This window comes from Luteimonas sp. A478 (assembly GCF_054052025.1).
The window spans coordinates 1-454,963 of the sequence record NZ_JBSVRF010000001.1 but is presented as its reverse complement, the minus strand read 5'-3'; the positions used below and the strand labels follow the sequence as shown (position 1 = coordinate 454,963).

The following is a 454,963-nucleotide window of genomic DNA, read 5'->3' as shown; positions in this document are numbered from 1 at the left end:
TTGCCGGTCTCCAGCCCGCGCAGGGCCTTCTGCAGGGATTCCTGGAACGTGCGGCCGATGGCCATCACCTCGCCCACCGACTTCATCTGCGTGGTCAGGCGCGAGTTGGCCTGCGGGAACTTCTCGAATGCGAAACGCGGGATCTTGGTGGCCACGTAGTCGATCGCCGGCTCGAACGAGGCCGGGGTCAGGCCGCCGGTGATGTCGTTCTTCAACTCGTCCAGGGTGAGTCCGACCGCCAGTTTGGCCGCGATCTTGGCGATCGGAAAGCCCGTGGCCTTGGACGCCAGCGCGGAAGAGCGCGACACCCGCGGGTTCATTTCAATCACCACCACCCGGCCGGTGTCGGCGTTGATGCCGAACTGCACGTTGGAGCCGCCGGTGGCCACGCCGATCTTGCGCAGCACCGCGATCGAGGCGTTGCGCAGCCGCTGGTATTCCTTGTCGGTCAGGGTCTGGGCCGGGGCCACGGTGATCGAGTCACCGGTGTGCACGCCCATCGGGTCCAGGTTCTCGATCGAGCACACGATGATGCAGTTGTCCGCGCTGTCGCGAACCACCTCCATCTCGAACTCCTTCCAGCCCAGCACCGACTCCTCCACCAGCACCTCGCCGGTGGGCGACAGCTCCAGGCCGCGCTTGATGATCTCTTCGAACTCTTCACGGTTGTAGGCAATGCCGCCGCCGCTGCCGCCGAGGGTGAACGAGGGCCGGATGATGGTCGGGTAGCCGACAGTCGCCTGGATTTCCACCGCCTGCTCGAAGCTGCGGGCCACTTCCGCCTTGGGGCAGTCCAGCCCGATCTCGCGCATTGCATCGCGGAACAGCTCGCGGTCCTCGGCCATGCGGATGGCATCGCGCGAAGCGCCGATCAGCTCCACCCCGTACTTTTCCAGCACGCCGTTGTCGGCAAGGTCCAGGGCGCAGTTCAGCCCGGTCTGCCCGCCCATGGTCGGCAGCAGCGCATCAGGACGCTCCTTGGCAATGATTTTCTCGACCGTCTGCCAGTCGATCGGCTCGATATAGACCGCGTCCGCGGTATCGGGGTCGGTCATGATCGTGGCCGGGTTGGAGTTGACCAGGACAACCCGGTACCCCTCCTCGCGCAATGCCTTGCAGGCCTGCGCGCCCGAATAATCGAACTCGCAGGCCTGACCGATGACGATCGGGCCTGCGCCAATGATCAGGATGGTCTTGATGTCGGTGCGCTTGGGCATGGGTGTCTCAGTTGGCGGCGTTGGCGCCGATGTGCTCGTCAAGGAAGGATTCAATCGCCCGGAAGAGGCGGACCTGGTTATCGGTGTCGTAGAAACCGTGGCCTTCCCTGGGTTCGACGATGTCGACCTCCGGCGGATTGCCGGCGGCCTGCAACGCTCGTTTCAGGGCGTTGTATTGCGACATCGGCGTGCGCTGGTCGCGGCCGCCATGTGCCAGCATCACCGGCACCTTGATCTTTTCCGCGTTGTGCGCGGGAGACTGTGCGCGGCGCTCGCCAGCATCCGCCGGGAGGATTTCGCGCTGGCCGGTACGGCCGAACTCGCTCCGGGAGGTATCGCTGTCCCGGGCCCACAGGTCCAGGTCATACAGGCCGGCCAGCCCGATCGCGCAGCTGAAGCGATCAGGGTATCGGGCCACGCTCTGCATCGCGGCAAACCCTCCGTAGGATGCGCCATACGTGCATATCCTCGCAGGATCGGCGATTCCTTCTCCGATCGCCCAGTCCACGGCGTCAACCATGTCGTCGATCAGCAGGGTACCGTAGTGCTGGTAGCCGGCTTCCACGAACGACTGGCCATAGCCGCCAGAGCCGCGGAAGTTGACCTGCAGCACCGCGTAGCCACGGCTGGCGAGGAACTGCGCCTCGGGGTTGAATGCCCAGTAGTCCCTCACGCCGAACGGACCACCGTGCGGATGCAGGATCATCGGCAGGTTGCGGCCATCGCTACCGCGCGGCAGGGTAATGTAACCGTGGAGGGTGGTTCCGTCACGCGCCTCCAGGGTGAACGGGCGCATTGACGACATCTGCTCGGGCTTGATCCAGCTCCGGGCGGCAAGCAGGAACCTGGCCTGCCCGGTTTCACGGTCGAACAGGTAATAGCTTCCCGGATCGACGTCGCTGTAGGCGTTGAAAAGCACGAACCGGCCGTCCTGACTGATCCCGTGGAACGAGACGTCATGGTCCGGGAATGCGTTGACGAGCCCGGCATAGGTCAGGGCCTCTGGATGCTCGCCATTGACGAAGTCAATCCCAGGCAGCCCGTCCTCGTAGGTGATCGCCAGAACGTCGCGGCGGTCGCTGCTCCTGAGCACGCGCTGCACGCTGACATTGTCGTTGCCCGACAGCAGCGTCCTTTCCTCGGTATCCGGGTCGATCGCGTACAGCTTGGTCGGACCGCCGTTTTCGCCCACGAGGCTGAAGACGAGCTTGTTATCCGCATCGAAACCAAACGGACGCATGCCTCCGGTGGACATGACGCCCGCAGTGCGGCTGACCTCCGCCCAGGAGTCCCCCACCCTGCGAAGCACGACGTTGTCCATCCCACGCTCGACGCCGAATGCATACCTCAGGTCGCCGTTGTGGTCGACCAGGAAGTTGCCCATGCGCAAGGGCGCGTTGGCGACGGTCCGGACCCGGCCGTTTGCGACATCCATGCGCAAAAGGTAAGCAGACTCCACCGAGCGCTGGACCAGCACATTATCCGGATCATCAGGGAGCACATCGACGATTTCGTAGGTGCCCCCGAGTGGAATTTCGATACGGCGGCTGCCGTCAATGTTGCTGGCATACACGTCGGCCGATCCGACGCGGAAATCGTAGCGGCCCATCTTCTGGGTGACATACATGAAGAAGCGGTTGTCGTTGACCCAGCGGACGCTCTCGACATGCTTGTTCGCACCGTGTTCCCAGCTGCCTGTCACCGACATGTCCGCCACCCGCAGCACCACCAGGATGGTGCGGTCTTCCTGGGGCACGGATACCGCGATGTACTCGCCGGTCGGCGACAGCGTCACCGCGGAAAATTCCGCATCCTTGAAGAAATCCTCTACCGGCACCTTCTGCGCCAGCGCGGTCCCCGCGAAGCAGCTGGCCAGAAGCGCCGCCAGCAGCAGTCGAATTCCCAATTTCATTGCCTCTCCCTCAACGTTTGTTGGAATCCATCATGTCCATGAAGCGGTCAAACAACGGTGCTACATCGTGCGGGCCCGGATAGGCCTCCGGGTGCCCCTGGAACGAGAAGGCCGGAGCATCGGTGAGCTCAATGCCCTGGTTGGTGCCATCAAACAGCGAGCGGTGGGTCACGCGCGCATTTGCGGGCAGGCTGGCCTCATCCACTGCAAAGCCGTGATTCTGCGAGGTGATCATCACCCGCCCGGTCGCCAGATCCTGGACGGGGTGGTTGGCGCCGTGATGGCCATTGGCCATTTTCACCGTGCGCCCTCCCACAGCCAGCGCCAGCAGCTGGTGACCAAGGCAGATGCCGAACACCGGCACCTTCTTCCCGATGCATCCACGCACCGCTTCGATCGCGTAGTCGCAGGCCGCCGGATCACCGGGGCCGTTGGACAGGAACACGCCATCCGGCTTCATCGCCAGCACTTCCTCGGCGGGAGTCGTTGCCGGAACCACCGTCACCTCGCAGCCCCGGTCGGCCAGCATGCGCAGGATGCTGCGCTTGATGCCGAAATCCCAGGCCACCACGTGCCGGCGCGTCGCCGGGTTGTTCCAGGTGCCGCTGTCCAGGTCCAGGGTGCCCTCGGCCCAGACGTACTGATCCCGGGTGCTGACTTCCTGGGCAAGGTCCATGCCGGCCAGCCCGGGAAACTTGCGTGCCGCTTCGATCGCACGATCCACGTCTGTCTGCCCGATGGCCCCATCGACCGCCAGAACGGCGCCGTTCTGGGAGCCGCGCTCGCGCAGCAGGCGGGTCAGCCGACGCGTGTCGACGCCGGCGATGGCGACTACCTCGCGCTCGGCCAGCCATTCCGGCAGCGCAATGCGGCTGCGCCAGCTGCTTGGCCGGCGCGGCACGTCGCGGATCACCAGGCCGGAAGCCCAGGCGCGCGGCGCTTCGTCATCTTCATCGGTGCAGCCGGTGCTGCCCACGTGCGGGTAGGTCAGGGTCACGATCTGCCGCGCGTACGACGGATCGGTGAGGATCTCCTGGTAGCCGGTCATGGAAGTGTTGAACACCACTTCGCCCACCGACAGGCCGGGCGCGCCGGCCGAAGTGCCCCTGAAGACGGTCCCGTCTTCGAGCACGAGGATTGCTGATACTGTCAAGGGAATCGCCTACGTCGGGTTGCAGAAATCCGCGGAAGCGAACTGGGTTCGTGTCCGGGCGTGAGGAATCAGGCGAGCGGGAATGATACCGGCGTGCCCGACCCTGCGCCAGTGGAAGAGGCCCTATCCCGCTGCGAAAAAGCTGCCCGGGCAGCAGCCGCGGCTACAGCAGCTCGCGCAGCTGGTGGATCCCCGGCGGCTTTTCGGCGATCCGGCGGGCCGCATGCAGCGCGCCGCGGGCAAAGATGTCCCGGTTCGTGGCCCGGTGGACCAGCTCGATACGTTCCCCGGCGGCGGTCAACAGCACGCTGTGCTCGCCGACCACGTCGCCGGCCCGGATCGACGCATAGCGCGCCTGGGCGCCTCCCTCACCAGCCGCGGCACCCAGGGTCAGGGCCGTTCCCGACGGCGCATCCTGTTTATGCACGTGGTGGACCTCGATGATGTCGCAGTCCCAGCCCGGCAGCAGCTTTGCGGCACGCTCCACCAGCTCATGCAGCACCGCTACCCCGAGGCTGAAGTTGGAAGCCCACAGCACGGGAATGCCGGCCGCGGCCTCTTCCAGGGCGCTCCGCTGCGCGGCTGAAAGGCCGGTGGTTCCGGATACCAGGGGTCGGCCGCGTTTCCGGCACAGCTCAAGAATCGCGTCGAAGGCTGCCGGCAGGCTGAAATCAACCGCGACATCGAATTCCGGAACGTTGCCCAGTTCGGCAGCTGTAAACCAGGGCACGCCATCCACCACCCGCTGCTGCACCCGGGTGGAGACGGCGGCCACCACCTGGCAGCCATCCTGTTCCCGGCACAGGCGCAGCAGCGCCTGCCCCATGCGTCCGGAGGCACCGTGGATAAGCAGACGGACAGGATCGATCATGGCGCCAATTCTAGCCGTCGGAAGCCAGCCATGAGGCGCAGAACGATGCCAGCGCCGCGACTGCATCCGCCAGAGCGCGCCCTCAGCTGGTCATCCGCTCCCAGAATCCCTTGACGCCATCAACGAAGGTGCTGGATCGGGGCGAGTGCCGGCGGGCATTTTCGCCGACGAAAGTAGCTTCGAACTTGTCCAGCAGCTCCCGCTGTTCAGCGGTGAGGTTGATCGGTGTTTCCACCACCACCTTGCAGAACAGATCGCCGGGATGGCGGCTGCGCACCGAGGTCACGCCCTTGCCGCGCAGACGGAATACCTTGCCGGTCTGGGTTTCAGTGGGAATCCGGATCTCGGCCTCGCCGCCCAGGGTGGGCACGCGCACGCTGGCGCCCAGCGCTGCCTGGGAGAAGCGGATCGGGACCTCGCAGTGCAGGTCATCGCCATCGCGCTCGAAAATGTCGTGCGGACGCACCCGCACTTCCACGTACAGGTCACCAGGCGCAGACCCCGCAGGGCCTGCTTCGCCTTCGCCAGCCAGGCGGATGCGGTCACCGGTGTCGACGCCGGCCGGGATCTTCACCGACAGGACCTTTTCTTCCTCCACCCGTCCCACGCCGCGGCAGGTGCCGCAGGGGTTGCTGATCACCTGACCGCGTCCAGCGCAATGCGGACAGGCCTGCTGCATGGTGAAGATGCCGCGCTGCATGCGCACCTGCCCGCGCCCGTGACAGGTCGAACAGGTTTCCTGCTTGCCGTCCTCGGAGCCGGAACCGTCACAGTCACCGCAGCCGGCCAGGGTCTGGAGTTCGATCTTGCGCTCCACGCCGGCAACGGCTTCTTCCAGATCCAGCTCCAACATGTAGCCCATGTCGGCGCCGCGCCGCGGCCGGCCTCGTCCACCCCCGAAAATGTCGCCGAAGATGTCGCCGAAGATGTCGCCCATGTCGGCACCGCCGAAGCCCGGGCCTGCGTTGCCGCCGCCCATGCCGTGCTCGAACGCGGCATGCCCGTGCTGGTCGTACATGCGGCGCTTGCCGCCGTCCGACAGCACCTCATAGGCCTCCTTGCACTCCTTGAACCGCGCTTCCGCGTCTGCATCGTCGGGGTTGCGGTCAGGGTGGTACTTCATCGCGCTGCGGCGATAGGCCTTCTTCAGCTCGTCCTCGGTGGCACTGCGGGAGACGCCAAGGACTTCGTAATAGTCGCGTTTGCTCATCAATCAGGTCCGTGTTGCCAGGCGGACCAGGTGTTCCGTGGTCCACAAGCGCAACGGGAACCGGGAAGCAAAGCCTCCACGGTTCCCGCCGCAAGGTAGGGGTGTGCGGGACTTACTTCTTCTCTTCGTCCTTCACTTCGGTGAACTCGGCGTCGACCACGTCGTCCGCCGGTGCTTCACCGCCCTGCCCTTCAGGGCCCGCCTCGCCAGCCTGACCGGCGGCGGCAGCCGCGGCGAACAGCGCCTGCGCGGCTTCCTCCAGCGCCTTGGTCTTGCCTTCGATCTGGGCCCTGTCATCGCCCTTCATCGCGGTCTCGACATCGGCCAATGCCGACTCCACCTGGCCGATCACTTCACCAGGCACCTTGTCGCCGCTGTCCTTGATCGCGGTGCGGGTGGTGTGCACCAGCGCATCGGCCTGGTTGCGGGCCTGCACCAGCTCCTGGAACTTCTTGTCGTCTTCGCGGTGCGCTTCCGCATCCTCCACCATCCGCTGGATTTCCTCGTCCGACAGACCCGAGCCGGCCTTGATCTCGACCTTCTGCTCCTTGCCGGTCTTCTTGTCCTTGGCGGTGACGTGGACGATGCCGTTGGCGTCGATGTCGAATGACACCTCCACCTGCGGCATACCGCGCGGCGACGGCTCGATACCAGCCAGGTCGAAACGGGCCAGCGACTTGTTGTAGGCGGCCTGCTCGCGCTCACCCTGCAGCACGTGCACCGTCACCGCAGACTGGTTGTCCTCGGCGGTGGAGAAGGTCTGCGAGGCCTTGGTCGGCACGGTGGTGTTCTTTTCGATGATCTTGGTGAACACGCCGCCCAGGGTCTCGATGCCCAGGCTCAGCGGGGTCACGTCCAGCAGCAGCACGTCCTTGACGTCGCCGGCCAGCACGCCGCCCTGCACCGCGGCACCCACGGCCACGGCCTCGTCCGGGTTCACGTCCTTGCGCGGCTCCTTGCCGAAGAACTCGGCCACGGCCTGCTGCACCTTCGGCATGCGGGTCTGGCCACCGACCAGGATCACTTCGCTGATCTCGCTCGCCCGCAGGCCGGCGTCATTGAGCGCCACGCGGCACGGCTCGATCGACTTCTTCACCAGGTCTTCCACCAGCGCCTCGAGCTTGGCGCGGGTGAGCTTGATGTTCAGGTGCTTGGGGCCCGAAGCGTCAGCGGTGACGTACGGCAGGTTCACCTCGGTCTGCTGCGCGGTGGACAGCTCGATCTTGGCGCGCTCGGCAGCGTCCTTCAGGCGCTGCAGGGCCAGCGGATCCTTGCGCAGGTCGATGCCCTGGTCCTTCTGGAACTCCTCGACCAGGTAATCGATGATCCGGGCGTCGAAGTCCTCACCACCCAGGAAGGTGTCGCCGTTGGTGGCCAGCACTTCGAACTGCTTCTCACCGTCGATCTCGGCGATCTCGATGATCGAAACGTCGAATGTGCCGCCGCCGAGGTCGTATACGGCGATCTTGCGGTCGCCGCCGTCCTTGTCCAAACCATAGGCCAGCGCTGCCGCGGTGGGCTCGTTGATGATGCGCTTGACGTCCAGGCCCGCAATGCGGCCAGCGTCCTTGGTCGCCTGCCGCTGTGAGTCGTTGAAGTAGGCCGGCACGGTGATCACCGCTTCGGTGACCTTCTCGCCCAGGTAGTCCTCGGCGGTCTTCTTCATCTTTTCCAGGGTGCGCGCGGAGATTTCCTGCGCCGACAGCTTCTTGCCATCGCTGGTCTGGACCCAGGCATCGCCGTTGTCATGCTCGACGATCTTGTAGGGCACCAGGCCGATGTCCTTCTGGACCTCGGCGTCCTTGAACTTGCGCCCGATCAGGCGCTTGACCGCGTAGAAGGTGTTGTGCGGGTTGGTGACGGCTTGCCGCTTGGCCGAGGCGCCCACCAGTACCTCGCCGTCCTTGCTGTAGGCGACGATGGAAGGCGTGGTGCGGTCGCCCTCGCTGTTCTCGATGACCTTGGCCTTGCCGCCTTCCATGATCGCCACGCACGAGTTGGTCGTGCCCAGGTCGATGCCGATGATTTTTGCCATGAATGGTTCCCTCTGGATCCTGAATTCTTAACTGGAGTGGGGCGGCAAGGCCGCCGATGGGTTTTATCTGGGGGCGGCTGGCCGGGCTTCAAGTCCGGAGCCGGCTTTGGCAGGGCTTTTCTCCCCGCGAAACCGGCTTATGACGGCGCCACGACCACCATCGCCGGGCGCAGCAGGCGCTCGTTGAGCACGTAGCCCTTCTGGAACAGCTGGACCACCGCGCCGGGCGGGATCCCTGCCACCGCAGCCATGCTCATGGCCTGGTGGTGCTCCGGGTCAAACGCATCCCCGGGGGCCGGGGCCACCTCGGTCAGGCCGAAGCTGGCAGTCACCTTGCCGAGCTGACGCAGGGTCAGCTCCACGCCCGCACGCAGCGGATCGTCTTCCGTCGCGCTGGCCAGGCCGGCCTCCAGGCTGTCGAAGACCTGCAGCATGTCGGCGAGCAGTCGCTCGTTGGCGAAGCGGCGGGCGGATTCGACCTCCCGCGCCATGCGCTTGCGCTGGTTTTCCAGGTCGGCGCGCTCCAGCAGCGTCTGGGCTTGCAGCTGCTCCAGCTCGGCCTTCAGCATTTCCACCTGTTCCTGCAGGGACGCGGCCTGCTCCCCGTCCTGCACCCCACTTTCGTCACCCGGACCGTGCCGGGTGTCCTTGTCCTTTGCGGATTCCTGGTTCATTTCTGGTCCCGTGGCGGTCGTTTTGCCGCCGTTGGCGGAGCAATGGGGTCCGCGTATGAGGGATTCAAGGCCCAGTCAGTCGCCCCGGGCTCTTTCCAGCGCGGCGCCAAGCGCTCCAGCAGTGGCCTGCACCACCGGGATCACCCGGTCATAGGCCATCCGGGTCGGACCGATCGCGCCCAGGACGCCGAGCACCTGTCCGCCAGCGCCGTAGCTGGCGGTCACCAGCGATACGCCTTCCAATGGCGCAAGCCCGGTTTCCTCGCCAATGAAGATGCCCAGGCCGGGGGCCTTGGCGGTGCGCTCGAGCAGTTGCAGGATCTCGCGCTTGCTTGAGAAGGCCTCAAACAGCTCCCTCAGCCGTTCCAGGTCGGACAGGTCCTGCAGACCGATGAGACGGCTCTGTCCGCTCACCACCATATCCTCGTCATCGCTGCTGAGCGCCTGTTCGGCCAGCTCCACGGTCTGGGCCAGCAGCGCCTCCATTTCGCTCCGGGCTGTCCTCATATCGCGCACCAGGGCAGCGCGGATATCGGCCAGTGACATCCCCGCGAAGTTGGCATTGAGGTAATTGGCCACGCGCTCCAGCTCGCCGGGCTCCCAGTTGCGGCGGGTCTGGATCAACCGGTTCTGCACTTCATGATCGGCAAAGACCAGGATCGCCATCACCCGCTGCGCGTCCACCGGCACGAAGTCGATGTGGCGGAACGCGAAGCGCTCGCGTCGTGGCACGCTCACTACACCCACGAAGCGGGTCATGGCGGAGACCAGTTCCGAGGCGCTGTCCAGCAGTGTTTGCGTCCCCGCACCGGTGGCAAGCCCACTGCGCAGCCTGGCCTGCTCCGCTTCGGGCAGCGGCTTGAGCTGCAGCAGCGAATCGACGAAAACCCGATACCCCTGCGCCGTGGGCACGCGACCGGCGGAGGTGTGCGGGGCGCTCAGGAACCCAGCCTCCTCCAGGTCGGCCAGGATATTGCGGATGGTCGCCGGACTGACTTCCAGCCCCGAGTGACGCGACAGGGTCTGCGACCCCACCGGTTCGCCATCACGGATATGGCGCGCGATCAGGGTGCGCAGCAGCTGCCGCGAACGCGGGTCAAGATCATGTCCGGACGGGGCTTCAGTGCGAGGGCTCATGCCGCCAAGATATACCGTCCCGCTTGAGCCGGTGCAGCCAGGTCCCGGAGATCGGCCATGATCAGCCATCCGCCCGCAATCGCAGGCGCTGCGACCGGGCACCGCGATCCTGTGCACACCGGGCTTGGCCGCGGGGCGCCCTGCACTGCACAATCATGCCGATATGCTGACCCATCTCTCCATCCGTGATTTCGCCGTTGCCAGCGCTACCGAAATGGAATTCGGGCCTGGGCTGACGGTCATTTCCGGCGAAACCGGCGCCGGCAAGTCCCTTCTGGTCGATGCGCTCGGTTTCCTGTCGGGGCTGCGCGCGGACAGCGGCATGGTCCGGCACGGCGCCGCACGCGCCGAGCTGAGCGCCGGGTTCGAGCTGGCCGATGCCCCGGGCGCGGAGGCCTGGCTCAAGGAGCACGAATTCGACGAGGGCGGGGCCTGCCAGCTGCGCCGCACGCTGCGTGCGGACGGCGGATCGCGTGCCTGGATCAACGGCCGCCCCGCAACCCTCTCGCAGCTGGGCGAACTGGCCTCGCACCTGGTCGAGATCCACGGCCAGCACGAGCACCAGGCCCTGCTCTCGCGCGGCAGCCAGATGGCCCTGCTTGATGCCTACGGGCGCCATGCCGGACCGCTGAAGGAAGTAGCCCACGCCGCACGCGCGTGGTCGACGCTGGAACGCGAGCGCGAGCAGCTCTCGGGCGCCGGTGACCCGGGCGAGCGCCAGGACTGGCTGCGCCACCAGATCAAGGAACTCCAGGCCGAGGCCCTGGAGGCCGACGCCATCGACGACCTGCAGGCCAGCCATCGCCGCCTTGCGCACGCATCCGAGCTGATCGAGGCCTGCGACACCGCCCTCGGCCGGATCAGCGACGATGACGCCGTCACCGGGCAGCTGCAGCAGGCTCGCGCCGAGCTGGCCCGGGTGCAACAGCACGAACCCCGTCTGGCGGAAGTGGACGCCATGCTCGATTCGGCCGCCATCCAGCTGGATGAAGCAGCCGTCCAGCTGCAGATACTGCGCGACGACCTGGACGTGGACCCGGACAGCTACCGCGAACTCGAGCAGCGCCTGGGCCGCCTGCACGACCTTGCCCGCAAGCACCGGGTCACCCCCGATGCCCTGGCCGCCACCCGTGATGCATTCCTTGCCGAACTGGACGCACTGGACCACGCCGGTGAGCGCCTGCAGGTGCTGGACCAGGAGATCCAGGCCGCGGCGGACCGCTGGCGCAAGGCGGCCGCAACGCTGGGCCGGGCCCGGGCCGACGCGGCCAAGGCGCTCGCCCGCGATACCACCGCCCTGATCAGCGAGCTGGGCATGGGCGGCGGACGCTTTGAAATCGCGCTTGAGCCGCAGCCCACCGACCGCCCGGACCCGCAGGGCGCCGAACGCATGGAATTCCTGGTATCTGCCAACGCCGGCCAACCGCCCCGGCCGCTGCGCCGGGTGGCCTCCGGCGGCGAACTGTCGCGGATTTCACTGGCCATCGAAGTCGCGGCGCTGGGCCTGGATGCGGTACCGACCATGGTCTTTGACGAAGTGGATTCGGGCATCGGCGGCGCGGTAGCCGGCATCGTCGGCCAGAAGCTGCGCGCCCTGGGCCGCAGCCGCCAGGTCCTGTGCGTGACCCACCTGCCGCAGGTGGCAGCCCAGGGCCACGCCCATTACCTGGTCAGCAAATCGGAAAACGAAGGCAGCACCGAAAGTGAAGCACGCCTGCTGGACGACAAGCTGCGCCAGGAAGAGCTCGCCAGAATGCTGGGCGGCGTGGAAGTGAGCCGTGAGGCCCGCGCCGCCGCCAGGCGGCTGCTCGCCGACGTGGATTGACCCCGCCGGCTACTTCAGGCTGCTACTTCCGCCGGCGCACGTACAGGACCAGGGAATGGTCCTCCAGCACGTAGCCGTAACGCTCGGCGATCTCGTGCTGCAGCCGTTCGATCTCCTCGCTTTCAAACTCGATGATCTTGCCGGTGTCCATGTCGACCATGTGGTCGTGATGACCACCGCGGTCAAGCTCATATACCGCGTGCCCACCTTCGAAATTGTGTTTGAGCACCAGGCCGGCAGCCTCGAACTGGGTCAGCACTCGGTATACCGTGGCCAGCCCGATCTCGTCCCCATCCTCCAGCAGCTGGCGATAGATTTCCTCGGCGTTGAGGTGGTGATGCGGGGTGTTGTGCTCAAGCACCTGAAGGATCCGCATGCGCGGATGGGTCACCTTCAACCCTGCCTTGCGCAGCTCCAGAGATTCCATCAATTCCTCCATCCAGAACAGTCGTGCGCGGATCGATCACGCGCTGAATGCCTGCCGCAGGGCAAGGTCGCAGCAGGCCGGGTGAGTGTATCATCGGCGGATTCCAGACTTCCCGCTTGCCGCATGCGAAAGCTCATTGTTCCCGTCCTCGCCGCCCTGCTCGTCACCGGCTGCGGCCTCACTTACCGCCAACCCATCTATCAGGGCAACCTGCTGGACGAAGCCGCGGTTGAACAGCTGCAGCCCGGCATGGGCAAGCAGCAGGTCATGATGCTGCTGGGCACTCCCTCCATCGCTGATCCGTTCCACCAGGACCGCTGGGACTACACCGCCAGCCAGCGCACCGGCCGGCGTGGCAATACCGAGATCAAGAACCTGACCGTGTGGTTCGAGAACAACGCCGTGGCGCGCTGGGAAGGCGAGCACTTTCCCGAACGTGACGCCGAACTGGTGCAGGAATTGCGCCGTTCGTTTGGCCACAACCTGCCGCGCGAGCGCAAACGCCGCTGATCCGCCGGCCATCGCGGCCGGGGTTCTCTAATCCCCTGCTTGGCGCGCCTGGCGCTCCCGGGTCCGGGCCGCGCGCAGGCGCCGCGCTTCCTTGGGGTCCAGCTGCAGGGGACGCAGCAGCTCCAGCCGGTCACCGTCACGCAGGGGCGCATCGGCCGCCACCGGCTCGCCATACACGGCATGGCCGTCGATTCCTTCCAATGGCAGGCCCGAAGCGGCCGCCGCCTCCGCCGCGGTAGCACCAATGGGCAGCGCCAGCTGCACCGAGCGGCTTTCCCGCGGCAGCGCCAGCACCACCTCCACCTGGATCACTCCGTTTCCCCGGCCTGTCCGGCCACGCGGATGAAGTCGTCCACCATCCGGTCGGCCAGTTTCTGCAGGCCGAAGGTCAATGGCGCCAGCAACAACCGCGACTGCGGCTCGAAATCCAGTGTCAGTTCCACTCTACAGGCCGACTCGTCCAGCGCATGGAAGCGCCAGCGACCTTCCAGCCGCCGGAATGGACCGTCGCGCAGCTGCATGTTGATCCGGTGGGGCCGTTCCAGCGTGTTCTCGGTGGTGAACCAGGTGCGGAACGAGCCGATCCCCAGCTCCAGCTTGGCCACCATGCGGTCTTCGCCACGCTCGATCACCTGCGCATCCTCACACCAGGAAAACCGGCGCGGATAGGCTTCCACGTCGTTGACCAGGGTGAACATCCGCGTGGCGGAGTGTTCCACCAGGGCGCTGCGTTGGATCTTTGGCATGTACGATTCCGGGGCTGATTCGACCGCAGGCATGTCATTGCACGCCCGCATCGGAGACAATTGGCCGCATGGGCAAGAAAGCAGTCAAGGATAAGGCAAAAGGCGGTGGCACCATTGCGCTCAACAAGCGCGCTCGCCACGACTACCATCTTGAGGAGCGCGTCGAGGCAGGACTCGCGCTGCAGGGTTGGGAGCTGAAATCGATCCGCGCCGGACGCGCCAACATCACCGAGTCGTATGCGGTGATCCGCAATGGCGAGCTGTTCCTGTTCGGTGCCCAGCTGACCCCGCTGATCTCGGCATCCAGCCACGTCGTGGCCGATCCCATGCGCACCCGCAAGCTGCTGCTGCACCGGCGCGAGATCGACCAGCTCATCGGCCAGGTTGAGCGCGATGGCTACACCCTGGTCCCGACCGCCCTGTACTGGAAGGGGAACAAGGTCAAGGCCGAGCTGGCCCTGGCCCTGGGCAAGCAGAAACACGACAAGCGCGACGCCGAGCGCGACCGCGACTGGGGCCGCGAGAAGCAGCGCCTGCTACGCCGCCACAACCGCGACGCCTGATTTTCTGCGCTCAGACGCTGGCCGTCTGGCTGGTGAACCCCTGCTGCACAGTATTGGCCCGGACCTTGTTTACCGGGCGTCTGCCCCTATACTGATGCGTGTCAACGTGAACGTTTTTCCCGGGGGTGCATTGGCTTCGACGGGGGATGCGAAATCACTTGGTGCATGCCGAGGGGGCAGCTTTCCTCGTAAATCCAGCAGCAAACTTCTAGTTGCCAACGACGACAACTACGCTCTCGCCGCTTAAGGCGTAAGCCCCGAACCCACTTGTGCCTGTGCTCGTGGATGTAGGGTCATTATCACGGGAACCAGCCGCGGAGGTTGCCTGTCTTCCGCGGTTGAACTGACAGGCTGGTTCCCTGATGCGCTTTGCACGTCGTGCTGTCAGGGGACAAGATCCAACGGCGAGCTAAGCATGTAGTACCGGGGATGGAGTACCTTCGGACGGCGGTTCGATTCCGCCCACCTCCACCAATAACCTGAGCAATCAGCGAAAAGGCCACCTTCAAGGTGGCCTTTTTCGTTTCCAGCGGTGGGGGGTTGGCCCAACCTCCGCCACAAATGAACAGGGCTGCATCGCAGCAGCCCTGTCTTTTACCGGCGTGACAGCGGGGAATCAGCCCTGGATCGGCACCAGAGTGATTTCCACGCGGCGGTTCTGCGCGCGTCCAGCATCGGTGCTGTTGTCGGCGATCGGCCGGGTCAGGCCCGCGCCAACGGTGATCATCCGCTGCTGGTTCACGCCCTGCGCGGCCATGTAGTTGGCGACGGCTTGGGCACGACGCTCGGACAGCTGCTGGTTGTAGGCCGCAGCGCCGACGTTGTCGGTGTGACCGGCTACCTCGATGATGGTCTGGTCATACTCGCGCAGCGTGCCGGCCAGATTGTTCAGCACCGGATAAAACTGCGACTGCACCGCGGAACTGTCAAAGCCGAAGGTGATCGCGCCAGGCATGTTCAGCGTGATGTTGTCGCCATCACGGTGAACGTCCACCCCGGTACCAGCCATCTGGCGGCGCAGCTCGGCTTCCTGGCGGTCCTGGTAGACGCCAACCGCACCACCGGCCAGCGCGCCTGCACCGGCGCCGATCATGGCGTGCTGGCGGCGCTCGGTGGCATCCGAACCGCTGAGCAGACCGGCAACCGCGCCAATCCCTGCGCCTACCAGGGCGCCGGTGCGGGTGCGGTTGGGATCGTTGGGATCTGCACTCTGGCCGGTATAAGTGGCACAGCCGCCCAGCATCAGGACTCCCGCCAGCGCCGCGCTCAGGCCTGCAGTTGCGAGTTTGCTCATTATCTTGCTCCTTGGGAAAGTGGTTCTCGAGATGCGGTGGTCCTGCATGCCGCAGGTGCACGGGCAACCCGATACGCGAATGCTACCCAGTAGGCCGTGCCCGTCGGGTGACAGGACCGGCTGTGGTCCGCTCGCATTCAGCTTGCTGTACGCCTCCGTTCAGGATTCGAAGCTGCCGACCGAATCGTGGGCGAGATTGTCGAAGCGGGTGTATTCACCGAAGAACTTGAGCTTGAACGACCCGGTGGGCCCGTTTCGCTGCTTGCCGATGATGATCTCGGCCAGCCCCTTGTCCGGCGAATTTTCCTTGTTGTAGTACTCGTCGCGGTAAATGAAGATGATGATGTCCGCGTCCTGCTCGATCGCTCCTGACTCACGCAGGTCGGCCATGATCGGGCGCTTGTCGGTTCGCGACTCCAATCCGCGGTTGAGCTGGGACAGGGCAATCACCGGCAGGTTCAGCTCCTTGGCCAGGGCTTTGAGCGAGCGCGAGATCTCGGAGATCTCGGTGGCCCGGTTCTCATTGTTGCCCGGCACCGCCATCAGCTGCAGGTAGTCGATCACGATCAGGCCCAGGTCGTGTTCACGCTTGAGCCGACGGGCCTTGGCGCGCAGCACATCGGGCGACAGCGCAGGGGTGTCATCGATGAAGATCTTAGACTCCTTGAGCATGCGGATCGCGCTCGTCACCCGGCTCCAGTCCTCGTCCTCAAGCTGGCCGGTCCGCAGCCGCGTGGCATTGACCCTGCCGTTGGAGGAAATCAGACGCAGGGCGAGCTGGCTGGCGGACATCTCCATCGAGAACACCGCCACCGCCTTCTTGGTCTTCAGCGCCGCGTACTCGGCGATGTTCAGCGCCAGGGTGGTCTTGCCCATGGCCGGCCGGGCCGCAAGGATCAACAGGTCGGTCGGCTGCAGGCCGGCGGTCATCTCGTCGAACTCGTCGTAGCCGGTAGGCAGCCCGGTGATCCCCTCGCCGCTGGCGAAGCGGGTCTGCAGGATATCGAAGGCTTCGGCCATGGCCTTGTTGACCGGGGTGAAGTCCGCACGGCCCCGCGCGCCGGCTTCGGCGATGGCGAACACCTGCTGCTCGGCCTTGGCCAGGATCTCATCACTCTCCCGCCCTTCGGGCTGGAAGCCGTCGTTGACGATGCCCGTCCCCACCTCGATCAGCTGTCGCAGCACCGCCTTGTCGCGGACGATTTCGGCGTAGGCCTTGATGTTGGCGGCCGAGGCGGTGGTATTGGCCAGCTCCACCAGATAGGCCCCACCGGCCACCTCCCCCGACAGCCCCTGGGAATCGAACCATTCGCCAAGGGTGACGGCATCGAATGGCCGGTCGCGCTCAGCCAGCTCGCGGATTGCCCGGTAGATCAGCCGATGGTCGCGGCGGTAGAAATCCTCCACCACCAGCAGGTCCACGACCCGGTCGAAGGCGTCGGGCGCCAGCATCAGCCCGCCCAGCACCGCCTGCTCGGCCTCGATCGACTGTGGCGGCACGCGCAGCTGGTCGATGCGGCCCTCGCCGCGCGGTTCATGGGAAAAGGACTGACGCTCTGGACGGACGGGCATGTGCGATGAAACTCCTCGGAATAAGCAGTCACCCGGGCCGGGGCGGCTGCATGTCAGTCATCGTAGGGCTTCATCCTGTGGATCCGCTACGGGACAAGCTGTGGATAAGTCCGGATTCGTGCCATTTCCGGGTCGCGCATGCTGCGATCGGCCACGCGACCGCGCCCCACAAAAAAAAACGGGCGCCCTGCAGGGCGCCCGTTTGATCAACTGCGCCGGGGCAGTTAATCAGACAGCCGAGTCGGACTCGATCACCACCTTGATGGTGGTCTCGACGTCGGCGTGCAGATGCACCACCACCTCGTTCTCGCCGGTCTGGCGGAACGGGCCTTCACCCATCACCACCTCGGACTTCTCGAACTCGACCCCGAGCTGGGCGGTCAGGGCGTCGGCGATATCGCGCGGGCCGATCGAACCATACAGCTTGCCTTCCGGCGAAGCGTTGGCGCGGATGGACAGGGTCACATCCTCCAGCTTTACCAGGCGGGCGGCCGCCTCTTCGTGGGTGGTCTTGGCCTTGGCTTCGTACTCGGCACGCTTGGTTTCGAAATCGGCCAGGTTCTCGGCGGTTGCCGGCACGGCCTTGCCCTGCGGGACCAGGTAGTTGCGGCCGTAGCCCGGCTTCACGGAGACCTTGTCGCCAAGGTCGCCGAGCTTGGCGATTTTCTGCAGAAGAATGACTTGCATTGGATTGCTCCCAATTCGTTAGCGACGCGGAAGCCGCGCCGCAACGGGTTCGCTGTCCGAAGGGACTCGATCAGACGTTGTGGTTGTCGGTGTACGGAATCAGGGCCAGGTAGCGTGCGCGCTTGACCGCGGTGGCCAGCTGGCGCTGGTAGCGCGACTTGGTGCCGGTGATCCGGGCCGGGACGATCTTGCCGGTCTCGGTGATGTTCTGGCGCAGGGTGTTGAGATCCTTGTAATCGATCTCGACCACGCCCTCGGCGGTGAACTTGCAGAACTTGCGGCGGCGGAAGAACTTGGACATGTGTGTGCTCCTCAGGCGGCGTTGTCGTCGGATTTGTCGTCGGCGTTCTTGTCGCCGTCTTCATCCGCATCATCAGATTTGGTGTCGGTCTCGGCGTCGTCGTCACGGCGGCGGCGTTCGCCGCGCTCCGGTCGGTCGCTGCCACGATCGCCCTTGTCGTCCTTGTTCTTCATGATCAGCGACTGCTCGGTGACCGCCTCTTCGCGGCGGATCACCATGTGGCGCAGGATCGCATCATTGAAACGGAAGGTCTCAACCAGTTCGTCAAGCACGGCCTGGCCGCATTCCACGTTGATCAGCACGTAGTGGGCCTTGACCAGGTTGTCGACCGGATAGGCCAGCTGACGGCGGCCCCAATCTTCCAGACGATGGATCTTGCCTTCACCGCCCTCGATGAGGGTGGTGTAGCGCTCGATCATCGCCGGCACCTGCTCGCTCTGGTCCGGGTGGACCAGGAACACGATTTCATAGTGACGCATGCGTTTTTCCTTTCGGTTATCGGCCCCGGGCGCAGCCCGACAGGCCAGACAGCCCCCCGACGTCCGGTGTGGACGCGGTGGAGCAAGCACTCACCCCGGGCCAATGCCAGGGCAAGCCGCACATTATGACGGATTACCGGGCCGAATTACTACCCGTCCGGATGAAGGAAACGATTGGCCTTCAGGCCACGCGTTCAGCGTCCGTGGTGAAGCTCTCACCGCAGCCGCATGCGCCGGCGGATTTGGGGTTCTCGAAGGTGAACTGCTCGTTCAACCCCTGGCGGGAGAAATCGATACGGGTGCCGGCCACCAGCGGGAAGCTGTCGGCATCGATGTAGATGCGCACGCCGTCCTGCTCGCTGACCTGGTCGCCGTCGCGCTGCTCATGGGCAAGGTCAACCACGTAGCCCCAGCCGGAGCAGCCGGTCCGCTCCACCCCGAAGCGCATGCCCAAGGCAGCAGGGTTGGAGGCGAGGAAACGCTGGACGCGGTCCAGGGCGGCGGGAGAAAGCTTGATCGTCATGGCTCGATTCTACCTTTTCGGGCTCCGGTACACTTGCCCCCTTGTTCATCTGTTCATCAAATCCGGAATACAAGGCATGACGACGGTCAGCGTGGCGCAGGCGCTTGCGGGCAGGATCCCCGAGGGCGGTGAGGTGACGGTTCGCGGCTGGGTGCGCACCCGGCGCGACTCCAAGGCGGGTCTGAGCTTCATCAATATCAGTGACGGCTCGTGCTTTGCCACGATCCAGGTGGTGGCCCCGCAGTCACTGCCCAATTACGACTCGGACGTGCGGCGACTGAGCGCCGGATGCTCGGTGATCGCGCGCGGCACGCTGGTGCCTTCGCAGGGCAAGGGCCAGAGCTTCGAGATCCAGGCCGAAGCGGTGGAAGTGGTCGGCTGGGTGGACGATCCGGAGACCTATCCGATCCAGCCCAAGGCCCATTCGCTGGAATTCCTGCGCGAGGTCGCCCACCTGCGCCCGCGCACCAACCTGTTCGGCGCGGTGACCCGGATCCGCCACTGCCTGGCCCAGGCCGCGCACCGGTATTTCCACGAAAACGGCTACTACTGGGTCAACACGCCGATCATCACCACCTCGGATGCCGAGGGCGCCGGGCAGATGTTCCGGGTCTCCACCCTGGATATGGCCAACCTGCCGATGGGCAAGGATGGCAAGGTGGATTTCTCCCGGGACTTCTTCGGCCAGGAAACCTTCCTCACCGTATCCGGCCAGCTCAACGTCGAAGCCTTCGCGCTGGCGATGAGCAAGGTCTACACCTTCGGCCCCACCTTCCGCGCTGAGCACAGCCATACCACCCGCCACCTGGCCGAGTTCTGGATGATCGAGCCGGAGATCGCCTTCGCCGACCTGGCCGAGATCGCGCGGGTGTCGGAGGAGTTCCTCAAGTACCTGTTCCGCGCCGTGCTCGACGAGCGCGGCGACGACATGGCTTTCATCGCCGAACGGGTGCAGAAGGATGCGGTGAGCCGCCTGGAGGGCTTCGTCAATGCGCCGTTTGAGCGGATCGAGTACGACGAGGCGATCGAACTGCTGCGTGATTCGGGCCACAAGTTCGACTTCCCGGTGGAATGGGGCCTGGACCTGCAGACCGAGCACGAGCGCTGGTTGACCGAGGTCCACGTGGGCCGCCCGGTGGTGGTGACCAACTACCCGGAGCAGATCAAGGCCTTCTACATGCGCCTGAACGACGATGGCCGCACCGTCGCCGCCATGGACGTGCTGGCACCGGGTATCGGCGAAATCATCGGCGGCAGCCAGCGCGAGGAGCGGCTGGACATGCTGGATGCGCGCATGGATCAGATGGGGCTGGATCGCGAGCACTATGACTGGTACCGCGATTTCCGCCGCTACGGCACGGTGCCGCATGCCGGCTTCGGCCTCGGTTTCGAGCGACTGGTGGTGTACGTGTGCGGCCTGTCCAACATCCGCGATGCCATCCCCTACCCCCGCGCGCCCGGCCACGCCGAATTCTGACCGGACGCCTCCGGAGTACGGATCCCGATGCCCCTGTTCCTCGCCCTCTGCTTTCTCGGTGTCACGATCGGCGGCCTTACCGCCTTCGTGATCTTCTGGCCGCTGTCGCTGGTGCACCTGCGCGACCGGCATCCGGCGCTGCGAGAACATCTGGGCGAAGGCGCTTTCCTCAAACCCTCCGCGCTGCGCTGGTTGCTGTCCGGTGAATACCGGCAGACGCCGGATCGCAGCTTCACCGGCCTGGCCACGCCCGCGCGCATCGCATTGTTCACGACGCTGTTCGGGATCGCCTCGACCGCCGTTTCCCTGTACTGGGCCCTGGCATGATCATCCCGCGCGACCCTGCTTCTCCTTCCTACACCGAGTGGTGGCTGGCCACCCTGGGCCGCACCGTGGTCTGGGCCCGGCTGCGCGTGCGCGATGCCGGCACCGCCGAGGTCTTCGACAGCGACGGCAACACCCTTGCCTATGACAGCGAAGACACCGCCCGCGCTGCGTTGATGGACGCCGAATTCGTGGGCTGGGACGGCCTGGACGAAGACGACGCGCTGGTGCGCGGGTTCAGCCTGTCTGAACTGGCGCCGCCCCAGGGCGAGACCGACGAGGCCCTGCGTCCGAAGATGATCCACAAGCTCGGCGCCCGCGCCTGATGACTTTTCCGCATTGCACAGGAGCCACCCCATGGACCTGAATCTCTCCGGCCGCCACGCCCTGGTCTGCGGTGCTTCGGAAGGCATCGGCCGGGCCACGGCCGAGGAACTGGCCGGGCTCGGCGCCACCGTCACCGTGCTGTCGCGGCGCGAAGGCGTCCTGCGCGAAGTGGTTTCCGGACTTGCCGGTGGTGCCGATCGCGGCCACGCCGTAGCGGTGGCCGACAGCAGTGATACCGCGGGGCTGGCCCGGGCTGTCGCGGCGGTGGTGGCGCGCAGCCCGGTACACATCCTGGTCAACAACACCGGCGGTCCGCCGGGAGGGCCGCTGCACGCGGCCGACCTGCAGGTGTTCGAAGACGGCTTCCGCCGCCACGTGATCGCCAACCAGGTGCTGCTGCAAGCCGTGCTGCCGGGCATGCGCGAGGCCGGCTGGGGCCGGATCATCAACGTGATCTCCACCTCGGTGCGCGAGCCGATCCCGGGGCTGGGGGTTTCCAACACCATCCGCGGCGCGGTGGCCTCCTGGGCCAAGACCTTGGCCGGTGAACTGGCTGCGGAAGGCATCACCGTCAACAACGTGCTGCCCGGCTTCACCGAAACCGGCCGCATCCGCCAGATAGTCCGTGATCGCGCCGCCCGCGAGGGCCGCAGCGAGGCCGAGGTGCGTGAAGCCATGCAAGCGCAGGTGCCGGCCGGCCGCTTCGCCGACCCGAACGAGACTGGCGGCGTGATCGCCTTCCTTTGCTCTCCCGCCGCAGCCTACGTCAACGGCGTCAGCCTGGCCGTGGACGGGGGCCGCACCCGGTCGATCTGACCCGCGATGCCAGAAGGTCCTGAAATACGCCGCGCCGCCGACCGCCTGGCCGAGGCGGTTACGGACCGGCCGCTGGTCCGCGCGCAGTTCACCTTTCCCGAACTCAAGCACTTCGAGGCGGGTCTGGCAGGCCGCCGGATCATCTCGATCACCGCGCGCGGCAAGGCCCTGCTGACCCGCTTCGATCACGGCTGGACCATGTACAGCCATAACCAGCTCTACGGAGTGTGGAAGATCGCCGCAGCGGGCCAGCGCCCGGATACCAGCCGCTCGCTGCGCGTGGCGCTGGAAACCGCGGAGACCGCCATCCTGCTGTATTCGGCTTCGGACGTAACCATGTGGCCGGACGACGAGGTGGAATCGCACCCGTTCCTGCGCGGGCTTGGTCCGGACGTACTCGATCCGGGCGTTGACGCTTCCGCCGTGGCTGCGCGGCTGCAGGCGCCCTCGTTCCGCGGACGCTCGCTCGGCAGCCTGCTGCTTGATCAGGGCTTCCTGGCCGGCATGGGCAACTACCTGCGCGCGGAAGTGCTTTTTGCGGCCGGGCTGCATCCAAAGCGCCGGCCCAAGGACCTGGCGCCGGAGCAGACAGCACGACTGGCCCGGGTGCTGCTGGATATCCCCCGGCTGAGCTATTCCACCCGCGGCATCAACCAGGCGGACGGCATGCGCAGCGACTACCTGGCCGACACCGCAGACGGCTTCCGCTTCCAGGTGTTCGCTCGCGCAGGGAAGCCCTGTCCCGCCTGCGGCACCACGATCGAGCGGATGATGGTGGGCTCGCGCCGCCTCTACCTCTGCCCCACCTGCCAACCCCTGTAGGAGCGCGCCATGCGCGCGAAGCCGCGTGAATCGTGGCGCCGGAGCGAGGTGTCGGTGACATCGCCGTTACCGGAGCCACACCGGGCCGCCAGGTGTCACGCGGCTTCGCGCGCATGGCGCGCTCCTACAAATGGGCCAGTACAATCGGCGGATGCGTCGATATGCACACTTCATTGATGGCGAGACCCGCGAGCCCGCAGGCGGCAGCTGGCTTGAGGTCTTCGACCCGTCACGCGGCGAGGTTTGGGCCGAAGTCGCCGCCGGCGATGCGCGCGACGTGGACGATGCCGTCAACGCCGCACAGGCGGCCTTTCCCGCCTGGTCGGGCCTGCGCAACAGCGAGCGCTCCGCGCATCTGGAGCGGCTGGCTGCGGCGCTCGAAGCCAGGGCCCACGATTTCGCCCTTGCCGAAGCACGCAACGGCGGCAAACCGCTCGCGCTGGCCCGCGATGCCGAAATCCCGCGCGCGGTAGCCAACCTGCGGTTCTTCGCCCACGCCGCCACCCAGTTCTCCAGCGAATCCCACCACGGCGAAGCCGGACTCAACTACACCCTGCGCCAGCCGCTGGGCGTGGTGGGCACCATCTCGCCCTGGAACCTGCCGCTGTACCTGTTCACCTGGAAAATCGCGCCGGCGCTGGCGGCAGGCAACACGGTGGTGGCCAAGCCTTCCGAAGTCACTCCCGCCACCGCCGCCATGTTCGGCGAGCTGGCACACGAGGCGGGCCTGCCTGCGGGCGTGCTCAATATCGTCCACGGTGGCGGCCCCGAGGTGGGCGAATCGATCGTCCGCCACGATGCGGTGCGGGCAGTGTCCTTCACCGGCAGCACTGCCGTAGGACGCCGCATTGCCGGCCTTGCCGGGCCGCTGCTGAAGAAGGTGTCGCTGGAGCTGGGCGGCAAAAATCCGACCCTGGTGTTCGCCGACTCGGCCTGGGAGGCGCATCTGGATACCTTCATCCGCTCCGCCTTCCAGAACTCCGGCCAGATCTGCCTGTGCGGCTCGCGCATCCTGGTGGAGCGGTCGATCTACGCCGCGTTCCGGGACGCCTTTGTTGAACGCACACTCGCGCTGCGCCCGGGCGACCCGATGGATGGAGACACCAACTTCGGCCCGCTGGTCTCGCAGGCCCACTTCGACAAGGTCACCCTCGCCCTCGAACGCGCTGGAGAAGAAGGCGGCAACATTTTGTGCGGCGGCCAGCGGCTGGATCGGCCGGGCTGGTTCGTGGCGCCCACCGTCATCGAAGGCCTGGGACCGGACAGCAGCACCAACCTCGAGGAGATCTTCGGCCCGGTGGTGACTCTGCAACCGTTCGATGATGACGGGCACGCCCTGGAGCTGGCCAACGCCGGCGATTACGGCTTGTCCGCTTCCGTCTGGACCCGCGACCTCGACCGCGCGCACCGCTTCGGCGCCGAGCTGCACGCCGGGATGGTCTGGATCAACACCTGGCTGCAGCGCGACCTGCGCACCCCTTTTGGCGGCATGGGCCAGTCCGGGCTGGGGCGCGAAGGCGGACTGGAGGCGATGCGCTTCTACACCGAACCCCGCAACGTCTGCATCGCCACCTGACAACACAGCCTCTACTTTACGGACCTCCATGTACAGACTCCACGACCTGCTGGAACGCAACCGCAACTGGGCTGAGCGCGTTGAAGCCGAAGACCCCGGCTTCTTCGACCGCCTGTCCGGGATCCAGACGCCGCGCTTCCTGTGGATCGGCTGCTCCGATTCGCGCGTGCCGGCCAACCAGATCATCGATGTAAACCCGGGCGAGGTATTCGTGCACCGCAACGTCGCCAACGTGGTGGTGCACACCGATTTGAACTGCCTGTCGGTGATCCAGTTCGCCATCGATGTGCTGGGGGTCGAACACATCCTGGTGGTGGGCCACTACGGCTGCGGTGGCGTTGGCGCAGCGCTGGAAGGCACCAGCGTGGGCCTGGCGGACAACTGGATCCGCCACGTCAAGGACGTGAAGCACAAGCACCGCGGGCTGATCGAATCCCTCGACGACCCCGAGCAGCGCCATGACCGCCTGTGCGAGCTCAACGCGCTGGAGCAGATGATCAACATCTGCGAATCCACCGTGGTGCGCGAAGCATGGTCACGCGGACAGAACGTCTCGGTGCATGCCTGGGTGTACTCGCTGCGCAACGGTCGCGTGCATGATCTGGGGCTGGCGATCGACTCGCCTGCTGCCCTGCCCGAACAATACGGTCCGGCGTTGGAACGCATCTGCCAGGCCCGCGAGGATCGCTGAATGGACAAGCCAACCGTCCGCACTGCCACCGCCCCTGGGCCCGTCGGCGCCTACCCCCACGCCAGGCGCGTGGGTGAGTTGCTGTTCCTGTCCGGCATCGGCCCGCGCGATGCAGCCACCAATGCCATTGCCGGCAACCTATATGACGCCGATGGCAATGTTGTGACCCACGACATCACCGCCCAGACCCACGCCGTGTTCGCCAACGTACGGGCCGTGCTGGAAGCCAGCGGGGCGCGTTGGGAAGATCTGGTGGACGTGACCGTCTACCTCACCGACATGGCCGGCGATTTCAAGGCCTATAACGCGGTGTGGGCCGAATACTTCCCCGATATCGATACCGCGCCCTGCCGCACCACCCTGGGCATCGACGCCCTGCCCACCCCCATCGCGATAGAGTTGAAGTGTGTGGCGGCCCTGCCGCCGCAGCGTGCCTGACCCAGGCCAGGAGGACCCACATGTTCCCCGCCCCGCTCAACCTTCAGAAGTGGATCGAAGACAACCGCCACCTGCTTAAACCGCCGGTCGGCAACAAGTGCCTGTACGACGGCGACTTCATCGTCATGGTGGTGGGCGGCCCGAACGTTCGCACCGACTACCACTACGATGAAGGCCCCGAGTGGTTCTACCAGCTCGAGGGCGCGATGACCCTGCGCATCCAGGACAATTCCGAAGGAGAGCCCGGCAAGCTCCGTGACATCACGATCCGCGCTGGCGAGACCTTCCTGCTGCCGCCCAAGGTGCCGCACTCCCCGCAGCGCGCCGAAGGTTCGATCGGATTGGTGATCGAACGCAAACGCCTGCCGCACGAGAAGGACGGGCTGATGTGGTTCTGCGAGCAGTGCAACCACAAGCTCTACGAGGAATATTTCCAGCTCCAAGACATCGAAGTGGACCTGCCGCCGGTCTTCGACCGCTTCTATGCCTCGGAAGGCAACCGTACCTGTGATGCGTGCGGCCACCTCAACCCCCGCCCCGCCCGCTACGAATCCTGACACGCTGCGCCCGCAGGCACGCCGCCCTCGTAGGAGCGCGCCACGCGCGCGAAACCGCGTGACATCAATCGGCGCCACGCAGCTTCGGCCCCGACGCGCTCACCGAAGCTCCCCCGCAAACCATGATTCACGCGGCTTCGCGCGCATGGCGCGCTCCTACGTTTGTGGGCCGCCCGCGGTATCCTGAACCCAATGCTCCGCGCCCGCGGGCCGATGCCACGAGGCTCCATGCTGAAAATCGACATCCACGCCCATTGTCTGCCACGTGACTGGCCCAACCTGGCGGCCAAGTACGGCGACCCGCGCTTCCCGGTGATCCACCACACCAGCGACGGACGCCACCGGATCTATCGCAACGGCAAGTTTTTCCGCGAGATCTGGTCCAACACCTGGGATGCGCAGGAGCGGATCGATGACTTCGCGCAGTTCGGGGTGCAGGTGCAGGTGATCAGCACGGTGCCGGTGATGTTCAGCTACTGGGCGAAAGCCAACCAGGCGCTGGAATTGCACCAGGCCCTCAACGACCACATGGCCGAAACCTGCCGCGCGCATCCGCGTCATTACGCAGGGATCGGCACCGTGCCGCTGCAGTCGCCGCGGCTGGCCATCCAGGAGCTCGAACGCTGCATGGAGCAGTTGGGCCTGCAGGGCGTGCAGATCGGTTCGCACGTGCAGGTGTCGCCGGAAACACACTGGAACCTCGACGCGCCGGAGCTGTTCCCGTTCTTCGAAGCCGCGGCGGACCTTGGCGCGGCGATCCTGGTGCATCCCTGGGACATGATGGGCACCGACACCATGCCCAAATACTGGCTGCCGTGGCTGGTGGGCATGCCGGCCGAACAGTCGCGCGCCGCCTGTTCGCTGGTGTTCGGCGGAGTGCTGGAACGCCTGCCGAAGCTGAAGATCTGCATGGCCCACGGCGGCGGCAGCTTCCCCTACACCATCGGCCGCATCGAGCACGGCTTCAACATGCGCCCCGATCTGGTGGCCACCGACAATCCGCACAATCCGCGCAAGTACCTCAAGCAGCTGTATTTCGACTCCTGGGTCGCCGATCCGAAGGCGCTGGAGTACCTGATTGATGTCTGCGGGGTGGATCGGGTGATGCTGGGCACCGACTATCCCTTCCCGCTGGGTGAGCAGAAACCTGGCGCGGTGATTGAAGGCGTGGAACTGGACGCAGCCGGCAAGGCCCGCCTCTATCACGGCACCGCGCTGGAATGGCTTGACCTGCCCAAGAGCAGGTTCGCATGACGGATCTGCATTCCACTGAACACGCGGACGCCCTGGATGCAGCCGATCCGCTGGGTGAGCTGCGCGGTGAATTCCACATCCCCCTGCACGAAGGTCGAGAGCAGGCCTACTTCTGCGGCAACTCGCTCGGTCTGCAGCCGCGCCGCGCGCGCACGTACGTGGAAGAAGTGCTGGACAAATGGGCCGTTGAAGCGGTAGAAGGCCATTTCACCGGAACCGGGCAGTGGATGCCGTATCACCAACTGGTGCGCGACGGCCTGGCCGCCACCGTGGGCGCCCTGCCCTCGGAGGTGGTGGCGATGAACTCGCTCACCGCCAACCTGCACCTGTTGATGGTCAGCTTCTACCGGCCCACGGCAGAGCGGCCGGCGATCCTGATGGAGGCCGGAGCTTTTCCTTCCGATCGTTACGCACTTGAATCGCAGGTGCGCTTCCACGGGTTCAATCCGGACACCGACCTGATCGAGGTGCAGCCGGACGAAGCCGAAGGAACCATTTCCATGGCGGCGATCGAGCGCGCCATCGCCGAACACGGTCACCGCCTGGCGCTGGTGCTCTGGCCCGGCGTGCAGTACCGCACCGGCCAGGCCTTCGACATGGCGGAGATCGTGCGCCTGGGGCATACCGCGGGCGCAGTGGTGGGTTTCGACCATGCGCACGCGGCCGGTAACCTGCCGCTGCGGATGCATGACTCCGACGCCGACTTCGCGGTCTGGTGCCACTACAAATACATGAACGCTGGACCCGGCGCGGTGGCCGGCTGTTTCGTACACGAGCGTCACGCGCGCACCGACCGTCCACGCTTCGCCGGCTGGTGGGGGCACGAGCAGGACAGCCGCTTCCGCATGGGGCCGGAATTCGTGCCAACGCCCGGCGCCGAAGGCTGGCAGCTGAGCAACCCGCCCATCCTCGGACTGGCGCCGCTGCGGGCGTCGCTGGAACTGTTTGAACGCGCCGGCATGGAAGCACTGCGCAGCCGGTCCGAGCGGCTGACCGGCTACCTGCACGCGCTGATCGGAGCGCGCCTGCAGCACGTGCTGCAGATCGTGACCCCGGCCGAGTCCTGCCGCCGCGGCGCCCAGCTGTCGCTGCGGGTGCGCGCCGGACGCGATGCCGGCAGGGCCCTGTTCGAACACCTTGCCCGCCACGGCGTGCTCGGCGACTGGCGCGAACCCGATGTGATCCGCATTTCCCCTGCCCCGCTCTACAACAGCCATGCCGACGTGCTGCGCTTTGCGCAGGAAGTCGAGGCCTGGGCTGCGAAGCACTCCTGATACCGGATGCATACATGACCGACAACGATCAACACATCACCATCGTCGGAGCCGGCTTGGCCGGCGCCGTGCTCGGTGCCCTGCTGGCCCGGCGCGGCCACAAGGTGGACATCTACGAGCGGCGTGGCGACCCGCGGATGCAGGGCTACGAAGGCGGCCGTTCGATCAACATGGCCCTGGCCGAGCGCGGCCGCCATGCGCTGCAGCAGGCTGGCGCGGAAGACGAGGTCATGGCGCGCACGGTGATGATGCGCGGGCGCATGGTGCATTTCGCCGATGGCAGCCAGCAGCTGCAGCGCTACGGGCGCGATGACTCGGAAGTGATCTGGTCGGTGCACCGCGGCAACCTCAACATCACCCTGCTCGACCATGCCGAGGCCGCCGGTGCCAAGGTGCACTTCAACCGGCGCCTGGAATCACTGGATTTCGAAGCCGGCCGGGCCCGCTTTATCGACGATTCCAACGAAGGCAAGGCCAGCGCCGTCGACTTCGGCGTGATCGTGGGTGCCGACGGTGCCGGCTCGGCGGTGCGCGCGCAGATGCAGCGGGAAACCAAGCTGGGCGAACGCTTCGAATCGCTGGGCCATTCCTATCGCGAGCTGGAGATCCCGTCCGGCGAGGACGGCCAGTTCCGGATTGAACCCAACGCCCTGCATATCTGGCCGCGCGACGATTACATGTGCATCGCCCTGCCCAATGACAATGGCAACTTCACCGTCACGCTGTTCATGTCCAACGAGGGCGAGCCCGGCTTCGACACCGTGCGCTCGGTGCAGCAGGCGCGCGAGCTGTTCCAGCGCGACTTTCCCGACCTGCTGCCGCTGCTGCCCGGCCTTGAGCACGACTGGCAGCACAACCCGGTCAGCCCGCTGGGCACCCTGTACCTGGATCGCTGGCGGCTGTACGGACGCGCGGTGCTGGTGGGCGACGCCGCCCACGCGATGGTGCCTTTCCACGGCCAGGGCATGAACTGCGCGCTGGAGGACTGCGTGTCGCTGGCCCGCCATATCGACGCGGGGCCGGACATGGCCGCCGCCTTCACCGCCTACGAGAACGAACGCCGCCCCAACGCCGAGGCCATCCAGCAGATGGCCCTGGACAACTACCGGGAGATGCGCGACCGGGTGGACGACGCCGACTATCTGCTCCAGCGCCAACTGGAATTGAAGCTGCAGCAGCGCCACCCTGACCGCTTCGTGCCGCGTTACGCCATGGTTACCTTCATGCGCATTCCCTACGCGCTGGCGCTGGAGCGCAACGGCATCCAGCAGGAGATCCTGCTGCAGGCAACCGCGGGACTGGAGTCGCTGGACACCGTGGATTGGGAAGCGCTGGACGAGACAATCAAGGCGCAGCTGATGCCGCTGAGCGACGAACAAAAGGCAGGCGCGGGGAAGTGAGCGGCAGCTTTCTTTTCTACGACCTGGAAACCTGGGGCCGCGACCCGCGCCTGACCCGGATCGCCCAGTTCGCCGCCATCCGGACCGATCTGGACCTGCAGCCGGTCGATGAGCCCATCGATTTCTTCGTCCGTCCCGCCGACGACCTGCTGCCCTCCCCGGGTGCCTGCATGGTGACCGGGATCGACCCCTGGCAAGCGCAACGCGATGGCGTCAGCGAAGCGGAAGCATTCGCCCGCATCCAGGAAGAGATGTCGCGGCCCGGCACGTGCACCGTTGGCTACAACTCGCTGCGCTTTGACGACGAGTTCGTGCGCCACGGCCTGTTCCGCAATTTCTTTGATCCTTATGAGCGGGAATGGCGCGGCGGCAACAGCCGCTGGGACCTGCTGGACGTGATGCGCCTCGCGCACGCGCTGCGTCCCGACGGCGTGCACTGGCCGCAGCGGGAGGATGGCAAGGGCACCTCGTTCAAGCTGGAGCACCTGGCCGAAGCCAACGGTGTACGCGAGGGTGACGCGCACGAGGCCCTGTCGGACGTGCGTGCGCTGATCGGCATGGCCCGCGCGTTCCGACGTGCCCAGCCGCGGCTGTGGGACTACGCCCTGCGCCTGCGCGACAAGCGCTTCGCCGGCGGCCTGCTGGACATCACCGCGGCCGATCCGGTGCTGCACGTATCGCAGCGCTATCCGGCCACGCGCCTGTGTACCGCCCCCGTGCTGCCGCTGGCGCGCCATCCGCAGATCGACAGCAGGGTGATCGTGTTCGACCTTGACGGCGATCCGGAAGCGCTGCTGGCGCTGGATCCGGATGAGATCGCAGACCGGGTGTTTGTTTCCTCCCGCGACCTGCCGGAAGGCGTCACCCGGATCCCGCTCAAGGAAGTCCAGGCCAACCGCTGCCCGGCGCTGGTGGCCTGGAACCACCTGCGCCCGGCGGACCTGGAGCGGCTGGCGATCGAGCCGGCCACGGTGCTGGCACGGGCGGCCCGGCTGCGGGCGGCCGGCCCCGAACTGGCGGAAAAGATCCGCCTGGTATTCGCCAGGCGCGGCGCACGCGAGCCTGGCGATGCCGACGCATCGCTCTATGACGGGTTCCTGCCCGATGGCGATCGCCGGCGCATGATCGAGGTGCGGGCAACCCCGCCCGACGCGCTGGGAGCGCGTGATTTCGGCTTCGAGGATCCGCGGCTGGCCGAGCTGCTGTTCCGCTACCGCGCACGCAACTGGCCGGACAAGCTCGACGCGGCCGAGCGTGAACAGTGGGACGCGTTCCGTCGCCGCCGCCTTGCGACCGAGAGTGGGCTGTCGGAGGTTTCCCTGTCGGGCTTTTTCCTCGAGCTTGAAACGCTGCGCGGCGTTCATGCCGCCGACGGTGCCCGGATCGCTCTGCTCGACCGTCTCGAAGCCTGGGGCCGGGAGCTGCAGGACGACCTCGCTCTCCCCGTCCCTGCCCGCTGATATCGATGACCACCTATTTCACCGACAAGGCCTTCCGCTTCCTGCGCGCGCTGGAGCGCAACAACGAGCGCGAATGGTTCCACGCTCACAAGGCCGATTACGAGACCCACCTGCGCGAACCGTTCCAGCGCCTGCTCACCGATCTGCAGCCCGACCTGGCCACGGTGAGCCTGCACTATCGCGCCGACCCAAAGAAGATGAACGGCTCGCTGTTCCGGATCCATCGCGACACCCGTTTCTCCAACAACAAGGCGCCCTACAAGAACTGGCAGAGTGCGCGCCTTTATCACGAGCGCTACCGCGAGACCGCGGCGCCGGCCTGGTATCTGCAGCTGCGCCCCGGCGACAGTTTCTTTGCCGCGGGCATCTGGAATCCCGAATCACCAGTGCTGCGCCAGATCCGCCAGTTCATCGTCGACAATCCCGCCGGCTGGAAATCCGCTGCGCACGCCCCAGCCTTCCGCCGCCGTTACCGCATGTCGGAATCCGACATGCTGGTCCGCCGCCCACGCGGGTTTCCGGAAGATTTCCCCTTCATCGACGACCTGCGCCACCGCAACTTCGTCTTCATGCGCAGCTTGGACAAGGACCTGATCACCGGCCCGCGCCTGCGCCAGACGCTGGTCCGCGATCTGAAGGCCACAGCGCTGTTCATGGACTACCTCTGCGCCGCGCTGGACCTGGAGTTCTGAAAGGGCGAATGCGCAGCCACTGCCTGACACGAGGTGCATTGCAATGAGTGAGAAAACTGCCAAAACCGCCTACCGGAACCTGGCTCTGCAGCCGCTTGGCGGTACATGGCGCGAAGGTCGCGCCAACCGCCGGCTCGAGGTGATCAACCCCTTCAGCGGCGATCAGCTGCTGGAGATCGCAATGGCCAACCACGAGGACCTGGATGCGGCATACCTCGGCGCAGCGAAGGCGCAGCCCGATTGGGCTGCAATGGGCCCAGGCGCGCGCGCTGCGGTGATGCATCGTGCGGTGGCGATCTTCGATGCGCGCAAGGACGAAATCATCGACTGGCTGGTTCGCGAGTCCGGCAGCACCCGGATCAAGGCCGCGATCGAATGGGGTTCCGCCCGCGCAATCACCCTGGAGGCGGCCAGCATGCCCGGCCGCAGCCATGGCCGTGTGCTTCCCTCCGATGTGCCGGGCAAGCAGAGTCTGGTGTACCGGAAGCCGCAGGGCGTGGTGGGCGTGATCAGCCCCTGGAACTTCCCCCTGCACCTGAGCATCCGCTCGGTCGCGCCGGCGCTGGCGCTGGGCAACGCGGTGGTGGTCAAGCCGGCCAGCGACACGCCGGTGACCGGCGGGCTGCTGCTGGCGCGGATCTTCGAAGAGGCGGGCCTGCCAACTGGCCTGCTGAGCGTGGTGGTGGGCGCGGGTTCGGAGATTGGCGATGCCTTTGTCGAGCACCCGGTGCCGTCATTCATTTCCTTCACCGGCTCTACCGAGGTTGGCCGCGGCATCGGCCGCATCGCCAGTGGCGGCGAGCATCTCAAGCGCGTCGCCCTCGAACTGGGCGGCAACAGCCCGTTTGTAGTGCTGGCGGATGCCGATGGGGAGGCCGCGGTGGATGCAGCCGTGGTCGGCAAGTTCCTGCACCAGGGACAGATCTGCATGGCGATCAACCGGATCATCGTCGAGGAGCCGATGCTGGAGGAGTTCACCAGCCGCTTCATCGAGCGGGTCAAGGCGCTGCCGGTGGGGGATCCAGCCAAGCCTGAGACAGTGATCGGCCCGGTAATCAATGCCAAGCAGCTGGACAGCCTGCGAGCCAAGGTGGCCAGGGCGAAGAAGGAAGGCGCGAAGCTGCTGGTGGGCGGCGAGCCCGACGGCAATGTGATGCCGCCACACGTATTTGGTGACGTCACCGCCGACATGGAGATCGCCCGCGAGGAGATCTTCGGCCCGCTGGTGGGCATCCAGTCCGCGCGCGATGCGGAGCACGCGCTGGAGCTGGCCAACGACAGTGAGTACGGGCTGTCCAGCGCCGTCTTCACTGGCGACGTGGCGCGCGGACTCGAGTTCGCCCGCCGCGTCCGCGCCGGCATGACCCATGTGAACGACATGCCCGTCAATGACGACGCCAACGCGCCGTTCGGAGGCGAGAAGAACTCCGGCCTGGGCCGCTTCAACGGTGACTGGGCGATCGACGAGTTCACCACCGACCAGTGGATCACGGTGCAGACCGGTCCACGGCCATATCCCTTCTGAGACCAGTCGACCAACGGGCGGCCATGGCCGCCCGTTGGTCCTTGATCAGATGATCATCTGATCAGGCGCGCCGGCGCTCCTGCGCACCAGCTTGCAGCGCCGCGGCCGCGTCGGCAGCACGAAGCCCCAGCGCGAAATCCGGCACGCGGGCCACCGGAACGACGGGCTGGTCCTCCAGTTCGCGCGACTCGTGCAGAAACGCCTCCAGCGAGTCATCCATCGCCTCCATCCAAGGCGTATGGTGCGGCGGGGCCAGGGTGCCGGTGATGGCGGAGCGGTAGCTCTTTTTGCGATAGTCGAGGATCCCGTCGCGCTTGTCGTGCTGCCATTCCTTGAACATCCCGGCAACGCGCTCGATATCGAAGTCCGGGTAGTCGCTGCGGTCAACGAGGTCACGCACGTAGGCGGCCTGGAAGTCGATGTCGTCATCAACGCTGGCACAGGCGTTCTCGCGGGCGAACCAGGCTTCGCTGTCGGCACGCATGGTTTCGGTATCAGGCAGCCTGGTCCGGCCCAGGATCACATCGCGCGCCACCCAGGCCTGCGCGTCGAACATGTTGAAGGTGTAGTACTGGTCCTGCATGCCCAGGTAGATCAGCTTGGGGTTGTCGACCCAGAACACGCCCTGGTACAGCCCCTGCGGGTACAGGCGGTTGCTGGTACGCAGGGTCAGCTCATCCGGCAGGAACGGGAAGTGGTGCTGGTAGCCGGTGCACAGGATGATCGCGTCCACATCCTGGCTGCTGCCGTCCACGAAGTGCGCGGTATTGTCCTCCACCCTTGTCAGCAGCGGGCGCTCGCTGAAGGCTTCCGGCCAGTCGTAGCCCATCGGCGCGCTGCGGTAGCTGAAGGTCACCGATTTGGCACCGTACTTGTAGCACTGGGTGCCGATATCCTCGGCCGAATAGCTGCTGCCGACCAGCAGCAGATCCTTGTCGGTGAACTCGCACGCGTCGCGGAAATCGTGCGCGTGCAGGACCCGGCCCGGGAAACTGGACAGGCCTTCAAACGACGGCGCGTTGGGCGTGGAGAAGTGGCCGGTGGCCACCACCACGTAGTCGAATTCTTCACTCACCATGCGATCGTGCTCGAGCTCGCGCACGGTGACGGTGAATTTTCCGGTCTCCTCGCTGTACTCCACCGAGTGCACCGCGGTGTTGAAGCGGATCTGGTCGCGCAGGTTGCTGCGTTCGATCCGCCCCATGATGTAGTCGCGCAGCACCGGGCGCGGCGGATAGGAGGCAATTGGACGGCCGAAGTGCTCCTCGAAGCTGTAGTCGGCGAACTCCAGGCACTCCTTGGGGCCGTTCGACCACAGGTAGCGGTACATGCTGGCGTGCACCGGCTCGCCGTGTTGGTCCAGGCCGGTGCGCCAGGTGTAGTTCCACATGCCGCCCAGATCGGACTGCTTTTCGAAGCAGACGATTTCTGGAACGTCGGCGCCCGCGCGGCGGGCGGCATCAAAAGCGCGAAGCTGGGCCAGGCCGCTGGGGCCGGCGCCGAGAACGGCGATTCGCTGGGTCATTGTGTTGTGTCTCTCCATGTCGTGAGCCGCCACAAGGGGCGGGATCCAGCGCGAACAAGGCGCGCAGGGAACCGCCAGGCATCGGGCGACATCCGGCGGCAAAAGCGAAATCCCCGGCTGCAGCGGGCCGCACCGATCAGGCAGTGAGGGAAAACAGTCCCTTCGGGACGGAGCGCTGCTCCGAGACGACCGATACCGGTGGAGCGTTCGCGCGCAAGCACTTCATGCGAAGCGCTGCAAAACCGCTGAAAAGCAGCAAAAACGACGGCAAAATGCACGAACGACGCCGAATACTAGCATATTTACGTGCGGCCCCGACGCCGCGACGGCGGCCAGCAGGCCAGCCGACAGCTCAATTCGGGTTGGAAATTCCATGCGGCACATGCCCGGTCGCCACGTGCAGCCGCGCCGAGTCGATGTTGTGCCGCGAGTCGTCGAAAAAGATATCGGCACCGAACGCATCCAGGAACGGCCCCTTGGCCCGCCCCCCCAGAAACAGCGCCTCGTCCAGCCTGACTTCCCAGTCACGCAGCGTGCGGATCACCCGTTCGTGCGCCGGCGCGGACCGCGCCGTCACCAGTGCCGTACGGATCGGGGACGCCTCCCCCGCCGGGTAGGCCGCCTGGAGATCATGCAGTGCCGAAAGGAAGCCACGGAACGGTCCGCCGGACAGCGGCTCGTGGGCGCGGCTGCGCTCATGCTCGTGGAAGGCATCGATCCCCTGCAGCTGCGATACGCGCTCGCCTTCATCGCTGAAGATCACCGCGTCACCGTCGAATGCGATACGCAGCTGGTCGTGACGGTGCCGCTGCGCCTTGGCCGGCAGGATGGTGGCCGCGGCAACCCCGTTCTCCAGCGCCGCGCGGACCGAATCCGGGTTGGCCGAGAGGAACAGCTGGGCCCCGAACGGACGCGTGTACGGCCAGGTGGGCTCGCCCGAGGTGAATGCCGCCCGCGAGATCGCCAGCGCGTGGTGCTGGATGGAATTGAAAATGCGCAGGCCGGTATCGGCGGAGTTGCGGGACAGCAGGATCACCTCCACCCGCGGCGCGTCTTCCACCCCGCCCTCGTTCAACGCCAGCAGCTTGCGCACCAGCGGGAACGCAATGCCCGGCTCGAGCACGTCATCCTCATGGATGCGCTGGTGGTCGGCGTAGGCTTCGATCCCTTCGCGCTCGAACAGCCCGTGGCTGTCTTCCAGATCAAACAGTGCCCGCGAAGAGATGGCGACGATCAGCGGTGGAATGGAATTGTCCGACATGGCCCGAGTATGCGCGATCGCAATCGCACCAGGCGAGACGCGGGGCCGGCTCAGACCATGAACTGTTCGCTCAGGATCCGCTCTTCAAGATTGTGCTCGGGATCAAACAGCAGGGTCACCACCCGGTCTCTCGATTCGCGGATAGTCACTTCCACCACATCGCGCACCTCGTGCGAATCAGCGGTTGCACTGACCGGGCGCTTGTAGGGATCCAGCACCTTGAAGCACACCTCGGTCTCCGCCTTGAGCAGCGCGCCGCGCCAGCGCCTGGGCCGGAATGGCGCGATGGGCGTCAGCGCGATCACGTCCGAATCAAATGGCAGGATCTGTCCGCTGGCGGAGAAGTTGTAGGCGGTACTTCCCGCGGGTGTGGCCACCAGAACGCCGTCGCAAATCAGCTCTTCCAGCCGGGTCTGGCCGTTGAGGTCGATGCTCAGATGGGCGGCCTGCCGGGTCTGACGCAGCAGCGAGACCTCGTTGTAGGCCAGTGATCCGACACTCGCGCCCGACTCGGTCTGCACGATCATTTCCAGCGGCCGCAGGACTGCCGGCTCGGCCGCGCTGATGCGTTGAAGCAGGTCTTCCCCATGGAACTGGTTCATCAGGAAACCGACCGTACCCAGCTTCATGCCGTATACGGGCTTTCCCAGGGCGCCATGGCGATGCAGCGTCTGCAACATGAAGCCGTCGCCGCCGAGCGCGCAGAGGATATCGGCCTCGTCGGGGGCATGCTGCTCATGCCCGGCCATCAGGGATTCCAGGGCCTGCTGCGCCTGCGGAGTGGGCGCGGCAAGGAATGCAATGCGGGGAGACTGGGAGGTGCTCATGCGCTGAGCATAGCGCAGCCCGCCAGCACCGCGGGTCGAGGCGACCCGCGGTCCATCATCCGGATCCACGGGGCAGGCAGGGCCCGCCCCGTGGCAGTTTCCGGCTCAGCTGGCCAGCTGTGACAGCCGGCTCACCGCGACCGATGCGGTCGGGTAATCAAGCGTCTTCTGCGAAGACATTTCATCCAGCATCGCCAGGGTGAAACGCAGCGAAGCATCGTCGCGGCTGATCCACGCCTGCACCTTGGCATCGGCGTCACGGCCCGATGTCGACAGCGCCTGGCCGGTCAGCAGGATCTGCTGCGCGCCCAGCTCGTTGCGCAGCACCCCACGGGCAACGGCGTGCCAGCGGCCCTGCACTTCCAGCCCGTCGATCTGCTCGAACAGCCACGGCAGCTTCAGCGCCTCGCCGAGGCGGAAATGCACCTTGGCCACGTCGATCGGCTTCTGCTTGCGCGCCGCGGCCAGCTCGATGATGTCGAACACCGGCTCCAGGTAAGGCAGCTCGGCCAGGTCCTCGGCCAGCTGCGCGGACATGCCGCGTTCGCGCCACTCGGCGCGGCGGGCGTCATACCCCGGACGCTGCGAGTCCGGCAGCACGCCGCCAGCGCTGCGGATGGCGTTGAAGCCGGCGCTGTAGCGGTCCACCGCGTCGGTGATGCCAGGCATCTCGCCCGGGCGCTCCAGCAGCCAACGCACGAACGAGCGCTGCAGGTTCCAGATCTCCAGCAGGGCGTCGATCTGCACGCCCTCGGGCACCTTGCCGTCCAGGGCCTCGATCTGGTTCCACAGGGTGCGCGCATTGAGCACCTCGCGGCTGATCGTATAAGCCTTGGCCACTTCTGCCGCATTGCGGCCGGTGTCTTCCTGCATGCGCATCAGGAAGGTCGCGCCCATGCGGTTGATGGTGGCGTTGGTGATCGCCGTGGCGATGATCTCGCGCTTGAGCGGATGGTCTTCCATCGCCGCGGCGTACTTCTTCTGCAGCGGAGTCGGGAAGTAGCGCTGCAGCTCCTTGGACAGGTACGGGTCCTCGGGGATGTCCGAATCCAGCAGCTGGTCATAGACCACCTGCTTGGAGTACGACAGCAGCACCGCCAGCTCCGGACGCGGCATGCCCTGGCCACGGGCCTTACGCGCCGACAGCTCGGCGTCGGACGGCAGGAACTCGATCTGCCGGTCCAGCAGGCCCTGGGCTTCCAGCGTGCGGATGAAGTGCTGCTTGGAGCCCAGTCGCGGCGCGCTCATGCGCTCCATCAGGCTGAGCGCCTGGTTCTGGCGGATGTTGTCCCACAGCACCAGGGTTTCCAGCTCGCCGGTCATCTCCAGCAGCAGCTTGTTGCGGGCCTTCAGCGAGAGCTTGCCATCACGCACCAGTGCGTTGAGCAGGATCTTGATGTTGACCTCGCGGTCGGAGGTGCCCACGCCGCCGGAGTTGTCGATGAAGTCGGCGTTGAGGATCACCCCGGCCTGCGCAGCATCAATGCGGCCCAGCTGGGTGAAACCGAGGTTGCCGCCTTCGCCCACGATCCGCGCGCGCAGCTCGCCGCCATCAACGCGCACCGCGTTGTTGGCGCGGTCGCCCACATCGGCGTGCGACTCCGCGGCGCCCTTGACGTAGGTGCCGATGCCGCCGTTCCACAGCAGGTCCACCGGTGCGCGCAGCACGGCCTTGATCAGGTCGTTGGGGCTGAGCTCGGTCACCTCGGCTTCCAGGCCCAGCACCTCGCGCATCTGCGGCGAGACCGGGATCGACTTGGCCGAACGCGGCCACACGCCGCCGCCCTTGCTGATCAGCTTGCGGTTGTAGTCATCCCAGCTGGAGCGCGGCAGCTTGAACAGGCGGTCGCGTTCCTTGAACGACTTGGCCGCATCCGGATCCGGGTCCACGAAGATGTGGCGGTGGTCGAACGCACCCACCAGGCGGATGTGCTTGGACAGGCGCATGCCGTTGCCGAACACGTCGCCGGACATGTCACCGATGCCGACGGCGGTGAAGTCCTGCTTCTGGCAGTCGATGCCCAGCGCGCGGAAGTGGCGCTTGACCGACTCCCACGCACCCTTGGCGGTGATGCCCATGCCCTTGTGGTCGTAGCCCACCGAGCCGCCGGAAGCGAACGCATCACCCAGCCAGAAGTTGTAGTCGGCGGAAATGCCGTTGGCGATATCGGAGAACGTGGCCGTGCCCTTGTCGGCGGCCACCACCATGTAGGTGTCCACCTCGTCGTGGCGCACCACGTCGGTTGGCGGCACGATCTCGCCATCGACGATGTTGTCGGTGACATCCAGCAGGCCGCTGATGAAGCGCTTGTAGCAGGCAACGCCCTCGGCCTGGATGGCGTCGCGGTCGCCGCCCACGGGCAGGCGCTTGGCGATGAAGCCGCCCTTCGCGCCCACCGGCACGATCACGGTGTTCTTCACCGCCTGCGCCTTCACCAGCCCGAGCACCTCGGTGCGGAAATCTTCGCGCCGGTCCGACCAGCGCAGGCCGCCACGGGCAACCGTGCCGTAGCGCAGGTGCACGCCTTCCACGTGCGGGCCATAGACGAAGATCTCGCGGTACGGACGCGGCTTGGGCAGCTCCGGCACCTTGGCGCAGTCCAGCTTGAACGCCCCGTAATCCTTGTCGTTGCCGTCGTTGTCACGCTGGTAGAAGCTGGTGCGCAGGGTGGCGTCGATCACGCCCATGAAGCTGCGCAGGATGCGGTCCTCGTCCAGGCTCGACACGCCGTCCAGCAGCGTGCGCAGCGCCTCGCGCACCTTTTCCTGACGCGGGTTGCGGGCGCGGCGACGTGCTTCCAGCACCGGCTCGAGCGCGGTTTCAACAGCCGCATCGCCCTTGGCCAGCAGCTTCAGCTGTGCGCGCAGGCTGGCCGTGTCGCTGCCACGGCCCTTGGGCGTGAAGCGGGCCTCGAACAGCTCCACCAGCAGGCGCGCCAACAGCGGGTAGCGGTTGAGGGTTTCCTCCATGTACGCCTGCGAGAACGGGGTCTCGATCTGCAGCAGGTACTTGCAGTACCCACGCAGCATGCTGACCTGGCGCCAGTCCAGGCCGGCGCCAAGCACCAGGCGGTTGAAGCCGTCGTTCTCGGCTTCCCCACGCCACACGTGTGCGAACGCTTCCTCGAACACCGGGCCGAGGGTGTCGAAATCGATCTCGCCCGCGGCCTCGACCGTGAAGTCCTGGATGAACAGCGCGCTCTCCTCCACCTTGACCCGGTGCAGGTGCTCCGCGATCACCCGCAGGCCCATGTTCTCCATCATCGGCAGCACGTCCGACAACGGCAGGTCGCGGTCCATGGTGAACAGCTTGAAGCGCAGCGTGCCGGCGTCTTCGCTGCCCTCGGGCGCGCGGTACAGCCACGGCCGCAGATCGCCCGGGGAGGCAAGCGAGGCCAGGTGGGCGACGTCGGTCGCCGCCACTTCCGGCGTGGCCCGCTCGATGTAGGTGTTGCTCAGCGAGCGGCCGAAGCGGGTGGCCAGTTCCAGCCCCTCACTTTCGCCGTGCTTTGCGACCAGTTGGTCACGCAAATCGTCCTGCCAGTTACGCACTATGTCCTCCAGCCTGGATTCCAGTCTTTTCGGTTCGACCTGCACCCTTACACCGGGGCGCGGGCGAGCAATGAGATGCACCTGGGCGAGCGGTGACTCGTCCAGGCGCACGGTTGAATCGATCCGGTCGGCGCCCAGCTCGTGCTTGAGCATCGCCTCTACCTTGAGCCGCATCACGGTGTTGAACCGGTCGCGGGGAACGTAGACCAGGATCGAAAAAAAGTGTCCATAGCGGTCGCGCCGGATGAACAGCCGGCTGCGGATCCGCTCCTGCAGCTGCAGCACGCCCAAGCCCAGTGCAGCCAGCTCCTCGCCGGTGGACTGGAACAGCTCGTCGCGCGGCAGCGTTTCCAGGATGTGCTTGAGCGCCTTGCCGCTGTGGCCGGTCTCGCGCAGTCCTGAAGTGCTCATCACGTATTCAAAGCGCTCGCGCACCAGCGGGATCTCCCACGGGCGGCGGTTGTAGGCGCTGGACGCGTACAGACCGATGAAGCGCCGTTCGCCAATGGCGTTGCCTTCGGCATCGAAGCTGATGACGCCCACGTAGTCCATGAAACCGGGACGGTGCACGGTGGAACGGGAATTGGTCTTGGTCAGCACCAGCGGATCTACCCGTCCTGCCTGGCGCACCTCATGCGCGGACAGGCTGTGCAGGGGCCGCGGCGCGCCCGGCTCGCTGCCGTGCATCAGGCCCATGCCGCTGTCTTCGACCGCTTCCAGTACCTGCTCGCCATCGCGCTCGCGCACCCGGTACTCGCGGAAGCCGAGGAAGGTGAAGTGGTCGGCGGCCAGCCAGCGCAGGAACTCCTGCGCTTCGCGGCGCTCGGTGTCGGACACCGGCAGGGCTGCATCAGCCAGCTCAGCGGCCACCTGCAGCATCCGCTCGCGCATCGCTGCCCAGTCCGCCACCGCGTGGCGCACATCCTGCAGAGTGGCGACTACTGCCTTGTGGATGGCCTTGGCGGCCTGGGCCGACTGGCGGTCGATCTCCATATGGATCAGGGATTCAGGCTCGCCCTCGCCCACGGCCAGCAGCTTGCCGGCGGCATCGCGCCTGACCGTCACCACGGGGTGCCCGAGCACGTGCACGCCCACCCCCATGTCGGTCAGCGCCATGGTCACCGAGTCAACCAGGAATGGCATGTCGTCATTGACGATCTGCAGCACCGTATGCGGTGACTCCCAGCCGTGGGTGTCCCGGGCCGGATTGAACAGGCGCACGCTGGCAGTGCCGGCGGTGCGCATGCGGGCAAAGTCGAGGAACCCGTTGGCCAGCGCCGCCCAGCCGTCCACGGTATGCAGCGGCAGCTCATCCTCGGTCAGCCGACGGTAGAACTCACCGGCAAACAGCGCCGCATCCTGCTGACGCGCCTTGCCGGCAAGGCGGCGGATCGCGGCCAGCACCGGCTGGCGCACATCCTCCCGGGCAGCAATCCTACGCGCGGCGGCTTTCCTGATTGATGTGCTCATGCCTGGCCCGGTGATGCAATAAAGCCCGCATCTGCATGCGGGCCATGAATGGAAGGAACGGGCAACCGGTTTCGCATCAGCGCAGTCCGGTCTCCTGCCGCGCAATGACAAGGCGCTGGATCTCGCTGGTGCCTTCGTAGATCTCGGTGATCTTGGCGTCGCGGAAATAGCGCTCGATCGGCATCTCCTTTGAATAGCCCATGCCGCCATGTATCTGCAGCGCCTGGTGGGTGATCCACATGGCTGCTTCGGAGGCGGTGAGCTTGGCGACCGCGGCTTCGGTGGTGAAGCGCTGACCCTGCCCCTTCAGCCAGGCCGCGCGCAGGGTGAGCAGCAGCGAGGCATCCAGCTTGCACTTCATGTCGGCGATCTTAGCCTGGGTCATCTGGAACGCGCCGATCGGCTGGCCGAAGGCCTTGCGTTCCTTCACATACTCCAGCGTGGCCTCATAGGCGGCGCGTGCGATGCCGATGGCCTGCGATGCAATGCCGATGCGGCCTGCATCCAGCACACCCATCGCGATCTTGAAACCCTGCCCTTCCTCGCCCAGCACCTCGTCCGCCTGCACCACATAGTCCTGGAACTCGATCTCGCAGGTGGCCGAAGCGCGGATGCCCAGCTTGGGCTCGGTCTTGCCGCGGTGGAAACCGGCACGGTCGCCGTCCACCAGGAACGCGGTGATCCCGCGCGCACCCTGGTCCGGATCGGTCACCGCAAACAGCACGAAATATTTGGCCACCGGGCCGGAGGTGATCCAGCTCTTCTTGCCGTTGATCACGTAGGTGCCGTCGTCCTGCTTCACCGCGCGGCAGCGCATGGCGGTGGCATCGGATCCGGACTGCGGCTCGGTCAGCGCGAAGGCGCCGATCTCGGCGCCCTCGGCAATCGCGCGCACGTACTTCTGTTTCTGCTCTTCGGTGCCGTGGATCAGGATGCCGTTGCAGAACAGCGAGTTGTTGACCGACATGATGGTCGAGTGCGCGGCATCGGCGGCGGCTACCTCGATCATCGCCAGCACGTAGGCCACCGGATCCATGCCCGCGCCGCCGTATTCCGGCGGCACCTCGATCCCCATCAGGCCGTTCTCGCCGAGCAGTCGGATGTTGTCGAGCGGAAACTCGCCGGACTCATCAAATGAGGCGGCGCTCGGCGCGATCTTTTCCGCGGCAATGCGCTTGGCGACGTCCTGGATCATCAACTGCTCTTCGCTGAATCCAAACTCCACGTGGCCTACTCCCGGCTGTTCACAGATAAGACGCCTATTGTAGCGGGGGCAGGCGCACGGGGCAGCATTCCTGCCGCTCCTTGACGCCACCACGCGCCGCACGCATCATCGATCTCTGTATCGCGATGCGGAGATATATGTGGACCTGGATTCCTGGTCGGCCCGGCTCAAGGTACTGGCCGATGCAACGCGGGTTCGCCTGCTGGCACTGCTGGAACGTGAGGAGCTCACCGTAGCCGAACTCTCGGCCGTGACCCGCCTGGCGCAGCCGCGCGTGTCCACCCATCTGGCCCGGCTCAAGGAGGCCGGCCTGGTGCGCGACCGCCGTGCCGGAGTGTCAGCTTACTACCGCTTCGAGGAGGAACCGCTGGATCCGGCCCTGCGCGATCTCTGGCGCACCCTGCACAAGGGCAGCGACGATCCGCTGCTGCGCCAGGACGCCGAGCGCCTGCCGGAAGTGCTGGCAATGCGCGCCGCGGACCAGAACTGGGCCGACTCGGTGGCCGGCGACATGGAACGCCACTATTCGCCAGGCCGCACCTGGGAAGCACTGGCGCGCAGCGTACTGCCGCTGTTCGAGACTGGCGACGTGCTCGACATCGCTGCGGGCGACGGCGTGCTGGCGGAACTGCTGGCCCCGCACGCCCACCGTTACGTCTGTATTGATGTCAGCCGCCGCGTGGTCAATGCCGCCACCGAGCGCCTGCGCCGCCACCGCAACGTGGAAGTGCGCGAGGGCGACATGCACGCCCTGCCACTGGAAGACGCCAGCTTCGACCTGGTGGTGATGATGCAGGCCCTGACCTACTCCGAACAGCCGGGCCTGGCCACCCGGGAAGCCGCCCGCGTGCTGCGCCCCGGCGGGCGCCTGCTGCTGACCAGCCTGGCCAAGCATGAGCATCGCAGCATCGTGGATTCCTATGGCCATGTGAACCTGGGCTTCAATGCCCGCGAGCTGCGGCGCTTCGTGGACAAGGCCGGCCTGCAACTGCAGCACATCGAAACGGTCACCCGGGAAAAGCGCCCGCCGCATTTCGAAGTGATTTCCCTGATTGCCGACAGGCCCGCACCATGACCGCCCTGCCATGGCTGAACCCCGGGCGTGCCCAAGCCCTGATTGACGCCCTCGGGCAGCGGATCCTCGTGCTGGACGGGGCCATGGGCACCATGATCCAGCGTGAGCGCCTGGACGAAGCCGCCTATCGCGGCGAGCGCTTCGTCGACGGGATCGATGCATCACCAGGTGTCAGAAGCGGCGCTGACCCGCAGCCCCACGACCAGAAGGGCAACAACGACCTGCTGTGCCTGACCCGGCCGGAACTGATCCGCGCCATCCACGATGCCTATCTCGAGGCCGGCGCCGACCTGGTTGAAACCAATACCTTCAACTCCACCGCGGTCTCGCAGTCCGACTACGGCCTGCAGCACCTGGCCCGCGAACTCAATTGCGAAGGCGCCAGGCTGGCCCGTGCCGCCTGTGACGCGGCTGAGCAACGTACGCCGGACCGACCCCGCTTCGCAGTGGGAGTCATCGGACCCACCAGCCGCACCGCATCCATCAGTCCCGACGTCACCGACCCCGGCTTTCGCGCCGTGTACTTCGACGATCTGGTTGGCTGGTACCGCGAAGCCGCCAACGGGCTGCTCCAGGGCGGCGCGGACATACTGATGGTGGAAACCGTGTTCGACACCCTCAACGCCAAGGCGGCGCTGTTCGCCATTTCCGAAGTCTTCGATGTCCTCGGCGCCCGGGTGCCGGTGATGGTGTCGGGCACCATCACGGATGCCTCGGGACGCACCCTGTCGGGCCAGACGGCGGAAGCGTTCTGGTACTCCGTGCGCCACGCGCGTCCGCTGGCCGTTGGCCTGAACTGCGCCCTGGGTGCCGCCGAGCTGCGTCCCCACGTACAGGCCCTGGCCGACATCGCCGACTGCTTCGTCACCGCCCACCCCAACGCCGGACTGCCCAATGCGTTCGGCGAATACGACGAAACACCCGAAGAGATGGCCCCCGTGCTGGCGGAGTTCGCCGCATCGGGCCTGGTCAACATCATTGGCGGCTGCTGTGGCACCACGCCCGAGCACATCCAGGCGATCGCCGAGGCGGTCAAGGACCTGCCGCCGCGAAACGTGCCGCAGATGGCGGAGGTGGCGGCATGACGCTTCGCCGCCATACCCGCCTGTCCGGGCTGGAACCGCTGGTCATCACCCCGGAGCTGCTGTTCGTCAACGTGGGCGAGCGCACCAACGTGACCGGCAGCGCCAGGTTCAAGAAGCTGATCAAGGATGACCGTTTTGACGTGGCGGTGGAGGTCGCACGCCAGCAGGTCAGCAGCGGTGCCCAGATCCTCGACGTCAACATGGATGAAGGCCTGCTCGATTCGGAAAAGGCCATGACCCGGTTCTTGAACCTGATCGCCGCCGAACCCGACATCGCCCGCATCCCGGTGATGGTGGACTCGTCGAAGTGGTCGGTGCTCGAAGCCGGGTTGAAGTGCCTGCAGGGCAAGGGCGTGGTCAACTCGATCTCGCTGAAAGAAGGCGAAGAGGAGTTCCTGCACCAGGCGCGCACCGTGCTGCGCTACGGCGCCGCGGTGGTGGTCATGGCCTTCGACGAACAGGGCCAGGCCGATACGAAAGAACGCAAGGTCGAGATCTGTACCCGCGCCTACCGGCTGCTGACGGAAAAGGTCGGCTTCCCGCCCGAAGACATCATTTTCGACCCCAACGTGTTCGCCATCGCCACCGGCATCGACGAGCACAACAACTACGCCGTCGATTTCATCGAGGCCACGCGTGAGATCCGCCGCACCCTGCCCCACTGCCACGTCTCGGGCGGCGTCTCCAACGTGTCGTTCTCCTTCCGCGGCAACGAGACCGTGCGCCAGGCGATCCACGCGGTGTTCCTCTACCACGCGATCGCCGCCGGCATGGACATGGGCATCGTCAATGCCGGCGCGCTGCCGATCATCGATGATCTTGATCCGGAGCTGCGCGAGCGCGTCGAGGACGTGGTGCTCAACCGCCGGTCCGATGCCACCGAGCGGCTGCTGGAAATCGCCGAGCGCTACCGCGGCGGCAAGGGCGCGTCGAAGGTCGAAGACCTGACATGGCGTGAAAAGCCGGTGGCCGAGCGGCTCAGCCACGCTCTGGTGCACGGTATCGACCAGTACGTGGTGGAAGACACCGAAGAGGCGCGACAGCAGTCGACCCGTCCGCTGGACGTGATCGAAGGCCCGCTGATGAGCGGCATGAACGTGGTCGGCGACCTGTTCGGCGCCGGCAAGATGTTCCTGCCCCAAGTGGTGAAATCGGCGCGGGTGATGAAGAAGGCGGTGGCCCATCTGCTGCCTTACATCGAGGCCGAAAAGGCAAAGAGCGGCGACGCCGGCCAGCCCAATGGCCGGGTAGTGCTGGCGACGGTGAAGGGCGACGTACACGATATCGGCAAGAACATCGTCGGCGTGGTGCTGGCCTGCAACAACTTCGAAGTCGTGGACCTGGGGGTGATGGTTCCGGCGCAGGCGATCCTGGACAAGGCGCGCGAGATCAATGCGGACCTGATCGGCCTGTCGGGCCTGATCACGCCCTCGCTGGAGGAAATGGGCCACGTAGCGGCGGAAATGAAGCGCCAGGGCTTCACGACGCCGCTGCTGATCGGCGGCGCTACCACTTCACGCGCGCACACCGCCCTGCGCATCGCGCCGCACTACAGCGCGCCGACCGTCTGGGTGAAGGACGCCTCGCGCGCGGTGGGCGTGGCCCAGTCCCTGGTCAGCGCAGAGCTGCGCGAGCCGTTCGTTGCCGCCAACGAGGCCAACCATGTCGAGATCCGCCAGCGCCACCGTAACCGCGGCGACGGCAAGCGGCTGGTGTCACTGGCCAAGGCGCGCGGGCAGCGTTTCGATGGCGGATGGGATACCTGCGTGCCACCGGCACCCAGGGACACCGGGGTCACCGCGTTTGATGACTGGCCGCTGGAAGACCTGCTGCCAGTAATCGACTGGACGCCCTTCTTCCAGGCCTGGGAGCTGGCGGGCCGGTTCCCGAAAATCCTCGAGGATGAAATCGTCGGCCCGCAGGCCACCGAGCTGTACGCAGACGCCCGCGCCATGCTGGATCGGATCATTGCGGAAAAGTGGCTGCGGGCGAAAGCGGTGTTCGGCATATGGCCGGCCAACAGCATCGGCGACGACGTCGAACTGGACGCCGGCGACGGCATGCCCCGGCGGCTGCACTTCCTGCGCCAGCAGGTGGACAAGCCGGCGGAACGGCCGGATTTCTGCCTGGCGGATTTCATTGCACCAAAGGACTCGGGCCGGCAGGACTGGATCGGCGCGTTCGCGGTCACTGCCGGCATCGGCATTGACGAGCACGTTGCACGTTTCCAGGCCGATCATGACGACTACAGCGCGATCCTGCTCAAGGCCCTCGCCGACCGGCTGGCAGAAGCCCTGGCCGAACGCCTGCACCAGCGTGTGCGCACGGAATTCTGGGGCTATGCCGCCGATGAGGAGCTGGGCAACGACGCCCTGATCGCCGAGAAGTACGACGGCATCCGACCCGCGCCGGGCTACCCGGCCTGCCCCGAGCACAGTGAGAAGCGCGCCCTGTTCGACCTGCTCGACGCCGAAAACAACGCCGGCATGGAGCTGACCGAAAGCTTCGCGATGCTGCCCACGGCGGCGGTGTCGGGCTACTACTTCAGCCACCCGCGCAGCCAGTATTTCGTGGTGGGCAGGGTGTCGAAGGAGCAGGTTGCCGATTACGCCCGCCGCAAGGGCGTGGCACTGGCCCAGGCGGAACGCTGGCTGGCCTCGAACCTGGACTACGACCCCGAATAACCCCCGGAGCGTAGGAGCGCGCCATGCGCGCGAAGCCGCGTGAACACCGGCCACGCAGTGAGGCATCGGTGACCGCGCCGGGGCCGAAGCCCCACGCCGCCGGCAGAATTCACGCGGCTTCGCGCGCATGGCGCGCTCTTACCAGACGAGGTCGTCGGGCACCTGGTACTTCGGGTCGGCGTATGGATCGTCGGCCGCGGGCGCGTCCGGATCCACCTTCAGCGCAACCGCGGGGGCAAACACCGCCTCGGCCTCGGCCAGCACCGCGGCGGTCACCAGCAGGTAGCGGCCGGCCTGCTGCAATACGCCCAGCTGACCGGCGTTGAGCGCCTTCAGCTGGTCGGCGGTCACATGGATGCGCTTGATCTTGCCGCCGTACTCGAAGTGCCGGGCAATGTCGGCATCCTCGGCATTGAGCGACTTGCCTTCCAGCAGGGCGGTCAGCTTCGCCCGCGCCTCACGGCGCTTGCGGGCCTCTTCCTGCTTCTGCTGCTCGGCCCGGACGCGCTCTTCTTTCTCGCGCTGGGCACGGATCGCGTAGGCCTTGGCCAGATCGATCTCGCCACCGCTACGCCCGCCCTTGCGCGGCTGCTGCCGGGGGCCCTTGCCCGGCCCACGACCGCCCTTGTCCGGGCCCGGGGCGGGTTTGCCCCGCGCCCGCTCCCCCGGCCTTCCACGCCGGGGGTCGGGTTTGCGCTCTGGCTTGGCCGGTGCCTTGAAACCCAGACCAAGCAACTGGTCACGAAGCGTAGTACTCATATTTCCAACTCAGTAATGCGGCGGGGGCGGCTCGTCACCGGGATCGGCGTAGAAGCTACTCTGTCCCTGCCGGAATTCCTCCAGGCCGCGCTGCAACAGCTCGGCAGTACGCGCCGCCTCGGCGCGCAATTGCGCGAGCGCATCGCTGAGCTCGCCCATGGCCTGCTCCTGGAACGCGAGCCGCGTTTCCAGCTCCACCACCCGCGCTTCCAATCCGTTGCCCATTGATCCGTGATCCCGGCTTATTGAGCCGTCGGCGCGACGTCGATCAGTTCGACATCGAACACCAGGGTTGCATTCGGGCCGATCGGGCCGCCCGGCGTGCCTTCTGCGCCGTAGCCCAGCGGCGCCGGGATCCAGAACTTGTAGCGGCCACCCCGTGCCATCAGCTGCAGCCCTTCCTGCCAGCCCGGAACCACCTGGTCCAGCTGGAACTCGGCCGGCTCGCCGCGCTGGCGCGAGCTGTCAAACACATCGCCGTTGAGCAGGCTGCCTTCGTAATGGACGCGCACCCGGTCCTGCGGACCCGGCGAGTCGCCCTCACCTTCCTCCAGCACTTCATACTGGAGGCCGGAGTCGGTCACCTGGACCTCGTCGCGCTGCGCATTCTCGGCAAGGAAAGCCTCTCCTTCCGCGGCGGCCACGCTGGCTGCTTCCGCACGCCCCTGCTCCATGCGCTCGCCCAGCGCCTGCATGATCTGCATGAACTGGGGTTCGTCGATCCTGGGCTCGCGCGCTTCGACCGAATCACGGATGCCGTCAAACATCGCGTCCAGATCCACCTCGTCCCGGATCGGGTACAGGGTGCCGCCCATTTCCAGGCCGATCACGTACCCGGCCTGCTGCTGGGCCGTTTCCAGCCCATCGATGCCCTCGATGCCGGGCGTGCTGCGGACTTCCCGCTCGGCGGCCACGGCCGGGGCAGCGGCGCTGTCTTCATCAATCTTCTTGCAGGCGCCCAGGGCCAGCGGGATCGCAAGGGCCAGGAGCACCGCGGATCCGGTACGGGGGGAAAACTTCATGGAAAACTCCTTTACAGGACGTCGAGCAGTTCGACGTCGAAAACCAGGGTTGCATTGGGGCCGATCGGACCGCCAGCGGTGCCATTGGCCCCATAGGCGAGATGGCCGGGAATCCAGAATCGGTATCGGGCGCCAACCTGCATCAGGCCCACGCCCTCGGTCCAGCCGGGGATGACCTGACCCAGGCCGAAGTCAGCAGGCTGACCGCGGTCGCGGGAGCTGTCAAATACTGTGCCGTCGAGCAGCGTGCCGTGATAATGAACGCGCACCCGGTCATGCGGCATGGGCCGGCGACCAGTGCCTTGCTCAATCACCTGGTACTGCAGGCCCGAGGCGGTAGCAATCACGCCGTCGTTCGCCCGGTTCGCTTCCATGAACGCCGCACCTTCGGCGCGGTTGCGCTCACCGAGCTGGGCCGCTTCGGCCTGCTGGCGTTCCTGGATCCGACGCGAAAACGCCGTCCGCAACGCATCGGCTTCGGCATCGGACATCAGCAAATCACCGCCTTCAACCCGGGTCCGCAGCCCCTGCATCAGCGGCGCCAGATCAAGCTCATCGCGCAGCTGAACCAGTGAACGCGCAACATCGGCTCCAATCATCAATCCGGCCTGCTCAAGGTCCACGTCGGGCGGCGGCGTGCCGGGCGGCTGACCCGGAACCGGCTGGCCGTTGCGCACCGCGGCGCGGATCGACAGCGCCTCGCCCACGGCCCGGGCCGTGTCTGCATCCACCAGTGGGGCTCCACCTGCCAAGGCATGCTCGATCGCCCGCTGCAGCGCGGCATAGTCCAGATCAGGACCGACCGGTTCAAGGGAACGCCCCACGTCCATGCCCACCATGTAGCTGAGCCGGTCACGCTCGCTCTCAAGAGCCTGCGCGAACGCCGGCAGGGTAAGGAAACAGGCGGCAGCAAGACACAGCGCGACTGCGCCACGCAGTGCTTTGTTCATGGGGGAAGCTCCGAATTGGGGCGCCGGCGCACGACGCGATCGGCGCTATTGTCGCGGCATCCCCGGCCGCGGGCAATCGCCTCCCTGAATGCACGGCTCCCGGCGCATTTAAAAAAATCAGGCTGGGGTATTGACCATAGGTGTTCTGGTGTTATAGTTGCATACAACACCAATCAACTTGGGCAGGAGGTTCGCCATGAACCAGGCGTTCCAAAACACGATTCTGGCATCTGCGGTCGCTGCCGCGATCCTGCTGTTCGTACTGATCGCGGCGCGCACCGGTACATATGAACAGCCAGGCCCGTACTCCGCACACTACAGCGTCGCCGCACCGCCGGGGCAGCGTGTCACCGCGGACCTGGGCAGGAACTTCGCCGTCGGGTTCGGGTCCCTTGCCCGCCCCATGCAGGGTGACATGGCCGCGGCTGATACCGCAGCCGGCGCCCTCAGCCTGGCATCAGCGCTGGTGGCCACCTCGGTGGTTGAGGCCACCCTGGCGTCCATGCTCGAAGACCCGGGCAACCGCCGCCGCCCATCCGCGAACGATGCGCCGATCGCCACCCCCCGCACCCGCAACGCCCTGGCCATGCCCTACTTCGGCACGGCCCGCAGCCTGCGCCCCGACAACACTGGAGTGGCGCCATGAGTGCAGTCCAATGGAGCGACGGTACTCCCATTTACCGCCAACTGAAGGAACGCGTGATCGCGCTGATGCTCGAGGGTGAACTAGAGCCCGGTGATGCACTGCCCTCGGTGCGCCAAGTGGCCGCCGACTACCAGGTGAATCCCATCACGGTCTCCCGCGCCTACCAGGAGCTGGTGGATGAGGGACTGGTGGAAAAGCGCCGCGGCCTGGGCATGTTCGTGACCGAAGAGGTCCCGCGCAAACTGCTGGGCAACGAGCGCGAACGCTTCCTGACCGAAGAGTGGCCGCTGGTGCTCGAGCGCATCCGGCTGCTGGGCCTTTCCACTGCCGATCTGCTGGAAACCGCATCCACCGGAGAAGACAAATGACCCCTGACCTGAACACCGCAGCCGCGCCCGGGCGGGTGATTGAAGCCCGCGGACTGCGCAAGACCTATGGCGGCACCGTGGCGCTGGCCGGCACTGATTTCGCGATCGAACCGGGCCGCATCGTCGGCCTGATCGGCCCCAACGGCGCCGGCAAGACCACCGCGCTCAAGGCCATCCTCGGTCTGGTTCCCTTCCAGGGCGAACTGGACGTGCTGGGCCGTGATCCGCGCACCCGCCGCGACGAGCTGATGAACGATGTGTGCTTCATCGCCGATGTGGCGGTGCTGCCGCGCTGGATCCGGGTGCGCGAAGCCATCGATTTCGTCGAGGGCGTGCACCCGCGCTTCGACCGCGCCCGCTGCGAGCGCTTCCTGGCCAACACCAAGCTGACCCCGAAGATGCGCGTGCGGCAGATGTCCAAAGGCATGATCGTGCAGCTGCACCTGGCCCTGGTGATGGCCATTGATGCGCGCCTGCTGGTGCTGGACGAGCCCACCCTCGGCCTGGACGTGCTCTATCGCAAGCAGTTCTACCAGCGCCTGCTGGAGGACTACTTCGACGAGGACAAGACCATCATCATCACCACCCACCAGGTGGAAGAGGTGGAGCACATCCTCACCGACGTGCTGTTCATCCGCGACGGCCGGATCGTTCTGGACGCGCCGATGGAAGACCTGGCCGAGCGCTTCACCGAAGTACTGGTCAACGCGGAGCAGATCGACGCCGCGCGCCAGCTTGGCCCGCTCGAGGAGCGTGCCCTGCCCTTTGGCAAGACCGTGATGCTGTTTGACGGCACCCCCCGTTCCACCCTGGCCCCGTTTGGTGAAACCCGCACCCCGGGCCTCGCCGACCTGTTCGTCGCCACGATGAAGGGAACCTACGAATGAACGCGATCACTGATTCCACTGTTGCCACGCCCCGGCCTTCCGGCGGCCGGAAGATCAGCAGCGCCCAGCGCTTCGGCTGGCTGCTGCGACGTGAGTTCTGGGAGAACCGTGGCGGGTTCCTGTGGGCCCCGGCGATTGCCGGCGGCATCACCCTGCTGTTCACCGTGCTTGCGGCCATTGGTGCCAGCCTGCTCACCTCCCGTAGCGGCAACCGCATCCAGATCGACGATGCGGCCCCTCCCGAACAGGTGACCCAGGCGCTGGGTGCCGCAGGCGACGTGGCCCTGCTGCTGGGGATCTCCATCAGCATGGTGGTGCTCGGGTTCGTGGTGTTCTTCTACGCCCTGGGCAGCCTGCACGACGATCGGCGCGACCGCAGCATCCTGTTCTGGAAATCCATGCCCATTTCCGACGCCGCCACGGTCGGCTCCAAGGCCGCCTGGGCACTGCTGCTGGCGCCGCTGCTGGCCATGGTGGTGGGCATCCTGATCGGCCTGGCACTGTGGGTGCTGACTGCGCTGACCACCACCGTCAACGGGGTGCCGGGCACCGCCGGCCTGCTGACCAGCTCGCATCCGTTCCGGATCACAGGCTCCGTCCTCGCCCTGCTGCCGCTGTATGCACTGTGGGCACTGCCGGCGGTCGGCTGGCTGATGCTGTGCTCGGCCGCGGCCCGCAGCAAGCCGTTCCTGTGGGCGCTGATCGTACCGGTCATGGGCTGCGCCCTGATCAGCATGGTCAGCGCGATCCTGGGGTTCAAACTCAACTACGGTGCCCTGTGGTACGCGGTGGCCAACCGCGGGCTGCTGAGCGTTTTCCCCGGGTCGTGGCTGCCCAGCGCCCACGGCATGAGCACGACCTCCATCAACGGTCCGGAAGACATCCCGCTGCTGATCAGCCCGCTGCAGAGCTGGCAGGTGGCGGGAACCCTGGACCTCTGGCTGGGCGTCGTGGCGGGCATCGCCATGATCCTGCTCGCCATCCGCCTGCGCCGCTGGCGCGAAGAGGGCTGATCGCCCACGTACCCCGGGATACCGACATGCATATCCGCTCAAGAACCGGCATCGCCATCGTTTCGATCCTCGCTGCCGCCCTGGCTGCAGGCTGCAGCAACGAGCCCGCCCCGCCTGACACCGATGAAACCGGGGGCGCCACCAGTTTCATTGGCCGCCAGGCAGCCAAGGGCATCGCCGAGGCCCAGCGCAAGCTGGAAAAGGAAAACATCCAGATCGGCAAGAACAGCCGCATCCATATCAACGGGCTCAGCTTCGGCACGGGCGATGACACCGACGACCTTCCAAAGGCGGAGATCAGCCCGGATGGCGTGCTGTTGATCGCCGGCGAGGAAGTGCCCGCCAATGCCCGTCAGCAAGAGCTTCTGGTCGCTTATCGCGGTCACCTGCTGGGGGTGGCCCAGGCCGGCATGGCGCTGGGCATCCAAGGCGCGGACATTGCAGGCACCGCGCTGACCGGCATCGGCCAGGCACTGTTCGGCGGCGAAGAGGGCCGCAGGGAGTACGAAGCCCGGATCGAGGCCGAGGCGGAACGGATTGAGCAGGAGGCCACTGCGCTGTGCACGCTGCTGCCTGGACTGCATGACAGCCAGCAGGCGCTGGCCTCCGCCATGCCCGAGTTTGTCCCCTACGCCACCATGACCCGCAAGGACATCGAGGACTGTGGCAAGGACACAGACGCCGACCCGACCGTGGAGCCCACCGATGAAATCAGCATCTGATCCCATGCAGCCATCCCGGAGCGTCCCCATGCACCATCGTTACCTGCTGCTCTGCGCCCTGCTGCTGCCGCTAGCTGCCCATGCCGAAGATGATAACTGCAGGCATTCCGCCCCCCGGCAGATGCAGCTGGAACTGGACGGGGTGCGCACGGTGAAGTTCGAGATCGGCCACAACAAGCTGCGTCTGGACGCCGGCGCCAATGCCGACGGAACCCTCCAGGGCCGCGCCTGCGCTTCCAGCGCCGGAGCGCTGGACAATCTGAAGCTGGAGCAGCAGCGGGATGGCGACCAGCTGACCGTCCGCGTGTACCGCGAGGGGCGACTCGGCGGGCTCTTTTCCGGCGGCGGCTACGCCTATCTGGACCTGTCCGGCAGCGTGCCGGACAACGTCCTGGTGCAGCTCATCGTCGGCTCCGGCGACGCCTGGCTTACCGGCGCCTCGGCCATGAGCGCCGATGTGGGCTCCGGCGATGTGGAGGCGCGCAACATCGCCGGGCTGGTCACGGCCAAGGTCGGATCCGGCGATATCACGCTGCACGACATCGGCGCGCTGAACATCCTTTCCATCGGTTCGGGCGACATCGAAGCCCATCAGGTCCGCGGGAGCGTCGAGGTCGGCAGCATCGGATCCGGCGATTTCGAACTGGAAGGAGCCGCCGGAGACGTGGGTGTCGGCAGCATTGGCTCCGGCGATGCCGACCTGCGCGATGTGCGCGGAAGCATCAGCGTCGGCTCGATCGGCTCGGGCGACCTGGATATCCGCGGCGTGGGCGGTGACCTCACCGTCCGCTCCGCTGGCAGCGGCAGCGTTCGCCACACCGGCGTCGATGGCAGCGTGGACGTGCCGCGCCGCCGCTGAACTTTTTTGACTCCGTACCTGTACCAAGACAGATAGAGGACACCGACATGCGCTCCATCCGCACCCTGCGCCTGACCGCCTGCGCCGCCGCCCTGTGCCTGCTGCTGCCCGCTGCACAGGCCGCCAGCTCCGAAAAGGATTCAGTCCGCGGCGAAATCCGCCAGGAAATGGCCGAAGCCCTGCGCGAAGTGCGCGCGGAGCTGGCAGCCGCCCGGGTCGAACTGCAGACCGGCAATCTCGACGTGGACGACAGCCTGCGCTTTGGAAACAACGACGCACGCGACGACGGGGAGCCCCGGTTGAAGGCGGAGATCACCCCGCACGGCGACTTGCTGATTGACGGTGCAGCCGTGGCCATCGACAGCCAGCAGCGCAAGGATCTGCTGACATATCGCGGCCAGGTGATCAATATCGCCCTGGCCGGCATGGAAATTGGTGAGCAGGCGGCCCTGGTCGCAATCGACTCTGTGGACCGCGGCCTGTTCCGCCTCATGGTCAGCGCCCTGAGTGGCAGCCTCGAGCGCAACATCAAAAAGACCGTTACCGGCCTGGTGGAACCGGCTGTGCTGCAGATCTGCGACAGCCTTCCCGCGCTGTACGGCTCGCAGCAGCGGCTGGCCGGCAGCGTTCCGGAATTCCGCCCCTACGCCACCCTCGACCCGGACGAGATCAGCAACTGCGAAGCCGACGTGCGACGCGAGTTCGCCGGCCTCGGTAGCGACTGATCAGCCGCCAATGCCCCCGGTGGTCAGCGCCACCGGATCAAGCAGGCGCCTGAGCTCGTCCTCGGTCAGGCCGCTGTCTTCCAGCGCCACCTCCAGCACCGGCCGGTTCTCGGCGTAGGCGCGCTTGGCGATCGCCGCGCCCTTTTCGTAGCCGATCACCGGATTGAGCGCGGTCACCAGGATCGGATTGCGTTCCAGCGCATCGGCCACGTTGTCCTTGCGCACCTTCAGCCCGGCAATCACATCGTCGGCCAGCAGGCGCATGGTGTTGCCCAGCAGCTGGATTGAATCGAGCAGGTTGGCCGCGATCAGAGGCAGCATCACGTTGAGCTGGAAGTTGCCGCTCTGCCCCGCCACGGTGATCGCGGCGTGGTGGCCCATCACCTGGGCGCACACCATGCAGGCTGCTTCCGGCATGACCGGGTTGACCTTGCCCGGCATGATCGAGCTGCCCGGCTGCAGCGCTGGCAGTTCCACCTCGCCAAGGCCGGCCAGCGGGCCGGAGTTCATCCAGCGCAGGTCGTTGGCGATCTTCATCAAAGCTACCGCCAGCACGTTCAGCTGACCGGACAGTTCCACCGCGTCGTCCTGGGTGGCGATGCCCTCGAACTTGTCCTTGGCGCTCTCGAATTTCGCCTTGCTGCCCGACGACAGCAGCCTGGCCACCCTGGGTCCGAACCGTGGGTCGGCGTTGATGCCGGTGCCGATCGCCGTGCCGCCCAGCGGCAGCCGGCGCAGCCGCTTCAGGCTGTCCTCGATCCGGCCCTGGGCGGAATCGAGCTGGGACGCCCAGGTGCCGAACTCCTGGGCGAAGGTCAGCGGCATGGCGTCCATCAGATGGGTGCGCCCGGTCTTGACCACTTTGGTCATTCCCCGCGCCCGGCGGTTGATGGTGTTGCGCAGGTGCTTGAGCGCCGGCAGCAGATCTTCCACCGTGGCCAGCTGGGCGGACACGCGGATCGCGGTGGGAATCACGTCGTTTGAGCTCTGGCCCAGGTTGACGTGATCGTTGGGGTGCACCTTGCGCCGGGCGGTGGAAGCAAGCGCGGCAATGACCTCGTTGGCATTCATGTTCGACGAAGTACCCGAACCGGTCTGGTAGATGTCGATCGGGAACTGCGCGTCATGGCGGCCGTCGGCCACTTCCATGGCGGCCTTGGCGATCGCTCCGCCCAAGGCCTTTGGCAGCAGCCCGAGCCCAACGTTGGCTTCCGCCGCTGCGGCCTTGACCAGCCCCAGCGCCCGGATGAAGCCGCGCGGCATCGGCCGGCCGGAAATGGGGAAATTTTGCACGGCGCGCTGGGTCTGCGCGCCCCACAGGGCATCGGCGGGCACCTGCAGCTCACCCATGCTGTCGCGTTCGATACGGAAGGATCCTGACATCGGCGTCTCCATCTGGCGGGAGTAAGTGGGCACCGGCCCGTGGGCGCGTGGCGCCTGCCGGCATTGGCCAGAGGATACGCCAGCGACCGTGGCCTTCCGGTGGCGCTAGAATTGACAGGCTGCGGTCCGTCCCAGCCCCGGCGCCCGCCGGTTCCTTCAGCCTGCCGGCATCCACGCCGCGCCACCACCTGCCGAGACCCATGTCCGAAGCCACCCTGCTCGCCCTGTCCCCGCTCGACGGCCGCTACGCCTCCAAGGCCGATCCGCTGCGTCCGATCTTTTCCGAATTCGGCCTGATCCGGGCCCGTGTGCGGGTCGAAGTGGAATGGCTGCTGGCCCTGGCGGCCGAACCCGGCATTGTTGAGCTTGCCGACTTTGACGACGGCGCCCGCGACCGGCTGAAGGCCCTGGCCAACGACTTCAGCGTGAACGATGCGGCCCGGGTCAAGGAGATCGAGCGCACCACCAACCATGACGTCAAGGCGGTGGAATACTTCATCAAGGAGCGTCTGGGCGACGACCCCACGCTGGCCGGCGCGTTGGAGTTCGTGCATTTCGCCTGCACCAGCGAGGACATCAACAACCTCTCCTACGCGCTGATGCTGCGCGAGGCGCGCGACGGGGTGATGGTGCCGAAGCTGGACGCCCTGGTCGGCAAGCTCCGCACCATGGCCCATGAACTGGCCGCCGTGCCCATGCTCTCGCGCACCCACGGCCAGACCGCCTCCCCGACCACGCTGGGCAAGGAACTGGCCAACGTGGTGGCCCGCCTGCAGCGCCAGCGCGAGGTGCTGGCCGAGCTGCCGATGCCGGGCAAGATCAACGGCGCCGTGGGCAACTACAACGCCCACGTGGCCGCGTATCCGGACGTGGACTGGCCGGCTTTCTCCGAGCGCTTCGTGAGCGGGCTGGGGCTGGACTGGCAGCCGTACACCACCCAGATCGAGCCGCACGACGGCATCGCCGAAGCCTGTGACGCGCAGGCGCGCATCGACACCATCTGCATTGACCTGTGCCGCGACGTGTGGGGTTACATCTCGCTGGGCTACTTCCGCCAGGCGCTGAAGGAAGGCGAAGTCGGCAGCTCCACCATGCCGCACAAGGTCAACCCGATCGATTTCGAAAACGCCGAAGGCAACTTCGGCGTGGCCAACGCCCTGCTCGGCCACTTCTCCACCAAGCTGCCGATCAGCCGCTGGCAGCGTGACCTGACCGACTCCACCGTGCTGCGCGGCCTGGGCACCGCCTTCGGCCACGCCCTGGTGGGTTATGACGCCCTGCTGCGCGGCCTGGACAAGCTGAGCGTGAACCACGACCGGCTGCAGGCCGATCTGGACGCCGCCTGGGAGGTGCTGGCCGAAGCGGTGCAGACCGTCATGCGCCGCCACGGACTGCCGAATCCGTACGAGCAGCTCAAGGCCCTGACCCGCGGCCAGGGGATCACTGCCGATTCCATGCGCGGTTTCATCGAATCGCTCGACCTGCCCGCCGCGGACAAGCAGCGCCTGCTGGCGCTCACCCCCGCCGGCTATACCGGGCTGGCAGAGCACCTGGCACGCGAGATCTGAGTTCCCGCGCTGCGCCCGCGCTTCACCGCCCCCTCCCCGCATAGCCCCACTGGATCACGTTACCCTTCAGCCATGACCTCCCCTCCCATTGAAATCGACGCCAGCAGCCTGCCGCCGCTGGGCATGCCACCCGAACAGTTCCTGCGCGATTACTGGCAGAAACGGCCCCTGCTGATCCGCAATGCCTTTCCGGGATTCGAGTCGCCGATCGAGCCTGAAGACCTGGCCGGGCTGGCCTGCGAGGACGGCGTGCTGGCCCGGATCGTGCGGCACGATCGCGCCCGGGACGGCTGGAAGGTCAGCCACGGTCCATTCCCCGAGGAAATGTTCCCGGGCATGCCGCACCAGGACTGGACCCTGCTGGTGCAGGACGTGGACAAGTGGGACGCCGACATCGCCGCCCTGCTGCCGCACTTCGACTTCCTGCCGCGCTGGCGGATCGACGACGTCATGGTCAGCTTCGCCGCTCCCGGCGGATCGGTGGGCGCGCACATCGACCAGTACGACGTGTTCCTGCTCCAGGCCCATGGCCACCGCCGCTGGCAGATCGACGCGCGCGCCAACCCGCCGCTGGACTACCGCCCGGACGTGGAACTGCGCCTGCTGCAGCAGTTCGACCCCAGTCATGAGTGGGTGCTGGGGCCGGGCGACATGCTGTACCTGCCGCCAGGCGTGCCCCACCACGGGGTGGCCGAGGACGCCTGCCTGACCTTCTCGGTCGGCATGCGTGCGCCGTCGGCTGCCGAACTGGTGGGCGACTGGGCGGACGCAATGATCGCCGAGGCCGACGACAGCCTGCGCTACCACGATTCCAACCTGGAACTGCCGCAGGATCCGCATGAGATCGACGCAGCGGCCATGGAGCGGGTGGTCGAAGCGCTCAACCTGCTGCGGATGCGCGATCCCGACCGTCTCGGCGACTGGTTTGGCCGCTTCATCACTCTCTACCGGGTGGGCGCACAGGCCGCCCCCGGCGAAGATCAGCGCTCGCGGATCGAAATTGAATGGGACCTGCAGCAGGGCGGAACCCTGCAACGCCATCCCTGGACCCGCATGGCCTGGCGCCGGGCCGCAGACGGCGGCGAGGCGCGCCTTTACGTGGCCGGCGAGGATCAACCGCTGCCGGCCGCAGACGCCAGCCGACTCGCGGCGGCGGCCACCGTGGACGGCGCGCTCTACGCCACCCTGTCCGAGCCGGCCCGCGACGTGCTGATCGAACTGCTCGGCCAGGGCCACTACCGGCTGGCCATGCCCGAGGACGACGAGGCCGAATGACCCCGGGCCCAGCGCCAGGCTTCCGGGTCGAGCTGGTTGATTTCAACCAGGCCAGGGAAGCGCTGCGCGCAGTGCGCGACGTGGTTTTCATCCACGAACAGCAGGTACCACCGGAGCTCGAGCACGACCCGGCTGATCCACAGCACGTGCATGCCCTGGCCCGGGACGCGCAGGGCCAGCCGATAGGCACCGGCCGGATCAGTCCTTCCGGCCGCATCGGGCGCATGGCGGTGTTGGCGGAATGGCGTGGCCACGGGGTGGGCAACGCACTGCTGCGCGCCCTGCTTGTCCACGCCCGCGCCCAGGCCATGCCCGAAGCGAGCCTGCATGCGCAGGCGTCCGCAATCGATTTCTATGCCCGGCACGGTTTCATTGCCTGCGGTGAACGCTTCCAGGAAGCCGGCATCGAGCACCAGGCCATGCGACGCGTGCTGGCCGGGCCGATGGCCGTGGAGGATCGCGATGAAGCCGTGATCGCCGCCGCCGCCGTGATCAGCCGTGCGCGCAACCGGCTGTGGATCCACAGCCGTGAGCTGGACCCGGGCCTGCTGGATACGGCTTGCGTGCTGACGGCGCTGCGCCGGTTCGCGGTGGGCGGGCGAGGCCGGCAGGTATCGGTCCTGCTGCACGACCCCGCCGCGGCGCAGCGCGCCCATGCCCCGCTGCTCGCCCTTGCCCAGCGCCTGCCCAGCGTGTTCCAGTTCCGGGCGGTCGACGACCCGGTGGACCGAGCCTATGCCGCGGCTTTCATCACCAGTGACACGGGGGCCTACTACTTTCGTAGCCTGGGGCACCGTTACGACGGCGACTGGGATGTGGCCGATGCCGGTCGTGCACGCCAGCTGGCCGAATCTTTCAAGCCGGTGTGGGAGCGCTCCAGGCCATGTTCCGAACTGCGCACCCTGGGCCTGTGAACCCGCCTTCCCATGGCCCACCCCCCACTGACCCGATACGTGCCGTTCCATCTGCGGCGTTCGCCCTGAACGGGCGCTGCGGCTATAATCGATGGGGTTTCATTCATCGAATGGATCATTGCCGCCGACGCCGGCGCACGGCCGGAGCGGCATACCGCCTCCCCACATTTCTCGAGTCCTGACCCCAGACGTGGAAAGCCTCCTCAAGCAGTTTGCCAAGTCTTCACAGCTTGGCGCCAACGCCGCCTTCATTGAAGACCTTTACGAGCAGTACCTGGTCAATCCCGACAGCGTCGATGCCAATTGGAAAACCTGGTTCGACAGCTTCAACGGTCGCGAAGCCGGTGACGTTCCCCATTCGGCAGTCATCGCCCAGGTGTCCGCCGCCGCCCGCTCCGCCCGCAGTGGCACGGCGACCGAAGTCGTCGATGGCGAAGCCTCCCGCAAGCAGGGAGCCGTGCTCAAGCTGATCACCGCTTACCGCTCGCGTGGCCACCTGCAGGCCAACATCGACCCGCTGGGGATGATGGAGAAGCTGGACGCCCCGGACCTGGACCTGCCCTTCCACGGCCTGTCCGACGCCGATCTGGACGAGGAGTTCCGCACCGGCCCCGGCGGTGGCAGCACCAGCACCTTTGGTGGCCCCGAGCGGATGCGCCTGCGCGATCTGCTCGGCCTGCTGCGCACCACCTACTGCGGCAGCATCGGCGCCGAGTTCATGCACATCCCCGATGCCGAGCAGCGCCAGTGGCTGTACCAGCGCGTCGAAGCCGCCGGCGGCACGTTCCACCGCGGCGGCGACGAGAAGCGCCGCACCCTGGAGCGCCTGACCGCGGCCGAAGGCCTTGAGCGCTACCTGCACACCAAATACGTGGGCCAGAAGCGCTTCTCGCTGGAAGGCGGCGATTCGCTGATCCCCGCCCTGGACGCGCTGATCCAGCGCGCCGGCCAGGACGGCGTGAAGGATATCGTGATGGGCATGGCCCACCGCGGCCGCCTGAACGTGCTGGTCAACACCATGGGCAAGTCGCCCAAGCGCCTGTTCGACGAGTTTGAAGGCAAGTTCGAGTTCGACGGCGTGCATGCCCAGACCGGCGACGTGAAGTACCACATGGGCTTCTCGGCCGACGTGCGTACCCCGGGCGGCCCCGTGCACCTGGCGCTGGCGTTCAACCCTTCGCACCTTGAGATCGTCAACCCGGTGGTGGCCGGCAGCGCCCGTTCGCGCCAGCACCGCCGCGGCGATACCGAGCGCAAGCAGGTGGTGCCGGTGCTGCTGCACGGCGACGCCGCCTTCGCCGGCCAGGGCGTGGTGATGGAGCTGCTGCAGATGTCGCAGGCCCGCGGCTTCGCCGTCGGCGGCACCGTGCACGTGGTGATCAACAACCAGGTCGGCTTCACCACCAGCGACCAGCAGGACGCGCGTTCCACCCAGTACTGCACCGACGTGGCGAAGATGGTCGCCGCCCCGGTGCTGCACGTGAATGCCGATGACCCCGACGCGGTGGTGTTCTGCATGGAAGCCGCCTACGACTTCCGCCAGAAGTTCGGCAAGGACGTGGTGATCGACCTGGTGTGCTACCGCCGCCACGGCCACAACGAGGCCGATGAGCCGGCTGCCACCCAGCCGCTCATGTACCAGGTCATCCGCAAGCTCAAGACCACGCGCGAGCTCTACGCCGAGCGCCTGGCCAGCGAAGGCGTCGTCGACGCCGACGAGGCCAAGGCGCTGGTGGACCGCTACCGCGACAAGCTGGACGCGGGCGAAGTCACCGCCGAATTGACCGATACCGGCCCGGAAGGCTACGACCTGACCATCGACTGGGGCAGCTACCTGCGCGGCACCCTGGCCGACGAAGTGGACACCCGCGTCGACGCCGACCGCCTGAAGGAACTGGCCGGCATCATCAGCAACGTCCCTGAAGATATCGAGCTGCATTCGCGCGTTGCCCGGATCTACCAGGACCGCCAGAAGATGGCGGCCGGCGAGATCCCTGGCGACTGGGGCTTCGCCGAAAATCTTGCCTACGCCACCCTGCTTGACGAGGGCAAGCGCCTGCGCCTGGTCGGCCAGGATTCGGGCCGCGGCACCTTCTTCCACCGCCATGCGGTGTTGCACGACCAGAAGACCGACCGCGACTACCTGCCGCTGCGCGAGCTGGTGGACAACCCCGAAGACGCCACCATCATCGACTCGCTGCTCAGCGAGGAAGCGGTGATGGCGTTTGAATACGGCTACTCCACTTCCGAGCCCAACACCCTGTGCATCTGGGAAGGCCAGTTCGGCGATTTCGCCAACGGCGCCCAGGTGGTGATCGACCAGTTCCTGTCTTCGGGTGAAGCCAAGTGGGGCCGGCTGGCCGGCCTGGCGCTGTTCCTGCCGCATGGCTACGAAGGGCAAGGCCCCGAGCACAGCTCGGCGCGCCTGGAGCGGTTCCTGCAGCTGTGCGCGCTGGACAACATGCTGGTCTGCGTGCCGACCACCCCGGCCCAGGCATTCCACATGATCCGCCGCCAGCTGTGCATGACCACCCGCAAGCCGCTGGTGGTGATGACGCCCAAGTCGCTGCTGCGCCACAAGCTGGCCGTGTCGACCCTGGACGAGCTGGCCGACGGCGAGTTCATGCACCTGATCCCGGACGCCGACGTGAAGCCGGCCAAGTGCAAGCGCGTGGTGGTCTGCTCTGGCAAGGTCTACTACGACCTGCTGGAAGCCCGTGGCAAGCAGGAGCTGGATGCCGAGGTCGCGCTGATCCGCGTGGAGCAGCTGTATCCGTTCCCGCGCGAGCAGCTGGCTGAGCAGCTGGGCCGCTACGGCAAGGGCGTCGATGTGATCTGGTGCCAGGAAGAGCCGCAGAACCAGGGCGCGTGGTACCAGATCAAGCACCACCTGGAGTTTTGCCTGGCCGATGGCCAGAAGCTCCACTACGCTGGTCGTTCGCGCTCGCCGTCACCGGCGGTCGGCGTATTCAACCAGCACGTCGAGGAGCAGACGGCACTCATCGCCGATGCCCTGGTCAACCCGCCCAAGGGCATGTCGGCCGAATAACCCCACCCATACGATTTGCCAGGAAGCTGCAAGATGGCCACTGAAATCAAGGTTCCCGTCCTCCCCGAATCCGTCGCCGACGCGACCATCGCCACCTGGCACAAGCAGGTAGGTGATGCCGTCAGCCGCGATGAAAACATCGTTGACCTGGAGACCGACAAGGTCGTGCTCGAGGTTCCCTCCACCGTTGACGGCGTGATCAAGGAGCTCAAGTTCTCCGAGGGTGACACCGTCACCAGCCAGCAGTTGCTGGCCGTCATCGAAGAAGGCGCCGCCCCCGCCGCCGAGTCGGGCAGCAAGGACAAGCAGGCCCCGGCCGCCGGCGACGAGCAGGTGCAGCCCAAGGCCGAGGCCAAGGCTGCCGACGACAAGGCCCCCGCCTCCACCAAACCGCAGCCCGTTTCCGGCGGCTCCAGCCTGCCCCCGGGCGCCCGCTTCACCGCAGCGAAGGAAGGCATTGATCCGTCGCAGGTCGAGGGTACCGGCCGTCGCGGCGCGGTGACCAAGGAAGATCTGATCAACTACGCGGCCGGTCGCACCGGTGGCGTCTCCGGCGGCAACCGTCCGGAAGAGCGCGTGCCGATGACCCGCATCCGCAAGCGCATCGCCGAGCGCCTGATGCACTCCAAGGAGTCGACCGCCATGCTGACCTCGTTCAACGAGGTCAACCTGGGCAAGGTGATGGCGATGCGCAAGGAGATGGGCGAACAGTTCATGAAGGAGCACGGCATCAAGCTCGGCTTCATGAGCTTCTTCGCCAAGGCCGCCGCCAACGCGCTGCAGAAGTACCCGGTGGTGAATGCCTCGGTCGATGGCGACGACATCATCTACCACGGCTACGCCGACATCTCGGTGGCCATTTCCACCGAGCGCGGCCTGGTGACGCCGGTGCTGCGCAACGTGGAGCGGATGGGCTTTGCCGAAGTCGAACAGGCCATTTCGGACTACGCCGTCGCCGCGCGCGAAGGCGGCCTGAAGCTGGAAGACCTGCAGGGCGGCACGTTCACCATCACCAACGGCGGCACCTTCGGCTCGCTGATGTCGACCCCGATCGTCAACCCGCCGCAGTCCGCGATCCTGGGCATGCACACCATCAAGGAGCGCCCGATCGTCGAGGACGGCCAGGTCGTGGCCGCGCCGATGATGTACATCGCCATCAGCTACGACCACCGCATCATCGACGGCAAGGACGCGGTGCTGTTTCTGGTCGACATCAAGAACCAGCTCGAGAACCCCGGCCGCATGCTGCTGGGCCTGTGAGCAACAAGGAAACCGACATGGCTGAACAATTCGACGTCGTCGTCATCGGAGCCGGCCCCGCCGGCTACCACGCCGCGATCCGCGCCGCCCAGCTGGGCATGAGCGTGGCCTGCGTGGACGCGGGCCTGGGCAAGGACGGCAAGCCGGCGCTGGGCGGTACCTGCCTGCGCGTGGGCTGCATCCCGTCCAAGGCGCTGCTGGACTCCTCGCGCCAGTTCCACAATCTGCAGAACGTGTTCGAGCAGCACGGCATCTCCGCCAAGGATCCGAAGATCGACGTGGAGAAGATGGTCGGCCGCAAGGACGGCATCGTGAAGCAGTTCACCGGCGGCATCCAGATGCTGTTCAAGGCCAACAAGGTCAAACCGTACTACGGCTTCGCCACGTTGCACGCGAATCGTCTGGTCAAGGTGAAGCAGCACGACGGCACCGAGGTCGAGCTGACCGGCACCAACGTGGTCATCGCCGCGGGCTCGGATTCGATCGAGCTGCCGTTCGCGAAGTTTGACGGCGAGACCATCGTCGACAACGTCGGCGCGCTGGACTTCACCGAGGTGCCCAAGCGCCTGGCGGTGATCGGTGCCGGCGTGATCGGCCTTGAGCTGGGCAGCGTGTGGAAGCGTCTGGGCGCGGAAGTGACCATCCTGGAGGCCATGCCGGACTTCCTGGCCGCGGCCGACGCCGAGGTGTCGAGGCTGGCCGCGCGCGAGTTCAAGAAGCAGGGTCTGGATATCAAGCTGGGCGCCAAGGTCTCCAAGGCCGAAGTCACGGGCAAGGGCAAGAAGAAGGAAGTCCAGGTCACCTTCGAAGACAAGAAAGGCGAGCAGACCATCACCGTCGACAAGCTGCTGGTGTCCGTGGGCCGCAAGGCCGCTTCCAAGGGCCTGCTGGCCGAGGACAGCGGCGTGAAGCTCACCGACCGCGGCCAGATCGAGGTCGACGAGCACTGCCACACCGGCGTCGACGGCGTCTGGGCGGTGGGCGACTGCGTGCGCGGGCCGATGCTGGCGCACAAGGGCTTCGAGGAAGGCATTGCCGTTGCCGAGCTGATCGGCGGCCTGCCCGGCCACGTCAACATGGACACCATCCCGTGGGTGATCTACACCGAGCCCGAGCTGGCCTGGGTGGGCAAGACCGAGCAGCAGCTGAAGGAAGAAGGCATTCCGTACAACGCGGGCAGCTTCCCCTTCGCCGCCAACGGTCGTGCGGTAGCGATGGTGGAATCGACGGGCTTTGTGAAGGTCCTGGCCCACGCCGAGACCGACCGCGTGCTGGGCATGCACCTGGTGGGCGCCAACGTGTCCGAGCTGGTGCACGAAGGCGTGCTGACCATGGAGTTCAACGGCTCCGCCGACGACCTGGCCCGCATCTGCCACGCGCACCCGAGCCTGGCCGAAGTGGTCCACGACGCGGCCATGGCCGTGCACAAGCGAGCCATCCACAAGGCCAACTGAGCACGCGCGGCACCTGCCGCCCTGCTCTGCAGCGAGACCGGCGCCGGGCATTGCCCGGCGCCTTCATTTTCCGATCCCCGACGACTTCCGCCCATGAAATCCATCTGCGTTTACTGCGGCTCCAACCCCGGCAACAACCCCGTCTACCTGGAACAGGCCAACCTGCTGGGAAGGCGGCTGGCGGCTGATGGCATCCGCCTGGTCTACGGCGGCGGCAACATCGGCCTGATGGGCGAGGTTGCCGATGCCGTGCTCCAGGCCGGAGGCGAAGTGACCGGGGTGATCCCGGAGCAGCTTGTCCTGCGCGAGATGGCCCACCATGGCGTAACCGCGCTGGAAGTGGTCGGCTCCATGCACGAGCGCAAGTCCCGCATGTTCGACCTCGCCGACGGCTTCATCGCCCTGCCCGGCGGCTTCGGCACGCTGGAGGAAATCATCGAAATGCTGACCTGGCGCCAGCTCGGCATCGGCAACAAGCCCTGCGCCTTCCTTGACGTTGCCGGGTACTGGTCACCGCTGGCCGCGATGATGGACCGCATGGTCAACGACCGCTTCCTGCATCCGGACCAGCGCGTGGATCTGTGGATCGGAGATGACATTGACCCGATGCTTGCGTGGATGAAGGCGTACGAGCCGGCGCAGGCCTCGAAGTGGCTGGACGAAAAGCAGGGTAAAGCGCTGCGCTGACGCCTGGTCCGGCCACGGCCCCGGCGCCTCCGTGAGGCTTCGGCGATAATCCAAGGCCTCTGGCCGGACGCCGTTTCCACGACGAGGACGCATGAGCATTCCCGCAACCTTCCCCGCTTTCCGCATCCACAATGACGACCAGGGCTATCGCGCCGGGGTCGAACCGGTGTCACTAGATCAGCTGGCCGCCGGCCAGGTGGTGATCCGCGTGGCCCACTCATCGGTCAACTACAAGGACGCACTGGCGGGAACCGGCAAGGGCAAGATCCTGCGCAGCTTTCCCCTGGTTGGGGGAATCGACGTGGCCGGCCACGTGGCGGCGTCCACCGATCGCCGCTTCCGCGAGGGCGACGCGGTGCTGGTCACCGGCTGCGGCCTGGGCGAAACCCGGGACGGCGGCTACTCGCAGTACACCCGGGTCGATGCCGACATGGTGGTGGCGCTGCCTGATGGCCTGGAGCTGCGCGATGCCATGATCCTGGGCACCGCAGGTTTCACCGCTGCACTGGCCCTGCTGCGCATGGTCGAGAACCACCAGACGCCGGCGATGGGCCCGCTGGCGGTCACCGGCGCCAGTGGCGGGGTGGGCTCGCTGGCACTGGATATCTTCAGCGCCGCGGGATTTGAGGTGCATGCCATCAGCGGCAAGGCCGATCAGTCCGGCTACCTCAAGGACATCGGTGCCAACGAAGTGCTGAGCCGCGGCGCACTAAACACCAGTCGACCGCTGGAATCGGCCCGCTTCGGCGGTGGGCTCGACAACGTGGGTGGAACAATGCTGGCCAGCCTGCTGGCCCAGACCCGCCCCTACGGCAACGTGGGCAGCGCCGGCCTGGCCGCTACCCACCAGCTCGATACCACGGTCATGCCCTTCATCCTGCGCGGGGTGTCACTGCTGGGGGTCGCATCCACCGACACCCCGCGCCACCACCGCGAAGAAGTCTGGCGCCGATTGGCTTCCGACTGGAAGCCTCGCCACCTGGAACGCATCTGCACGCGCGAGGCGACGCTGGCAGACCTGCCCGCCGTGTTCGCCACCATGCTGGCGGGCGGCTCGCTCGGACGCACCCTGGTCACGCTCCCGCAGGCATAAGCTTGCGGCCCCGGTACCGGCCGATACAATCGGCTGTCCATTCAGCGGACAACTCCATGGCACGCATCCTGATCGTTGACGACTCCCCCTCGCAGCTCGCCGGCATCCGGCGCATTGTCGAGCGGCTCGGCCATGAAACGCTCACCGCCGAAGACGGACAGGCCGGAGTGGATCTGGCTCGTCGCGAACTGCCGGACCTGATCCTGATGGACGTGGTGATGCCCAACCTCAACGGGTTCCAGGCCACACGATCAATCAGCCGCGACCCGGCCACCAGCCACATCCCGGTCATCCTGGTCACCACCAAGGACCTGCAGACCGACCGGGTCTGGGGCATGCGCCAGGGTGCGCGCGGCTATCTCACCAAGCCGTTCACTGACCAGGAACTGATGGACGTCATTGCCAGCACCATCAAGCCCGCAGCCGACAGCCCCGCCTGAACCGGAAAAGCGGGCCACCGCCCGCCCTCAGGCCCGTCGCCAGTCGTCGCCGAAAGCCTGCTGCAGATCCTCGTAAGCCTTGCGCTGGGCCTCGTCCCGCGGACGCGGGGCCAGTACTTCCAGCACCACGATCTGATCGCCATCAGCCCCCCCGCGTATCCCGGGCAGGCCCCGCCCGCGCAGGCGCAGTTGCCGCCCGACCTCTGAATCGGGCGGGACTTTAAGCTCCACCCGGCCGCCCAGCGTGGGCACGCTCACCTTGCCACCCAACGCGGCCTCCCATGGCGCGACCGGAAGCTCGTGGAAGATGTTGTTGCCGTCCACTTCGAAATGCGGGTGCGCTGCGTATTCCACCTCGAGCAGCAGATCACCCGGCGCTTCCACCGGGCCGCCGCCCTGCCCTTTCAGCCGGATCACCTGCCCGGGACGCACGCCCTTGGGTACCCGCACTTCGAGCGTGCGGCCTTTCACGCTGATCCTCACGCTGCTGCCGGCATACACGGCCTCCAACGATACCGCGAGCCGCGCCCGGGTATCGCCGCGCGGCATCGGACCCGCTCCCGCAGGGCGCTGACCGGGGCCACGGCGACGCCCGAACAGCTCTTCGAAAAAGTCGCTGAAGCCGCCGCCTGCGCCGCCGCCGGAAAATACTTCCTCGTAATCGAAGCCACCGTTGCCGAACCCGCCATGCGGCGGACGCACTTCATCACCAGGGCGGTATCCGCCCGCCCGCAGCTGGTCGTAGGCGGCCCGCTTGGCCGGATCCCTCAGCGCCTCGTAAGCCTCGTTGACGGCCTTGAACTTGTCCTCGGCCCCGGCCTCCTTGCTGACATCGGGATGATACTTTCGCGCCAGTCGGCGATAGGCGGTCTTGATCTCCGTCTCACCGGCACCCGGTTCGACGCCGAGCGTGTCGTAGTAATCCTTGAACTGCATCACTCACCTGACTGGTTCTGAAGCGGCGCACCACGACGCCGACCTGGATCCGCAACATGCTACTCGGCTACACGGGCCGTATGCCCGGGATCTGGGAGCGGGACGGCTTGATTTCAAGTCTGCGCCCGGGCTGCATGTGAACCGGATAGACTGCCGGCATCACCCCCAAACCGGAACCAGCCATGGCCATCCAGATCGGCGACGCCATTCCAGAAGTGGTCCTCAAGCACATCGATGGTGGCATCCAGGCCATCGATACGCCCACCCTGTTCGAAGACCGCAAGGTCGTGCTGTTCGCAGTGCCAGGGGCATTCACCCCCACCTGCTCGGAACACCACCTGCCAGGTTTTGTCGAGCGCTTCGACGAATTCCGCGCCCGGGGAATTGAAGTCGCCTGCATGGCGGTCAATGACCCGTTCGTGATGCAAGCCTGGGGCGAAAGCCAGAATGTTCCCCACGGCCTGCGCATGCTCTCCGACGGCAATGGCGACCTGACCCGTGCCCTGGGCCTGGAGATGGACGGCAGCGCCTACGGCATGGGCCTGCGCGCCAAGCGGTTTGCCCTCTACGCCGAGAACGGCGTGGTCAAGCAGCTGTTCGTCGAGGCCCCGGGCGAGTTCAAGGTCTCCAGCGCGGAACACGTGCTCGCCAATATCGAGTGAGCCTGCGCGGCGGCTGGAGCGATCCTTTGCCGCCACGCCGCTCAGCGCACCACCTGGAAGCCCACCCGGTCCCACGCCCCGCTGTCGGCCAGCGCGGTCAAGGTGTAGTTGCCTGGCTTGGCGAATTCATGCACGAACGGCCGTGCGCCGTCCGTCTCCGCAAGCCAGCGACCATCCAGCAGCCATTGCACGCGCCCCTGCGCGCCCAGCGCCCGCAGCGACAGCTGCACGCCGCGGGCGCTGCCGGGCGCGCGCGCCAGCCGCGCTCCGTCCTGCACGCCTTCAATGTGCAGGTCGGCCAACAGTTCCCGGCCGTCATCCACGCAGTCCACAGCCAGCGCAGGCAGGCGTGCGGCGGAACGGTCCGCCGCGTTCAACCAGGGCGATAACAGCGCAGGCCAGCGCGCAATCTCCGCATCGCTCGTCTCGTGGGGGCGTGCGCACTGGGATGACAGCCGCCGGCTGGTGACCGGGTCGAACTGGTAGCGCATACGGCCAGCGCTCCACAACCTGGCGTCCCGCTCGGCGAAGGTGGGCGGAATCGCTCCATCCAGTACCCAGGCATCCAGCCGACGCCGGCACTGCGCTGCCGGCTGGTCCGCAGCCGACACGCCCAACGGCCAGCAGATGTCGTGCTGGCTCACGCTGGCTGGACGCGGCAGGGCCACGGCATCGCCGCGCTGGCGCGGCAGGCTGTCGACAACCTCGAACAGCAGCGGCAGTGCGGTGATCGCCCCGTATTGGCCCGGCAACGGGGTTCCGTCCGGGCGTCCCACCCACACACCCACGGTGTAGGCGCGGGTCGCCCCCAGCGCCCAGGCGTCACGGAATCCGTAGCTTGTGCCGGTCTTCCAGGCGACCCGGGGGCGGTCGCGCAGATCGAACAGGTCGGCGCGCTCACCCGGACGCGGATTGGACGACAGCGCTTCCGCCACGATCCAGGCAGCACCCGGCGACATCAACCGCCGCTCCAGCAGCTGGGCCTGCGTGGTCAGACGTACCCGCCCGGCCCGCCCTCCGCGCACCAGCGCCGCGTGCGCGCCGACCAGATCCTCAAGGGTGGCGCCCGTTCCCCCGAGGATCAGCGGCAGGCCGGGCGTGGCGCCGCTTGGGAAACGCAGGCGGATGCCGGCGTGATCCAGCCGCGCCGCGAAGCGTCCGGGCCCAACGCGCTGCAGCAGATCCACGGCAGGCACGTTGAGCGACCGGCGCAGCGCGTCGGCTGCCGATACCGGTCCGCTGTAGGCAGTGCCGAAGTTTCCCGGACGGTAGCCGTCGAACGACTGCGGCGCGTCCACCATCAGGCTGGCCGAATGGATCAGGCCGTCATCCAGCGCCATCGCGTACAGGAACGGTTTCAACGTCGATCCGGGCGAGCGCCAGGCCCGCACCATGTCCACGTGCCCCAGGCGGGCACGGTCGCCGAACTCCGCCGCGCCGATGTAGGCACGCGCCTCCATGGTCGCGTTGTCGACCACCAGCAGCGCTGCCGAGGTGCGCTCCGGCAGTCCGGAAAAATAGCTGGCGACGCGTTCCTCCAGGGCACGCTGCAGCCCGGCATCGATGGTGGAATCGATCCTGCTGGCCTGTGGATCGGCACTGCGCAGCCGCTGCGCCAGCAGCGCGGCGTGCATCGGCGAGCGCAAGGCGCGCGACACCACCGGTTCAATCCCGGCATCGTCCACCTCGGCCCGGGTCCACGCACCCTGCGCCACCATCCGCTCCAGCAGCTTGTCACGGGCGGCACGTGCGCGCTCCGGGTGCCGGTCCGGCCGCAGCCGGCTGGGCGCCTGCGGCAGCACGGCCAGCAGCGCTGCTTCGGCCCTCGACAGACCGGAGGCCGGTTTGCCCAGATAGGCCCAGCTCGCGGCCTCGACGCCCTCGATGGTGCCGCCAAACGGCGCCCGCTCCAGGTACAGGGTCAGGATTTCCCGCTTGGACAGATGCGCTTCCAGCTGCAGCGCCCGCAGCATCTGCCGCGCCTTGCCCCAGGGCGTGCGCGAATGCGGCTCCAGGATCCGCGCCACCTGCATGGTCAGCGTGGATCCGCCGGACACGATCCGTCCGGCAGCGAGCCATTGCCAACCGGCCCTGACCAAGGCCAGCGGATTGATTCCCGGATGACGATGGAACCAGCGGTCCTCGTAGGTCAGCAGCGCTTCCAGGTACAGCGGCGATACGGTGTCGGGATCAGCCGGGTGCCGCCACACGCCCGCAGCATCGGCGAAGGCCCGCAGCGGGGTGCCATCGCGGGCCACCACCACGCTGCTGGTGTCGCGCACGGTCGGCAGCGGCGGCGGGAACAGCAGGTCCAGCGCCAGCAGTGTCACCAGCCCCGCCGCGGTTCCCCAGCGCAGCAATGCCAGAAGCCGCCGCCTGCCCGACTTCGCCTTGTCCACGTCAGCCGGGCTGGCGGTTCACGGCTGCACCACCGTGATCGTGCCGGGCACCGCCCGCCCCACCCCGCGCAGCTCCGGCCGGTACATGTCCTCCACCATCGGCGGCGGCACGGTGTAGGTGCCCGGGGTCACCGCACGCACCAGATAGAAGACACGCGCAGTACCGCCGCGGTCGAGGCTGAGCGCCGCCACGTAGCGGTCGTCGCGGAACTCCTCGTGCCGCAGCTCGGCAGCGCTTGACCGCTCGGACAGGTTCACCCCCTGCACCGTCACTTCTCCCCACTGCTCGCCATCGGACAGGTTGAAGTTCTCGATCTCCAGCCCGGCCGGCAGCAGGTCGGTCAGCAATGCATCGGGCATCGCCTGGTCGGCGGTGATCGACACCGCCACGATCAAGGCCTCGCCTTCCTTGAGCGGTGCCGGCTCCCACGGCGTGCCGTCCAGCCTGTGCAGGCTTCGTTCCACCTTCAGGCGGCTGAAGTCCGCCTCGGGCGCGCTGCGCGGCACCCCGGCCACTTCCAGGCTTGCGTACAGCGGTGGCTCGCCGGCCGGCTCGAAGCGGACTCCGCGCGACAGCTCCGCATGATCGAACTGCCGCCCGAACACCCGGCTGCCCGCCACCGGCTCGTCACTGTCACCGGTCCACAGCACGCCGGACACGCGCCGGTCGCCATCAGCCGACAGCGCCTTGCCCAGGCGGGCAATGGCGATCTGCTCCTGGGTGCTCAGGTATGTCCAACGCTGGTTGCGGCGCGCATCCAGCTCACGACCCACATCGATCACACGGGCGGTGTACTCCGGCTTTGCCGCGCCCTGCTCGTGCACCAGGGCGATCGACAGGGCGGCGTCGCGCAGCGGTGTGGAGTAATCGCCCAGCCAGCGCGGACGTTCGCGCCGCAGGCCGAATCCTTCTGCAATCGCCTTGTCGCCACGCGCCGTGTCACCCTGCATGCGCAACGCCAGCCCCAGCCTCACCAGCGGCAGCCCGCTGAGCGCGGCGGAGGAATGGTTGTCGAACAGGGAGCGCAGGGTGCCGAGCGGCGCGCGGTTGACCCGCGCCAGCACGAAGCCGGCGTGGGCCTGGTAGGCGAACTTGAGGTACGGGCGGTGGTCCTGCCCGTAGAACTCCTGGCCGCCGGCCAGCAGGTCTTCGTTGAGCCGCTCCAGCGCTTTCTGCAGCACCGTGTCCGGCACCGCGAACCCTGCCTCACGGGCGTCGAGCAGGAACTCGGCGATGTACGGGGTCAGGATCGGATTGACCGGTCCGCTGCTGCCCCACATCGAAAAGTGGCCGTTGCCGGCCTGCATCGAGGCCAGGCGGCCGAAAGCCGCCTGCACCGTGCGTTGCCGCAGCTCCGCGTCCACATCCTCCAGGCCCAGCATCGACACCGTCGTCGCATCCAGCATCAAGGCCGCATAGCCGCGGCTGGCGGTCTGCTCGGCGCAGGCGTACGGATAGCGCAGCGCGCCCTGCAGGGCCGCGGCGAACGGGATCGGCGGGAACGCACTCAGGCTCATCTGCGCCTGCACCGAGCCCGGCATCAGTCCTTCGGCGAACGAGGCGTCAATCCGCACGGGAGCCAGCGTATCCAGCACCCGCGTCTCGGCCCGCAGCACCGCGGGCCATGCCGCGCGCACCGGCAGGTCATAGCGGCGGTCCACGTTTTCACCGTTGCCCTCCACGCGTACCCGCACCCGGGCCGTGGCGTAGTCGTTGGCTGCCGTCAGCGGGAAGCTGAGCGTTGCATTACCCTCGGCGGCCAGCCGCAGCGTGCGTTCGCCCTCGCCCACCGCCAAGGGCCCCTCGCCGCCGACACGCACCCGGAACGCACCCTCTCGACCGGTGAAGTTGGTTACATCGAGGGTGAGCGTGCTGCGGTCACCCGGTGCCAGCACCCGCGGCATGCTGGCTTCGGCCACGATCGGCGCCCGCACCACCGTTTCCGCGTCGCGGTTGCCGTAGGCGTCATCGGACCACACCAATGCCGACACGCGCAGAGTGCCGTTGAAATCGGGCACCGGCAGTTCGACCGTGGTGTTGCCGGCCGAATCGAGCTGCACCGGTCCCGAGAACAGGTCCACCGTCTGCACCCGCGCGGTCGGGCGTCGTGCGTGCGGCAGCGCATCCAGCGCCATGTCGCCGCCGAAACGGATCCGGGCCGTGCCGCCCTCGTGGCTTTCAATCACGCGCCCGTACACATCCCAGGCGTCAACGCCGAAGCGCCGCTGCTGGAAGAAGTGGGCTACCGCATCGGGCACCGGGAAGCGGGTGATATTGGTGATGCCCACATCCACAGCGGATACGGTCGCGTGCGCCTGTCGGCCCGCCAGCTGCGGCACGCTCAGCGTCGCCCGCAGCGGCTGTTCCGGCAGCACCTGTCCGGCCACCCTCAGACCAACCGCCACGCGCCGGTCGCGCCGGTCCATCGGCACGTGCACCACGCCCACCGCACGAGCGGGCGTGGTCACATCCACCGCGCGACCGCCGCGGAACACCAGCGCGGTCACGTACACGTCGTGCCGCTCCCAGTCCTCGGTGACCGGAATGCGAAAGGTGCTGCCGGGCTCGGCATCGATGGCCTGCACGTACAGCAGCCGATCGCTCTCCACCAGCAGCAGGCCTTTGCCCGGATGCGGCGGCGTCACCGTCACTTCCAGCGTGTCGCCGGCCCTGTATCCCGTCTGGTCGAGCGCCAGCTTGACCTTGTCGGGGCGGGCGTCGACACCGCGGTTCTGGTCGTCCCAGCTCCAGCCGGCGCGGAACGGATAGCGCGTGACCAGCCCGGTTGCCGGATCCTTCATATCCACCCGGTACTCGCCCCACTCCACCGGGAAGTCGAAGCGCGTCGCGCCCTGGCCGGCATCCAGCGTGCGCGTTTCCACGTTCTGGAAGCGGCGGGTGAAGTCATAGTTCCAGCCGCCCTCGTCATCGTGCCGCCAGTGGTAGTCGCGATGCTCACGCACCAGGGTGACCTCCAGCCCGGTGGCAGGCTGCGAATCGCCATCCGCATCCACGCGCACCAGTTCGAAACCCGCACGGGCATTGGCATCGGCGCCGTCATCCGGGTTGAACAGCGGACGCAGACCGACCAACGCTTCCGCCGGCCACAGCACGCGCTTCAGGCTGCGGATGACGGTGCGACCGCCGCTTTCATACAGGCTGCCGGTCACCACGGCGGCGATCGGCGTCACCGGCCGGGCTTCCTCGGGCAGCGTGATGTCCTGCTCGAGTCGGCCGGATGCATCCAGCTCCGCGTCAACCACATCGCGCGCCTCGCGCGGCAGCTCCACAGTGGGATCGCCAAAGAAATGGTCGGGCAGGCTGTCCACCGGGTGCTGTTCCACCGCCACGGCCAAGGTCGCGGTGAAGCGGTTGCCCGCGGCCGGCGCGCCGTACAGGTAGGCGCCTTCCACCTCCAGGCGCAGCGGCTCTCCCGCAGCCAGGCGCTGTGCGGCGCTGCCCAGTTCCAGCTTCATCCGCTCCGGCAAAAACTCCTCGATCCGCAGCTGCATGCCCTGCACCGCTTCCCGGCTGCCGGGATCGGTCCGGAACTCCACCTGCCAGCGGCCGGTGGGCGCATCGGCGGGCACCTCCCGTTCCAGGCGGTAGTAACCCTGCGGACCCGGCTCCAGGCGCGTCTCGAAGAAAGTACGGCCATCCGGCTGCTTCAGCCGCACGAACAGTGGTTGGGAAGCGGGTGGCTGTGCACCGCTCTCCCCGGCCGGCACCGGGCGGCCGTCATGGTTGCGCAGCAGCGCCGACACCCGCACGGTTTCACCCGGACGGTAGAGATCCCGTCCGGACCAGGCGAACACGTCGAACCAGGCCTGCCCACGCCCCGCCACGGCGAACTCGGACAGATCGAGTGCCGGCTGGTTGAACGGCAGCATCGACACATCGCGCCCGCGGCTGGCCACCAGCACGTGGGCCGCGTCGAGCGCATAGTCGAACACCGCATTGCCGTTGCGATCCGTCTCGCCGCGATAGACCACTTCGCCCTTGCCGTCGAGCACCTGCACCGACACGCCATTGTTGGCCGCACCGGTCTCCAGCGAGGCCGTATGCACGAACAGCCGGTCCTTGTAGGCCCGCGCGTGCAGGCCGATGTCGCTGACGGTGAAAAACGCGGTTTCGAACTCGCTGTCGAAAACGCCGGCACGCTTCATGACGGCGAAGTACAGACCCGCTTCCTGCAGCTCGGGGATTTCCTGCACCGGGAGATAGGTGAGCAGGCGCTCGTTGCGTTCGCCGCCGAGCACGAAGCGGTTCACGTACACAGGCTCGGCCATGCGCGAAATCGGCTTGCGTTCGCCCCACTCGGCTTCAAGATCCCAGCTGCCGCGCCGGCCGCCACGCTGGTACTGGTTGAGGAACTGCGGCACGGCGCTGTCGCGCACGCGCAGGAATTCCACATCCACCTCGGCAACGTTCAGCGACACCACCGGCAGGCCGCGGCTGCCACGCGCCGGCAGCACGCTGCCCTGCGAGGCGAACCCGGCGACAGGGCTGAGGTCGCCGGTATGGATTGCCCGTTCCACGTCGGTGCCCAGCTCGGCGCCGTCCGCCGCGGTCAGCGCTGCGGAGATCCGCACCCTGTATTCACGATTGGCCTCGGCGTTGGGGAAGCGCAGGGTCCGGTTGTCGTCGTCGAGCGACCACCCACCCTCCACCCCGGCGGTCCCCTCAAGCGTCACCAGACGGTCAAAATCCTGGGTGGCTACCAGCGGCTGCGAGAACTCCAGCACCAAGACCAGGCCGCCCTGGCGGTCATCGGCCCAGGCCCGGGCGAGGCCGAAACCTTCGACCTCTACCCGCTCCGCTCTGATCGCCTCACCGCTGGGCTCAGGCAGCTGGCCCGAGGGCTCGCCGCTGCATGCCAACAGCACTGCCAGGGGACAGGCCAGCAACGCCCAGCGCGCCAGCTTTCCGGCCAACAATCGATCCATCCACCCGCAACGCGCCCGTCCGTGCATGCCATTTCCTCCACCGTTCCGCCGAGTATAGGGAAGGCAGGGGACGGACCGTCACTCCTGCGCGCGCAGGAGTGACGGCGCGGTTTCAATCAGGCGCTGGGCTGGTCGCCGTCCTGTTCGCCGGTCTCTGCGGCGGGGGCGGCGGCGATGCCTTCGTCCGCTTCGCCTGCGTCATCGCTGCCCAGTTCATCGCCGTTTTCATCCAGCGAAGCATCAATGCGCTCGATCGCCTGCAGGGTCTCGTCCTTGCCCAGCCGTATCAGGGTCACGCCCTGGGTGTTGCGGCCGACCTGGGCGATTTCCGAGGCGCGGGTGCGCACCAGGGTGCCGCCGTCGGAAATCAGCAGTACCTCGTGGTGGTCGGCGATCTGCACCGCACCGATCAGCTGGCCGTTGCGCTCGGTGGTCTGGATCGCAATCACACCCTGGATGCCGCGCCCCTTGCGCTGATACTCCGACACCGGCGTGCGCTTGCCGTAGCCATGCTCGCTGGCGGTGAGGATGTCGCCGTCGCCATCAGCCTGGACCACGATCATGCTGCATACGTGCTCGCCCTCGGCCAGGCGCATGCCGCGCACGCCGGTGGCGGTACGGCCCATGGCACGCACTTCGCTTTCGTCGAAACGCACCGCCTTGCCGTTGGACGCAAACAGCATGATGTCCTTGCTGCCATCGGTCAGGTCGGCGTTCACCAGCGCATCGCCATCGTCCAGGTTGATCGCGATCTTGCCGCGTGCAAGCCGGTATTCGAATTCCTTCAGCGGGGTTTTCTTGACCGTGCCGTTGCGGGTGGAGAAGAACACGTACTGGTCTTCGGCGTACTCGCGCACCGGCACCACCGCCTGGACCTTCTCGCCGTCTTCCAGCGCAATCCAGTTGACGATCGGACGGCCACGCGCATTCGGCCCGGCGTCTGGCAGCTGATAGACCGGCAGCCAGAACACGCGCCCGGCGCTGGTGAACGTCAACAACATGTCGTGGGTGTTGACCAGCCACAGCTGGTCGATGAAATCCTCGTCCTTGGTGGATGCGGCATTGCGGCCGCGTCCGCCGCGTCGCTGGGCGCGATAGGACGTCACCGGCTGGCGCTTGGCATAGCCGGAGTGCGACAGGGTCACCACCACGTCCTCGGGCGCGATCAGGTCGAGGATGTCCAGGTCCTCTTCGCTCTCGCGGATCTCGCTGCGACGCTCGTCGCCAAACTCTTCCTTGACCGTGCGCAGCTCGGTGCGGATCACCTCCAGCAGCACGTCCGGATCTTCGAGGATCTCGATCAGCCCGCGGATGGTTTCCAGCAGCAGGCGGTACTCGTCGGTCAGGCGCTCCTGCTCCAGCCCGGTCAGGCGATGCAGGCGCATGTCCAGGATCTGCTGGGCCTGGATCTCGGTGAGCTGGTAGCTGCCGTCGATCAGGCCCACGCCCTTGGGCAGGTCCTCCGGCTTGGATGCCTCCGCGCCGGTGGCTTCCAGCAGCGTGGCCACCAGCCCTGCCTCCCAGCGGCGGCCGAGCATCCGCTCGCGCGCTTCGTTGGGGTTGGCCGACGTCTTGATCAGCTCGATCATCTCGTCGATGTTGGCCAGCGCAACCGTCAGGCCTTCCAGCACGTGGGCCCGGGCACGGGCCTTGCGCAGTTCGAAGATGGTCCGGCGGGTCACCACCTCGCGGCGGTGGCTGACGAAGGCTTCCAGGATCTGCTTCAGGTTCAGCAGCTGCGGGCGGCCATCCACCAGGGCCACCATGTTGATGCCGAAGAACGACTCCATCTGGGTCTGCTGGTACAGGTTGTTGAGCACAACCTCGGCCGAATCGCCGCGCTTGATCTCGATGTAGATGCGCATGCCGTCCTTGTCGGACTCGTCGCGCAGCTCGCTGATGCCTTCCAGCTTCTTTTCCTTCACCAGGTCGGCGATCTTCTCGATCAGCTTCGACTTGTTCACCTGGTACGGGATCTCGGTGACGATGATCGCTTCGCGACCGTTGTCGGCCACCTCGATATCAGCTTTGGCGCGCATGCGCACCCGCCCGCGGCCGGTGCGGTAGGCAAGCTGGATGCCGCTGACGCCGTTGATGATGCCGGCGGTGGGGAAGTCCGGTCCGGGGACGTATTCCATCAGCCCGTCGATATCGAGCTCCGGGTCGTCGATCAGGGCGATGCTGGCATCGATCACTTCCGACAGGTTGTGCGGCGGAATGTTGGTGGCCATGCCCACCGCAATGCCCGCGGAACCGTTGACCAGCAGGTTCGGAACCCGCGCCGGCATCACCGTCGGCTCGCTCTCCTTCTCGTCGTAGTTGAGCTGGAAATCGACGGTCTCCTTGTCGATGTCCGCCATCAGCTCGTGCGCCAGGCGCGACATGCGCGCCTCGGTGTAACGCATCGCCGCAGCCGAGTCGCCGTCGACCGAACCGAAGTTGCCCTGCCCGTCCACCAGCAGGTAGCGCAGCGAGAACGGCTGCGCCATGCGCACCAGGGTGTCGTAGACCGACTGGTCGCCGTGCGGATGGTATTTACCGATCACGTCACCGACGATGCGCGCCGACTTGAAATAGGGCTTGTTGCTGTGTGCGCCCAGCTCGTTCATCGCATACAACACGCGCCGGTGCACCGGCTTCAGACCATCGCGGACATCAGGAAGCGCGCGCCCCACGATCACGCTCATGGCGTAATCCAGGTAGCTGCGGCGCATTTCGTCTTCGAGGTTGACGGGGATGATTTCTTGCGTGGAATCGACCATCTAGGCTGTTTGCATCCTGACGGCTGCCGGCAGCGGCTGCGGACGACCCGGCGGGCCGGGGCGGCGATGGAACAGCTGCGGGAAGCGCATTTAAAAAGACAGACAAGTATAACACGCAGCACGCCCCTCATGCAGACTTTTCCATCCACAAATCAACGGCTTAGGCTACAAATGGCCACTTTTCCAAGGGTAGGAGCGCGCCATGCGCGCGAAGCCGCGTGAATCATGGCTGGCCCGCACGAAGGCAGCTCCGGACGAAGCAACCTGTCAGAAGGATCTTGGCACACCATCAGTCACGCGGCTTCGCGCGCATGGCGCGCTCCTACCGGGACAGAAGACGCGGTGGGTTCAGGCAAACATGGCGCGCATCGAGGCAGCATCGGGACTTTGGATCACGCCTTTCTCGGTGACGATGGCGTCGATCAGATCCGCAGGGGTGACGTCGAATACCGGGTTCCATGCCTGCACGCCTTCGGCCACCGTGCGGCTGCCAGCCACCTCCAGCAACTCACCCGGATCGCGCTCCTCGATCTCGATCAGATCGCCGCTGGCGGTCTCCATGTCCACCGTTGAGGAAGGAGCCACGACCATGAATTTCCTGCCGTGGAAGCGCGCCGAAATGGCCAGCTGGTAGGTGCCGATCTTGTTGGCAACGTCGCCGTTGGCGCAGATGCGGTCGGCGCCGACCACCACCCAGTCCACCTGGCCGTCCTTGATCAGGTGGGACGCGGCGGAGTCGGCAATCAGGGTGGCATCGATGCCGTCCTGCTGCAGCTCCCATACGGTCAGGCGCGAGCCCTGCATCCACGGCCGGGTCTCGCCCGCAAACACGCGCCCTACCCGGCCCTGGGCAACGCCGGCACGGATCACGCCCAGCGCGGTGCCAAACCCGGCGGTGGCCAGCGAGCCGGTATTGCAGTGGGTGAGCACGCCCGAGCCCGGCGCAATGAGCGCTGCACCCAGCTCGCCCATGCGGCGATTGGCTGCAAGGTCTTCGGTTTCGATCGCGCGCGCCTCACGCTCCAGTGCTTCTCCCCACTGCGCGCCAGCCGCGGCCAGCGCGATGCGCATCCGCGCCAGCGCCCAGGCCAGGTTCACCGCGGTCGGCCGGGCGGCATTGAGCCGCTCCATGGCGGGCTGCAGCTGCCGTGCGGCATCCGCGCCATCCATTGCCTGGATGCCCTGCCCCGCCAGCACCAGGCCCCATGCCGCGGCAATGCCGATCGCCGGGGCGCCGCGCACCACCAGGTCGCGGATGGCGTCGGCCACCGCGTCACTGCTGATGCAGGGGACGTACACGGTTTCAAACGGCAGGCGCCGCTGGTCGAGCAGCTCCAGCGCATTGCCGCTCCATCGGATTGGACGGATACGGTCGTAGCTGGAGTAATCAATGGCGGTTTGGCTCATCGGTCGATTTTAACCGTTTGGCCAGATGCCCGACGGGACAATCCGCACCGCTCAGTACACCCGGAACTCTGCCCCGCAGTTGCCGTCCACCCAGACGCCGCGCCGGTCCCAGCCCCAGTTCTGGCGCTGGACACAGCGCGTGGCCGACAGCTGGCGGATCAGTTCCACCCCTTCACCGACCACTGCATTGCAGCGGCTGCGGCGATGGCCACGCGATTCGCAGCGCACGATCTGCTCGCCAACGGGTGTCATGTCCACGTCCTCGCCGGAGCCCCCAGCGTCGCCGTTCAGCTGTTCCGCCGCCGCAATGAACTCACCGCCACATCCCGAGACCACCCAGACCCCGCGCGAGTCATAGCCCCAGGTACTGCCCTGGATGCACTCCGCGGACGAGAGCTGGCGATGCATGTGCATCCCGTTACTGGTTTCGGCAGCACAGTATTTGCGGCGGTTGTCACGCGATACGCAGCGCACCACCTCAACTGGCGAAACCCCGCCCCCTCCGTCGTCGCGCGCCGCGGGCCGGTCAGCGCCGGCCCCGCCCTTCCCCAGCATCGTGCACCCGCCGCAGGCCGCCACCACAAACGCCAGCAGTACCGTCCGCCAAACTCCGTTGATCACCGCCACCTCCGGAAAATCCCCGCAAAGACTTTAACCGGTCCTGATGTAATTCCATGTTGCAGCGCGGCCAAACACCTGCGCAGGCACAGGTTCAGGCCCGGCGGAAATCGAACGCCAACACATCGGCAATGCGGTGTGTCCCTAGCATCGCCATCAGCAGCCGGTCCACGCCCATGGCGACGCCGGCGCTGTGCGGAAGGCCGTGTTCCAGCGCTGCCAGCAGGTTGGCATCCACTTCCGGCTCCACCTCACCGCGGGCCCTGCGCAGGGCCAGTTCGCGTTCAAAGCGGCTGTCCTGCTCGGCCGGATCCTGCAGCTCGTGATAGCCATTGGCGAGTTCCAGCGGCCCCAGATACAGCTCGAAGCGCTCGGCCACCGCAACCGGATCGGTATCACCGTCCGTCGCCCGGATCCGGGCCAGCATGCACTGTGATTGCGGATAGTCGTAGACCACCGTGATCGCATCCGCGGCGAAGCGCGGCTGGATGCAGTGGGTCATCAGCAGGTCCAGCCAGTCATCGCGGTTGAGGCCACGCGGATCGATATCAATGCCACCCAGGGCCGCGCGCAGTTCGGCCTCGGGCGCGCGCATCGGGTCGATGCCGAGATGGTCGCGGTACAGCGCGCGATAGCTGGTACGCACCGGCTGCGCCTGGCGGCCCACCAGTGCCAGCCCCGTCTGCACCACCTCCACCGTTTCGGCGGCCATGCGCATGTGGTCCCAGCCCAGGCGATACCACTCGAGCATGGTGAACTCGGGGTTGTGGCGACCACCTGCTTCGCCATCACGGAACACCCGACCCAGCTCATAGCAGTCGCCCAGGCCCGCGGCGAGCAGGCGCTTGAGCGGGTATTCGGGCGATGTGCGCAGCCAGCGTCGACGCGGACCGGCGTCCACGTGGCCGGTGAACCGGACGTGGAACGAGGCGATGTTCGGCTCGGTATTCCCCGCCTGCGACAGGATCGGGGTTTCCACCTCCAGCACGCCGCGCGCCTCAAAGAAGCCGCGGATCGCCGCATTGAGCCGGGCGCGCAGGCGCAGCGCTTCCAGCGACGCGGAAGGACGCCAGCCGGAATCAGTCATGGGCTTGCAGGAAATCGAGCAGTTTGGCCTCGTCCCACACCTCGATTCCGAGCTCCTGCGCCTTGGTCAGCTTGGAGCCCGCGGATTCACCGGCGACAACGAACGAGGTCTTCTTCGATACGCTGCCGGCGGCCTTTGCGCCCAGCGCTTCCAGACGCTCTTTGGCCTCGTCGCGGGTCATCGCTTCCAGCGTGCCGGTCAGCACCACCGTCTGGCCATCCAGGGGACCGGCCTGTACCTCATCCGGAGCAGGGAGTTGATCCAGCAGCTCTCGCTGGGCTTTGAGCGAGCGCAGGTACAGGGCGCGGTTCGCGTCTTCGCCCATCCATTCCGCGAGCGACTGGGCGGCATCGCCGGGCAGTCCCGCAGTAACGATTTGGTGCTCGGCAGCGGTCGCAATGGCCTCGGCCGAGGCGAACGAAGACACCAGGCGTTCGGCACGGTTCGTGGTGATCCTCGGAATTTCCAGGTCCGCCAGCAGGGTAACCGGATCCAGCCCTTCGGCCAGCTTCGGTGATGGCGGATGGGCGTCGGCGATGCGCACGCCGCGCTCCAGCAGCTGGTCGACCACCTGCTGGTTGCCAGGCTGGTCGAGAAAGTGCCCGAGCGAACGCGCCACTTCGCCGCCAATATCCGGCACGCGCTTGAACAGCGGCCACGGGGTATGACGGATAAGTTCGAGATCACCGAACCACGTTGCCAATGCTTTGGCCGTGCTCTCGCCCACATGGCCAATGCCGAGTGCAAACAGGAACCGCGCCAGCGAAGCCTCGCGGCTGCGGGCGATCGCCTCCACCAGGTTCTCCGCCCACTTCGTGGCCACCTTGCCGGCCTTGACCGTTTCCGGCGTGGTGCCGTCGCGCTCATCGGCGAGGCGCTTCATTTCCACGAAATCATCCACGCCCAGCCGGTACAGGTCGGCCACGCTGGTGGCGAAACCGGAATCCACCAGCGCCTGGATCAGCCGCTCGCCCAGGCCGTCGATATCCATGGCCCGGCGCGAGGCGAAATGGAACAGCGCCTGCACCCGCTGCGACGGGCACACCAGCTCGCCGCTGCAGCGGGCCACCACCTCGCCCTCCTCGCGCACGATCTCCGATCCGCAGACCGGGCAGTTGTCAGGCATGCGCCAAGGTTGAGTCCCTTCCGGCCGGCGGTCCGCAATTACCCGCACCACTTCCGGAATCACATCACCGGCCCGGCGTACGATCACCGTATCGCCGATGCGCACGTCAAGACGCGCCACCTGGTCAGCGTTATGCAGCGTGGCCCGGGTCACCGTCACCCCACCCACATGCACCGGTCGCATCAGCACCCACGGCGTGACCGCACCGGTTCGGCCCACGTTGATCTCGATCGATTCAACCACCGTCGACTGCTCCTGGGCCGGATATTTGTGGGCAAGCGCCCAGCGCGGTGCGCGCGAGACGAAGCCCATTTCCTCACGGTCCTGGGCGTCATCAAGCTTGTAGACCACCCCGTCGATCTCAAACGGCAGGCTGGCCCGCTGCCCGCCGATGCGCCGGTAATAGTCGAGCAGGCCCTCGAGCCCGCTCACCACCTCGCCAAGATTGCTGACCGGAAAGCCCCATTCGCGCAGCAGGCGCATCGATTCGGAATGGGTATCGGGAAGCGTGCCGCCCTCCACCAGCCCGGTGCCATAGGCAAAAAATGCCAGCGGACGCTGGGCGGTGATCGCAGGGTCCAGCTGGCGCAGCGAACCGGCCGCGCCGTTGCGCGGATTGGCCAGCACCTTGCCGCCCTGCTCCCGCACCCGGGCGTTGTAGGCCTCGAACTCGGCCAGCGGCATATACACCTCGCCGCGCACCTCCAGCACCGCCGGCCAGTCCTTGCCGCGCAGCCGCAGCGGGATGGCCCGCACCGTGCGCAGATTGACGGTCACGTCCTCGCCGGTGGCGCCATCGCCGCGGGTCGCGCCCTGGACGAACACGCCGTCCTCATAGCGCAGGCTGACAGCCAGGCCGTCGAGCTTGGGCTCGGCTGAGAAGGCGGGTGCATCGTTGTCGAGCTTCTGGATGATCCGCCGCACGAAGTCGCCGACCTCGGCGTCCTCGAACGCGTTGCCCAGCGAGAGCATGGGCATGGCGTGGCGGACCTGGGCGAACTTGCCTGAGGGTGCAGCGCCTACCCGCCGGCTCGGCGAGTCGGCGCTGGCAAGCTCGGGATGTTCCGCTTCCAGCGCTTCAAGTTCGCGCATCAGCGCGTCGTACTCGACGTCCGGGATCTGCGGCTCATCGAGCACGTGATAGCGGTAGTTGGCGTCGTCGATCAGACCACGCAGTTCGGAAATGCGTTCAGCAGGATTGGCAGGCATCCGGGAATTCTATCCAACCCGACGCCCCGGCCGGTGTTTTTGCCGGTCCCCGCGAAACCCGTCAGGGGCTCGGGAAGAACCCCAAACCCTGATGACGCCCCCGATGGCGGCGCCTCCTCCGCAGGAGCGCGCCATGCGCGCGAAGCCGCGTGAAATTCGATTTCCGGCCGATCGCCGCGAACGCAAGGTGCCTGGCGGGTCCGTCCCGGTCAGGACTGTCGGCGCCATGGACGGCGCCGGCAAGCGTACATGGACGTATTCACAGCGTGTCCTGACCGGGACGGACCCGCCGGGCCGCCCGCGAACTCTTTCGCCTGGCCTCGGTGATGCCGCCAAACCACCTTCCGGTGATTGTTGTCACGCGGCTTCGCGCGCATGGCGCGCTCCTACAGAGGGTGACAGGGAGAAGGGATTACCAGCGCGGGCTGCGGGTGATGGGGGGGTCTTCCTGTTCGCGGTCGTAGGCGCGCAGTTCATCGCGCAGATGTGAGACGCGCTGGCGGCCAAGTGCGTTGCGCTGCTCGTCCAGCAGCACCCCGTCCAGCAGCTCGGCCATGCGCTGCGCGGTGGGGTGCATCGCGTCCCAGGCATCCAGCGCCGAGACCGGTGCGGGCAGGGTCAGGAAGAACGCGATCGCCGGCGTTTCCAGCTCCTGGATCTCGCCCATCTCGAAGCTGCCCGGCTTCTTGATGTTGGCCACGCTGAACACCGGTCCCATCTCCGGCCGGCCTTCCACCAGACGGTGGAACACGTTCATGTGGCCGTAGGTCAGCCCGGCCTTCTCCGCCGCCACTACGATGTCGGCGCCGCGCAGCACCTGGCCCGCCCGGGCCGCAATGTACAGCGTCACGATCTTGTCGAACTCGTTGCTGACCCGCCGCCCCAGCTCGGCATTGGGCGTGGCGGGATCGCCCACCGCGCTGTCGAACAGCTCCATCTCGGCCTGTGCCGCGGGGTCCGCCACATCATCCCCGGCCTGGGAGAGTTCCTCTTCGATCTGCGCACCAAGGGTCGGCTCGAGCCGCTCGCCGTTGCGCTGCTCAGAGGCAACCCGACGGCCCTGCGACGTCTTGCGTGGCCGGGTTCCGTGATACCAGATGGCGGCAAACAGGATGAGGCCAGCCACCACGATCGCGATTTGCATCAGCCTTGCGTCTGACACGTGAATTCTCCTTCTGGAACATGCACGTTCTGGAACATGCGCGAAAAACTGCGCCACAGGGTAACGCGGGATACCGGCCTGGTCAGGCGGCACCGACCAGGCGCGCAGCCTCTGCCAGGTCCACCGACACCAGGCGGCTCACGCCAGGCTCACGCATGGTAACGCCGGACAGCTGCTGCGCGGCCTCCATCGTTGCCTTGTTGTGGGTGACGAACAGAAACTGCACCTTCTCGCTCATCTCGCTCACCAAGGCCGTGAAACGGCCGACGTTGGCTTCGTCCAGCGGCGCGTCCACCTCGTCCAGCAGGCAGAACGGTGCCGGGTTGAGCTGGAAGATCGCGAACACCAGCGCCACCGCGGTCATCGCCTTCTCGCCGCCCGACAGCAGCGAGATGTTTGACACCCGCTTGCCGGGAGGCCGGGCCATGATCGCCACGCCGGTATCCAGCAGATCTTCGCCGGTCAGTTCCAGATAGGCGTGGCCACCGCCGAACAGGCGCGGATAGATTTCCTGCACGCCCGAGTTGACCCGGTCGAAGGTGTCCTTGAAGCGCCCGCGGGTTTCGCGGTCGATCTTGCGGATGGCGTCTTCCAGGGTCTCCAGGGCCGAGTTGAGGTCGGCATCCTGGGCGTCCAGGTATTCCTTGCGCTGGGCTGCCTCGGCATGCTCTGAAATCGCCGCCAGGTTGACCGGTTCCAACCGCCGCAGCTTGGCGTCGAAGTCGGTGACCATTTTTTCCCAATCGGCCGGCTGTGCGTCTTCGTCCAGCGCGGACAGCACTTGGTCCAGCTCAAAACCGCCTGCGGCCACCTCGCCGGCAAGCTGCTCGGCCCGTACCACCAGCGCCTGCTGGTCAACGCGGCGCTGGGAAATCTTCTCGCGGTGGGCCAGCGACTGCTCGTCGCGCTGCTGGCGGATCTGCTCCAGCTCGCGCAGTTCGTTCTCGATGCCCTGCAGCGCGGCGCGCGCCTCGTTCAGGGCCGCGTCCACCACCACGCGCTGCTCCAGCGTGATCTGGTGCTGGGCTTCGAGCTCCTGGACCGGGTCGTCGCCCTCGGTCAGCTGGGCACTGATCTGGGCCAGCCGCGAGTCCAGCTGTCCGCGCTGGCCGCCCATGCGTTCCAGGGCCTGGGTCAGGGCCAGCACCTGGGCCCGCTGCGACTCCAGGGTCAGGGCCAGGGCGTGGGCCATCTCACCGGAGGAGCGCGCCGCCATGCGGGCCGTATCGCGAGCGTCCGTCAGCACGCGGCGTTCGGCTTCCAGCGCCTGGCGGGTGCTTTCCAGCTCGGCCATGCGCTCCACCAGGTCTTCAAGCCGCGAGCGCGATTCACGTGCCTGTCCGGCGCTGGTGTCGGTGGTTTCGGCCAGCTGGGCCAGCTCGACGTCGATCTTCTCGATCCGGCCGCGGGCCGAATCCAGCCGGCCCTGCTGGCTCTGCAGCTGGCCCGCCAGTTCCGACACGCTGCGATGGGCCAGGTACAGCGCGCGCTGGGCTTCCTCGCGCTGCTGCTCTGCGGCCAGCAGCTGGCCGCGGCGGGCGGCGGTTTCCTCTTCCAGCTGAGCTTCGCGCTCCTGCAGCTCTTCAATGCCGGTGCGCAGGGACTGGATCTCGCGCTCACGCAGCAGCGCGCCCTGCTTGGCGGCGCCGGACCGCAGTACCCGCACCCAGCCGGCGCCGAGGCGCTCACCGGCGCGGGTGATGACGGAATCGCCCTCGTCCAGCCGCGCCTGCAATTCGCGGGCTTCGTTGAGATTTTCCGCCACGTGCAGGCGGGCCAGCAGGCGCCGGATGGCACCCGGGCCCTGCACCTTGGCCGCCAGCGAAGTGGCCGCGTACTGTTCATCGTCATCGGCCGCGGACACCAAAGCCAGACGCCCCTCGCCCAGGTCTCCGAGTGCGCCTACCAGGGCTTCGGGCTGGTCCACCAGGACGCCTTCAATCAGCTGGCCCAGCGCGCTTTCGACCGCATTCTCCCAGCCGCTTTCCACCTGCAGCCGCTCACCAACGCGCGCGGCCGAATCCAGCCCGTGGCGCTGCAGCCACTCCACCGCCGCGCCCTGTTCCTGGCCCAGCGCCGCGTGCTGCAGGGTTTCCAGCGAAGACAGGCGTCCGCGCTGCTCCTGCAGCCGCTTGCGCAGCTCCGACATTTCGTTATGGGCGTTGCGCTGATCTTCCTGCACGGTCAGCGCGGCCTGCTTGCGCGCTTCCAGATCGGCAGTGAGCGTCTCCAGTGCGAGCTTCTGCTCCTCATGCTGCTGGTCGACCTCGGCGAAGCGCTCGGCCAGCGCGTCCAGATCAAGGCCTTCGCGCTCGGTGGCCAGCTGCTGGCGGCGGCGGTCGGCATCCAGAGACTGCCGGTCCAGGTAATCGACGCGTGTGCGTTCCACGTCGGCAGCGCGCGTGGCTTCGGCCACCTCGCGGCCATGTTCATCCCAACCCTGCTGCCAGTCGGTGAGCCGAGCTTCGGCATCGCGCAGGATCTCCTGACGCTGGGCGTCTTCCTCGCGCAGCTGCTCCAGCCGCGGCTCGGCCTCCAGGATTGATTCCTGCAGCGCTTCCAGCCGTTCCTGATCGGTGCTGATGTGCTCACCAATCTCGGCCAGCGCTTCCTGGGCTTCCTCGCGCGCCTTCACCAGCCGGCCGGACAGTTCGCGCTGGTGGGTGATCTGCTGCTCCACCCGCGCCAGGCTGCCACCTACTTCGTAGACCGCAGCCTGGGCCTGGCCCAGTACCTCGGATGCTTCCTCCCGGCGCACGCGATTGGTCTCGATCCGGCGCTCGGCATCGCGCTGTTCGGCCACCAGCTGCTCGAGCCGGGTTTCCTCGCGGGCCAGGTCTTCGCGCATCTTGCCCAAGCGCTGGTCCAGCGCGCGGTACTCCAGCGTCTGCCATTCGGCATGGCGGATCTTCCGCTCGGCCTGGATCGCGGTGTACTGCTCGGCCTGGCGCGCCTGGCGGGCCAGGTGCTGCAGCTGCTTGCCGACCTCATCGCGCAGGTCACTGAGCCGGTCCAGGTTCTCGCGGGTATGGCGGATCCGGGTCTCGGTCTCCTTGCGCCGCTCCTTGTACTTGGAGATGCCGGCGGCCTCCTCCAGGTACACCCGCAGGTCCTCGGGCCGGGCGTCGATGATCTGGCTGATCATGCCCTGCTCGATGATCGAGTAGCTGCGCGGCCCCAGGCCGGTGCCCAGGAACAGATCGGTGATGTCGCGGCGGCGGCAGCGGGTGCCGTTGAGGTAATAGTTACTCTGGCCATCGCGGCTGACCAGCCGCTTGACCGAGATCTCGTTGAACGCCGCGTACTCGCCGGAAATCGTGTGGTCCGAGTTGTCGAAGATCAGCTCCACCGTGGCCTGCGACACCGGCTTGCGGGCCGAGGAGCCTGAAAAAATCACGTCGGTGAGCGAGTCACCGCGCAGCCGGCTGGCGGTGCTCTCGCCCATGACCCAGCGCACCGCATCGATGATGTTCGATTTGCCGCAGCCGTTGGGACCCACCACGCCGGTCATGTTCGTCGGCAGGTGCAACGTGGTGGGGTCGACGAAGGACTTGAAGCCGGACAGCTTGATCGTTGACAGGCGCATGCGGCGGTGGGTGCCTCAGCGGCCACCGACGCTGCCGGCCGGCCGCACTCATGAGTGGAAAGGGATTAAAAACCCCTCGTAAGCAACTGATTTCAAAGGACAACGCGCAGGGTCAAATCCGCGCCACCCTGCAGTATACCGGCCAGTTACACCTCCAGTCAGCCCGGCCCTGCAAGCCCGGACGAAGGCACTGCCCCGGACCTGATCGCCGGACAGGCCCCGCAGCGCACGGCGGCGGTTCAGGCACAATCGCCCGATGGCCAAACCTTCCGCCTCCTCCGCCCCGGGCCGCCAGTCCAATCCCAGCCTGCGCGAACGCTTCCAGGCGATGCGCAACGTACCGCCGTTCCTGCGCCAGATCTGGGCCGCCAGTCCGACCCTGAGCATCACCAGCCTGGGCCTGCGGCTGATACGCGCATTCCTGCCGATCCTGATGCTGTACGTGGGCAAGCTGATCATCGACGAGGCGGTGCGCCTGGTCGGCCTTGGCATCACCTTCGACACGCTGGGCGAGGCCTGGCGCAGCGGGCTGTTGCACCACCTGCTGTGGCTGCTGGCGCTGGAGTTCGGGCTGGCGATCGCGTCCGACCTGATCGGGCGCATGGTGGCCTACGCCGAGTCGATGCTCTCGGAGCTGTTCACCAACGCCACCAGCATCCGCCTGATGGAGCACGCGGCCACGCTGGACCTCGAAGACTTCGAGGATCCGGAGCTGCAGGACAAGCTGGACCGCGCCCGCCGCCAGACCATGGGCCGCAGCAACCTGATGGCCCAGCTGTTCGGGCAGCTGCAGGATGTCATCACGGTGATCAGCTTCGCCGTCGGCCTGCTGGTCTACGCGCCCTGGCTGATCCTGCTGCTGGCGGTGGCACTGATACCGGCTTTCATCGGCGAATCGCACTTCAATGCGCTGGGCTATTCGCTGAACTTCATGCGCACGCCGGAGCGCCGCCAGCTCGAATACATGCGCCAGACCGGCGCCAGCGTGGAGAGTGCGAAAGAAGTAAAGATCTTCAACCTGCACCGGTTCCTGGTGGAGCGTTACCGGACCCTGGCCTGGGATTTCTACAAGGCCAACCGGTCCCTTGCCCGCCGTCGCGCGGCCTGGGGCGCGCTGCTCGCGGCCCTGGGCACGCTGGGCTACTACGTGGCCTATGCCTATATCGCCTGGCGCACAGTGCGCGGCGATTTCACCATCGGTGACCTGACCTTCCTGGCTGGCAGCTTCCGCCGCCTGCGCCAATTGCTGGAGGGGCTGCTGGTGGGCTTTTCCCAGGTGGCCAGCCAGGCGCTGTACCTGGACGACCTGTTCTCGTTCTTTGCGATCGAGCCGGAGATCCGCTCGCCGGAAAACCCGGTGCCGTTCCCGAAGCCCATCCGCGAAGGGTTCGTGTTCGAGAACGTCGGCTTCCGCTATCCGGACGCCCCCCACTGGGCGCTGCGGAACGTGGATTTCACCCTGCAGGCGGGCGAGGTGCTGGCCCTGGTGGGTGAGAACGGCGCCGGCAAGACCACCCTGGTGAAGCTGCTGGCCCGGCTGTATGACCCCGACGAGGGCCGGATCCTGCTGGACGGACGCGACCTGCGCGACTACGACCTGGACGAGGTGCGGGCGAACGTGGGGGTGATCTTCCAGGATTTCGTGCGCTATCACCTGACCGCGGGCGAGAACATCGGGGTCGGCCAGATCGATGCGATGGACGATCAGGCGCGGATCCGCGAGGCCGCACACCGGGCGATGGCCGATGAGGTGATTGAATCGCTGCCCAAGGGCTACGACCAGCTGATCGGCCGGCGCTTCAGCAGCGGCCTGGACCTGTCCGGCGGGCAGTGGCAGAAGATCGCGATTGCCCGGGCCTACATGCGCGATGCCCAGGTGATGATTCTGGACGAGCCCACTGCGGCTCTGGATGCGCGCAGCGAGTTCGAGGTGTTCCAGCGCTTCAAGGAGCTGTCGGACCAGCGCACTGCGGTGCTGATCTCCCACCGGTTCTCAAGTGTGCGCATGGCCGACCGGATCCTGGTGATGGATCAAGGCCGGATCGAGTCCAGCGGCACCCACGAGGAACTGATGGCCGAAGGCCGCCGCTACGCCGAGCTGTTCGAACTGCAAGCCGCGGGCTATCGCTGAGGAGCCTTGCTGCCCGGGCAAAGGACCGGCTGCTTCCTCGTAGGAGCGCGCCATGCGCGCGAAGCCGCGTGACTTTTGATTTCTTTTGCCAGGCGGATCTTGAGCGGGCTGTCCCGCCGGCCCCTCAGCCATCGCGGCCATCGCTCCATGATCAGTGGTCACGCGGCTTCGCGCGCATGGCGCGCTCCTACTGGAACAGGTCGCGCTGGTCGTCGGCGAGCGCTGAGTAATCCAGCTTGCCATCGACGATCCGCGCGGCGGGCGTCCACGGGTGCTCCTGGCTGCGGCCGGGGTTCATCAGATGGACCACCCGCCAGCCGCGGGCCTTGAAGTCGTCGGAGATCAGGCTGCGGTGACAGCGCCACCATGGGGCTTCGGCGCACATCACAGCAGTCCGCTGCTCAACGGCAAGCGCCATCAGCCGCTCGCGCCCCCGGACAAATTCCGGGGTATCCATATAGTCGGCATAGCCGCGAAAGCTGGTGTTGCGCCATGCGGTGTGGGGCGAATCGGGCCGGGCGGGCCGGCGCCCGCCAAGTTCGGTCATGGGAACGTATTCGATCCCCGCCGCCGGAAGGCTGACAGCCAACGACTCTGCCGAGAACTGCGGGTTGCGGCGGGAGCCGGGAAACCGGCGTACATCGGCCAGCCGCGTCACTCCGGCCTCGCGCAGCATCGCGACCAGTTCCTCCAGTGGGCGCGTCGAATGGCCAATACTCCACAAAGTCGACACATCCGGCCCTGCATGCTCACGCTCGTCCATTCATCAATGATCGTCCAAGGGGAGTCAACGGCATGTCCAGCCAAGTGAATCCGGAATCGCACCCACCTGCAGGCGGCATTGCCCGCAAGGCCCAGATCCTCGGTTTCCTGCTCAAGTACCGCAATGCCGGCGTGTTCTCCTTCGAGATGGACGAGTCCGCGCTTGAAATGGAACTGCCGAAAGACTCTTCCGACGACCGCCCGGAGCAGTTCGTCAACGACCTGGAGGCACTGGGGCCGACCTTCGTCAAGATCGGCCAGTGGTTGTCCACGCGTCCTGACATGGTGCCGCCCGAATACCTGGCAGCGCTGGAGCGGATGCAGGACGACGTGGCTCCCGAATCCTGGCAGGCCATCCATGAAGTGATCGAGCAGGAACTGGGCATGCGTCCGGAGCGCGTGTTCGGCAGCATCGACGAGACCCCGCTGGGCTGCGCCTCCCTGGCCCAGGTGCACCGGGCCACGCTGCGCGACGGCCGTGAGGTGGCGCTGAAGGTGCAGCGGCCCAACATCGAAAAGCTCATCCGCGAGGACCTCGCCCTGCTGGCCGGGCTGGCCGAGCGCGTCGACCAGATGACCGATCTGGGCCGCCGCCTGCACCTCGCCGACTGGGTGGGCGAATTCCGCCGCGCGCTGCTCGCGGAACTGGACTATCGGGTGGAGGCGCAGAACCTCGACCGCTTCGACACCCACTTCGAGAAGTATCCGGAAGTGTTCGTGCCCAAGCCGGTCTGGGACCTCACCCGCCCCCGCCTGCTGACCATGGAGCTGGTGCGCGGAACCAAAGCCACCGATATTTCCGGGCTGCGCCGCACCGAGCAGGATCTGGGTGCGCTGGCCGCGGTGCTGATGCGCGCCTACCTGGACCAGGTCTTCGTGCACGGTGAAATCCATGCCGACCCGCACCCCGGCAACCTGCTGGTGACCGACGACGGCCGCCTGGCCCTGTTCGACCTCGGCATGGTGGCGCACGTGCCGCCGCGCCAGCGCGACCGGCTGCTGAAACTGCTGTTCGCCGCCGTGGATGGCCGTGGCGAGGAAGCGACCGCCGAGGCCATCGCCATGGGCACCCGCCTGGAGGACTTCGACGAGCCGCGCTACGTGCGTGAGGTGTCCCAGCTGGTGGCCCGCTATGCGGCCGGTTCGCAGGCATCGTCCATGTCGGAGGGCCGGCTGGTGCTGGATCTGGTGCGCCTGTCCACGGCCTGCGGGCTGCGCACCCAGCCGGAGCTGAGCCTGCTGGGCAAGGCCCTGCTGCATCTGGAGCAGGTCGCCAAGGCGCTGGACCCGGACCTGGACGTGAAGCAGGTGGTGGAAAGCCACCTGCAAAGCGTGATGAGCGCGCGCCTACGCAAATCCTTCTCGCCCGCCAACCTCGCCAGCGAGGCCATGGAACTGCAGGCGCTGGTGCGCGAGGCGCCGCGCAAGATCGGCGATGTGCTCTCGCTGCTTGCCGACAACCGCATGCAGGTGCGGGTTGCCGGGCTGGAGGAATCGCACCTGCTGGAAAGCCTGCACAAGATCGCCAATCGCATCACCGCCGGCCTGGTGACGGCCGCGTTGATCGTCGGGGCCGCGCTGATGATGGGCGTGGATGGTGGACCGCGTCTGTTCGGCTATCCCGCCATCGCCTTGGCGCTATTTACGGTGGCCGCGGGGATCGGGCTGGCGATCGTGGTGCGGACCTTGGCCAGCGACCGCAAGCCACGCCCCCGTGAGGAAAGTGCCCCACGCTGAGCCGCTGTGGCCACGCTGTTCCACGATTGGGACAGGGTGGCGCAAGGCTCGGGACGGGATGAACAGGTAGAATAGAGGCCCCCACGCGCTATAAACAGAACGAGCATGAGTTCCGCTTTCGGCACCGAGACCGTGCTGGACGTCCGCCACTGGACCGACGACTACTTCAGCTTCACCACCACCCGCGACGATGGCTTCCGCTTCGATAACGGTCAGTTCGTCATGCTCGGCCTACGCCAGGAAGAAGGCGCCAAGCCGCTCATGCGCGCCTACTCCATCGCCAGCGCGAACTGGGAAGAGCAACTGGAGTTCTTCAGCATCAAGGTGGCGGACGGCCCGCTGACTTCCAGGCTCAAGGACATCGAGCCCGGCGATGAGATCGTGATCAGCCGCAAGCCCACCGGCACCCTGCTGATCCACGACCTGCATCCCGGCCGCAACCTGTACCTGATCGGCACCGGCACGGGCCTGGCTCCGTATCTTTCGGTGATCAAGGATCCGGAGACCTACGAGCGCTTCGAGCGCGTGATCCTCTGCCACGGCGCGCGCCATGCCGTTGACCTGGCCTACTCCGAATACATCCGCAACGAGCTGCCCCACCACGAGCTCCTCGGCGAAGTGATCGGCGAGAAGCTGCTTTATTTCCCGGCAGTGACACGCGAGGACTTCCAGCTCGACGGACACGACCACCGTGGACGCCTGACCGCGCACATGGACAGCGGCCGGATGATGGAGATCCTCGGCCTCCAAGCGCTGGACCCGAAGCATGACCGCGCGATGATCTGCGGCAGCCCCCAGGTGCTGGCCGATGTGCGCAGCCTGCTGGACGCGCGCGGCTTCACCCCGGCTCCCCGCATCGGTACGCCGGGCGAGTATGTGTTCGAGCGGGCTTTCGTGGAAAAGTAAGCTGCGCCGCGACCGCCGGCCGCTATAATCCGCGGCATCCGGCGATGCGCCGCTGCCTTAGGGGTTCCCTCAATGAAGATCCTGGTTGCCGTTGACGGCAGCGACATCAGCATGCGCGCGGTGAGGTTCGTGGTTTCCCTCAACCGCGAACTGGCCAAACCCGCACGGGTGACCCTGATGGCCGTGGATCCGCCGCCCTTCCCGGGCGTGGAAACCCGCCTTGGCAGCCAGGCGGTCCGGCAGATGCAGGAGGAAACCCTGGAGTCGATGCTCAAGGACGCCCGCCGTTCGCTGTCGCGAGCGAAGCTGGAACTTACCGAGCGTGCCGAGATCGGCGAGATTGCCGAAACCATCCTCAAGGTGGCGGAAAAAGATCGCGTGGACCTGATCGTGCTCGGTTCGCACGGCCGCGGTGCGGTCAAGGGCATCCTGCTCGGATCGGTGTCGAGCAAGGTCATCGCCCAGACCGGTATCCCGGTCACCATCGTTCGCTGACCCCTCTGCGAAGGCTTCAAAACGCCCGTGCCATAGGTCACGGGGCAGCAATGCTGCGTCTGCGGTAAAATCAAGGGCTTGTCAACGAGCAGGATCCGCAGCACATGAAGAAGACCGGCCTTACCCTGGCGCTTGCCGCCGCACTCGGAATGGGCGTCAGCGCCTGCAGCACAGACAGCCCCGTTGCCGGCGAAGTCGGCGAGACCAGCGAGCAGGTCATGCCCTTCACCCAGGACAACCCTTTCGCCGCCCCGAGCGAGCTGCCCCTGCAGTTCCCGCCCTTTGACCAGATCAAGGACGAGCACTTCGCCCCGGCATTCGAGGCCGGCATGGCCGAAGCCCTGGCCGAGATCGACGCGATCGCCAACAATTCCGAAGAGCCCACCTTCGAGAACACCATCCTGGCGATGGAGCGCTCGGGCGAAACCCTGAGCCGCGCCCTGCGCGTGTTCTACAACCTGGTCGGCACCGACACCAACGACACCCGCCGCAAGCTGCAGGCCGACTACTCGGCCAAGTTCGCCGCGCACAGCGACGCGATCTCGCTCAACCCGGCCCTGTTCGAGCGCATCGACACGCTATACAACCAGCGCGATTCGCTGGGCCTGGACGCCGAGGGCGTGCGCCTGATCGAGCGTTATCACACCAGCTTCGTCCGCTCCGGCGCCGCCCTGTCGGAAGAGCAGAAGGCGCGGATGAAGGAAATCAACGCCGAAGCCGCCAACCTGGGCACGCAGTTCAGCCAGAACGTGCTGGCCGAGGTCAATGACTCCGCAGTCATCGTCGACACCCGCGAAGAGCTGGAAGGCCTGACCGAAGCCCAGATCACCGCCGCCGCCGACGCCGCCACCGAGCGCGGCCACGAAGGCAAGTACGTCATCACCCTGCTCAACACCACCGGCCAGCCGCCGCTGCCGCAGCTGGCCAACCGCGAGCTGCGCCAGCGCATCCACGAGGCCTCCGTGGTCCGTGGCGCGCGTGGCAACGAGTGGGACAACCGCGAAATCATCTCCCGCGTGGTCAACTTGCGCGACGAGCGCGCCAAGATGCTGGGCTTCGACAACCATGCCGCCTACGTGCTCGCCGACTCCACCGCCGGCACGCCGGAAGCAGTCAACGAGATGCTCGGCCAATTGGCCCCGCCCGCGGTTGCCAACGCCAAGCGCGAGGCCGAGAAGCTGCAGGCCATGATCGACCAGGAGCAGGCCGCCAAGGGCGAGCCGAGCTTCCAGCTCGAGCCATGGGACTGGGCCTACTACACCGAGAAGGTGCGCCAGGCCGAGTACGACTTCGACGAGTCGCAGCTCAAGCCCTACCTGGAAATGATGAACGTGCTCGAGAACGGCGTGCTCTACGCTGCCACCGAGCTGTACGGCATCACCTTCAAGGAACGCACCGACCTGCCGAAGTACCACCCGGACACCTGGATCTACGACGTGTTCGACAAGGATGGCTCGCAGCTGGCGATCTTCATCTTCGACCCGTATGCGCGTGCTTCCAAGCGCGGCGGGGCGTGGATGAACTCCTACGTGTCGCAGTCGCACATGATGGACACCAAGCCGGTGGTGGCCAACCACCAGAACATCACCAAGCCGGCGGGCGGTGAGCCGACCCTGCTGACCTGGGACGAAGTGACCACCATGTTCCACGAGTTCGGCCACGCGCTGCACGGCATGTTCTCGGACGTGGAGTACCCGTACTTCAGCGGCACCGCGGTTCCGCGCGACTTCGTGGAGTTCCCGTCGCAGGTGAACGAGATGTGGGCTGACTGGCCGTCGATCCTGGCCAATTACGCCAAGCATCACGAGACCGGCGAGTCGATGCCGCAGGAGCTGCTGGACAAGGTGGTCGCGACCGCCAAGTTCAACCAGGGCTTCGCCACCACCGAGTACCTGGGCGCCGCCATGCTCGACCAGCGCCTGCACCAGGCGGCCACGGATGACATCCCGACCGCGGACGAGGTGGTCGAGTTCGAGGCTGCCGCGCTGGCCGCCGACGGCATCGACTTCGCTGCCGTGCCGCCGCGCTACAAGCTGCCCTACTTCAGCCACATCATGGGCGGCTACTCGGCGGGCTACTACGCCTACATCTGGTCCGAGGTGCTGGACGCCAACACGGTGAGCTGGATCGAGGAAAATGGCGGTCTGACCCGCGAGAACGGCGACCGTTTCCGCGCCACGCTGCTGTCGCAGGGCGGAAGCAAGCCGGCGCTGGATCTGTTCCACGCATTCTCCGGTGCCGAGCCTGACATCCAGCCGCTGCTGGAGCGTCGCGGCCTGGTTGATCCGGCGAACTGATCCAAGCTGCTTTGCGTGACACGAACCGCCCGGAGTGATCCGGGCGGTTTTTTTATTTGCGCTGGGCTTGGATTGAGCGCAGGGAGATGGCTCCTTCGCCGGGTTACGGCGTGACCTGATGGGCCCCGCCGGGGCCGGCAGCGTTTTCTGCGAATGCCCCCCGGCATCCGCAAAAGCGCGGATGCCTCCTCCTTTATTTCGCCGAAAACGCTGCCAACCCCGACGGCGCTGGGCTTGCGGGGCGTTCGTATGTGGCAACTTTGGGACCGACGTATTGCTCCTGGAACCACCGCGCCATGTCAGGCGGGTGCCGATGCCACCCGCGCAGTACCAGTCACCTTTTCGTCGCCCGCAAAGCCTGAGTGGATCGAGCCTGCCCAACGCGGCTTGCCCGGCGTTAGCATTGGCCAATGGCCATGACTTCTAGACTCGCCGCCCAGACAGAAGCCGAATCAGCGCAACTCGCCCAATGGCTCGCACAGCACGAAAAAGTATTCGTGCTCACGGGCGCCGGCTGCAGCACCGGGTCGGGCATCCCCGACTACCGCGATGAGAGCGGGCAATGGAAGCGCCCTGCCCCAGTCACCTGGCAAGCGTTCACCGGCGACCCAGCCGTATATCGCCGCTACTGGGCACGCAGCCATGTCGGCTGGCCGAAATTCGGACTGGCAAAGCCGAACCTCGCCCACCATGCGCTTGCAACGCTTGGCCAAGCCGGCGTCGTCCACACCCTTGTGACCCAGAACGTCGATGGCCTGCATCAGCGGGCCGGAAGTCCTGAGGTCATCGATCTGCACGGCAACCTCGACAGCGTGGTGTGCCTCAGCTGTGGAGCGCGCAGCGATCGCGATGCCCTGCAAACGGAGATGGAAGCCGCCAATCCGGGCTGGGACCCCGGCCCCGCCGCGTATGCCCCCGACGGTGATGCGGACATCGCGGCCGGAGCCGAAGCTACCTACCACCCGCCCCTGTGCAGCATCTGCGGTGGCCTGCTCAAGCCGGACGTGGTGTTCTTCGGCGAGAACGTGCCTCGCGAGCGGCTGGGTCTGGCGGTAGATGCACTCCAGCAGGCCCAGGCCATGCTCGTGGTTGGCTCCTCGCTGATGGTGTATTCCGGCTTCCGTTTTGCGCGGCTGGCCCACGAGGCCGGCAAGCCCCTGGCGATCCTCAACCGGGGCACCACCCGGGCCGATGCATTGGCCACGCTGCGGCTTTCCGGGGAGGTGGGCGCGACGCTCCGGAACGCCGCAGCGGCCTACCGCGGCTGACCAACCGCTTGCGCTCTCAGCGCGGTGCGATGTAACCGCCGGGCACCCCGTGGGGCGAGAGCACGATCTGCCACAGGTTGAGCCGTCGGGCGCGGAAGCAGGCCATCGAACCCGCGAGGTAGAACCGCCACATGCGCCGGAAACGCTCGTCATAACGCTCCGGCAGACGCTCCCAGGCGGCTTCGATATTGTCCCGCCAGGCCTGCAGGGTGCGATCGTAATCGGCGCCGAAGTTGTGCCAGTCCTCAATCACGAACCTGCGTTCCAGCGCGCGGGTCGTCTGCGCCGCGGAGGGCACCATCGAGTTGGGAAAGATGTACTTGGCGATCCAGGGATCGGTCCGGTTGCGAGACACATTGCTGCCGATCGTGTGCAGCAGGAACAGCCCGTCTTCCACCAGATTGCGCCGGGCCACGCGGAAGAACGTGCGGTAGTTGCGCACCCCCACGTGTTCGTACATGCCGATCGACACGACCCGGTCAAAGCGCTCATCAAGACTGCGGTAGTCCTGCAGCCTGACCTCGACGGGAAGGCCCTCGCACAGCTTTCGCGCGTACTCGGCCTGCTCCCGGGAAATGGTCACTCCCACCGCGGTCACACCGTAGCGTTCGGCGGCGAACTTGAGCATCTCGCCCCAGCCACAGCCGATATCCAGCAGTCGCATGCCGGGCTTCAGCCCCAGCTTGCGGCAGCACAGATCGAGCTTGGCCTCCTGGGCGGCGTCCAGGGTGTCTGCATTCCGCCAATAGCCGGCGCTGTACACCATGCGTGACCCGAGCATGGCCTGGTAGAGGTCATTGCCGAGATCGTAGTGGCGCTTCCCCACTTCATAGCTGCGGCGTCCGCGCTGGCGGTTGGTGAGCCAGGCCGCTACGCCGTCCGCCACCTCGGCGGCGCCATACACCCGATTGCCCAGGCCAGCCTGTATCAATCTCAGCAGCAGGCCGTCCAGCGAGCGGGTATCCCACCAGCCGTCCATATAGGACTCGCCCAGACCCATCGAGCCTGACCCCAGCACTCGCGCGTGGAAGCGTGGGTCATGGACCTGAAGATCCCACTCGCGCCCATCCCCCAGGCGCACGTCGGCATCCGCCAGCAACGCCTCGATGCGCTGCCGGTAACGATCGTCGTCTCCCATCTCCACCCCCTCAACGAGCTGTGTCCAGGAAAATCGGTCGTCCCGATACTAGCGCGTCGCGGAAAGCCTAGCCGTGGGCGAACAATTCCTGCCAGGGTTCGGCCACGTGCGGAAGCAGGACCTCGGCCGGCACGACCACCGTCTGCACTCCGTCCGAATAGGGGCCGACCTGGTACGGCGGAAACACGAAGCGCAATGCCTGGATACCACCGCGGGCGTCCAGCATCGGCTCGAAGTTGGCGAAGTTCTCCGGATCGGGAGCGGAACCCTCGTCGATCATCCGGGTCGAGGAGCCCAGCATCTGGCGGCGCTCATCCGGCTCGAGAGCCTCCGCGTCCATGCGCTGGAGCATCTGCGCATGCAGCTGTTCGCGCACATAATCGGAAACCGTTCCCCAGCCGCTGGCATTGGCCATCAGCTCCCTCGCGGTCAGCATCCGCTCCTGCCGGGGCAGCCAGACAAAACGCGCGACCAGCGGGTTTCCATGGGCACCGCCGGTATAGCTGCTGCCGTCAGCCGCCACTGCAACAACATCAGCGGTCTCGGCCAGCAGGGAGAAATCAAGCACCAGGTCATACGGCGCCGTCGGGCGGCCTTCGCCCAGGCTGGCGACCGCCTCGTCCAGGTCGGCACGCGCCGCATCCGCGAACGCGGCGAGTTCCGCGGCCAGCGCCGGATAGCGGCGGGCCTCGGGGGGAAAGCTGATCCCCACCAGGTAACGGGGATCACGCTCCATCACATCTTCAAGCGCGGGTGGCGATGCAGGAAGCTCTGCGGCCTGGGCAGATTCCCGCCCGTCGCGGACGTCCACGACAGCGCCGGCAGGCGCCCGCTCCGCTTCATCACGTCCGCAACCTGCAAGCACCAGCGTCATGGCCAGCGCTATGGCCAAATGCGGCGGCCAGCATCCCGTCTTCATCAGTGCCCTCCCCTTTGTTGCCTATACGTCCTCAGCAGGCAGGATAGGACCGCCCATGTGATGGCACGATGCAGCTTCGGCGCACCGCGCGGATTGCAGGCAAAAGAAAACCCGGCCGAAGCCGGGTTTTCAGGGATACGCAGTTAAGCTGGAATCAAACCGGCTCGACTTCGTCAGCCTGCAGGCCCTTCTGGCCCTGCACGACCTTGAAGGTCACCTGCTGGCCTTCCTGCAGCGACTTGAAGCCGGTGCCCTGGATCGAACGGAAGTGGACGAAAACGTCCTGGCCGTTTTCCGGGGTGATGAAGCCGAAGCCCTTGGCATCGTTGAACCACTTGACGGTGCCGCTCTGACGCTCTGACATGTTGCTACTCCTTGGTACTACAGTTTGTTGATGTATACACGGCCCGCCACATGCGGTGCCGCGACTGTCTAGCAAGGGGTAACGCGAAAGCGATGGAGCGGATCGTCCCGACTGGCCGGAGCCAACCGTATAACTTCTAGATCTACCGCATCGGAGCCACGATGTACCGTGATCCCGGCTGTGAACAGTGAGCGCACAATACCCTACTTTTTCGCGAAAGTGTGAACAGGATGTGCTGCACCGCCGCATGCCCCGCGGGCCCCATCCGGGGCCCTCCCGGCGACCCGATCACTCCCCGGAATCGTGGCTGTCGCGCTTTCCCTGGGTGATCCGCCCGCGGGTCCCGATACTGCCGTGGATCGCCGGGATACGGGCTTCGGCTGCGTGGAGATCCCCGGCCCGGCTTGCCGCAGCGCCGCTCTGGTAGCCGTCCGACCCCACCTGACCCGCATGGCTGCCCGCCTCCTGCCAGGGTTTGGGCTGGCGCGCCGCCTCCTGTTTTGCCTCAAGCACCTTGCGGGTACTGCGCAGTGCCTGCTTGGCAGTGACCTTTTTTCCCGTCGCGCCAGCATCCTTCCGGGCAGCCTTGCTGGCCGTCTTGCGGGCGGCGGTCTTTTTGGCGACTTTGGGGACCGCCTTCTTCGCCACTGTCCTGGCCGGGGACTTTGCGGCCGTCTTCGTGGCTTTCTTCACGGCCTTGCGGGTGGACGTGGCGGTGTCCTTCGCGGACGCGCGGGCGTCCTTTTTTGCCTGGGTCAGCTGCGTCTCGAAGCGCTTGAGTATGTCGGCGAGGATTTCCACCTTGTCCGCGCTGCGCTGGTTGGCCGCTCCGCTGGTGCCGCGCTTGCTGCCGGTGATCTCGCGCGAGGCCAGTTTCTGCCTGCGGACCAGGTCCCGGGCACGGTCCCGGATGCTGCGTGCGCGGGTGATCCGGCTGTCCAGCTGGCTGACGCTGAACTTGCGGACCGGATTATGGCGACTGTCGTCGTAGAGCTGCATTTCCCCTTTGTTGAGCAGGGCGACCGCTTTTGCACGGGTGATCTGCATCATTCCTCCAATGGCTTCTGATTCAGGGCCTGCGTGCAGGCACCTTCTGCAATAACACAGCCATTCTGCAGACGCCGTGATTACCGGCTGCGGCCGGTGCCGTCATCCCGGTCCGACCCCGGCGGTCAGGGATTGAACAGGCGGCCCACAAAGCTGGTTGCCACCTGCGGCTCCAGCATCACCGTAAACAACATGCCGTACGCGGCACCCCACAAATGGGCGCTGTGGTTCACGTTGCCACCGCCCTGGCGATCCATCCAGATGCTGTAACCGATATAAAACCCACCGAACACGAAAGCCGGGATGCCGATCGGGATCGGCATGATGTAGATCCGGCTCCACGGCTCCAGCAGGATGAACGCGAACAGCACCGCCGACACCGCGCCCGAGGCTCCCAGACTGCGATAGCTGGCGTCCTTCTGGTGCTTGAGATAGGTGGGCATGATCGCCACCACGATTGCCGACAGGTAAAAGAGCAGGTAACCCAACGGCCCGATCCGCATGGAGAAAAACATCTCCATCGCCCTGCCGAAGAACAACAGGGTGAACATGTTGAAGAGCAAGTGCATCCAGTCGGCATGGATGAAACCGTGCGTCACCAGGCGCTCGTACTGGTTGTTGCGCGTGATCGCCGGCGGCCACAGGATCAGCCGCGCCAGCAGCTTGTGGTCACTGAAGGCCCGCCATGAGACGAGGGCGGTGACGCCGATGATGATGTAGGTGACGATCGATTCCATGGGTTGCCCGCAGCTGCCGCGCTCCTGCGCGAGCAGGGATCGTGCATTGGAACATGTCCACAAGTACAGGGCCGCAAGTACAGCCCCCAAGTACGGGGCTGGAAGGCACCAGCGTCGCACCGGCTGCTGTGGGGCCGGCACGAAGCAGGCATCATTGCCCATCCCCGTTTCCTGCTCCTACGCTGATGTCCAACTCAAAGCGCCCAAAGCGCCCATTTGTGGCCTGTCTTGCCCTGCTGGTTTCCCTCAGCTCCGCACCGGCTTTCACCAGCCCGCAGCCCGCCCCGCTGACCACCCACGCCGAGCGCTCCGGCTACGTTGAAACCGGGCGCTACGACGAAGTCGTTTCCCTGTGCGGGGCATTCGCCGCCACCCATCCGGACACGGTGCGCTGCTTCGATTACGGCACCAGTCCGGAGGGTCGCCCGATGAAGGCGCTGGCGGTGACCCGCACCGGCGCGCTCGATCCCCGCCAGGCCCGTGAGCGCGGCCTGCCGGTGGTGCTCATCCAGGGCGGGATCCATCCCGGCGAAGCCGACGGCAAGGACGCCGGTTTCCTGGCCCTGCGCCAAGTGCTGGCCAACGAAGCGGCATCCGGCAGTCTGGACAACCTGGTCCTGCTGTTCGTCCCGGTATTCAACGTCGACGGCCACGAACGTTTTGAAGCCTGGAATCGCCCCAACCAGCGCGGACCGCGCGAATCGGGCTGGCGCGCCACGGCGCAGAACCTCAACCTCAACCGCGATTACGCCAAAGCCGACTCGCCGGAGATGCAGGCCATGCTGCGCTTGGTCGAGGCCTGGGACCCGCTGGTGCAGGTGGACCTGCACGCCACCAACGGCGCGCAGTTCGAACATGACATCGCGATCCAGGTGGAACCGCTCCACGCCGGTGACGACGCCTTGCGCGACATCGGCCGCATGTTCCGCGACGGCGTCATCGATGACCTGGCCGCCCGGGGGTCGCTGCCGCTGCCGTTCTATCCTTCACTGGCCGAGTACGACAATCCCGCCTCGGGCTTCGTCGCCAACGTCTATCCGCCACGCTTTTCAACCGGCTATTTCTGGCTGCGAAATCGCTTCTCGATGCTGGTGGAAACGCACTCGTGGAAGGAGTATCCGGTGCGTGTGGAGCTGACCCGCAACCTCATCGTTTCGGTACTCGAACACGTCGCCCGGAATGGGCAGGACTGGCTGTTGGCTGCCCATGCCGCCGACGCACGCGCGGCGGCGTTGGGAGGCCAGCCGGTTCCGCTGGAGTACGAAGCCACGGACGCCGCCCGCACCATCGATTTCCGCGGCTATGCCTGGACCCGCGAACCCTCCGCGATATCCGGAGCGCTGGCTACCCGCTACGACGAAACCACGCCGCAGGTCTGGCGGGTACCGCTGCGTGACGAACTCGTACCCGCCCGCTCCGTGGATGCGCCACGCGGCGGCTACGTGGTTCCCGCTGCCCACGCCGGCTGGGTGAGCGAGCACTTGAAGCTGCACGGACTGGACTTCACCGAGCTGGAGGAGGCGATGCCCCGGGCGCGTCTGGAAACGTTCCGCGCAGACAGTTGGGCGCAGGCGCCCGGCTCCATGGAAGGCCGCCAGCGCCTGACCCTGCAGGGCCAGTGGCAGCCCGAGTCGCGTGATGTGCCCGCCGGCAGCCTGTTCGTGCCCATTGCCCAGCCCGGCGCGCGCCTGGTGATGGCGCTGCTGGAGCCACAGGCCGCTGATTCCCACGCCGCCTGGGGACGGTTCAACAACCATTTCGAGCGCAAGGAATACATGGAAGCCTACGTGGCCGAGGAGATCGCACAGCAGATGCTCGCCGCCGATCCTGCCCTGCATGAGGCGTTTGAACAGCAGCTGCGCGATGACCCGGCGTTCGCCGACAGCCCGCGCGCGCGGCTGGATTATTTCTACCGCCGCCACAGCGCCTGGGACGAACGCCTGGGCCTGTATCCGGTGTATCGGGCCGACTGGGCGCCCTGAGCCAGCGGGCAGCGGCACTCCCGGCCCTGCGGCAGTGCCGGGAGATTGGGTCTATGCTGGATTGGCGCGCCCTCTCGCGCAGTCAATCGAAAAACAAAGGAGTGTTGTCCCATGGCCATGCCAGGTCACGCCCCCTTCCACCGACTGTTGGCACCTGCCGCGCTTGCATTGGCGCTGGCCGCCTGCCAGCCACAGGCCCCCGTGCAAGACACCTCAGCGCCTGAAGCAGCCACCGCGCCAATCGCCGGCGTCACGCCCGGTGAGCGGCTCAACTTCCAGTGCGGTGACCTGGTCGTGGGTGCCACCTTTGATGAGTCCGGCCAGAACGTACGCATGTCCTGGTCGGGCCAGCGCCTGGATCTGGCCAATGTGACAGCGGCCTCCGGCGCACGCTACGCCGATGAGGCCGGCAATGAATTCTGGGCCCGCGGCCTGGACGAAGCGCAACTGACGCTGGCGGGCCAGCAACAGCGCAGCTGTGTCCGCGCCGACCGCAGTTCCCCCTGGGATGTTGCCGAGGACAAGGGCGTGCGCCTGCGCGCCGTTGGCCAGGAGCCGGGCTGGCTGGTGGAAGTCAGCGACGGCCTTGATGGCGAGCCCGCACTGACCGCACACCTGGACTATGGCCAGCGGCTGCTGGAAGCCACCGGCCTGGAGGCCACCCCGGATGGCTACACCGGGCAGGCGGCAGACGGCACCCCGGTGAGCCTGGCCGTCGAGGAGCGCGATTGCAGCGACCCGATGAGCGGCGAGCAATTCCGTGCTGCAGTCAGCCTGACCGTTGGCGGCCAGGAGTACCAGGGTTGCGGCGCGTGGCTGGGCGCTGACTGAGCCGGACCCGGCTCAGTCTGAGACGGCGCTCTCCAGCGCTTCCCAGCGGGCATAGGCTTCATCGAGCTCGGCCTGCGCGGCTGCCACAGCCTCGTTGTGGGCGGTGATCGCGTCGCTGTCCTGGCGGAAGAATTCCGGATCCGACATCGCCGCGGTCAGCGTCGCGACCTGTTTTTCCAGCGCTTCGACCCGTGCGGGCAGCTGTTCCAGTTCCCGGGCGTCTCGATAGCTGAGTTGCCTGCGTGGCTGCGGTGCAGGCGATAGCGCCGCACTGGCAGGTGCCTGCTCTGCGGGTGCCTTCTGCGCGGCACGCCCCGCTGAAGGCTGCCAGCGCAACCACGAAGTATCCCCCTGGCCCAGCCAGTCGCTGTAGCCGCCCACGAATTCACCAACCTGGCCGTCGCCTTCCATCGCCAGGATCGAGGTGACCACGTTGTCCAGGAAGTCGCGGTCGTGGCTGACCAGAAGCATGGTCCCGGCGTAATCGGCCAGCAGCTCCTCCAGCAGTTCCAGCGTCTCCACGTCGAGGTCGTTGGTGGGTTCGTCGAGCACCAGCAGGTTGGACGGCTGGGCAAAGAGCTTGGCCAGCAGCAGCCGGTTGCGCTCGCCACCCGACAAGCGGGTGATGGGCGCCCGGGCGCGCTCGGGCGTGAACAGGAAATCCTGCAGATAGCCGATCGCATGCTTGCGGGCGCCGTTGACCTCGACGAACTCGCGGCCTTCGGCCACGTTTTCCAGGGCGTTCCAGTCCTCGCGCAGGGTGGCCCGGTACTGGTCGAAATAGGCCACCTGCAGGCGGGTGCCGATGTGCACGCTGCCGCGCTGCGGCTCCAGCTCGCCCAGCAGCAGACGCAGCAAGGTGGTCTTGCCGCTCCCGTTGGGGCCGATCAGCCCAATCCGGTCGCCGCGCATGATGGTGGTGGAAAAGTCATGCACCAGGGGACGCTCGCCGTGGGCGAAGTGCACGTTCTTGAGTTCCACGACCTTCTTGCCCGAAGCCTCGCCCTGGGCCGCCTGCATCCGCACGTTGCCCGATTGCTCGCGGCGGGCGGCGCGCTCGTTCCGCATCGCCTCCAGCCGCCGCACCCGGCCTTCGTCACGGGTGCGCCGGGCCTTGATTCCCTGGCGGATCCAGACTTCTTCCTGGGCGAGGAACTTGTCGAAGCGTGCTGCCTGCTGCGCTTCGGCGTGCAGCCGCTCTTCGCGCCTGCGCAGGTAGTTGTCCCAGTCCCCGGGCCAGTCGGTCACCTGACCACGATCAATCTCGAGGATGCGGGTCGCCAGTGCGCGCAGGAAGCGCCGGTCATGGGTAATGAATACCAGCGAGCCGGACCAGTTGCGCAGGAACTCCTCGAGCCAATGGATGGCGGCGATGTCCAGGTGGTTGGTCGGCTCGTCGAGCAGCAGCACCTCGGGATCCGAGACCAGCGCCCGGGCCAGCAGGACACGGCGCTTGAGGCCGCCCGACAGGCGCGCGAATTGTGCGTCCCCATCCAGCCCCATGCGCTCCAGGGTGGCTGCCACGCGCTGGTCCAGGCTCCAGGCGCCGGCAGCCTCGATCCGCGCTTGCACGACGGCGAGCGCATCGGTATCGACGGGATCGGCATGGGCCAGACGGTAGAACTCGGCAAGCACGCCGCCCAGCTCGCCCAGGCCGTCTGCAACAACGTCGAACACGCTGCCGCCGGCATCTCCGGGCACCTCCTGCTCGAGCCGGGCCACGCGCGCCCCGTCCTGCACGCGCACCTTGCCGTCGTCGGGCAGCAGCTCGCCCGACAGCACCCGCAGCAGGGTGGATTTACCGGCACCGTTGCGCCCGATCAGGGCGATTCGCTCGCCTGCGGAAATCGACAGGCCAACCTTTTCAAGCAGCAGCGGACCGCCGACGCTGACGTCGACGCCTTCAAGAGTAATCAGGGACATCCGTACATATTAAGGCTTCTCTAGGGCTTTCCCTAGCTGTGCTTCACGGCCGTCTCTGGTCTCATTGCCCCTGGACACCCATCCTCCGGCATGAGCGGAGGCTCCCAGGACAGGAGCACCAGCATGAACATGGCCGTCTCTCCCATCAATCACACGCCGGCCCAGCTGGCGAATGACGCCGGCGCCCGCACCCACACGGTGCAGTACGGCGACATGCTGTCGGCACTCGCGGTGCAATACGGGATCCCGCTGCAGCAGCTCATCCAGGCGAACCCGCAGATCCTGAATCCCGACCTCATCTATCCCGGGGAGCAGATCCAGCTTCCGACCGCGGACAGTGCTCCTGCGCCATCGGGCCAGACCACGCTTGCTTCCAACCACACGCCGGCCCAGCTTGAACTCAACGGCACCGCCGCTGGTGCCGCGAACGGCGTAAGCGCGGCCCAGCTCATGCAGATCGTGCCCACGCTCAGCGCCGACCAGGCCCCGGCCATCGCGCAAAGCCTGAACGTGGCAATGGCCGAGGCCAACATCAATACCCCGCAGCAGCAGGCCATGTTCATCGCCCAGCTGGCCCACGAGAGCGGCGGATTCCATTACATGGAAGAAATCGCCAGCGGCGCTGCCTACGAAGGCCGCTCGGACCTGGGCAACACCCAAGCCGGCGATGGCGTGCGTTACAAGGGTCGCGGCTACATCCAGGTGACCGGGCGCTACAACTACAGCCAGGCAGGCCAGGCGCTGGGCCTGGACCTGGTCAACAACCCGGGACTGGCGGCAAAGCCGGAAAATGCCGCCCGCATCGCTGCCTGGTACTGGACCAGCCGCGATATCAACGAGACTGCCAACACCGGTGACTTCGTCCAGGTCACGCGCCTGATCAACGGCGGGACGAACGGGCTGGCCGACCGCCAGGCCTATTACGCCCGCGCGCAGGCCGCCCTGGCCTGATCAGCGTGAAGCCCGCCGTCACCTGCGCCATAGCCCTGCTGTTGGCTGCATGCACAGGCACCACGACCGGACCGCCGTCGCAGCAGCTTGCCGAACCCGCAGCTGCCACACCCACTGCCTCCGCGCCGTCCGCAGCGCCGCCCGCCTGCAACGCCGGCGAGACGGTGGTGTTCGGCTGCGCGACCGGAGCGGATTCGGGCATCGCCCTGTGCGGTTCGGCCAATCACACACACCTGCAGTACCGGGAATCCGGTGACCTGGCCGAACCCGGCTGGCCCGCCGATGACGTCCCCGCCGCGGAGGTCTTCCGCTCGGGCACCCTGATGTATTCCGGTGGCGGCGGCGCATTCCTGCGTTTTGAACGCGACGGCCTGACCCACACCCTCTACACAGGCATTGGACGCGGCTGGGAAAAAGCCGGGCTAGTGGTGAAGCAAGGCAACCGGACCGTGCGCGAGGCGGAGTGCGAAGGCGAGGTGGTGTCCATCATCGGGCCGGAGTTCTTCGAACAGGCATCGATCCCCGCTGACGACTCGGGATTCGAAATTCCCTGACTAGCGGCCGGATCAGGAACGGAAGGAAAGCTCAGGAACTGCAGGAAAGCATGGAACACCCGGCCCGCTCGCGCGCCCATTCCGGGCGCCGCACGGCGTATGTATCCCTGCCAGGCTGCACCTCGTAGGGTCGACGCAGCACCTCCATCAGCTCGTGAACGCCGGCGTCATCGCCCTGCTCCGCCCGGTCAATGGCCTGCTGCAACAGCCAGTTGCGCGGCACATACACGGGATTGGCCGCGTCCATGCGCTGGCGGCGCTGATCGGATGACAACGGATCCCGCGCCGATCGGGCGGCGTAGCGCTGCAGCCAATCCGCGAAACCGGCGCGGTTGGCCTCAAGCTTGCCGCGGTCATAAAACGCATGCTCCAGGCCCTGAAGGGACGCATCCGACTCAAGCCCGGACAGGGCGCGGAAAAACAGGGTCATGTCGACCTCTGCTTCCGTCATCAACGCGTGCAGCTCCGCGAGCAGCTGATCGTCCTGCTCGCCCTGCCACTCCGCAAATCCCAGCTTGCGGGCATTCATCCCGCTGTGGGCGGCGGTGAAAGCTTCCGCGTAGCGGTCCAGACCCGCCTGCAGCGGCGCCACTTCGGCAAACAGCGGCGACAACGCCTGGGCCAGGCGCGACAGATTCCAGTGGGCGATGCGGGGCTGCCAGCCGAACCGGTAGCGCCGGCCCCGGGCGTCAGTGGTGTTTGGGGTCCAGTCCGGATCGAAGTCCTCGACCCAGCCGTACGGGCCGTAATCGATCGTCAATCCCAGGATCGACATGTTGTCGGTGTTCAGCACGCCATGCACAAAGCCGACGCGCATCCAGTGGGCCACGAGGATGGCGGTGCGCTCGCATATGGTTGTGAACCACTCCCCGTACAGCGCTTCCCCCTCGCCCTCCAGCTCCGGGAAGTCGCGCCGGATGCAGACCTCCACCAGCCGTTGCAGCAGCCCGGTCTCGCCACGCGAGTACGGCAGTTCGAAGCTGCCGAAGCGCAGGAATGAAGGTGCGGCCCGACACACCACCGCCCCCGGCTCGTCGCGCGGATTGCCGTCGTAGAACATGTCGCGCTCGATCATCTCGCCCGTGGTCACCAGGCTCAGCGCACGCGTGGTCGGTACGCCCAGATGGTGCATGGCCTCGCTGCACACAAACTCCCGGAGGGACGAACGCAACACCGCACGCCCGTCACCCATGCGCGAATACGGGGTTTTCCCGGCGCCCTTGAGCTGCAGCTCCCACCGGACGCCCGCTGCAGTGACGGCCTCGCCCAGGGTGATCGCCCTGCCATCGCCCAGCTGTCCGGCCCAGTGGCCGAACTGGTGGCCACCGTAGTTGGAAGCAAACGGATCCATCCCGGGCAACAGCGCGTTGCCGGAAAACACCGCGGCAAATTCCGGGCTGACCACATCAGCATCGGAAAATCCGAGGGCGGCCGTCATTTCCCGCGAATGCGCCAGCAGTCGCGGCGCCCGGACCGGGGTAGGCTCTACCCGGGACCAGGCGGCCCCAGGCACCTGCCGCAGCCGCGGCCCGGTCTCCGGATCGCCCGGCAGCTCACGCAAAAACACATTGTCGAAACGCAGCTCTCGCATCCGGTGAAGCCTACCAGTCGCGGCGCAATCGCCATGCGAGTGCAAAGCCCGCCTCCCGTTCACCGCAACCAGCGTAAAATAGGCGCGGCCCGAACGGCCCCCAACGGCGCCGATGCATCTGACGCCGATGAGCGCTGATTCTCCAAAACCCCTATTTTCCGATTTTTCGCTGCCCGAACCGCTGCTGCGCGCCCTCACGGACGTCGGCTACGAGTCCCCTTCCCCGATCCAGGCCGCCACCATCCCGCCCCTGCTGGAAGGCCGTGACGTGCTGGGCCAGGCCCAGACCGGCACCGGCAAGACCGCCGCTTTCGCCCTGCCGATCCTGGCCCAGGTGGATGCGCGGGCGAAGAAGCCCCAGGCCCTGGTGCTGGCCCCCACCCGCGAGCTTGCGATCCAAGTGGCTGAAGCCTTCCAGACCTATGCCCGCCACCTGCCCGGCTTCCAGGTGCTGCCGGTGTACGGCGGCCAGGGTTACGGTCCGCAGCTGGCCGCGCTGCGGCGCGGCGTGCACGTGGTCGTGGGCACTCCCGGACGGGTGATCGACCACCTGGAGCGCGGCACCCTGGACCTGTCCGAGCTGCGCTGCCTGGTGCTGGACGAAGCCGATGAGATGCTGCGCATGGGCTTCATCGACGATGTGGAGACGGTGCTCAAGAAGACCCCGGACAATCGCCAGGTGGCGCTGTTTTCGGCCACCATGCCGCAGCAGATCAGGCGCATCGCCCAGACCTACCTGAAGGATCCGGTCGAGATCGCGATCAAGGCGACCACCTCCACCGCCATCAACATCCGCCAGCGTTACTGGATGGTCAGCGGCGTGCACAAGCTCGATGCGCTGACCCGGATCCTGGAGGCGGAACCCTTCGACGGGATGATCGTGTTTGCCCGCACCAAGGTTGCCACCGAAGAGCTGGCCGGCAAGCTCGCCGCGCGCGGCCTGGCCGCCGCGGCGATCAATGGCGACATCGAGCAGAAGCAGCGCGAGCGCATCATCGCCCAGCTCAAGGACGGGCGTATTGACGTGCTGGTGGCCACCGACGTGGCCGCGCGCGGGCTGGACGTGGACCGCATCAGCCACGTGCTCAACTACGACATTCCCTACGACACTGAAAGCTACGTGCACCGGATCGGCCGCACCGGCCGTGCCGGGCGCAGCGGTGAAGCGATCCTGTTCGTCACCCCGCGCGAGCGCGGGATGCTGCGCGCGATCGAGCGCGCCACGCGCCAGCCGATCGAGCAGATGGAGCTGCCCAGCGTCGAGGCGGTGAACGAGCGTCGGGTGGAAAAGTTCATGGACCGCATCGGCACGGGGCTGCAGGCCGACGATCTGGGCCAGTTCCGCGAGCTGATCGAGCGCTACGAGCGCGAGCACGACGTGCCGGCGATCGAGATCGCCGCGGCCCTGGCCAAACAGGTGCAGGGCGATACCCCCCTTCTGCTGGATCCGCCGCGCGAGCGGCCGAAGCCGCCCAGACAGATGGACTATCAGGCCAGCGCCCCGGCTTCCGGTGACAGCCGGCCACCGCGCGCGCCTCGACCACGGGAAATCGGTACACGACCGGCTGAGGTCGGCATGGAGTCGTTCCGCCTCGAGGTGGGCCACGCCCACGGCGTGAAGCCGGCCAACATCGTCGGCGCGATTGCCAACGAAGCCGATCTGGAAAGCCGCTATATCGGCCGCATCGACATCCGTGACGACTACAGCCTGGTGGATCTTCCCGAAGGCATGCCGCGCGAAATCATGGATCACCTCAAGCGCGTCCGCGTCGCCGGCCAGCAGCTGCAGATGCGCCGGGCCACGGCGGAAGACCAGAGCGAGGCGCGTCAGCCGGCGCGGCGCGGCTTCGCCCCCCGTCCCCACGGCAAGCCTCCGCACCAGCGCGGCCCCGGAGGCAAACCCCGCGGCTGAGCCAGCCGACCGCACGCCCGTTCACCCATTGCCGACCCGCCCGGGCCACACTGGGCGGCCACCGGCAAGGGAGGCAGCGTGCGGCTTTCCATCATCATTCCCGCCCATGACGAGGCGCCGCTGATCGGCGCCACGCTGGACTCCCTTGCCCGGTCCACTGACTGGCTCGGAGACGGGGTCGAGATCATCGTGGTGGATGATGCTTCAAGCGACGGCACCGGCGCGATCGCGCGGGCACGCGGTGCACGCGTGCTGCGGGTGGAAGCGCGGCAGATTGCAGCCGCCCGCAATGCCGGCGCCGCCGTTGCCCGCGGGGAAAGGCTGCTGTTCGTGGATGCAGACACCCTGGCCAACCCCGAGGTGGTGACCGCGCTGATGGCCGCCATGGACCGCGGCGCGGCCGGCGGTGGAGTGGCCGTGCGGTTCATGCGTCCGCTGCCGCTGCACATGCGGATCTTCGAATCGGTGTCGATCCTGCTGTTCCGCCTGGCCCGGGTGACTCCGGGCTGCTTCCTGTTCTGTACCCGCCGGGCATTCGACACCGTGGGAGGGTTCGACGAGGGGCTGTACGTCACCGAAGATGTGCGCTTCGGTCGCGCCCTGCGCCGCGTGGGCCGGGTGGTGATCCTGCGCGAGGAGGTCTGCAGCTCGGCCCGCAAAATGCATACCTACTCTTTCGGCGAGAAACTCCGCTTCATGCTGCGCTTCCTGCTTGCACCAAGGCGGGTGTCACGCGATCGGGAACGGCTGGAACTCTGGTACGGACCTCGGCGTCATGAAGACCCGGAGCCCGGGAAACCGCGCAAGACAGACTGATGCAGCCAGCGCCGGGCAGAATCGGACGGGCCTGTCCCCGGCTTACATTTCGGTCCGGGTGATCGAATCGCGCTCTTCCGGCGCGACCATGGGATCCACTCCGGCTTCGGAAGGAGAGCCTGCGCCTTCTGCCGGCTCACCCGGCAGCGGCTCGGGCAACGGTTCGGGCAGGGGCTGCGGCAGGCTGGTATCGGCGGGCGCCGGATCCTGTCCCTGCAGCCGTTCCATCACGCCGTCCACCACCCCGTCCACCACCCGCTCTCCGAGCACATCGGTCACGCGCGCAGGGGTGAAGACGTCCTCGATACGCTGGCCGCCGAGGTCGGGGCCGAACACGTACACCAGGTCCGACAGCGTCGGCCAACCCAGCAGTGGCGCGGTGAACCAGTACGCGCCCACCAGCACCACCAGCCACATCAGCAACCGCAGCGCTGCTCCGATCAATTTGAATGCCAGGTACACGCCCAGTACCACCAGCACCAGGCCGATCCAGTTGAGCTCCACCTCAGCCGCGCCTCATGCGCGCACCGGCGCCGTATCGGCGGGTACTTCGCCCTCCACCCGTGGCCGCAGCGCCGGATCCAGCGCTACCCGGTCGTCGAACACGAAGCATTCGCCTTCGTAACCAAGACCGCCCACGTGCTCGAAATAGCCGAGGATGCCGCCGTCGAGCTGCAGCACGTTGTCCATGCCCTGGGCACGCATCCACAGCACCGCCTTCTCGCAGCGGATGCCGCCAGTGCAGAAGCCCACCACCGTGGCCTCTTTCAGCGCGGGGCGGTGCGGCGCCAATGCATCGGGAAGCTCGGTGAAATTGTCGATGGGCAGGGTCAGCGCGCCGGCGAAGGTGCCGTAGTCCACTTCCTCCCGGTTGCGGGTATCCAGCAGCACCACGGGACGGCCGCTGTCATCGGCCCCCTGCCCGATCCAGCGGGCGAGGTCGGCCGGCGCCACCGCGGGCGCGCGGCCCAGCAGCGGATCCGCCTGCGGCCCCTTGCGGAAGCTGATGATCTCGCGCTTCACCTTGACCTTCAGCCGCCCGAAAGGCTGCGCGGCGCTGCGGCTGTATTTGGCCTGCAGCCCCGCAAGGGCCGGAATGGCACGCAGCTGGCCGAGAAAAGCCTCGATCGCGTCGTCCGCGCCGGCCAGGAAGATGTTCACGCCTTCCGGTGCAACCAGAACCGTGCCGCGCAATGCGCCGGTTTCGGCCCAGTCCCGGATGTGGCCGGCGAGCGTCCCGGGGTCGTCGATGACAGCGAAATGATAGGCGGCGATATTGGTCAGCATGCGCCGATTGTACGACCGGGCGCGCCGCTCTCGCGACGCACCCGGTCAGAAGCAGCCGGCCACAGCCGGCTGGGATCAGTTTGCGGGGGCCTGGTTTTCGTGGTTCTGGCGCACGTATTCATCAAACAGGCGCACGCCGAATGCGGTGGCACCCGCCGGAGAGGTCGGCTTGCCGCCGGACTCGATCCAGGCCATGCCGGCAATATCCAGGTGTGCCCACGGGCGATCCTTGTCCACCCATTCACCGACGAAATGCGCGGCCGTGCCGGCGCCGGGGCCGCCGCCGCCGTTGCGCATGTCGGCGATCGGCGAGCTCAGACGGCTTCCGTATTCGGGCAGCATCGGCATGCGCCACACCCGATCACCCGAGGATTCCCCGGCCGCTTCCAGCTGGGCGGCAAGGTCGTCGTGGCGGCTGAACAGACCCGCGTAGTCAGCACCAAGCGCGCCGACGATGGAACCGGTCAGCGTGGCGATGTCGATGACCACTGCCGGGTCGTCACGGTCCTGCACGTACCAGAGCGCATCCACCAGCACCATGCGCCCTTCCGCGTCGGTGCTCATGATTTCGTACGTCTTGCCGGCGGCGGTACGGATCACATCGCCCGGGCGCGCCGCGGTGCCGGAAGGCATGTTCTCGGCCAGTGCTGCCACTGCGACCGCATTCACCGGGGCGCGGCGGCCCGCCAGGGCCTTGATCGCGCCCACCGACACCGAGGCGCCGGTCATGTCGTACTTCATGCGCCACATGCCGCTGGATCCCTTGATAGAGATGCCACCGGTATCAAACGTGATGCCCTTGCCTACGAATGCCACCGGCGCGTCGCCGGCGTTGCCGCCGTTGTAGCGCACCACCATCATGCGCGGCGGGCGCTGGCTGCCCTGGCCGACGGCCAGGATGCTGCCCATGCCCAGGCGCTCCATGGCTTTCTCGTCCAGCACCTCGATGGTCACGTTGGGCAGGCCGTCCAGCGCTTCACGAGCGCGTTCGACAAAGGTCTCGGGCCAGATCACGTTGCCCGGCTCGGTCACCAGGTCGCGCGAGAAGGCGACCGCTTCGGCCACCGGCTTCCACTGCGACTCATAGTCCGCTGCCGCGGCGGCGCCGGCGGGGGTGCGGATGACCAGTTCGCCCTGTCCTGCGCGCGGCGCGGAGTCATCATCGCCCGAGTCGCTGCGGTACTTGTCGAACCGGTACTGGCCCAAGGCTGCACCGAAGGCGACGTGTGAGGCCACGCCAGCCTCATCCCCGCGCCACAGCACCTCGATGCGCGGGGCGGTGCTGCGGGCACCGTCCTGTCCCACCAGGCCGCCGAAATCCTCCAGCACCCGCGGGGTCACTTCGTCCTTGCCCACGCCGATCAGCAGCACGCGGTCAAAGTTGCCGATACCCGGCAGATCCAGCTTGCTCTCGCTGCGGCCCTTGAAGCCGGATGCATCCACCGCACGCTGCAGCGCGCCACCGGTGGCGGCGTCCAGATCGGCGAAGGCACCGCTGGCCACGTTGCCTTCGCGCACCGGAATCGCCACCGTGCCGGTTTCCGGCACGGAGTAGGCGTCAAAACGGATGTCGCGCTGGGCCGCCGCAGGCAATGCAACGCTGGCGATCAGGAAAGTGATTGAAGCAACAAAAGCGAAGCGACGTCGGGACATGAAAACTCCGGCAGGCGAAAACAGGGCGACCACGGCGCGAGTGCCAGCGGTCGCCATCGGGGATGATTGGCTTGTTGAAACCTTATAACAACGCGACCCTGGCCGTGCCGTGCCGTTGGTCATGCGACGGCACGGCGGCATGGCAGCACGGCGGCCTAGCGGGAAAGCAGGTAAGCCGGTAGCCCCATCAGTGCCAGCAGCAGGAGGATTCCAAGTACCCGCGCCAGCACCCAGCCGGGCCGCTCGCGCATCATCGTGGCGAAGGTTTCGGCGGTTCCCTCACGCATGGCTGCCTCGTGCTCGGCGCGCATCTTTGCCTGGCGTCCAGTCTGGTAGGTGGCCATCAGCCGCTTGGCCTCCTGGATGTCGGAGTCGTGCTTGACCCAGATCGCACCGAGCGAAATTCCGAACAGTCCGGGCCGGGTTTCGTACCAGGCAATGCGGTTGGCATCCAGCATGGCCCGGACTTCATCGGCCTCATCGTCCGGCACGTGGCGCAGGTTTAGCAGCAGCTTGGCCATCAGGATTCCCCGTCGGCCGGCAGCTGGTAATCAATCCCATACGGTGGCGGCTCACCACCGGGTCCGTTGAGATAGTGCTCCATCCAGCGCATCAGGCGCAGGGAGTAATCCCAGCGCGAGGCCGCGCGCGCGTTGCCGTGGCCCTCACCCGGATACAGCACCAGCCGCACCGGCGCCTGGCCAGCCAGCTGCAGATAGCGGTACATCATGTACGACTGTCCGACCGGCACCCGCGGGTCGTCCTCACCGTGCAGGATCAGCGTGGGCGTACGCGACTTGTGCGCGTGGGTGATCGGGCTGGCCTGGCGGAACGCCTCCGGATCCTCCCAGGGCCACTTGCCCATGTGCACCAGGTGCTGCTCATAAGGGATATCCCCGCTGGTCACCAGGCTGGCCTGGTCGGAAATGCCCACGAACATCACCGCAGCCGCAAACCGCTCGCTGTAGTACGTCGCGCCCCAGGCGCTGGCATAGCCGCCGTAGGAGCCACCGGTGATCCCCACCCGATCCCCATCCACGAGCCCGGTTGCGATCAGATGATCGACGCCATCCACCAGGTCATCAAACTGCTCCATGCCCGGGCGGCCCCGATCCAGCTTGGAAAACTCCACGCCGCGCCCGGTGCTGGCCCGGTAGTTGGGGAAGAAGCTGGCGAAACCCCGGGCTGCGGCATACTGCGCAGGCTGCGAGTAGCCGGTCAGCCAGCCGTTGGAATAATGCGATTCCGGCCCGCCATGGACAACCAGGATCAACGGCACCCGCTCACTGCCGCGTCGATCAAGCGGATGCACCAGCACGCCTTCGATCTCCAGGCCGTCGCGGGTGGCGTAGCGCACTACTTCATGCCGGGCCAGGCGCACATCGGCCAGCCAGGGATTGCTGTCGGTCAGCCGCCGCGCCTGTTGCTCGCCCGCTGCCCCCTCGCCCGCAGCGATATGGAAGACTTCGGCCGGATGTTCCGGTGATTGCCCGACCAGGGCGAGGTCTCCGCCGGCGGATGCGCTCAGCGAACCCCAGATCGGCCCGCCTGCGATCAGTACGGTGCGGTCCCCGCCACCATCCACGCCAATTTCGCCAAGCCGGGTATCCACCCCCTCGTGGCTCACGTAGACCAGCGTTTCCGCATCGCGCCAGGCTACGCTCCATACATGGCCTTCCAGCCCCGGCAGCAGATCACGCTGGGCTCCGCCGGTATTTCCGACCACGGTCAGGCGGCCTTCGCGGGGATCGTTCTCATCGGCAGCGGAAATGATCGCGAGGTGCGAGCCATCCGGGCTCCAGGCCAGCTGGCCGAGCTTGCCGGGATTGTCCACGCGCCCCAGTTCCCTTCCCTGCAGGTCGATAATGCGGACCCGCGCAAATACCAGGGTGTCGTCCGTCAGCTGCCGCGGCGTCACCACCAGCGCCATGCGGTCGCCCGCCGGGCTCCAATGCACCGACTGCACGCTGCCCTCCAATTCGATCAGGCGCGGCTCGGCATCCGGCGCGTCCAGCTCGGCGGTCCACAGTTCGATCGGGCGCCAGTCCTCTTCGTACACCTTCTGGGTGAAACCCTTGCGGCGCAGTGCCTTGAGCTCATCGCTTTCCGGCTGCTGGGCCAGCAATGCTGCGCGACGGCCGTCCGCCGACAAGCTGAAACCGGTGATGTTGCGGTCAAGCTGCGCCACCCGGATCGCCTCGCCGCCCTGCAGCGGGATCCGGTACAGGGCGCGGCCGTCGTCACCATCGCGGCGCGCCAGGAACCCGATGTGCCGTCCGTCCGGGAACCACTCGACCGCACCTACGCTGGATTCGCCGGTGATGAACCCGCGGCTGTTGCCGCTGCGATCCACCACGTGCAGTTGGGTCCAGACGCGACCGTCCACTTCCACGCCGGGGCGACGGGGCACGCTCAGCACGTAGGCAACTTCAGAGCCGTCCGGGCTGATCGCCGCGCGCGTGACCGACCTGGTCTGGGCAATCTGCTCCAGGCTCATGCCGTCGCGGGCCTGCGCCGCCAGGGACAGCGGGATAAAAGCCAGACAAGCCAGCAACAGCAAGCGCCATCGAGCCATGGTGCGGATTCCGTATTCAGGGCCCAGCACTTTGCCACAGCCGCCCTGCGGCGATAAACCGGAGCCCCCTGGAACACCGGTGCGGGTTGCACATCCGCGGCGGGATCTCTAGCCTTCGGGCCGTATTACTTCTTTTGCTGCCGTGTGTTCTCCGGCATATCCCCTTTTTCTTTCCCTTCCATCCAAGGAGCTGCTCCATGGAGATCGCTTCCAATCGCGTCGCCAGCATTCACTACACCCTCACCAATGACGAAGGCCAGGTCATCGACCGCTCGCCCGAAGAACAGCCGCTGAGCTACCTGCACGGTGCCGGCAACATCGTTCCGGGCCTGGAGCGCGCGCTGGAAGGCAAAAGCACGGGCGACACGTTCAAGGTGGATGTCAGCCCCAACGAGGGCTACGGCCAGCGGAATGACGCGCTGGTCCAGACCGTTCCGCGCGAAGCTTTCCAGGGCGTGGAGAGCATTGAGCCGGGCATGCAGTTCCGTGCCCAGACCGACAACGGCCCACTCGTAGTGACCGTGGCCGAAGTGGACGACGAACAGGTGAAGATCGACGGCAACCACCCGCTGGCCGGCCAGACCCTGCACTTTGCAATCGAAGTGGCCAACGTGCGCGAGGCTTCCGAGCAGGAGAAGCAGGTCGGCCACGTTGGCCCGCCGCAGGACGCCACGGACTGATCTGCAGCTTTTGAACCATCTTCCAGCGGATGCCGGCCCCGCAAGGCCGGCATCCGGGAACGCCTGATCCGCGCCGTCGTCAGTTGGGGGCGACACCCTGCAATACCCGGCGCAGATTGGCGCGGGCAGCGGAATCGTAGCGCTGGTGGAACAGGTCGCTGAGGAAGATCCTCGGCCGCTCCAGCAAGGCTTTCAGGAAGCGACGGCGGTTGAGCCGGAACAGCCAGCCCGGCACGTGTCCGCGATACTCCGCGGCAATCGCCAGGTTGTAGGCATCGAACAGGTCCGGGTCCGCGCCGAGGATTGCCATGTCGCAATCGAGGAAATGGCGGACATCATCCGCATCCGCCCCGCTGCCGAAATCCTCCGGCAGGTGCTGTCCGTGGCGGGCGGTCAGTTCGATGAGCCACGACACCCTTGCCGCATCCACTGCTTCCGGCAGCCAGCGCTGGATATGCTCTGCCGCCAGCCGCGCGGAACGGACCTCATTGTCGCGGCGCTTCGCCTCATAGATGGCATCGTGGTAGAGCACCGCCAGCCAGGCTTCAGCCGGCCTCGCCCAGCCCGGGCCAGCGGCCACATCGGCATAGTGCCCAAGCACCTCGGCCACGTGGTTGAGGTTGTGATAATCACGCGGCGGGCTGCGGTATGCCGCCTGGATGGCCTCTGTCTGCGCAGCGGGCAGCGCCAGCGGACCGCTCGCAAAAATATCGCCCTGCATGCTCACCCGACCTGCCCCGGTCGCAGCACCAGCACGGCACCCGTGGCGACCAGCAGCGCCCCCAGCACCCTCCAGGCGTCCACGGGGCGCACCGGTCCCAACACGCCGAAGTGGTCAAAGAGCAGGGAGCCGACCAGCTGGCCGCCCACCACCAGACAGATGAGCCCCGCGGCGCCCAATTTGGGCACCAGTACCGTGGCGCACAACACGAACAGCGCGCCGATCAACCCGCCCGTCCAGACCCAGGCCGGCAAAGCCGACAGGGTCCGCAAGCCGGGCATCGGCGTACGCGTGGCCAGCAGCGCCAACGCCAGGACCATGGTGCCGACGAGGAACGAGGCAAACGACGCGAACAGCGCCCCTTCCGTCGCCTGTCCCAAACGCGCGTTGATCAGGGCCTGCAGCGGCAGCAGCACACCCACGGCCGCCGCCAAGGCAATTCCACCAGCCATCCATCCGTTCATGCACGACTCCCGTAGCAGCACCTCGACAGTCTAAGGCCCTGCCTGCGGGAGACGGCATGAAGCCGGTGCGCGCCGTGCCCCGCCCGGAATCAGGCGGTGATGCGTTCCAGGCGGAGCGCCGGGTTCTCGGTGCAATGCAGCTGGAAGTTGCGCCCGGCCATCGACACGGTGATCTCGCGGACGTTGTTGACGATGCGCCGGTCACCGCTGCGCATCCGGGTGCCGTCATGGATACGCCAGGCAAACCGTGACATCAGGACTGCAAGGTTGCGGGCGTCGCCACGGGCTTCCGGAGCCGCCTGGTCCAGCAGGTCCACCACGTGTTCCGGCCTGACCCGGTTCCAGGCGCAGATCCCTTCGGTGGCACGCTTGCGGCCGAGTGCGAAGCTGTCGCAGTTGTCGATCGCCTGGTCAACATCCAATCCATAGAAATCCATGCTGTTCTCCTTTGCTTCCTGGTTGCGCCGGGTCGCCTCATGCCACCCGGTATTCGAAACTTCCCTTGTCATCCGCGGTCACGTCGATACGCGTGATACTGCCACCTTCGGCCATGCTGGCCAGCACGTTGCCGGCGATCTCCGGCAGCAAGGTGCCGTTGAGGATGTGATCGACGTTGCGCGCGCCCGAGTCCACCTCGGTGCATCGGGCCAGCACCGCCTCCACCAGCTCACCGTTCCAGTCGAACACTGCCTTGTGATTGGCCGCCACCCGGTCGCGGATGCGTCCGAGCTTGAGTTCGATGATGCGGGCCAGCACGTCGTCGCTGATGGGGTAGTACGGCACCACCTTCAGCCGGCCGAGGAACGCCGGCTTGAAGTGCTTCATCAGCACCGGCCTCAGGCTCTCGGCCAGGGCGTCCGCATCCGGGATGTCCTTCTCCTCCTTGTTCAGGCAGGCCTGCATGATCTGCGCCGAGCCGACGTTGGAGGTGAGGATGATCAGCGTGTTGCGGAAGTCGATCTCACGCCCTTCGGCATCGTCCATCACGCCCTTGTCGAACACCTGGAAGAACATTTCCAGCACGTCCGGATGGGCCTTCTCCACCTCGTCCAGCAACACCACGCTGTAGGGGTTGCGGCGCACCGCCTCGGTCAGGACGCCACCTTCGCCGTAACCGACGTAGCCCGGAGGAGAGCCCTTCAGGCCGGACACGCTGTGGGCCTCCTGGTACTCACTCATGTTGATGGTGATGAGCTTGCGCTCGCCACCATAGAGAATGTCGGCCAGGGCCAGCGCAGTTTCGGTCTTGCCGACGCCCGATGGGCCGACGAACATGAAGACTCCCCGCGGCTTGTTCGGGTCCTCCAGCTTGGCGGTGGCCGTGCGCACGCGCTGGGCGATGGCCTCCAGCGCATGATCCTGGCCGATCACCCGCTCGGCCAGCAGCCCGCCCAAATTGCGCACGGTGCGGATCTCGTCCTTGACCATCCGCCCGAGCGGGATGCCGGTCCAGGCCGAAACAATCTCGGCCACCACGGTCCCATCCACCTGCAGGGGGACCATGGGGCTTTCGCCCTGGAGTTCGCGCAGTTCGGCCATCAGGGCGTCCAGTTCGGCCTGCTCGGGCGACACCGCCGCTTTCACGTTGGCTGCCTTCTTCGCTGCCTTGCGCGCCTTCTTCTTTGCGGGAGCGGGCGCGGGCGCCGGCTCACCAGCGCCATCGGCGGCATCCCCGGCAGCAGTCGGCTGCTTCCCCGTCAAGGGCTCCTCCATCCGGGTTCGCAGTTCGCGGACCTTTCCGGCGAGGGCCGTCTCCTGCTCCAGCCGGGCCTGGCTTTCCGCCAGCACCTTGCGTGACTCCTCTTGTTGTCCGCGCAGCTCGGCCAGGCGCTCTCCGTGTTCTCGCGCTCCACCGGCGACCTCGCGCTCCAGGGCGGTAATTTCCGCCTCAAGCCGCTCCAGGTGCCTGGTGGTGTCCTCGATGATCGCGGGCGTGGCGCTCTGCCCCAGCGCCACTTTGGCGCAAGCGGTATCAAGCACGCCGACCGCCTTGTCCGGCAGCTGGCGCCCGCTGATGTAGCGGTGTGAAAGCCGGACTGCCTCGGTGATGGCTTCATCCAGCACGCGGATGCCGAAGTGCTTTTCCATCAGCGGCACGATGCCGCGAAGCATCGCGGCGGCCAGCGGCTCGGAGGGCTCTTCCACCTTCACCACCTGGAAGCGGCGGGCCAGCGCGGCATCCTTTTCAAAATACTTCTTGTATTCGGCCCAGGTGGTGGCCGCGATGGTCCGCAGCTCTCCGCGCGCCAGGGCCGGCTTGAGCAGGTTGGCGGCGTCGTTCTGGCCGGCAGCTCCGCCGGCGCCAATCATGGTGTGGGCTTCGTCGATGAACAGGATGATCGGGTGCGGGCTTCTCTTGACTTCGTCGATCACGCCCTTGAGCCGGTTCTCGAATTCACCCTTCACACTGGCCCCGGCCTGCAACAACCCCATATCCAGCACCTGCAACTCCACTCCCTGCAGCACCTGGGGTACGTCCTGCCCGGCGATGCGAAGGGCCAGGCCTTCCACCACCGCCGTCTTGCCCACGCCGGCCTCGCCGGTGAGGATCGGGTTGTTCTGGCGGCGACGCAGCAGGATGTCCACCAGTTGGCGGATCTCGGGATCACGACCGATCACCGGATCGATGTGCCCATCACGCGCCCGCTGGGTGAGGTTGGTGGTGAACTGGTCCAGGGCCGGCGTTTTTGAAAGTCCACCCTCCCCGGGCTGCTGCACTTCTGCGCCCCCACCTTCAACCCCACCTTCAGTCCCTGAAGCGGCATCGGCGAACCCCACCGCCTGCCCGCTTTCCTGGGAGCCTTCGGTCAGCGCGCTGAAGTTGTGCTTGAGCTCCTCGCGCTTGATCCGGGCGAACTGCTTTGATCCCCGGTAGGCCAGCTGCGACAGGTCCGGCTGGGTCAGCAGTGCCAGCAGCAGGTGGCCGCTGCGGATGCGGGTCGTGCCTGAATCCAGCGAAGCCAGCAGCCAGGCGTGTTCAAACAGGGTGGGCAGGTGCGGCGAGAACACCGGGGTGCGCGTATTGCCATTGCGGAATTTCGCGATCTCGGCCGCCAGATCCTTTTCCAGGGCGCCCGCGGGAATCCCGCTCCGCCGCGCGATCAGGGAGAAGTCGCACTGCGGCTGCTCCAGCAGCGCGAGGAACAGGTGCTCAAGATCCACCTCGTAGTTGCCGCGCGCCATGCACAGGCTGGCGGCCCGCTCGGCCGCTTGGCGGCACCTGTCGTTGAGCTTGCCAATCAGTGTCTTGAGATTGATGTTCATGCTTGAAAACAACGCTCCATGTCATTCATTGCAGGGTGTGGATTCCATATCCGGCATCAGCCCTGGCCTGCTGCGAGGGCCGCGTGCACACATAACTATCCCAGCCCAGCCGCGCACCGTGGCCACCACCGATGCCCGCGCCGCGGACATCCTCGGCCCTGAGCAGCAACCGGATTTCGTACTCCAGGCACGACCCCGTGAGCAACGTCAGCCACTTTTCCAGCGCGGCGGCAGCGGTGCCTCCAGGCAGGAAGTCGTCGAAGCGCTCGCGCTGCAAGGGGCCGATCACCAACCGCATCCGCAGGTCCCGCTGCCACACCCGGTTACCGGCAAGCGCGGTAGTCCCCAACCCCGCGTTGGCCACGCCCAGCCTGGTGGCCTGATGCTCCGGCACCTGGTACCAGGCACCCACGAACTGTTCGACCTCGACGCCCGCCTGGAAATAATCGGCGAGCACCTGCTGCAGCAGGCGTGCCGATACAGGGCGCTGGCGCACCGCGCCGGCGTAATGGGCAATGGCCTGGTCGAATACCCCACCCTCGCCCTCGGCCAGGCGGTCGCGCAGTCCGGTCATCCCCACGCCGGCCAGCGACAGCACAAGCGGCAGGAATTTCTCCTTGCGGTCCAGCTCGTACTGCATTGCCAAGCGATACTTCTTCCACGCGGCGTAATGCAGCGCCACCGCGCGGTTGGTGAACATATCCAGGAAGGCCCGCGCCGCGCGATCACGCTGGTAGGTTTCGCGCTCCTGCAGGAACTCGGTGTAATGCGTCGGCAAGGCTCCGACCGTGCCCAGCAGCCCCATGAAGGCGGGCGTGAGCGTGATGTCGCCGATGTTCCCGCTTGCTGCGACTTCCTCGATTTCCTCCGGCAGCGTAAGCGGCCCGCCTTCCGCCGTCCGTGCCTGGGCGCTTTCAATCTCGGCGGCGGGAAACGCCAGCGACAACGTGTTGCGAAAGCGCACGCGCAGCGCCACCGCATCCTTGCCACCCCCGCCCTGGCGCAAGTACAGCTGTTCGATCAGCCGCATCGCCTGGAAGAAACCGAAGCGGTGCGGCTGATCGAGCAGCTGCTGGATCAGGCCAGGATCGATTCGCCGCTTCGCGGGTCGCATCGGACCAGCTCCTCGCCGTTGCGGGCAGACAAAAGGACGAATCGGGTAAAGCTGTTGGCATGGACGTAAAGGGCGAAGAAGCGGTCCATCACGTGCACGAACGCTGCGATGCCCGTGCCCACGAAGCCGGCCTCGTCGATCGTCATCCGGATCTCGATCCCCCGCACTACCGAGCCGAAGTGCTCGCCTGCCAGCCAGGTGGTGCTGGAACTGTGCTCCAGCCCGACGATGCCCTCGATCTGGCGGCTGGACACGCTGCTGGACGACAGGTCGTAAAGGCGAAGCATCTCCTTCACCGCCGGCAGCCCGCTCTGGGTCAGCGACAGGTGATTCAGCGACAGGTGCGAGATCAGCCGCCAATGCGCGCTGTGTCCGCGCGCGAAGCGCAGCGGCGATGTGGGCTTGCGCAGCAGCTCGATGCTGCGGGCCGGGCTGCCGCCCTCGATGACCAGATCGCCACCGGGCACGCCGTAGGCCAGCCGGGTTGGCAGGTCACGGTTGCTGCAGGTCAATTCCACCCCGACCACGTCGGTCCTGGGCACGACCGGATTGAAATCCAGGTCCACGAACGAGAGCTCGGTTTCATAGCCCGGGCTCTGGCGGGCCACCATTTCGTCCCGTCGCGACAGCCAGTAGTGTCCGCTGCGGTCCGGATCCTCACCATGGTGCAGCGAATAGAACGGCCGGAACTCCTGCACCTGCTCACCCTGCGGCGTCTGCCGGATCCGGCGCACCGCATCGATTGAGTGGACCTCATAGGCGAACGCGCGGCGAGCATCGGCCACCACGGGATAAGTGGCGGCCCGGTGGGTGACCCGGATCGGCTCCCCGCGCTGCTGGAACAGGTTGACCACCGGGGTGCAACCGAGCAGCACGTTGTCGGCACCCATCCCTTCCAGCAGGCGGCTGCCTGCGTCCTCACCGCGATTTCCGCGCAGGACCAGGTGCACGCTGAAGCGGCGACTGGCACCGGCCACCACCGGCGCCAGATCAAGATCAAAGAAGCCGAATTTCTCCGGGAAGGCGAAGAGCTCCGTGAGCAGCCGGTAAGCCGGATGCGAGCGCGCCGGGAAATCGACCAGCGCTTCGTCTTCGGTAAAACCGACCGGCGCAAGCGGGGATTTTTCCAGCCTGCGCCAGCGCCCGTCCCCGTCCGCTTCCACGTAGGCGGCCATCACCTGCAGCGCGAGTGCATCCCGCAGCGCAGCGCAGAACGACGGCTCGCCATTGACGAACAGGCGCAGTGCGTGCACCCCCAGGCCGGCGAAGGACACCTGGTCGGAGAGCAGCTCGAATTCGAGGGTGATCCTGCCGCCCGCTCCGGGTGGCACCGTGGTGGCCATCGGCGCATCGGCAACCGCCCGGTATCCGGCTTTCACCAGTGCCAGTGGCAGCAGGTCAACGTTGTAGGCGGTGCGGAACCGGCATTGCACGCCCTTGACCGGGCGCGATTGCAGCTGGGTTCCACGCGCGACCCGAACCGGCGCGCCCAGCTTGGCTGCCGCCGCACCCATGTCAAAGCGCGCAATCGAGCAGGACGGGAACGGCCGCAGATAATGCGGGTACATCACCTCCAGCAATGCGTCGGTGAACTCGGGGTAATCGTCTTCCAGCTTCTTCGATACCCGGGCGCTGAGCAGCGCGAAGGACTCGATCAGCCGCTCGACGTGCGGATCCTGGCTGCCGTCGGCGGACACCAGCAGGCGGCCGGCGATCTTCGGATAGCGCTCGGCAAACTCGCGCCCGTAGCGGCGCAGGAATGCCAGTTCCCTTTCGTAATGCGGAAGGAGGTCCTGCATCGGTCAGGCCGCCTGCCGGCGCATCCGGCTGACCGAGTATTGCAGCGTGTTCGCCTGCAGCAGCGCATCAAAGCTGATCGGCTCGCGTGCCGGCTGCAGGTCCAGCAGGGCCTGGATGGTGAAGTGCAGGCCCCCACCGAGGCGCCGGCTGGCATCCAGGCTCACCTGTACGTTGGTCAGGCGCGGCTCATGGCGGGCAACCGCCTGCTCCAGCGAACGGCAGATTTCCGCGCGGTCATAGGCGTTGGCCAGGCTCATGGAGGAGAAGTCGCACAGCCCGTAGGTCATCAGCGACTGCCGGCAATTGGGATAGTCGGCCAGGTCCAGCTCGGAGAAGGCGGAACGGCTGTTGAGCAGCCCTTCCAGGTCACGCGCCACCGATTCCTTGTACTGCTCAACCGAAATCGATTTGAATACGCCGCCCCCGGTACTTCCAGGCGCGTCATCAAGAAGTTTTTCAATCAGGCTCGGCTCGAATCCATTCATTGACCGTCGTCCCAGGTTGTTCGGCGGCGGCCGCAACAGCGGTGGCGCCGAAGCGCCACCGCCAAGGTGGATCAGGTCAGGTAGTTCGGGACGTTCTTGGTGTTGCTCCACTGGGCAACCGTCTTGCCGCCCACGCCGCCTTCCGGCTTCTGCTGGTTGTAGGTCCAGCGGATGGCGCCGAAGCTCAGCTGCACCACTTCCTGCGGCATGCCCTCGTCATCCACCGTAGTGGTTACGCGGTGCACGAGCACATTGAGCAGTTCAATGGAGTAGTAGTTGATGGCATTGCCATCCTTGTCGGCACGCATGAACTCGATGCGGGCCTTGGGGAACGTGGTGCCGTTGGCCGTCGCCTGGTTCAGCGCGGTGGTGGCCAGGTCGATCTCCTTGACGATCTCGACCGGCGACATGTTGACGCGTGCCGCGGTCTGGCCGCCCGAGGTCGAAGCAGTTGCCGAGCGCGGCTGCAGGAGGTCCTGCGAGAACGACTTGATCTCGATCCAGTCCCGGTGCTTGTCGTCGCGGGACTCACCCTTGATGGTGTCGATGCTGAGGAATGCGTGCTGCATGATCTGGTTTCCTTTGTTCCGTTCTTCCGTGAGATAGGCGGGCTGGACATGCATCCAGCCCTGTTTGCCACCGTCCGCTCAGGACGGCCGCGTCAGTACTACCCAGGGGTCTCCGCCCCTTGACGCTGCAAAAACGCTACGACTTCTTGGCACCGGCCGGCAGTTCGGCCACCAGTCGCAACGAAACAGACAGCTCATCGAGCTGGAAATGCGGCCTGATGAAGGCCACCGCGCGGTAGACGCCGGGCTTGCCCGGCACCTCCGAAACCTGGACGGATGCCTCGCGCAACGGGTACTGCGCCTTGGCTTCCTGGGTTGCGTTGTCGTCAAGCAACACGTATTGGGCGATCCAGCGGTTGAGGAAATCCTCGACGTTCCCCACCGAGGCAAAGCTGCCGATCTTCTCGCGCATCATTGCCTTCAGGTAATGCGCAATCCGCGACACCGCGAAGATGTACTGCAGCTGCGCCGACAGGATGGCGTTGGCATTGGCCGTGTCCGAGTTGTACTTCTTCGGCTTCTGCGCCGACTGGGCGCCGAAGAACGCCGCGTAATCGGTGTTCTTGCAGTGCACCAGCGGGATGAAGCCCAGATCACTCAGCTCCTTCTCGCGGCGATCGGTGATGGCAAGCTCGGTCGGGCACTTGAGCGCCACTTCGCCATCATCGGTGCGGAAGGTATGGGTGGGCAGGTCTTCCACCAGGCCACCGCCCTCCACGCCGCGGATCGCCGCGCACCAGCCGTATTCCTCGAACGCCTTGGTCAGGCGCGCACCCATGGCGTAGGCGGTGTTGCACCACAGGTATTTGTCGTGATTGCTGGCTTCCACTTCCTCAACGAAGTTGAAGCCTTCCACGGTGATGCCGTCCTTGGGATTGTAAGGCAGGCGGCCGAGGAAGCGCGGCAGGGTCAGGCCCACGTAGCGGCTGTCCTCGCCATCGCGGAACGACTTCCACTTCGCGTACTCGACCGTGTCGAACACCTTGGCCAGATCACGCGGCTTGCCCAGGTCGGCAAAACTCTCCAGCCCGAACATGTCCTCGGACGCGGCGCTGATGAACGGGGCATGCGCGGCGGCGGCCACGTGCGACATCTGCTCGATGAAGTACATGTCCTCCGGCTGGCGGCCGATGTAGTAATCGCCGATCAGGGCGCCAAACGGCGCACCACCGAAGGTGCCGAACTCTTCTTCGTACACCTTCTTGAACAGCGCGCTCTGGTCGAAATCGATCGCCGACTTGAAGTCACGCACCAGGTCCTTCTTTGGCGCGTTCAGCACCTTGACCTTGAGCAGCTGCCCGGTCGAGGTCTGCTGGCACAGGTAGTGAAGTCCGCGCCAGCTGCTTTCCAGCTGCTGGAACTCGGGCGCATGCATGACCGCGCTGACCTGCTCGGAAATGATCCTGTCCAGTTCCGCGACGCGCGCGTCCAGGGTCAGGCTCAGGTTCTCGGACACAACCACCGTGCCATCAAGTACTTCCCTGGCCAGCTCGGAAATAATGTCCTTGGCGCGGCGGTGCTCGGCATCCGACCTGGCAACCTTGCTCTGCTCGACAATCTGGTCGAGCAGCCCGGCTTCGGCGACGGTGGCGACGGCTTCGTTGGCGGTCGTGGCTTGTGCGGACATGCGTTACTCCTGGTTCCCGTCGCCGCCCAGCTGCTTGAGCTGCTCGGTGTTGTTGAGGACGTCGTTAAGCAGGTCCTCGAGCTTCTCGTTGCCGGCGAGCTTGTTGCGCAGGTCGGCGAGTTTCGCGCGTGACTCCATGAGCCTGCGCAGCGGCTCCACCTGCTGGACCACCGACTCCGGGCGGAAGTCGTCGATCGAATTGAATTTCAGCTCGACCCCGAACTCGCCGCCTTCATCGCTGATCCTGTTTTCCACGCGGTAGGTCGCGCGTGGCGTCATGCCTTCCATCACTTCATCGAAGTTGTCGAGATCGACGTTGACGAACTTGCGGTCCTTGACCCGCGGCAGCGGCTGCTCGGGATTGCCGCTGAAATCGCCCATCACGCCCATCACGAAAGGCAGCTCCTTTTCCTCGATCGCGTCGCCCTTCTCCACGTCGTACGTCAACTGCACGCGCGGCGGACGCACCTTCTGCAGGCGCTTCTGCACGCTATCCTTCTTGGACATCCTGTCGTCTCCTTGACGAAGTGTGTTGTGGCCGTCAGCTCAGTTGCCGCCGATCCTCTCGAACGGATTGGAAGAGGCAGGGGCGCTGGGTTGCGCGGCTGGCGCCGCCGTATCGGCGGGCTGGGCCGGCGTGGCAGCCGCCGATTGAGCGCGACGGGCCGGTGCGCGGCGGCGCGGAGTTGGCGCCGGCGCCGACTGATCGGCAAAGATTTCCGCGCCCATGGTGTTGCGCAACGTGCCGGCCAACACCTCGGCTTCACGACGGGCGGTGGCCGAAGCCAGCGCGCCACGCCCCTGCAGCCGCTGCAGCGAACCGGTCGCAATGCGGAAGCCGCTCACCGTGAGGATGCCGTCGGCCACCAGGTCGTCGGGGTCGCGCTGCAGCACTTCCTCGGCGGCAACGATCGCGTGGGCGTAGTTGGTACGGTCGAATTCGAGCTGCGCCGTGCGCACCCAGGGTTCCTTGCGGATGGGGTCGGCGCGGGCGGCGCTTGAGAGTGCGCCCACGGCATGATCGACCTGCCCGGCCTCGATGGCCGCTTCGGCCTGGGCCATCAGCCCGGCGTAGTCGGGCGTACCTGTCTGTGAGGTGGTGGCGCAGGCGCCCAGCATGGACAGCAGCGCCAATCCGGCCAGGAGGCGAACGCTCCCGTCGATACGACCACGCAATCCCTGCATCTTCCCTGTCAAACGCATCCCTGTTGCACTCCCTTCGGTCATCAATGACCCCTTCAATCAATCCTGATTGGTTCCTTTACACGCAGCATGTCCCCGCTGCGCACGCTTGGGATCCGCGGCGCCAAAGCGCGTTGAATCCCGTTCCCTGCTGTATTCCGGTCTGGGTATAGTAGCCTTTCTCCGTCACGTCAAGACCGACGTTTCACGAAGACGCAAGCGACTCTGGATTGTGTCGTTTGCCCCCGTGGTCCAGAAGCCAGCCGAATCCGGCCGGCGCGGACATTAAAAACCAGCGCACCAGGCGATTCAAGTATGGACACTCATTTCGCACGCTATTTCTGCGTTTTCCTGCTGTTTACCGCGCTGTTGCTGTCTGGCTGCGCGAGCAGCGGTGGCGTTGGCAAAGCCGTCAATCGCACCCTGGAATCAGTGGGTCTGCGCGAAACCGATGCCGATGCAGCGGCCGGGATCAGGACCATCCCGCTGCGGCTGTACGCCGGGGACAACCTGAACGCCGGCAATGGCCCGCGCGGCCTGGCCACCGTGGTCCGGATCTATTACCTGCGCGGCATCCAGCGCTTCGAACAGGTGCCCTTCGACGCACTGATGGACGAGGGCCGCGAGCGCGCCGAACTCGGCAACGACCTGATCGAAGTGCGCGAGCTGGTGCTGACCCCGGGCATCCGTCGCGAGTTGGAGGAGCGGCTGCCGGCGGAAGCCACGCACCTGGGCGTGGTGGCGCTGTTCCGCGCGCCAGCCAATGGCCGCTGGCGCTACGCCTTTGATGCACGCCACCGCGATGTCCAGTCCCAGGGCATCACCATCGGTCTGCATGCCTGCGCCTTGACCACCAGCAGCGAAGCCCTGGCATCGGCCGTCCCGGGCGATCCGGGCAGCCTGGTCTCGGCACGCTGCGCCCCCTGAACCGGAAACCCAGCCATGCCCGTTGCCTGATCCAACCATGCATGGGTAAGCTTCACTCCCGCGCCAAGGCAGGCCCGGCAACAAGCAAAAGGATTGCAATGTGTCGCATGTAAGTCGGATGTCGAAGGTGTTCTGGGGCGAGGGGCTGTTCCTTCGACCACAGCATTTCCAGCGCCAGGACGCCTATCACGAAGCCCGCCTGCACGACCTGGCCCGCAGCCTGCATCCCTGTTCCTGGGGGGTGAGACGCCTTCGCGTTGATACCCAGAGCCTGGCAACCGGGACCCTGCGCCTGCTGGAAGCCTCCGCGATATTCCCCGACGGGGAGAGCTACGACGCGCCCTCACACGATGCGCTCCCAGACGCTCTTGCGCTGTCTTCGCTGCCCGAGGGCGTGCAGTCCAGCACGGTTTTTCTCGCACTCCCGCTGCTGCGCGAGCGCGGCGGCAACTGCGGCAAAGGTGCCGAAGAGGGCCGGGCCGCGCGCTTCACCCAGCGCAACCTGCCCACGCCCGACCTGTTCAGCGATGCCGCCGAAGCAGACCTCGCTTACCTGGGCAAGACCGTGCGCCTGCTGACGGAGGACAAGCCGCGCGACGCCTATGTCAGCATTCCCGTTGCCAGGGTGCGCCGCACCTCCACCGGCGGGTTTGAGCTGGATGACAGTTTCATCGCGCCAGTCCTCCATATCGATGGCAGTGCCCGGCTGCATAACCAGTTGCGGGCGCTGCTGGATGCGCTGCAGGCCAAGGTGGATGCGCTCTACGGCGTGCACCGCCAACCTTCCGAGCACATCATCGAATTCCGCTCCGGGGACATCGCCTCCTTCTGGCTGCTGCACACCGCCACGTCGTCGTTCGCCACGCTCTCGCACCTGTTCCACCAGGCCGGGCTGCACCCCGAACGGCTGCATCAGGAGCTGCTGCGCCTGGCCGGCAGCCTGCTCACCTTCTCCCGCAGCTATGCGCTTGCGGACCTGCCGCGCTATGACCATGAGGCGCCGGAGGCCGGCTTCGAGCAGCTGTTCACGATGATCCGCGAGTTGCTGGACACGGTGATCTCGGCCCGCTATTTCCAGATCACGCTGCAGGAAGCCAAGCCCTCGTTCCATGTCGGCCGGATCGATTCGCAGCGCATCGACGACAACTCCGTCTTCTACCTGGGCGTTGCCGCCGACATGCCCGCCCAGGAGCTGATCCAGACCGTGCCGATTCGCTTCAAGGTCGGCGCACCGGACGACGTGGAGAAGTGCGTGCTCTCCGCCCTGCCCGGGGTGAAACTGGTGCACGCCGCGCAGGTACCGGCGGCGATCCCCGTGCGTCCCGGCAGCCACTACTTCTCGGTCGAGCCGCGCGGACCGCTGTACGAGCGCATGCTCAAGGCGCAGTCGCTGATGATCTACGTGCCCGGCGGAGTGCGCGAACTCAAACTTGAACTGATCGCGGTAGCGCCATGAACACCGACCTGCCTCCCGTCCCGGGCTCGATGCCCTCGTTGACCCCCCAGCTGGCGGCATCGCCGGTGGCCGGCGCGCCGACACCGCGCACGCTGGCCGACCTGATGTCCGACGGCTTCTACCTGCTGCTGCTGGTCAAGCGCGGCCAGCTGCCCAGCGACGGGGAAGCTTTCGTCCAGTCGGTGCAGCAGTTCCTGGACCGGGTGGAGCGCGGGGCGATGAAGATGGGCATCGCCTCTGAAGACGTATACGCCGCCAAGTACGCGTTCTGCGCGGCGATGGACGAAGCCATCCTGACCCAGCCTTCTTCGCTGCGCGATACGTGGGAACTGCAGCCGCTGCAGCTGCGCCTGTTCGGCGACCACCTGGCCGGTGAGAACTTCTTCGAACGTCTTGAAGAACTGCGCGCGCAGGGGACGCCGTGCCTGCCCTCACTGGAGGTCTACCACTATTGCCTGCTGCTCGGCTTCGAAGGCAAATACCGTCTGGAAGGGCCTGAGAAGCTTGGCTATCTCACCGCGCGCCTGGGCGATGAGATCGTCTACCTCAAGGGCAAGCGCACCGGCTTCGCGCCGCACTGGCCGCCGCCGGACAACGTGAAGCACACCCTGCGCCGCGTGCTGCCGCTGTGGCTTCCCGCCGTGCTGGTGGCCGGGTTTGGACTGCTCGGCTACCTGGGCCTCAATGCCTGGTTTGGACACCAGACAGACCAGACCCTGGCCGCCTACAACAACGTGGTGCAGATGCCCGAGCGTACCGCTCATATCACCATTACCCTGCCGTGAGACGAGGGGGTCTACCCCCTTGACGGTTGGCGCTCCGCTGGCCACGCTTCCGCGGATGACCACCACCCTCCTCCGCAACGCGGACGTTTTTGCACCCGCACCCCTCGGCCGCCAGGATTTGCTCCTGGGTGGCGGGAAGATCCTGTGGATGGGTCGCGATGCGCCCGGGCTTGCGGACGTGTTCGGCACGCAAACCATTGACCTGCAAGGCCGGCGGCTGGTGCCGGGGCTGATCGACGGCCACGTGCATGTCACCGGCGGCGGCGGCGAAGCCGGATTCGCCAGCCGGGTGCCGGCGCCGATGCTCTCGCGATATACCCGCAGCGGGGTCACCACGGTGGTCGGGCTGCTGGGTACGGACGATGTGGCGCGCGGCACCCGCGAGCTGGTGGCGCACGTCAATGCGCTGCGCGAGGAAGGGCTTTCCGCTTATGGGCTGGTGGGCGGCTACCACCTGCCGCCGGCCACGCTGACCGGCAGCGTGCGCGCGGACCTGGCTTTCATCGACTGCCTGATCGGCGTGGGCGAGCTGGCGATCAGCGACCACCGCTCCAGCCAGCCGACGCTTGAAGAACTGCTGCGGATCGCCTCGGAGGCGCACGTGGCCGGGCTGATGACCGGCAAGGCCGGGATCGTGCATCTGCACCTGGGCGACGGGGCGCGCGGACTGGACCTGGTGCGGCGCGCGCTGGACCAGTCGGAACTGCCACCGCGGGTGTTCAACCCCACCCACGTGAACCGCCGCAAGGCGCTGTTCGACGAGGCCATCGAACTGGCCCGGCGCGGCTGCACGATCGATATCACAGCCTTTCCGGTGGCCGAGGACGAGGATGCCTGGAGCGCGGCCGATGCCCTGATCCGCTATCTGGACAGCGGCGCGTCGCGTGACCGGGTCACGATCAGCTCCGACGCCGGCGGCTGCCTGCCCTGCTTCGACGCCGAAGGCCGCGTGAGCAGCATGGATGTCGGCCACTCCGGCGCACTGGTCGAAACCCTGGCCGAGCTGCTGGCGCGCGGCGTCGCGCTGGAGGAGGCGCTGCCGGCCTTCACCAGCAACGTCGCGGCGCTGCTGCGCCTGCCTGGCAAGGGGCGGATCGGGGCGGGCGCAGACGCGGACCTGGTCGCGCTTGACGGCAACGGCGCCGTCGCCGATGTGTTCGCCCGCGGCCGCCAGCATGTCCGCGCAGGCGGCGTCATACTGCGTGGTATGTTCGAAAAATCGGGCGGCTAGATGCCCGCGACAGGGGGCGGTGCCGGCGGTATCCGGCGCGCGGCTGAGGCCGGCGCGGTGCGGACCCAGGCGCCGGCCAGGACAATCAACAGGAGCAATTGATGCCTAGCAAACCCCTCAACGGGGAGAAACGCGGCTGGATCATCCCGATCGGCGGCGCAGAAGACAAAGACACCAACCCGCGCATCCTGGAGCGGTTCGTCGAACTCAGCGGCGGCGACCAGGCCGATATCGTGGTCATTCCGACCGCCAGCCGCCTGAAGGAAACCGGCACGCGCTACGAGGAACTGTTCAAGACAATGGGCGTGGCCAGCGTCGAGGTGATGGATTTCGATACCCGCCGCGACTGCCAGGAGCCGGGCCGGATCGAACGGCTGGGCCGGGCCAGCGGCATCTTTTTCACCGGTGGCAACCAGCTGCGCCTGTCGACGATCCTCGGCGGCACCGACGTGGCGCGTACCGTCCGGCAGCGCAACGCCCAGGGCGTGACCGTCGCCGGCACCAGCGCCGGCGCGGGTTTTTTGAGCGAGCACATGGTGGCGTTCGGAAAAGAAGGATCCTCGCCGCGCGCCAGCAGCGTGCGGCTTGCCCCCGGACTGGGGCTGACCAACCGCTTCATCATCGATCAGCACTTCCGCGAACGCGACCGGCTCGGCCGGCTCAGCGCGGCGCTGGCCTACAACCCGTTCGCGATCGGGATCGGGCTGGATGAGGACACTGCGGCCTTCCTGGCTCCGGATGACACCCTGGAAGTCGAAGGCAGCGGCAGTGTCACCGTGATCGACGCGCACGACCTGCAATTCTCATCCATCGCCCATGCCGATGAAGATGACCCGGTATGCATGTTGGGCCTGGGCGTGCATATATTGATCGCTGGCGCCACCTTCAACCTGCACACGCGACGGGCCTCGGCCGGACGCCTGGCCACCCGCAAAACCTGACTGGAAAACCACCATGCGCATCCTTGAACGCTCCGTTTACGTTGGTCCGTCCCTGCATGCGCATTTCCCCGTCATCCGGCTGCTCATGGACCTGGGCGAACTGGAGCAGTGGCCCACCGTCCGTCTGGGGCCGGAGTTCATCGAGGGCCTGATAGCCGCCGTGCCGGACCTGGCCGAACACGGCTGCTCCTACCGCGAGCCCGGCGGCTTCCTGCGCCGCATGCGCGAGGATGAAGGCACCTGGCTGGGGCACGTGTTCGAACACGTGGCGATCGAACTGCAAAACGTCGCCGGCGGCGACGTCACCTTTGGCAAGACCCGCAGCGTCGACGGGCGCCCCGGGGTGTATACGGTCATCTACGAATATGGCCAGCGCGAGGAAGGCATCGCCGCCGGCGAGCTGGCAATGCGCCTGATCTGCTCGCTGCTGCCTGAAAACCTGCGCCCGGAGCGCAGCGTGCCGGAAGACTGGAACTGGGAAGCAGCCCGCGACGACTTCATCCGCTACGCCCAGCGGCGCGCACTCGGGCCTTCTACCGCCTCTCTGGTACGCGCGGCCGAGGAGCGCGGCATTCCCTGGCTGCGTCTCAACGAACATTCACTGGTGCAGTTCGGACACGGCCGCTACCAGCAGCGCATCCAGGCCACCATCACCGGACGCACGCCCTATATCGCGGTGGGGATGGCCGGCGACAAGGAAGAAACCAACAATATCCTCGCCGCGCTCGGGCTGCCGGTGCCCCGGCAGATGCTCGTTTCGAGCCAGTCCGATGCGCTCAAGGCCGCCCGCAGGCTGGGCGGTCCCGTGGTGCTCAAGCCGTACAACGGCAACCACGGCCGCGGCATCACCATCAACATCACCGACGACGACGAGATCCGCGCCGCCTTCGTGGCAGCGCAGGAACACTCGCGTTCGGTGATCGTGGAAACCTTCCAGCCCGGCGACGACCACCGCCTGCTGGTGATCAATGGCGAACTGGTCGCGGCCACCCGGCGTACCCCGGGGCATGTCGTGGGCGACGGCCGCAGCACGATCGCGGAGCTGGTGGACCAGGTGAACCAGGACCCCCGCCGCGGCGTCGGGCACGAGAAGGTATTGACGCGGCTTGAACTGGACCGCGAAGCGCAGCTGATGATGGAGCGCGCCGGCTACGGCGCCGACTCGGTGCCCAAGGCCGATGAAGTCGTGTTCCTGCGCTCCACCGCCAACCTGTCCACCGGCGGCACCGCCACCGATGTCACCGACATCATCCATCCGGACAACCGCGAAATGGCGGTGCGCGCGGTGCGTGCGATCGGTCTGGACGTGGGCGGTGTGGACTTCATCAGCACCAATATCAGCGAAAGCCATCGCGGCATCGGCGGCGCGATCTGCGAGGTCAACGCCGCGCCCGGATTCCGCATGCACGTGGCGCCCAGCGAAGGCTCGCCACGCGACGCCGCCGGCCCGGTGATCGACATGCTGTTCCCGCCGGGTTCGCCCTCACGCGTACCGATCGCCGCGGTCACCGGCACCAACGGCAAGACCACCACGGCGCGCATGCTGTCCCATATCGCCAAGATGGCCGGACACACGCCCGGCCTGACCACCACGGAGGGTGTGTACATCGACGGCCAGCGCACGGTGGAGGGCGACATGACCGGGCCGGTCTCCGCACGCATGGTGCTGCGCGACCCCACCATCGACCTGGCGGTGCTGGAGACCGCGCGCGGCGGGCTGCTGCGCGCCGGCATGGGCGTGCCGTCGGTGGACGTGGGCGCGGTGATCAACGTGCAGGCCGACCACCTGGGAATCAAGGGCATCGATACCGTCGAGCAGCTCGCCGAGGTCAAGCGCATCGTGGTGGAGGTGGCCACGGAATGCGCGGTGCTCAACGCCGACGATCCCAACGTGCTGCGCATGTCCGGCTACACCAGCGCCCGCACCATCTGCTACGTGACCATGAACCCCGGCCACCGTCTGGTGCGCGAACACGTGCGCGCCGGCGGCCGCGCCTGCGCGCTGGAAGAAGGGGTGAACGGCCACATGATCACCCTGTACGACAAGGGCAGCCACATCCCGCTGCTGTGGACCCACCTGGTTCCGGCCACGCTGGAGGGCCGCGCCCTGCACAACGTGCAGAATGCGATGTTCGCCGCGGCCATGGCGTTCGCGCTCGGGTTCAAGCTCGATGACATCCGCCACGGCCTGCGCACCTTCGACACCACCTTCTTCCAGGCGCCCGGCCGGACGAACGTATTCAACGAACACCCGTTCAAGGTGCTGTTCGATTACGCCCACAATGCTCACGCGGTCGGAATGATGGCCGACCTGGCCCAGCGGCTTGAGGTGGAGGGACGGCGCATCGTGGTGGTCGCCGGGCCCGGTGACCGCCGCGACGAGGACCTGGTGGCGATCGCGCAGTCAGTCGCGGGACGCTTCGACCACTACATCTGTCGCCGCGACGACAACCTGCGCGGGCGCGGCAGCGACGAGGTGCCCGACATCATTGCCCGCGCCCTGCGAGAGGCGGGCGTGGCCGAGGACGCCATCTCGATCATTCCCGACGAGCAGCAGGCCGTCGACGCCGCGCTGCGCATGGGCCAGCCCGGTGACCTGCTGCTGGTGTTCGCAGACGCGCTGGCCCGCTCCTGGAAGCAGATCACCAAGTTCGGTCCCGGCGGCGCCGAAGCGGCGGCTCCGGCCAGGGCGGTCGATCCGCCGCGGCTGCCCACAGGAAGCACCGGCGAACCCGACTTCGATCTGGAGGGCCTGGTGCGCGAAGAGCGTGGCCTGGTATTCGTGCCAGACGAGGACAGTGACTGACCGCGCCATGAGCCCTGACGCCTTGCCGCCGTTCGACGACTCGCGCCGGCTGACCGGCCCCAACCTGTATTTCTCCCAGGCCGGAGCGGTGCTGGAAACCGGGGTGGGCGCGCCGGTGCCGGAAACGCTGCTCGAAGGCTGGAAGCAGCGGATCCAGCGCGCGCGCGCCGCCCTGCACTGGCCCGATGGGCCGATCGTTATCCGCAAGCACGCCAGCGGCGCCAGCCTCGCCTTCTCCGCGCCGTCCGACCAGCTCTACACCGCCACCGAAATCAACGAGTGGGCCTGGCTGGCCACCCTCGCGGAAGCGGGCATCAGCGCCGGCGAGCCCATGCACCAGCCCGGCCACGCTCCCGTCGCGGACGAGGCGCAGGCCATGCGCCTGCTGCGCGCCGCCGCCGTGGCCGAAAGCCTGCCCCGCCTGACCGCCCTGCGCGGCGCCGCTCAGGCGCGCGGCCTGCCGCTGCTGCTCGACGACGAACAGCTCTCGATCGGCACCGGCACCGGCAGCCTCACCTGGGACAACCACGCGCTGCCCCGGCCCGACGAGGTGCCGTGGACGGAGCTGCACGCCATCCCCGTGGCCCTGGTCACCGGCTCCAACGGCAAGACCACCACCGTGCGCCTGCTCACCGCGATCGCCATCGCCCACGGCTGGCACACCGCCAACAGCTGCACCGATGGGCTGTATCTGGACGGCGCGCTGATCGAGGACGGGGACTGGTCCGGCCCGGGAGGCGCCCGCAGCCTGCTGCGCAATCGCCAGGCGCAGGCGGCGATCCTGGAAACCGCGCGCGGCGGGCTGCTGCGCCGCGGCCTTGGCGTGGAGCGCGCCGACGTGGCCGTGGTGACCAATGTCAGCCCGGACCATTTCGGCGAATACGGCATCCACGACCTGAACGGCCTGGCGCAGGTAAAGCTGACCGTGGCACGTGCCGTCGACAGCCACGGCACGCTGGTGCTCAACGCAGACAACGAGCTCCTGCGACGCGGCGCCGCCGGCCTCGACGCGCCGTTGGCCTGGTTCTCCGTTGACGACGGGCATCCGCTGTTGCAGCAGGCACGGACCGACGGTCGTCGCAGCTGCGGCGTGCGCGATGGTCGGCTGCTGCTGTTCGACGGTGCGCGCACACGTGACCTGGGCGCGATCGCCGGGATGCCGCTCACCCTCGGCGGGCTGGCCGCGCACAACGTGCAGAACGCCGCCGCCGCCGCGCTCGCTGCCGCCTGCCTGGGGATCGGGCCGGACACCATCCGCGCCGTGCTTGGCCACTTTGGCAGCGCCCACGACGACAATCCCGGCCGGCTGCAGCGGTGGACGCTTGGCGGCCCGGTACAGGTCTACGTGGACTATGCGCACAACCCGGACGGCCTCGGCCACCTGCTCACCCTCGTCCGCCAGGCACACCATTCAGGCGGGCGCCTGCACCTGTTACTGGGCCAGGCCGGCAACCGCAGCGACGAGGCCATCGCCGACCTGGCCGCCACCGCCGCCGCGCACGCTCCCGACCGGATCGTGCTCAAGGATATGGACGGCTACCTGCGCGGCCGCGAAAGCGGGGCCGTGGCCCGCCTGCTGCGCGACGCCCTGACCCGGCACGGCGTGGCCGATGAAGCCATCCTCGAATGCCTGGACGAAACCGAAGCTGCGCGCATGATCCTGGCCAGCGCCCGTCCCGGCGACAGTCTGGTGCTGCCCGTGCACGGCGCTGCCGGCCGCGCCAGGGTCACGGCCCTGCTGGACGGACTGCAGCTGCAGGGATGGACTGCGGGCAGCCCGGTCCCTTCGACACGGGACGAGCGCCCGGACGCCGGATAGCATCGACCGGCCATGGTGGGCCAGGCCCGCCCTACCCCGTCACGATTCCCCGGAGGATTCCTTGTCCAGGCACCGCATACTTCCCACCGCCCTGCTCACCGCAGCCGCCATGCTCGGCGCATGCGCGCCCGCACCGTCCGGCCAGGCGGACCCGACCGCGCAGTCGCAGGCCAACGCAGATGCGCCCGCCGCCGACAGCGTCAGCGCCTTCTTCGAGGCCTTCACCGACGAGTGGATGCTGCGCCAGCCGTCTTCCGCCACCGGCAGCCGCTACTTCAACGATGAGCGGCAGCAGGAGATGGACCGGAAGCTGACGCCGATGACGGAGGAGTTCCGCAGGGAAACGGTGGAACTTGCGCGTCGCGGGCTGGAGCAGCTGGGGCGGTTCGATCTGGAGGCGATGTCCGATACCGAACGCGTCTCCGCCGAGCTGATGGCCTGGCAACTGGAGACGATCGTTGGCGGCGAAGAGTTCAGCCACCTGCAGTTTCCCCTGAACCAGTTCAGCGGAGCGAACGTGGGGTTGCCCAACCTGATGACGGTGGTGCACCCGGTTTCCAGCGCCCAGGATGCAGACAACTACCTGGCCAGGCTGCGGCTGATCGAAGCGCGCATGGGCGAAGCGCGCGGGCGCGCGGCGGAGCTGGCCGAACGCGGGATCCTGCCGCCCAGCTTCATTCTTCAGGCCACCATCAACCAGATGCGGCAGTTCATCTCGCCCGCTTCCGCGGACAATCCGCTGGTCACTTCGCTGCAGACGCGCCTGGAAAGCGTGGATGACCTGGATGCCGCCCAGCGCCGCTCGCTGGTCGGTGAGGCGGCCGCCATCGTCGCCGACAGCGTCTATCCGGCCTGGCGCGAAACCATTGCCGTGCTGGAGTCACAGCTGCCGCACGCCACCGCTGATGCCGGCCTGTGGCGCTTCGAGGACGGCGCGGAAACTTACGCCTATCAGCTGCGCCGCTTCACCTCCACCGGTCTGGATGCGGAACAGATCCACGCCCTGGGGCTGTCGGAAGTGGAGCGCATCGAAGGCGAAATGGACACCATCCTGCACTCGCTGGGGCGCACCGAAGGCAGCGTCAACGAGCGCGTGGCCCAGCTGCGCCAGGACCTGGCCTATCCGGACGATGACGATGGCCGCGCGCAGCTCATGTCCGATATCGAAACCATGATGCGCGACGCGGAGCGCCGTGCGGATGGACTGTTCGACATCCGCCCCGGCACCCCGGTGATCGCCCAGCCGTATCCCGAGTACCGCTGGGAGAGCGCCGCGGCCAGCTACACCGCGCCGCCGCTGGATGGTTCGCGTCCCGGGGTTTTCCAGATGCCGCTGCGCACCAACCGGCTGACCAATTTCGGCCTGCGCACCCTGACTTACCACGAGGCTGTTCCCGGGCACCACTTCCAGATCGCGCTGTCGGTGGAGAACAGCGAATTGCCGAAGTTCCGCCAAACCCGTGCCCTGGGTGGAATTTCCGCCTTCAGCGAAGGCTGGGCCCTGTACGCCGAGCGCCTGGCCGCCGAGGAAGGCTGGTACGAGGGCGATGCCGAGGGCCTGCTGGGCCAGCTGGATGCCGAGCTGTTCCGCGCCCGCCGTCTGGTGGTCGACACCGGCCTGCACGCCAAGGGCTGGACCCGCCAGCAGGCGATCGACTACGGCATCGCGCCATCGGAGGTCGACCGCTACGTGGTCATGCCCGGCCAGGCCACCTCCTACAAGGTCGGCCAGCTGGAGATGATCCGCCTGCGCGACAAGGCCCGCGACGCGCTGGGTGAAGCCTTCGATCCACGCGGGTTCCACAACCGCGTGCTGCTCACCGGCACCGTGCCACTGGACCTGCTCGAGCGCGAAGTGGACGGGTACATCCGCGAAGCGAGGTAGGTCAGCCCTACGCGGCCGACGCCGGGGGGCTTGAACCCTCGAAACAGAAAGGGCGGCCACTGGCCGCCCTTTCCTTTTCAGCGAATGGTGCGAGGGATCACCAGATCCGCACGCGATCCTCCGGTGCGATGTACAGCGCATCGCCTTCGGTGACGTTGAAAGCGTCGTACCACGCATCGATGTTGCGCAGCGGGGCGAACGCACGGATGTGGCCCGGCGAGTGGGTGCCGTTGACCAGCTGCTGGCGCAGCGCATCGTCACGCCACAGGATCCGCCACACCTGCGACCAGCCCATGAAGAAGCGCTGTTCGCCGGTGAAGCCGTCGAGCACCGGGGCTTCCTGGCCATCCAGCGAACGGCGGTAGGCTTCCAGCGCGATCGTCAGACCGCCCAGGTCGCCGATGTTCTCGCCCATCGCGGTGCGGCTGTTGATGTGCATGCCAGGCAGCTGCGGGAACTCGTACGACTCGTACTGGGCGCCCAGCTTGGCGGCCTGTGCTTCGAACTCGGCTGCGTCCTCTGCGGTCCACCAGTCACGCAGCAGGCCCTCGCCGTCGGACTTGCGGCCCTGGTCGTCAAAGCCGTGGATGATCTCGTGCCCGATCACGCCGCCAATGGCGCCGTAGTTCACCGCCGGGTCTGCTTCCGGATCGAAGAACGGCGGCTGCAGGATGGCGGCCGGGAACACGATCTCGTTCTTGACCGAGTTGTAGTACGCGTTGACGGTCTGCGGAGTCATGCCCCACTCGGCCTTGTCCACCGGCTGGCCGATGCGTGCGCGACGGTAGTCCCACTCGAACCGGGCCGCACGCGCTGCGTTGCCGAAGGTGTCGCCGTTCACCACTTCCAGGCCGCTGTAATCGCGCCACTCGTCGGGATGGCCGATCTTCAGGCCGAAGTTCTGCAGCTTGGCGTGGGCCTCGGCCTTGGTGTCCTCGCCCATCCACTCCAGCGCATCCAGGCGCGCGCCCATGGCCGCCTTCACGTTGGCGACCAGCTCATCCATCTTGGCCTTGGCGTCGGCCGGGAAGTACAGCTGCACGTAGTCACGGCCGATGGCTTCGCCCATCACCGATTCGGCAAACGACACGCCGCGCTTCCAGCGCTCACGCAGCTCCGGCTGGCCGGACAGGAACTTCTCCCGGAACTCGAACTGGGCGTTGACGAAGTCACTGGAAAGCAGCGACGCAGCGCGATCCACGGTGTGGAACGCCTGCCACGCCTTGAGGGTATCCAGATCGGTGTCGGCGAAGATCGCCGCCATCTTCGGGATTGCGGTGTTCTGGCGCACCACCGCCTGCGGGGCGTGGCTGACACCCGCCGCGGTGAAGAAGCGCTGCCACGGGAAACCTGGAGCCTGTGCTTCGAATTCGCCCAGCGCCACCGGGTTGTAGGTCTTGTCGCGATCGCGGCTCTCGGCACGGGTCCAGTGCGCCTCGGCGATGCGGGTCTCCATCTCCATGATTGCGTCAGCGCTTGCCTGTGCATTGTCCCAACCGGCCAGGTCCAGCAGCTGGGCGATATAGGCCACGTAACGCTCGCGCTGCGGCTCGAAGTTGTCGCGCAGGTACATCTCGCGATCACCCAGGCCCAGCCCGGACTGGCTCATGTACAGGGTGTAGTAATCGGGGTTCAGTTGGTCATCCGACACGCCCACGCTGAAAAAGCTGCGGGTGAAGCCGCCGTTCTGCGCGCCCATCAGGTGCGCCATCTCTTCCTTGTCGGACACGCTGCGGACCGCGTCCAGATACGGCTGCAGCGGCTGCGCGCCAAGCGCCTCGATCGACGCTTCGTCCATGAAACCGTGATACAGGGCGGCGACCTTGGCAGCGTCACCGTCGGTGGCCGGATCACCCAGCTCGTAGCTCTCTACCAGCTGGTGCACCCGCGACTCGGACAGGTCACGCAAGGCCAGGAACGAACCATAGCTGGAGCGGTCGGACGGGATTTCGGTGTTTTCCGCCCACTTGCCACTCACATAGGCGAAGAAGTCCTCGCCGGGTGACACGCTGGTGTCCATGCCGTCGGTATCGATGCCCCAGGTGCCCATGCGCGGCGCGGCAATCGACTCGGCAGCATTTGCCGCGCCCTGCTCGCCGTCGTCCAGGAACCGGACTTGTACGTGGCAGGACTCGTCCAGGCAGGAGTGCGCATCATGCGCAGCAACCGGCGCGGCCAGCGACAGCGCCAGGGTAGTGGCGGCAAACAGCAGGGTCTTCTTCAAAGTTGATTCTCCGGATGGATAACTGGGTCCCCCGCGATCTTGGCGGGACGACAGCCGCCAAGAATACCTGCTGCCCGCCCCGGAAACAGCGCGCCATTGGTCATGGATTCACCTTTCCCGTCGGGCGGTACCGGGACACTGTGGGATCAGCGGCACTCTTCGCGCCGTGATTCCCAGACCACGGGTTCCCACCAGTCGTTATTGCGGACGCTGTCCCGGTCCAACCGGTCGGGCAGCAGCTGGGCACCAATCGAATAGCGGGTATCCGGCTCCACATCGATCACCAGCGTCTTGTAGATACGCCCCTGTTTCCTGCGCTGCATGCGTTCGATCCTCAGAAGGTCGGCGCTCGGGATCCTGTGGCGGTCAATCTCCTCACGCACTACCAGTACCTGTCGGCCGACGGGAACTTCGTGCCGATTCTGCGCAACCAGCGGCGTGCTGCGCCCGTTGATCTGGGTGATCTCCGCACTGTAAATATTCCTGGTCACACGCGGTGGCGCCCCCAACGTGCTCACGTAGCCACACCCTTCCATCAAAACGCTGGCCGTGCCGATGGCATCGCCGGCCTTGCCCGAAAGCGCCAGGCGTTCGCCGTCACGCACCAGGTCCAGCCTCACCTCACCCCCGTCCGTCAGGACTTCACCGATCAGGGCATTTGGCGCCATCACCCCTACCAGTGTCCGGCCATTGATCGACAGCAGCCTGTCGCCCGGCATGAGCCCCATCTGTTCGCCGGCCCCGCCGGGCGAGACCGCCAACACCTGGACGCCTTCTTCGCCCGTCCGTCGGCCGTCCACCACGATGCCAAGTCCGGCGTGCGCCGCAGACGCCAGCGCGGGCACGGTGCTCACCGCCGAAGCCGGCAGCGAGGGCGCTGCATGCGCCACGGGTGAACACAGTGCAGCCAGTGCAGCCAGGACAAACGTGCCTGTCATCGTCTTCATGGTCATCTCCTAGCCATTCTTGCGTACCGCGGCTGCGGCCAGCATCAGGTCCTGGCGCGCCTCCCACAGGGGCGCCACCTCTTCATCCGTGGCCTGGCGGTCGTAGGCCACCTGCAGGGCTCGGTCGATCGCCTGCACGGAGCGATAGATCTCTTTTTCATCGACAATCGCTGCCGGCGATACGTCGGCCGGGGCCTCAACAGCAAGCCCGGGGGACAGCGTTTCCTGCCGAAGCATGCCTTCGGGCTGCACCAGGGCGAACGCGAATGCAGCCACCGCAACACTGCAGGAAGCTGCCACTCCGAGCCGCGCGGCCAGCCGCCGCCTGCGGGCAGCTGCAACGCGCACCCGGAGATCATCCGGAAGCGGCGCGTCTTCGAGCCCTGCCAGATAGTCTTTCATCCGCCGCCCTGTCTCATCCATCACTCGTCCACCTCGATCATTTCCCGCATTCGCGCCAGCGTGCGGGCCACTACGGACTTCGACCAGCTCTCGCTGCGCCCGAACCGTTTACCCAGCTCGCGGTGGGTCCAGCCTTCCACCACCTGCAGCCACACCACGGTACGTACCAGCGGGGGGAACCGTTGCAGCAACCCCAGTGATTCATGATCCTGGCCCGGTCCGGCACCGGGCTCTGCCAGCGCGATTTCCACATCGCCCAGATCGACCAGGCGTTGCTCCCGCCGCAGCCGGTCGATGGCGGCATTTGCTGCCACCCGCTTGAGCCAGGGCCGCAGCGGCCGGTCAGGCGCCATCCGCCCCAGGAACCGGAGCAGCTGCATGAAGGTGTCCTGGGTAACGTCTTGCGCAGATGCCGCGTTGCCGGTCAGGCGCAGGGCAAGTGCGTGGATCGCGCCCGCATGGCGGTGGTACAGGGTTTCAAATGCCTTGCGGTCGCCCCAGCGCGCCCGGCGCACCAGGCGTGCTTCCTCGGCAATATCCACGCGTTGCAGGTCGTCCATGGCATCGGTACGGATGGGACCTGCGGATCGTTGCACATACCGGACGTCTGCGGGAAACCTGCAGAACCAGTGGTTTTCAGCGGAACTCACCGCAAAACCAAACATAATTTGCGGGAAAATGCTAGGATAGCGGGCTGGCAGCGGCAGAAAGGACTCCGCCGTCCAGTCAGACCCCCGTCGGCCGGTGGATTTACCCGGACGACTGATCCAAGCAACCCGGCCCCGCTGCCGCACCTATGCGACGGCGGCACGCTGCGCACGCAATACGCGTGGTGCCAGCCCGGCCTCACCGAACCATGCGTTCGCGCATGTTCCGACAGGAGACGCAATGTCCACAGATGCCAAGCCCCAGACCCAAAAGCCCGCCGCCAGGACCCGCACGCGCACCTCGGGCAGGAAAAACGACCGTGGGTCTTCGCTGACCAGCGAACGCATTGCAGATGATCTCGCCGCCTTCCGCAAGGACGGGGGCAAGATCGAAGTGCTCGGCACCACCACCAATTTCAAGAACACCAGCCCGATGCGCTCCGCCTCCAAGACCGCACGGACCAAGAAGGCTCCTGCCAAGGCCGCCAAGAAGCGCGCCTGAGTCAGCCGCCGCAGCCTCCACAACACACGGAAGGCTGCTGAACGACACGACCGGGCCGAACTTCCCAGCCGGCCCGGTTCAATACCTCCACCAGCTGTCCCGCTTCAATCCAGGTTGCCAGGCGGAGTACCTCCCCGCCCGCGTCAATATCCACCATTGCCGCCGGATCCAGATCCTGCAGCGCAGCCTCGATCAGTCCGACATCCGGCATGCCCGGGTCACGGGTGATATGGAATTCCATGCAGCCCTCGCTCTTTTCCGTTTCTGGCGGCCCTGGGCCGGGCGTTCGCCTTGCCAGCTCCATCCTCGCCCTGTCACGGCCGACGCGCCCTGACCTGGGTCAACCGCCCCATCTGTCCGCTACCTGATCCAGGTCAGTGTCCGCTGCCCGCGGCCGGAGCACACTGAACGTCCACCCGGCGACAGATGCAGGAGCAATGCCCAATCCCATGATCGAAATCAGCGGCGCGCTGGTTGCCGGCGAGCTCGGCCTGGAGCTGGAGGAGTTCCGTCGGCTGATGGAAATCCGCAAGATCAAGATGCTCTGCGAGCGCGGCACGGGCGAAGACGAAGGGCTTTACCGCGCCACCTTCTATCACGGCGACCGCCGCGCCCGCTTCATCGTGGATCGCCACGGTCGCCCGGTGGAGTGAAATCACTCCGCAGAGCCGTGCTCCATCAGGCGCCCCAGGTCCACGTCCTTTTCCTCCCACAGGCCGTTCAGCCACTGCTGGAAACGGGCACGGAAGGCGCGGTCCTGCTGATAATTGCCGACCATGAAGGCTTCGGGGATGGGCCGCTCGCGGACCAGCACGCGCACCTCGGGCACGCGCCCGGCCATCAGGTCGACCATGGTGGGTCGGCCACCGGGGTAGGCAATTGAGACGTCCAGGATCGCGTGCAGCCCCTCGCCCATCGCATCGAGCACGAAAGCCACCCCGCCCGACCTCGGCTTTAGCAGGTGCCGGTACGGCGCATCCTGGCGGGCATGCTTTTCAGGCGTGAACCGTGTGCCCTCGACGAAATTCATCATCGCCACCGGGATATCGCGGAACTTGAGGCACGCACGCCTGACCGCTTCGGTATCGCGCCGCGCCAGCTCGGGATTGCGCGCTACCTGGCGATGGGTGTAGCGGCCCATGAACGGGAAATCCAGCGCCCACCAGGCCAAGCCCAGCACCGGCACCCAGAACAGCTGCCGCTTGAGGAAGAAGCGCAGCAGCGGGATCCGCCGGTTGAACACCTTCTGCAGCACCAGGATGTCCACCCAGCTCTGGTGATTGGCCAGCACCAGATAGTGGCCGTCGACCTGCAGCCCCGGTGGGACCTGTACCTGGAAGCGGGTAGGCGTGAACCAGCCGAGCATGAGGGTGTTGACCCCGATCCAGCTTTCCGCCAATCCGGTCAGGAGCCGGTCGCACATCCGCTTCAGGCGCTTGCCCGGAAGCACTGCCTTCAGCAGCGCCGCAACGAACAATGGCACCGCGTGCACCAGCGTGTTGATTACAACCAGCGGCAGCACCACGGCCACCCGCAGCCAAATGAGCAATGACACCGGCGAATGGCCCCTGTGCAGTGAAGGACGGAAGCGTACCAAAACCGGCCACGCGGAACGCCCTGGCCCCGCCCGTTACAATGGGCACTCACTCAAATCCGAGGATACCCTTGGCCAAACCAAACTACTCATTCGAAAAACGCCAGCGCGAACTCGCGAAAAAGAAGAAAAAGGAAGCAAAGGCCGCGAAAAAGCAGTCTGATCGCGAAGCGGAAAACCCCGCCGACACGCCTGAGACCAACCAGTCCCGATAAGTCTGTTCGGGAAGGGAACGGGTCGCCAAATGTTGCGAACGGGCCGTTAAAGGTGGCCCATCTCCGCGCAGTGTTACCATCGAACACGGGCTCTTCGCCCCTCTTCATGGAACCCACCTTGCCCGGTTACGACACCAAGATCCTTACGGTCCCGATCGGTGACCACTCCTACCTCGTGCGCGTGCTGAGCGACAACCAGCAGTTCTCGGATCCGGACGGCCACGGCGACAAGCTTGGCATCTCGTCCGCACAGTGGAGCCTGTTCGGTCTGGTGTGGCCGGTAGGGCGTCTGCTGGCCGAGGCCATGGACACGGCGGATATCGCCGGCAAGCGCATTCTGGAACTGGGCTGCGGGATCGGGCTGTCCAGCCTGGTACTGCAACGCCGCGGCGCTGACGTGGTCGCTTCCGATATCCATCCGCTGGCCGAGCCTTTCCTGGCTTACAACTCGGCGCTCAACGAACTGCCATCGGTGCACTTCCGCCAGCTTGACTGGGTGGAACCGCTGCCGAGTCTGGGCAAGTTCGACATGTTCATCGGCAGCGACGTGCTCTACGAACAGGAGCACCCCGCCCTGCTGGCCGGTGTCATCGAGCGCCACGCCAACGACCGCGCCGAAGTGGTATTGACCGACGCCCACCGCGGCCACGTGTCCGCCTTCACCCAGCAACTGTCCGCGCTGGGCTTCCAGGGCGAAGAGGAAATCCACGAGCTGGAAGACCAGAGCGGCAACGCCATCCGGGCCCGTTTACTGCGCTACCGCCGCGAAGCGCCGCCGCCGACCGGACACCTTGCCTGACTCGCCCCACTGCAGCGCCTGCGACGCAGTCTGCTGCCGCCTGACCGTGGTGCTGCAGCCGGGCGACAGCGTGCCCGCCCACCTCACCACGCAGGCGGATGACGGGCTACAGGTGATGGCACGTGATGAGGAAGGCTGGTGCGTAGCCATCGACCCGGCCCGCATGCAGTGCCGGATCTATGACACCCGCCCCGAGAACTGCCGCCGCTTCGCCATGGCCGGCAACGATTGCCGCCAGGTCCGCGCCGACTACACGCGGCAGGGCGAGCAGGGCATCCCGCTGGTCATGTACTGAGAGGATGTACTGAGCGCGCGGCCTCAGGTGCAACCGCCGCAACAGGTGCTGCCGCCGGACACGTGCACGTCCGCCACGCCGAAATCGATGACGACCGCGCCCGGCTCCTTCTGCCGGTACTCCACCACCAGCGCGTCGCCGAAGCGTTCGCGCAGCTGTGCGATCAGCGGCAGCGGATCATGGTCGTTGACGAAGCGCATGCCCTCGCCCGGCTGCAATGCATCCATCGCGCCGAAGATCGCCGCGTGACGGAAGCGTTTGGCGATGCCGCGCGCGTCGAAGGGATGAATCTGGAGGGAAAGGGTGTCGATGGCTGCCATGGTGTTCCTGCTGGTTGGTGACCCGGCCAGCATCGCCCGGCCAGAGCGGCCGCACCTTGACCTGGGTCATCCACCCTGCACTTGGCAGCGCAGATAATGTCTCCGGGCTCCCGCGACGCCAGCCCGGCCGTCCCCCACCCCCTGTCCTGCAAGGAGCCGTACCATGCCTGTCCGATATACCAGCGTTTCCCGTTCCATCCTCGACGCCGTCCATGACACCCCGCTGCTGGAGCTCGAGGAAGGAATTTTCGCCAAGTGCGAGTTCCTCAATCCCTCCGGTTCGATCAAGGCGCGTATTGCCACCTACATCATCGAGCGTGCAGAAAAAGAGGGTCTGATCAAGCCCGGCGACACCATCGTCGAGGCCACCAGCGGCAACACCGGCAATGCGTTCTCCATGGTGGCCGCGGTCAAGGGCTACCGCATGATCGTGGTCATGCCGGAAGGCCTGACCAGCGAGCGCGTGGCGATTTCGCGCGCCTATGGGGCCGAGGTGCTGCTGAGCGGCAACTTCCATGTCAACGAGGCGTTGGAGCGCGCCCGCGAGCTGGGCCAGCAGCCCGGGTTCTTCTTCCCGGGGCAGTTCGAATCGGAATGGAACGTGCAGGAGAACCGGGAGATCCTGGGCCCGGAGATCCTCGCCCAGCTGCCGCAGGGGCGCACGCCCGATGCGTTCGTGCACGGCGTGGGCACCGGCGGCACGCTGATTGGCGTCGGTCAGGCGTTCAAGGCGGCCAACCCCGATGTGCGCCTGTTCGCCATGGAGCCGTCCGAATCACGCACCCTGCTCTGCGGCGAGGTGGACCTGCACGGCATCGAAGGCATCTCCGATGGCTTCGTGCCCGGCATCTTCGCCCGCCACCGCGACCTGGTCAGCGACTTCCTCAGCGTCTCCAGCACCGATGCAGTGGCTGAAATGCGCAAGATCGCCCGTACCCGCGGCCTGCTGTGCGGACCCAGTTCCGGCGCCCACCTGATCGCCGCCCGCCGCATCCGCGAACAGTTCCCCGAGCTGAAGACGGTGGTGACCATACTGGCCGACAAGGGCGAGAAGTACCTGCATGATTTCTACATGCAGCAGGACGGCGAGCCGGACTCCCCGCCCCTGCACTGACCGCCCCGTAGCCCCGGAGCCGGCGCCTGAACGGACCGCGCTCCCGGGCGCGCTGCCTACACGAATCAATCATGATGCGGCTGACAACATCGCCGCATGACCCAGATTCAGGATCACGCGCCAGGCGCGCTGTACTTCAATCCCGGCCATCCTCCCGTACCCACCGCACGGGCACGGGAGTGGGACATCGCGGTCAGCGATGGGCCGGTGATTGCCACTGCCATCCACGACGGCCACGGCCTGCGGCCTTCGTTGCGCCCGCTTGTGGCCTTGCCGGCGGCCGAGCGGATGCGCGAGGAGGACCCGCTCACCGGTGTGTTCACCGAGGTAGGCGACGTACGGATCCAGGTACCGGCATCCCGCTTTGAGACCGACCTCAACCGTCCACGCGAGGGCGCCGTGTACGCGCGACCGGAAGACTGCTGGGGACTGGAGGTCTGGCGGACGTCCATGCCGGAAGAGGAAATCAAAAGATCCATTGCCGCTTGGGACCGCTTCTACGCCATGTTCGCCGAACTGGTGGACCGGATGCTTGAGCGCTGGCAGGCGGTGCTGCTGGTCGACCTGCACAGCTACAACCATCGCCGCGATGGCGTCGACGGCCCCCATGCTCCCCAGCAGGGCAACCCCGATATAGAACTCGGCATCACTACCGCCGATCCGGACCGGTGGGGCAATGTGGTCGCACGGTTTTCCGAAGCGCTGCGCGCCCAGCCGGTCAGCGGCCGCAACCCCGACGTGCGAGCCAACGTACGCTTTCCCACGGGCGGCCACTTCCCCGAGTGGGTATATGCCCGCTGGGGTGCGCGGGTCTGCACCATCTCGCCCGAATTCAAGAAGATCTTCATGGACGAGTGGACCGGCCAGGCCGACGTTGCCGCCCTGTATGACCTGCGCGCCGGCCTGCAAGCGGCGGTGGATGCCGTGCGTCCCAGCTTCCAGGCCCGCACATGAGCAGCGCCGCTTTGAGCAACCCCGCCTCCACGCAGCCGCTGCCGCCGGTCGCAGCCGAGGTGGACACCTCGCTGGCCGCCATCGATGCCGAACTCGACTGGCTGCTGGCGCTGACGCCGCTGGGCACGGATGCGCTCTGGGAAGCGTTCGAAGCCGCTGATCGCACCCGCGTGCCCGCGCTGCGCTATGCCGAACCCGTCCTTGACCTGGAAACCATGCGCAAGCGACTCGGCGAGCTGCCGGTTGAAAAGATCGAGTCCCCATTGCTGGCCGGCGTGCTGCGCGAAAAACAGCGCGAACTTGAACGCATGATCGAGCTGGTCCGCCTGCGCGGCACCGACGGGTTCGTGACCGCCAGCATCGACCTGTTCGGCGGCGTGGAAGCGGGCCTGCTGGAACTGGCCGAGCAGATCCTGGCCGATGTTGGTCCCAGTGAGCGGCTCACCGCGGATTGCGGCGTGGACGCCGTAGTGGCCGCGGTTGAAGACGAGGTGGCCTGGTATCGCGAACGGGCGCCGGACTTCGCGCTTGAAATCACCGTCGACGCCGATGTCGGCTCGCTGATGATGGTTTCGCACGGACGCCTGTACCTGGACGCCGACCTGCGCCTGCCCGGCGCGCGGGTGCAGCCGCTGGTGCAGCACGAAATCGGCACCCACATCGTCACCCGCTACAACGGCCTGCGCCAACCCATGCGCCAGCTTGCGGTCGGCCTGGCGAATTACGACCCGCTGCAGGAAGGCCTCGGCGTGCTGGCCGAGTACCTCGCCGGCTACCTGCCCGGCGAGCGCCTGCGCGTGCTGGCCGCCCGGGTGGTGGCGGCAGACCTGGCCATCCACGGCGAAGACATCCCGGTCATCTTCGCGCGCCTGCATGACACCCACGGCTTTGCCACCGATGACGCCTTCGACATCGCCGTGCGGGCGCTGCGCGGTGGCGGCCTGACCAAGGACGCGGTGTACCTGCGCGGCCTGTGCGACCTGCTCGACCACCTGCGCGCCGGTGGCGAATTCGAGTCGTTGTTCCGCGGCAAATTCGCCCTGTCACACCTGGTGGTGCTGGACCAGCTGGCAGAGGCCGGCTGGGCCGAACCGCCCGCATTGCTGCCGCGCTACGCCAGCGCCGACGGCTTTGAACAGATCCTCGACCGCTGCCGCAACATCCCGGTGCAGCGCCTCTTCCAATCCCACCCCACCCCGCCCCGGGAGCTGTGTGCATGAGCAACAAACCCCTCAAGCTCGGATTCGTCGTCAACGACGTCGCCACCGAGCAGGACAACTACACCACCATCCGCCTGGCGCGCACCGCGCTCAGGCTCGGCCACAGCGTGGCGCTGATCGGCCTGGACGGCTTCATCTACGACGCCAATGACACCGTGCGCGCGCTCGCCCATGTGCCGCGCATTGACGAGTACCCGGACGACGCCGCGCTGCTGGCCGAGATCCACGGCGGCGACGCCGCCACCGAACGCATCAACGTCGAGGAACTGGACGTGCTGATGCTGCGCAGCGATCCGGCCGAAGAAGTCGAGGATCGTCCGTGGGCACCCAACAGCGCGCTGCTCTTCGCGCAGCTGGTGACCCGGCGCGGGGTCATCGTGCTCAACGATCCCGCCAACCTCACCAACGCGTCCAACAAGACCTATTTCCAGCACTTTCCCAAAGAAGTCCGCCCGGCCACCTGCATCACCTGTAACGCCGACGAGATCAAGTCCTTCATCTCCGCCCACGACGGGCGCGGGGTCATCAAGCCGCTCCAGGGATCGGGCGGCCAGGGCGTGTTCGTGGTTGATGGCCACAGCGGCGCGAACCTCAACCAGATGATCGAAGCGGTCATCCGCGACGGTTACGCCATTGCCCAGGAATACCTGCCCAAGGCTGCCGACGGGGACCTGCGCCTGCTGACCCTCAACGGCCGTCCGCTGCAGGTGGATGGGCAATACGCCTGCATCCGCCGCTACAACGACAGTGGCGACGCGCGCAGCAACATCAGCGCCGGCGGAAAGTTCGAACTGATGACGCCGGACGCGGACGCGCTGCGCGCGGCGGAGATCGTCGCCCCCAAGCTGATCCGCGACGGCATGTATTTCGCCGGCCTGGACATCGTCGGCGACAAGCTCATGGAAGTGAACGTGGATACACCGGGCGGGCTCAACATGGCCGAAGACCTGGCCGGGGTCGATTTCAGCGGCCACATCATCGCCGACCTCGCCCGCAAGGCGCGCCTGCGTCGCCAATACAACGGCACCCTGACCAACCTTGAACTGGCAATGCTTTAGGAGCCGATGATGAAACACCCGGTGGAAGGCAGCAACAACAGCAAGCTTGAGGTCTCCTTCCTGCCCGAGGGACTGCGCTGGATCCCCTTCACCAAGGGCGACTACTGGATCATGCGCCTGGATCCCGATTACCAGGTCGCGCTGGTCGGCGGTCCGGACCGCAAATACCTGTGGCTGCTGGCGCGCACCCCGCTGATCGATCCCACGCTGCAAGAGTCCTACCTGGCCACCGCCCGCGAACAGGGTTACGACCTGTCCGAACTGATCCACACGCCGCAGGACGCCGCTTGATTTGTCCTTGGAACCCGCGGTCAAGCCAAGCCTCGCGGCCCCTGATCGCGAGGCCTATACCTACCTCGGCACCATCGAAGGCCCTCCGGTAGGAGCGCGCCATGCGCGCGATGCCGCGTGAATGGTGTTTCGCGGAACAGCTTCGGCCAGCGCGCTCCGTCCGGCGCCCCACGGCGTGGATTGGTGTCACGCGGCTTCGCGCGCATGGCGCGCTCCTACCGGGGTCGTAGTTTGCGGCGGGTTCGGGGGTGGGCGGCAGCGTAGACGCGGCCAGGTGGCCGAAATCGAGGTGGGCGCAGACCTCGGCACCGGCGTGGCTGCGGCACCTGCCGGCACGGCGGGTGCTGCTCGGTTTCCGCGCCAGGGCCGCTGAGCAGGCTCAGCCGGTTACCAGCATTACTTTGCCGGTGTGTCGACCGCTCTCAAGGTAGGCGTGGGCGGCGGCGGCTTCCCGCAGCGGGAAGCTCCGGTCCACCACGGCGCGCACCTTGCCCGCTTCCACCCAGGGCCACACCACGCGTTCCACCTCGGCGGCGAGGCGGGCCTTCTCGTCGGCGCTGCGCGGGCGCAGCAGCGATCCGGTGATGACCGCCTGCTTGCGCATCAGCGTGAATGCCGGCACCAGCAGGTCATTGCCGCCCTGAGCGGCGATATAGACGATGCGCCCGCCGGTGTTGAGCGCCTTCAGGGTCGGCTCCAGGAACGGGCCGCCCACCATGTCCAACGCGACGTCCACGCCGCCGGCCTCGCGGGCCACCTCAGCAAAATCCTGGTTGGTGCTGTCGATGGCGATGTCCGCACCAAGCGCCCGCGCCGCCTCCGCCTTGTCCGCACCGCGGCCGGTGGCGATCACCCGCGCGCCAGCGGCCTTGGCCATCTGGATCGCGGCCACTCCGATGCCCGATGTCGCCCCGTGCACGAGCAGGGTCTCCCCGGCCTGAAGGCGGCCATGCTCAAAAACATTCGCATAGACCGTGAACAGCGTTTCCGGAAGCGCCGCGGCCTGCAATGGCTCCAGTCCCGACGGCATAGGCAGCACATGGCGTGCATCTACGGCTACGTATTCCGCATAACCGCCGCCACCCAGCAGCGCGCAGACCCGGTCGCCCGCCTGCCAGCGGCCAGCGCCGTGCACCACTTCACCGGACACTTCCAGCCCCAAGGTTTGCGGCGCACCGGGCGGCGGCGCGTAGTTCCCGTCGCGCTGGACGATGTCGGGCCTGTTGACCCCGGCCGCCAGCACCCGGATCAGGATCTCCCCAGCCTGCGGCACCGGCCTTGCCATCTGCACCGGATGCAACGCATCGGCAGGTCCCTTGCCGCCGCGGATGGCAATCGCCGTCATCAACTCGTTCATAAGCTTCTCCTGTGTCCCCCCATCATAGAAGCCACCTCGGGAACCTGGTGTTGCCGAGGGATCTCGAACACTTCGGGCACGTCGGGTGCGTCGGGTGCGTCGGGCGCGCTCCTACAATCGGGGTAGACATTAGTCCCGATTGGGACTAATGTTGGAGCCATGACCGTTTCTGCTACCAAAGCGCCCCCGGTACCAAAACGCGATCTCGCCGGTCCGGCGCTGCGCGCGTTCTTCAACATCACGCGGCTCTGGGGCCTGAGCACCGAGCAAGAGCGCCTTCTGCTTGGCAGTCCCGGCCGCTCCACCTTCTTCCGCTGGAAGCGCGATCTGGACGGCGCCCTGCCCCGCGATTCGCTGGAACGCATCAGCTACCTGCTCGGCATCTGGAAGGCACTGCAGGTGCTGTTCGCCAACCCGGCGCAGGCCGATGCCTGGGTCAAGCGCGCCAACCAAGCGCCGCTGTTCGGCGGACGCAGCGCGCTGGAGCGCATGCTCGGCGGCCAGGTATCGGACCTGTTCGTGGTTCGCCAGTACCTGGATGCCCAGCGCGGATGAATACGGCCGCCCTGCCCCGGCGCACGCGGGTGTCGTGGCGGCCCAGCTGGCGCATCGTGCCCAGCCGCTTCCCGCCGGTAGGCCTGTTCGACCGCATCGCTTCGCCGGACGATCTGGACGCCCTGTTCGAACTGGAAGGCATAACCAACCTGCGCCTGCGCCAGGAGCTGGGCGAGCTGTCGCTGGTGCCGCCGGAGCGGCGCATCAGCGGGCCGGGCACCACGCCGATCATGGCCGCCTTCACCCACCCCAGCCCGGGCGGTTCACGCTTCTCCGATGGCACCTGGGGCGTGTACTACGCTGCCCGCGAGCGGGAAACGGCGATTGCCGAAACCGTGTTCCACCGCGCCCGGTTCCTGGCATACACCAGCGAGCCGGCCTGCACCCTGCAGATGCGCTGCTACCTGGCCAATGTGAAAGGCATTTTCCACGACCTCCGCCGCGGCTGGCCGGAACTGCATGACCCGGACAGCTACGCTGCGAGCCAGGCGGCCGCGCGCCGCTGGCATGCCACGGGCAGCAACGGGATCGTGTACGAGAGCGTGCGCCGCCATGGCGGACAGTGCCTGGCGGTGTTCTACCCGGACCTCATTGCGCCGGCCGTGCAGGGCCCGCACCTGCACTACCACTGGGACGGCGAGCGCATCAGCCACTACAGCGTGGTCAACGAGGTCGTCGCCCTGCAGGACGACGCCTGACAGCCCCTCGGGTCAGGACTGCACGCACCCCGTCGGCGACGATCCGGTATTCCACCGGCTCGGCCGGGGCGCCGCTGCCGCTGTCGCCGGTGAAGTGCTCCACCTGCTCCGGGGTCAATTCCTTGCGCTCCAGCACCCCGTGCACCACGGCGCTGCCCGTGGTGTCCTTGGGCAGGAAGAAGGCGTGGTTGCCAAACATCACCCGGGCGGCCTGGCCTTCATGCTCGAGCATCATCCAGCAGCCCTTGGTCTGGCAGACCTCGGTGATGCGGCCGCTGAAGCTCTGTGGCTCACCTGCGTGGGCATCAAAGTCGGCGATGGCCGCGGAGACCAGCACCGCGGGGCCATCGGTGAAAGGCTCACCGTAAACAGCCGGCTCCGCCGCATGGGCGGACAGCGCAACAGCGGCAAGCAGGACGGCAGCAAACATGCGCATGGGGACTCCGTTGTGTTCTGGCAGAGCGGCAAAGATAGCGCAGCAGTCGCACCTGCGGTCATTGCTGCAGACCAATCCCGTTGCCAAACCATCAAGCGCGATCGCTGCGCAGGCCGCGATGCAGTGCGGCCACTTCCTCCTCAAGGAAGCCGGGCACGTCCGGCACCCGAACATCCGAGGGTTTGTTGCCATCCACTGCCAGTGCGGCCTGCCCCAACGCATCCCGCAGGGCCTGCAGCCCGCCCTGGCCGAACATGGACCGCGCTGCCTCGCGCCCGGCCTCCTCGTCCAGGCGCTCGACGGCCCAGCACGATGTCAACACCCGGAACGCCAATTCCTCCGTGGCCGCAATCGCCGGCCACAGCCGCTCAACCTCGCGACGCGGCTGGCGCGACGCGGTGGCCCCCTGCCGGTAGGCTTCCAGCAACACGAAACACCGGTGTTGCAGCTCGCGCCGTGCGTCACGCGCGGCATCACCAGCCACCGCGCCGTTGGCCAGCTGCGCGGCCACCGTTTCAATCGCGGTGAAGCTTCGCCTCAGCTGCTCGGGAATCAGCGCGGCCGAAGCCCGCGGCCAGGTCAGCTGGAACACCACCAGCGCCACCGCGCATCCCACCGCGGTATCCACGCCGCGCGCCAACAGGAAACTGCCCAGGTCAGGCACCGGCACCCCGCCCGTAGCCAGGGTCAGCGCCGCAGCGGTGATGAAGATCGCCGCGAGCGCGTAGTTGCGCAGGATCATCATCTCCACCGTGAACTGCAGCACCATGATCATGGCCACCAGCCACAGCCCTTCCGGATAGCGCCACAGCAGCGCCCCCGCCAGCAGCAGACCGATCCAGGTGCCCACCACGCGCTCGACGCTGCGCTGGACCATGTCGAGCCATTCCCGCCCCTGGTGCAGCATCAGCACTGCCGCCGCCACTGCCCAGTAGGCGCGATCCAGACCCAACAGCACGCCGATGCCACCGGCCGCCACTGCGGCCACGCCGACCCGCGCCACCACCAGCATCGACATGGACCGCAGCCGCAGGGATTCACGCAGCAGCGCCCGGGCATCCATGTGGCCAAGCGGTGCACGGGCCCGCTTGGCCACCAGCTCTGCCGGCGGCTCGCGCTCCAGTTCGCCCAGCTGGCGGGCCTGCACCGGCGCATCGTCGGGCAACGGCCTGTCTTCCGCCGCCGCTTCCATCGCGCTTGAGAACAGGCTGTTCAACGCACGCGTGCGCTGGCGCAATCCAGCCAGTGACGTGTCGGCCCCCGCATGCGCAGGCTGGAAACTCACCAGGGCATTCCAGGCATCGCTGAGCGCTTGCGCCGCCACTTGGCGCGCACCGCCTTCGCGGCCCGATCCGACCGCTTCCATATAGCCCGCCACCGAACGCGCCGCCGCCTTCACCGCCCGCTCCTCCGGTCCGCGCGGGCGCAGCAGCGCGCCACTCATATGCGCCAGCCAGGCGAACGCGCCGCCGCTGAGCACAAGCACGAACGCTTCAGCCGGATTGATGTGATCGGCAGGCATTGCCGTGGCCGCGGCGCCAGCCATCATGAACATGTACGCACCCGGCGGACCGATCCTCAGCGCATTGCCCAGCCAGGTGGAGAGCATCGCAATCAGCACCACCGTAGGCACCACCGCCCAGGGCACCGCCGACACCGCGTTGCCGACCCCCACCACCAGCGCGAACGCCAGCGCGATGATCCCCAGCTCCACCGCCCGGCTGCGGTAGGGCCGTCCGCGTCCATACAGCGCGGTGAAGCCGCCGGTTGCCGCCATCATCCCCGCGGAGATATCGCCAAGCAGCCAGCCCACCAGCACCGGAACACCCATGCACAGTCCCGAGCGGACCGCGAACGCCAACCGCGGCCGCGCCAGGGGACGCACGGTGACCATGCTGCGCAGCATGCCGCCGGACGTGGATTCATCCACGGTCGATGTCCTGGGCTCTCCCGTCATTCCCCCATCATGCAGCAGACCGGCGCGGCAACGTATCGCATCAGATGTCGATCACGATCTTGCCGAAGTGTTGACCGCTCTCCTGGTGCCGGAACGCGGCCACCAGCTCATCCAGCGGGAAGTGCCGGTCAAGGACCGGACGCACACCGCTGACTTCCAGCGCGCGCACCATGTCCTGCTGCTGGCGGCGGCTGCCCACCACCAGTGCTTCCAGCCGCAGGTGCCGTGCCAAGGCCAGGCCCAGCGGCAGCTGGCCCTCGGCGCCCGTGAGCACTCCGATCAGCGAGACGTGCCCGCCCACGCGGGCCGCCAGCATCGACTGCATCAGCGTATCCGGGCCGCCGACCTCGATCACGTGGTCCACGCCGCGGCCGTCCGTCATGCGGCGCACGGTCTGGCCCCATTCCTGGTCTTCGCGGTAGTTGATCAACTCGTCCGCACCCATCCCGCGCAGCCGCTCCAGCTTGGCGTCACTGGAGGAGGTGGCGATCACCCGGGCGCCGGCCATCTTCGCCAGCTGCAGCGCGAAGATCGATACGCCGCCGGTGCCTTGCACCAGCACCGTTTCACCCGGCCGCAGACGCCCGTTCTCGAACAGGGCGCGCCAGGCGGTGAGGCCCGCGGTGGTCAACGTTGCCGCCTCGGCGTGGCTCCAGCCTTCAGGGGCAAGGGTGAAGGCGGTTGCGGGCCTGGTCACCTGCTCGCGGGCATAGCCGTCGATACCATCACCCGGCACGCGCCCGAAGCCTTCCACCTGCGGCTCGCCATCCAGCCAGTCGGGGAAGAAGGTGCTGACCACGTGGTCACCGATGGCGAACTCCGTCACCCCATCGCCCACCGCGGTCACCTCACCGGCGCCGTCGGACATGGGGATACGCCTCTCTGCCGGCCCGGTCGCGCCGCTTACCACCAGGTAGTCGTGGAAGTTCAGCGAACTGGCGCGCAGGCGCACGGTGATCTCGCCCGGACCGGGTGGCACGGGCTCGCTGGTGCCGATGGATACGTGATCGAAGCCGCCACCGGCGGCAACGTGGATGGTCTTGATACTCATATATTTATCCTTGCAGTCATGTGTTTGTCGCCCGCTCGCGATCGGCCGCCGCCAGCGCCAGGATGCCCGCCTCGGCGAACGTGACCAGCGGGCGGGCGGCACGTTCCAGCGACTTCACCGATTTCGTCCCTTCCACCAGCCCGTCGATCCGGTTCATGCCGGAGAACGATGACATCATCAGCGTGATCGCGTAATAGAAGCCGGCGCGGATGGTCTTCGGCGACACATCCGGCAACGCTTCCCGCAGTGCGCGCATGAAGGCGCGCACGGTGCGCTGCATGTACTGGTCGAGCACCTGGTAATCACGCTCGGACTGGCTGGTCAGCGCTACAAGTCGCGCATAGTTCAACCAGCCGCGATCGCCGTGGGACAGCTCGAAATAGGGGTGGATGAAGGCACGCAACACACCGCCCACCGTCACCGGCCCGCCTGCCCCGCGCAGCTGTTCCAGCGCCTGTTCGCGCCGCTGCACGATCACGTCCAGACGGCGGTCGATCACCGCCTGGAACAGCTTTTCCTTGGAGCCGAAGTGATAGGACAGCAAGTTCAGCCGGACGTTTGCCAGCTCGGTGATGGCGCGGGTGGAAACGGCGTCGTAGCCGTGTTCGGCGAACAGTGCTTCCGCCGCATCCATGATGCGCTCGGGCGTGGTCACGCTTGGAGGGGACATGGGCTGGCCACTGCGGTGCTGCGGGGTGCCCGAGCGTAGGTCATTTGACCAAATAGGTCAATCGACCTACCCTGTTGATGTCGCCACGCCACACAGCAGGAGAGTCGCATGTCACCCAACGAAGTCTTTCTGGTATCCGCCAAGCGCACCCCGATCGGGTCGCTGCTCGGGCAGTTTTCGCATGTCCCCACCGTTGAACTGGGCGCAACCGCAATCCGTGCCGCGCTGGACGCGATCAAGCTCGATCCGGGCGAAGTGGACGAGGTCTACATGGGCAACGTGCTCACCGCCGGCGAAGGCCAGGCGCCCGCACGGCAGGCGGCCATGGCCGCGGGCATCCCCCTCAAGGCCGGTGCCACCACCATCAACAAGGTCTGCGGCTCCGGTCTGAAGGCCATCATGATCGCCCGCGACGGCATCCTTGCCGGCTCGGCGGACGTGGTGGTGGCCGGCGGCATGGAGAACATGACCCTGGCGCCACATCTGGCACAGGTCCGTGGCGGCGTGCGTTTGGGTGATGCCGGCCTGGTCGATCACCTGATGCGCGACGGCCTGAACAACCCCGACGGCCGCGTGCTGGGCACCTTCTCCCAGGCGACCGCCGACGAGTACGGCTTCACCCGCGAGCAGCAGGACGAGTACGCCCGCGGCACCGTGCTGCGCACCCGCGAAGCCGCCCAGGCCGGCCGGCTGCAAGCCGAACTCACTCCGGTCGAGTACACCGACCGCAAGGGCGAGCCGCGTGTAATCGACACCGATGAAATGCCTGCCAGCATCGACCTGGACAAGCTGTCCTCGCTCAGGCCCGCCTTCAGTCCCGACGGCAGCATCACCGCCGCCAGCGCCTCGCGCTTCTGCGACGGTGCGGCCGCCACGGTGCTGATGAGCGCGGCTGCAGTGAAACGCCTGGGCGTCACGCCCCTGGTACGGGTGGTGGCGCACGCTACCCACTCCCAGGAGCCCGAACGGTTCACCACCGCCCCCGTGGGCGCGCTGCGCAAGCTTCTGCAGAAGACCGGCTGGAAGGTGGACGACGTGGACCTGTTCGAGATCAACGAAGCCATGGCCGCGGTGCCGATGGCGGTCATGAAGGACCTGGGCGTGCCGGCGGAGAAGATCAACGTCAACGGCGGCACCTTGGCAATCGGCCATCCGATCGGCGCCAGCGGCGCGCGCATTACCGCCACCCTTGTCCACGCCATGCAGGACCGCAAGGCCAAACGCGGCATCGCCACCCTGTGCATCGGCGGTGGCGAGGCCGTGGCCGTAGCCTTCGAATCAGTGGCTTGACCGGAGCCCGCCTCGTGACCACCCGCCGCCAATTCCTGCAGGGCTCGCTGGCCACCGCCGGCCTCGCCACCGCCGCCGGCGCACTGACCGGCGGCCCGGGCCTGGCTGCCATGCTGGGCCCGGGCGGCACCCGGCTCAGGCTGGAAACCGTGCTGTTTGAACCCTCGCGCACGCACAGCGCCAGCTTCGCGTCGGCTGCGGTGCGCCTCGGCCTTCCCACCCTTGGCATCGGCCACGACATCACCCCCGTCTGGCAGCAGCTGCTGCAGTTGTGGCGCACCGCGCCGCGGGCCATCGGCGGGCTCACCAGCCTTACCCCGCTGCTGCTGCTGGAACAGTCGGCACGCGACCACGGGCTGCGGGTGGTGTTCCGCAGTGAGCATCATCCCGACGGGCGCGGCACCGTCACCCACTCGCTGCAGGGCGCCGAAGACATCCTGCACGCCTTCGATGCAGGCGTGGCCCACGGCGCCGACTACGGCGCCTGCATGGCCCACGCCATGGTCCGCTGCCCGGCCAATGGAGGCCGTCCAGGGACCGTTCGCCTGCAGAGCACCACCACCGCGAACAGGCGCGCCGACGCGGCCTCCCTGCATGCCTGGGTCATGGCGCCCCGCCCTGCATTCAAACAAGGATCCACCACATGAAACTTCCCCCTGACGTCAGCCAGGCCGACTTCGACGCCGCCATCGCAGAGTTCCGCAAGATTGTCGGCGAGGAGTGGGTATTTACCAGCGACGAGGACATCGCGCTGTATCGCGACGCCTACTCGCCCGTTTGGGACGAGGAGAGCGAACCGGTGCCATCCGGTGCCGTTGCGCCTGCCTCGACCGAAGAAGTGCAGGCCGTGGTGCGCATCGCCAATCGATACAAGCTGCCGTTGTTCCCCATTTCCACCGGCAAGAACCTTGGCTACGGCGGTTCGGCGCCCAACATGACCGGCACCTTCATCGTCGACCTCAAGCGCATGAACCGCGTCATCGAGGTCGACGACCGCAGGAACTTCTGCATCGTCGAGCCGGGCGTGTCGTACTTCGACCTGTACAAGCACATCCAGGAGCACGGCAAGCGGCTGATGATGGACGTGCCCGACCCGGGCTGGGGCAGCCCGCTCGGCAACGCGCTCGACCACGGCGTCGGCTACACATGGATGAACTACCGCGACCACTTCGGCTCGCACTGCGGCATGGAAGTGGTGTTGCCCGACGGCGAGATCATGCGCACCGGCATGGCCGCGGTTCCCGGGGCAGAGACCTGGGGCGAGAACAAGTACGGCTTCGGCGCCTACGTCGACGGCCTGTTTGCCCAGGCGAACTTCGGCATCGTCACGAAGATGGGCTTCTGGATGCAGCCGGCGCCCGACCATTACCTATGCACCATGGTCAAGGTGCCCCGATACCGCGACCTGATCCCGCTGATCGATGGCGTCAACCGCATGGAGGACCAGGGCCTGATCGGCCATCCGCGCTACAGCTGTCCCATGGATCCGCTGTGCATGCAGATCGAGCCGGAGGTCTACAAGCCCACGCCCGAGCTGATGGAACTGGTCACCCAGCCGGGCGGGGCCAGCGTGGAGGAATACGAGGCCTACGCCGACAAGCACGGGCTCGAATACTGGAATGTCCTGCTCAACTTCTATGGGCCGAAGGACACCGTCGAGGCCAGCTGGGCCTACGCGCAAAAGCTGTTTGGCGACATCCCCGGCGTGCAGTTCGAGCAAATCGAAAGCTACGCGGATCCGCTGCGCAACGAGGCGGCCACGTCCGGTGTCCGGCACAAGGTGGCGATCGGCGTGCCCGACATGTCCATCTTTTCGATCGGCGCCCGCTCCGACGCGATGCCCGAGCCTGGTGATGGCCATGTGTGGTTCTCCCCCATCATTGCCCGCTCCGGCGAGTCCTTCATACGCGCCCACGAAGTCTTCCGCAAAGCCGCACAGGAACTGAAGATCACCTCGGCGCCCATCGGGGTCACCAACGTGCCGCAGACCTGGCAGTACCGCACCTATGTGTATCTATTCCCGGTGTTCGTCTCGCGCTCGGACAAGGCCCACAACAGCAAGGCCGTGCAGGACTTCTACGACCTGATCCGCATTGCCGCCGACCAGGGGTGGACCGAGTACCGCACCGCGCCGGTGTTCCAGGACGCGGTGGCCGGGACCTACTCTTACAACAACAACATGCTGCTGCGCTTCCAGGAACAGCTGAAGGACGCGGCCGACCCGGAGGGCATCATCGCGCCCGGCCGGGGCGGGATCTGGCCGCGCCGCTATCGGGAGGGCGCGAAATGAGGACGCCTATGGTCACCCGAACGCTGTTGTTGGCGGCGATGCTTTCCCTGGCCGCGTGTGCGGACAGTGACACAGCCAACGCGCCGCAGCCGGAGGCAGCGGCACCCGGCACACCCAAGACCGACATCGCCCCTGCTGCCGTCGCCACCGCCGCCGGTTCCCAACCGGCACCTCCTGCCAAGCAGGTTCCCGAGCACCTCCGCGGGGGCCAGCAGCTGTACGAGTACTGGTGCGCGGCCTGCCACGCCCGCGGTCCAGGACATCCGGGCACGCAGGCTCTGGAAGCGCGCTATGGCGACGCAATGCCCGGCACACTCGAGGACCGCACCAACCTCACGCCGGAATTCGTCGCGATCATCGTCCGCAACGGCATCTCGGTGATGCCGTTCTTCCGCAAGACCGAGATCAACGACGAGGAGTTGGCCGCCATCGGCGCCTACCTCTCGCACAACCCATCCGAATAAGCGGCCGCAGGGCAACAGGAGTAAATAATGATCCTGAAAGACAAAACCGCAATCGTCACCGGCGCAGGCTCCGGCCTGGGCCGCGGCATCGCCCTCAAGCTGGCGCAGGAAGGCGCCAACATCGTCATCGCAGACATTGACGACAAGGGTGGCAACCAAACCCTTGAGGCCATCACTGCAGCCGGCGGCAAGGCCACCCTGGTGGTGGGCGACGTGTCCGATCCCGAATACCACGTCGATCTGATCGCCCGCACCAAGGAGGCTTACGGCCGCCTGGACATCGCGGTCAACAACGCCGGCATCAGCCACGAGTTCCTCCCGGTCGCCGAACAGCCGATCGAGGTCTGGGACCGGGTGATCCGCATCAACCTGTCGGGCGTGTTCTACGGCGCCAGGGTGCAGATCCCGGCGATGCTCGAAAGCGGCGGCGGCGTGCTGGTGAACATGTCCAGCATTGCCGGCGCGATCGGCTTCCCCGGCCTGTCTCCCTACACCGCCGCCAAGCACGGCGTGGTCGGCCTGACCAAGAACATTGCCGTGGACTACGCGACGCAGGGCATCCGTGCCAACGCGGTCGGACCGGGCTTCATCAAGACCGAGCTGATCGACTTCGTCCCCGCCGAGCAGCGCGCCACCCTGGAAGAGGTACATGCCATGGGCCGGTTGGGTGAAGTGGAGGAAGTCGCTGAACTGGTCCTGTTCCTCGCCAGCCCGAACTCGAGCTTTATCACCGGCGCCTACTACCCCGTTGACGGCGGCATGCTCGCACGCTGAGCCTGCCTCTGGAGGAATCCATGATCCTGAAAGACAAACCCGCGATCGTCACCGGTTCGGGCTCCGGCCTGGGCCGCGGCATCGCCCTCAAGCTGGCGCAGGAAGGCGCCAATATCGTCATTGCAGACATCGACGAAAAGGGCGGAAACCAGACGCTGGAGGCCATCCGCGCCGCGGGTGGCAAGGCCATCTTCTTTCCCGGCGACGTGTCCGACCCCGAGTACCACGCCGGGCTGATCGCCCGCACCATTGAAGAGTTCGGCCGGCTGGACATCGCCGTCAACAATGCCGGTATCAGCCACGAGTTCCTGCCGACCGCCGAACAGCCGATCGAGGTCTGGGACCGGGTGATCCGCATCAACCTGTCGGGCATCTTCTACGGCGCGCGGCTGCAGATCCCGGCCATGCTGGAAAACGGCGGCGGGGTGATGGTCAACATGGCCAGCGTTGCCGGCGCGGCCGGCGTGGCCGGCCTCTCGCCCTACACCGCGGCCAAGCACGGCGTGGTCGGCCTGACCAAGAACATCGCGCTGGAATACGCCACCCAGGGCATCCGCGCCAACGCGGTTGGCCCCACCTACATCAACACCGACCTGATCGACTACGTGCCCGAGGAGCAGCGCCGCGAGCTCGCCAACGTGCCGCCCATGGGCCGCCTGGGCGAGGTGGAAGAAGTGGCCGAACTGGTGCTGTTCCTGGCCAGCCCGCGCTCGAGCTTCATCACCGGCGGCTACTACCCCATCGACGGCGGCGTGCTGGCGCGCTGAATGGCGCCATAACTGTCATCACCCTGTCATACGGGCAAGGTAGAGGGCCGCCCGTCGCAACACTAGTCTGAAGGGCCACCTTGCTTCGATGTGCCCATGCTGCTTCGTATCATCATCGTGCTCGCCGCCTGCCTCCTGGCGGCTGGTTTTTCCTCCTGGCCGGGAACGTCCGCCGCGCTCGCCACACAGCTGGTCGCGCCGGGCGGCACGTCGCCGCTGCTGCCACCCGGGCCGATCGACGCTGCGCTCGGGCGCCTGCCGGACCGCGAGGGGTACGTCACCAACCGCGACGGCGTTGACATGTTCTGGCGCGTGATCGACCCCGGCGCCTATGACCTGCAGCTGTCATGGCCGGAGGGCGACACCGTCGCCGACACCTTTCCCACCCTCGACTTCGACGTCCCCACCTCGCCCGCAGCAACGCCACGCGGCACCGTGGTGCTGCTGCACGGCTGGATGATGCACGGCGACTCGATGCTCCCTTGGGCACTGCGCCTGGGCGAAGCCGGCTACCGCACGGTCGCCATCGACCTGCGCAATCACGGCCGGTCGGGCCAGGCGCCTTCGGGTTACGGAACGCGTGAGGCGGACGACGTGGCCGACGTGGTGGCCGCATTGCGCCAGCGCGGTGAAATCGTCGGTCCGCTGCACCTGCTGGGCGTGTCGTATGGCGCCGCCACCGCGCTCTTCGCCGGCGCCAACCCGCAGATCGGTGCCGATAGCGTGGTTGCCATGGAGTCGTTCGCCGTGGCCGACGAGGCCATCCGCGACATGGTGCCGTACATGCTCACCGACGCGCCTGCCCCTCCCTCCGCCTGGATCACCCGGCAGTGGATGAAGTGGCAGTTGAACGATGCCGCCCTCGACGCGGCCATCCTGCAGGCCGGCACCACGCTCGATCTGCCACTGGGCGGAGTCAGCGTCGTTGCCGCGCTCGCCAACGTCCCCTGCCCGCTGCTGGTGCATGGCGATGCTGATCGTCACGTCCCGGTCGAACACGGGCGCACCCTGGCCGCCTCGGCTCCGCACGCCCGCTATCTCGAGCTGCCGGGCGAAGACCACCTCAGCCTGCCGATGCAGCTCGACGCCCTGGCACCCGCCGTACTGGACTGGTTCGAACAACCGCACTGCCAGGCGGCAACGCGAACCGCATCCGTGCGCTGAGCCTTCGCAGCATCCGCGCTTCCCCGCTGGCCTGTTGATCCGCCGGACCACGTAATCTCCGGCGAACCAGACGCCGGAAGCAAGCCGATGAAACGGATCGTCATTTTCTGTGATGGAACAGCGCCGACCAGGCCTCCGAAGGCGGTGCCTGCCCTACCAACGTGGTGAAACTGGCGGTCCGCACCCTCCGCCGCGACGGTCACATCCCGCAGATCACCAGCTACGGCCAGGGCGTGGGCACCGGCGGCTCGCTCGACAAGCTCACCGGCGGCGCCTTCGGCAAGGGGCTGGATGACAACCTTTATTCCGCGTACCGGTTCCTGATGCTCAACTACGAGCCGGACGACGAGATCTTCCTGTTCGGCTTCAGCCGCGGCGCCTATACCGCGCGCAGCCTGGCCGGCATGGTCCGCAAGTGCGGCATCCTGTCCATGGACGCGGCCGACCGCTACTCCGAAGCGGTGTCCCTGTATGGCGATGACCGCCACCCCGATGACGACGGCCCTGTGCAGTTCCGCCTGACCGCCGGCAACGACCGCGTCATCGGCCTGGCCGCGCGCACGGATACCCAGCCTGACGAGGACACCATCCAGACCGATCCCACCCAGTCGCTGCATTCCAGCGTGCTGCAGCGCTGGGACGCGGATCCGTCATACCGGCCGAAAAACCTGCGCGACTACTTCAAGCTGGTGAACGACCCGCGTGCAGGCCACCCCTAGCCATCACTGGAACACCTGTTCCAGCAGACGGAATGTACCGGCATCGGCGTCCATCTCCGCCATCCCACCCACCGGCACGATGAACTGCTGACGGATGTGACCGATCATCGCGCCGCGATAAGCGGGAATGCCCAGCGGCCGGATGTGGTCATCGAGGATCTGCTCCAGCGTCAGCGAACCGTGTCCGCGCCCGGGAGTGCAGTCGGTGCACTCTCCGAAAATGAAGCCGGCGATCCGGTCCAGCGCACCCATCAGCTTCAATGTGCTGAACATGCGGTCCACCCGGTAGGGCGCTTCCGACACGTCCTCCAGGAACAGGATTTTGCCGTCGAAGTCCGGCATGTACGGCGAGCCTGCCAACGCGGTCAGTACGGTCAGGTTGCCGCCAACCAGCTGGCCGCGCGCCTTGCCACCGGCGATGGTGACGGTCCGGTTGCGGCGCTGCACCAGCTCGTCGCCCGGATCATCAACGTTGCGGTACTGCATCAGCTCGCGATCGAAGAACAGCCGCCGGAACTGGTCCGCGTTGAAACGGTTCCAGCTGCCCGACCCGTTCGGGCCGTGGAAGGTCACCAGCCCGGTCTGCGCCTGGATCGCGCAGTGCAATGCAGTCACGTCTGAGTAGCCCAGCAGCGCCTTGGGATTGGCACGGATCACGTCGTAGTCCAGCAGCGGCAGCAGGCGTGCTCCGCCTGAGCCGCCGCGTACGCATACCACTGCCCTGACCTCGCGATCGGCGAACATGGTGTTGATGTCGTCCGCGCGCCCAGCATCCAGCCCCGCCAGATGCCCGCGCCGGTCGCCATAGTGGCGGCCGGTCTTGACCCGGAACCCCAGCGCCTCCAACACCTCCTGGGCCAGCTGCAGATTGAATGAATCGTCCACCGCCGACGAAGGGCTCACCAGCCCGACCGTGTCCCCGGGATTGAGCGCCACCGGCAACAATCGCCCGCCGCCGGGCACCGATGGCGTGCCTTGTGCTGCCGCCATTCCTCCCGTGCCCAGCGCTGGCAGCAATGCCGCAATCGCCGCACGCCCAATGAACTGACGCCTGTCCATCCACAACCCCCTGAAAGTCGATCACGCAGCCTAGCAATCGGCGCCGGCATCAACAACGCGCCGGTCCAGCAACGCCGGCAACCGTGACGGGATCGACCAGCCCGCGCAGCCAATCCGCACCGCCGCCTGCGCCACGCTATCCGCCCGCCCGTCGCCTGCCGGCAGGAATGGTCAGCATGATCGCCACGATCGCCGCCAGAACCATGGCCAGGTTGCAGGCCAGGGCGACGAACGCGGCCTCGCGCAGGGCGAGGTTGTCCTGGCGTCCGGCGAACGTGGTCAGCGCCTGCAGCCAGGGCACTCCGCCACCATCGCCCGACAGCGCGGTGAAGACAGCTGCGGAAATCGCCACTCCGAACGCCGCCCCCAGCGAGGACGCCATCTTGTAGATCCCCGCGCCTGCCCCGCCCTGCTCGGGTGGCAGGTTGGACATCGCCGCATCGGTGGACGGCGTGGCATAGAACGCCAGCCCCAGGCCGAACAGGGTGAAACCCACCAGCGCCAGTCCCCGGTAATGCTGCAGATACAGCTGGGTCGGCATCAGCAGCACGATCCCCAGCGCGGTGATCGAACAGCCCCACAGCATTGGCCGGCGCGGGCCGAAACGCTGCAGCAGCTTCTCGCCCACACGGATGAAGCCGATGATCGCCGCCGCATAGCCCAACGTCAGCAGGCCGGCCTGCTGCGCATCCATGCCACCGCCCCTCTGCACCAGCTGCAGTGAAACCACCAGCGTGCCCGCCGCCCCGTTGACCAGGAAATTCGACAGCGTTGCACCGGTGTAGGTGCGGTTGCGGAACAGGTCGAAATCAACAAACGCATGCTGCGAGCGGCGCTCCACCACAAAAAACACCGCGCCCGCCACGCCCCCCGCCGCCATCAGGCCCAGCGCAGCCGGCGATGCCCAGCCCAGCGCGCTGCCCTGGATCACCAGCACCTGCAGCGCCAACAGCGCCACCATGAAGGCCAGCACTCCCGGCAGGTCGAACTTCCAGTCCTTCCGGACCGGCGCCCGACTTTCCGGCGTGCCGCGCAGCAGCCACAACCCGGCCACGCTCACCAGCACCGCCATCCAGAAGATCGAGCGCCAGCCGAAGTTCTCCGCCATCAGCCCGCCTACCAGCGAGCACAGCCCGGCACCGCCCCAGGTGCCGATGGACCACATCGATATCGCCCGCTGGCGCCCGGCGCCGTCCCAGCCGGCCTTCAGCAGCGCCAGGCTGGCCGGCATGATGCAAGCGGCCGACAGCCCCTGCAGCGCCCGCCCGCCCAGCAGCACCGGTGCGGCCAGGGAGCCGGCCGGCGTCAGCGCCACCATCAGCGAGCCGGCGATGCCCAGCCCAAAGCCGATGCGCGTGATCCGCACCCGCCCCACCCGGTCGGCCAGCCCGCCCATCACCACCACGAAGATCCCCGCGAACAGCGACGTCAGCGCGACCGAAATGTTCATCGTGCCGGTGGCCAAGCCCAGGTCGGCCTGCAGCACCGGTGCGATGTTGAGCACCGTCTGGGCGAACAGCCAGAACGACATCACCCCCAGTACCAGCCCCGTCAACAGGCGATCGTCGCCCACCAGCGGCGCCGGCGCCGGGCCGTACATGGGCGCGGCAAAGGCGCTCATGCGCAGTCAGCCAGCGGATTCATCGTGCGCTCCCCATCTGGATGGAAATCGGCAGACCGGCTGGCATGGAACCGCAACCGGTCCAGACCAGCCGAGCATACCCGCGCAAAGCATCACGGGGGCGTGGATATGCCAATTGATTCGCCGGCCTCAGCGGGCCCTGGCGAACAGCGCCGCCGACACCAGCCACGGCAGTGCAAAACAGGCCGGCAGCACCAGCTCGCGGCCATTGAACCCACCCAGCGCCAACGCGATCGCCACCGCCGCCAGCTGGGCGATACCGGCCGCCAACATCGCCCGCGCCATGCCCGCCGCCCGGAACCGCGCCAACAGCACACCTGCCGCGGCGACCGCCAGCACGCCGGCAAACATCAGGTTGGCCGGAGTGCCTTCATCGCCCAGCATGCCCACCGCCAGGTTGACCCATACCGTCAGCAGGCCGGTCAACACGGCCAACCCGAAGCCGGCCCGGTAAGCCACGTCACCGCTGAGCCAGCGACCGAGCTCGTACAGCGCGCAGGCCGTGCCGAGCAACAACCCCATGACGATGAAATCCATGGCGGTCCAGTGGACCCCGGGGGCATCCAGCAGCATCGCAGCGGCCGGCACCAGCAGCAGGCCGCTCGCCCCCAGCCAGAGCCATGGAGCCAGGCGGACCCGGCCCGGGGGAAGTGGCGAGAGAGGACCAGCATCCATCGCGATCACCATCGATGACCGGCCCTGGGATCGGGCCGCTGCACGCCGAGATTACGCCCCGGCCATAGGCTGCTGCCAGTGCCGTGCGAGGGAAACAAGCGCATACTGCTGCACAGCAACTGCATTCGCAGTTCAGCGCCTCTGGCGCGCGGGAGGTTCCAATGAGCAAGAGCCTGAACCAGAAAAAGGATCAGAAGAAGAAACCGGCCAAGTCCATGAAAGAGAAGAAGGCCGACAAGCGCGAGAAGAAGCAGGCCAAGCCTTTCGCCCCGGTCTGATTCAGGATGTGGCGTTGAACCCGGGCAGCGCCGAGAACGTCCTCGCCTCGCCGGTCAGCGGGTCATCAAAGGCCAGCAAACGGGCGAACAGCTGCAGCGGCCGGGCATGGTCATCCGCACCCTCTTCCTGCAGCACCGGATAGAACCGGTCGTTGAGGATCGGCGCCCCCAACGCCGCCATGTGCACGCGCAGCTGGTGCTTGCGACCGGTCACCGGCTGCAGGCGATAGGTCCAGGCCTGCGGCCCCCGCTCCAGCACGTCGACCACGGTCTCGCTGTTTGCCGCCCCCGGCACTTCGCACACACGGAAAAACGGCTCGCCTCGCTCCAGCCGGCTGCGGTGCACGTACGGAAATTCCAGTCCGGGCAACGGCGGTGCCACGGCCAGGTACTCCCGGTGCACGCGTCTTTCGCGGAACAGCCCCTGGTACAGCGACCGCGTTTCAGGGTTGGCCGAAAACATCACCAGCCCCGCGGTGTCGCGGTCGATCCGGTGCAGCGGCACCAGGGCGTGGTTGTCGAAACGCTCTACCAGCCGGGTCAGCAATGTTTCCCGCACCCAGGCGCCGGTGGGCGCCACCGGCAGGAAATGGGGCTTCATCGCCACCACCAGGTGCGCATCGGCATGGACTACGGTCTCGGCGAAGGGAACGGGCGGCTCGTTCTCCACTTCGCGGAAATAGTGGATCACTGCCCCCACCCGGTAGCGGGCGCCAATCTCCAGCGCGCGGCCTTCCGCATCCAGCACCCGGCCCCGTGCAAAACGGTCGCGCCAGGTCTCCGGTGCGACCCTGGGAAAGTGCGCACACAGAGCATCAAACACGGTGGCCCACGGCCCGGGTGGCAGCTGGAACCGGCTGGCAGGAACACCGTCGAAGATGGGACGTGGGGCGGACTTCACGCTGAACAGCTTATCCCTGCGACATGCGCCCCGTCGCGCGCCCGGCGCCCGTTTCGTCCAGACTGTGCGTCCGTCGCTGGGCCGTGCCCGCCGCGACCCACTTCGGGGACCCCGTGAGAACTCCAGCAAGCCTGCTGACGCTGATCGAAGAAGGCGTCATCGATGAAGTCATCCGCCCGCTCAAGAGTGGCAAGGAAGCCGCGGTGTACCTGGTGCACTCCGGCGGCGAGGTCCGCTGCGCCAAGGTGTACAAGGACATGGCGCAGCGCAGCTTCCAGAAGCGTGCGCAGTATCAGGAAGGCCGCAAGTCACGCGGCAGCCGCGAGACCCGCGCCGTGGCCAGTGGCAGCCGCTACGGCCGCCGCCAGCAGGAAGCGGAATGGAAGAACGCCGAGGTAGACGCCCTCTATCAGCTGCGCGACGCCGGCGTACGCGTGCCGGAGCCACACGGGTTCTTCCACGGCGTGCTGCTGATGGAGCTGGTCAGCGACGCTGGGGGATTCCCCGCCCCGCGCCTGGGAGAAGTGGACCTGGGCGAAGAGCAGGCCCGCGAATTCCATGCCGTGCTGGTGCGCCAGGTGGTGCAGATGCTGTGCTGCGGGCTGATCCACGGCGACCTGTCCGAGTACAACATCCTGGTCGATCCCGACGGGCCGGTGCTGATCGATTTCCCGCAGGTGGTCAACGCCGCCGGCAACAACTCCGCCCGCACGATGCTGCTGCGCGATGTCAACAATCTCACGGCCAGCCTCGGCCGCTGGGCACCCGATCTGCTCGACACCTGGTATGGCGAAGAGATGTGGGCGCTGTTCGAGGCCGGCCAGCTGCAACCGGATACACCCCTGACCGGCCGCTTTACCTTCGACGAGAGCACCATTGACCTGGACGGCGTACGCGACGCGATCAACGATGCGCGCGAGCTGGCCCTGATCCGCCAGCAGGGCCGCGAGGCAGCGCTGGAAGAAGACTAGCGTTCGCCGGGGCGGTCATCAGCGATGGCACCGCCGCGACGCTCGACGAAGAAGTCGATCGGCTTGTAGCTGAAATTGTTGGACTGACCGGCCGAACATGCCGTCATGGCCACCACCATCGGCATCTCCGCGCGCAGCCGCACGAAATCCCCGGGCTTGCTCATCGGGGGCCGCACCGCGATCTGCCCGGTCTCGCCATCCACGGTGACGTGCATGAAGATGTTGAACGCGATCGGCACCCGGTCCGGGCCGATGCCCCAGGGCGCCAGCGCTGCAGCCAGGTTGCCCTCGCAGCCGGGACGCCCTTCCTTCTCGTCGTAGAGCAGCTCGAACATCCGCTTCGAGCACGGCGTCAGGGTGAAGTCGTGGCGACCGCAGGTGTCCTCCAGGATGGTGAACATCGGCCGGCTGCGGTTGGAATACAGCACGTCGCCGGTGGTCAGCCACAGCTTCGACGCGTAGTCGATCGAGCGCCCGGAGGAAAGGTATTCGGCCAGGTCGTCGCGCGCGAACGCGGTGAGATCACTCACCTGCTGGCCCATCGGATCGATCACCACCAGCTCGTCGCCGGCCTCCAGCTCCACCGCGCGGCCGGAGCACGGGTCAATGCGTTCAACCACCGTCTGCTTCATTGCGTCTTCCTTACCCGCAGCGGGCACTGCCAACCCTGTTCAACCGCCCGGCCACTGTACTGCAGCGCCTCGCTGGCCTGGCCGAAGTCGGCCAGGTTGGGATTGATCGAGCCCTGCAGCGCGGTGTCACGCTTGCGGATCGCCGTCTGCATCCTGGCGTAGCGACCATCGGCACGCAGTCGGGTGAATTGCCGGTGCGAGTTGAACACCAGCGCCGGGAAGCCGAAACGGCGGGCCTGCCGCGACGCACCCGGATGCAGGCCGATCACGAAGAATGGATGACCGGCCAGGCTCAGGCTGAAGTGCGGGCTCGCCGGATCGTTGCTCACATCCCCGGCCCACTTGGCACCCCGACGCACATCCAGATCGTGCAGCCGCTGCAGCTGCGACCACAGCAAGGCTTCGAAGCGCTGTTCATCTGTATCCGTGGGCCCGTCAAACACGGCCACGAAGGAATACAACGTGTATTTATCCGGCTCCGCCCTGTCCAGCATCCCCGTGAACGCGCCCAGACCTTCCAGCAGCGGCGCGTCATTGCCGGCGTCGCCCAGGCGTCCGCATTCACGAATGCGCATTGAGTCGCGCGAGAGCGCGGTCTTGGCGCCAACGCACGGGAAAGCGTTATTGGCGATGAAGTCGCGCAGCATGGTTGCGCGCGCGCCTGTCGCCGGACAGGTGGCAGGGGGTGCATCTTCAGATGCATATGCATGCGTTTCGGCGGGTGGTCGGGCTCTGGCAAGGGATCCCATTGAACGTCCTGCTCTGATTTGTTGAGCAGAACGGTACGGGCCGCGTCGAGAAGCCGGCGTGTAGGAGCTGAACCGCAGCTTCAGGGCAGCAGCGCGGTCCATTCCGGGGTGTCGAACTTTTCCCGTGCAAGCTTCACGGCGCGGCCCATCTCATCCGGGTGCAGCGAGGCCTGCTCCAGTCCGCCGTGACGGCTGCGAAACGTCTCGATCATCCGCTGGATCACCTCGGCCCGCGGCAGGCCGGTCTGGCTGCGCAGCGGATCCACGCGCTTGAGCGCGCTCTTGGTGCCCTTGTCGGACAGCTTCTCGCGGCCGATGCGCAGCACGTCCAGCATTTTCACCGCATCGATGTCATAGGCCATGGTCACGTGGTGCAGCACCGTCCCGCGGCGCCTGGCCTGGGCCGCACCGGCAATCTTGCCCGCGGGCGAGGTGATGTCGTTCAGCGGCACGTACCAGGCCTTTACCCCCAGCCCGGCCAGGGCCTCGATCACCCATTGGTCCATGTACGCATAGGCCTGCTCGAAGTCCATGCCATGCACCAGCGACTCCGGTGCCACCACCGAATAGGTGATGGTGTTGCCCGGCTCGATGAACATGGCCCCGCCTCCGCTGATCCGGCGTACCACCTGGATCCCGTAGCGTTGCGCGGCTTCCATGTCCACCTCGTTGCGCAGCGACTGGAACCGGCCCATGACCACCGCCGAAGCGCCCCACTCCCACACCCTCAGCGTGGGTGGGCTGCGGCCGGCGGCCACTTCGTCCAGCATCACATCGTCCAGCGCCATGTGCAGTGCGGGCGCCTGCGGCTCCATGTGCACCAGGCGCCAATCGTGGTCCTGCCATTGCGTGCGGCTCATGCCTGGCCTCCGGTGCCCGCAGCGGTGTCGCCCAGCGCGCGGCGAACTGCCACCGCAACGCCTTCGGCTGTGATCCCGAACATCTGCGTGTCCGGTCCCAGCGCCGCTTCCACGGCTTCGGTCAGCTCGGCCTGGCCCGCCTCAACCGGCAGGCCTTCGAGCGCCGCATCAATGGCGTCACGCGCACCGGGCGGCTCGAGGAAGAAATCCCCGCTCACCTGCACCGCAGTCATCCGCCCGGCGTCGATCACCAGGTCCACCACCACCAGCTTGCCGCCCGGCATCTTGTACTCGCCGTGGGCCGTCATGTCTGTCTTGTCCATCGGCGCAGTTTATCCGCAACGCCCGCGGCCCGGTGCGTCCGGCCGGCTTCGCGCCCTTCAGCATCCCGGCCTGCCGCGCGCCCATGGCGGCCCCAATGGGCAACAGGCAACCCACGCCCCTGCCCGATGGCAGGTGTCCGGCATCGGCCGCTTCGCCTAGGATGGCCCGGAATCCGCACCATCCCACCTGCCTTGAACCCTACCCACATCCAGCTCGTCGCCAGCGCCCTGTTCGCCGTGGCGATCATCCACACCTTCAGCACCAAGTACTTCCAGCGCCTTGCCCAGCGCCAGCCGGCCCACTCGGGCATCTGGCATCTGCTGGCCGAAGTGGAGGTGGTGTTCGGGTTCTGGGCCATGGTGTTCGTGGTGACCATGATGGCCATGGCGGGGCCGGCGGAAGCCACCACTTACGTCAATTCGCGCAACTTCACCGAGCCCATGTTTGTGTTCGCGATCATGGTGATCGCCGGCACCCGACCCATCGTCTGGCTGGCCAGCCAGCTGGTGGACGGCCTGGCGCGACTGCTGCCGTGGCGCAACGGACTGGAGTTCTGTTTCAGCGTGCTGGCGCTGGTGCCGCTGCTGGGCTCGTTCATTACCGAGCCGGCGGCCATGACCCTGGCCGCGATGCTGCTGGCCAGGCGTGTCTACCCGCTGAACATCTCGGACAGGGCGAAGTACGCCCTGCTGGGCACGCTGTTCGTCAATATCTCGATCGGCGGCGTGCTGACCCCGTTCGCAGCGCCGCCGGTGCTGATGGTGGCCGGCAAGTGGAACTGGGATCTGGCCTTCATGATGGTCAACTTCGGCTGGAAAGCTGCCTTGGCGGTGGTGATCAACGCTGCCGTGGTGGTGTTCGTGTTCCGCAAGGAGCTGGGCCAGCTGCCATCCGGCGAAGACGGCACCCCCGGCCAAACCATGCCGATGTGGGTCGTTGCCCTGCACGTACTGTTCCTGCTGGGGCTGGTGGTATTCGCGCACCACCCGGCAATGTTCATGGGCGTCTTCCTGCTGTTCATGGGCACGGCCACCGCCTACAAGCAGTACCAGGACCGGCTGATCCTGCGCGAAGGCCTGCTGGTGGCCTTCTTCCTCGCCGGGCTGGTGGTCCTCGGCGGCCAGCAGCAATGGTGGCTGCAGCCGCTGCTGCTGGACATGAGCCCCGACGCCGTGTTCTACGGCGCCGCCGCGCTCACCGCCATCACCGACAACGCCGCGCTCACCTACCTCGGTTCACTGGTGGAAGGGCTGAGCGACGAGTTCAAGTACATGCTGGTGGCCGGCGCCGTGGCAGGTGGCGGCCTGACCGTGATCGCCAACGCGCCCAACCCGGCCGGCATGTCGATCGTGCGCCGCTACTTCAAGGACCAGACCGTCAGCCCGCTCGGCCTGCTGGCCGCTGCGCTGCCGCCCACGCTCATCGCAATGGCGGCGTTCCGGCTGCTGTAAGCGCGGCGGGAACGACCCGCTCCGGGCTCAGGCCCCGCGCACGCGCGCCGTCAGCCCCTTCAGGAAAGCGCGCAGCAGCTGATCACCACAGGCACGGTAATTCTTGTGGCTTGGACTGCGAAACAGCGCCGACAGCTCCGGCTTGGACAGCGGGAAGCCGGCATCGGCGAACAGCTGGTGCATTTCGGCATCGTGCAGTTCGAACGCGACCCGCAGCTTCTTCAGCACCACGTTGTTGCTGACCCGCTTCTCCACCGGTCGCGCCGGCCGGCTGTCATCCCGGCCGCGCAGATGCACGATCAATCCGTCCAGGAAGTGCGCCAGCACCGCATCGTTGCAGTCCACATACCCCGGCTCCTCGTCCTTGAGCAGGAAAGCGCGCACCTCGTCCTTGTCCAGGGTGAGCTCCGGATCCACGAGGTGTGCGATCTCCACCACCTTCTGGTCGCTCAGGTCGAGCATGTAGCGGATGCTGCGCAGTACGTCGTTGTTGATCATTGTTTTTCGCGCCCGGGCGCCGGATTGGGGATGTGCATCATCGCTTCCATCCGCCCGCAAACCAAACCGCCATCGGCGGATCCCGGCCTGCCGCCATGGTCCAGGGCCGCGACGACTACAATTGCGCCTTTCCTTTTCGGCGCGCCCATGGCACCCAACTCCAAAATCTACAAGGCCGAACTCCAGGTCACCGACATGGACCGGCAGTACTACGCCAGCCACAACCTCACCCTGGCCCAGCATCCGTCGGAAACCCCGGAGCGGCTGATGGTGCGGCTGATCGCCTTCGCCCTGTACGCCGATGAACGGCTGGAGTTCGGCCGCGGGCTGAGCGACACCGACGAGGCCGATCTGTGGCAGCGCGACTACACCGGCGAGATCGAGCGCTGGATCGATCTGGGCCAGCCCGATGAAACCCGGATCCGCAAGGCCTGCGCCCGTGCGCGCCAGGTGGTGGTGGTGAACTACAGCGGCAACTCCGCCGCGATCTGGTGGACGAAAATCGAATCCTCGCTGTCACGGCTGAAGAACCTCACCGTGCTGGATCTTTCACCGGCGGATATCGAAGCCGCCACCGCCCTGCTGGAGCGCAGCATGCGCCTGACGGCAATGATCCAGGACGGCGAGCTGCAGCTGATGAGCAGTGAGATCAACGTGGCGATGACGCCCCAGGTGCGGACGGGCTGACTGCCCGCAGCAGCGATCGACGGACCTCTCCGGTTAACCTGCCCCCATGACCGACCCACTGCCACCAACCCCCCGGATCTGGGTGGATGCCGATGCCTGCCCCGGGCCCATCAAGGACATGCTGTTCCGCGCCGCCGAACGCGCGCAGGTACCCGTGACCCTGATCGCCAACCAGTGGCTGCACACCCCAGGTTCGCGCTACATCCGCGCGCTCCAGGTACAGGGCGGCTTTGACGCCGCCGACGATGCCATTGTCGAACGCGCCAGCGCCGGCGACCTGGTCGTCACCCAGGACATCCCGCTTGCTGCCCGCGTCCTGGACAAAGGTGCCGAAGCCGTCAATCCACACGGCGAACGCTTCACCGCCGACAACATCGCCGAGCGCCTCTCCGTCCGGAACTTCATGGAAGAGCTGCGCGGTGCGGGCGTGCAGACCGGCGGCCACGGCGCCTTCAGCGCACGGGACCGGCAGGCGTTCGCAAACCAGCTGGACGGATGGCTGGCGCGGCGGGGATAGCCACGCGGCCAACAAGCCCACCCGCACAAACCGGTCAGGTACAGTTCCCCCGTATCCCCCAGCTGACAAGCCCACATGCACCTGCCCGACAACGAATTCGATCCCGACGACAACTTTGCCATCGGCCACGTTCCACACGTCGATATCGACGAGGACGCTGCCACCGAAACGCTGGTCTGGCAGTTCCTGCTGCTCATCAACCCCGCCGATGAGGAGACGGCGCTGCACCAGTTCTCCACCTACCAGGAGGCAGCCGCCAACGCCGACGGCGAGGAGTTCGAGCCGGCCTGGGCGCTGAAGGACATCATCGACTGGAAATCCGGTTTCCAGGTCCACGCCGGCGAAACGGCCACGCTGGTGGAAAGCATCACCGAGCTCGTCTCGCGCTGGAACCTCGAACTCGACTGGGGCGTCGACGACCCGGACGACGATGACTTCCTCGCCGAGACCACCCTCTTCAACCTGCTGCAGGCCGCCTACGAGGCGCTGCGCACATACGGCTACACCTTATGGGTGTGGGAAGCCGACTCCGACACCATCGCGGGCTGGATCACCCTGACCCGCGACAACGAGGCAATGCGCACCATCGCGCCGGCGCTGGGCATCAAGCTGGGATAGGCCGCTACACTGCTGCTCCCCTTTTTTGCGGCAGCCCCCATGTCCTCTCCTTACGCCCGGCCCGCCGCCGTGGAGCCGGCAACGATCCTGCTGCACAAGCCGGCCGGCTACGACACCATCAGTGGCCCCAACCCCGCGGCAGTGCTGGTGCAGCCCGACAGCCGCTGGGATGAGGATGCTTCCGGGGTACGCCTGCTGCAGCGCCACTTCAATCGCCTGACGCCGCTGATGCCGTTGGACGCCGAGGCCAGCGGCCTGATGGTGCTGACCCAGGACGGCCGTGTCTGGCGCCGGCTGAGCGAGGACCGCGACGACATCGAGCAGGAATTCATCGTGGAGGTCGCCGGCGACATCGCGCCCTACGGCATGCACCGGCTCAACCATGGCCTCAGCTACGGCGGCCGCCCGCTGCCGCCCTGCAAGGTCAGCTGGCAGAACGAGATCCGACTGCGCTTTGCCATCAAGGGCGTCCAGGGTGGGCAGCTGCGCGACATGTGCGCGCAGGTGGGGCTGGAAGTGGTCGCCATCCGCAGGATCCGGATTGGCCGGATACCACTGGCGAAAATTCCGCCCGGCGCCTGGCGCTACCTGCCGGTGGGCGAGCGCTTCTGAATCGTATGAATGGCCGCGGGTTGCGTTCACCGGCCACAACGGGCAAGCTTGTCCGCGCTGAGTTACAAGGTCACCAATCGAATCGTGGCCTGATGTTGTAGATTCTGTACCACTACACCGTTCACCCGCTTCTTCCTTGCAGCCAGCTTCTTGCCGCCACGCGGCTCTCAATCTTTTGCTCCAAGGAGAAACAACATGTCCGACAAACAGACCGGTACCGTGAAGTGGTTCAATGACGAGAAGGGCTTCGGCTTCATCACGCCGGAAAGCGGCCCCGACCTCTTCGTCCATTACAACTCGATCCAGTCCACGGGCTTCAAGAGCCTGCAGGAAGGCCAGCAGGTGTCCTTCGTGGCCGTCCAGGGCCAGAAAGGCATGCAGGCAGATCAGGTTGAAGTGATCTGACTCCAGGCAACGCCTGTTGACAGGAAAAGCCCGGCTCACGCCGGGCTTTTTTCGTTTTGGCGCTGCGCACCGGCCTCAGATGGCCATCGCACCGGCTCCGTACGATAGGCTGGAACAAAAGCAACCCGTACACACTAAGGAGCGGGCTTTGAAAATCCAGTTGAACACCGACAACCACATCGACGGCACCGACGCCCTGGAAGAGCGGGTGAACGCGATGATCGAGCAGCACCTTGGCCGCTACTTCCCCCGCCTGAGCCGGATCGAGGTGTTCCTCTCCGACACCAACTCGTTCAAGGGTGGCCCGGCCGACAAGCGCTGCGCCATCGAGGCACGGTTGAAGAACGACGATCCGCTCGGTGCCACCGAGGATGCCGAGGACATGGAGAAGGCCATCCGTGGCGCCTGCAACAAGATCAAGGCGCTGCTGGACACCCGCATCGAGAAGCAGCGCGGGTACTGACCTGGATCCATGCCTCAAAACACCGACAGGCCGGTCATCCGCGTAAAGCGGTGCAGCGCGTAGCGGCCGAGCTGCGAGTTGCCCTTTTCGTCCAGCCCCGGTGACCACACGCACAACCCCATCACGTGCGGCACCACGGCCACGATGCCGCCGCTGACCCCGCTCTTGGCGGGCAGCCCCACGTAGAACGCAAAATCGCCAGCCGCATCGTACGTGCCGGCCGTCATCATCATCGCGTTGATACGCGTGGCGCCCTCCGCGCTGGTCACCTGCTCGCCCGAGCAGGTGCACCGGCCCGCATCGGCCAGGTATTGGACGCTCCGGGCCAGGTCCACGCAATGCATCCGCAGCGAGCACTGCAGATAGTAGAAATCCAGCACGTCCTGCGGGTCGTTGTGCAGGTTGTCGTAGCTGCGGATGAAGTTGGCCAGCGCCACGTTGCGATAGCCGCTTTCGCGCTCGGAGCTCGCCAACTCCTCGTCCTCGCCAACGTCGGCATCTCCCGATCGCGCGCGCATGAACTCCAGCAGCGTTTTCTCCGGCTCATCGTAGTTGGACAGGATCACATCCGCCGACACCAGCGCACCGGCGTTCATGAACGGATTGCGGGGAATCCCCTGCTCGTGCTCAAGCTGGATCAGCGAGTTGAACGGATCACCAGACGGCTCGCGGTCCACGCGCTCCCACAGTTCATCGCCAATCGCTTTCAAGGCCAAGGTCAGGGTGTGGACCTTGGAAATACTCTGGATCGAGATCCGCTCGCGCGAATCCCCCATCTCATGGATCGTGCCGTCCAGCAGCGCCAGCGCCATGCCGAAGCGGTCCTTGGGCACGTTGGCCAGCGAGGGAATGTAGTCCGCCACCTCGCCCTCGCCGAACCGCTGGCGCACCTCCTCGTTGATGGTGCCGAGGATGTTCTCGAAATCGAACCGGCTGACGTCGTAGGGATTGGGTGGGGGTTTGTGCATGCGCGGGTCCGCCTGGAATGGATGGCCCCACCCTATGCATCAGCCGGTCACCAACGCGTGGAGGTTGCTGACCGCGCCGTGCGGGAGCAGCCTACAGCGCGGACAGCGCTGCCCGGGCCAGCTCGATCGTCTGCTCCTCGCGCTGCGGCAGGATTTCCGCCATCCAGGCGTTGCTGGCCGCCATCAGTCCTGCGGCCCCGGAAAAGTCGTCCGGGAACGGCATCGATTCACCGTGGTAGGCGGTGACGCTGAACTGCAGGTTGCCATAGAGGACGTTGAGGTCTCCGGTGCCGACCTGCATGCGCGCCTGGTCGCCGACCCCGGAGACGTCGCGGAACCGGATTCCCGATGACGAACTGCCGCCCGCCGCACCCAACAGCACTTCGGCCGCGGCGGCGCCATCATCCCCAGTCCTGCCCGCGCCGTCGTTCTCGCGGATCTGCTCGCGCAGGGAGTCCATCGCCTCGTCGACCTCGGCCCCGCTCATTCCTGCGGTGGCGCTGGCGAAATACTTCGCCGCATCGGCGGCATTTTCCGACACCCGACTCACGTGGATGGTGGCATCCATGACTTGGCCATCGCTCTTCCACTCGTACAGGCACATGCCCATCGCTGCGTGCTGATCGATCTCGTCCACCGGCAGCCCGAACACGGTCGCCATGGTGTCCGCGGTGATCACGCTGCACGGTGTGTCCCGCAGCGAAGGATCGAACTTCGCCGTGGCGCTCGCCGACCCGCCCTGCCCACCGCCACCGGCGGCACTCGCCCCATCCCCGCCACACCCGGCCAGCATCAATGCCAGCGCCGCTGCCGAAGCGGCCGGAAAGAGGAGACGCGCCGCGGCCGTGTGGCCTGTGGGACGAAAAGATACCTGCATGACGTGAATCTCCTGGCACGATCGTTCGCGCGTTCAATGGGTATGGCTGGGGGTGTCTGGCTCCCCCGGTATACGCCGAGCGACCGGGAGACCGGACACGGGCAGATGCGGAAGGCGCAGTCCGCGAAATCTCTGCTTGCGCTTCTTCGCCACAAGGGCCAAGCTGTGCGCGCTGAGTTTCAAGGTCACCCCACGAATCGTGGCCTGACGTCGTAGATTGCGTTCCACTACACCGGATACCCGCTTTTCCTCCTTGCAGCCAGCTTCTGCCGCCACGTGCGGCCCTCAATCTATTTGCTCCAAGGAGTTACAAAAATGTCCGAGAAACAGACCGGTACCGTGAAGTGGTTCAACGACGCCAAGGGCTTCGGGTTCATCACCCCGGAAAGCGGCCCTGACCTGTTCGTGCACTTCAACTCGATCCAGTCCTCAGGCTTCAAGAGCCTGCAGGAAGGCCAGCAGGTGTCCTTCGTGGCCGTCCAGGGCCAGAAAGGCATGCAGGCCGACCAGGTCGAAGTGATCTAAGACAGGCCAACGCCTGTTGCAGGAAAAGCCCGGCTCCGGCCGGGCTTTTTGCGTTTTGGGGGCTATCTCATGGATCGTGCCGTCCAGCCACGCCAGCGCCGCTCATAGCGCGGCAAAGAACCGAAGCATGTGCGCGGACGCATCCGGGCCTTGCGGATCGGCGTAGGTGCCGGCCGTGTCACCGCCAGCCCAGGCGTGGCCGGCGCCGTGGATGACCCAGTGCTCGGCGGCGATGCGCGCGTCGGCATTGCGGTGCACCGTGCGGGTAAAGCTGCGCCCGCCCGAGGCGATGTCGCGTTCAACGGTGGTGGACCGGGCCGCGGCATCCAGCCCCCCGCCACTGGCCAGGCTCTGCTCGATCACGCCGTGGCCATTGTCGGGATGCACGGTGGCGTCGCTGTCACCGTGAAAGACGATCGCCGGCACGCTCCGGGTGCCGCTGGCGGATGTGCACCGACCTGGTCCACCGCCCTTGCGCATGGCTGCGAATGCCGAAGGCATGTCGCTGGCCAGCCCGGTCGGCAGGCCGGAGTGCACTCCGATGGCGGCGTAGACATCCGGGTACGTGCTGGCCAGCACCGCGGCCATCGCCCCACCTGCTGACAAGCCCGCCACGTAGACGCGACCGGCATCGAGCCGGTGCGTGGCTACAAGCTGCCGGGTCAGTGCGGCCAGGATCTCCGGCTCGCCCTTGCCGCGCTGCTGGTCGCTGCCGCGGAACCAGTTCCAGCAGCGATTCTGGTTGCGTAGCGCAGACTGCGCGGGCCAGGCCACGACGTAGCCGTGCTCGTCAGCAAGCCGGTTCATGCGCGTGCCGCGGGCAAAGTCCTCCGGCGTCTGCGTGCAGCCATGCAGCATCACCAGCAAGGGCGCGCCGGCGGTGTCCAGGCCTTCCGGAATGTGCAGCCGGTATTCCAGCTCACCGGCATCACAGGAAAGCCGATGGCGGGCATCACTGACATCGCCAGCACCAGGGGCCCGGAATGGTGCCTCTGCGGGGGACGCCTCACCGTCATCGATCACCCGGAACTCGCCTTCGATACATGGCCCATTGGCGGCTGTATCACCAGTTCCGCTGCCCGCAGGGTGCGGCGACGCCTGGCCAGCGCCGCCGCCAAGCGCATGTTGAAGGGTACGTGTCGCAGCCTGCAGATCGCCGGTCTGCATCAGGCGCATCGCTTCGTGCATAACGTCTTTACGGGGAGTCATGGGGGATCCTGTTCAGTGGATGCGGCCGGCCAGGGCGGCCTTGACCTTGGGGCTGGCCTGGAGCGCGCCGAGCACGGTGATCGATTCGATCGTCTCCAACGCCAGCTCCGGCGTAACGTCATCGGCGATCCGCACCAGTCCCAGAGCCTGGATCCGCAGGCGCTCTCCCGCGGCGCGCGCGGCCTCGAGCTCACGACGGCCGTACTCCTGCAGCCCCATCACCAGGGTCCGGCGGGCGACCGTATGCCGCAGCACCTCCCCATGGGAAGCGAGCTGGTTGCGGATGGCGGTGCGGATGAGATCGGTGCGGTTGGAGTAGAAGCCTTCCTGCACCAGCAGGTCGATCTGGCCCAAATCGACCACCCCGAGGTTGATGGTGATCTTCTCGCTGTCGGCAACGGCACGCGGTCGTGGATCTGACATGTAATTGGGGTCCTGGATGATGAGCGGCATCCTAGCACCATCCATATGGATGGTTTATGAGTGCCGGCGATCACGTTATGCTTGCCGCTGACTCCCGGGGAGGCACGCACCATGCAAGGACCCAAGACCGCGGGGCTCGTAGCCCTGCTCACCGTGGCACTGGCCGGCGGATGCACCCCAGCGAACGATTCCGAACCCGCCAACGCAGTTGAACCGCAGCCGACGGCCATCACCGCCACCTCGACGGCAGATGATGCGCAACCTGCCGCGCTCACTGATGCCAACCTGGAAGCCTATGCCCGCGCACTTGCCAAGCAGGCCGAGATCATCCGCCGACCGGGTCGCGGCACGCACTACGGCGTCACCGTCAGCATCTACGACAGCGAAGGCGAGTCGGGCGAGGTGCTGGAAGCAGCCGGCATGACGGTGGAGGAGTTCCACGCGGTGGACCGGCTGGTGGAGCCGGTGTTCACCACCCTCAACTTCCAGGGAGAAATCGGCCCGCCGCGCTCGATCAACCTGGAGGAAGCCTCGCCCGAGTGGAAGGAGCGCCTGGCGGGCGACCCCTTTACCAGCCTGCCGCCGGAATCAGCCGCCGCCCTGCGCCGCCACATGGATACGCTGGTACCGCTGTGGAGCGATATCGTGGGAATGACGGCGCAACACGGGCAATAACGTTTACCCGGCTCTACTGATCAGCCTTCCAGCACCCAGGCCAGCGCTTCATCGCGCTGCTCCGGCTTGAACACCCGATAGCTCACGAACGGAAGCAGCGCGCTCTCGATGCGCGTGCCCGCGCGCACCCAGGCCTGATCGGCCACCACCGCCACCCGCCCGAAGCTTCGCAGCTTGCCAAACAGCGGCATCGCCCGGGCGATATGAGAACCCAGCCCGGACACCTCGATCGCATCGAGGGAACGGGTTTCCACGAACACATGCACCTTGTCGTGGGCCGCCAGGCTGCCTTCCAGACGGTCCATCACCGCGGCAAGGTCGGCGCTGGTGACCTTGTCCTCGATTAATACCGCAATGACGTCGTCGGGGCTCTGGATGAACTTGAGCATTGGGAACCTCCGGCTCTGCGGGATTGTGCGGGAGTGGCCAAGTCTACAGTCCTGACCCCGCCGCCCAGTCTCAGAGCTCCGCAAGCCACTGCCAAGCGACGCGCGCGCTTCAGTGACGAATCAATTAGGGATACGGATAAGTTGAAGTCGTGAGCTTACATTCGGATCTGACTGGGGAGTCCAGCTCGCCGGCGATATCACCATCTCGGCCATAAGAGAAGTACTCAATATATTGCCTACACGACTCGATCTTTCCTTTAAAAAGTACGGATTTGAGCACTGATGTGTTTTCCCAAGAATGGTATTCACTTACCAACTTGGCAACTATCGGACGACCAGCTTCATCGTAAAAAACGACACTCGATGCCAAGCCGGGGCCAAACTCCCCGATCGATGGATAAACAAATTGAACCCAAGGAGTCATGCCACTGATCCCTGCCAGCACATCGACATAGTTAGGCGCTTCCCAAGGGGCCATAATCTCTTCTGGATCGTCCGGAACAATTTCTCCGAGGCCACAACCCGACTCGATGGACTGAAGCGCGTCATATGCGACTGTCAACTCGTTTGACGTCGAGATGTTAAGGAATTCTTCCAAATCGTAGCTAACGGGTGCGTTATCGGTCCCGACAGGAATATCCTTCAAAAACTTCGCACAGGATTTTCCCGAATCCTGATCGTCACCGGCATGCGTGATACATCCGGCCAGAAATGAGGCAGACAAAACAATGGGTAGAAGCGCCAAATTATTAATTTTCATTGATTTCTGCGATTGTCGGATTGTAGCCCTGAAGGTGCAAATGATGCTGGTGGTTCCTTAAGTGTTGGGTGTGCCTAAGAAGCCTACTTTCACCACCAATCACGTATCGCCAAGCTCTGAGATCACTCCACCCATATTTTCGTAGGGCATCATTAAATCTATTTTGCCTTTCCTCATCCATCAGCTCGGGATTGACATCAATATGAAGACTGGTTTGATCTTGGGTTGTCCCGTCGGCTCGGAAGTACTTGAAGTCGCCATTTACGCCATTTCTATGACTCGAGCTTCCTCCGATGGAATGCCCTCTATGGTCGCTGAAGCCATTGCATGAAACATCAACAAAGCTGGTGTCCAGCATGGCGCCAAATAGACTAGCCATCGCATCATCCGCAACATATGGACGCAGCGTCAATCGCTCATCGTAGTGAAATCCATATCGGACGTCACCCGACGCATAATCCTCAACGTCCCGGAGGTCCATCAGCCGGACAATCCCTTCCGCTTGCGCGTTACCGGGCCCCACACGCCCGGCGAGAATAAACGTATACTCTCCCAAGTCGTGCTCTGACCCTATCGCGTCGACATATATGTATCTAATTATATTCGTCTTCGCTGGATTTATAACCGAAGGCGTGATTCGCTCCAACGAACCATCTTCGTACAGGATCCGGTAGGTCAAACAGTCATACTCCCGCCTCGAGAAAAAGTTTTTAATAAAACCGATGGGATGTAGGTGATGTACGTCTGAATTCGATGGGAATCCATGTTGACCGGCAACATCGGGCCAAATGACCAACTCTCCGATCCGCCCCTTCTCATGCTCCCAATCCTTGCGTAGCGTCTCGTCTTCAATCAGCTCATCGATCCTGCTCCAACGGTCCGACGGATCCGACCACTCACTGGGATAGCGGATCACCAAGCGCGAAATCGCGTCTGCCAACCAATCAGTCTTCAGCGCGTTGCGAAGTTCCAGCGGGGTGATTTCCCGGTTTCCGTCACTGTCGATGGCCCGTCCCAGGGCGTCAAACAGCGGGCTTTGTTCGATGTTGCTGGCGGCAGTGTCGAACTCGTCGCGTTCCTGCGGCTGTGCACGTCCGCTGGCGGCCAGCTCGCGAGCGAACAGTTCTCGCGGCTCCAATTCGGCGACATCGAAAAGCTCGAAGCCGGGCCAAGCCCAAGGGGAACAGATCTCCACGTTGGCGTGTCCGCTCTCCCGCACCCAGCCGCGGGTCAGCTCTCCTGACGACGTGGGGGCATCAACCTGGAACCATCGCGTGCCATCGGCCTCTTTGAGCGACTCTTCTATTGCGGCGACGGGAATCACCCGGGAATACCCCACCGCCTCTACTCTGGCATTGGCGGCCTGCAGGGGAAATCGCGACCAGGCACGGCCCGGCGCCGTGACCAGCGCCTGTTGGTCGGCGGTGCCGCGACTGACCCAAACTTCGCTCCCAGTGGGTGTCAGCAGCTTTCGGCGCGGATACGTGGCCTTATCGGTCAGGGCGTTGTACGCGCCCAGCGTGATCTCATTACCCTCTGCATTCACGGCGGCAATGAAGATCCTGCCGTCTCCGTAGGTGCGGGTGGCAACGTTGAAGTCCGCGGGCCGCTGGTCAACGATGGCCACCGTGCCCTTTCTGCCGATGACCCACCGGCCGTCACCATCACCAATTTGAACGACCGCCTCATCAGCCGCCAGCTCGATGTCCGGCGCGGAAGGCTGGACCAGCCGGGCACCCGGCCTGACATGCAGCAGGGTCTTCTGGCGTGCATCAAGCTGGGCGTCCCGGGACCGGCTTTGGGCAATGAAGCCCGCCAGGTCTTCGTGGGTGAACACGTCCACCTGGGCCAGCGGACGCCCAGTAGAGCATTGCGCCAGCGCATCCATGTCCAGATAGCGCTGGTATTCCCCGAGGTGCCCAACAATATCGCCAGCCTTGATCCCGACCGGCTCGGGCGGGATATAGACGCTGCCCTTGGCGTGAGGCTCACTGACCGGGTCGAGCCCTTCCCTTGAAGAGCCCGTCCCTTTGTAGACGTACATTCCGACCACATCGTCGGGATAGGTGGCCCCTCCTATGACCTCGGTGATCCGGTAGTAGCTGCTCCGCGCCGGGTTGGCCTCCCCAAGCTTCAGCTTGACCCCGCGCGGCGCGAACCCGGTGATCCGATGGTTGGCATCACGGATATTCATGCCGGTTCTACCGGACTCGGGAATGAACGGGTTCCGGCCACGATCACTATCTACGGCGCGCTCTCCCACCAGATACACGGAGCCGTCCCAGAAGGCCGGTCGCTTGAGATCCGCGTCGGCTTTATAGGCGTTCCAGTTCCTAAGGTGCATGTACAGGCTGAAAAACAGCAGGGATGGCTCGGCATCTGCTGCCGGGGTGCTCTCGCCATTTGCGCCGGCAGCCTGGGGCGCAGGCGGCAACTGCAACCGGTGCCTGACCAGCACGAATCCACGGGAATAAGTGGCGGCCGCGCAGCTGTCGTACTTGACTGTCGGGTAGTCCTCATCGATCCGGTAGGCGATCACCTGGCCGTCAGCGATGCAGCGTATGCCCCCATCCTGGGCCAGGCTTCTCCCCGTCTCCGCCCCGAAGTGGATCCCACCGTGCCATTGGCCGTTGCAGCCAATCGGGAAAAAGCCGTCTTCGGCTTGCGACAGCGCCTGGAAGTAGTCCTTTGCGTTGGCCTCGGCCGTTTGCGACTGGCCATTACCAGGGGCACCTGGTTTGGGAAAAGGAAAAAGCGTCCGGCTCAGCGGAGCCGGATGTTGCGAAGTGTCTGACATGAGGCGTCCTTGCCGATCATCCTGAGAAATCAAGCATCCGTTTTGGATTCAGCTTCACAATGCCGTCCGGAAGCGACATGCGGTGATCCCCGCCCGCCCCACCCTTGAACGGCCCCTGCGCCGCCTTCACCGTGAAATTCCCCGGGCACTCGAAGGTGATGTCCCCACCCTCCAGCGTCACCCTCGCCTGCCCGGCCTGCAGCACGATCTTCTCCTTGGCCAGCACATCGATGCGGTCATCCGTGGCGGTGACGGTGACGGACTGGTCTGCGAGCACCTCCAGCTCACCGGTATGCGCCTGCAGGCTGACGGGGCCGTTGGCGGCGATGGCGCGGATCGGGCCCGCGTGGGCGTAAAGGGCAACGTGCTGGCCGCTGACATTGGAGAAGGTCTGGCCGGCAGCAAGATGGGCATCCTGCTGGACGGTCAGGTGCAGTGCGCCGCCGGCAAAAGCGACGGCGCTCTTCTGGGTGGCGAAGGCGATGGATTCGGGCGACTCGGCGATCAGCTTCGCATCGGCGAAGCGCTCCACCGGGTCTTCACCCGGCTCGCGGCTGCCGGGGGCGGGCTTCATGGCGCTCTGGCCACCGACGCTGCCGCTGTAGCGGCCCTGCTCTTCCGGGTCGATGGCTTCGCGCAGGGCGGTCAGCTGTTCGTTGGCGCTGAACCCGGGCACCTGTTGCTGCTCCAGGGTCTCGTGCAGGGCTTCGGCGGTGCGCTCGGCACCCTTCAGCTGGGAAACGGCTTCACCGATATCCAGCTGGGTCGAGGCGCCTTCCGGCCGGGCGGTGGTGGAGAGCAGCAGGCCCTGGCCGGCGTGGACGTTGCCCCAGCCTTCGGTGGCCAGCTCAACGCCCTCCCCGCGCAACCCACCGCGGCTGCTGCCCTGGTGGCCAATCAGGTAGCCCAGCTCCAGCCGGCTGTCAGCCAGGCTGGTATGCAGGCGCGTGCGCAGCTGGCCGGGGGTATCGTCGATCACCCATTGTTGGGTGCCGGCGCCGTCGTGCGACTGTGTATGCAAGCCGCTGAGGGTGCCGGGATGGTTGTCGGCGCTATCTATACCGCCACCAAACGGCGGTGCAACCTCGCCGTTGTAGAGCTGGCCGGTGATGCGCGGCTGATCGATGTCGCCGTGGGCGAACTCCACCAGCACCTCCGCGCCGATGCGTGGCAGGAAGTGGCTACCCCAGTTTGGGCCGGCGATCCACTCGGCCACGGGCACCCAGGTGCCGCTGGTGTGGTCGCCGGGCGCGTGGCCGGGGTGGCTGCTTGCGGTGTCGGTCAGGCCGCCGGAGTTCGGGGCCGGGCCGCGCTGCCAGGCAAACTGGATACGCACCTGATGGTCGCGGTTGGGCGTCACCGCAGCATCGGGCAGGCCCACCACCCGCGCGGTCTGCGGGCCATGCGCCGTCGGGCGTGAACGCGGCAGGGGCGCAATCGGCACGCCGGCCGGAGCGGCCACAAAACGGTTGCGGTAGCTGCCCTGCTCCAGATCCGACGCGACCAGCAAAGCGGTGATGCCGGCGCCCAGGTTGTTCACGCCCACATGCACCACGTTGAGCGGTACGAAGCCGGCCCCCTCGTGCACGCTGTGCTGCACCAGCGAGTAGCCCACCCCCGCGGCCAGATCGCGCACGCTGCCGCTGCCCCCGTAGAGATCCTGCGCCAGCCGCAGCGCGTCCAGCCGGTGGCCGGCTTCGGCCTGGGCATGCGCATTGTCTTCAAAGCGGCCGTCACCCGACTGGGTGAATACCTCCAGCACCGGCAAGGTTCCGGCATCTGCCTCGGCCACGCCCGTGGTGCTCGCCAGCCGTTCGCTGTGCCAGCTGCCGACCTGGTTGCGGTTGGGCACCAGCTGGCGCCGGCGGGCAAACGCACTGATGGCGTCGTCGCGCTCGGTGGCATCGATGCGGTGGAACCGCAGCGCGCGACCCTCCGGCACCTCGGCCTGCTGGTCGAAGATCACCAGCGTATGGCCCGCTTCCGTATCGTCCTCGCCGTCCGCCTGGGCATGCTCGTAACGCCACGCCAGCCCAGCCTCGGACAGCAGGCGGGTAGCAAACTCCCAGTCGCTCTCACGGTACTGGGTGGTGATCGCGCGCACCGGCATGTGTCGGGTGACGTCGAAGCGCCAGTCAGCCTGCGGGTAGTCGGCAAACAGCTGCTCCAGCACCCCATGCAGATCAAGGTCCTGGAACACCAAGGCATTGCGGCGATGGGTGAGCAGCGCAGTCCACGGCTCGATCAGCAGCCGGTAGCGCGCCAAGCCGCCGTCGCCGCCCAGCGGTGCGACTGCGGTACACAGCCCGTGCCAGCGGCGCTTCTGCCCGCCGGCGCGGGTGAGCAGGAGCGTCAGCGGCTTGCCAAGCAGCTCATCGGGATCAAGGAATGCGCTGGTGGCCAGCACGTCAACCTCGAAGCGAAACGGCGCACACACCGCCTCGCTGCCTTCAAAGCGCTCGACTACCAACCCCTCGACCGGGGCATCCAGCTGGATCAGCCGTGCGTGCTGGGAGGGTGTGGCCAGGGCGGTAAGCGCCTGCTGGGCCATGGACCCAATGTCCGGGTACGTCCTTTGTACGGCCATCGGTGCATCCTGCAATCCGGAATGACAGACGGAAAGCGTGGGAGACGGGCAACGTCCTGTCAACCTCGCTGGGCGCGGGATCAATCTGTACACGCAGGCGGTCGCGGCCAGTCCGGGCAACGGAATACGCACCGCTTCACGCTCCCGCCCGCGCCAGGTCGGCATGCTGATCCGTCCCGGCCACGGCTCCAAAGTGGAGGACAACATGAACCGCTTGCATTACCAGGCCGCGCACTCGCCGCAGCCCCTCTCACCCGATCAGATCCCGGGCCAGGTGCCGAACCCAGGCCGGGATCCGGTACCCGACCAGCCCGTCGACCCGGTACCCGACCAGCCGATTGACCCGACGATTCCGCCGATCCGCGACCCGGTCCCACCCGACGCTCCAGACGACCACCCCATCCGCGATCCCGATCCGCATCCGCGGGACCCACCCCGGCGCTGAACCCTGCGTTCGACAATGGACGCCAGCGAACAGCTCCCCCCGGCGCCATGGGCTGCCACGGCCGATGACCTGGCCAACAGGCTCCGGACCGATCCCGAGGCCGGCCTGGACACGGCCGAAGCCACCCGGCGACTGGCCCTGCACGGCCCCAACGTGTTGGCCGGCACGCCCCCGGTGCCGGCCTGGCAACGCCTCCTGGCACAGTTCCGCGACCCGCTGGTCTTCCTGCTGATCATCGCCATCGTGATCTCGGCCGTGGCCTGGTGGGCGGAGGGCGCAACGGGCTGGCCGGTGGATGCGCTGGTGATCGCAGTAATCGTGGTGCTCAACGCCGTGCTGGGCTTCGTGCAGGAAGCCAAAGCGTCCAGCGCGGTGGCGGCGCTGGCGAAGATGACCCAGGTCACCTCGTCGGTGCTGCGCGACGGTATCGTGCAGCGCATCCCCAGCCGCGAGCTGGTGCCCGGCGATGTGCTGCTGCTGGCCGAAGGTGATGCCGTCGGCGCCGACGCGCGCCTGTTCCAGGTCGCCGTGCTGAGCGTGCAGGAGGCCTCGCTCACCGGCGAAAGCGCGCCGGTCACCAAGACCACTGCAGTGCTGCCCGCCGACACCACGCTGGCCGAACGCAGTTCGATGGCATTCAAGGGCACCTCGGTCGGCCAGGGCACCGGCCGCGGGCTGGTCACCGCCACCGGCATGGCCACGGAAATGGGCAGCATCGCCGGCATGCTCGATGCTTCAGAAAAGCAGCAGACCCCGCTGCAGCGCGAAGTCGGGCGCCTGAGCCGGATGCTGGGCATCGGCATGGTGGTGGTGGCCATGGTGGTGATGGCCACGCTGTTCGTGGTCGCCGACATCAACAACCTGCAGGGCGCGGTCACCGTCCTGCTGCTGGGCGTGGCGCTGGCGGTGGCGGCCGTGCCCGAGGGCCTGCCCGCGATCCTGTCGCTGGTGCTGGCGCTGGGCGTGCAGCGCATGGCGAAGCGGCGGGCGATCGTGAAGCGCCTGTCGTCGGTGGAAACGCTGGGCTCCGCCTCGGTGATCTGCACCGACAAGACCGGCACCCTGACCCGATCGGAAATGACCATCCAGCGGGTGGCAACCGCCTCCGGCATGGTCCACATCACCGGCGTGGGCTACGTGCCCGAGGGCGGGATGGTCGCCGACGGTGGTGCGGAGCCCTCCCCGGAACAGCGCGCCGAAGGCGCCCTGGTGCTGAGCGGCGGCAGCCTGGCCAACAACGCACAGCTGCGCCGCGGCGAAGACGGCACCTGGGAGATCCAGGGCGACCCGACCGAAGCCGCCTTCCTGGTCGCTGAACGCAAGCTCGGCCTGCACGAGCACCGCAGCAGCCGCTTCGACCAGGTGCGCGAGATCCCCTTCTCGTCCGAGCGCAAGATGATGTCGACCATCGAGATCGACCACGCGCAGGGCGACGCCCGGAGATTGATCGCCAAGGGCGCGCCCGACGTGCTGCTCGAGCGCTGCACCCATGTGCGGGTCGGCACGGAGGTGCTGGCACTGGACCCGGAGATGCGCACGCGCATCCTCGGCGACGTGGCGGCGATGGCCGGCGACGCGCTGCGCACGATTGGCGTCGCCGACCGCTCGCTGGCCCCGGGCGAAGAGGATGCCGCGGACGAGGAACTCGAGCGCGGGCTCGCCTGGGTCGGCACCGTTGGCATCATCGACCCGCCGCGCGAAGAGGCGGCGGTGGCCATCGCCGAGGCGCAGCGCGCCGGCATCCGCGTGGTGATGATCACCGGCGACCACCCCGATACCGCTGCGCGCATCGCTGTCGAGCTGGGCATCAGCGGCGACGGAGGCGCCCTGTCCGGCAACGACCTCGATGCGCTGGACGACGCCGGATTCGTCGACGCGGTGCGCCGCACTTCGGTGTTCGCGCGCGTCGCGCCGCGCCACAAACTGCGCATCGTCGACGCGCTGCAGGCCCGGGGCAACGTGGTGGCGATGACCGGCGACGGCATCAACGACGCGCCGGCGTTGAAATCGGCCGACATCGGCGTGGCAATGGGCATCACCGGCACCCAGGTGAGCAAGGAGGCGGCGGACATGATCCTGACCGACGACAACTTCGCCACCATCGTCGAGGCCGCCCGCGAAGGCCGCGGCATCTTCGACAACATCCGCAAGTTCCTGCGCTATCTGCTGTCGTCCAACATGGGCGAGGTCCTCACCGTGTTCCTGGGCGTGGTGCTGTCCGGCGTGATCGGCTTGGGCGGGGCCGACGACGCCCTGGTGCTGCCGCTGCTGGCAACCCAGATCCTGTGGATCAACCTGGTCACCGATACCGGACCGGCGTTGGCGATGGGCGTGGATCCGACCTCGGACAACGTCATGGCGCGCCCCCCGCGGCGCATGACCGATCGTGTGATCAACGGACGCATGTGGTCGGGCGTGCTACAGATCGGCCTGGTAATGGCGGTGGCCACTCTGCTGACGCTGGACATGTACCTGCCCGGCGGCATGATCCAGGGCGACCGCAGCCTGGACAACGCGCGCACCGCCGCCTTCACCACCCTGGTGTTCGCCCAGCTGTTCAACTGTTTCAACGCGCGCTCGGACACCACCAGTGCCTTCCACGCGCTGTTCACCAACGCCTGGTTGTGGGCAGCCATCGCCCTGTCGGCGCTGTTGCAGGTGGCGGTGGTTCACCTGCCCGCGCTCAACACCGCCTTCGGAACCGTGCCGCTTGATGGCGGCCAGTGGCTGGGATGTTTCGCCATGGGAAGCGCTGTGCTCTGGTATGACGAACTGCGCAAGCTGGTGCTGCGAAGCAGGGATGCGCGCGTAGCGGCCACCGGTAAGCGTTGATCAAGTGAAGCCGCGCCACGCGCCAACGCCGACAACCTGGTCGTCACCCTGCACATTGCCGGCAGGGTCCGCTCAGTCGTCCAAAATGCTCGTGATCAGGCCCGTCGCCAGCTGCACGAGGTAATAGGTGTCATCTTCCCGGTAGGGACGCACCCACTGGTACCCCTCCGGCGGTGGTGCCAGGTCGTAATACTGGTAATCGCGCACGTAGTAGCGGTCGGCCAGATACTCGCGCGGAACATACTCGCCACGCGCCCAACGGCGGTACCTGCGCTCATCCTTGCGCCACTCGCGTTCGGCCTCACGGCGGTCCTTGGCCGCCTCCCGCATCGCCTTGCGACGATCCTTTTCATACTCGCGCCGATCCTTCTCGTATTCGCGGATGGCTTCGCGGCGATCCTTCTCGTACTCGCGCTGCGCCTCCGCGTGTGCCTTGCGCATCTCTTTGCGAGGATCGTCGGCAAAAGCGCTGCCGGACAAGGCGAAGGTCGCCAGCGCACCTGCAATCAACAGCGTCTTCATGGCGTGCTCCAGGAAAGGGACAAGTCGACCTTAAGCGGCGGCGCCTGAACGGAACTGGAGCCCACCGCGGCGGATCATTAGCAACCCGATTACGCGCAGCTAACGGCCGGCGCGGTAGACCTTGTCTCCCGTCAACGCAACCACGAGGGCTACGTCATGAAGATCGTCACCAGCCTGAGCTTCCAAGGCCAATGCCGGGAAGCGTTCGAGTTCTACGCCCGTGTCCTGGGCGGAAAGATCACCGCCGCGTTCCCCTACGGCGAAGGCCCGTCGGACATGGAAGTGCCGGAGAAAATGAAGGACTGGATGATGCACTGCTGGCTGGAAGTCGGCGACCAGGCGCTGATGGGCGCCGACATGGACCTGGAATGGGCCCCCAACATCGAAAAACCCAAGAACGGCTTCGACGTCACCCTGCATACCGATGACATCGATCAAGCACGGCGCTGGTACCAGCAGCTCGCCGAAGGGGGCCGCGAGGCGATGCCCTTCGCCGAGACCTTCTGGTCGCCCGGCTATGGCGCCCTGGTGGACCGGTTCGGGGTGCCGTGGATGGTGAATACCATTCCGCAAGAGGGATGGCAGCCGGAGGAGATCATCGAGTAGATCCTCTCCAGCGCGCTTGCCAGGGCGTACGGGTCGAACACCTGTTCCACGCTGCTTTCCCTCTCCCCAGGCGACATCGCCGCGAACTGCTCCACTTCCGCCAGGGTCGGCTCAACCAGCGCGAAGGTGACCCGGAAACGGTAAGGAGGCTGCAGTCCAAGCGCGGCAGCCGCCGCGGCCATGTCAGGCTCGGGGATCCGGACCTGGAGCCGCTGGTCTACAGCCCGCCTACCGTACTCATTGCGCCAAAGGACCTGGCCGGGCGCGCCGGCCTTATCCAGCATCAGCACCGTCAGCTCATACCTGTGCGCATAGGAGCCGGATGTTCTCACGTGCACGTCAAAATCCCTGCCGTTCCCGTTGCGGAACCACCGCACGTCGGCCAACCGCTTGACGTCGGCAATGACTACCTCCGGATCGCCCGCCATCACCTCGCGCACGCGCTGTTCGCAGTTCTCGCGCGTGATCGCGGAGCCATCGAAGAACAGCGACTTGCGCTCCCTGACCTCCTCGCAGAGTGATTCATCCCTGTACTCGCGTGCCAGGGAGTACAGGCAGGTGGAACGCTTGTACGTCGTCTTCATCCCGGGCGGATTGAACAGCATCCCCGTCGAATATTCAGCCGGATCAATGCGCCGACAGCGCTCCACCTCGCTCGCCTTCACATCACATGCGTTGCAGCTGAACCCGGCCGCATCACCGGCGCCGGCCGCCAGCATCAACAAGAAAAGCATCGGTCGCACGGTCATCCCACGCTGGTCCGTCATCCACTGCCTCCTGGAACGCCCCCGGATTGAAGTCGCCGGCGAACCCGGGCGCATCAAGGGTCCCGTTTGAGCAGCGACGCCAGGCCGGCAAACGGCGTGGATGTTGACGCGGCAGGCGCGTCCTCTGCGTTGCCGGCGCCCACGCCGGTGTGATCAATCTGGCGCGAGTGCTCGTTGTCGTGGCAGTACACGCACAGCAGCTCCCAGTTGCTGCCGTCGGCCGGGTTGTCGTCGTGGTTGTGGTTGCGGTGGTGGACCGTCAGCTCGCGCAGGTTGGCGCGGGTGAACTCGCGCGCGCAGCGGCCGCAGATCCACGGGTACATTTTCAGCGCCCGCTCGCGGTAACCCTTGGCGCGCTCGTCGGCGCTGCGGCGGGCTTCGGCGACGATGCGGTCGAGCTTGGCGTGATTGGGGGTGGTCATGGCGCAAGTCCAGCTCCAGCAGCAGACAGCATATGCCTTGAAGCAGTCACCGCCCAATGCCCGTGCCCCCAGATTACGTGCGGCTAACGGCCAGGCCTTCTGGTCGCCGGGCTACGGGGCGCTGGTGGACCGGTTTGGCGTGCCGTGGATGGTGAACACCTTTTCCGGTGAGGACGGAGCGCCAGCGCAGGACTGACCTGGCTTGGCAGTTCCGTCCGGCCGCGGATCAGTAGCGCCCTTCCGCGAATTCCTCGACGATCTTGCGGCAGAACGCCGGCAGGTCGTCGGGCTTTCGGCTGGAAACGAGGCCGTTGTCGACCTGCTGGATCCGACAGTCTGGTTACGCCATGGAGCTACCAACCCCAAACGTAGCCTTTTGGCTACAGTGACGGACATTGAAGTCCGCGAATACCTCACTCCGGATGGGTCCTGCCCATTCGGGGACTGGTTGGCCGCCCTAAGGGACCAGCGGGCTCGCAACCGCATCCTCGGACGGCTCGACCGCGTCCGCGCTGGATTGCGCGGCGACTGGAAAGCCGCTGGCAACGGAATCTTCGAGCTGCGTATCGATCACGGGCCCGGATCGCGTCTACTGCGGACAGGATGGGTCCCACCTGGTGCTACTGCTGTGCGGTGGCGACAAGCGATCCCAGCAACGAGACATAGAGAAGGCGCATGAGTACTGGCAAGACTACAAAGTCCGCCGCAGCGAGCAGACCCTTCAAGGCGAGCGCATACCTGCGCGACGAAACCGATATCGCCGGCTATCTTGAATCCGTGCTGGAAGACGGCGATCTACGGGCGTTGCCGATCGCCTTGCGTACCGTGGCCGAAGCGATGGGCGGCATGACCGCCCTGGCCGCACGTACCGGGCTGAGCCGGGAAACCCTCTATCGCACGCTTTCCGAGAAGGGTAATCCGCGCCTCGACACGCTGACGGCCATCCTCTCCGCGTTCGGTCTCCGACTCTCAGTAGCGCCTTCGCCCCGTTCCAGCAGCCCACAGCCTGGACGGCAGCAGCAAGCTTGAGGTGAGGACCGCACCTGGGCTGGGCCGTGGACACCGCCCCGGCGGTGCACCGGCTGATCCGTCAGTGGCGAGCGGGGAGAGCCCGCTTGGTATCTCAATTGGTCGTCGGAGCGCCCTGGACGAAGTCATAGCCGTTCTGCCAGGCGTCCTTGATGGAGACATCTCCGTTCGGGCCCTGGTACGTCCCGTTGGGCTCGGTCCGGTTCGGCAGCACGTTATCGCTCATGTGTTCGTAGAGTTCCTCGCCCAGCTCCGACAGGTCCACGCCGTGATCCTTCATCTCCTGGATCGCCTCCGCGATGTGCCCGTTCCTGATCATCTCCTTGATGTCGTTCTTCACCTCGGTCGAGGCACCCGACATATCCAGCGCCTTTGACAGGACGGCCCCGATCGGGCCGGCCTTCGACAGGCCCTTGCCGACGCCGAAGTCAATCAGCTTGAACAGCGGGTCCATGATCTCGGCAGCCTTGTCCGCATCGTCCTTGACGCGGGTCAGGCCCGAATCAAGCGCCTCGAAGAACACACCGGTCATCTGGCCGAAGGCAGCTGCCATGGCACCCCGGTTGCGGCCGTACTTGTCCTCGAATGCGGCATCATCCATGTTCGCCAGGTCGTCGCCGATCTCCATGAACCGGCCGTCGATGTGACGCAGCAGGCCCTCGGCGCTGTCGGGCAGCGGCGGCGTGAACAGCGTCATCTCCAGCACCTTGGAGTACTCGTCCCGGGTGGTGCTGCCCAGGTCCTCTCCATGCGGGCCACCGTCGGCATTCAACGCCCTGTCCAGGAAGTCATCGTGCTCCTTGCGGGCCAGCACGGCGAGTTCTTCCTTGAACTGCACGTCATCGGTGAACTTGTCGAAGATATCCTGATTGGTCAGCGCGCTTGCGGTCGCGTCGAACAGGGCCTTCTGGAGCTGGGGCGGATAGTCGGGAACGGCCACCTGCGCGTGGTAGTAAACCGTCACGTCGTTCGCATTGGCGAGGATTTCGGACATCCCGCCAATGGTCACCAAGCTGTGGGTGTCACCGTCGCCGTAGTACTTCTGTATATCGAGAGCTTCGAACTGCCCCTTCATGGACATTTCGACGAAGCTGTCGAGCTCCTGCTGGTCCATGTTGCCGAGGATCCGCGCCTGGTCATCCACCGGCATGCTCGCCAGCACGTGCGACGCGATCGCCACGGAGTTGTCGTTGCCCTCGGCCATCGCCGCGTTGAAGAACAGCTCCTGCACCTCCGGGGAGCTCTTGGCGAACAGATCGGACACCAGCGTCGGCCCGAACATGTTGCCGTCGCTGGTGTCGAGATCCAGGCTCTTGTACAGGGCGGTCATGTCCGCCTGGGTGAGATTGCCGTTCTTTTCCAGCGTCTCCAAGGCGGTGCGCAGATTGTCGACGGTGTTCTGGTAATAGCCGAGGGCATCGGCGTTGCCGCTGATGACCATGCCACCCTGGTCGTACGGATTCGCGGTTGCAGTGATCGAGAGCCGCATCAGGTCAGCCACCCGGTCTTCCCCGAGCGCACCGAAATACTCGGCCAACCACTCCGGGTCGTCCTTGTGGGCCTCGATCTGCTGGTTGAAGAACTGGGCCTGCGCTGCCTGGTCGCCGCCACCCCAGCGCTGCATGTGGATCATCGAAGCCGCGGCATCGCTACCCGAGGCCTCCGTGTCGCCTGCTGCGTAATTGCCAGCCTCGAAGACCGCATCGGACTTCTCGTCGAGCCGCGCGGCGGCGTCAAAGACGGGCCCACTGTCCTGCAGGTCGCTGGGCAGCGCCGGGGGCGCTTTCGCCGGCAGGTTCAGAGGGGACAGCAGGGAGGTGACACCGGTATGAAGGGTGATCGACATCGCGAAGGACCTCGTGGGCGGGCTGTCCCCACGGTATCCGCGGGCCGGGCGCCCCGAAAGCTGGGGCGAACCCTAAGGACCGCCGCCAGCGGACACATGTTCGGGGTGCCCGTTTCCCTCACAACTCAATACGGTGGCGCCCGACGCACCTTCTGCAAACGCGCGGCCTCGGCCCACCACGTCAGGTCATCCGCGAAGCGGGCAAAGCTGCGTTCGAGCGATTTGCCCGCCGCTTCCACAGGTTGGCCCTGGTCGTCCAAGGTCTTTGCAATCGGTCCGACTTCCACCGTGCTTGAGATCACCACCATGCCCATTTCCGACAGGGTGCCGTGCCAGGCGGCATTCGCGCGCGCACCGCCCAGGCGCCCGGCTGAATAGCTGACGATACCGGCGGGACGCCAGAACCACTCCTCCAGGAAGTGGTCGGTCAGGTTCTTCAGGCCCGGCTGCATGCCCCAGTTGTACTCGCCGGTGACGAACACGAAGCCATCGGCGCCGCGGATCTTGCCGGCCAGCGCTTCCATTGCCTCCGGTGCCTTGCCCTCCGGATATTCCTTGTACATGCGGTCCAGCATCGGCAGGCCGACCGCCCTGGCATCGATCAACTCGGCGTCGATGCCGCGCGCCTGAAGCGTGCGCACGCAATAGTTGGCCAGGCGAATGCCCATGCGGTCGGAACGATACGAGCCGTAGAACACCAGGATGCGTTGGGACATGAGCTTGCCTTCGAGGGGGCGGTGTCTGCGCTGGATCATCACCAACCTGAGCTTCCAGGGCCAATGCCTGGAACCCGCAAGGTTGAACAGCGCAGGCTGTTGTTTAACTCTAGCCTCATAGAGTTAAACAAGTACGTTCGTTCCCGCACCCCCATCAAGGATTCATGCGTGCATGGAGGAGTTGGAAGCGTCAATGCTTCAATACACGCCGCGGGAGGATGAGCAGTGGACGCTCTCGCCGGTGGCGCAAATTGCCATCGCCCACGCCCAGTTCGGGACCATCCACCCCTTCGTGGACGGCAACGGCCGCGTCGGACGCCTGCTTATGCCAGTCATGTTGGCAGCAGAAGGCTATCCTGACAGAACCGAAGCAACGCAGGAATCGCGTATTTCATGCCGCGAAAATCCTCGCGCGGTTGGAGCGCGATTAGCCGGTTCCCTACTGAGGACTACCCAGCTCGTGTCTCAGCGGTCGGCGTTGCCGCCCGCTTCCACGATCAGGGCCGTTGTACGGACGTCGGTTACGCCCTCGATATCGCGCACGATCTGCGTTGCGCGATCGATCTGCATCTGCTCATCAACCTGTCCTGAAAGGGTGACGACGCCGTTAACAGTCTCGACCTCGATATCCAGGCCGGACACGTCGGAGTCGGCAAGCAGCGAGGACTTGACCTTGGTTGTGATCCAGGTGTCATCGACCGGCTGGTCGGAATCCGGGCCATCGCCCATGCGGTCAGCCGTGGTGCGATCCTCGACGGCTTCGCCAAAGGTCGTGTCCCGATCCGCGGGGGTCCCGGGCGCCGCGTCGCCGGTGGAGGGCATCGGCTGCGCGTCGCGCTCGGCGGGAGTCTCCATGCCTGTGCGGTCATCCACGTCGCGGTTGTCTGTGCAGCCCACAGAAAACGCCAGTGCAGACGTCAAGGCAATCGCGAGCGGCACGCGGGTCATCAGTGGCTTCATGTCTGGTGCTCCAACTGGGGGAGCAGGTAGTGTGAAACGGCCTCTGTACATGAGGCGTGACAGGCTCTGAGCCCGTTCAGCCATTGTTTTCCGAGCGCTTCAAGCCGGGGAGTAACCGCGTCCCGCCAGGCCTGCGCTCAGACCACTCGTCAGCGCTTTCCCTTCCCTTTTCCGCCGCGCTGGCCGGCACCCACGCAGTTGCTGACGCGCGGGAGAAGGCCGGCAGCTTCGCGGACACCTTTGGCGGCGGTGTTCGAGATCAGGCGGTGAGTTCGCCGCGCACTACGGTTGCGATGGTGCACGAGTTCGGCTTGGTCAGGAATACAGCGCCGCGTAGCCCTCGCGATCGACCTGGCTCAGGCCCATCCGGTCAAACTGCTCCCACATGCCCTGCCAGCGCGCAGCCTCGCGCCGCACCGGACCCACCAGGCGCGGGCAGGTGTCGGCGATGATCGCGTCCATCAGTTCCGTCGGCTGCGTGCCGCTGTAGCGGTACCAGAGCTCCGCGGCCTGCGCCGGATCATCGCGGCACAAGCTGGCGCCCTGCCCGACCAGCCCGACCACCGTCTCCACCACCTCCCCGTGCCGCGCCAGGAAGCCCGCGGAGGTGAACAGCTCCAGTGCCGAGAAGTTGTGCAGGCCCACCTCGCCGGTGGTGATGAAATCCGCATCCAACCCCGCCAGTTTCGCCTCCACGCCCTCGAAGTTGGCGAAGCATAGCCAGGCGCCGTCGTAGCCGGCGCGCAGGTTGGCCAGGTGCTCGAAGCCGGCCTCCTCGATCCGCACCTGGGCGGGATCGAACGCCGCGCCCCGGGCTGCGCACCAGCGCGACAGGATCTCCACCGCGATCGCATCGGTCACCCCGCCCGCGACCGGCGACGCCAGCCGCACCGCTTCGCCCCGCAGCAGGCGCTCGCCGGCTGCGCGCTGCAGCAGGATGCCGCCGTCCGTCTCGAAAAAGCATCCCAGCGCCTTCAGGCCCGGACGATGCGCATCGATCATGTGCAGCGGCTCGTTGCAGGCAAAGGCCACCTTGCCCGCAACCGTCTCGGCCAAGCCGTCGTAATGGTCATCCGGAACCAGCAGCTCCAAGTCCAGACCCGCATCGCGGTACCAGCCAAGCTCGATCCCCGCGATCAGCGGCAGGTGGTCGGGGTTGAGGAACCATTCAAGCGACAGCTGGAGTTTCATCGAGGGCATCAGTGCGGTTTGAAAGGGGGACGGATTGTCGCATGCAGCCCCAGTTGCGCGGGTGGAGAAGCAGCGGGGCTACTGAGCCCCCGCTGTCTGCAACAGCCTTGGGCAGCCCAGACTCCCCTGCCTGCGCTGCCTGCTTGATCTCACGCTTCGCTGAAGTTGAACCCGTATTGACGGTGATGGCGCAGCGTCAGCAGATGGATGCAGTCCCGATGGATGGCATACAACGCCAGATAATCGTCGAAGATGTACTCGCGCAGCTCGATGTCATCGCCCAACAGCTCGCGTACCGTTGACCATGCGGCGATCACTTCGGGCGCTTCAGGATGACGTGCGATGAACTCGCGCCCGATGCGCGGCGACTGCACCAATAAATCTGGCAAGACGTCATAGGCCTGGCCCAGCAGCTCCTGCGCTGCGGCGTCCGCGCCAACGCTGAGCAGGTACTCCACCGCCTCGTCCAGCCTTCTCTCGTACGCCGCAGCCAGGACGACTCGCATGCGTCAAGCGTCCGTCTTGCGTGCGGCTTTGGCCGCGTCCAGCCGCGTCTGCGAGCGCGCCCTGGCCTCTTCCATCGGGATGCCCGGGTTGCCCTTGCGGATACCCTGCAAGCCGGCGGCCACATCGTTCAGCAGGCCCAACTGGGCGTTGGCTCGCGCCAGCTTTTCGCGCTCCAGCCGGTGGTAGTAGTCCAGCTTTCGGGCATCCACCAGCGCCACGTAGCTCTCGCCATTGCGGGTGATGATCTTTTCGTGGCCGGCGCGGACCTCCTCGGCCAGCCGGGTCAGGTCGGCCCGGGCCTTGTTGAAGGGTACGATGTCCTGCGAGGTGATTGCCATGGATAGCTCCGGTTAAACATGCACGAATACATTATTCTATCCCCTTATTCTTTGCCATCCAGACCTCACATCTCCGGCGTTGTCGCCTCCAGAATGCGTCGCGTCTCCTCGCGACGAGCCTCCCGGCCCTCACCGCGGTTCCGCATCGACTGCTGCGCTGCCCGGTGTTGCCGGCGAACATCATCTGGAATGACATCCATCTGACGCTGCCTCCGCATAAAGGCATGCTCGCCCGGTTGAAGCTGGCAGTTGCGGCTGATTTCTCTTTCGACTGCTGGACACAGCCGACCAGCGATACAGCGAACAGGCCGCCCAAGAGCATCCAAGCCACCGGGATCTGCGCCCGGCCCCTGCCAACATGCTGTCCCATGACATGCCCCCTGCGATGTCGTTGGTCCGCCGGCTCCATGCCGACTTTGAAAGGGTAAGCCAGGAGCGCCTTGCGTTGCCGATAAGCCACCTCCAGTGCGGGGGGCGCACCGGTCGCTGAGGCATGATGAGGACATGACTCGCCCGTCCGCCACCCTGACCTGGCCCGGTTTCCGCTCGGACGGTGGCCTGTTGCTGCCGCTCCGCGTTGAGCAATTCCTCACCGGCCTGCCACCCTCGCTTGCCTGGCAAGGGCCCACGTTGAAGCGCAAGGACGAATGCCACGTCACGGTGCTGAACCGAGCCTGTGGGAACGCGGCGCGAGATGCACTTGGCTATGCCGGCGTGCGGCGCCTTTTCAAGGACCAGGAGTGGATCCTCCACCGCACCGGTGATGCACGACTACTGTGCAAGCCAGGCACGCACGACGCCTTCTCACTCATCGAGGACGCGCACTTACCTTCCTTGAACGCGTTCCGGGAGGCGGTGTCCCTCGCGATGTCGGCCGACCTGCCAGCAGTACCCCCACACGTCACCCTGTACACCGCAGGCAAACCGGAAGGAATCGGGCTGCCAGACCAACAGACATTGGCGCGGCTGGAGATCGCGCGCCTGCGACTCCCAGGCATCGCCAACCGCCATCCACCCGCACTGTCCCCCGCGTTGCAGCAGGCATATCGCGCCACCCACTACAGCGTAGAAGCTGGATCAGGCCTGGACATCCGGATCGGCGAGCACTCCCCGGCGGCTGACGCACTGATGGACGCGCACCACGCCCGCCGGGCGCTGCTCCTGTCGGCATGTAACCCCTTCAGCGAGGCGAGTAGCGAAACCGCGAATCAGTTGCGCCACGGCCTGCTGGATATGGCAATGCGGTCCCTTGGCCTTGCTGCTCTACCCGCCGAAGGACGCGACCCCGCCGGCGAATGGCTGCCGGAAGCAAGCTTGCTGGCCGTCGGCACAACGCCCGAACTGGAACTCCGACTGCTTTGCGATTACGAACAACACGCCGCCGTCCTGCTGCAACACGGCCGTCCCGCCGAGCTGCTTTACCACCCGGACACGCACCTTGAGCGTTGATATGTCGAAGAGATGCGGTAGAGCCTAGTCTGGTCGGGAGTAATCATGAGCCTCTCTCCTCGCAACCTACGCGGCCAGCCACGTCAATGCGTCGCGCCGCGCCGGCGGTTCAAGCTGGCTCAGCCTTCCGGTTGATGCCGCCCCTCGGCGAATTCCTCGACGATCTTGCGGCAGAACGCCGGCAGGTCGTCGGGCTTGCCAGATCCACCTGCTCCACGCCGTCGGTGGCGAGGATGGCGACGGTCGCGGCTCCGGGCCGCGTGGGGCGTTACAGGATGCGGCCCTGTCCATTGCGGTCGCGTGATCAGAGCACCGACCCGCGCGATGGTCTCAGAGCAGGAAGTTGCCTGGCCGGGTATCGGGCTTGCGCACGGGCCACTCGGGGCACAGTGCCTCGACGACTTCCATCAGCTCAAACAGCGCCACAAACGGATCCTCGCGCGGCCACGGCGCATACGGCGCGCCGCCCTCGCGGACGAGGACAGGCCCGGGGCCTTGATCAGCTCCGCCCGGCTTCTGCGAGGAGATCATGTCGTCGATATCGCGGCCCCTGGACGGATCATTTACATGCGCCTGGAGCTTGAAGGCGATCAGACCTTCCACGCTGATAACGCGCAGAGGACCCATCGTGGTCTCGCGTACTTCCGCCTGCTCCAGGAGCTTGCGCGCCACGGGACGATAGGCGTAAAGCAGGTCCAGCCCCTCATCGCCGCGGACGTAGTTGGCGACATCCCCGCTGCGATGGATGCAGGTGTAGCCCAGCCCAAGGATCACCTCGTGGAAACGGTCGGCATCGTCAGCATCGACGAGGAAATCGACGTCCTGCGTAGCTCGGACCACCTGATGGGCCGCCAAGGCCAGGCCGCCGATCAAAGCCGGGTCTGTCGGGCCGCCCCTCAAAGCGGCCACGGCCTCCCTGATCTGGTCAAGCAATCGCGCCATGACAGGCATGTTGGACCATCCCTCAGCGTGAGTCGATGTCCTTCAACATCTGGTCTGCGATCGCTTCCACCTGCTTCGACGTCATGGCAGAGAAGATGCCCTGCCATGCGGTAGACGAGGTGGCGTATTTACGCGACCCCGCTTTCTGCATCTCCGGCACCACGTAGAACTCCGCATCGGCGTCGATATAGGCGTTTCCGGTCATCACCCCGAATCTGTTTGCCGGCTGATTGAAAGGAGTCCCCCGCCCGCATAGATTGCATCTGCCGGATCTCCGGCGCCGGTTGGAGACCGTGATGCGCAGATGGATCCTGGCTGCCCTGCTTTCCCTTTCTTTTTCCACCGCGCTGGCCGGCACCCCGCTACCCGACGCGCCGCATGTGGTGGTGCACGGCGAGGGCCTGGTCAGCGTGGCGCCCGACTCGGTCCTGGTGACCATGGTTGCCCGCCAACGTTTGGCCGATGGCGGCGAAGCCAAGCGCGTTGTGGACCGAGCCGTTTCTGCGCTGCTGGAGCTGGCGCCCCACTTCGACGTGGCCGACGACGACATGAGCGCCTCAGATCTTTCCCTGCGCGAAGAAGTGGAGTTCGACAGCAACGACCGCCGCTTGCCCCCTGCCTACGTGGCCAGTCGCGAAGTGAAAGTGCGGCTGGACGACTTGGAACGGCTGGGCGCGTGGATTGATGCCGCCCTGGCGGCAGGGTTCACCGACGTGGGCGAAGTCAGCTTCAAATCCAGCCAGGAAGCCCGCCTGCGCGAACAGGCCCGCACCCACGCCGTTGCCGATGCCCGGGAGAAGGCCGGCAGCCTGGCGGAAGCCTTTGGCGGCGGTCTCGGCCCCGTCTACAGCATCAACAGCCTCAACTCCATGCAGGCCCAGGGCTACGGCAACACAATGCTGGACCGCGTCACCGTCACCGGTTCGCGCCTGGACAGCGGCCGCTACCTGCAGCCGCGCATCGACTTTACCGAGCGGGTGTCGGCGGTATTCGAGATCAGGCGGTGAGCCGGCAGCCGCGCGAAGAGCCCACTCTGGGCGCGATCGACCTCAGCGAAGTTGAATTCAGGCGCCCGCTTCCACGGCACCGGCTTCCCGAGAGTGAGCACCGTGGCTGGGATCTGTGGTGGCAGATCGCACTCGGCGTGTTTCTGGGGATGCTGGCGCACAGCATCGTGACCGGGCTTTACGCTCGCTGGGAGCTGTATCAGGGCCTCAAGCAGTTCGGGGCCGCCATAGAGCAGGTCGGGCAGGAACCCCGTGGAAATCCGGACGCTGACCAGATCAGACGTCGGGAGCGACCCGCTACCCGAGCGCCCTCGCGGCCCGAGATCCGACCGCTGGCAGCTGGTGAGCGCTGTATCGGCGGCAAGCGGTTCCGGCGGGTGGAGAATGGCTGGGTGCAGGTGATGGAGGCCTGCAGATAACACTATTCACGCGCACCTACAGATCGCAGTTGGGCGACAACCGCACATCCCACCGCCGTGCTGCCCCCTGCATCCGAGCCAACATGGTGTCCAAGCTGCCCCACACCGGCAGGTCGCTGTCAGTGTCCTTCGGCTGCCGCAAGCAGACGAATTCATGGAACGCATGGTCCAGATCGGAAGGACCGTCTTCCACCACTTCCCAATGCTTCATGCAAAGCGACGGCACACCGACCTGCTCGGCGACGAACTGACCATCGAGCTCAAGGCAAAGCCGGACCTTGGCGTCCGCCTGCTCGTCCCAGCCCGTCAACCTCAGCTGGCCAAAGGTCTTGAAGTTGCCGCCATCGCGGTACATGTATTCGAAGATGCTGGCACCGCCGCTCATTTTCGTTCCTCCTTGCAGTTGGAGAACTCACAATAAGAACCGTGGGTCGCACCTGCTGCGATTCCGGTCAGCGACCCGACGCGCTACCCTGGGCCCGCTCAGATCAGGGGGAATGCATGGCAACTCGAACGCATTGGAGTCGGGAAGAAGTAGAAGCTTGCGTGGCTGACTACCTCAGGATGCTGACGCTGGAGCTCAACGGCCAGCGGTACAGCAAGACCGCACATGCCAATGCCCTCATGCGCCTGCTGGATGGACGTAGCCGGCAGTCAGTGGAGTTTAAGCATGCCAACATAAGCGCGGTGATGGTTGAACTCGGCTACCCACCCATTGATGGCTATAAGCCTCGGGCAAATTACCAAGCGATGCTGTTTGAGGTCGTCGAAGAGCAACTCGCTCAGAACCCGGGAGTCCACGCGGCTGCTGAGGCGGCTGTAGTACGTCCAGCCGCGACCGTGGAGGTGGAAGACCACATGGACGTATGGGTACCCAAACCGAAAGTGGCGCAGCTTCGGCAGAATCCGGCTGACTACAAGCCCAGTTTCTCTCCCGCTAAGCGGGACTACCTCGCGCAAGAAGCTCGTAACCGCTCTCTCGGACAAGCCGGGGAGCTTTTCGTTGCAGAAATCGAAACCCGACGCCTCCATGATCTGGGCATCAAGAACCTTGCCAATCGCGTCGAGCACGTGGCCCGTACCCAAGGCGACGGACTGGGCTATGACGTTCTTTCGTTTGAGCCTGACGGCCGCGAACGCCTGATTGAGGTTAAGACCAACACGTTCGGTCAGCTCACCCCGTTCTACGTCACCAGGAACGAAGTGGCGCGTTCGGAGGTGGATTCAGAGGCCTACCACCTGTACCGCGTATTTGACTTCCGAAACCGTCCGCGGGTGTTTGCGGTTCCCGGCGCCATCCCCGCCTCTTGCGATCTGCAAGCGATTTCATACCTGGCGCGGCTAGTCGACTAGCTACCCGATTAGCTCCAAGTGTCAGCCAGCATAGACAGGGACGTTGGGCAGCTTGCGTTCCGACAAGGCGTTCCCGCGAGCGGGGGCGAGCAACAAGCGCGGCACTAAGGAAGGTCTGACCTGAGCAGAAACCGCTGGGTCATTACAGATTGGCGAAGAACACGTCGCAGGTGCTTACGCTGTTCGCGCTGTCGAATCTTTGGATGGTGCGCCGGCAGTTGTTGCCGGCGTTGGGATAGCTGCGCCTGAAATGCGGGGAAACCCGCACCAACACGAAAAATCGGCACGAACTTAGCTTGATCAAGGCTGCTAACGCAGCAAAAGCCTGAGATTGCAGCCTCAGCGCGAGCTGTTCAGACCTCCCCTAGCAAACCCGCAGGTCTTGTCATCGCTCTGCTCTACTCCCAACGCCGCTAACGGCTAGCAGCTGCGATTTCCGACTGACGCCTAAACTTGTCCAACAACTCATCTTCCTCATCTATCAACTCCCTCGACTGCCCCGCCGAAAAATGGACACGTGTTACAACCACTTCGCCATCACATACCGCTTCCACCTGCTGCGGGAGCGCGCGCCCACCTTTCACATAAACGCAAGTCAGCTCCCTCAACCTATTAGATATTAGTATGCATCCTAAAATATGAGTCTTTGGCCCGAGTGGAATAAGCGAGACGTTCCGGTCAACCAAAGCAGGTGCTGCCAACTCACCAAGATTGCGATAAACGGACTCAACACTGTTAACTGGTATCGGCAAAGGACGATCATCCCGACTAAACTCTTCCAAAAACATCGCGTTTACGCGCAATGCTTCCTGACCATACTCAGGAACCGATCCCGGCTCTCCGTAAAAGCAACGAACCTCGTCTGGCTCGATGAGCTCACACGCCGCGAACGGAGCGATCCACTCGAATCCAAGGCCGACAATAGCAAGGGTTTGGCGCTGACGAATCGCCGCACCCTCTAAAGTTGCCAACGATTCGACACTAGCAACTTGATAATCCGAGTCCGGGTAGCTAGGCAATTCACTTCGGCCAACATGCCGCCCAGGCGTATAGCTGAAAAATGCCTCAACCCCGCGGTGTGTTTCACATAGCTTAAAGTAATTCACGATGCCATTTATCCACTTCCGCGGCATCGAAGAATAATCAATAAGCACCCTCACGTTTTCGAATCTGGGAATCTCGTCCCTTAAGATACGAAAGATCTCCACCTCTTCATCGTCGCCAATATCAGAAATACTCAAACCGCGGCGACGAAAAAAATCATCGCTCTGCATTCGCCATTCGTGATCTTTGCCGGCGTCCGCGCCCAATACAATCACCTTTCGCACGTCGAAATTTTGCAGCTTGGCCAACAGATATGTCGACCTACGCTCGTAACCACTTGCGCAGACAAGCACATCCACCGGTTCGGCAGAAACTGCGGACAAGCCCCAGTCGTTGACCCTAATGATTTCCATCCGAGCCCTCATCGAAAATAGAAAATTGCCGAGGATGCTCATCATCAGCAAATCGGCCCAACATTGCTTCCAGTTGCCGCGACTTCCCTCTCCGCGGCAGCAAGTAAAAATGAGGAGCGAACACGTAAGCAAGTCGGAAGACGCCTTCCCGCTCTGGCATTTCATCCGGCGTCTTCGAATGCACGTTTGGATACAAGAGCCCTAGGCCTACAGCCGACTTAACCAAATCACGTAGATTTTCGGGGGTGGCGGAACTAACTCGGATGGACGAAACCGTATCCGACCCTAGCCGCCCTTGATGGAGCAAGTGCGACATATATGCGCCGATAGCATTTAGCATTTCGTGGAGCTCACGCCCTACGTACTGTTCGCCTTGGACGCGGGCAAGCACACTGAGTGAAAAGTCGCGCAGAATCCGAGTTTGAGCTTGCTGACTGATCGGCTTAACCCCGAGCCGCCTTCCGTGGAGAGGTCTTTTCCAATCACCTTCTCTAAGCAGTTTATTGAAAACACGAATGAGACGCCTAGGATTTCCATCGCAGCACCTGATGACCATCCTAGTGCCGCTATACAACTCCATTTCTTCCTGCCCTCGTATCTGACGGCGAGCATCTCGCAACATCAGAGCACCTCGGATCTTCCTTCCAATCTCGTTCCCGAATTTACTCTGGTCATCACTAAGCTGTTCAGCTCTAGCCTTAAGCGACTCATCTCCGAACTGTGCCACTCCGGCCAGCACAGCTTGAAGAGCTGGGCCTGTCAAAGGACCGTGATCCAATAAAACAGAATCGCCAAGCAGGGCGTTCAACTTAAGCGACTTAAACTGACCACCAGACTGACTAGCGCGCTTCGAAAATATCGCAGCCTCTCTCGTTGGATACTCCCCCCCCTTTTCCTCAGTCGCTTGCATGTCTCCATCTATATAAACGTACTCAAAATCATTCCCCACACTCAAACCTGCCCCCACGTTTGTTTCCAGGGTTTTGTGCCCATATGGTGTCGTGGAGACCTTGAAGACCAAGTTGTCAGAATGCGTCCTCAGGTAGCTATTGATAATTCTATGATGAAACTCTTCCAAGGCTTCAGCTTCATCAAGGCATAGCATCCATACTGCGGTGTCTGGAATGTAGAGCAAATCAGACGCGAATCGAATTCCGCGCTTAACCGGCTGGAACAGTTCTATCTGAAATTGAGGGCCGATGATCTCGTGCACCACCTCCGGGTGGGCCACCAGCTTGATGGACTGGACCTGCTTTTCGTAGTCCAAGACTTCAAGCTCTCGAATTACGTCGTCGATTCTCTGCAGCTCTCTGGGCTCACCATCCAGCCAAACCGAACCCAGAGCTGTTGCCAGGCGGAGTTCAACGCGAATCCTTTCGACGCGATCTTCGATGTAACATTCCAAACAGCTTTTCAGAGCATTTGCCAGAGCTATGCACGAAGCTAAATTTAACCTCCAAGCAAACATCTCTTCGCGTTGCTTAGATGATAGCCAAGCTTTGTTTTTGAGCCCACCAACCCAATCGGCCTTGGCCGGTAAGTAAAACCCAATGAACGACCTCGACTTTATAGCACTCCGTGCCCGAGAGTCCCGATATCTAGACAAGTGGCTATGAGCCAGCATTCTGAGAAGCGCCGTCTTACCGGACCCTCTGGCGCCTAGTACTATGTGATTCTTCGCAGAGAGAAGTCGCCAGAATGAATCTGTAGCGACGAAAGTTTCGACGACTTCGTTAGTAGATAGATATCTTGCGTTATCAACCTCGAAAAGGTTGCGAGGGGAACCTCCAGACTCTTCTATCATCGCCGCACCAGTAATATTGTCGACGGATCGTCGTTATCTAGCCGAAGTATCGCCGAATTGTTCGCGACAAACGTATTCAAGGCCTCTATCAGAACATCAACATCCGTGAACTCTAGTTCTGGAAGAAGCTGAACGATATCATTCCATTCAAGCGATCGTTGCAACAGCTCCGGACCAAGTGTTGATTGGATGCAGGCCGTCAGTTGAGCGTTCGACTGATAGCTACCAAACCGGGAAAGATGGCGAATTCCTGCCCACTGACGATTGCTTGGCACCCACGCACGCGGCTGGTATGCCCAACTCTTTACCTCACCCCGCAAGTATCCTGTCTCTGCATCGCGATTTGAAGTCTCGATCATGTGAAACTGATTCGTAACAACGCCGGTCCACGCTGTACTTATCGAACGAGAAAAACTTCCAGCACAGAGTATGGAGAGCGCCCGCCTCCCGGATTGAACGCTGCTTGAGAATTTCGGCACGTGCTTATGGCCATGGACAACAAGATCAAAATTGAACTCTCGAAGAAGATCAAGCAGATTCTCTGCATTAACCAGCGCGCTAAAGTCTGGATAATCTGCGATAGGATCAGAGTAAATCTGAGGGTGATGGTGAGTCACGAACAATCTCACCTTGTCTTCCGGTGGCATGGCGCCACGGAGTTTCTCTTGGAGAACCTCGAGATGCTCTTGCTGAATCGCACCACGATGTGGTCGGACGCTTGGTAAATCAGCTTCCGCAGAATTGTAGCGAACAATAAAGGCCTCATCCGTTTCGTCGATGCACAGGTACGGACTCTCCGTCTGAGTACCTTCAGTCGACGAGGTTAGCCTTGAGTTCAACCAATCAGAACTTTTGACTGCCTCGAAGCGCAGCCCAAGCCCAAAGGACCCGGCGCCCTCGATAGCGTTAATCAGCGCCCAATTCAGGTCATGATTACCTAACACCGGGTAAACTTTATCGTGATCAACATTTAGCGCACTGGCTACTCGTCTGATAACATCAGCCGCTAGCCGGTACTCTTCCGGGTGTGCTTTATCGCTAATGTCACCTGGAACAATCAGCAAATCCGCTTCTATCCCTGCGTTATGGACAAAGGCCTCAAAAGACGCGAGAAAGCCGTCAGCCGGGGTATCAGTGAATGGATTTAGTTCGGGACTTCTTGCCACCTCGCCGACATGAAGGTCGCTAATTACCGCAATCTTTACCATTACTCGTCCTGATTAATGTAGTTGCTTGCAATAAGCTCTATCGCAGCCGCCCGATGTTGCGGAAAGCCGGAGATATTCCTTCTCGTTGTAACGGTACGTATGTGGTAGCCCTGAAGGGCCTTCTCGGCGTCTTCAGAGTATGCGTAGCTTATGAGAAACTTGGCGCCCACTGCATCGATGTCATCCAAAAGCACCATAAGACGGTCAAAGTCCTGTAGTGCGAATGGTGTTGCGGTGTATTGCCGAAAAACACGCTGCTCAGACACGTAAAAAGGAGGGTCGAGATATACAAAATCCCCGGGGCCGACGTTATCTCGAACTACGCTTTCAAAGTCGCCACATAGCAGGGTCGCAGCGCTGAGGTGTTTCGAAGCGGAAACCAGGTCTGACAACGTTGGGACAGCGGCAGATCTAGGCGCGCCATAGGGAACGTTAAACTGGCCTTTGAGATTGGTTCGGTAAAGCCCGTTAAAGCAAAACCGATTCAAATACACAAAAATGGCGGCTTTTGTAATAGGATCAGTCTCAGTCAGAAAGCGGCTGCGAATTATGTAGTAGGCTTCGCTCCCTGTGGGAAGTGAACTTAGTCGCGACGCAACTAAAGGAGCGTCCTGAGCGACTGCACGATACATATCCATCAGATTCTGATTAAGGTCACCCAGAACCCCGACGCTCGGGGCTTCGCTGAAGAATAGGCATGCGGAACCAGCGAACGGCTCAATATATTTGCAGTATTCATCGGGCAGGAATCCGCGCAGCGTAGGCAACATTAAACGCTTGCTACCTGCCCACCGGAGAAACGGCTTCGCCCTTGGAAAGTTGTTTGACGTCGCACGTGACGGTTGAGTGGTCATCCCCGTTCTGTCCCCCTTAGGCGTTTATGGGCAGCCACCTTACATATTCCGCCGATACTCGCCACCCACGTCATAAAGCGCATGACTGATCTGCCCCAGCGAGCGGGTCTTGACCGCCTCCACCAGCGCTTCGAACATGTTGCGCCTCTCCCGCGCAGTCTTCTGAAGGTACCCCAATCCGTGGCCGTTGCCCCATTCGGTAGCGGCGGCCGCGTCGTCCTCCACCACGTGATGATGGTCGGTCTCGCCTTCAGGCGCCAGCGAGTTGCGGCTTTGCTGCCAAAGGCCGACATTCTCGATCTGCTGGCCCTTCTCGCTTTCGGTCGAGCGGATCAGCTCGATCTCGGTAGCCACTTCGCTTTCGCCGTCCTTGCCCAGGAAGGTGTTCACGCCCACCAGCGGCAGGCTGCCGTCGTACTTCTTGTGCTCGTAGTACAGGCTCTCTTCCAAGGACAGGCGCGGGAACAATGCAGGCAAGGTCAGGCTCATTTTCAGGTTGCGGCGTCAGGACATTCCAAGGCACATGCCCGGGTTTCGATGGTACCCGGTCCGGCCTGGGCCGGCGACACACTAGCCGGCAGGCCCAGCCGCCCCAACCAGCCCCCAACCAGCCCTCAGCCACCCACCGGCAACGTGACCTCGAACGTGCTCCCCTGCCCTTCCCCATCGCTACTGGCCACCACCGCCCCGCCATGCGCCTCGACCAGCTCGCGCACGATGGCCAGGCCGATGCCGAGCCCGCCGGGGCGCTGCACGGCGGCGGCGGCGTCCTGGAAGAACATGTCGAAGATATTAAGCAGTGCGTCGGCCGTCATGCCGATGCCGGTGTCGTGGATGCTGACCGTGAGCGCGCCGGGGGTCCGGGCCGCGATCAGGTGGATGCGGCCGCCCTCCGGGGTGTATTTGGAGGCGTTGTGGAGCAGGTTGGTGAACACCTGTACCAGGCGGGTGTGGTCGGCGTGCAGGGGCATGGCATCGTCCGGCGGCAGTTCGACCACCAGTTGCTGCTGCCGCGATTCGATCGCCGGGCGACAGGCCTCCACGGCAGTCTCCAGCACTGGGGCAAGCGCGGTGTCCGCGCACTCCAGGCTGAGCTTGCCGCTGGCCATCCGCGATCCGTCGAGTAGATCGTCAACCAGGCGGGCGATGTGGACGACCTCGTCTTCGATGATGTCGCGCAGCTTGGTAAACCGGGTCAGGTCCCCGCGTGCCTCGCCCAGCATTTCGGCCGCCAGCCTGATGGGCGAGAGCGGGTTGCGCAGCTCGTGCGCAGCCGTCGCCATCGAGGTGAGCGCCTGCGCGTGCGCTTGCTGTGCCTGCGCTTCCTGGGCCTGTGCATGCAGGGCGGATGTCACCAGCTGGCTGTTGGCTTGCTGCAGGTCATCGCTGCGCGCCCGGGAGGCGTCCTGGCGGGTACGCCGGATGGCTGCGGCGTTCTCGGCGACGGCCTGGGCCCGCATTGCGGCCTTGACCAGTTTTTCATTGGCTTGGAGCACGTCACTCTCGCTCTGCAGTGGCGTGCGGCCGCGCAGGGCGGCGAGCTCGGACCGCAGTTCCGCGACTTCCGCGCGCAACTTCACGGCGTCGGCCTCCAGCTCGGCCATTGACTGGTTCGGCACGGCGGTACGCGGAGGGGAGTCCTGCCCGCTCATGTGGCCACCAGCGGTCGCATCGGGTTCATTCCTGCGTCGCGGCCGGTGCCCCGGTCCCGTTGACGCGCGTGGGGCGGCCGCCGAGCAGGCCTTCGTAGCCAATTAGACGTGGACCCAGCTGAAGACCGTGTTCGTCGATGTCGAACAGGCGCAGGTCGTGCGAGTGCGCGCTGCCGCGGACTTTGACCACAGCAAGCACGCGCGCCAGCCGACTCTCCACTTCGATGTAGCGCTGCACGATGATCGCATCGGTGAGGAAGGCGGTGCCGTACGGGCTGAAGCTGAGTTCGTTGTAGCGATCCTCGAGCTCGGAGGTCATCAGCACCGTGGCCCCGGTGTCAGCAAGCGCGGACACCAGCCGCGACAGCGACTCGCGGAAGTCGTCGCGGAAGGCTGGCGCAATCGCCAGTTCGAAGCCTGACAGCGAATCGATGACCACGCGCGTCGCCTTCAACCGCTGCACTTCCTCGATCAGCAGCGTGGCGATCTCGTCGACCGACAGCGTCGTCGCGCGCGAATCGATGACCCCGATCCGGCCCTCCTGGATCAGGCCTGAGAGCACCGCCCCGCGCGATTGCCGGGAACGCTGCTCGAAGGCCGCGATCACGCCGGTCTCGCCCTGGCGCGCACCCTCGGCCAGGAATGACGCGGCGAGGATGCTCTTGCCCGAGCCCGAGGGCCCGGCGACCAGCAGCGAGTACCCGCGCGGCAGGCCGCCGCCCAGCATGTCGTCCAGGCCGGGCACGCCCACGCTGCGACGGTCCTGCAGCGGCGGGACGGTTCCGGTGACCAGCTCCGGCACGACCAGCGGTGGGGGGAACACCTGCAGCCCGGCCTGGGTGATGCGGAACGTGTGCAGTCCGGGTACGGTCGGCTGTCCGCGCATCTTCACGATCTCGAGCTTGCGCACCACGGAGTTGCGCTGCGCGCTCTGGCGCAGCCAGATCAGGCCGTCGGCTATGGTGAAGATCGGGTTGGGGTCGTTGTCGCTGAAATACTCCCCGAGCAGGAACGTGGTCGCCTCCCAGCTGGTCAGCAGGATCCCCAGCCGCTGGATGAATTCCTGCAGGGTCAAGAATGAGTCACCGTTGCCCTGGCCGGCCAGGATCACCGAGCGGAACGAATCCACGAACACGAAGCCGGGCGCGTGGGTGCGCACCTCCTGGACGATGCGCGCGAGCACCTTGTCCAGGTCGCCATTGGCGGCGTCGTCGGCGAGGTTGACGAAGCGGATCGATGAATTGATCCGTTCCGGATCGAAGAAGTCGAACTGCTGCTGGTAGCGCAGCATCTTCAGCGCGGGCTCACCGAGCACTGTGAAGTACAGCGCCGGCCGCTCCGGCGTGGCCATCGCGAACATCATCTGGTGCGCGAGCGTGGTCTTGCCCGTGCCCGGCGAGCCGGCGATGAGGTTGAAGGAGAACTCCGGAATACCGCCCCCAAGGATGACATCGAGGCCTTTGACGCCGGTGGACAAGCGTCGGATGGTGGCGGGATGGCGGGTCATGGGGCGGTGTCCTGTCGGGTGGGGCCGGCGGACGGGACGTCCCAGACTGGCTGCAGCAAGCGCTCAGTGAGCGATGCGCCAATCAAAGTGACCAGCAGGCGGTCGAAGGTTTTGAAGAGGGTGGTGACCGCCGCGATCGCGTCGTCCACCGTTTGTGCGGAGGCGGCGCGTGCCAACAAGGGGAAGACAGGCGGTCCGCGGTCCGCGTCCACGCTCCGCGCCTGTTCCAGCCACCGGTGCTGCGCCGCTGCCAGGTGCAGGGCGCGATCGTACAGCGCGGACATGCCGCCCTGCCCGATGACGGGAACGAGCGCGCGCGCTACTTCGGTCCAGAGTACGACCGTCCGGTCGCCGATGGCTTCGATGCCATGCCCTTCGGCGACGATGCGGCTCAGCACACTGTCCACATGGTGCACTTGGACTGGCATTGGCCACCTGATGCCCGCGTATGCGGGTCGCTTGCATGCTACGGCATGCCCGACAGGGGCACAAAGGCGGCGATCCGTTGCCGCGCATGGGTCCTGGGCCAGCATGTAATGACCCAGTGGTTTCCTGCTCAGGTGTTATTTTGCGAAGGAGACACCCATGAGCGTGATGATGGAAGAAGAGATCAAGCGTTGGACGGCGCGGCGCAAGTCGGCGCGGGTGCTGGAGATCATCTAGGGCAAAACCACTGTTTCAGAGACGAGCCGTCAGTTCGACCTGGCGCCGTCCAAGATCGAGGAGTGGATCGAGCAGGCCAAAGCCGGCATGGAGAACGCCCTGCGGGCCAAGCCGGAGGATGTGCGCGAGCAGTACGAGCGCCAGCTCAAGGACCTGCAGGAAGCCTATGGCGAAGCGATGCTGGAGCTGCGCGCACGAAAAAAATTGCAGTCCCTGCTGGGCAAGGACGAGAGTTGATCAGCTCGATCCGGCAGGGACTGAAGGACTATGGCTTCGAGGTCTCGGTCAGCAAGCTGTGTCGCTGGTTCGGGGTGCCGCGCAGGACGGTGTACTACCGGCCGACCAAGGCTGCACCGAAGGTGCGGCCGGAGCTGGCGGAGCCGATCAAGCAGCTGATCGAGGAGGAGCCGTCGTTTGGATACCGCACGGTGGCTGGGTTGCTGGGCATGAACAAGAACACCGTGCAGCGGATCTTCCAGCTCAAGGGCTGGCAGGTCCGCAAGCGCGCGGTCGGCCAGCGCCCGCGGATCCAGGCCTTGCCGTCGGTGGCGAGCGCACCCGATGAGCGTTGGGCGACCGACCTGTGCCGCATCTGGGGCAGCCGGGACGGCTGGCTGACACTGGCCCTGGTGGTGGACTGCCACACCCGGCAGCTGCTGGGCTGGCAGCTCTCCCGCAGTGGCGAGGCCAGCACGGCGGCATCTGCACTGGAGCAAGCCCTGATCACTCGTTACGGCTCGCTGGGGCGGGTTCCAACCCCCTTTCTGCTGCGTTCGGACAATGGTCTGGTCTTCACCAGCCGCCACTACACACGCCTAGTGCGCAGCTATGGCCTGCAGCAGGAGTTCATCACCCCGCACTGCCCGCAGCAGAACGGCATGGTCGAGCGGCTCATCCGTACCTTGAAGGAGCAGTGCGCCCACCGGCACCGCTTCGAGACACAGCAGCACTCGATGCGCGTGCTCAGTGACTGGATCTAGTTCTACAACTTCCGGCGCCCACACCAAGCGCTGGGCATGAAGACACCCGCTGAGGCATATGCTTTAGCGGCCTGACCTGAGCAGAAACCGCTGGGTCATTACATTGCCACGGAGCTGCCACCCCAACAACCCCCGGGGCGGCAGTCCGCCAACAGCTCGGCGCCTTTCAGTGGCCGCTGACACCGCTCATGCATATCGCAGGGCTCGGCCCTACAGTGACCTCGGCGTCCACTATCCACTTCTCGGTGAAGCAAAATACCGCTGATAGCGTGCCGTCTCTGACCTGTCCTAAGTTACTCGGTCGCCTTCAAAACTCTATCCATGAACTCTCGACCTTTTTTGTCCTTAAAAATAGCCCAGTTTGGAAAGTGAAATCTATTGGTCTTATCCTCGCGAATCGATTCGGAAAATATCTCCGTCGCTTTCGTTAAATTCCCGAGGAGATAGCAGGCGCAACCCTTAACATCCTCGCTCAAGGTAGATTCTATCAAATCCCCAAGTCGTTTGCGATTAACAGGCTGTCCTTGCCGCTCGACAGAAATTTCGTAATTAATTATGTGAGTTCCAAAATCCAACTTGTTCCACTTCACTCGGTCCAGTAAGTTTTTCCCTAAACTCGCCGCTTCTTGATAACGAGTTAATAAAAGAAGATCATGGAGCTCCTCCGACTTATCCTGCGCACCGACAAAAACTTTATTGTGTCGCGCACGCAGCTGCGCGAGAGCATCCTCGAATTCGTGTCGAGCGACATGCGCTGAGCGCCGAAGAGCCAAACGATCAACGGGACGGAGCCGAGAAGAAAAGTCACTTAAAAGATTTTCAATACCATCAGCGTCTTTCGCGAGCTCCATGAGATAGGCTGCGCGAAGGATATCGTGACGAGACCGGTCCTTCTCTACAGCTTGCTTTATTGTGGTGATCGCTCCGGCCAGATCACCATTGAATTTAATCAAAAAATCCGACTTCCGTCGCAAATACTCGCTAGTGTCAGCCAGGTCCGGATTTAGCACCAATTCGCTTAATCGCCGAGAAAGCTCCTCTTTCCTCCCCAGCTTAAGATACGCATCAAGTTCTAACCACTCGTAGTATGGTTGGACTGACTTCGAGCTAGCCAGCCGGGCGCTAGAGATGTCCTTCAGCAGAGCATCTGCATCCAATGAAGCGCGATCCTCTTTATAACGCGACCAACGTGCCAATCGTGCTCTCAAAGGCATAATGCGAGAGCGCCCTCTCCCACTACATTTGTCAACGATATTGTCTAGGCGCTCACGAACAACACTCTTTGGCAAATTGCTTGCCTCATAGAAAGCTACAGCCCCGGTCCACGCTGGATTTCGCAAACTTGGATCAAAGTCCCATGATTTCTCGTAGCTCTCTTCAACAACTCGCATTAGATCTTCTTGGTCATCAATAATTCCAGCGAGATACGCGTCAACACAACAATCAGCCCGTCGCATGTAAATTCGCGGATTCTCTGGGTCGACAGATTCCCCAACATCAAGAATCCTCATGCGCTCTTGATGGTCTAAAGTAAGGTAGGTCTTTCGAATGTAATTCTCAGCCTCGTGCGGATCTTCGGCAATAAGAGAGTCCACTGCCGCGATTGCCGCTCCGAGGTCACCTGCCAACTCCTCTACACGCACTCTAAACTCAGACAGGTCCTCCTTTAGACGCCTGGACGGCCTGTTTTCTAACTCGCTCTGGATTCGCGCCCTAGCGACATCGAACTCACCATCGGCCAGACTCTGTTTAATCTGAAGTATAGTTACGAGTTCACGCTCGCTAAGATTCTCATCGAGCCCGCCCCTGGCGTCTTCATCTTTCGAATCCCTCAGGAAGCTGAATAGCTCCTCTTTTTCACTCTGTTTTTGCAGGCGCTCTAGATCACGCTGAATGACTGGCGATGGCGAGTCTGCCAAATAGGGGTTTCCGCAAAACCCACTGATTATTGATTTCGGCTTCTCTGTAACCACCCCCGTATCAATTGGAAGCGACGGACCTACTAAGTCGTTATGAAGAGTCGCCATCAGCTCATCGAAACCGTCTATTTCTACAAAATACACCCGGTCTCGCCATAGTAGCTTTAGCAACTCGTCAGAAGGCTCTTCACCTTTGCGAATACACCAATATATTCCATGCTTCAGGTAGTCGTCGCTCCGCAGCAAATACTGCAGAACGTCCATAACAGACCTATCACACCCTGAGTAGCCGAGAACAACCAGCCCATAATCCCTACAGAATTCCGAAAACTTTTTTCGAATATTATCTTCTAACGACTCGGTTTCTCGCACGGCAGACTTAATATCGTCGAACAAATAGTCGCCATGGAGTTTTATTACCTTTGGACGCTTCGACGTGACCGTGATACTACTCACAGACGAGTCGTGTGCACAAACAATGGGGCGCACCGATGAAAATTGGAAAAAAGCCTCATTTAAGAGGTCATCGAAGTTTGTGGTAAATACGGTGTTTACCAGCTCTTCTTCTATCAAGCGAACGAGATAGGCGTAACCCAGATTTGGCACCTTCCCGGCCACCTCTTGCTCCACAAACATCCGGCGCTGGCGGGGCAAGTCAAAGTTCTTTTCAAAAAGGCTCGAGTACTCTCGCTGCGGGTTGTACCAAACGGCATGGTGCTTGGTTAAGTAATCAACCGCACACTCAGCAACATACTCTTCGTCCGGACAAAGTCGCTGAAAAACCTCCTTCCGCCACTCGTCCACTAAGGCAGACGCACTTCGAATATTCGATGACACCGAGCAGCCCGCCCCTAACAATAGAGAGTAGTTCGCCGCTCCAGTCACCCGCGACCCCAAAAATCTACTGAGATCTTCGTAAGTCCGTCGCTTCCCGCTGAGTTGGTCTAAAGAGTTACTCATTCCACCAAGCCCCCCTTTCCTTGGCTGAGATGCAAATATCCAGTGGTTAATAATACTAGAAAATCTCTTTCCAACTCTCCGCAATGGCTAGTTGGCTCACACCAACTCCATGGCTCCACCAACTGAGTAGATATATATCTTCTTCAAAATCTGGGAACGACCCGCATTGAAAGTCGCCCCCCCCAATCTCGCAAAGGTGCACTAGGTAACGTTACCAGCTCTGCATTCCGTTACATATTCCGCCGATACTCCCCACCCACGTCATACAGCGCATGGCTGATCTGGCCCAGGCTGTGCGTCTTGACCGCCTCCACCAGCGCTTCAAACACATTGCGCCTCTCCCGCGCAGTCTTCTGAAGGTACCCCAATCCGTGACCGTTGCCGCGCTCAGTGGCCGCGGCTGCGTCGTCCTCCACCACATGGTGATGGTCGGTCTCGCCTTCCGGCGCCAGCGGGTTGCGGTTCTGCTGCCACAGGCCGACGTTCTCGATCTGCTGGCCCTTCTCGCCTTCGGTCGAGCGGATCAGTTCGATCTCGGTGGCCACTTCGCTTTCGCCGTCCTTGCCCAGAAAGGTGTTCACGCCCACCAGCGGCAGGCTGCCGTCGTGCTTCTTGTGCTCGTAGTACAGGCTCTCCTCCTGGATCTTGCCGCGCTGGTACATGGTGTCCATGGCGCCAAGCACGCCGCCGCGCTCGCTGATGGCTTCGAACTCCTTGTAGACGGCCTCTTCCACCATGTCGGTCAGGTAATCGACGGCGAAGCTGCCCTGCCAGGGGTTCTCGATGAAGTTCAGCCCCAGCTCCTTGTTGATGATCATCTGGATGGCCACGGCGCGGCGCACGCTCTCTTCGGTGGGCGTGGTGATGGCCTCGTCGTAGGCGTTGGTGTGCAAGGAGTTGGCGTTGTCGAACAGGGCGTACAGGGCCTGCAGGGTGGTGCGGATGTCGTTGAACTGGATCTCCTGCGCGTGCAGTGACCGGCCGCTGGTCTGGATGTGGTACTTCATCATCTGGCTGCGCTCATTGGCGCCATAGCGCTCGCGCATGGCGCGGGCCCAGATGCGGCGGGCGACGCGACCGATGACGGTGTATTCCGGGTCCATGCCGTTGGAGAAGAAGAACGACAGGTTGGGCGCGAAGTCGTCGATCTTCATGCCGCGCGCCAGGTAGTACTCCACGATGGTGAAGCCGTTGCTGAGCGTGAAGGCCAGCTGGCTGATCGGGTTCGCCCCGGCCTCGGCGATGTGATAGCCGGAAATGGAGACCGAGTAGAAGTTGCGGACCTTGTTGTCCACGAAGTACTGCTGGATGTCGCCCATCATGCGCAGGGCGAACTCGGTGCTGAAGATGCAGGTGTTCTGGGCCTGGTCTTCCTTCAGGATGTCGGCCTGCACGGTGCCGCGCACGGTGGCGAGGGTTTCCGCCTTGATGCGGGCGTAGGTCTCCGCGTCCACCAGCTGGTCGCCGGTCATGCCGAGGAAGGCCAGGCCGAGGCCGTCGTTGCTGGGTGGGAGTTCACCGTTGTATTGCGGACGCTCGCTGCCTTCGAAGAACCGGTCGATCTTCTGCTGCGCATCATTCCAGCGCGCGTCGTCTTCCTTCAGGTACTTCTCCACCTGCTGGTCGATGGCGGTGTTCATGAACATGGCCAGGATCATCGGCGCCGGGCCGTTGATGGTCATCGAGACGCTGGTGGTGGGCGCGCACAGGTCGAAGCCGGAGTACAGCTTCTTCATGTCGTCGAGCGTGGGCACGTTGACGCCGGAGTTGCCGATCTTGCCGTAGATGTCCGGGCGCGGAGCCGGGTCTTCGCCGTACAGGGTGACGGAGTCGAACGCGGTGGAAAGGCGCGCGGCGGGCTGGCCCACGGACAGGTAATGGAAGCGGCGGTTGGTGCGCTCGGGCGTGCCTTCGCCGGCGAACATGCGGATCGGATCCTCACCGGTGCGGCGGTAGGGGTACACGCCGCCGGTGTATGGGTAGTAGCCGGGCAGGTTTTCCTTGCCGAGGAAGGTCAGCAGCTCGCCCCAGCTTTTGTAGCTGGGCGCGGCGATCTTGGGGATCGGCTGGTGGCTGAGGGATTCGCGGTAGTTCTCGACCTTGATGGCCTTGTTGCGGACCTGGTATTCGGTGGTGTCGTCGGTGATGGATTTGAGGCGTTGGGGCCAGTCGCGGAGGTTGTTGAGGTTGTCGGGGGTGAGGGATTGGACGGCGTCGTTGTAGCGTTGGCGCAGGGTCAGGAGCGTGCGGTCGGGGGTTCCCGCGGCTTCGCGCGCATGGCGCGCTCCTACAGGGGCGGTGTCGGCATTCTTACCCGGCAGGAGGTCGTCGGGGTCGTAGAGGGCCAGCTGCTTGGGGAGGTTGGGGTCTTCGAGTTCCTTGAGGGACTGCCAGAAGGATTGGGCGCGGTCGGCGGCTTCGGCCTGCTTTTCGATGGAGGCGTTGATCGCCCTGCCCTGCTCGGCGATCTCGGCCAGGTAGCGCACGCGGGCGCCGGGGATCAGCACGGTGGCGCGCGGCTCCTTCAGACTGGTGTCGATATCGGGCTGGAAGTTGCAGCGGCCGGTGGCTTCGCCCACGGCGGCCTTTTCCGGCAGTTTCTCGCGCAGCAGGCGGCACAGGTTGGCGAACATCCAGCTGATGCCGGGGTCGTTGAACTGGCTGGCGATGGTGGGATACACCGGCACGTCTTCATCGGCCATCTGGAAGGCGACACGGTTGCGCTTCCACTGCTTGCGCACGTCGCGCAGCGCATCCTCGGCGCCGCGCTTGTCGTACTTGTTCAGCGCAATGAGCTCGGCGAAATCCAGCATGTCGATCTTTTCCAGCTGGCTGGCCGCGCCGTAGTCGCTGGTCATCACGTACATGGGGAAGTCGACCAGATCGACGATTTCCGAGTCGCTCTGGCCGATGCCGGCGGTTTCCACGATCACCAGGTCGTAGCCCAGGCTCTTGAGGAAGGCGATGCAGTCCTGCAGCACGGCGTTGGTGGCCACGTGCTGGCGGCGGGTGGCCATGGAGCGCATGTACACGCGGTGGCTGCGCAGCGAGTTCATGCGGATGCGGTCGCCCAGCAGCGCGCCGCCGGTGCGGCGACGGGTGGGATCAACCGAGATCACCGCCATGCGCATCTGCGGGAAGTTGGCCAGGAAGCGGTTGAGCAGCTCGTCGGTGACGCTGGATTTGCCGGCGCCGCCGGTGCCGGTGATGCCGATCACCGGGGCGGTCTGTTCGGCAGCGGCCCACTGCTTGCGCAGCATGGCCAGCTCGGCTTCGGAGTGCAGGCCGTCTTCCAGCGCGCTCAGCACGCGGCCGATGGCGATCTCGTCTTCCATCGCCGGCTTGGTGCTGGCGGGGGCGCGGGATTCGTCGGCGCGGGCAGCGCGGGCGTTGGACACGCGCTGTACGACATCCTCGATCATTTCCACCAGGCCCAGTTTCATGCCGTCGTTGGGGTGGTAGATGCGCTCGACGCCGTAGTCTTCCAGCTCGCGGATCTCCTCCGGGGTGATGGTGCCGCCACCGCCGCCCACCACGCGGATATGGCCGGCATCGCGCTCGCGCAGCATGTCGACCATGTACTTCATGTATTCCACGTGCCCGCCCTGGTAGCTGGAGAGCGCAATCGCGTCGGCGTCTTCCTGCAGGGCCGCCCGCACCACGTCTTCCACCGAGCGGTTGTGGCCCAGGTGGATCACCTCCGCACCCTGCGCCTGGATCAGGCGGCGCATGATGTTGATGGCGGCGTCGTGGCCGTCGAACAGGCTGGCGGCGGTGACGAAGCGCAGCGGAGTGGCCTCGGGCCGGGCGTCCGGAAGGGTCTGGGAGGCGGGTACGCTCATGGTGCAGGTCCAGAAAAATCGGGAATCCCCGATTGTATCGCGCCCCTGACGCCCCGCTCCCGTAGGAGCGTGCCACGCGCGCGAAACCGCGTGAATCATGGCGACGCAGCGTTGCCTCGGCTTCGACCCCCTGTAGGAGCGCGCCACGCGCGCGAAACCGCGTGAATCATGGCGGTGCGGCGATGCTTCGGCCGCCGCGCCGGGTCCGAGGCCTCGCGGCGCGATCAATGTCACGCGGCTTCGCGCGCATGGCGCGCTCCTACAGGGGGTCCCGAGGCCACGCGTTGCAGATCAACGTCACGCGGCTTCGCGCGCATGGCGCGCTCCTACACGGAGTTGGCGGTACAGTCTGGAGTCTCGCATTCGAGGATCGGCCATGAAGCATCTCCGCCACTTGTTGGCCGCCGGCATTGCCGCGGCCCTGCTTTCTGCTTGCGGTAACACCGGCAACGACGACGTCGTAACAGTTCCCACCGACGCGCCGCCCGCGGCTACCCAGCCGGCCGAGACTGCGGCCCCGGTTGCCGACCGCGAAGCCCCGGTACGGGCAACCGAAGAAGCATTCCAGATCGAGGAACTGGCCGATTTCGACGCCCCGTGGGCGATGACATTCCTGCCGGACGGCCGCCTGCTGGTGACCGAAATGGCCGGCACCCTGCACCTGTTCGACCCCGACAGCGCCTCGACCGGCGAAATCACCGGCGTGCCCGCGGTCCAGCATGTGGCCCAGGGCGGCCTGGGCGACGTGGCGCTGCACCCGGGCTACGCCGACAACGGGCTGATCTACATCAGCTTCGTGGAAGCTGGCGATGGCGGGTTGATGGGCGCGGCGGTGGCGCGCGCGCGGCTGGCGCTGGACGATGCCGGCGGCGGCACGCTTGAAGACCTGGAGGTGATCTGGCGCCAGGAGCCGAAGAAGAGCGGCGACGGCCACTTCGGCTACCGCATCGCGTTCGATGACGACGGCATGCTGTGGGTGAGCTCAAGCGAGCGCAAGGAATTCGACCCGGCGCAGGACATGTCCGCCAACCTGGGCAAGATCGTGCGCCTGAACGACGACGGCACCCCGGCCGATGGCAACCCGTTCGCCGACCAGGGCGGCGTGGCCGCGCAGGTGTGGACGCTGGGCCACCGCAACATCCTCGGGCTGGCCTTCGACGCCGATGGCCGCCTATGGGCGCACGAAATGGGCCCCAAGGGCGGCGATGAGCTCAACCTGATCGTGAAGGGCGAGAACTACGGCTACCCGGAGGTCTCCAACGGCGTCCATTACGACGACACCGACATTCCGAACCACGACACCCGACCGGAATTCCGGGCACCGGTGATCACCTGGACCCCGGTGATTTCGCCGGCTGGCTTCGTCATCTACGACGGGGGCATGTTCACCGACTGGCAGGGCAGCGGCTTCATTGGCGGCCTGTCATCGATGTCGCTGGTACGCGTGGAGTTCGACGGCGACAGCGCCCGCGAGGCCGAGCGCTTTGACATGCAGCGGCGGATCCGCGAGGTGGAACAGGGTCCGGACGGGGCGCTGTGGCTGCTGGAGGACGGCACCCGCGAAGGCGGCGGCAAGCTGCTGAAGCTGACGCCGACGCAACCGGAAGCCTGATTTTCCAAGCGGGATTCTCCTGGTAGGAGCGCGCCACGCGCGCGAAGCCGCGTGAATCACGGCGACACCACGAGGTTTCGGCCCCAGCGCCCGGCCCGAAGCCCCACCGTGAGGCTTCGGCTCCCGCACCGGGTCCGAAGCCTCGCGGCGCGATTGATGTCACGCGGCTTCGCGCGCATGGCGCGCTCCTACAGGGGTTCCCGAAGCCTCGCGGCGCGATCAATGTCACGCGGTTTCGCGCGCGTGGCGCGCTCCTACGGGGGTTCCCGAAGCCTCGCGGCGCGGATTGGTGTCACGCGGTTTCGCGCGCGTGGCGTGCTCCTACTGGGTGGCCTTCCAGTAGCCGGTGGCGCGGATCCAGTCCTTCGGGACGTTCCGCTGCTCGGTCAGGGAAATCCGCATGCGACGGGCGCGGGCGGATTCGCAGGCGATCCACCAGAAGGTGTCGCCTTCGGGCGCAAGACCCGCGAGGGCCTCTTCCAGCAGGGTGCTGCTGGCCGGGGTAGCGCCGTTGCGGGGCAGCCAGGTGATATCGGCGTCCGCCTGGGTAACAAGCTGCTGGCGGTCGGCGTCTTCCGGGATCTCGATCAGGGCGGTGGCCTTTTGCCCGGCCGGCATTTCTTCCAGCCAACGGGCGATGGCGGGCAGCGCGCTTTCATCGGCCACCATCACGTAATGCTCGAAGTCAGGCGCCACCACGAACGAGCCGCGCGGGCCGCCGAATGCCAGCGGGTCACCGGGCTTTGCATTGCCCGCCCAGTTGCTGGCCGCGCCGTCGCCATGCAGCACGAAATCGATCGCCAGGGTACCGGCCGCCGTGTCGTAGTGGCGCGGGGTGTAGTCACGCGCGGGCGAAGGCGTCTTGCCCTCCGGGAACACCGGACCGTTGGGGCCGGCTGTAGGGGTGACGAATTCGCCTTCCGCGTTGGGGAAGAACACCTTGATGTGATCATCCGGAGACGCGCTGTGGAAGCCTTCCAGTTCCGGGCCGCCTACGACGATGCGGCGCATGTGCGGGGTGAGGTCGATCACCTCGCGCACTTCAACGCGGCGGAACACGAGGGGATGGCGAACGGTGCGGCTTTCGTGCTGGGTCATGGGGTGGGATCCATAGTGGAGATGTCGGTGGCGGCGCGGCGCAGGATCGCGGCGACGGCGGTGGTGCGGGCGCTGTCCCACTGCCCTTCGTGGCGGGACAGGGCCTGCTTGAGCGCCTCCATGCCGTCCCGCACCGGGGGGGGAACACCGACCTTGAGCAGGACCCGGGCGCTGTGCTCGGTGCGCAGGCGTGCCTGGACGATGGCTTCGGCGTTGGCGTCGATCCACGCCCGGCCCTGGGCGGTGAGCTCATGCAGCCGGCGCACGCCGTCCCTGCGGCTGCTCACCAGGCCGTCGGCCTGCAGCTGGGACAACGTGGGATACAGGGCGCCGGCGCTGGGCTGATAGTGGCCGCGGAAAATCCCGGAGATCAGCTGGATCAGCTCGTAACCGTGCCGGGGCCGGGATTGCAGCAGGCCCAGCAGCAGCAGGCGCAGGTCGCCGTGGGCGAGCACATGCGGCGTGCGCTGGCGCCGGGGACGCGGCTGGCTGGCGGCTTTGTCGAGCGTGGTTTGTGGCATAGGCAGGCGCTGGGGAGCGGCCGGAAACCGCGGCAGGCACAAAAAGATACATCTTTTAATGGCAAAAAGCTATATCTAATTGCCCGCCATGCGCCCTTGCCCGGCTTGTCCGCCACGCGGAACCGCTTGGAGAACGGCGCGCTCCCCGGCAATCCCCCCGGGGAGCGCGCCGTGGCCATCGTCAACCTATCGGCTGATCTTCTTGAAGGCGGTGAAGCCGAGGATGAAGAGCACGACCGCGATGATGATGGCGGCCCAGAACAGGAATTTGGCGATGCCCATGGCGGCGCCGGCCATGCCGGTGAAGCCGACGGCACCGGCGATCAGGCCGATGATGGCGAAAATGATGGCCCACTTGATCATGCGAAAGCTCCCTGGTGACGGACCGACCTGCGCGGCCGGCAACGGTTTCCAGTGTCGCGACAGGGATGTGGGCTGCAGGTGATGGCGGGCGCGTGGGGTGGAGTATCGCGGGCGTGGGGGCGCGGCCCCGGACTACGCGGTGCGCTGGCGGACCGCTTCGAACAGGGCGATGCCGGTGGCGACCGAGACGTTGAGGCTCTCGAAGCCACCGGGCATGGGAATGTTGACCAGGTGGTCGCAATGCTCGCGGGTGAGGCGGCGCATGCCGTCGCCCTCGCCGCCCAGCACCAGGGCCACGTTGCCGGTCAGGTCGGCCTTGTAGATGGCGGTGGTGGCATCGCCGGCCAGGCCGTGGATCCAGACGCCCTGCTTCTGCAGCTCGCGCAGGGTGCGGGCCAGGTTGGTCACCCGCACCACGGGGATGGTGTCGGCGGCGCCGGCGGAGGTCTTGCGCACGGTGGCGTTGACCTGCACGGCCTTGTCCTTGGGGATCACCACGGCGGTGGCGCCGGCGGCGGCGGCGCTGCGCAGGCAGGCGCCGAGGTTGTGCGGGTCCTGGATGCCGTCGAGCACCAGCACCAGCGCCTTGCCTTCGGCGGCTTCCACCAGCTCGCTTAGATCATTCTCGTCCCAGGTCTTCGCTGCCGCATAGCGTGCGGCAACGCCCTGGTGACGCAGGCCGCCGGCCACGCCATCCAGCGCCTGCTGGGTGACGCGGCGCACGTCGATGTCCTTGCGCTGGGCGTCGGATTCGATCTCGGCGATGCGCGGGTTCTTGGCACCGGCCTCGACCAGCACTTCGCGTACGTGTTCGGCGTCGTGTTCGATGGCGGCGGCAACGGCATTGATGCCGGCGATCCAGGCGTTCTGTTTGCTCATCCGCGAATTGTATCCCCATGTAGGAGCGCGCCACGCGCGCGTGGCGCGCTCCTACGGACGGGGCCGAGGCACAGCGGTGTTGGAACGATAGGCAGGCCAAGGCCGACGCGGGAGCCCGCGTCGGCCTCAGGTCAGTACGCTTTTTTCTGGCGCTTGGCGGGCTTGCCGCGTTCTACCAGGTCCTTGGGCGGCTTCGGGCCCTTCTTGCCCTGCGGCTCGCCCTCTTCCACCAGGGCGAAGTCGATCTTGCGCTCCTCCAGGCTGGCCTTGAGCACGCGCACGCGGGCGCGGTCGCCGAGGCGGTATTCGCGGCCGCGGCGGTCGCCGCTGAGGGTGCGGCGGATCGGATCGAAGCGGTAGAAGTCGTGCGGCAGCTGGGTCACGTGGACCAGGCCGTTGACCTTGGATTCGTCCAGCTCGATGAACAGTCCGAAGCTGGTGACGCCGCTGATCACGCCGTCAAACTCGCCGCCCACGTGCTCTTCCATCCACGCCGCGCGGTAACGATCGTCGACCTCGCGCGAGGCCTCGTCGGCACGCCGACCCTTCTCCGAGCTCTGCAGCGCCAGGCCGACCATTTCGCGATTGGTGTACTTGAAGCTGTGCGGCTTCTTGCCCGACAGCGCGTGCTTGATGGCCCGGTGCACCAGCAGGTCCGGGTAGCGGCGGATCGGCGAGGTGAAGTGAGCGTAGTGGTCCAGCGCCAGGCCGAAGTGACCGATGTTCTCCACCGAGTACACCGCCAGGCTCTGACTGCGCAGCAGCACGGATTCCAGCAGCGTGCCCTCGGGGCGCTCGCGCACGCGGTTGAGCAGCGCGGTGAAATCCTTCGGCCGCACCTTGGCCCACGTCGGCAGGCGCAGCTGGAATTCCTTGAGGAACTCCAGCAGGTCCAGGTACTTGGATTCGGGCGGCTTGTCGTGGATGCGGTATGGGGCCGGAATCTCGGTGTCGAGCAGGAACTTCGCCGCCTCCACGTTGGCTGCGATCATGCATTCCTCGATCAGCTTGTGGGCATCGTTGCGCACCAGCATGCCGGCCCGCACCACCTCGCCGGTGTTGTCCAGCTCGAAGCGCACCTCGGAGGTCTCGAATTCAATCGCGCCACGCTTCTGCCGCGCGCGCGCCAGCACCTTGTACAGCTTGTGCAGGTCACGTACCTGAGGCAGTACCGCACCCAGATCCTTCTGCGTCTGCGGATCTTCCTCGCCCACCGCGTCCCAGACCTGGGTGTAGGTCAGGCGCGCGTGCGAGTGCATCACCGCCTCGTAGAACTCGGACTCGTGCACGGTGCCGTCGCGGCCAACGCGCATGTCGCACACGAAGCACAGCCGGTCGACCTTGGGCTTGAGCGAGCAGATGCCGTTGGACAGGGTCTCGGGCAGCATCGGGATCACGAAGCCGGGGAAGTACACGCTGGTGGCGCGCAGCTGGGCTTCATCGTCCAGCGGCTGCTCCGGACGCACGTAGTGCGACACATCGGCGATGGCCACGATCAGGCGGAAGCCGTCACGATCGGCCTCACACCACACGGCATCGTCGAAGTCCTTGGCGTCCTCGCCGTCGATGGTCACCAGCGGCAGGTTGCGGATATCCCGCCGGCCACTGATATCGGCCTGGGACACTTCCACCGGCACCGCCGCGGCTTCGTCCAGGACTTCCTGCGGGAACTCATAGGGAAGGCCGTGGCCGTGGATGGCGGCTTCGACCACCAGCGACGGCTTGAGCACATCGCCCAGCACCGACAGCACGCGCCCGATCGGCGGGCGATGGGTATCCGGGGCATGCATGATTTCGCATACCACCAACTGGCCGTTTTCTGCGTTGTTGCGCTGATCCTGCGGGATCTGCACGTTGCGCAGGATCCGCTTGTCATCCGGCACGACAAAGCCGATGCCGGACTCCACATTGAAACGGCCGAGCAGGCGCGTGGCGCGACGCTCGAGCACTTCCACGATCACGCCTTCGCGGCGCCCGCGCGAGTCCACGCCGGACACGCTGGCCATCACCCGATCGCCGTGCATTGCCTTGCGCATTTCATACGGCGGCAGGAACAGGTCGTCGCCCGCGCCGGTGTCGGGACGCATGAAGCCGAAGCCGTCGGGGTTGGCAATCACCGTGCCGGCGATCAGCTCAACTTCACCGGCAGGCACGTGGCCGCCGCGGCGGTTACGCAGCAGCTGGCCATCGCGAACCATGGCGCCGAGGCGCTTTTCCAGCGCGTCGAAGCGGTCCGGCGCGGTGAGCCCGAGGATGTCGGCGATCTCCTCCGACTTGCGCGGGCCGTCGGCATCGGAAAGCGCTTGCAGGATCGCCTCGCGGCTGGGGATGGGGTTGGCATAACGGCCGGCCTCGCGCTCGGCGTGGGGGTCGTGAAAACCGCCTTTACCGCCGCGCGGCTGCGCAGCCGCCTGGGCTTTGCCGGAGCCGCCAGTTGCCGGCTTGCCGCCGGGGCCGGTGGCCGCGGACTCGGGCATCCAGGGCGGAAGCTTCTTGCCGCCGGAGCGCTTGGCGCCCGCCTTGGAACGTGGACCGCCGCCGGCGCTGCCGGGGGATTTGGTGCCGCGGCCGCTGCCGCGCTTGCTTGGTGGTTTTGACATTGGGCGGATGTTACACGTGAGCCGTTCAGGCCGGGGTGATCGCGTGTTGACATGAAGCCGGACAAGTGCCCACAAAAAAAGCCCCGCTTTCGCGAGGCTTTGTAATTTGTCGGGACCGGTAGTGCCCCGAAGTTTGACTCGTTGGTGCCCAGAAGAGGACTCGAACCTCCACAGGGTTGCCCCCGCTAGCACCTGAAGCTAGTGCGTCTACCAATTCCGCCACCTGGGCGAGTCAAGCCATGTATATTGCCGCCGCTTTCAGGGGTTGTCAACGCTTGAATGGCGGATCGAACCCGGGTCGTCGGTGAACAGCCCATCCACGCCTGCAGCAGTGAACGCAGCTGCTTCTGCACGGGCTCCCGCCATGCAGCGTGTGGCCGGCCCACCCTCGCAACGCAGCGCCGGTGGCAGGAAGTGATTCTCCGGCCGCAGCGTCCACACATGCACCGCCAACCCGGCGGCGTGGGCAGCCGGAACCAGCGGTGTGGGATCGGCCAGCGCGCCTTCTGCGGTCACCGGCAGCACGTAGCGCAGGTGCGGGGCCAGCACATCGGCGTAGGCGGCAATTTCCGCCAGGCCTTGGGGAGTGAGCATGCTCAGGTATGGCACCGGCATGCCCGCCTCCACCAGATCCTGTGGCGAGGAATCCGGTGCCCCCAGCAGCTGCACCAGGAACACGTTGTCCAGGCCGGCGGCATCCAGCAGCGCGCGCAGGCGCTTGAGATTGCCGACTTCAAACGACTGCACGCCGAACGGCGCGCGGCGCGCGTATTCGTGGCGGGCCAACGTTTCCATCAGCGCCGCTTCCGGATCCAGCCCGCGGGCGTGCAGGTGGGTGGAATGCTTGATCTCCGGGACGATGCCGATGATGCGTCCGTGGCGGTTTGACGCCTCTGCGGCCAGTTCCACGATCTCGTCCAGCGTGGGCACGGTGTAGCGCCCATCGTGCGCGCTGCCGCGCAGTTCCGGCAGCCGCTCCACGGCGCGCAGCTGGCGCAGCTCTTCAAGGTCGAAGTCCTCGGCAAACCAGCCGTCCATCTCCGCCCCGTCCACGCTGCGGCGGGCGCGGCGGTCGGCGAACTCCGGGCGGCTGGTCACGTCGGTGGTGTCGCCCAGCCCGCTTTCGTGCCGCGACACCAGCACGCCGTCGCGGGTCATGACCAGGTCGGGCTCGATGAAGTCCGCACCGTCCTCGATCGCCCGCGCGTAAGCCGCGAGCGTGTGCTCGGGCAGCAGCGCGCTGGCGCCGCGGTGGGCGATGACGGCCGGACCGCCCTCGCCCGCCCGGATCGCAGCGTGCACGGTGGGAACCAGGCGGCTGGGATCATGCTCGGCGTGGGCGATCGACATGGCCACCAAGCATAGCGCCGCCAGTCCCACGCGCAGCTCAGAAACGGTACGCAAAGCGGACTCCGTAAGTGCGCGGGGCGCCCGGGATGTAGGTGGGGATGCCGAACAGCGCGCCGGTGTTGCCTGCATCGATCAGGTACTCCTCGTCGGCCAGGTTCTGGGCGTAGGCCTGCAGGTCCCAGCCGTTGGCCAGGGCCACGCCCAGATTGAGGTTCAACAGCCCGTACGCATCCTGTTCGATGCCCGGGGTGTTGTCATCCTCGAAGTAGACCTGCGAGCGCCAGGTGTAGCTGGGGCGCAGGTAGGCGCTGTGGCCGGCGCCAAACGGGACGCGCCAATCCATGCCAAGGGCCACGGTGTGCTCGGGGGTGAGGCGGAAGCGGTTGCCGGCCAGCGCCTGCGGGTTGCCGTTGTCGTCGACGGCGTTGAAGCCGGCGTCGATCCAGCCGTAGTTGAAGAAGCCGCTGAAGGTATCGGTGAAGCGGTTGATGAGTGCCACTTCGACGCCCATGGCATGGGCGTTGCCGCCGTCGGCGGTGATGAAGAACGGCGGCGGGTTGGGGTTCTCCACCTGCGCCTGGAAGTTGCTGTAGTCGTAGTAGAAGGCGGCCGCGTCGTAGAGGAAGCGGCCGCTGTTGGCTTCGCCCTTCAGGCCCAGTTCGTAGCTCCACACGATCTCGGCGTCGATCACCTCGGCACCGTCGCCATCCACCTGGACCACGCTGGGCCGGCGCCCGCGCGACACGCTGGCATAGCCGTTGAGCTGGTCGCTGAAGCGATAGCTGGCTACGGCGCGGCCGACCACCGAGCTGAAATCGTCCGACGCGCTGATGCGCCCGGCCGTGGGCGCAAACATGGCGTTGGGGAACGCCACGCTGTCCGGGAAGCTGGGCAGGAACAGGCCCATCACGCTCGGCGCGCCGTGGAAGTCGGATTGATAGCCCGAGGTGACCTTTTCTTGCGTGTAGCGCATGCCCAGGGTCAGATCCAGGCGGTCGGTGACCGACCAGGTGCCATCGGCGAATACTTCCAGCGCGCGCACGTCGCCGTGGTTGGAATATTCCTCGGTGTGCATGGGCTTGAGCGGCAGGACCGGCGGCAGGCCGAGCATCTGCTGCAGCGCCGGCGGCACTTCGATGAAGGCAAGGCTGGTGTTGGGCGTACCGTCCGGGTTGAGCACCGGCACCACCGGCAGGCCGCCTCCGGTCATCCCCGATACCAGCGGCGAGAGCAGCGCGTAGAGGCTGCGCTCGTCGGTGCTCAGGGGCACGCGCTGCGAGTTGGATTCATCGAACCAGCTGCCGCCGAGGAAGCCGCGGAAATTGCCGCCACCGTCGTAGTTGAAGCGCACTTCCTGGCTGAACTGACGGCCTTCGGCGATCTCGGCGAACTCCAGCAGGTAGGCCTGGGAACCGTCGCCATCGAACTCTTCGTGGGAATCGAAATCCCGCCAGCCGGTGATGGTCGACAGGGTCCAGTCGTCGTTGAGGTGGAAGTCGCCGAGCAGGGTCGCGCCGCGGACGGTGCGGTCCAGGCCCAGATCCTCACCGCGGGTGAGGTCGGCGGGCGAGTTGTAGAAGTCGGTGCTGCCGCCGCGGGTAGGAATGTTGCCGCTGCGGAACGCGGTGCCCGGCGGGGTGTCTTTCTGGTAGTTGAGGATCAGGTCCAGCCCGGACCATTGGCCCAGGTCCAGCCGGAAGGCGGCACGCACGGCCTGGGTATCGCGGCCGTTGAGGTCGCCGCCAGAGAGGTTGTCGACGGCGCCGTCGCGGGCGTGGTGGAACACCGCCACCCGGCCGTACAGGCTGTCTTCGACCAGCGGCGTATTGATGTGCCCGCTGAAGTAGGTCTCGCCCAGGTTGCCGAAGCCACCGCGGACCGAGCCGCCGAACTCGTTGCGGGCCTTGTTCTGGATCAGGTGCACCGCGCCGATCTGCGCGCCACGCCCGAACAGCGTGCCCTGCGGACCGCGCAGCACTTCCACCCGCTCCATGTCGAACATTTCCACCACCGAGCCGCGCGAACGGCTGATGGAGACTCCATCCTGGAACACCGATACCCGCGGCTCGACCGTGGCATCGCCGCTGTCGGAGGTGATACCGCGGATCACAAAGCCCGGGTTGTTGGGGCTCTGCACCTGGGTCTGCAGGCCGGGCACGTAGCCGCCCAGCTGCTCGAAGCCGTCGATGCCCATGTTTTCCATGAACTCGCCGGAGAACGCGGTGATCGCGATCGGCACGTCCTGCACCTGCTGCTCGCGCTTCTGCGCGGTGACCACCATGCGGTCCAGCAGAACGGCCTCGCCCTGCGGGGCCGGATCCTGTGCGTGGCTGGTGCCGGCGACGGCCGCCAGGGCCAACGCCAGCGACAGCGCCCTGCGGGCCGGCCAGCCCGCGCCAGGCGCGCACCGGGAATGGAGAGAGTGGCGCACGGCGGCGCCCACGCGTGAAGTTCGCAGCATCGTCTTTTGCCCTGTATGGACGGATCCCCGCGACGCCGGTGTTCCGGCGCCTGTCCCGGGAGCCTCCCACCCGCGGGTTGCAGGGTGATGACGCCGCCGCCGTAGCGCGATGAGCGCAAGGGGCGCGGGGACAACCGCTGATGCGGTGACCCCGGCAGGCGCGATCAGCGGGCGGCCATTTCCCGCAGCCGCACGGGATCGCGCAGCTCGATATGGTGGGGATGCTCAAAGTAGAGCGTCCCCTCCTGCTTCAGGCGGCTGAAACTGCGGCTCACCGTTTCAATGGTCAGCCCGAGATGGTCCGCGATGTCGGCCCGGGTCATGGGCAGGTCCACGTGGTTCTCGCGGCCACCACGGCGATACTGGCGTGAGCTGAGGTCCAGCAGGAACACCGACAGCCGCTCCACCGGCGTCATCCGCGCCAGGGTCATCTGGTACGAGCGGGTGACATCCAGCTCGCCGCAGGCGCGATCGAACAGGTTCTTCTCGAATTCCGGATAGCGCTCGCACAGGCTGCGCACGCCGGCGTTGCTGAAGGCGCACAGGGTGGATTCGGTCACCGCCTCCACCGTGCCGCGGTAGTGCGTGGCGTTGCTGAATCCGATGAAATCCCCTGGTAGCAGGAATGCAGCCACGAACCGCCGGCCATCCGGAAGCAGGCGCGTGTTGCGCATCATTCCGCTGACCACGGTGTGCACTTCCTTGCGCGGATCACCCTCGCGGGCCAGGACGCCCCCCGCAGGCAGGCGGATCTGGCCGCCCATCTCCTCCAGCGTCTGGGCCTCTTCCACCGGAATGACCGAGCAGGCTGCAAGCTCGCGGGCAACGCAGCCGGCGCAGTCGCCACGCATGCGTTTGCGATGCACACAGCCGCTGGAGCGGTCAACGGTGACCGGCTCAGCGGATGGCGCTTCTGGACTGGGCTGGCTGGAGGTCATCGGGGTGCTCCTGAACAGCGACCATGATACAGGGCCACCTCCGGACCGCGTCATTTTCCGGGATCCGTCGACCGTCGACTTGCGGCCGCCCTTGGGATGTAATCCCAGGCTGGTCCAGGCCGGTGGCTGCCGATGCGGTTCAACCCTGTTTTCGTTTCCTTCCCCGCTGCGGCAGTCGTTATTTTTGCATTGGCAACGACCGCTCCTGTTTCTCAGGCTTCCGGCCTCTCCGCCACGAACACCTGGCCGGCCACCCTGGAAGCCGACGTACGGGCCTTCCATGCAGCGCTCGGGGATCGCCATCCGGGGCCGGTTGACCCGGAAAACCCGGATTTCCGCCGGCATCTGGACGAAGCACTGGAGCAAACGCTGGAACGGGTCCCGGACGCCCGCGACTACGGCGCTTACTGGTGGGCGCTGCGCGAATTCCGGGCCTCGTTCAACGATGGTCACGTGCAGCTGGGTCAAACCGGGACGGCGCCGCCGCTGACCATGCGCTGGCCGGGTTTCCTGGCCGGCCAGCGCGACGGCCACCACGAGGTGATGGTGCGCCTGGACGAAGCCGGCCTTCCGGTTGAAGGTGCGCGCCTGGTTGATTGCGAAGGCGTCGCCGCCAACGACATGGCCGAAGCAAGACTGGGCCGGTTTTACGGCCGCTGGCAGCTTGCCGCCCAGCGCAAGGCGCTGTCCGGACGGCTGTTCCTGGACCAGGGCAACCCGTGGCTGGCATCCCCGCGGGAGTGCCGGTTCGAACGCAATGGACAGGTCGATACGGTGCAGCTGCAGTGGCGGGCGCTGGGAGAAGGCGAGGCATCGACGATGCTGGCTGCGATGCGCGGCGCGCCGCCGTCAAACACCGGAATCCGCCGCGTGGACGATGGCAACCTGCTGTGGATCTCCATGGCCGGCTTCAATGCGGATCCCGCATCGGAGGACCACGTCCTGCTGACAGCGCTGCTCGGGCAGCTGGAGGACGGCGCCCTGGTGTCCGCGGCACAGCGCGTGGTGCTGGACGTGCGCGGCAACAGCGGTGGTTCCTCGCACTGGAGCCGGGAGATCGCCTCGCGGATGTGGGGCGACGCGGCGATGGAAGCGGTCGCGGGCGGCTCGCATGCGGTCGACTGGCGGGTGTCGGAACGCAACCTGGCGGACATCCGCAGCTTTCGGGACATGCTGCTGGCGCAGGAGTCCCCGGATCCGGAGATGCTGCGCTGGAGCGGGATCATCCTGGACGGAATGACCGCGGCCCTGGAACGGGGCGAGGCGCTGTGGCGCCAGCCGAAAGCAGTCGACGAACCGGCGGACGAACCGGCGCCCGACCGCCCGCGCCGCCTGCGCGCGAACGCGGAGGTGATCGTGCTGACCGATTCGTCCTGCGCTTCGGCCTGCCTGGATGCACTTGACCTGTGGCTGCCCCTGGGCGCCATCCACGCCGGCGCCGAAACCTCGGCGGACACGGTGTACATGGAGGTCGGCGGCCAGAAGCTGCCCAGCGGCCTGTCGCGGATCGGCCTGCCGATGAAGGTCTACCGGGGTCGCCCCCGCGGCATCAACCAGCCCTATGTGCCCGTCTACCCGTTTCCGGGCCCGATGGGTGAGGCCGCCCTCGAGGCCTGGATCCGCTCCCTGCCTCCATCCGGCACAGGCTCCTGAGCCGCTGGCCGTGGCGTCGGTCAGGTCGCTGCATCCGAAGCCCCACCGGACGAAGGAATTCACGCGGTTTCGCGCGCATGGCGCGCTCCTACACGGGGTTGGTTATCGGCGTTGCCCGAACCCCCGTAGAATTCACCTCCCCCCATCCGTGCAGTCACGATGACCGATCCAGTCCGCACCTCCTTCCACGGCTTCGAGCAGATCCCGCTGCGCGAGTACGCCGAGCGCGCCTATCTCGACTACTCCATGTACGTGGTGCTCGACCGCGCCCTGCCCTTCATCGGCGACGGCCTGAAGCCGGTACAGCGGCGGATCATCTTCGCCATGAGCGAGCTGAGCCTGGGCGCCGGGGCGAAGCCGAAGAAGTCGGCGCGGACCATTGGTGACGTAATCGGCAAGTACCACCCGCACGGCGACAGCGCCGCCTACGAGGCGATGGTGCTGATGGCCCAGCCGTTCTCCTACCGCTACCCGCTGGTGGACGGCCAGGGCAACTTCGGCTCCAGCGACGATCCCAAGTCGTTCGCGGCCATGCGCTACACCGAGTCGCGCCTGACCCCGATCGCGGAGATGCTGCTGTCCGAGCTGGGCCACGGCACGGTGGACTGGACCCCGAACTTCGACGGCACCCTGCAGGAGCCGGGCTGGATGCCGGCCCGCCTGCCGCACCTGCTGCTCAACGGGACCACGGGTATCGCCGTGGGCATGGCCACCGACGTGCCGCCGCACAACCTGCGCGAGGTGGTCTCGGCCTGTATCCGCCTGCTGGATGATCCGGATGCCACCGTGGCCGACCTGTGCGAGCACGTGCGCGGCCCGGACTACCCCACCACCGCCGAAATCATCACCCCGCTGGCCGACCTGCAGTCCATCTACGAAACCGGCACCGGCTCCATCCGGGCCCGGGGTACGTGGGTGAAGGAAGGCCAGAACATCGTGGTGGATGCCCTGCCCCACCAGGTGTCACCGAGCAAGGTAATCGAGCAGATTGCCGCGCAGATGCGGGCCAAGAAGCTGCCGTGGCTGGAAGACATCCGCGACGAGTCCGACCATGCCAACCCGACCCGGGTGGTGCTGGTGCCGCGCTCGAACCGGGTGGACGCCGAGCAGCTGATGGGCCACTTGTTCGCCACCACCGATCTTGAGCGCAACTATCGCGCGAACTTCAACGTGATCGGCCTGGATGGCCGCCCGCAGGTGAAAAACCTGCGGATGCTGCTGACCGAATGGCTGCAGTTCCGCACGGTCACGGTGACCCGGCGCCTGGAGCACCGGCTGGAAAAGGTCGAGCGTCGCCTGCACCTGCTGGAAGGCCTGCTTGCCGCGTTCCTCAACCTGGACGAGGTGATCCACATCATCCGCACCGAGGATGAGCCCAAGCCGGTGCTGAAGGCGCGCTTCGAGCTGAGTGACGACCAGGTGGATTACATCCTGGAAACCAGGCTGCGCCAGCTGGCGCGGCTTGAGGAAATGAAGATCCGCGGCGAGCAGGACGAACTGGCCAAGGAGCGCGATCAGCTGGCCACCACCCTGGGCAGCAAAGCCAAGCTGAAGGCGCTGATCAAGAAAGAGCTGCTGGCCGATGCTGAGAAGCACGGCGACGACCGTCGCTCGCCGCTGGTGGCGCGCGGCGCCGCCCAGGCGCTGGACGAGACCGATCTGGTGCCGAACGAGCCGGTCACCATCGTCATGAGCAGGAAGGGCTGGGTACGCGCGGCCAAGGGCCACGAGGTGGATCCGGCGTCCATGTCCTACCGGGAGGGCGACCAGCTGCAGGCCGCCGCCCGCGGGCGCAGCAACCAGGCAGTGGCGTTCCTGGATTCCAACGGGCGCAGCTATTCCACGCTGGCCCACACGCTGCCTTCTGCACGCGGCAATGGCGAGCCGCTGACCGGGCGTTTTTCACCGGCAGCCGGCGCTTCGTTCCAGGCGCTGGTCAGCGGCGAAGCGGATGCCCGCTTCGTGCTGGCCTCTTCGCTCGGCTACGGCTTTGTCACCCGGTTTGCGAACCTGGTGGGCCGGCAGAAAGCCGGTAAAGCGATGCTGACGGTTTCCGAAGGCGCCGCCGTGCTGCAACCGGTGGCGGTGGACGATGTGGAAACGGACCGGATCGTGGCCGTGACCAGCGCCGGTCACTTGCTGGCGTTCGCCGTGGCGGAGCTGCCGGAACTGGAGCGGGGCCGCGGCAACAAGATCATCGACATTCCACGTGCCAAACGCGGAACCGAACAGGTGATTGCGGTGGCCGTAGTACCCCCCACGGGCACGCTGCAGGTCCATTCCCGCCAGCGCATCATGAGCCTGTCATTCAAGGACCTTGAGACCTACCTCGGCACCCGCGCCTCCCGCGGCGGCCTGCTGCCGCGCGGCTGGCAGAATGTGGAAGGCCTGTCGGTGGAGGCCTGAGTGTCTATGGATGCCTGATTTTGCATCCACTGATGACCGCCTCTTCTGTAGGAGCGCGCCATGCGCGCGAAGCCGCGTGACATTGGGCATTGGGACGTGGCTTCGGCCACCTCGCAACGACCGACGCCCGCCATGCCGCCACGATTCACGCGGCTTCGCGCGCATGGCGCGCTCCTACAACATGGCGCGCTCCTACAACGGAGGTGTGGATTTTGGAACCTGATTTCTGGCACGAACGCTGGCAGGACGGGCGGATCGGCTTCCACCAGGATCGGCCGCTGCCGCTGCTGTGCAAGCACTGGCCGACGCTGGAATTGGCCCCCGGTAGCCGGGTGTTCGTGCCGCTGTGCGGCAAGTCCGTGGACATGGCCTGGCTGGCCGAACGCGGCCATCGGGTGCTGGGCGTGGAGTTGTCGGAGCTGGCGGTACGGCAGTTCTTCGACGAACGCGGGCTGACGCCTGCGACGCGCGAAAGCAGCTTCGGGATCCACTACAGCGCCGGTCCGTACGAACTGATCTACGGCGACGCGTTCGCCCTTGACGCTGAAGTGCTGGCCGATTGCTCAGCGGTGTACGACCGCGCCGCCCTGATCGCCCTGCCGCCGGACATGCGCGCGCGTTATGCCGATACGGCCTGGCGCCGCCTGCCAGCCAGCTGCGACGGGCTGCTCATCACCTTGGAATATCCGCAAGCCCAGAAAGACGGTCCGCCGTTTTCGGTGGAGGAAGCAGAGGTATGCCGGCTGCTGGAGCCGGAATGGGATGTTTCCACGCTTGAGCGGCGCGACATCCTCGCCGATGAACCCCGCTTCCACGAGGCCGGCGTCACTGCCCTCCACACCACCGTCTACCGCACGCGCCGTCGCTGACGAGCAGCGTCATGGACGCCGTTGTTCCCCGTGATGGACGTCGTTGACCCGCCACATGCCGGAACCATGTAGGAGCGCGCCATGCGCGCGAAACCGCGTGAATCGTGGCGGCATGGTGGGCGTCGGTCGTTGCGAGGTGGCCGAAGCCACGTTCCAATGCCCAATGTCACGCGGCTTCGCGCGCATGGCGCGCTCCTACGGGCAACCCAGCTCCCGGCAGGCCGCCACGCCGGGCGATCACTCGTGGCCGGAGTCGTCGCCCATGCGCTTCTGCTGGTAGTTCTGCATGCCGACCATCTCGATCAGGCGCAACTGCTTTTCCAGCCAGTACGTGTGGTCTTCCTCGGTGTCGACCTGCTGCTTGACCAGGATTTCGCGGGTCACGTAATCACTATGCTTCTCGCACAGGGCAATGCCCTTGGCGAGGTTCTCGCGCACGCTGTACTCCAGGTCCAGGTCCTTGCGTAGCATTTCCTCGAGGGTCCCGCCCGGCTCGATCGGATCGGGGCGCATGTCCGGTTCGCCTTCCAGGAACAGGATCCGGCGCAGGATCGCATCCGCGTGCTCGGTTTCCTCTTCCATCTCGTGGTTGATGCGCTCGTAGAGCTCATTCAGCCCCAGGTCTTCGTAGCGGCGCGAGTGCAGGAAATACTGGTCGCGCGCGGCCAGCTCGCCGCGCAGCAGGAAGTTGAGGTAGTCGACGACTTCAGAATTACCCTTCATCGCGGGCTCCTTGGGATGTGGCGGGGGACCCACAGTATGCCGCTCCTCCGGCGCCGGTGCCGGGATGAGAAGCAGTTGCCTTTCGTCTCCCGTGCACCGCTCAGCCGGCCATCACCCCCACGATCACCGCGTTGGCGATGTCGATGAAAAACCCGCACACCAGCGGCACGATCACGAACGCCCGCGGCGCGGCGCCGTATTCGCGGGTCACTGCGGTCATGTTGGCCATGGCGGTCGCGGTGGAGCCCAGCGCGATGCCGCCGAACGCCGCGCTGACCACCGCCGACTCGTAATCCCCGCCCATCGCCTTGAACACCACGAACACCGAGAACAGCACCACCAGGGTGATCTGCACCAGCATGGCCACCGTCATGAAGCCCAGAAGAGGCTCGAGCACCCAGAGCTGCAGCCCCATCAGCGCCATCACCAGGAACAGCCCCAGGCTGATGTCGGAGATCAGCGCGATCCCGGGCTGCATCGTCTCCAGCTTCCACATGCGTCGGCCGTTGGGCGCGAACAGGTCGCCCAGCAGCCGCAGCAGGATGCCGGCCATGAGCGCGCCGACGAACCCCGGCAGCAGCATCCCCGCCTCGCTGATCAGGTGGCTGATGCCGTGGCCCAGCATCAGCGCGATGTTCAGCCAGAACAGCGCCAGCAGCACGCCGGTGTAGTCGAGCGTCGCGCGCGACTCGTCGCCGTAGAGCGTGCCGACCTCCAGGTCCGCATCGGCCGAAGGCATCACCGGGTGGCGCTTGATCAGCCAGCCGGCGATCGGCCCGCCGACCACGCAGGCGGCAATCATGCCGACCATGTTCGAGGCCAGCCCAATCTCCCCGGCATTGGCAATTCCCAGCTCGTCGACGAAGTGCGGGGTCCAGGCAACGGTGGTGCCCACGCCGCCGGTGAGCGAGATCGAGCCCACCATCAGCCCGGCCCGCAGGTCCATGCCGAACAGTCCCGCCAGCCCCATGCCCACCAGGTTCTGGAACACGATGTAGAAGCCCGCCAGTGCCAGCAGCACCACCAGCTTCCAGCCACCCTTGCGCAGCGAGGCGACGTTGGAGTTCAGCCCCAGGGCGGCGAAGAAATACATCAGGAACATGTCGCGCGCGCCGAGCTCGAAGTTCACCTCCATGCCCATGCCGTAATACAGCGCACACACCACCGCTGCGCACAGCACCCCGCCCACCACCGGCTCGGGGATGCTGTAGCGACGCAGGGTAGCGACGCGGGCCGACAGGCCCTTGCCGACGAACAGCAGCAGGATCGCCAGGGTCACGCTTGGCAGCGCCTCCACCATGGTGACCTGCGGCAAGGCGGCGATGCCCGGGATGCGGGCCACGGCACTTTCGATCATGCGGCGTGCGTATATCGTTGTGGTGGAGGGATCCCCGACTGTACTGCAGGCCACCTGCGTGATCGCTGCATCCTGGCGGTGTAAGGTGCGCGCTCCTCCTTCAGCCGGTCCGCTCCATGCGCAAGTGGTTGCCACGAATCGCCGTCCTGTTGACTGCCCTGGTGCTGCTGGCATTGCTGGTGGTCTGGCTCGGTCTGCGCGCCAGCCTGCCAACGCTGGAGGGTGGGCACGCCCTGCCCGGCCTCGCCGCCCCGGTGCAGGTGCAGCGCGACGCGCTGGGCATCGCAACCATCGATGCCTCCAGCTCCACCGATGCCGCGCGCGCGCTCGGCTATGTGCACGCGCAGGAGCGCTGGTTCGAGATGGACCTGCTGCGGCGCAGCTCGGCCGGCGAACTGTCGGCGCTGTTCGGCCCGCTGGCGCTGGATGCCGACCGCAAAGCGCGACGCCACCGGCTGCGGGCGCGGATCGAAGCGGACCTGGAGGCCATTGCCGGCGAACACATGCCGCAGCTGCAGGCCTACGCGGAAGGCGCCAATGCCGGCCTGGCCGGGCTCGGCACGCGGCCCTGGCCCTACCTGCTGCTGCGCCAGCAGCCGGAACCGTGGACGCCGGTGGATTCGATCCTGGCCGGCTATGCGATGTACTTCGACCTGCAGGGCGGCACCAACCGGCGCGAACTGCTGTGGTGGAAGATGGCCCCGCACCTGCCCCCGGCGCTGCGGGAACTGCTGGCCCACGACGGCAGCGAATGGGACGCGCCGCTGATGGGCGAAGCGCGCGGCAACGCGGTGCTGCCCGGCCCGCGCGAAGTGGACCTGCGCCGGCTGCCCGTGCCCGACGCCGGCGCACCCGCCGCCCTGTCCGACACCGGCACGCCGGGCAGCAACAACTTCGCCGTGGGCGGTGCGCTGACCGCCGATGGCCGCGCCATCGTTGCCGATGACATGCACCTGGGCCTGGGCGCGCCCAACATCTGGTTCCGGGCGCGGCTGCGCTGGCCGGATGAGCACGCGTCGCAAGGTCAGGTGGACGTGTCCGGCTTCACCCTGCCGGGCCTGCCGGCGGTGATCGTGGGCAGCAATGGTCACGTGGCGTGGGGCTTCACCAACAGCTATGGCGACTACATGGACTGGCGGCTGGACACCCCGTGCGCCAACGGGGAGCCTGCCGAGGACTGCGAGCCGGTGACGCGACACCTGGAGACCATCACCGTGTCGGGTGGCGATGAAGTGACGCTGGAGGTTCGCGAAACGGCGTGGGGTCCGGTGATGGAAACGCTGGATGACGGCCGCGCGCTCAGCCTGCGCTGGGTGGCGCACCTGCCGGGCGCGATCAACCTCGGCCTGGTGGAACTGGCCAGGGCCGGTGATCTGGATGAAGCGCTGGTTGCGGCGGATCGTATCGCCGTTCCCACCCAGAACCTGGTGATCGGCGACAAGAACGGCCGCATCGCCTGGCGCCTGCTGGGACCGCTGCCGGTACGTGATGCCGGGTGTCCGCAACGCCTGCCGCTTTCAACGGGCACCTCCATGGATGGCATCGCTTCGGCGGCCTGCAGCCCATGGAACATCGCCACGGACCGATCCCCTTCCATCGTGGAGCCGGCCGATCACCGGCTGTGGACCGCCAACGCGCGGGTAGTGGACGGCGGGGCACTGGCCCTGGTGGGCGACGGCGGCTACGCCTTCGGCGCCCGCCAGCAGCAGATCCGCGACCTGCTGCTGGCCGGCGACACGTTCACCGAACAGGACCTGCTGGCGATCCAGCTGGACATGCGGGCGCTGGTGCTTGATCGCTGGTGGCGCCTGCTCGACGGCCTGCCGCCACACGATGACGCACCCGCCCTGCTGGAGCTGGCCACCGCGGCTTCGGGCTGGAATGCACGTGCGGAAACGGATTCGGTCAGCTACCGCATCGTGCGCGCCTGGCGCTTGGCCGTGCATGCCCGGATCGCCGATGCGCTGACCGCCCCAGCGCAGGTGGCGCTGGGCGACGACTTCACCATGCCGGACCTGCCACAGCTGGAAGGCATTGCCTGGCCCCTGGTGACGGAGCAGCCGATGCACCTGCTGTCTCCGCGCTTCGTCAGCTGGCACGCGTTGTTCGAGGATGCCGCGCGCGAGGTGCGCGACGGGCTGGCGGCGCAGGGGCCGCTGGACAAGCGCAGCTGGGGTGAGCGCAACACCGCGCGCATCTGCCATCCGCTGGCCGCGGCGGTACCGCTGGTCGGTCGCCGGATGCTGTGCATGCCGGCCCAGGCGCTGCCGGGCGACGGCATGATGCCGCGGGTGCAGGGACCGTCGTTCGGAGCGTCGCAGCGGATGGTGGTGGCACCGGGACACGAGGAAGACGGCATCGCCCACATGCCCGGCGGCCAGAGCGGCCACCCGTTGTCGCCGTTCTGGGGCGCCGGCCACGACGACTGGGTCCACGGTCGCCCCACCCCGTTCCTCCCCGGCCCCGCCAAATACACCCTGACCCTGCACCCGTAGGTCGGCCCTACGCGGCCGACGCGGGGAATGTACGGGTCCCGGACGAAATCGCGAATCCATGGGGCACCTGGGTCCGCGGACTCCCCCCGTAGGAGCGCGCCACGCGCGCGAAACCGCGTGACATCAATCCGCGCCGCGTGGCGCCGGTCAGATCACCCGGTCCGACGCTTCCCCGCGACCCCGGATTCACGCGGCTTCGCGCGCATGGCGCGCTCCTACATTAAACAGGCGTCGCGGACATTCAGGTGGCGCGGACATTCAACAGGCGCGGCGGACATCTAATACGCGGCGGCGTGGACACCGGCGATGGCGCGCCCTGAAGGATCGGCAGAGCCATCAAAGGCGGCATCCCACGCGATCGCGGTGCTGCTGGAACACGCAATGGACTTACCGCCGGGGACCGTTTCCGCCGCGGCGCGGGTCGGGAAGCACTGCTCGAACAGGGTCCGATACCAGTACGCCTCCTTGCTCGCCGGCGGATTGACCGGGAAGCGCCGATGCGCCGCTGCCAGCTCGCGGTCGCTCACCCGCGTTTCCGCATGCGCCTTCAACCCATCGATCCAACCGTAGCCGACGCCGTCGCTGAACTGCTCCTTCTGCCGCCACAGGATCTCCGGCGGCAGATAGCCCTCGAACGCCTGCCGCAGCAACCCCTTCTCCATCCGCTGCGGACCGTTCGACTGCCCGTGGACCATCTTCTGCGCCGCGTCCATGCGCATGGCGACGTCGAGGAACTCGAGGTCCAGGAACGGCACCCGCGCCTCCACCCCCCAGGCCATCATCGACTTGTTGGCGCGCAGGCAATCGTAGTTGTGCAGGGCGTCGAGCTTGCGCACCGTTTCTTCGTGGAACTGGCCCGCGTCGGGCGCCTTGTGGAAATAGAGGTACCCGCCGAAGGCCTCGTCACTGCCCTCGCCCGAGAGCACCATCTTCACTCCCATCGCCTTGATCCGCCGCGCCAGCAGGTACATCGGCGTGGAGGCGCGGATGCTGGTGACGTCGTAGGTTTCGATGTGGCGGATCACGTCGGGCAGCGCGTCCAGACCTTCCTGGAAGGTGTATTCGAAGCCGTGGTGCACGGTATCGATTGACTTGGCAGCCACCTCCGCCGCCGCGAGGTCGGGCGAGCCCTCCAGGCCAATCGCGAACGAATGCAGGCGCGGCCACCAGGCTTCGGAATTGTCGTTGTCCTCGATCCGGCGGCGAGCGAAGCGCGAGGCCACCGCAGCCACCAGCGACGAATCCAGACCGCCGGAAAGCAGCACCCCATAGGGTACGTCGCTCATCAGCTGCCGGTGCACGGCGGCCTCGAACGCTTCGCGCAGCTCGTCCGGCGAGACGTGCACGCCCTGCACGGCGCCGTAGTCGCGCCAGGGGCGATCGTAGTAGCGGCACAGTTCACCGCTGGCGCTGTCGTACCAGTGACCGGGTGGGAACTGGGCCACATCGGCGCAGGTATCCACCAGCGCCTTCATCTCTGACGCCACGCGCAGCCGGCCTTCCCGATCGTGGCCCCAGTACAGCGGCACTACGCCGATCGGGTCGCGGGCAATGATCGACCGCCCCCGCTCCCGATCCCACAGGGCGAAGGCAAAGATGCCGTTGAGGCGGTCGAGGAACGCGCCGGGCTCGCTTTCGCGGTAAAGCGCGTTGATCACCTCGCAGTCGGAAGCGGTCTGGAAGGAATAGTCCGCGCGCAGCTCGGCCTTGAGTTCGCGGTGGTTGTAGACCTCACCGTTCACCGCCAACACCAGGTTGCCGTCGGCGGATTTCAGCGGCTGCGCGCCACCCGCCGGATCCACGATGGCCAGCCGCTCGTGGACCAGGATCGCGCCCTCATCCACATGTACCCCGCTCCAGTCCGGCCCGCGGTGGCGCTGGCGCTGCGAGCATTCCAGCGCATGGCGGCGCAGGCCGGCGATGTCGTCGCCCGGCTGCAGGTCGAATATCGAGAAGATCGAACACATTGAGATGGGGTCCTTGGCTATGGAGGGATACGCATAGCCCTCCCGGCTCAGGACAGAAGCCGCGTTTTGCAGGTATGAAAAACCCGCATCGGCGGCCGCCCCGGGTTTCCTGATGCCCGGGCGTGCCCCAATCCAGCATGTCGCCCTGGAATCCCTCACCCCCGGCGGCGCCTCTTCGTAGGAGCGCGCCATGCGCGCGAAGCCGCGTGACGTTGATCAGGGCGACGCTGCGCCGGGCATGTCGTTCTGCCCGAAGCTGACCCGCGAACCGCAATTCACGCGGCTTCGCGCGCATGGCGCGCTCCTACAGAGGCTTGCGTTCGCTCGTCACCGTGGCATCTCCATGTTGGCAGCGCAGGTGCCGGACCTACAGCAGGCGGCTAATCAGTGCCTGGTAGAGGTCCGGCAGGGCTTCCAGGTCAGCGACGCGGATGTTTTCGTCGACCTGGTGGATGCTGGCGTTGACCGGGCCGATTTCGATGCACTGGGCACCCAGGGGGGCAATGAAGCGGGCGTCGGAGGTGCCGCCGCCGGTGCTTTCCTCGGGCGCGGCACCGGCGAACTCCGTCAGCACTTCACGTGCGGCGGCGCGCAGCGGGCCTTCCGGGGTGAAGAACGGTTCGCCGCTGCGGTGCCAGCGCAGATCGTGGTCCAGGCCGCGGGCCGCCAGCAGCGCTTCGACTTCCGCCTCCAGCCTTGCCGCGTCCCAATGCGGGTTGTAGCGCAGGTTGAACGTGGCCTGCAGCTCACCCGGAATGACGTTGTCGGCGCCAGTCCCGGCGTGCACGTCGCTGATCTGCAGGCTGGTGGGCGGGAAGGTCTCGTAGCCGGCGTCCCATTCGCGTGCGGCCAGTTCGGCCAGCGCCGGGGCCGCCTGATGGATGGGGTTGCGGGCCTTGTCCGGATAGGCGACGTGGCCCTGCACGCCACGCACGGTCAGATAACCGGTGAGGGAGCCGCGCCGGCCCACTCGCACCAGGTCGCCCAGCTTCTCCTGCGAGGACGGCTCGCCGGTGATGCACCAGTCGATGCGCTGGCCGCGCTCGCGGAAGGTTTCGGCCACACGGCGCACGCCGTCGATGGCTTCGCCCTCCTCGTCAGAAGTGAGCAGCAGGGCCAGGGTGCCCTTGTGGTCCGGATGCTCGGCCACGAAACGCTCGGCGGCGACCACGAACGCGGCCACTCCGCTCTTCATGTCGGCGGCCCCTCGGCCGTAGAGCACACCGTCGCGGATTTCCGGTTTGAAGGGATCGCTGGTCCAGGCCTCTACCGGTCCCGTTGGCACGACGTCGGTGTGGCCGAGCAGCACGAGGACCGGGCCCCCGCCGCTGCCGTGGGTGGCCCAGAGATTGTCGACGTGGCCGTAGCGCAGGTGTTCGCAGGCGAAGCCGGCACGTTGCAGGCGCCCGGCAATCAGGGGCTGGCAGCCGGCGTCGTCCGGCGTCACCGACGGACGGGAAATGAGGTCTTTCAGCAGTTCGAGGACGTCAGACATGTACAGGTTCCTTGTAGGAGCGCGCCATGCGCGCGATGCCGCGTGACACACGGCCCGGCGCGGGGCTTCCGTCACCGGGGTGGGTCCGGAGACACCCCGCGACGCTTGAATTCACGCGGCATCGCGCGCATGGCGCGCTCCTACGGGGGAGACGCCGGGAGGTCGCACGTGGCGCGCTGGTCAGGTGATGTTGAAGCGCTCCTTGAAGCCGTTGTCGGAGAAGCGCTGGGTGACGTTGCCGTCGTCGGTCACTACTACCGGGCGGCGGATCAGCTGCGGGTACTCGCGCAGCAGCAGCTTCCACTCGGCATCGCTGGATGCGCCCTTGCGGTTGTCGGGCAGCTCGCGCCAGGTGGTGGATGACTTGTTGACCATGGCTTCAAAGCCGCCAAGCTTTCCGGCCCATTCGACCAGCGTTTCCGGGGTGGGCTTGTTGTCGCGGTAGTCAACGAATTCATGCTCGACGCCGAAGCGGTCCAGCCATTTGCGGGCCTTGCGGCAGGTGTCGCAGTTCTTCAATCCGTAGATCGTTGTCACGGGGTTCTCCAGCAGTTCGATACCCCATTGTAGGAGGGTGTGGCTGCTGTCCTTGCCTGCCGCCCTGGGGGAAACTATGCGCATGACCACCTCCCTCAAGCTGTACCAGCGCCTGGTCAAGGCGGATCGTTCGAACCAGGAGCAGGGGCAGCAGTTGGCCACCGCCCGCAACGGCCTGCGCCAGGTGGCCGCAAGCACCCTGCAGGCCGTTGGCGACCAGGTGGTCAATGCAAAGACCGTGCTGCCGTGGCTGTTCGCCTCGCTGGGCGTGCCTGCGGTGCTGATCGGCCTGCTGGTGCCGATCCGCGAGTCGGGTTCCATGCTCCCGCAGGCAGCGCTCACGCCGTGGATCAAGCGCCTGCGCCCGCGGCGCTCGGCCTGGATCGCCGGCGCGGTTGGCCAGGCGATTGCGACCGCGCTGATGGCGTTCGCGGCGGCGGCGATGAAGGGGACCGCGGCGGGGGTGTTGATCCTGGGCGCGCTGGCGCTGTTCGCGCTGTCACGCTCGCTCTGCTCGCTGGCCGGCAAGGACGTCATGGGCGACACCGTGCCCAGGGGCGAACGCGGCCAGATCAACGGCGTCAGCACGATGCTGTCCGGCGCGCTTGCGGTCACTCTTGGCCTGGCGATCCGCATGTTTGGCGGCGACGACATCTCTCCGCTGGTGCTGGCGGCGCTTCTGGCCGTGGCCGCACTGGCGTGGGTGCTGGCCGCGGTGGTCTACGCAGGCGTGCGTGAGCCGGACGCCGCGGTGCCGGCCACGGCCGATGACGGGCATGCGGGCTGGGTCCGTGCATCCTGGCGGCTGCTGCGCGAGGACCGGCCATTCCGCCGTTTCGTCTTCGCCCGCACCCTGCTGCTGGTCTCCGCGCTCAGCCCGCCGTTCGTGGTGGCGATGGCCGCGGGCGTTGGCGGCGTTGGGCTGGGGGGGCTGGGGCCGTTCGTGATCGCCCAGGGACTGGCCAGCCTGGTAGGCGGCAAGCCGTTCGGCAGGCTGGCAGACCGGTCATCGCGGCAATTGATGAGCTGGGGCGCCGGCATTGCTTCGGCGGTGCTGCTGGTGTTCCTGGCGGTGCTGGCGGTACCGGGCATGGGCGCGCAATGGTGGCTGTATCCGGTGGTGTACCTGCTGCTGGTCCTGGTCCATACCGCGGTACGGGTGGCGCGCAAGACCTACGTGGTGGACATGGCCGAAGGCGACCGCCGCACCGAGTACGTGGCCGTTGCCAACACCGCCATGGGCGCGCTGCTGCTGGTGATCGGCGGGCTGTCGGGTGCGCTGGCCGCGTTGGGGCCGGAGGTTGCGCTGGTGTTCCTGGCGGTGCTGGGGCTGGCCGGCGTGCTGGTGGGGCGCAGTTTGCCGGAGGTCAGCCGCGCAGCTACGCGAGCCCGCGGAGCAGTTCGTTGACGGAGGTCTTGGCGCGGGTGCGGTCGTCGACCTGCTTGACGATCACGGCGCAGTAGAGGGAATGGCTGCCGTCTTCGGCCGGCAGGGAGCCGGCGACGACCACGCTGCCGGGCGGCACGTAGCCATAGCTGACCTCGCCGGTGGCGCGGTTGTAGATGCGGGTGCTCTGGCCGAGGAACACGCCCATGCCGATCACGCTGTTGCGGCCCACGACCACGCCTTCCACCACTTCCGAGCGCGCGCCGATGAAGCAGTTGTCCTCGATGATCGTCGGCGAGGCCTGCAGCGGTTCAAGCACGCCGCCAATGCCCGCGCCACCGGAGATGTGGCAGTGCTCGCCGATCTGGGCACAGGAGCCCACGGTGGCCCAGGTATCAACCATGGTGCCTTCGCCCACATAGGCGCCGATGTTGATGAAGCTCGGCATCAGCACCACGTCGCGCCCCAGGTGGCTGCCGCGACGGGCCACGGCGCCGGGCACCACGCGCACACCCAGTTTGCGGAACTCGGCCTCGTCGAAGCCGGCGAAACGCGCCTCGATCTTGTCCCAGAACGGCGCGGGCCAGGATTCAACCAGGGACATCTCGTTGATGCGGAAATACAGCAGCACCGCCTTCTTCAGCCACTCGTTGACCTGCCAGCCGTGCGTGCCCTCGCCGGGCTCGGCCACCCGCAGATAGCCGGCTTCCAGGCCAACCAGGGCGTGCTCCACCGCTGGCCGCACGCTGCCTTCGATCTCCTCGGGGATCAGCGCGGTGCGCCGGGTGAATGCGGACTCGATGGTATGGCGGATGCCGGAGACGGTGTCGTCGGAAAAGTCGTAATGGGTCATGGGGGTCGTCTGGAATGTCAATCGAGGGGGAAGCCACTCCCGCGGGGCGGGAACGGCAGCTGTGTCGGGGGGCGCCGGACGCAGGTCAGGCGGTGGCGTCTCCATCCAGGCTGGCCAGCAGCGCTTCGCGCAGCGCATGGCGGCGGGCTTCGTCCAGCGGCCGGTTCTGCTCGTCAGTGAGCTTGAACACGTCTTCGACCCGCTCGCCGAAAGTGGCGATGCGGGCGTCATGCACGCGCAGGCGCTGCTCGCGCAGCACGTGGGCTACGCCGGCCAGCAGACCGGGCCGGTCGGTGCAGACGAGGCTGAAGATGGTCTGGCTGCCGTCTGCGGTCTGGTCGAAGGCGATCTGCGGAACGATCCGGAAATGACGCAGGTGGCGCGGCTGGTTGCGCCGCGCGGGGCGCACATCCAGCGAACCGGCCAGCACCGTCGCCAGCTTGCGCTCGATCGCGGCCGGCTCGGGCATGAAGCGCGGATCGGTGGGCAGCACCTGGAACGTATCGAAGATGGTGCCATGCGGACCGTCCAGCGCGCGCGCCTGCTGGATGGCCAGGCCGCAGCGGTCCAGGGTGATGGCAATCGCGGTGAACAGGCCGTCGCGGTCGGGCGAGTGCACGAACACTTCCAGCGCCTGGGCGCCCTCGGCCAGGCGCCGCACCTTGATCACCGTGTCGCCCGGCCGGGTACCGCTCAGCGCCTTCGCCTGCCAGGCGGCCTGGTCCGGACGGCCGCGCAGGAACACCGCCTCCGGCATGCGCTCGAACAACGCATCGGCGCCTTCCATGCCCACGCCGTGCGCGGCCAGCAGCTCGCGGGCGTGGTCACGGGTTTCTGAGATGCGCTCGACGGCCGCCACCGGGTTTTCCAGCCCGCGCCGAAGCGCAAGGCGCGTGGCGGTACGCAGATCGGTCAGCAGCCGATCCTTCCACGCGTTCCACAGCCGCGGCGAGGTGCCGGCGATATCGGCGCAGGTAAGCAGATAGAGATAATCCAGCCGTTCCCGATCGGCCACTTCGGTGGCGAAGGCGTGGATGACCTGGGGATCGGAGATATCCAGCTTCTGCGCGGTGGTGGACATCAGCAGGTGGCGGCGAACCAGCCACTCCACCAGTGAAGCGTCCGCTTCGCCGAGGCCATGACCGAGGCAGAATTCGCGCGCGTCGACCGCGCCCAGCTCCGAATGATCGCCACCGCGGCCCTTGGCGATGTCGTGGAACAGGCCGGCCAGCAGCAGCAGTTCCGGCTTGCGCAGGTGCGGCCAGACCGCGTGTGCGGCGGTGAAGCGCGGGTCCGGCTCTTCCGCCGCAAACCCGGCGATATTGCGCAGCACCGCCAGGGTGTGCTGATCGACGGTGTAGACGTGGAACAGGTCGAACTGCATGCGCCCGGTAACCTGGGCGTATTCCGGGATCCAGGCACCGAGTACGCCCAGCCGTGACAGACGCTCCAGGGTGCGCACCGGCGCAGGCCCGCGCAACAGCTTCAGGAACCGCTTGCGAAGGCCCGTTTCCGCATCGCGCCAGGTGGGCAGCGCGTGCAGGGATTCGGCCAGCGAGCGCTCGGTCTGCGAGTGCAGGCCGCGCACCTCCGGCAGCCCGGCCCAGACCGAGAACAGGTCGAACACCCGGCCCATGTCGTTGCCCGGCCAGACCTCGTCCCGGGCGGCCAGGTAACCGCGGCGGGTGGCGAACTCGTCGTCCAGCACCACCAGCTCGCCCTCGCCTTCCAGATGCTCCTCGAAGCGCTGGATCAGCCGTTCGCTGATCCGCAGCACCACCGCCGCGCTGCGGTAGAACTGCTGCATCATCTTTTCGACCAGCGCGTTATCGGCCTCATCCACGTGCGCCAGTCGCGCCGCCAGTGCTTTCTGGTGGTCGAAGCGCAGCCGCTCCTCGGCCTTGCCGGAGACCAGATGCAGGCCGAAACGCAGCCGTGACAGCGTGCGTCGCTCGCGCTCCAGGGTGGCGTGTTCGTCCACGCCCAGCAGGCCCAGGGTGATCAGCTGCTCCATGCTGTGCGCATCCAGCACCCGCCGCGCCAGCCAGCGCAGCGTCTGCACATCGCGCAGGCCGCCAGGGCCATCCTTGAGGTTGGGCTCGAGGTTGTCGGCGGTGTCGCCGTAGCGGGCGTGGCGGCTTCGCTGCTCGGCCAGTTTGCCCGCGTAGTAGTCGGCCGCCGGCCAGGTGCGTTCGATCGAGATCGCATCGTTCAGCCGCCGCACTTCGACCAGGTTGGCCAGTAGCGGGCGCGCTTCCTGCAGCGAGGTCTGCACGGTGATGTCGGTGGCCGCCATGCCGGTGCACTCTTCCGCACTGCGCACCGCGTGTCCTACCGGCAGGCCGGCGTCCCAAAGCAGCGCAAACAGGCGCGCCAGCTCTTCACGACAATCCATCGGCGAGCCGTCTTCGACCAGCGCAAGCAGATCGATATCCGATCCCGGGAACAGCTCCCCGCGGCCGTAACCGCCCACCGCGAACAGCGCCAGCGGCGCTTCGGCCGGGATGCAGCGGGCCCAGGCCTGGCGCACGTAGGCATCCACGGCGTTGACCCGCCCGGCCAGCAGGCGGTCGATGTCTTCACCGGCGTCGAAGCGGTGAGCCAGCTCCGCATCATGCTCGGCCAGCGAGGCGCGTGCCTCGGCGGCCCAGGCGGCGTCATCCACCTGCCTGCCGCCATTGCCCGTGTTCGCAGGCGCGGCGGTCATCACCGTCAGAGGAAGGCTTCGTTGTCGTCGCCGGGGATGCGGGTGAGCACATCCACCCCGTCCGCGGTCACCGCCACCATGTGCTCCCACTGGGCGGAGAGCTTGCGGTCCTTGGTCACCACCGTCCAGCCGTCGGGCAGCAGCCGGGTATGGCGCTTGCCCTCGTTGATCATCGGCTCGATGGTGAAGGTCATGCCTTCCTTCAGCACCAGGCCCTCGCCCGGGTTGCCGTAGTGCAGCACCTGCGGATCGTCGTGGTACACCTTGCCGATGCCGTGGCCGCAGTATTCGCGCACCACCGAGAACCGCTCGGCCTCGGCCACCTGCTGGATGGCGTGGCCCACGTCGCCCAGGGTCGCGCCCGGACGCACCGCGTGGATGCCGGCAAACATCGCCTTGCGGGTGGTATCCACCAGCCGGCGCGCCATCACCGAAGGCTCGCCTACGTAATACATGCGGCTGGTGTCACCGTGCCAGCCGTCCTTGATCACGGTGACATCGATATTGATGATGTCGCCTTCCTTGAGCACCTTCGGCCCGGGGATCCCGTGACAGATCACGTTGTTGGCCGAAATGCACGTGGCCTTCGGATAGCCGCGGTAGCCGACGTTGGCAGGCGTGGTGCCCTGAACGTTGACGATGTGCTCGTGGCAGATGCGGTCCAGCTCCTCGGTGCTTACACCGGGCTTCACGTGGGGCGCGATCATCTGCAGCACCTCGGCCGCCAGGCGGCCGGCCACGCGCATCTTCTCGATTTCTTCGGGGGTCTTGAGGTTGATGGTCATCTGGACATTATCGCCGATCACGGAGCCCGTCTGGCAGGGGTGCCGTTCCAGGGCCTCCAGCGCCCCCAGCCGGCTCCCCATGCCTTCGGCCCCCGGGCCCGGGAAAGATTGCGCGAGGCGCCTTTTCCGCTATAATTGACCGCTGGATTGTGCTTTATGGACAATTCCGCCCACGCCGGGCGTCACCGGTGAATACACACCCGCTGCAAACCCCCGTGCCGGGGTGCCCTCACTGGAGGGTTCGGACACGGAGGCAGCGGGGAGGCCCAACCCCGGAACCTTTCGCCCGCCCTGCGGGCGGACCGCCCATTCCCCACAGCCGCGGCGGCCCGGTTCCCCATCAGGAGTTCAAGCAATGCCCCAGATCACCATGCGCCAGATGCTGGAGGCCGGCGTTCACTTCGGCCACCAGACCCGCTACTGGAACCCCAAGATGGCTCCGTACATCTTTGGCGCCCGCGGCAAGATCCACATCATCAACCTCGAAAAGACCATGCCGCTGTTCAGCGACGCGATGAACTTCATCTCGTCGATCGCCCAGAAGCGCGGCATCGTGCTGTTCGTGGGCACCAAACGCAGCGCCCGCGAAGCCATCAAGGAAGAAGCCGAGCGTTGCGGCATGCCGTTCATGACCCAGCGCTGGCTCGGCGGCACGCTGACCAACTTCGTCACCGTGAAGAAGTCGGTCGCCCGCCTGAAGGAGCTGGAAGCGTTCGAGACCGACGGCACCTTCGAGAAGCTGGTCAAGCACGAAGTGCTGGCCCTGCGCCGCGAGCGCGACAAGCTGGAAGCCTCGCTGGGCGGCATCCAGGACATGCCGCGCCTGCCGGACGCGCTGTTCGTGATCGACATCGGCCACGAGAGCATCGCCATCAGCGAAGCGCGCAAGCTGGGCATCCCGGTGATTGCCGTGGTTGACACCAACTACGATCCGTCGCTGGTGGACTACGCCATCCCGGGCAACGACGACGCCATCCGCGCCGTGCAGCTGTACGGCCGCGCCGCCGCCGACGCAGTGCTGGAAGGCAAGGCCGCCGCGCCGAGCGCCGCCAGCGTGCGCGAAGAGGAATTCACCGAAGCCGCTGCACCGGCAAAGAAGGCCCCGAAGAAGAAGACCGCTGCCGCTGAAGAGGCACCGGCGGAAGAGTCCACCAAGGAAGAGGCCGCACCGGCGGAGCAGCCTGTAGAAGCCAAGGCTGAAGCCGAAGCTGAAGCTCCCAAGGCCGAATAAGCGCCCTACTCCACCCATTTTCAGAGGACCCCCATGGAAATCACCGCATCACTGGTCAAGGAACTGCGCGAACGCACCGGCGCCGGCATGATGGAGTGCAAGAAGGCGCTCACCGAAACCAATGGCGACATCGACGCCGCGGCCGAAGCCCTGCGCAAGTCGGGCCTGGCCGCTGCTGACAAGAAGGCCAGCCGCGTGGCTGCCGAAGGCCGCATCGCCACCGCCCAGGAGGGCGGCAAGGCGGCGCTGGTCGAGATCAACTGCGAAACCGACTTCGTGGCCAAGGACGAGAACTTCCTCGCCTTCGCCGATGCCGTGGCCAAGGCCGCGCTGTCGGTCGACGGCGATGACGTTGAAGCCCTGAAGGACGTCAAGCTGGCGTCGGGCCAGACGGTCGAGGAAGCCCGTGCCTCGCTGATCGCCAAGATCGGCGAGAACGTCCAGGTGCGTCGCATTGCCCGCGTCGAGAGCAGCAACAACGTGGCCACCTACGTGCACGGCGGCCGCATTGGCGTCGTGGTCGAAGTCCAGGGCGGCGATGCCGATCTGGCCCGCGGCCTGGCCATGCACGTTGCCGCGATGAACCCCCCGCACAACAAGGCCGCCGACGTTCCCGCATCCTTCATCGAGAAGGAAAAGGAAATCGAGATGGCCAAGATGTCGGACAAGGACCGCGCCAAGCCGGCCGAGATCCTGGAAAAGATCATCAGCGGCAAGATCAACAAGATCGTCAACGAAGTCACCCTGTACGGCCAGCCGTACGTGCTGGACACCAACGTGACGGTTGAAAAGGCCCTCAAGGCCGCTGGCGCCGACGTGATCGGCTTCCAGCGCCTGGAAGTTGGCGAAGGCATCGAGAAGGTGGTGGAAGACTACGCCGCCGAAGTGATGAAGCAGGCAGGCCTGGCCTGATCCAACGCTGTAAACGCTGTACCCGAAGGGCCGCGCACTCCGCGGCCCTTTTTGTTGTCCCACACGATAGAATCTTCGCGTTTGCCTGCCCCCGCCCCGGAGTACACCTCATGTCCCAACTCGCCTTTCGCCGTGTCCTGCTCAAACTTTCCGGCGAGGCCCTGATGGGAGACGAGGATTACGGGATCGATCCCAAGGTCATCGGCCGCCTCGCCCGCGAGGTCATGGAAGTGCAGCAGGCCGGTGCCGAAATCGCACTGGTGATCGGCGGAGGCAACATCTTCCGCGGCGCGGGCCTGGCCGCCAGCGGCATGGACCGGGTCACGGGCGATCACATGGGCATGCTGGCCACGGTCATCAACGCCCTGGCCATGCAGGACGCGCTTGAACAGCTCGGCGGCAGCGTCCGCGTGATGAGCGCCCTCAAGGTCAATGACATCTGCGAGGACTACATCCGCCGCCGCGCCATCCGCCACCTGGAAAAAGGCCGGATCGCGATCTTCGCCGCCGGTACCGGCAACCCGTTCTTCACCACCGACTCCGGTGCCGCGCTGCGCGCGATCGAGATCGGTGCCGACCTGCTGCTCAAGGCCACCAAGGTGGATGGCGTGTACGACGCCGACCCGGCCAAACACCCCGACGCCAAGCGCTTCGACACCCTCACCTACGACGAGGTGCTGGCCCGCGACCTGCAGGTGATGGACACCGCCGCCTTCGCCCTGTGCCGCGACAGCGACATGCCGCTGCGCATCTTCGACATGGGCCAGCCCGGCCAGCTGCTGCGCATTCTCAAGGGCGAACAGATCGGCACGCTGGTGAAGGGCCGCAGCTGAAGCCCTTCGCACCCCTGCTGCAGCTATAATCCGGCGGTTACCCGTCACGAGATGGAGCCGTCGATGCTCAACGAAATCAAGAAAGATGCGCAGACTCGCATGAACAAGAGCATCGAGTCGCTGCGCCACGATCTGTCCAAGATCCGTACTGGCCGCGCCTCAACCGCCCTGCTCGACCAGCTGAAGGTCAATTACTACGGCTCGGACATGCCGCTGTCGCAGGTGGCTACCGTCGCCGTCAGCGATGCCCGCACCCTGACCATCACCCCTTGGGAAAAGCAGATGGTCGGCCCGGTGGAAAAGGCGATCCTGGCCTCCGACCTGGGCCTTAACCCGAACACCTCCGGCACCACCATTCGCATCAACCTGCCCGCGCTGACCGAAGAGCGCCGTCGCGAGCTGGCCAAGGTGGTGAACAACGAAGGCGAGAACTCGAAGATCGCGATCCGCAACGTCCGCCGCGATGCCAACCAGCAGACCAAGGACCTGCTGAAGGAAAAGGAGATCAGCGAGGACGACGAGCGCCGCAGCGAGGAAGAGATCCAGAAGATCACCGATCAGGCGATCAAGGGCGTGGACGAAGTCGTCAAGGCGAAGGAAGAGGAACTGATGGCGGTCTGAGTGGTTGTCGAAACCACTGTGTCCATGCAGGTTCCCAATCCTCCCGCAGTCCCCAGCCACGTCGCCATCATCATGGATGGCAATGGCCGCTGGGCCGCACGTCGCCGGCGGCCGCGAATGATCGGCCACCGCGCCGGCGCGCGCGCAGTCAACGTGTGCATCGACTTCTGCCTGGAGCACGGCATCCGGGCGCTGACCCTGTTCGCGTTTTCCAGCGAGAACTGGGGCCGGCCCGCGGAAGAGGTCGGCGCGCTGATGAAGCTGTTCCTCAACGCGCTGGAACGCGAGGTCATCGAGCTGGAGCGGCGCGGGGTGCAAGTGCGCTTCATCGGCGAGCGCACCCGATTCAACGCCGCCATCCAGCAGCGCATGCAGGAAGCTGAAGCGCGCACCGCCCACAACCATCGCCTGCACCTGAATGTGGCTGCGAGCTATGGCGGACGCCAGGACATCGCCGCTGCCGCCCGCTCCCTGGCCGAGGATGTGGCTGCCGGTCGCCTGCAGCCCGGACAGATCGACGAAGCCGCCATCGGCGCGCGCATGTCACTGGCTGACCTGCCGCCCCCTGACCTGTTCATCCGCACCGGCGGCGAGCTGCGGGTCAGCAACTTCCTGCTCTGGCAGCTGGCATATACCGAGCTGTGGTTCACCGACACCTTGTGGCCTGATTTCGACGCTGCCACCCTGCAGCAGGCGCTGGACGACTACGCGGCGCGCGAGCGGCGCTACGGCCTGACCGCCGAGCAGATCGTCGCCAGGCAGGCCCTACCCGATACGAAGGACGCTTCTTCCGCATGACCAGGACCCGTGTAATCGCCGCCCTCGTGATGGCGCCGCTGGCAATCGCCGCAGTCCTGCTGCTGCCCACCCAGTGGCTGGTGGCATTGGCGGCCGTTGCCCTGCTGGGCGGGCTGTGGGAATGGCTGCGCCTGGCCGGGGTGGATGACGGGATTGCCCGCGGCACCCTGCTGATCGCCAACCTGCTGCTGATCCTGGCCCTGGTCTGGGCCTCGGCCAGCGATCCCAATGGCTCGATGGTGCTGCTCAAGCTGTTCTGCGTGGCCGCGGTCATCGGCTGGCTGCTGGTGGCGATCTGGCTTCGCCATCCCGGGTTTGCCTCTGCGCCGGATGCGCGCTCGCGGGTCATCAAGCTGGCCGCCGGCACCCTGGTCATGGTGCCGGCCTGGTGTGCGGTTGGGCTGATCCACGCCGACGAGCCGAACGGCAACCGCTGGCTGCTGCTTGCGCTGGCGATTGTCTGGGCGGCCGATACCGGCGCCTACTTCGCCGGCCGGAGCTTCGGCGGCAAGGTCTTCAAGGACCGCCGGCTGGCGCCACACATCAGTCCCAACAAGACCATCGAAGGCCTGATCGGCGGCCTGGTGCTGGCGGTGCTGACGGGCGTGGTGTTCGCCCCGCTGGCCGGCGCTTCCACCGGCCAACTGCCGGCCGTGGCCCTGGTGGCCCTGTTGGCGGCCGGGTTCTCGGTAGTCGGTGACCTGTTCGAAAGCCTGCTCAAGCGCCATGCGGGGGTGAAGGATTCCGGGAACCTGATTCCCGGCCACGGCGGCCTGCTTGATCGCATGGACGGTGTGCTGGCAGCACTTCCGGTCTTTGCCGTGGGCCAGATCTGGCTGGGATTCTGAGCATGACGATGGCCAGTTTCCGCTCAATCGCCGTGCTTGGCGCCACCGGCTCGATCGGTGCTTCCGCCCTGGACGTGATCGCCCGGCATCCGCAGCGGATGCGAGCTTCGATACTGGCCGCGGGCAGCAACGTGGACGCGCTGGTGGCACTGTGCGTTGAGCATCGCCCTGACCACGCGGTGATCGCGGATACGGCCCGCTTTGACGCCCTGAGAGATGGCCTGAGCGCCGCTGGGCTCTCCACCGTTGCCCACGCGGGCGGCCAGGCGCTTTCCGACCTGGTCGCCAGCGACGCCTGTGACACCGTGGTGGCCGCGATTGTTGGCGCCGCCGGGCTGGATTCCACCCTGGCAGCCGCAAGGGCCGGCAAGCGCCTGCTGCTGGCCAACAAGGAATCCCTGGTGCTGGCTGGCGAGCTGGTGATGGCCGCCGCGCGCGAAGCCGGTGCCAGCGTGATTCCCATCGACAGCGAACACAGCGCTATTTTCCAGTGCCTGCCCGATGGGCGGATGCATCCGGGCGTGCGCGCGATCACCCTCACCGCTTCGGGCGGGCCGTTCCGCGGCCGCAGCCGGGCCGAGCTGGAAAGGGTTACGCCGGAGCAGGCCATCGCTCATCCCAAGTGGTCGATGGGCCCGAAGATTTCGGTGGACTCGGCCACGCTGATGAACAAGGGCCTGGAATTGATCGAGGCCCACCATCTGTTCGGCCTGCCGGCAGAGCGCATGGACGTGCTGGTGCACCCGCAGAGTCTGGTCCACGCGCTGGTGGAGTTCGACGACGGCTCCACCCTGGCGCAGATGGGTCTGCCGGATATGCGCACCGCGCTGGCGGTGGGCCTGGCCTGGCCGGAACGGATCGATTCAGGCGTCGGCAGGCTGGACCTGCTGGCCCAGGGCAAACTGGAATTCGAAGCGCCGGACGAGGCCACGTTCCCGTGCCTGGGCCTGGCCCGGCAGGCTCTGGAGAGCGGGGGCACCGCGCCGGCCACTCTCAATGCGGCCAATGAGGTTGCGGTATCGGCCTTCCTGGAGCGCAGGATCGGTTTCCTCGACATCGCCGCAGTGGTCACCGATGCGCTGACGGCGCTGCCCCGCGCACCGGCAGCCTCGCTGGAGGCCCTGCGCAATGCCGATGAACAGGCGCGCCGGGTCGCACACGCCGCCCTGCCCCGGTACGCTCCACCCTCGCCATGATCATTTCCCCCTCCAGCCACCCTGCTGAACGCGTGACTCCCCGCCCATGACTTCATTTTTCGGCTCCGTCTGGTGGCTGATCGTCAGCCTGGGCGTACTCGTGACCTTCCACGAGTTCGGCCATTACTGGGTCGCCCGGCGCAACGGGGTCAAGGTGCTGCGTTTTTCCATTGGCTTCGGCAGGCCGCTGTGGTCACGCCGCGGCCGCGACGGCACCGAATACGTGATCGCCGCCATCCCGCTGGGCGGCTACGTGAAGATGCTGGACGAGCGCGAGACGCCCGTTCCTGAAGAGGAAGCTTCGCAGGCGTTCAACCGCAAGTCGGTGTGGCAGCGCATTGCCATCGTCATTGCAGGCCCGGCGGCCAACCTGATCCTGTGCGTCGTCCTGCTGTGGGCGATGTTCGTGGTCGGCCGGCCCGACTACATGCCCGTGGCCGGCGTGGCCCAGGGGCTGGCCGCTGAAGCCGGCCTGGAGCGTGGCGACAGCATCCAGAGCGTGGGTGGGCGCCAGACGCCGACCTGGAACGAGGTGCAGCTCGCCCTGCTGCCCGCGGCGCTGGACCGCAGCGACGTGCAGCTGGAAGTGATCGACACCCATGGCAACCAGCGCACCCGCATTCTGCCCCTGTCACGCCTGCCGGCCGACATGGACGACCGCCACCTGCTGCCGTCGATCGGCCTGCTGCCCCGGCATCTGCTGCTGCCCGCGGTCATCGGCGGGATCCAGCCGGGTTCGCCAGCCGAGGGACTGCTGGTCGAAGGCGACCGCATTACCGCATTCGACTCGCACCGGATCGAAACCTTCGAGCAGATCGGCCCGCTGGTCCAGGAACTGGGCGCGCAGGGCGGAAGCGCGATGGTGGAGGTTGAGCGCGAAGGCGAGCGGTTGGCGCTGGAGCTGACGCCTGAGCTGATGGAGGACCCGGAGCGCGGTGATTTCTGGGCGCTGGGCATCCATTCCGACCGCGGCCAGGTCCCGCCCAAGGACGCCATGCAGCGCTACGGCCCTGTCGCAGCGGTGCCGGCGGCGCTGCGCGAGACCGCGCACCTGACCGGCCAGCTGGTGGGTATGCTCGGGCGCGCGTTCAGCGGCCGGGTCGCGATCGAGAACACCGTGGCCGGGCCGATCACCATCGCCCGGGCCACCAACGCCTACGCCAGCCAGGGCGTGGCGTGGTACCTGACCATCCTTGCCCTGCTGTCGCTGAGCCTGGCCATCCTCAACCTGCTGCCGATCCCACTGCTGGATGGCGGCCACCTCCTGTATTACCTTATCGAGTTGGTCAAGGGCAGCCCGTTAAGCGATCGTGCCATGGTCGCCGGGCAGTATGTTGGGCTCGCGCTGCTTGCCAGCCTGATGGGACTGGCGTTCTACAACGACATCCTGCAACTGGTCCAACGCTGACTTTCCTCCATTCAACGCCAACGCCGCGCCATCCAGGCAGCTGCGAGGCGCATTCAAGACGGACGTAATAGATGACGCGAAATCCCAGCCGCCACCTGCTCGCCCTCGCCCTTGCGGCGGCGATCGTGTCCCCTGCCGGGGCCCAGCAGACAGCAGAAGCGCCGCCATCCGTCCAAAGCCCGGCGGCCGGTGCATTCATTGCCAGCGACATCCGCGTGGATGGCCTGCAGCGCATCGGCGCCGGTACGGTATTCACCTACCTGCCGATTGAACGCGGCGACCAGGTCGACCAGACCCGCGTGGGCGAAGCCATCCGCGCGCTCTACCGCACCGGCTTCTTCGAGGACGTGCGCATGGGCCGCCAGGGCGACATCCTGGTGATCACGGTCACCGAACGTCCGGCAATCAACCGCCTGACCCTGACCGGCAACAAGGACATCAAGACCGAAGACCTGATGCAGGGCCTGTCCGAAATCGGCCTGGCCGAAGGCGACACCTTCGACCGCCTGGCCCTGGACCGGGTGACCCAGGAGCTGACCCGCCAGTACAACAACCGCGGCAAGTACAACGTCCAGGTCACGCCCACGGTGTCGAACCTGGACCGCAACCGGGTGGACGTGACGATCAACGTCGACGAAGGTTCCGCGGCCAAGATCCGCCACATCAATATCGTCGGCAACGAGACCTACGACCAGGACACCCTGCGCGAAAACTGGGAGTCCGGCACCAGCAACTGGCTGAGCTGGTACCGCCGTGACGACCAGTATTCGCGTGAAAAGCTGGATGGTGACCGCGAGAAACTGCACAACTTCTATCTCGACCGCGGCCACCTGGACTTCAGCGAAGACAGCATCGAAGTGGCGATCAGCCCCGATCGCCAGGACATGTACATCACCTCCGGCATCACCGAGGGCGAGGTGTACACCGTGTCCGAAGTGGAAGTGGTCGGCGATACCGTCCTGCCGAAGGAAGATATCGAGTCGCGCCTGTTCATCCGCGAGGGACAGACCTTCTCGCGCGCACTGCTGGAGCTGAGCTCGGACGCGATCATCGCCACCCTGAGCAACATCGGCTACGCCTTCGCCCAGGTGAATCCGATCCCCGAGGTCAACCGCGAGGAGCGCACCGCCAAGATCGCCATGCAGGTGGTCCCGGGTCCGCGGGTGAACGTGCGCCGGATCGTATTCCGCGGCAACACCCGCACCTCCGATGAAGTCCTGCGCCGTGAGATGCGCCAGTTCGAAGGTTCCTGGTACTCGCAGGCAGCCATCGACCGTTCGCGCATCCGCCTGCAGCGCCTGGGCTTCTTTGAATCGGGCAGCGTCAGCGTGGAAACCGAACCGGTGCCGGGCAGCCCGGACGAGGTCGACGTGGTCTTCAGCGTGGCCGAAACCGCCTCGGGCAGCTTCGTGTTCGGCCTGGGGTATTCGCAGCTCGCCGGCGTGACCACCTCGATCCAGCTGTCGCAGAACAACTTCCTGGGCCGCGGCAACCGGGTCTCGATCGAGGCCAGCCGCAACCTGTACCTGCAGCGCTACGCGTTCTCCTACGTCAACCCCTACTTCACCGATGAGGGGCTGTCGATGGGCTACAACCTGTGGTGGCGCGAATTCGACAACTCCGAGTTCAACACCGCCCAGTACTCGTCCACCAGCGCCGCCGGCCAGGTGTTCTTCGGCGTGCCGATCACCGAGCACGACAGCTTCTCGCTGCTGTTCGGCCTGGACCGCAACGAGATCTTTACCTGGCGCGGTGCCACCCCGGATTCGATCGTCGACTACGTCGACGCGTTCGGTTCGCGCACCTTCCACGCCTGGCGTACCGAGGTGGGCTGGGCCCGCGACACGCGCAACGATTTCCTGCAGCCCACGCGCGGTACCTACCAGCGCGTAGCCGCGGAAATCACCCTGCCCGGCTCGACCGCCGAGTACTACAAGCTCAGCTATGAATTCTCCAAATACTGGCCGCTCAGTCGCGCCCTGGTGCTGAACACCCGCGCCGAAGTCGGCTACGGCGACAGCTACGGCAGCGATGTGACGCGCGATGTGTGTTACATCCCGGCGCCGGCCCCGACCCAGGACAATCCGTGGCCGCAGCCGCCGCCGCCAACCGATCCGTGTACGCCTGATGCGGACGATTACCTGCGCACGATCAGCGCCAGCGGCCTGCCGTTCTACGAGAATTTCTACGCCGGTGGTACCCGTTCGGTCCGCGGCTTCCGTGACAACACCCTGGGCCCGCGCGAGTCGGTGGCCGGAAGCAATTTCCTGCAGCCCCTGGGCGGTGCGCTGAAGACCGTCGGTTCGCTGGAGATGTACTTCCCCACCCTGCTCGATTCCCCGGCGGCGCGGATTTCCGCGTTCGTCGACTTCGGCAACGTGTACACCGATCTTGATGCCTTCGAGGCCAAGGACTTCCGTGTCTCGGCAGGTGTCGCGCTGATGTGGCGCGCACCGGTAGGCCCGATTTCGATCAGCTATGCCTATCCGCTGCGCAAGCAGGACGATGTGTTCGGTGGCGCTGGCGACCTGATCCGCCGCGGCGACGAGGTCGAACGCCTGCAGTTCACCTTCGGTGGCGCGTTCTGATATCGCGCCGCCGTACGCAGGAGCAAGCATGGGCAAGCAGGGATACACGGCGGCGGAGATTGCCGCGCATACCGGGCTGGAACTTCGTGGAGACGACCGTGGGGACGACGCTGTCCGCATCGAGGGGGTCGCCTCGCTTGGTGCTGCGCAGCCGCACCAGCTGAGCTTCCTGGCCAATCCGCGCTATCGCGCGCAGCTCGAGCACAGCCGGGCCGGCGTGGTGATCCTGCAGCCGGAGCAGGCGGAGTCCTTCGCCGGCACCGCGCTGCTGGCGGCCGACCCGTACGTGGCCTATGCGCGCGCCGCGGCGCTGTTCGAGCTGCGTGAAGCAACGGACCCCGGCGTCCATCCGACCGCCGTGGTGGATCCGTCCGCCAAGGTGGATCCGGGCGCCCACATCGGGCCGCACAGCTTTATTGGCGCGCGCACCACAATCGGGCCTGGCGCCGTGATCGGTCCCGGCTGCGTGGTGGGCGAGGACTGCGAAGTCGGCGCCGGCACGGAGCTGGTGGCGCGGGTCAGCCTGGTCAGGCGGGTGCGCATCGGTGCCCGCTGCGTGGTCCACCCCGGCGCCGTGATCGGCGCCGACGGCTTCGGCCTGGCCATGGAACAGGGCCAGTGGATCAAGGTGCCGCAGCTGGGCGGGGTGCGGATTGGCGACGACTGCGAGATCGGTGCCAATACCACCATCGACCGCGGCGCCATCGACGACACCGTGCTGGAAGACAACGTGCGCCTGGACAACCTGATCCAGATCGCCCACAACGTGCACGTGGGTGCACACACGGCGATGGCCGGCTGCGTGGGCGTGGCGGGCAGCACCAGGATCGGTCGTTACTGCATGCTGGCCGGCCAGGTCGGCGTGGCCGGGCATCTGGAAATCTGCGACCGGGTCACGGTGATGGCCAAGAGCATGATCTCGCATTCAATCACTGAACCAGGCGAGTATGCTTCGGGGATACCGGCGACTCCGGCGCGTGAGTGGCGACGTACTGCGGTACGCATCCGCCAGCTCGACACGCTTGCACAGCGCATCGCCGCCATTGAAAAGGGAAAAGAATGACCAAGGCTCCACCATCGCTGCCTTTGGACAGCAACGCCATCCGCAAGCTGCTGCCGCACCGCTACCCGTTCCTGCTGGTTGACAGGGTGGTGGAAGTGGAGCCGGGCCGCAGGGTGCTGTGCTTCAAGAACGTGAGCAGCAATGAAGGTTTTTTCCAGGGTCACTTCCCCAACCACCCGGTCATGCCAGGCGTGCTGGTGATCGAGGCCTTGGCCCAGGCCGGCGGGTTGCTGAGCCATCTCAGCCGCGACGAACTCGTCACCGATCGCATTTCCTACCTGGTGAAGGTGGACAAGGCCCGGTTCACCCACATGGTGGTCCCGGGCGACCGGCTGGATCTTGAAGTGGAGATCCGCCGCGAGATCCGCAACATGACCCTGTACGCCGGCACCGCCAGCGTGGACGGCCGCGAAGTCGCCTGCGCCGAGATCCTCTGTGCGGAGGTCGAGGCCTGACATGTCCGTTGCGGTACAGGTGCATCCGGCCGCCAGCGTGGATCCGTCCGCAAAGCTGGGGACCGGGGTTGAGGTGGGTGCCTTCACTCTGATCGGGCCGGAGGTCGAGATCGGCGACGGCACCCGCATCGGCTCGCACTGCAGCATCCTTGGCCCTACCCGGATCGGACGTGAGAACGTTTTCCACGGCCACGTGGCGATCGGCGGCGACCCCCAGGACAAGAAGTTCGCCGGGGAGACGGTGCGGCTGGAGATCGGCGATCGCAACGTGATCCGCGAATTTGCCACCATCAATCGGGGCACCGGCGGTGGCGGAGGCGTGACCCGGGTGGGCGATGACAACTGGCTGCTGGCCTACACCCACATTGCCCACGACTGCATCGTGGGCAGCCACTGCGTGTTCTCCAACAACGCCACCCTCGCCGGCCACGTTGAAATTGGCGATCACGTGATCCTCAGCGGGTTCGTCGGAGTCCACCAGTTCTGCCGGGTGGGCATGCATGCCTTCATCGGCATGGGCGCCTTCATCAACGGTGACGTGCCGCCATTCGTGATGGTGGCCCAGGAAGGTTACGGACGGCCACGCGGTATCAACAGCGAAGGCCTGAAGCGGCGCGGGTTTGATTCCGACCGCACCGCCGCGATCAAGCGCGCCTACCGCGCCCTGTACATGTCGGGCAGCGACCTGGCTCAGGCCCGAACCCGCCTGTCCGAGATGGCTGGCGAAAGCGAGGATGTGCGCGCGATGTTTGAGTTCATCGAGTCCGGCCAGCGCGCCCTGCTGCGATGAAGGCGCGTTTCGCCCTGGTGGCGGGCGAAGCCTCGGGCGACCTGCTGGGCGCGGGGCTGATTGCCGAGCTCTCGCAACGGTTTCCGGATGCCCTGTTTGCCGGCGTCGGCGGCGACGCCATGCGTCGTGCCGGTCTGGACGCCTGGCACGATTCGTCCGAACTGGCGGTCATGGGCCTGAGCGAGGTGCTCTCGCATCTGCCGCGCCTGCTGTCCCTGCGTCGCAGCCTGCACCGGCGGATGCGCACCTGGCAGCCGGACGCATTCATCGGCATCGATGCACCTGATTTCAACCTCGGCCTTGAGCGCCGCCTCAAGCGTGACGGGCTGCGGACCGCGCACTACGTCAGCCCTTCGATCTGGGCCTGGCGCAGGGGTCGCGCACGCACGATCGGGCGCAGCGCCGACCGGGTGCTGTGCCTGTTTCCGATGGAGCCGGAAATCTATGCCGCGCACGGGGTGGACGCGCGTTTCGTGGGCCATCCGATGGCCGATGAAATGCCCCTCAACCCGGATCGTCGCGCCGCCCGCCAGCGGTTGGGACTGGCCGGCGAAGGAACCGTGCTGGCGGTGTTGCCGGGCTCCCGCCTGGGCGAAGTCGAACGCCTGGGCGAGGTGTTCCTGCAGGCAGCCGCCCTGGTCGCCGCCCAGGTCCCGGGCCTGCGGATCGTGATCCCGGCCGCCAATCCCGGTTGCCGGCAGGCGCTGGAGGCGCAGGTGGCCGCGGCGAAGCTGCCCCCCGGTGCGGTCCTGCTGCTGGACGGGCAGGCCCGCGAAGCGATGGTGGCCGCGGACGTGGTGCTGCTGGCCTCCGGCACGGCCACGCTGGAAGCCATGCTGGCCAAGCGGCCGATGGTGGTGGGCTACCGGGTGGCCCGCGGCACCCAGGTGCTGGTGCGCGCCACCGGCCTGCTCAAGACCGACCGCTTTTCCCTGCCGAATGTACTGGCCGGCGAGACCCTGGTGCCCGAGCTGATCCAGGAGGACTGCACGCCGGACAAGCTCGCCGGGGCCGTACTGGCCTGGCTGCGTGATCCGGCCGCGGTGGCGGCGCTGGAGCCGCGCTTCCGCGAGATCCACATGACCCTGCGCCGCGACGCTTCAGCGCGCGCGGCGGACGTGATCGAAGCCCTGGTGGCACGCCGATGAGCCTGCTGGTGGCCGGCGTGGACGAGGCGGGGCGCGGGCCACTGGCCGGCCCGGTCGTGGTGGCAGCGGTGATCCTGCGCCCGGACCACGGCATGGAAGGTCTGGATGACTCCAAGCGACTGTCCGAGAAGCGCCGGGAAGCGCTGTATCCGCAGATTCTGGAATCCGCGCTGGCGTGGCGCGTCGAGTTCGTGGACATCGACGAAATCGACACGCTCAACATCCTCCAGGCCACCCTTATCGGCATGTGTCGGGCCCTGCGCGCACTCTCCCCTGCGGCCCAGCTGGCTCGCATCGATGGCAACCAGCTGCCCCGCGACCTGCCCTGCCCGGCCGAGGCGGTGATTGGGGGCGATGCGCTGGAGCCATCGATCATGGCGGCGTCGATCCTGGCCAAGGTGTCCCGGGACCGGGCCATGCGCAAATTGCACGAGCAGTTTCCGCAGTACGGCTTTGACCGGCACAAGGGTTATCCCAGCCCCCAGCACCTGGCCGCGCTGCTGGCGCACGGCCCCTGTCCGCATCACCGGCGCAGCTACGCGCCCGTACAGCTTTCACTCATGCCGGATCTTTCGACCCGCTAGCCTTCCCGGGACCTTCACGCTGTGCAGGCTCTCCAGCGCGGACGCCTCTTCCACGCCTGCCCGCGTCCGTAGCCCGCCGCCCTCCGCTGCCGATACCCCACAGCACAAGCACCGCGCTCACGACCGCCAGGGCGGCGCCTGCGACCGCGAGCACCACCAGCGTCCCCGGTGACGGCACGGGGAAGTCCGTGCGTCGCCTCCGCCTGCGTCGGCGCGGGGGCGGAGTCGGCAGTCCGTCCAGCTCCAGCTCTGGCTCCAACTCCTGCTCCAGCGTGCCGATGAAGGCGTAACCCAACGCGTGGTGGGTCTGGATATAGCGCGGATGGTGGCTGTCATCGCCCAGAGCCGTGCGCAAGCGGACGATCGCACGGGTCAGCACGCCCGGCGTCACGCTCCGGTGCCCCCACACCTGATCCAGCAGGTCATCGTGCGACACCAGCTGCCCCGGGCGCTGCAGTAAGGCCAGCAGCACGCCGAAAGACTTCGGCTCCAGTTGCTGCGACACGCCCCCCCGGCGCAGGCTGTGCGCCGCCGCGTCCACTTCAACATCGTCGAAACGGAACTGCCCCCGACAGTCCCCTGTACCGCTTGGAAGGGGCGCCATTTGTTCTGGTCCTCGCAGCATCAGCGTTCCATCGGCTTTTGGTCATCCGATGTTCCGGGTTACTTCATGACCTAACGCAAGACAAGGACGAATCTGGCCATGCACCGCAACCCGCGGCGCCCCTGTCAGAGCGAGGCATGTCATGAACACCGCATTTGCCAGCCCGTCCCTGCTCCAGGCCGCGCGCTCCGCCGGAATGCCCGACCGCCCCCACCGGCGCCATCGGGTGGGCCCGTACAGCCTCCAGGCGCGCTCCTTGATGGCTTTCAACCACCTGCTGGACCAGCTTCACGAGGCTCCGCTGGATGACGACCGGATTGCATCGCTGGGGCGCCTGCTCAGTCCCGACGTGGCCACTGTCGTCGCCCCCCCGGAGATCCGCAGCCGCCTACGCGACGGTGCCGCGATCCGACTGATGCTTGGTGACGCCAGCTGGGACCCGGCGGATCCGCCGGTCGTCGCCGCCCGCCTGGTGTCCGCCTATCTTCGCGACCATGACGACCTGATCCCTGACCATCTGCCGGTGCTGGGCCGGCTCGATGACGCATTGCTGGTGGAAGCGGCGTGGCCCGGCGTGGATGCCGAGGTGCATGACTACCTCGACTACCGTCGACTGCGCCGGCTGGAAGCCGAGCTGCGCGGATGCAGCTGGGCTGTTTTCTGCTTCACCCGAAGCGATTGGGAACAGGCCCGCCAGGCAGAAACCGGCCTGCTCCGCCACTTGCGCGACGTGGGCAGCCGGAGCTACCTGTCTTCCAGCAACGGTTACGGTCGCTTCCGGCTGAACTGAGGACGCAACCGCAGCCCGTTGCAGGCGGTGATGTCAACCCTTGTCGACATCGGCCCGGACACCTACGCTGACCGGGCCGTGTCAGTCCGCTTTGTCCATCTCCACCTGCACAGCGAGTATTCGCTGGTTGATTCGACGATCCGCATTCCGGAGCTCGTCGAGCGTTGTGCTGCGCTGGGACAACCCGCTGTCGCAGTCACCGATCGCAACAATCTGTTCTCGCTGGTGGAGTTCCATTCCAGGGCGGAAGCCGCTGGCGTCAAGCCGATCGCCGGCGCCGATGTGATGGTGGCCAGCGGCACCGAGCCCGCATGGCCGGTGACCCTGCTGTGCCGCAGCCGGGAAGGCTATCTCAACCTGTCACGCCTGCTCAGCCGCGGCTGGCTGGAAGGTCACCGCCATGACGGCGTGATCGTACGGCCGGAGTGGCTGCTGGAGCAGACCGGAGACCTGTTTGCACTGGTCGGCCGCCACAGCGAGGCCGGGCGCCTGGCCGCCGCCGGCAAGCATGATTCCGCTCTTGAGTGGCTCGGCGAATGGCAGCAGGCCTTCGACGACCGCCTGCACCTGGAGCTGACCCGCACCGGGCGCGAGGGCGAGGAGCCGTTCAACGATTTCGCCCTGCACGCGGCCAGCGACCGCGGCCTGCCGATCATCGCCTCCAACGATGTGCGCTTCCTGGACGCCAACGGCTTCGATGCGCACGAGGCGCGCAGCTGCATCGCCACCGGCCGCGTGCTGGACGATCCGCGCCGCCCGCGCAACTACAGTCCGGAGCAGTACCTGAAGTCGGCCGATGAAATGGCCGAGCTGTTCGCCGACCTGCCGGACGCGCTGGACAACACGGTGACCCTGGCCCAGCGCTGCAACTTCGAGCTGAGCCTGGGCAAGTACTACCTGCCAGCCTTCCCGGTGCCGGACGATCACACCCTGGAAAGCTGGATGCGCAGCCAGGCGCGCGAAGGGCTGGACCAGCGGCTGGCCAGCAATCCGATGGCCGAAGGTCACACCCGGGAGACGTATCTCGAGCGCCTGGACATCGAGCTGGGCGTCATCATCGAGATGGGCTTCCCCGGCTACTTCCTGATCGTGGCCGACTTCATCAACTGGGCCAAGGAACAGGGCATCCCGGTGGGTCCGGGCCGTGGTTCGGGCGCCGGCTCGCTGGTGGCCTGGGCGCTGGGCATCACCGATCTGGACCCGCTGCCCTACGACCTGCTGTTCGAACGCTTCCTCAACCCGGAACGCGTGTCGATGCCGGACTTCGACATCGACTTCTGCATGGACCGGCGCGACGAGGTGATCGATTACGTCGCCCGCAAGTACGGCCGCGACCGGGTCAGCCAGATCATCACCTACGGCACCATGGCCGCCAAGGCGGTGGTGCGCGACGTGGGCCGCGTGCTGGGCTACCCGTACGGCATGGTCGACGGCATCGCCAAGCTGGTGCCGATGACCCTGGGCGTGTCGCTGTCGGACGCGCTGGGCCGCACCGACAAGGGCCGCAAGGACGAGAACTGGCGTTCTGACGAACTGATTGCGCGCTACAACGACGAGGAGGACATACGCGACCTGCTCGACCTGGCGCTGCAGCTGGAAAACCTGACCCGCAACGCCGGCAAGCACGCCGGCGGCGTGGTGATCGCGCCGCGGCCGCTGAGCGACTTCTGCCCGCTGTTCGCCGAACACGACGAAGACGGACGCGGCAAGAACCCGGTTACCCAGTTCGACAAGGACGACGTGGAAGCGGTGGGCCTGGTGAAGTTCGACTTCCTGGGCCTGCGCACGCTGACCATCATCGACTGGGCGGTGAAGGCGATCAACGCCCGTCGCGAGGCCGCAGGCGAAGAGCTGCTGGACATCTCGACCCTGCCGCTGGACGACGCGCCGACCTACGAGCTGTTCGCCCGCGGCGGCACGGTGGCGGTATTCCAGTTCGAGTCGCGCGGCATGCGCGAGCTGCTCAAACGCGCCCAGCCCGACCGGTTCGAGGACATCATCGCGCTGGCGGCGCTGTTCCGCCCCGGTCCGCTGAACTCGGGGATGGACAAGGACTGGGTCGACCGCAAGCACGGCAATGCCGAGGTCACCTATCCGCACCCCGCGCTGGAGCCGGTGCTCAGCCCCACCTACGGGGTGATCGTGTACCAGGAACAGGTGATGCAGATCGCCCAGGTCCTGGCCGGCTATTCGCTGGGCGGCGCCGACCTGCTGCGCCGCGCGATGGGCAAGAAGAACGCCACGGAGATGGCCAAGGAGCGCGCCAAGTTCGAGGCCGGCTCCGCCGCCAACGGCGTCGACCCGAAGGTCGCCACCTCGATCTTCGACCTGATGGAGCAGTTCGCCGAATACGGCTTCAACAAGTCGCACTCGGCGGCCTACGCGCTGGTCGCCTATCAGACCGCATGGCTGAAGGTGCACTACCCGGCCGAATTCATGGCCGCGGTGCTGTCTTCGGACATGGACAACACGGAAAAGGTGGTGGGCTTCCTGGAAGAGGCACGCGCACTGGGACTGGAGACGCTGCCACCCGACGTCAACGCCTCCGCCCACATGTTCGAGGCCATCGACGCCAGGACCATCCGCTACGGCCTGGGCGCGGTGAAGGGCGTGGGCCGGGGCGTGTGCGAGGCCATCGCCGCCGCGCGCTCTGGCGGTGAGCCATTCCGCGACATGCTGGATTTCTGCACCCGCGTGGATGCAGGCCGGCTCAACCGCCGCACCCTGGAAGCGCTGTCCCTGTCAGGGGCCCTGGATGCGCTGGACAGCAACCGCGCCTCGCTGATGCTGCAGGTGCCCGAAGCGCTCAAGGCCACCGAGCAGCTGGCACGCGAACGCAGTGCGGGCCAGGTATCGCTGTTTGGCGGCGGCGGAGACGACCACGCGCCGGCGCTGGAAATCAATCTGCCCCAAGCTGAGCCCTGGCCGCTGGGCCAGGTGCTCGCTGGCGAGCGCGACACCCTGGGCCACTACCTGAGTGGGCACCCGGTTGATCCGCACCGCGAAGAGCTGGAGGCGCTGGTCGGTACCGACCTGGGCAAGCTGGATGCGCTGTGGGCCACGCGTCCGGAAGGCCGCGGCGGCTGGCGGCCGGAAGTCACCGTGGTGGTGGCCGGTCTGGTCACCGGCATGCGCAAGCGCGGTGATTCGCAGGCCTTTGTGCAGATCGAAGACGGCCGCGGCCGCCTGGAGTGCGCGTTCTTCTCCGAAGCGCTGCAGGAATACGCATCCTTGCTGACCCGCGACCGCATCCTGATCGTGGAGGGCGGGCTGCGCGAGGACGAATTCAGCGGAGGGTTCTCGCTGCGTGCCCAGCGCTGCTGGGATTTCCAGCAGATATGCCCGCAGATTTCCCGCCGCCTGGCGCTGCGCCTGGATCTGCGTGTGGCGGGGGTGCTCGACCGGCTGGAGAAGCTGCTCCAGCCCCAGCGTCCAGGCCAGACCCCGCTGCGCTGCGAGGTGCTGCTGGCCAGCGGTGCCTGCGGCGTGATCGACCTGAACGGCGAATCCAGCGTGCGCGTTGAAACCGACCTGCTAGGACAGCTGCGCGCTGATCCGGGCGTACGCGCAGTCCGCGTGGCCCTGGACCGGCCGTGGGTCGATTGAGCCCGTCGCTGCACGGCACACACGCCACGGTACGGTGTCGCGACACCCGGTCGGATAGACTGTTGCGATCGTTTTACGGCCCGGTTACAGATGAATCCGAACTACCTCGATTTCGAACAGCCCATCGCCGACCTGGAAAGCAAAATCCAGGAACTGCGCCAAGCCAGCACCGGTCCGGAGGTCAACATCGACTCCGAGCTGCGCACCCTGCAGGACAAGCTGCGCCGTCGCACTGCGCAGATCTTCCGCGACCTGAATCCATGGCAGGTGTCCCAGCTGGCACGTCATCCCGCTCGGCCCTACACCAGCGATTACATCCGCGTGATGTGCGATGAATTCGAAGAGCTGGCCGGCGACCGCGCCTATGCCGATGACCCGGCGATCATCGGCGGACTGGGCCGGATCGACGGCCGCCCGGTGATGATCATCGGCCATGAAAAAGGCCGCGACACCCGCGCCAAGGTGCGCCGCAACTTCGGCATGCCGCGCCCCGAGGGCTACCGCAAGGCGCTGCGTCTGATGAAGATGGCGGAACGCTTCAAGCTGCCGCTGCTGACCTTCATCGACACCCCGGGCGCCTATCCCGGCATCGGCGCGGAAGAGCGCGGCCAGTCCGAGGCCATTGCCCGCAACCTGATCGAGATGGCCGAACTGTCGGTGCCGATCCTGTGCACCGTGATTGGTGAAGGCGGCTCCGGCGGTGCCCTGGCGATTGGCGTTGGCGACCGCACCCTGATGCTGGAATACAGCACCTACTCGGTGATCTCACCCGAGGGTTGCGCCTCGATCCTGTGGAAAGACGCCGACAAGAAGCGCGAGGCCGCCGAACAGCTGGGTCTGACCGCAAAGCGTCTGCTCGGGCTGGGACTGGTGGACAAGGTGGTACGCGAACCGATTGGCGGCGCCCACCGCAACCCCGGCCAGACTGCCATCCGGCTCAAGGCGGTGCTGCTCAACCAGCTGGATGAGCTGGAAGCGTTTCCGGCCGCCCAGCTGCTGGAGCGGCGCTACCAGCGCCTGCGCGGCTACGGCGCCTACGAGGGGCGCTGAGCACACGCCCATGCTGCCGCCCCCACCCGTCGCCGGCCCGGTTCTGGTGGGTTACAGCGGCGGCATGGATTCCACGGTGCTGCTGCACCTGCTGGCCGCTGACAGCGCCACCCGGGCCCGGGGGCTGCGTGCGATCCATGTGCACCACGGCCTGCAGGCCCAGGCCGATGACTGGGCGGACCACTGCCGCGCAACCTGCGCAGCGCTTGATCTGCCTCTGACCATTGCCCGGGTCACGGTTGACCGCAACTCCGGCCAAGGCCTGGAAGCCGCCGCCCGCCAGGCCCGTTACCAGGCGTTCGAGGCCGCACTTGGCGAGGGTGGCATCCTCGCCCTGGCGCATCATCGCGATGATCAGGCCGAAACCTTCCTGCTGCGCGCCCTGCGCGGCTCCGGCGTGGAGGGCCTGCGAGCCATGCCCGCGTGGCGCAGGATCGGCCGCGGCTGGCTGTGGCGCCCGCTGCTTGAACATCCCCAGGCACAGTTGCTCGACTACGCCCGCGCCCACCGTTTGCACTGGGCGGACGACCCCAGCAACGCTGCCGGCGACCACGATCGCAACCATCTGCGCCTGCATGTGCTGCCCCTGCTGCGCCAGCGCTGGCCCCACGCCGCTGCCGCCCTGGCCCGCAGCGCAACGCTCGCGGGGGAGGCGGCAAGCCTGTTGGCCGGGGAAGACCAGGCAGGCCTGTCGGAGGTTTCCACCGCCGATCCCCAGGTGATCGGGGCCGACGCCCTGCTGCGCCACCCGCGCGAACGACGCGCCCGCATCCTGCGCGCCTGGCTGGCGCTGCTCGAACTCCCTCCCCTGCCGGCGGAAGGCGTGGCCCACCTGGAATCGGATCTGCTGTCAGCGCGCGCCGACGCCACGCCGGCCTTCGCCTGGTCAGGTGCGCGGATCCGGCGCTGGCGCAATCTGCTGCACGCCAGTGCGGACAACCGTGCCCTGCCCACCGACTACCTGGTGTGGTGGGACGGCCTTGAACCGCTGCACCTTCCCACCGGTGATCTCCTGCGCCTGGAGCGGATCGCTTCCGGCAGCGATCCTCGGGGAGAACCCTGGCAGATGCAGGTCCACGCCCGCCAGGGCGGCGAGCGCATCGTCCTGCCCGGCCGCAACCACTCGCACGCGCTCAAGCACGTGCTGCAGGAACTGGAGGTCGCGCCCTGGGTGCGCGAGCGCCTGCCCCTGCTTTCAGCAAAAGACGGCAGCCTACTGGCCGCCGCCGATGTGGCGCTTTCCAGCAGCTTCAAACAACAGCTTGGCCACGCCGGACTGCGGCTCACCTGGCAGCGCCAAGCCCTCAGCGGTTGAGCCGCACGCGCTGGATGTCCTGCCCTGCCCCGTTTTACGTATGTTCCAGTAGAGGGCCGACACAGGCTCCTGCCGCCCACAGGCGTTCCACTCCTTGTACATGGCCAGGATCGGCCGGACGGGCCACGATACCCGGGTGCCTCTCCGCCCGGAGCATCGCGGCGCAACTTCCACCCGCAACCGGCCGCCCGCATGAATGATCGGTATCCGCTACCCGAAGCCGCAACGGCCTCCAAGGCTCCCCGCGGCCCTCACTCTGCTAAGTTATCCAACCCTTCCGCAGCACCCGGGTTGTCAGTGGCAGACGCCGATACAGCAGACACCGCGGCCGATGTCCGCCCCACGCCGCCTCCAGCGGCCGATGCAGCCTTCGAATCATTCATGGATCCGGGCAACCCCATGGTCGAGTTCGGCCACCTGACGCACGTAGGCCTGCGCAGGGATCTGAATGAGGACACCTATTACGGTGACAGCGACCTGGGCCTGTGGCTGGTGGCCGATGGCATGGGCGGGCATGAATATGGCGAGGTTGCCAGCGCGCTGGCACGTGAAACCATCGTGCGCGAGATCCGCCAGGGCACACCACTGGAACAGGCGATCCGGATCGCGGATGAGGAGATCATCCGCGCTTCCCGCCAGCGTCACGACACCCTGCCCATGGGCACCACCGTGGTAGCTGCGCGGGTGCGCCAGAACCGCTTTGAAGTTGCCTGGGTGGGCGACAGTCGCGTGTACCTGTGGCACGGCGGCCGGCTGACCCAGCTCTCCCAGGACCACAGCTACGTCCAGGAACTGATCAGGCAGGGCACCATCAGCGTGGACCAGGCCCGGGACCACCCGCACCGGAACGTGGTGACCCAGGCCCTGGGCATCACCGACCCGAAGGCGCTGAACGTGGAAACCATGACCGGGGAATTTCTGCCTGGCATGCAGCTGCTGCTGTGCAGCGACGGCCTGACCGAAGAAGTGGACGATGCCAGCATTGCCCGAGTGCTGTCACACACCGAATGCAGCGCCCAGGAATGCGTTGACGGGCTGGTCGCAGCTGCCCTGGACAACGGCGGGTCGGACAATGTGACCGTGGTGCTGGTGCGGCGCAGCTGAGCGACGCACCCGGCCCGCCAGCACCTGGCCAGCGAGACCATCTCAGGCCGGTTCGGCCTCGCGCTCGACCATCTGGTCCGGTGTCTGCCAGAGATTGCGACCGGCGCGGGCGCTGATCGCTTCCACCCGGGCTGCATGCAGGGCCAGCTCCTCTTCCGTTGGCACCACCCGCGGCCTGGGGCCGGCTGGCGGCGCCGAACCCAGTGAAGCCACCGCCGCAGCCGGCTCGAACGCGGCAAAGCCGATCTCCCTCTGGCCCGCGGTCAGCGCCAGATACACCTCCGCCAGCAGCTGGGCGTCCAGCAGCGCGCCGTGCAGCTGCCTGTGGGCGTTGTCCACGCCCAGGCGCCGGCACAGGGCGTCGAGCGAGTTGCGCTGGCCGGGGTAGCGCTGGCGCGCAAGGTCCAGCGAGTCCAGCACCATGACCCGGTCTGTCATGCAGCCGTAGCTGCTGCCCAGCCGGCCCAGCTCGGAATCAAGGAACCCGATATCGAACGCGGCGTTGTGGATCACCAGCTCGGCGCCATCCACGAAGGCGAGAAATTCGTCGACCACGTCTTCGAACAGGGGCTTGTCGGCCAGGAACTCGAGCGTGAGCCCGGTGACTTCCTGCGCCCCCTGCTCGAACTCACACTTGGGGTTGATGTACTGGTGCCAGGTGCGCCCGGTGGGTCGGCGCTCGATCAGCTCGACGCAGCCGATCTCCACCACCCGGTTGCCCTTTCTCCACTCCAGGCCGGTGGTTTCCGTATCAAGGACGATCTGGCGGATGGATTCGGAACTGGTTGATTCTGTATTGGACATTGGATGACCCGGAGTCTTTCGCTCTATTGGATGGCGGCTGCGAGGTTGGCCTTGCAGCGTTCCGCCTGGTCGCGGGCCAGGGTATCGACGCGCTCGTTGTCAGGATCGCCGGAATGGCCCTTGACCCAGCGCCAGTCGATTTCGTGGCGCTGCGCGGCCGAATGCAGGCGCTGCCACAGGTCCTGGTTCTTGACCGGCGCACCGGCAGCGGTGCGCCAGTTGCGGCGCAGCCAGTTCGGCATCCACTCGGTGATGCCCTTGCGCACGTATTGCGAATCGGTGTGGAGCACCACGTCACAGGGCTCGGACAGCGCCTCCAGCGCGCGGATCGCGGCCATCAGCTCCATGCGGTTGTTGGTGCTCTGGTCTTCCCCGCCTGCCAGCTCCTTTTCCCTCTGGCCATAGCGCAGCAGCGCGGCCCAGCCGCCCGGCCCGGGATTGCCCAGGCAGGCGCCATCGGTGTGGATCTGGACTTGTTTGAGGGTACTCATCCTGTACTCAATCCTTGCTGGAAATGAAGCTGACGTACGCCGCCGGGCGTAGGCGTCAGCGGCATGGCGCGCTTTTCCGCACGCAGCGCATAGGCCGCGCGCAGGCCAGGTCCGCTGCCTGCCCCGGGGCGCGCCTGGATGCGCCAGACCGGGCCCACTCCCTGGGAGACCGGATCGGGCTCCAGCCCCACCCGACGCAGGCGCCGACGCCAGGTCAGCGGTTCACTGGCGGGCAGACCGGCACCTTGCCAGCGCAGCCGATAGGGAGACAGCGGGTTCAGCGCGAACAGGTGCAGGCGCCCGCCCTCCACCAGCACCCTGGCGCACTCACCCAGGAGCTCCGCAAGCCCCTCCCCGGCAGGCACGTGCTGCAGCACCACCGTGGCGACCGATTCACTGGCCAGCGGAAGCGGCAGGCGACAGCGCACCTGGCCTTCCCAATCGCCGCCATTGGCCACCAGGCACAGGCCGCGACCGGGGCCATCGACCTTGACCGGACCGGGAGAAAACCACAGCCACGGCAGCGCCGGCCGCTCCGACAGCGTGCGTCGGATCAGCGGGATTTCGCTTTCGATCAGCGCCTGGCCGGGCTCGGAATCAAACCAGGAGCGGCGGGCGGCGGGTTGACCTGCTGGTAAATTCGCGGGCATGGTCCCCATTCTACTGGGTGCCGGGGAGCCGGTTCGCGATGCAAGCCACCCCTCTGAGGGCTTTGACCGACAACTACATCTGGACCATGGACGGGCCGGACGGGCACATGCTCGTGGTGGATCCCGGGGAGGCCGGTCCGGTGCTGGAAGAAGCCGCACGCAGCGGCCGGACGCCGGCCGCGATTCTGCTGACCCACCATCACCACGACCACGTTGGCGGCGTGCCGGCGCTGCTGGAGCGCTGGCCGGGGCTGCCGGTCTACGCTCCGGATGATGAGCGGATTCCCGACGCGACCATCCGGGTGGGCGACGGAGACACGATCCAACCCGGCCCGTGGCGCTTCGAGGTGATCACCGTACCGGGCCATACGCGCAGCCATATCGCCTTCCACGGCCACGGCACGCTGTTCTCCGGCGACACGTTATTCAGCCTGGGTTGCGGGCGCCTGTTCGAGGGTAGCCCGGCACAGATGCTCCAGTCGCTGGATCGCCTGGCCGCCTTGCCGCCGCAGACACTGGTCTGCTGCGGGCATGAATACACGCGCAGCAATGCCGCTTTCGCCTTGGCAGTAGAGCCGGGGAATGCGGAGCTGCGCGAACGTAGTGAGGAAGTCGAGCGCATGCGCGCCCAGGATCAGCCCACATTGCCGTCCACCCTCGCCCAGGAACTGGCCTGCAACCCGTTCCTGCGCATCGACGTGCCGCAGGTGCGCGCCGCCCTCGCCGGCCGGGTGGGCGCCGGCCAGGCCGAAGACCGGGTGGCCCAGTTTGCTGCGCTGCGCGCCTGGAAGGACACCTTCAGCGGATGACCGCTGGACGGACCCGTTGTGCCGGAGTGCTTGCTGCCGCGCTGCTGGGCGCGCTGTGCGCGCTACCGGTCTGGGCCGCCAGCACCCGCGGCACGGCCATGGGCTTGCAGATGCCGGCCATTGCGGGCTCCACCGGACATACCGCCGAGGCCCTGCAACCAATCTCCCGCAGCGGCCGGGACATCTACAACCAGTTCCGCGACGGGCTGTCGGACCAGGAATGCGCGGTGGACTCCAGCGACCGCTGGCGACAGCATTTCGCCCATGTCCCGCGTGATCTTGCCGAACGCCCGGATCGACTGCTGCCGCTGTTCGGCTACGTGGTCGATGCGCTGCGTGAGTACCACCTGCCCACCGAGTACGCGCTGATCCCGTTCGTCGAGAGCGGCTACCGGCCGGGCGCGCGCAGTCCATCGGGGCCGACCGGCCTGTGGCAGTTCATCACCGCCACCGCCCGCAACCACGAGGTCACGATCCGGCCCGGTTACGACGGCCGGCTCTCGCCGGTGGAGTCGACTACCGCCGCGGTGCGCTACCTGCGCACCCTGCATGGCATGTTTGCCGGCGACTGGCGGCTGGCCGTCATGGGCTACAACGCCGGTGAATACCGGATCTTCGGCGCATTGCGCAACGCCGGTCAGCGGGCCATGGATGCCGAACACGAGAAGCTGGCCGTGCCACCCATCACCCGTGCCTACGTACGCAAGCTGCAGGCCCTGGCGTGCCTGCTGGTGGAGGCCGGCGAGCGCGAGGAGTGGCTGGAGGCGATTGATCAGACCGTGCCGGTGCTGGCCGCCGCCTCGCTGCCGGCCAACGTGCGCCAGCTGGACACCTGGGCCAACCGCAGGGGGCTTGATCCCGCGCTGGTCAGACACTTCAATCCGGTGTTCGCCAACGGCAACGTGGCCAGCGGCAACCGCGGCCAGTCGGTGCTGGCACCAGCCCCCGCCGAGCACGCCCTGGCTGCGCTGCAGGTGGAGGCGGCGCCGATCACCCGCCCGCCCGAGGTGGCGCCCGGCCGCCGGGCCAAGGAGGACGGCCCTATCTTCCTCGCTGATGCCAGCGACCTGGTCGAGGACGAGACAACTGGGGCCACCATGCCGCCGGCAATCACCCGGTCCGGGCCCCGGGTGCACACGGTGACGCGGGGCGAGTCGATCTGGCGCATCGCCCGTCACTATGGGCTGGGCGCGGCACAGTTGCTGCTGCGCAACGGGCTTGAGGCCAGCAGCGTGATCCAGCCCGGCATGGTGCTGCAGATCGACGAAGGCCGCCCCGGTGAACAGCCGCACATGGCAAACTAGTACGGTTGTTCAACCGCGAGATCACTATCCATGGGTTTTCTGAAAGGCAAGCGCGCCCTGATCACGGGCATCGCAAGTCAGCGTTCGATCGCCAATGGCATCGCCGAGGCGATGCACCGGGAAGGGGCCGAGCTGGCCTTCACTTACCAGAATGACAAGCTCAAAACGCGCGTGGAGGACGTCGCCTCGCGCCTGGGTGGCGGGCCTTCGTTCCCGCTTGATGTCACCGATGATGGCCAGATTGATGCCCTTTTCACCGACCTGGGCAAGCATTGGACCGACGGCTTCGACATCCTCGTCCACGCCATCGCCTTCGCCCCGCGCGAAGCCATCGCAGGCGAGTTCCTGGACGGGCTTTCGCGCGAAGCGTTCGCGACGGCCCATGACATTTCCGCGTATTCCTTCGCGGCCCTGGCCAAGGGCGCCCGACCGCTGATGCAGGGCCGCAATGGCTCCATGCTCACGCTGACCTACCTGGGCGCCGTGCGTACCCTGCCCAGCTACAACGTGATGGGCGTGGCCAAGGCCAGCCTGGAAGCGACCATGCGCTACCTGGCCTACAACCTGGGGCCCGAGGGCATCCGCGTGAACGCCATCTCGGCCGGGCCGATCAAGACCCTTGCCGCAGCCGGCATCGGCGGCTTCCGCAAGATCCTGGGCCACGTGGAAGCCGAGGCACCGCTGCGGCGCACGGTGAGCATCGAGGACGTTGGTAACGTTGCTGCGTTCCTGAGTTCGGACCTGGCAGCCGGGGTCACCGGCGAGGTCACCTACGTGGACGGCGGCTACAACATCGTCAGCATGACCGGAATCGAATGAGCTGGACGGGGCCATGCCCCTGACACTCCTGCAATAAAAAAGACCCGGGCTCGCACCCGGGTCTTTTTTGCCTCCTGCGCCAGCAGGCGCGGGAGGCCGTTACGTGACCGCCCCGCTCAGAGCTGGGATTCGATCACCGTCACTTTCATCTGCTGGCGCAGGGCGCGCAGCACCGAAGCAGCCGCATCGTTGCCGGCAGCCACCTGCAGTTGCTGGGCCAGCATGGCGCGCTCCTGCTCACTGGCGTCCTCGGGATTGCCCGGGTTCACCGCGGTCACTTCGAACACCACGATATGTCCGTCATCCAGCACCACCTTGCCGGGAGTGGTGCCACCCTCTGCCGGCGCTTCGGCGGAGAAGTAGGCTTCAACCGCGGCTGGATGCGGCACCGGCGTGCCACGCGGCACGCCCGGCACTTCCTGCACGGCCAGCTCTTCCTCCTCGGCAATCCCGCTCAGCGAGGCACCCTGGCGCATACGCTCGATCATGCCGTCAGCCTGGGCGATGGCGCGATTGGTAGCGCGGTCCACGCGGATCGCGGTAATCACCTCGTCGCGGACCTCCTCCCGCGGGCGGGCGCGCTCAGGGGAATGTCCAGTCACGCGGATCAGGACGCTGTGGTTTGGGCCGATGTCGATCGGATCGCTGACCGTCTGGTCCTCGATCAGGCTTTCCGTGAACGCAGCGCGCTGCAGCGCCGGATGGGCAATTACGCCCTCTCCTTCGCCACGGGCGAACGGCCCGGCCTGCTTCACCTCGAACCCGCCGATCGCCGCTGCGGGCGCCAGTGAGTTCGGATCACGGTAAGCCTGGTCCACCACGGTCCCCACCAGATTGCTGTAGGCACGCTCGCGTGCGCTGCCCGACAACTCCTCCAGCAGCTGGTCGCGCACGTCTTCAAAGGCAACCGTGTCGCCATCGCCCTGCACTTCGCGCAGCTGCAATACGTGCCAGCCGAAGTCGGTCCTGACCGGTCCGTGTACGTCGCCCGGTTCCATTTCGAACAGCGCCTGCTCGAACTCGGGCACCATTTCACCCGGCTGCACCCAACCCAGGTCACCGCCCATTTCGGCCGAACCGAAGTCCGCCGAATGCTCGCGGGCCAGCGCAGCGAAGTCCGCATCCGCAGCCGCGGCCTGCTCGGCCAGCTCGCGCGCCCGGGCTTCCGCTGCCTGCGACTCCGCGGTTGTGGCGTCGGCCGGCACTTCAATCAGGATGTGCGATGCCAGACGCTGTTCATCGCCAGCAAAGCGCGCGCGCTCGCTCGCAAAATGAGCGCGCAACTCCTCTTCCGTCGGCTCATCTTCGATCGCCAGGCCCGCGGCCTGCATTTCGATGTATTCGATGGTGACCGTCTCGGGCGCGCGATATTCGGCGCTGTTGGCCTGGTACCAGGCCTGGATCTCCTCGTCGCCAACCTCTTCCGCGTCGGGTTCGGGCACCGGGATCACCGCGAAAGACACATCGCGACGCTCGCCAAGCAGTACCAGCAGCCGGTCGATCCTGGCCCGGGTCACGAACGCCGACTCGGCTACCTGCACCGGGATCAGCGACTGCTGCAGGCTCTCGCGGACCAGATTCTCGAATTGGGCCGGGCTCTGCGCCGGTACCTGCGACTGCAGTGCCACCTGGTAACGCTGCAGGTCGAACCGGCCATCCACCTGGAATGCGGGGATCTGCTGGATCTGCGCAGCGACCTGCGCATTGCCGACCGCAATGCCACGGCTGTCGGCAGTCAGCCTCAGCACGGTCTGGTCGATCAGCCCCTCAAGCACCTGGCGACGGCTCTCGATGGATTCGAAGCTGCGCGGATCATACGCGTCGCCCAGCTGGATGCGGCGCTGCTGCCGCTCCTGTTCGAATGCCCGCCGGAAGTCTTCGGCCTCGATGGTTTCGCTGCTCCACACCAGCTTGCGGACCGGCCACAGGTCGGGAGCGCCGCGCCACCACGAAGGCGGGGCTTCCACCTTGGCCGCGTAACTGGCGCCGCTCTGGAACAGGTACTGCTCCATCCCGAAGAACGCGAACGGAATTGCCAGCAGGATCACGATTCCAATCGCGATCCAACCGGTCATCTTGTCTCTGAGTGCTTGCAGCATTGTATGTACAGACCCTGGAGGTAGCCGCGCATTTTAAACCGGATTGCACCACCGCAGGCGCTGGGCTGCTGGAGGGCACGATCATGCGCTGTGGATGAAAATCCTTAAAAGCAAAAACCCCTGCCGAAGCAGGGGTTTTTGGGTCGTAAATGGCGGAGCGGACGGGACTCGAACCCGCGACCTCCGGCGTGACAGGCCAGCATTCTAACCAACTGAACTACCGCTCCGCACTTGAAACCTTTTGAAGCCTGGCGTGGTGGGTGCTGAGGGTTTCGAACCCCCGACCCTCGCCTTGTAAGGGCGACGCTCTACCACTGAGCTAAGCACCCCGACTAAGACGATTAGTTTACAGCGTCCTTCAGAGCTTTGCCAGCCTTGAATGCAGGATTCTTTGCGGCCGGGATCTGGATCTCTTCGCCGGTGCGCGGGTTGCGGCCGGTACGTGCAGCGCGGTCGCGCACTTCGAAGGTGCCGAAGCCGGCGATGGCAACGCTGTCGCCGCGGCCGAGGGTGCTGGTAATGGTATCGAACACCGTATCCACGGCGCTGGTCGCGTCGGCGCGGGTAAGGCCAGCCTTGGCGGCCACGGCTTCGATGATGTCACTCTTCTTCGTCATGTCTTTCGTAACTCCTGATGCGACCCGGGTCGCGTTGATTTCGAACGGCCAAACGCTCGATGCGGAGCGGCCAACCCGCTGGATGAAGCCGCTGACAGGTGACTTTATACCAGTGCGCGCCATCGGCACGCAACCGAAAAATCCCACAACCGCGCCACTTTCAGCCTCCCTGCCACAGCCTCGCGCATGCGTCAATGCTTGCTGACGGGTGCCCTTTCACGCGCTTTTGCCGGCTTGGCGATCACGCCTTCCGCCGCCTTTGCCGCTCGCTGCGGCAGCGGTCGTTCCAACGCAATGTCGAGCACTTCCTCGATCCACTTCACCGGAATGATCTCCAGGTCTTCGGTCACGTTTTTCGGCAGATCAGTCAGGTCCTTGCGGTTGTCCTCGGGAATGATGACCGTACGGATGCCTCCGCGCAGGGCCGCCAGCAGCTTCTCTTTCAGCCCGCCGATCTCGGTCACCTTGCCACGCAGGGTGATCTCACCGGTCATGGCCACATCCGAGCGCACCGGGATCTTGGCCAGCATGGAGACCAGCGCCGTGGTGATGGCAATGCCTGCGCTCGGACCATCCTTCGGGGTCGCGCCATCCGGCACGTGAACGTGGATGTCGCGCTTCTGCAGCCATTCAATGTCAACGTCGATCTGGTCCGCACGCGCGCGCACGATGGAGTGCGCAGCGGAGGCGGATTCCTTCATCACGTCGCCCAGCTGGCCGGTGAGGATCAGGTTGCCCTTGCCCTGCATGTGCGTGGCTTCGATCTGCAGCAGATCGCCGCCCACCTCGGTCCAGGCCAGGCCGGTGACCATGCCGACCTCGTTGTCCTGCTCTGCGCGGCCAAAGTCGAAGCGGCGCACGCCCAGGTACTTCTCCAGGTTCTTCGAAGTGACGCTGATCGCCTTGACCTTCTTCTTCGGACCGGCCAGCGCGATTTCCTTGACCACCTTGCGGCAGATCTTGGCGATCTCGCGCTCCAGGTTGCGCACGCCGGACTCGCGCGTGTAGTAGCGCACGATGTCGCGGATCGCGCCTTCGGCGATCTTCAGCTCTTCTTCCTTCAGGCCGTTGGCCTTGAACTGCTTGCGCAGCAGGTAGCGCATCGCAATGTTGAGCTTCTCTTCCTCGGTGTAGCCGGGGATGCGGATCACTTCCATACGATCCAGCAGCGGGCCGGGGATGTTGAGCGAGTTGGCGGTGGCGATGAACATCACCTCCGACAGGTCCAGGTCCACCTCGAGGTAGTGATCGTTGAAGGCGTCGTTCTGCTCCGGGTCCAGCACCTCCAGCAGCGCCGATGACGGATCGCCGCGGAAGTCCATCGACATCTTGTCGATCTCATCGAGCACGAACAGCGGGTTCTTGGTGCCGGCCTTGGTGAGGTTCTGCACGATGCGGCCCGGCATCGAACCCACGTAGGTGCGGCGGTGACCGCGGATCTCGGCCTCGTCGCGCACACCACCCAGGCTCATGCGCACGAACTTGCGGTTCGTGGCCTTGGCGATCGACTGGCCAAGCGAGGTCTTGCCCACGCCGGGCGGGCCGACCAGGCACAGGATCGCGCCCTTCATGTTCTTCACCCGGGTCTGCACGGCCAGGTATTCGAGGATCCTTTCCTTCACCTTCTCAAGGCCGTAGTGGTCGGCGTCCAGCACTTCCTGGGCTACGTTGAGGTCCTTGCGCACGCGGCTGCGCTTCTTCCACGGCACGCCGAGCAGCCATTCCAGGTAATTGCGCACCACCGCGGCCTCGGCCGACATGGGCGACATCTGCTTGAGCTTGTTGAACTCGCTCTTCGCCTTGGCCTCGACCTCCTTGGGCATGCCGGCCTCGGCAATCTTGCGGGCGATCTCTCCCATGTCGTTGGGCGCGTCGTCGATCTCGCCCAGCTCCTTCTGGATCGCCTTCATCTGCTCGTTGAGGTAGTACTCGCGCTGGCTCTTCTCCATCTGCCCCTTCACGCGGCCGCGGATGCGCTTTTCCATCTGCTGCACGTCGATCTCACCGTCCACCAGGCCCACCAGGGCCTCCAGGCGGTCACCGATCTCTGCTGTCTCCAGCAGCTTCTGCTTGTCGGCCAGGCGCACGCCCAGGTGCGCGGCGATCGTGTCGGCCAGGCGTCCCGGCTCGTCGATGCCCGAGACCGTCTGCAGCAGCTCCGGCGGCAGCTTGCGGCTGGTTTTCACATACTGCTCGAACAGGGTCATGAGCGAACGGGCAACCGCCTCGATCTCACGCGCCTCGCGCCCGTCGCTCGTCTCGATTTCGACGCCCTGTCCCACCAGGCTGCCATCGCGCTCGGTCACCTCGCTGATCGCAGCGCGGGACACGCCTTCCACCAGCACCTTGATGGTGCCGTCGGGCAGCTTCAGCAGTTGCAGCACCTGCGCCAGGGTGCCGGTGGCGTACACGTCGTCGGCGGCGGGGTCGTCCACATCGGCCGACTTCTGCGCCACCAGCAGGATGCGTTTGTCGCCTTCCATGGCCATGTCCAGCGCACGGATGGACTTGTCCCGGCCAACGAACAGCGGGATCACCATGTGCGGAAACACCACGACGTCGCGCAGCGGCAGCACCGGCAGTTCAAGGATTTCGGTAGTGGGAGTGCTCATCAGGGCTCCGGAAATTCATGTTCAGGGCCGGCTTCATCCGGCATGCCTTCCGTTATGGGGCCCCCAGGGTAAGGATGCAAGCACCCCGCGCCCGTTCCTTCACCAACTGATCTGCCCTCTCTGGACTGTGTCCGGAAGGATCGAAACGCGAATACCACTTCGCTCCCCGCGGAGGTTGTCAGCGAACTTCGGACTATCGCGATCTTCCAGCGCTGGCCGGCTGTCCCGACCTGCACTTCTCCCATGGGTAGCTGCCCAGCTCTTCATTCCATTGGACGGGAACAATGGGATCCTCTTCCCGGCCGGAGAGGCAGAAATAGGCGCGGAAGCGCATGTTGTCCCGGCGCTCCCCCACGTCTGTATTCAGGAAAACCTCGTATCGCTTACCGGCCTGCAAAGCCTTGGCCTCAACGTCGGTGGCCATGTCTGGTACGAGCCCGTACTCCAGGCACCCCCCCTGGGACAAGGCCACTCCGTCCGGGGATCCGGCACTCGCCATCCATACGATTCTTGCCTCCGAGCCATCCGCATGAATCTCTGAAACGGAAATCAACGCCACGCGCAGGACCTCCCTGTCGCCTGTTGGAACCTCGGCCGGCGAAAAACACGGCACGCCCTGCCTGTTCTCAACCTTCGCATCCCACATCTTCAGGCTGGCCTGGCAAGCCGTCGGCATGCTCAACACAATCAGCGCAGAGAGTATCCATTTCCAAGACCCGGAAAAGCTTTTTGTCATGGCAGGTTCCGCCTGTCGCTGGGACGCTCGATAAATTCAGCCAGTACCTGTTCGAACAATGCCAAGGCCTGGGGGTCGTTTCTGTGATTGGCCTCCGCGAGCATGCCAGGCAGGCCCTTGAACTTCAGGACGTAATAGTCAGCAAGGATGTTTCCCTGCGCCTCCATGTTGAAGTCGCCGAGCTTTTTACCGGGCTCAAGCTTGTACCTGTAGGAGAGTCCCATTCTCAGGGCTCCCCGCCACTTCACGGGATACCCGAGCTGATGCTGCCAAACGTGCGTCATTTCGTGCATGAGCCACATCTGATCGGAAAGAGTGGACGACGAAAAGTCTTCCTTGAAGTACTTCGGATTGAAGTAGATGTGCCCATTCGGAGCCATCGCCGTGTCGTCCGGCTGCAGTCCGAACCACAGGTATTCCTGGTTGTGGATCCGGACTTTTGAATAATCGATGGCGTCGCCAAATACCAGACGCGACATCGCGATCTCCCCCTGGGTCAGTCCCCGCGCCTCACCTTTGGGAGTCGTCACCTGGTGAACCGAAACTCCAAACCCTTCCGCACTGGTCGTCACTCCTTCCAATGCGATCTCGAGCGGATCCAATGACTCCGGGCAGTGATGGGCATGCGCGGGGCAGCACACCACATCTTCCGGATTCAAAACGACCTTGACGATCCGCTGTGGCGTTTGCGTGACCACGCGGGCCGTGTTCCCGGCATCATCCGTCCGCCCTTCAAGACAGGATCCATCCTCCAGGTGAAGGGCATAGGCGGTACCGCACAGCGCCCGCCCAGACCCGTCAACGAGACACAGCCCCTGATCGAACTCACCCACCGGGGCACTCGTCGCAGTCTCCTCAGCGGCATTGCGAAGTTTCGCAACTGCTGCTGCAACGCCTGCAACCGCCGCTGAAGATGCCAGCCCACCCGTTCCGCTCGCTCCCCCTCCACCCGCATCCACAAACACCCGCACCTGCTGCGCCGACAGCACCTTGCAGCCACAGGCCAGCGAGCTGCCGTGCAGGGCCACGGGCTGGCCGTCCACAATCAGGGTGGAGTCGCCGTCAACTATGGGAAAGGCGCCCTTGTGACTTGGGCAGGTGGCCTGGTCGTTGACCCGGGCCACGGGAATGCCGTCGATATCGGTGAACGGCGAGCCGGTGATGACGCTGCCGCCGCTGCTGGTCGGGTCCCCGACCACGATCCAGTTCCTTGCCATCATGCGCTCCTTGCACGATCGGCGGGCCCTGTGCCCGCCGTTGGAATCCTTCCCGCTATTCGGCCGAGGCCACCTTTTGCGAAGGCGGGTTCTGGTAGATGAGGTACGGCTCGGACTTGTGCTCGATCACCGACTCGTCCACTACCACCTTGCTCACGTTCTCAAGTGACGGCAGCTCGTACATGGTGTCCAGCAGCACCGATTCGACGATGGTGCGCAGCCCGCGCGCACCGGTCTTGCGCTTGATCGCCTTGCGCGCGATGGCGGCCAGGGCGTCCTCGCGGAACTCCAGTTCCGCGCCTTCCATCTCGAACAGCTTCTTGAACTGTTTGGTGATGGCGTTCTTCGGCTCGGTGAGGATCTTGATCAGTGCTTCCTCATCCAGCTCCTCGAGCGTGGCGACCACCGGCAGGCGGCCGACGAACTCGGGGATCAGGCCGAACTTGATCAGGTCTTCGGGCTCCACGTCGGCCAACACCTTGCCGGTGTCGGCCTTGCGCTCGCTGCTCCTGACCTTGGCCGAGAAACCGATGCCGCCACCGTCGCTGGTGCGCTGCTGGATGATCTTGTCCAGGCCGGCGAATGCGCCACCCACGATAAACAGGATATTGCTGGTATCGACCTGCAGGAACTCCTGCTGCGGATGCTTGCGCCCACCCTGCGGCGGTACGCTGGCCATGGTGCCCTCGATCAGCTTGAGCAGCGCCTGCTGCACGCCTTCGCCGGACACGTCGCGGGTGATCGACGGGTTCTCGCTCTTGCGCGAGATCTTGTCGATCTCGTCGATGTACACGATGCCCTGCTGCGCCTTCTCGACGTCGTAGTCGCACTTCTGCAGCAGCTTCTGGATGATGTTCTCAACGTCCTCACCCACGTAACCGGCTTCGGTCAGCGTGGTGGCGTCGGCCATGGTGAACGGCACGTTGAGCATGCGGGCCAGGGTCTCGGCCAGCAGCGTCTTGCCCGAACCGGTGGGGCCGACCAGCAGGATGTTGGACTTGGCCAGTTCGACCTCGTCGCTCTTCTGCCTGCTTTCGATGCGCTTGTAGTGGTTGTAGACCGCCACCGCCAAGGTGCGCTTTGCCCGCTTCTGGCCGATCACGTATTCGTCCAGCACCTCGAGGATTTCCTTCGGCTTGGGCAGCGAGCTGCGCGCCGACTGGGCCTTTTCCTCAAGCTCCTCGCGGATGATGTCGTTGCACAGCTCCACGCACTCATCACAGATGAACACGCTGGGGCCCGCAATCAGCTTGCGCACCTCGTGCTGGCTCTTTCCACAGAAAGAACAGTAGAGGATCTTGCTGCTGTCGCCGGAACGGCCCTGGGAGTCATTGCTCATGCGTTGCTTACCCGCTGGTACGGCGCCCTGTGGCGCTGGATCGATTTGAGAATAGCATAGCGATTACGCCACGCCAGCGCCGCACCGGCGCGCAGAAACCTGTTGTTTGCCGGTGCTTTACGCGTAGCACTGCCAGTACGCAGACAGACAGCTGGAGACATCTCAGCCAGGCTGGATGGTCTCTTCGGGACGACGCTCGAGCACCTCGTCGACCAGGCCATACTCACGCGCGCCCTCGGCGCTCTTGAAGTTGTCGCGCTCGGTATCGGCCGAGATGGTATCCATGCTCTGCCCGGTGTGGCGCGAGAGGATCTCGTTCAAGCGCTGCTTGAGCGAGAGGATCTCGCGGGCATGGATCTCGATGTCGGTGGCCTGGCCCTGGAAGCCGCCCAGCGGCTGGTGGATCATGATCCTGGAGTTCGGCAACGCGTAGCGCTTGCCCTTGGCACCGGCCGCCAGCAGCAGCGCGCCCATGCTGGCCGCCTGGCCGACGCAGATGGTGCTTACGTCCGGCTTGATGAACTGCATGGTGTCGTAGATCGCCAGTCCGGCGGTGACAATGCCGCCCGGCGAGTTGATGTACAGGCTGATGTCCTTTTCCGGGTTCTCGGCTTCCAGAAACAGCAGCTGGGCGACGATCACGTTGGCCACGTGATCATCGACCGGACCAACCAGGAAGATCACCCGCTCCTTGAGCAAACGCGAATAGATGTCGTACGCGCGCTCTCCGCGGCTGGTCTGTTCGACCACCATCGGGACGAGGTTGAGGGCCTTGGGCTGGTTGATCATGCTGTCTGGTATCCGGCTTGGAAAGGCGGGGTTACCGCCGTGAAAGGAACGGTCACGCCTGCGGCGCGATCGCTTCCTGGAAGGTCAATTTCTCGTCGGTGTGCTGGGCGCGCTCGGCGATCCAGTCGATCACCTGCTCTTCCATCACCCGGTTCTGCAATCCTGTCATGAGTTGGGGGTCGTTGCGGTACAACTCAATGACCTGCTCCGGTTCCTCGTAGGTGGAAGCGATCAGGCGCAGGGTTTCATTCAGGCGCTTGGGGTCAAGCATCAGCTTGTTGGTGCGGGCGACTTCGCCTACCAGCAGGCCCATCAGAACGCGCCGACGCGCCACTTCCATGAACTGCTTGTGCGCGTCCGCTTCCAGGTCAGGCTCCTGGCGACCCTGGCGGCGGGCCTGCTGCAGCGCGTCCTCGGCCAGGGCACGGGCCTCGTTTTCAACCAGGCGCGGAGGCAGGTCCACATGCTCCCAGGTGGCCACCAGCTGCTCGCCCACTTCGCGGCGCAGGCGGCTCATCAGGGCGCCCTTGAGCTCGCGCTCCAGGTTGGTACGGATTTCGGTGCGGAACTGCTCCAGTTCGCCCTTCTTCACACCAAAGCTCTTGATGAAGTCGGCGTCGACCTCGGGCAGCATCTCTTCCGACACCCGCTCCACCTTCAGGTGGGCCTGGGCCTTCTTGCCGGCCAGCTGCGATACGCGCCAGTCGGCCGGGAACTCGACCTCGACGGTCTTTTCCTCACCGGCGGACATGCCCACCAGCGCTTCCTCCAGCGCCGGCAGCATGGCGCCCGAACCGATCACCAGGGTGCCTTTCTCGGAGCCTTCCGCCGGCAGGCGTTCGTCGCCGGCCTGCGACCAGGTCTCGATGTCCAGCGCGTCACCCTCGGCGGCCGGACGGGTCACCGCGGTCCAGCTCCTGCGCTGCTGGCGGAGGTTGTCGATCATGCGGTCGATGTCCTCGTCGGCGACTTCACCGGTATGACGGACCACGGTCAGCTTGGAGACGTCGATCTCGCCGAAGTCCGGAACGACTTCGAAGGTGGCCACGTAGGAGAATTCATCATCCCCTTCGGCGGGCTCGATGCGCGGGCTCCCGGCCACGCGCAGCTCATTGGCACGGATGGCGCCATCAAACTGCTCGCGCAGCAGGCGGTCCAGTACCTCGGCACGGACCTGCGCGCCAAAGCGCTGCTTGATCACGCTGGTGGGCACCTTGCCTGGGCGGAAGCCCTTGATGCGGGCGGTGCCGGCCATTTCGCGCAGGCGGCCGCCAACGTCGCTTTCCAACTGTTCTGCCGGAACCTGGAAAGTCATCCGGCGCTCGAGATTGCCGGTGGATTCGACCGAAACTTGCATAACCACTCCTGCACCGCGGCCATGGGCCGGGAATTTCATCATTGTCGGGATACCGGAACCGGGGGTGGCGTACCTGACGCCCGGGCTCCAGCGGAACGGGATATTGTGGCGGATTCGGGGGGCGGACGCTACAGGGCGGCGTGATCCGCGCGACTCGCGAACGCTCGTTCACCCACGTCCCAACGTGCCGACTCCACCTGGGACTGGTGCGAAAGGGGGGACTCGAACCCCCACGGGGACTACCCGCCAGAACCTAAATCTGGTGCGTCTACCAATTCCGCCACTTTCGCGATCACGTGCCGATTCTACCTTCGCCACAACGAAAAACGCCCGGCTGTGCCGGGCGCCTTCGGAGCTGGTGGGCCGTGATGGATTCGAACCATCGACCAGCGGATTAAGAGTCCGATGCTCTACCAACTGAGCTAACGGCCCGGGTAAATCGGGTGGCGCAGTGTAACGGCGCATTTCCCGGATGGCAATCGAAAAACACCGATGCCATGAAAAACTGGGGTGGCTGAGGGGATTCGAACCCCCGACCCCCGGAATCACAATCCGGTGCTCTAACCATCTGAGCTACAGCCACCACATCTGAAACACTTTACGAACCGCTTCGCGCCGCTGGATTGGCGCGCCCGGCAGGACTCGAACCTGCAACCACCGGCTTAGAAGGCCGGTGCTCTATCCGGTTGAGCTACGGGCGCCCGCGCCGGATTGTCGCATCGACTCCCGTCCGTGGCGACCGGTGGTCGGGGTAGAGGGATTCGAACCCCCGACATCCTGCTCCCAAAGCAGGCGCGCTACCAGACTGCGCTATACCCCGGCGATGCCAACGGTCCATTCCTGAATGTGCCGGCGACTTGCATCGTCGGCTCGGGAACCGCGTATTGTCCGGGGCGTGCGGGCCGGTGTCAATCAAGTTCCCGCCCTGTCCTGTTATGGGCGCTGCCATCAGGAATCCACCGCTTCACGTGTATCCTCTGCGCCAGCATCCATTCGAACAAATCAAAGAGGTATCCATGCGCAGCGGAAATCCCGCCCTCAAGGAATCCACATTCCTCGACCTGGGCAGCGGCACTGTCGTATCCCACCCTGACCAGGTGATGACCCTCAACGGCACCGCCAACAAGACCGGCCTGCTGTTGCTGCTGGCAACGCTCACCGCCGCCTGGGCCTGGAGCCAGGCGTTGACCCCGACCGGCGAGCCCGCCCCGGGCTTTGGCCTGTACATGTGGGGCGGCCTCATCGGCGGCTTCGTGCTGGCCATGGTGACGGTGTTCAAGAAGGAATGGGCGCCGGTCACCGCGCCGATGTACGCACTGGTCGAGGGCTTTTTCCTCGGCGCGATCTCGGCGATGTTCAACCATATGTACGAAGGCATTGTGATGCAGGCGGTGATGCTCACCTTCGCCACCCTGTTCGTCATGCTCTTCGCCTACCGCTCGGGGCTGATCAAGCCCACCGAGAAGTTCAAGATGGGCGTGGTGGCGGCCACCGGCGGGATCATGCTGGTGTACCTGGCCTCGATCGTGCTGGGCCTGTTCGGCATCAACATCCCGATGATCCACGAGTCGGGGCTGATCGGCATCGGCTTCAGCCTGTTCGTGGTGGTGATCGCGGCGCTGAACCTGGTGCTGGACTTCGACCTGATTGAAACCGGGGTGGAGCGCGGCGCGCCCAAGTTCATGGAGTGGTACGGCGCCTTCGCGCTGATGGTCACCCTGGTGTGGCTGTACATCGAGTTCCTGCGCCTGCTGGCCAAGCTGAACTCACGCAACTGACGGACTTCGCAGGCTTCATGAAAAGGGCGCCCCGGTGGCGCCCTTTTTTCGTCGCCGCACGGCAGGGGCGCGCCACGCGCGCGCCACCGCGTGACGTTGAGCGCCGCGGTGGCGCGCCGGTCCCGGCGTAGCGTCCGAAGCTTCTTCTTGCCGATAGGATTCACGCGGCTTCGCGCGCGTGGCGCGCTCCTACGGGATGCCGCGCTCCTGTGGAGTGGGGGCCGGCTTCGTCGGCCATAGCATGAATCCGATCGCCACCACCGCGAGGATCCAGCAGTAATAGACCTTGCCGGCCAGCGCCAGCGGCGAGACCGCCGCCAGCGAGGCCGCCAGCAGGATCTGCGCGCCGTACGGCAACACCCCCTGCATCACGCAGGCAAAGATGTCCAGCACGCTCGCCGAGCGACGTGGACTGATCCCGTGATGCTCGGCGATATCCTTCGCCACGCTGCCGCTGATCAGGATCGCCACGGTGTTGTTGGCGGTGAACGCGTCGGTGGTGGCCGACAGCGCCGCGATGCTGAACTCTCCCGTCCGCCGGCCGCGATGGCCGCGGGCGATGCGCGAGATCATCTGCGTCAGCCAGGCCAGACCGCCGCTGGCTTTCATCAACGCGCTCAACCCGCCGATCAGCAGCGACAGCAGCAGGATCTCCACCATGCTGTCAAAGCCCATCCAGATATCGCCCACGTAGGCCACCGCGTCGTAGCCATCTCCCAGCACCAGGCCGAACACGCCTGCCAGCGCCAGGCCGATCGACAGCACCACGAGCACGTCCAGGCCGGCCACCGCCAGCACCAGCACTACCAGATAAGGCAGCGCCAACCATGGCGAAATCCCCGCGCCCACATGCTCCACCGGAGCCGCATCCCCCATGAACAGCAGCAGGCCCATGGTGGCCAGCGCAGCTGGCATCGCGATCCGGAAGTTCTCCCGGAACTTGTCGCGCATCTGTGCACCCTGGGTGCGGGTCGCGGCGATGGTGGTATCCGAGATCACCGACAGGTTGTCCCCGAACATCGCCCCTCCGATCACCGCACCCACGACCAGCGCCCGATCGAACCCCGCAGCATCGGCCACGCCCAGTGCGATGGGCACCACCGCCGCGACGGTGCCCATCGAGGAGCCGATTGCAAGGGAGATGAAGCAGGCCAGCAGGAACAGGCCAGGCATGACCAGCGAAGCCGGCAATGCCCCCAGACCGAGCGCCACGACCGCATCCACCGCACCAATCGCATTGGATACATAGGCAAACGCCCCTGCCAGCAGGTAGATCAGGCACATCAGCACGATGTTGGAATCGCCCATGCCCTGCAGCAGCACTTCCCCGGCCTTCACCCCACGAAAGTGCGCCAGGCAGGCGGCCAGCGCCAGCGCCGGCAGGATCGCCACCGGCGCACGCAGCTGGTAGAAGCCCATCGGCTCGCCCTGGGCGGTGAAGTACAGGCCGGCTCCGAAAAACAGGGCCAGAAACAGCAGCAGCGGCGTGAGCGCCAGCGCGCTTGCGCGGGTGGTCATGGACAGGCGTTCCCCAGAGCGAAAGCACCGATTGTGATCGGCTTGGCCGCGCGCGTCACTGACCGCGACGGGACACTCGCGCGCTAGAAATGGAACGTTGCCACAACCGTGCCGGAGCGCATCAGGCACTCCGGCACGGCAGCATCAGGCTCAGAGCCGACTGACGATGGCCTTGGCGTAGCCCATGGTGGTGCCGGTGCCGCCCAGGTCCGCGGTCAGCGAATCCTTGGCCTGCAGGGTGGCCACCATGGCCTGGCGCAGGCGCTCGGCCTGGTCGGGCATGCCCAGATGGTCAAGCATCTGTGCTGCGCCCAGCAGCAGCGCGCCCGGGTTGGCCTTGCCCTGCCCGGCGATGTCCGGGGCGGTGCCGTGCACGGCCTCGAAAATGGCAACCTCATGGCCGATGTTCGCGCCCGGGGTCAGGCCCAGGCCACCGATCAGACCGGCACACAGGTCGGAAACGATGTCGCCGAACAGGTTGGTGGTGACGATGACGTCGAACTGCTCCGGGCGCATCACCAGCTGCATGCAAGCGTTGTCGACGATCATCTCGCTGCACTCGATGTCCGGGTACTCGGCAGCCACCTCACGCGCCACCTTCAGGAACAGGCCCGAAGTGGTCTTGAGGATGTTGGCCTTGTGCACCACGGTGACCTTCTTGCGGCCGGTGCTGCGGGCCAGTTCAAAGGCGTAGCGGACGATGCGGTCGGAACCCTTGCGGGTGACCTTCGAGGTCAGGGTCGCGGTCTCGCCGTCCTCGGTGATCTGCTGGCCTTCACCGATGTAGGCGCCTTCGGTGTTCTCACGCACGGTGATCAGATCAACCTCACCCGGGAAGCGGGCAAGGGTATTGGGGTAGCTCTTGGCCGGACGCACGTTGGCGTACAGGTCGAAGTGGCGGCGCAGGGCCACGTTGATCGAGCTGAAGCCCTCGCCGACCGGCGTGGTCAGCGGGCTCTTGAGCGCAACCTTGTTGCGCTGGATCGACTCCAGGGTGGCCGCGGGCAGCAGTTCGCCGTGCTTTTCCATCGCGGCCAAGCCGGCGTCGGCCTCTTCATAGCTCAGGCCGAGATCCATCGCGTCGAGCACAAACAGGGTGGCATCCATGATTTCCGGGCCGATGCCGTCGCCGCGGATCACCGTGATTTTCTGGGACATTGGGGGGATTTCCGTGCAGAAAGGCACCGCAGCGAGCCCACGGCGCGTGATTGAAAGTGAGCCGCCAATTATGCCGGAACGCCCGGGCGCCTGCAGTGCGGGCCGGATCAGTCGTGCGGATGTCCCGCCGGAGCCTCCGCCTCGCCACGCTCCAGCCGGTCAAGGAAGTCCACGGCCCGCCGCAGGTGCGGGATCACGATCGAGCCCCCCACCACCAGGCCGATCGAAAAGGTTTCGAACAGCTCCTGACGGCTGGCGCCAGCGCCACGGCACTGGGCCACGTGATAGCTGATGCAGTCATCGCAGCGCAGCACCAGCGAAGCCACCAGGCCCAGCAGCTCCTTGGTCTTCACATCCAGCGCGCCGTCGGCATAGGCCTGGGTGTCCAGGGCGAAGAACCGGCGCACCACCTGGTTGGGCTCGTCCAGGATGCGCTTGTTCATGCGCTCACGGAAGGCGGTGAACTCGGCGACGCGGTCGCCCTCCGTCTCCGCGCTCATGCACCGTCCTGCGGCACATCGCCGGACAGCAGCGCGTCCAGCTTGCCGGCGCGGTGCAGCGCGATCATGTCGTCATAGCCGCCCACGTGGGCCTGGCCGAAAAAGATCTGCGGCACCGAGGTACGACCGGTCCGTTCGACCATGCGCTCGCGCTCGGCCGGATCCTGGTCGATCCGCACCTCGGTCCACTCAAGGCCGCGTCCCTTGAGGAACTGCTTGGCCGCATTGCAGTAGGCGCAGATGGCGCTGGTATAGAGGGTGATGGGGGGCTGGGCGGCGGTCTGGGCGTTGTCCAAGGCAGGCTCCGGAAACTTGATACGGCGAAAGATGTCCAAAGTGTGGGTATGACCGGACGGTTTTTCCAGTGCGGGCCCGTACACTGCCGGCGCAGAGCCCCTCGCCGCGCCCTTGCAGATGAAGATTAACGGGTGATTCACTCGCTGCCCGGCCACGGGCGTCATCCTCCCTCAGTACCTTGAACCCCGGATCCGACTCGAACATAGATGCGCGCTTTCCTGATCGCCACCCTCCTCACCCTGGTCTTCGCCGGCAGCCATGCCGCGGCGCAGGACAACAGGCTGCCTGATATCGGCTCCTCGGCCGGCACGGTGCTCAGCCCCTCGCAGCAGGAGGAATATGGCGAAATGCTGCTGGCCCAGCTGCGCCACTACGACATGGTGCTGGAGGACCCGCTGGTCGATCACTGGCTGCGCACCACCGGCAACCGCCTGGCTTCGGCCAGCGACCAGCCGCGTCAGTCGTTCACCTTCTTCATGATGCGCGACCGCTCGATCAACGCCTTCGCCACCCTGGGCGGCTATATCGGCGTCAACGTCGGGCTGGTACTCACCGCGGAAACCGAAGATGAAGTGGCCGCGGTGATGTCGCACGAGATCGTCCACGTCACCCAGAGCCATGTCCTGCGCAGCGTGGAGCGCGCCCAGCGCGACAGCATGCCGATGCTGTTGGCGATGCTGGGGGCGATTGCGCTGGCCGCCAGCACTGACAGCTCTTCTTCGGGCGACGCCGGCATGGCGGCGATCGCCTCGATCCAGGGCCTGGCCCTGCAGCGGCAGATCGACTACACCCGCTCCAACGAATCCGAAGCCGATCGAATCGGCATGCGCACCCTGGCCCGCAGCGGCTACGACGTGGACTCCATGGCCACCATGTTCGAGCGCATGCAGGCCGTTTCGCGCGTCAACCAGGGCACCGAACGCGAGCGCCTGCCGGACTACCTGCGCACGCACCCGGTCACCACCACCCGTATCGCCGAAGCGCGCCAGCGCGCGGAGCAGTACGCAGGCCGCGGCAGCGTGGTGGCCACTACTTCCACGCCGGATGCGGTGCTGACCGAGCGCATCCGGGTTCCCCGCGGCGACATCACCGCGCCGGCGCCAGGACGTCCCAGCAATCCCCTGCTGCCAGGCAACATGCAGCTGCCCGCACTGCACCTGGGTGCGGCGGACCCGGTCATCTTCGGCTGGGCACGCGAGCGCATGCGGGTACTCAGTGCCAACACCATCCGCCAGGCCATTACCGAATACGAGGCTATGCGCCGCGCCGAGCCGCTCACCGACGCCCAGCGCTACGGCCTGGCCCTGGCGCGCATGCGCGCGGGCGAGGCCGCCCGCGCTGCCACCGAGTTCGCTGCCCTGCTGCACGAGCACCCGGGTGATCGCTGGCTGTCCCTTGCCCTGGCCGAGGCCCTGGCCAAATCGGGACGTCTGCAAGAAGCCGACGAGCGCTTTGAAAACATGGTCCGGCGCCTGCCCAACGACCGTGCCGTGGCCCTGGCATATGCCGCCGTGCTGGTGGAGCGCGATACCCCGGAGGCCGGCGTCCGCGCCCAGGCGCTGTTGCGGCCCCTGCTGCGCTCGGCCGCGGACGATCCGGTGTTCCAGCGTACTTTCGCCCGCATCAGTGAGATCGCGGGCGATCCGGTCCGCGCCGGCGAGGCCTGGGCTGAAGCCGCCTATCTGGGCGGCCGCGCTGAGCAGGCACTGGTCCAGCTCAACAACCTGCGGCAACGCGATGACCTGGATTACTACGCACGCGCCCGCATCGACGCGCGGATCGCCGCCATCACGCCAACGGTGCTGGAACTGCAACGCCAGGGCATTCGCGACGACGACCTGCGCCGCCGCTGATCCCCTGCAACCCCGTGTCATGATGCGGTCACAAATCTGTCGTCTAATCCAGACTACGGTCAAGCAGGCAGGTTGTGACAAAGCACATGCAGAAACGGATCCTGATCGTCGACGACGAGCCCGCCATCCGCGAGATGGTGGCTTTCGCTTTGCGCAAAGGCGAATACGAGCCGGTCCATGCGGGTGACGCCCGCCAGGCGCAGTCCGCAATCGCCGACAAGGTCCCCGACCTGATCCTGCTTGACTGGATGCTGCCCGGCACCAGCGGCCTTGAGCTGGCCCGGCGCTGGCGCCGCGACGAGCTGACCCGGGAGGTGCCCATCATCATGCTCACTGCCCGCGGTGAGGAAGACGACCGGGTTGGCGGACTGGAAGCCGGCGTGGACGACTATGTGGTCAAGCCTTTCTCCGCCCGCGAGCTGCTGGCCCGGATTCGCGCGGTCATGCGCCGCTCGCGCGAGGACGACGAGGATGGCAGCGTCAGCCTGGGCGGCCTGCGTATCGATGGCGCTGCCCACCGGGTATTTGCCAACGAGGAGCCGATCAACATCGGCCCTACGGAATTCCGCCTGCTGCACTTCTTCATGACCCACCCCGAGCGGGTCTACTCGCGCGCGCAGCTGCTTGATCACGTCTGGGGTGGCAGCGTGTACGTTGAGGAGCGCACCGTCGACGTGCATATCCGCCGCCTGCGCAAGACCCTGGAGCCGAGCGGCCTGTCGGGCATGGTGCAGACCGTGCGGGGCGCCGGTTACCGCTTCTCGACCGCTGTGTGATTCACCGCCTGGGCGCCTAGACTGATGGAGATGTCCGCCCATGCGCACCCTCCCTTGAGCAGGACCCTGGCCCGGCCGCTGGTCGTGCTGGCCGTTGCGTTGGCCCTGGGCCTTGTGCTCGGCCATCCCTGGCCGGCGCTGGCGATTGCCGCGCTGGGCCTGCTGGCCTGGCAGCAGCTGCGGTTGCGGCGGCTGGTGCGGCGCCTGGCTTCCCGCCAGCGCGTGGCCCTGGACCACGGCACCGACGCGTGGAGCGACCTGCAGCAGCTGCTGCACCGCAACCAGGATGAACAGCGCCATCGCGCCCAGCGGCTGGTGGAAATGCTGCGCGCCTACCGCGCCGCCGCGGCCGCCCTGCCCGACGCGGTGGTGGTGCTGGAGCGCAACACCCAGCGCGTGCAGTGGTTCAACGAAGCCGCCAGCGACCTGCTCGGCCTGCACTATCCCGAAGACATCCAGGCGCCACTCGGGGAACGCTTGCGGCCGCTGCCAATCGCCCACTGGCTGGCGGCCGGCCGCAACGCCGAGCCGTTGCTCGACGCGCCCTCCCCGGTCAGCCCTGGCATACGCCTGAGCCTGCGCCTGATCCCCTATTCCGACGAGCTGTGGCTGCTGGTGGCGCGCGACGTGACCAAGCTGATGCATCTGGAACACATCCGCCGCGACTTCGTGGCCAACGTTTCCCACGAACTGCGCACGCCACTGACCGTCATCCACGGCTACCTGGAGATGCTCGACCCTTCCGAACAGCCGGAGTGGGCGCCCATCCTGGTCGAGATGCAGCGCCAGTCGCAGCGCATGACCCAGCTGGTGGAAGACCTGCTCACCCTGTCGCGGCTCGAGTCACAGGACTCGATCAACGATGAGGTGGTTGCGCTGGATTCAACCCTGGCCACCCTGCGGCGCGAAGCCGAGGCGCTCGGCAAGGGCCGGCACGTGATCAGCGTTGAAGACCGCGCGGGCGTGGACCTGCTCGGTTCACCGCGTGAGCTTCACAGCGCGTTCTCCAATCTGGTGTCCAACGCGGTGCGCTATACGCCTGCGGACGGGAGCATTTCGATCGTCATTGACCTGGATGAGGAAGGCGGGGTGATGCTGTCGGTGCGCGACAGCGGCTACGGCATCCCCGAATCACACCTGGAACGCCTGACCGAGCGCTTCTACCGTGTGTCCAGCAGTCGCTCGCGCGACCTGGGCGGTACCGGCCTGGGCCTGGCGATCGTCAAACACGTATTGCAGCTGCATCAGGCCCGGCTCGAGATCTCAAGCGAAGTCGGACAGGGCAGCCTGTTCACCTGCCGCTTCCCCGCGGGGCGCACCCTGCAGCGGACGGCGCCCGAGGATATCGACCCATGACTCCGCGCAACCCTGCATCCCGGCGCAAGGGCACGGCGTCGGCCCGTGACCCGGGGCGACGATCCGCACAGCCCGCCCAGGGGCCGGTCACCGAAGAGCAGGATCCGCTGGCCGATCCCGCGCTGTACCTGAATCGCGAACTGGCGCAGCTGGATTTCAACTTCCGGGTCCTGGCCCAGGCGCAGGACGAAAGCGTGCCGCTGCTGGAGCGGCTGCGCTTCCTGTGCATCTCCTGCACCAACCTGGACGAGTTCTTTGAAATCCGTGCCGCTGCCGTGCGTCACGCCGGCGAGCTTGGCCTGCCGGCGGGCACCGACGGCCTCGCCCCGGCCAATGCGCTGCGCCGCATCCATGAGCGCGCCTCGGAGCTGGTAGACGAACAATACGCATGCTGGAACGACGAGCTGCGCCCTGCGCTGACGGACGTGGGCGTGCGCATCATCGCCCGCAGTGAGTGGAACGCGCGCCACAGGCGCTGGCTGGCGGCGTACTTCCACAGCGAGATCATGCCCGTGCTCTCGCCGCTGGGGCTGGATCCAGCGCACCCCTTTCCGCGCATCCTCAACAAGTCGCTGAACGTGGTGGTCGTGCTGAAAGGCAAGGACGCGTTCGGCCGCATCGGCAACCTGGCCATCGTGCGCGCGCCGCGGTCACTGCCGCGCATCATCAAGCTGCCACCGCGTGTTTCGGGCGGTGAAGACGACTTCGTATTCCTGTCAGCGGTGCTGTCCGAGTTCGTCCACCACCTGTTTCCCGGCATGGAAGTCAAGGGTGCCTACCAGTTCCGGGTGACCCGCAACTCCGAGCTGATCATGGACGAGGACGAGGTGGAAAACCTCGCCCTGGCCCTGCGCGAGGAGCTGGCCGGCCGCGGCTACCAGCGACCCATGCGGCTGGAAATCGCCTCCGACTGCCCGCGACCGATCGTGCGCATCCTGCTGGAGAACTTCGGCCTGCCGGACAATGCGGTGTACCGCATCAAGGGCCCGGTCAACCTGAGCCGCGTGGTGCAGGTGTATGACCTGGTGCAGCGCCCGGAACTGAAGTATCCGGCGTTCCAGCCGCGCCAGCTGCCAGGCAGCGACGCCATGTTCGACCTGATCGCCGACGAGGACGTGCTGCTCCACCACCCGTTCGACAGCTTCAATCCGGTGCTGGAACTGATCAAACAGGCGGCCGAAGATCCGAACGTGCTGGCGATCAAGCAGACCCTTTACCGCACCGGCAAGGATTCTCCGATTGTCGAACACCTGGTCCAGGCTGCTCGCAACGGCAAGGACGTGACCGTGGTGGTGGAGCTGCTGGCGCGCTTTGATGAAGAAGCCAACCTGGGCCTGGCCGGACGCCTGCAGGAGGCCGGCGTACAGGTGGTCTACGGCGTGGTCGGCTTCAAGACCCACGCCAAGATGCTGCTGATCGTGCGCCGGGAAGGCCGCAAACTGCGCCGTTACGTGCATCTTGGCACCGGCAACTATCACCCGGCCAACGCCCGCGGCTATACCGACCTGGGGCTGATGACCGACCACCCCGGCATCGGCAGTGACGTGCATCAGATCTTCATGCAGCTGTCGGGGCTGGCACCTGCGATCGAGCTGGAGCACATGCTGCAATCGCCCTTCACCCTGCATCCCGGAGTGCTGGATCGGATCGGGCGTGAAACGGAACATGCGCTTGCGGGCAGGCCTGCCCGCATCATCGCCAAGATGAACGCCCTCAACGAGCCGCGCGTGATCCGCGCGCTGTATGCCGCTTCGCAGGCGGGCGTACGGATCACCCTGGTGGTACGCGGAGCCTGCACCCTGCGTCCCGGCGTGCCCGGCGTCTCCGACAATATCCGGGTGATTTCGATCGTCGGCCGTTTCCTTGAACACCATCGGGCGTACTGGTTTGCCAACGACGGCGACCCGGAGCTGTTCTGCGCCAGCGCCGACTGGCTGGAGCGCAACCTGCTGCGCCGGGTGGAGGCCTGTTTCCCGATCCTCTCTCCAGTCCTGGTGCAAAGGATTCACGAAGAAGTGCTGGACAACTACCTGGCCGACAACCTCGACGCTTGGGAATTGCAGGCCGATGGCAGCTACCGCAGGCTGGAACCGGAAGAAGGAGCCGCGCCCCACTCGGCGCAGATCTGGCTGCTGGAGAAAATCTGCGGATGAAGACCACCCGTTCCCTGGTACTGCCCGGCGCAATCGCCGAGTCCATCCAGGAGGGCGACACCCTGGCCGCGATCGACATGGGTTCCAACAGCTTCCACATGATCGTGGCGCGGGTCACCCTGGGCCAGCTGCGGGTGGTGGACCGCCTGCGCGAAACCGTGCGCCTGGGCGAAGGCCTGTACGGCAAGGGCCGGCTGCAGATGGACGTGCGCGATCGTGCCCTGACCTGCCTGGAACGCTTCGGCCAGAGGATCCGCCGCGTTCCGCCACACCACGTGCGCGCCCTGGCGACCAACGCGGTGCGCCGCATGGCGGTGCCGCGGGACTTCCTGGTCCCGGCCGAATATGCACTGGGCCATGCGATCGAAGTGATTTCCGGACGCGAGGAAGCCCGCCTGATCTACCAGGGCGTATCCCACGTGCAGCCGCCCAAGCCGGGCGAGCGGCGGATGGTGATCGACATCGGCGGTGGTTCGACCGAGTGCATCATCGGCCGCGGCCTGGACACGCTGGAGCGCGAGAGCCTGCAGGTCGGATGCATTTCCAGCACCCAGCGGTTCTTCCCGACCGGCAAGCTCACCCGGGAAAAGTGGCAGAGCGCATTCAACGAGGTCGCGGCGGAGTTCCAGCAGTTTGCCTCGACCTTCCGCAGCATCGGCTGGCAGGAAACCCTGGGCTCGTCCGGTACCAACAAGGCCATCGGCGGAATATGCGCGGCCATGGGCCTGACCAAGGGCGCGGTGACGGCGGAGGCGCTGCCCGTCGTGCGCGACCGGCTGATCGACGCCGGGCATATCGATGCGCTGGACCTGCCGGGTCTGTCGGAGGATCGCCGCCCGGTCATCGCCGGCGGCCTGCTGGCACTGGAAGCGGCGTTCGCCGTGCTTGGACTGGAGCGCATGGCAATCAGCAAGGCCGCCATGCGCGAGGGCGTGCTGTACGACATGTTGGGCCGCGGCGGTGAACATGATCCACGCGAAGCGGCGATCCAGGCTCTCACCCAGCGTTACGGCATCGACGAAACCCAGGCAGCGCGCGTCCACGCCACTTCGCTGCGGCTATTCGACCAGGTGGCGGAAGAATGGCAGCTGGGCCCGGACGACCGGCTGATGCTGGGATGGGCCGCCCGCCTGCATGAGATCGGCCTGACCATCGCCCACAGCCAGCACCATGTGCACGGGGCCTACATCCTGGCGCACTCGGATATCCCGGGTTTCTCACAGCAGGAGCAGCGCTTCCTGGCGGCCCTGGTACAGAGTCACCGGCGCAAGGTCGCGCGCAGCGCCTTCGACATGCTGCCCGACCGCCTGCTCGGTGCCGCGCTCCGCCTGGGCATGTTGCTGCGGCTGGCGGCGCTGTTGCACCACTCCGGCGAAGACGAGTCGATGCCGCTGCCCAAGCTCATCGCCAACGGTCCGGCGCTGCGTCTGCAGGTAGACCCGGACTGGCTTGACGCACACCCGCTGCTGCGCGCCGACCTGGAAGGCGAGGCCGAGGACAGCCAGGGTCTGGGGATCGCACTGCGGCTTGTCTGACGCCTTTTCCGGGTGATCCGCCTCACTGATGGCGTCGTAGTATTCTGGCCGCATGCCGTCCGCGCAGCTTCCCGGAGATTACGCCGCATGAAGAAATTTCTGCCCTTCCTGATCCTGTTCACCGCCGCACTGGTGACCGCGTGCAGCACCGGGCCGGCGCGCCGGGTGTCCGAACCGGCCGCCCGCATCCAGCAGCTGACCGTCGAAGCCGATGGCAGCTGGTCGATCGACCTGCGGATGCAGAACTACAGCAGCATCGCCATGCGTTTTGATCACCTGCAGCTTGAAATGCAGGTCAACGGCGAGGCCGCTGGCAGCCTGCAAGCCAGTCCGCAGCTGCAGATCTCGCAGGAGTCGGCGGACGTGATCAGCGTGGACCTGATCCCCTCGGCGCAGGCGCGGCTGCTGCTGGCCGATGCGCTGGCCGCAGGGCGCGGAGTGTCCTATTCCCTCCAGGGCGATACCCGTGCGGCGCCTGTCGACCGCGGCAGCGTTCGCGAATACCCGATCAAGCGCGAAGGCGTACTGAGTCCCATGCCCGGCCTGCCGGGCGTGCTGCGCTGACGACAGCTGCCGTCCAGTCTCTTCAACCCCTTCCCAGCCAACGGAATGCCATGTCCAGCTACAAAGCTCCCCTGACCGATATCCGCTTCGTCCTCCACGATGTGCTCAATGTGGAACCGCTGTTCCAGCGCCTCGGCCTGGGCGATGCGAGCCGCGATGTGGTGGATGCGATCCTCGAGGAAGGCGCGCGCTTCACCGAAGCCGTGCTGGCCCCGCTCAACAGCGTGGGCGACGAGATCGGCTGCAGCTTCGACAAGGCCACCGGCGCGGTCACCACCCCGCCCGGCTTCCGCGAGGCCTATGAGCAATACGTCGACGGCGGCTGGCCGGCGCTCAACGCGCCGCCGGAGTTCGGCGGCCAGGGCCTGCCGCACACGTTGGGCATGTCGCTGAAGGAAATGATCGACGCCGCCAACCTGGCCTGGGGCAACTTCCCGCTGCTCTCGCACGGCGCGGTGGAGGCCCTGCTGCACCACGGTGACGACTGGCAGCAGGAAACCTTCCTCAAGCCGCTGGTGGACGGCCGCTGGACCGGCACCATGTGCCTGACCGAGCCGCACTGTGGCACCGACCTGGGCCTGCTCAAGACCCGTGCCGCGCCGAACGCGGACGGCAGCTACCAGATCAACGGCACCAAGATCTTCATCACCGCTGGCGAGCACGATTTCACCGACAACATCGTGCACCTGGTGCTGGCACGCCTGCCCGACGCGCCGGAAGGCTCGCGGGGCATTTCCCTGTTCGTGGTGCCCAAGCGCAAGGTGGACCAGGACGGCAACTCCGGCGAAGCCAACGGTGTGCGTTGCGGCGCGCTCGAACACAAGATGGGAATCCACGGTTCGGCCACCTGCGTGTTGAACCTCGACGACGCTCAGGGCTGGCTGGTGGGCGAACCCAACCGCGGCCTGATGGCGATGTTCACCATGATGAACTCCGCGCGCGTGGCCGTCGGCCTGCAGGGCCTGGGCCTGTCGGAACGCGCCTACCAGAACGCCCTGGCCTATGCCCGTGAGCGGCTGCAGATGCGCTCGCTGTCCGGCCCCAAGGCACCGGACAAGCCCGCCGACCCGATCATCGTCCATCCCGACGTGCGCCGCATGCTGCTCACCTGCAAGGCGCTGGTGGAAGGCGGCCGCCTGCTCGGCACCCACGCCGGCACCCTGGTGGACACCATTGCCCACACCAGCGACGCAGCCGAGCGCGAGCAGGCCGACGCCCTGCTCGGCTTCCTCACCCCCATCGTCAAGGGCTGCCTGACCGAGTGGGGGATCGAGTGCACCTACAACGCCCTGCAGTGTTTCGGCGGCCACGGCTACATCGCCGAGCACGGCATGGAACAGCTGGCTCGCGACGCCCGCATCACCACGCTCTATGAAGGCACCACCGGCATCCAGGCGCTGGACCTGATGGGGCGCAAGACCATGCAGCTGGAGGCCGCCGGCCTGCGCCTGTTCCTGGGCATGATCGGCGAGTTCTGCAACGCCCATGCCGACGACGACGCCATGGCCGAGTTCATCGGTCCGCTGCAGGCGGCCGCGACCGAATGGCAGGCGCTCACCGGTGACATCGCCAAGCGTGCCGCCGGCAACCCGGAAGAAATCGGTGCGGCTTCCTGGGATTACCTGTTCTATTCCGGCTACGTGGCCCTGGCGTACTGGTGGGCCCGCAGCGTGGCCTCCGCCCGTGACAGCACCCAGCCCGAAAGCTTCAAGCAGTCCAAGCTGGAAACGGCACGTTTCTACTTCGCCCGGATTCTCCCGCGCACCCGGGCCCACAAGGCCGCGATCGAAAGCGGCGCCGACTCGCTGATGTCATTGGACTCCGTGGCCTTCTGAGCAATACCCACAGCGTCATAAATCGGGTATATGCTGTTTCCTTGATGAAGGACGACAGAGCGAAGCTTCGCCTGCTCCCCGCCGGACCTGGCACACCGGTCGCCAATGCTTCGCCGACAACACCCCTGGGACATCCTCAGATCGCGGCTCGCCCCCTGCCGTTGGGCAGCGTACGCCTGCTATCGCTGGATGCGCATGGCCGCGTACTCGACTGGATCAGCTGGCAGGATGCAGCCTGCCTCTACGCACGCGACGCTGTCACCTGGACCCTGGGCGAGCCCTGCCTGCGTGTGCACGGTGGCATCAACCGGATCACCGGCAGGCGCAGCACCCTGGCGCTGCATCCGATCATCGCCGCACGGGGCCACGCCTCCGGCGCCGCGCTCAACCCCACCCCTGCGCTGACCAACCCGGCCCTGTTCGCCCGCGACCAGCACCTGTGCCTGTACTGCGGCAGCGGTTACGCCCGCAGCAAGCTCACCCGCGACCATGTGATCCCCCAATCCCAGGGCGGCCGCGACCTGTGGGAGAACGTGGTCACCGCCTGTTACCACTGCAACTCGCGCAAGGGCGGCCGCACCCCGGCCCAGGCCTCGATGCCGTTGCTGGCCGTGCCCTACCGGCCGAGCTGGATCGAACACCTGATCCTGTCCAACCGCAACATCCTCGCCGACCAGATGGCTTTCCTGAAGTCCCAGCTGCCCAGAAACCCCCGCCAGCGGGGCTGATCCAACCGACGCGCAGGAGTCCCCGGGTAGCCTTATCGTGAATCCGGCTAAACTCGGGACTTTCATCACGGTATCGCTGCAGCATGGCTTTGACTCTTGGTTTCACCAGCATGGACCAGGCCACGGAAACCGCGCTTGGCGCCGCGTTCTCCAAAGCCAGCGAAAGGTTCCCCGGGCGGTTCACGCTGACCGACAGCGACGCGGCCGACTACGTCATCATCGACATGGACAGCCTGTACGGCCCGATGGGGTGGCTGCGCCTGCATGCCGCCGGCAAGCATGTGATCGGACTGACCGCAGCTGCCCGGACCCAGGCCGACTTCCGCCTCGGCCGCCCGTTCGATACCGATGCCATGGCGCAGCTGCTGCAGGAGATCACCGACGCTGCCGGTCCTGCCGCAGATCCGCAAACGGAAGCCGAAGCAACCGTTGTCGAGGCAGTGGCAGAGGCCGAACCGGCCGCCCCAGCGGACCCCATTCCACTTGCCGTCCGGCTGGCGGTTCCCCCGGCCGCGGAAGAAACTGCTGCTGCAACTTCGACTCCAGCCGACGCTCCCGCTACGCGGGAACAGGCTCCCGATGTGCCCGACGTCGCGCCTGAACCCGAGCCAGACCCGGAGCCGGAGCCGGAACCGCAGCCCGAACCCGAACCCGCCCCACCGCCGCGTGACCCGGTGTTCGCCGACTGGATGGCCCCCCACGCACTGCAGGGCCGGCTGCGCTTCCGCCGTGATAACGGCCCCGAACTCTGGATTGATGCCGATGCCCGCCAGTACCACGGACCCCAGTTGCTCAAGCCGCTGACCAGCTATTTCGAAGGCTCCGTCGGTCGCGCGGACTTCAGCCCCGTCGATGAAGCCACCTGGAACGCAGGCAGCGCCGCTGCCGGTCCCGCCCAGCCCCTGCAGCGCCTGCAGTGGCTCGGGGGCCTGCTGGCAGGCCAGGGCACGCTTTTGCCCGGGCATGACCCGGACGGCCGCTACCGGCTCACCAAGTGGCAGCAGACCGAACGCGAGTTCGCCCGCCACTTCCGCATCGCCACCGCCATGATGAAAGGCCCGGTCACGTTGGCCGAGATCGCCGAGGCCAGCGGCGCAGAAACGGACGAAGTGGCGGATTTCCTCAACGCCAACCTTGCAACGGGCTTTGCCGAATTCGTACCCGAACCGGAGCCCGAAGCCGAGGCGCCACCGCGCCCCACCGGCTTTTTCCGGCGCCTGCGCAGCAGATCCTGAACGCACTGCACCCCACGCCCCTGGGCGTCGCCTTGCCCCCCGCGACCCGGGGGGCGAAAATGCCTGCATGATCGACATCAAACGCTATCCGCGGCTTGCGCGGATTGATTCGCCGGCCGACCTGCGCGGCTTCGACGAAGCCGAGCTCCCGCAGATCGCCGACGAACTGCGTGCCTACCTGATCGAATCGGTTGGAAAATCCGGCGGCCACTTCGGCGCCGGCCTGGGCGTGGTTGAACTGACCACCGCCCTGCACTGGCTTTACAACACGCCCGACGACCGCATCGTCTGGGACGTGGGCCACCAGTGCTATCCGCACAAGATCCTCACCGGCCGCCGCGACGCCATCCATACCGTCAAGCAGAAGGACGGCGTGGCGCCTTTCCCCAAGCGCGAGGAAAGCGAATTCGACACCTTCGGCGTCGGTCATTCCAGCACCTCGATTTCCGCCGCCCTGGGAATGGCGATTGCCAACGCCCAGGCCGGCAACGACCGCAAGGTGATCGCCGTGATCGGCGACGGCGCGATGACCGCGGGCATGGCCTACGAGGCGCTCAACCACGCCGGCGGCATGGATACCGAGCCTGATGTGCTGGTGATCCTCAACGACAACCGCATGTCCATCTCCGAGGCGGTTGGCGGCCTGACCCGCATGCTCGGGCGCATGAGCGGCAGCAGCACCCTCAACGCCCTGCGCGAAGGTGGCAAGAAGCTGCTGGGCGACAAGAACAGCCCGTCCGCGCGCTTCGTCAAGCGCTGGGAAGGCCAGTGGAAAGGCATGTTCGTGCCGTCCACCCTGTTCGAGGAAATGGGCTTCCACTACACCGGCCCGATCGACGGCCACGATACGAAGGCGCTGGTAGGCGCGCTGCGCACGCTCAAGGGCCTGAAGGGTCCCCAGCTGCTGCACGTGATCACCACCAAGGGCAAGGGATTCGAACTGGCCGAGGACGACCAGATCGGCTACCACGCCGTCTCGCCGTTCGACCCGGCCAAGGGCGTGGTCTCCAAGCCTGGCGCAAAGAAACCCACCTACACCGATGTCTTTGGCGCGTGGCTGTGCGACATGGCCGCCGCCGACGACAGGCTGATGGCCATCACTCCGGCGATGCGCGAGGGCTCGGGTCTGGTCCGCTTCAGCAAGGAATACCCGGAGCGCTATTTCGACGTGGCGATCGCCGAACAGCACGCGGTCACCCTGGCCGCCGGCATGGCCACCGAGGGCGCCAAGCCGGTGGTGGCGATCTACTCCACCTTCCTGCAGCGCGGCTACGACCAGTTGGTACACGACGTGGCCATCCAGAACCTGGACGTGACTTTCGCCATTGATCGCGGCGGCGTGGTTGGTCCGGATGGTGCCACCCACGCCGGCAACCTGGACCTCAGCTTCCTGCGCTGCGTGCCCAACATGGTGCTCATGGCCCCGGCAGACGAAGACGAGTGCCGGAAGTTGCTGACCACCGGCTTCAGGCATCCAGGACCGGCCGCGGTGCGCTATCCCCGCGGCACCGGCCCCGGCGTCGAGATCCAGGGCAGCCTGGAAACCTTGCCGATCGGCAAGGCCCAGCTGCGCCACCAGGGCAGCCGCTTGGCCCTGCTCGCCTTCGGCGCCATCGTGCCGGCAGCAGAGCGCGTGGGCGCGGAACTTGGCCTGACCGTGGTCAACATGCGCTTCATCAAGCCGCTCGATCGCAACCTGCTTGTGGAACTGGCCAGGACGCACGAAGGTTTCGTCACCCTGGAAGACAATGTGGTGATGGGCGGCGCCGGCTCTGCCGTGGGCGAGCTGCTGCATGCCGAGGGCATCACCCTGCCCATGCTGCAGCTCGGTCTGCCCGACGCGTTCCAGCACCACGCCAGCCGCGAAGACCTGCTGGCGGAGGCCGGACTGGACGAAGCCGGCATCCGCGCCGCCGTGCTTGCCCGCTGGCCCGACCTGCAGCACCCCGGATCGCAGGCGCGCGCCGCCGTCGGCGGAGCCTGACGACCCCGCCGGAGCCGGATTAACGTTTCCGCCGCTGCGCAGGTTTATCATCTCCGGTTGTCCATCACCGCGCAGCCAGGGGGAAATGCGTGCGGACGCCACAGCGCTCCAAGGACAGGATCTCCACGCAGGCGCCACCGGGTGCGGAGCGGATGCAGCATGCGTTCGCCCGGCTTCCCTGGCGGACCTACCGCTATCGGATCCTTGGCATGGGCCTGGGCAGCGTGGGCATCGGTGCGGTGCTGCTGGAAAACGACGCGCCGCTGCCCCTGTGGCTGCTGTGGTTTTTCACCGGTATCCTCTGGCCGCACCTCGCCTTCCTGCTGGCCACCCGCAGCGCCGTTCCCTATCGCGTCGAGATACGCAACCTGCTGCTGGATTCGGCCCAGGTAGGCATATGGGTCCCTCTGCTGCAGTTCAACCTGCTGCCCAGCGTATTACTGCTGACCCTGGTCACGGTAGACAAGATCAACACCGGCATCCCGCGACTGTGGTTGTGGTCACTGCCGGCAATGCTGGGCGGACTGCTGGTCACCGGGCTGCTCACCGGTTTTGCCATCCAGCCGACCACCAGCATGTCCGTGATTGTGGCCAGTCTTCCCATGCTGATGATCCACACCATCGCAGTCAGCCTGGGAAGCAACCGCCTGGTCCACCGGATCCAGGACAAGAACCGCCAGCTGGACCAGCTCAGCCGTGTCGACATGCTCACTGGATTACACAACCGCCGCCACTGGCAGGACCTGGCCAGTCACGCGTTGCGACGGCACCAGCAAGCAGGCACGCCGGCAGTCCTGCTCGTGCTCGACCTGGACAATTTCAAGAGCTACAACGACCGCTACGGACACGGGTTCGGCGATGAAGTGTTGTGTTCGGTCGCCGAGGCGATCCGCATGCACACCGTGGCGATCGGCGAAGCCGGCCGCTACGGCGGCGACGAATTCACCGTGCTGCTGCCCGACATGGACCAGGACGCGGCCGGCCGTATCGCGGAGCTGATCCGCGCGCAGGTAGAGTCCATCTCCCTGCCGGCAGCGCCGGACGCACGGATAAGCATCAGCGTGGGCCTCGGCCGTGCAGCCATCGACTGTGCCAGTCTGGAGCAGTGGATCGAACGTGCCGACGCGGCCCTGTACCGGGCCAAGCGCGCCGGGCGCAACCGCGTGGCCGTGCAGCGGGACGCAATGGCCACAGGCACCGATCGCTAGAGCAACGTCGAAAGGTGCCCACTGCTCTGCACCGGGTTGCAAAGAAAAAGCGGCTCCGAGGAGTCCTCGTAAGCCGCTGTTTTCAAACTGGATATTGGTCGGGGTGGCCGGATTCGAACCGACGACCACTTGTCCCCCAGACAAGTGCGCTACCAGGCTGCGCTACACCCCGTTGATCGAAACATTATACCCGGATCAGCGCCGCAGAGTCTGCAGAACTTCTTCCAGTTCGGCCCGCACCTGGCGCAGGATCTGACCGCTCATCGAGGATTCCTGGCGGGCATCATCACCCTCCAGGCGCTGGCGGGCACCGCCGATGGTGTAGCCCTGTTCGTACAGCAGCCCGCGGATCTGCCGCACCATCAGCACATCATGGCGCTGGTAGTAACGACGGTTGCCACGGCGCTTGACCGGGTTCAGGCCCGGGAATTCGGTCTCCCAGTAGCGCAGCACGTGCGGCTTCACATCGCACAGCTCGCTGACTTCACCGATGGTGAAATAGCGCTTGGCGGGAATAGGCGGCAGCTCCCGGTTGCTTCCTGGATCAAGCATTGTCCTCTCCCGGCGTATACGCCTCGACCCGCTCCTTGAGCTTCTGCCCCGGGCGGAAGGTGACCACCGTGCGCGCGGAGATCGGGATTTCCTCGCCCGTCTTCGGGTTGCGGCCCGGACGCTCATTCTTGCGCCGCAGGTCGAAGTTGCCGAAGCCCGACAGCTTGACCTGGCGCCCCTGTTGCAGCGCTTCGCGCAGCACTTCGAAAAACGCGTCGACGAATTCCTTCGCCTCGCGCTTGTTCAGGCCGACTTCCTCGTACAGCCGTTCGGCCATTTGTGCCTTGGTCAGTGCCATGCCGCTTACCGGATCCTCAACTGCGAATGTGCGCGCCGTGTTCCTGCTGCAGTGCACGGGTCACACCCTGCACCACCTCTTCCACGTCACGCTCAGTCAGGGTGCGCGATTTTTCCTGAAGGATCAAGCCCATAGCAAGGCTCTTGAACCCGTTTTCTACGCCCTTGCCCTGATAGACGTCAAACAGCCCAAGCCCGACCAGCAGCGGCCCTGCGACGGCGCGGATGGAAGCCTCCAGCGCAGCCCAGGTGACTTGCTCCGGCACCACAAAGGCCAAATCGCGGCGGACCGAGGGGAAGCGTCCCAGCGACTGCACCTGCGGCAGCTCGCGGCGACGCAGCGCTTCCAGGTCCACCTCAAAGCTGATCACCGCATGGTCCAGGTCCAGCGCGCGCAGCAGGCGTGGATGCAGCTCGCCGATCCAGCCGATGCACTCGCCATCCCGGTAGACATCGGCCGAGCGGCCCGGGTGCCCGTGCGCTGCCTGCGAAGGACGGTAGTCCAGCCGCACGCCTGCGCATGCCGCCAGACTCTCCAGATCGCCCTTCAGGTCGTGGAAGTCGACCGCGCGCGAATCTCCGCTCCACTGTTCAACCCGCGCATCGCCAATTGCCGCCGCGGCGATTCGTGGTGTTTCTTCGGGTGCGTTGCCCGGGCTGGAGGCGGCAAAGGCACTGCCGATCTCGAACAGCCGCACCCGCGACTGCTGGCGGGCAGCGTTCCGGGCAAGTGCATCAACCAGGCCGGGTAGCAGCGCGGTGCGCATCACGCCCAGCTCCGCGCTGAGGGGGTTGGCCAGGGGTACGGCGCCTTCCTGCAGCTGCCAGTTGGCCAGCAAATCCGCGTCCACGAAGGCGAAGTTCACAGCTTCCAGCCAGTCGCGCCCCACCATGTGCCGGCGCAGATCCGCCTCCGCCACCCGCCCTTCGGAATCCGCAACCACCCGGGTCGCGCCGCTGGGCAGCGTGGTGGGCACGTTGTCATAGCCGTGGATGCGGGCAACTTCTTCGATCAGGTCTTCCTCGATCGCCAGATCGAAGCGGCGGCTCGGGGGCGTGGCCAGCCAGCCTTCGCCGGTCTCTTCCACACTCATGCCAAGCGCGCGCAGGATGCGGCCCACTTCGGCATCTTCGACCTGTACGCCCAGCACTCGGACCAGGCGCTCGCGCCGGAGCGGGATCGCCAGCGGCTTCGGCAGGTACTCGGGCAGCACTGCTTCGGTGACCGGTCCTGGGACCCCACCGGCCACCTCAAGAATCAGGCGGGTGGCAGCCTCCATCGCCGCACGGGGGAGCTCCGGATCCACTCCACGCTCAAACCGGTGTGCCGCATCCGTGTGCAAGCCCAGCCGACGGCTGCGCCCGGCAATCGCGGCAGGTGCAAAGTGGGCGGACTCGAGGAATACGTTGCGGGTGGTGTCGGTCACCCGGGTGTCCTGACCACCCATGAGTCCGGCCAGCGCCACGACGCGGTCGGCGTCGGTGACGGCCAGGAATTCGGGGTCCAGATCCACTTCACGCCCGTCCAGCAGCACCAGCTTCTCGCCGGCGCGAGCGCGGCGCACGCCCACCGGGCCCGTCAGCAGGTCGCGATCGAAGGCATGCATGGGCTGGCCCAACTCGAGCATCACGTACTGGGTCACGTCGACCAGGAAGCTGACCGGGCGGATACCACCGCGGCGCAGGCGCTCGGCCATCCACACCGGGGTGGCGACGCTGGCGTCCACGCCTTCGATCACCCGGCCGAGATAACGCGGCGCATCAGCGCCGGCATGCAGCTCCAACTCAAGCGCCGAGTCGCTGGCGGCGGGCACCGGTTCGGGATCAAACCCGGACACGGTGGCCCCGAACGCAGCGGCCACGTCAAAGGCCAGGCCGCGCAGGCCCAGGCAGTCGGCGCGGTTGGGGGTCAGGCCCAGCTCGATCACGCTGTCGGGCAGGCCCAGGTAGTCCGCCAGGGGCGTGCCCACCGGCGCATCCGCGGGCAGTTCCATCAAGCCGGAAGCGTCGGCATCCACGCCGAGCTCGCTGGCCGAACACAGCATGCCGTTGGACTCGACGCCGCGCAGCTTGGCGCTTCTGATGGTGATCTCGCCCAGCTGGGCGCCCACCATGGCCAGCGGAGCCAGCAGGCCGGGGCGGGCGTTGGGGGCGCCGCACACGATCTGCAGCGGTTCGCCCTGTCCGGCATTCACCTGGCATACCTGCAGGCGATCGGCCTGGGGATGCTTTTCACAGGACAGGATGCGGGCAACCACCAGCCCATCCAGCTCCTCGCCCAGCCGCTCCACTGCCTCGACCTCAAGGCCGATGGCGGTCAGCCGCTGCTCCAGCGCGGCGCTGTCGGCATCCAGGGAGACATGTTGGCGCAGCCAGTTTTCCGAAAACTTCATCGTTCGTAATCCGTCGGGCGGGGCCTGCCCCGCCAATCCAGTTGATCCGATGCGCGCCCGGCGGGCGCCACCCGGTGGGCCATTGCGGTACTAGGCGAACTGCCTGAGGAACCGCACATCGTTCTCAAAGAACGCGCGCAGGTCGGTCACCCCGTAACGCAGCATCGCCAGCCGCTCCACGCCCATGCCGAAGGCAAAGCCGGTGTACTTCTCCGGATCGATGCCAACGTTGCGCAGCACGTTCGGATGCACCATCCCGCAGCCCAGCACCTCCAGCCAGCGGGTTGAACCGTCAGGCTGCTGCCAGGCGATGTCGACTTCCGCCGACGGCTCGGTAAACGGGAAGTAGCTCGGACGGAAGCGCATTTCGAAGTCGCGCTCGAAGAAGGCCCGCACGAACTCGGCCAGGGTGCCCTTGAGGTCGGCAAAGTTGGCGCGCTCGTCCACCAGCAGGCCCTCGCACTGGTGGAACATCGGCGAATGGGTCTGATCCGAGTCGGAGCGGTACACCTTGCCCAGCGCGATCATGCGCAGCGGCGGCTTGTGTTCGCCCATGTAGCGCACCTGCACGCCCGAGGTATGGGTGCGCAGCACACGGCGCTCGCCGCTGCCCTCATCGGCGGTGTAGAAGGTGTCGTGCATCGCCCGCGCCGGATGGTGGGGCGGGAAGTTGAGCGCTTCGAAGTTGTGCCAGTCGTCCTCGATTTCAGGACCTTCTGCACGTTCGTAACCGAGCCGGCCGAAGATGTCGGCGATGCGTTCGATGGTGCGGCTGATCGGGTGCACGCCACCACGTTCGGCGTCGCGTCCCGGCAGGGTCACATCGATTGCCTCGGTGGCCAGACGCGCGTCCAGCGCGGCGTCCTCGAGCACCTGGCGGCGTTCGGCCAGCGCCATGCCCAAGGCGTCACGGACCTTGTTGATCCCGGCGCCAGCGGCCTTGCGCTCACCAGCGGGCAGCGCGCCCAACCCCTTCAGCAGCGCGGTCACGCTGCCCTGCTTGCCCAGCAGCGCCACCCGCAGCGCCTCAAGCGCCTCGGGGGTCGACGCGGCGGCAATCTCCGCCAGCGCCTGCCGGTTGATCTGTTCGATATCAGCCATGGGCCCCATTACCCCCAACGCAAAAAACAATGGGGAAGGACTTGCGCCCTTCCCCATGCGTGTACATCGATGTCCGGCCGCGCCCACCGTTCAAGGCGTGCGCGGTACGGGACACTCTTACGCTGCGAGCGCGCCCTTCGCCTTCTCGGCCAGCGCGGCAAAACCGGACGCATCGTGCACGGCGATGTCCGCCAGCACCTTGCGGTCCAGCGTGATGCCAGCCTTGCCCAGCCCGTTCATGAAACGGCTGTAGCTCAGACCGTTGATGCGGGCCGCGGCGTTGATGCGCACGATCCACAGCGAGCGGAAATTACGCTTCTTGTGCTTGCGGTGGATATAGGCGTACTGCTGGGCCTTGATGACAGCCTGGTTGGCAACGCGGAATACCTTGCGGCGTGCGTTGTAGTAACCCTTGGCCTGACTCAGGACCTTCTTGTGACGACGGCGGGCCTGAACACCGCGTTTGACTCGTGCCATTGTTCAGTCCTCCTCAGAGATACGGCAACATGCGGTCGAGACGACCACTGTCGGCTGCCGAGATGTGGTTCGTCCGGCGGAGGTTGCGCTTCCGCTTCGTCGTCATCTTGGTGAGGATATGGCTGCGGTTGGCGTGGCCAGCCTTGTACTTGCCGGAAGCGGTCTTCCGGAAGCGTTTGGCCGCGCCCCGATGGGTCTTGATCTTGGGCATTTGGATGTCCTTTGGTCTCTTTCTGGCTGGGAGGCGGACGCTGCCGCACTTGGATGCCCCAGACCGGTTACAAGCCCCTGCTCCACAGGTGGAGCGATCCACAGCTGGAAACAGAGGCGGCTCACAGGATCGTGAATCGCTCCGGCGAACCGGAGCCGGCCATTATGCCGCGTCGCCGCGTGCCATGCAATCCGGATCCCGCAGGCCGACCCGGCGATGCCGGAACCCGCGGGCCGTCGGGGGGCACAGCCCCCGACCTACTTCTTTTTCGGAGCGATCATCATGACCATCTGACGCCCTTCCATGCGCGGGCGCGACTCGATCACGATGTCTTCGCCAAGGTCGGCCTCGATCCGCTGCAGCATGCCGCGGCCGAGTTCCTGATGGCTCATTTCGCGGCCACGGAAACGGATGTTCACCTTGACCTTGTCGCCTTCTTCCAGGAAGCCGCGCATCTTGCGCATCTTGATCGCGTAGTCACCGGAATCGGTGACCGGGCGGAACTTGACTTCCTTGATCTCGACCTGCTTCTGCTTCTTTTTGGCCAGGTTGGCCTTTTTCTGCAGGTCGAACCGGAATTTGCCGTAATCCATGATCCGGCATACCGGGGGATCGGCGTTGGGCTGGATCTCAACCAGATCGAGTCCTTCTTCCTGCGCTTGGCCAAGGGCCTCGTCGCGCGAAAGTACGCCAATCATCTCGCCATCGGATCCAATTACGCGTACGCGGGGTACGCGGATGTCCTGATTTCTGCGATTCTGCTTGTCCGGGGTGCTGATATTGCAATCTCCAAGATCGATAAAGCCGGCCGCTCGTCAGCGTCCGGGACTGCCGGCGCGCGAAGCGCCGGTACACACATTATGCCTGCGCGAGCCCGTCACGGAGAAGTGAAGCAACGCCGGATATCGGCATGCTCCCAAGATCCTCCCCCGCCCTCGTGCGTACAGCAACCGCGCCATTTTCCTTTTCGCGGTCCCCCACCACGAGCAGGTACGGCACCCGCTGCAGTGTGTGCTCCCTGATCTTATAGCCGATTTTCTCGTTGCGCAAATCGGATTCGACCCGGAAGCCTTGATTCACAAGGGTTTTGCGCACCTCTTCCACGTGGTCGGCCTGGGCGTCGGTGATGTTCATCACCACCGCCTGCACCGGCGCCAGCCAGGCCGGATACGCACCGGCATGGTGTTCGATCAGGATGCCGATGAAGCGCTCCATCGAGCCAACGATGGCCCGATGCAGCATGACCGGCGTCTGCCGCTGGCTGTGCTCGTCTACGTACTCGGCGTCCAGGCGGCCCGGCATCATGAAATCGACCTGCACGGTGCCCAGCTGCCAGGTGCGGCCGATCGCGTCGCGCAGGTGGTATTCCACCTTGGGGCCGTAGAAAGCGCCCTCGCCGGGCAGTTCTTCCCACTCCACTCCCGCCGCGCCCAGGGCAGATCGCAGCGCCGTTTCCGCCTTGTCCCATACGTCGTCATCGCCCAGGCGCGCCTCTGGGCGCAGCGCCAGCTTGACCTGCACATCGTCAAACCCGAAGTCCGAGTACACCTTCATCGCCTGGGCGTGGAAGGCGGTGACCTCGGACTCGATCTGCTCCTCGGTGCAGAAGATATGGCCGTCGTCCTGGGTGAAGCCGCGCACGCGCAGGATCCCGTGCAGCGCGCCGGACGGTTCGTTGCGATGGCAGCTGCCGAACTCGCCGTAGCGGATCGGCAGGTCGCGGTAGCTGTGCAGGCCCTGGTTGAAAATCTGCACGTGGCCCGGGCAATTCATCGGCTTGACCGCGTAGGTGCGCTTCTCGGATTCGGTGAAGAACATGTTCTCCTGGTAGTTGTCCCAGTGGCCGGATTTCTTCCACAGCGACACGTCCAGGATTTGCGGGCAGCGCACTTCGCCATAGCCGCTGTCGCGGTAGACCTGGCGCATGTACTGCTCCACCGCCTGCCACAGCGCCCAGCCCTTCGGATGCCAGAACACCAGCCCGGGGGCCTCTTCCTGCAGGTGGAACAGCTCCTGCTGCTTGCCGATGCGGCGGTGGTCGCGCTTCTCGGCCTCCTCGATCCGCTGCACGTAGGCGTTGAGCTGCTTCTTGTCGGCCCACGCGGTGCCGTAGATGCGCTGCAGCTGCTCGTTCTTGGCATCGCCGCGCCAGTAGGCGCCGGAAATGCGCAGCAGCTTGAACACCTTGAGGAAGCGGGTGTTGGGCACGTGCGGGCCGCGGCACATGTCCACGTATTCCTGATGGTGGTACAGGCCCATCTCGGTGACTTCCGGGCCCATGTCCTCGATCAGGCGCAGCTTGTAATCCTCGCCCCGCTGGCTGAAGACCTCGATCGCTTCCTCGCGCGGGGTCATGCGCTTGATCACGTCGTAATTGGTATCGATCAGCTCGCGCATGCGCTGCTCGATCGCAGCCATGTCCTCGGGCGTAAAGGGGCGCTCGTACCAGATGTCGTAGTAGAAGCCATCGTCGATCACCGGCCCGATCACCATCTTGGCGTCCGGATACAACTGTTTGACTGCGTGCCCCACCAGGTGGGCGCTGGAGTGGCGGATGATTTCCACGCCCTCCTGGTCCTTCGGCGTGATGATCTGCAGCTGCGCGTCCTGGCTGATCAGGTCGCTGGCATCCACCAGCCGCCCGTCGACCTTGCCGGCCACGGTGGCCTTGGCCAGGCCCGGACCGATGGATTCGGCCACCTGCATGACGCTGACAGGACCATCGAACTCGCGCTTGCTGCCGTCTGGGAGGGTAATCGTGATCATGGGAAGGACCGGTCGGGTATTCGTGGGTCGGACGGGAGTGCAGATCAAAAAAAACCCGGCTCACTGGCCGGGCTTCTTTCTACACTCGTAGGTCCAGAAAATCATGGACCTGAGTGGTGGGCGGTGAGGGTTTCGAACCCCCGACCCCTACCATGTCAAGGTAGTGCTCTACCACTGAGCTAACCGCCCATCAAGCCGGGAATTCTATCCCGCCCGGCTACGGCTGGCAACTGCGGCGATGCGCCCCACGCCTGCGGGATGGGCGCCCCTGTGGATTGAACCGCCCTGTGGCACGAACCGCCGACCCTCCCGTAGGAGTGCGCCATGCGCGCGAAGCCGCGTGACACATGTCACTGCCGCAGGACATCGGTTGTCGCGTCATCGCCGGAGCCACCTCGCAAACCAGGATTCACGCGGCTTCGCGCGCATGGCGCGCTCCTACAGCCGTTCGGAACCCTGCCTACGTTACTTCAGCGACGCGTCCTTCAGCCGGCGGATCCGGTCGCGGACCTGGGCGGCCTCCTCGAATTCGAGGTCGCGGGCGTGGCGGTACATCTGCTGCTCCAGCTCCGCCAGCTTCACAGCAAGCTGTGCCGGCGCCATGGAGGCATAGTCCTCGACCTCCTCAGCCACCTGCTGACGCGATTTGCCCCGCCCGCGTTTCTCCAGCGCCGGCTCGGATCGCGCGCCCTCCATGACGTCCATCACCGCCCGGGCCACAGTCGTTGGGGTGATGCCGTGCTTTTCGTTGTACTCGACCTGGCGCTGCCGGCGGCGGTCGGTCTCCTCAATTGCCGCCTGCATCGACCGGGTGATCCGGTCGGCGTAGAGGATCGCCTTTCCGCGCACGTTGCGGGCGGCGCGGCCGATGGTCTGGATCAGCGAGCCGGTGGAGCGCAGGAAGCCCTCCTTGTCCGCGTCCAGGATCGCGACCAGCGACACCTCCGGCATGTCCAGGCCCTCGCGCAGCAGGTTGATCCCCACCACCACGTCGAACTCACCCAGGCGCAGGTCACGGATGATTTCCACCCGCTCCACCGTTTCGATGTCAGAGTGCAGGTAGCGCACCCGGACCCCGTGTTCGGCCAGGTATTCGGTGAGGTTCTCCGACATGCGCTTGGTGAGCGTGGTGATCAGCACCCGGTCACCCATGGCCACGCGCTTGTTGATCTCTGACAGCACGTCATCAACCTGGGTCGCCACCGGCCTGATCTCCACCTCCGGGTCAATCAGGCCGGTCGGCCGGACCACCAGCTCGGTGATCTCGTTCTCGGCATGTTCAAGCTCGTACTTGCCCGGCGTGGCTGAAACAAAGATGGTCCGCGGCGCCCGCTCCTCCCACTCCTCGAAGCGCAGCGGGCGGTTGTCCAGCGCCGACGGCAGCCGGAAGCCGAATTCCACCAGCGTTTCCTTGCGCGAGCGGTCGCCCTTGAACATGGCCCCGATCTGCGGAACTGTTACGTGCGACTCGTCCACCACCAGCAAGGCATCCGCCGGCAGGTAGTCGAACAGCGTCGGCGGCGGCTCGCCCGGCAGGCTGCGGGTCATGTGCCGGGAGTAGTTCTCGATCCCGTTGCAGTACCCCACCTCGGCCATCATCTCCAGGTCGAACTGGGTGCGCTGCGACAGTCGCTGGGCTTCCACCAGTTTGTTCTGCGAGTACAGGAACTCCAGGTGTTCCTTCAGCTCCGCCTTGATCGTCTCGATCGCGTTGAGCACGCTCTCGCGGGTGCTGGCGTAATGGGTCTTGGGGTACACCGTGAAGCGCGGCACCCGGCGCTGCACCGCCCCGGTGAGCGGGTCGAACAGGCTGAGGGCCTCGATCTCCCCGTCGAACAGCTCGATCCGCAGCGCCTCCGCGTCCGACTCGGCCGGGTGCACATCGATCACCTCGCCCCGTACCCGATAGGTACCGCGGCGCAGTTCGATGTCGTTGCGGCTGTACTGCAGCTGGGTCAGGTGCCGGATCAACGCACGCTGGTCGATCCGCTCTCCCACGGACAGGATCAGGCGCATCTTCAGGTAATCGTCCGGATCGCCCAGGCCGTAGATCGCCGACACCGACGCCACGATCAGCGCATCCGGCCGCGACAGCAGCGCCTTGGTCGCCGCCAGCCGCATCTGCTCGATGTGGTCGTTGATCGAGCTGTCCTTCTCGATGTACGTGTCCGACGACGGCACGTAGGCCTCAGGCTGGTAGTAGTCGTAGTAGCTGACGAAATACTCCACCGCATTGTGCGGGAAGAACTGCTTGAACTCCCCGTACAACTGCGCCGCCAGGGTCTTGTTCGGCGCCATGACCAGGGTCGGCCTCTGGACGCGCTGGATCACGTTGGCGATGGTGAACGTCTTGCCCGAGCCGGTCACACCCAGCAGGGTCTGCTTTGCCAGTCCCGCCTCGAACCCCTCGGTCAGCTTCTCGATCGCCTGCGGCTGGTCGCCGGCCGGCTCGAAAGGCGAGGCCAGCTGGAAGGGACGTGATTCGAGGTGGTCACTCATTGGCAGGGGGCGCAGCAGGGGAAACCCCCAAGTCTAGACCCTCCCCATCAACGCCCCCTGACCACGCCCCGTAGGAGCGCCCCATGGGCGCGAAGCCGCGTGACCCCTCAGTCCCAGCCCGACCCTGATTTCAGCAATCCCCCCCCCTACCACCCAACGCCTCCTCCGGCGATGCCCAGCGCTGAACCCCGCCCCCAGACTGTTCCCAACCCTCCCGGAGCCGCCCCATGACCCGCAAGGACGCCGGTCTCACCCTCATCGAACTCCTCACCACGCTCACCATTGCCGCTATCACCCTGACCATCGGCCTGCCCGCCTTCAGCGGCACCCTGGAGCGCACCCGCGTCTCCACCGCCATGCACCAGGTCAGCGCAGACCTGGCCATGGCCCGCAGCACCGCCATCATGCGCCGCGCCCAAGTCGTCGTCTGTCCGCGCACCACTGACTACCGCTGCCGGACTGACAGCGACTGGGGCCAAGGCTGGATGGTGTTCACCGACGACGACGCCAACCGCCAGCCTGACGAGGACGCCCACATCCTGCGGATCACCGATCCGCCAGCCCGGCGCAGCTTGAGCATCGACTCCACCCGCCGCTTCCTGCGCTACCAGCGTGATGGTCGCAGCGCCCATAGCAACCAGACGGTGCGGGTGTGCAGCAGCGGACTTCTGGCCGGCACCGTGGTAGTCAACAATCTTGGACGGGTGCGGACATCAAGACCGATTCCTGGTACCCGATGCCCGCAGTGACGGGCTGGGACACGCGCCAGACTTCCGGCGCTTGACCAACTGCCGCAATTCCTTAGAATGGCCGATCTCCCCGCCCGAATAGCTCAGCTGGTTAGAGCACTTGACTGTTAATCAGGGGGTCGCTGGTTCGAGTCCAGCTTCGGGCGCCAAAGATTTCAAGGGCCTGCGATGCAAATCGCGGGCCCTTTTTTCTTTGCCCCGTAACAGGGCACGTAACATTGGGCGAACCGGAGATCGACCTCAAGCCGATCTATCCAAGGCTGCCAGCCGGCACGAAGTGTGCCAGCAGCTCCGACGAAAACGGCGACGTAGCCTGGTAGCTCTCCGAACACAAGAGATACCGCAAGTCAAGACTGAACGCCGCCTTCTGGAAGCTCCCGTCTTTCCTGGCGCTTGGGACGCTTAGGGGTACTGCTGGCGAGCGTGCAAGACGGCGAGGATCTCCACGCTGATCGAGCCAACGCGGTAGACGAGCCAGTAGTTAGGGTGTGCCAGAAGCTCGCGCGTGCCTGCCACGCGCCCCGCGCGCCCAAGGTAGGGGTGATCGCTCAAGGGAAGCGGTGCGGCCTCGACCTGGTCTTTCAGAGCGCGGGCGGCGTAGGGGTTGTTGCTGGCGATGAAGGCGATGATCTCGGCGAGATCATGCCGAGCGGCCGACTGCTACTCGACCGGAAGCGTCATGCGCGGCGACGTTCGGCCGCGACGATGATCGCCTCCATCTCCGCCATCACCTGGTCATGTGGAATCGTCGGCCGCGTGTCGGCCATGGCGCGCTCGACCTTCGCCCGGAACCACCGATCGTAACTCTCGGCGGCCTCAGTGGTCTCGAACTCGGAAACGCGGGGATCAAGCTGTGTCATGCGTACAGCCTACTCGAAGTGGCGTGATGTCGCAGTACCATCACTCTTGGGCTCACTTGGCGGACCTGTCGGAATATTCTACGGTAGTCAGGAAAGGGGGCGTGGTGTCATTCATGAGGTACAGCACAGGTACAACCAGCAGATTTCACGCATCAACCCAAGTTGACGTAAGTTGATGATTCTTAATTGATTTCACTCTGCACAGGTTGATACACATCAACACTAAGAATCACTAACCTAGTGTTTTACAAGGAAACTGTTAATCAGGGGGTCGCTGGTTCGAGTCCAGCTTCGGGCGCCAAAGAATTCAAGGGCCTGCGATGCGAATCGCGGGCCCTTTTTGGTTCTTCGCGGAAGTCCGGGGAACACCCATGTCAGATGATAAAGCCTGCCTCCCGTTCCGGGAGGGATTTCGCATGTTCGTGGCCCCGAAGCACTACTCAGTGTTTGCCCAGCAACCCGGAGCGGCCGATCACCGGCGCCCTGTCTTGACGGGCTGGGGATCTGAGAAGTTGGTGAACGCCTCACCCAGCTCAGCCTCCCCCATGGCGTAGATACGATTGTGCCGCAGGCCGCCGATTCCCTCCTGCCAAGCAAGCAGCATGCGCTTGCCGATCTCCCCGAAGTCCGGATGTTCTTCCATCGCTTCGCGGACCTTGGGCCCGACCTCGACCATCGCGGTTCCAATCTGGTCGACGATGTTGGCCTGCTCTCGCGCTGGCAGCCCAAACGTGGCGGTCAAAAAGGTCTGCAGGTTCCTCCCGGGAGCCCAGGTCTTCTTGCCCATCAACGAGATTCCGGGCGGATTCCTGGCGTAGTCCTGATAGGCGGCGGTTGTGATCATGTCGTAGGCCGGCGCCAGATGGACATCTTCTCGGCGGGTGTAACGCAGGGCCACGTTCTTGGCATGACAGTCGGCGTTACGCAGGGCGTAGGTCAGCAGGAGCATGGTCGCCATTTCCCGGAAGACGCCCACCCGATTTGCGACTGGGACGTGATCGCGGACTGCCTTGGCAATACGCTCCCAAGTGGTTTCGTACTTGGCGGCAGGGCGCAGACCCAGCAAGGCGCAGAAGTCCTCCATGCCCCAAAGGCGGGCACCGTTCTCGTCCACGTCGAAACGGTGGACGACTAAAGCCTGGCCGTCTCGGGATACTTCGGTCTCCGCGGCAGGCATCACACGGCGGGTTACCTGCATGCACAGGTGTTCATTGAGGGACACGAACGGCAAGAGCCGGGATGATCCCTTGATGATGTGTTTGTGCGTGAGCAGCGTGGTCTTGGTGTGCGGGCCGGTGCCGGTCTTCACGGTCGCGCTGTCCAGGAACTTCGGCACAACGCCCGATACGCCGCTGGTGGCATGGCGGCGAACCAGCTCGGCGAAGGCCTCCTCGGAGTTGTCGCCTTGCAGCAAACCTGCGACGTCTACGGCTTGCGCAGGCACGTCCAGGCTTGCTCCCGACGGAGCTACCTGGATGCGTCCAATCATGTTGCGGCCGATGACCGACAGGAGCGCCATCGGACTGGCGCCAATGACCGGGCCAAATTGCTCCTGCAGCACCTGCAACAGGTACCCCTCGGGCAAGTTCATCTGAAAGACCGGGTGCAGAACGTCGTCCCAGATATAGGGTTCAGGCCGCACATGCATGGTCAGGGAGACGAAGTCATCCGTACCCACACCGTCGTGATAGATCATCGAACTCTTGAAGTCGCCTTCTGCTTCGAGCGTGGCAACCTCACGGCCGAGTACGTGGACGGACAGGCTCACTCGCCGCCCCCGCGCTCACGCCGAAGCTCGTCCAGCGAGCCGGAAGCACCGACTTCGACGAACTCCAGCTCCATGCCCAGCGCGGCCAGCACCGCCAGAAGTTTGCGGGAGCCGAACTCGGCCACTTTGCCGCGCTCGAAGCGGGACAGGGACTCCTGGGAAACACCCGCGCTGGCGGCAACGTACCCTTGCTTCAAGCCAAGGGAGCGTCGCCTCATAGCTACTGCCTCACCGAGCTCCAAGACTGTTTGCATTTGATCTATACATCAAATAATGGGATGTTCCGTCGATTATTTGACATATACGTCTAAATTGCAACCCCGTGGCCCAACGCGTTTGCCGCCGCGCCAGAACCTCGTGCTCTCTCCATACGGCCACGTGCAGGTGCACAATCAAGCCGCAGCAGTAGGCGTATCGAGCCGAATGCGGTGAACTTGCGTCGACCATTCCCAGGCCAGAGCAAACCGTGTAGACCCGTGACAAGGCCTGCAGGAGTATCCCAGGAAGCAGGTGGCCTCCGTTTGCAGTCGTGGGCAGCCCTGCGAGAAGTCAGGCGGGGCCAGGCGAGGAAACGCCCGACACGGACTTCAGGTTTTCCCGACGCCAACTCGCGACACATGCCGGTATGACGGCCTGAAAGCACAGCCTAACCTGCTCGCTCACCTGGCACGGAGCCGAGCATGGACCACAAGGAAGTGGGGCTTACCCTCGTCGAACTGGTCACCACGATGGCGGTACTCGCGATCACCCTGTCGATCGCCGTGCCGTCGTTCGCTGCGTTGCTGCAAAGCAATCGCGAAACAACCACCTATCACCTGCTGACGACTTCACTGGCCTCCGCGCGGCTGAGCGCCGTGAAGGACAACGCGCCCGTGACGGTGTGCCCGAGCACCGATGGCCGCCGTTGCCGCAATGACACCATCTGGAGCGACGGCTGGATCATCTACCGCGATCCGGGGCGAGACCGGCAACCGGCTACCGATGACGCCGTGCTCCAGCGCTTCGACACCGTGCCCACGGGACTGCACTTGCACAGCACCGCGGGTCGCCTGCGCGTGCGGTTCCTTCCGGGCGGCTGGGCGTATGGCAGCAATCTCAGCATCCACCTGTGCCGGGCGGGGGACGACGGTCACCTTGGCAGCGTCATTGTCAACAACGGCGGGCGGCCACGGACCAGCCGACGGGCAACTCCGGCCGCCTGCCCTTTCCGCATTGATTGAGGTCTGATCAGGGTTCGCCCAGCCACAGCAACGAACCTGCCCTGCTCGCACGGCTGAGACGGGCATCGATCGCGTTACCAGCAGTCCTTGTAAGAACCAGCGCTCCCTCCTTTAATGGACTTCACTCCCGTGTGGTCGAGTGCCAAGATTCCACACTGCGTATCCTTGGCTTCCTGCCGTCCACTCGGAGCAGCCTGCACTTTGTAGCTCGTGGCGTTGTTGCTTTCCAGCGAGATCAGGTAATGGCCGGAAAGATCCGTCGCACAACCGAATGTAGGCAGAACACTCACTCCTGCATAGCTCATCGTGGTCGTGTAATGCCGCTCCATGTACTGGGCGGCCTCCATCAGGCATGTCGCGGCGGTGGCACGCCGGGTCTTGATCACATGGTTCTCGTAGCTTGGATAGGCGATCGCGGCCAGGATCGCGATAATCGCGACCACCACCATGAGTTCGATCAGCGTGAAGCCGGAATTTCTGGTCGGGACGACGCCCCCGTTGACGCGTATTCGCCTCACAACACTCTGGAAATAGCCTGCCATCTGTCAGTCTCCAACGATCTCTCGCCAAGAAATGCGGCCCTTGATCAGGGGGTTGTGGATGCCGACTTCACCAGCAGTTCCCAAGGAACCACCCGCGATCAGCAGGTTCTCGACAACCGTTGGCGAAGTGGGCATTGAAATGTTCAAGTCGACCGAACCCACCGGGCGCGAGTCATCGCCGCTGCCGAGTACGTCGTCATCGAACTCGCCGTCGCCATCGACGTCGAAAAACCCTGCTTGGGTCGCCGTCCCGGAAAAAGCGTCAATCGAGTTCAAATAACCTGTCCCCCCGGACAAGCAAGGATCCGAACTCGGCAGGATCGAAGCGGCAACCAGGACGCGGCCCACCATCAACGGATCGGAAACCATTCGCTCGGAGGGCGCGCCGTTATCGGGCACGTCCAGATTGACATACCAGCCACGGGAATCCAGATCCAGCGCCTGGTACGGCTGGAACGCGCGCACGGCGTGTTCGCCAGTCGTGCCACGAAGTTCGATCGCGCGTGGGGTGAGCTGTGTATCAGAAGTGATCCTCTCGCCCGTGTCCTTGACTCCGTACCAGCGCTGCTGATCGGTGGTCAGCGGATCACCCGCCTCCAGGTACTTGCCGGTGCCAAAGAAGACCCAGCGCTGGAAGGTCCTGGGCTCGAACGCCACCTGCAGGCCGCCAGTGATCGGCCGACCCGTTGCGATCAAAGGATTGCCGCCCGATGCACGATATACCTGCCCAGAGATATTTTCCCCATCTGCCAGCCCCCAGTCCTTGGGATCCCCGAAGTCGAGATCGAACTTCCAGACGTTACCCTTGAGGTCGGCCGCAAAGACAAAGTCGTGAACTCCATCTCCGTCTTCATCCCATGCCTGGATGCTGGTGATTCCGTTGTCATCATCTTCTATCCGAATGGTCCGGACCATTTGACCTGACTCGGCATCGACGATGAACAACGTTGCATTCCCCGACCCACTATTGATTCCATTCCCAAAGATGGCCATCGCAGGTAAGAGCGACGCGTTGGCCCCCTTGCCATCATTCGCGTTCGTTCTGACAATCAATGGTTTGTTGAGGATCAAGCCCAAGTCTTCACGATCCGCCTCGCCCCAACTACTAGGCGCGGCAGATGGCGATGCCTCCCACAACACGTTCGAATCGTCGAAGCTTGCGGGCTTGGAAACATCGAGAGCAAACAAGCCTGGCCCCCCGCGTCCCAGAGTGCCTACGAGCAGGTTCTTGTCAGGCGTCCTGGACTGCGTTGAAACGGTAATCGGGCCGTCGACAAAGAATAGGTGCTCGTAGTCCGGCTCAGCCAATTTCTCAAGTCTCGAATCTGGAATCAGGTTCGAACTCGGAACATAGGCGAACAGCTCCTTACCGGTCGTCGCATTGAAGGCGTGCAACATTCCATCGTTGGCACCAACGAAGATCGTTGCGGGCGAGGTTTCGCTCGTGAATGCAGGGGAAGAGTTGACGATGTCACCCAGGACCGAACTGCGATCTCGGAAAGGGCCGCCATTCTGTTCTTCCTCGTCCTGCGACCCCAAGAGGTACTCCGTCAGGTCAGTGCCCAATGTCCCCACGCGCTGGGAATAAAACGTCCCCCCATCGGTAAACGTAGTGGATTTCCGCTGGGTGTAACCCGGGAGTTCCTGGGAAGCCCGCCACGAGGGTGTTGTGCTCACCTTGCCGTTGATGATCGGGTACGACGCCAACTCGCCCGTCCAGCGCCCCCCGACGTAGCTGGCCTGGAAGATCCGGGTCTCGGTATCCAGCCGGACACTGTTGGCAGCCACATTGGAACCGGACTCGACGCGCTCAATGATGCTATTCAGGGCTGCCCGAAGCTCGCGGGAAAATGTTTCCGGATCCGCCGCACTGTAGAAGCCGCCACGGGAATTGACGGCTGCGTGCAGTAGGTCGTCAATCTTGTGTTCTTCGTTGCTTGTCGGGTTGGGCCAAAAGGGGGTGCCGCTGTCTTTACCGATCTGACTAAAGGCAAAATCGGAAGAAATCGTCCCCTCAACTCCCAACCCGATTCCATACGTCACCATATGCTGGTGCGTATTCGGATTCAGCGGACTGGCAGGAACCTTGTTTCCCATGCCCGTCCGGAGGTCGCGGCTCCAATAGTGGTAAGCCACGTCCGCCAAAGTGTTTTCGTAATCATCCTGGAACGGATAGCCCGCAGTTGAGTCACCCCCTGCAATCGAGAAACCGCTATCGTTCCAATACCCGTCTGTCATGAGCATCGCGAAGCTTTGCCTGCACTGTAGACGTTGGTTGTAGTTGCTGCCGCTGCTGTTGCCCACATCCGTGCGCCACGGGTCGTCAACACCCTCCTCTGATTCATAGTAATCACCCACATCCCTCAATGCCCTACGAGAGGGTGTTCCGACCCCACCATTGACCACTCCTGTGTAGAGATCGTTGTAAAAATCTATACGATCATCACCTGCAAATGGCCGAACACCTCTTACTACGCGAGGTGATGAATTGAGGGTCGCATAACCCACTCGAGGAGCTACCTCGGCATCCCTTGAAAGACTGGAAAACGCGCGACCAATTCCTCCGCGGCTCGCCAAAATCCGTGTGCGATAGTACTGAAACCAGTTTGCAAAATTCTTCAGCTCATCCCCGACCACTGAATGCCTAGTGTAACTGCTGCTTTCGTACTTGTCGCCCCCGTCATAGGTATAGTAAATGTTGAACTCGATGGTTCGCGTTCCAGACTCTGCAACACAAGCACGATCCGTGCACATGCTGTCATCCGTTCGCTGCCACCACACTTTGGAATAGGGCTGGGCTGTCGTCAGGTTGACACAGCCCTTGTCCTTATTTTCTGGATTCCAGTATGCGCATTCCGGATCGGCCTCTGAGTAACTGCCCGCCTCCGCCTTGGCCCAAGGAAGATACTCAATCTCCGGATTGTAGTACTGCACATTGAACTGAGCGGTCCGGACGATTCGTCCGTATACGTTATCGGGGTCGGCAACGATATTTGCGTAGTCACTGCTTCCGCCATAAAGACGGGAAACCAAGGGGAAGACCCGCCCGATATTGGTCGGCTCCCACTCACTTTCATCTGACTTCTTAGTGATCTCGTCAATAGACGCACCCGGCGTGATTTCCCCGTGCATCGATCCCGAGTCATCCAAGATGAACATGATATTTGGCGGCACGCTCACGGTAGACTGCAGCGGTACATCTGGGATGTCCAGCGCGTAGCCTGGCGAGGCAAGGAGAACCGCCAACAGGCCAAAAAGGGCCGCGCGCAGCCGCTGCGGACGTCGGGGCTCCATCACTCGGGACTTGGTTGGAACTGACATCGCTCTACTCCGTTACGGGCCGGACTGCGCCCATGAGTCGGTTCATTCAGGGGATGTGTAGCTGCTCTGGAGGACAACTTCGGCGCGTCCAGCCGCCCGCGCCCGCGCGGTAATTCGGTAGCGTGGCCCCAAGCACCCCACCGGCATCGGCTCGGACCGTTCACAGCCGATCCAGTTCGGGAAGTCCCCCATGTATTCAATGAAATACTCAGGCGTGACCTTCAAGTCTCCGGACTCCACGGTCGCGGCCTGCTGGTACGGCGGTAACTGCTGATCCCAGCGATCGACCCAGTTGTCGTTGCCATCCGGATTCGGCTGCCCGCACATTCCTCCGGTGCAGCCGCTGGTGTAATCCGACCGGTTGGAGGAAGCGGCAAGGGCCTCGCCCTCACGCAGAGCCGCCTCTGCGGCCTGGAACATCAGCGACCGATCCATCAGCGCGGCGCTCATGCGCTCTTCCAGAAGAGTTCCCCGCATGCTTGCCAGACCCAGCAGGGTCACAATCAACAGCAGCAACAATACGACCACCAGCGCCGCGCCACGCTGCCCGAGCGGCGACGGATACGCGCGACCATACCCTACGGAAGCAGCGGCGCTCATGGATTGCGCCCCCGCAGCGTGACCACGTGTGCAAGCTGGCGGCTCAAGACCTTCCCATCGGTACCCTGGATCTGGCCGTTGCGAAGCGCTCCAGGAGCCGCCTCCAGCTTCGCTTCGATGCGGATCGCGCTGATCTCGTTCCACCGGTCCGCAGGAACGGCGGTAGCGACGTGGTAGTCACTGCCCGGGAGGTAATAACTCAGGTCAAGGTCAACAACGCCCTCGGTTATCTCCTCCGCCGTCCGCCCGATCACACGCCGATACAGGGATCGCCCGCCCCTGGAGTTATGCCCGATGTACCAGATTGCCGAATGCAGCTTGGCGATGATGGCATTTTCGTCGTAGACCTTCCCATCCTTCGGTTTATCGTCACACGCGGGATTGACCGGGAAGCTGAGGGACTTGCAGAAGTTGCCGCCGGACCCGAACTTGCTCTTTCCGGTGTTATGCCCAACGTGGGAAACGGCACCTCCCGGTGACATTTCGAAGATACTCGCCTGCGAGTAGTCGCAGATGATCAGCACGTCTCCTTCCTTGAATCCATGGTCCGGCGTATTGACATGGATGACCGCCGAGGCCGGGTTATGCTTTGTCACCGTCACGCCGGAGCCCCCCCCCGAGCGAATTTCCACTGCCTCCGTCCCTTTTATCCGGCCGCCCGGCGCCTCGCCGAACAGTGCCAGAGGTGCTTCCTGCGCCCCGTCGTAACCGCGCAAGCCGTCGCCCCACTCATACAGTCCTGAGCCGGCAGGATTCTTCAGGGTATTTGCGACGGGTAGATCATTTCCGCATGCCGTCGCGCCCGCTTCACGCAGGTCACGGGCCATCAACTCGAACGCAATACGTCCGTTTTCCTGGATACGCCCCAGAGTTTCAGTGGCGCTATAGGCCTGGCTGTTGGAGACGAAGATCATTCCCGCAGCGCCTACTACAAGCAACCCCAGCAGCAGGGCAATCATCAGTTCGATCAAGGTCACGCCACGCTGGCGGCCGCGTCGGACGGGAGACGAGTTGAGTTTCCGGTTCATAGCCTGCTCGTAGTCACAATGCTCATGTCTTCCGTGCCCGCGGTAGCCCTGGATTCGTTCCAGCGCACCGTCACCGAGCACACGTCTCCGGATGTGCAACTGACCGCTCCACATGCACTTTCACCGACTGTGGCGTGCAGCGACTTCACCCAGAAATTGAGATCACTTTGTGCCCGTGTACCTGCGGTTGGCACCTCGCAGGGCTCCGAAATATTGATATTGTATGCACCGCCCTTCGCCGCGCTGAGGTTGGAGCGCATCGCATCGAGAATCGAGTAGCTCTGGATCACCGCCTGTGTCCGTTCGACCGACGCCTGGCTGTTGCGTAGAGCCACCGCCTGGATAGCCGCCACACCCAGCAGGCCGACACCCAGGATGAGAACAGCGATCAACACTTCGATCAGCGTGGCTCCGCGCTGGCAACGCCGCGGAGAGCGTGAATGTGATTGTTTGGTAATTGAATGGCTCATGCGTCTGGAACCGTTGCAGTGCAGCTTGAAGAAGACACTGGCGCGTCCGTCGAGATACGCGCCCCCGAGATGGAAATGCGCCTTGCATTTTGCTTGGGCCTGTCGGCATCGATGCAGACCTCCATCACCCCGTTGAGCACGGTACCCGGGGCGCCACCTTCACGGGCCAGCCCATCAGGACGGAAAAGGATCTTGCTAGCGACCTTGGAGCTGCCACGCGCCGTAAGGCGAGTGTTGATTTCAAGGTCCCGCAGGACCGCTCCACTCGAATCGCGTACCACCACCCGTGCCCAATCACTCCCGGAGCAAGTCGAGCCGTTTTCGGTCGGACAGACTTCGACCCGCGCATTACGGCGCACGGCCTCCAGACGCGCGCTCTGCAAAAGCGCGATCATTTCATTGGTTCCCGAAACGAGATTGTTTCGGTTGGTCAACTCCTGAAAGCTCGGCGCTGCAAGAGTCACCAGGATCGCCAATACCGCAACGGTCACCATCAATTCGATCAGCGTGAAGCCGCTCACGCTCCGCGGAACCGCGTGACTATGCCCGGACCCTGCTGTAACCATGTGCCCTCCCCGGCACTATCGACACGCTGAAGGTACGTGGGACGGGTTGGAGGCACCAGCTTTCCCCGACCAGTGGCCCGCGAGAAGGACCGAGCGGTGCCCACAGCACCTATGATTCACCCATGAACCACGCCGCCACCAGCCAACCCCTTGACGCCCTCTGGCAGGCTCCCGCCATTGTTTGGTCGATCCTGGCCGGGCTGTGCCTGGCATTGGTATTGACCTTTTCGCCGGGCGTGGAGGACAACCGGTTGGTGGTGTTCGGGCTGGCCTCGTTCCTGATCCAGTGGGTGATCCTGCTAACCTTGGGCAGCCTGTACGCGCTGCGCCGGCCGATTGGCAGGCTCAGCCCATACCGGGTGGCGCTGCTCGCGCTGCTGATGATGCTGGGCTGGACCTGGATTGTCACCGGCACCGCGCGGGGGCTGGTGGGTCCGGCCCTGCTGGGCAGCGGATCGGACTGGCTGGGGCCGATGGCCCGGGTGACGGGAATCGCGCTGGCAGTCGGCACCCTCGGCCTCGCCGCGTTCCACAACCACTGGCGGGCGCGCCAAGCGGCGGTCCGGGCCAAGCAGGCGGAGCTGGAGGCACTGCAGGCGCGTACGCACCCGCACTTCCTATTCAACAGCCTCAACACCGCGCTCGCTCTGCTGCATCAGCGACCGGATGAGGCGGAGCGCGTGCTGCTCGATCTTTCCGACCTGTTCCGCAGCGCCCTTGCCGGGCCGCGCTTCATCCCTCTTGCCGAAGAGCTTGACCTGGCGCGACGCTACCTGGAGATCGAGAGTCTCCGGCTTGGTGCGCGCCTGAACGTGCGCTGGGACCTGCCTTCCCCCCTGCCCGAGGTGGACGTCCCGGCGCTATCGATCCAGCCGCTGGTCGAGAACGCGGTGCGCCATGGCATCGAGCCGCGCCGGGAAGGCGGACGCATCGACGTGATGCTGACTCACGCCGGGAACCACTTGCGGATCACCGTGCACAACGACCTGCCCACCGGGGTGGCAGTCGGCACGGGCAAAGGCCATGGTGTGGGCCAGCCTTCGGTCGCCAGCCGGATCGAGGCGATGACGGGCGGCCAGGGATCATTGACCACCTTGATTGAGGACGGGCGCTACGCAGCGACGATTACCGCTCCGTTGAGACCGCCCTCCACGCCTCAGGTCACCACCTCATAACAAGGCCGATACTGCCCCGAAATCTTCATCCGCCTCTGCTGCACAAACGCCCGCAGCAGCGCATCCAGGGCCTCCATCATGTCCTTGTCGCCATGGATCTTGAACGGTCCGTGCTCTTCCACCCGGCGCATGCCCTCTTCCTTCACGTTGCCGGCGACGATGCCGGAGAACGCACGGCGCAGATCGGCGGCCAGTGCGTAGGGCTTGCGGCCGTGGTGCAGGTCCAGACCGGCCATGGCCTCGTGGGTGGGGATGAAGGGCTGCTGGAATTCCAGCGGGATGTGCAGTGACCAGTTGAAGAAGAACGAGTCCTTGCGTTCGATCCGGCGCTGACGCACCTGGCGCACGCCCTGCACCATGCTGCGGGCCACCTGCTCCGGGTCGTCGATGATGATCTCGTAGAGCCCGGCGGCCTCTTCGCCCAGCGTGAGGCGAATGAACTGGTCGATCTGCTCGAAGTACGGCGCGGCCGAGGTGGGGCCGGTGAAGATGACCGGCATGGCCAGGCCCTGGTTCTCCTCGCGCAGCAGCAGGCCCAGCAGGTACAGGATCTCCTCGGCGGTGCCGACGCCGCCCGGGAATACGATCACGCCGTGGCCGGTGCGCAGGAAGGCCTCCAGGCGCTTCTCGATGTCCGGCATGATCACCAGGTGGTTGACGATCGGATTGGGCGACTCAGCGGCGATGATGCCCGGCTCGGTGATGCCCAGATACCGCGATTTGTATCGGCGCTGCTTGGCGTGGGCCACGTTGGCGCCCTTCATCGGGCCCTTCATCGCACCCGGGCCACAGCCGGTGCAGATGTCGAAGCCGCGCAGGCCCAGCTCGTAGCCGACCAGTTTGGTGTAGTCGTACTCGGCGCGGGTGATGGAGTGGCCGCCCCAGCACACCACCAGGTTCGGCTCGCCCGGCTGCAATACGCGGGCGTTGCGCAGGTGGCCGAAGACCTCGTCGGTGATTTCCTCGGAGGTCCCGGGCGGGTGGCCCGCGTCCTCGTCACGCTCGATCGCGGTCCAGGCCAGGTCACGGACCACGGCAAACAGCAGTTCGGCGATGCCCTGGATGATCTGCCCATCGACGAAGGCCATGGCCGGCGCGTCGGTCAGGTCCAGGCGCAGGCCGCGGTCGTGCTGCAGCACCTGGATGTCGAAAGTGGGATACAGCTCCTGCGCAGCGCGCGGGTCGTCGCTGGCGCTGCCGCTGGTCAGCACGGCCAGCGCGCAGCGGCGCAGCAGGTCGTGCAGGCCTCCGCGCGAGGCGTCCTTCAGCCGGGCCACTTCCGTGTGGGAAAGGATATCCAGACCGCCATGGGGGTAGATGCGGGCGCTCTGTACCGGCACCGCCTTCGGCGCCTTCAATTCTTCGGTCATATCTTCCTGTTCTTGTCGTTTTATCCAGGCTGGAACTTTACGGTATTTGCCCCGGCAGGGGGCGCCACAAATAGAAACGGCCGGGACAAGCCCGGCCGTTTCCTTCAAGCATGTTGCGTAGTGCAGGTCAGAACTTGTACTTCAGGCTCAGCATGACCGACCAGCGGGAAACGCCGGTGTTGATGCCGTCACCGTTGTTTTCCTGGATGCCGGCACTGTCGGTGGAACCGGTGAAGTTGTAGACGTACTTGCCGGTTGCCGGGTCAATACCCGCGTAGTTGGCCACGCGACGGGTCGCGTAGAAGCCGTAGTCCTCGATCAGGCCCCAGTCCTTGTTGATCAGGTTGCCCACGTTCATCACGTCCAGGGCCACCTCGGCCTTGTGGCCGAAGAACATCGGGATCTCCTGGCTCACGCGCAGGTCGAAGGTGTTGGTCCAGCCCGCGCGGTGCGAGTTGGCCGGCACCACGCCGCCCTGGTAGCTCTTCAGGTGCGGGTTCTGGTTGAGCCATTCGAAGAAGTCGGCTTCCATCTCCGCGCCGCCGGTGAACAGCACGTCACCCGGACCGTTCGGAACGTAGAACAGGTCGTTGGTGTTGGCGCTGTCGCCGTTGACGTCGTTGTAGAAGATGTAGCTGTAAGGACGGCCGGCACGACCTTCATAGAACACGCCAACGCGGGTGTAGTTGTCGCCGAACAGCGCCTTCTGCCAGGTCAGCGAACCGGTGAAACGGTCCTTGATCGCGTAACGCGAGTTGTAGTCGACCGGCTGATTGGCCTGGAACACCATCTGGTTATTCCAGTTCGACGAGTTCTGCGAGCTGGTGGCCGGGCTGAACTCGGTGGCGTGGGTGTAGGTGTAACCCATCGACCAGCCCCACTCGTCCTGCATCGGCTTGGACAGCGCCAGGGTGAGCTGACGGGCCGAGCCTTCATCGGTGTTGCGGATCACGATGGCCTGGGCCACTTCCGGATGCTTGTTGGCACGGTTGCCCGCGCCGCCCTGGCCGTGGGTCATGCCGAAGTTGCCGGCGTTGGTCGGGTCACGGCCCGCCTCGTTCCAGTAAATGGCACGGCCGTCCTGGCCAAACGCCGTCGGCGTACCCACGTCGATGCGGTCAAACCACAGCGCGTTCTTGTTCTTGGTCAGCAGCAGCTCGGCCGACGCCACCACGCCGTACCACGGCAGCTCGTGATCGAACGCCAGGTTGGCCTTCCAGATCGAAGGCAGGGCCAGGCCGGGCTCGATCATGTCGGCGGTGATCAGAGGGGGAGAAGCGGTGCCTGCCGGGATTGCGGGCGGCAGGGTCGGGCTGAACGCCGGCACGTTGTCGTCACGCAGGTTGTAGGTGTCGAAGTTCAGGCCGGTGTTCGAGAACGGACCAGCCAGCCACACGTTCGGGTTGCCACCCTGGAACAGGCCCACGCCGCCGCGCAGCTGGGTCGGGCGATCGCTGTCGAAGGTGTAGTTGAAGCCGAAGCGCGGCTGCCACAGCTTCTTGTCCACGGTGACCCTGTTGTCGTAGCCGTAGATGTCCAGCAGGCGCTGGTTGAAGATCGGGCTGTCGCCGAAGTCCGGCATGTCCACGCGCAGGCCGGCGGTCAGGGTCAGGTTGTAGTTGACCGCCCACGTGTCCTGCACGAACAGGCCGAGGTTGCGGAAGGTGTACGCGGCCGGGATGTCGCTGAAGTCGCCACCCGGACGCGGGGCGCGCAGGTCGTAACGGAACGCATTGCCGGCCTCGAAGTCTTCCAGGCTGTCGAAGGTGTACACACCGTTCAGGTCGCGGCCGTAGAAGTTGAGGACGTCGTTGTCTTCGTAGTCGAAGCCGAACTTGAAGGTGTGGTCGCCCACATACCAGTTGGCAGCGCCGAACAGCGAGAGCTGCGACGTCTCGACCACGTTGACGTGGCGGTTGCGCTCGGTGCCAAGGTTCACCGTGCTCTGGCCCACGCCGCCGGCGTTGTTGATGATCACGCCCGGCAGGTTGGCGAACGGCGCGGCGACGGAATCATAGTCGCGCTGCGACACCTTGAACTCGGTGGACAGGTTGTCGCCCCAGTCGCTGAACAGCTCGAACATGTAGCTTTCGAAGTTCTTGTTCTGGTTGAACCAGTAGCTGCTGAGCGAAATGCTGTTGTTGCCGATGCCCGGAATGCGCGGCTCCACCTGCTCCATCTTGCTGTAGCGGAACGCAGCGCGGTGGTCGTCGCTGATGTTCCAGTCCAGCTTGATCGCGTACTCCTCGATGTCGGTCTTGCTGGACTCGGGGAGTTCGAAGGTGCCGGCGTCGAAACCGAACGACTGCGCGGCAGCCTGGATGCGGTCGATATGTGCATCGGTGATGTCGCCGCGGCCGTACGGGGTACCTGCCAGGCTGGTGCCCGGGGCGCTGCGGGTGAACTTCTCGTAGTTGGCGAAGAAGAACAGGCGATCCTTGATCAGCGGACCACCGAAGGTCATGCCGTAGGTTTCTTCCTTGTCGAAGCCGTTGAAGTCGATGCCCTGCAGGTCGCTGCGCACCCAGTCGCCGTCGCGCAGGTTGTAGTACATGGTGCCGCTGAATTCGTTGGTGCCCGACTTGGTCACCGCGTTGACCACGGCGCCGGTGCCACCGGAGATGGTCACATCGTAGTTGGCCAGGTCGATCTGAATTTCCTCGATCGCGTCCATCGACACCGGCTGGCGCTGGGTCGGCATGTTGTTGGCTTCGAGGCCGAACGGATCGCTGCTGCTGATGCCGTCGATGCGGATCACGTTGAAGCGCGAGTTCTGGCCACCGGCCGAAATCGCACCGTCTGCCTTGCTGATCTGGGAGATGCGCGGGTCCAGGCGGATGTAGTCCTGGATGTTGCGGGTAGCCGAAGGCAGCGCTTCGATGGTGCGCTGGTCAACGTTGGTGCCGGTACCCATTTTGGTGGAGCTGAAGATGTCGGAGCCAACGTAGGTGCCGGTGGCAACAACGCGGTCCAGGGTGGTCACGTCGCCGACCAGAATGGCGTTGACGGTGTTGACCTGGCTCAGGTTGAGGTACACATCGTCTTCGGTCCGGGTGCCCTCACCCGGCTTGGTGACGGTGACGGAGTAAGGACCACCCACGCGCAGGCCGCGGGCGTTGTAACGACCGCTGGCGTCCGTGCTAACACGACTGACCGTGCCGGACTCCGTGTGCAGGATGGTCACTTCGGCGCCAGCTACCGGCTGGCCATCGGAACCAACAACCTGCCCGCCAATACCAGCGGAGGTGCTCTGGGCAAACGCGGGAGCCGCGGCAAGCGCGACAATCAAACCGAGCGACAGCTTCGAGAGGCGGACGCGGTGCTTGGGAGTCATGTTCAATGGCCTCGATACGTACGTGGATGGTTGCCACGCAGTCCGGCGCGGCAGATGGGAAATCCATTGGGGGTGGGGAGACAGGCCGACGCGCGTTCGCGGGCCAGCCTGTTAACAAGAGATTAACACGGTAGCCGCCGTGTATGACAGCAATATGACGGTCGGCGAAGTACTGCAACCTGCTGGATGGCCGGCGATTTCATGCGGAATTCGAACAAGGTGCTGCAAGTGCTTGCACACAGGTCATCCGCGGCAGCAAGACCCCTACTACAGGCTTGATCCGGCGCCGCCCCAGATGCGGCCGCGATGCGCATTGCCGGCGGCTGAAAGCAGGTTCACGCAAGCCTGGGCGTACGCAGCGGGATCGGCCGCTTCCGGCCCTTCCCGATCCATGTAGGCCTGGGCCCGCAGCGGAGTGCGCATGGGGCCGGGGCGCAGCCCGCAGACCCGTACCGTGGTGCTGGCAAGTTCGCTGTGCAGCATGGGCACCAGCACCTCCAACCCGCCCTGGGCGATGCCGTAGCCACCCCAATAAGCCTGCGAGGTGCGTGCCGGATCGTCGATCGCAAACACCACCGCGCCGTCTTCGGACCGGCGCAGCAGCGGCAGGCAGGCCTGGGTCAGCCACCAGCGGGCGGTGAGGTTGACGTGGATGGCACGCGCGAAGGCGGCCGGGTCGGTGTGCTCCAGCGGTGTCAGTCCGGGAAAGTCCGCGGCGCAGTGGAGCACGCCATCCAGCTGGCCGAACGCTTCTTCAATCCGCCCGGCCATCTCGGCGTAGTCATCCGGACCCGCCCCCTCCAGATCCAGCGGATACAGGGCCGCCTCCCCGCCGCTTTTGGCGATGGCATCGTGCACCCGGTTGAGCCGGGGCACTTTGCGCCCGAGCAGCACCAGCCTGGCACCCGCTGCGGCACAGGCCAGCGAGGCCTCGCGACCCAGTCCGCCGTGCGCTCCAACCACCAGTACGACACGTCCGGCCAGCGGACCGTCTCCGACCGGTGCGGAGGCGGAAGATGCCGTCGCGGTCACGGCTTGTCGATCTCCGCCACCATTCGGGCCAGCTCGCCTGATTCGTGCAGCTCCAGCGTGATATCGCTGCCGCCGATCAGCTCACCGTTGATGAACAGCTGCGGGAAGGTGGGCCAGTTGGAATAGCGCGGCAGGTTGGCGCGGATTTCCGGATCTTCCAGCACGTTGACCGTATGCAGCTCCTGCACGCCGGACTGAAGGAGCGCCTGGGTCGCGCGGTTGGAAAACCCGCACATGGGGAACTGCGGGGTTCCCTTCATGAAAAGGACGATCGGATGCTGCTCCACCTCGTCCCGGATGCGCTGCATGACTGCCATGAACAACTCCTGCGAAGCCGGTCGCGGTGGTTCCGGGACCGGCATCACTGTCTGGGGGTTAGAATCCGGACCATTGTAATCCTTGCATCGGCCGCGCATGCCCTTCGAACTGCCAGCACTGCCCTACGAACGTACCGCCCTGGAACCGCACCTTTCGGGGGAGACCCTGGATCTGCACCACGGGCACCTGCAGCGTGGACATCTGGAACGGCTGGATACGCTTGCCGCCGGCACCGTGTTTGCGGAGATGCCGCTGGAAGAGATCACCCGCAAGGCCCAGGGCGCGATGGCCGAATGCGCGGCCCAGGCCTGGGCGATGGGTCTTTACTGGAATGGCCTGAAGGCCTCAGCCGTTGACAGCGGCGGCGAGCCGGAGGGCAAGCTGGCCGACGCGATCAACACGGCGTTCGGCAGCCTGGCCGGGCTGCGAAAGCACTTCAACCAGGCCTCACTGCGGAGCTTTGGCCCCGGCTGGGCCTGGCTGCTGCAACGCACTGACGGACGCCTGGCGACCGCCGTCACCCCCCACTCGGTCACCCCGCTCACCGGACCTGACCGCGTCCTGCTGGCCTGCAGCCTGTGGGAACACGCTTACGTGCTGGACTACCGCGACGACCGCGGGAAATACCTGGAAGCGTTCTGGCAGCTGGTCGACTGGGACGCCGTCACCGGCCGCATGGCCTGACCCGGCTGCTGGGCCCGGTTGGTGTGGCCCCGGTTGGTGTGGCCCCGGTTGGTGTGGCCCCGGTTGGTGTGGCCCCGGTTGGTGTGGCCCCGGTTGGTGTGGCCCCGGTTGGTGTAGGAGCGCGCCATGCGCGCGAAGCCGCGTGACATCGGGCAACGCGGTGGAGCTTCGGGAGCACCACCGGCACCGGTACCGAAATTACGCCGCGCGATCATGGGTCACGCGGCTTCGCGCGCATGGCGCGCTCCTACAGGGAGGAGTCGTGCAGCGCGGCGATAACCGGGCTCACCTGCGACCTGCGGCCGAAGGCGTCGCCGACGCGTTGCAGGGCCGCTGCCAGGGTCTGTGGCGCATCGGCACGCAGCGTGGCGTGGCCCACCTTGCGGCCCGCACGCGCCTGTTTCCCATAGTCGTGCCAATGGCCACCCGCCTCACGCAGCACCGGCGCCGGATCCGGCATGTCGCCGATCCAGTTGAGCATGCAGGAATGGCCAATCGCGTCCGTCGCGCCCAACGGCAACCCCAGCACCGCCCGCAGATGATTTTCGAACTGCGAGGTCTGCGCGCCCTCGATCGTCCAGTGACCGGAGTTGTGCACCCGCGGCGCCATCTCGTTGGCCATCAGCCCGCTGCCGCAGCAGAACAGCTCCAGCGCGAACACGCCTACGTAGTCGAGCTCTTCCGCGAGCCGCCGCGCATAGCCGGATGCAGTTTCCGCCAGCGCCGGATCAACCCCCGGCGCGGGTGCGAGACTGGCTGACAGCACGCCGTCCACGTGCCAGTTCCAGGTCAGCGGCCAGGTGCGGAATTCGCCGTCGCGCCCGCGCACCGCCACCACGCTCAGCTCGCGGTCGAAAGGCACGAAGGCTTCCAGGATCAGCCCGACCTTCTGCGCCTGCGTACCCAGTGCCTCCCAGGCCTGCGCAGCGTCGTCGGGGCCGTGGATACGGAACTGGCCCTTGCCGTCATAGCCAAGGCGCCGGGTCTTGAGAATGCATGGCGTGCCAATACGGGCAATCGCCGTGTCCAGCCCTTCGCGCGATGCCACGTCTTCAAACGCTGGCACTGGAATATCCAGCTGCTGGAACAGGGTTTTCTCCGTCAGCCGGTCCTGGGCAGCAGCCAGCGCCTCCGGGTTGGGGAACACCTTGACCCGTTCGGCCAGGCGCCTGGCGGAGTCGGCCGGCACGTTTTCGAAATCAAACGTGGCCACGTCCACCTTGGCGGCGAAGTCGGCCAGCGCCGCCTGGTCATCGTAGCCGGCAGCAAGCTGGGGCACGATCTGTCCGGCACAGGCGTCGGCGGCCGGATCCAGCACCTGGAACCGCAGCCCCAGAGGCACCCCTGCCAGCGCAAGCATCCTGGCCAGCTGCCCGCCGCCCAGGATCCCCACCACCGGCCTTTTACCCTTGGTGGTCACTTGCGCGGATCGCTGTCGAGGACGACCGCTTCGGTCTGCCGGCGGCGGAAAGCATCCAGCGCTGCGGCGATGCGGGCATCGGTGCCGGCCACCATGGCAGCTGCAAACAGCGCGGCGTTGGCCGCCCCGGCCGCGCCAATGGAAAAGGTGGCCACCGGTACACCGGAGGGCATCTGCACGATGGACAGCAGCGAGTCCATTCCGTTGAGCGCCCGGGATTGCACTGGCACGCCCAGCACCGGCACCGCGGTCTTGGACGCCAGCATGCCGGGCAGATGGGCCGCCCCGCCGGCGCCGGCGATGATTGCGCGCAGGCCGCGATCAGCAGCAGTGGACGCGTAGTCGAACATGACATCGGGCGTGCGGTGCGCGGAAACCACCCGCACCTCGTGCGGCACGCCGAGCGCTTCGAGCTTCTCGACGGCGTGCTGCATCGTGTCCCAATCAGAACGCGAACCCATGACAACGCCAACAATCGGCGCTGCGGAATCTGCTGGCGTGGCTGACATGCGGTTCCTCGTCGGCAAAGCGCCATTTTAGCCGGTTCGGGCCGGGCCTGCGGCACAGGTGTTACGCTTTTCCCCAGCCCCTACATCTTTCGACAGAAAAGGTATTCATGGACCGCAAACTGCTGGACATCCTCGTCTGCCCGGCCACCCGCCAGTCGCTGTCCGTGCTTGAAAAGCACGGCATGCAGGCGCTCAACGCGGCGATCACGGCCGGCCAGGTGAACCGCTCCGACGACACTCCCGAAACCGTTCCGCTGCGCGAGGCGCTGGTGACCCGCGACCGCAAGCTGGTGTACCGCATCGACGAAGGCATCCCGGTGCTGCTGGCCGACGAGGCCATCCCCACTTCCAACGTGGCCGGCTTCACGGAAACCTGAGCCATGGCCCTGCAACCACCTCCTCAGGCCATGATCGAGGCCGATGTGGCTCGCGCATTGGCCGAGGACCTGGGCGATGGCGACGTGACCGCTGCCCTGCTGCCCGACACCGCGGACAGCGCCTATCTGCTGTGCAAGGAAGATGCGGTGGTCTGCGGCCGCCCCTGGTTCGAGGCCTGCCACCGGGCGCTTGATCCCGCGGTGCGGATCGACTGGCGGGTGGCCGAGGGAGACCGGGTATCGGCCGGCACCGTGCTGGCGACCCTTGAGGGGCGCGCCCGCGCCCTGGTCAGCGCCGAACGCACGGCACTGAATTTCATGCAGACGCTCAGCGGCACGGCCACCACCACCGCCGCCCATGTGGGCGCGGTGCGCGGCACCAAAGCCCGGATCCTGGACACGCGCAAGACCCTGCCCGGCCTGCGGCTGGCGCAGAAATATGCCGTGCAGGCTGGCGGTGGGTTCAACCACCGAATGGGGCTGTACGATGCGGTCATGCTGAAGGAAAACCATGTGCGCGTGGCCGACTCAGTCAGCGCCGCCATTGCTCGCGCACGCGAGCTGCACCCTGCCCTTCCGCTGATCGTCGAGGTGGAAACCCTCGTGCAGCTGCGCGAAGCGCTGGAGGCAGGGTGCGATCGCATCCTGATCGACAACTTCGCCGCCGCCGACCGGCGCGAGGCAGTGCGGATCGCCGGCGGCGAGCCGTTCAGCGGAGGGATCCCGCTCGAGGTATCGGGCAACGTTGATCTGGACAGCCTGCGTGCGGTAGCCGGGGACGGTGTGGACTTCGTTTCCATCGGCGCGCTGACCAAGCATGTGCACGCCATTGATTTGTCCATGAAACTCGGCCCGCCACCGGCCTGAGCCGCCCGCTGGCCGTGTCCTATGGGCCACAATGGCGCCATGGAATGGATGACGCTGGCGATGATCCTGGGCGCCGCGGGCGCTGCTTTCTGGAGCGCCTCGCGCGCGGCCGCCGAGCGGGCCACTGAGCTGGGCCGCGACGCCTGCAAGCGTGCGGGGGTACAGCTGCTGGACCACAGCGTGCATGCGGAACGGCTGCGCGTGCGCCGGCGCGACGACGGGCGCCTGGGCCTCGAGTACAGCTTCCGCTTCTACTGGTCTGACGATGGCGTACAGCGCCACGTCGGCCGCATGGTCTTGCAGGGCGAGAAGCTGGTGGGGTTCAGCGGCCCCTTGCCCGGAACCGGAACCGGGGTCTGATCAGGCCCGCACGCGGAGCGCTGCACCCGGGCCTACTTCACCACGCGAAGGTGCCCGCGCTTGGGCGGCGTGGACTCTGGCCCCGGACCATCGCTACCACCATTGCCATTGCCGCCATCATCCGGCGATGACGGAGGCACGCCCTCGGGACCGGGTTGCGGGCCCCCCACGTCTTCCGGCAGCACCATCCCCTGTCCTGTTTCACGCGCATAGATGGCAATCACCGCCGCCATGGGCACGTCAACCGGCTGGCTGACCCCGCCAAAGCGGGCGGAAAAGCGCACCGAGTCATTGTCCATCTGCAGGCGCGCCACGGCACGCTCTGCCACGTTCAGCACCACCCTGCCGTCCTTGACGGAATGGAGAGGGACGCGCACGCCGGGCTGCTCCGCATCCACCAGCAGGTGGGGGGTCATGCCGTTGTCAGCGATCCATTCGTACAACGCCCGTAACAGGTACGGGCGGTGGCTGGTCATCGCCGGGAAGTCTTCTTCATTGCTCATGCGGCCAGTTTAACCGCTGCGGGCCCGCGGCGACCCCCGGGCTCAGCCCGGAAGCTCGTTGAGCTTGCGCTCGGCGGCGGTCAGGCTGCGCTCGAAGGCCGGGTTGCGGAACAGCCGGCCACCGTAATCTTCGATTGCCTTGCCATCCCTGGGCAAGGGAACGCCCAGCGCAGGCAGTCGCCACACGATCGGCGCCATGGCGCAGTCGGCCAGGCTCATCTCGCCGTTGAGATAGAACTTGTGCGCCTTGAACAGCGGGACCGAGGCGGTCACCAGCTCCCTCAGCCGCTTGCGCGCGTCATCTGCTTCGCGCTTGGTGCCGCGCTGGATCTTCTGGATCTGTGGCACCCAGTCGTGCTCCAGGCGCAGCATGGCCAGGCGCAGGCGCGCCCGGGCCAGCGGTTCGATCGGCATCAGCGGCGGATGCGGATAGCGCTCGTCCAGGTATTCGCAGACCACGCTGGCCGCGTACAGCACCATTTCCCGCTCCACCAGGGTGGGCACGGAATGGTAGGGATTGAGATCAATCAGATCCTCGGGCGGATCCTGTGGATCCACGGAGATCAGGTCGTGGGTGACTCCCTTGACCGCCAGGACCAGGCGGACCCGATGACACAGCACATCGTCATCGGATGAAAACAGGGTAAGCGCATTGCGCATACGTGGACTCGCAGCCGTCATTTGGCCCTCTCCAGTCGCCGGATTCCGCCGGCTACATCAGGCGCCGCCCACCCCTTGCGTGCGGTCGCCACGGTTCCCCGGGTTTTCATCCGCGTCTGCCGGGTACCGCGCAGAGCGCGCCCGGCAATGCGGACCCGGCATCCCAGCCGGATCCGCTGAACATCCTGCGGCTTACTTCACGTCCCGCCAGTACTCCTGCTTGAGCAACCAGGTCAGAAGCGTGAAGAACGCCAGGAACAGGAGGACCCAGACGCCGATGCCCTGGCGCTTGAGTGCCGCCGGCTCCGCGGCGTACTCGAGAAAAGCGGTGATGTCGCGGACGCTGCGCTGGAACTCCTCGGCGCTCTGGCTGCCAGGCTGGGCCAGCTCCAGACGCTCGATGGTCGGTGCGCCCATCTCGTCCGCCGGCCCCAGCACGGGCCGCTGCGGGCCCTGCAGGTTCCACAGCGGATTGGGCATGGACACATCAGGGAACCAGGTGTTGTTCCAGCCCAGCGCGCTCGAGTCATCCTGATAGAAGCTCATCAGGAAGGTATAGACCCAGTCCGGGCCGCCGATCTTGGAGCGCACGGTGAGCGACAGGTCTGGCGGGGCAACGCCGAACCATTCCGCAGCGCCGTCGGCCGGCATGGCCGAAACGATGTGCTCGCCGAACGGCGCGCCGGTGAAGTTGAGGTTTTCCATCACCTCTTCTTCGCTCAGTCCCAGGTCCTCAGCCATGCGCGAGTAGCGCAGGTGCTCCAAGGAATGACAGGCCGAGCAGTAGTTCATGAACAGCTTGGCGCCGCGCTGCAGCGACCCACGGTCACTCAGGTCGGTACCCGACTGCATCAGCCCGGTCGAACCACCGGCCGCCAATGCAGAGAAGGACAGCAGCAGGCCGGCGAGGATCGCGGTCGTGCGGGCGAAGAGATTCTTAGTCATGTGTCGTCACCCGTTCCGGCACAGGCTTGGTGCTGTCCATCTTCGTCCATATCGGCATGGTGATGAAGAAAGCGAAGTAGTAGAAGGTCAGGATACGGCCAACGATGGTCTCGACCGGATCGGTACCGGGGCCGGCGCCGATCTTGCCCAGCCACACGAAGGTGATCGCAAACAGGCCAAGCAGCACCTTCGACATCAGGCCGCGGTAGCGGTAGGACTTGACCTTGGCCCGGTCAAGCCACGGCACCGCGAACAGGATCGCGATGGCACCGAACATGACCATCACGCCGCCGAGCTTGTCAGGAATCACCCGCAGCATCGCGTAGTACGGCGTGTAGTACCACACCGGCTTGATCAGCTCGGGGGTGACCATCGGATTGGCTTCAACGAAGTTGTCGTGCTCGATGAACCAGCCGCCGAACTCGGGCACGAAGAAGATCACGAACGCCGCCAGGAACAGCATCGCCGCGACGTAGAACGTGTCCTTGACCGTGTAGTACGGGTGGAACGGCACGCCATCCCTCGGAGCGGTCGGCGACCAGCGGTTGCCCTTCGGGCCCTGCTTGATCTCCACGCCGTCGGGGTTGTTGGAGCCGACCTCGTGCAGTGCGCCCAGGTGCAGCACCACCAGCAGCAGCAGCACCAGCGGCAGGGCGATCACGTGCAGGGCGAAGAAGCGGTTCAGGGTGGCATCGCTGGGCAGGTAGTCGCCCATGATCCACTCGACCAGGCCACCGCCGATGATCGGGATCGCGCCGAACAGCGAGATGATCACCTTCGCGCCCCAGAACGACATCTGGCCCCACGGCAGCACGTAGCCCAGGAACGCCTCGGCCATCAGCACCAGGTAGATCAGCATGCCGAGGATCCACACCAGCTCGCGCGGCTTCTGGTAACTGCCGTACATCAGCCCGCGGAACATGTGCAGGTACACGGCGATGAAGAAGAACGACGCTCCGGTGGAATGCATGTACCGGATCAGCCAGCCCCACTCCACGTCGCGCATGATGTATTCGACGGAGTGGAACGCCTCGGCGGCCGAGGGCTTGTAGTGCATCGTCAGGAAGATGCCGGTGACGATCTGGTTGACCAGGATCACCGTGGACAGCACGCCGAAGATGTACCAGATGTTGAAGTTCTTCGGTGCGTAGTACTCGGTCATGTGCTTGCGGTACATCGGCATCAGCGCCGGCGCCCGCTCGTTGACCCAGTCCATTACGCCATTGGCGCTACGGGTGAAGATGTTGGACATGTTCAAGCCGCTCCTTCAGGGTCGACGCCGACGACGATGGTGTTGTCATCGACATAGTGATGCGGAGGAACGACCAGGTTGGCCGGCGCCGGCATCCCGGCGTAGACGCGACCGGACATGTCGAACTTGGATTTGTGGCACGGGCAGAAATACCCGCCCTTCCAGTCGGCATCGAATGGCGCGGGGCCGATTTCGGCCACCATCTCCGGGGAGCAGCCCAGATGGGTGCAGATTCCCACCAGCACCAGCACCTCCGGGCGCAGCGAACGCAGCTCCGGGTCGCCTTCGAGCACGTAGTCGGGCTGCTGATCGGCGTTCTTTGACAGCGGATCGCTGAGCAGGCTGTCCAGGGTGGGCAGCAGATCCAGGATCTGCTGGGTGCGGCGTACCACCCACACCGGCTGGCCGCGCCACTCCACGATCATGCGCTGGCCCGTCTGCAGGCCGCTGATATCGACCGTCACCGGCGCACCGGCGGTCAACGCCCGCGCGCTGGGATTCCACGACTTGATGAACGGGATTGCCGCTGCGCCGACCCCGACCGCGCCGACCACTGCCGTGGTGGCGGTCAGGAACCTGCGCCTGCCCGTGTTGACTGGATCCTCGCCGCTGGCAGGATCGATCACCGCTTCATTGGCCATCCGGCACTCCGCAAACCTGATCGCTAGCTGTTGAAAATCGATTCAAGCGGCCCACCCGAACGTCGGACCGGCCGCCAAAGACAATGGAGTGTAACGGATGGCTGAATCGACCGACAATCTCTTGACAGCTGTCTGCATGCATGGGGCCGACCGGATCCGGTTTCAGTGAACACCGCTGGCGGAAGCCACCGCCAGCTGTCCGCGATAGCGCTCGGCCAGCACCGCCACCCGCTGCACATAGGTCTGCGTCTCACGATATGGCGGAACGCCACCGTGGCGGTCCACCGCGCCCTCGCCGGCGTTGTAGCCGGCCGAGGCCAGGGTCAGGTCGCCGTTGAAACGCCGCAGCAGCCAGGCCAGATACTGCACGCCGCCGCGGATGTTCTGCGCCGGGTCGAAGGCATCGCTCACCCCGAACCGCGCCGCGGTGGCCGGCATCAACTGCATCAACCCCTGGGCCCCGGCGCGGGAAAGCGCTTTGGGGTTGAACGCCGATTCGGCATGCATGACCGCACGCACGATGGCCTCTTCCACCCCGAACTCGCGCGCCGCGGCGGCCACTTCCGCATTGAAGGCATCGGTGTTCAGGCGCACGTTGGCGAAGCTCACCCCCGGGGATCCGCACGCGAAGCACTGCTCGATGAAGCTGTAGCTGATGGTGCGCATGGCCGTGGCGCCGCTCGCGGCAGCGCCGCGCGGCGGGGTGCTGCTGTAATGGCGCACGCCGTCCTTGACGTAGGAATAGACCTGTCCGCTGACCCGCCGCCCACCGGGGCGGGCCGGTTGCGGAGGTGTCGCCGCGGCTGCCTGTTTGCTGGTGGAAGATCCGCCCATGAACGTTGCCGGGGCACTGCCCGAAGAGGCTGGAGAGGCTGCGTCGCGATTGGCGGTGGCACTTGCGGCCGCAACTGGCGTGGTCCGGGCCCGGGTGCGTTCAGGGCGGTAGCTGGCAGCGATCGTACAGCTGGCGCCAGAGACCCGCTTGCTCACGTATTGGGACACGCCGTCGGCGCCGACACATCGGTACAGGGTGCCCGCCGCGGCCGGGAAGGCCGCGCACACGCACAACGCTGCAATAAGTCCCCTTACCCCTTTCATCGTCCGGAGTTTCCCCCGATTGGCTCGGCTTGCCAAGTGCAGGCCTCACAGACGTATATACCGCGCGCAAACGCGACCGATTAGACTATCCGGCCCTTGAACCGCCATCCGGCCCGGACTACCCGCCGCGCCCCGGAACCGCCATGACCACACCCCATGCCCCCGGCCAACAGGCCCTGACCGTCGCTGACCCTGCTCCGCTGGAGCACGCATCCGCGACCCCGCCGGTGCGCGGCAAGCTGTTCATCCAGACCCACGGTTGCCAGATGAACGAGTACGACTCGTCGCGCATGGCCGACGTGCTGGCCGCTGCCGAAGGCCTGGAGCTGACCGACAACGTCGAAGAGGCGGATGTCGTGCTGGTCAATACCTGCTCGATCCGCGAGAAGGCGCAGGAGAAGGTGTTCAGCCAGCTGGGCCGCTGGCGGGTGCTCAAGGAGAACAGGCTCAAACAGGACGGCAAGCCGGTGATGATCGGCGTGGGCGGCTGCGTGGCTTCGCAGGAAGGCGAAGCGATCATCAAGCGCGCGCCGTATGTGGACCTGGTGTTCGGGCCGCAGACCCTGCACCGGCTGCCGGAGCTGATCCGCGCCCGGCGCGAGCAGGACCGACCGCAGGTGGACATCAGCTTCCCCGAGATCGAGAAGTTCGACCGCCTGCCCGAGCCACGCGCCGATGGACCCAGCGCGTTCGTCTCGATCATGGAAGGCTGCAGCAAGTACTGCAGCTTCTGCGTGGTGCCCTACACCCGCGGCACCGAGATCAGCCGCCCGTTCGAGGACGTGCTGGTGGAAGTGATGCGCCTGGCCGACCAGGGCGTGCGCGAAGTGAACCTCCTGGGCCAGAACGTCAACGCCTACCGCGGGCCGATGGAGGGTGCGGAGGAGCTGGCTGACCTTGGCCTGCTGATTCGCACCATCGCCGAGATCGACGGCATCGACCGGATCCGTTTCACCACCTCCCACCCGCTGGAGTTTTCCGACTCGCTGGTGGAGGCCTACCGCGACGTGCCGCAGCTGGCCAACTACCTGCACCTGCCGGTGCAGTCGGGATCGGACCGCGTCCTGTCCGCGATGAAGCGCGGCTACACGGCGCTCGAGTTCAAGCAGAAAATCCGCAAGCTGCGCGCGGTGCGGCCTGACATCTCGATTTCCTCGGACTTCATCGTCGGCTTCCCCGGCGAGACCGACGCCGACTTCGAAAAGACCATGAAGCTGATCCAGGACGTCGGCTTCGACCAGAGTTTCTCCTTCATCTACTCGCGCCGTCCGGGCACTCCGGCCGCCGATCTGCCCGATGAAGTGCCAGATGATGTGAAGCACGCCCGGCTCTCACGGCTTCAGGCGCACATCAACGAATACTCGGCCGGCATTTCGCGGGCGATGGTGGGCAGCGTGCAGCGGGTGCTGGTCACCGGTCCTTCGCGCAGGGATCCGAACGAACTGACTGGCAAGACCGAGAACATGCGCTCGGTGAACTTCCCCGCCCCTGCGCGGCTGGTGGGCCAGTTCGTCGACGTGGTGATCACCGAAGCGCTGAGCAACTCGCTGCGCGGACGGGTGCAGCAGGTCGCCTGATTCGCGCCTGCCGCTGATGCTCCTGGCCATCTGACCGCCCCTGGCTATCCGGCCGACTTTGTAGGAGCGCGCCATGCGCGCGAAGCCGCATGACGATTGGCTGTGCGGGCCGGGGTCGGCCAGTGCACCGGGACCGACGCCACGCGGCAATGATCCTATTCCCGCGGCTTCGCGCGCATGGCGCGCTCCTACCGGAGGCCGCGCAGGCAAATCCGACGTACGGGGTCTGCGCAAGTCAGCGGCACGTGGGTGGCGTCCCGCGAACCCGGTCGACCGCGTAGCGGGCACATCCAGTCGACCGGATGCATCCTGCAGAGGTGCCCGGCTCCGGCTCCGGTTCGACGCCCGGGTCAGTCCAGGCGCTTGCGGAACTGGCTGATCGCAACGGTCATGGTGACGGCAGTGAAAGCCACCAGCGCCAGCACCGCAGGCCACAGCTCCCAGATGCTGGCCCCGCGCAGCATGACCCCGCGGATCAGGCGCAGGAACTGGGTCATCGGCAACAGCTCCGCGCCCCACTGCACCACGTCCGGCATGCCCGCGAAGGGAAACATGAAACCGGAAATCAGGATCGAGGGCAGGAACACCAGCATCGCCACCTGGATCGCCTGGAACTGGGTGCGGGTGCGCGTTGAAATCAACAGGCCGATCGACAGGTTGGCGAAGATCAGCAGAATCGCGGCGATGTACACGTCCACCAGGCTGCCGCGCAGCGGGATGGAGAACAGCCAGAACCCCAGCACCAGGATCAGCGTGGTCTGGATCAGGCCGATCACCGCGTAGGGCAGCACCTTGCCGATCATCAACGCACTGCGGCTGAGCGGGGTGGCGATCAGCAGCTCCATGTTGCCGCGCTCGCGCTCGCGCACCGCGGCCATGGCGGTGAACATCATCATGGTCATGGTGAGGATGATGCCGATCAGCCCGGGCACGATGGTCACCGCCGAACGGCGCTCCGGGTTGTAAAAGCTCACCACCTCGATCTGCGGCGCATGCGCCACCGGATGCACGCCGTTGGGGCCTTCCAGCGGCATCTGCGCCAGCTGGTTGGCCGCGGCCTGGACCACGGTGTCGGTGCCATCCACCATCACCTGCACCGCTGCGCGCCCATCGGCCAAGCGGCGCTCGTAATCGGGCGGAATGGCGATACCCACGCTGACCTCACCACGCCGCAGCATGTCCACCAGCTGCTGCGGGCTGTCGGCCACGCGCTCCAGGTCGATGACGCCGGTGGCCGCCATGTCCATCACCGCGGCCCGGGAGGTGGCTGTGGCGGCCTGGTCCACCACGGCGGCCTCGAGGTTGCGCGGGTTGAGGTTGATCGCATAGCCGAACAGCAGCAGGTCGATCACCGGGATCAGCACGATCATCACCACGCTGATCCGGTCGCGGCGCATCTGCCGCATCTCCTTCAACGCCACGGCCCACATCCGGCGCAGGTTCTTCATTCCCGCGCTCCTTCAGCCGCGCGCCCGTGGGTGGCGGCGACGAACACGTCTTCCAGGTTGGCCGCTACAAGCTCCACCTCGGCGTCCAGCCCGGCCTTGGACAGTGAGTCGCGAATGGCATCCACGCTGTCCTGGCCCGGAGCGGACAGCACCCGCAGGCTGTTGCCGATCTGGGCCGCACTGATCACGCCCGGCAGCGCGGCAAGCGCCTGCTGCGCGCGGCGCGGATGGCGCGCATGCACCTGCACGCTGCGCCCGGCCAGATCACCCGCCAGGTCCGCAGGCGCGCCGTCTGCCACCAGTACGCCGCGGTCGAGGATCGCAATCCGGTGGCAGCGCTCGGCCTCGTCCATGTAATGGGTGGACACCAGCAGGGTGGTACCGGCATCGGCCAGTTCGAACAGCTTCTCCCAGAAGTCCCGGCGCGACTCCGGGTCCACCGCGCTGGTCGGCTCGTCCAGAAACAGCAGCTCCGGCTCGTGGATCACCGCCGCCGCCAGCGCCAGGCGCTGCTTCTGCCCGCCGCTCATGGTCCCGGCCAGCTGCTTCTGGCGATCGCCGAAGTGATAGCGCTCGATGAGCTCGTCCACCCGCCTGCGGGTGGCGGCGCGATTGAGCCCGTACACGGCGGCAAGGAACTCCAGGTTCTCGCGCACCGTCAGGTCCTCGAACAGCGAGAACTTCTGGGTCATGTAGCCGATCCGCAGACGCAGGGCCTCGGCCTGTTCGGGCACGCGCAGCCCCAGCACCTCGATCTCGCCATCGCTGGGCGTCAGCAGCCCGCACAGCATGCGGATCGTGGTGGACTTGCCGGACCCGTTCGGGCCGAGGAAGCCGTACACGTTGGCGCGCGGCACGGTCAGGTCCACGCCGTCCACGGCCACCAGGTCGCCGAAGCGCCGGGTCAGGCCGCGGGCCAGGATGGCCGGCGGGGCTGTTTCATCGCCGGCTTCCGCTGGATACGTGCCGTCCATCACCGCGCCTGGTCGCCGAAGTTGAATTCAACCAGCACCGGCAGTCCGGCGGGCAGCCCACCCGCCGCCGGCTCCAGCTGCACCTCGGCCAAATAGCCCAGGCGCGAGACGTCATCGCCGGTCAGTGCGTAGTAAGGGGTGAAGGCGGGCTCGCTGCGGATCATCCGCACCTCGCCGGCGAACGTCCGCCCACTGCCTTCAAGGCGCACCCGGACGCGGTCGCCCACGCCCACCTGTTCGCGAATCGGCTGCGGCACGTGGATCCGGGCATAGGGCGCGTCGCCCACCAGCAGCACGGCTAGCGGCGCGCCGATCGGCGCCTGGTCACCGCTGCGGTACGGCAAGCTGTCCACCCGCCCTGCCCGCGGCGCGACCACGCTGAGCTTCTCCGCGGTGGCCTCCTCGGCCCGAAACCGCGCCTGCGCGGCCTGCAGCGCGGCGCTGGCCTGGGCCAGCTGCTCGGGGCGGGCGCCATTGAGCAATTCATCCAGCGCTGCCTGCCCGGCACGCACCTGCGCTTCTGCACTTTGTGCTGCAGCGCGGGCCGCATCCACATCGGCGGCGGAGACCAGCTGCTCGCTGCCCAGCGGCGCCAGGCGCTGGTAGCGGGCACGGGCGTCCCGCGCCTGGGCCTGGGCTGCGGCGAGGTTGGCTCGGGCCTGGGCGATGTCTTCTTCGCGCGGCCCCGCTTGCAGCTCCAGCAGCGCTTCGCGCCGCTGACTGGCTTCGGCCAGGCTGGCCACCAGGCGGGCATCGCCGCGTGTGCGTTCAAGGGTGAGCAGCGCGGCCCCTTCAGCCACCTGCTGGCCCTCGCGCACGTGGATGCCGATGATCCTTTCGCCCTCAGGGGCCGGCACGGTGATGCGGTCGTACTCCAGCGTGCCCAGCGCCTGCGGCCCGCTCTTGCTGCAACCAGCCAAGGTGAGCACGGCCAACAGGGCCAGCGCAGCGGCGCCATGCCGCAAGGGGATTGCAAAACTCATTCGGGAAGCTCCAGTCCGCGCTCGACCAGGGCAAGCGCGTGGTTTCGGATGTGGTGGATGTCCAGCGGCTGGCCTTCGAACAGCTGCTGCCAGATCGGCAGCCCGGCGGCCGGAAACAGGGTCAGCCCAACCAGCGAGACCATCAGCAGGCGGGGATCCAGCGCCGGGTTGAGGCGTCCCGCCTGCTGCTCCGCCGCGATCCTTGCCGTCAGGATGCGGGTGATCTCCGGTGCCATCCGGTTGACCAGCAGGTCGCGCAGGCTCCCGCCTTCGCTGACCACCTCGCGGATCCACAGGGCCGACAGCCACGGGTGCTCTTCCACCAGTGCACACAGATGGTGGATGAAGCCTTCCAGCACTTGGCGCAGGCTGGCATCGGGCATGCCGATGAGGCCGCCGCGCATCTGTTCAAAGACCGGCATCAGCCGCTCGGCGATGACTGCATCACGCAGGCCGGCGGCGTCATCGAAGTAGTAGTACAACGCGGCGGGCGTCACCCCGGCCTGCGCGGCAATGTCCCGCAGGGTGGTGGCGGCGATGCCGCGGTGCACGTAGCAGTGCAGTGCGGCATCAAGCGCCAGCGCACGACGATCGATGTTGCCTGCGGGCCGCCCGGGCTGGCGGCTGGGCACCGCCTTGCCAGGTCGCGCGGCACGGGGTCTGTCCGGTGGCTTTCTGTCCATGGGGCGATATTAATTGGATCGTCAATTAAAAGAGGAACCGGGGCTGAACCGGTGCCCCCACGCCCGCGCTGGCGCGGACGCCCATCGCGCGGTGCGCTACCCTTGCCGCCTATGGCCGAAACAACGCATCGCGACTTCACCCTCGACCCAGCCGACACCGAACGGCTGGCCAATCTTTCCGGTCCGTTCGACGGTCATTTGCGCCAGATCGAGCTGCGTCTGGGCGTGGAAATCGCCAACCGCGGCAATGTGTTCCGGGTCAGCGGACGCGACGCGGACGTCGTGGCCCGGACCGAGAAACTGCTGCGCGGCCTGTACGGGGAAGCCGCCACCGAAACCCTGGACAGCCACGCCATCAACGTACGCATGAGCCACTCGAACCTCGAGCTCCATCCCGAGGATTACGCGCCGCAGGAAGTCGCGGTGAAGGTCAAGCGCGGCACCGTGCGCGGGCGCGGCGCGAACCAGGCCAGATACCTGCACTCCATTGCCACCCACGACATCAACTTCGGCGTCGGTCCGGCCGGCACCGGCAAGACCTTCCTCGCCGTGGCCATGGCCGTGGAGGCGCTGAACGAATCGAAGGTGCAGCGTCTGGTGCTCGTACGCCCAGCGGTGGAAGCCGGCGAGAAGCTGGGGTTCCTGCCTGGCGACCTGAGCCAGAAGGTCGACCCCTATCTGCGCCCCCTCTACGACGCCCTGTACGAAATGCTGGGCGTGGAAAAGGTGCTCAAGCTGCTGGAGCGCAACGTGATCGAAATCGCCCCGCTGGCCTACATGCGCGGGCGCACCCTCAACGACGCGTTCGTGATCCTGGACGAGGCCCAGAACACCACCATCGAACAGATGAAGATGTTCCTGACCCGCCTGGGCTTCGGCTCCACTGCGGTAGTCACCGGCGACCTGACCCAGATCGACCTGCCCAAGCAGGTGAAGTCCGGCCTGCGCGATGCGGTCGAAGTGCTGCACGAGGTGGAAGGCGTCAGCTTCACCTTCTTCGAATCGCGTGACGTGGTCCGCCACCCGCTGGTGGCCCGCATCGTCAATGCCTACGAACAGCGCGACGCGCAGGACACCGGGACCGGCCCGGCGTCGTAGACTGTTCCTGGCTCCAGACAGGATGCAGACCGTGGCACTTCGCAGACTTTTGGAATGGAGGGCGCAATGACCCTGGGGCCCGAGCGCCTGGACGTGGCGGTCGCCTACGCGATATCGCGCAAGGGCCTGCCTGCCGCGGTCAGCTTCCGCAGGTGGGCCACGGCTGCCTTGGCCGGCCGCATCCGTGAAGCCGACCTGGCCATCCGCATCGTCGACGAACGCGAGGGTCGCGCCCTCAACCGCCACTATCGCGGCAAGGACTACGCCACCAACGTGCTCAGCTTCCCGGCAGAGCTGCCCGAAGGGCTGCCGGAAGATTTCCACATGCCGCTGCTGGGCGACCTGATCATCTGCGCACCGGTGGTCGCCCGTGAGGCCCGCGAGCAGGGCAAATCGCCCGCTGCCCATTACGCCCACCTGACCGTGCACGGCACCCTGCACCTGCTTGGCTGGGATCACGACGACGACGTGGAAGCGGAGGCGATGGAACAGCTCGAGCGCGAGATCCTCGACGCGTTGGGTATTGCCGATCCCTATCTGGATGGCTGAAGCCACGGCGGCCGCGTGATGAACGACAGGTTCCGCGCTAGACTTCGCAGGTAGCCCCACTGGGCGTTCACGTTACCGAGATGGCAGAAGACGACAGTCGACCTTCACCGCAAGACACCCAAGACAAACGCCGCAGCTGGCTGGACCGCATCAGCTCGGCACTCTCTGGCGAGCCGACCACCCGGGAAGACCTGGTGGAAATACTGCGCGACGCCCAGGCCGGTGGCCTGATCCTTCCCGACACGCTGCTGACCATGGAAGGGGCGATGTCGATCTCGGAAATGACCGTGGGCGACGCCATGATCGCGCGCTCGCAGATGGTTTCCCTGCCCATCGACGCCAGCTATGAGGAAGTGATGTCGCTGGTGGTGGAGTCCGGCCACTCGCGTTTCCCGGTCCACGGTGAGGACAAGGACGAAGTGCTCGGCATCCTGCTGGCCAAGGACCTGCTGCGCGGTGCGTTGCCCGGTGCCGGATCGCCCGATATCCGCGCCCTGCTCCGTCCCGCGGTGCTGATTCCGGAATCCAAGCGCCTGGATATCCTGCTGCGCGAGTTCCGCCAGTCGCGCAACCACATGGCGATCGTGATCGACGAATACGGCGGCGTCGCCGGACTGATCACGATCGAGGACGTGCTGGAGGAAATCGTTGGCGAGATCGACGACGAGTACGACGAGGCCGATGATCCTGCCGCCCTGATCGCGGCCCAGGCCGACGGCCAGTACCTGGTCGACGCGCTGACCCCGATCGAGGACTTCAACGAGCGCTTCGGCTCGGACTTCGGCGACGACGAGTACGACACCATCGGCGGGCTGGTCACCGACGCGATCGGCCACCTGCCCGAAGCCGGCGAGGAGCTGACCCTGGGCCGCTTCGGCTTCCGCGTGGCGCGGGCAGATTCGCGTCGCCTGCATTCGCTGCATGTGAGCGTGCACCCGGAAGTGGAAGAGGCGTGAACAACCCTCAACGTCACGCGGCTTCGCGCGCATGGCGCGCTCCTACGGCGCTGTTCCTGCTTCTGCTGTGCCTGCTATCGTCGGCGGCCGTCGCGGCGCCGCGGATCGGCGTGGCCACGATGCAGCCCGGAGAGATCTTCTTCGAACGCTTCGGCCACAACGCGATTGTGGTGGATGACCCCGCCCTGGGCGAACCGGTCTCGTACAACTTCGGCTTCTTCGACATGGACGAGCCGGGATTCACCGGCAACTTCATCCGCGGGCACATGTACTACATGCTGGTGGCCATGCCCCTGTCGCAGGACCTGGCCTACTACCACCAGGTGGGCCGGGGCGTGTCGATCCAGTGGCTGGACCTGGCGCCTGACCAGGCCCGCGTCCTCGCCGCCGGGCTGGAGGAAAACGCCAAGCCCGAGAACGCCGGCTACCGTTACGACTATTTCCTGGACAACTGCTCCACCCGGGTACGCGATGCGCTTGACGAGGCGCTGGACGGCCTGCTGGCCACGCAGCTGCACGGTCGCTCGCGCGGCAACACCTATCGCGCCGACGCGGTGCGGCTGGCCTCACCCACGCCGTGGATGTGGCTGGGTTTCGACATCGGCCTGGGGCCGGCGGCCGACCGGCCCAACTCGCGCTGGCAGGAGGCCTTCGTTCCGATGCGCCTGGCAGAGGGTCTGCGCGATGTGCGCCGGGCGGACGGGCGCCCGCTGGTGCTGGAAGAGGCGGAGTTGGTTGCGCATCGGCTGGCACCCGAACCGGCCGAAGCAGCGCGGCACTGGTGGCCGTGGCTGCTGGCCGGGCTGATCGTGGCCGGCGCGATCGTCTGGGCGGGCGCCCGCGCACCTGCGCGGGTGGCCGCGACTGCCCTGCCGTTCTGGGTGGTCTGCACCCTGGCGGGCCTGCTGATCGCCTTCATCTGGTTCGGCACCGAACACCGCTTCGGCTGGAACAACTACAACATCCTGCTGTTCAACCCGCTGTGCCTGCTGCTGCTGCCTGGCGCATGGCGTGTGATCCGCGGCCGCGCACCGGGTCGGCTGTTCGGCTGGGTCCTCGCGGCGATTGCGGCGTCCGGCGTGCTGGCACTGTTCCTCAACTGGATGCCGGTCCTGCCCCAGCGCAACATGCCCTGGATCTGCCTGCTGCTGCCGATCCACGCAGCCCTGTGGCTGACCCTCGGCCGCCAAGGTGCTCGCACGCCCGTCCCTGCTTCACCGTAGGAGCGCGCCACGCGCGCGAAGCCGCGTGACGTCTGTTGTAGCTCCACGGGGGGGGGGGGATTGTTCCGGAGCCTCGCGGACGTGCCGGCGTGGCCATCCCGGTCAGGACCCGCTGTGAATACATCCATGTACGCTTGCCGGCGCCGTCCATGGCGCCGACAGTCCTGACCGGGATGGCCACGCCGGCCCCTCACGTTGGCGGCGATCGGGGGGAGGCAGGGTTCACGCGGCTTCGCGCGCGTGGCGCGCTCCTACTGGCCGGCCATCAGGCGCAGGATCTGGCCGATGAAATAGGCGATCACGGTGCCCGTGGCGTATCCCACGGTACCCAGCAGCACGCCCACCGGCGCCAGGGTGGGATGGAACGCCCCCGCCACCACCGGCGCCGACGCCGCAGCACCGATATTGCCCTGCGAACCCACCGCGAAATAGAACAGCGGTGCCTTTACCAGCCGCGCCGCGCCCCAGATGGTCAGCACGTGCACGGCCATCCAGATGCCGCCGATCAGCAGCAGCTCCGGCCGCTCGGCCAGGCGGAAGAAGTTCATCTGCATGCCGATGCACGCAATCAGGAAGTACAGGCACACGGTGCCGATCCTGGAGGCGCCGGTGTTCTCCAGCTGCCGTACCCGGGTGAAACTCAAGGCCAGACCGCCGAGGGTGGAAAGCACCACGATCCAGACAAAGTTCGAGTCCAGGCTGAAGCGGCTGGACCAGGGGAAGGTTTCGGCAAACCAGGCTGCCAGCGGGTTGGAAATCGCATGCGCCAGGGCAACGATCCCGAAGCCCACGCCGATGATCACCATCAGGTCGGTCAGGGTCGGGATGCGCGCATTGGCAGCCTCATAGGCGGCCATGCGATCACGCATCTCGTCGATCGCCGCGGTGTCCGCGCCGCTGCGCGCATCGATCTGCGTCGCCCGGTTGGCCAGGAACAGCAGCGTGGCCAGCCACAGGCTGGCAAAGGCCACGTCAACCACGGCGAACTGGCCGAACAGGGTGGCATCGACCTCATAGATCTCGCGGATGGCCACCATGTTGGCCCCGCCCCCGATCCAGCTGCCGGACAGCGCCGCCATGCCACGCCAGGTATCCCCGGCCACCGCCGCCGGCCAGAACCACTCCAGCAGCTGGAAGCTGACGATGGCGCCCAGCACGATGCCCAGCGTGCCGGCCACGAACACGAACAGCAGCCGCGGCCCAAGCTTGAGCACGCCCTTCAGGTCCACCGACAGGGTCAGCAGCACCAGCGCCGCGGGCAGCAGCACCCGGCTGCCGAAGTAGTACAGCTGGCTCGCCTCGCCGTCGATCAGCCCGGCGGTGTTGTAGATCGCCGGCACGAAGTAGCACAGCAGCAGGGCCGGCACCCAGGCGAAGAATTTTTTCCAGAACGGCGTCGGACCGCTGGCCAGATAAAAAATGCCGCCCAGCGAGGCGGCGATCAGACCGAACACAACGATATCGTTGGTGATCAGCGCGGTGTTTGCAGCGGACTGGATCGCCATCGGCGAATGACTCCTGTGAAGCGGACAAAAAACCGCCCGGCACGGATGCCGGGCGGCGAGGTCGAACGATCAGTTGCCGGTGTGCCGATCCAGCCAGGCCTTCACCGTCTCGTGCCAGAGCACGCTGTTGTGGGGCTTGAGCACCCAGTGGTTCTCATCGGGGAAGTACAGCAGCTGTGATTCGATGCCCTGCCGCTGCAGCGCGGTGAAGGTGGACAGGCTCTGGTCCACCGGCACCCGGTAGTCCTTCTGCCCTGCCACCACCAGCATCGGCACCTTCCACTGATCGATGTGGCGCGCCGGGTTGTGCTGCTCGTAGGCTTCGGGCTTGTCATACACCGTGCCGCCGTGCTCCCACTCGGTGAACCACAGCTCCTCGGTCACCAGGCCCATCGAGCGGGTATCGAACACGCCGTTGTGGTTGACCAGGCACTTCCACGGCTCGTTCCACTGGCTGGCGATCCAGTTGACCATGTAGCCGCCGTAGCTGGCGCCGAGCGCACAGGCGCGGTCGCCATCAAGGAAGTCGTACTCGCCCAGCGCGTACTCCCAGCCCTTCTGCAGGTCCACCAGCGGCTTGTCGCCCCAGTCACCGCTGATCGCGTCGGTGAAGTCCTGGCCGTAGCCGGTGGAGCCGTGGAAATCGACCATCACCACCGCGTAGCCGGCGCCGGCGTAGGTCTGCGGGTTCCAGCGGTAGCTCCAGCCGTTGCCGAAGCTGCCCTGCGGGCCGCCGTGGATCAGGAAGGCCACCGGGTACTGGCGGCCTTCCTCAAAACCGGCGGGCTTGACCACCCAGCCGTACACGGTGGCGTTGTTGGCGCCGCGGAAGGAGAACTGCTCGTACTCGCCCATGCTCACGCCGTCGAGCATTTCAGTGGCGGTCGGGGTGATCTGGCGCAGGGCGCTGCCGTCCGCCTGGGCCACGTAGACAACGTCACCGGTGGCCATGGAGTTGCGGCTCAGGGCCAGGGTGTCCCCGGCCAGGGTGAACGAGGTCACCGTGCCATCCGAGATCAGTTCGCTCACTTCGCCGCTGGCCACGTCCACCTGGAACAGCGGGTACTGCCCCGTGTCCTGGGCGGACACGTACAACGTGCTGCCATCCCCAGAGACCACCACGCTACCCGGCGAACGGTCCCAGTCCGGAGCGATTTCGCGGCGCTCTCCGGTCGTCAGGTCCATGGCCATCAGTGCGTAGCGGTCGGCTTCAAAGCCGGCCCGGGCCATCGCCCGGTAATACAGGGTCCCGCCATCCGGGCTGAACACCGGCCCCGTATCCACGGCCGGGTTGTCCGCGGTCAGGTTCACCGGCGTGCCGCTGCCATCCACGTTGATCCGGTACAGGTCGAAGTCGGTCGACCAGGCCTGCTCGGACCCTTCGATGGTCTTCACGCTGGCCACCAGCGTGGCGCCGTCGGGCGACCATGCGTAGTCCGAAGCACCGCCGAATGGCTTGCCCGGAATGTCGCCGGCCAGCGCATGGCTGAGCGACACCGCCCCGGTCACCGGGCCATCGCCCTGCGGCAGCTCGGCCGCGAACAGCTGGTTGCGGCGTCCGTCCTTCCACGTGTCCCAGTGGCGCACGAACAGCTGCTCGTACAGCACCCCGGTGGTCTTGCCATCCTGGCGCTCATCGAGCCGCGTCTTCGTGCAGCCGAAGTCCGCGCCGCAGTCCGGGAACACGTTCACGCTGAAGGCGAACCGGTCGCCCTGCGGCGACAGCTGCCAGGTGCCGATGCCCATGGCGAAATCGGTCAGCTGGCGCGGCTCACCGCCGCTGGCCGGCATGGCGTAAAGCTGCTGGCTGCCGTTCTTCGCACTCAGGAAATACAGCGTGTCGCCATCAGCAGAGAACGCCGGCGCGGACACGCTCCAACCCTCGGGCGTGATCCGGTGCGGCGGACGCAGGTCGCGGGTGCGCAGGTCACGCAGGTACAGCGCGCTGCTGGCGCTGTCGGCTTCAAAGTCCACTGTGCGCTGCGAGAACACCAGCCGGCCGCCGTCGGGCGACAGCGTGGGCGATGACACCCGCGGCATGCTGGCCAGATCGTGGCCTTCAAGGCCACGCTCGGCCATGGCCAGCGAAGGAACGGCTGCCAGCAGGCACAGCGGCAGCAAAGCGGTTCGCAGCTTCATGAACTCCTCCGGGTTCGGCAAAGCGCCGATGGTAGCCGATGCGGTTCACACGGTCTTGCGCCGGTGGTCATGACCATGTCCCCCGCCGCATCGGGCCAACGCCCCCGTCATCTACCTCAACGACAATTTCATGCGCTGGCAGGGAGATTTCGCCGACCTGGTGGACTTCTGCGCCGAGGACGAGATGCCGGGATCAGGCATTGCCCAGCTGCTGCGGCCGGAGGCCGGGGAACACTTCATCCTCAAGCCCAAACACTCGGCGTTCATGTCCACGCCGCTGGAAGTGCTGCTGGCCAAGCTGGAGGTCGACAGCCTGATGCTGACCGGGATCGCAGCCGACTCCTGCATCCTGGCCACCGCCCTGGACGCGCACATGCGCGAGTTCAAGGTACGGATACCGCGCGACTGCGTGGCCGCCATCACCCCGGCCCGCAAGGACCGGGCGCTGGCGGTGCTGCGCGACAGCTGCCAGGCAGACCTGCGCGCGTCGCGCGCAGATGCCCTGAGCGGGTCTAGCCAGGCATGTAATAAGTGGCCGCACCCGGCCCCACCGGCAGGCCCAGTCCTTCTGGTAGCGCGCGGCGAAGGCCAGGAAAACATCAGCGCGGGAGTCTACTGCAGGGGTTCGCCCCACGCGCGAAGCCGCATGAACCATGGTTTCGCGGGGTGGCTTCGGACGCTGTGCCGTGGCCGACGGCGTGTGCCAACGCTACCTGTCACGCGGTTTCGCGCGCGTGGCGCGCTCCTACTGGTAGCCGATCATCACTGAGACGACCAGCGCCACGGAGCCGGCCGCAAGCATCTTCAGGTACAGCGGCAGGACGAAGCGGAGCCAGCGGTCGTACGGGATCCCGGCGATGCCGAGGATGCTCATCAGGATCACGTTGGTCGGGAACAGCATGTTGGCGAAGCCGTCGCCGAACTGGAACGCCAGCACCGCCGTCTGCCGGCTGATGCCGACCAGGTCTGCCAGCGGCGCCATGATCGGCATGGTCACGAAGGCCTGGCCGCTGCCGGACGGAATGAAGAAGTTGATCACCAGCTGCACGAACATCATGCCCACCGCCCCCAGATGCGCCCCGAGCAGCGACAGCGGCGTGGCCAGCACATCCACGATGGTGTGCAGCACCACGCCCTCCTCCAGGATCAGCGCGATCGAGCGGGCGAAGCCGATCAGCAGCGCGGTCATTGCCAGTTCCGCCGCGCCGTCACCGAACTGGCGTGCGGTGGCGTTGACGCCCAGTCCGCCGACCAGACCGGTGAACAGCGCCAGGCCGATGAACAGCGCGCCCAGTTCCACCAGGTACCAGCCACGCGTGGAGATGCCCCAGATCATCAGGCCCAGCGCCACCATCGCCGCCAGCAGCAGGACGATGCGGCGTCCGTCGAGCGGCGGGTATTCCAACGGCGGCGCGTGCAGCGGCTCGATACCCTTCATCAGACTCGCATCTGGATCAGCTTGGACCCGGCGCGCGTAGCTCCACACGTGGTGCACGCCGATCGCCACGAACGGCACGAACAGTGCCAGCCGGAATTCCCAGCCCGAGGCCGGCTCCAGCCCTGACACATCCTGCGCCACGATCACGGTGAAGGGGTTCATGACCGCCACCCCGTAGCCGATGCCGTAGCCGCCGATCAGGATGCCCATGGCGGTGATCACGTCCATGCGCATCGCCAGGCACAGCGAAATCAGCATGGCCGCGAACGGTATGTACTCCTCGGCCACGCCGATGGTGCCCGAGCCGATCGCGAACACGCTCATGCCGATGATGATCAGCAGCTTCGGGCTGTGCCCCACCCGCTTCAGGGTCCAGCCCAGCACCGCGTCGATCAGCCCGCTGGCCCGCAGCACCGCCAGCGCCCCGCCGACGATCAGCACGAAAAAGATGATGTCCTGGGCCGCCGCCATCGCCCGCGGCACCACGGTGAACAGGGTCAGCGGCGACAGGTTTACCCGCTCTTCCGCGTCCTGGTAGGTACCGGGCACCACCACCGTGTTACCGGCATCGTTCACAGCGGTCTCGAACTGCCCCTGCGGCAGCAGCCAGGTGGCCACCAGGGCGGCGGCCATGATGGCGAACAGCAGCGCCAGGGTGTGCGGGATGCGGAGCAGACGGTTCATCAGCGGGTCCATGGGAAAACGGACGAAGTATAGGCGCACCCCCCCCAGCTGATTTCGCCCCGGACTGTTGTAGGAGCGCGCCATGCGCGCGAAGCCGCGTGACCCATGGCGTTACCACGTGGCATCGGACCCGACGCCGTTACCAACTCTTCGCCACGGCGACAGATGTCACGCGGCTTCGCGCGCGTGGCGCGCTCCTACGGGCAGCCTGTCACAATCCCGCCTCTTCCCAGCCATTCCCGGACCCCCGATGCTTCGCTGGTTCGAACGCCAAATCGATCCCTTCCCCCAGGATCCGCCCGCCCAGCCACCGGCCAGCCTGTATGCCTTCTGCCGCCATTACACCCGCGGCACGGAGAAGTGGCTGGTCCTGATGGCCCTGACCACCGCCGGCATCGCGCTGGCGGAGCTGGCCATGTACGCCTACCTGGGCGCGCTGGTGGACCGGCTGGGCAACACGACGCCGGCCGAGTTTCTGGCCGCAGAAGGCAGCCGCCTGCTGGGCATGGGCCTGCTGATACTGCTGGTACTGCCGCTGCTGGTGCTGGCCAACTCGCTGATCCAGCACCAGACCCTGCTGGGCAATTTCCCCATGCGGATCCGTTGGAATGTCCACCGCTACCTGCTGCGCCAGTCGATGGGCTATTTCCAGAATGAATTTGCCGGGCGCATCGCCACCAAGCTGATGCAGACCTCGCTGGCGGTGCGGGAAACCGTGCTCAAGCTGCTGGACATCGGCAACTACGTGCTGGTGTTCTTCATCGGCGCGCTGGTGGTGGCCGGGGCAGCCGACTGGCGCCTGATGCTGCCGTTCCTGGCCTGGGCGCTCGGCTACACGGTGCTGATGTGGCACTTCGTGCCGCGCATGGAGCGTGTGGCCCGCGACCAGGCCGACGCCCGCTCGGTGATGACCGGCCGGGTGGTGGACAGCTACACCAACATCGCCACGGTCAAGCTGTTTTCCCACTCGCAGCGCGAGCAGGCCTACGCGCGCGAAGCGATGGATGGCTTCCTGGGCACCGTGTACCGGCAGATGCGTTTGGCAACCGGCGTGTGGACCCTGCTCTACGCGCTCAACATGGCCCTGCTGTTCAGCGCGGTGGCGCTGGCCCTGTGGCTGTGGCACCAGGGCGCGGTCGGCCCGGGCGCGATCGCGGTGATCGTTGCATTCGCCCTGCGCATCCTCGGCATGTCGCAGTGGATCATGTGGGAGATCTCCCAGCTGTTCGAGAACATCGGCACCGTGCACGACGGGATCAACTCGATCTCGCTGCCGCCCACCGTGGACGACGCGCCCGACGCCCCGCCCCTGACGGTGGCGGGCGGCGACATCCGCTTCGACCGGGTGAGCTTCCATTACGGCAAGGGCAGCGGCGTGATCGAAGACCTGTCGCTGCATATCCGCCCGGGCGAGAAGATCGGGGTGGTCGGGCGCTCAGGCGCAGGCAAATCAACCCTGGTGAACCTACTGCTGCGTTTCCACGACCGCGAATCCGGACAGATCCTTATCGACGGCACCGATATTGCCGGCGTCCAGCAGGACACCCTGCGCGCCCATATCGGCGTGGTTTCCCAGGACACCTCGCTGCTGCACCGCTCGGTGCGGGAAAACCTGCTGTACGGACGCCCGGATGCCAGCGAAGAGGAAATGGTGGAAGCCGCCCGGCAGGCACGCGCGCACGATTTCATCCTCGCCCTGAGCGACAACAAGGGCCGGCGTGGCTATGACGCCCACGTCGGCGAGCGCGGCGTGACCCTCTCCGGCGGCCAGCGCCAGCGCGTGGCCATCGCCCGGGTGCTGCTGAAAAACGCCCCGATCCTGGTGCTGGACGAGGCCACTTCGGCCCTGGATTCGGAGATCGAAGCGGCCATCCAGGACAACCTGACACGGCTGATGGAGGGCAAGACGGTGATCGCGATCGCGCATCGGCTGTCCACCATCGCCGCCATGGACCGCCTGATCGTGATGGACCAGGGCCGGATCGTGGAAGACGGCCCGCACGAGGAGCTGGTCAAGGCGGGCGGCCTGTACGCCCGGCTGTGGCAGCGTCAGTCCGGTGGGTTCATCGACTGCGAGCCGGATGCGTCACCCGAGGTGGGCTCTGCAAGCGATCCGTCCTCTGCCCCGGTCGCGCCTTCCACCGCGTCCTGAGCGGTATCGGTGCCGGGGGCAAACACGAAGTCCGCAGCCAGGTCGAATTCCGACAGCGGGCTTTCGGCCGGGCAGGTTTCGTCCGGGAATCCATAGCTGGCGCGCAGGTCCAGGCCGCAGGCGCTCAGCGCTTCCAGGTCGGTGCCAGCCACCTTGCAGCGGGTATCGAAGGCGCGCACGAACGAATCACGGCGACGCACGAAATCCTCGCCACACTTGCGCATCAGCCGCAGCCGGTCCAGGTCGTCCTGGGCCGGATTGACCCCGTCCAAGCCGTAGCGCTGCAGCTCATCGGCGGTCAGCAGGCGCAGGCTGCGGTTGGGCACCACCATCATCATGTCGGCCACGGCCACCGCCGCGCCATTGCGCTCCAGATAGGCCCGGACCCGGTCGTAGACCGTGCGCAGTTCGGCGTTGAGTTCGTGCCGCGTGGTGGCGGTGGAGCTCATGCGGATGATGCGGTGGATGCCCACGCGGCCGGTGATCAGACGGCTGTCGCCGGCGCTGAGGATGAACACGCAGGAGCTGTGGCAGACCGAACCTTCGCGTACCCAGATGGCCCAACCTGATTCGGCGATCAGGTCGCCGGCCTCCATCGAATCCTCCACCTGGCCGCCGGCCGAATCCAGATCCAGCACGCGCTTGTCGATATCCAGCTCGTCGGCCACCGCGATGACCCGCTCGATCAGATCGGTGAATTCACCGGTCAACCGGCCTTCGTAGCGCACGCGCATCACGCCGCGCTCGGCGCAGGGACTCATCGCTGACGTCAGTGATTCATGATCCAGCACGGCAACCTGCTCACCGTCACCGGCGGCCGCGTAATCGAGTTCGCAGCTGATCGATACGCTGCCCTCTTCCATCGGGATCGGCGTCCAGTCGAGCTCCGCTTCGACGGGAGCCGGATCCGGCAAGGATGGCGGGATGTCCTGGTCCGAATCAGCGGCCGGATCCACCGGCGCCATGCTCACCGCGCCGCCGTCGGTGGCGCTGTCCACTTCCTCTGTTTCCACCATTAGTGCGTCCTGTCCCGGCGTTGATGGGCCACAGGCGGCCAGCAACAGCACTGACAACAACAGGCAGACTTTCAGCGATTGGAACAGCATGGACTCTCCGGAAAGCGAGTGCCGGGCGCCCACGCGCGGCATCAGGCGTCCAGTCTAGGGGTCGCGTGCGGGCACGTTGTAATGCCGGGTGAATCACGGGACGGCAGCGCCGCCGGCCGGGCAGGTGGTGCCGGCTCAGAACAGGCCGGTCAGAGCAGGCCGGACAGCACCATCAGCATGCCCAGCAACGCCAAACCCCAGACCAGGGAGCGCACATAGGGGACTCCTGCCAGGTACAGCGGTACGTAGACCACCCGGGCCCAGAACCAGAGCAGCGCCCCAAACGCCGTGGTCGCGTCACCGCTGCCGGTGACCACCACTGCCAAGGCAGCGGCGGCGAAGAAAGGGAAGGTTTCCAGGAAGTTGCGCATTGCACGGTCGGCACGGGCGGCCACGCCGGTCAGCGGCTCGGGTTCACCATCCCGCGCGCTCGCGTTCCATTTCAAACCGCGTTGCCGGGTTATCAGCCCCGCGCCGAGGAACAGCTGCGCCACTCCCAACAGGATTGACCAGGCCAGCATCTGGATCTCGACGGGCATCTTCGGCACTCCGTAAAAAGGTATCAGCGCCGGTAGACCGCCGCGTTGATACAGGACAGCACGCTGACCAGGAACCAACCGAACGGGAGCAGCGACAGGGTCACCAACCAGGTGATGACGAAGGCGATGCACGCAGCGATGAACCAGAGGATCGCCGACAGCACACGCCCCTGCACCAGCTGGCCGAGGCCCGGTATGAAGAAGCTGCAGATGGCGGCAATCACGTTGCCGGTGGAACCCTGTCCATTACCCATTGCATGTTGCTCCGCGAGGAAAAGGATGGCAGATGATGCGCAGCGCGCATTCATCGATGCGTGAAGGCGCAGCATACCCGGCTGCCGGCTCGATCAAGCGCTTCATTCCGCCTGCGCCTGCGCCCTCCGCTTCTCCAGCTTGGGCAGCACGGCCATCACCACCAGCGCCATCACGGTGACCACCGCGGCCACCATTTCCTGGCCGATGCCGGCGGCCATTCCGATCGCTGCCGTCATCCAGATTCCAGCGGCAGTGGTGAGGCCTTCGATCCGTTCTCCGCGTTCATGGCGCAGGATCGCCCCGGCACCGAGGAATCCGATGCCCGACACGATGCCCTGCATTATCCGGGTGATGTCGGCCAGTTCGACCCCGGACAGCAGCGGCGCAAGGACAAACAATGCCGCGCCGATCGACACCAGCATGTGGGTTTTCAGCCCGGCGGCGCGCCCCTTGGCTTCGCGCTCCCAGCCGATGATCCCGCCCAGCACCGCGGCGCACAGCACCCGCGCCACGATCACCGTGGCGGTGCCGGCGTCCGGCAGCGCGAACTCGGCTGCCAGTGCCGCTCCCACCTCGTCCAGTACGCCCATGCAATCCTTTCCTGTGTCGCGACTCCGGCAAATCGTGGCCGATGCCAGCGTAAGGCCGCGTGCACGACCCTCGATCCAGGTCGCGGAAACCATGGAAGGCCGGCCTGGTGCGATCATGGGGCATGGATACCTCACCCCCCTTCACCACCCTCCCTCTCCCGCCCGCGCTGCTGCGCGGGGTCGAAGCGCTCGGCTATGTCGCCATGACCCCGGTGCAAGCGCAGGCCTTGCCGCCGATCCTGGAAGGCCGCGACCTCATCGCCCAGGCGCCGACCGGCAGCGGCAAGACCGCCGCCTTCGGCCTGGGCCTGCTGCAGCGGCTGGACGCGACTGCGGTGCGAACCCAGGCCCTGGTGCTGTGCCCGACCCGCGAACTGGCCGAACAGGTCGGCGACCAGCTGCGCAGGCTGGCCACCGGCGTGCCGAATGTGAAGCTGACCGTGCTGTGCGGCGGCATCCCGCTGGGGCCACAACTGGCGTCGCTCACCCATCCGCCGCACATCGTCGTTGGCACGCCCGGGCGCATCCTGGAGCTGCTCGGGCAGGGTGCGCTGCAGCTGGACGGCGTGCTGACCTTCGTGCTGGATGAAGCCGACCGCATGCTGGACATGGGCTTCGAGGACCAGATCCGCGATGTGGCCCGCCACGTTCCAGCCAAGTGCCAGCGCCTGCTGTTCTCCGCCACTTTCCCGGACGCGATCCGTGCGCTGGCCAAGGCGATGCTGCGCAATCCGGCCGAAGTCAGCGTCCAAGGCGCCGCCAATGCCCCGGCCATCAGGCAGGTGGTCATCGACGCAGATCCTGCGCGCAAGGCGCCGCTGCTGGCCGCGCTGCTGCTCGAGCACCGCCCCGAATCGTGCCTGGTGTTCTGCAACATGCGCCGCGACGTCGACGAGGTTGCCGCCTCGCTCGGCCACTACGGTTTCGATGCCCTCGCCCTGCACGGCGACATGGAGCAGCGCGACCGCGCCGAAACCCTGCTGCGTTTCGCCAACCGCAGCTGCAACGTGCTGGTGGCCAGCGACGTCGCCGCGCGCGGCCTGGACATCGACGACCTGTCGGCGGTGGTGAACTACGACGTGCCTTCGGACCCGGACACCTACATGCACCGCATCGGCCGCACCGGGCGCGCCGGCCGCGACGGCCTGGCACTGACCCTGTGCACGGCCCAGGAACTGCGGCGGCTGGAGGCGATCGAGGAGCACCAGTCCCGCACTCTGCCGCGCGAGCGTGCGCAGCCGGTGGCCGGCAAGCCGAAGGGCGTGCCGCAGGCGGCGATGGCGACGTTGCGCATCGACGCCGGCAAGTCCGACAGGCTGCGCCCGGGCGACATCCTCGGCGCACTCACCGGCGATGCCGGCCTGCCCGCGAAAGCAATCGGAAAAATCGTCGTGCAAGCCACGCGTTCCTACGTGGCCATCGCCCGGGCCCAGGCGCCGCAGGCTCTGGCGCGTCTGCGCGACGGTAAAATCAAAGGCCGCAGGTTCAGGGTCGCGGCGCTGTAGCAATACCCGGCCCCCGGTTTGCGGAACACACCGCAAAAGCGCGTACATGCCCCTCACCTGATCCAGGTCACGGCCACATCTGCCGCCGCGTGCGAGCATCCCGGGATGCAACTCACGCACTCCGAAGGAGATTCCATGAAACCGAAGCAGATTCCCCTCGTGCTCGCACTGGGCCTGGCACTCGGCACGCTCGCCGCCGGCTGCGCGCAGGAAGCTCCAGTCCCCGCTGATCAGGACACCGCCGCTTCCGCCCAGGTGACAGCGGCTGGCAGCGAAGTCCACCCGGTTGGGGATCATGATTCCCACGCAGCGCACGATGACCACGATGTTTCCCACGCGGCGGGGGTGGACTTCCCGGTGCCTGACAACCACACGCCTTGGCAGCCGGATGCGCCGCTGATCGAAGGCATGTCACAGGTGCGCGCGGCCGTCGACAGTCTTGCCGGCGCTCCGGACGCCGCCACCGTGCAGTCACAGGCTGGCCAGGTCGACTCCGCGATCGACTACATGTTTGAAAACTGCAGCCTGCCCACCGAGCCCGACGTGGCTCTGCACGCGATACTGGCCCGCCTGATGGCCGGCAGCCAGGCGCTGCAGGCCGACCCCTCGGACACCGCTCCCGTCCAGGACATGCAGGGTGCCGTATCCAACTACGAGGCCCTGTTCGACGATCCAAACGCCGGCTGACCCCCGGCGGTAGGAGCGCGCCATGCGCGCTCCTGCACGGCTCAAAGCATTGGCAGCTTGAGCCCCTGTTCTTTCGCGCACTGCTGCGCGATCTCATAGCCGGCATCGGCATGGCGCATCACGCCCGTGCCCGGATCGTTCCACAACACCCGTTCCAGACGACGGTCTGCTTCTTCAGTGCCATCGCACACGATCACGACGCCGCTGTGCTGGCTGTAGCCCATGCCCACGCCGCCGCCATGGTGCAGGCTGACCCAGGTGGCGCCGCCGGCCACGTTGAGCATGGCGTTGAGCAGCGGCCAGTCGCTGACGGCATCACTGCCGTCGAGCATCGATTCGGTTTCACGGTTGGGGCTGGCCACGCTGCCTGAATCCAGATGATCGCGGCCGATCACCACCGGCGCCTTCAGCTCGCCGTTGCGCACCATTTCATTGAACGCCAGGCCCAGACGGTGGCGCTGGCCCAGCCCCACCCAGCAGATTCGCGCCGGCAGACCCTGGAAGGCGATGCGCTCGCGAGCCATATCCAGCCAGGTGTGCAGGTGCGGATCATCCGGGATCAGTTCCTTCACCTTGGCATCGGTCTTGTAGATGTCCTCCGGGTCGCCGGACAGCGCCACCCAGCGGAACGGGCCGATGCCGCGACAGAACAGCGGCCGCACGTAGGCCGGCACAAAGCCGGGGAAATCAAATGCCTTCGCACAGCCCTCGTCGAAGGCCATCTGGCGGATGTTGTTGCCGTAATCAACCGTGGGAATGCCCTGGGAGTGGAAGGCCAGCATGGCCTCCACGTGCACCCGCATCGACTTCATCGCCTCGTCGCGGACCATGACCGGGTCCGACTTCTGCCGCGCCAGCCACTGCTCCACCGTCCAGCCGATCGGCAGGTAGCCGTGCACCGGGTCATGGGCGCTGGTCTGGTCGGTGACGCAGTCGGGCCGGACGCCGCGCTTGACCAGCTCGGGCAGGATCTCGGCGGCATTGCCGAGCAGGGCGATGGACTTCGCCTCGCCGGCCGCAGTGTATTTTTCGATCCGCGCCAGCGCGTCGTCCAGATCGGTGGCCTGCTCATCCACGTAGCGGGTGCGCAGGCGGAAATCGATGCAGCTCTGCCGGCATTCGATGGTCAGCGACGAGGCGCCAGCCAGGCTGGCCGCCAGCGGCTGTGCGCCGCCCATGCCGCCGAGGCCGGCGGTCAGGATCCACTTGCCTTTCAGGCTGCCACCGAAATGCTGGCGTCCCATTTCCACAAAGGTCTCGTAGGTACCCTGCACGATGCCCTGGCTGCCGATGTAGATCCATGAGCCCGCCGTCATCTGGCCATACATCATCAGGCCCTTGCGATCGAGCTCGTTGAAGTGCTCCCAGTTGGCCCAGGCCGGCACCAGGTTGGAGTTGGCGATCAGCACCCGGGGTGCGTCGGGATGGGTGCGGAAGATGCCCACCGGCTTGCCGGACTGCACCAGCAGGGTCTCGTCATCGCCCAGCTGGCGCAGCGATTCAAGGATCGCGTCGTAGCTTTTCCAGTCGCGCGCGGCGCGGCCAATGCCGCCATACACCACCAGTTCCTGCGGCCGCTCGGCCACCTCCGGATCCAGGTTGTTCTGGATCATCCGGTACGCCGCCTCGGTCAGCCAGGAACGGCAGGACAGCTCGCTTCCACGCGGGGCGCGGATGGTGCGGGAAGGATCAAGGCGGGGGTCGGACTGGGAGTCGGGCATGGAAGGCTCCGTAATGCTGGCGGGTCGATGCCCGCGCGCTGGCGGGCGCGGCGATTATCGCACCGCGCAAACGCAAGCGCCCGGCAGTGCCGGGCGCCGGAGCAACTGTGGACGGTGGGCAATCAGCGAATGGCCGGGTCCAGGCGTCGCAGCGCATCCATCAGATCCGTGGAGCCGGTTCTTTCAATGTCTTCGCGCGTATAGACACGACCGCCAGAGGCGACGCATTCCTTGCGCTCGGCCTGCGAACGCGCATTGCGGTTGGCGATGATGCGCGAACCGGTCTGCTGGATACAGAAGCGGTCGGAGGTCCGGTTACGCTCCGTCCGGTCATCCCTGGACTCTTCGCGGCCCTGCTCCTCGGGCTCAATCTCCTGCGCCAGGGCGCCGGTTCCAGCTCCGGCCAGCGCAAGAAACGCCGACGCAGCAATCGTTGTCAGCAGCTTGTTCATTGGATACCTCGCATGCCGTCACGGTGGGGAATGGGCAGGATACGCCCGCGCTCCGGGGGCCAGCGTGGAAGGCAGTGCGTCGCAGGCTTCGACATTCATGAGGGCGTCATCCAGGCGCCGCAGTCATATTTGCCGCTTATCATCTCCCACCATGAACAGACTCCTTCCCCACCGCTTAGTCGCGCTGTTGGCGGCGCTGCTGCTGGCCGCCTGCGCGTCCGCCCCCTCTCCGGCGGCCCCTGGCCCCGCGCAAACCAGCCCCTACACCCTGCTGCTGATCTCGCTGGACGGCGTGCATCCCGATGCGCTGACCCGAGGCGACACTCCCCACCTGTCCCGCCTGGCCGAGACCGGCGTGCAGGCGGAGTGGATGACGCCCTCGTACCCCACCCTCACCTTCCCCAATCACTACACCCTGGTGACCGGCCTGCGGCCCGACCGCCACGGCATCGTGCACAACTCCATGTCCAGTCCGGAACTGGGCCGCTTCATGCTCAGCAACCGCGAGGCCGTGGGAGATGCCCGCTGGTGGAACGACGGTGAGCCGCTGTGGGTCACCGCCGAGAATGCCGGCCTGGTGACCGCCACCATGTTCTGGCCCGGCAGCGAAGCCGCGGTCCGCGGCGTGCGCCCCACCCACTGGAACCTGTTTGATGCGGAGCTGTCCAAGGCTGATCGCGTGGGTACGGTGCTGGAGTGGTTGAGCGCGCCGGCAGACAGCCGCCCGCGCCTGGCCACGCTGTACTTCGAGCATCCCGACAGCGCCGCGCACGCCAATGGTCCTGCCTCCGACGAGATGCGCGAAGCCATGCGCGCGGTGGACGCGCAGATCGGCAGGCTGGTGGAAGGCATCCGCGCCGCCGGGCTGGAGGACAGCGTGGACCTGGTGATCGTCTCCGACCACGGCATGGCCGAAGTGCCGGAAGGCAACGTGGTGGCCTTCGAGGACATGGTGGATCCGGAGCACGTGGAACCGGTCAGCTTCGGCCAGGTGGTCGGCTTCCAGCCCAACCCCGGCCGTGAGACTGCGGCCGCTTCGGCCCTGCTTGGCACACACGAACATTACGACTGCTGGCGCAAGGAAGAGCTGCCATCGCACTGGCACTACGGCAGCCACAGCCGCATCCCCGCCATCATCTGCCAGATGCACGAAGGCTGGGACGCCCTGCCCGCCCGGTTCATCGAGCGGCGTCCTGCCGGCATCCGCGGCTCGCACGGCTATGACCCCACGCTGCCTTCGATGCGCGCGATCTTCATCGCCAACGGTCCTTCTTTCGCCAGCGGCAAGCGTATTCCCGCGATCGACAACGTGGATGTCTACCCGCTGCTTGCCCGCCTGATCGGGGTGCAGCCGAGGGACCATGACGGCGATCCCGCGGCCTTGCTGCCGGCCCTGCGCCAAGCTGAGCCATCGGCGGCCGCCCCGGTCACACGATAGGAGCCACCCGCTTTCCACGCCTCCCGGGCCGGAAATCCCGTGTCCCTCGGGGCCGCATCATTGATGTCCGAAAGCGGCCAGTTCGCGTAGCGGGCGGGTGCTAGTCTGCCTCCATGGCGACTCCATCCGCCCTTCCCCCGACCCAGGTGTGCGAACGCGCCCGCCTCAGCCGCGATGCGCGTTTCGACGGCCTGTTCTTCACCGCAGTCGGCAGCACCGGCATCTACTGTCGGCCGGTGTGCCCGGCGCCGGTGCCCAAAGCAACCAACGTGACCTACTACCCGAGCGCGGCCGCGGCCGAGGCGGCGGGATTCCGGCCATGCCTGCGCTGCCGTCCGGAGCTGTCTCCGGGCCAAGGCAGCTGGCGTCGCGGAGACGAGGTGGTCGCCCGGGCGCTGAAGCTGATCGACCAGGGACTGCTTGCAGAGCAGCCGGTGGCAACGCTGGCCGAGCGTGTGCACGTAGGCGAGCGGCAGCTGCGGCGCCTGTTCGTGCAGCGACTGGGCGCACCGCCGACCGGCGTGCATGCCACGCGCAGGCTGCTGTTCGCCAAGCAGCTGCTGACCGAAACCGCGTTGCCGGTGACCGAGGTTGCCCTCGCAGCCGGGTTCGGCAGCCTGCGCCGCTTCAACGACACCTTCCGCGCGGCGTACGGCATGGCGCCGCGGGCTCTGCGCAAACAAAACAAGGGCCTGGATGCTGGTGGCGATACGCTGACGCTGCATCTGGGCTACCGGCCGCCTTTCGATTTCGGAGCGGTGCTCGGATTCCTCCGCGCGCGGGCGCTGCCGGGGGTCGAAGTCGTCGATCGTGACGGTTACACACGCACATTCGGCCCGCCGGAAGCCCCCGGTTGGCTGCGGGTCGGCCCATGGACAGGCACGCGCCGCAGCCGGGAGCATGGATTGCGGCTGGAGCTCCACGACTGCCGGCCAGCCGCGCTGCTGGACACGGTGAACCACCTGCGGCGGATGTTCGATCTGGATGCCGATCCCGGTGCCATCGCCTCGGTGCTGGGGGCGGATTCAACGTTGGGGCCGCTACTCCGCGAACGCCCCGGACTGCGCATTCCCGGCGGCTGGGACGGGTTCGAGATCGCGGTGCGTGCAGTCATCGGCCAGCAGGTCAGCGTGGCCGCCGCACGTACCATGACCACGCGACTGGCGCAGCGCTTTGGCGCGCCGCTGCCGGCAACATTCGCCGCGCAGGGTTTGGAACGGCTGTTCCCCACGCCCGCTGTCCTGGCAGAGGCCGACCTGTCCGGAATCGGACTGACTGCCAGCCGCGCACGTACGCTGCGCGCGATGGCCCGGGCACTGATCGACGGCCAAGTGGACTTCCGGCCGGAGGCCACGCTGGACGATTTCGTTTCCCGCTGGACCGCGCTGCCCGGCATCGGGCCGTGGACCGCGCACTACATCGCGCTGCGTGCGCTTGGCCACCCCGATGCGTTTCCCGCTGAGGATCTGGTGCTGCAGAAGGCCATGGTGGGCGGCGTCACTCCACCGCGGTCTGGCAGCCTGGGCCCAGTGGCCAGTGCACAAGCCCTGCGCAGTCACGCGGAGGCTTGGCGTCCGTGGCGCGGATATGCCGCCATCCACCTGTGGGCCGGAGCAGCCGCGCAAAAAAGCGCGGAACGCCACGCCGCATGAGCCCAGGCCCGCGCGCCTGGGAGGAACTTGACCATGATCATCCACTACACCCGCATCGACAGCCCCATCGGCCCCCTGCTGCTGGCTGCTTCGGACGCCGGCATGCACACCATCGAATTCCGCGATGCCAGGCACCCCGTGAAACGGGACGCCAGCTGGCACGAAGGCGACCATCCGTTGCTGCAGCGCGCGCAACAGCAGCTGCGGGAATACTTTGCCGGAGCGCGGCGCAGTTTCGACCTGCCATTGGCACCACAGGGCACGCCGTTCCAGCGCAAGGTGTGGCAGACGCTGGAAACGATCGGCTACGGCGAAACCCTCAGTTACGGCCAGCTGGCCGCCCGCCTCGGCAGCCCATCGGCCTCGCGTGCGGTAGGCGCCGCCAACGGCCGCAATCCCCTGCCGATCGTGGTGCCCTGCCACCGGGTGATCGGCGCAAGCGGCGCGCTCACCGGCTTTGGCGGCGGCCTGCCCACCAAGCAGTTCCTGCTGGAACTCGAGGGCGTCCTGCCCCGCCAGCTGGGCGTAACCGCCCCTACGCCTGGGTGAGATGCGCTGCGATCGCGCGGCGGAACGGCGCCACCCGGTTGGCCACCCGCAAGGTGGCGCTGCGCAACAGCCGGGCAACCGGTCGCTGATCGTTGTACAGCCGCAGCACCGTGCGGGTGGCGGCGTAGATCGGGAGTGACGCTGCGTGGTGGCGACGCTGGTAGCGGGCCAGCACAGCATCGGAGCCGATATCCGTCCCGGCCCGGTGGGCAGCCAGCACCGCCTCTGCCAACCGCGCCTGGCCCTGCAGTCCCAGGTTGAAACCGTGCGCGGTCACCGGATGCATGCCCACCGCGGCATCGCCAATCAAGGCCGCACGCTTGGCAACGAAGCTGTCGGCATAGACCGACACCAGCGGGTACACGTGGCGGGTGCCGGTCATGGTGACTTCGCCCAGGCGGTCGCGCATGCGCCGCTGCAGGTCGTCCGCCAGCTCGGCATCGTCCATGGCCTGGACCGCGTCCATCTGCGCGGGGCTGAGGGTCAGTACGGCGGAAGACAGGTTTCCATTCAGCGGCAGCAGGGCCAGCGTGTGGCCGTAATCGAACCACTCCCAGGCCACGTGGTGGTGCGGCTGGGTATGCCTGAACCGGCACACCATCATCCGCACTCCGTGATCGCGTGACCGGGCGCCGACTCCCAACATCCGCCGCAGTTGGGAGAACCGGCTGTCGGCCGCTACCAGCAGGCGCGCGCGGATCATGCGGCCGTCCTCAAGGGTCACGGCAACGCCATTGTCGGCCTCGGCAACCGCCTGCACGCCGCAGCCGGCCACCAGTTCCACATCGTCCTGCGCGCTGACCGCCTGGTAGGCGATCCGCCGGATCACGTGGTTGGGCACGAGCCAGCCGAGCCGCTCGCTGCGGCCGTCGCTGGCGCTGATCCGCAGCGCGTGGGCGGAATCGCCATTGCTGATCCTGGCATCGCGCAGATCGGAGATATCAGCCGGGTCGAACGCCTGCCACAGCCCCAGCCCTTCCAGGATCCGGCGCGAAGCATGGGTGAGTGCGATTTCCCGGCCGTCGAAGGCAGGATCGGCAATCGCCTCCATCGGCTGTTTTTCCACAACCGCCACCGACAGCCCGCTGCCGCGCAGCGAACGGGCGAAACACAGCCCCGCCGGCCCCGCACCCACCACCACCACGTCGTACTTCATGCCTGCAAACTCCTGATCCGGATCCGGCCAGCGTGGCCTCCCAAGGCGGTCGGTGCCTTGATCCAGGTCATTTTCCCCGATCCGGCATCCAGATGCCCCCGTCGCCGGTCAACCATTCATCGAGGCGACCGGGATACCACAGCGACGCTACTGCTTTTGTCCGCTGAGCACGTGGGCGCCCTGATGCAGGTCCAGCTTCACAACCTCTCCCGATGCGTTCCGCGAAAACCGGATCTCGATGTCGTATGCCGCGGCCCCGAACACGTCCTCGTCGACCGCATCCAGCGGGAACTCGCCCTGCCCCGTCGCCTGTGCGTGGAGCACACCTTCATGCTCGCGCACCACCAGGTCAAAGCCCGGCATCAGCGCGTAGGTGCCGGCGTAGGCGCGCAGCTGCTCCGGAGAAAGCGAGGGCGCCACGGCCGGCCGCTCCACCGGGCGGCGCGGCTGGCTCAACGGAATGCTCTGGTCCAGCAGGTGGCCGGCCACATCGTTCACGCCGCCCATGGCGGCGAGCCCGGTGTCGGCCAGCACCACCACCGCCCGGTCGCGCTCAAGGTCGAAAGCCACCATCGAGGAGAACCCGCCGGTCCCACCATCATGCGCGTGGACCAGCCGCTCGCCGATGGGCATCAGCAGCCAGTTCATCGCCATGGCCTGGTCGGCCCCGGTTTCGATCGGTTGCTGGGCCAACCGGATCGCTTCGCCAAGCGACCCCTCCACGCCGCCGAGCTGGGCGCGGGCATAGCGCACCATGTCATCCAGCGTGGCGCGAACGCCGCCCACGCCGGCCAGCTCGGCGGTGAAATTCCACGGCGGCGTTTCCTGACCGTTTGGCGTGTGACCGGCGGCAACGCTCAGCCCATCCGGGCGGTGGGCGATGTGCGCGTGCTGCATGTCCAGCGGTGTAAACAGCTTCTCATCCAGCAGCTGTTCGACATCCATCCCCGCCTCGCGGGAGAGCGCGAGCGACAGCAGCATCGTGCCGAAATTGGAGTACTCGAACGTTTCGCCCGGCGCCTGCTGCAGGGTCACGTCCTGCAGCGAGGCCAGCAGGGCCTCGGGCTCGAAGCTGGCGTAGGGATCGCCCGGATTGGTGATCTGCAGGCGGGACGGGAGCCGCGGCAGCCCCGAGGTGTGGGTGACCACGTGCCGGAGCAGGATCGGCTGGCCCTCGTACTCGGGCACGACCGTGCCGTCAGGCAGGTGGTCGGCCAGCGGATCATCAAGCGAGGCCCCGCCGCTCAGCACCAGATCCGCCAACAGGATGCCGGCCATGGACTTGGTGACCGAACCGATCTCGAAGGCCACGTCAGGACCGATCCGCCCGGCATCGGCCGGGTCGGCGCAGCGCCATGCACGGGCAACGCGGTCGCCCTCGATCACCGCTGCGGCGATACAGGCGCCGCTGCTGTCTCCCAGCACGCGCCTGTCGAGGATGTCGCCCAGTGCTGCGTCGTCCATGGCACTCACGGCTCCGGAAACTGCGATCAGGGTACCGGCAAGCAGGCCGGCGAACAGGCGGCTGGAACGGAACATCGGCTTCTCCCAATGATTGTGATTCATGGCTCTCCCTCCTCGGATACTGCATCAATCTGGCGCTGCAGGCGTTCGGCGTGGGCGCGGAACTGCAGCCTCGCCGTGCGTCGGTTGACCCAGCCAATGGCGACATAGAGCACCAGCACCCCGGGCAGGTACACCAGCGCGAAGGTGGACAGGCCGCGCGTGGCCAGCGTCAGTCCCACCAGACCCACCAGCGGTGGGCCGAGGTACCACAGCCACACCTGTTCCAGCATGCGCGCCTGGGCCAACGCCGCGTCACGCTGGCGCGCCAGGTTTTCCATCAGCGGCAGGTGCGGTTCCGGCTCCGGCACCTGGCGCCGTGTGCGCCGCAGCCACAGCGGCATCAGCACCGCCCACGTCACCAGCAGCAGGGCGAATCCAGCTCCCACCCACTTCCCGCCCACGGCTAGGCCCACTGTCGTGAACGCAAACCACAGTGCCACCAGCACCGCCGCGGCCGTCTCGATCCGGTCGCGCCACTTCACCCGGCGGCGCAGCTTTTCATCCTGCCGGCGCAGCTTGTCGATGGAGACGTCGGGCACCGCCGGCGTGTTTTCGGTCCACTGCTGCTTGATCCTGTCCCAGTCCATATTCATTCCTCCACGAAGCGCTCAAAGGCCTGGCGCAGGCGCGTCATGCGCACCGCCACGGCGTTGGGGGTGAGTCCCAGCACTTCGGCCACCTGCTCACGCGGCATCCCTTCCAGATCCAGCAGCAGCAGGCTGCGCGGGACCGGATCGAGCGTGGCAAGGAAGGCGTCCAGCACGTCCATCGGATCAAGCGGATGACCGGTGTCGCCGCGCTCGGGCACCTGGTCCAGCGACACGTGTTCGCGCCGCGGCTTGCGTATGCGGCTGAGCGCGGTATTCGGCGCCACCCGGTACACCCAGGTGGAGCGCTGCGCGCGGCCGTCGAAGCTGTCAAAGCTGCGCCACAGCTGCAGGTGCATGTCCTGCAGCAGGTCGTGCCAGTCATCCGGGCCGGCGTAGCGCCGCGCCAGGCGCGCCAGCGCGGGCTGGTTGTCCTCCAGCATGGCGGTGAACGCCGCTTGGGTATCCATCGGGTGCATCAATTCCTTTTCGTGGGACTCATGAAGATTGGTCGCGGCGAGGGGCGGAAATTTTCATGGTCCTGGGAAAAGGTTTTATCGGGTGTGGAGAGGGAGGGCCCTTTTCTTCGCTTCGTGTCGCTGGTGGCGGAAGGGCCCCGCCGTGGCCGGATCAGGAAAGCTCGGCGATCGCCTTGCGATAGCGCGAGGCAATGGCGTCGCGATCACGATGCCGGCCGCCGCTGACCAGTGTGGTTCCGCCAATGCACACGGTCTCCACTAGGGGCCGGTTGCCGCTGAATACCCAGCGGTCCACCACGTCGCTTGCGGTTGCGCCCGCGAGTACGGGGGCTTCGGCGTTTAGTTCAATCCAGTCATCCAACGGTCCGAAGCCGGTCACGTGTGCAGCGCCCTCCAGCGCGCCGTGCAGCAGGGTTTCGCCCACGCTCTCCGAATGGCCGACCGCAATGTTGCGGCGCCGGGCGACCAGCCGCTGGCCGTACTCCAGCCAGCGCAGCTCCTCCACTGGCGAGACCGAGATGTGGGAGTCGGAACCGATCCCCCAGCGACCGCCGGCGTCGAGATAGGCACGCAGCGGGAACAGTCCGTCACCGAGGTTCGCTTCGGTGGTGGGACACAGCACCACGGTGGCGCCGCTGGCGGCGATGCGGCGGGTCTCGTCCGGCGTCAGGTGGGTGGCATGCACCAGCGCCCAGCGCGCGTCCACGTCGAAGTGGTCACAGAGCCATTCCACAGGGCGCGCACCGCGCAAGGCCACGCTGTCCTCCACCTCGGCAGTCTGTTCCGCGATGTGGATGTGCACCGGCATGTCCGGCGGCAGCGCCGCGAGCGTACGGCGCATGGCCTCTTCGGGCACCGCGCGCAGGCTGTGGAAACAGGCGCCGACCTTCAGCTGCGCACCCTCAAGCTCCTGCAGGCGGTCCAGCAGGCTCAGGTAGGCGTCCACATCGTGACCAAAGCGCGCCTGCCGTTCGGTCAGCGGCCGGCCATCGAATCCGCCGGTCATGTACAGCACCGGCAGCAGGGTCATGCGGATGCCGGCTTCCCGTGCCGCCTCCACCAGCGCCAGTGACATCTCCGCCGCATCGGCGTAAGGCCGGCCGTCGGGCTGGTGGTGCACGTACTGGAACTCGCACACGGATCCGTAGCCGGCTTCCAGCATCTCCACGTACAGCTGCGCGGCCACCGCGCGCATGGTGTCGGGCGTCATCCGCCCGGCGAAGCGGTACATGGTCTCGCGCCAGGTCCAGAACGAATCGGCCGGGTCGGTGCGGCGCTCAGCCATGCCGGCCATGGCGCGCTGGAACGCATGCGAATGCAGGTTGGGAATGGCGGGCAGGCGCCAGCCGGTGGCGGCTCGGGTCACGGGATTGTCCATGGCCGCATTGTGGCCCGGACGGTGGTCCTGCGCAGCCGCGCCTTGCACAGATCCCTACGTGGCGCTCCCGTAGAATCAGGCGCATGAGCGAATCCGAACGTACTCCCTGGGACGGACTGGTCCTCGGCGCCACGCTGGCCACGCTGGACGGTGACAGCGGCTATGGCCTGGTGGAAGATGGCGCGCTGGGCTGGCGCAATGGCGTGATCGTCCATGCCGGGCCGCGCACTGCACTGCCGGCCGACCCCAACACCCTGTCAGGCAACGTGATCGATCTTGGCGGTGGCCTGATCACCCCGGGGCTGGTTGATTGCCACACCCATCTGGTGTTTGCCGGCAACCGCGCCGGCGAGTTCGAGCAGCGCCTGCAGGGCGCCAGCTACGAGGAGATCGCTTGTGCCGGCGGCGGCATCGTGTCCTCGGTGCGCGCCGTGCGGGCGGCCAGCGAGGACCAGCTGCTGGCCGAATCGCTGCCGCGCGCGCAGGCGCTGGTGGCCGATGGCGTGACCACCCTGGAGATCAAGTCGGGCTACGGCCTGGATTTCGACAGCGAGCGGCGCATGCTGCGAACGGCCAGGCGCATCGGCACCGAGCTGGGCGTGGAAGTGCGCACCACCTATCTGGCCGCGCACGCCCTGCCCCCCGAATTCTCCGATCGCGCCGACGACTACATCAGTGCCGTCATCGACTGGCTGCCGCGCCTGCACGAAGAAAGCCTGGTGGATGCGGTGGATGCGTTCGCCGAAAGCATCGGTTTCAGCATTGAACAGACCCGGCGCGTCTTTGACGCCGCCCGGGCGCTTGGCCTGCCGGTGAAGCTGCACGCCGACCAGCTCAGCGATGGCGGCGGTGCCGGACTGGTGGCCGGGTTCGATGGCCTGTCGGCTGATCACGTGGAGTACACCTCGGCGGCCGGCGTGGAAGCAATGGCGCGGGCCGGCACCGTGGCCGTGCTGCTGCCCGGCGCCTTCCACGTGCTGCGCGAAACCCGGCTCCCGCCGCTGGATGAGTTCCGCGCCCATGGCGTGCCGATGGCGGTCGCCAGCGACTGCAACCCCGGCACCGCGCCCCTGCTCTCCCTGCGCCAGGGCATGCAGCTGGCCTGCACCCTGTTCCGGCTGACCCCGGAAGAGGCGCTGCGCGGGGCCACGGTCAATGCGGCGCGGGCGCTGGGCATGGATGACCGCGGCGTGCTGCGCCCGGGCATGCGCGCGGACTTCGTGCACTGGAACGTGGGCCAGCCGGCAGAGCTGTGCTATTGGCTGGGCGGTCAGCTCGCCGCTGGCGTGCACGCCCACGGACACCGGATCGCCTGACCGTCCGTTGTAGGAGCGCGCCATGCGCGCGAAGCCGCGTGAACTCCGGCGCCGGAACGGGGCTTCGGCCTCCACACCGTTACCGGAGCCACCCAACACACCAGACGTCACGCGGCTTCGCGCGCATGGCGCGCTCCTACGGGGATGACGTATCTTCCTGAGCGGTCAACCATTCCCATTTCCAGGAAACGATATGCCCTACCGCTCCCTGCTTGCCGCCGCGATCATCATGATTGCCGCTTCACCTGTCGCCGCGCAGGATGCGCCCGAAGCCGCACGCCGGCTCGCACAGGACGCGATCATTGTTGACACCCACATCGACGCGCCCGGGCTGCTGCTCAGCCGCTGGGCCGATCTGGGCGTGGACGCCCCGGATCGCGAGTTCGATTATCCGCGCGCACGCGCCGGCGGCCTGGACGTGGGCTTCATGGCGATCTACACCTCCCACGGGCGTGACGAGGCCGGCACCGCGCGCCAGCACGCCCACAACCAGATCGATGCGGTGGAGGCCCTGGCCGGCCGGCACCCGGACAAGTTCGCCATCCTCACTTCCCCCGGTGATGTGGACACGCTGCGCGAAGGTGGCCGCGTGCTGCTGGCCATGGGCATGGAGAACGCCGGGCCGCTGGGCGACGACGTCTCCCAGGTGGAGGCTTTCTTCGACCGCGGCGTGCGCTATATCGGCCTGACCCACAGCGGCAACAACCGCATTGGTGATTCGTCCTACACCCTCGAGCGCAAGTGGAACGGGCTGAGCCCGTTCGGCCGCGAAGTGGTGGCCGAGATGAACCGCCTGGGCATGATCGTTGACGTCTCGCACGTGTCCGACGAGACCGCCCGCGACGTGATCGAGGCCAGCACCGCCCCGGTGATCGCCAGCCACTCCGGCTTCCGCCACTTCACGCCCGGCTTCGAACGCAACCTGGATGACGAACTGGCCAAGGCGATCGCTGAAACCGGCGGGGTCATCCAGATCCCGTTCGGCACCATGTTCCTTGACGGGCAGGCAGCCGCCGATATTCAGGCCTACTTCGTTGCCGCCGACGAGTTCGAGCGCCGCAACGCCGAGCTGCGGGCCGCCGGCGACCCCACCGAAGACCGCAGCGCGTTCGAGCGCACCTGGGAAGAAGCCCACCCGGTGCCGGAGATCACCATCGATCCGGTGCTGGACCAGATCGACCACGGCGTGAAGCTGGTCGGAATCGACCACATCGGCCTGGGCTCGGACTTCGACGGCGTGGGTGGCGATCTGCCAGAAAACCTGCGCACCGTCGCCGACTTCCCGCACCTGGTTGCCGGCCTGCAGCAGCGCGGCTACAGCGACGACGACATCCGCAAGATCCTGGGCGGAAACATGCTGCGGGCCTGGACAGCGATCGAGGCCGCCGCCCGGCGCTGATCGCTGCAGGGTGTGGCCGAAATGCATCGGCGCCTGCAAGCAGGCGCCGATGCCGTGGTTGCCCGACCTACTGGGCTGAGCCGCCAGGTGCCAGGCGATGGACCACTTCGCCGGCATCATCGAGGAACTCGATCGAAGCCTCTCCCTCCGGCGCCACCTTCAGGACCATGCGCGGGTTGCCATCGGCATCGTTGAGCAGCAGGGTCGCGTCACCACCGCCGTTGCGGCCGACGAACAGGCGGTTGGCACCGTAGTAACTTTCCGCGTGCCGCTGGCGCATCAGCTCCTTGCGCTCATCGGCCGGCATCGCTTCAAGGCGCGTGCTTTCCTGCAGGTCGTCGACGATCGAGCGGTCCGGGCGATCCGACACCTGCATCCCGGCCAGCTGCCGGCCGCGACTGTCCAGACCCATGATCTGGACGATCTGGTCCTGTTCGTAACGGTCGAAGGTCAGGCTGCCTCCGGACGACACGTTGCCTTCCTCATCACGGGCGCCGGCAAAGATCAGTCCCCCGACCTCGCTGCCCTCGTCGTTGTAGAACAGCATGCCTGCCTGCGGCCGCGGGTGCGGATACTCCTCGCCGCGGATGATCGCCCCGGGAAAATGCGCTGAACTGGACAGCACATAGCGCAGGGTTCCATCGGGCTCGCGCAGGTTGAGCCGCTGCACGTCGATCTCCTGGAACGACGCCTTGCCCGTAGAGGCGGCCCCGGTCAGCACCACCGTGCACAGGACCGCGGTCAGCAGGCCGGAATAGATCACGAGAAAACGGTTTCCATTGATTTTCACGTCTTTGCTCCCTTTTGGTTGCCATCGCAGATTCCGCCAGCGGTGGGAGCCGTGCAATAGGGCAGAGGTCAGCGGGGAAAATGGCACCCTGGCGGGGCTCTGGAAACCAAAAAGCCCGCTGCGAAGCGGGCTTTTTCGATCGTCGCGGGGACGATTATTCCTTTACAACGGTCTTCTTCGACACGACCTTCTTGGTCGGCTTGACCACGCGCTTGCCCGCGGCGGACGCGGATTCGGCCACCGCTGCGGCCTGCTTGACGCGGTGCGGACGGGTGTTGCCGTAGCTGGAGTTGTAGCGCTTGCCCTTGAGGGTCTTGCGATCGCCCTTGCCCATTGAGTGCTCCTGAATATGCAGATGAGGCCAGCACGCCGGGTTTCCGGCGCGTAACCCGCAAATGCTAGCATGCGGCGGCCCCGCAATCAGCCTGGACGGGCGTGGGTGAGCCGCAGGTTCAGCAAATGTGCCGCCGCCAGCAGCAGCCCCCCGGTCACCATGATTCCCACGTGGGCCGGGCCATGGTCATGCAGCCAGGTGAACGAGCCCACCCACACCAGCGCCAGCCCCGGCACCAGCAGGGCCCAGGCCCGGAAGGCGCGGTGGCGGCGGTAGCCCATCGTCATCGTGGTCAGCCCAAGCGCGGTGGCGAACACCACGAAGGCCTGGTCGAAGTCGATCCAGCCGCCCACGTTCAGCCCCAGCGCCGGCAGTACCGCAAGTGCCAGCGGCAGCAGCGCGCAGTGTATGGCGCACAGGAACGACGCCGCGAGCCCAACGCGATCGGCCTTGCGCAAATTGGAGTCGGTGACGCCCATGACTTTCGGCCGCTGATGCCCAGTGATGAAATATTATAACATTAGGTTCCCCCACGATACCCATTTTTGGAATGTCACCCAAACGCCTCCCCGCCCCCCGCATTGCCCTGCTCGTCGCCGCCCTCGCCACCCCCCTGGCCGCCTGGGCGCAGGATCCCCGCCATTCCGAGCCTGCCGACCTGGACGCCGTGATCGTGCGCGCCAGCCCGCTGGCCAAATCGGCCGAAGACCTGACCCAGCCAATCGAAGTATTGGCCGGCGAGCGCCTGGACGAAATGAAGGCCTCCTCGCTGGGCGAAACCGTCAACCGCCTGCCCGGCATCCAGTCGTCCTATCACGGGCCCGGCGTGGGTCGCCCGATCATCCGCGGCATGGACGGCGCCCGGGTGCAGGTGCTCAGTGACGGCCTCGCATCTGGAGACGTGTCCACGGTGAGCGTCGACCATGCGGTCAGCATCGAGCCGTTCATGGCCAACCAGATCGAGGTGCTCAAGGGCCCCGCCACCCTGCTTTACGGCAGCGGCGCGATCGGTGGCGCGGTCAACGTCATCGACGGCCGGATTCCGGAACATGCCACATTCGAACCGCTGGAAGGCCGCGCCGAACTGCGCGCAGGAAGCGTGGCCGACGAACGCAGCGGCATGATGCGGCTGGACGGCACCTCGGCTTCCGGCAACCTGGTGTTCCACTTCGACGCCCTGCATCGCGAAACCGGCGATTACCGCATCCCGGGCTACGCCGAACTCGAGCCCGACGAGGAGGACGCCGCACACGGCCGCCTGCCCGACAGCTTCCTCAGGACCGACAGCGCTGCGCTGGGCATGTCCTGGGTGGGCGACCGCGGCTTCCTGGGCGTTGGCCACAGCCTGTTCAACTCGCGCTACGGCGTGCCTGGCCACGTGCACCCGGAGCACGATGATCACGGTCACGGCGGCCACGGCCACGGCCACGACGATCACGAAGACCCCGGCGTGCACATCGTGATGGACCAGCGCCGCAGCGAACTGCGCGGTGGACTGGACGATCTGGACGGCTTTGAAAGCCTGCGCGTCAAGATCGCCCACAACGTCTATACCCACACCGAGTACGAAGACAACATCGCAGGCACGATCTTCGACAACGAGTCAGTCGAAGGGCGGCTGGAGCTGGTGCACCGCCCCCTTGCCGGCTGGAACGGCGCCTTCGGCCTGCAGGCGTCGCGGCGCAAGTTCGAGGCGCTGGGTGCGGAAGCCTTCGTGCCCGATTCCCGCACCCGGGACGCAGGCGTGTTCTGGATCGGCGAGCGCAGTTTTGACGGGCTCGATGTCGAACTGGGTGCCCGCTACGACCAGAACCGGCTTGACCTGGTGTCCGGCCCCTCGCGCGATTTCGACGCCCTGAGCGCTTCGATCGCGGCGCGTTGGCATCTCACCGACCGGCTCCACCTCTCCTTCGGCCTGGACCGCGCCCAGCGCGCGCCCACGGCCGAAGAGCTGTATTCCAACGGCCTGCACGTGGCCACCCGCAGCCACGAGTTCGGCAACGCGGACCTGGACAAGGAAACCGCCAACCGCGCCGAACTCGGCATGCACTGGCACCACAACGGCCTGCTCATCAGCGGCTCGCTGTACCACGTGCGCTACGACGATTTCATCTACCAGGCCGATACCGGCGTGATCGATGCTGGCGCGCCCGTGCGGGTGTGGAACCAGGCCGATACCCGGTTCACCGGCGGCGAGCTTGAAGTGGAGTGGACCTTCATCGACGACGAGCGCGGACAGTGGACCATGCGCTCGTTTGGCGACGTGGTCCGCGCGCGGCTGGACGGTTCCGGCACCCGCGAGGTGTCGTTCTCCATCCCGCATGGCAGCCACAGCCACGATTACACCGCGCAGATCGCCTTGGACGGCAACCTGCCGCGCATTGCACCAGCCCGCCTCGGTGCCGAGCTGCGCTGGCGTTCGCCGGGCAATGGATTGCGCGCCACCCTGGGCGCCGTGCGCTATGACTCGCAGGACCGCACCGCCGAGCATGAGGATCCTTCGGCCGGCTACACCATGGTCCACGCCGGCGTGACCTGGCACGCGGATACCGCCAGTGGCCGGGCCTGGGAAGTGTTCGTGGACGGCAACAACCTGCTGGATGAGGAGGCACGCCCGCACACTTCATTCCTCAGTGACCTGGCACCGCTTCCGGGTCGCAACGTCAACGCCGGCGTGCGCGTATTTTTCTGATCACTGGCTGCGCTCCCCTGTCTGTAGGAGCGCGCCATGCGCGCGAAGCCGCGTGAATTCAATCCGCGCGATGTGGCATCGGCCACGACGTAGCAGCGGGAGCCACGCCGCGTAGCCAGATGTCACGCGGCTTCGCGCGCGTGGCGCGCTCCTACGCCGGGGCTTTGGCTACGCCGGGGCTTTTTCGGCGCAGGCGGCGCAGAGGCCGTGGACCTCGAGGGTCTGGGCCAGCGGGGTGAAGCCCAGCGCGCGGGCGCGGGACTCCAGCAACTCGACCACGCGCTCGTCCTCCAGCTCGACCGCCTCGTGGCACTGGTCGCAGATCAGGAACGGCACCGAGTGCGGGCGGCTGCTGGGATGGTGGCAGGCGACGAAGGCGTTGATCGAGGCCAGGCGGTGGATGAAGCCGTTGCCGAGCAGGAAATCCAGCGCCCGGTACACGGTGGGCGGCGCCGCAGCGCCCGGCCCGCCACCTTCACGCACCCGGTCAAGCAGGTCGTAGGCCTTGAGCGGGCGGTCGGCCTCGGCGATCAATCCCAGCACGTAGGCGCGGATCGGCGTCAGCCGCAGCCCACGCTCCTTGCACGCAGTCTTGACCGCCGCCACGAAGCCGGCGGCATCGTGGACGTGGTGTTTGGGATCGGTGCAGGCGTTGACCATGACTTGATGATGGTGGCGAACCACCGCCGTCTCAAGCTGCCGGAATCTTCGCGATCGCTGCGTCGATCCGCGCCAACGCTTCTTCACGTCCCGTCAGGTACACCGTATGGCCGATATCCGGGCTGACCTGGGTGCCGGTGATCGCCACCCGCATCGGCTGGGCCACCTTGCCCATGCCCACGCCCTGCGCCTCGGACACCTGCTTGAGCTCGGCGCTGATGGCTTCGGCGTTCCAGTCACCGAGTGCGGCCAGACGACCGCGCACATCGGCCAGAACGGCCCCGGTCTCCGGCTTGAGATGCTTGGCCACGGCCTTGTCGTCATAGTCCGTCAGCGGGCGATACCAGACCGCCGCGCGCTCGGCCATTTCGGCTAGGGTCTGCACCCGGTCACACAGGGCCACCACCACGTCGGCCGGCGCCGGACCCCGAGCCAGATCCAGCCCGGCCTGCTCCAAGTGCCACTGCAGATGGGCCGCCACCGCTTCAGGGGCGTCGCTCTTCAGGTACTGCTGGTTGAGCCAGCCCAGTTTGGCCGGATCCAGCCGGGCGGCCTTCGCGTTCACGTCCTTGAGGTCGAACAGGCGCTGCATCTCGTCGATCGAGAACACCTCCTGGTCGCCGTGGGACCAGCCCAGCCGCACCAGGTAATTGAGCAGCGCATGCGGCAGGTAGCCGGCATCGCGGTACTGCATCACGTCCGCCGCACCGGTGCGCTTGCTGAGCTTGGCACCCTGCTCGTCGAGGATCATCGGCAGGTGCGAGAACGCCGGTACCGGCGCACCCAGCGCCTCATAGATGTTGATCTGCCGCGGGGTGTTGTTGACGTGGTCATCGCCGCGCACCACGTCGGTGATGCGCATGTCGATGTCGTCCACCACCACCGCGAAGTTGTAGGTGGCATAGCCGTCCGGGCGGAAGATCACCAGGTCGTCGAGCTCGCTGTTGGCGATTTCGATCCGGCCCTTGACCTTGTCCTCCCACACCACCGTGCCGTCCTGCGGATTCTTCAGCCGGATCACCCGGTTCGGGTCATCGCGGCGCGCCTCGTGCAGCTCGGTTTCACCACCGCGCTCGCGCCATGCACCGCTGTAGCGGGGCTTGTCGCCCTTCTCCATCGCCGCCGCGCGCATCGCGTCCAGTTCGTCCCGCGTCTCGTAGGCGTAGTAGGCCTTGCCCTCGACCACCAGGCGCTCGGCCATCTCGCGGTAACGCTCCAGGCGCGAGGTCTGGAAGATGGGGCCTTCGTCGTAATCCAGGCCCAGCCAGTCCATCGCCTCCATGATCGCGTCGATCGCTGCCTGGGTGCTGCGCTCGCGGTCGGTATCCTCGATCCGCAGCACGAACTGCCCGCCGGCGCGGCGCGCGGCCAGCCAGCAGTACAGCGCGGTGCGGGCACCTCCGATGTGCAGGTAGCCGGTGGGACTGGGGGCGAAGCGGGTACGGACGGTCATGGCAGGGCAATGATGGGCAAGGCTCTCCATTGTAGGACGGGGCCCGTATCGCCGCCGCATCACCGTCCGCGCTCCCGTCTGTACGATCGGCGCCGGCAACCGTCCGGCGTCACCGCCGCACAGCCATGCGCCCACGGCCCACAACGCTCCGGGTTGAGGCAATCACCGGCCCTCATCCCGCTATCATGTCGCGATGACCACGCTGTTCATCGCCGACCTGCATCTGGATCCGGAACGCCCGGACATCACCCGCCTGTTTGGCGACTTCCTCGATGCCGAAGCGCGCCAGGCCGACGCCCTCTATATCCTGGGCGACCTGTTCGAATCCTGGGTGGGCGATGACGACCCGTCCGAAGCCGGCGCCTTCGTTGCCGCAAAGCTCCGAGCGCTTGCGGACAGCGGCCTGCCGGTGTTCTTCATGCACGGCAACCGCGACTTCATGCTCGGCCGCGACTACGCCGCCCGCGCGGGCATGCGTCTGCTGCCCGACCCCTCAGTGATCGAGCTGTACGGAAAGCCGGTGCTGCTCATGCACGGCGACCTACTGTGCATCGATGACGTGGAGTACCAGAAGGTCCGCGCCCAGGTGCGCAACCCCGACTGGCGTGCGCACATGCTGTCGCAGCCGCTGCAGGCCCGCCTGGCCTTCGCCCAGCAGGCCAGGGCGAGCAGCCAGGCGCGCCAGGGCGAGATGAAGCAGGCAGGCACCATGGAATCGATCACCGATGCCTCACCGGTCGCCGTCGAAGAAACCATGCGCCGCTACGGCATCGACACCCTGATCCACGGCCACACCCATCGTCCAGCCATCCACGACCTGGCCATCGGCGACTGTGCATGCCGACGCATAGTGCTCGGCGACTGGTACGAACAGGGCTCCGTGCTGCGCGCCCATGCCGACGGCCGCTACGACCTGGCTACCCTCCCCCGATAGCGGCTCTTCGGTAGGAGCGTGCCATGCGCGCGAAACCGCGTGACGTCCGCGATCCCGCGCCCCTTCTGCTGCAGCACTGGTTGAGAGGCCGGCGGGACGCCCGCACAGGCACACATGATTTACGCGGCTTCGCGCGCATGGCGCGCTCCTACCGGGAGAGTTCCTGCAGGGCGGCCAGCTCCTCTTCGCTGAAGCCTGCCGCGGCCCGCGCATCGACGTTGAACGGCCCGTGCAGCACAGCCCGTGCATATTCGGCCAGCAGTTCGCGGAACTTCGGCTCCGGCACGATGCCCGCTCGCTCGCAGTGCCAGCGGAACCAGCGGCTGCCGGCCGCCACGTGGCTGATCTCTTCATCAAGGATCACTTCCAGCACCGCCACCGTGTCCACATCGCCCACCGCGCGCAGCTTCACGATCATGCCCGGCGTCACATCCAGCCCGCGGGCCTCCAGCACCCGCGGCACCAGCGCCATCCGCGCCATGCCGTCATGCGCGGTCTTCTCGCACATTTCCCACAGGCCGTTGTGCGCATCAAAATCACCGTAGTCGTGGCCCAGCGCCTGCAGCCGCTCGCGCAGCATCAGGAAGTGGCGGGCCTCGTCGTCGGCAATCCGCACCCAGTCGGCGTAGTAATCACCCGGCATGCCGCGGTACCGGTAGGCCGCGTCCCAGGCCAGGTCCACGGCGTTGAGCTCGATATGGGCAATGGCGTGGATGAAGGCCGCCCTGCCTTCGTCGCTGCCAAATCCACGCCGCGGAAGATCACGCGGGTGCACCAGCCGCGGCCGCGGCGGGCGGCCGGGCATGCGGATCGGCTCGGGCGGCGGCGCCTCGTCTGGAAGCAGCAGCCGGCCGGCAGCGAACTCCGCGGCGTAGTGCCGGGTCAGGCGGATCTTTTCATCAAGGTCGGCGGCATCCAGGCAGGCGCGCGCGGCTTCAAACAGCGTCACATCCATGCCGCTCACAGTGCGAGGCGTCGCTGGCGCTTGGCCTCGTCCGATCGCAGCCGCTTGATCTCATCGAAATAGCCCGGCTCCACGCCGGTGATGTACTCGCCGCTGAAGCACGAGGAATCAAAGCGCATCTCCGGCGACTTGGGGCTGGCCACCGCCGCTTCCAGATCGGCCAGGTCCTGATACACCAGCCAGTCGCAGCCGATCATGCGTTCAATTTCTGCCTCGGTGCGCTCGTGCGCGATCAGTTCTTCCGGCGTTGGCATGTCAATGCCGTAGATGTTGGGATAGCGCACCGGCGGCGCGGCCGAGGCCAGATACACCTTGCGCGCGCCCGCATCGCGGGCCATCTGCACGATCTGTCGCGAGGTGGTGCCGCGCACAATCGAATCGTCCACCAGCAGCACCACCCGGTTGCGGAACTCCAGCGGCATCGCGTTGAGCTTGCGCTTGACCGACTTCGACCGCTGCCCCTGGCCGGGCATGATGAAGGTGCGGCCGATATAGCGGTTCTTGATGAAGCCCTCGCGGTACTTCACGTCCAGCACGTGGGCCAGTTCCAGCGCCGAGTCACGCGAGGTATCCGGGATCGGGATCACCACGTCGATGTCGTGGTCGGGCCGCTCGCGCAGGATCTTCTCGCCCAGCGCCACGCCCATGCGCATGCGCGCCTTGTGCACCGAAATATTGTCGATCATCGAATCCGGGCGGGCGAAGTACACGAACTCGAAGATGCACGGCGCCAGGGTTCCCGGCTCGACGCATTGGCGATGATGCAGCGTGCCGTCGGCGGTGACCACGATGCCCTCGCCCGGGGCGACATCGCGCAGCCGCTCGAAGCCGAGGATATCCAACGCCACCGACTCGGACGCAATCGCGTATTCGGTACCGGCCTCGGTCACCTTGCGGCCCAGCACCAGCGGACGGATGCCGTTGGGGTCGCGGAAAGCCACCAGTCCCAGGCCCAGCACCACCGCCACGGCGGCGTAACCACCCTTGGCCCGGCGGTGCACGCTTTCAATGGCCCGGAACGCGGATTCGGGCTCCAGCGCGCGCTCCCGATCCAGCTCGTGCGCGAACACGTTGAGCAGCACTTCCGAATCGGACTGGGTGTTGATGTTGCGCCGGTCCTGCTCGAACACCTCGCGCCGCAGCGCCTCGGTATTGATCAGGTTGCCGTTGTGGGCCAGGGCAATCCCGAACGGCGAGTTGACGTAGAACGGCTGGGCCTCGTCGCTGCCTTCGCTGCCCGCGGTGGGGTAGCGGCAATGGCCGATGCCCACCTGGCCCTGCAGCAGTTGCATGCTGCGCTCGTCGAACACGTCGCTGACCAGGCCGCTGCCCTTGTGCACCCGCAGGCTGGTGCCTACCGCCGTGGCGATGCCGGCGGCATCCTGCCCCCGGTGCTGGAGCACGGTGAGGCCGTCGTAGAGGGCGGGGGCGACTTCAGAGGTCGCAACAATGCCGATGATGCCGCACATGCGCGTGTATCCAGATTGACTTGGGGAGAGGGGGATTGCTCCGCATCCCTGCGGCACGGTGGATGCTCAGGGGTGCGAACGCACCATGCCTTCGACCTGCACCTTGTCCTGGATCTGCGCCTTGAGCCGCTCGGCTTCGGCGCGGCTGACCACCGGCCCGGCCTTGACCCGGGTCAGCACCCCGCGATCGGCTGTCTGCACAGTCTCGGTGAAGGCATTGAAGCCCTGCCCGCGCACGCGGTCGCGCAGCGCGTTGGCATCGGCAGCGCTGGAAAATGCTCCCAGCTGCACCACGAAGCCCACGTCGGGCGCCGCTGCAGGCGCAGCTGGCGGCGCGGATGCCGCCGCTGGTGGCGCGGCGGCGGCGGTGCTGGCAGGAGCCTGCTGTCGCGGCTGGGCGGGAGCAGCATCCAGGCTGACCACGCGCGCATCATTGGTGCCGATGGTCGCGGCGCGCACGCGCACCGCCTCGGCCTGGGCGCGGCTAGCGTACGGACCGATGTGGACCCGCCACACCGTCTGCCCCGCCACTTCCACCCGGACGCTGCTGGCCGGCAGATCGGCCTGCTTGAGACGGTTGACCACCGTCTCCGCATTGACGCTATTGCCATAGCTGCCAAACCGCACTGCATAGTCGCCGCCCGCAACCGCGGCTGGCAGCGCCGGTTCAGGCGCGACCTCACGCGCCGGCTCCTCAGCGGGGGCCTCGGCGGGCTCGCCCGACCCGGCAACGTTGTCCGGCTCCGGCAATGTCGCTCCGTCCGCCGGCAGCGCGGCATCGGGATGCGGCTCCCGGGCGGTATCCACCGTGGGCAGGGCGCCATCAGGGCTCATGCCCTCGCGCTCGCGAGCGCCGAGACCCAGCGCACCGTCATCCGGCTGCGGACGGGGTGCAACCAGCGGCAGCTCGCGGGTCACCATGTCTGACTGCGGGCGGTCGGGCATGTCCAGCGACAGGTCCGACACGCCGCTGTCCGGCGCGGGTCCCTTGACCAGCATGGGCAGGAAAATCACCGCCAGCGCGACCAGCACGGCCGCGCCGATCAGGCGTTGTTTCAATCCGGAATCCATCGGCGTCGTCTAGCGGCGGGGGCGTGCTGATTATACGCACCGTACCCGCATGACATTCTTAATGTCCGCCCTGGAGCAGTTCCAGCGCTGCAGCCGCGGTGTGGAACGAACCCAGCACGAGGATGCGATCGCCCGGCACGGCCATGGCCCTGGCCGCAGCGATGGCCGCAGCCACGCTGTCATGGGTGGGAGCCGAGGCCGCCGTGGTGCCAGCCAGGCGTACCGCGAGCGCCTGCGCCTCCAGTCCTCGCGGCACGCCCGCCAGACCGGCCAGCTGCCAGCTGGACACCTCCGTCGCCAGGGCCGAGACCACACCCGCCACATCCTTGTCTTCCAGCGCGGCATAAACCGCGTGCACTCGGCCGGAACCGGGCTCAGCGCGCAGCCAGTCGGCCAGGCCGCCGGCTGCATGCGGGTTGTGGCCCACGTCAACCACGATCTCGACGCCATCAACATTGAACGACTGCAGCCGCCCCGGCACCCGGGCGGCCGACACGCCGCGCACGATCGCCCCGTCCGATACCTCTGCGTCCAGCGCCCGCAGCGCCGCGATGGCGCTGGCGGCGTTGCGCATCTGCACCGGGGCCCGCAACGCCGGGTACGGCAGATCGATCTCGTAGCCCACTTCGCGCCAGCGCCAGTGGGTGGCGTCGACCGGCCCAAACAGGAAGTCGCAGCCGGCGCGGATTGCCGCCGCGCCGATCAGGTAGGCATGCCGGAGCACGCTGGCCGGCGGGTCATCCTCTCCCAGCACCAGCGGCTTCCAGCCACGTGCGATGCCGGCCTTCTCCAGCCCGATGGTCTCGCGGTCATGGCCCAGCCAGTCGGCGTGATCCAGATCCACCGCGGTAATCACCGCCACGTCCGGGTCAACGATGTTGGTGGCATCCAGGCGACCACCCAGACCGACCTCCAGGACCACAAGATCCAGGCCCTCGCGTGCGAACAGCCACAGCGCAGCCAGGGTGCCGAATTCGAAATAGGTCAGCGACACCGGCGTGCCGGCTGTCCTGGCCAGTTCCACGGCCTCGAAGGCCTCCACCAGCGCCGCATCAGCGGCCACGCGCCCGTCAATGCGCACCCGCTCGTTATAGGCAAACAGGTGTGGCGAGGTGTATGCCCCCACCCGCCAGCCCTGCTCGCTGCCAATCGCTTCCAGGAAGGCCACCGTGGAGCCTTTCCCGTTGGTGCCGGCCACCGTAATCACGTGCCTGGCTGGATGCGGAAGGCCCATGCGCGCGGCTACTTCGCGCACCCGTTCCAGGCCCATGTCGATGGCCCTGGGATGCTGGCCTTCAATCCAGGCCAGCCACTGCTCGAGATTCCGTTTCACAGCATTCTGTTTCACAGCGCGCGGTGTACCGCCTCGCCAAACAGCGGGGTGTGATGGGCGCAGTCATTCAGGCGCACCACTTCCAGCGCATCCACGCTGTCACCTTCCAGCAGGTTGAGGGTGGTGGGCGCCTGGCGGAAGGTCCACAGGCGCGAGAACGGGATGCCCAGCACGTGGCACAGGATCACCCGGTTGACGGCGTCGTGGGCCACCACCAGCAGGGTTTCGCCCTGACCCAGGTTCTCCGCGGCCCGCACGAACGCAGGCCAGGCGCGATCGAACACCTGTTGCAGCGATTCGCCGCCCCCGGGCATCAGCACCGTGTCCGGCGCATCGCGCCATGCTTGCAGCCGCTCCGGATCCTGCGCGTGGATCTCGGTTGCTAGCAGGCCTTCCCAGCTTCCGTGGGCGATTTCCTGCAGCCCTTCGTCGAGCTGCAGCAGTGAAGCCCGGTCGGGGCCCAGGACCAGTTCCGCCGTACGTCGTGCACGCTGCAGCGGCGAAGCGACCGCGCGATCGATCACCAGGCCTTCCAGGCGCCGGCCCAGGGAGATCGCCTGGGCCTCGCCCACCGGCGACAGCGCGATGTCTTCCTGGCCCTGGTAGCGGCCCTCGGCATTCCACGGGGTTTCCCCGTGGCGGGCAAGCAGGATCCTCATCGGGTTTTCGTCCTTCTCACTCAGCGCCGCATCTGCGGCAGGTCCAGTTCCTCAAGCAGCTCAGGTGCCGGGAACGCTTCCTGCATCACCCAGCGCATGTAGCGCTGGTCAACCGAGATGGTGCGGGTCATGTCGGCATCAAACACCCAGTTGGAGCTGACCGACTCCCAGTTCATGTCAAACAGCAGCCCCACCAGCCGGCCGTCAGCGTCCAGCACCGGCGAGCCGGAGTTGCCGCCGGTCACGTCCAGGTTGGAAAGGAAGTTCACCGGCACCGAACGCAGGCGCCGGTCGGCCAGGCCGCCATCGCGCTTTTCCACAATCGCGTCCAGCAGCGGCTGCGGTGCGTTGAACGGCTCCTCGCCGGTCGCCTTTTCCGCCACTTCCTGCAGCCGGGTAAACGGGCGCTGGCGGCTGCCATCCAGTTTGCGGTAGCCCATCACGTTGCCAAAGGTGATGCGCAGCGAAGAGTTGGCATCCGGGTACACGTGCTCGCCCTGGCTGCGGCGGTAATCCACCACCGCCTGCATGTAGACCGGCCGTGCCTGCAGGATCCGCCCTGCCCGCGCTTTGCGCTCCAGCTCCTGCTCGATCGTCACCCCGGTCACCGCCACCGCGTAACTGATCACCGGATCGTCGCTGCGCTCGAACGCGCTGCGATCGGAATGGAACCAGGTCATGCGCTGGGCCGGATCGCCAAGACCTGTGGCAGCCAGGCGGTCCAGTGCCGCGTCAATCGCCGCCTCGTCGGTGCCGCCCAGCCATTCGTCCACCACCGCGACCCGCTGGTCCTCCGGCAGCGCCGCATATTGCTGCAGCCAGTAGCGCTGCAGGATCCGGTCCATATCAGGGTGATAGCGCCGGTCCATCTGCGCCACTGCACCTTCGATCTGCGGCTGGTCGCGCTGCTGGTAGCCCGGCTCGCGGTCGCCGTCAGGGCGGGTGCGTTCAATGGAATTGCGGTACAGGCGCATCGCCAGGCCCACCGTGCCCATGCGGTGCAACTGCCCCAGGATCAGGTCACGCTCGCGGGTGGTGCCGGCTTCCCCGGCCAGTTCCACCAGTTCGGAGTAAGCGGCAAGCGCCGGCTCACCCGCCGGCCCATGGGCCTGCAGCCATTCCAGCACCGCGGCTTCCTCGGCACGCTTGCGCGCCGCCGCATCCACGCGGGCAAAGCCTTCGAGCTGGCCATCGTAGTTCTTGGAGGTGTTGCGCCAGCCCCCCATGGTGGCGGCATAGCGGACCCCGATCTCCGGGTTGTCACGCCCCTCCGCCTCCACCAGGTCGATCAGCGCCTTGTAGTGGCGGCTGATGATCGGATAGGTCCACTGTTCGGTCTGCTCGAACTCGGCCACCAGCGCATAGCGGTTGGTGCTGCCCGGATAGCCGGCGGCCATCACGAAATCGCCGTCGCGCAGCGGCCGGTCGGAGAAGCGCAGCCAGTGCTGCGGCTCGTAGGGAACATTGTCTTCGGCATGATCGGCCGGCTTGCCATCCGGGCCGACGTAGGCGCGGTAGAAGGCGAAATCACCGGTATGGCGCGGCCACATCCAGTTGTCGACCTCGCCACCAAAATTGCCGATCCCGCCAGGCGGCGCGTACACCAGGCGCACGTCACGGATTTCCACGTTGCGGAACAGGCGATATTCGTTGCCGCCGTGGAAGGCGTACAGGCGGCAGCGGTATCCGTCCTCGTGTTCACAGTCGGCGATCAGGCGCTTTTCAATGAACTCCAGCGCGCGTGCGCGGCCGATGTCATCCGGGGCGGCATTGATGGCGCCGTGCACCTGGCCGGTGACGTCACGGATTGAGTCGAGCACGAAGATCCGCGCATTGGGCCCGGCGCTGAGTTCCTCCTCCGGTGCCGGCGCATAGAAGCCGGCATCCATCAAATTGTTCTCGGGCGTCGAGTTGAGCTGGATCGCGCCGTAGGCACAGTGGTGGTTGGTGGCCACCAGCCCGCCCGGGGAAACAAAGCTCGCCGTACAGCCGCCAAGGGAAACCACCGCACCCATCGGGTCGGCGGTCAGGTCGGCCAGCTGCTCGGGTGCCAGGCGCAGCCCGGCCTGCTGCAACGGCCCGGCGATCTCGGGAAGCTGTTGCGGAACCCACATGCCTTCGCCAGCGGAGGCGGAACCGGAGGCCAGTGACAGGGCGGCAAGGAAAGCGATCGGTGCAAGGCGCATGCGGCGGTCTCGAATGGGCACAGCCAGCAAGTCTACCGCCGCGAGGGCGCCCCGGAGCGCCCCACGCCGGGGCCAATCGGGACCGCAGCGTATAATCACCGGCCCGATCACAGATGGAAATCCGCCCAATGGCTCAACCCAGCCAGATCCCAACCACCATGCGTGCGCTGGTCAAGCGCGAAGCCGCCAAGGGCATGTGGATGGAACAGGTCCCCGTTCCCACGCCGGGTCCGAACGAAGTACTGATCCGGGTGGAGAAAACCGCGATCTGCGGCACCGACCTGCACATCTACCTGTGGGACGAGTGGAGCCAGCGCACGATCAAACCAGGGCTGGTGGTAGGCCATGAGTTCGTCGGCCATATTGCCCAGATCGGCCCGGGCGTGAGCGGCTACGACATCGGCCAGCGGGTCTCCGCCGAGGGTCACATCGTCTGTGGCAACTGCCGCAACTGCCGCGCCGGCAAACAGCACCTGTGCCCCAACACGGTGGGCATCGGCGTGAACCGCAACGGCGCGTTCGCCGAGTACATCGTGATGCCGGCCAGCAACCTGTGGCCGATCCCGGAGCAGATTCCCAGCGCGCTGGCTGCCTTCTTCGACCCCTACGGCAATGCCGCGCACTGCGCGCTGGAGTTCGACGTAGTGGGCGAAGACGTGCTGATCACCGGCGCCGGCCCGATCGGGGTCATGGCCGCCGGCATCTGCAAGCACATCGGCGCGCGCAACGTGGTGGTGACCGACGTCAACGACTACCGCCTGCAGCTGGCCACCGACATGGGCGCCACCCGCGTGGTCAACGTGGCCAATGAGTCTTTGCAGGATGTGATGGCCGGCATGGGCCTGGAAGGCTTCGACGTGGGCCTGGAGATGAGCGGCAACCCGCACGCCTTCAACGACATGCTCGACACCATGTACCACGGCGGCAAGGTCGCCCTGCTCGGCATCCTGCCCAAGGGCGCCGGCATCGACTGGGATCGCATCATCTTCAAGGGCCTCACCGTGCAGGGCATCTACGGCCGGCGCATGTACGAGACCTGGTACAAGATGACCCAACTGGTGCTGGGCGGTTTCCCGCTGGACAAAATCCTGAGCCACGAGCTCCCCGCCGCCGAATTCCAGCAGGGCTTTGACCTGATGGAATCGGGCAAGTGCGGCAAGGTCGTGCTCAACTGGTCCTGACGAACCGGTGGTTTCCTGCACCGCATGGCTTTCTGACAGTCGCGCATCGTCGTGACCTGACAGGCCCCGGCGTGGCCGGGAAGCCTTTGCGCTCCATGCCCCCCGGCCTCCGCCTGCGGCGAAGGCCTCCTCCTTTACTTACGCGCAAAGGCCTCCCGGCCACGGCGGGGCTCGGCTCCGGATAGACGCCAGGGTTTCGACATAACCGTGCTTTGGCGGGCTGGGCCGGCCTGCATCCCGTCTGACGTGCGTGTGATACTCCCCTCCTTGGAAGCACCTAAACATCTCCAGGAGGAATCATGCGTCTGTCCGCATTTGCGTTTCTGGTCACGGCCTCGGCTTTCGCACTCCCATCGCTGGCGACGATGCGGGATTGTCCAACGCACGCCGATCCGCCTGCGACTGTCTGTCGGGCGGCTGTTCACGGTTGGGCGTACGCGCCCGATGAGGCAAGCGCAGCCCGGGCTGCTGAAGCCTTGGACGCTGCGGCTTCGGACTTCCAGCGCCATCTCGGACGCATCCCACCGCGGGGCGCTCTGGTTCTGAGCAAGAGCTTCGACCAGGAAGCCTCGACCCGGTTCTCCGAGGAGTTCGGGCTGGGCTACGTGCAGGTATGGCTGGATGCCGCGGTACAGCGCGCGATGCTTGAAAGGACGTTGCGGCAGGCTATGCCCGACATCGACGACGCCAAACTGGAAGCGGTCCTAGACACCCAGGGGGGAGAAGGCCACGCCAACACACTCAGGCACGAGCTCGGGCATTCAATGTTCGCTGCGACGTTCTGGCCGCAGGACCAGGCGGCGCCAGAGGAGCGTTATGGAAGCCCTGCACCCGACTGGCTGGATGAAGCCGCCGCGATGCTGATGGAAGCCGACCTTTACCGCGGCAGACATGAAGCCGCGTTCCTCGAAGTCCTGCGAACCACACCCGAGCACATTTCTCCGGTGTCCGAGTTCGTGCAGATGGAGCATCCAATGACGGCGGATGCCCGTGCCGCGTTACTCGCCGGCGGCGGGCAGGAAAGCGATTCTGGCGTGCAGGTAATGGCCTCGTCCGGCCCCGATTCCACCCGCGTAACAAGGTTCTATGGCCAATCGATCATGTTCGCCAACTTCCTGATCGAGTCCAGTAGGGACACCGGAATCCTCGGTCCAATCAGCGCTGCGCTGGCAGAAGGAAGCACGTTCGCAGGCTGGCTCGAAAACTCCGGCCCCCAGCATGGGCTGCCAGCGTCAATTGAGCGACTGGAGACGGCGTGGGATGCATGGTGCCAGCGGAGGCTGGCGCAGGTCGGCACTGCAGCAGGCGGGTAGAATGGAGCACCACCCCCCGGACTTCTGCACATGTCTCTGACCTCTCGCTACAACGCAGCCTTGGAAGATATCCGCGAGCAGGGCCTGTTCAAGGCCGAGCGCATCATCACCGGGCCGCAATCGGCCGAGATCACGCTCGAGGACGGGCGCAAGGTGCTGAACTTCTGCGCCAACAACTACCTCGGCCTGGCCGATCACCCGGACCTGATCCAGGCGGCCAAGGACGCGCTGGACACGCACGGCTTTGGGCTGGCCTCGGTGCGCTTCATCTGCGGCACCCAGGACGTGCACAAGGAGCTGGAGAAGACCATTGCCGACTTCTTCGGCAAGGACGACACCATCCTCTATGCCGCCTGCTTCGACGCCAACGGGGGCCTGTTCGAGCCGCTGCTGGGGCCGGAAGACGCGATTGTTTCCGATTCGCTCAACCACGCTTCGATCATCGACGGCGTACGCCTGTGCAAGGCCAAGCGCTATCGCTACGCCAACTGCGACATGGCGGATCTGGAGGCGCAGCTGAAGCAGGCCCGGGCCGACGGTGCGCGCACCATCATGATCACCACTGACGGCGTGTTCTCGATGGATGGCTTCGTCGCGCCGCTCGATGAAATCACCGCGCTGGCCGAAAAGTACGACGCACTGGTCCACATCGACGAGTGCCACGCCACCGGCTTCATCGGCGCCACCGGCCGCGGCTCGGCCGAGGTCAAGGGCGTGCTGGAGAAGATCGACATCATCACCGGCACCCTGGGCAAGGCCATGGGCGGCGCGATCGGCGGCTTCACCACCGCCAGCGCCGAGGTGATCGAGATGCTGCGCCAGCGCTCGCGCCCTTACCTGTTCTCCAACTCGCTGCCGCCGCACGTGGTGGCCGCGGGCACAAAGGCGTTCCAGATGCTGGATGCCGCCGCCGACCTGCGCGGGCAGCTGGCCGACAACACGGCGCATTTCCGTGAGCGCATGACCGCAGCTGGTTTCGACCTCAAGCCCGGCGACCATCCCATCGTGCCGGTGATGCTGTACGACGCCCCGCTGGCCCAGCGTTTCGCGGAACGCCTGCTGGAGGAAGGGATCTACGTGATCGGCTTCTTCTTCCCGGTGGTCCCCCAGGGCGAAGCCCGCATCCGCACCCAGATCAGTGCGTCGCATACACGGGAACAGCTGGACCAGGCCATCGACGCATTCACCCGCGTCGGTCGCGAACTGGAAGTCATCGGCGCCTGAGCGGCGCCGACGGAATCATTCCTCGCTGGTGACCTCGGTCACCGGCAGGACATCGGTCAGTGCCGGAGTCACGGGCGCATTGGGATCAACGCGGCGACCGGCACTGTAACCATTGGCCTGCAACCAGGCATCGAAGTCATCGGCGGTCATGCGCTGGCCGCCCTGGGTCATGTTGAACCGGTACGGCGTGTTGTCGAATTCCGTCTGCTTGATGTAAGCAGCCGGATCGGCCACCGCGGCGACGCCCGCCTGCGGGGCTGCCATGGCCAGGCCGCTGCATGCTTCCACACGCAACCGCTGAAGTACCTGATCGAGCGATTGCTCTTCGCCATAGGCTCGCGCAAGCACACCACCGTGACCGCCAAGGCGGTAACTGGGGGCAACCAGTTCCGGTGCCACCGGCGCCAGCATGGCCGGCGCAGCGATCGCTGCCGCAACCGCCGGCGCAGCGCGCGAACACTCCGACGCATTGACCAGGAAGGGGGCCGCGGCAAGCAGCACAACGGCAACAACAGGCTTGAACATGGCATTGGTCCCGATGGAGGCGGAAAGAGTGTAATCCCTTGAAGAAGATGCCGCAAACCCTTGTTCCGCAAGGGGCGCATTCATCCAAATCCCGGCGTCGTTAGGCCTCTTCCTGGCCGCAACGGACCGCGACATGGCCACTCCCATCTTGCATCACCCGTCAGAAAACAGAAAGCCCGGCACTGGGCCGGGCTTTCTGGTGTTACTGGAGCTTGCGTCCGATCAGTTCTGGACGTTCAGCTCGGTACGACGGTTGCGCGCGCGACCTTCCGGATTGTCGGAACCATCCGGGTTGGTGTTCGGCGCAATCGGGCGGCTCTCGCCGTAACCGATCGGACCCTGCAGACGGCTGGAATCAATGCCGTTGCTGGTCAGGTAGTCGTACACAGCCTGGGCGCGACGCTCGGACAGGCCCTGGTTGTACTGCTCGGCACCAACGGAGTCGGTGTGACCTGCAACCTCAACACCCAGGTCGGGGTAACGACGCAGGATCTCGGTCGCCTCGTTCAGGATCTGCACAGCATCCGGACGCAGGGTCGAACGGTCGAAGTCGAAGTTCACGCCGGTCAGATCGATGGTGATCGGAGCAGGCGGCGGCGGCTCAACCGGTGCCGGTGCCGGCGGCGGCGGCGGCGGCGGCGGGGCGATCGGAGCGGTCGGCTCCGGACCCAGCGGAATCACCAGGCCAACCTGGGCCACGATATCGGTGAACTGGCTCTCTTCCTGATTGTGCGGGTAGCCGCCCCAATCCTGACCACCGTTGGCTGCGTAGCTGTCGTCGTCGAAGTCACCGCGCATGAAGACTTCAGCACGGACCGCCATGCGGTTGGTGAACGTACCCTGCACGCCAGCACCAATCTTGGCGGCCAGGTTGCCGTCCTTGCGCTTGCCCGGCGAATCCGGGTTCGGGAAGTTATCAAACTCCTCTTCAGCGCGCTGGTAACCGACACCGAACAGCACGTACGGGTTCCATGCACGCTCGTCAGTCACGAAGTGACGACGGAAGTCGAACGAGATGCCGTACTGCGACCAGCGCAGATCGTGGTTGGCACCAGCGATGCTGCTGTCGAACTGCGGGTTCAGGTAATTCAACTCGGCGTCGACGGACCACACCGGGCTGATGAACTTGCCCAGGCCCAGGGACACGGCACCGCTATCGTCGGTGCGGCGGTCATTGTCCTGGAAGTTGTAGCCGGCGCCTGCGGTCAGGTACCAGCGATCGTCGAACTCCTGGGCATTAGCCACTGAGGCCAGGCCCAGGCCGCCGGCGAGCGCGGCACAGAGGAGTTTCATTTTCATCCGTAATGCTCCTTGATCAAGGGGGATAAAGCTTTGCTTAAAAAATGTTTTGGAACTTGGACCAGCTTTCAGGCCGCGCAGGCCCAAAACCTTCGTGACACAGGCTAGGGACAGCCGCGTGAAGACGACGTTAACAGTAACATAACAGTTGAGCCCATCTCACCTATTCCAGCCTCCTCTTGTTCAGCTTGCGTAGAGGTCCATGAAACGGGCCAGCGGCATCTCGTCCATGAGCCTTGGGTCCTTTGCCAGTGCCATGAGTCTATCGACGCTGTCAGCGGGCAGACGGGCGCGGAACGCCTGTTCGCACTTCGCCACCAACAGCGGAATCCCCTCCTCCCGCCTCCTGCGATGGCCGACAGGGTAGTCGATCACGACCTTCTCCGTGAACGATCCGTCCCTGAAAAACACCTGCACCGAGTTGCCGATGGCGCGCTTGTCGGTATCGAAGTAATCGCGGGTGAAGCGCGGCTCTTCCTTCACCTGCATCCGAGCGCGCAAGGCATCGATCCGCGGATCCGCCGCCACTTCATCACCATAGTCTTTCGCTTCCAGCCGCCCGAAGATCAACGGCACCGCCACCATATATTGCAGGCAGTGGTCGCGATCGGCGTAGTTGTCCAGCGGCCCGGTCTTGTCGATGATCCGCACCGCCGCCTCCTGGGTGCGGATCTCCACCCGCTCGATCCCGTCCAGGCGCTCGCGCACCTGGCCGTGCAGCTGCATCGCGCACTCGACCGCGGTCTGGGCGTGGAACTCGGCCGGCCAGCTGATCTTGAACAGCACGTTTTCCATCACGTAGCTGCCGAACGGCCTTTCGAATTCAAATTCCTGCCCCTCAAACAGCACGTCATAGAAGCCCCAGGTCGGGGCCGACAGCGCCGAGGGGTAGCCCTCCGTTGTTTTTCGCACCGCATTGAGGGCATGGACCACGGCGCGACGGCAGGCATCACCCGCCGCCCAGCTTTTGCGCGGACCAGTGTTGGGGGCGTGGCGATAGGTCCGCAGCGCGCCGCCGTCGATCCAGGCGTGCGAGAGCGCATTGATCACTTCCTCCCTGCCCCCGCCCAGCATTGCAGTGGCGATCGCCGTGGACGCCATCCGCACCAGGATCACATGGTCCAGGCCAACGCGGTTGAAGGAGTTGCGCAGGGCGTACACGCCCTGGATCTCGTGGGCCTTGATCGCCCAGCCCAGCACATCGCGCACCGTGATGTGCTTGCCTTCCTTGCGCGCCAGCCAGTCGGCCACGGCCAGGATCGTTCCGAGGTTATCCGAGGGGTGCCCCCACTCGGCCGCCAGCCAGGTGTCATTGAAGTCCAGCCAGCGCACCAGGGTGCCGATGTTGAACGCGGCCTGGGCCGGATCCAGCTCGAACCCGGTGCCGGGCACGCGGGCACCGCCCGGGATTTCGCCTCCCGGCACCAGCGGTCCCAGGTGCCGCCTGCACTGCTCGAAATCAAGCGCCAGCATCGCGCAGGCCAGGGAATCAAGCAGCATCCAGCGGGCGGTGTCATACGCCAGGTCGGAATCGATCCGGGCATCGATGACATAGTCCGCCACCTCGACCAGCGGACGGTCGGGGGCGGGACGCGCTGCGGAACGTGCATCGGGCGAAGCCATTGCCGACTCCAGGAAGGATTCAGGGCGATGCTGGCATACGTGGCGTCACCGTCATGCTCACGGGCTAAAATCGCCCACATGCATTCCCTCTTCCCCGAACGCATGGCCCGGCTGCTGCTGGGCCTGTTCCTGTATGGCATCGGCACCAGCATGATGGTGCGCGCGGGCATCGGCCTGGCCCCGTGGGACGTATTGAGCCAGGGCGTTTCGATACGTGTCGGCATCCCATTCGGGCTGGCAACGGTGGTGATCGGGATCGGGGTGTTGGCCCTGTGGCTGCCGCTGCGGGAGAAGTTCGGCATCGGCACCGTGCTCAACGCCCTGTTGATCGGCCCCAGCGCCCAGCTGGGCCTGTGGGCGATCCCCGATGCGCAGGGCCTGGTGGCTCAGACCGCACTGTTTGCCGCGGGGCTGGTGCTGCTGGCCGCCGCGACCGGCCTGTATATCGGCGCCGGATTTGGCGCGGGTCCACGCGATGGCCTGATGACCGGCCTGCACCGCCGCACCGGCCGGCCTATCTGGATGGTGCGCAGCCTGATCGAAGCCGCGGTGCTGGTGACCGGCTGGTGGCTGGGTGGCACCGTGGGCTGGGGAACCCTGGCCTTCGCCTGTCTGGTGGGACCGCTGTGCGGCATCTTCCTGCCGATGTTCGCGATGGCGCCGCCGGTGCGCACCGCCTGCGCGGGTAGCGCTTCGCCGCCGACAGACTAGGCTGTCGATCGCTTGCCTGCGGCGTGCATCCCCGGCACCCTGCGGGTTCCATACCCCAGCGTATCCCGTCCATGCCGCCTGCTCCTGCCTTGCCCGCCACGGCCGCACCGCCCTACCCGCATATGTTCGAACCGCTGGACCTGGGGTTCACCACCCTGCGCAACCGGGTACTGATGGGCTCGATGCACACCGGGCTGGAAGACCGCCGCGGCGACTTCCCGAAGTTGGCCGCGTATTTTGCCGAGCGCGCCGCGGGCGGGGTGGGACTGATCGTCACCGGCGGCTTTGCCCCCAACGTTGCCGGCTGGCTGAAGCCTTTCGCGAGCCGCCTGTCCCGGCCCTGGCACACCGGCAAGCACCGCCAGGTCACCCGGGCGGTCCATGACAATGGCGCAAAGATCTGCCTGCAGCTGCTGCACGCAGGCCGCTACGCCTACCACCCGCTGTCGGTCGCACCTTCCCGAATCAAATCGCCGATCACCCCTTTCACGCCCCGCGCCCTGTCCGGCCGCGGGGTGGAGCGCACCATCAGCGCCTACGTCACCGCCGCGACGCTTGCCCGCGATGCCGGCTACGACGGCGTGGAAATCATGGGTTCGGAAGGCTATCTGATCAACGAATTCGCCAGCGCGCGCACCAACCGGCGCGATGACCGTTGGGGCGGACCGCTGGAAAATCGCATGCGGTTTGCCACCGAGATCGTGGCCCGGGTGCGCGAAGCCTGCGGCGAAGATTTCATCCTCATCTACCGCCAGTCGATGGCCGAGCTGGTGCCCGATGGCTCGAGCTGGGACGAGATCGTGACCCAGGCCCAGGCGGTTGAAGCCGCCGGTGCGACCATCCTCAATACCGGCATCGGCTGGCACGAATCACGGGTGCCTACCATCGCCACCTCGGTACCGCGCGCCGCCTTCGTTGCGGCCACGGCAAAAATGCGCGCCCATGTGCGCCTGCCGCTGGTAGCCAGCAACCGCATCAACATGCCCGACGTGGCCGAAGCCGTGCTCGCCTCCGGCGGCGCGGACCTGGTGTCCATGGCCCGTCCGCTGCTGGCCGATCCAGAATGGGTCAACAAGGCCCGCGCAGGTAAGCCCCAGACCATCAATACCTGCATTGCCTGCAACCAGGCGTGCCTGGACCATATCTTCCAGAACCGCACCGCCAGCTGCCTGGTCAACCCGCGTGCCTGCGCCGAAACCGAGCTGGTGTACGTACCGACCACTGCGCCACGCCGGATCGCGGTGGTCGGCGCCGGGCCGGCTGGACTGGCCTGCGCCACGGTGGCGGCGGAGCGCGGCCACCAGGTCACCCTGTTTGAAGCGGCTGCCGACATCGGGGGGCAGTTCAAGCTGGCCATGCGAATCCCCGGCAAGGAGGAGTTTGCCGAGACGCTGCGCTGGTTCCGTCATCGCCTTGAAGACACCGGCGTACAGGTGCGACTGTCCACACGCGCGGATGCCGTCGCGCTCTCCGGCTTCGACGAAGTCGTGCTGGCCGCGGGCGTCGAGCCGCGACAGGTGGACTTTCCAGGCAGCGGGCATGCCAGGGTTCTCAGCTACCCCGACGTATTGGATCAACGGGTCGTCCCCGGGCCAAGGGTGGCCATCATCGGCGCCGGGGGTATTGGCTTCGACGTGGCCGAATATCTCATCCACGCAGGCCCCTCGCCCGCCCTGGACCCCGCCCTGTGGATGCGCGAATGGGGCGTGGACCCGGATTTCGCCAGTACAGGTGCACTGGTTGAACCGCAGCCCGAGCCGCCGGCGCGGCAGGTGTGGCTGCTGCAGCGCAGTCCCGGACGCCTCGGCACCCGGCTGGGCAAGACCACCGGCTGGATCCACCGCGCCACATTGCGCAACAAGCAGGTCGAGATGCTGGGCGGGGTGGAATACCTGCGCGTTGATGATGATGGCCTGCACATCCGCGTGGACGGCAGGACACAGGTGCTGGAGGTGGATCACGTGGTGATCTGCGCCGGTCAGGAACCCCGCCGCGACCTGCTGGGTGCGCTCCGCTCCTCCGGCATCGAGCCGCACCTGATCGGCGGCGCGGATGTGGCCGCCGAGCTGGATGCCAAGCGGGCAATCGACCAGGGTTGCCGGCTCGCTGCAAGGCTGTAAACGCGGCTTCGCGGGCACCCTAACCCGCGGAATGAGCCGGGAAACAGCTGGCTCGACCCGCCGGAACCGGCCGCCAAGTCAAGTTTTCCTATTCAGGTTGAGTTGTGCAAACCCGCATTAAGGTGCGCGCAGTCCGTAGGAGGCCCATGCCGCCACGGTCGATCCACCGCAATCCTGAATAGGGATGCGCTGGATCAGGGCTACAAAGCGCCACAGAGTCGCTGCCCTTGTCGCGAATCGTTCGCGAGCGTCCGGTCATATCCGGGTGCGCCCATTCGCCATGCCGGATCCGGTCACCGGTTGCTACGCCCATCAAGGGCAGCAATCGCGACCCCCAGCGCAACGAAGCAAGGAGATACAACGAAATGACACTGGGCTGGATCCTCTGGTTCGCCACGCTGCTTCCGCAGCCGGCGGCCGACTCGCTCTGTCTTGGCACCACCGTGTACCTGGAAGCCCGCAACCAGTCCGTGCTCGGCCAGCAGGCCGTCGCCGAGGTGGCGCTGCGCCGCCAGGACAGCGGCCTGTGGGGCGATTCCATGTGTGAAGTGGTCACCGCGCGCAAGCAGTTTGCGCCGGGCATCGTTTCACCGCGCATGCGCCTGACCAATTCCCGGGCGTGGGCGCACTCGCTGAACCTGGCCATCGAATCCGAACGCAACTGGGCCCTGCCCCCGGGCAGGCGCGAAGAACTGGTGCCCGGCGCCAGCCACTTCCTCGCCCACGACATCGCCTCACCCAACTGGCGCAATGCGCCGCAGGTGGCGGTGATCGACGATCACACCTTCCTGAAGGTGCAGAACCTCACTCCGCGGACCTGATCCAGGTACGGGAGAAGCCCCGCCACTGGCAGCCGGCACTCCTCCAGGCACCTCGCGTCTGCATTCCCGGCCCCGGTATCCACCGGGGCCGTTGCGTTCAGCGCCCCGCGTCCAACGTATCCGCCGGCACCCGCACTGCGCCTTCCATCAGCACCCGTGCGCTGCGGCTCATCACCGCCTTGGTCACCGACCACTGGCCGCCCCGCTGGCTCACTTCAGCACCGACCCCCAGCGTGCCCGAGGGATGTCCAAACCGGACCGCGGTGCGCTCCCCGCCTCCCGCCGCCAGGTTCACCAGCGTGCCCGGCACCGCTGCCGCAGTGGCAATGGCCACCGCGCAGGTACCCATCATGGCGTGGTGCAGTTTGCCCATCGACATCGCCCGCACGTTGAGGTCGATATCGGCGGCAGCGATGGCCTTGCCACTGCTGGCCAGGTAATCAGCCGGCGGCGCCACGAAGGCCACCTTCGGCGTGTGCTGGCGGGTGGCGGCCTCTTCGGGCGCGTTGATCAGCCCCATGCGCAGTGCCCCCGCCACGCGGATGGCCTCCAGCTCCGCCAATGCAGCCGGATCCTCGTTGATGACGGGCTGCAGCTCGGTGCCCGTGTAGCCGATGTCGGCGGCGTTGACGAACACCGTGGGGATGCCGGCGCTGATCATGGTGGCCTCAAGCCGCCCCACGCCCGGCACCTCAAGTTCATCCACCAGATTGCCGGTGGGGAACATCGAGCCGCCCTCGCCGTCATCATCGGATGGATCCATGAATTCGAGCACGATCTCCGCCGCCGGAAAGGTCACCCCGTCCAGCTCGAAATCGCCGATTTCCTGCACGTGCCCGTCCACGATGGGCACGTGGCAGATGATGGTCCTGCCGATATTGGCCTGCCACACCCGCACCGCGAAGCTGCCGCTCTCCGGCAGCCGTGCCGGGTCGATGAAGCCGTTGGCAATTGCGAACGGACCCACGGCGGTGCTGAGGTTGCCGCAGTTGCCCGACCAGTCGACGAAGGCGGTATCGATCGACACCTGACCATATAGATAGTCGACGTCGTGATCCGGGCGGCTGGACTTCGAAATGATCACGCACTTGCTGGTCGAGGATGTCGCCCCGCCCATGCCGTCGGTGTGCTTGCCATAGGGGTCGGGCGATCCGATCACCCGCATCAGCAGGCCATCGCGTACCGGGCCGGGCACGCGCGCCGCCTCGGGCAGGTCTTCGAGGCGGAAGAACACGCCCTTGGAGGTACCGCCACGCAGATAGGTGGCTGGGATCCTCAGCTGGGGAGCATGAAGGGGCTTGCGATCGGTCATGGCGCGGTCCTGCGAAGACTTGCCTGCCCGGTAACCGGCAGGCCATGTGAAAGAAGGATCAGAACAGGCTGGCCTGCGACACCCTGGCAGCGGGAGGGCCCAGCATCCAGCGGCCCAGCGTGGTGTAGCCGTAGGGCCGTCCGCCGCCGAGAACCAGTTCAAACGCGTCCACGGGCCACTCGATGGAAGGCATCGATCGGGTCCGGGGCAGCTCGCCCTGGAACGTGTAGCTCAGGGTGACATGCGGGGAATGTCCGCCGCCTTTCGGCAGCCCCTGCGCCGCCGCGGCGTCGTTGATTGCATCCACCAGCGTGGCGAGCCCGGTGCAGGCCCCACGCTGGCGGGCCTCGACATTGAAGCTGCCGCGCTGGTTCCTGCCCGACCTCAGCTGGTCGAGTTCGATGGTGAAACCGGGCACGCGCACCTGCCCGCCTGCAGCAAGCAGCCGCTGCCTGAGCTCCGGCCGGTCGGCATAGCGGTCCGAGACCGACTGATGCCAGAGCGCGGCCGGAAACAATTCCGCGCCCAGCGCCACCTTGATCCCGGCAGATTCAATGGCGCTGTCCAAAGCCGTCGCCGCGGGCGGCGCCATCCTCAGCAGGAACAGCAGCCGGGGGCCGCGCCCCGGCCACCAGGCATCGTGGATCGCAACGTGGGCTTCGGCCCCGCCTGGCAACCGTTCGAACATCAGGCTGCGTTCGACGCCAGGAAGTCCTGGGCGAAGCGCTGCAGCACGCCGCCGGCCGAATAAACCTGCGCGTCCTCGTCGGAATCCAGGCGGCAGGTGACCGGCACTTCCACCCGCTCGCCATTGCGGCGGTTGATCACCAGCGTCAATGTGGCGCCCGGGGCAGGCTCGCCGAGCACGTCAAAGGTTTCCGTACCATCGATGCCCAGGGTCAGCCGCGTAGTGCCGGGCTGGAACTCCAGCGGCAGCACGCCCATGCCCACCAGGTTGGTGCGGTGGATGCGCTCGAAGCCTTCCGCCGCGATCGCTTCTACGCCGGCCAGGCGCACGCCTTTGGCAGCCCAGTCGCGGCTGGAACCCTGGCCGTAGTCGGCGCCGGCAATGATGATCAGCGGCTGCTTGCGCTCCATGTAGGTTTCAATCGCCTCCCACATGCGCGTGACCTCGCCTTCCGGCTCGATCCGGGCCAGCGAGCCCTGGCGGACCTCGCCGTTTTCATCGCGCACCATCTCGTTGAGCAGCTTGGGGTTGGCGAAGGTGGCCCGCTGCGCGGTCAGGTGGTCGCCGCGGTGGGTCGCGTAGGAATTGAAGTCTTCCTCGGGCAGGCCCATCTTCGCCAGGTATTCCCCGGCAGCGCTGCTGGCCATGATCGCGTTGGACGGCGAGAGGTGGTCGGTGGTGATGTTGTCACCCAGCACGGCCAGCGGGCGCATGCCCTTCATGGTGCGTTCGCCGGCCAGCGCGCCCTCCCAGTAGGGCGGACGGCGGATGTAGGTACTCATCGGGCGCCAGTCGTAGAGCGGCTCCACGCGGGTGCCATCGTCCACCGCCAGGCGGAACATGGGCTCGTACACGCGGCGGAACTGCTCCGGCTTCACGCTTGCCTTGACCACCGCGTCGATCTCCTCGTCGCTCGGCCAGAGGTCCTTCAGGCGCACCTCGTTGCCGTCCGCGTCCACGCCCAGCACGTCCTTCTCGATGTCAAAGCGCACCGTGCCGGCGATGGCATAGGCGATCACCAGCGGCGGCGAGGCCAGGAAGGCCTGCTTGGCGTAGGGATGGATGCGGCCATCGAAGTTGCGGTTGCCAGACAGCACGGCCACCGAATACAGATCGCGGTTGATGACTTCCTGCTGGATGGCGGGATCCAGCGCACCCGACATGCCGTTGCAGGTGGTGCAGGCGAAGCCGACGATGCCGAAGCCGAGTTGCTCCAGCTCCGGCAGCAGCTTGGCTTCTTCCAGGTACAGCTGCACCGCGCGCGAGCCCGGCGCCAGCGAGGTCTTCACCCAGGGCTTGCGGGTGAGCCCGCGTGCGTTGGCGTTGCGCGCCAGCAGCGCGGCGGCAATCACGTTGCGCGGATTGGAAGTGTTGGTGCAGCTGGTGATGGCGGCGATGATCACCGCGCCATCGGGCAGCAGGCCTTCGGCTTCCTGCGCGCGTGCGCCGGCGAGGTTTCCGGCGATGCCGCGTTCGGCCAGGTCACTGACCGGCAGGCGGCGGTGTGGATTGGACGGTCCGGCCATGTTGCGCACCACGCTGGACAGATCAAAGTGCAGCGTGCGCTCGTACTGTGCATCTGCCAGGTCCGGGGCCCACAGGCCGGCGGTCCTGGCGTAGTTCTCCACCAGGGCGATCTGTTCCTCGGTGCGGCCGGTCAGCCGCAGGTAGTCCAGGGTGTTGTCGTCGATGAAGAACATCGCCGCGGTGGCGCCGTATTCGGGCGCCATGTTGGAAATGGTGGCGCGGTCGCCAATGGTCAGCGCCGCGGCGCCTTCACCACGGAACTCCAGGTACGCGCCCACCACCCGCTGCTGGCGCAGGAACTCGGTCAGCGCCAGCACGATGTCGGTGGCGGTGATGCCAGGCTGCGGCTTGCCGCCCAGCTCGACGGCAATCATCTCCGGCGTACGCATCCACGAGGCACGCCCCAGCATCACGCTCTCGGCTTCCAGCCCGCCCACGCCGATCGCCACCACGCCCAGCGCGTCCACATGTGGGGTGTGACTGTCGGTGCCCACGCAGGTATCGGGGAACGCGACGCCCCCGCCGTCATCAGTACGCTCCACGTAGATCACCGGCGACATCTTCTCCAGGTTGATCTGGTGCATGATCCCGTTGCCCGGCGGGATCACATCGACGTTCTTGAACGCCAGCTTGGTCCAGTCGATGAAGTGGAAGCGGTCGGCGTTGCGCCGGTCTTCGATCTCACGGTTGGTGGTGAATGCGTTCGGGTCAAAACCGCCGCATTCAACCGCCAGCGAGTGGTCGACGATCAGCTGCACCGGCACCACCGGATTGACCTGCGCCGGGTCTCCGCCACCTGCGGCGATCGCGTCGCGCAGCCCCGCCAGGTCCACCAGCGCGGTCTGGCCGAGAATGTCGTGGCAGACCACGCGCGCCGGGAACCAGGGGAAATCCAGGTCACGGCGGCGTTCGATCAGCTGCTCCAGATACGCATCGCGCATGTCCGGATCGGCGCGGCGCACGATGTTCTCGGCGTGCACGCGGGCCGTGTACGGCAGCTTGGCCCAGGCGCCGGAGCGGACGGCTTCAACGGCCTCGCTGGCGTCGTACCACTCGAGTTCGGTTCCGGGGAGGGGCTTGCGGTATCGGGTATTCATCGTGTCTCGCTGAAAGCAAAGGCTGGGGACTGCACAGGGATCAGGAACGCTGGTCGATCGGCACGAACTGCAGGTCTTCCGGCCCGGTGTAGTTGGCGCTGGGGCGGATGATCTTGCCGTCGATGCGCTGCTCGATCACGTGCGCGCTCCAACCGGCGGTGCGGGCAATCACGAACAGCGGGGTGAACATCGCCGTGGGCACGCCCATCATGTGGTAGCTGACCGCGCTGAACCAGTCCAGGTTCGGGAACATCTTCTTGGCGTCCCACATGGTCGATTCCAGGCGCTCGGCGATGGCATACATCTTCATGCTGCCCTGTTCTTCCGACAGCTCGCGGGCAACGGCCTTGATCACCTCGTTGCGCGGGTCGCTGACGGTGTAGACCGGGTGGCCAAAGCCGATGATCACTTCCTTGCGCCCCACCCGCTCGCGGATGTCGGCTTCCGCCTCGTCCGGGGTTTCGTAGCGCTTCTGCACCTCGAAGGCGACCTCGTTGGCGCCGCCGTGCTTGGGCCCGCGCAGCGCGCCGATGCCGCCGGCGATGCACGAATGCATGTCGCTGCCGGTGCCGGCGATGACGCGCGAAGTGAAGGTGCTGGCGTTGAACTCGTGCTCGGCGTAGAGGATCAGCGAAGTGTGCATCGCCTTGACCCAGGACTCCGGCGCCGACTCGCCGTGCAGCAGGTGCAGGAAGTGGCCGCCGATCGAGTCATCGTCGGTTTCCACGTCGATGACCCGGCCGTTGTGGCTGAAGTGGTACCAGTACAGCAGCATCGATCCCAGGCTGGCCATCAGCTTGTCGGCGATGTCGCGCGCGCCCGGGTGGTTGTGATCGTCCTTCTCCGGCTGCACGCAGCCCAGCGCGGACACGGCGGTGCGCATGACGTCCATCGGATGGGCGGAAGCCGGCAACTCCTCCAGCACGACCTTCACTGCGGCCGGGATGCCGCGCAGCGACTTCAGCTTGGCCTTGTAGGCGCGCAGCTCGGCGGCGTTCGGCAGCTTGCCATGCACCAGCAGATGGGCGATTTCCTCAAACTCGCTGGTCCGGGCCAGGTCCAGGATGTCGTAGCCGCGGTAATGCAGGTCGTTGCCGGTGCGGCCCACGGTGCACAGCGCGGTGTTGCCGGCGGCGGTGCCGGACAGGGCGACGGACTTCTTCGGCTTGAAGCCGGGGGCTGGGGTTGATTCGGTCATGGGTGTCTCCGGGGTTTCGCGGTGTGGCATCACGGCCATTGGTGGCCGGCGCGGGTCATTGGGGGTTTGCGTCGGGGGCATAGCCCCGACCTACTTGAAGATGGCGTCCAGGCGCTGCTCGAAAGCGTGGTAGCCGATGCGCTCGTACAGCTCCTCGCGGGTCTGCATGGCATCGACCACGGACTTCTGATGGCCGTCGCGGCGCACCGCGGTGTAGACCGCTTCGGCAGCCTTGTTGGCGGCGCGGAAGGCGGACAGCGGGAACAGCTGGATGGCGACGCCGGCCGATGCCAGCTCGTCGCGCGAGAACAGCGGGGTGGCGCCGAACTCGGTGATGTTGGCCAGCACCGGCATCTGCACCGCGTCCACGAACTTGCGGTAGGTCTCCAGGTCATTCGCCGCCTCGGCAAAGATGCCGTCGGCGCCGGCTTCCACGCAGGCCAGCGCGCGTTCGATCGCGGCGTCCACGCCTTCCACCTGGATCGCATCGGTGCGGGCGATCAGGAAGAACTCCGGGTCGGTCTTCGCATCGGCAGCGGCCTTGATCCGGTCGACCATTTCGCCCTGGGACACGATTTCCTTGCCCGGCCGATGGCCGCAGCGCTTGGCGCCCACCTGGTCCTCGATGTGGCACGCGGCGGCGCCGGCCTTGATCAGGCTCTTGATCGTACGCTCGATGTTGAAGGCGCTGGGCCCGAAGCCGGTGTCGATATCCACCAGCAGCGGCAGGTCACACACATCGGTAATGCGGCGGGCGTCGATCAGCACGTCTTCAAGGGTGTTGATGCCCAGGTCCGGCATGCCCAGCGAACCGGCCGCCACGCCGCCGCCGGACAGGTACACGGCACGGAAGCCGGCGCGCTTGGCCAGCAGCGCATGGTTGGCGTTGATGGCGCCGATCACCTGCAGCGGGGATTCTTCGGCGAGGGCGGCGCGGAAGCGCGCCCCGGGGGAGGCATTGGTCATCGGATACTCCTGCGGATGGGGATCGCGGCACCGGCCCGGGCCGGCCCCTGTCTGCGACTGGTGACAGGCTCGCACCAAACAACCTGTTGATCAATCTTGACCAATTGAATCAATATGTCGCCATGGAAGACGAATTCGTTCCCGCCGCCCGGGCCTGCGAGCTGCTGGGCATCACCCCGGCCACCCTGTACGCCTACGTCAGCCGCGGGCTGGTGCAGTCGCGCCCCGGCGCCGACCACCGTAGCCGTGCGTACCGCCGCAGCGACATCGACAAGCTGCTTGCGCGCAAGCGGGCGGGCCGCGGCGCAGCGCGCGGGGCGGCGCAGAGCCTGGACCGGGGCCTGCCGGTGATGGAAACCCGGATCTCGCAGATCCGCACGGACGGCCCCTGGTACCGCGGACGCTCCGCCGTGGAACTGGCCCGCTGCGGCGCCAGCCTGGAGGAAACCGCGCGCCTGCTCTGGGACTGCGGCGACGAGGATCCGTTCGCCCATCCGCAGGACCTGGCCTGGCCGGACACCGTGCGCGCCGTGGCCGGGGATGGCCGGTTGCGGCCGCTCGATCGCGCCATGGCCGCAATCCCCCTGCTGGCCCGGGACGTGCGTCATTCGTTCAGCTCCTCCGCCGCCGCGCGAAGGGCGATCGCCGCCACCCTGCTCCGCCAGAACGCCGCCCTGCTGGTGGGAACCCCACCTGGCAGCATGCCGGTGCATCGGCTGCTGGCGCAGCACTGGAAGCCGGGCGATGCCCGCTTGGAAGAGCTGGTGCGGGCGGCCCTGGTGCTGTGCGCAGAACACGAGCTCAACGTGTCCGCGTTCGCCGCGCGCGTGGTCGCTTCCACCGGCGCGCACCTGCACGCCACCGTGTGTACCGGGCTGGCCGCGCTGTCCGGACCGCGCCACGGCGGCGCCACCGAGCGCGCCCACGCCCTGATCGGCGAGGCCCTGGCGGCCTCCTCCCCGGCCGCGCACGTCACCTCGCGCTGGCAGCGTGGCGACGACCTGCCGGGCTTCGGCCACGCGCTGTATCCGCAAGGTGACCCGAGGGCGACCGAACTGCTCGCCATGCTCCGCCAGGCCCGCGGCGACTGCGACGCGATGCAGCGCATGGAGCAGATCATCGCCGCCGCGGAAGAAGCCAGCGGCCAGCGCCCCAACATCGACTTCATGCTGGCGGCCCTATGCCACGCCCACGCCCTGCCCGCCGCGCCGGCCCTGGTCATGTTCGCCGCCGGCCGCCTGGCCGGCTGGCTGGCGCATGCGCTGGAGCAGCAGGCCTCCGGCCACCTGATCCGGCCGCGGGCGCGCTATGTTGGCGACCAGCCGGCTGCCACCGCGCCGGCCGGGGCGGATGCCCACGGCCCAGCGGCGGTCGACTGACGCACGCAGCAGGTCTGTTTCGCCCGGGCGGTCAGTCCGCCTCCGCGCGCGCCGCGTCCCCGCCGCGCGGCCCGGCATCGCGCACGTAGCGGTCAAACCAGGCCAGCATCTCGGCCACGAAATGCTCGTTTGATTCCTGGGCCGTATACCAGTGCGGCTCGAAGGGCAGCATCACCAGGCGCGTGGTCCCGCCGTTGCCGCGGATGGCCTGGAACAGGCGCGGCGACTGCAGGGCCTCGGTGCCGGGGTTGGCATCGTCGGCGCCGTGCACGATCAGCAGCGGCTCGTCGATCTTGTCGGCGTGGAAGAAGGTCGAAGCCTGGTCGTAGACCTCCGGGGCGGCCCAGAACGAACGGCGCTCGTTCTGGAAGCCGAACGGCGTCAGCGTCTTGTTGTAGCCGCCGCTGGAGGCCACGCCGGCCCGGAACAGGTCGCTGTGCGCCAGCAGGTTGGCCGCCATCAGCGCACCGTGGCTGTGGCCGGTGACGCCGATCCGGTCCGGATCCACCACGCCCAGTTCCACCGCCTTGCCCACCGCGGCCTCGGCATTGGCCACCAGTTGTTCGAGGTAGGTGTCGTAGGCGTTGCGCGGGTCGCCGACGACCGGGAAGGCGGCGTTGTCGATGATCGCGTAGCCGGCCAGCAGCAGCAGGCGGTAGTCGGACAGGCGGGTGAAGGTCTGTTCCGAGCCGCTCACCTGGCCGGCCGTGGACGGGTCGGCATAGTCCATCGGATAGGCGTAGAGGATGGCCGGAACCCGGGTGCCTTCCTGGTAGCCGGGCGGGGTGTACAGGGTGAACGACAGCTCCACGCCGTCCTCGCGGGCGTAGGTCACCAGGCGCTTGCGCACATCACGCACCAGCGGCGCCGGATCCGGGAAGCGGGTCAGCTGGCGCGGGGTGGAAGCGAACGCCGCCTCGCCTTCGGCCGCATCCGGCAGGGCATCGCCGAACTGGCGCAGGAACAGATTGGGCGGGTCCACAGGCGACTGGTGCCAGGTCAGCAGGCGCGAGCTGTCGCCGTCGATGAAGCCGACGAAACTTTCGTAGGCGTCCGGTGCGCTGCGGAACAGCCGCGTGGTCTCGCCAGTGGCCAGGTCGTAGCGGTCCATGAACGGCCGGTTGCCCTGCGGGGTTGCGCCGGCGCCGGAAAGGAACAGCGCGCCGTCTTCCTTGTGCAGGACCGCGGCCCCGTTGGCCAGGCGCCGGTACCTGGGGTTGCCCGGGTCGGCGTAGCGTTCGTTGATTGAACGGTCCCACAGCACCCGACCCGGCGCCGCCAGATCGTCGAGGTCCTGCAGGTGGGTGGTCAGCCAGCTGCGGTTGGCGTCGTGCTCGTAGACCAGCGCACGGCCACCGTCGGCGAACCAGGCGGTGCCGGCATGGCGCTGCGCCAGCCGCGCGATTTCGCGCGGCTGGCCGGTGAACGGCGCCTCCAGCGTCAACAGCCGGTCGCGCTCGGGCACGTCGTTCTTCCAGTCGCCGCCGTCCAGCGCCTCGGCCCAGACCAGGGTCGCGGGCTGGTTCGCCCGCCAGGAGTGGCTGCGCGGGCCGGTGGCCACGCCGCGCACCGGCACCCGGTCGGCCACCGGCAGCTGCGCCAGCGTGTGGGTGCGGCCGCTTTCCAGGTCCAGCACCACCACGTCGTGGGCAAAGCGGTTCCACGCGGTGACGTAGGAATACGGGCGCCTGAGCTCGTGCATCAGCACGTGGCGCCCGTCAGGCGCAGCGCTCACCCGGCCGATGACCGCACGCCCGTGCACCGGCGTGACCCCGCCGCTGGCGACGTCCACGGTGGCCAGGCTCGCGGTGGCGTAGTGATCGAACAGCCTCTCGTCCTCGGGGCTGGACAGCGTGTCGCGCGCCTCATAGGTGCTGCTTTCCCCACCGCCGTCGGTGGCGTCGGTGATCTCGGGACCGGGCGGGATTCCGGCCCTTTCCGGTGCCGGCCCCAGGTCCTCGGGCACCAGTTTCACCAGCAGGCGTTCACTGCCCCCCCAGCCACTGCAGGCTGCTGTCCAGGATCGGATTGAGCTGCACGCCCTCGATGCGCCGCACCTGGCCGGTGGCGGCCTCGCCCACCCACAGCTCGACGCCGCTGGCGGTGGTGTTGTCGAATGCGAAGCGCTGGCCGTCGGGTGACCACGAGGCGAACCCGGGGCACGCACCCTCGGGCAGGGTCACCGGGGTCTCGGCACCCGTGGCCAGGTCGAACAGGCTGAAGCCGTCCAGGCAGGTGCGGATGCCGTAGCCGCTGGAGCGGTCGTGGCGGCTGTGGTTTGCCGGCGTGATCCGCACGCCGGCCAGCCGCAGGTGCGGCTCGGCCACGCGCCCGATCGAAGGATGCGGCGACTGCTGCACAAGCAGCGCGCGGCTGCCGGTGGGGTCGATCGACGGCGAGGGATTGAGCGGCGCGCGCATCACCCCGAGCAGGGGCTCGGGCGGCTGCATGTAACCGCTTGCGGCGTCCGTACCGTCCCCGGCCATTGCTGCCGCCGGAAATCCCGCCCCACCGGCAAGCAGGCATACCGCCATCGCCGTCCCCGCCATGCTCCACGCTTTCACTACCCGCATCCCTTGATCTCCCCTTGCTCCGGCCAACCAGTGGGCCGCTCCAATGCTTTTACACGCCAGCGGCGGAATACTTCAACAGACGCCGCTCCCGACGCTGGCGCACGCGCGTCAGGGTAGCAGCCGGCCCGCCACCTGATCCGGCCCCGGCGAGGTATGTTGGGACAGCCATCACCACAGCCTGGTCCGGACGGGACGGCCACGCTTCCGCTATCCACAGGAAACAACACATGCTTGCCAGACTGACGCTGCCGCTGCTGCTTTGCGCGCTCGCCATCATCGCTGCCTGCGCCGCGGATGCTCCCGCGCGGACACCTCCGGTCGCAACCGCTGAAACAGCCGTTCCGGCCGCCCCCGGATGGCTCGGTGAGCTGGAACAGCTGTACGACCGCTCACTGCGGGTGGACGGGCTTGAGTCACGCAGTTTCTCGCCGGAGCAGTGGTGGCAGGTGGCCACGCCGCTGCTGGCCGAAGGCCGCGGCTTCGCGGTCGAGGAGATCGGCAGCAGCGCCGAAGGCCGTCCGCTGCGCCACGCGCAGTGGGGCGAAGGCGATACCCGGGTGCTGCTGTGGTCGCAGATGCACGGCGATGAAAGCACCGCGTCGATGGCGCTGGCCGACCTGTTCCACTTCCTCGGCGCCCACCCCAACCACCCGCTGGTGGCGAAGCTGCGCGAGCACACCAGCCTGCACTTCTTCCCGCTGGTGAACCCGGATGGCGCCGCCCGCTTCCAGCGCCGCAACGCGCAGGGAGTGGACATCAACCGCGACGCCCGCGCCTTGGCCACGCCCGAAGCGCGCGCACTCAAGGCATTGCGCGACCGGATCGAACCGGAATTCGGCTTCAACCTGCACGACCAGCGCCCGGGCTATCGCGCCGGCGACAGCGATCGCGGCGTGGCCATTGCCCTGCTCGCGCCGCCGTACGACGAAACCCGGGGGATCAACCCGGTCCGCAGCCGTGCCATGCACGTGGCCGCCGCCATGCGCATCGCCCTAGAGCCGCACATCGCCGGCCATATGGGGCGCTGGGATGACACCTTCAATCCACGCGCCTTCGGCGATCTCATGACCGCCTGGGGGACCAGCACGGTGCTGGTGGAATCGGGAGGCATCGAAGGCGACCCTGAAAAGCAGGCCGTGCGCCGGCTGAACTTCATCGCCCTGGCCGCGGCCCTGGATTCGATCGCCACCGGCAGCTATGTCGATGCGCCGCATGTGCTCTACACCGACCTGCCGGAAAACGGCCGCGTCTACCCCGACCTGCTGATCCAGGGTGCCACCATCGCCGCCCCCGGCCTGCCGCCGCTACGGGCCGACCTGCTGGTCAACTTCCAGCACCCGCTGGCCGGCCGCGGCGGACGCATCACCGACATCGGAGACCTGGCCGAAACCGGGGCCCGCCACACCGTGGACGCCAGCGGGCTGTACATCGTGCCGATGGCAGACGACAGCGACGCGAAGACCAGCGCCGCCATCGCTGTCGGTTCAGCCGCCCGTTTCCACCTCAGCCGCGACGCGGCTGCCAGCGATCCCGTCTGGACCCTGGATCGCGACATCGACCCACGCGACCCAATGCCGTAGGTCGGCCCTACGTGGCCGACGCGAGACGTCCGATTCGGGGGACTGGACCACCACCTCCCTTCTTCACCCGGTAGGAGCGCGCCATGCGCGCGAAGCCGCGTGACGGCGGGCGGCCGGGCAGCTTCGGTACCAGCGCTAGGACCGACGCCTCGCGGCGCTGCCAAGATTCACGCGGCTTCGCGCGCATGGCGCGCTCCTACACGGCGGCGGGGCAATCAGCCGGGTCAGCCGGTCCCCGTCGGCGTGCGCCGGACCCTCCTCAATCCAGCAGGTGGGCCACGCCTGAGCGCTCTTCTTCCAGCTCAGCCAGGGTCTTGTCGATGTACTTGCGGCTGAAGTCGTCAATCGGCAGGTCCTGGACGATGGTGTAGCTGCCATGTTCGGTGGTCACCGGGAAGCCGAACATCACGCCTTCCGGGACTCCATAGCTGCCGTCGGACGGCACGCCCATGGTCACCCACTTGCCGTTCGAACCCGCCACCCAGTCGCGAATGTGGTCGATGGCGGCGTTGGCGGCCGAGGCGGCCGAGGACAGGCCCCGCGCTTCGATGATCGCCGCGCCGCGCTTGCCCACGGTGGGAATGAAGGTATCGGCATTCCACTCCTGGTCGTTGATGGCATCGGCAATCGAAGCGCCATCAGCGGTGGCGAAGCGGTAGTCGGGATACATGGTCGGGCTGTGGTTGCCCCACACGATCAGCTTTTCGATGTCGCCTACCGGCTTGCCGAGCTTGCTGGACAGCTGGCTCAGCGCCCGGTTGTGGTCCAGGCGCAGCATGGCGGTGAAGTTCTGCGGCTTCAGGTCCGGGGCGGACTTCATCGCGATGTAGGCGTTGGTATTGGCCGGGTTGCCGACCACCAGCACCTTCACGTCACGCGAAGCCACCTTGTTCAGCGCCGCGCCCTGGGCGGTGAAGATCTTCGCGTTCTCCAGCAGCAGGTCCTTGCGCTCCATGCCCGGGCCGCGCGGACGCGCGCCGACCAGCAGGGCAACGTCGGCGTCCTTGAACGCGATCTCCGGATCATCGGTGCCGACCATGCCGGCCAGCAGCGGGAACGCGCAGTCCTCCAGCTCCATCATCACGCCCTTGAGCGCGGCCTGGGCCTTTTCCATCGGCAGTTCCAGCATCTGCAGGATCACCGGCTGGTCCTTGCCCAGCATTTCGCCGGAGGCGATGCGGAACAGCAGGGCGTAGCCGATCTGGCCGGCGGCGCCGGTAACGGCAACTCGGACGGGCGTTTTCATGGGCGGTTCCTCTTCATGCATGTTCGTGTGGGGTTGTCGCGGACACCGCTAGTAGACGCGGTAACCCAGCGGGGTCAGCTTTTCATCCAGGATGGCCACGTTGTAGCCACGCACCACATCCTGGCCAATGATGGTCACCGGGACGGCACGGGCGCCAACCGCGCGCATGGCGCGATCGCCCTCTTCCGTGTCCACGTCCAGGATGCGGTAGCGCACATTGGCGCGGGAAAACTCGGCCTGCTGTTTGCGGCAGTATCCGCACCAGTCGGCCGCCAGCATCACGATGCGGTCCCCGCCGGTGCTGTTGCGCGGATCATCGGGGTGCAGCTCTGCCGCTCCGGACTCACCGCGAAAGTGCAGGATGCCGCCGATGAGCGCGATCAGTGCCAGGATCCACAGCGCGCGCATCGGCATGCCTCCTGTCAGGCCAGCTCGGCGAAGAATTCGCGGATCCGCTCCAGCCCGGGCGCCAGCTGCGGCGTCGGGCAGGTATAGCTGATCCGCATGCTGCGCGGCTCGCCGAACGCCGAACCGGGCACGCAGGCCACGGCCTTGGCTTCAAGCAGCGCGCTGCAGAAATCAATGTCGTTGCCGATCCGCACGCCGTGGTGCGATTTGCCGAACGCCACGCTGATATCCGGGAACACGTAGAACGCGCCCTGCGGCCGCGGGCAGACCACGCCCGGGATCGCGGCCATGGCGTCGATCACCTGGTCGCGCTTGGCCTGGAATTCCTCACGCTTGGCATCCGGCACGTCCTGCGGGCCGGACAGCGCCGCGATCGCGGCTGCGGAGACCACCTCGGGCAGGCTGGTGATGTGGTTGGAATTGAGCGTAGCCACGGCCTGGGCCACCACTTCCGGACCGGCCATCAGGCCGACCCGCCAGCCGGGCATGCCCCAGGTCTTGGACAGCGAATCCAGGAAAATCACCCGGTCGCGCAGCTCCGGCCTTGCCTGGACGAAGTTGTGGTAGCCCACACCGTCAAACACCATCCGGTTGTAGATGTCGTCGGTAATCACCCAGGTTTCGGGGTGCTTGACGAGCACATCGGCCAGCGCGGCGATCTCTTCCCGGGTGTAGACCATGCCGGTCGGGTTGGACGGGTTGTTGAACAGGAACACCTTCGGCTTCTGCGCCAGGGCCTCATCCAGCTGCGCCGGAGTGAGCTTGTAATCCTGTTCCGCCGGGCACGGCAGCAGCTGCACCTTGGCATTGACGATCTCGGCAATGTCCAGGTAGCTGGTCCAATACGGGGTCGGGAAGGCAATACCGTCGCCTTCGTCCAGCAGCGCTTCGGCCAGGTTGTGGATCAGGTGCTTGGCGCCGATGCCGGTCGCGCAGTTGGCGCGGGTGTAACCGGTCAGGCCCAGCGCTTCGATATGGCCGAGGAAAGCATCCAACAGCGCATCGGAGCCACGGTTGCTGCCGTACTGGCCGGAGTCGTTGTCCAGCGCGGCATGGGCGGCGGCATACACATGCTCACCGGGCAGGAAATTCGGCACTCCGATGGAGAAATTGATCACATCGCGGCCTTCCGCCTTCATCCGGTTGGCCTTCTGGGCCACCTGCATGATGGCGCTGGGCCGGGCACGGCCGATCCGCCGGGCAAGCTTGGGTATTGCTGACACTTCGGGCGTGCTCCTGGGACTGGGTAAACGGCGGATTTTAACACGCGGGTCCGGCGTGATCGGGCCTCTACAACAGGCCTGTGGGAGCCAGGCCTGCGGGAGCCGGCAGCACACGCTCCGACCCCGCAGGCAGTTGCACGCCGGGGCTTCATGCCGGCATGCACTGCGTGGCGCTCAGGCCGCCAGGATCTTGTTCCACTCGGCCACGCGATCGGCCTTGGCGGCCAGCACGGCGTCCGCGTCACCTTCGATCTTCACCGAGGTGATTCCGTCGCCCTGCTTGATGGCATCCACCACATCAAGGCCTTCAACAACCTTGCCAAATACGGTGTGCTTGCCGTCCAGCCAGTCGGTCTTGATGTGGGTGATGAAGAACTGGCTGCCGTTGGTGCTGGGCCCGGCGTTGGCCATCGCCAGCACGCCACGCTCGTGCGGCACGCCGTTGTCGGTTTCGTCTTCAAACCGGTAGCCCGGGCCGCCGGTACCGGTGCCCTGGGGGCAACCGCCCTGGACCATGAAATCGGCGATGACGCGGTGGAAGTTCAGGCCGTCGTAAAAACCCCGCTTGGCAAGGTTGACGAAGTTGGCGACGGTCAGCGGGGCCTTGTCGGCCAGCAGCTCGATCTTGATCTGGCCACGGTCGGTATCGAAAAGGGCGTGCAGGGACATGTGGATTTTCCTTGGGGACAGGTGAGGAGGGGTCAAGCAAGCTATAATAACCGGCTAACCCCTGTCCTTTCCCGCGCCTGCCTGCCATGGCACCAGGGTGCGGCCTGCCCGATGCCCAAATCCATGTCAGTCGAACGCCTCCGCAATATCGCCATCGTCGCCCACGTCGACCATGGAAAAACCACCCTCGTCGACCAGCTTCTGCGCAAGTCGGGCACGTTTGATGAACGCACCATCGTCCCCGACCGGGTGATGGACAGCGGCGATATCGAAAAAGAGCGCGGGATCACCATCCTCGCCAAGAACACCGCGATCCGCTGGACCCACCCGGAAACCGGTGAAGTCTGGCGCATCAACATCGTCGACACCCCCGGACACGCCGACTTCGGCGGCGAAGTCGAGCGCGTGCTGTCGATGGTCGACTCGGTGCTGGTACTGGTGGACGCGATGGACGGGCCGATGCCGCAAACCCGCTTCGTCACCCAGAAGGCGTTCGCGATGGGCTTCAAGCCGATCGTGGTGGTGAACAAGGTGGACCGGCCGGGCGCGCGTCCGAGCTGGGTGCTCGACCAGACCTTCGACCTGTTCGATCGCCTGGGCGCCACCGACGAGCAGCTGGACTTCCCGGTGATCTACGCTTCCGGCCTGCAGGGCTATGCCGGGCTGGAAGACACCGTGCGCAGCGGCGACATGACCCCGCTGTTCGAGGCGATCACCCTGCACGTTCCGCCGCCGCCGGTTGATCCCGACGGCCCGTTCCAGATGCGGGTGACCACGCTGGACTACAACAGCTACGTGGGCGTGATCGGGGTGGGCCGGATCCAGCGCGGCAAGGTCAAGACCAACCAGCAGGTGACCGTGATCGCCGCCGATGGCAGCACCCGCAACGCCAAGGTGATGCAGGTGCTGGGCTTCATGGGCCTGGAGCGGGTCGAGGTGCAGGAAGCCAGTGCCGGCGACATCATCGCCTTCTCCGGCATCGACAACCTCGGCATCTCCGACACGCTTTGCGACCCTTCCGCAGTGGAGCAGCTACCGGTACTGGCGGTGGACGAGCCCACCATCTCCATGACCTTCCAGGTCAACGATTCGCCGTTTGCCGGCACCAAGGACCGCTCCGGCGGCAAGTTCCTGACCTCACGCCAGCTGCGCGAGCGCCTGATCCGCGAGACCCGGCATAACGTGGCGCTGCGGGTTGAAGATACCGCCGATGCCGATCGTTTCACGGTCTCCGGCCGCGGCGAGCTGCACCTGTCCATCCTGATTGAAACCATGCGTCGCGAAGGCTACGAGCTGGCCGTGTCGCGTCCGGAAGTGATCCTGCGCGAGGTCGACGGGGTGACCGAAGAGCCTTACGAGGCGCTGGTGGCCGACGTGGACGAGCAGCACCAGGGCAACGTGATGGGCCGCCTGGGTGAGCGCAAGGCGGTGCTGCAGAACCTGGAGCCGGACGGCAAGGGCCGCGTGCGAATGGAGTTCATCATCCCCGCGCGTGGGCTGATCGGCTTCCAGACCGAATTCAAGACGATTACCTCGGGCACCGGCATGCTGTTCCATGTGTTTGACCACTACGGGCCGAGGTCCGACGCGGATATCGGCCAGCGCAGCAACGGCGTGCTGATCTCCAATGCCACCGGTCCGTCCCCCGCCTACGCACAGATGGCGATGCAGGAGCGCGGACGGCTGTTCATCGAGCCCGGCGAAGAGATCTACGAGGGCCAGGTGATCGGCATCAACTCCAAGGACAATGACCTGACCGTCAACGCACTGCGCGGCAAACAGCTGACCAACTTCCGCGCCACCGGCAAGGATGATGACGAAGGCCTGGTGCCGCCGATCCGGTTCTCGCTGGAGCAGGCGCTGGAGTTCATCGATGACGATGAACTGGTCGAAGTCACGCCCAACCAGATCCGCCTGCGCAAGAAGCACCGCACCGAAGTGGACCGCAAGCGCGCCAGCCGCTCTCCCTGACCTGACCTGACTTGACCCAGAGCCGGCTTCCGCCGGCTTGGAGCCTGGAGCGGGCGCCCACACAGATTGGACGCCCCTTCTCCCTACCCAGCTCAGGCCGGTGCCGGCTCTCCCAGCGAGGCCTGCTTGCGGCCGATCAGCATCGCCGTTTCCAGCGCCTGCTCGTAGTTCAGCCGCGGATCGACCGATGACCGGTAGGCACGGCTGAGATCGGTATCGGTCAGCTCGCGGGCGCCCCCGGTGCACTCGGTCACGTCTTCGCCGGTCAGTTCCAGATGCACGCCGCCCAGGCGCGTGCCTGCGGCCGCATGGATATCGAACGACTGCTCGATCTCGCTGCGGATATTGTGGAAGCGCCGGGTCTTGTACCCGTTGCTGCTGGCTTCGGTATTGCCGTGCATGGGGTCACACACCCACAGCACGCGACGACCGTCACGGCGGATCGCGTCCAGCAGCGGGGGCAGCTTCTCGCCGACATGGGCGGCACCCATGCGATGGATCAGGCTCAGGCGTCCAGGCTCATCATCCGGATTGAGCACATCGATCAGCTTGCGCAGCTGGTCGGCTGTCACCGACGGCCCCACTTTCACAGCTATCGGGTTGCGGATGCCGCGGAAATATTCGATATGGGCGCCGTCAGCTGCACAGGTGCGCATGCCGATCCAGGGGAAATGGGTGCTGAGGTTGAACCAGCCCCATTGACGCGGCACCTGACGGGTCTGCGCCTCCTCGTAGGGCAACAGCAAGGCCTCGTGCGACGTGTAGAAGTCCACCCGCTTCAGCTCGTGGACCTGGGTGCCCACCAGGGTTTCCATGAAACGTACCGAATCGCCCAGGCCATTGACCATGCGCTGGTATTCCTCGGCCAGCGGGGAGTCACCCACCCATTCCAGACCCCAGTACTCGGGATGGTGCAGGTCGGCAAAGCCGCCATCGATGAGCGAACGGATGAAGTTCATGGTCATGGCCGAGCGCGCATGCGCCTTGACCATGCGCCGCGGATCCGGCGTGCGCGCGGCGGCGGTGAAGTCCGGACCGTTGACGATGTCGCCACGGTAGGTCGGCAACACTACCCCATCGCGGGTTTCGGTGTCTGCTGAACGCGGTTTAGCGTATTGACCGGCGAAACGCCCTACCCTCACCACGGGCATGCGCATGCCGTGTACCAGCACCAGACTCATCTGCAGCAGCACCTTGAGCCGGTTGGAAATCACTTCCGAGCTGCAGTCGCTGAAGCTCTCCGCACAGTCGCCACCCTGCAGCAGGAACCGCCGGCCTTCCTGCGCTTCGGCGAGCTGCTGCTTGAGGCTGAGGATTTCCCAGGACGTCACCAGTGGCGGCAGCGCAGCCAGCTCCCCCTGCACGCCGGCCAGCTCATCCGCATCCGGATACACAGGCAGCTGCAGGGCCGGACGGTCGCGCCAGCTGTCCGGTGTCCATTCGGCGGGCAGGTTCACGGCACGGAGGGAACGTTCTGGTTGGCTCATTGGCAACTACCTGTAGCGGTTCGCCATCATGACAGATTGCTGCAATGCGTCAATTTGAAGCAAGCCTACCGGCTGCGGCTGAAACCCGCATACAGCGCCCATGCTCCCAGCAGCAGGAACCAGGTCAGCGCCCACATTGGCATTGAAAGGCCCAGGAAGGTCCAGTCCACGGCGCCGCAGTCACCGGTGCCGGTGAGCACCCGGCGGATCAAGTGTCCCGTGGACAGGGTCTCGCGCAGAAAATCCAGCGGCGGCCCACAGGCCGGAATCGGCGGTGGGAACAATTGCAGCCACACATGCCGGCCGGAAATCGCAATGCCAACTCCGGCCGCGACCGCAGCCAACAGCGACCAGGCGCGCCGGCCCCAGAGCGCCCGTGGTGCGAGGACCCCGGCGACCAGCAGCACCACGCCGAGGCCGGCAAACGCCAGGCGCTGGAAAATGCACAGCGGGCACGGATCCAGCCCCCACTGCAGCTGCGAAAAGATCGCGAATCCGATCAGGACGAAACAGATCGCGCCGGCGGCCAGCATCTGGGTCCGGAAACGCAAGCGGGGTGTCTTCATGCTCATTGGCGGGGCCGTTGCGGAAGCAGCGCAAGATAGCAAAAACCCCGACGCGCGGGCCGGGGTTTCTGGATTCGATCAGATCACGCGGAGCGGATCAGTCGTTGTCGCCGGCAGCATCCGCCTGCGGGCGGTCGACCAGTTCAACGTAGGCCATCGGCGCGTTGTCACCGGCGCGGAAGCCGCACTTGAGGATGCGCAGGTACCCGCCCGGACGCGATCCGTAGCGCGGACCGAGGGTGGTGAACAGGTTGCCCACGGCTTCCTTGTCACGCAGACGCGAGAAGGCCAGACGGCGGTTGGCAACGCTGTCGACCTTGGCCAGGGTGATCAGCGGCTCGGCGACGCGGCGCAGTTCCTTGGCCTTGGGCAGGGTGGTCTTGATCAGTTCGTGCTTGAACAGGGACGCGGCCATGTTCTTGAACATCGCCTGGCGATGGGCGCTGGTGCGGCTGAACTTGCGGCCGGCTTTCTGGTGGCGCATGAGTATGCTTCCTTATTGAGTGCTGGAACGTTGGATTTCGCTGTCGCCTTCCTGGCGTTGGAACATGGACTGCGGATGGTCCTGACCGGCGTCCCTTGCCGGCGTTGGTCGCGGCCTTGGGCCGTCGACGCTGAGTACTACTGCAACTGCACAATCAATTTCGTGGCTGCAATCCATGGCGGTGCTGCAACGGCTCCGGAGAGCCATGCCCAGTCATCCTGACCGGGCGTGCGCAAGCGAGCGAGCCAGTGGCTCGCAAACGCGCTTCCTCAGCCCAGCATGCCGTGGCTGTTGAGCCCCGGCGGCGGCCAGTTCTCAAGCTTCATGCCCAGCGACAGACCACGTTGCGCCAGCACTTCCTTGATCTCGGTGAGCGACTTCTTGCCCAGGTTCGGGGTCTTGAGCAGCTCCACTTCGGTCTTCTGGATCAGGTCGCCGATGTAGTAGATGCTCTCGGCCTTCAGGCAGTTGGCCGAACGAACGGTCAGTTCCAGATCGTCGATCGGACGCAGCAGCAGCGGATCCACACCGGCCGGCTGCGGCTTGCTCGCGCCGCGGTCACGGTTGGTGAAGTCGCCGAACACCGACAGCTGATCGGTGAGGATGTCGGCGGCGGTGCGCACGGCTTCCTCGGCGTCGATCGTGCCGTTGGTCTCGATGTCCAGGACCAGCTTGTCCAGGTCGGTGCGCTGCTCGACGCGGGCCGCTTCCACTTCGTACGCCACGCGGCGCACCGGGGAGAACGAGGCGTCCAGCATCAGCCGGCCGATCGTGCGGGTTTCTTCGTCCGGGTGGCGGCGGGCCGCTGCCGGCTGGTAACCGAAACCGCGCTCGACCTTGAGCTGCATGTTGATCGAGGCATCCTTGGTCAGGTTGCAGATCACGTGGTCGGGGTTAAGCACCTCAACGTTGTGATCAACCTTGATGTCACCGGCGGTCACTACGCCCGGGCCCGACTTGCTCAGGCTCAGGGTGGAAGACTCGCCCGTACCCATGCGGATGGCGACATCCTTCAGGTTGAGGAGCACTTCCAGCACGTCTTCCTGCAGGCCTTCGATGGCACTGTACTCGTGCAGCACGCCGTCGATCTCGACCTCGGTGATCGCGAAGCCGGGGATGGACGAAAGCAGCACGCGGCGCAGCGCGTTGCCAAGCGTATGCCCGTAGCCCCGCTCCAACGGTTCGATCACGACCTTGGCGCGATTGCCGTTCAGGCGCTCGATCTGCGGGGCGCGGGGGCGCAGGACCTGGTTGGCGGTAACCGTCATGTTATTGGCTTCTCCTGCAATGACCCACCGGCGGGAACCGGTGGTGATTGCCTTGGCGTTTGCATTTGGGGCCCCCTTGCTTCAAGGAGGCGGCCGATGCGCGAAGCGCACCGGCCTGGTGATGTGGGCGTCTGCATGTATCTTCGAAGCGCAAGGCCGCGAAGATCAGGCGGCCCTTACTTCGAGTACAGCTCGACGATCAATGCTTCGTTGATGTCGGGCGGCAGATCGCCGCGATCCGGCACCGCCTTGAACACACCGCTGAACTTCTTGGCGTCAACTTCGACCCAGCCCGGCGAGAGATCCATCTGTGCGGAAACGTCCAGCGCTTCCTGCACCCGCATCTGCTTCTGGGCCTTCTCGGTCAGCGCAATCGCGTCGCCTGCCTTCACTTGGAAGGACGGCAGGTTCACGACCTGGCCGTTCACGGTCACGCCGCGGTGCGACACCAGCTGGCGCGCCGACGGACGGGTGACGGCGAAGCCCATGCGGTAGACCACATTGTCCAGACGGGTTTCCAGCGCCTGCAGCAGGTTCTCGCCGGTGTTGCCCTTCTTGGTCGAAGCCTTCTTGTAGTAATTGCGGAACTGACGCTCCAGCAGGCCATAGATACGCTTGACCTTCTGCTTCTCGCGCAGCTGGGTGGCGTAGTCGGACAGCCTGCTGCGGCGGGCGCCGGTACCGGCACCGTGCTGGCCGGGCTTCTGATCCAGCTTGCACTTGGAGTCAAGCGCGCGGGTCGGGCTCTTCAGACCCAGGTCGACGCCTTCGCGACGGGCGAGCTTACAGGTAGGACCGATGTAACGTGCCATTTCTTATCGCTCCCTCAGACGCGGCGCTTTTTCGGCGGACGGCACCCGTTATGCGGGATCGGCGTCACGTCGATGATGTTGGTGATCTTGTACCCGACGTTGTTCAGCGAACGCACGGCGGATTCACGGCCCGGGCCAGGGCCCTTGATGCGCACTTCCAGCGACTTCAGGCCGTAGTCCAGAGCGGCCTTGCCGGCCTTCTCTGCTGCTACCTGTGCCGCAAACGGGGTCGACTTGCGCGAGCCGCGGAAACCCGCGCCTCCCGAAGTCGCCCAGGACAGTGCGTTGCCCTGGCGGTCGGTGATGGTCACGATCGTGTTGTTGAACGATGCGTGTACGTGAGCGACGCCGTCGGTGACGACGCGCTTGATCTTCTTCCGGGTCTTGGCTGCCGGCTTTGCCATGGCTATTCCTTACTTCCTGATCGGCTTGCGCGGGCCCTTGCGGGTACGTGCGTTGGTGCGGGTGCGCTGGCCGCGGAGGGGAAGACCGCGACGATGACGCAGGCCGCGGTAGCTGCCCAGGTCCATCAGACGCTTGATTGACATGCCTACTTCACGGCGAAGGTCACCCTCCACCACGAACTTGCCAACTTCGGCGCGCAGGCGTTCGACTTCAGGCTCGGACAGGTCCACGATACGGGTCGTCTCATCGACGCCAGCCGCAGTGCAGACCTGCCGGGAACGGGTACGGCCAATGCCGTAGATGCTCTGGAGCCCAACCCAGACATGCTTCTGGGCGGGCAAGTTGACGCCAGCAATACGCGCCATTACGCGGTCTCCAAACTGGTTAGTCTGACCGGGCGACACCAAAACGGCACGCATCGGGCAGAGTGAACAAGAAATTGTATCAGGATCTCGGCTCTTCAGGAAGCCCCCAGGATAAAAATCCCGCGGACTCCGGCATGGGGAGTGTGCCCATGCTCCGGCGACGGACCTGCGCTGTGCCAAAAACGGGATCAGATCCCATTCTGGCCGCCCCACCCACCCAGTGAGGACTGGCGCTGGCCCACCCGTGCGCGAGATCGCCGCCCGGGTCGCCCATCAGGATCCGGGCGCTACGTCCCGGGATCCATGCGGCCCTGCGGGGCCGCCTTTGTTCTCGTACTGATCCACCTGTGTGGCCGGTGGACCGCGGCGGGCCGAAGCCCGCCATTGTTCATTGCATCAGCGAAACCTGGTTTCGCCTCAGCGCCTGCCGCCGCCCTTGAGGTTGGCCTTCTTGAGCAGGCTTTCATACTGGTGCGACATCAGGTGCGCCTGGATCTGGGAGATGAAGTCCATCACCACCACCACCACGATCAGCAGCGAGGTGCCACCGAAGTAGAACGACGCGTTGAGCTCGGTACGCATGAACTCGGGCAGCAGACAGACGATGACCAGATAGGTCGCGCCCGCCGCAGTCAGCCGGGTCAGCACACCGTCCACGTACTCAGCCGTTGCTTTGCCCGGGCGAATACCGGGAATCAGCGCTCCGGACTTCTTCAGGTTGTCGGCGGTTTCCTGGCTGTTGAACACCAGCGCCGTGTAGAAGAAGGTGAAGCCCGCGATCAGCCCGCCGTAAAGCAGGATGTACAGCGGCTGGCCCGGAGACAGCGCCTGCGCCGCCCGCTGCAGCCACAGTGCCGAACCCGCCTGGCCGAACCAGGTGGACACGGTCGCCGGGAACATGATCATCGACGAAGCAAAAATCGCCGGAATCACGCCCGCCATATTGAGCTTCAGCGGAAGGAACGACGTCTGGTTCTGATAGGCGTTCCGCCCACCCTGACGTCGTGCGTAGTTGACTGTGATCCTGCGCTGGCCGCGTTCGACAAACACCACGAAGAAGGTGAAGGCCATCACGATCGCCGCGATCATGATCACCGCGATCGGGCTCATGTCGCCGTTGCGGGCCTGCTCCAGCGTGGTGAAGATCGCACCGGGCAGCCCGGCCACGATGCCGGCGAAGATAATCAGCGATACACCGTTGCCGATGCCCCGCTCGGTCACCTGCTCACCCAGCCACACCAGGAACATGGTGCCTGCGGTCAGCGCCACGATGGCAGTCAGCACAAAGCCCATACCCGGCGCGTAGACCACGTTCAGCCCCGCGCCGGCACCCGAGCTCTGCAGCGCCACCGCGATGCCCGCGGACTGGAAGATCGCCAGCGGGATCGCACCAAGGCGCGACCACTGGGTGATCTTGCGACGGCCCGACTCGCCCTCACGCTGGATCGCCTTCAGGCTCGGCACGATCTGCACCATCAGCTGCATGACGATCGAGGCCGAGATGTAGGGGATCACGTTCAGCGCGAACAGGCTGAAGCGCTCCAGGGCGCCACCGGAGAACATGTTGAACATGTCCACGATGGTGCCCTGCTGCTGCTCCATCAGGCGCAGCATTGCGTCCGGGTTGACGCCCGGCACCGGGATATAGCACCCGATGCGGTACACCAGCAGCGCACCGGCCACGAACAGCAGACGCTGCCGCAGCTCGGTGAACTTGCCCAGGCCTGCGCCCAGGCCACCCATGGCGCCAGCGCTACGCGACATCAGGCTTCCTCAATGCTGCCGCCGGCGGCTTCGATAGCCGCGCGGGCACCGGCCGTGGCCAGCACGCCCTTGAGCACGAGCTTCTTCGTCACTTCGCCCTTCTTCACGATCTTGGCGCGCTTGGCCGTCGACGGCACCAGCTTCGCGGCGCGCAGCGCCTTGAAGTCGATGTCGCCTTCCAGCTTCTCCAGCTGGTACAGGAAGACCTCAGCGGTGTCACCAGCGATCCGCGAGCGGAAGCCGACCTTCGGCAGACGCTTGCGAAGCGGCATCTGGCCGCCTTCGAAGCCCGCCTTGATCTTGCCCTTGCCCGAGCGCGCGAACGTGCCCTTGTGTCCACGGCCGGCAGTCTTGCCCAGGCCGGAGCCGATACCACGACCGACGCGCGTGCGTTCGGTGCGGGCGCCCTCTGCGGGCTTCATAGTGTTCAGTCGCATTGTCGATTACTCCTCGACCCGGACCAGATACTGGACCTTGTTGATCAGGCCCCGCACCTGCGGGCTGTCCTTCAGTTCACGGACGTCGTTGATCTTGCTCAGACCCAGCGCACGCACCGACAGGCGGTGACGTCCCTGGGTGCCCTGCAGGCCCTTGACCAGGCGCACCTTGACGGTGCCGCCGGTGGTTTCCTTCTTAGCCATGCTGAAGTTCCTCCACCTTCTTGCCGCGCTTGGCAGCGATCTTGCCGGGCGAGTGCATCGACTGCAGGCCCTTGATCGTGGCGCGCACCAGGTTGATCGGGTTACGCGAGCCGACCGCCTTGGCCAGCACGTCCTTCACGCCAACCGCCTCTAGCACGGCGCGCATCGCACCGCCGGCGATCACGCCGGTACCTTCGGAAGCCGGCTTCATGAACACGCGGGCCGCACCGTGATTGGCGTTGACCGTATGCCACAGGGTGCCGCCATTGAGTTCGATGTTGCTCATGCCCTTGCGGGCGGCTTCCATCGACTTCTGGATCGCCAGCGGCACTTCACGGGCCTTGCCGTAGCCGAAGCCGATCCGGCCTTCGCCGTCGCCCACAACCGTCAGCGCGGTGAAGGTGAACTGGCGACCGCCCTTGACGGTCTTTGCGACGCGGTTGACCGTGATCAGCTTCTCGATCATTCCGTCGTCCATTTCCTCGCGATCGCGACGATTACGGTCGCGGCCGCGCGGTGAGCGTTCTTCTGCCATCTTTCTTTTGCCTTTGTCAGTATCGGGAATGTACGGCTGGTGCCGCTTGTTGTTGGGTGCTGGTGCCGTGTTCCGTTTCGCCGCACAGAAGGCGACGGACGTCCGGTGCATGTCCGCACCGGCGGATGAGCCAAGGCCCGGTCGGCGCGGAGTCCCGCGCTTTTCCAGTGGCAACCCGGCCCGGTATAACCGGGCCGGGGAATTGCGAACCCGCGATAATACGCCAACCAGGGCCGGGGTGACAGCCCTCAAGTGGCGGGAGCGTACTCCCGCCAGGGTATTTCACGGATCAGAACTGCAGACCACCTTCGCGTGCGGCATCTGCCAGGGCCTTGACGCGGCCGTGGTAGCGGTATCCCGAGCGGTCGAACGCGACCTTCTCGATACCGGCAGCCTTCGCCTTTTCAGCGATGACCTTGCCCACTTTGGTAGCGGCTTCAATGTTGTTCAGGCCCTTCAGGCCCTCACGCACGTCGGCCTGGGTGGTGCTGGCGGCAGCCAGCACCTTGGAGCCGTCGGAGGTGAACACCTGGGCGTACAGGTGCTGGCCGGTGCGCAGCACCGACAGGCGCGGCACCTCGAGTTCGCGGATGCGCGAGCGCGTGGAGCGGGCGCGACGCAGGCGAGCTTTATTCTTGTCCATAGCTGTGTCTTCTCAGTTGGAAGCGGATCGGCGCGGATGGTGTCCGCTTAAGCCTTCTTGGCTTCCTTGCGGATGATTTGTTCACCGGCGTACTTCACGCCCTTGCCCTTGTAGGGCTCCGGCGGACGGTATCCACGGATCTTGGCGGCAACCTGGCCCACCTGCTGCTTGTCGGCACCGGCAACCAGGACCTCGGTCTGGGTTGGCGTGGTGATCGTGATCCCTTCCGGAATCGGGAACAGCACCGGATGGGAAAAGCCCAGGGTCAGGTTCAGATCCTTGCCCTGCACCGCGGCCCGGTAACCCACGCCGACCAGCTCGAGCTTGCGCTCAAAGCCTTCCGACACGCCGTGCACCATGTTGCCCAGGATCGAGCGGATGGTGCCGGTAATGGCCATGTGCTGAGGCTCGACCGGGGCGAGCACGATGTTGCCGTCCTCGATCTTGATATCGATGCCTTCCGGACGCGCCAGGGAGAGGGAACCCTTCGGGCCCTTCACAGTGAACGAGTCGTCCTGGATGGTCAGGTCAACGCCCTTGGGCAGCGGAATCGGCTTCTTGGCAATACGGGACATTCTTTTTTCTCCGTCAGGCCACGAAGCACAGGACTTCACCGCCGACGCCCTGCTGGCGCGCCTGCGCATCGGTCATGATGCCCCTGGAGGTTGAAATGATGGCGATACCCAGCCCGTTGAGCACCTTCGGCAGATCGTCCTTGCCGCGGTACTGGCGCAGGCCGGACCGCGAGAAACGCTGCATCTGCTCGATGACCGGCTGGCCTTCGTAATACTTCAGTTCGACTTCAAGGTCGGCCTTCGGGCCGGTCTCGATCACGCGCCAATCAGTGATGTAGCCCTCGTCTTTGAGGACCTTGGCGATGGCCACCTTCATCTTGGAAGAGGGCATCTTCACCGCCGGCTTGCCAACCGCTGCCGCATTGCGCATGCGGGTCAGCATGTCGGCGATTGGATCAGTCATGCTCATATCAGTTTACCTGCATCGATATCCGTAAGGATTTTGATTGTTTACCAGGACGCCTTGCGCAGACCCGGTACGTCGCCACGCATGGTGGCCTCGCGCAGCTTGTTGCGGCCGAGGCCGAACTTGCTGTACACCGAACGCGGCCGGCCGGTCAGGGCGCAGCGGCTGGTCTGGCGGGACGGAGACGAATCGCGCGGCAGCTTCTGCAGCTTGGCCACGGCGTCCATCTTCACGTCGTAGTCGGAGGTCGGGCTGGAGATGATCTTCTTCAGCTCTTCGCGCTTGGCGGCATATTTCTCTGCCAGCTTCGCCCGCTTGACCTCGCGGTTGACCATTGATTTCTTTGCCATAGTTGAATCTCTTCCTCAGCGGAACGGGAAGCGGAAGGCCTCGAGCAGGGCCTTGGCCTCCTCGTTGGTCTTCGCGGTGGTGGTGATGGCGATATCCATGCCGCGGACCGCATCAACCTGGTCGAAGTCGATCTCCGGGAAGATGATCTGCTCCTTCACACCCATGTTGAAGTTGCCACGTCCGTCGAACGAACGCGCCGACACACCGCGGAAGTCGCGAACGCGCGGCAACGACACGTTGATCAGGCGGTCCAGGAACTCGTACATCCGCCGGCGACGCAGGGTCACCTTGCAGCCGATCGGCCAGCCGTCACGGATCTTGAACGAGGCCACGGACACGCGCGACTTGGTCACGATCGGCTTCTGGCCGGACACCTTGGCCATGTCGGCGGTTGCGTTTTCCAGCACCTTCTTGTTGGTAGCAGCCTCGCCCACGCCCATGTTGAGCGTGATCTTGGATACCTTCGGAACCTGCATCGGATTGGTGTAGCCGAACTGCTCCATGAGCTTCGGCATCACTTCTTCCTTGTAGAACTTTTCCAGACGGCTCATTTATTCATTCCTCAAGCGTCGAGCGCTTCACCACTGGAGCGGAACACCCGAATCCGGCGTCCATCCTCCAGCACCTTGATACCAATGCGCTCGCCCTTGCCGGTAGCAGGGTTGAACGGCATCACATTGGACACGTTGATCGGCGCTTCGCGCTCGATGATCCCGCCAGGCTGTCCAGCCTGGGGATTGGGCTTGGTGTGGCGCTTGACGATGTTGATGTTCGACACGGTCACCCGATCGCCGTCCACGCGCACTACGTCGCCGCGCTTACCCTTGTCCTTGCCGGCGGTCACGATGACGTGGTCGCCCTTCTTGATACGGTTGATAGCCATTATTCCTGTCCTCCGCTCACAGCACTTCAGGCGCGAGCGAGACGATCTTCATGAACTTCTCGGAGCGCAGCTCGCGCGTCACCGGCCCGAAGATGCGGGTGCCGATCGGCTCATGCTTGGCGTTCAGCAGCACCGCGGCATTGCCATCGAAGCGGATCAGCGAACCGTCGGCACGGCGCACGCCCTTGCGGGTACGCACCACGACGGCGTTGTACACCTCGCCTTTCTTCACGCGGCCGCGCGGAATGGCGTCCTTGACCGACACCTTGATGATGTCGCCAATCGCGGCGTAACGGCGCTTGGAGCCGCCGAGCACCTTGATGCACATCACTTCCTTGGCGCCGGAGTTGTCGGCCACGTCGAGGTGGCTTTCTGTCTGGATCATGTCAGCGCTCCTTCCTTACTCGGCCGCGCGCGAGACGATCTCGACCACGCGCCAGTTCTTGGTCTTGGACATCGGCGCGATCTCCACCACGCGGACGGTATCGCCCTCGTTGCAGGAGTTCTCGGCGTCGTGGGCGTGCAGCTTGGTCGAGCGGCGGATGTACTTGCCGTACAGCGCGTGCTTGACCTGGCGCTCGACCAGTACGGTCACGGTCTTGTCCATCTTGTTGCTGACCACCCGGCCTTCAACCGTGCGCAGCTTTTTTTCGGCCTGCTTCATATCGGTAACGTTCTCGTTCATCGTCGGCCTTCCTTACTTCCGCGTGCCAGATTCGATCTGGCCAAGCAGAGTGTTGACGCGCGCGATGTCGCGGCGGACCCGGCGGGCCTCGTGGGTCTTGTCCAGCTGGCCGGTGGCCTTCTGCATGCGCAGCGAGAACTGTTCCTTGTGCAGCTCCACCAGGTGGGTCTGCAGGTCCTCAGCCGACTTTTCTCGCAGTTCGTTGATGGTTGCCATATCAGCGCACCGTCCGGGTCACGAATTGGGTGGTGACCGAAAGCTTGGCAGCGGCCAGGCGGAACGCCTCGCGCGCGGTTGCCTCATCAACGCCTTCGATCTCGTAGATCATGCGGCCGGGCTGGATCTGGGCTACCCAGTACTCCACGTTGCCCTTGCCCGAGCCCATGCGCACTTCGATCGGCTTCTTGGTCATCGGCTTGTCGGGGAACACCCGGATCCACATCTTTCCGCCACGCTTCACGTGACGGCTGATCGAGCGGCGGCCGGCTTCAATCTGGCGCGCGGTGATCTGCCCGGTCTGGGTGGCCTTGAGGCCGAATTCGCCGAAGCTCACTAGGTTGCCGTTCCACGACAGGCCAGCGTTACGGCCCTTGTGCGTCTTGCGGTATTTGGTTCGCTTGGGTTGCAGCATGATTAGTCCCTCGCCTGCCGATCACGACGCGGACCGCGCGGGCGCTCGTTGCGCTCGCCACGATCGCCGCGCGGCGAATCGTCCTGCTTTTCCTGGCCCACTTGGCTGAAATCGAAGATCTCGCCCTTGTAGACCCATACCTTGATGCCGATGATCCCGTAAGTGGTGCTCGCTTCGGCAAAACCGTAGTCGATGTCCGCACGCAGGGTGTGCAGCGGCACGCGACCTTCGCGGTACCACTCCGAGCGCGCGATTTCGGCGCCGTTGAGGCGGCCTGCAACGTTGACCCGGATACCCAGGGCACCAAGGCGCATGGCGTTGCCCACGGCCCGACGCATGGCGCGGCGGAACATGATGCGGCGCTCGAGCTGCTGGGCGATCGACTCTGCCACCAGCTGCGCATCCAGTTCAGGCTTGCGCACTTCGGTGACGTTGATGTGCGCCGGAACGCCCATCATGTCGCTCACTTCCTTGCGCAGGCGGTCGATGTCCTCACCGCGCTTGCCAATCACCACGCCCGGACGGGCGGTGTGGATGGTGACGCGGGCGGTCTTGGCCGGGCGCTCGATCAGGATCTTGCTGATACCGGCCTGCGACAGCTTCTTGCGCAGCATCTCGCGAACCTTCAGGTCAGCGGTCAGATAGCCTGCGAATTCCTTTTTGTCGGCGTACCACTTGGAGTTCCAATCCTTGGAAACCCCGAGGCGAAAGCCGGTCGGATGAACCTTATTACCCATGTTTACTTGCCCTTTCCGGTCGCGTCGCCCACCACCACGGTGATGTGGCTGGTGCGCTTGAGGATGCGGGTGCCGCGGCCCTTGGCGCGCGCCATGAAACGCTTCAGCGTCGGACCCTCATCCACCATGATCCGGGTCACCGACAGTTCGTCCACGTCGGCGCCCAGGTTGTTCTCGGCGTTGGCGATCGCCGACTCCACCACCTTGCGGATCAGGTGTGCGGCTTTCTTGTCAGAGAACCTGAGCAGGCCGACGGCACGCTCGGCCGACAGCCCACGCACCTGGTCCGCGACCAGGCGGGCTTTCTGTGCGGAGATGCGCACGCTGCGCAATACAGCTTTGGCTTCCATTGTCATCTCCTTACCTGGACTTCCGATCGCCGCCGTGACCCTTGAACGTCCGGGTCAATGCGAATTCGCCGAGCTTGTGTCCAACCATGTTTTCGTTGATCAGCACCGGAATGTGATTGCGTCCGTTGTGCACGGCAATCGTGTATCCCACCATTTCCGGCAGGATCATCGACCGGCGCGACCAGGTCTTGATCGGTCGCTTGGTGGTGCCTGCGGCCTCCACCTTCTTGACGAGGTGGTGGTCGACGAAAGGACCTTTCTTAAGTGAACGTGCCATGATCGATCAGCTCCTGCGGTCGCGCACAATGAACTTCTGGGTGCGCTTGTTGTGACGCGTCTTGTAACCCTTCGTGGGTACGCCCCAAGGCGTGACCGGATGCGGGTTGCCCTGCCCGGCCTTGCCCTCACCACCACCGTGCGGATGGTCGACCGGGTTCATGGCCGCGCCACGCACGCCCGGCTTGATGCCGCGCCAGCGGTTGGCACCGGCCTTGCCCAGCTTCTGCAGGTTGTGTTCGACGTTGCCGACTTCACCGATGGTCGCCCGGCACTCGGACGGCACGCGGCGGGTCTCGCCCGAACGCAGGCGCAGTGTGGCGTAGGCTCCCTCACGGGCAACCAGCTGCACGCCGGCGCCGGCAGCGCGGGCCATCTGCGCACCCTTGCCCGGCTTCATTTCGATGCAGTGCACCGTGGAGCCGACCGGGATGTTGCGCAGCGGCAGGCTGTTGCCGGTCTTGATCGGGGCATCGGAGCCCGCAATGACCTGGTCGCCTGCCTTCAGGCCCTTGGGGGCGATGATGTAACGGCGCTCACCGTCGACGTAGCACAGCAGGGCGATGTGGGCGGTGCGGTTGGGATCGTATTCGATCCGTTCCACGCGCGCCGGAATGCCTTCCTTGTTGCGCTTGAAGTCGATGATGCGGTAGTGCTGCTTGTGCCCGCCACCCATGTGGCGCGTGGTGGTGCGGCCGTGGTGGTTACGACCACCGGTACGGCTCTGCTTTTCCACCAGCGGCGCATAGGGGTCGCCCTTGTGCAGCTCGGGCGAGACCACGCGGACCGCGGAACGGCGGCCTGGGGATGTGGGCTTGAATTTCATCAATGGCATGGGACTGAATCCTGTTTGAGTGGAGACCTGACTGGATCAGGGCTCCGTCAGACCTTGGCCGTCATCACGTCGATCGACTGGCCCTCGGCCAGCTTCACGTACGCCTTGCGCCAGTCGCCGCGGCGGCCGGTACGAAAGCGGAAGGACTTGTTCTTGCCCTTCACGTTGACCACGTTCACCGCTTCGACCTTGACGTCGAACAGCTTCTCGACGGCGGTCTTGATATCGGCCTTGGTCGCGTCCTTCGCGACTTCGAACGCATACTGGTTGGAGACTTCCTGCAGGCGCGCGGTCTTTTCGGACACGCGCGGCGCACGGATGACTTCGTAGAGTTTCGCCTCGTTCATGCCAGCCACTCCTCGATCTTCTTCACCGCGTCGGTGGTGACCAGCACGGTATCGGCGGACACCAGGGCAACCGGGTCCAGGCCCTGCACGTCACGCACTTCCACGTAGGGCAGGTTGCGCGCAGACAGGTACAGGTTTTCCGAAGCCTCTTCGGTCACGATCAGCGGGCGCTTGCCCACCTCGGCTTCCTTCAGCTTGGCAACCAGGCCGCTGCTCTTGGGCGAGTCGATATCGAACGACTCGACCACCCGCAGACGACCCTGGCGGTTGAGCTCGCTCAGGATGGCGGCGATGGCCGCACGGTACATCTTGCGGTTGACCTTCTCGCCGAAGCTGCGCGGCTTGGCCGCGAAGGTCGCGCCACCGCCGCGGAAGATCGGAGCGGTCAACGCGCCGTGACGGGCGCCGCCACCCTTCTGCTTCTTGGACTTCTTGGTGGTGCCTGCCACTTCCGAGCGCGTCTTCTGCGCCTTGGTGCCGGCACGGCCGGCGTTGCGGTAGGCAACAACGACCTGATGGACCAGGTCCTCGCTGAATTCACGGCCGAATACGGCGCCGGAGACCGACAGCGTCTGGCTGCTGTTGTCGATGGCAAGTTCCATCATGCTGCTCCTTGACCCTTGCTGGTGGGACGCACGATCACGTCACCGCCCGGCGCACCCGGTACCGCGCCCTTGACCGCGATCAGGCCGCGCTCGGCGTCGACCCTGACCACTTCCAGGCCCTGCGTGCTCTGGCGCACATCGCCCATGTGACCGGCCATCTTCTTGCCCGGGAACACACGACCCGGCGACTGGCGCTGACCCAGCGAACCCGGGGTCCGGTGCGCCAGCGAGTTGCCGTGGGTGGCGTCACCCATGCTGAAGTTCCAGCGCTTGATCGTGCCCTGGAAGCCCTTGCCCTTGGTCACGCCCTGGACGTCGACCTTCTGGCCGACCTGGAAGATGTCGGCCTTGATCTCGCCGCCAACGGCCAGCTCGCCCAGGTCATCCACGCGCAGCTCCCACAGACCGCGGCCTGCTTCCACCTTGGCCTTGGCCAGGTGGCCGGATTCCGGCTTGTTGATGAGGGAGGCACGCTTGTGCCCGGCGGTGACCTGCACCGCGGTGTAGCCGTCGGCGTCGACGGTTTTCACCTGGGTAATACGGTTCGGGGTGGCTTCGATCAGGGTCACCGGAATGGACTGGCCATCTTCGGTGAACACCCGGCTCATGCCCGCCTTGCGACCGACGATTCCCAGCGAATATCTCTTCGCAGTCATTTCGTTAGCCTCAGGTCAGCTTGATCTGGACGTCGACGCCGGCCGCGAGCTCGAGCTTCATCAGCGCGTCCACGGTCTTGTCATTGGGGTCGACGATGTCGAGCACGCGCTTGTGCGTGCGGGTTTCATACTGGTCGCGCGCGTCCTTGTTGACGTGCGGCGAGGTCAGGATGGTGTAGCGCTCGATCCTGGTCGGCAGCGGGATGGGCCCGCGCACCTGCGCGCCGGTACGCCGCGCCGTTTCCACGATCTCGCTGGCCGAGCGGTCGATCAGACGATGATCGAAAGCCTTGAGCCGGATCCGGATCTTTTGGTCCGCCATGAGACGAAATTCCTTGGTTGAAAGAGCGTCGGGCCCTGCGGCTGGGTGCGCAGGACCCCGTTAAAATCAAAGACTTTCCGAGCCAATGCCGCCAGTCCGGAAGTATCCTTCGGAGAAAACAGAGGCAGACCGGTTGCCCGTCCTGCCCAAACAGGGAACTGCAAGCGTGACAACGCGCCCCTGCCGTAATGTTCCGAAAATCCTTCGGAACGACCGGGGCCCTGCCGCGCGACATTTCCATGTCTGGCGAAAACGAGGTGCTTCCTGCGCCTCCTTTCGCTGTATCACGGGCCCGATGAAGCTGAGTCCGTGAGCAAGCTGACCATTATGGAGCATTGGAATCTGGAGCGCAAGCCCTTTTTCCGTTTTGCCCCCAGGCGGGCGGAACGGCCCGAAGACCGACTGCCCGACCTGAAAAGCCCGTGCGCCAAAGGCGCACGGGCCAAACCATTACTTGTTGATCTTGGCCACCACGCCGGCGCCGACCGTGCGGCCGCCTTCGCGGATTGCAAAGCGCAGGCCTTCGTCCATCGCCACCGGGTTGATCAGCTCAACGTCCATCTTCACGTTGTCGCCCGGCATCACCATCTCCACGCCCTCCGGCAGCTCGCAGGCGCCGGTGATGTCGGTGGTGCGGAAGTAGAACTGCGGACGGTAGCCCT

The 454,963-nt window shown here is 66.1% G+C and carries 410 protein-coding genes, 11 tRNA genes, 1 other RNA gene and 11 pseudogenes (1 of these 433 cut by a window edge); 175 read left to right on the top strand and 258 right to left on the bottom strand.

Going from position 1 to position 454,963, the window contains the following annotated elements; all coding sequences use genetic code 11:
* From carB to hrcA, 8 genes are all read right to left on the bottom strand, one after another.
* Positions 1-1,217, bottom strand: partial view of a carbamoyl-phosphate synthase large subunit gene (carB, locus tag ACW7G3_RS02165; RefSeq protein ID WP_456980840.1) — the beginning only. The gene continues 2,032 nt to the left of window position 1, outside the view; 1,217 of the gene's 3,249 nt are visible here — the first part of the coding sequence; it begins with the start codon at positions 1,215-1,217; its stop codon lies off the left edge, out of view.
* A gap of 7 nt (positions 1,218-1,224) precedes the next feature.
* Positions 1,225-3,129, bottom strand: coding sequence for an alpha/beta fold hydrolase (locus ACW7G3_RS02160; protein WP_456980839.1), 1,905 nt, complete (start codon positions 3,127-3,129; stop codon positions 1,225-1,227).
* A gap of 10 nt (positions 3,130-3,139) precedes the next feature.
* Positions 3,140-4,282: a glutamine-hydrolyzing carbamoyl-phosphate synthase small subunit gene (carA, locus tag ACW7G3_RS02155; RefSeq protein WP_456980838.1), complete on the bottom strand. Its 1,143-nt coding sequence runs from the start codon at positions 4,280-4,282 to the stop codon at positions 3,140-3,142.
* Positions 4,283-4,445: 163 nt separating this feature from the next.
* Positions 4,446-5,153 carry a 4-hydroxy-tetrahydrodipicolinate reductase gene (gene dapB, locus ACW7G3_RS02150; RefSeq protein ID WP_456980837.1) on the bottom strand — a complete coding sequence of 236 codons (708 nt, stop codon included), beginning with the start codon at positions 5,151-5,153 and terminating at the stop codon, positions 4,446-4,448.
* A gap of 82 nt (positions 5,154-5,235) precedes the next feature.
* Positions 5,236-6,363, bottom strand: a complete 1,128-nt coding sequence (gene dnaJ, locus ACW7G3_RS02145; protein WP_456980836.1) for a molecular chaperone DnaJ — start codon at positions 6,361-6,363, stop codon at positions 5,236-5,238.
* Positions 6,364-6,475: 112 nt separating this feature from the next.
* On the bottom strand, positions 6,476-8,398 hold the full coding sequence (dnaK, locus tag ACW7G3_RS02140; protein WP_456980835.1) for a molecular chaperone DnaK: 1,923 nt from the start codon (positions 8,396-8,398) through the stop codon (positions 6,476-6,478).
* A gap of 137 nt (positions 8,399-8,535) precedes the next feature.
* A complete protein-coding gene (gene grpE, locus ACW7G3_RS02135) occupies positions 8,536-9,072 on the bottom strand; it encodes a nucleotide exchange factor GrpE (protein WP_456980834.1) in 537 nt (178 codons plus the stop codon).
* A gap of 75 nt (positions 9,073-9,147) precedes the next feature.
* Positions 9,148-10,209 carry a heat-inducible transcriptional repressor HrcA gene (gene hrcA / locus ACW7G3_RS02130; protein WP_456980833.1) on the bottom strand — a complete coding sequence of 354 codons (1,062 nt, stop codon included), beginning with the start codon at positions 10,207-10,209 and terminating at the stop codon, positions 9,148-9,150.
* A 163-nt stretch (positions 10,210-10,372) separates the two neighbouring features.
* Here hrcA and recN point away from each other — a divergent pair, with 163 nt between their 5' ends.
* Positions 10,373-12,034, top strand: a complete 1,662-nt coding sequence (gene recN, locus ACW7G3_RS02125; protein WP_456980832.1) for a DNA repair protein RecN — start codon at positions 10,373-10,375, stop codon at positions 12,032-12,034.
* A gap of 22 nt (positions 12,035-12,056) precedes the next feature.
* Here recN and fur read toward each other — a convergent pair whose 3' ends face one another.
* On the bottom strand, positions 12,057-12,461 hold the full coding sequence (gene fur, locus ACW7G3_RS02120) for a ferric iron uptake transcriptional regulator (RefSeq protein ID WP_456972056.1): 405 nt from the start codon (positions 12,459-12,461) through the stop codon (positions 12,057-12,059).
* A 123-nt stretch (positions 12,462-12,584) separates the two neighbouring features.
* Here fur and ACW7G3_RS02115 point away from each other — a divergent pair, with 123 nt between their 5' ends.
* Positions 12,585-12,971, top strand: coding sequence for an outer membrane protein assembly factor BamE (locus tag ACW7G3_RS02115; protein ID WP_456980831.1), 387 nt, complete (start codon positions 12,585-12,587; stop codon positions 12,969-12,971).
* A 27-nt stretch (positions 12,972-12,998) separates the two neighbouring features.
* Here the strand turns inward: ACW7G3_RS02115 and ACW7G3_RS02110 are convergent, their stop codons facing one another.
* Both ACW7G3_RS02110 and ACW7G3_RS02105 read right to left on the bottom strand, forming a co-directional pair.
* Complete coding sequence (locus ACW7G3_RS02110) at positions 12,999-13,280, bottom strand: RnfH family protein (RefSeq protein WP_456981133.1); 282 nt, start codon at positions 13,278-13,280, stop codon at positions 12,999-13,001.
* Positions 13,280-13,717: a type II toxin-antitoxin system RatA family toxin gene (locus tag ACW7G3_RS02105; protein WP_456980830.1), complete on the bottom strand. Its 438-nt coding sequence runs from the start codon at positions 13,715-13,717 to the stop codon at positions 13,280-13,282. Before ACW7G3_RS02105 ends, ACW7G3_RS02110 begins: the two co-directional genes overlap by 1 nt.
* A 68-nt stretch (positions 13,718-13,785) precedes the next feature.
* Between ACW7G3_RS02105 and smpB the strand changes: the two genes are divergently transcribed.
* Positions 13,786-14,280: an SsrA-binding protein SmpB gene (gene smpB, locus ACW7G3_RS02100; RefSeq protein ID WP_456972050.1), complete on the top strand. Its 495-nt coding sequence runs from the start codon at positions 13,786-13,788 to the stop codon at positions 14,278-14,280.
* 121 nt (positions 14,281-14,401) lie between these two features.
* Positions 14,402-14,754: a transfer-messenger RNA gene (gene ssrA / locus ACW7G3_RS02095) on the top strand.
* Between the two features lie 142 nt (positions 14,755-14,896).
* Here ssrA and ACW7G3_RS02090 read toward each other — a convergent pair.
* From ACW7G3_RS02090 to ACW7G3_RS02065, 6 genes are all read right to left on the bottom strand, one after another.
* Positions 14,897-15,574, bottom strand: a complete 678-nt coding sequence (locus ACW7G3_RS02090) for an OmpA family protein (RefSeq protein ID WP_456972048.1) — start codon at positions 15,572-15,574, stop codon at positions 14,897-14,899.
* 159 nt (positions 15,575-15,733) lie between these two features.
* Complete coding sequence (locus tag ACW7G3_RS02085) at positions 15,734-17,146, bottom strand: replicative DNA helicase (RefSeq protein ID WP_456980829.1); 1,413 nt, start codon at positions 17,144-17,146, stop codon at positions 15,734-15,736.
* Positions 17,147-17,374: 228 nt separating this feature from the next.
* On the bottom strand, positions 17,375-17,833 hold the full coding sequence (rplI, locus tag ACW7G3_RS02080) for a 50S ribosomal protein L9 (RefSeq protein ID WP_456980828.1): 459 nt from the start codon (positions 17,831-17,833) through the stop codon (positions 17,375-17,377).
* A 70-nt stretch (positions 17,834-17,903) separates the two neighbouring features.
* Positions 17,904-18,134, bottom strand: coding sequence for a 30S ribosomal protein S18 (rpsR, locus tag ACW7G3_RS02075; protein ID WP_422891849.1), 231 nt, complete (start codon positions 18,132-18,134; stop codon positions 17,904-17,906).
* 11 nt (positions 18,135-18,145) lie between these two features.
* Positions 18,146-18,613: a 30S ribosomal protein S6 gene (gene rpsF, locus ACW7G3_RS02070; protein ID WP_456972042.1), complete on the bottom strand. Its 468-nt coding sequence runs from the start codon at positions 18,611-18,613 to the stop codon at positions 18,146-18,148.
* A gap of 181 nt (positions 18,614-18,794) precedes the next feature.
* Complete coding sequence (locus ACW7G3_RS02065) at positions 18,795-19,136, bottom strand: HesB/IscA family protein (RefSeq protein ID WP_456972040.1); 342 nt, start codon at positions 19,134-19,136, stop codon at positions 18,795-18,797.
* A 76-nt stretch (positions 19,137-19,212) separates the two neighbouring features.
* Here ACW7G3_RS02065 and asnS point away from each other — a divergent pair, with 76 nt between their 5' ends.
* From asnS to ACW7G3_RS01990, 15 genes are all read left to right on the top strand, one after another.
* On the top strand, positions 19,213-20,613 hold the full coding sequence (gene asnS, locus ACW7G3_RS02060; RefSeq protein ID WP_456972038.1) for an asparagine--tRNA ligase: 1,401 nt from the start codon (positions 19,213-19,215) through the stop codon (positions 20,611-20,613).
* 27 nt (positions 20,614-20,640) lie between these two features.
* Positions 20,641-20,940, top strand: a complete 300-nt coding sequence (locus tag ACW7G3_RS02055; RefSeq protein ID WP_456980827.1) for a hypothetical protein — start codon at positions 20,641-20,643, stop codon at positions 20,938-20,940.
* Entirely contained in the window at positions 20,937-21,263 is a 327-nt protein-coding gene (locus ACW7G3_RS02050) for a hypothetical protein (RefSeq protein ID WP_456972034.1), read from the top strand. The genes ACW7G3_RS02055 and ACW7G3_RS02050 overlap by 4 nt, the downstream gene beginning before the upstream one ends.
* 31 nt (positions 21,264-21,294) lie before the next feature.
* Complete coding sequence (locus ACW7G3_RS02045; protein ID WP_456980826.1) at positions 21,295-22,080, top strand: SDR family oxidoreductase; 786 nt, start codon at positions 21,295-21,297, stop codon at positions 22,078-22,080.
* Positions 22,081-22,086: 6 nt separating this feature from the next.
* On the top strand, positions 22,087-22,902 hold the full coding sequence (nei, locus tag ACW7G3_RS02040; RefSeq protein WP_456980825.1) for an endonuclease VIII: 816 nt from the start codon (positions 22,087-22,089) through the stop codon (positions 22,900-22,902).
* A gap of 151 nt (positions 22,903-23,053) precedes the next feature.
* Entirely contained in the window at positions 23,054-24,478 is a 1,425-nt protein-coding gene (locus ACW7G3_RS02035) for an aldehyde dehydrogenase (RefSeq protein ID WP_456980824.1), read from the top strand.
* A 28-nt stretch (positions 24,479-24,506) separates the two neighbouring features.
* Positions 24,507-25,169 (top strand): carbonate dehydratase, encoded by a 663-nt coding sequence (can, locus tag ACW7G3_RS02030; RefSeq protein WP_456972026.1) that lies wholly within the window; start codon positions 24,507-24,509, stop codon positions 25,167-25,169.
* Complete coding sequence (locus tag ACW7G3_RS02025; RefSeq protein WP_456980823.1) at positions 25,170-25,607, top strand: RidA family protein; 438 nt, start codon at positions 25,170-25,172, stop codon at positions 25,605-25,607.
* Positions 25,608-25,627: 20 nt separating this feature from the next.
* Positions 25,628-26,164, top strand: coding sequence for a 3-hydroxyanthranilate 3,4-dioxygenase (locus ACW7G3_RS02020; protein WP_456980822.1), 537 nt, complete (start codon positions 25,628-25,630; stop codon positions 26,162-26,164).
* A gap of 228 nt (positions 26,165-26,392) precedes the next feature.
* Positions 26,393-27,418, top strand: coding sequence for an amidohydrolase family protein (locus tag ACW7G3_RS02015; protein WP_456980821.1), 1,026 nt, complete (start codon positions 26,393-26,395; stop codon positions 27,416-27,418).
* The gene (kynU, locus tag ACW7G3_RS02010) at positions 27,415-28,692 is read left to right on the top strand and encodes a kynureninase (protein WP_456980820.1); all 1,278 of its coding nucleotides are present in this window, start codon (positions 27,415-27,417) and stop codon (positions 28,690-28,692) included. Before ACW7G3_RS02015 ends, kynU begins: the two co-directional genes overlap by 4 nt.
* A 14-nt stretch (positions 28,693-28,706) precedes the next feature.
* Positions 28,707-30,092 carry an FAD-dependent oxidoreductase gene (locus ACW7G3_RS02005; RefSeq protein WP_456980819.1) on the top strand — a complete coding sequence of 462 codons (1,386 nt, stop codon included), beginning with the start codon at positions 28,707-28,709 and terminating at the stop codon, positions 30,090-30,092.
* Positions 30,089-31,552 (top strand): exodeoxyribonuclease I, encoded by a 1,464-nt coding sequence (gene sbcB / locus ACW7G3_RS02000; protein ID WP_456980818.1) that lies wholly within the window; start codon positions 30,089-30,091, stop codon positions 31,550-31,552. Before ACW7G3_RS02005 ends, sbcB begins: the two co-directional genes overlap by 4 nt.
* Before the next feature lie 5 nt (positions 31,553-31,557).
* The gene (locus tag ACW7G3_RS01995) at positions 31,558-32,244 is read left to right on the top strand and encodes a DUF2461 domain-containing protein (protein ID WP_456980817.1); all 687 of its coding nucleotides are present in this window, start codon (positions 31,558-31,560) and stop codon (positions 32,242-32,244) included.
* A gap of 43 nt (positions 32,245-32,287) precedes the next feature.
* Complete coding sequence (locus tag ACW7G3_RS01990; RefSeq protein WP_456980816.1) at positions 32,288-33,769, top strand: aldehyde dehydrogenase family protein; 1,482 nt, start codon at positions 32,288-32,290, stop codon at positions 33,767-33,769.
* A 61-nt stretch (positions 33,770-33,830) separates the two neighbouring features.
* Here ACW7G3_RS01990 and ACW7G3_RS01985 read toward each other — a convergent pair whose 3' ends face one another.
* The 5 genes from ACW7G3_RS01985 to ACW7G3_RS01965 all read right to left on the bottom strand — a co-directional run bounded on the left by ACW7G3_RS01985 (position 33,831) and on the right by ACW7G3_RS01965 (position 43,629).
* Positions 33,831-35,294, bottom strand: a complete 1,464-nt coding sequence (locus ACW7G3_RS01985; protein ID WP_456980815.1) for a flavin-containing monooxygenase — start codon at positions 35,292-35,294, stop codon at positions 33,831-33,833.
* A 352-nt stretch (positions 35,295-35,646) separates the two neighbouring features.
* Positions 35,647-36,555, bottom strand: a complete 909-nt coding sequence (locus ACW7G3_RS01980) for a 5'-nucleotidase (RefSeq protein WP_456980814.1) — start codon at positions 36,553-36,555, stop codon at positions 35,647-35,649.
* Positions 36,556-36,605: 50 nt separating this feature from the next.
* Entirely contained in the window at positions 36,606-37,382 is a 777-nt protein-coding gene (locus tag ACW7G3_RS01975) for an NAD kinase (RefSeq protein ID WP_456972004.1), read from the bottom strand.
* Between the two features lie 105 nt (positions 37,383-37,487).
* Positions 37,488-42,404 (bottom strand): NAD-glutamate dehydrogenase, encoded by a 4,917-nt coding sequence (locus ACW7G3_RS01970; RefSeq protein ID WP_456980813.1) that lies wholly within the window; start codon positions 42,402-42,404, stop codon positions 37,488-37,490.
* 76 nt (positions 42,405-42,480) lie between these two features.
* Complete coding sequence (locus ACW7G3_RS01965) at positions 42,481-43,629, bottom strand: acyl-CoA dehydrogenase family protein (protein WP_456980812.1); 1,149 nt, start codon at positions 43,627-43,629, stop codon at positions 42,481-42,483.
* 139 nt (positions 43,630-43,768) lie between these two features.
* Between ACW7G3_RS01965 and ACW7G3_RS01960 the strand changes: the two are divergent.
* From ACW7G3_RS01960 to metH, 3 genes and pseudogenes are all read left to right on the top strand, one after another.
* Positions 43,769-44,695 (top strand): annotated as a pseudogene (locus ACW7G3_RS01960) (ArsR/SmtB family transcription factor); the annotation flags it as partial.
* A gap of 5 nt (positions 44,696-44,700) precedes the next feature.
* Complete coding sequence (locus ACW7G3_RS01955) at positions 44,701-45,789, top strand: homocysteine S-methyltransferase family protein (protein ID WP_456980811.1); 1,089 nt, start codon at positions 44,701-44,703, stop codon at positions 45,787-45,789.
* Positions 45,786-48,473 (top strand): methionine synthase, encoded by a 2,688-nt coding sequence (gene metH / locus ACW7G3_RS01950; RefSeq protein WP_456980810.1) that lies wholly within the window; start codon positions 45,786-45,788, stop codon positions 48,471-48,473. Before ACW7G3_RS01955 ends, metH begins: the two co-directional genes overlap by 4 nt.
* 138 nt (positions 48,474-48,611) lie before the next feature.
* Here the strand turns inward: metH and ACW7G3_RS01945 are convergent, their stop codons facing one another.
* Genes ACW7G3_RS01945 through ACW7G3_RS01930 form a run of 4 tightly spaced genes read right to left on the bottom strand, consistent with a single transcriptional unit; the run spans position 48,612 to position 51,204 of the window.
* A complete protein-coding gene (locus ACW7G3_RS01945; RefSeq protein ID WP_456980809.1) occupies positions 48,612-49,232 on the bottom strand; it encodes a DUF2058 family protein in 621 nt (206 codons plus the stop codon).
* Positions 49,233-49,241: 9 nt separating this feature from the next.
* A complete protein-coding gene (locus tag ACW7G3_RS01940) occupies positions 49,242-49,457 on the bottom strand; it encodes a SlyX family protein (protein WP_456971992.1) in 216 nt (71 codons plus the stop codon).
* A 17-nt stretch (positions 49,458-49,474) separates the two neighbouring features.
* On the bottom strand, positions 49,475-50,254 hold the full coding sequence (locus ACW7G3_RS01935) for an FKBP-type peptidyl-prolyl cis-trans isomerase (RefSeq protein ID WP_456971990.1): 780 nt from the start codon (positions 50,252-50,254) through the stop codon (positions 49,475-49,477).
* Positions 50,255-50,265: 11 nt separating this feature from the next.
* A complete protein-coding gene (locus tag ACW7G3_RS01930; protein WP_456980808.1) occupies positions 50,266-51,204 on the bottom strand; it encodes an FKBP-type peptidyl-prolyl cis-trans isomerase in 939 nt (312 codons plus the stop codon).
* A gap of 196 nt (positions 51,205-51,400) precedes the next feature.
* On the opposite strand from ACW7G3_RS01930, the gene ACW7G3_RS01925 reads away from it, so the two are divergent.
* The 7 genes from ACW7G3_RS01925 to ACW7G3_RS01895 are packed head-to-tail and all read left to right on the top strand — an operon-like array spanning position 51,401 to position 56,424.
* Complete coding sequence (locus tag ACW7G3_RS01925) at positions 51,401-51,850, top strand: hypothetical protein (protein ID WP_456971986.1); 450 nt, start codon at positions 51,401-51,403, stop codon at positions 51,848-51,850.
* Entirely contained in the window at positions 51,847-52,218 is a 372-nt protein-coding gene (locus tag ACW7G3_RS01920) for a GntR family transcriptional regulator (RefSeq protein ID WP_456971984.1), read from the top strand. Before ACW7G3_RS01925 ends, ACW7G3_RS01920 begins: the two co-directional genes overlap by 4 nt.
* Positions 52,215-53,105, top strand: coding sequence for an ABC transporter ATP-binding protein (locus ACW7G3_RS01915; protein ID WP_456971982.1), 891 nt, complete (start codon positions 52,215-52,217; stop codon positions 53,103-53,105). Before ACW7G3_RS01920 ends, ACW7G3_RS01915 begins: the two co-directional genes overlap by 4 nt.
* Complete coding sequence (locus ACW7G3_RS01910) at positions 53,102-54,118, top strand: ABC transporter permease (RefSeq protein WP_456980807.1); 1,017 nt, start codon at positions 53,102-53,104, stop codon at positions 54,116-54,118. Before ACW7G3_RS01915 ends, ACW7G3_RS01910 begins: the two co-directional genes overlap by 4 nt.
* Before the next feature lie 26 nt (positions 54,119-54,144).
* Entirely contained in the window at positions 54,145-54,840 is a 696-nt protein-coding gene (locus ACW7G3_RS01905; RefSeq protein ID WP_456980806.1) for a hypothetical protein, read from the top strand.
* Positions 54,841-54,868: 28 nt separating this feature from the next.
* Positions 54,869-55,699, top strand: a complete 831-nt coding sequence (locus ACW7G3_RS01900) for a GIN domain-containing protein (RefSeq protein ID WP_456980805.1) — start codon at positions 54,869-54,871, stop codon at positions 55,697-55,699.
* A gap of 47 nt (positions 55,700-55,746) precedes the next feature.
* Positions 55,747-56,424 carry a hypothetical protein gene (locus tag ACW7G3_RS01895; protein WP_456980804.1) on the top strand — a complete coding sequence of 226 codons (678 nt, stop codon included), beginning with the start codon at positions 55,747-55,749 and terminating at the stop codon, positions 56,422-56,424.
* Here ACW7G3_RS01895 and ACW7G3_RS01890 read toward each other — a convergent pair whose 3' ends face one another.
* Positions 56,425-57,807, bottom strand: a complete 1,383-nt coding sequence (locus ACW7G3_RS01890) for a class II fumarate hydratase (protein ID WP_456980803.1) — start codon at positions 57,805-57,807, stop codon at positions 56,425-56,427.
* Between the two features lie 200 nt (positions 57,808-58,007).
* Between ACW7G3_RS01890 and purB the strand changes: the two genes are divergently transcribed.
* The 9 genes from purB (at position 58,008) to pilH (ending at position 69,547) form a co-directional block, all read left to right on the top strand.
* Positions 58,008-59,375 carry an adenylosuccinate lyase gene (gene purB, locus ACW7G3_RS01885; RefSeq protein WP_456980802.1) on the top strand — a complete coding sequence of 456 codons (1,368 nt, stop codon included), beginning with the start codon at positions 58,008-58,010 and terminating at the stop codon, positions 59,373-59,375.
* Positions 59,376-59,447: 72 nt separating this feature from the next.
* Positions 59,448-60,650 (top strand): JmjC domain-containing protein, encoded by a 1,203-nt coding sequence (locus ACW7G3_RS01880; RefSeq protein ID WP_456980801.1) that lies wholly within the window; start codon positions 59,448-59,450, stop codon positions 60,648-60,650.
* A complete protein-coding gene (locus tag ACW7G3_RS01875) occupies positions 60,647-61,564 on the top strand; it encodes a GNAT family N-acetyltransferase (protein ID WP_456980800.1) in 918 nt (305 codons plus the stop codon). Before ACW7G3_RS01880 ends, ACW7G3_RS01875 begins: the two co-directional genes overlap by 4 nt.
* Positions 61,565-61,754: 190 nt before the next feature.
* Positions 61,755-64,613 carry a 2-oxoglutarate dehydrogenase E1 component gene (locus tag ACW7G3_RS01870; protein WP_456980799.1) on the top strand — a complete coding sequence of 953 codons (2,859 nt, stop codon included), beginning with the start codon at positions 61,755-61,757 and terminating at the stop codon, positions 64,611-64,613.
* Positions 64,614-64,646: 33 nt separating this feature from the next.
* On the top strand, positions 64,647-65,873 hold the full coding sequence (gene sucB, locus ACW7G3_RS01865; RefSeq protein ID WP_456980798.1) for a dihydrolipoyllysine-residue succinyltransferase: 1,227 nt from the start codon (positions 64,647-64,649) through the stop codon (positions 65,871-65,873).
* 17 nt (positions 65,874-65,890) lie between these two features.
* Positions 65,891-67,327: a dihydrolipoyl dehydrogenase gene (gene lpdA, locus ACW7G3_RS01860; protein ID WP_456980797.1), complete on the top strand. Its 1,437-nt coding sequence runs from the start codon at positions 65,891-65,893 to the stop codon at positions 67,325-67,327.
* A 93-nt stretch (positions 67,328-67,420) separates the two neighbouring features.
* On the top strand, positions 67,421-68,014 hold the full coding sequence (locus ACW7G3_RS01855; RefSeq protein ID WP_456980796.1) for an LOG family protein: 594 nt from the start codon (positions 67,421-67,423) through the stop codon (positions 68,012-68,014).
* 91 nt (positions 68,015-68,105) lie between these two features.
* Entirely contained in the window at positions 68,106-69,107 is a 1,002-nt protein-coding gene (locus ACW7G3_RS01850) for an acrylyl-CoA reductase family protein (RefSeq protein WP_456980795.1), read from the top strand.
* A 56-nt stretch (positions 69,108-69,163) separates the two neighbouring features.
* On the top strand, positions 69,164-69,547 hold the full coding sequence (gene pilH / locus ACW7G3_RS01845) for a twitching motility response regulator PilH (protein WP_456980794.1): 384 nt from the start codon (positions 69,164-69,166) through the stop codon (positions 69,545-69,547).
* A gap of 27 nt (positions 69,548-69,574) precedes the next feature.
* On the opposite strand, the gene ACW7G3_RS01840 is transcribed toward pilH, so the two are convergent.
* Positions 69,575-70,483: a DnaJ C-terminal domain-containing protein gene (locus ACW7G3_RS01840; protein WP_456980793.1), complete on the bottom strand. Its 909-nt coding sequence runs from the start codon at positions 70,481-70,483 to the stop codon at positions 69,575-69,577.
* Between the two features lie 182 nt (positions 70,484-70,665).
* Here ACW7G3_RS01840 and ACW7G3_RS01835 point away from each other — a divergent pair, with 182 nt between their 5' ends.
* The gene (locus ACW7G3_RS01835) at positions 70,666-71,145 is read left to right on the top strand and encodes a redoxin family protein (protein WP_456980792.1); all 480 of its coding nucleotides are present in this window, start codon (positions 70,666-70,668) and stop codon (positions 71,143-71,145) included.
* Positions 71,146-71,186: 41 nt separating this feature from the next.
* Here the strand turns inward: ACW7G3_RS01835 and pbpC are convergent, their stop codons facing one another.
* The 9 genes from pbpC to smc all read right to left on the bottom strand — a co-directional run bounded on the left by pbpC (position 71,187) and on the right by smc (position 91,448).
* Positions 71,187-73,544 (bottom strand): penicillin-binding protein 1C, encoded by a 2,358-nt coding sequence (pbpC, locus tag ACW7G3_RS01830; protein ID WP_456980791.1) that lies wholly within the window; start codon positions 73,542-73,544, stop codon positions 71,187-71,189.
* Positions 73,545-73,562: 18 nt separating this feature from the next.
* On the bottom strand, positions 73,563-78,518 hold the full coding sequence (locus ACW7G3_RS01825) for an alpha-2-macroglobulin family protein (protein ID WP_456980790.1): 4,956 nt from the start codon (positions 78,516-78,518) through the stop codon (positions 73,563-73,565).
* A gap of 89 nt (positions 78,519-78,607) precedes the next feature.
* Complete coding sequence (gyrA, locus tag ACW7G3_RS01820) at positions 78,608-81,253, bottom strand: DNA gyrase subunit A (protein WP_456971946.1); 2,646 nt, start codon at positions 81,251-81,253, stop codon at positions 78,608-78,610.
* A 348-nt stretch (positions 81,254-81,601) separates the two neighbouring features.
* Positions 81,602-82,660 (bottom strand): S-methyl-5-thioribose-1-phosphate isomerase, encoded by a 1,059-nt coding sequence (gene mtnA / locus ACW7G3_RS01815; RefSeq protein ID WP_456980789.1) that lies wholly within the window; start codon positions 82,658-82,660, stop codon positions 81,602-81,604.
* Between the two features lie 51 nt (positions 82,661-82,711).
* A complete protein-coding gene (locus ACW7G3_RS01810; RefSeq protein WP_456981132.1) occupies positions 82,712-83,215 on the bottom strand; it encodes a DUF3011 domain-containing protein in 504 nt (167 codons plus the stop codon).
* Positions 83,216-83,372: 157 nt separating this feature from the next.
* On the bottom strand, positions 83,373-84,365 hold the full coding sequence (gene epmA / locus ACW7G3_RS01805; protein ID WP_456980788.1) for an EF-P lysine aminoacylase EpmA: 993 nt from the start codon (positions 84,363-84,365) through the stop codon (positions 83,373-83,375).
* Positions 84,358-86,700: an NAD-dependent DNA ligase LigA gene (ligA, locus tag ACW7G3_RS01800; protein WP_456980787.1), complete on the bottom strand. Its 2,343-nt coding sequence runs from the start codon at positions 86,698-86,700 to the stop codon at positions 84,358-84,360. Before ligA ends, epmA begins: the two co-directional genes overlap by 8 nt.
* Positions 86,701-87,112: 412 nt before the next feature.
* The gene (gene zipA, locus ACW7G3_RS01795) at positions 87,113-87,862 is read right to left on the bottom strand and encodes a cell division protein ZipA (protein ID WP_456980786.1); all 750 of its coding nucleotides are present in this window, start codon (positions 87,860-87,862) and stop codon (positions 87,113-87,115) included.
* Positions 87,863-87,944: 82 nt separating this feature from the next.
* A complete protein-coding gene (smc, locus tag ACW7G3_RS01790) occupies positions 87,945-91,448 on the bottom strand; it encodes a chromosome segregation protein SMC (RefSeq protein ID WP_456980785.1) in 3,504 nt (1,167 codons plus the stop codon).
* A 256-nt stretch (positions 91,449-91,704) separates the two neighbouring features.
* On the opposite strand from smc, the gene ACW7G3_RS01785 reads away from it, so the two are divergent.
* Complete coding sequence (locus ACW7G3_RS01785) at positions 91,705-93,579, top strand: ABC transporter ATP-binding protein (RefSeq protein WP_456980784.1); 1,875 nt, start codon at positions 91,705-91,707, stop codon at positions 93,577-93,579.
* 187 nt (positions 93,580-93,766) lie between these two features.
* Here ACW7G3_RS01785 and ACW7G3_RS01780 read toward each other — a convergent pair whose 3' ends face one another.
* Entirely contained in the window at positions 93,767-94,342 is a 576-nt protein-coding gene (locus ACW7G3_RS01780) for a DUF488 domain-containing protein (protein ID WP_456980783.1), read from the bottom strand.
* Positions 94,343-94,374: 32 nt separating this feature from the next.
* Here ACW7G3_RS01780 and ACW7G3_RS01775 point away from each other — a divergent pair, with 32 nt between their 5' ends.
* The 5 genes from ACW7G3_RS01775 to ACW7G3_RS01755 all read left to right on the top strand — a co-directional run bounded on the left by ACW7G3_RS01775 (position 94,375) and on the right by ACW7G3_RS01755 (position 101,044).
* A complete protein-coding gene (locus ACW7G3_RS01775) occupies positions 94,375-96,078 on the top strand; it encodes an ABC1 kinase family protein (RefSeq protein ID WP_456980782.1) in 1,704 nt (567 codons plus the stop codon).
* A gap of 105 nt (positions 96,079-96,183) precedes the next feature.
* A complete protein-coding gene (locus ACW7G3_RS01770; protein ID WP_456980781.1) occupies positions 96,184-96,984 on the top strand; it encodes a ferredoxin--NADP reductase in 801 nt (266 codons plus the stop codon).
* A gap of 72 nt (positions 96,985-97,056) precedes the next feature.
* Positions 97,057-97,479, top strand: a complete 423-nt coding sequence (locus ACW7G3_RS01765) for a universal stress protein (RefSeq protein WP_456980780.1) — start codon at positions 97,057-97,059, stop codon at positions 97,477-97,479.
* 104 nt (positions 97,480-97,583) lie between these two features.
* Positions 97,584-99,776 carry a M3 family metallopeptidase gene (locus ACW7G3_RS01760; RefSeq protein ID WP_456980779.1) on the top strand — a complete coding sequence of 731 codons (2,193 nt, stop codon included), beginning with the start codon at positions 97,584-97,586 and terminating at the stop codon, positions 99,774-99,776.
* Positions 99,777-100,192: 416 nt separating this feature from the next.
* Complete coding sequence (locus ACW7G3_RS01755) at positions 100,193-101,044, top strand: NAD-dependent protein deacetylase (protein WP_456980778.1); 852 nt, start codon at positions 100,193-100,195, stop codon at positions 101,042-101,044.
* Between the two features lie 16 nt (positions 101,045-101,060).
* On the opposite strand, the gene cfa is transcribed toward ACW7G3_RS01755, so the two are convergent.
* The 5 genes from cfa to ACW7G3_RS01730 form a co-directional block, all read right to left on the bottom strand.
* A complete protein-coding gene (cfa, locus tag ACW7G3_RS01750; protein ID WP_456980777.1) occupies positions 101,061-102,182 on the bottom strand; it encodes a cyclopropane fatty acyl phospholipid synthase in 1,122 nt (373 codons plus the stop codon).
* A gap of 67 nt (positions 102,183-102,249) precedes the next feature.
* Positions 102,250-103,101: a DUF3298 domain-containing protein gene (locus ACW7G3_RS01745; RefSeq protein ID WP_456980776.1), complete on the bottom strand. Its 852-nt coding sequence runs from the start codon at positions 103,099-103,101 to the stop codon at positions 102,250-102,252.
* A 154-nt stretch (positions 103,102-103,255) separates the two neighbouring features.
* A complete protein-coding gene (locus tag ACW7G3_RS01740; protein WP_343258790.1) occupies positions 103,256-103,465 on the bottom strand; it encodes a cold-shock protein in 210 nt (69 codons plus the stop codon).
* Between the two features lie 288 nt (positions 103,466-103,753).
* Entirely contained in the window at positions 103,754-104,512 is a 759-nt protein-coding gene (locus tag ACW7G3_RS01735; RefSeq protein WP_456980775.1) for a hypothetical protein, read from the bottom strand.
* A gap of 125 nt (positions 104,513-104,637) precedes the next feature.
* Positions 104,638-105,249: a rhomboid family intramembrane serine protease gene (locus ACW7G3_RS01730; RefSeq protein ID WP_456980774.1), complete on the bottom strand. Its 612-nt coding sequence runs from the start codon at positions 105,247-105,249 to the stop codon at positions 104,638-104,640.
* 185 nt (positions 105,250-105,434) lie between these two features.
* Between ACW7G3_RS01730 and ACW7G3_RS01725 the strand changes: the two genes are divergently transcribed.
* Entirely contained in the window at positions 105,435-107,231 is a 1,797-nt protein-coding gene (locus ACW7G3_RS01725) for a M14 family metallopeptidase (RefSeq protein ID WP_456980773.1), read from the top strand.
* Positions 107,232-107,342: 111 nt separating this feature from the next.
* Entirely contained in the window at positions 107,343-108,062 is a 720-nt protein-coding gene (locus tag ACW7G3_RS01720; protein WP_456980772.1) for an MliC family protein, read from the top strand.
* A gap of 12 nt (positions 108,063-108,074) precedes the next feature.
* Here ACW7G3_RS01720 and ACW7G3_RS01715 read toward each other — a convergent pair whose 3' ends face one another.
* Entirely contained in the window at positions 108,075-109,985 is a 1,911-nt protein-coding gene (locus tag ACW7G3_RS01715) for an ATP-binding cassette domain-containing protein (protein ID WP_456971907.1), read from the bottom strand.
* Positions 109,986-110,108: 123 nt separating this feature from the next.
* On the opposite strand from ACW7G3_RS01715, the gene ACW7G3_RS01710 reads away from it, so the two are divergent.
* Positions 110,109-110,936: a glycoside hydrolase family 19 protein gene (locus ACW7G3_RS01710; protein WP_456971905.1), complete on the top strand. Its 828-nt coding sequence runs from the start codon at positions 110,109-110,111 to the stop codon at positions 110,934-110,936.
* 5 nt (positions 110,937-110,941) lie between these two features.
* Positions 110,942-111,490: a hypothetical protein gene (locus ACW7G3_RS01705; protein WP_456980771.1), complete on the top strand. Its 549-nt coding sequence runs from the start codon at positions 110,942-110,944 to the stop codon at positions 111,488-111,490.
* Positions 111,491-111,521: 31 nt separating this feature from the next.
* Here the strand turns inward: ACW7G3_RS01705 and ACW7G3_RS01700 are convergent, their stop codons facing one another.
* Positions 111,522-113,081, bottom strand: a complete 1,560-nt coding sequence (locus tag ACW7G3_RS01700) for a protein adenylyltransferase SelO (RefSeq protein WP_456980770.1) — start codon at positions 113,079-113,081, stop codon at positions 111,522-111,524.
* Positions 113,082-113,208: 127 nt separating this feature from the next.
* Between ACW7G3_RS01700 and ACW7G3_RS01695 the strand changes: the two genes are divergently transcribed.
* Together ACW7G3_RS01695 and ACW7G3_RS01690 are read left to right on the top strand one after the other, a co-directional pair.
* On the top strand, positions 113,209-114,993 hold the full coding sequence (locus tag ACW7G3_RS01695; protein WP_456971899.1) for a DEAD/DEAH box helicase: 1,785 nt from the start codon (positions 113,209-113,211) through the stop codon (positions 114,991-114,993).
* 78 nt (positions 114,994-115,071) lie between these two features.
* Positions 115,072-115,809: a glycosyltransferase gene (locus ACW7G3_RS01690; protein ID WP_456980769.1), complete on the top strand. Its 738-nt coding sequence runs from the start codon at positions 115,072-115,074 to the stop codon at positions 115,807-115,809.
* Positions 115,810-115,851: 42 nt separating this feature from the next.
* Here ACW7G3_RS01690 and ACW7G3_RS01685 read toward each other — a convergent pair whose 3' ends face one another.
* From ACW7G3_RS01685 to ACW7G3_RS01665, 5 genes are all read right to left on the bottom strand, one after another.
* Positions 115,852-116,313 carry a hypothetical protein gene (locus ACW7G3_RS01685; protein ID WP_456980768.1) on the bottom strand — a complete coding sequence of 154 codons (462 nt, stop codon included), beginning with the start codon at positions 116,311-116,313 and terminating at the stop codon, positions 115,852-115,854.
* Between the two features lie 12 nt (positions 116,314-116,325).
* Positions 116,326-117,096, bottom strand: a complete 771-nt coding sequence (locus tag ACW7G3_RS01680) for a sulfurtransferase (protein WP_456980767.1) — start codon at positions 117,094-117,096, stop codon at positions 116,326-116,328.
* A 75-nt stretch (positions 117,097-117,171) separates the two neighbouring features.
* Positions 117,172-118,749, bottom strand: coding sequence for a leucyl aminopeptidase (locus ACW7G3_RS01675; protein ID WP_456980766.1), 1,578 nt, complete (start codon positions 118,747-118,749; stop codon positions 117,172-117,174).
* Positions 118,750-118,904: 155 nt separating this feature from the next.
* Positions 118,905-119,270, bottom strand: coding sequence for a DUF6164 family protein (locus tag ACW7G3_RS01670; protein WP_456980765.1), 366 nt, complete (start codon positions 119,268-119,270; stop codon positions 118,905-118,907).
* Entirely contained in the window at positions 119,270-121,324 is a 2,055-nt protein-coding gene (locus ACW7G3_RS01665; protein ID WP_456980764.1) for a prolyl oligopeptidase family serine peptidase, read from the bottom strand. The genes ACW7G3_RS01670 and ACW7G3_RS01665 overlap by 1 nt, the downstream gene beginning before the upstream one ends.
* Before the next feature lie 197 nt (positions 121,325-121,521).
* Here ACW7G3_RS01665 and ACW7G3_RS01660 point away from each other — a divergent pair, with 197 nt between their 5' ends.
* Complete coding sequence (locus ACW7G3_RS01660; RefSeq protein WP_456980763.1) at positions 121,522-122,004, top strand: FKBP-type peptidyl-prolyl cis-trans isomerase; 483 nt, start codon at positions 121,522-121,524, stop codon at positions 122,002-122,004.
* 79 nt (positions 122,005-122,083) lie between these two features.
* Here the strand turns inward: ACW7G3_RS01660 and ACW7G3_RS01655 are convergent, their stop codons facing one another.
* The 11 genes from ACW7G3_RS01655 to ACW7G3_RS01605 all read right to left on the bottom strand — a co-directional run bounded on the left by ACW7G3_RS01655 (position 122,084) and on the right by ACW7G3_RS01605 (position 133,251).
* Complete coding sequence (locus ACW7G3_RS01655; protein WP_456980762.1) at positions 122,084-122,725, bottom strand: HD domain-containing protein; 642 nt, start codon at positions 122,723-122,725, stop codon at positions 122,084-122,086.
* 2 nt (positions 122,726-122,727) lie between these two features.
* Positions 122,728-123,189, bottom strand: coding sequence for a DMT family transporter (locus ACW7G3_RS01650; protein WP_456980761.1), 462 nt, complete (start codon positions 123,187-123,189; stop codon positions 122,728-122,730).
* A gap of 89 nt (positions 123,190-123,278) precedes the next feature.
* Positions 123,279-123,626 (bottom strand): hypothetical protein, encoded by a 348-nt coding sequence (locus ACW7G3_RS01645; protein WP_456980760.1) that lies wholly within the window; start codon positions 123,624-123,626, stop codon positions 123,279-123,281.
* A 37-nt stretch (positions 123,627-123,663) separates the two neighbouring features.
* The gene (gene tssH / locus ACW7G3_RS01640; RefSeq protein WP_456980759.1) at positions 123,664-126,453 is read right to left on the bottom strand and encodes a type VI secretion system ATPase TssH; all 2,790 of its coding nucleotides are present in this window, start codon (positions 126,451-126,453) and stop codon (positions 123,664-123,666) included.
* 25 nt (positions 126,454-126,478) lie between these two features.
* The gene (tssG, locus tag ACW7G3_RS01635; protein WP_456980758.1) at positions 126,479-127,567 is read right to left on the bottom strand and encodes a type VI secretion system baseplate subunit TssG; all 1,089 of its coding nucleotides are present in this window, start codon (positions 127,565-127,567) and stop codon (positions 126,479-126,481) included.
* Positions 127,531-129,366: a type VI secretion system baseplate subunit TssF gene (gene tssF / locus ACW7G3_RS01630; protein WP_456980757.1), complete on the bottom strand. Its 1,836-nt coding sequence runs from the start codon at positions 129,364-129,366 to the stop codon at positions 127,531-127,533. The genes tssG and tssF overlap by 37 nt, the downstream gene beginning before the upstream one ends.
* Before the next feature lie 3 nt (positions 129,367-129,369).
* Positions 129,370-129,852 (bottom strand): type VI secretion system baseplate subunit TssE, encoded by a 483-nt coding sequence (tssE, locus tag ACW7G3_RS01625; protein WP_456980756.1) that lies wholly within the window; start codon positions 129,850-129,852, stop codon positions 129,370-129,372.
* A 71-nt stretch (positions 129,853-129,923) separates the two neighbouring features.
* Entirely contained in the window at positions 129,924-130,475 is a 552-nt protein-coding gene (locus ACW7G3_RS01620) for an Hcp family type VI secretion system effector (protein ID WP_456971869.1), read from the bottom strand.
* 82 nt (positions 130,476-130,557) lie between these two features.
* Complete coding sequence (tssC, locus tag ACW7G3_RS01615; RefSeq protein WP_456980755.1) at positions 130,558-132,048, bottom strand: type VI secretion system contractile sheath large subunit; 1,491 nt, start codon at positions 132,046-132,048, stop codon at positions 130,558-130,560.
* A 3-nt stretch (positions 132,049-132,051) separates the two neighbouring features.
* Positions 132,052-132,555: a type VI secretion system contractile sheath small subunit gene (tssB, locus tag ACW7G3_RS01610; protein WP_456971865.1), complete on the bottom strand. Its 504-nt coding sequence runs from the start codon at positions 132,553-132,555 to the stop codon at positions 132,052-132,054.
* Between the two features lie 39 nt (positions 132,556-132,594).
* On the bottom strand, positions 132,595-133,251 hold the full coding sequence (locus ACW7G3_RS01605) for a hypothetical protein (RefSeq protein ID WP_456980754.1): 657 nt from the start codon (positions 133,249-133,251) through the stop codon (positions 132,595-132,597).
* 294 nt (positions 133,252-133,545) lie between these two features.
* Between ACW7G3_RS01605 and tssJ the strand changes: the two genes are divergently transcribed.
* The 8 genes from tssJ to ACW7G3_RS01565 all read left to right on the top strand — a co-directional run bounded on the left by tssJ (position 133,546) and on the right by ACW7G3_RS01565 (position 145,080).
* A complete protein-coding gene (tssJ, locus tag ACW7G3_RS01600; protein ID WP_456980753.1) occupies positions 133,546-134,157 on the top strand; it encodes a type VI secretion system lipoprotein TssJ in 612 nt (203 codons plus the stop codon).
* A gap of 118 nt (positions 134,158-134,275) precedes the next feature.
* On the top strand, positions 134,276-135,613 hold the full coding sequence (tssK, locus tag ACW7G3_RS01595) for a type VI secretion system baseplate subunit TssK (RefSeq protein ID WP_456980752.1): 1,338 nt from the start codon (positions 134,276-134,278) through the stop codon (positions 135,611-135,613).
* Positions 135,610-136,398, top strand: a complete 789-nt coding sequence (locus ACW7G3_RS01590) for a DotU family type IV/VI secretion system protein (protein ID WP_456980751.1) — start codon at positions 135,610-135,612, stop codon at positions 136,396-136,398. The genes tssK and ACW7G3_RS01590 overlap by 4 nt, the downstream gene beginning before the upstream one ends.
* A gap of 55 nt (positions 136,399-136,453) precedes the next feature.
* Positions 136,454-137,629: a beta-aspartyl-peptidase gene (gene iadA / locus ACW7G3_RS01585; RefSeq protein WP_456980750.1), complete on the top strand. Its 1,176-nt coding sequence runs from the start codon at positions 136,454-136,456 to the stop codon at positions 137,627-137,629.
* 101 nt (positions 137,630-137,730) lie between these two features.
* Entirely contained in the window at positions 137,731-138,570 is an 840-nt protein-coding gene (locus tag ACW7G3_RS01580; RefSeq protein WP_456980749.1) for a cyanophycinase, read from the top strand.
* A gap of 13 nt (positions 138,571-138,583) precedes the next feature.
* A complete protein-coding gene (cphA, locus tag ACW7G3_RS01575) occupies positions 138,584-141,376 on the top strand; it encodes a cyanophycin synthetase (RefSeq protein WP_456980748.1) in 2,793 nt (930 codons plus the stop codon).
* 7 nt (positions 141,377-141,383) lie between these two features.
* Positions 141,384-143,195 carry a Mur ligase family protein gene (locus ACW7G3_RS01570; RefSeq protein WP_456980747.1) on the top strand — a complete coding sequence of 604 codons (1,812 nt, stop codon included), beginning with the start codon at positions 141,384-141,386 and terminating at the stop codon, positions 143,193-143,195.
* 61 nt (positions 143,196-143,256) lie between these two features.
* Complete coding sequence (locus ACW7G3_RS01565) at positions 143,257-145,080, top strand: DUF885 domain-containing protein (RefSeq protein WP_456980746.1); 1,824 nt, start codon at positions 143,257-143,259, stop codon at positions 145,078-145,080.
* 97 nt (positions 145,081-145,177) lie between these two features.
* Here ACW7G3_RS01565 and ACW7G3_RS01560 read toward each other — a convergent pair whose 3' ends face one another.
* From ACW7G3_RS01560 to ACW7G3_RS01545, 4 genes are all read right to left on the bottom strand, one after another.
* Positions 145,178-147,304, bottom strand: coding sequence for a M13 family metallopeptidase (locus ACW7G3_RS01560; RefSeq protein WP_456980745.1), 2,127 nt, complete (start codon positions 147,302-147,304; stop codon positions 145,178-145,180).
* Positions 147,305-147,450: 146 nt separating this feature from the next.
* Positions 147,451-148,251 carry a PDZ domain-containing protein gene (locus tag ACW7G3_RS01555; protein ID WP_456971843.1) on the bottom strand — a complete coding sequence of 267 codons (801 nt, stop codon included), beginning with the start codon at positions 148,249-148,251 and terminating at the stop codon, positions 147,451-147,453.
* A 9-nt stretch (positions 148,252-148,260) separates the two neighbouring features.
* Complete coding sequence (locus ACW7G3_RS01550) at positions 148,261-148,653, bottom strand: hypothetical protein (protein ID WP_456980744.1); 393 nt, start codon at positions 148,651-148,653, stop codon at positions 148,261-148,263.
* 20 nt (positions 148,654-148,673) lie between these two features.
* Entirely contained in the window at positions 148,674-149,213 is a 540-nt protein-coding gene (locus ACW7G3_RS01545) for an RNA polymerase sigma factor (RefSeq protein ID WP_456980743.1), read from the bottom strand.
* Positions 149,214-149,541: 328 nt separating this feature from the next.
* On the opposite strand from ACW7G3_RS01545, the gene ACW7G3_RS01540 reads away from it, so the two are divergent.
* On the top strand, positions 149,542-149,802 hold the full coding sequence (locus ACW7G3_RS01540; protein ID WP_456971837.1) for a hypothetical protein: 261 nt from the start codon (positions 149,542-149,544) through the stop codon (positions 149,800-149,802).
* 1 nt (position 149,803) lies between these two features.
* Here ACW7G3_RS01540 and ACW7G3_RS01535 read toward each other — a convergent pair whose 3' ends face one another.
* On the bottom strand, positions 149,804-150,043 hold the full coding sequence (locus ACW7G3_RS01535) for a hypothetical protein (RefSeq protein WP_456980742.1): 240 nt from the start codon (positions 150,041-150,043) through the stop codon (positions 149,804-149,806).
* 196 nt (positions 150,044-150,239) lie between these two features.
* Between ACW7G3_RS01535 and ACW7G3_RS01530 the strand changes: the two genes are divergently transcribed.
* A complete protein-coding gene (locus tag ACW7G3_RS01530; RefSeq protein WP_456971833.1) occupies positions 150,240-150,455 on the top strand; it encodes a DUF6522 family protein in 216 nt (71 codons plus the stop codon).
* A 2-nt stretch (positions 150,456-150,457) separates the two neighbouring features.
* Here the strand turns inward: ACW7G3_RS01530 and ACW7G3_RS01525 are convergent, their stop codons facing one another.
* Positions 150,458-151,357, bottom strand: coding sequence for an acyltransferase (locus ACW7G3_RS01525; RefSeq protein WP_456971831.1), 900 nt, complete (start codon positions 151,355-151,357; stop codon positions 150,458-150,460).
* Positions 151,358-151,467: 110 nt separating this feature from the next.
* Between ACW7G3_RS01525 and ACW7G3_RS01520 the strand changes: the two genes are divergently transcribed.
* From ACW7G3_RS01520 to ACW7G3_RS01510, 3 genes are all read left to right on the top strand, one after another.
* Positions 151,468-151,611, top strand: coding sequence for a hypothetical protein (locus tag ACW7G3_RS01520; protein ID WP_456971829.1), 144 nt, complete (start codon positions 151,468-151,470; stop codon positions 151,609-151,611).
* A 118-nt stretch (positions 151,612-151,729) separates the two neighbouring features.
* Positions 151,730-152,410: a class I SAM-dependent methyltransferase gene (locus ACW7G3_RS01515; protein WP_456981130.1), complete on the top strand. Its 681-nt coding sequence runs from the start codon at positions 151,730-151,732 to the stop codon at positions 152,408-152,410.
* Positions 152,403-152,705 carry a YkgJ family cysteine cluster protein gene (locus tag ACW7G3_RS01510; protein WP_456971825.1) on the top strand — a complete coding sequence of 101 codons (303 nt, stop codon included), beginning with the start codon at positions 152,403-152,405 and terminating at the stop codon, positions 152,703-152,705. The genes ACW7G3_RS01515 and ACW7G3_RS01510 overlap by 8 nt, the downstream gene beginning before the upstream one ends.
* Positions 152,706-152,728: 23 nt before the next feature.
* Here ACW7G3_RS01510 and ACW7G3_RS01505 read toward each other — a convergent pair whose 3' ends face one another.
* A complete protein-coding gene (locus ACW7G3_RS01505; RefSeq protein ID WP_456971823.1) occupies positions 152,729-153,025 on the bottom strand; it encodes a DUF2249 domain-containing protein in 297 nt (98 codons plus the stop codon).
* Positions 153,026-153,188: 163 nt separating this feature from the next.
* Here ACW7G3_RS01505 and ACW7G3_RS01500 point away from each other — a divergent pair, with 163 nt between their 5' ends.
* The 5 genes and pseudogenes from ACW7G3_RS01500 to ACW7G3_RS01480 form a co-directional block, all read left to right on the top strand.
* Positions 153,189-154,139 (top strand): PLP-dependent cysteine synthase family protein, encoded by a 951-nt coding sequence (locus ACW7G3_RS01500; RefSeq protein ID WP_456980741.1) that lies wholly within the window; start codon positions 153,189-153,191, stop codon positions 154,137-154,139.
* A 96-nt stretch (positions 154,140-154,235) separates the two neighbouring features.
* Entirely contained in the window at positions 154,236-155,093 is an 858-nt protein-coding gene (locus tag ACW7G3_RS01495) for an N-formylglutamate amidohydrolase (RefSeq protein WP_456980740.1), read from the top strand.
* Entirely contained in the window at positions 155,090-156,313 is a 1,224-nt protein-coding gene (locus ACW7G3_RS01490; RefSeq protein WP_456980739.1) for a flavohemoglobin expression-modulating QEGLA motif protein, read from the top strand. Before ACW7G3_RS01495 ends, ACW7G3_RS01490 begins: the two co-directional genes overlap by 4 nt.
* Complete coding sequence (locus ACW7G3_RS01485; protein ID WP_456980738.1) at positions 156,310-157,371, top strand: ATP-grasp domain-containing protein; 1,062 nt, start codon at positions 156,310-156,312, stop codon at positions 157,369-157,371. Before ACW7G3_RS01490 ends, ACW7G3_RS01485 begins: the two co-directional genes overlap by 4 nt.
* 36 nt (positions 157,372-157,407) lie before the next feature.
* A pseudogene (locus ACW7G3_RS01480) lies at positions 157,408-157,662 on the top strand (lipocalin family protein); the annotation flags it as partial.
* A 379-nt stretch (positions 157,663-158,041) separates the two neighbouring features.
* On the opposite strand, the gene ACW7G3_RS01475 reads toward ACW7G3_RS01480, so the two are convergent.
* Entirely contained in the window at positions 158,042-159,019 is a 978-nt protein-coding gene (locus ACW7G3_RS01475) for an NAD(P)H-quinone oxidoreductase (protein ID WP_456980737.1), read from the bottom strand.
* A gap of 159 nt (positions 159,020-159,178) precedes the next feature.
* Between ACW7G3_RS01475 and ACW7G3_RS01470 the strand changes: the two genes are divergently transcribed.
* Positions 159,179-159,574 (top strand): MbcA/ParS/Xre antitoxin family protein, encoded by a 396-nt coding sequence (locus ACW7G3_RS01470; protein ID WP_456980736.1) that lies wholly within the window; start codon positions 159,179-159,181, stop codon positions 159,572-159,574.
* Positions 159,571-160,272 (top strand): RES family NAD+ phosphorylase, encoded by a 702-nt coding sequence (locus ACW7G3_RS01465; protein ID WP_456980735.1) that lies wholly within the window; start codon positions 159,571-159,573, stop codon positions 160,270-160,272. The genes ACW7G3_RS01470 and ACW7G3_RS01465 overlap by 4 nt, the downstream gene beginning before the upstream one ends.
* Here ACW7G3_RS01465 and ACW7G3_RS01460 read toward each other — a convergent pair.
* The 4 genes from ACW7G3_RS01460 to ACW7G3_RS01445 form a co-directional block, all read right to left on the bottom strand.
* Positions 160,238-160,708 carry a DUF4920 domain-containing protein gene (locus ACW7G3_RS01460; protein WP_456980734.1) on the bottom strand — a complete coding sequence of 157 codons (471 nt, stop codon included), beginning with the start codon at positions 160,706-160,708 and terminating at the stop codon, positions 160,238-160,240. The genes ACW7G3_RS01465 and ACW7G3_RS01460 overlap by 35 nt on opposite strands.
* A gap of 91 nt (positions 160,709-160,799) precedes the next feature.
* Positions 160,800-162,638 carry an FUSC family protein gene (locus tag ACW7G3_RS01455; protein WP_456971805.1) on the bottom strand — a complete coding sequence of 613 codons (1,839 nt, stop codon included), beginning with the start codon at positions 162,636-162,638 and terminating at the stop codon, positions 160,800-160,802.
* A gap of 67 nt (positions 162,639-162,705) precedes the next feature.
* On the bottom strand, positions 162,706-163,716 hold the full coding sequence (locus tag ACW7G3_RS01450) for a zinc-dependent alcohol dehydrogenase family protein (protein WP_456980733.1): 1,011 nt from the start codon (positions 163,714-163,716) through the stop codon (positions 162,706-162,708).
* A gap of 16 nt (positions 163,717-163,732) precedes the next feature.
* Positions 163,733-164,386 (bottom strand): TetR/AcrR family transcriptional regulator, encoded by a 654-nt coding sequence (locus ACW7G3_RS01445; protein WP_456980732.1) that lies wholly within the window; start codon positions 164,384-164,386, stop codon positions 163,733-163,735.
* 108 nt (positions 164,387-164,494) lie between these two features.
* On the opposite strand from ACW7G3_RS01445, the gene ACW7G3_RS01440 reads away from it, so the two are divergent.
* The 8 genes and pseudogenes from ACW7G3_RS01440 to ACW7G3_RS01405 all read left to right on the top strand — a co-directional run.
* Positions 164,495-165,676, top strand: a complete 1,182-nt coding sequence (locus ACW7G3_RS01440) for a thiolase family protein (protein WP_456980731.1) — start codon at positions 164,495-164,497, stop codon at positions 165,674-165,676.
* 14 nt (positions 165,677-165,690) lie between these two features.
* Positions 165,691-166,323: a hypothetical protein gene (locus ACW7G3_RS01435; protein ID WP_456980730.1), complete on the top strand. Its 633-nt coding sequence runs from the start codon at positions 165,691-165,693 to the stop codon at positions 166,321-166,323.
* On the top strand, positions 166,320-167,966 hold the full coding sequence (locus ACW7G3_RS01430) for an FAD-binding oxidoreductase (RefSeq protein WP_456980729.1): 1,647 nt from the start codon (positions 166,320-166,322) through the stop codon (positions 167,964-167,966). Before ACW7G3_RS01435 ends, ACW7G3_RS01430 begins: the two co-directional genes overlap by 4 nt.
* Positions 167,963-168,430 carry a c-type cytochrome gene (locus tag ACW7G3_RS01425; RefSeq protein WP_456980728.1) on the top strand — a complete coding sequence of 156 codons (468 nt, stop codon included), beginning with the start codon at positions 167,963-167,965 and terminating at the stop codon, positions 168,428-168,430. The genes ACW7G3_RS01430 and ACW7G3_RS01425 overlap by 4 nt, the downstream gene beginning before the upstream one ends.
* Before the next feature lie 27 nt (positions 168,431-168,457).
* Entirely contained in the window at positions 168,458-169,204 is a 747-nt protein-coding gene (locus tag ACW7G3_RS01420) for an SDR family NAD(P)-dependent oxidoreductase (RefSeq protein WP_456971791.1), read from the top strand.
* A gap of 20 nt (positions 169,205-169,224) precedes the next feature.
* Entirely contained in the window at positions 169,225-169,971 is a 747-nt protein-coding gene (locus ACW7G3_RS01415) for an SDR family NAD(P)-dependent oxidoreductase (RefSeq protein ID WP_456980727.1), read from the top strand.
* A 96-nt stretch (positions 169,972-170,067) separates the two neighbouring features.
* On the top strand, positions 170,068-171,135 hold the full coding sequence (locus tag ACW7G3_RS01410) for an alpha/beta fold hydrolase (protein WP_456980726.1): 1,068 nt from the start codon (positions 170,068-170,070) through the stop codon (positions 171,133-171,135).
* Between the two features lie 125 nt (positions 171,136-171,260).
* Positions 171,261-171,854, top strand: a pseudogene (locus ACW7G3_RS01405) (phospholipase effector Tle1 domain-containing protein); the annotation flags it as partial.
* A 3-nt stretch (positions 171,855-171,857) separates the two neighbouring features.
* On the opposite strand, the gene ACW7G3_RS01400 reads toward ACW7G3_RS01405, so the two are convergent.
* The 4 genes from ACW7G3_RS01400 to ACW7G3_RS01385 all read right to left on the bottom strand — a co-directional run bounded on the left by ACW7G3_RS01400 (position 171,858) and on the right by ACW7G3_RS01385 (position 176,409).
* Positions 171,858-172,913 (bottom strand): S66 peptidase family protein, encoded by a 1,056-nt coding sequence (locus tag ACW7G3_RS01400; protein WP_456980725.1) that lies wholly within the window; start codon positions 172,911-172,913, stop codon positions 171,858-171,860.
* Positions 172,914-173,049: 136 nt separating this feature from the next.
* Positions 173,050-174,534, bottom strand: coding sequence for an MFS transporter (locus ACW7G3_RS01395; RefSeq protein ID WP_456980724.1), 1,485 nt, complete (start codon positions 174,532-174,534; stop codon positions 173,050-173,052).
* Between the two features lie 150 nt (positions 174,535-174,684).
* Positions 174,685-175,230, bottom strand: coding sequence for a hypothetical protein (locus ACW7G3_RS01390; RefSeq protein ID WP_456980723.1), 546 nt, complete (start codon positions 175,228-175,230; stop codon positions 174,685-174,687).
* Positions 175,231-175,509: 279 nt separating this feature from the next.
* Complete coding sequence (locus ACW7G3_RS01385; protein ID WP_456980722.1) at positions 175,510-176,409, bottom strand: pseudouridine synthase; 900 nt, start codon at positions 176,407-176,409, stop codon at positions 175,510-175,512.
* Between the two features lie 113 nt (positions 176,410-176,522).
* On the opposite strand from ACW7G3_RS01385, the gene ACW7G3_RS01380 reads away from it, so the two are divergent.
* Complete coding sequence (locus ACW7G3_RS01380; RefSeq protein ID WP_456980721.1) at positions 176,523-177,380, top strand: PA4780 family RIO1-like protein kinase; 858 nt, start codon at positions 176,523-176,525, stop codon at positions 177,378-177,380.
* Here the strand turns inward: ACW7G3_RS01380 and ACW7G3_RS01375 are convergent.
* The 4 genes from ACW7G3_RS01375 to ACW7G3_RS01360 all read right to left on the bottom strand — a co-directional run bounded on the left by ACW7G3_RS01375 (position 177,377) and on the right by ACW7G3_RS01360 (position 179,944).
* The gene (locus tag ACW7G3_RS01375; protein WP_456980720.1) at positions 177,377-178,012 is read right to left on the bottom strand and encodes a DUF1989 domain-containing protein; all 636 of its coding nucleotides are present in this window, start codon (positions 178,010-178,012) and stop codon (positions 177,377-177,379) included. The two genes, ACW7G3_RS01380 and ACW7G3_RS01375, sit on opposite strands and share 4 nt — an antisense overlap.
* The gene (gntA, locus tag ACW7G3_RS01370) at positions 178,009-178,761 is read right to left on the bottom strand and encodes a guanitoxin biosynthesis heme-dependent pre-guanitoxin N-hydroxylase GntA (protein ID WP_456981128.1); all 753 of its coding nucleotides are present in this window, start codon (positions 178,759-178,761) and stop codon (positions 178,009-178,011) included. The genes ACW7G3_RS01375 and gntA overlap by 4 nt, the downstream gene beginning before the upstream one ends.
* Before the next feature lie 80 nt (positions 178,762-178,841).
* A complete protein-coding gene (locus ACW7G3_RS01365) occupies positions 178,842-179,621 on the bottom strand; it encodes a lipoate--protein ligase family protein (protein ID WP_456980719.1) in 780 nt (259 codons plus the stop codon).
* Complete coding sequence (locus tag ACW7G3_RS01360; protein ID WP_456980718.1) at positions 179,618-179,944, bottom strand: biotin--protein ligase; 327 nt, start codon at positions 179,942-179,944, stop codon at positions 179,618-179,620. The genes ACW7G3_RS01365 and ACW7G3_RS01360 overlap by 4 nt, the downstream gene beginning before the upstream one ends.
* A gap of 192 nt (positions 179,945-180,136) precedes the next feature.
* Here ACW7G3_RS01360 and ACW7G3_RS01355 point away from each other — a divergent pair, with 192 nt between their 5' ends.
* Positions 180,137-181,396, top strand: a complete 1,260-nt coding sequence (locus ACW7G3_RS01355) for a putative Na+/H+ antiporter (protein ID WP_456980717.1) — start codon at positions 180,137-180,139, stop codon at positions 181,394-181,396.
* A 27-nt stretch (positions 181,397-181,423) separates the two neighbouring features.
* Here the strand turns inward: ACW7G3_RS01355 and ACW7G3_RS01350 are convergent, their stop codons facing one another.
* Positions 181,424-181,894 (bottom strand): DUF1456 family protein, encoded by a 471-nt coding sequence (locus ACW7G3_RS01350; RefSeq protein WP_456980716.1) that lies wholly within the window; start codon positions 181,892-181,894, stop codon positions 181,424-181,426.
* Positions 181,891-182,043, bottom strand: a complete 153-nt coding sequence (locus ACW7G3_RS01345; RefSeq protein WP_456980715.1) for a hypothetical protein — start codon at positions 182,041-182,043, stop codon at positions 181,891-181,893. Before ACW7G3_RS01345 ends, ACW7G3_RS01350 begins: the two co-directional genes overlap by 4 nt.
* Between ACW7G3_RS01345 and ACW7G3_RS01340 the strand changes: the two genes are divergently transcribed.
* The 6 genes and pseudogenes from ACW7G3_RS01340 (at position 182,042) to ACW7G3_RS01315 (ending at position 185,196) form a co-directional block, all read left to right on the top strand.
* Positions 182,042-182,581 (top strand): YaeQ family protein, encoded by a 540-nt coding sequence (locus ACW7G3_RS01340; protein ID WP_456980714.1) that lies wholly within the window; start codon positions 182,042-182,044, stop codon positions 182,579-182,581. The two genes, ACW7G3_RS01345 and ACW7G3_RS01340, sit on opposite strands and share 2 nt — an antisense overlap.
* A 46-nt stretch (positions 182,582-182,627) precedes the next feature.
* On the top strand, positions 182,628-183,098 hold the full coding sequence (locus tag ACW7G3_RS01335) for a YaiI/YqxD family protein (protein WP_456980713.1): 471 nt from the start codon (positions 182,628-182,630) through the stop codon (positions 183,096-183,098).
* Positions 183,099-183,179: 81 nt separating this feature from the next.
* Positions 183,180-183,716, top strand: coding sequence for a DUF6630 family protein (locus ACW7G3_RS01330; RefSeq protein WP_456981126.1), 537 nt, complete (start codon positions 183,180-183,182; stop codon positions 183,714-183,716).
* 54 nt (positions 183,717-183,770) lie between these two features.
* A pseudogene (locus ACW7G3_RS01325) lies at positions 183,771-184,328 on the top strand (pseudouridine synthase); the annotation flags it as partial.
* 195 nt (positions 184,329-184,523) lie between these two features.
* Positions 184,524-184,733: a cold-shock protein gene (locus ACW7G3_RS01320; protein ID WP_343258732.1), complete on the top strand. Its 210-nt coding sequence runs from the start codon at positions 184,524-184,526 to the stop codon at positions 184,731-184,733.
* 148 nt (positions 184,734-184,881) lie between these two features.
* Positions 184,882-185,196, top strand: coding sequence for an HPF/RaiA family ribosome-associated protein (locus ACW7G3_RS01315; RefSeq protein WP_456971763.1), 315 nt, complete (start codon positions 184,882-184,884; stop codon positions 185,194-185,196).
* 14 nt (positions 185,197-185,210) lie between these two features.
* On the opposite strand, the gene ACW7G3_RS01310 is transcribed toward ACW7G3_RS01315, so the two are convergent.
* Both ACW7G3_RS01310 and ACW7G3_RS01305 read right to left on the bottom strand, forming a co-directional pair.
* Positions 185,211-186,164, bottom strand: a complete 954-nt coding sequence (locus tag ACW7G3_RS01310; protein ID WP_456980712.1) for a glutaminase — start codon at positions 186,162-186,164, stop codon at positions 185,211-185,213.
* 91 nt (positions 186,165-186,255) lie between these two features.
* The gene (locus ACW7G3_RS01305) at positions 186,256-187,041 is read right to left on the bottom strand and encodes a hypothetical protein (RefSeq protein ID WP_456980711.1); all 786 of its coding nucleotides are present in this window, start codon (positions 187,039-187,041) and stop codon (positions 186,256-186,258) included.
* 315 nt (positions 187,042-187,356) lie between these two features.
* Here ACW7G3_RS01305 and ACW7G3_RS01300 point away from each other — a divergent pair, with 315 nt between their 5' ends.
* A complete protein-coding gene (locus ACW7G3_RS01300; RefSeq protein ID WP_456971757.1) occupies positions 187,357-187,566 on the top strand; it encodes a cold-shock protein in 210 nt (69 codons plus the stop codon).
* Positions 187,567-187,668: 102 nt separating this feature from the next.
* Here the strand turns inward: ACW7G3_RS01300 and ACW7G3_RS01295 are convergent, their stop codons facing one another.
* Both ACW7G3_RS01295 and ACW7G3_RS01290 read right to left on the bottom strand, forming a co-directional pair.
* Positions 187,669-188,775, bottom strand: a complete 1,107-nt coding sequence (locus ACW7G3_RS01295; protein WP_456980710.1) for an extracellular catalytic domain type 1 short-chain-length polyhydroxyalkanoate depolymerase — start codon at positions 188,773-188,775, stop codon at positions 187,669-187,671.
* Between the two features lie 12 nt (positions 188,776-188,787).
* Positions 188,788-189,198, bottom strand: a complete 411-nt coding sequence (locus tag ACW7G3_RS01290; protein ID WP_456980709.1) for a hypothetical protein — start codon at positions 189,196-189,198, stop codon at positions 188,788-188,790.
* 111 nt (positions 189,199-189,309) lie between these two features.
* Between ACW7G3_RS01290 and ACW7G3_RS01285 the strand changes: the two genes are divergently transcribed.
* Positions 189,310-189,873 (top strand): hypothetical protein, encoded by a 564-nt coding sequence (locus ACW7G3_RS01285; protein ID WP_456980708.1) that lies wholly within the window; start codon positions 189,310-189,312, stop codon positions 189,871-189,873.
* Positions 189,874-189,893: 20 nt separating this feature from the next.
* Here the strand turns inward: ACW7G3_RS01285 and ACW7G3_RS01280 are convergent, their stop codons facing one another.
* The 4 genes from ACW7G3_RS01280 to ACW7G3_RS01265 form a co-directional block, all read right to left on the bottom strand.
* Complete coding sequence (locus ACW7G3_RS01280; protein WP_456980707.1) at positions 189,894-190,262, bottom strand: STAS/SEC14 domain-containing protein; 369 nt, start codon at positions 190,260-190,262, stop codon at positions 189,894-189,896.
* Positions 190,263-190,386: 124 nt separating this feature from the next.
* On the bottom strand, positions 190,387-191,022 hold the full coding sequence (locus tag ACW7G3_RS01275) for a hypothetical protein (RefSeq protein WP_456980706.1): 636 nt from the start codon (positions 191,020-191,022) through the stop codon (positions 190,387-190,389).
* On the bottom strand, positions 191,012-193,819 hold the full coding sequence (locus ACW7G3_RS01270) for a calcium-binding protein (protein ID WP_456980705.1): 2,808 nt from the start codon (positions 193,817-193,819) through the stop codon (positions 191,012-191,014). Before ACW7G3_RS01270 ends, ACW7G3_RS01275 begins: the two co-directional genes overlap by 11 nt.
* 16 nt (positions 193,820-193,835) lie before the next feature.
* Positions 193,836-196,370 (bottom strand): type VI secretion system Vgr family protein, encoded by a 2,535-nt coding sequence (locus ACW7G3_RS01265; RefSeq protein ID WP_456980704.1) that lies wholly within the window; start codon positions 196,368-196,370, stop codon positions 193,836-193,838.
* Between the two features lie 199 nt (positions 196,371-196,569).
* Between ACW7G3_RS01265 and ACW7G3_RS01260 the strand changes: the two genes are divergently transcribed.
* Positions 196,570-196,851 (top strand): hypothetical protein, encoded by a 282-nt coding sequence (locus ACW7G3_RS01260; RefSeq protein ID WP_456971741.1) that lies wholly within the window; start codon positions 196,570-196,572, stop codon positions 196,849-196,851.
* A gap of 15 nt (positions 196,852-196,866) precedes the next feature.
* Positions 196,867-199,683 (top strand): cation-translocating P-type ATPase, encoded by a 2,817-nt coding sequence (locus ACW7G3_RS01255; RefSeq protein WP_456971739.1) that lies wholly within the window; start codon positions 196,867-196,869, stop codon positions 199,681-199,683.
* A 72-nt stretch (positions 199,684-199,755) separates the two neighbouring features.
* On the opposite strand, the gene ACW7G3_RS01250 is transcribed toward ACW7G3_RS01255, so the two are convergent.
* Entirely contained in the window at positions 199,756-200,205 is a 450-nt protein-coding gene (locus tag ACW7G3_RS01250) for an RcnB family protein (protein WP_456971737.1), read from the bottom strand.
* A 156-nt stretch (positions 200,206-200,361) separates the two neighbouring features.
* On the opposite strand from ACW7G3_RS01250, the gene ACW7G3_RS01245 reads away from it, so the two are divergent.
* Entirely contained in the window at positions 200,362-200,811 is a 450-nt protein-coding gene (locus ACW7G3_RS01245) for a VOC family protein (protein WP_456971735.1), read from the top strand.
* Here ACW7G3_RS01245 and ACW7G3_RS01240 read toward each other — a convergent pair.
* Positions 200,721-201,560 (bottom strand): hypothetical protein, encoded by an 840-nt coding sequence (locus ACW7G3_RS01240; RefSeq protein WP_456980703.1) that lies wholly within the window; start codon positions 201,558-201,560, stop codon positions 200,721-200,723. The genes ACW7G3_RS01245 and ACW7G3_RS01240 overlap by 91 nt on opposite strands.
* 71 nt (positions 201,561-201,631) lie before the next feature.
* The gene (locus ACW7G3_RS01235; RefSeq protein WP_456971731.1) at positions 201,632-202,000 is read right to left on the bottom strand and encodes a YajD family HNH nuclease; all 369 of its coding nucleotides are present in this window, start codon (positions 201,998-202,000) and stop codon (positions 201,632-201,634) included.
* A 37-nt stretch (positions 202,001-202,037) separates the two neighbouring features.
* On the opposite strand from ACW7G3_RS01235, the gene ACW7G3_RS01230 reads away from it, so the two are divergent.
* A complete protein-coding gene (locus tag ACW7G3_RS01230; RefSeq protein ID WP_456980702.1) occupies positions 202,038-202,196 on the top strand; it encodes a hypothetical protein in 159 nt (52 codons plus the stop codon).
* A 479-nt stretch (positions 202,197-202,675) separates the two neighbouring features.
* The gene (locus ACW7G3_RS01225; protein WP_456980701.1) at positions 202,676-203,029 is read left to right on the top strand and encodes an addiction module antidote protein; all 354 of its coding nucleotides are present in this window, start codon (positions 202,676-202,678) and stop codon (positions 203,027-203,029) included.
* Between the two features lie 94 nt (positions 203,030-203,123).
* On the opposite strand, the gene ACW7G3_RS01220 is transcribed toward ACW7G3_RS01225, so the two are convergent.
* Together ACW7G3_RS01220 and ACW7G3_RS01215 are read right to left on the bottom strand one after the other, a co-directional pair.
* Positions 203,124-204,875, bottom strand: a complete 1,752-nt coding sequence (locus ACW7G3_RS01220) for a hypothetical protein (RefSeq protein WP_456980700.1) — start codon at positions 204,873-204,875, stop codon at positions 203,124-203,126.
* 125 nt (positions 204,876-205,000) lie between these two features.
* On the bottom strand, positions 205,001-205,591 hold the full coding sequence (locus ACW7G3_RS01215) for an NADPH-dependent FMN reductase (protein WP_456980699.1): 591 nt from the start codon (positions 205,589-205,591) through the stop codon (positions 205,001-205,003).
* 148 nt (positions 205,592-205,739) lie between these two features.
* Here ACW7G3_RS01215 and ACW7G3_RS01210 point away from each other — a divergent pair.
* A pseudogene (locus ACW7G3_RS01210) lies at positions 205,740-205,919 on the top strand (Fic family protein); the annotation flags it as partial.
* A 137-nt stretch (positions 205,920-206,056) separates the two neighbouring features.
* Here the strand turns inward: ACW7G3_RS01210 and ACW7G3_RS01205 are convergent.
* From ACW7G3_RS01205 to ACW7G3_RS01190, 4 genes are all read right to left on the bottom strand, one after another.
* Positions 206,057-206,551: a BON domain-containing protein gene (locus ACW7G3_RS01205; RefSeq protein WP_456971725.1), complete on the bottom strand. Its 495-nt coding sequence runs from the start codon at positions 206,549-206,551 to the stop codon at positions 206,057-206,059.
* A gap of 315 nt (positions 206,552-206,866) precedes the next feature.
* Entirely contained in the window at positions 206,867-207,742 is an 876-nt protein-coding gene (locus ACW7G3_RS01200) for an ABC transporter substrate-binding protein (protein ID WP_456980698.1), read from the bottom strand.
* Positions 207,743-207,891: 149 nt separating this feature from the next.
* Complete coding sequence (locus tag ACW7G3_RS01195) at positions 207,892-208,248, bottom strand: hypothetical protein (RefSeq protein WP_456971721.1); 357 nt, start codon at positions 208,246-208,248, stop codon at positions 207,892-207,894.
* A gap of 3 nt (positions 208,249-208,251) precedes the next feature.
* Positions 208,252-208,587 (bottom strand): type II toxin-antitoxin system prevent-host-death family antitoxin, encoded by a 336-nt coding sequence (locus ACW7G3_RS01190; RefSeq protein WP_456971719.1) that lies wholly within the window; start codon positions 208,585-208,587, stop codon positions 208,252-208,254.
* A gap of 504 nt (positions 208,588-209,091) precedes the next feature.
* On the opposite strand from ACW7G3_RS01190, the gene ACW7G3_RS01185 reads away from it, so the two are divergent.
* Positions 209,092-210,036 carry a DUF3293 domain-containing protein gene (locus ACW7G3_RS01185; RefSeq protein ID WP_456980697.1) on the top strand — a complete coding sequence of 315 codons (945 nt, stop codon included), beginning with the start codon at positions 209,092-209,094 and terminating at the stop codon, positions 210,034-210,036.
* A gap of 330 nt (positions 210,037-210,366) precedes the next feature.
* Here the strand turns inward: ACW7G3_RS01185 and ACW7G3_RS01180 are convergent, their stop codons facing one another.
* Both ACW7G3_RS01180 and ACW7G3_RS01175 read right to left on the bottom strand, forming a co-directional pair.
* Positions 210,367-210,969: a hypothetical protein gene (locus ACW7G3_RS01180; RefSeq protein WP_456980696.1), complete on the bottom strand. Its 603-nt coding sequence runs from the start codon at positions 210,967-210,969 to the stop codon at positions 210,367-210,369.
* 31 nt (positions 210,970-211,000) lie between these two features.
* Positions 211,001-211,186, bottom strand: a complete 186-nt coding sequence (locus tag ACW7G3_RS01175; protein ID WP_456980694.1) for a hypothetical protein — start codon at positions 211,184-211,186, stop codon at positions 211,001-211,003.
* Between the two features lie 88 nt (positions 211,187-211,274).
* Between ACW7G3_RS01175 and ACW7G3_RS01170 the strand changes: the two genes are divergently transcribed.
* Together ACW7G3_RS01170 and ACW7G3_RS01165 are read left to right on the top strand one after the other, a co-directional pair.
* Positions 211,275-211,985 carry an SIMPL domain-containing protein gene (locus ACW7G3_RS01170; protein ID WP_456980693.1) on the top strand — a complete coding sequence of 237 codons (711 nt, stop codon included), beginning with the start codon at positions 211,275-211,277 and terminating at the stop codon, positions 211,983-211,985.
* Complete coding sequence (locus tag ACW7G3_RS01165) at positions 211,982-212,404, top strand: hypothetical protein (protein ID WP_456980691.1); 423 nt, start codon at positions 211,982-211,984, stop codon at positions 212,402-212,404. The genes ACW7G3_RS01170 and ACW7G3_RS01165 overlap by 4 nt, the downstream gene beginning before the upstream one ends.
* Positions 212,405-212,420: 16 nt before the next feature.
* Here ACW7G3_RS01165 and ACW7G3_RS01160 read toward each other — a convergent pair whose 3' ends face one another.
* Complete coding sequence (locus ACW7G3_RS01160) at positions 212,421-212,789, bottom strand: hypothetical protein (protein ID WP_456980690.1); 369 nt, start codon at positions 212,787-212,789, stop codon at positions 212,421-212,423.
* 161 nt (positions 212,790-212,950) lie between these two features.
* On the opposite strand from ACW7G3_RS01160, the gene ACW7G3_RS01155 reads away from it, so the two are divergent.
* Complete coding sequence (locus tag ACW7G3_RS01155) at positions 212,951-213,757, top strand: DUF3883 domain-containing protein (protein WP_456980689.1); 807 nt, start codon at positions 212,951-212,953, stop codon at positions 213,755-213,757.
* A gap of 413 nt (positions 213,758-214,170) precedes the next feature.
* On the opposite strand, the gene ACW7G3_RS01150 is transcribed toward ACW7G3_RS01155, so the two are convergent.
* From ACW7G3_RS01150 to ACW7G3_RS01115, 8 genes and pseudogenes are all read right to left on the bottom strand, one after another.
* Positions 214,171-215,214 (bottom strand): hypothetical protein, encoded by a 1,044-nt coding sequence (locus ACW7G3_RS01150; RefSeq protein ID WP_456980688.1) that lies wholly within the window; start codon positions 215,212-215,214, stop codon positions 214,171-214,173.
* Positions 215,201-217,018 (bottom strand): ORC-CDC6 family AAA ATPase, encoded by a 1,818-nt coding sequence (locus tag ACW7G3_RS01145; protein ID WP_456980687.1) that lies wholly within the window; start codon positions 217,016-217,018, stop codon positions 215,201-215,203. The genes ACW7G3_RS01150 and ACW7G3_RS01145 overlap by 14 nt, the downstream gene beginning before the upstream one ends.
* Positions 217,015-218,226, bottom strand: coding sequence for a metallophosphoesterase family protein (locus tag ACW7G3_RS01140; RefSeq protein ID WP_456980686.1), 1,212 nt, complete (start codon positions 218,224-218,226; stop codon positions 217,015-217,017). The genes ACW7G3_RS01145 and ACW7G3_RS01140 overlap by 4 nt, the downstream gene beginning before the upstream one ends.
* Positions 218,226-219,080, bottom strand: a complete 855-nt coding sequence (locus ACW7G3_RS01135) for a DNA adenine methylase (RefSeq protein WP_456980685.1) — start codon at positions 219,078-219,080, stop codon at positions 218,226-218,228. The genes ACW7G3_RS01140 and ACW7G3_RS01135 overlap by 1 nt, the downstream gene beginning before the upstream one ends.
* Positions 219,081-219,119: 39 nt before the next feature.
* Positions 219,120-219,527 (bottom strand): annotated as a pseudogene (locus ACW7G3_RS01130) (methylmalonyl-CoA mutase family protein); the annotation flags it as partial.
* Between the two features lie 167 nt (positions 219,528-219,694).
* A complete protein-coding gene (locus ACW7G3_RS01125) occupies positions 219,695-220,732 on the bottom strand; it encodes a sensor histidine kinase (protein WP_456980684.1) in 1,038 nt (345 codons plus the stop codon).
* Between the two features lie 25 nt (positions 220,733-220,757).
* Entirely contained in the window at positions 220,758-222,239 is a 1,482-nt protein-coding gene (locus ACW7G3_RS01120; RefSeq protein WP_456980683.1) for an RAD55 family ATPase, read from the bottom strand.
* A complete protein-coding gene (locus tag ACW7G3_RS01115) occupies positions 222,236-222,637 on the bottom strand; it encodes a hypothetical protein (RefSeq protein WP_456980681.1) in 402 nt (133 codons plus the stop codon). Before ACW7G3_RS01115 ends, ACW7G3_RS01120 begins: the two co-directional genes overlap by 4 nt.
* 352 nt (positions 222,638-222,989) lie before the next feature.
* Here ACW7G3_RS01115 and ACW7G3_RS01110 point away from each other — a divergent pair, with 352 nt between their 5' ends.
* Positions 222,990-223,139, top strand: coding sequence for a hypothetical protein (locus tag ACW7G3_RS01110; protein WP_456980679.1), 150 nt, complete (start codon positions 222,990-222,992; stop codon positions 223,137-223,139).
* Positions 223,136-223,882, top strand: coding sequence for an IS3 family transposase (locus tag ACW7G3_RS01105; protein ID WP_456980678.1), 747 nt, complete (start codon positions 223,136-223,138; stop codon positions 223,880-223,882). The genes ACW7G3_RS01110 and ACW7G3_RS01105 overlap by 4 nt, the downstream gene beginning before the upstream one ends.
* A gap of 293 nt (positions 223,883-224,175) precedes the next feature.
* Here ACW7G3_RS01105 and ACW7G3_RS01100 read toward each other — a convergent pair whose 3' ends face one another.
* Positions 224,176-226,638, bottom strand: coding sequence for an SIR2 family protein (locus tag ACW7G3_RS01100; RefSeq protein ID WP_456980677.1), 2,463 nt, complete (start codon positions 226,636-226,638; stop codon positions 224,176-224,178).
* Positions 226,639-226,991: 353 nt separating this feature from the next.
* Positions 226,992-230,603, bottom strand: a complete 3,612-nt coding sequence (locus tag ACW7G3_RS01095) for a methylmalonyl-CoA mutase family protein (protein WP_456980676.1) — start codon at positions 230,601-230,603, stop codon at positions 226,992-226,994.
* A 376-nt stretch (positions 230,604-230,979) separates the two neighbouring features.
* Here ACW7G3_RS01095 and ACW7G3_RS01090 point away from each other — a divergent pair, with 376 nt between their 5' ends.
* Entirely contained in the window at positions 230,980-232,215 is a 1,236-nt protein-coding gene (locus tag ACW7G3_RS01090; protein WP_456971695.1) for a PQQ-dependent sugar dehydrogenase, read from the top strand.
* Positions 232,216-232,536: 321 nt separating this feature from the next.
* Here ACW7G3_RS01090 and ACW7G3_RS01085 read toward each other — a convergent pair whose 3' ends face one another.
* From ACW7G3_RS01085 to ACW7G3_RS01045, 9 genes are all read right to left on the bottom strand, one after another.
* Positions 232,537-233,313, bottom strand: coding sequence for a siderophore-interacting protein (locus ACW7G3_RS01085; RefSeq protein WP_456971693.1), 777 nt, complete (start codon positions 233,311-233,313; stop codon positions 232,537-232,539).
* Entirely contained in the window at positions 233,310-233,834 is a 525-nt protein-coding gene (locus ACW7G3_RS01080; RefSeq protein WP_456971691.1) for a PadR family transcriptional regulator, read from the bottom strand. Before ACW7G3_RS01080 ends, ACW7G3_RS01085 begins: the two co-directional genes overlap by 4 nt.
* A 186-nt stretch (positions 233,835-234,020) precedes the next feature.
* Positions 234,021-234,197, bottom strand: coding sequence for a DUF1328 domain-containing protein (locus ACW7G3_RS01075; protein ID WP_343259324.1), 177 nt, complete (start codon positions 234,195-234,197; stop codon positions 234,021-234,023).
* A gap of 132 nt (positions 234,198-234,329) precedes the next feature.
* A complete protein-coding gene (gene rlmB / locus ACW7G3_RS01070; protein WP_456971688.1) occupies positions 234,330-235,076 on the bottom strand; it encodes a 23S rRNA (guanosine(2251)-2'-O)-methyltransferase RlmB in 747 nt (248 codons plus the stop codon).
* Between the two features lie 131 nt (positions 235,077-235,207).
* Complete coding sequence (gene rnr, locus ACW7G3_RS01065) at positions 235,208-237,676, bottom strand: ribonuclease R (RefSeq protein WP_456971686.1); 2,469 nt, start codon at positions 237,674-237,676, stop codon at positions 235,208-235,210.
* Positions 237,677-237,818: 142 nt separating this feature from the next.
* A tRNA-Leu gene (locus tag ACW7G3_RS01060) sits at positions 237,819-237,905 on the bottom strand.
* A gap of 29 nt (positions 237,906-237,934) precedes the next feature.
* Positions 237,935-239,080 carry a glycerophosphodiester phosphodiesterase family protein gene (locus tag ACW7G3_RS01055; RefSeq protein WP_456980675.1) on the bottom strand — a complete coding sequence of 382 codons (1,146 nt, stop codon included), beginning with the start codon at positions 239,078-239,080 and terminating at the stop codon, positions 237,935-237,937.
* The gene (locus ACW7G3_RS01050) at positions 239,064-241,487 is read right to left on the bottom strand and encodes a TonB-dependent receptor (protein ID WP_456980673.1); all 2,424 of its coding nucleotides are present in this window, start codon (positions 241,485-241,487) and stop codon (positions 239,064-239,066) included. Before ACW7G3_RS01050 ends, ACW7G3_RS01055 begins: the two co-directional genes overlap by 17 nt.
* A 164-nt stretch (positions 241,488-241,651) precedes the next feature.
* Complete coding sequence (locus tag ACW7G3_RS01045) at positions 241,652-242,425, bottom strand: Crp/Fnr family transcriptional regulator (RefSeq protein ID WP_456980672.1); 774 nt, start codon at positions 242,423-242,425, stop codon at positions 241,652-241,654.
* Positions 242,426-242,614: 189 nt separating this feature from the next.
* Here ACW7G3_RS01045 and ACW7G3_RS01040 point away from each other — a divergent pair, with 189 nt between their 5' ends.
* From ACW7G3_RS01040 to ACW7G3_RS01030, 3 genes are all read left to right on the top strand, one after another.
* Positions 242,615-244,078: a hypothetical protein gene (locus ACW7G3_RS01040; protein ID WP_456980671.1), complete on the top strand. Its 1,464-nt coding sequence runs from the start codon at positions 242,615-242,617 to the stop codon at positions 244,076-244,078.
* 159 nt (positions 244,079-244,237) lie between these two features.
* Complete coding sequence (gene parC, locus ACW7G3_RS01035; RefSeq protein WP_456980670.1) at positions 244,238-246,484, top strand: DNA topoisomerase IV subunit A; 2,247 nt, start codon at positions 244,238-244,240, stop codon at positions 246,482-246,484.
* Between the two features lie 212 nt (positions 246,485-246,696).
* Positions 246,697-247,353, top strand: a complete 657-nt coding sequence (locus ACW7G3_RS01030) for a thiopurine S-methyltransferase (RefSeq protein ID WP_456980668.1) — start codon at positions 246,697-246,699, stop codon at positions 247,351-247,353.
* Positions 247,354-247,590: 237 nt separating this feature from the next.
* Here the strand turns inward: ACW7G3_RS01030 and bfr are convergent, their stop codons facing one another.
* Positions 247,591-248,076: a bacterioferritin gene (bfr, locus tag ACW7G3_RS01025; RefSeq protein WP_456971672.1), complete on the bottom strand. Its 486-nt coding sequence runs from the start codon at positions 248,074-248,076 to the stop codon at positions 247,591-247,593.
* Between the two features lie 100 nt (positions 248,077-248,176).
* Positions 248,177-249,433, bottom strand: a complete 1,257-nt coding sequence (gene gltS, locus ACW7G3_RS01020) for a sodium/glutamate symporter (protein WP_456980667.1) — start codon at positions 249,431-249,433, stop codon at positions 248,177-248,179.
* 116 nt (positions 249,434-249,549) lie between these two features.
* On the opposite strand from gltS, the gene ACW7G3_RS01015 reads away from it, so the two are divergent.
* On the top strand, positions 249,550-251,928 hold the full coding sequence (locus ACW7G3_RS01015) for a penicillin acylase family protein (RefSeq protein ID WP_456980666.1): 2,379 nt from the start codon (positions 249,550-249,552) through the stop codon (positions 251,926-251,928).
* 278 nt (positions 251,929-252,206) lie between these two features.
* Here the strand turns inward: ACW7G3_RS01015 and asnB are convergent, their stop codons facing one another.
* The 3 genes from asnB to ACW7G3_RS01000 form a co-directional block, all read right to left on the bottom strand.
* The gene (gene asnB, locus ACW7G3_RS01010) at positions 252,207-253,895 is read right to left on the bottom strand and encodes an asparagine synthase B (RefSeq protein WP_456980665.1); all 1,689 of its coding nucleotides are present in this window, start codon (positions 253,893-253,895) and stop codon (positions 252,207-252,209) included.
* A 367-nt stretch (positions 253,896-254,262) separates the two neighbouring features.
* Positions 254,263-255,390 carry a succinyl-diaminopimelate desuccinylase gene (gene dapE / locus ACW7G3_RS01005; protein WP_456980664.1) on the bottom strand — a complete coding sequence of 376 codons (1,128 nt, stop codon included), beginning with the start codon at positions 255,388-255,390 and terminating at the stop codon, positions 254,263-254,265.
* A 180-nt stretch (positions 255,391-255,570) separates the two neighbouring features.
* Positions 255,571-255,927 carry a Spx/MgsR family RNA polymerase-binding regulatory protein gene (locus tag ACW7G3_RS01000; RefSeq protein WP_456981125.1) on the bottom strand — a complete coding sequence of 119 codons (357 nt, stop codon included), beginning with the start codon at positions 255,925-255,927 and terminating at the stop codon, positions 255,571-255,573.
* Between the two features lie 82 nt (positions 255,928-256,009).
* Here ACW7G3_RS01000 and ACW7G3_RS00995 point away from each other — a divergent pair, with 82 nt between their 5' ends.
* Entirely contained in the window at positions 256,010-257,335 is a 1,326-nt protein-coding gene (locus ACW7G3_RS00995) for an MFS transporter (RefSeq protein ID WP_456980663.1), read from the top strand.
* Here the strand turns inward: ACW7G3_RS00995 and dapD are convergent.
* The 3 genes from dapD to map all read right to left on the bottom strand — a co-directional run bounded on the left by dapD (position 257,307) and on the right by map (position 261,659).
* On the bottom strand, positions 257,307-258,167 hold the full coding sequence (dapD, locus tag ACW7G3_RS00990) for a 2,3,4,5-tetrahydropyridine-2,6-dicarboxylate N-succinyltransferase (protein ID WP_456980662.1): 861 nt from the start codon (positions 258,165-258,167) through the stop codon (positions 257,307-257,309). The genes ACW7G3_RS00995 and dapD overlap by 29 nt on opposite strands.
* An 85-nt stretch (positions 258,168-258,252) precedes the next feature.
* Positions 258,253-260,874, bottom strand: coding sequence for a [protein-PII] uridylyltransferase (gene glnD / locus ACW7G3_RS00985; protein ID WP_456980661.1), 2,622 nt, complete (start codon positions 260,872-260,874; stop codon positions 258,253-258,255).
* 5 nt (positions 260,875-260,879) lie between these two features.
* The gene (gene map, locus ACW7G3_RS00980; RefSeq protein WP_456980660.1) at positions 260,880-261,659 is read right to left on the bottom strand and encodes a type I methionyl aminopeptidase; all 780 of its coding nucleotides are present in this window, start codon (positions 261,657-261,659) and stop codon (positions 260,880-260,882) included.
* A gap of 355 nt (positions 261,660-262,014) precedes the next feature.
* Here map and rpsB point away from each other — a divergent pair, with 355 nt between their 5' ends.
* The 14 genes and pseudogenes from rpsB (at position 262,015) to rnhB (ending at position 276,134) form a co-directional block, all read left to right on the top strand.
* On the top strand, positions 262,015-262,890 hold the full coding sequence (rpsB, locus tag ACW7G3_RS00975; RefSeq protein WP_456980659.1) for a 30S ribosomal protein S2: 876 nt from the start codon (positions 262,015-262,017) through the stop codon (positions 262,888-262,890).
* 33 nt (positions 262,891-262,923) lie between these two features.
* Positions 262,924-263,802, top strand: a complete 879-nt coding sequence (gene tsf, locus ACW7G3_RS00970; protein WP_456971652.1) for a translation elongation factor Ts — start codon at positions 262,924-262,926, stop codon at positions 263,800-263,802.
* 110 nt (positions 263,803-263,912) lie between these two features.
* Complete coding sequence (pyrH, locus tag ACW7G3_RS00965) at positions 263,913-264,635, top strand: UMP kinase (protein WP_456980658.1); 723 nt, start codon at positions 263,913-263,915, stop codon at positions 264,633-264,635.
* A 63-nt stretch (positions 264,636-264,698) separates the two neighbouring features.
* On the top strand, positions 264,699-265,256 hold the full coding sequence (frr, locus tag ACW7G3_RS00960; RefSeq protein WP_456971648.1) for a ribosome recycling factor: 558 nt from the start codon (positions 264,699-264,701) through the stop codon (positions 265,254-265,256).
* 24 nt (positions 265,257-265,280) lie between these two features.
* A complete protein-coding gene (uppS, locus tag ACW7G3_RS00955) occupies positions 265,281-266,054 on the top strand; it encodes a polyprenyl diphosphate synthase (protein ID WP_456980657.1) in 774 nt (257 codons plus the stop codon).
* Positions 266,051-266,902 (top strand): phosphatidate cytidylyltransferase, encoded by an 852-nt coding sequence (locus tag ACW7G3_RS00950; protein ID WP_456980656.1) that lies wholly within the window; start codon positions 266,051-266,053, stop codon positions 266,900-266,902. The genes uppS and ACW7G3_RS00950 overlap by 4 nt, the downstream gene beginning before the upstream one ends.
* Before the next feature lie 2 nt (positions 266,903-266,904).
* Entirely contained in the window at positions 266,905-268,098 is a 1,194-nt protein-coding gene (locus ACW7G3_RS00945; RefSeq protein ID WP_456980655.1) for a 1-deoxy-D-xylulose-5-phosphate reductoisomerase, read from the top strand.
* A 46-nt stretch (positions 268,099-268,144) separates the two neighbouring features.
* Positions 268,145-269,506 (top strand): RIP metalloprotease RseP, encoded by a 1,362-nt coding sequence (gene rseP / locus ACW7G3_RS00940; protein ID WP_456980654.1) that lies wholly within the window; start codon positions 268,145-268,147, stop codon positions 269,504-269,506.
* Between the two features lie 71 nt (positions 269,507-269,577).
* Positions 269,578-272,094, top strand: coding sequence for an outer membrane protein assembly factor BamA (bamA, locus tag ACW7G3_RS00935; protein ID WP_456980653.1), 2,517 nt, complete (start codon positions 269,578-269,580; stop codon positions 272,092-272,094).
* Between the two features lie 28 nt (positions 272,095-272,122).
* The gene (lpxD, locus tag ACW7G3_RS00930) at positions 272,123-273,157 is read left to right on the top strand and encodes a UDP-3-O-(3-hydroxymyristoyl)glucosamine N-acyltransferase (protein WP_456971636.1); all 1,035 of its coding nucleotides are present in this window, start codon (positions 272,123-272,125) and stop codon (positions 273,155-273,157) included.
* Positions 273,154-273,612: a 3-hydroxyacyl-ACP dehydratase FabZ gene (fabZ, locus tag ACW7G3_RS00925; protein ID WP_456980652.1), complete on the top strand. Its 459-nt coding sequence runs from the start codon at positions 273,154-273,156 to the stop codon at positions 273,610-273,612. Before lpxD ends, fabZ begins: the two co-directional genes overlap by 4 nt.
* Position 273,613: 1 nt before the next feature.
* The gene (lpxA, locus tag ACW7G3_RS00920; protein ID WP_456980651.1) at positions 273,614-274,402 is read left to right on the top strand and encodes an acyl-ACP--UDP-N-acetylglucosamine O-acyltransferase; all 789 of its coding nucleotides are present in this window, start codon (positions 273,614-273,616) and stop codon (positions 274,400-274,402) included.
* Positions 274,372-275,550, top strand: a pseudogene (gene lpxB / locus ACW7G3_RS00915) (lipid-A-disaccharide synthase); the annotation flags it as partial. The gene lpxA and the pseudogene lpxB, both read left to right, overlap by 31 nt.
* Positions 275,547-276,134 carry a ribonuclease HII gene (gene rnhB / locus ACW7G3_RS00910; protein ID WP_456980650.1) on the top strand — a complete coding sequence of 196 codons (588 nt, stop codon included), beginning with the start codon at positions 275,547-275,549 and terminating at the stop codon, positions 276,132-276,134. The pseudogene lpxB and the gene rnhB, both read left to right, overlap by 4 nt.
* Here rnhB and ACW7G3_RS00905 read toward each other — a convergent pair.
* A complete protein-coding gene (locus ACW7G3_RS00905; protein WP_456980649.1) occupies positions 276,109-276,738 on the bottom strand; it encodes a winged helix-turn-helix domain-containing protein in 630 nt (209 codons plus the stop codon). The two genes, rnhB and ACW7G3_RS00905, sit on opposite strands and share 26 nt — an antisense overlap.
* A gap of 142 nt (positions 276,739-276,880) precedes the next feature.
* On the opposite strand from ACW7G3_RS00905, the gene ACW7G3_RS00900 reads away from it, so the two are divergent.
* The 5 genes from ACW7G3_RS00900 to ACW7G3_RS00880 all read left to right on the top strand — a co-directional run bounded on the left by ACW7G3_RS00900 (position 276,881) and on the right by ACW7G3_RS00880 (position 284,603).
* Positions 276,881-277,528, top strand: a complete 648-nt coding sequence (locus ACW7G3_RS00900) for a hypothetical protein (protein ID WP_456980648.1) — start codon at positions 276,881-276,883, stop codon at positions 277,526-277,528.
* A gap of 30 nt (positions 277,529-277,558) precedes the next feature.
* The gene (dnaE, locus tag ACW7G3_RS00895; protein WP_456980647.1) at positions 277,559-281,134 is read left to right on the top strand and encodes a DNA polymerase III subunit alpha; all 3,576 of its coding nucleotides are present in this window, start codon (positions 277,559-277,561) and stop codon (positions 281,132-281,134) included.
* 90 nt (positions 281,135-281,224) lie between these two features.
* Positions 281,225-282,184 (top strand): acetyl-CoA carboxylase carboxyltransferase subunit alpha, encoded by a 960-nt coding sequence (locus ACW7G3_RS00890; protein ID WP_456971626.1) that lies wholly within the window; start codon positions 281,225-281,227, stop codon positions 282,182-282,184.
* 10 nt (positions 282,185-282,194) lie between these two features.
* Entirely contained in the window at positions 282,195-283,499 is a 1,305-nt protein-coding gene (gene tilS, locus ACW7G3_RS00885; RefSeq protein ID WP_456980646.1) for a tRNA lysidine(34) synthetase TilS, read from the top strand.
* 399 nt (positions 283,500-283,898) lie between these two features.
* Positions 283,899-284,603: a PP2C family protein-serine/threonine phosphatase gene (locus ACW7G3_RS00880; RefSeq protein WP_456981123.1), complete on the top strand. Its 705-nt coding sequence runs from the start codon at positions 283,899-283,901 to the stop codon at positions 284,601-284,603.
* Positions 284,604-284,645: 42 nt separating this feature from the next.
* Here the strand turns inward: ACW7G3_RS00880 and dnaQ are convergent, their stop codons facing one another.
* The 3 genes from dnaQ to ACW7G3_RS00865 are packed head-to-tail and all read right to left on the bottom strand — an operon-like array spanning position 284,646 to position 286,548.
* Positions 284,646-285,374 (bottom strand): DNA polymerase III subunit epsilon, encoded by a 729-nt coding sequence (gene dnaQ, locus ACW7G3_RS00875; RefSeq protein WP_456981121.1) that lies wholly within the window; start codon positions 285,372-285,374, stop codon positions 284,646-284,648.
* A gap of 56 nt (positions 285,375-285,430) precedes the next feature.
* Positions 285,431-285,898, bottom strand: coding sequence for a ribonuclease HI (gene rnhA, locus ACW7G3_RS00870; RefSeq protein ID WP_456980644.1), 468 nt, complete (start codon positions 285,896-285,898; stop codon positions 285,431-285,433).
* Complete coding sequence (locus ACW7G3_RS00865; protein ID WP_456980643.1) at positions 285,895-286,548, bottom strand: hypothetical protein; 654 nt, start codon at positions 286,546-286,548, stop codon at positions 285,895-285,897. The genes rnhA and ACW7G3_RS00865 overlap by 4 nt, the downstream gene beginning before the upstream one ends.
* A gap of 38 nt (positions 286,549-286,586) precedes the next feature.
* On the opposite strand from ACW7G3_RS00865, the gene gloB reads away from it, so the two are divergent.
* Genes gloB through ACW7G3_RS00850 form a run of 3 tightly spaced genes read left to right on the top strand, consistent with a single transcriptional unit; the run spans position 286,587 to position 289,480 of the window.
* A complete protein-coding gene (gloB, locus tag ACW7G3_RS00860; protein WP_456980642.1) occupies positions 286,587-287,357 on the top strand; it encodes a hydroxyacylglutathione hydrolase in 771 nt (256 codons plus the stop codon).
* Complete coding sequence (locus tag ACW7G3_RS00855; RefSeq protein WP_456980641.1) at positions 287,354-288,661, top strand: transglycosylase SLT domain-containing protein; 1,308 nt, start codon at positions 287,354-287,356, stop codon at positions 288,659-288,661. Before gloB ends, ACW7G3_RS00855 begins: the two co-directional genes overlap by 4 nt.
* 30 nt (positions 288,662-288,691) lie before the next feature.
* Positions 288,692-289,480, top strand: coding sequence for an enoyl-ACP reductase FabI (locus ACW7G3_RS00850; RefSeq protein WP_456971614.1), 789 nt, complete (start codon positions 288,692-288,694; stop codon positions 289,478-289,480).
* A gap of 116 nt (positions 289,481-289,596) precedes the next feature.
* On the opposite strand, the gene ACW7G3_RS00845 is transcribed toward ACW7G3_RS00850, so the two are convergent.
* The 15 genes from ACW7G3_RS00845 to ACW7G3_RS00775 all read right to left on the bottom strand — a co-directional run bounded on the left by ACW7G3_RS00845 (position 289,597) and on the right by ACW7G3_RS00775 (position 301,066).
* On the bottom strand, positions 289,597-291,579 hold the full coding sequence (locus ACW7G3_RS00845; RefSeq protein ID WP_456980639.1) for a SurA N-terminal domain-containing protein: 1,983 nt from the start codon (positions 291,577-291,579) through the stop codon (positions 289,597-289,599).
* Positions 291,580-291,729: 150 nt separating this feature from the next.
* Positions 291,730-291,806, bottom strand: a tRNA-Asp gene (locus ACW7G3_RS00840).
* Between the two features lie 27 nt (positions 291,807-291,833).
* Positions 291,834-291,908: transfer RNA gene (locus ACW7G3_RS00835), tRNA-Val, on the bottom strand.
* A 12-nt stretch (positions 291,909-291,920) separates the two neighbouring features.
* Complete coding sequence (locus ACW7G3_RS00830; protein ID WP_343258166.1) at positions 291,921-292,196, bottom strand: HU family DNA-binding protein; 276 nt, start codon at positions 292,194-292,196, stop codon at positions 291,921-291,923.
* Positions 292,197-292,387: 191 nt separating this feature from the next.
* The gene (lon, locus tag ACW7G3_RS00825; RefSeq protein ID WP_456980638.1) at positions 292,388-294,808 is read right to left on the bottom strand and encodes an endopeptidase La; all 2,421 of its coding nucleotides are present in this window, start codon (positions 294,806-294,808) and stop codon (positions 292,388-292,390) included.
* 193 nt (positions 294,809-295,001) lie between these two features.
* A complete protein-coding gene (locus ACW7G3_RS00820) occupies positions 295,002-295,544 on the bottom strand; it encodes a hypothetical protein (RefSeq protein WP_456980637.1) in 543 nt (180 codons plus the stop codon).
* Positions 295,541-296,761 carry a PAAR domain-containing protein gene (locus tag ACW7G3_RS00815; RefSeq protein ID WP_456971606.1) on the bottom strand — a complete coding sequence of 407 codons (1,221 nt, stop codon included), beginning with the start codon at positions 296,759-296,761 and terminating at the stop codon, positions 295,541-295,543. Before ACW7G3_RS00815 ends, ACW7G3_RS00820 begins: the two co-directional genes overlap by 4 nt.
* A gap of 55 nt (positions 296,762-296,816) precedes the next feature.
* Entirely contained in the window at positions 296,817-298,100 is a 1,284-nt protein-coding gene (gene clpX / locus ACW7G3_RS00810; RefSeq protein ID WP_456971604.1) for an ATP-dependent Clp protease ATP-binding subunit ClpX, read from the bottom strand.
* Positions 298,101-298,262: 162 nt separating this feature from the next.
* Positions 298,263-298,889, bottom strand: coding sequence for an ATP-dependent Clp endopeptidase proteolytic subunit ClpP (gene clpP / locus ACW7G3_RS00805; RefSeq protein ID WP_456971602.1), 627 nt, complete (start codon positions 298,887-298,889; stop codon positions 298,263-298,265).
* A gap of 52 nt (positions 298,890-298,941) precedes the next feature.
* A complete protein-coding gene (gene tig / locus ACW7G3_RS00800; protein WP_456980636.1) occupies positions 298,942-300,246 on the bottom strand; it encodes a trigger factor in 1,305 nt (434 codons plus the stop codon).
* A gap of 204 nt (positions 300,247-300,450) precedes the next feature.
* A tRNA-Leu gene (locus ACW7G3_RS00795) sits at positions 300,451-300,536 on the bottom strand.
* 66 nt (positions 300,537-300,602) lie between these two features.
* Positions 300,603-300,678, bottom strand: a tRNA-Lys gene (locus ACW7G3_RS00790).
* A gap of 74 nt (positions 300,679-300,752) precedes the next feature.
* A tRNA-His gene (locus ACW7G3_RS00785) sits at positions 300,753-300,829 on the bottom strand.
* Between the two features lie 41 nt (positions 300,830-300,870).
* Positions 300,871-300,947, bottom strand: a tRNA-Arg gene (locus tag ACW7G3_RS00780).
* Between the two features lie 42 nt (positions 300,948-300,989).
* Positions 300,990-301,066 (bottom strand) — tRNA-Pro (locus tag ACW7G3_RS00775).
* Positions 301,067-301,262: 196 nt separating this feature from the next.
* On the opposite strand from ACW7G3_RS00775, the gene ACW7G3_RS00770 reads away from it, so the two are divergent.
* Positions 301,263-302,024, top strand: a complete 762-nt coding sequence (locus tag ACW7G3_RS00770; protein WP_456980635.1) for a Bax inhibitor-1/YccA family protein — start codon at positions 301,263-301,265, stop codon at positions 302,022-302,024.
* Positions 302,025-302,213: 189 nt separating this feature from the next.
* Here ACW7G3_RS00770 and ACW7G3_RS00765 read toward each other — a convergent pair whose 3' ends face one another.
* The 4 genes from ACW7G3_RS00765 to grxC all read right to left on the bottom strand — a co-directional run bounded on the left by ACW7G3_RS00765 (position 302,214) and on the right by grxC (position 305,496).
* A complete protein-coding gene (locus ACW7G3_RS00765; RefSeq protein ID WP_456980634.1) occupies positions 302,214-303,671 on the bottom strand; it encodes a Na+/H+ antiporter NhaC family protein in 1,458 nt (485 codons plus the stop codon).
* 21 nt (positions 303,672-303,692) lie between these two features.
* Positions 303,693-304,700, bottom strand: coding sequence for an isocitrate dehydrogenase (locus ACW7G3_RS00760; protein WP_456971594.1), 1,008 nt, complete (start codon positions 304,698-304,700; stop codon positions 303,693-303,695).
* Between the two features lie 107 nt (positions 304,701-304,807).
* A complete protein-coding gene (locus tag ACW7G3_RS00755) occupies positions 304,808-305,200 on the bottom strand; it encodes a carboxymuconolactone decarboxylase family protein (protein WP_456980633.1) in 393 nt (130 codons plus the stop codon).
* Complete coding sequence (gene grxC, locus ACW7G3_RS00750; protein WP_456971590.1) at positions 305,197-305,496, bottom strand: glutaredoxin 3; 300 nt, start codon at positions 305,494-305,496, stop codon at positions 305,197-305,199. Before grxC ends, ACW7G3_RS00755 begins: the two co-directional genes overlap by 4 nt.
* A 207-nt stretch (positions 305,497-305,703) precedes the next feature.
* On the opposite strand from grxC, the gene ACW7G3_RS00745 reads away from it, so the two are divergent.
* The 11 genes from ACW7G3_RS00745 (at position 305,704) to ACW7G3_RS00695 (ending at position 320,724) form a co-directional block, all read left to right on the top strand.
* Positions 305,704-307,350: a M48 family metalloprotease gene (locus ACW7G3_RS00745; RefSeq protein ID WP_456980632.1), complete on the top strand. Its 1,647-nt coding sequence runs from the start codon at positions 305,704-305,706 to the stop codon at positions 307,348-307,350.
* A gap of 86 nt (positions 307,351-307,436) precedes the next feature.
* Entirely contained in the window at positions 307,437-308,126 is a 690-nt protein-coding gene (gene phoB / locus ACW7G3_RS00740; RefSeq protein WP_456971586.1) for a phosphate regulon transcriptional regulator PhoB, read from the top strand.
* A 30-nt stretch (positions 308,127-308,156) separates the two neighbouring features.
* A complete protein-coding gene (gene phoR, locus ACW7G3_RS00735; RefSeq protein ID WP_456972204.1) occupies positions 308,157-309,482 on the top strand; it encodes a phosphate regulon sensor histidine kinase PhoR in 1,326 nt (441 codons plus the stop codon).
* Positions 309,479-311,635, top strand: a complete 2,157-nt coding sequence (gene ppk1 / locus ACW7G3_RS00730) for a polyphosphate kinase 1 (RefSeq protein ID WP_456980631.1) — start codon at positions 309,479-309,481, stop codon at positions 311,633-311,635. The genes phoR and ppk1 overlap by 4 nt, the downstream gene beginning before the upstream one ends.
* A gap of 20 nt (positions 311,636-311,655) precedes the next feature.
* Positions 311,656-313,170 carry a Ppx/GppA phosphatase family protein gene (locus ACW7G3_RS00725; protein ID WP_456981119.1) on the top strand — a complete coding sequence of 505 codons (1,515 nt, stop codon included), beginning with the start codon at positions 311,656-311,658 and terminating at the stop codon, positions 313,168-313,170.
* A gap of 87 nt (positions 313,171-313,257) precedes the next feature.
* A complete protein-coding gene (locus tag ACW7G3_RS00720; RefSeq protein ID WP_456980630.1) occupies positions 313,258-313,734 on the top strand; it encodes a hypothetical protein in 477 nt (158 codons plus the stop codon).
* A gap of 50 nt (positions 313,735-313,784) precedes the next feature.
* Entirely contained in the window at positions 313,785-315,569 is a 1,785-nt protein-coding gene (locus ACW7G3_RS00715; RefSeq protein ID WP_456971580.1) for an acyl-CoA dehydrogenase C-terminal domain-containing protein, read from the top strand.
* Between the two features lie 44 nt (positions 315,570-315,613).
* Complete coding sequence (locus ACW7G3_RS00710; protein ID WP_456971578.1) at positions 315,614-316,297, top strand: HNH endonuclease; 684 nt, start codon at positions 315,614-315,616, stop codon at positions 316,295-316,297.
* Between the two features lie 83 nt (positions 316,298-316,380).
* Positions 316,381-317,532, top strand: coding sequence for a hypothetical protein (locus ACW7G3_RS00705; protein WP_456980629.1), 1,152 nt, complete (start codon positions 316,381-316,383; stop codon positions 317,530-317,532).
* A 67-nt stretch (positions 317,533-317,599) separates the two neighbouring features.
* A complete protein-coding gene (gene dxs / locus ACW7G3_RS00700) occupies positions 317,600-319,516 on the top strand; it encodes a 1-deoxy-D-xylulose-5-phosphate synthase (RefSeq protein ID WP_456980628.1) in 1,917 nt (638 codons plus the stop codon).
* Positions 319,517-319,605: 89 nt separating this feature from the next.
* Complete coding sequence (locus ACW7G3_RS00695) at positions 319,606-320,724, top strand: diguanylate cyclase (protein ID WP_456971572.1); 1,119 nt, start codon at positions 319,606-319,608, stop codon at positions 320,722-320,724.
* Between the two features lie 95 nt (positions 320,725-320,819).
* Here the strand turns inward: ACW7G3_RS00695 and ACW7G3_RS00690 are convergent.
* The 11 genes and pseudogenes from ACW7G3_RS00690 to uvrB form a co-directional block, all read right to left on the bottom strand.
* Positions 320,820-320,896: transfer RNA gene (locus tag ACW7G3_RS00690), tRNA-Pro, on the bottom strand.
* A 23-nt stretch (positions 320,897-320,919) separates the two neighbouring features.
* Entirely contained in the window at positions 320,920-321,276 is a 357-nt protein-coding gene (locus tag ACW7G3_RS00685; protein ID WP_456971570.1) for a MerR family transcriptional regulator, read from the bottom strand.
* Positions 321,276-321,574, bottom strand: a pseudogene (locus tag ACW7G3_RS00680) (integration host factor subunit alpha); the annotation flags it as partial. The pseudogene ACW7G3_RS00680 and the gene ACW7G3_RS00685, both read right to left, overlap by 1 nt.
* 16 nt (positions 321,575-321,590) lie before the next feature.
* The gene (pheT, locus tag ACW7G3_RS00675; RefSeq protein WP_456980627.1) at positions 321,591-323,966 is read right to left on the bottom strand and encodes a phenylalanine--tRNA ligase subunit beta; all 2,376 of its coding nucleotides are present in this window, start codon (positions 323,964-323,966) and stop codon (positions 321,591-321,593) included.
* A gap of 90 nt (positions 323,967-324,056) precedes the next feature.
* Positions 324,057-325,067 carry a phenylalanine--tRNA ligase subunit alpha gene (pheS, locus tag ACW7G3_RS00670; protein WP_456980626.1) on the bottom strand — a complete coding sequence of 337 codons (1,011 nt, stop codon included), beginning with the start codon at positions 325,065-325,067 and terminating at the stop codon, positions 324,057-324,059.
* Between the two features lie 117 nt (positions 325,068-325,184).
* Entirely contained in the window at positions 325,185-325,544 is a 360-nt protein-coding gene (gene rplT / locus ACW7G3_RS00665; protein WP_456971564.1) for a 50S ribosomal protein L20, read from the bottom strand.
* 13 nt (positions 325,545-325,557) lie between these two features.
* Positions 325,558-325,755, bottom strand: coding sequence for a 50S ribosomal protein L35 (gene rpmI / locus ACW7G3_RS00660; protein ID WP_456971562.1), 198 nt, complete (start codon positions 325,753-325,755; stop codon positions 325,558-325,560).
* 257 nt (positions 325,756-326,012) lie between these two features.
* Complete coding sequence (gene infC, locus ACW7G3_RS00655; protein WP_456972200.1) at positions 326,013-326,534, bottom strand: translation initiation factor IF-3; 522 nt, start codon at positions 326,532-326,534, stop codon at positions 326,013-326,015.
* Positions 326,535-326,613: 79 nt separating this feature from the next.
* Entirely contained in the window at positions 326,614-328,521 is a 1,908-nt protein-coding gene (thrS, locus tag ACW7G3_RS00650) for a threonine--tRNA ligase (RefSeq protein WP_456980625.1), read from the bottom strand.
* Positions 328,522-328,635: 114 nt separating this feature from the next.
* A tRNA-Val gene (locus ACW7G3_RS00645) sits at positions 328,636-328,710 on the bottom strand.
* 276 nt (positions 328,711-328,986) lie between these two features.
* Positions 328,987-331,020, bottom strand: a complete 2,034-nt coding sequence (gene uvrB, locus ACW7G3_RS00640) for an excinuclease ABC subunit UvrB (protein ID WP_456971548.1) — start codon at positions 331,018-331,020, stop codon at positions 328,987-328,989.
* Positions 331,021-331,247: 227 nt separating this feature from the next.
* Here uvrB and ACW7G3_RS00635 point away from each other — a divergent pair, with 227 nt between their 5' ends.
* On the top strand, positions 331,248-331,769 hold the full coding sequence (locus ACW7G3_RS00635; protein WP_456980624.1) for a GspH/FimT family pseudopilin: 522 nt from the start codon (positions 331,248-331,250) through the stop codon (positions 331,767-331,769).
* Between the two features lie 72 nt (positions 331,770-331,841).
* Positions 331,842-331,918, top strand: a tRNA-Asn gene (locus tag ACW7G3_RS00630).
* A 253-nt stretch (positions 331,919-332,171) separates the two neighbouring features.
* Here ACW7G3_RS00630 and ACW7G3_RS00625 read toward each other — a convergent pair.
* The 4 genes and pseudogenes from ACW7G3_RS00625 to ACW7G3_RS00610 form a co-directional block, all read right to left on the bottom strand.
* Positions 332,172-332,411, bottom strand: a pseudogene (locus ACW7G3_RS00625) (type II toxin-antitoxin system RelE/ParE family toxin); the annotation flags it as partial.
* Between the two features lie 35 nt (positions 332,412-332,446).
* Positions 332,447-332,629, bottom strand: coding sequence for a type II toxin-antitoxin system RelB family antitoxin (relB, locus tag ACW7G3_RS00620; protein WP_456971540.1), 183 nt, complete (start codon positions 332,627-332,629; stop codon positions 332,447-332,449).
* A 472-nt stretch (positions 332,630-333,101) separates the two neighbouring features.
* Positions 333,102-334,397 (bottom strand): type II toxin-antitoxin system HipA family toxin, encoded by a 1,296-nt coding sequence (locus ACW7G3_RS00615; protein ID WP_456980623.1) that lies wholly within the window; start codon positions 334,395-334,397, stop codon positions 333,102-333,104.
* Positions 334,394-334,651 (bottom strand): helix-turn-helix domain-containing protein, encoded by a 258-nt coding sequence (locus tag ACW7G3_RS00610; RefSeq protein ID WP_456971535.1) that lies wholly within the window; start codon positions 334,649-334,651, stop codon positions 334,394-334,396. Before ACW7G3_RS00610 ends, ACW7G3_RS00615 begins: the two co-directional genes overlap by 4 nt.
* Before the next feature lie 426 nt (positions 334,652-335,077).
* On the opposite strand from ACW7G3_RS00610, the gene ACW7G3_RS00605 reads away from it, so the two are divergent.
* On the top strand, positions 335,078-335,617 hold the full coding sequence (locus tag ACW7G3_RS00605) for a GspH/FimT family pseudopilin (RefSeq protein ID WP_456980622.1): 540 nt from the start codon (positions 335,078-335,080) through the stop codon (positions 335,615-335,617).
* Between the two features lie 74 nt (positions 335,618-335,691).
* Here ACW7G3_RS00605 and ACW7G3_RS00600 read toward each other — a convergent pair whose 3' ends face one another.
* The 6 genes from ACW7G3_RS00600 to ACW7G3_RS00575 are packed head-to-tail and all read right to left on the bottom strand — an operon-like array spanning position 335,692 to position 342,099.
* The gene (locus ACW7G3_RS00600; RefSeq protein ID WP_456980620.1) at positions 335,692-336,159 is read right to left on the bottom strand and encodes a type IV pilin protein; all 468 of its coding nucleotides are present in this window, start codon (positions 336,157-336,159) and stop codon (positions 335,692-335,694) included.
* A 3-nt stretch (positions 336,160-336,162) separates the two neighbouring features.
* Positions 336,163-339,480 carry a pilus assembly protein gene (locus ACW7G3_RS00595; protein WP_456980619.1) on the bottom strand — a complete coding sequence of 1,106 codons (3,318 nt, stop codon included), beginning with the start codon at positions 339,478-339,480 and terminating at the stop codon, positions 336,163-336,165.
* Between the two features lie 42 nt (positions 339,481-339,522).
* Positions 339,523-340,080 (bottom strand): pilus assembly PilX family protein, encoded by a 558-nt coding sequence (locus ACW7G3_RS00590; RefSeq protein ID WP_456980618.1) that lies wholly within the window; start codon positions 340,078-340,080, stop codon positions 339,523-339,525.
* Positions 340,077-341,057 (bottom strand): hypothetical protein, encoded by a 981-nt coding sequence (locus tag ACW7G3_RS00585; RefSeq protein WP_456980617.1) that lies wholly within the window; start codon positions 341,055-341,057, stop codon positions 340,077-340,079. The genes ACW7G3_RS00590 and ACW7G3_RS00585 overlap by 4 nt, the downstream gene beginning before the upstream one ends.
* A gap of 47 nt (positions 341,058-341,104) precedes the next feature.
* Positions 341,105-341,578, bottom strand: a complete 474-nt coding sequence (gene pilV, locus ACW7G3_RS00580) for a type IV pilus modification protein PilV (protein WP_456980616.1) — start codon at positions 341,576-341,578, stop codon at positions 341,105-341,107.
* On the bottom strand, positions 341,575-342,099 hold the full coding sequence (locus tag ACW7G3_RS00575; protein WP_456980615.1) for a GspH/FimT family pseudopilin: 525 nt from the start codon (positions 342,097-342,099) through the stop codon (positions 341,575-341,577). Before ACW7G3_RS00575 ends, pilV begins: the two co-directional genes overlap by 4 nt.
* Positions 342,100-342,266: 167 nt before the next feature.
* Between ACW7G3_RS00575 and ACW7G3_RS00570 the strand changes: the two genes are divergently transcribed.
* Positions 342,267-343,319: a sensor histidine kinase gene (locus ACW7G3_RS00570; RefSeq protein ID WP_456980614.1), complete on the top strand. Its 1,053-nt coding sequence runs from the start codon at positions 342,267-342,269 to the stop codon at positions 343,317-343,319.
* Here the strand turns inward: ACW7G3_RS00570 and ppnN are convergent.
* The 4 genes from ppnN to grxD all read right to left on the bottom strand — a co-directional run bounded on the left by ppnN (position 343,301) and on the right by grxD (position 349,372).
* Positions 343,301-344,689, bottom strand: coding sequence for a nucleotide 5'-monophosphate nucleosidase PpnN (gene ppnN, locus ACW7G3_RS00565; RefSeq protein ID WP_456980613.1), 1,389 nt, complete (start codon positions 344,687-344,689; stop codon positions 343,301-343,303). The genes ACW7G3_RS00570 and ppnN overlap by 19 nt on opposite strands.
* 127 nt (positions 344,690-344,816) lie before the next feature.
* The gene (locus tag ACW7G3_RS00560; protein ID WP_456980612.1) at positions 344,817-348,023 is read right to left on the bottom strand and encodes a TonB-dependent receptor; all 3,207 of its coding nucleotides are present in this window, start codon (positions 348,021-348,023) and stop codon (positions 344,817-344,819) included.
* A gap of 267 nt (positions 348,024-348,290) precedes the next feature.
* The gene (locus tag ACW7G3_RS00555) at positions 348,291-349,055 is read right to left on the bottom strand and encodes an SDR family NAD(P)-dependent oxidoreductase (RefSeq protein ID WP_456980611.1); all 765 of its coding nucleotides are present in this window, start codon (positions 349,053-349,055) and stop codon (positions 348,291-348,293) included.
* Positions 349,052-349,372: a Grx4 family monothiol glutaredoxin gene (grxD, locus tag ACW7G3_RS00550; RefSeq protein WP_456971511.1), complete on the bottom strand. Its 321-nt coding sequence runs from the start codon at positions 349,370-349,372 to the stop codon at positions 349,052-349,054. Before grxD ends, ACW7G3_RS00555 begins: the two co-directional genes overlap by 4 nt.
* Before the next feature lie 97 nt (positions 349,373-349,469).
* Here grxD and ACW7G3_RS00545 point away from each other — a divergent pair, with 97 nt between their 5' ends.
* The gene (locus ACW7G3_RS00545) at positions 349,470-350,057 is read left to right on the top strand and encodes a Fe-Mn family superoxide dismutase (RefSeq protein ID WP_456980610.1); all 588 of its coding nucleotides are present in this window, start codon (positions 349,470-349,472) and stop codon (positions 350,055-350,057) included.
* A gap of 247 nt (positions 350,058-350,304) precedes the next feature.
* Here ACW7G3_RS00545 and ACW7G3_RS00540 read toward each other — a convergent pair whose 3' ends face one another.
* A complete protein-coding gene (locus tag ACW7G3_RS00540; protein WP_456980609.1) occupies positions 350,305-351,477 on the bottom strand; it encodes a 5-(carboxyamino)imidazole ribonucleotide synthase in 1,173 nt (390 codons plus the stop codon).
* Complete coding sequence (gene purE, locus ACW7G3_RS00535) at positions 351,474-351,986, bottom strand: 5-(carboxyamino)imidazole ribonucleotide mutase (RefSeq protein WP_456980608.1); 513 nt, start codon at positions 351,984-351,986, stop codon at positions 351,474-351,476. Before purE ends, ACW7G3_RS00540 begins: the two co-directional genes overlap by 4 nt.
* A 107-nt stretch (positions 351,987-352,093) precedes the next feature.
* Between purE and ACW7G3_RS00530 the strand changes: the two genes are divergently transcribed.
* Genes ACW7G3_RS00530 through ACW7G3_RS00520 form a run of 3 tightly spaced genes read left to right on the top strand, consistent with a single transcriptional unit; the run spans position 352,094 to position 353,590 of the window.
* Entirely contained in the window at positions 352,094-352,363 is a 270-nt protein-coding gene (locus ACW7G3_RS00530; protein WP_456971503.1) for a Trm112 family protein, read from the top strand.
* Positions 352,364-352,366: 3 nt separating this feature from the next.
* Positions 352,367-353,230, top strand: coding sequence for a carboxylating nicotinate-nucleotide diphosphorylase (gene nadC, locus ACW7G3_RS00525; RefSeq protein WP_456980607.1), 864 nt, complete (start codon positions 352,367-352,369; stop codon positions 353,228-353,230).
* Between the two features lie 39 nt (positions 353,231-353,269).
* Positions 353,270-353,590, top strand: coding sequence for a DUF3301 domain-containing protein (locus tag ACW7G3_RS00520; RefSeq protein ID WP_456971499.1), 321 nt, complete (start codon positions 353,270-353,272; stop codon positions 353,588-353,590).
* Positions 353,591-353,622: 32 nt separating this feature from the next.
* Here ACW7G3_RS00520 and ACW7G3_RS00515 read toward each other — a convergent pair whose 3' ends face one another.
* The 6 genes from ACW7G3_RS00515 to ACW7G3_RS00490 form a co-directional block, all read right to left on the bottom strand.
* On the bottom strand, positions 353,623-354,093 hold the full coding sequence (locus ACW7G3_RS00515) for a ClpXP protease specificity-enhancing factor (RefSeq protein ID WP_456971497.1): 471 nt from the start codon (positions 354,091-354,093) through the stop codon (positions 353,623-353,625).
* A gap of 42 nt (positions 354,094-354,135) precedes the next feature.
* Positions 354,136-354,774, bottom strand: a complete 639-nt coding sequence (locus ACW7G3_RS00510) for a glutathione S-transferase N-terminal domain-containing protein (protein WP_456971495.1) — start codon at positions 354,772-354,774, stop codon at positions 354,136-354,138.
* 171 nt (positions 354,775-354,945) lie between these two features.
* A complete protein-coding gene (locus tag ACW7G3_RS00505) occupies positions 354,946-355,698 on the bottom strand; it encodes a cytochrome c1 (RefSeq protein ID WP_456971493.1) in 753 nt (250 codons plus the stop codon).
* The gene (locus tag ACW7G3_RS00500; RefSeq protein ID WP_456971491.1) at positions 355,691-356,950 is read right to left on the bottom strand and encodes a cytochrome b; all 1,260 of its coding nucleotides are present in this window, start codon (positions 356,948-356,950) and stop codon (positions 355,691-355,693) included. Before ACW7G3_RS00500 ends, ACW7G3_RS00505 begins: the two co-directional genes overlap by 8 nt.
* 2 nt (positions 356,951-356,952) lie before the next feature.
* Positions 356,953-357,591 carry a ubiquinol-cytochrome c reductase iron-sulfur subunit gene (gene petA / locus ACW7G3_RS00495; RefSeq protein WP_456971489.1) on the bottom strand — a complete coding sequence of 213 codons (639 nt, stop codon included), beginning with the start codon at positions 357,589-357,591 and terminating at the stop codon, positions 356,953-356,955.
* Positions 357,592-357,753: 162 nt separating this feature from the next.
* A complete protein-coding gene (locus ACW7G3_RS00490) occupies positions 357,754-358,689 on the bottom strand; it encodes a lytic transglycosylase domain-containing protein (protein ID WP_456980606.1) in 936 nt (311 codons plus the stop codon).
* 143 nt (positions 358,690-358,832) lie between these two features.
* Here ACW7G3_RS00490 and miaB point away from each other — a divergent pair, with 143 nt between their 5' ends.
* On the top strand, positions 358,833-360,266 hold the full coding sequence (miaB, locus tag ACW7G3_RS00485; RefSeq protein WP_456980605.1) for a tRNA (N6-isopentenyl adenosine(37)-C2)-methylthiotransferase MiaB: 1,434 nt from the start codon (positions 358,833-358,835) through the stop codon (positions 360,264-360,266).
* 350 nt (positions 360,267-360,616) lie between these two features.
* Here the strand turns inward: miaB and ACW7G3_RS00480 are convergent, their stop codons facing one another.
* Genes ACW7G3_RS00480 through ACW7G3_RS00465 form a run of 4 tightly spaced genes read right to left on the bottom strand, consistent with a single transcriptional unit; the run spans position 360,617 to position 364,354 of the window.
* Positions 360,617-361,714: an ABC transporter permease gene (locus tag ACW7G3_RS00480; protein ID WP_456980604.1), complete on the bottom strand. Its 1,098-nt coding sequence runs from the start codon at positions 361,712-361,714 to the stop codon at positions 360,617-360,619.
* The gene (locus tag ACW7G3_RS00475; RefSeq protein ID WP_456981117.1) at positions 361,711-362,637 is read right to left on the bottom strand and encodes an ABC transporter ATP-binding protein; all 927 of its coding nucleotides are present in this window, start codon (positions 362,635-362,637) and stop codon (positions 361,711-361,713) included. The genes ACW7G3_RS00480 and ACW7G3_RS00475 overlap by 4 nt, the downstream gene beginning before the upstream one ends.
* Positions 362,638-362,687: 50 nt before the next feature.
* Positions 362,688-363,671 carry an HlyD family secretion protein gene (locus ACW7G3_RS00470; RefSeq protein ID WP_456980603.1) on the bottom strand — a complete coding sequence of 328 codons (984 nt, stop codon included), beginning with the start codon at positions 363,669-363,671 and terminating at the stop codon, positions 362,688-362,690.
* The gene (locus ACW7G3_RS00465) at positions 363,668-364,354 is read right to left on the bottom strand and encodes a TetR/AcrR family transcriptional regulator (protein ID WP_456980602.1); all 687 of its coding nucleotides are present in this window, start codon (positions 364,352-364,354) and stop codon (positions 363,668-363,670) included. Before ACW7G3_RS00465 ends, ACW7G3_RS00470 begins: the two co-directional genes overlap by 4 nt.
* 111 nt (positions 364,355-364,465) lie before the next feature.
* On the opposite strand from ACW7G3_RS00465, the gene ACW7G3_RS00460 reads away from it, so the two are divergent.
* The 4 genes from ACW7G3_RS00460 (at position 364,466) to ACW7G3_RS00445 (ending at position 368,180) form a co-directional block, all read left to right on the top strand.
* Entirely contained in the window at positions 364,466-365,452 is a 987-nt protein-coding gene (locus ACW7G3_RS00460; RefSeq protein WP_456980601.1) for a PhoH family protein, read from the top strand.
* A 66-nt stretch (positions 365,453-365,518) separates the two neighbouring features.
* A complete protein-coding gene (ybeY, locus tag ACW7G3_RS00455) occupies positions 365,519-366,001 on the top strand; it encodes an rRNA maturation RNase YbeY (protein WP_456980600.1) in 483 nt (160 codons plus the stop codon).
* A gap of 80 nt (positions 366,002-366,081) precedes the next feature.
* On the top strand, positions 366,082-366,957 hold the full coding sequence (locus ACW7G3_RS00450) for an HlyC/CorC family transporter (RefSeq protein WP_456971472.1): 876 nt from the start codon (positions 366,082-366,084) through the stop codon (positions 366,955-366,957).
* A complete protein-coding gene (locus ACW7G3_RS00445; RefSeq protein ID WP_456980599.1) occupies positions 366,954-368,180 on the top strand; it encodes a lipoprotein N-acyltransferase Lnb domain-containing protein in 1,227 nt (408 codons plus the stop codon). Before ACW7G3_RS00450 ends, ACW7G3_RS00445 begins: the two co-directional genes overlap by 4 nt.
* Before the next feature lie 251 nt (positions 368,181-368,431).
* Here the strand turns inward: ACW7G3_RS00445 and ACW7G3_RS00440 are convergent, their stop codons facing one another.
* Positions 368,432-369,685 carry a DUF819 family protein gene (locus ACW7G3_RS00440; protein WP_456980598.1) on the bottom strand — a complete coding sequence of 418 codons (1,254 nt, stop codon included), beginning with the start codon at positions 369,683-369,685 and terminating at the stop codon, positions 368,432-368,434.
* A 69-nt stretch (positions 369,686-369,754) separates the two neighbouring features.
* Positions 369,755-371,824, bottom strand: a complete 2,070-nt coding sequence (locus ACW7G3_RS00435) for a prolyl oligopeptidase family serine peptidase (protein WP_456980597.1) — start codon at positions 371,822-371,824, stop codon at positions 369,755-369,757.
* A gap of 103 nt (positions 371,825-371,927) precedes the next feature.
* Here ACW7G3_RS00435 and ACW7G3_RS00430 point away from each other — a divergent pair.
* Positions 371,928-372,593, top strand: a pseudogene (locus ACW7G3_RS00430) (cysteine hydrolase family protein); the annotation flags it as partial.
* Here ACW7G3_RS00430 and ACW7G3_RS00425 read toward each other — a convergent pair.
* Positions 372,570-373,946, bottom strand: a complete 1,377-nt coding sequence (locus ACW7G3_RS00425) for a YfcC family protein (RefSeq protein WP_456980596.1) — start codon at positions 373,944-373,946, stop codon at positions 372,570-372,572. The pseudogene ACW7G3_RS00430 and the gene ACW7G3_RS00425 overlap by 24 nt on opposite strands.
* 250 nt (positions 373,947-374,196) lie before the next feature.
* Here ACW7G3_RS00425 and ACW7G3_RS00420 point away from each other — a divergent pair, with 250 nt between their 5' ends.
* Positions 374,197-376,098, top strand: coding sequence for an ABC transporter ATP-binding protein (locus tag ACW7G3_RS00420; protein WP_456980595.1), 1,902 nt, complete (start codon positions 374,197-374,199; stop codon positions 376,096-376,098).
* Here the strand turns inward: ACW7G3_RS00420 and ACW7G3_RS00415 are convergent.
* The 4 genes from ACW7G3_RS00415 to ACW7G3_RS00400 all read right to left on the bottom strand — a co-directional run bounded on the left by ACW7G3_RS00415 (position 375,996) and on the right by ACW7G3_RS00400 (position 378,588).
* Entirely contained in the window at positions 375,996-377,204 is a 1,209-nt protein-coding gene (locus ACW7G3_RS00415) for a hypothetical protein (RefSeq protein ID WP_456980594.1), read from the bottom strand. The two genes, ACW7G3_RS00420 and ACW7G3_RS00415, sit on opposite strands and share 103 nt — an antisense overlap.
* A 149-nt stretch (positions 377,205-377,353) precedes the next feature.
* Positions 377,354-377,743, bottom strand: a complete 390-nt coding sequence (locus ACW7G3_RS00410; RefSeq protein ID WP_456976534.1) for an MAPEG family protein — start codon at positions 377,741-377,743, stop codon at positions 377,354-377,356.
* A 23-nt stretch (positions 377,744-377,766) separates the two neighbouring features.
* On the bottom strand, positions 377,767-377,997 hold the full coding sequence (locus ACW7G3_RS00405) for a hypothetical protein (protein ID WP_456976532.1): 231 nt from the start codon (positions 377,995-377,997) through the stop codon (positions 377,767-377,769).
* 102 nt (positions 377,998-378,099) lie between these two features.
* Positions 378,100-378,588 (bottom strand): MgtC/SapB family protein, encoded by a 489-nt coding sequence (locus tag ACW7G3_RS00400; protein WP_456980593.1) that lies wholly within the window; start codon positions 378,586-378,588, stop codon positions 378,100-378,102.
* A gap of 122 nt (positions 378,589-378,710) precedes the next feature.
* Here ACW7G3_RS00400 and dbpA point away from each other — a divergent pair, with 122 nt between their 5' ends.
* Positions 378,711-380,093 (top strand): ATP-dependent RNA helicase DbpA, encoded by a 1,383-nt coding sequence (dbpA, locus tag ACW7G3_RS00395; protein WP_456980592.1) that lies wholly within the window; start codon positions 378,711-378,713, stop codon positions 380,091-380,093.
* Positions 380,094-380,228: 135 nt separating this feature from the next.
* Positions 380,229-380,780, top strand: a complete 552-nt coding sequence (locus tag ACW7G3_RS00390; protein ID WP_456980591.1) for a hypothetical protein — start codon at positions 380,229-380,231, stop codon at positions 380,778-380,780.
* A gap of 41 nt (positions 380,781-380,821) precedes the next feature.
* On the opposite strand, the gene hutU is transcribed toward ACW7G3_RS00390, so the two are convergent.
* Both hutU and ACW7G3_RS00380 read right to left on the bottom strand, forming a co-directional pair.
* Positions 380,822-382,501, bottom strand: a complete 1,680-nt coding sequence (gene hutU / locus ACW7G3_RS00385; RefSeq protein WP_456980590.1) for a urocanate hydratase — start codon at positions 382,499-382,501, stop codon at positions 380,822-380,824.
* 122 nt (positions 382,502-382,623) lie between these two features.
* Positions 382,624-382,953: a hypothetical protein gene (locus ACW7G3_RS00380; protein ID WP_456980589.1), complete on the bottom strand. Its 330-nt coding sequence runs from the start codon at positions 382,951-382,953 to the stop codon at positions 382,624-382,626.
* 151 nt (positions 382,954-383,104) lie between these two features.
* Between ACW7G3_RS00380 and ACW7G3_RS00375 the strand changes: the two genes are divergently transcribed.
* The 3 genes from ACW7G3_RS00375 to ACW7G3_RS00365 all read left to right on the top strand — a co-directional run bounded on the left by ACW7G3_RS00375 (position 383,105) and on the right by ACW7G3_RS00365 (position 386,592).
* The gene (locus tag ACW7G3_RS00375) at positions 383,105-384,391 is read left to right on the top strand and encodes an alkaline phosphatase family protein (protein WP_456980588.1); all 1,287 of its coding nucleotides are present in this window, start codon (positions 383,105-383,107) and stop codon (positions 384,389-384,391) included.
* Between the two features lie 113 nt (positions 384,392-384,504).
* On the top strand, positions 384,505-386,043 hold the full coding sequence (locus ACW7G3_RS00370) for an AlkA N-terminal domain-containing protein (protein ID WP_456980587.1): 1,539 nt from the start codon (positions 384,505-384,507) through the stop codon (positions 386,041-386,043).
* A gap of 33 nt (positions 386,044-386,076) precedes the next feature.
* Complete coding sequence (locus ACW7G3_RS00365; RefSeq protein WP_456980586.1) at positions 386,077-386,592, top strand: methylated-DNA--[protein]-cysteine S-methyltransferase; 516 nt, start codon at positions 386,077-386,079, stop codon at positions 386,590-386,592.
* Here ACW7G3_RS00365 and ubiM read toward each other — a convergent pair.
* The 5 genes from ubiM to ACW7G3_RS00340 form a co-directional block, all read right to left on the bottom strand.
* Entirely contained in the window at positions 386,579-387,748 is a 1,170-nt protein-coding gene (gene ubiM / locus ACW7G3_RS00360; RefSeq protein ID WP_456980585.1) for a 5-demethoxyubiquinol-8 5-hydroxylase UbiM, read from the bottom strand. The genes ACW7G3_RS00365 and ubiM overlap by 14 nt on opposite strands.
* 147 nt (positions 387,749-387,895) lie before the next feature.
* Positions 387,896-389,314, bottom strand: coding sequence for a serine hydrolase (locus ACW7G3_RS00355; protein ID WP_456980584.1), 1,419 nt, complete (start codon positions 389,312-389,314; stop codon positions 387,896-387,898).
* Positions 389,311-389,901 carry a hypothetical protein gene (locus ACW7G3_RS00350; RefSeq protein WP_456980583.1) on the bottom strand — a complete coding sequence of 197 codons (591 nt, stop codon included), beginning with the start codon at positions 389,899-389,901 and terminating at the stop codon, positions 389,311-389,313. Before ACW7G3_RS00350 ends, ACW7G3_RS00355 begins: the two co-directional genes overlap by 4 nt.
* 2 nt (positions 389,902-389,903) lie before the next feature.
* On the bottom strand, positions 389,904-390,371 hold the full coding sequence (locus tag ACW7G3_RS00345; protein WP_456980582.1) for an RNA polymerase sigma factor: 468 nt from the start codon (positions 390,369-390,371) through the stop codon (positions 389,904-389,906).
* Between the two features lie 160 nt (positions 390,372-390,531).
* The gene (locus ACW7G3_RS00340; protein ID WP_456980581.1) at positions 390,532-391,758 is read right to left on the bottom strand and encodes a formimidoylglutamate deiminase; all 1,227 of its coding nucleotides are present in this window, start codon (positions 391,756-391,758) and stop codon (positions 390,532-390,534) included.
* An 83-nt stretch (positions 391,759-391,841) separates the two neighbouring features.
* Between ACW7G3_RS00340 and hutI the strand changes: the two genes are divergently transcribed.
* A complete protein-coding gene (hutI, locus tag ACW7G3_RS00335) occupies positions 391,842-393,074 on the top strand; it encodes an imidazolonepropionase (RefSeq protein WP_456980580.1) in 1,233 nt (410 codons plus the stop codon).
* A 193-nt stretch (positions 393,075-393,267) separates the two neighbouring features.
* Complete coding sequence (locus ACW7G3_RS00330; RefSeq protein WP_456980579.1) at positions 393,268-394,473, top strand: dipeptidase; 1,206 nt, start codon at positions 393,268-393,270, stop codon at positions 394,471-394,473.
* Between the two features lie 67 nt (positions 394,474-394,540).
* Here the strand turns inward: ACW7G3_RS00330 and ACW7G3_RS00325 are convergent, their stop codons facing one another.
* From ACW7G3_RS00325 to ACW7G3_RS00315, 3 genes are all read right to left on the bottom strand, one after another.
* Positions 394,541-395,263 carry a hypothetical protein gene (locus ACW7G3_RS00325; RefSeq protein WP_456980578.1) on the bottom strand — a complete coding sequence of 241 codons (723 nt, stop codon included), beginning with the start codon at positions 395,261-395,263 and terminating at the stop codon, positions 394,541-394,543.
* 154 nt (positions 395,264-395,417) lie between these two features.
* Positions 395,418-395,597, bottom strand: coding sequence for a 30S ribosomal protein THX (locus ACW7G3_RS00320; protein WP_456976498.1), 180 nt, complete (start codon positions 395,595-395,597; stop codon positions 395,418-395,420).
* An 86-nt stretch (positions 395,598-395,683) separates the two neighbouring features.
* On the bottom strand, positions 395,684-396,076 hold the full coding sequence (locus ACW7G3_RS00315; protein WP_456976496.1) for a MerC domain-containing protein: 393 nt from the start codon (positions 396,074-396,076) through the stop codon (positions 395,684-395,686).
* Between the two features lie 71 nt (positions 396,077-396,147).
* Between ACW7G3_RS00315 and ACW7G3_RS00310 the strand changes: the two genes are divergently transcribed.
* Positions 396,148-398,289, top strand: coding sequence for a TonB-dependent receptor (locus ACW7G3_RS00310; protein ID WP_456980577.1), 2,142 nt, complete (start codon positions 396,148-396,150; stop codon positions 398,287-398,289).
* Positions 398,290-398,457: 168 nt separating this feature from the next.
* Here the strand turns inward: ACW7G3_RS00310 and ACW7G3_RS00305 are convergent, their stop codons facing one another.
* On the bottom strand, positions 398,458-398,949 hold the full coding sequence (locus tag ACW7G3_RS00305) for a transcriptional repressor (protein WP_456980576.1): 492 nt from the start codon (positions 398,947-398,949) through the stop codon (positions 398,458-398,460).
* 31 nt (positions 398,950-398,980) lie between these two features.
* A complete protein-coding gene (gene gltX / locus ACW7G3_RS00300; RefSeq protein WP_456980575.1) occupies positions 398,981-400,402 on the bottom strand; it encodes a glutamate--tRNA ligase in 1,422 nt (473 codons plus the stop codon).
* A 193-nt stretch (positions 400,403-400,595) separates the two neighbouring features.
* On the opposite strand from gltX, the gene lpxH reads away from it, so the two are divergent.
* Positions 400,596-401,336: a UDP-2,3-diacylglucosamine diphosphatase gene (gene lpxH / locus ACW7G3_RS00295; RefSeq protein WP_456980574.1), complete on the top strand. Its 741-nt coding sequence runs from the start codon at positions 400,596-400,598 to the stop codon at positions 401,334-401,336.
* Between the two features lie 148 nt (positions 401,337-401,484).
* On the opposite strand, the gene ACW7G3_RS00290 is transcribed toward lpxH, so the two are convergent.
* The 6 genes from ACW7G3_RS00290 to ACW7G3_RS00265 form a co-directional block, all read right to left on the bottom strand.
* On the bottom strand, positions 401,485-402,291 hold the full coding sequence (locus ACW7G3_RS00290) for a ferritin-like domain-containing protein (protein ID WP_456980573.1): 807 nt from the start codon (positions 402,289-402,291) through the stop codon (positions 401,485-401,487).
* A gap of 5 nt (positions 402,292-402,296) precedes the next feature.
* Positions 402,297-403,769, bottom strand: a complete 1,473-nt coding sequence (purF, locus tag ACW7G3_RS00285) for an amidophosphoribosyltransferase (protein ID WP_456980572.1) — start codon at positions 403,767-403,769, stop codon at positions 402,297-402,299.
* A 66-nt stretch (positions 403,770-403,835) separates the two neighbouring features.
* Positions 403,836-404,840: an SPOR domain-containing protein gene (locus tag ACW7G3_RS00280; RefSeq protein WP_456980571.1), complete on the bottom strand. Its 1,005-nt coding sequence runs from the start codon at positions 404,838-404,840 to the stop codon at positions 403,836-403,838.
* A gap of 58 nt (positions 404,841-404,898) precedes the next feature.
* Positions 404,899-406,173 carry a bifunctional tetrahydrofolate synthase/dihydrofolate synthase gene (folC, locus tag ACW7G3_RS00275; protein ID WP_456980570.1) on the bottom strand — a complete coding sequence of 425 codons (1,275 nt, stop codon included), beginning with the start codon at positions 406,171-406,173 and terminating at the stop codon, positions 404,899-404,901.
* Positions 406,174-406,184: 11 nt separating this feature from the next.
* On the bottom strand, positions 406,185-406,832 hold the full coding sequence (locus ACW7G3_RS00270; protein WP_456980569.1) for a histidine phosphatase family protein: 648 nt from the start codon (positions 406,830-406,832) through the stop codon (positions 406,185-406,187).
* Between the two features lie 20 nt (positions 406,833-406,852).
* Positions 406,853-409,018: a S46 family peptidase gene (locus ACW7G3_RS00265; RefSeq protein WP_456980568.1), complete on the bottom strand. Its 2,166-nt coding sequence runs from the start codon at positions 409,016-409,018 to the stop codon at positions 406,853-406,855.
* A gap of 146 nt (positions 409,019-409,164) precedes the next feature.
* Between ACW7G3_RS00265 and tdh the strand changes: the two genes are divergently transcribed.
* From tdh to kbl, 3 genes are all read left to right on the top strand, one after another.
* Positions 409,165-410,199: an L-threonine 3-dehydrogenase gene (gene tdh / locus ACW7G3_RS00260; RefSeq protein WP_456981116.1), complete on the top strand. Its 1,035-nt coding sequence runs from the start codon at positions 409,165-409,167 to the stop codon at positions 410,197-410,199.
* A 299-nt stretch (positions 410,200-410,498) separates the two neighbouring features.
* A complete protein-coding gene (locus ACW7G3_RS00255; protein WP_456980566.1) occupies positions 410,499-411,512 on the top strand; it encodes a hypothetical protein in 1,014 nt (337 codons plus the stop codon).
* 30 nt (positions 411,513-411,542) lie between these two features.
* A complete protein-coding gene (kbl, locus tag ACW7G3_RS00250) occupies positions 411,543-412,736 on the top strand; it encodes a glycine C-acetyltransferase (RefSeq protein WP_456980565.1) in 1,194 nt (397 codons plus the stop codon).
* Between the two features lie 15 nt (positions 412,737-412,751).
* Here the strand turns inward: kbl and ACW7G3_RS00245 are convergent, their stop codons facing one another.
* The 3 genes from ACW7G3_RS00245 to ACW7G3_RS00235 all read right to left on the bottom strand — a co-directional run bounded on the left by ACW7G3_RS00245 (position 412,752) and on the right by ACW7G3_RS00235 (position 416,183).
* On the bottom strand, positions 412,752-413,408 hold the full coding sequence (locus ACW7G3_RS00245) for a hypothetical protein (RefSeq protein WP_456980564.1): 657 nt from the start codon (positions 413,406-413,408) through the stop codon (positions 412,752-412,754).
* Between the two features lie 75 nt (positions 413,409-413,483).
* The gene (locus ACW7G3_RS00240; protein ID WP_456980563.1) at positions 413,484-414,560 is read right to left on the bottom strand and encodes an OmpA family protein; all 1,077 of its coding nucleotides are present in this window, start codon (positions 414,558-414,560) and stop codon (positions 413,484-413,486) included.
* 183 nt (positions 414,561-414,743) lie between these two features.
* Positions 414,744-416,183: a bifunctional 2-methylcitrate dehydratase/aconitate hydratase gene (locus ACW7G3_RS00235; RefSeq protein WP_456980561.1), complete on the bottom strand. Its 1,440-nt coding sequence runs from the start codon at positions 416,181-416,183 to the stop codon at positions 414,744-414,746.
* A 78-nt stretch (positions 416,184-416,261) separates the two neighbouring features.
* On the opposite strand from ACW7G3_RS00235, the gene yczE reads away from it, so the two are divergent.
* The 3 genes from yczE (at position 416,262) to ACW7G3_RS00220 (ending at position 419,835) form a co-directional block, all read left to right on the top strand.
* Positions 416,262-416,894 (top strand): membrane protein YczE, encoded by a 633-nt coding sequence (gene yczE, locus ACW7G3_RS00230; RefSeq protein ID WP_456980560.1) that lies wholly within the window; start codon positions 416,262-416,264, stop codon positions 416,892-416,894.
* 71 nt (positions 416,895-416,965) lie between these two features.
* Complete coding sequence (locus ACW7G3_RS00225; protein ID WP_456980559.1) at positions 416,966-419,014, top strand: oxidoreductase; 2,049 nt, start codon at positions 416,966-416,968, stop codon at positions 419,012-419,014.
* A 365-nt stretch (positions 419,015-419,379) separates the two neighbouring features.
* Positions 419,380-419,835, top strand: coding sequence for a cell wall hydrolase (locus tag ACW7G3_RS00220; protein ID WP_456980558.1), 456 nt, complete (start codon positions 419,380-419,382; stop codon positions 419,833-419,835).
* 97 nt (positions 419,836-419,932) lie between these two features.
* On the opposite strand, the gene prpF is transcribed toward ACW7G3_RS00220, so the two are convergent.
* From prpF to prpB, 5 genes are all read right to left on the bottom strand, one after another.
* On the bottom strand, positions 419,933-421,147 hold the full coding sequence (gene prpF, locus ACW7G3_RS00215; RefSeq protein WP_456980557.1) for a 2-methylaconitate cis-trans isomerase PrpF: 1,215 nt from the start codon (positions 421,145-421,147) through the stop codon (positions 419,933-419,935).
* Between the two features lie 58 nt (positions 421,148-421,205).
* A complete protein-coding gene (locus ACW7G3_RS00210) occupies positions 421,206-421,835 on the bottom strand; it encodes a 2'-5' RNA ligase family protein (protein ID WP_456980556.1) in 630 nt (209 codons plus the stop codon).
* Complete coding sequence (gene acnD / locus ACW7G3_RS00205; protein ID WP_456980555.1) at positions 421,835-424,459, bottom strand: Fe/S-dependent 2-methylisocitrate dehydratase AcnD; 2,625 nt, start codon at positions 424,457-424,459, stop codon at positions 421,835-421,837. Before acnD ends, ACW7G3_RS00210 begins: the two co-directional genes overlap by 1 nt.
* Before the next feature lie 40 nt (positions 424,460-424,499).
* On the bottom strand, positions 424,500-425,657 hold the full coding sequence (gene prpC / locus ACW7G3_RS00200) for a bifunctional 2-methylcitrate synthase/citrate synthase (protein WP_456976452.1): 1,158 nt from the start codon (positions 425,655-425,657) through the stop codon (positions 424,500-424,502).
* A 90-nt stretch (positions 425,658-425,747) separates the two neighbouring features.
* On the bottom strand, positions 425,748-426,623 hold the full coding sequence (gene prpB / locus ACW7G3_RS00195; protein WP_456980554.1) for a methylisocitrate lyase: 876 nt from the start codon (positions 426,621-426,623) through the stop codon (positions 425,748-425,750).
* A gap of 122 nt (positions 426,624-426,745) precedes the next feature.
* Here prpB and ACW7G3_RS00190 point away from each other — a divergent pair, with 122 nt between their 5' ends.
* The gene (locus ACW7G3_RS00190) at positions 426,746-428,002 is read left to right on the top strand and encodes a citrate/2-methylcitrate synthase (protein WP_456980553.1); all 1,257 of its coding nucleotides are present in this window, start codon (positions 426,746-426,748) and stop codon (positions 428,000-428,002) included.
* 31 nt (positions 428,003-428,033) lie between these two features.
* Here the strand turns inward: ACW7G3_RS00190 and ACW7G3_RS00185 are convergent.
* Positions 428,034-430,551 (bottom strand): annotated as a pseudogene (locus ACW7G3_RS00185) (S9 family peptidase).
* A gap of 251 nt (positions 430,552-430,802) precedes the next feature.
* Here ACW7G3_RS00185 and ACW7G3_RS00180 point away from each other — a divergent pair.
* Entirely contained in the window at positions 430,803-432,155 is a 1,353-nt protein-coding gene (locus ACW7G3_RS00180; RefSeq protein ID WP_456980551.1) for a M14 family zinc carboxypeptidase, read from the top strand.
* A 259-nt stretch (positions 432,156-432,414) separates the two neighbouring features.
* On the opposite strand, the gene ACW7G3_RS00175 is transcribed toward ACW7G3_RS00180, so the two are convergent.
* The 4 genes from ACW7G3_RS00175 to ACW7G3_RS00160 all read right to left on the bottom strand — a co-directional run bounded on the left by ACW7G3_RS00175 (position 432,415) and on the right by ACW7G3_RS00160 (position 435,701).
* A complete protein-coding gene (locus ACW7G3_RS00175) occupies positions 432,415-433,401 on the bottom strand; it encodes a malate dehydrogenase (RefSeq protein ID WP_456980550.1) in 987 nt (328 codons plus the stop codon).
* Between the two features lie 48 nt (positions 433,402-433,449).
* Positions 433,450-433,809 (bottom strand): glutaredoxin family protein, encoded by a 360-nt coding sequence (locus ACW7G3_RS00170; protein ID WP_456980548.1) that lies wholly within the window; start codon positions 433,807-433,809, stop codon positions 433,450-433,452.
* Between the two features lie 14 nt (positions 433,810-433,823).
* Positions 433,824-435,032, bottom strand: a complete 1,209-nt coding sequence (locus ACW7G3_RS00165; protein WP_456980547.1) for a pyridoxal phosphate-dependent aminotransferase — start codon at positions 435,030-435,032, stop codon at positions 433,824-433,826.
* 174 nt (positions 435,033-435,206) lie between these two features.
* A complete protein-coding gene (locus ACW7G3_RS00160; RefSeq protein WP_456976723.1) occupies positions 435,207-435,701 on the bottom strand; it encodes a peptidylprolyl isomerase in 495 nt (164 codons plus the stop codon).
* Positions 435,702-435,824: 123 nt separating this feature from the next.
* Here ACW7G3_RS00160 and typA point away from each other — a divergent pair, with 123 nt between their 5' ends.
* On the top strand, positions 435,825-437,672 hold the full coding sequence (typA, locus tag ACW7G3_RS00155) for a translational GTPase TypA (RefSeq protein ID WP_456980546.1): 1,848 nt from the start codon (positions 435,825-435,827) through the stop codon (positions 437,670-437,672).
* A gap of 92 nt (positions 437,673-437,764) precedes the next feature.
* On the opposite strand, the gene ACW7G3_RS00150 is transcribed toward typA, so the two are convergent.
* From ACW7G3_RS00150 to ACW7G3_RS00005, 30 genes are all read right to left on the bottom strand, one after another.
* Positions 437,765-439,159 (bottom strand): class II 3-deoxy-7-phosphoheptulonate synthase, encoded by a 1,395-nt coding sequence (locus tag ACW7G3_RS00150; RefSeq protein WP_456980545.1) that lies wholly within the window; start codon positions 439,157-439,159, stop codon positions 437,765-437,767.
* A 65-nt stretch (positions 439,160-439,224) separates the two neighbouring features.
* Complete coding sequence (locus ACW7G3_RS00145; protein WP_456980544.1) at positions 439,225-439,725, bottom strand: disulfide bond formation protein B; 501 nt, start codon at positions 439,723-439,725, stop codon at positions 439,225-439,227.
* 97 nt (positions 439,726-439,822) lie between these two features.
* Entirely contained in the window at positions 439,823-440,209 is a 387-nt protein-coding gene (gene rplQ / locus ACW7G3_RS00140; RefSeq protein ID WP_456976715.1) for a 50S ribosomal protein L17, read from the bottom strand.
* A 269-nt stretch (positions 440,210-440,478) separates the two neighbouring features.
* Positions 440,479-441,477: a DNA-directed RNA polymerase subunit alpha gene (locus tag ACW7G3_RS00135; protein WP_456976713.1), complete on the bottom strand. Its 999-nt coding sequence runs from the start codon at positions 441,475-441,477 to the stop codon at positions 440,479-440,481.
* Positions 441,478-441,653: 176 nt separating this feature from the next.
* Entirely contained in the window at positions 441,654-442,289 is a 636-nt protein-coding gene (gene rpsD, locus ACW7G3_RS00130; protein ID WP_456976711.1) for a 30S ribosomal protein S4, read from the bottom strand.
* A gap of 14 nt (positions 442,290-442,303) precedes the next feature.
* Positions 442,304-442,693 (bottom strand): 30S ribosomal protein S11, encoded by a 390-nt coding sequence (gene rpsK, locus ACW7G3_RS00125; RefSeq protein ID WP_456976709.1) that lies wholly within the window; start codon positions 442,691-442,693, stop codon positions 442,304-442,306.
* 9 nt (positions 442,694-442,702) lie between these two features.
* A complete protein-coding gene (gene rpsM / locus ACW7G3_RS00120) occupies positions 442,703-443,059 on the bottom strand; it encodes a 30S ribosomal protein S13 (RefSeq protein ID WP_456976707.1) in 357 nt (118 codons plus the stop codon).
* 417 nt (positions 443,060-443,476) lie between these two features.
* Positions 443,477-444,802 carry a preprotein translocase subunit SecY gene (gene secY, locus ACW7G3_RS00115; protein WP_456976737.1) on the bottom strand — a complete coding sequence of 442 codons (1,326 nt, stop codon included), beginning with the start codon at positions 444,800-444,802 and terminating at the stop codon, positions 443,477-443,479.
* A gap of 20 nt (positions 444,803-444,822) precedes the next feature.
* Positions 444,823-445,260, bottom strand: coding sequence for a 50S ribosomal protein L15 (rplO, locus tag ACW7G3_RS00110; protein ID WP_456976706.1), 438 nt, complete (start codon positions 445,258-445,260; stop codon positions 444,823-444,825).
* Between the two features lie 6 nt (positions 445,261-445,266).
* Positions 445,267-445,464: a 50S ribosomal protein L30 gene (rpmD, locus tag ACW7G3_RS00105; protein WP_456976704.1), complete on the bottom strand. Its 198-nt coding sequence runs from the start codon at positions 445,462-445,464 to the stop codon at positions 445,267-445,269.
* On the bottom strand, positions 445,457-445,999 hold the full coding sequence (gene rpsE, locus ACW7G3_RS00100) for a 30S ribosomal protein S5 (RefSeq protein WP_456976735.1): 543 nt from the start codon (positions 445,997-445,999) through the stop codon (positions 445,457-445,459). The genes rpmD and rpsE overlap by 8 nt, the downstream gene beginning before the upstream one ends.
* A gap of 289 nt (positions 446,000-446,288) precedes the next feature.
* Entirely contained in the window at positions 446,289-446,642 is a 354-nt protein-coding gene (gene rplR, locus ACW7G3_RS00095) for a 50S ribosomal protein L18 (RefSeq protein ID WP_456976702.1), read from the bottom strand.
* A 47-nt stretch (positions 446,643-446,689) separates the two neighbouring features.
* Positions 446,690-447,217, bottom strand: coding sequence for a 50S ribosomal protein L6 (gene rplF / locus ACW7G3_RS00090; RefSeq protein ID WP_456976700.1), 528 nt, complete (start codon positions 447,215-447,217; stop codon positions 446,690-446,692).
* Between the two features lie 13 nt (positions 447,218-447,230).
* Positions 447,231-447,626: a 30S ribosomal protein S8 gene (gene rpsH, locus ACW7G3_RS00085; RefSeq protein ID WP_456976698.1), complete on the bottom strand. Its 396-nt coding sequence runs from the start codon at positions 447,624-447,626 to the stop codon at positions 447,231-447,233.
* Between the two features lie 41 nt (positions 447,627-447,667).
* Positions 447,668-447,973: a 30S ribosomal protein S14 gene (gene rpsN / locus ACW7G3_RS00080; RefSeq protein WP_456976696.1), complete on the bottom strand. Its 306-nt coding sequence runs from the start codon at positions 447,971-447,973 to the stop codon at positions 447,668-447,670.
* A 15-nt stretch (positions 447,974-447,988) separates the two neighbouring features.
* A complete protein-coding gene (gene rplE, locus ACW7G3_RS00075; RefSeq protein ID WP_456976694.1) occupies positions 447,989-448,525 on the bottom strand; it encodes a 50S ribosomal protein L5 in 537 nt (178 codons plus the stop codon).
* Positions 448,526-448,536: 11 nt separating this feature from the next.
* Complete coding sequence (rplX, locus tag ACW7G3_RS00070; RefSeq protein ID WP_343258317.1) at positions 448,537-448,857, bottom strand: 50S ribosomal protein L24; 321 nt, start codon at positions 448,855-448,857, stop codon at positions 448,537-448,539.
* Positions 448,858-448,873: 16 nt separating this feature from the next.
* The gene (rplN, locus tag ACW7G3_RS00065; protein ID WP_456976691.1) at positions 448,874-449,242 is read right to left on the bottom strand and encodes a 50S ribosomal protein L14; all 369 of its coding nucleotides are present in this window, start codon (positions 449,240-449,242) and stop codon (positions 448,874-448,876) included.
* A 15-nt stretch (positions 449,243-449,257) separates the two neighbouring features.
* Positions 449,258-449,521 carry a 30S ribosomal protein S17 gene (rpsQ, locus tag ACW7G3_RS00060; RefSeq protein ID WP_343258348.1) on the bottom strand — a complete coding sequence of 88 codons (264 nt, stop codon included), beginning with the start codon at positions 449,519-449,521 and terminating at the stop codon, positions 449,258-449,260.
* A 33-nt stretch (positions 449,522-449,554) separates the two neighbouring features.
* On the bottom strand, positions 449,555-449,758 hold the full coding sequence (gene rpmC, locus ACW7G3_RS00055) for a 50S ribosomal protein L29 (RefSeq protein ID WP_456976689.1): 204 nt from the start codon (positions 449,756-449,758) through the stop codon (positions 449,555-449,557).
* A gap of 1 nt (position 449,759) precedes the next feature.
* Positions 449,760-450,173, bottom strand: coding sequence for a 50S ribosomal protein L16 (gene rplP, locus ACW7G3_RS00050; protein WP_456976687.1), 414 nt, complete (start codon positions 450,171-450,173; stop codon positions 449,760-449,762).
* 2 nt (positions 450,174-450,175) lie between these two features.
* Positions 450,176-450,910 (bottom strand): 30S ribosomal protein S3, encoded by a 735-nt coding sequence (gene rpsC, locus ACW7G3_RS00045; protein WP_456976685.1) that lies wholly within the window; start codon positions 450,908-450,910, stop codon positions 450,176-450,178.
* Positions 450,911-450,912: 2 nt separating this feature from the next.
* Positions 450,913-451,260 (bottom strand): 50S ribosomal protein L22, encoded by a 348-nt coding sequence (rplV, locus tag ACW7G3_RS00040; protein ID WP_456976683.1) that lies wholly within the window; start codon positions 451,258-451,260, stop codon positions 450,913-450,915.
* A gap of 10 nt (positions 451,261-451,270) precedes the next feature.
* Complete coding sequence (rpsS, locus tag ACW7G3_RS00035) at positions 451,271-451,537, bottom strand: 30S ribosomal protein S19 (protein ID WP_456976681.1); 267 nt, start codon at positions 451,535-451,537, stop codon at positions 451,271-451,273.
* 6 nt (positions 451,538-451,543) lie between these two features.
* A complete protein-coding gene (rplB, locus tag ACW7G3_RS00030) occupies positions 451,544-452,371 on the bottom strand; it encodes a 50S ribosomal protein L2 (RefSeq protein WP_456980542.1) in 828 nt (275 codons plus the stop codon).
* A 47-nt stretch (positions 452,372-452,418) separates the two neighbouring features.
* The gene (gene rplW, locus ACW7G3_RS00025; protein ID WP_456976677.1) at positions 452,419-452,718 is read right to left on the bottom strand and encodes a 50S ribosomal protein L23; all 300 of its coding nucleotides are present in this window, start codon (positions 452,716-452,718) and stop codon (positions 452,419-452,421) included.
* Positions 452,715-453,320 carry a 50S ribosomal protein L4 gene (gene rplD, locus ACW7G3_RS00020; protein WP_456980541.1) on the bottom strand — a complete coding sequence of 202 codons (606 nt, stop codon included), beginning with the start codon at positions 453,318-453,320 and terminating at the stop codon, positions 452,715-452,717. The genes rplW and rplD overlap by 4 nt, the downstream gene beginning before the upstream one ends.
* Positions 453,320-453,979 carry a 50S ribosomal protein L3 gene (rplC, locus tag ACW7G3_RS00015; protein WP_456980540.1) on the bottom strand — a complete coding sequence of 220 codons (660 nt, stop codon included), beginning with the start codon at positions 453,977-453,979 and terminating at the stop codon, positions 453,320-453,322. The genes rplD and rplC overlap by 1 nt, the downstream gene beginning before the upstream one ends.
* 10 nt (positions 453,980-453,989) lie before the next feature.
* Positions 453,990-454,301: a 30S ribosomal protein S10 gene (gene rpsJ, locus ACW7G3_RS00010; RefSeq protein WP_343258327.1), complete on the bottom strand. Its 312-nt coding sequence runs from the start codon at positions 454,299-454,301 to the stop codon at positions 453,990-453,992.
* 450 nt (positions 454,302-454,751) lie between these two features.
* Positions 454,752-454,963 (bottom strand): EF-Tu C-terminal domain-related protein (locus tag ACW7G3_RS00005; protein ID WP_456980539.1); only part of this gene is annotated, 212 nt, incomplete at its 5' end.

What these genes read in the sequence shown, in the direction of transcription:
- ACW7G3_RS01450 (WP_456980733.1), bottom strand. Translation starts at nt 163,716, where the DNA reads ATGAGTATCAAGACCATCCACGTTGCCGCCGGTGGCGGCTTCGATCAC.
- purE (WP_456980608.1), bottom strand. Translation starts at nt 351,986, where the DNA reads ATGTCAGCCACGCCAGCAGATTCCGCAGCGCCGATTGTTGGCGTTGTC.
- metH (WP_456980810.1), top strand. Translation starts at nt 45,786, where the DNA reads ATGACGCTTCGCCGCCATACCCGCCTGTCCGGGCTGGAACCGCTGGTC.
- ACW7G3_RS00820 (WP_456980637.1), bottom strand. Translation starts at nt 295,544, where the DNA reads ATGACAAAAAGCTTTTCCGGGTCTTGGAAATGGATACTCTCTGCGCTG.
- acnD (WP_456980555.1), bottom strand. Translation starts at nt 424,459, where the DNA reads ATGAATACCCGATACCGCAAGCCCCTCCCCGGAACCGAACTCGAGTGG.
- ACW7G3_RS01765 (WP_456980780.1), top strand. Translation starts at nt 97,057, where the DNA reads ATGAAGATCCTGGTTGCCGTTGACGGCAGCGACATCAGCATGCGCGCG.
- ACW7G3_RS01895 (WP_456980804.1), top strand. Translation starts at nt 55,747, where the DNA reads ATGCGCTCCATCCGCACCCTGCGCCTGACCGCCTGCGCCGCCGCCCTG.
- ACW7G3_RS01670 (WP_456980765.1), bottom strand. Translation starts at nt 119,270, where the DNA reads ATGGCCAAGCTGCTGCTAAACCTGCGCCACGTGCCGGACGATGAGGCC.
- ACW7G3_RS01755 (WP_456980778.1), top strand. Translation starts at nt 100,193, where the DNA reads ATGACTTCTAGACTCGCCGCCCAGACAGAAGCCGAATCAGCGCAACTC.
- ACW7G3_RS00685 (WP_456971570.1), bottom strand. Translation starts at nt 321,276, where the DNA reads ATGCTTGATCCAGGAAGCAACCGGGAGCTGCCGCCTATTCCCGCCAAG.
- ACW7G3_RS01675 (WP_456980766.1), bottom strand. Translation starts at nt 118,749, where the DNA reads ATGTCCCGACGTCGCTTCGCTTTTGTTGCTTCAATCACTTTCCTGATC.
- tssB (WP_456971865.1), bottom strand. Translation starts at nt 132,555, where the DNA reads ATGTCCAAGAAGGATAGCGTGCAGAAGCGCCTGCAGAAGGTGCGTCCG.
- gntA (WP_456981128.1), bottom strand. Translation starts at nt 178,761, where the DNA reads ATGGGATCCCTTGCCAGAGCCCGACCACCCGCCGAAACGCATGCATAT.
- rplC (WP_456980540.1), bottom strand. Translation starts at nt 453,979, where the DNA reads ATGACTGCGAAGAGATATTCGCTGGGAATCGTCGGTCGCAAGGCGGGC.
- dnaJ (WP_456980836.1), bottom strand. Translation starts at nt 6,363, where the DNA reads ATGAGCAAACGCGACTATTACGAAGTCCTTGGCGTCTCCCGCAGTGCC.
- fur (WP_456972056.1), bottom strand. Translation starts at nt 12,461, where the DNA reads ATGGAATCTCTGGAGCTGCGCAAGGCAGGGTTGAAGGTGACCCATCCG.
- ACW7G3_RS01290 (WP_456980709.1), bottom strand. Translation starts at nt 189,198, where the DNA reads ATGTCAGATCCACGACCGCGTGCCGTTGCCGACAGCGAGAAGATCACC.
- thrS (WP_456980625.1), bottom strand. Translation starts at nt 328,521, where the DNA reads ATGATCACGATTACCCTCCCAGACGGCAGCAAGCGCGAGTTCGATGGT.
- tssJ (WP_456980753.1), top strand. Translation starts at nt 133,546, where the DNA reads ATGGACACTCATTTCGCACGCTATTTCTGCGTTTTCCTGCTGTTTACC.
- ACW7G3_RS02055 (WP_456980827.1), top strand. Translation starts at nt 20,641, where the DNA reads ATGCCCCTGTTCCTCGCCCTCTGCTTTCTCGGTGTCACGATCGGCGGC.
- ACW7G3_RS01335 (WP_456980713.1), top strand. Translation starts at nt 182,628, where the DNA reads ATGACCGACCCACTGCCACCAACCCCCCGGATCTGGGTGGATGCCGAT.
- ACW7G3_RS01940 (WP_456971992.1), bottom strand. Translation starts at nt 49,457, where the DNA reads ATGGGCAACGGATTGGAAGCGCGGGTGGTGGAGCTGGAAACGCGGCTC.
- ACW7G3_RS01695 (WP_456971899.1), top strand. Translation starts at nt 113,209, where the DNA reads ATGAGCGCTGATTCTCCAAAACCCCTATTTTCCGATTTTTCGCTGCCC.
- ACW7G3_RS00515 (WP_456971497.1), bottom strand. Translation starts at nt 354,093, where the DNA reads ATGAGCAATGAAGAAGACTTCCCGGCGATGACCAGCCACCGCCCGTAC.
- rplI (WP_456980828.1), bottom strand. Translation starts at nt 17,833, where the DNA reads ATGCAAGTCATTCTTCTGCAGAAAATCGCCAAGCTCGGCGACCTTGGC.
- ACW7G3_RS00410 (WP_456976534.1), bottom strand. Translation starts at nt 377,743, where the DNA reads ATGCCCGTCGAGATCCAGATGCTGGCCTGGTCAATCCTGTTGGGAGTG.
- ACW7G3_RS00345 (WP_456980582.1), bottom strand. Translation starts at nt 390,371, where the DNA reads ATGGATACCCAAGCGGCGTTCACCGCCATGCTGGAGGACAACCAGCCC.
- ACW7G3_RS01925 (WP_456971986.1), top strand. Translation starts at nt 51,401, where the DNA reads ATGAACCAGGCGTTCCAAAACACGATTCTGGCATCTGCGGTCGCTGCC.
- phoR (WP_456972204.1), top strand. Translation starts at nt 308,157, where the DNA reads ATGTCCGCCCATGCGCACCCTCCCTTGAGCAGGACCCTGGCCCGGCCG.
- ACW7G3_RS02090 (WP_456972048.1), bottom strand. Translation starts at nt 15,574, where the DNA reads ATGAGCAAACTCGCAACTGCAGGCCTGAGCGCGGCGCTGGCGGGAGTC.
- rpsN (WP_456976696.1), bottom strand. Translation starts at nt 447,973, where the DNA reads ATGGCAAAGAAATCAATGGTCAACCGCGAGGTCAAGCGGGCGAAGCTG.
- ACW7G3_RS00400 (WP_456980593.1), bottom strand. Translation starts at nt 378,588, where the DNA reads ATGGGCGTACTGGACGAGGTGGGAGCGGCACTGGCAGCCGAGTTCGCG.
- ACW7G3_RS01785 (WP_456980784.1), top strand. Translation starts at nt 91,705, where the DNA reads ATGGCCAAACCTTCCGCCTCCTCCGCCCCGGGCCGCCAGTCCAATCCC.
- ACW7G3_RS02050 (WP_456972034.1), top strand. Translation starts at nt 20,937, where the DNA reads ATGATCATCCCGCGCGACCCTGCTTCTCCTTCCTACACCGAGTGGTGG.
- ACW7G3_RS01465 (WP_456980735.1), top strand. Translation starts at nt 159,571, where the DNA reads ATGAATACGGCCGCCCTGCCCCGGCGCACGCGGGTGTCGTGGCGGCCC.
- ACW7G3_RS00505 (WP_456971493.1), bottom strand. Translation starts at nt 355,698, where the DNA reads ATGACTAAGAATCTCTTCGCCCGCACGACCGCGATCCTCGCCGGCCTG.
- ACW7G3_RS02005 (WP_456980819.1), top strand. Translation starts at nt 28,707, where the DNA reads ATGACCGACAACGATCAACACATCACCATCGTCGGAGCCGGCTTGGCC.
- ACW7G3_RS01700 (WP_456980770.1), bottom strand. Translation starts at nt 113,081, where the DNA reads ATGCGAGAGCTGCGTTTCGACAATGTGTTTTTGCGTGAGCTGCCGGGC.
- purB (WP_456980802.1), top strand. Translation starts at nt 58,008, where the DNA reads ATGTCCGAAGCCACCCTGCTCGCCCTGTCCCCGCTCGACGGCCGCTAC.
- ACW7G3_RS00610 (WP_456971535.1), bottom strand. Translation starts at nt 334,651, where the DNA reads ATGCAAACAGTCTTGGAGCTCGGTGAGGCAGTAGCTATGAGGCGACGC.
- gltX (WP_456980575.1), bottom strand. Translation starts at nt 400,402, where the DNA reads ATGACCGTCCGTACCCGCTTCGCCCCCAGTCCCACCGGCTACCTGCAC.
- tssC (WP_456980755.1), bottom strand. Translation starts at nt 132,048, where the DNA reads ATGTCCGCACAAGCCACGACCGCCAACGAAGCCGTCGCCACCGTCGCC.
- dbpA (WP_456980592.1), top strand. Translation starts at nt 378,711, where the DNA reads ATGGATACCTCACCCCCCTTCACCACCCTCCCTCTCCCGCCCGCGCTG.
- rplW (WP_456976677.1), bottom strand. Translation starts at nt 452,718, where the DNA reads ATGAACGAGGCGAAACTCTACGAAGTCATCCGTGCGCCGCGCGTGTCC.
- cphA (WP_456980748.1), top strand. Translation starts at nt 138,584, where the DNA reads ATGCGCATCCTTGAACGCTCCGTTTACGTTGGTCCGTCCCTGCATGCG.
- ACW7G3_RS00340 (WP_456980581.1), bottom strand. Translation starts at nt 391,758, where the DNA reads ATGGACAATCCCGTGACCCGAGCCGCCACCGGCTGGCGCCTGCCCGCC.
- ACW7G3_RS01135 (WP_456980685.1), bottom strand. Translation starts at nt 219,080, where the DNA reads ATGACCACTCAACCGTCACGTGCGACGTCAAACAACTTTCCAAGGGCG.
- ACW7G3_RS01740 (WP_343258790.1), bottom strand. Translation starts at nt 103,465, where the DNA reads ATGTCAGAGCGTCAGAGCGGCACCGTCAAGTGGTTCAACGATGCCAAG.
- ACW7G3_RS02025 (WP_456980823.1), top strand. Translation starts at nt 25,170, where the DNA reads ATGGACAAGCCAACCGTCCGCACTGCCACCGCCCCTGGGCCCGTCGGC.
- lpxH (WP_456980574.1), top strand. Translation starts at nt 400,596, where the DNA reads ATGACCACGCTGTTCATCGCCGACCTGCATCTGGATCCGGAACGCCCG.
- tig (WP_456980636.1), bottom strand. Translation starts at nt 300,246, where the DNA reads ATGCAAGTTTCGGTCGAATCCACCGGCAATCTCGAGCGCCGGATGACT.
- ACW7G3_RS00320 (WP_456976498.1), bottom strand. Translation starts at nt 395,597, where the DNA reads ATGGGCAAGGGCGATCGCAAGACCCTCAAGGGCAAGCGCTACAACTCC.
- ACW7G3_RS00225 (WP_456980559.1), top strand. Translation starts at nt 416,966, where the DNA reads ATGCCGCCTGCTCCTGCCTTGCCCGCCACGGCCGCACCGCCCTACCCG.
- rpmC (WP_456976689.1), bottom strand. Translation starts at nt 449,758, where the DNA reads ATGGCAACCATCAACGAACTGCGAGAAAAGTCGGCTGAGGACCTGCAG.
- ACW7G3_RS01190 (WP_456971719.1), bottom strand. Translation starts at nt 208,587, where the DNA reads ATGGCAATCACCTCGCAGGACATCGTACCCTTCAACAAGGCCCGGGCC.
- map (WP_456980660.1), bottom strand. Translation starts at nt 261,659, where the DNA reads ATGACCATCAACCTCAAGACCCCCGAAGAAATCGAGAAGATGCGCGTG.
- uppS (WP_456980657.1), top strand. Translation starts at nt 265,281, where the DNA reads ATGCAGGTTCCCAATCCTCCCGCAGTCCCCAGCCACGTCGCCATCATC.
- ACW7G3_RS00560 (WP_456980612.1), bottom strand. Translation starts at nt 348,023, where the DNA reads ATGACTCCCAAGCACCGCGTCCGCCTCTCGAAGCTGTCGCTCGGTTTG.
- ACW7G3_RS00995 (WP_456980663.1), top strand. Translation starts at nt 256,010, where the DNA reads ATGACCACCTCCCTCAAGCTGTACCAGCGCCTGGTCAAGGCGGATCGT.
- rnr (WP_456971686.1), bottom strand. Translation starts at nt 237,676, where the DNA reads ATGTCAAAACCACCAAGCAAGCGCGGCAGCGGCCGCGGCACCAAATCC.
- ACW7G3_RS01015 (WP_456980666.1), top strand. Translation starts at nt 249,550, where the DNA reads ATGCGCAAGTGGTTGCCACGAATCGCCGTCCTGTTGACTGCCCTGGTG.
- ACW7G3_RS01770 (WP_456980781.1), top strand. Translation starts at nt 96,184, where the DNA reads ATGAGTTCCGCTTTCGGCACCGAGACCGTGCTGGACGTCCGCCACTGG.
- ACW7G3_RS01580 (WP_456980749.1), top strand. Translation starts at nt 137,731, where the DNA reads ATGCCTAGCAAACCCCTCAACGGGGAGAAACGCGGCTGGATCATCCCG.
- lpxA (WP_456980651.1), top strand. Translation starts at nt 273,614, where the DNA reads ATGTCCGTTGCGGTACAGGTGCATCCGGCCGCCAGCGTGGATCCGTCC.
- gloB (WP_456980642.1), top strand. Translation starts at nt 286,587, where the DNA reads ATGCAAGCCACCCCTCTGAGGGCTTTGACCGACAACTACATCTGGACC.
- lpxD (WP_456971636.1), top strand. Translation starts at nt 272,123, where the DNA reads ATGGGCAAGCAGGGATACACGGCGGCGGAGATTGCCGCGCATACCGGG.
- frr (WP_456971648.1), top strand. Translation starts at nt 264,699, where the DNA reads ATGCTCAACGAAATCAAGAAAGATGCGCAGACTCGCATGAACAAGAGC.
- ACW7G3_RS00245 (WP_456980564.1), bottom strand. Translation starts at nt 413,408, where the DNA reads ATGGGAGTGGCCATGTCGCGGTCCGTTGCGGCCAGGAAGAGGCCTAAC.
- ACW7G3_RS00305 (WP_456980576.1), bottom strand. Translation starts at nt 398,949, where the DNA reads ATGGTCAACGCCTGCACCGATCCCAAACACCACGTCCACGATGCCGCC.
- ACW7G3_RS00465 (WP_456980602.1), bottom strand. Translation starts at nt 364,354, where the DNA reads ATGGACAGAAAGCCACCGGACAGACCCCGTGCCGCGCGACCTGGCAAG.
- purF (WP_456980572.1), bottom strand. Translation starts at nt 403,769, where the DNA reads ATGTGCGGCATCATCGGCATTGTTGCGACCTCTGAAGTCGCCCCCGCC.
- dapD (WP_456980662.1), bottom strand. Translation starts at nt 258,167, where the DNA reads ATGACCCATTACGACTTTTCCGACGACACCGTCTCCGGCATCCGCCAT.
- ACW7G3_RS00950 (WP_456980656.1), top strand. Translation starts at nt 266,051, where the DNA reads ATGACCAGGACCCGTGTAATCGCCGCCCTCGTGATGGCGCCGCTGGCA.
- ACW7G3_RS00270 (WP_456980569.1), bottom strand. Translation starts at nt 406,832, where the DNA reads ATGAGGATCCTGCTTGCCCGCCACGGGGAAACCCCGTGGAATGCCGAG.
- tssK (WP_456980752.1), top strand. Translation starts at nt 134,276, where the DNA reads ATGTCGAAGGTGTTCTGGGGCGAGGGGCTGTTCCTTCGACCACAGCAT.
- ACW7G3_RS00865 (WP_456980643.1), bottom strand. Translation starts at nt 286,548, where the DNA reads ATGCCCGCGAATTTACCAGCAGGTCAACCCGCCGCCCGCCGCTCCTGG.
- rnhB (WP_456980650.1), top strand. Translation starts at nt 275,547, where the DNA reads ATGAGCCTGCTGGTGGCCGGCGTGGACGAGGCGGGGCGCGGGCCACTG.
- smpB (WP_456972050.1), top strand. Translation starts at nt 13,786, where the DNA reads ATGGGCAAGAAAGCAGTCAAGGATAAGGCAAAAGGCGGTGGCACCATT.
- ubiM (WP_456980585.1), bottom strand. Translation starts at nt 387,748, where the DNA reads ATGAAGTACGACGTGGTGGTGGTGGGTGCGGGGCCGGCGGGGCTGTGT.
- ACW7G3_RS01840 (WP_456980793.1), bottom strand. Translation starts at nt 70,483, where the DNA reads ATGCAGTTCAAGGATTACTACGACACGCTCGGCGTCGAACCGGGTGCC.
- dnaK (WP_456980835.1), bottom strand. Translation starts at nt 8,398, where the DNA reads ATGGCAAAAATCATCGGCATCGACCTGGGCACGACCAACTCGTGCGTG.
- ACW7G3_RS01505 (WP_456971823.1), bottom strand. Translation starts at nt 153,025, where the DNA reads ATGGCAGCCATCGACACCCTTTCCCTCCAGATTCATCCCTTCGACGCG.
- dapE (WP_456980664.1), bottom strand. Translation starts at nt 255,390, where the DNA reads ATGTCTGACGTCCTCGAACTGCTGAAAGACCTCATTTCCCGTCCGTCG.
- ACW7G3_RS01090 (WP_456971695.1), top strand. Translation starts at nt 230,980, where the DNA reads ATGAAGCATCTCCGCCACTTGTTGGCCGCCGGCATTGCCGCGGCCCTG.
- lon (WP_456980638.1), bottom strand. Translation starts at nt 294,808, where the DNA reads ATGAGCACTCCCACTACCGAAATCCTTGAACTGCCGGTGCTGCCGCTG.
- rplX (WP_343258317.1), bottom strand. Translation starts at nt 448,857, where the DNA reads ATGGCTATCAACCGTATCAAGAAGGGCGACCACGTCATCGTGACCGCC.
- ACW7G3_RS01980 (WP_456980814.1), bottom strand. Translation starts at nt 36,555, where the DNA reads ATGTCGGACAATTCCATTCCACCGCTGATCGTCGCCATCTCTTCGCGG.
- ACW7G3_RS01220 (WP_456980700.1), bottom strand. Translation starts at nt 204,875, where the DNA reads ATGTCGATCACCCTTCATACCGGTGTCACCTCCCTGCTGTCCCCTCTG.
- ACW7G3_RS01280 (WP_456980707.1), bottom strand. Translation starts at nt 190,262, where the DNA reads ATGCTCAAGTTCATCCAGAGCCCCGACGACGTCATTGCGGTATTAATC.
- ACW7G3_RS00370 (WP_456980587.1), top strand. Translation starts at nt 384,505, where the DNA reads ATGGCGACTCCATCCGCCCTTCCCCCGACCCAGGTGTGCGAACGCGCC.
- ACW7G3_RS00350 (WP_456980583.1), bottom strand. Translation starts at nt 389,901, where the DNA reads ATGGACTGGGACAGGATCAAGCAGCAGTGGACCGAAAACACGCCGGCG.
- rpsB (WP_456980659.1), top strand. Translation starts at nt 262,015, where the DNA reads ATGCCCCAGATCACCATGCGCCAGATGCTGGAGGCCGGCGTTCACTTC.
- ACW7G3_RS01900 (WP_456980805.1), top strand. Translation starts at nt 54,869, where the DNA reads ATGCACCATCGTTACCTGCTGCTCTGCGCCCTGCTGCTGCCGCTAGCT.
- dnaE (WP_456980647.1), top strand. Translation starts at nt 277,559, where the DNA reads ATGTCAACCCTTGTCGACATCGGCCCGGACACCTACGCTGACCGGGCC.
- ACW7G3_RS01365 (WP_456980719.1), bottom strand. Translation starts at nt 179,621, where the DNA reads ATGAGCCGCACGCAATGGCAGGACCACGATTGGCGCCTGGTGCACATG.
- ACW7G3_RS00145 (WP_456980544.1), bottom strand. Translation starts at nt 439,725, where the DNA reads ATGAAGACACCCCGCTTGCGTTTCCGGACCCAGATGCTGGCCGCCGGC.
- ACW7G3_RS01075 (WP_343259324.1), bottom strand. Translation starts at nt 234,197, where the DNA reads ATGATCAAGTGGGCCATCATTTTCGCCATCATCGGCCTGATCGCCGGT.
- ACW7G3_RS00170 (WP_456980548.1), bottom strand. Translation starts at nt 433,809, where the DNA reads ATGCGCGCGCTGTGGATCCTGGCACTGATCGCGCTCATCGGCGGCATC.
- petA (WP_456971489.1), bottom strand. Translation starts at nt 357,591, where the DNA reads ATGGCCAATGAAGCGGTGATCGATCCTGCCAGCGGCGAGGATCCAGTC.
- ACW7G3_RS00375 (WP_456980588.1), top strand. Translation starts at nt 383,105, where the DNA reads ATGAACAGACTCCTTCCCCACCGCTTAGTCGCGCTGTTGGCGGCGCTG.
- ACW7G3_RS01160 (WP_456980690.1), bottom strand. Translation starts at nt 212,789, where the DNA reads ATGAGCGGCGGTGCCAGCATCTTCGAATACATGTACCGCGATGGCGGC.
- pyrH (WP_456980658.1), top strand. Translation starts at nt 263,913, where the DNA reads ATGTCCCAACTCGCCTTTCGCCGTGTCCTGCTCAAACTTTCCGGCGAG.
- ACW7G3_RS00265 (WP_456980568.1), bottom strand. Translation starts at nt 409,018, where the DNA reads ATGCGCCTTGCACCGATCGCTTTCCTTGCCGCCCTGTCACTGGCCTCC.
- ACW7G3_RS01835 (WP_456980792.1), top strand. Translation starts at nt 70,666, where the DNA reads ATGGCCATCCAGATCGGCGACGCCATTCCAGAAGTGGTCCTCAAGCAC.
- tsf (WP_456971652.1), top strand. Translation starts at nt 262,924, where the DNA reads ATGGAAATCACCGCATCACTGGTCAAGGAACTGCGCGAACGCACCGGC.
- ACW7G3_RS01320 (WP_343258732.1), top strand. Translation starts at nt 184,524, where the DNA reads ATGTCCGACAAACAGACCGGTACCGTGAAGTGGTTCAATGACGAGAAG.
- ACW7G3_RS00435 (WP_456980597.1), bottom strand. Translation starts at nt 371,824, where the DNA reads ATGAAGCTGCGAACCGCTTTGCTGCCGCTGTGCCTGCTGGCAGCCGTT.
- ACW7G3_RS00490 (WP_456980606.1), bottom strand. Translation starts at nt 358,689, where the DNA reads ATGAAAGGGGTAAGGGGACTTATTGCAGCGTTGTGCGTGTGCGCGGCC.
- ACW7G3_RS01720 (WP_456980772.1), top strand. Translation starts at nt 107,343, where the DNA reads ATGGCCATGCCAGGTCACGCCCCCTTCCACCGACTGTTGGCACCTGCC.
- ACW7G3_RS01545 (WP_456980743.1), bottom strand. Translation starts at nt 149,213, where the DNA reads ATGGACGACCTGCAACGCGTGGATATTGCCGAGGAAGCACGCCTGGTG.
- ACW7G3_RS00905 (WP_456980649.1), bottom strand. Translation starts at nt 276,738, where the DNA reads ATGGCGCCCCTTCCAAGCGGTACAGGGGACTGTCGGGGGCAGTTCCGT.
- ACW7G3_RS01225 (WP_456980701.1), top strand. Translation starts at nt 202,676, where the DNA reads ATGAGTACTGGCAAGACTACAAAGTCCGCCGCAGCGAGCAGACCCTTC.
- ACW7G3_RS01550 (WP_456980744.1), bottom strand. Translation starts at nt 148,653, where the DNA reads ATGAAAGACTATCTGGCAGGGCTCGAAGACGCGCCGCTTCCGGATGAT.
- phoB (WP_456971586.1), top strand. Translation starts at nt 307,437, where the DNA reads ATGCAGAAACGGATCCTGATCGTCGACGACGAGCCCGCCATCCGCGAG.
- ACW7G3_RS01990 (WP_456980816.1), top strand. Translation starts at nt 32,288, where the DNA reads ATGAGTGAGAAAACTGCCAAAACCGCCTACCGGAACCTGGCTCTGCAG.
- ACW7G3_RS00635 (WP_456980624.1), top strand. Translation starts at nt 331,248, where the DNA reads ATGACCCGCAAGGACGCCGGTCTCACCCTCATCGAACTCCTCACCACG.
- ACW7G3_RS00450 (WP_456971472.1), top strand. Translation starts at nt 366,082, where the DNA reads ATGGCAGAAGACGACAGTCGACCTTCACCGCAAGACACCCAAGACAAA.
- hutU (WP_456980590.1), bottom strand. Translation starts at nt 382,501, where the DNA reads ATGCCCGACTCCCAGTCCGACCCCCGCCTTGATCCTTCCCGCACCATC.
- ACW7G3_RS00880 (WP_456981123.1), top strand. Translation starts at nt 283,899, where the DNA reads ATGGTCGAGTTCGGCCACCTGACGCACGTAGGCCTGCGCAGGGATCTG.
- ACW7G3_RS00380 (WP_456980589.1), bottom strand. Translation starts at nt 382,953, where the DNA reads ATGAACAAGCTGCTGACAACGATTGCTGCGTCGGCGTTTCTTGCGCTG.
- ACW7G3_RS01495 (WP_456980740.1), top strand. Translation starts at nt 154,236, where the DNA reads ATGACCCAGATTCAGGATCACGCGCCAGGCGCGCTGTACTTCAATCCC.
- rpsH (WP_456976698.1), bottom strand. Translation starts at nt 447,626, where the DNA reads ATGAGCATGACTGATCCAATCGCCGACATGCTGACCCGCATGCGCAAT.
- ACW7G3_RS00600 (WP_456980620.1), bottom strand. Translation starts at nt 336,159, where the DNA reads ATGGCAGGCTATTTCCAGAGTGTTGTGAGGCGAATACGCGTCAACGGG.
- ACW7G3_RS01085 (WP_456971693.1), bottom strand. Translation starts at nt 233,313, where the DNA reads ATGACCCAGCACGAAAGCCGCACCGTTCGCCATCCCCTCGTGTTCCGC.
- ACW7G3_RS02115 (WP_456980831.1), top strand. Translation starts at nt 12,585, where the DNA reads ATGCGAAAGCTCATTGTTCCCGTCCTCGCCGCCCTGCTCGTCACCGGC.
- rplP (WP_456976687.1), bottom strand. Translation starts at nt 450,173, where the DNA reads ATGCTGCAACCCAAGCGAACCAAATACCGCAAGACGCACAAGGGCCGT.
- ACW7G3_RS01425 (WP_456980728.1), top strand. Translation starts at nt 167,963, where the DNA reads ATGAGGACGCCTATGGTCACCCGAACGCTGTTGTTGGCGGCGATGCTT.
- tssH (WP_456980759.1), bottom strand. Translation starts at nt 126,453, where the DNA reads ATGAACATCAATCTCAAGACACTGATTGGCAAGCTCAACGACAGGTGC.
- rplR (WP_456976702.1), bottom strand. Translation starts at nt 446,642, where the DNA reads ATGGACAAGAATAAAGCTCGCCTGCGTCGCGCCCGCTCCACGCGCTCG.
- ACW7G3_RS01245 (WP_456971735.1), top strand. Translation starts at nt 200,362, where the DNA reads ATGAAGATCGTCACCAGCCTGAGCTTCCAAGGCCAATGCCGGGAAGCG.
- rplD (WP_456980541.1), bottom strand. Translation starts at nt 453,320, where the DNA reads ATGGAACTTGCCATCGACAACAGCAGCCAGACGCTGTCGGTCTCCGGC.
- rplB (WP_456980542.1), bottom strand. Translation starts at nt 452,371, where the DNA reads ATGCCATTGATGAAATTCAAGCCCACATCCCCAGGCCGCCGTTCCGCG.
- secY (WP_456976737.1), bottom strand. Translation starts at nt 444,802, where the DNA reads ATGGGTGGCCTGGGCGCAGGCCTGGGCAAGTTCACCGAGCTGCGGCAG.
- yczE (WP_456980560.1), top strand. Translation starts at nt 416,262, where the DNA reads ATGCATTCCCTCTTCCCCGAACGCATGGCCCGGCTGCTGCTGGGCCTG.
- ACW7G3_RS00440 (WP_456980598.1), bottom strand. Translation starts at nt 369,685, where the DNA reads ATGGCGATCCAGTCCGCTGCAAACACCGCGCTGATCACCAACGATATC.
- ACW7G3_RS01120 (WP_456980683.1), bottom strand. Translation starts at nt 222,239, where the DNA reads ATGACCCGCCATCCCGCCACCATCCGACGCTTGTCCACCGGCGTCAAA.
- ACW7G3_RS01460 (WP_456980734.1), bottom strand. Translation starts at nt 160,708, where the DNA reads ATGCGCATGTTTGCTGCCGTCCTGCTTGCCGCTGTTGCGCTGTCCGCC.
- ACW7G3_RS01400 (WP_456980725.1), bottom strand. Translation starts at nt 172,913, where the DNA reads ATGGACAGGCGTCAGTTCATTGGGCGTGCGGCGATTGCGGCATTGCTG.
- ACW7G3_RS01665 (WP_456980764.1), bottom strand. Translation starts at nt 121,324, where the DNA reads ATGGCTCGATGGCGCTTGCTGTTGCTGGCTTGTCTGGCTTTTATCCCG.
- ACW7G3_RS01540 (WP_456971837.1), top strand. Translation starts at nt 149,542, where the DNA reads ATGTCCACAGATGCCAAGCCCCAGACCCAAAAGCCCGCCGCCAGGACC.
- ACW7G3_RS01855 (WP_456980796.1), top strand. Translation starts at nt 67,421, where the DNA reads ATGAAATCCATCTGCGTTTACTGCGGCTCCAACCCCGGCAACAACCCC.
- rplF (WP_456976700.1), bottom strand. Translation starts at nt 447,217, where the DNA reads ATGTCCCGTATTGCCAAGAAGCCGATTCCGCTGCCCAAGGGCGTTGAC.
- ligA (WP_456980787.1), bottom strand. Translation starts at nt 86,700, where the DNA reads ATGCCTGCCAATCCTGCTGAACGCATTTCCGAACTGCGTGGTCTGATC.
- ACW7G3_RS02085 (WP_456980829.1), bottom strand. Translation starts at nt 17,146, where the DNA reads ATGCCCGTCCGTCCAGAGCGTCAGTCCTTTTCCCATGAACCGCGCGGC.
- ACW7G3_RS00415 (WP_456980594.1), bottom strand. Translation starts at nt 377,204, where the DNA reads ATGCTGTTCCAATCGCTGAAAGTCTGCCTGTTGTTGTCAGTGCTGTTG.
- ACW7G3_RS01430 (WP_456980729.1), top strand. Translation starts at nt 166,320, where the DNA reads ATGAAACTTCCCCCTGACGTCAGCCAGGCCGACTTCGACGCCGCCATC.
- ACW7G3_RS00180 (WP_456980551.1), top strand. Translation starts at nt 430,803, where the DNA reads ATGCTTGCCAGACTGACGCTGCCGCTGCTGCTTTGCGCGCTCGCCATC.
- ACW7G3_RS01205 (WP_456971725.1), bottom strand. Translation starts at nt 206,551, where the DNA reads ATGAAGCCACTGATGACCCGCGTGCCGCTCGCGATTGCCTTGACGTCT.
- glnD (WP_456980661.1), bottom strand. Translation starts at nt 260,874, where the DNA reads ATGACCGCCGCGCCTGCGAACACGGGCAATGGCGGCAGGCAGGTGGAT.
- ACW7G3_RS00160 (WP_456976723.1), bottom strand. Translation starts at nt 435,701, where the DNA reads ATGTCCCTGCACGCCCTTTTCGATACCGACCGTGGCCAGATCAAGATC.
- ACW7G3_RS01890 (WP_456980803.1), bottom strand. Translation starts at nt 57,807, where the DNA reads ATGTCAGGATCCTTCCGTATCGAACGCGACAGCATGGGTGAGCTGCAG.
- ACW7G3_RS01445 (WP_456980732.1), bottom strand. Translation starts at nt 164,386, where the DNA reads ATGTCCCCTCCAAGCGTGACCACGCCCGAGCGCATCATGGATGCGGCG.
- ACW7G3_RS01995 (WP_456980817.1), top strand. Translation starts at nt 31,558, where the DNA reads ATGACCACCTATTTCACCGACAAGGCCTTCCGCTTCCTGCGCGCGCTG.
- ACW7G3_RS00470 (WP_456980603.1), bottom strand. Translation starts at nt 363,671, where the DNA reads ATGAGTTTTGCAATCCCCTTGCGGCATGGCGCCGCTGCGCTGGCCCTG.
- ACW7G3_RS00190 (WP_456980553.1), top strand. Translation starts at nt 426,746, where the DNA reads ATGGAAGACGAATTCGTTCCCGCCGCCCGGGCCTGCGAGCTGCTGGGC.
- ACW7G3_RS01215 (WP_456980699.1), bottom strand. Translation starts at nt 205,591, where the DNA reads ATGTCCCAACGCATCCTGGTGTTCTACGGCTCGTATCGTTCCGACCGC.
- ACW7G3_RS01345 (WP_456980715.1), bottom strand. Translation starts at nt 182,043, where the DNA reads ATGGGCGCGCCGAAAAGGAAAGGCGCAATTGTAGTCGTCGCGGCCCTG.
- ACW7G3_RS01660 (WP_456980763.1), top strand. Translation starts at nt 121,522, where the DNA reads ATGGAGATCGCTTCCAATCGCGTCGCCAGCATTCACTACACCCTCACC.
- prpF (WP_456980557.1), bottom strand. Translation starts at nt 421,147, where the DNA reads ATGACCGATCGCAAGCCCCTTCATGCTCCCCAGCTGAGGATCCCAGCC.
- rpsF (WP_456972042.1), bottom strand. Translation starts at nt 18,613, where the DNA reads ATGCGTCACTATGAAATCGTGTTCCTGGTCCACCCGGACCAGAGCGAG.
- ACW7G3_RS01235 (WP_456971731.1), bottom strand. Translation starts at nt 202,000, where the DNA reads ATGACCACCCCCAATCACGCCAAGCTCGACCGCATCGTCGCCGAAGCC.
- ACW7G3_RS01395 (WP_456980724.1), bottom strand. Translation starts at nt 174,534, where the DNA reads ATGAGCGCCTTTGCCGCGCCCATGTACGGCCCGGCGCCGGCGCCGCTG.
- ACW7G3_RS01730 (WP_456980774.1), bottom strand. Translation starts at nt 105,249, where the DNA reads ATGGAATCGATCGTCACCTACATCATCATCGGCGTCACCGCCCTCGTC.
- ACW7G3_RS01650 (WP_456980761.1), bottom strand. Translation starts at nt 123,189, where the DNA reads ATGAACGGATGGATGGCTGGTGGAATTGCCTTGGCGGCGGCCGTGGGT.
- ACW7G3_RS00845 (WP_456980639.1), bottom strand. Translation starts at nt 291,579, where the DNA reads ATGCTGCAAGCACTCAGAGACAAGATGACCGGTTGGATCGCGATTGGA.
- ACW7G3_RS01680 (WP_456980767.1), bottom strand. Translation starts at nt 117,096, where the DNA reads ATGCTGACCAATATCGCCGCCTATCATTTCGCTGTCATCGACGACCCC.
- ACW7G3_RS01555 (WP_456971843.1), bottom strand. Translation starts at nt 148,251, where the DNA reads ATGAAGACGATGACAGGCACGTTTGTCCTGGCTGCACTGGCTGCACTG.
- ACW7G3_RS01170 (WP_456980693.1), top strand. Translation starts at nt 211,275, where the DNA reads ATGCGCAGATGGATCCTGGCTGCCCTGCTTTCCCTTTCTTTTTCCACC.
- dapB (WP_456980837.1), bottom strand. Translation starts at nt 5,153, where the DNA reads ATGATCGATCCTGTCCGTCTGCTTATCCACGGTGCCTCCGGACGCATG.
- ACW7G3_RS01935 (WP_456971990.1), bottom strand. Translation starts at nt 50,254, where the DNA reads ATGAAGTTTTCCCCCCGTACCGGATCCGCGGTGCTCCTGGCCCTTGCG.
- ACW7G3_RS00150 (WP_456980545.1), bottom strand. Translation starts at nt 439,159, where the DNA reads ATGAGCCAACCAGAACGTTCCCTCCGTGCCGTGAACCTGCCCGCCGAA.
- ACW7G3_RS01930 (WP_456980808.1), bottom strand. Translation starts at nt 51,204, where the DNA reads ATGAACAAAGCACTGCGTGGCGCAGTCGCGCTGTGTCTTGCTGCCGCC.
- ACW7G3_RS01905 (WP_456980806.1), top strand. Translation starts at nt 54,145, where the DNA reads ATGCATATCCGCTCAAGAACCGGCATCGCCATCGTTTCGATCCTCGCT.
- epmA (WP_456980788.1), bottom strand. Translation starts at nt 84,365, where the DNA reads ATGACTGATTCCGGCTGGCGTCCTTCCGCGTCGCTGGAAGCGCTGCGC.
- ACW7G3_RS00890 (WP_456971626.1), top strand. Translation starts at nt 281,225, where the DNA reads ATGAATCCGAACTACCTCGATTTCGAACAGCCCATCGCCGACCTGGAA.
- rpsD (WP_456976711.1), bottom strand. Translation starts at nt 442,289, where the DNA reads ATGGCACGTTACATCGGTCCTACCTGTAAGCTCGCCCGTCGCGAAGGC.
- ACW7G3_RS00135 (WP_456976713.1), bottom strand. Translation starts at nt 441,477, where the DNA reads ATGACGGTTACCGCCAACCAGGTCCTGCGCCCCCGCGCCCCGCAGATC.
- ACW7G3_RS01920 (WP_456971984.1), top strand. Translation starts at nt 51,847, where the DNA reads ATGAGTGCAGTCCAATGGAGCGACGGTACTCCCATTTACCGCCAACTG.
- ACW7G3_RS01970 (WP_456980813.1), bottom strand. Translation starts at nt 42,404, where the DNA reads ATGAGCACATCAATCAGGAAAGCCGCCGCGCGTAGGATTGCTGCCCGG.
- ACW7G3_RS01775 (WP_456980782.1), top strand. Translation starts at nt 94,375, where the DNA reads ATGTCCAGCCAAGTGAATCCGGAATCGCACCCACCTGCAGGCGGCATT.
- miaB (WP_456980605.1), top strand. Translation starts at nt 358,833, where the DNA reads ATGACCACACCCCATGCCCCCGGCCAACAGGCCCTGACCGTCGCTGAC.
- ACW7G3_RS01530 (WP_456971833.1), top strand. Translation starts at nt 150,240, where the DNA reads ATGCCCAATCCCATGATCGAAATCAGCGGCGCGCTGGTTGCCGGCGAG.
- ACW7G3_RS01490 (WP_456980739.1), top strand. Translation starts at nt 155,090, where the DNA reads ATGAGCAGCGCCGCTTTGAGCAACCCCGCCTCCACGCAGCCGCTGCCG.
- ACW7G3_RS01915 (WP_456971982.1), top strand. Translation starts at nt 52,215, where the DNA reads ATGACCCCTGACCTGAACACCGCAGCCGCGCCCGGGCGGGTGATTGAA.
- ACW7G3_RS01420 (WP_456971791.1), top strand. Translation starts at nt 168,458, where the DNA reads ATGATCCTGAAAGACAAAACCGCAATCGTCACCGGCGCAGGCTCCGGC.
- fabZ (WP_456980652.1), top strand. Translation starts at nt 273,154, where the DNA reads ATGACCAAGGCTCCACCATCGCTGCCTTTGGACAGCAACGCCATCCGC.
- ACW7G3_RS00355 (WP_456980584.1), bottom strand. Translation starts at nt 389,314, where the DNA reads ATGAATCACAATCATTGGGAGAAGCCGATGTTCCGTTCCAGCCGCCTG.
- ACW7G3_RS00520 (WP_456971499.1), top strand. Translation starts at nt 353,270, where the DNA reads ATGGAATGGATGACGCTGGCGATGATCCTGGGCGCCGCGGGCGCTGCT.
- ACW7G3_RS01415 (WP_456980727.1), top strand. Translation starts at nt 169,225, where the DNA reads ATGATCCTGAAAGACAAACCCGCGATCGTCACCGGTTCGGGCTCCGGC.
- ACW7G3_RS02015 (WP_456980821.1), top strand. Translation starts at nt 26,393, where the DNA reads ATGCTGAAAATCGACATCCACGCCCATTGTCTGCCACGTGACTGGCCC.
- asnB (WP_456980665.1), bottom strand. Translation starts at nt 253,895, where the DNA reads ATGTGTTCGATCTTCTCGATATTCGACCTGCAGCCGGGCGACGACATC.
- tssE (WP_456980756.1), bottom strand. Translation starts at nt 129,852, where the DNA reads ATGAATGGATTCGAGCCGAGCCTGATTGAAAAACTTCTTGATGACGCG.
- ACW7G3_RS00425 (WP_456980596.1), bottom strand. Translation starts at nt 373,946, where the DNA reads ATGAACCGTCTGCTCCGCATCCCGCACACCCTGGCGCTGCTGTTCGCC.
- ACW7G3_RS00760 (WP_456971594.1), bottom strand. Translation starts at nt 304,700, where the DNA reads ATGTCCCAGAAAATCACGGTGATCCGCGGCGACGGCATCGGCCCGGAA.
- ACW7G3_RS00745 (WP_456980632.1), top strand. Translation starts at nt 305,704, where the DNA reads ATGCGCGCTTTCCTGATCGCCACCCTCCTCACCCTGGTCTTCGCCGGC.
- ACW7G3_RS00755 (WP_456980633.1), bottom strand. Translation starts at nt 305,200, where the DNA reads ATGAGCGCGGAGACGGAGGGCGACCGCGTCGCCGAGTTCACCGCCTTC.
- rpsE (WP_456976735.1), bottom strand. Translation starts at nt 445,999, where the DNA reads ATGGCAGAAGAACGCTCACCGCGCGGCCGCGACCGTAATCGTCGCGAT.
- rpsS (WP_456976681.1), bottom strand. Translation starts at nt 451,537, where the DNA reads ATGGCACGTTCACTTAAGAAAGGTCCTTTCGTCGACCACCACCTCGTC.
- rpsQ (WP_343258348.1), bottom strand. Translation starts at nt 449,521, where the DNA reads ATGAAGCAGGCCGAAAAAAAGCTGCGCACGGTTGAAGGCCGGGTGGTC.
- ACW7G3_RS01570 (WP_456980747.1), top strand. Translation starts at nt 141,384, where the DNA reads ATGAGCCCTGACGCCTTGCCGCCGTTCGACGACTCGCGCCGGCTGACC.
- ACW7G3_RS01050 (WP_456980673.1), bottom strand. Translation starts at nt 241,487, where the DNA reads ATGCTGCGAACTTCACGCGTGGGCGCCGCCGTGCGCCACTCTCTCCAT.
- ACW7G3_RS00545 (WP_456980610.1), top strand. Translation starts at nt 349,470, where the DNA reads ATGCCCTTCGAACTGCCAGCACTGCCCTACGAACGTACCGCCCTGGAA.
- ACW7G3_RS01390 (WP_456980723.1), bottom strand. Translation starts at nt 175,230, where the DNA reads ATGGATGCTGGTCCTCTCTCGCCACTTCCCCCGGGCCGGGTCCGCCTG.
- ACW7G3_RS00235 (WP_456980561.1), bottom strand. Translation starts at nt 416,183, where the DNA reads ATGGCTTCGCCCGATGCACGTTCCGCAGCGCGTCCCGCCCCCGACCGT.
- ACW7G3_RS00595 (WP_456980619.1), bottom strand. Translation starts at nt 339,480, where the DNA reads ATGTCAGTTCCAACCAAGTCCCGAGTGATGGAGCCCCGACGTCCGCAG.
- typA (WP_456980546.1), top strand. Translation starts at nt 435,825, where the DNA reads ATGTCAGTCGAACGCCTCCGCAATATCGCCATCGTCGCCCACGTCGAC.
- ACW7G3_RS00175 (WP_456980550.1), bottom strand. Translation starts at nt 433,401, where the DNA reads ATGAAAACGCCCGTCCGAGTTGCCGTTACCGGCGCCGCCGGCCAGATC.
- rplE (WP_456976694.1), bottom strand. Translation starts at nt 448,525, where the DNA reads ATGAGCCGTCTGGAAAAGTTCTACAAGGAAGAAGTGATGCCGAAGCTC.
- pilV (WP_456980616.1), bottom strand. Translation starts at nt 341,578, where the DNA reads ATGAGCCATTCAATTACCAAACAATCACATTCACGCTCTCCGCGGCGT.
- ACW7G3_RS00255 (WP_456980566.1), top strand. Translation starts at nt 410,499, where the DNA reads ATGCGTCTGTCCGCATTTGCGTTTCTGGTCACGGCCTCGGCTTTCGCA.
- ACW7G3_RS00605 (WP_456980622.1), top strand. Translation starts at nt 335,078, where the DNA reads ATGGACCACAAGGAAGTGGGGCTTACCCTCGTCGAACTGGTCACCACG.
- iadA (WP_456980750.1), top strand. Translation starts at nt 136,454, where the DNA reads ATGACCACCACCCTCCTCCGCAACGCGGACGTTTTTGCACCCGCACCC.
- clpX (WP_456971604.1), bottom strand. Translation starts at nt 298,100, where the DNA reads ATGAGCAATGACTCCCAGGGCCGTTCCGGCGACAGCAGCAAGATCCTC.
- kbl (WP_456980565.1), top strand. Translation starts at nt 411,543, where the DNA reads ATGTCTCTGACCTCTCGCTACAACGCAGCCTTGGAAGATATCCGCGAG.
- nei (WP_456980825.1), top strand. Translation starts at nt 22,087, where the DNA reads ATGCCAGAAGGTCCTGAAATACGCCGCGCCGCCGACCGCCTGGCCGAG.
- ACW7G3_RS01145 (WP_456980687.1), bottom strand. Translation starts at nt 217,018, where the DNA reads ATGATAGAAGAGTCTGGAGGTTCCCCTCGCAACCTTTTCGAGGTTGAT.
- bamA (WP_456980653.1), top strand. Translation starts at nt 269,578, where the DNA reads ATGACGCGAAATCCCAGCCGCCACCTGCTCGCCCTCGCCCTTGCGGCG.
- ACW7G3_RS01780 (WP_456980783.1), bottom strand. Translation starts at nt 94,342, where the DNA reads ATGGACGAGCGTGAGCATGCAGGGCCGGATGTGTCGACTTTGTGGAGT.
- ACW7G3_RS00850 (WP_456971614.1), top strand. Translation starts at nt 288,692, where the DNA reads ATGGGTTTTCTGAAAGGCAAGCGCGCCCTGATCACGGGCATCGCAAGT.
- ACW7G3_RS02020 (WP_456980822.1), top strand. Translation starts at nt 25,628, where the DNA reads ATGTTCCCCGCCCCGCTCAACCTTCAGAAGTGGATCGAAGACAACCGC.
- ACW7G3_RS01250 (WP_456971737.1), bottom strand. Translation starts at nt 200,205, where the DNA reads ATGAAGACGCTGTTGATTGCAGGTGCGCTGGCGACCTTCGCCTTGTCC.
- ybeY (WP_456980600.1), top strand. Translation starts at nt 365,519, where the DNA reads ATGACCCTGGGGCCCGAGCGCCTGGACGTGGCGGTCGCCTACGCGATA.
- ACW7G3_RS01410 (WP_456980726.1), top strand. Translation starts at nt 170,068, where the DNA reads ATGCTGCTTCGTATCATCATCGTGCTCGCCGCCTGCCTCCTGGCGGCT.
- rplQ (WP_456976715.1), bottom strand. Translation starts at nt 440,209, where the DNA reads ATGCGCCACCAGAAAGCCGGCCGCAAGTTCAGCCGCACCAGCGCCCAT.
- rpsK (WP_456976709.1), bottom strand. Translation starts at nt 442,693, where the DNA reads ATGGCAAAGCCGGCAGCCAAGACCCGGAAGAAGATCAAGCGCGTCGTC.
- rpsR (WP_422891849.1), bottom strand. Translation starts at nt 18,134, where the DNA reads ATGTCCAAGTTCTTCCGCCGCCGCAAGTTCTGCAAGTTCACCGCCGAG.
- ACW7G3_RS01910 (WP_456980807.1), top strand. Translation starts at nt 53,102, where the DNA reads ATGAACGCGATCACTGATTCCACTGTTGCCACGCCCCGGCCTTCCGGC.
- ACW7G3_RS00500 (WP_456971491.1), bottom strand. Translation starts at nt 356,950, where the DNA reads ATGTCCAACATCTTCACCCGTAGCGCCAATGGCGTAATGGACTGGGTC.
- ACW7G3_RS01195 (WP_456971721.1), bottom strand. Translation starts at nt 208,248, where the DNA reads ATGCGAGTCGTCCTGGCTGCGGCGTACGAGAGAAGGCTGGACGAGGCG.
- rpmI (WP_456971562.1), bottom strand. Translation starts at nt 325,755, where the DNA reads ATGCCCAAGATCAAGACCCATCGGGGCGCGGCCAAACGCTTCCGGAAG.
- ACW7G3_RS01125 (WP_456980684.1), bottom strand. Translation starts at nt 220,732, where the DNA reads ATGAGCGGGCAGGACTCCCCTCCGCGTACCGCCGTGCCGAACCAGTCA.
- ACW7G3_RS01715 (WP_456971907.1), bottom strand. Translation starts at nt 109,985, where the DNA reads ATGTCCCTGATTACTCTTGAAGGCGTCGACGTCAGCGTCGGCGGTCCG.
- ACW7G3_RS01270 (WP_456980705.1), bottom strand. Translation starts at nt 193,819, where the DNA reads ATGTCAGACACTTCGCAACATCCGGCTCCGCTGAGCCGGACGCTTTTT.
- bfr (WP_456971672.1), bottom strand. Translation starts at nt 248,076, where the DNA reads ATGAAGGGTAATTCTGAAGTCGTCGACTACCTCAACTTCCTGCTGCGC.
- ACW7G3_RS00315 (WP_456976496.1), bottom strand. Translation starts at nt 396,076, where the DNA reads ATGGGCGTCACCGACTCCAATTTGCGCAAGGCCGATCGCGTTGGGCTC.
- ACW7G3_RS01470 (WP_456980736.1), top strand. Translation starts at nt 159,179, where the DNA reads ATGACCGTTTCTGCTACCAAAGCGCCCCCGGTACCAAAACGCGATCTC.
- ACW7G3_RS01095 (WP_456980676.1), bottom strand. Translation starts at nt 230,603, where the DNA reads ATGAGCGTACCCGCCTCCCAGACCCTTCCGGACGCCCGGCCCGAGGCC.
- ACW7G3_RS02035 (WP_456980824.1), top strand. Translation starts at nt 23,054, where the DNA reads ATGCGTCGATATGCACACTTCATTGATGGCGAGACCCGCGAGCCCGCA.
- dxs (WP_456980628.1), top strand. Translation starts at nt 317,600, where the DNA reads ATGATCGACATCAAACGCTATCCGCGGCTTGCGCGGATTGATTCGCCG.
- ACW7G3_RS01110 (WP_456980679.1), top strand. Translation starts at nt 222,990, where the DNA reads ATGGAGAACGCCCTGCGGGCCAAGCCGGAGGATGTGCGCGAGCAGTAC.
- ACW7G3_RS01045 (WP_456980672.1), bottom strand. Translation starts at nt 242,425, where the DNA reads ATGACCTCCAGCCAGCCCAGTCCAGAAGCGCCATCCGCTGAGCCGGTC.
- ACW7G3_RS00770 (WP_456980635.1), top strand. Translation starts at nt 301,263, where the DNA reads ATGCGCAGCGGAAATCCCGCCCTCAAGGAATCCACATTCCTCGACCTG.
- pheT (WP_456980627.1), bottom strand. Translation starts at nt 323,966, where the DNA reads ATGAAGTTTTCGGAAAACTGGCTGCGCCAACATGTCTCCCTGGATGCC.
- ACW7G3_RS00710 (WP_456971578.1), top strand. Translation starts at nt 315,614, where the DNA reads ATGAAGGACGACAGAGCGAAGCTTCGCCTGCTCCCCGCCGGACCTGGC.
- ACW7G3_RS00365 (WP_456980586.1), top strand. Translation starts at nt 386,077, where the DNA reads ATGATCATCCACTACACCCGCATCGACAGCCCCATCGGCCCCCTGCTG.
- kynU (WP_456980820.1), top strand. Translation starts at nt 27,415, where the DNA reads ATGACGGATCTGCATTCCACTGAACACGCGGACGCCCTGGATGCAGCC.
- smc (WP_456980785.1), bottom strand. Translation starts at nt 91,448, where the DNA reads ATGCGCCTGTCAACGATCAAGCTGTCCGGCTTCAAGTCCTTCGTCGAC.
- ACW7G3_RS01955 (WP_456980811.1), top strand. Translation starts at nt 44,701, where the DNA reads ATGACCGCCCTGCCATGGCTGAACCCCGGGCGTGCCCAAGCCCTGATT.
- ACW7G3_RS00480 (WP_456980604.1), bottom strand. Translation starts at nt 361,714, where the DNA reads ATGAAGAACCTGCGCCGGATGTGGGCCGTGGCGTTGAAGGAGATGCGG.
- ACW7G3_RS00280 (WP_456980571.1), bottom strand. Translation starts at nt 404,840, where the DNA reads ATGGATTCCGGATTGAAACAACGCCTGATCGGCGCGGCCGTGCTGGTC.
- ACW7G3_RS00855 (WP_456980641.1), top strand. Translation starts at nt 287,354, where the DNA reads ATGACCGCTGGACGGACCCGTTGTGCCGGAGTGCTTGCTGCCGCGCTG.
- prpB (WP_456980554.1), bottom strand. Translation starts at nt 426,623, where the DNA reads ATGACCAATGCCTCCCCCGGGGCGCGCTTCCGCGCCGCCCTCGCCGAA.
- pheS (WP_456980626.1), bottom strand. Translation starts at nt 325,067, where the DNA reads ATGGCTGATATCGAACAGATCAACCGGCAGGCGCTGGCGGAGATTGCC.
- ACW7G3_RS00240 (WP_456980563.1), bottom strand. Translation starts at nt 414,560, where the DNA reads ATGAAAATGAAACTCCTCTGTGCCGCGCTCGCCGGCGGCCTGGGCCTG.
- ACW7G3_RS00460 (WP_456980601.1), top strand. Translation starts at nt 364,466, where the DNA reads ATGGCCGAAACAACGCATCGCGACTTCACCCTCGACCCAGCCGACACC.
- ACW7G3_RS01375 (WP_456980720.1), bottom strand. Translation starts at nt 178,012, where the DNA reads ATGAAGCAGACGGTGGTTGAACGCATTGACCCGTGCTCCGGCCGCGCG.
- tssF (WP_456980757.1), bottom strand. Translation starts at nt 129,366, where the DNA reads ATGCAGGACCTCCTTCCGCATTACGAAAGGGAACTGGCATTCCTGCGC.
- prpC (WP_456976452.1), bottom strand. Translation starts at nt 425,657, where the DNA reads ATGACCGAATCAACCCCAGCCCCCGGCTTCAAGCCGAAGAAGTCCGTC.
- ACW7G3_RS01200 (WP_456980698.1), bottom strand. Translation starts at nt 207,742, where the DNA reads ATGAAACTCCAGCTGTCGCTTGAATGGTTCCTCAACCCCGACCACCTG.
- rplN (WP_456976691.1), bottom strand. Translation starts at nt 449,242, where the DNA reads ATGATCCAGACAGAAAGCCACCTCGACGTGGCCGACAACTCCGGCGCC.
- ACW7G3_RS00705 (WP_456980629.1), top strand. Translation starts at nt 316,381, where the DNA reads ATGGCTTTGACTCTTGGTTTCACCAGCATGGACCAGGCCACGGAAACC.
- ACW7G3_RS01710 (WP_456971905.1), top strand. Translation starts at nt 110,109, where the DNA reads ATGAACATGGCCGTCTCTCCCATCAATCACACGCCGGCCCAGCTGGCG.
- recN (WP_456980832.1), top strand. Translation starts at nt 10,373, where the DNA reads ATGCTGACCCATCTCTCCATCCGTGATTTCGCCGTTGCCAGCGCTACC.
- ACW7G3_RS00815 (WP_456971606.1), bottom strand. Translation starts at nt 296,761, where the DNA reads ATGGCAAGGAACTGGATCGTGGTCGGGGACCCGACCAGCAGCGGCGGC.
- asnS (WP_456972038.1), top strand. Translation starts at nt 19,213, where the DNA reads ATGACGACGGTCAGCGTGGCGCAGGCGCTTGCGGGCAGGATCCCCGAG.
- ACW7G3_RS01150 (WP_456980688.1), bottom strand. Translation starts at nt 215,214, where the DNA reads ATGGAAATCATTAGGGTCAACGACTGGGGCTTGTCCGCAGTTTCTGCC.
- ACW7G3_RS02160 (WP_456980839.1), bottom strand. Translation starts at nt 3,129, where the DNA reads ATGAAATTGGGAATTCGACTGCTGCTGGCGGCGCTTCTGGCCAGCTGC.
- ACW7G3_RS01475 (WP_456980737.1), bottom strand. Translation starts at nt 159,019, where the DNA reads ATGAACGAGTTGATGACGGCGATTGCCATCCGCGGCGGCAAGGGACCT.
- ACW7G3_RS00830 (WP_343258166.1), bottom strand. Translation starts at nt 292,196, where the DNA reads ATGACGAAGAAGAGTGACATCATCGAAGCCGTGGCCGCCAAGGCTGGC.
- parC (WP_456980670.1), top strand. Translation starts at nt 244,238, where the DNA reads ATGACCGATCCAGTCCGCACCTCCTTCCACGGCTTCGAGCAGATCCCG.
- pilH (WP_456980794.1), top strand. Translation starts at nt 69,164, where the DNA reads ATGGCACGCATCCTGATCGTTGACGACTCCCCCTCGCAGCTCGCCGGC.
- ACW7G3_RS01485 (WP_456980738.1), top strand. Translation starts at nt 156,310, where the DNA reads ATGAGCAACAAACCCCTCAAGCTCGGATTCGTCGTCAACGACGTCGCC.
- ACW7G3_RS01305 (WP_456980711.1), bottom strand. Translation starts at nt 187,041, where the DNA reads ATGCAGGTATCTTTTCGTCCCACAGGCCACACGGCCGCGGCGCGTCTC.
- ACW7G3_RS01985 (WP_456980815.1), bottom strand. Translation starts at nt 35,294, where the DNA reads ATGACCCAGCGAATCGCCGTTCTCGGCGCCGGCCCCAGCGGCCTGGCC.
- ACW7G3_RS01655 (WP_456980762.1), bottom strand. Translation starts at nt 122,725, where the DNA reads ATGCAGGGCGATATTTTTGCGAGCGGTCCGCTGGCGCTGCCCGCTGCG.
- ACW7G3_RS01140 (WP_456980686.1), bottom strand. Translation starts at nt 218,226, where the DNA reads ATGGTAAAGATTGCGGTAATTAGCGACCTTCATGTCGGCGAGGTGGCA.
- ACW7G3_RS01080 (WP_456971691.1), bottom strand. Translation starts at nt 233,834, where the DNA reads ATGCCACAAACCACGCTCGACAAAGCCGCCAGCCAGCCGCGTCCCCGG.
- rseP (WP_456980654.1), top strand. Translation starts at nt 268,145, where the DNA reads ATGACTTCATTTTTCGGCTCCGTCTGGTGGCTGATCGTCAGCCTGGGC.
- ACW7G3_RS01745 (WP_456980776.1), bottom strand. Translation starts at nt 103,101, where the DNA reads ATGAAGACGGGATGCTGGCCGCCGCATTTGGCCATAGCGCTGGCCATG.
- ACW7G3_RS00590 (WP_456980618.1), bottom strand. Translation starts at nt 340,080, where the DNA reads ATGAGCGCCGCTGCTTCCGTAGGGTATGGTCGCGCGTATCCGTCGCCG.
- rpsC (WP_456976685.1), bottom strand. Translation starts at nt 450,910, where the DNA reads ATGGGTAATAAGGTTCATCCGACCGGCTTTCGCCTCGGGGTTTCCAAG.
- ACW7G3_RS00210 (WP_456980556.1), bottom strand. Translation starts at nt 421,835, where the DNA reads ATGTTCGAACGGTTGCCAGGCGGGGCCGAAGCCCACGTTGCGATCCAC.
- ACW7G3_RS01275 (WP_456980706.1), bottom strand. Translation starts at nt 191,022, where the DNA reads ATGAAAATTAATAATTTGGCGCTTCTACCCATTGTTTTGTCTGCCTCA.
- ACW7G3_RS01590 (WP_456980751.1), top strand. Translation starts at nt 135,610, where the DNA reads ATGAACACCGACCTGCCTCCCGTCCCGGGCTCGATGCCCTCGTTGACC.
- lpdA (WP_456980797.1), top strand. Translation starts at nt 65,891, where the DNA reads ATGGCTGAACAATTCGACGTCGTCGTCATCGGAGCCGGCCCCGCCGGC.
- rpmD (WP_456976704.1), bottom strand. Translation starts at nt 445,464, where the DNA reads ATGGCTAAGAAGGAAACCACCGGCGGCACCGTCAAGGTGCGCCTGGTC.
- ACW7G3_RS01300 (WP_456971757.1), top strand. Translation starts at nt 187,357, where the DNA reads ATGTCCGAGAAACAGACCGGTACCGTGAAGTGGTTCAACGACGCCAAG.
- ACW7G3_RS01605 (WP_456980754.1), bottom strand. Translation starts at nt 133,251, where the DNA reads ATGCGTTTGACAGGGAAGATGCAGGGATTGCGTGGTCGTATCGACGGG.
- ACW7G3_RS01240 (WP_456980703.1), bottom strand. Translation starts at nt 201,560, where the DNA reads ATGACCGTGCGACCGATGCTTTTCTTGTTGATGCTGGCGGCCGGCGCC.
- ACW7G3_RS01880 (WP_456980801.1), top strand. Translation starts at nt 59,448, where the DNA reads ATGACCTCCCCTCCCATTGAAATCGACGCCAGCAGCCTGCCGCCGCTG.
- rplT (WP_456971564.1), bottom strand. Translation starts at nt 325,544, where the DNA reads ATGGCACGAGTCAAACGCGGTGTTCAGGCCCGCCGTCGTCACAAGAAG.
- nadC (WP_456980607.1), top strand. Translation starts at nt 352,367, where the DNA reads ATGGCCCTGCAACCACCTCCTCAGGCCATGATCGAGGCCGATGTGGCT.
- ACW7G3_RS01975 (WP_456972004.1), bottom strand. Translation starts at nt 37,382, where the DNA reads ATGAGCACCTCCCAGTCTCCCCGCATTGCATTCCTTGCCGCGCCCACT.
- rlmB (WP_456971688.1), bottom strand. Translation starts at nt 235,076, where the DNA reads ATGAGCAAACAGAACGCCTGGATCGCCGGCATCAATGCCGTTGCCGCC.
- rnhA (WP_456980644.1), bottom strand. Translation starts at nt 285,898, where the DNA reads ATGAGTACCCTCAAACAAGTCCAGATCCACACCGATGGCGCCTGCCTG.
- rplO (WP_456976706.1), bottom strand. Translation starts at nt 445,260, where the DNA reads ATGCGACTGAACACTATGAAGCCCGCAGAGGGCGCCCGCACCGAACGC.
- ACW7G3_RS01440 (WP_456980731.1), top strand. Translation starts at nt 164,495, where the DNA reads ATGTCACCCAACGAAGTCTTTCTGGTATCCGCCAAGCGCACCCCGATC.
- ACW7G3_RS00220 (WP_456980558.1), top strand. Translation starts at nt 419,380, where the DNA reads ATGACACTGGGCTGGATCCTCTGGTTCGCCACGCTGCTTCCGCAGCCG.
- hrcA (WP_456980833.1), bottom strand. Translation starts at nt 10,209, where the DNA reads ATGAGCCCTCGCACTGAAGCCCCGTCCGGACATGATCTTGACCCGCGT.
- ACW7G3_RS01500 (WP_456980741.1), top strand. Translation starts at nt 153,189, where the DNA reads ATGCCTGTCCGATATACCAGCGTTTCCCGTTCCATCCTCGACGCCGTC.
- ACW7G3_RS01350 (WP_456980716.1), bottom strand. Translation starts at nt 181,894, where the DNA reads ATGATCAACAACGACGTACTGCGCAGCATCCGCTACATGCTCGACCTG.
- gltS (WP_456980667.1), bottom strand. Translation starts at nt 249,433, where the DNA reads ATGATCGAAAGTGCCGTGGCCCGCATCCCGGGCATCGCCGCCTTGCCG.
- ACW7G3_RS00530 (WP_456971503.1), top strand. Translation starts at nt 352,094, where the DNA reads ATGGACCGCAAACTGCTGGACATCCTCGTCTGCCCGGCCACCCGCCAG.
- ACW7G3_RS02105 (WP_456980830.1), bottom strand. Translation starts at nt 13,717, where the DNA reads ATGCCAAAGATCCAACGCAGCGCCCTGGTGGAACACTCCGCCACGCGG.
- ACW7G3_RS02065 (WP_456972040.1), bottom strand. Translation starts at nt 19,136, where the DNA reads ATGACGATCAAGCTTTCTCCCGCCGCCCTGGACCGCGTCCAGCGTTTC.
- ACW7G3_RS00420 (WP_456980595.1), top strand. Translation starts at nt 374,197, where the DNA reads ATGCTTCGCTGGTTCGAACGCCAAATCGATCCCTTCCCCCAGGATCCG.
- ACW7G3_RS01535 (WP_456980742.1), bottom strand. Translation starts at nt 150,043, where the DNA reads ATGGAATTCCATATCACCCGTGACCCGGGCATGCCGGATGTCGGACTG.
- gyrA (WP_456971946.1), bottom strand. Translation starts at nt 81,253, where the DNA reads ATGGTCGATTCCACGCAAGAAATCATCCCCGTCAACCTCGAAGACGAA.
- ACW7G3_RS00390 (WP_456980591.1), top strand. Translation starts at nt 380,229, where the DNA reads ATGAAACCGAAGCAGATTCCCCTCGTGCTCGCACTGGGCCTGGCACTC.
- ACW7G3_RS01725 (WP_456980773.1), top strand. Translation starts at nt 105,435, where the DNA reads ATGTCCAACTCAAAGCGCCCAAAGCGCCCATTTGTGGCCTGTCTTGCC.
- ACW7G3_RS00290 (WP_456980573.1), bottom strand. Translation starts at nt 402,291, where the DNA reads ATGGATGTGACGCTGTTTGAAGCCGCGCGCGCCTGCCTGGATGCCGCC.
- ACW7G3_RS01260 (WP_456971741.1), top strand. Translation starts at nt 196,570, where the DNA reads ATGCTGATCCGTCCCGGCCACGGCTCCAAAGTGGAGGACAACATGAAC.
- hutI (WP_456980580.1), top strand. Translation starts at nt 391,842, where the DNA reads ATGAGCGAATCCGAACGTACTCCCTGGGACGGACTGGTCCTCGGCGCC.
- ACW7G3_RS01825 (WP_456980790.1), bottom strand. Translation starts at nt 78,518, where the DNA reads ATGCACGGACGGGCGCGTTGCGGGTGGATGGATCGATTGTTGGCCGGA.
- rplV (WP_456976683.1), bottom strand. Translation starts at nt 451,260, where the DNA reads ATGGAAGCCAAAGCTGTATTGCGCAGCGTGCGCATCTCCGCACAGAAA.
- ACW7G3_RS00510 (WP_456971495.1), bottom strand. Translation starts at nt 354,774, where the DNA reads ATGACGGCTGCGAGTCCACGTATGCGCAATGCGCTTACCCTGTTTTCA.
- ACW7G3_RS01265 (WP_456980704.1), bottom strand. Translation starts at nt 196,370, where the DNA reads ATGGCCCAGCAGGCGCTTACCGCCCTGGCCACACCCTCCCAGCACGCA.
- ACW7G3_RS01310 (WP_456980712.1), bottom strand. Translation starts at nt 186,164, where the DNA reads ATGCACAAACCCCCACCCAATCCCTACGACGTCAGCCGGTTCGATTTC.
- ACW7G3_RS01735 (WP_456980775.1), bottom strand. Translation starts at nt 104,512, where the DNA reads ATGCAGATCACCCGTGCAAAAGCGGTCGCCCTGCTCAACAAAGGGGAA.
- cfa (WP_456980777.1), bottom strand. Translation starts at nt 102,182, where the DNA reads ATGGGAGACGACGATCGTTACCGGCAGCGCATCGAGGCGTTGCTGGCG.
- ACW7G3_RS01295 (WP_456980710.1), bottom strand. Translation starts at nt 188,775, where the DNA reads ATGACTCCCCGTAAAGACGTTATGCACGAAGCGATGCGCCTGATGCAG.
- ACW7G3_RS00715 (WP_456971580.1), top strand. Translation starts at nt 313,785, where the DNA reads ATGTCCAGCTACAAAGCTCCCCTGACCGATATCCGCTTCGTCCTCCAC.
- ACW7G3_RS01255 (WP_456971739.1), top strand. Translation starts at nt 196,867, where the DNA reads ATGGACGCCAGCGAACAGCTCCCCCCGGCGCCATGGGCTGCCACGGCC.
- tilS (WP_456980646.1), top strand. Translation starts at nt 282,195, where the DNA reads ATGCTGCCGCCCCCACCCGTCGCCGGCCCGGTTCTGGTGGGTTACAGC.
- ACW7G3_RS01340 (WP_456980714.1), top strand. Translation starts at nt 182,042, where the DNA reads ATGGCACCCAACTCCAAAATCTACAAGGCCGAACTCCAGGTCACCGAC.
- clpP (WP_456971602.1), bottom strand. Translation starts at nt 298,889, where the DNA reads ATGATCAACCAGCCCAAGGCCCTCAACCTCGTCCCGATGGTGGTCGAA.
- ACW7G3_RS01360 (WP_456980718.1), bottom strand. Translation starts at nt 179,944, where the DNA reads ATGGACAAGACAGACATGACGGCCCACGGCGAGTACAAGATGCCGGGC.
- ACW7G3_RS00405 (WP_456976532.1), bottom strand. Translation starts at nt 377,997, where the DNA reads ATGGGTAATGGACAGGGTTCCACCGGCAACGTGATTGCCGCCATCTGC.
- ACW7G3_RS00330 (WP_456980579.1), top strand. Translation starts at nt 393,268, where the DNA reads ATGCCCTACCGCTCCCTGCTTGCCGCCGCGATCATCATGATTGCCGCT.
- ACW7G3_RS01850 (WP_456980795.1), top strand. Translation starts at nt 68,106, where the DNA reads ATGAGCATTCCCGCAACCTTCCCCGCTTTCCGCATCCACAATGACGAC.
- uvrB (WP_456971548.1), bottom strand. Translation starts at nt 331,020, where the DNA reads ATGAGTGACCACCTCGAATCACGTCCCTTCCAGCTGGCCTCGCCTTTC.
- can (WP_456972026.1), top strand. Translation starts at nt 24,507, where the DNA reads ATGTACAGACTCCACGACCTGCTGGAACGCAACCGCAACTGGGCTGAG.
- sucB (WP_456980798.1), top strand. Translation starts at nt 64,647, where the DNA reads ATGGCCACTGAAATCAAGGTTCCCGTCCTCCCCGAATCCGTCGCCGAC.
- grpE (WP_456980834.1), bottom strand. Translation starts at nt 9,072, where the DNA reads ATGAACCAGGAATCCGCAAAGGACAAGGACACCCGGCACGGTCCGGGT.
- ACW7G3_RS01760 (WP_456980779.1), top strand. Translation starts at nt 97,584, where the DNA reads ATGAAGAAGACCGGCCTTACCCTGGCGCTTGCCGCCGCACTCGGAATG.
- ACW7G3_RS01810 (WP_456981132.1), bottom strand. Translation starts at nt 83,215, where the DNA reads ATGCTGGGGAAGGGCGGGGCCGGCGCTGACCGGCCCGCGGCGCGCGAC.
- ACW7G3_RS00570 (WP_456980614.1), top strand. Translation starts at nt 342,267, where the DNA reads ATGAACCACGCCGCCACCAGCCAACCCCTTGACGCCCTCTGGCAGGCT.
- ACW7G3_RS01285 (WP_456980708.1), top strand. Translation starts at nt 189,310, where the DNA reads ATGCAAGGACCCAAGACCGCGGGGCTCGTAGCCCTGCTCACCGTGGCA.
- grxD (WP_456971511.1), bottom strand. Translation starts at nt 349,372, where the DNA reads ATGGCAGTCATGCAGCGCATCCGGGACGAGGTGGAGCAGCATCCGATC.
- ACW7G3_RS00945 (WP_456980655.1), top strand. Translation starts at nt 266,905, where the DNA reads ATGACGATGGCCAGTTTCCGCTCAATCGCCGTGCTTGGCGCCACCGGC.
- ACW7G3_RS01620 (WP_456971869.1), bottom strand. Translation starts at nt 130,475, where the DNA reads ATGCATGTCCAGCCCGCCTATCTCACGGAAGAACGGAACAAAGGAAAC.
- ppnN (WP_456980613.1), bottom strand. Translation starts at nt 344,689, where the DNA reads ATGACCGAAGAATTGAAGGCGCCGAAGGCGGTGCCGGTACAGAGCGCC.
- ppk1 (WP_456980631.1), top strand. Translation starts at nt 309,479, where the DNA reads ATGACTCCGCGCAACCCTGCATCCCGGCGCAAGGGCACGGCGTCGGCC.
- ACW7G3_RS01875 (WP_456980800.1), top strand. Translation starts at nt 60,647, where the DNA reads ATGACCCCGGGCCCAGCGCCAGGCTTCCGGGTCGAGCTGGTTGATTTC.
- ACW7G3_RS00900 (WP_456980648.1), top strand. Translation starts at nt 276,881, where the DNA reads ATGAACACCGCATTTGCCAGCCCGTCCCTGCTCCAGGCCGCGCGCTCC.
- tssG (WP_456980758.1), bottom strand. Translation starts at nt 127,567, where the DNA reads ATGCGACCCGCGAAGCGGCGAATCGATCCTGGCCTGATCCAGCAGCTG.
- ACW7G3_RS00310 (WP_456980577.1), top strand. Translation starts at nt 396,148, where the DNA reads ATGTCACCCAAACGCCTCCCCGCCCCCCGCATTGCCCTGCTCGTCGCC.
- ACW7G3_RS01945 (WP_456980809.1), bottom strand. Translation starts at nt 49,232, where the DNA reads ATGAGTACTACGCTTCGTGACCAGTTGCTTGGTCTGGGTTTCAAGGCA.
- relB (WP_456971540.1), bottom strand. Translation starts at nt 332,629, where the DNA reads ATGACACAGCTTGATCCCCGCGTTTCCGAGTTCGAGACCACTGAGGCC.
- rpsJ (WP_343258327.1), bottom strand. Translation starts at nt 454,301, where the DNA reads ATGGCGGACCAAAAGATCCGGATCCGGCTCAAGGCTTTCGATCATCGT.
- rpsM (WP_456976707.1), bottom strand. Translation starts at nt 443,059, where the DNA reads ATGGCGCGTATTGCTGGCGTCAACTTGCCCGCCCAGAAGCATGTCTGG.
- ACW7G3_RS01645 (WP_456980760.1), bottom strand. Translation starts at nt 123,626, where the DNA reads ATGGATTTCTATGGATTGGATGTTGACCAGGCGATCGACAACTGCGAC.
- ACW7G3_RS01185 (WP_456980697.1), top strand. Translation starts at nt 209,092, where the DNA reads ATGACTCGCCCGTCCGCCACCCTGACCTGGCCCGGTTTCCGCTCGGAC.
- mtnA (WP_456980789.1), bottom strand. Translation starts at nt 82,660, where the DNA reads ATGAGCCAAACCGCCATTGATTACTCCAGCTACGACCGTATCCGTCCA.
- ACW7G3_RS02045 (WP_456980826.1), top strand. Translation starts at nt 21,295, where the DNA reads ATGGACCTGAATCTCTCCGGCCGCCACGCCCTGGTCTGCGGTGCTTCG.
- ACW7G3_RS00720 (WP_456980630.1), top strand. Translation starts at nt 313,258, where the DNA reads ATGAAGAAATTTCTGCCCTTCCTGATCCTGTTCACCGCCGCACTGGTG.